The 461373-nt window shown below is 63.0% G+C and carries 429 protein-coding genes, 3 tRNA genes, 1 other RNA gene, 2 pseudogenes and 1 riboswitch (1 of these 436 only partly in view); of the genes and pseudogenes, 229 read left to right on the top strand and 206 right to left on the bottom strand.

Features of this window, described 5'->3' with window-relative positions; all coding sequences use genetic code 11:
- Both CK219_RS06905 and CK219_RS06900 read right to left on the bottom strand, forming a co-directional pair.
- A protein-coding gene (locus tag CK219_RS06905) for an extracellular solute-binding protein (RefSeq protein WP_095765998.1) crosses the window boundary here: on the bottom strand, window positions 1-641 show its start. 1240 nt of this gene lie to the left of the window's left edge; the window shows 641 of its 1881 coding nt (coding positions 1-641); the start codon lies at window positions 639-641; the stop codon falls past the left edge of the window.
- 255 nt (window positions 642-896) lie between these two features.
- Window positions 897-1568 carry a cytochrome c family protein gene (locus CK219_RS06900; protein ID WP_095765997.1) on the bottom strand — a complete coding sequence of 224 codons (672 nt, stop codon included), beginning with the start codon at window positions 1566-1568 and terminating at the stop codon, window positions 897-899.
- A 193-nt stretch (window positions 1569-1761) separates the two neighbouring features.
- Between CK219_RS06900 and CK219_RS06895 the strand changes: the two genes are divergently transcribed.
- Window positions 1762-2490 (top strand): 3-deoxy-manno-octulosonate cytidylyltransferase, encoded by a 729-nt coding sequence (locus tag CK219_RS06895; protein WP_095765996.1) that lies wholly within the window; start codon window positions 1762-1764, stop codon window positions 2488-2490.
- 9 nt (window positions 2491-2499) lie between these two features.
- Window positions 2500-3363, top strand: a complete 864-nt coding sequence (locus tag CK219_RS06890; protein WP_095765995.1) for a prephenate dehydratase — start codon at window positions 2500-2502, stop codon at window positions 3361-3363.
- Between the two features lie 130 nt (window positions 3364-3493).
- Here CK219_RS06890 and CK219_RS06885 read toward each other — a convergent pair whose 3' ends face one another.
- Genes CK219_RS06885 through CK219_RS06875 form a run of 3 tightly spaced genes read right to left on the bottom strand, consistent with a single transcriptional unit; the run spans window position 3494 to window position 5212 of the window.
- The gene (locus CK219_RS06885; protein WP_095765994.1) at window positions 3494-3796 is read right to left on the bottom strand and encodes a Dabb family protein; all 303 of its coding nucleotides are present in this window, start codon (window positions 3794-3796) and stop codon (window positions 3494-3496) included.
- Window positions 3797-3806: 10 nt separating this feature from the next.
- Window positions 3807-4748, bottom strand: a complete 942-nt coding sequence (gene nudC, locus CK219_RS06880) for an NAD(+) diphosphatase (protein WP_095765993.1) — start codon at window positions 4746-4748, stop codon at window positions 3807-3809.
- Between the two features lie 44 nt (window positions 4749-4792).
- The gene (locus CK219_RS06875) at window positions 4793-5212 is read right to left on the bottom strand and encodes an HIT family protein (RefSeq protein ID WP_095766202.1); all 420 of its coding nucleotides are present in this window, start codon (window positions 5210-5212) and stop codon (window positions 4793-4795) included.
- Between the two features lie 183 nt (window positions 5213-5395).
- Here CK219_RS06875 and ffs point away from each other — a divergent pair.
- From ffs to CK219_RS06810, 12 genes are all read left to right on the top strand, one after another.
- An RNA gene (ffs, locus tag CK219_RS06870) (signal recognition particle sRNA small type) lies at window positions 5396-5492 on the top strand.
- A 106-nt stretch (window positions 5493-5598) separates the two neighbouring features.
- Window positions 5599-7413: a DNA polymerase III subunit gamma/tau gene (locus CK219_RS06865; RefSeq protein ID WP_095765992.1), complete on the top strand. Its 1815-nt coding sequence runs from the start codon at window positions 5599-5601 to the stop codon at window positions 7411-7413.
- Between the two features lie 22 nt (window positions 7414-7435).
- Window positions 7436-7759, top strand: coding sequence for a YbaB/EbfC family nucleoid-associated protein (locus CK219_RS06860; protein ID WP_095765991.1), 324 nt, complete (start codon window positions 7436-7438; stop codon window positions 7757-7759).
- Window positions 7760-7972: 213 nt separating this feature from the next.
- Complete coding sequence (locus CK219_RS06855) at window positions 7973-8956, top strand: cell wall hydrolase (protein WP_095766201.1); 984 nt, start codon at window positions 7973-7975, stop codon at window positions 8954-8956.
- Between the two features lie 201 nt (window positions 8957-9157).
- Complete coding sequence (recR, locus tag CK219_RS06850; protein ID WP_095765990.1) at window positions 9158-9763, top strand: recombination mediator RecR; 606 nt, start codon at window positions 9158-9160, stop codon at window positions 9761-9763.
- Window positions 9764-9953: 190 nt separating this feature from the next.
- Window positions 9954-11231: a lytic murein transglycosylase gene (locus CK219_RS06840; RefSeq protein ID WP_095765989.1), complete on the top strand. Its 1278-nt coding sequence runs from the start codon at window positions 9954-9956 to the stop codon at window positions 11229-11231.
- Window positions 11232-11499: 268 nt separating this feature from the next.
- Window positions 11500-13137: an ABC transporter substrate-binding protein gene (locus CK219_RS06835; protein WP_095765988.1), complete on the top strand. Its 1638-nt coding sequence runs from the start codon at window positions 11500-11502 to the stop codon at window positions 13135-13137.
- An 18-nt stretch (window positions 13138-13155) separates the two neighbouring features.
- The gene (locus CK219_RS06830) at window positions 13156-14223 is read left to right on the top strand and encodes an ABC transporter permease (protein WP_095765987.1); all 1068 of its coding nucleotides are present in this window, start codon (window positions 13156-13158) and stop codon (window positions 14221-14223) included.
- A 196-nt stretch (window positions 14224-14419) separates the two neighbouring features.
- Window positions 14420-15346, top strand: coding sequence for a nickel transporter permease (nikC, locus tag CK219_RS06825; protein WP_095765986.1), 927 nt, complete (start codon window positions 14420-14422; stop codon window positions 15344-15346).
- A complete protein-coding gene (locus tag CK219_RS06820) occupies window positions 15343-16179 on the top strand; it encodes an ABC transporter ATP-binding protein (RefSeq protein WP_095765985.1) in 837 nt (278 codons plus the stop codon). Before nikC ends, CK219_RS06820 begins: the two co-directional genes overlap by 4 nt.
- Window positions 16176-16922 carry an ABC transporter ATP-binding protein gene (locus tag CK219_RS06815; RefSeq protein WP_095766200.1) on the top strand — a complete coding sequence of 249 codons (747 nt, stop codon included), beginning with the start codon at window positions 16176-16178 and terminating at the stop codon, window positions 16920-16922. Before CK219_RS06820 ends, CK219_RS06815 begins: the two co-directional genes overlap by 4 nt.
- Window positions 16923-17101: 179 nt before the next feature.
- A complete protein-coding gene (locus CK219_RS06810) occupies window positions 17102-18379 on the top strand; it encodes a 4-aminobutyrate--2-oxoglutarate transaminase (RefSeq protein ID WP_095765984.1) in 1278 nt (425 codons plus the stop codon).
- Between the two features lie 48 nt (window positions 18380-18427).
- On the opposite strand, the gene CK219_RS06805 is transcribed toward CK219_RS06810, so the two are convergent.
- From CK219_RS06805 to CK219_RS06795, 3 genes are read right to left on the bottom strand one after another with little or no spacing between them, the layout of a single operon-like run.
- The gene (locus tag CK219_RS06805) at window positions 18428-18754 is read right to left on the bottom strand and encodes a type II toxin-antitoxin system RelE/ParE family toxin (protein WP_095765983.1); all 327 of its coding nucleotides are present in this window, start codon (window positions 18752-18754) and stop codon (window positions 18428-18430) included.
- A gap of 4 nt (window positions 18755-18758) precedes the next feature.
- On the bottom strand, window positions 18759-18989 hold the full coding sequence (locus CK219_RS06800) for a type II toxin-antitoxin system ParD family antitoxin (protein WP_095765982.1): 231 nt from the start codon (window positions 18987-18989) through the stop codon (window positions 18759-18761).
- Between the two features lie 38 nt (window positions 18990-19027).
- On the bottom strand, window positions 19028-20281 hold the full coding sequence (locus CK219_RS06795; protein ID WP_095765981.1) for an FAD-dependent oxidoreductase: 1254 nt from the start codon (window positions 20279-20281) through the stop codon (window positions 19028-19030).
- Window positions 20282-20697: 416 nt separating this feature from the next.
- Here CK219_RS06795 and CK219_RS06790 point away from each other — a divergent pair, with 416 nt between their 5' ends.
- The 18 genes from CK219_RS06790 (at window position 20698) to CK219_RS06705 (ending at window position 38063) form a co-directional block, all read left to right on the top strand.
- Window positions 20698-21987, top strand: a complete 1290-nt coding sequence (locus tag CK219_RS06790; RefSeq protein WP_095766199.1) for an imelysin family protein — start codon at window positions 20698-20700, stop codon at window positions 21985-21987.
- A 92-nt stretch (window positions 21988-22079) separates the two neighbouring features.
- Window positions 22080-22391, top strand: coding sequence for a (2Fe-2S)-binding protein (locus CK219_RS06785; RefSeq protein ID WP_095765980.1), 312 nt, complete (start codon window positions 22080-22082; stop codon window positions 22389-22391).
- The gene (gene bfr / locus CK219_RS06780; RefSeq protein ID WP_095765979.1) at window positions 22357-22842 is read left to right on the top strand and encodes a bacterioferritin; all 486 of its coding nucleotides are present in this window, start codon (window positions 22357-22359) and stop codon (window positions 22840-22842) included. Before CK219_RS06785 ends, bfr begins: the two co-directional genes overlap by 35 nt.
- 12 nt (window positions 22843-22854) lie before the next feature.
- A complete protein-coding gene (locus CK219_RS06775) occupies window positions 22855-24456 on the top strand; it encodes a di-heme oxidoredictase family protein (protein WP_095765978.1) in 1602 nt (533 codons plus the stop codon).
- A gap of 20 nt (window positions 24457-24476) precedes the next feature.
- Window positions 24477-25550, top strand: a complete 1074-nt coding sequence (locus CK219_RS06770; RefSeq protein ID WP_095766198.1) for an imelysin family protein — start codon at window positions 24477-24479, stop codon at window positions 25548-25550.
- A 4-nt stretch (window positions 25551-25554) separates the two neighbouring features.
- Entirely contained in the window at window positions 25555-26661 is a 1107-nt protein-coding gene (locus CK219_RS06765; protein WP_095766197.1) for a DUF1513 domain-containing protein, read from the top strand.
- Window positions 26662-26800: 139 nt separating this feature from the next.
- Window positions 26801-27556 (top strand): tRNA (adenosine(37)-N6)-threonylcarbamoyltransferase complex dimerization subunit type 1 TsaB, encoded by a 756-nt coding sequence (gene tsaB / locus CK219_RS06760; protein WP_095765977.1) that lies wholly within the window; start codon window positions 26801-26803, stop codon window positions 27554-27556.
- Window positions 27556-28050, top strand: a complete 495-nt coding sequence (gene rimI, locus CK219_RS06755) for a ribosomal protein S18-alanine N-acetyltransferase (protein WP_095765976.1) — start codon at window positions 27556-27558, stop codon at window positions 28048-28050. The genes tsaB and rimI overlap by 1 nt, the downstream gene beginning before the upstream one ends.
- A 26-nt stretch (window positions 28051-28076) precedes the next feature.
- Window positions 28077-28877, top strand: coding sequence for a lysophospholipid acyltransferase family protein (locus CK219_RS06750; protein WP_095765975.1), 801 nt, complete (start codon window positions 28077-28079; stop codon window positions 28875-28877).
- Between the two features lie 145 nt (window positions 28878-29022).
- Window positions 29023-30432: a tRNA (N6-isopentenyl adenosine(37)-C2)-methylthiotransferase MiaB gene (gene miaB, locus CK219_RS06745; protein ID WP_095765974.1), complete on the top strand. Its 1410-nt coding sequence runs from the start codon at window positions 29023-29025 to the stop codon at window positions 30430-30432.
- Window positions 30433-30459: 27 nt separating this feature from the next.
- Complete coding sequence (locus CK219_RS06740; protein WP_095765973.1) at window positions 30460-31509, top strand: PhoH family protein; 1050 nt, start codon at window positions 30460-30462, stop codon at window positions 31507-31509.
- An 11-nt stretch (window positions 31510-31520) separates the two neighbouring features.
- Window positions 31521-32018 (top strand): rRNA maturation RNase YbeY, encoded by a 498-nt coding sequence (ybeY, locus tag CK219_RS06735; protein ID WP_095765972.1) that lies wholly within the window; start codon window positions 31521-31523, stop codon window positions 32016-32018.
- 27 nt (window positions 32019-32045) lie between these two features.
- Window positions 32046-33119 carry a hemolysin family protein gene (locus tag CK219_RS06730; protein WP_095766196.1) on the top strand — a complete coding sequence of 358 codons (1074 nt, stop codon included), beginning with the start codon at window positions 32046-32048 and terminating at the stop codon, window positions 33117-33119.
- A gap of 12 nt (window positions 33120-33131) precedes the next feature.
- Window positions 33132-33602, top strand: a complete 471-nt coding sequence (locus CK219_RS06725; protein ID WP_095765971.1) for a VOC family protein — start codon at window positions 33132-33134, stop codon at window positions 33600-33602.
- 177 nt (window positions 33603-33779) lie between these two features.
- Window positions 33780-35366, top strand: coding sequence for an apolipoprotein N-acyltransferase (gene lnt, locus CK219_RS06720; protein ID WP_095765970.1), 1587 nt, complete (start codon window positions 33780-33782; stop codon window positions 35364-35366).
- A gap of 139 nt (window positions 35367-35505) precedes the next feature.
- Window positions 35506-35928 carry a helix-turn-helix transcriptional regulator gene (locus CK219_RS06715; RefSeq protein ID WP_095765969.1) on the top strand — a complete coding sequence of 141 codons (423 nt, stop codon included), beginning with the start codon at window positions 35506-35508 and terminating at the stop codon, window positions 35926-35928.
- 162 nt (window positions 35929-36090) lie between these two features.
- Window positions 36091-37356: a methionine adenosyltransferase gene (metK, locus tag CK219_RS06710; protein WP_095765968.1), complete on the top strand. Its 1266-nt coding sequence runs from the start codon at window positions 36091-36093 to the stop codon at window positions 37354-37356.
- Window positions 37353-38063 (top strand): tRNA (guanosine(46)-N(7))-methyltransferase TrmB, encoded by a 711-nt coding sequence (locus CK219_RS06705; RefSeq protein ID WP_095765967.1) that lies wholly within the window; start codon window positions 37353-37355, stop codon window positions 38061-38063. The genes metK and CK219_RS06705 overlap by 4 nt, the downstream gene beginning before the upstream one ends.
- A 40-nt stretch (window positions 38064-38103) precedes the next feature.
- Here the strand turns inward: CK219_RS06705 and CK219_RS31625 are convergent, their stop codons facing one another.
- Window positions 38104-38265, bottom strand: coding sequence for a hypothetical protein (locus CK219_RS31625; RefSeq protein WP_176476949.1), 162 nt, complete (start codon window positions 38263-38265; stop codon window positions 38104-38106).
- Here CK219_RS31625 and CK219_RS06700 point away from each other — a divergent pair.
- The 12 genes from CK219_RS06700 to CK219_RS06645 all read left to right on the top strand — a co-directional run bounded on the left by CK219_RS06700 (window position 38249) and on the right by CK219_RS06645 (window position 51391).
- Window positions 38249-38491, top strand: a complete 243-nt coding sequence (locus tag CK219_RS06700) for a CopG family ribbon-helix-helix protein (protein WP_176476948.1) — start codon at window positions 38249-38251, stop codon at window positions 38489-38491. The genes CK219_RS31625 and CK219_RS06700 overlap by 17 nt on opposite strands.
- The gene (locus tag CK219_RS06695) at window positions 38488-38775 is read left to right on the top strand and encodes a type II toxin-antitoxin system RelE/ParE family toxin (RefSeq protein ID WP_095765966.1); all 288 of its coding nucleotides are present in this window, start codon (window positions 38488-38490) and stop codon (window positions 38773-38775) included. The genes CK219_RS06700 and CK219_RS06695 overlap by 4 nt, the downstream gene beginning before the upstream one ends.
- A 156-nt stretch (window positions 38776-38931) precedes the next feature.
- Entirely contained in the window at window positions 38932-39564 is a 633-nt protein-coding gene (gene rimP, locus CK219_RS06690) for a ribosome maturation factor RimP (RefSeq protein WP_095765965.1), read from the top strand.
- A 46-nt stretch (window positions 39565-39610) separates the two neighbouring features.
- Entirely contained in the window at window positions 39611-41206 is a 1596-nt protein-coding gene (nusA, locus tag CK219_RS06685) for a transcription termination factor NusA (protein ID WP_095765964.1), read from the top strand.
- 32 nt (window positions 41207-41238) lie between these two features.
- Window positions 41239-41889 (top strand): RNA-binding protein, encoded by a 651-nt coding sequence (locus CK219_RS06680; protein WP_095765963.1) that lies wholly within the window; start codon window positions 41239-41241, stop codon window positions 41887-41889.
- The gene (gene infB, locus CK219_RS06675) at window positions 41886-44453 is read left to right on the top strand and encodes a translation initiation factor IF-2 (RefSeq protein ID WP_095765962.1); all 2568 of its coding nucleotides are present in this window, start codon (window positions 41886-41888) and stop codon (window positions 44451-44453) included. The genes CK219_RS06680 and infB overlap by 4 nt, the downstream gene beginning before the upstream one ends.
- A gap of 123 nt (window positions 44454-44576) precedes the next feature.
- Window positions 44577-44993, top strand: coding sequence for a 30S ribosome-binding factor RbfA (gene rbfA / locus CK219_RS06670; RefSeq protein WP_095765961.1), 417 nt, complete (start codon window positions 44577-44579; stop codon window positions 44991-44993).
- Window positions 44994-45953, top strand: coding sequence for a tRNA pseudouridine(55) synthase TruB (gene truB / locus CK219_RS06665; RefSeq protein WP_095765960.1), 960 nt, complete (start codon window positions 44994-44996; stop codon window positions 45951-45953).
- Window positions 45954-46163: 210 nt separating this feature from the next.
- Window positions 46164-47258, top strand: coding sequence for a magnesium/cobalt transporter CorA (corA, locus tag CK219_RS06660; protein ID WP_095765959.1), 1095 nt, complete (start codon window positions 46164-46166; stop codon window positions 47256-47258).
- A 147-nt stretch (window positions 47259-47405) separates the two neighbouring features.
- On the top strand, window positions 47406-47717 hold the full coding sequence (gene rpsO / locus CK219_RS06655; protein WP_280950871.1) for a 30S ribosomal protein S15: 312 nt from the start codon (window positions 47406-47408) through the stop codon (window positions 47715-47717).
- A 380-nt stretch (window positions 47718-48097) separates the two neighbouring features.
- On the top strand, window positions 48098-50248 hold the full coding sequence (gene pnp / locus CK219_RS06650; RefSeq protein WP_095765957.1) for a polyribonucleotide nucleotidyltransferase: 2151 nt from the start codon (window positions 48098-48100) through the stop codon (window positions 50246-50248).
- 132 nt (window positions 50249-50380) lie between these two features.
- On the top strand, window positions 50381-51391 hold the full coding sequence (locus tag CK219_RS06645; protein WP_095765956.1) for a class I SAM-dependent methyltransferase: 1011 nt from the start codon (window positions 50381-50383) through the stop codon (window positions 51389-51391).
- Between the two features lie 87 nt (window positions 51392-51478).
- Here the strand turns inward: CK219_RS06645 and CK219_RS06640 are convergent, their stop codons facing one another.
- The 4 genes from CK219_RS06640 to fabA all read right to left on the bottom strand — a co-directional run bounded on the left by CK219_RS06640 (window position 51479) and on the right by fabA (window position 55829).
- The gene (locus tag CK219_RS06640; RefSeq protein ID WP_095765955.1) at window positions 51479-53032 is read right to left on the bottom strand and encodes a bifunctional diguanylate cyclase/phosphodiesterase; all 1554 of its coding nucleotides are present in this window, start codon (window positions 53030-53032) and stop codon (window positions 51479-51481) included.
- Between the two features lie 102 nt (window positions 53033-53134).
- Window positions 53135-53947, bottom strand: a complete 813-nt coding sequence (gene fabI / locus CK219_RS06635; RefSeq protein WP_095765954.1) for an enoyl-ACP reductase FabI — start codon at window positions 53945-53947, stop codon at window positions 53135-53137.
- A gap of 30 nt (window positions 53948-53977) precedes the next feature.
- Window positions 53978-55198 (bottom strand): beta-ketoacyl-ACP synthase I, encoded by a 1221-nt coding sequence (gene fabB / locus CK219_RS06630; RefSeq protein ID WP_095765953.1) that lies wholly within the window; start codon window positions 55196-55198, stop codon window positions 53978-53980.
- Window positions 55199-55313: 115 nt separating this feature from the next.
- Window positions 55314-55829 (bottom strand): 3-hydroxyacyl-[acyl-carrier-protein] dehydratase FabA, encoded by a 516-nt coding sequence (gene fabA / locus CK219_RS06625; protein WP_095765952.1) that lies wholly within the window; start codon window positions 55827-55829, stop codon window positions 55314-55316.
- Window positions 55830-56078: 249 nt separating this feature from the next.
- Here fabA and irrA point away from each other — a divergent pair, with 249 nt between their 5' ends.
- A complete protein-coding gene (gene irrA / locus CK219_RS06620; RefSeq protein WP_095766194.1) occupies window positions 56079-56510 on the top strand; it encodes an iron response transcriptional regulator IrrA in 432 nt (143 codons plus the stop codon).
- A 9-nt stretch (window positions 56511-56519) separates the two neighbouring features.
- Window positions 56520-56900 carry a DUF4260 domain-containing protein gene (locus CK219_RS06615; protein ID WP_095765951.1) on the top strand — a complete coding sequence of 127 codons (381 nt, stop codon included), beginning with the start codon at window positions 56520-56522 and terminating at the stop codon, window positions 56898-56900.
- A 140-nt stretch (window positions 56901-57040) separates the two neighbouring features.
- Here CK219_RS06615 and CK219_RS06610 read toward each other — a convergent pair whose 3' ends face one another.
- Window positions 57041-57598 (bottom strand): SH3 domain-containing protein, encoded by a 558-nt coding sequence (locus CK219_RS06610; protein WP_095765950.1) that lies wholly within the window; start codon window positions 57596-57598, stop codon window positions 57041-57043.
- Between the two features lie 270 nt (window positions 57599-57868).
- Between CK219_RS06610 and CK219_RS06605 the strand changes: the two genes are divergently transcribed.
- Window positions 57869-58870, top strand: a complete 1002-nt coding sequence (locus CK219_RS06605; protein ID WP_095765949.1) for a D-glycerate dehydrogenase — start codon at window positions 57869-57871, stop codon at window positions 58868-58870.
- Window positions 58871-58877: 7 nt separating this feature from the next.
- Here CK219_RS06605 and CK219_RS06600 read toward each other — a convergent pair whose 3' ends face one another.
- The 6 genes from CK219_RS06600 to dnaN form a co-directional block, all read right to left on the bottom strand.
- On the bottom strand, window positions 58878-59291 hold the full coding sequence (locus CK219_RS06600; RefSeq protein WP_095765948.1) for a DUF126 domain-containing protein: 414 nt from the start codon (window positions 59289-59291) through the stop codon (window positions 58878-58880).
- Complete coding sequence (locus tag CK219_RS06595; RefSeq protein WP_095765947.1) at window positions 59288-60541, bottom strand: aconitase X catalytic domain-containing protein; 1254 nt, start codon at window positions 60539-60541, stop codon at window positions 59288-59290. The genes CK219_RS06600 and CK219_RS06595 overlap by 4 nt, the downstream gene beginning before the upstream one ends.
- Entirely contained in the window at window positions 60538-61026 is a 489-nt protein-coding gene (locus tag CK219_RS06590; protein ID WP_095765946.1) for a GNAT family N-acetyltransferase, read from the bottom strand. The genes CK219_RS06595 and CK219_RS06590 overlap by 4 nt, the downstream gene beginning before the upstream one ends.
- A gap of 4 nt (window positions 61027-61030) precedes the next feature.
- Window positions 61031-61786, bottom strand: coding sequence for a molybdopterin-synthase adenylyltransferase MoeB (locus CK219_RS06585; RefSeq protein WP_095765945.1), 756 nt, complete (start codon window positions 61784-61786; stop codon window positions 61031-61033).
- Between the two features lie 92 nt (window positions 61787-61878).
- On the bottom strand, window positions 61879-63039 hold the full coding sequence (gene recF, locus CK219_RS06580) for a DNA replication/repair protein RecF (protein WP_095765944.1): 1161 nt from the start codon (window positions 63037-63039) through the stop codon (window positions 61879-61881).
- 140 nt (window positions 63040-63179) lie between these two features.
- The gene (dnaN, locus tag CK219_RS06570) at window positions 63180-64298 is read right to left on the bottom strand and encodes a DNA polymerase III subunit beta (protein ID WP_095765942.1); all 1119 of its coding nucleotides are present in this window, start codon (window positions 64296-64298) and stop codon (window positions 63180-63182) included.
- On the opposite strand from dnaN, the gene CK219_RS31085 reads away from it, so the two are divergent.
- On the top strand, window positions 64297-64515 hold the full coding sequence (locus CK219_RS31085) for a hypothetical protein (protein ID WP_141245307.1): 219 nt from the start codon (window positions 64297-64299) through the stop codon (window positions 64513-64515). The two genes, dnaN and CK219_RS31085, sit on opposite strands and share 2 nt — an antisense overlap.
- Here the strand turns inward: CK219_RS31085 and dnaA are convergent.
- From dnaA to CK219_RS06545, 5 genes are all read right to left on the bottom strand, one after another.
- Entirely contained in the window at window positions 64499-66046 is a 1548-nt protein-coding gene (gene dnaA, locus CK219_RS06565) for a chromosomal replication initiator protein DnaA (protein WP_095765941.1), read from the bottom strand. The genes CK219_RS31085 and dnaA overlap by 17 nt on opposite strands.
- 843 nt (window positions 66047-66889) lie before the next feature.
- Window positions 66890-67156 (bottom strand): 30S ribosomal protein S20, encoded by a 267-nt coding sequence (gene rpsT, locus CK219_RS06560; RefSeq protein WP_095765940.1) that lies wholly within the window; start codon window positions 67154-67156, stop codon window positions 66890-66892.
- Window positions 67157-67462: 306 nt separating this feature from the next.
- Window positions 67463-68236, bottom strand: coding sequence for an enoyl-CoA hydratase (locus CK219_RS06555; RefSeq protein WP_095765939.1), 774 nt, complete (start codon window positions 68234-68236; stop codon window positions 67463-67465).
- Between the two features lie 46 nt (window positions 68237-68282).
- Complete coding sequence (gene mutM, locus CK219_RS06550; protein ID WP_095765938.1) at window positions 68283-69173, bottom strand: bifunctional DNA-formamidopyrimidine glycosylase/DNA-(apurinic or apyrimidinic site) lyase; 891 nt, start codon at window positions 69171-69173, stop codon at window positions 68283-68285.
- On the bottom strand, window positions 69166-70404 hold the full coding sequence (locus CK219_RS06545; protein ID WP_095765937.1) for a phosphopentomutase: 1239 nt from the start codon (window positions 70402-70404) through the stop codon (window positions 69166-69168). Before CK219_RS06545 ends, mutM begins: the two co-directional genes overlap by 8 nt.
- Before the next feature lie 134 nt (window positions 70405-70538).
- Here CK219_RS06545 and CK219_RS06540 point away from each other — a divergent pair, with 134 nt between their 5' ends.
- Window positions 70539-71477: a PhnD/SsuA/transferrin family substrate-binding protein gene (locus CK219_RS06540; RefSeq protein WP_095765936.1), complete on the top strand. Its 939-nt coding sequence runs from the start codon at window positions 70539-70541 to the stop codon at window positions 71475-71477.
- 3 nt (window positions 71478-71480) lie between these two features.
- Here CK219_RS06540 and CK219_RS06535 read toward each other — a convergent pair whose 3' ends face one another.
- From CK219_RS06535 to CK219_RS06525, 3 genes are all read right to left on the bottom strand, one after another.
- Window positions 71481-72098, bottom strand: coding sequence for a TadE/TadG family type IV pilus assembly protein (locus CK219_RS06535; protein ID WP_095766193.1), 618 nt, complete (start codon window positions 72096-72098; stop codon window positions 71481-71483).
- 37 nt (window positions 72099-72135) lie between these two features.
- Window positions 72136-72699: a TadE/TadG family type IV pilus assembly protein gene (locus CK219_RS06530; protein WP_224637974.1), complete on the bottom strand. Its 564-nt coding sequence runs from the start codon at window positions 72697-72699 to the stop codon at window positions 72136-72138.
- A gap of 170 nt (window positions 72700-72869) precedes the next feature.
- Entirely contained in the window at window positions 72870-73292 is a 423-nt protein-coding gene (locus tag CK219_RS06525) for a pilus assembly protein N-terminal domain-containing protein (protein ID WP_095765934.1), read from the bottom strand.
- A 344-nt stretch (window positions 73293-73636) separates the two neighbouring features.
- Here CK219_RS06525 and CK219_RS06520 point away from each other — a divergent pair, with 344 nt between their 5' ends.
- The 9 genes from CK219_RS06520 (at window position 73637) to CK219_RS06480 (ending at window position 82857) form a co-directional block, all read left to right on the top strand.
- Entirely contained in the window at window positions 73637-73816 is a 180-nt protein-coding gene (locus CK219_RS06520; RefSeq protein ID WP_095765933.1) for a Flp family type IVb pilin, read from the top strand.
- A 157-nt stretch (window positions 73817-73973) separates the two neighbouring features.
- The gene (locus CK219_RS06515; RefSeq protein ID WP_095765932.1) at window positions 73974-74492 is read left to right on the top strand and encodes a prepilin peptidase; all 519 of its coding nucleotides are present in this window, start codon (window positions 73974-73976) and stop codon (window positions 74490-74492) included.
- Between the two features lie 219 nt (window positions 74493-74711).
- On the top strand, window positions 74712-75524 hold the full coding sequence (gene cpaB, locus CK219_RS06510) for a Flp pilus assembly protein CpaB (protein ID WP_095765931.1): 813 nt from the start codon (window positions 74712-74714) through the stop codon (window positions 75522-75524).
- Window positions 75521-77056, top strand: a complete 1536-nt coding sequence (locus CK219_RS06505) for a type II and III secretion system protein family protein (RefSeq protein WP_095765930.1) — start codon at window positions 75521-75523, stop codon at window positions 77054-77056. Before cpaB (CK219_RS06510) ends, CK219_RS06505 begins: the two co-directional genes overlap by 4 nt.
- 14 nt (window positions 77057-77070) lie before the next feature.
- A complete protein-coding gene (locus tag CK219_RS06500) occupies window positions 77071-77802 on the top strand; it encodes a CpaD family pilus assembly protein (protein ID WP_095765929.1) in 732 nt (243 codons plus the stop codon).
- A 39-nt stretch (window positions 77803-77841) separates the two neighbouring features.
- Window positions 77842-79131 carry a CpaE family protein gene (locus tag CK219_RS06495; protein ID WP_095765928.1) on the top strand — a complete coding sequence of 430 codons (1290 nt, stop codon included), beginning with the start codon at window positions 77842-77844 and terminating at the stop codon, window positions 79129-79131.
- Between the two features lie 30 nt (window positions 79132-79161).
- Entirely contained in the window at window positions 79162-80658 is a 1497-nt protein-coding gene (locus tag CK219_RS06490) for a CpaF family protein (protein WP_095765927.1), read from the top strand.
- A 155-nt stretch (window positions 80659-80813) separates the two neighbouring features.
- Window positions 80814-81827 (top strand): type II secretion system F family protein, encoded by a 1014-nt coding sequence (locus CK219_RS06485; protein ID WP_095765926.1) that lies wholly within the window; start codon window positions 80814-80816, stop codon window positions 81825-81827.
- 13 nt (window positions 81828-81840) lie between these two features.
- A complete protein-coding gene (locus tag CK219_RS06480; RefSeq protein ID WP_095765925.1) occupies window positions 81841-82857 on the top strand; it encodes a type II secretion system F family protein in 1017 nt (338 codons plus the stop codon).
- A 149-nt stretch (window positions 82858-83006) separates the two neighbouring features.
- Here CK219_RS06480 and CK219_RS06475 read toward each other — a convergent pair whose 3' ends face one another.
- Window positions 83007-83834 (bottom strand): tetratricopeptide repeat protein, encoded by an 828-nt coding sequence (locus CK219_RS06475; protein WP_095765924.1) that lies wholly within the window; start codon window positions 83832-83834, stop codon window positions 83007-83009.
- Window positions 83835-83959: 125 nt separating this feature from the next.
- Between CK219_RS06475 and CK219_RS06470 the strand changes: the two genes are divergently transcribed.
- From CK219_RS06470 to pdeM, 5 genes are all read left to right on the top strand, one after another.
- Entirely contained in the window at window positions 83960-85324 is a 1365-nt protein-coding gene (locus CK219_RS06470; RefSeq protein WP_095765923.1) for a leucyl aminopeptidase family protein, read from the top strand.
- Between the two features lie 68 nt (window positions 85325-85392).
- Window positions 85393-85743 carry a MarR family winged helix-turn-helix transcriptional regulator gene (locus tag CK219_RS06465; protein WP_040985896.1) on the top strand — a complete coding sequence of 117 codons (351 nt, stop codon included), beginning with the start codon at window positions 85393-85395 and terminating at the stop codon, window positions 85741-85743.
- A 37-nt stretch (window positions 85744-85780) separates the two neighbouring features.
- Window positions 85781-86641 (top strand): NlpC/P60 family protein, encoded by an 861-nt coding sequence (locus CK219_RS06460; RefSeq protein WP_095765922.1) that lies wholly within the window; start codon window positions 85781-85783, stop codon window positions 86639-86641.
- A 272-nt stretch (window positions 86642-86913) separates the two neighbouring features.
- The gene (locus tag CK219_RS06455) at window positions 86914-89445 is read left to right on the top strand and encodes a ligase-associated DNA damage response DEXH box helicase (protein ID WP_095766192.1); all 2532 of its coding nucleotides are present in this window, start codon (window positions 86914-86916) and stop codon (window positions 89443-89445) included.
- 18 nt (window positions 89446-89463) lie between these two features.
- Window positions 89464-90180, top strand: coding sequence for a ligase-associated DNA damage response endonuclease PdeM (gene pdeM / locus CK219_RS06450; protein WP_095765921.1), 717 nt, complete (start codon window positions 89464-89466; stop codon window positions 90178-90180).
- Window positions 90181-90183: 3 nt separating this feature from the next.
- Here the strand turns inward: pdeM and CK219_RS06445 are convergent, their stop codons facing one another.
- The 4 genes from CK219_RS06445 to CK219_RS31620 are packed head-to-tail and all read right to left on the bottom strand — an operon-like array spanning window position 90184 to window position 94941.
- Complete coding sequence (locus CK219_RS06445) at window positions 90184-91122, bottom strand: DmsC/YnfH family molybdoenzyme membrane anchor subunit (protein WP_095765920.1); 939 nt, start codon at window positions 91120-91122, stop codon at window positions 90184-90186.
- A 2-nt stretch (window positions 91123-91124) separates the two neighbouring features.
- Window positions 91125-91859 (bottom strand): 4Fe-4S dicluster domain-containing protein, encoded by a 735-nt coding sequence (locus CK219_RS06440; RefSeq protein ID WP_095765919.1) that lies wholly within the window; start codon window positions 91857-91859, stop codon window positions 91125-91127.
- A complete protein-coding gene (locus tag CK219_RS06435) occupies window positions 91856-94786 on the bottom strand; it encodes a molybdopterin oxidoreductase family protein (protein WP_095765918.1) in 2931 nt (976 codons plus the stop codon). Before CK219_RS06435 ends, CK219_RS06440 begins: the two co-directional genes overlap by 4 nt.
- The gene (locus tag CK219_RS31620; RefSeq protein ID WP_176476947.1) at window positions 94783-94941 is read right to left on the bottom strand and encodes a hypothetical protein; all 159 of its coding nucleotides are present in this window, start codon (window positions 94939-94941) and stop codon (window positions 94783-94785) included. Before CK219_RS31620 ends, CK219_RS06435 begins: the two co-directional genes overlap by 4 nt.
- Before the next feature lie 123 nt (window positions 94942-95064).
- Between CK219_RS31620 and CK219_RS06430 the strand changes: the two genes are divergently transcribed.
- On the top strand, window positions 95065-95952 hold the full coding sequence (locus CK219_RS06430) for a LysR family transcriptional regulator (RefSeq protein WP_095765917.1): 888 nt from the start codon (window positions 95065-95067) through the stop codon (window positions 95950-95952).
- Window positions 95953-96241: 289 nt separating this feature from the next.
- On the opposite strand, the gene CK219_RS06425 is transcribed toward CK219_RS06430, so the two are convergent.
- From CK219_RS06425 to CK219_RS06410, 4 genes are all read right to left on the bottom strand, one after another.
- Window positions 96242-97498, bottom strand: a complete 1257-nt coding sequence (locus tag CK219_RS06425; protein ID WP_095766191.1) for an Hsp70 family protein — start codon at window positions 97496-97498, stop codon at window positions 96242-96244.
- A 200-nt stretch (window positions 97499-97698) separates the two neighbouring features.
- Entirely contained in the window at window positions 97699-98490 is a 792-nt protein-coding gene (locus CK219_RS06420; protein ID WP_095765916.1) for a TIGR02186 family protein, read from the bottom strand.
- Window positions 98490-99413 (bottom strand): sulfite exporter TauE/SafE family protein, encoded by a 924-nt coding sequence (locus tag CK219_RS06415; RefSeq protein ID WP_095765915.1) that lies wholly within the window; start codon window positions 99411-99413, stop codon window positions 98490-98492. Before CK219_RS06415 ends, CK219_RS06420 begins: the two co-directional genes overlap by 1 nt.
- A gap of 191 nt (window positions 99414-99604) precedes the next feature.
- Window positions 99605-103627, bottom strand: a complete 4023-nt coding sequence (locus CK219_RS06410; RefSeq protein WP_095765914.1) for an SEL1-like repeat protein — start codon at window positions 103625-103627, stop codon at window positions 99605-99607.
- 448 nt (window positions 103628-104075) lie between these two features.
- On the opposite strand from CK219_RS06410, the gene CK219_RS06405 reads away from it, so the two are divergent.
- Entirely contained in the window at window positions 104076-104540 is a 465-nt protein-coding gene (locus tag CK219_RS06405) for a MerR family DNA-binding transcriptional regulator (protein WP_095766190.1), read from the top strand.
- A gap of 81 nt (window positions 104541-104621) precedes the next feature.
- Here the strand turns inward: CK219_RS06405 and CK219_RS06400 are convergent, their stop codons facing one another.
- Complete coding sequence (locus tag CK219_RS06400; protein WP_141245306.1) at window positions 104622-104990, bottom strand: hypothetical protein; 369 nt, start codon at window positions 104988-104990, stop codon at window positions 104622-104624.
- A 393-nt stretch (window positions 104991-105383) separates the two neighbouring features.
- Between CK219_RS06400 and CK219_RS06395 the strand changes: the two genes are divergently transcribed.
- From CK219_RS06395 to CK219_RS06365, 7 genes are all read left to right on the top strand, one after another.
- Window positions 105384-107180 (top strand): acyl-CoA dehydrogenase, encoded by a 1797-nt coding sequence (locus CK219_RS06395; protein ID WP_095765912.1) that lies wholly within the window; start codon window positions 105384-105386, stop codon window positions 107178-107180.
- A gap of 52 nt (window positions 107181-107232) precedes the next feature.
- Complete coding sequence (locus CK219_RS06390) at window positions 107233-108405, top strand: acyl-CoA dehydrogenase family protein (protein WP_095765911.1); 1173 nt, start codon at window positions 107233-107235, stop codon at window positions 108403-108405.
- Window positions 108406-108438: 33 nt separating this feature from the next.
- Window positions 108439-109647, top strand: a complete 1209-nt coding sequence (locus tag CK219_RS06385; protein WP_095765910.1) for an acetyl-CoA C-acetyltransferase — start codon at window positions 108439-108441, stop codon at window positions 109645-109647.
- Window positions 109648-109661: 14 nt separating this feature from the next.
- Window positions 109662-111881, top strand: a complete 2220-nt coding sequence (locus CK219_RS06380) for a 3-hydroxyacyl-CoA dehydrogenase NAD-binding domain-containing protein (RefSeq protein ID WP_095765909.1) — start codon at window positions 109662-109664, stop codon at window positions 111879-111881.
- Window positions 111882-111890: 9 nt separating this feature from the next.
- A complete protein-coding gene (locus CK219_RS06375; RefSeq protein WP_095765908.1) occupies window positions 111891-112433 on the top strand; it encodes a thioesterase family protein in 543 nt (180 codons plus the stop codon).
- A 297-nt stretch (window positions 112434-112730) separates the two neighbouring features.
- Window positions 112731-113372 carry a helix-turn-helix transcriptional regulator gene (locus CK219_RS06370; protein WP_095765907.1) on the top strand — a complete coding sequence of 214 codons (642 nt, stop codon included), beginning with the start codon at window positions 112731-112733 and terminating at the stop codon, window positions 113370-113372.
- A gap of 9 nt (window positions 113373-113381) precedes the next feature.
- Window positions 113382-114266: a thermonuclease family protein gene (locus tag CK219_RS06365; protein WP_095765906.1), complete on the top strand. Its 885-nt coding sequence runs from the start codon at window positions 113382-113384 to the stop codon at window positions 114264-114266.
- On the opposite strand, the gene CK219_RS06360 is transcribed toward CK219_RS06365, so the two are convergent.
- Window positions 114229-115878 carry a lysine--tRNA ligase gene (locus CK219_RS06360; protein ID WP_095765905.1) on the bottom strand — a complete coding sequence of 550 codons (1650 nt, stop codon included), beginning with the start codon at window positions 115876-115878 and terminating at the stop codon, window positions 114229-114231. The genes CK219_RS06365 and CK219_RS06360 overlap by 38 nt on opposite strands.
- 215 nt (window positions 115879-116093) lie before the next feature.
- On the opposite strand from CK219_RS06360, the gene CK219_RS06355 reads away from it, so the two are divergent.
- Complete coding sequence (locus tag CK219_RS06355) at window positions 116094-116507, top strand: tellurite resistance TerB family protein (protein WP_095765904.1); 414 nt, start codon at window positions 116094-116096, stop codon at window positions 116505-116507.
- A gap of 78 nt (window positions 116508-116585) precedes the next feature.
- Here CK219_RS06355 and CK219_RS06350 read toward each other — a convergent pair whose 3' ends face one another.
- Complete coding sequence (locus tag CK219_RS06350; RefSeq protein WP_224545082.1) at window positions 116586-117422, bottom strand: transporter substrate-binding domain-containing protein; 837 nt, start codon at window positions 117420-117422, stop codon at window positions 116586-116588.
- A 263-nt stretch (window positions 117423-117685) separates the two neighbouring features.
- Here CK219_RS06350 and CK219_RS06345 point away from each other — a divergent pair, with 263 nt between their 5' ends.
- From CK219_RS06345 to CK219_RS06335, 3 genes are all read left to right on the top strand, one after another.
- Window positions 117686-118417, top strand: coding sequence for a LuxR family transcriptional regulator (locus tag CK219_RS06345; RefSeq protein ID WP_095765903.1), 732 nt, complete (start codon window positions 117686-117688; stop codon window positions 118415-118417).
- A 98-nt stretch (window positions 118418-118515) separates the two neighbouring features.
- Window positions 118516-119154: an acyl-homoserine-lactone synthase gene (locus CK219_RS06340; protein ID WP_095765902.1), complete on the top strand. Its 639-nt coding sequence runs from the start codon at window positions 118516-118518 to the stop codon at window positions 119152-119154.
- An 11-nt stretch (window positions 119155-119165) separates the two neighbouring features.
- Window positions 119166-119915: an enoyl-CoA hydratase-related protein gene (locus CK219_RS06335; RefSeq protein WP_095766188.1), complete on the top strand. Its 750-nt coding sequence runs from the start codon at window positions 119166-119168 to the stop codon at window positions 119913-119915.
- 119 nt (window positions 119916-120034) lie between these two features.
- Here CK219_RS06335 and ppk2 read toward each other — a convergent pair whose 3' ends face one another.
- Window positions 120035-120940, bottom strand: a complete 906-nt coding sequence (ppk2, locus tag CK219_RS06330) for a polyphosphate kinase 2 (RefSeq protein ID WP_095765901.1) — start codon at window positions 120938-120940, stop codon at window positions 120035-120037.
- A 185-nt stretch (window positions 120941-121125) separates the two neighbouring features.
- Here ppk2 and CK219_RS06325 point away from each other — a divergent pair, with 185 nt between their 5' ends.
- The 3 genes from CK219_RS06325 (at window position 121126) to CK219_RS06315 (ending at window position 124314) form a co-directional block, all read left to right on the top strand.
- Window positions 121126-122391 carry an ATP-binding protein gene (locus CK219_RS06325; protein ID WP_095765900.1) on the top strand — a complete coding sequence of 422 codons (1266 nt, stop codon included), beginning with the start codon at window positions 121126-121128 and terminating at the stop codon, window positions 122389-122391.
- A gap of 108 nt (window positions 122392-122499) precedes the next feature.
- Complete coding sequence (gene phoU / locus CK219_RS06320) at window positions 122500-123222, top strand: phosphate signaling complex protein PhoU (protein ID WP_095765899.1); 723 nt, start codon at window positions 122500-122502, stop codon at window positions 123220-123222.
- Window positions 123223-123309: 87 nt separating this feature from the next.
- On the top strand, window positions 123310-124314 hold the full coding sequence (locus CK219_RS06315; protein WP_095765898.1) for a magnesium and cobalt transport protein CorA: 1005 nt from the start codon (window positions 123310-123312) through the stop codon (window positions 124312-124314).
- 141 nt (window positions 124315-124455) lie between these two features.
- On the opposite strand, the gene CK219_RS06310 is transcribed toward CK219_RS06315, so the two are convergent.
- Complete coding sequence (locus CK219_RS06310; protein ID WP_095765897.1) at window positions 124456-124974, bottom strand: GcrA family cell cycle regulator; 519 nt, start codon at window positions 124972-124974, stop codon at window positions 124456-124458.
- Window positions 124975-125331: 357 nt separating this feature from the next.
- Between CK219_RS06310 and CK219_RS06305 the strand changes: the two genes are divergently transcribed.
- The 3 genes from CK219_RS06305 (at window position 125332) to CK219_RS06295 (ending at window position 128612) form a co-directional block, all read left to right on the top strand.
- On the top strand, window positions 125332-126531 hold the full coding sequence (locus tag CK219_RS06305) for an aspartate aminotransferase family protein (RefSeq protein WP_095765896.1): 1200 nt from the start codon (window positions 125332-125334) through the stop codon (window positions 126529-126531).
- A 16-nt stretch (window positions 126532-126547) separates the two neighbouring features.
- A complete protein-coding gene (gene argF / locus CK219_RS06300) occupies window positions 126548-127459 on the top strand; it encodes an ornithine carbamoyltransferase (protein WP_095765895.1) in 912 nt (303 codons plus the stop codon).
- A 124-nt stretch (window positions 127460-127583) separates the two neighbouring features.
- Complete coding sequence (locus CK219_RS06295; RefSeq protein ID WP_095765894.1) at window positions 127584-128612, top strand: Hsp33 family molecular chaperone; 1029 nt, start codon at window positions 127584-127586, stop codon at window positions 128610-128612.
- A gap of 190 nt (window positions 128613-128802) precedes the next feature.
- Here the strand turns inward: CK219_RS06295 and apaG are convergent, their stop codons facing one another.
- Window positions 128803-129195, bottom strand: coding sequence for a Co2+/Mg2+ efflux protein ApaG (gene apaG, locus CK219_RS06290; protein WP_095765893.1), 393 nt, complete (start codon window positions 129193-129195; stop codon window positions 128803-128805).
- A gap of 343 nt (window positions 129196-129538) precedes the next feature.
- Here apaG and CK219_RS06285 point away from each other — a divergent pair, with 343 nt between their 5' ends.
- Window positions 129539-130684: a ceramide glucosyltransferase gene (locus tag CK219_RS06285; protein WP_095765892.1), complete on the top strand. Its 1146-nt coding sequence runs from the start codon at window positions 129539-129541 to the stop codon at window positions 130682-130684.
- Between the two features lie 82 nt (window positions 130685-130766).
- Here CK219_RS06285 and CK219_RS06280 read toward each other — a convergent pair whose 3' ends face one another.
- Window positions 130767-131957: an O-succinylhomoserine sulfhydrylase gene (locus tag CK219_RS06280; RefSeq protein ID WP_095765891.1), complete on the bottom strand. Its 1191-nt coding sequence runs from the start codon at window positions 131955-131957 to the stop codon at window positions 130767-130769.
- A gap of 56 nt (window positions 131958-132013) precedes the next feature.
- Window positions 132014-132091: riboswitch (SAM riboswitch) on the bottom strand.
- A gap of 116 nt (window positions 132092-132207) precedes the next feature.
- Between CK219_RS06280 and CK219_RS06275 the strand changes: the two genes are divergently transcribed.
- Window positions 132208-133302, top strand: a complete 1095-nt coding sequence (locus CK219_RS06275) for a 2'-deoxycytidine 5'-triphosphate deaminase (RefSeq protein ID WP_095765890.1) — start codon at window positions 132208-132210, stop codon at window positions 133300-133302.
- 177 nt (window positions 133303-133479) lie between these two features.
- Here CK219_RS06275 and CK219_RS32555 read toward each other — a convergent pair whose 3' ends face one another.
- The 5 genes from CK219_RS32555 to chvE all read right to left on the bottom strand — a co-directional run bounded on the left by CK219_RS32555 (window position 133480) and on the right by chvE (window position 139063).
- Window positions 133480-133602 (bottom strand): hypothetical protein, encoded by a 123-nt coding sequence (locus CK219_RS32555; RefSeq protein WP_280950859.1) that lies wholly within the window; start codon window positions 133600-133602, stop codon window positions 133480-133482.
- Window positions 133603-133787: 185 nt separating this feature from the next.
- Window positions 133788-134783, bottom strand: coding sequence for an AraD1 family protein (araD1, locus tag CK219_RS06270; protein ID WP_095766187.1), 996 nt, complete (start codon window positions 134781-134783; stop codon window positions 133788-133790).
- 197 nt (window positions 134784-134980) lie between these two features.
- Window positions 134981-136276: a multiple monosaccharide ABC transporter permease gene (mmsB, locus tag CK219_RS06265; protein WP_095765889.1), complete on the bottom strand. Its 1296-nt coding sequence runs from the start codon at window positions 136274-136276 to the stop codon at window positions 134981-134983.
- A complete protein-coding gene (gene mmsA, locus CK219_RS06260) occupies window positions 136273-137805 on the bottom strand; it encodes a multiple monosaccharide ABC transporter ATP-binding protein (protein WP_095765888.1) in 1533 nt (510 codons plus the stop codon). Before mmsA ends, mmsB begins: the two co-directional genes overlap by 4 nt.
- 187 nt (window positions 137806-137992) lie before the next feature.
- Entirely contained in the window at window positions 137993-139063 is a 1071-nt protein-coding gene (chvE, locus tag CK219_RS06255) for a multiple monosaccharide ABC transporter substrate-binding protein (RefSeq protein ID WP_095765887.1), read from the bottom strand.
- A 293-nt stretch (window positions 139064-139356) separates the two neighbouring features.
- Here chvE and CK219_RS06250 point away from each other — a divergent pair, with 293 nt between their 5' ends.
- Both CK219_RS06250 and CK219_RS06245 read left to right on the top strand, forming a co-directional pair.
- The gene (locus CK219_RS06250) at window positions 139357-140346 is read left to right on the top strand and encodes a LysR family transcriptional regulator (protein WP_095765886.1); all 990 of its coding nucleotides are present in this window, start codon (window positions 139357-139359) and stop codon (window positions 140344-140346) included.
- Between the two features lie 102 nt (window positions 140347-140448).
- Window positions 140449-140784, top strand: a complete 336-nt coding sequence (locus tag CK219_RS06245; RefSeq protein ID WP_095765885.1) for a protamine-2 (modular protein) — start codon at window positions 140449-140451, stop codon at window positions 140782-140784.
- Window positions 140785-141033: 249 nt separating this feature from the next.
- Here CK219_RS06245 and CK219_RS06240 read toward each other — a convergent pair.
- Window positions 141034-141107: transfer RNA gene (locus tag CK219_RS06240), tRNA-Gly, on the bottom strand.
- Between the two features lie 138 nt (window positions 141108-141245).
- Here CK219_RS06240 and CK219_RS06235 point away from each other — a divergent pair.
- Entirely contained in the window at window positions 141246-141515 is a 270-nt protein-coding gene (locus CK219_RS06235) for a DUF6460 domain-containing protein (RefSeq protein ID WP_181166832.1), read from the top strand.
- Between the two features lie 12 nt (window positions 141516-141527).
- Here CK219_RS06235 and CK219_RS06230 read toward each other — a convergent pair whose 3' ends face one another.
- The gene (locus CK219_RS06230) at window positions 141528-142430 is read right to left on the bottom strand and encodes a histone deacetylase (RefSeq protein ID WP_095765884.1); all 903 of its coding nucleotides are present in this window, start codon (window positions 142428-142430) and stop codon (window positions 141528-141530) included.
- A 195-nt stretch (window positions 142431-142625) separates the two neighbouring features.
- On the opposite strand from CK219_RS06230, the gene CK219_RS06225 reads away from it, so the two are divergent.
- Window positions 142626-143888: an MATE family efflux transporter gene (locus tag CK219_RS06225; protein ID WP_245340421.1), complete on the top strand. Its 1263-nt coding sequence runs from the start codon at window positions 142626-142628 to the stop codon at window positions 143886-143888.
- On the opposite strand, the gene CK219_RS06220 is transcribed toward CK219_RS06225, so the two are convergent.
- On the bottom strand, window positions 143881-144972 hold the full coding sequence (locus CK219_RS06220) for a quinone-dependent dihydroorotate dehydrogenase (protein WP_095765882.1): 1092 nt from the start codon (window positions 144970-144972) through the stop codon (window positions 143881-143883). The genes CK219_RS06225 and CK219_RS06220 overlap by 8 nt on opposite strands.
- Complete coding sequence (locus CK219_RS06215) at window positions 144969-145316, bottom strand: DUF952 domain-containing protein (RefSeq protein WP_095765881.1); 348 nt, start codon at window positions 145314-145316, stop codon at window positions 144969-144971. The genes CK219_RS06220 and CK219_RS06215 overlap by 4 nt, the downstream gene beginning before the upstream one ends.
- A 112-nt stretch (window positions 145317-145428) precedes the next feature.
- Between CK219_RS06215 and CK219_RS06210 the strand changes: the two genes are divergently transcribed.
- Both CK219_RS06210 and CK219_RS06205 read left to right on the top strand, forming a co-directional pair.
- The gene (locus CK219_RS06210) at window positions 145429-145860 is read left to right on the top strand and encodes a hypothetical protein (RefSeq protein ID WP_095765880.1); all 432 of its coding nucleotides are present in this window, start codon (window positions 145429-145431) and stop codon (window positions 145858-145860) included.
- A gap of 126 nt (window positions 145861-145986) precedes the next feature.
- Window positions 145987-146646: a response regulator transcription factor gene (locus CK219_RS06205; protein ID WP_095766186.1), complete on the top strand. Its 660-nt coding sequence runs from the start codon at window positions 145987-145989 to the stop codon at window positions 146644-146646.
- A 97-nt stretch (window positions 146647-146743) separates the two neighbouring features.
- On the opposite strand, the gene CK219_RS06200 is transcribed toward CK219_RS06205, so the two are convergent.
- Together CK219_RS06200 and CK219_RS06195 are read right to left on the bottom strand one after the other, a co-directional pair.
- Window positions 146744-148003, bottom strand: coding sequence for an MFS transporter (locus CK219_RS06200; RefSeq protein ID WP_095765879.1), 1260 nt, complete (start codon window positions 148001-148003; stop codon window positions 146744-146746).
- Between the two features lie 117 nt (window positions 148004-148120).
- Window positions 148121-148777 carry an O-methyltransferase gene (locus tag CK219_RS06195; protein ID WP_095765878.1) on the bottom strand — a complete coding sequence of 219 codons (657 nt, stop codon included), beginning with the start codon at window positions 148775-148777 and terminating at the stop codon, window positions 148121-148123.
- 84 nt (window positions 148778-148861) lie between these two features.
- Here CK219_RS06195 and CK219_RS06190 point away from each other — a divergent pair, with 84 nt between their 5' ends.
- A complete protein-coding gene (locus tag CK219_RS06190) occupies window positions 148862-149497 on the top strand; it encodes a TetR family transcriptional regulator (protein WP_095765877.1) in 636 nt (211 codons plus the stop codon).
- A 16-nt stretch (window positions 149498-149513) separates the two neighbouring features.
- Here the strand turns inward: CK219_RS06190 and CK219_RS06185 are convergent, their stop codons facing one another.
- The gene (locus tag CK219_RS06185; RefSeq protein WP_176476946.1) at window positions 149514-152999 is read right to left on the bottom strand and encodes a PAS-domain containing protein; all 3486 of its coding nucleotides are present in this window, start codon (window positions 152997-152999) and stop codon (window positions 149514-149516) included.
- A 237-nt stretch (window positions 153000-153236) separates the two neighbouring features.
- On the opposite strand from CK219_RS06185, the gene mscL reads away from it, so the two are divergent.
- Both mscL and CK219_RS06175 read left to right on the top strand, forming a co-directional pair.
- Window positions 153237-153659, top strand: a complete 423-nt coding sequence (mscL, locus tag CK219_RS06180; protein ID WP_095766185.1) for a large conductance mechanosensitive channel protein MscL — start codon at window positions 153237-153239, stop codon at window positions 153657-153659.
- Between the two features lie 111 nt (window positions 153660-153770).
- Window positions 153771-154937 carry a pyridoxal phosphate-dependent aminotransferase gene (locus CK219_RS06175; protein ID WP_095765875.1) on the top strand — a complete coding sequence of 389 codons (1167 nt, stop codon included), beginning with the start codon at window positions 153771-153773 and terminating at the stop codon, window positions 154935-154937.
- 11 nt (window positions 154938-154948) lie between these two features.
- Here the strand turns inward: CK219_RS06175 and hemA are convergent, their stop codons facing one another.
- The gene (gene hemA / locus CK219_RS06170) at window positions 154949-156226 is read right to left on the bottom strand and encodes a 5-aminolevulinate synthase (protein WP_095766184.1); all 1278 of its coding nucleotides are present in this window, start codon (window positions 156224-156226) and stop codon (window positions 154949-154951) included.
- A 278-nt stretch (window positions 156227-156504) separates the two neighbouring features.
- Between hemA and galE the strand changes: the two genes are divergently transcribed.
- Window positions 156505-157500, top strand: a complete 996-nt coding sequence (gene galE / locus CK219_RS06165) for a UDP-glucose 4-epimerase GalE (protein ID WP_095766183.1) — start codon at window positions 156505-156507, stop codon at window positions 157498-157500.
- 103 nt (window positions 157501-157603) lie between these two features.
- A complete protein-coding gene (locus CK219_RS06160) occupies window positions 157604-158860 on the top strand; it encodes a D-amino acid dehydrogenase (RefSeq protein WP_095765874.1) in 1257 nt (418 codons plus the stop codon).
- 206 nt (window positions 158861-159066) lie between these two features.
- Here CK219_RS06160 and CK219_RS06150 read toward each other — a convergent pair whose 3' ends face one another.
- The 7 genes from CK219_RS06150 to CK219_RS06120 form a co-directional block, all read right to left on the bottom strand.
- The gene (locus CK219_RS06150) at window positions 159067-160419 is read right to left on the bottom strand and encodes an FGGY-family carbohydrate kinase (RefSeq protein ID WP_095765873.1); all 1353 of its coding nucleotides are present in this window, start codon (window positions 160417-160419) and stop codon (window positions 159067-159069) included.
- A complete protein-coding gene (gene rhaM / locus CK219_RS06145) occupies window positions 160416-160730 on the bottom strand; it encodes an L-rhamnose mutarotase (RefSeq protein ID WP_176476945.1) in 315 nt (104 codons plus the stop codon). The genes CK219_RS06150 and rhaM overlap by 4 nt, the downstream gene beginning before the upstream one ends.
- The gene (locus tag CK219_RS06140; RefSeq protein WP_095765871.1) at window positions 160730-161731 is read right to left on the bottom strand and encodes an ABC transporter permease; all 1002 of its coding nucleotides are present in this window, start codon (window positions 161729-161731) and stop codon (window positions 160730-160732) included. The genes rhaM and CK219_RS06140 overlap by 1 nt, the downstream gene beginning before the upstream one ends.
- On the bottom strand, window positions 161728-162705 hold the full coding sequence (locus tag CK219_RS06135) for an ABC transporter permease (protein WP_095765870.1): 978 nt from the start codon (window positions 162703-162705) through the stop codon (window positions 161728-161730). The genes CK219_RS06140 and CK219_RS06135 overlap by 4 nt, the downstream gene beginning before the upstream one ends.
- The gene (locus tag CK219_RS06130; protein ID WP_095765869.1) at window positions 162702-164243 is read right to left on the bottom strand and encodes a sugar ABC transporter ATP-binding protein; all 1542 of its coding nucleotides are present in this window, start codon (window positions 164241-164243) and stop codon (window positions 162702-162704) included. Before CK219_RS06130 ends, CK219_RS06135 begins: the two co-directional genes overlap by 4 nt.
- A gap of 185 nt (window positions 164244-164428) precedes the next feature.
- Window positions 164429-165424: a rhamnose ABC transporter substrate-binding protein gene (rhaS, locus tag CK219_RS06125; protein ID WP_095765868.1), complete on the bottom strand. Its 996-nt coding sequence runs from the start codon at window positions 165422-165424 to the stop codon at window positions 164429-164431.
- Window positions 165425-165478: 54 nt separating this feature from the next.
- The gene (locus tag CK219_RS06120) at window positions 165479-166288 is read right to left on the bottom strand and encodes a DeoR/GlpR family DNA-binding transcription regulator (protein WP_095765867.1); all 810 of its coding nucleotides are present in this window, start codon (window positions 166286-166288) and stop codon (window positions 165479-165481) included.
- A gap of 188 nt (window positions 166289-166476) precedes the next feature.
- On the opposite strand from CK219_RS06120, the gene CK219_RS06115 reads away from it, so the two are divergent.
- The 3 genes from CK219_RS06115 to ggt all read left to right on the top strand — a co-directional run bounded on the left by CK219_RS06115 (window position 166477) and on the right by ggt (window position 171985).
- Entirely contained in the window at window positions 166477-168579 is a 2103-nt protein-coding gene (locus tag CK219_RS06115; protein WP_095765866.1) for a bifunctional rhamnulose-1-phosphate aldolase/short-chain dehydrogenase, read from the top strand.
- 52 nt (window positions 168580-168631) lie between these two features.
- Window positions 168632-169966 (top strand): L-rhamnose catabolism isomerase, encoded by a 1335-nt coding sequence (rhaI, locus tag CK219_RS06110; RefSeq protein WP_095765865.1) that lies wholly within the window; start codon window positions 168632-168634, stop codon window positions 169964-169966.
- A gap of 282 nt (window positions 169967-170248) precedes the next feature.
- Window positions 170249-171985: a gamma-glutamyltransferase gene (gene ggt / locus CK219_RS06105; RefSeq protein WP_095765864.1), complete on the top strand. Its 1737-nt coding sequence runs from the start codon at window positions 170249-170251 to the stop codon at window positions 171983-171985.
- 4 nt (window positions 171986-171989) lie between these two features.
- Here the strand turns inward: ggt and CK219_RS06100 are convergent, their stop codons facing one another.
- The 3 genes from CK219_RS06100 to CK219_RS06090 form a co-directional block, all read right to left on the bottom strand.
- The gene (locus CK219_RS06100) at window positions 171990-172337 is read right to left on the bottom strand and encodes a hypothetical protein (RefSeq protein ID WP_224512899.1); all 348 of its coding nucleotides are present in this window, start codon (window positions 172335-172337) and stop codon (window positions 171990-171992) included.
- Window positions 172338-172549: 212 nt separating this feature from the next.
- A complete protein-coding gene (locus tag CK219_RS06095; RefSeq protein WP_095765863.1) occupies window positions 172550-173905 on the bottom strand; it encodes a sigma-54 dependent transcriptional regulator in 1356 nt (451 codons plus the stop codon).
- Window positions 173902-175767, bottom strand: a complete 1866-nt coding sequence (locus tag CK219_RS06090; RefSeq protein ID WP_095765862.1) for an ATP-binding protein — start codon at window positions 175765-175767, stop codon at window positions 173902-173904. Before CK219_RS06090 ends, CK219_RS06095 begins: the two co-directional genes overlap by 4 nt.
- A gap of 237 nt (window positions 175768-176004) precedes the next feature.
- On the opposite strand from CK219_RS06090, the gene CK219_RS06085 reads away from it, so the two are divergent.
- Window positions 176005-177339, top strand: a complete 1335-nt coding sequence (locus tag CK219_RS06085; protein ID WP_095765861.1) for a dicarboxylate/amino acid:cation symporter — start codon at window positions 176005-176007, stop codon at window positions 177337-177339.
- Window positions 177340-177471: 132 nt separating this feature from the next.
- Window positions 177472-178053 (top strand): histidine phosphatase family protein, encoded by a 582-nt coding sequence (locus CK219_RS06080; protein ID WP_095765860.1) that lies wholly within the window; start codon window positions 177472-177474, stop codon window positions 178051-178053.
- 261 nt (window positions 178054-178314) lie between these two features.
- Here CK219_RS06080 and CK219_RS06075 read toward each other — a convergent pair whose 3' ends face one another.
- From CK219_RS06075 to CK219_RS06065, 3 genes are all read right to left on the bottom strand, one after another.
- Window positions 178315-179058, bottom strand: coding sequence for a pseudouridine synthase (locus tag CK219_RS06075; RefSeq protein ID WP_224608664.1), 744 nt, complete (start codon window positions 179056-179058; stop codon window positions 178315-178317).
- 96 nt (window positions 179059-179154) lie between these two features.
- On the bottom strand, window positions 179155-179637 hold the full coding sequence (locus CK219_RS06070) for a hypothetical protein (protein WP_245340411.1): 483 nt from the start codon (window positions 179635-179637) through the stop codon (window positions 179155-179157).
- A 130-nt stretch (window positions 179638-179767) separates the two neighbouring features.
- Entirely contained in the window at window positions 179768-180208 is a 441-nt protein-coding gene (locus CK219_RS06065) for a hypothetical protein (RefSeq protein ID WP_095765859.1), read from the bottom strand.
- Window positions 180209-180560: 352 nt separating this feature from the next.
- Here CK219_RS06065 and CK219_RS06060 point away from each other — a divergent pair, with 352 nt between their 5' ends.
- Window positions 180561-181580, top strand: coding sequence for an NAD-dependent epimerase (locus CK219_RS06060; RefSeq protein WP_095765858.1), 1020 nt, complete (start codon window positions 180561-180563; stop codon window positions 181578-181580).
- A 127-nt stretch (window positions 181581-181707) separates the two neighbouring features.
- Here CK219_RS06060 and CK219_RS06055 read toward each other — a convergent pair whose 3' ends face one another.
- Window positions 181708-183018, bottom strand: coding sequence for an MFS transporter (locus tag CK219_RS06055; protein WP_095765857.1), 1311 nt, complete (start codon window positions 183016-183018; stop codon window positions 181708-181710).
- Window positions 183019-183241: 223 nt separating this feature from the next.
- Between CK219_RS06055 and cyoA the strand changes: the two genes are divergently transcribed.
- From cyoA to CK219_RS06020, 7 genes are read left to right on the top strand one after another with little or no spacing between them, the layout of a single operon-like run.
- On the top strand, window positions 183242-184420 hold the full coding sequence (cyoA, locus tag CK219_RS06050; protein ID WP_095765856.1) for a ubiquinol oxidase subunit II: 1179 nt from the start codon (window positions 183242-183244) through the stop codon (window positions 184418-184420).
- A gap of 10 nt (window positions 184421-184430) precedes the next feature.
- A complete protein-coding gene (cyoB, locus tag CK219_RS06045; RefSeq protein ID WP_095765855.1) occupies window positions 184431-186428 on the top strand; it encodes a cytochrome o ubiquinol oxidase subunit I in 1998 nt (665 codons plus the stop codon).
- A gap of 9 nt (window positions 186429-186437) precedes the next feature.
- The gene (gene cyoC / locus CK219_RS06040; protein ID WP_095765854.1) at window positions 186438-187064 is read left to right on the top strand and encodes a cytochrome o ubiquinol oxidase subunit III; all 627 of its coding nucleotides are present in this window, start codon (window positions 186438-186440) and stop codon (window positions 187062-187064) included.
- Window positions 187061-187435: a cytochrome o ubiquinol oxidase subunit IV gene (gene cyoD, locus CK219_RS06035; RefSeq protein ID WP_095765853.1), complete on the top strand. Its 375-nt coding sequence runs from the start codon at window positions 187061-187063 to the stop codon at window positions 187433-187435. The genes cyoC and cyoD overlap by 4 nt, the downstream gene beginning before the upstream one ends.
- 59 nt (window positions 187436-187494) lie before the next feature.
- The gene (locus CK219_RS06030; RefSeq protein ID WP_095766179.1) at window positions 187495-188238 is read left to right on the top strand and encodes an SURF1 family protein; all 744 of its coding nucleotides are present in this window, start codon (window positions 187495-187497) and stop codon (window positions 188236-188238) included.
- Complete coding sequence (locus tag CK219_RS06025; RefSeq protein WP_095765852.1) at window positions 188238-189584, top strand: ATP-binding protein; 1347 nt, start codon at window positions 188238-188240, stop codon at window positions 189582-189584. The genes CK219_RS06030 and CK219_RS06025 overlap by 1 nt, the downstream gene beginning before the upstream one ends.
- Window positions 189574-190107 (top strand): response regulator transcription factor, encoded by a 534-nt coding sequence (locus CK219_RS06020; protein WP_210199992.1) that lies wholly within the window; start codon window positions 189574-189576, stop codon window positions 190105-190107. The genes CK219_RS06025 and CK219_RS06020 overlap by 11 nt, the downstream gene beginning before the upstream one ends.
- A gap of 15 nt (window positions 190108-190122) precedes the next feature.
- On the opposite strand, the gene doeB is transcribed toward CK219_RS06020, so the two are convergent.
- From doeB to CK219_RS05965, 10 genes are all read right to left on the bottom strand, one after another.
- Window positions 190123-191127, bottom strand: coding sequence for a N(2)-acetyl-L-2,4-diaminobutanoate deacetylase DoeB (gene doeB / locus CK219_RS06015; protein WP_095765850.1), 1005 nt, complete (start codon window positions 191125-191127; stop codon window positions 190123-190125).
- A gap of 4 nt (window positions 191128-191131) precedes the next feature.
- A complete protein-coding gene (gene doeA, locus CK219_RS06010) occupies window positions 191132-192310 on the bottom strand; it encodes an ectoine hydrolase DoeA (RefSeq protein ID WP_095765849.1) in 1179 nt (392 codons plus the stop codon).
- Window positions 192311-192346: 36 nt separating this feature from the next.
- Window positions 192347-193339 (bottom strand): cyclodeaminase, encoded by a 993-nt coding sequence (locus CK219_RS06005; protein WP_095765848.1) that lies wholly within the window; start codon window positions 193337-193339, stop codon window positions 192347-192349.
- The gene (gene eutB, locus CK219_RS06000; RefSeq protein ID WP_095766177.1) at window positions 193336-194319 is read right to left on the bottom strand and encodes a hydroxyectoine utilization dehydratase EutB; all 984 of its coding nucleotides are present in this window, start codon (window positions 194317-194319) and stop codon (window positions 193336-193338) included. The genes CK219_RS06005 and eutB overlap by 4 nt, the downstream gene beginning before the upstream one ends.
- 20 nt (window positions 194320-194339) lie before the next feature.
- Window positions 194340-195116 (bottom strand): ectoine utilization protein EutA, encoded by a 777-nt coding sequence (eutA, locus tag CK219_RS05995; protein ID WP_095766178.1) that lies wholly within the window; start codon window positions 195114-195116, stop codon window positions 194340-194342.
- A 5-nt stretch (window positions 195117-195121) separates the two neighbouring features.
- The gene (gene ehuD / locus CK219_RS05990; protein ID WP_095765847.1) at window positions 195122-195781 is read right to left on the bottom strand and encodes an ectoine/hydroxyectoine ABC transporter permease subunit EhuD; all 660 of its coding nucleotides are present in this window, start codon (window positions 195779-195781) and stop codon (window positions 195122-195124) included.
- Entirely contained in the window at window positions 195781-196440 is a 660-nt protein-coding gene (ehuC, locus tag CK219_RS05985) for an ectoine/hydroxyectoine ABC transporter permease subunit EhuC (protein ID WP_095765846.1), read from the bottom strand. The genes ehuD and ehuC overlap by 1 nt, the downstream gene beginning before the upstream one ends.
- Before the next feature lie 205 nt (window positions 196441-196645).
- Entirely contained in the window at window positions 196646-197497 is an 852-nt protein-coding gene (gene ehuB / locus CK219_RS05975) for an ectoine/hydroxyectoine ABC transporter substrate-binding protein EhuB (protein ID WP_095765844.1), read from the bottom strand.
- Between the two features lie 93 nt (window positions 197498-197590).
- Window positions 197591-198376, bottom strand: a complete 786-nt coding sequence (gene ehuA, locus CK219_RS05970) for an ectoine/hydroxyectoine ABC transporter ATP-binding protein EhuA (protein WP_095765843.1) — start codon at window positions 198374-198376, stop codon at window positions 197591-197593.
- Between the two features lie 134 nt (window positions 198377-198510).
- The gene (locus tag CK219_RS05965) at window positions 198511-199896 is read right to left on the bottom strand and encodes a PLP-dependent aminotransferase family protein (protein ID WP_095765842.1); all 1386 of its coding nucleotides are present in this window, start codon (window positions 199894-199896) and stop codon (window positions 198511-198513) included.
- Window positions 199897-199978: 82 nt separating this feature from the next.
- Here CK219_RS05965 and CK219_RS05960 point away from each other — a divergent pair, with 82 nt between their 5' ends.
- From CK219_RS05960 to CK219_RS05925, 8 genes are all read left to right on the top strand, one after another.
- Window positions 199979-200464, top strand: a complete 486-nt coding sequence (locus CK219_RS05960; protein ID WP_095766176.1) for an Lrp/AsnC family transcriptional regulator — start codon at window positions 199979-199981, stop codon at window positions 200462-200464.
- Window positions 200465-200879: 415 nt separating this feature from the next.
- The gene (locus CK219_RS05955) at window positions 200880-202373 is read left to right on the top strand and encodes an NAD-dependent succinate-semialdehyde dehydrogenase (protein WP_095765841.1); all 1494 of its coding nucleotides are present in this window, start codon (window positions 200880-200882) and stop codon (window positions 202371-202373) included.
- 34 nt (window positions 202374-202407) lie between these two features.
- Window positions 202408-203787, top strand: coding sequence for an aspartate aminotransferase family protein (locus CK219_RS05950; RefSeq protein ID WP_095765840.1), 1380 nt, complete (start codon window positions 202408-202410; stop codon window positions 203785-203787).
- Window positions 203788-203809: 22 nt separating this feature from the next.
- Window positions 203810-204910: an alcohol dehydrogenase family protein gene (locus tag CK219_RS05945; protein ID WP_095765839.1), complete on the top strand. Its 1101-nt coding sequence runs from the start codon at window positions 203810-203812 to the stop codon at window positions 204908-204910.
- Between the two features lie 366 nt (window positions 204911-205276).
- Window positions 205277-207826, top strand: coding sequence for a caspase family protein (locus CK219_RS05940; protein ID WP_095765838.1), 2550 nt, complete (start codon window positions 205277-205279; stop codon window positions 207824-207826).
- Window positions 207823-208110: a hypothetical protein gene (locus CK219_RS05935; protein ID WP_245340410.1), complete on the top strand. Its 288-nt coding sequence runs from the start codon at window positions 207823-207825 to the stop codon at window positions 208108-208110. The genes CK219_RS05940 and CK219_RS05935 overlap by 4 nt, the downstream gene beginning before the upstream one ends.
- Before the next feature lie 150 nt (window positions 208111-208260).
- Window positions 208261-209352, top strand: a complete 1092-nt coding sequence (locus CK219_RS05930; RefSeq protein ID WP_095765836.1) for an OmpA family protein — start codon at window positions 208261-208263, stop codon at window positions 209350-209352.
- 7 nt (window positions 209353-209359) lie between these two features.
- The gene (locus CK219_RS05925) at window positions 209360-210598 is read left to right on the top strand and encodes a caspase domain-containing protein (RefSeq protein ID WP_245340409.1); all 1239 of its coding nucleotides are present in this window, start codon (window positions 209360-209362) and stop codon (window positions 210596-210598) included.
- A gap of 16 nt (window positions 210599-210614) precedes the next feature.
- Here the strand turns inward: CK219_RS05925 and CK219_RS05920 are convergent, their stop codons facing one another.
- Window positions 210615-211106, bottom strand: a complete 492-nt coding sequence (locus CK219_RS05920) for a hypothetical protein (protein ID WP_245340408.1) — start codon at window positions 211104-211106, stop codon at window positions 210615-210617.
- 331 nt (window positions 211107-211437) lie between these two features.
- On the opposite strand from CK219_RS05920, the gene CK219_RS05915 reads away from it, so the two are divergent.
- Complete coding sequence (locus CK219_RS05915) at window positions 211438-211971, top strand: OmpA family protein (protein ID WP_176476957.1); 534 nt, start codon at window positions 211438-211440, stop codon at window positions 211969-211971.
- A gap of 72 nt (window positions 211972-212043) precedes the next feature.
- Here CK219_RS05915 and CK219_RS05910 read toward each other — a convergent pair whose 3' ends face one another.
- Window positions 212044-212232, bottom strand: a complete 189-nt coding sequence (locus tag CK219_RS05910; protein WP_095765833.1) for a hypothetical protein — start codon at window positions 212230-212232, stop codon at window positions 212044-212046.
- A 152-nt stretch (window positions 212233-212384) separates the two neighbouring features.
- On the opposite strand from CK219_RS05910, the pseudogene CK219_RS05905 reads away from it, so the two are divergent.
- Window positions 212385-213310: pseudogene (locus CK219_RS05905) on the top strand (IS630 family transposase).
- A gap of 6 nt (window positions 213311-213316) precedes the next feature.
- On the opposite strand, the gene CK219_RS05900 reads toward CK219_RS05905, so the two are convergent.
- From CK219_RS05900 to tagH (CK219_RS05870), 7 genes are all read right to left on the bottom strand, one after another.
- On the bottom strand, window positions 213317-215755 hold the full coding sequence (locus CK219_RS05900) for a M23 family metallopeptidase (protein ID WP_095765832.1): 2439 nt from the start codon (window positions 215753-215755) through the stop codon (window positions 213317-213319).
- Entirely contained in the window at window positions 215752-216240 is a 489-nt protein-coding gene (locus CK219_RS05895) for a DUF1036 domain-containing protein (protein ID WP_176476943.1), read from the bottom strand. The genes CK219_RS05900 and CK219_RS05895 overlap by 4 nt, the downstream gene beginning before the upstream one ends.
- Before the next feature lie 11 nt (window positions 216241-216251).
- Window positions 216252-218783 (bottom strand): serine/threonine-protein kinase, encoded by a 2532-nt coding sequence (locus CK219_RS05890; protein WP_095765831.1) that lies wholly within the window; start codon window positions 218781-218783, stop codon window positions 216252-216254.
- Window positions 218780-219559, bottom strand: coding sequence for a PP2C family serine/threonine-protein phosphatase (locus tag CK219_RS05885; RefSeq protein ID WP_095765830.1), 780 nt, complete (start codon window positions 219557-219559; stop codon window positions 218780-218782). Before CK219_RS05885 ends, CK219_RS05890 begins: the two co-directional genes overlap by 4 nt.
- 117 nt (window positions 219560-219676) lie before the next feature.
- Window positions 219677-223204: a type VI secretion system membrane subunit TssM gene (tssM, locus tag CK219_RS05880; protein ID WP_176476942.1), complete on the bottom strand. Its 3528-nt coding sequence runs from the start codon at window positions 223202-223204 to the stop codon at window positions 219677-219679.
- Entirely contained in the window at window positions 223204-224739 is a 1536-nt protein-coding gene (tssL, locus tag CK219_RS05875; protein WP_095765828.1) for a type VI secretion system protein TssL, long form, read from the bottom strand. The genes tssM (CK219_RS05880) and tssL overlap by 1 nt, the downstream gene beginning before the upstream one ends.
- A 296-nt stretch (window positions 224740-225035) precedes the next feature.
- Window positions 225036-226115, bottom strand: coding sequence for a type VI secretion system-associated FHA domain protein TagH (gene tagH / locus CK219_RS05870; RefSeq protein ID WP_095765827.1), 1080 nt, complete (start codon window positions 226113-226115; stop codon window positions 225036-225038).
- 306 nt (window positions 226116-226421) lie between these two features.
- Between tagH (CK219_RS05870) and tssI the strand changes: the two genes are divergently transcribed.
- Genes tssI through CK219_RS05855 form a run of 3 tightly spaced genes read left to right on the top strand, consistent with a single transcriptional unit; the run spans window position 226422 to window position 229539 of the window.
- Window positions 226422-228746, top strand: a complete 2325-nt coding sequence (gene tssI / locus CK219_RS05865) for a type VI secretion system tip protein TssI/VgrG (RefSeq protein ID WP_095765826.1) — start codon at window positions 226422-226424, stop codon at window positions 228744-228746.
- A gap of 8 nt (window positions 228747-228754) precedes the next feature.
- Window positions 228755-229195 carry a DUF6484 domain-containing protein gene (locus tag CK219_RS05860; protein WP_095765825.1) on the top strand — a complete coding sequence of 147 codons (441 nt, stop codon included), beginning with the start codon at window positions 228755-228757 and terminating at the stop codon, window positions 229193-229195.
- A complete protein-coding gene (locus CK219_RS05855) occupies window positions 229195-229539 on the top strand; it encodes a hypothetical protein (protein ID WP_095765824.1) in 345 nt (114 codons plus the stop codon). Before CK219_RS05860 ends, CK219_RS05855 begins: the two co-directional genes overlap by 1 nt.
- 13 nt (window positions 229540-229552) lie before the next feature.
- Here CK219_RS05855 and CK219_RS05850 read toward each other — a convergent pair whose 3' ends face one another.
- Genes CK219_RS05850 through tssA form a run of 17 tightly spaced genes read right to left on the bottom strand, consistent with a single transcriptional unit; the run spans window position 229553 to window position 249649 of the window.
- Window positions 229553-230494, bottom strand: a complete 942-nt coding sequence (locus CK219_RS05850) for a hypothetical protein (protein ID WP_095765823.1) — start codon at window positions 230492-230494, stop codon at window positions 229553-229555.
- Complete coding sequence (locus CK219_RS05845; RefSeq protein WP_224523552.1) at window positions 230482-231474, bottom strand: DUF4150 domain-containing protein; 993 nt, start codon at window positions 231472-231474, stop codon at window positions 230482-230484. Before CK219_RS05845 ends, CK219_RS05850 begins: the two co-directional genes overlap by 13 nt.
- The gene (locus CK219_RS05840) at window positions 231474-232496 is read right to left on the bottom strand and encodes a 3-oxoacyl-ACP synthase (RefSeq protein ID WP_095765821.1); all 1023 of its coding nucleotides are present in this window, start codon (window positions 232494-232496) and stop codon (window positions 231474-231476) included. The genes CK219_RS05845 and CK219_RS05840 overlap by 1 nt, the downstream gene beginning before the upstream one ends.
- Entirely contained in the window at window positions 232493-233599 is a 1107-nt protein-coding gene (locus CK219_RS05835; protein WP_095765820.1) for a DUF2169 domain-containing protein, read from the bottom strand. The genes CK219_RS05840 and CK219_RS05835 overlap by 4 nt, the downstream gene beginning before the upstream one ends.
- Window positions 233599-234141: a type VI secretion system-associated protein TagF gene (gene tagF / locus CK219_RS05830; RefSeq protein WP_095765819.1), complete on the bottom strand. Its 543-nt coding sequence runs from the start codon at window positions 234139-234141 to the stop codon at window positions 233599-233601. Before tagF ends, CK219_RS05835 begins: the two co-directional genes overlap by 1 nt.
- Complete coding sequence (tssM, locus tag CK219_RS05825) at window positions 234123-237662, bottom strand: type VI secretion system membrane subunit TssM (RefSeq protein ID WP_095765818.1); 3540 nt, start codon at window positions 237660-237662, stop codon at window positions 234123-234125. Before tssM (CK219_RS05825) ends, tagF begins: the two co-directional genes overlap by 19 nt.
- Before the next feature lies 1 nt (window position 237663).
- A complete protein-coding gene (gene icmH / locus CK219_RS05820; RefSeq protein WP_095765817.1) occupies window positions 237664-238989 on the bottom strand; it encodes a type IVB secretion system protein IcmH/DotU in 1326 nt (441 codons plus the stop codon).
- Between the two features lie 4 nt (window positions 238990-238993).
- Window positions 238994-240328 carry a type VI secretion system baseplate subunit TssK gene (gene tssK, locus CK219_RS05815; RefSeq protein WP_095765816.1) on the bottom strand — a complete coding sequence of 445 codons (1335 nt, stop codon included), beginning with the start codon at window positions 240326-240328 and terminating at the stop codon, window positions 238994-238996.
- 35 nt (window positions 240329-240363) lie between these two features.
- Complete coding sequence (gene tssJ / locus CK219_RS05810) at window positions 240364-240816, bottom strand: type VI secretion system lipoprotein TssJ (protein ID WP_095765815.1); 453 nt, start codon at window positions 240814-240816, stop codon at window positions 240364-240366.
- Between the two features lie 4 nt (window positions 240817-240820).
- The gene (gene tagH, locus CK219_RS05805) at window positions 240821-242260 is read right to left on the bottom strand and encodes a type VI secretion system-associated FHA domain protein TagH (RefSeq protein ID WP_095765814.1); all 1440 of its coding nucleotides are present in this window, start codon (window positions 242258-242260) and stop codon (window positions 240821-240823) included.
- The gene (tssG, locus tag CK219_RS05800; RefSeq protein ID WP_095765813.1) at window positions 242260-243324 is read right to left on the bottom strand and encodes a type VI secretion system baseplate subunit TssG; all 1065 of its coding nucleotides are present in this window, start codon (window positions 243322-243324) and stop codon (window positions 242260-242262) included. The genes tagH (CK219_RS05805) and tssG overlap by 1 nt, the downstream gene beginning before the upstream one ends.
- Entirely contained in the window at window positions 243288-245162 is a 1875-nt protein-coding gene (gene tssF / locus CK219_RS05795; RefSeq protein WP_095765812.1) for a type VI secretion system baseplate subunit TssF, read from the bottom strand. The genes tssG and tssF overlap by 37 nt, the downstream gene beginning before the upstream one ends.
- Window position 245163: 1 nt before the next feature.
- On the bottom strand, window positions 245164-245916 hold the full coding sequence (gene tssE / locus CK219_RS05790) for a type VI secretion system baseplate subunit TssE (protein WP_095765811.1): 753 nt from the start codon (window positions 245914-245916) through the stop codon (window positions 245164-245166).
- Window positions 245903-246379: an Hcp family type VI secretion system effector gene (locus CK219_RS05785; protein WP_095765810.1), complete on the bottom strand. Its 477-nt coding sequence runs from the start codon at window positions 246377-246379 to the stop codon at window positions 245903-245905. The genes tssE and CK219_RS05785 overlap by 14 nt, the downstream gene beginning before the upstream one ends.
- A gap of 45 nt (window positions 246380-246424) precedes the next feature.
- Window positions 246425-247930 (bottom strand): type VI secretion system contractile sheath large subunit, encoded by a 1506-nt coding sequence (gene tssC, locus CK219_RS05780; RefSeq protein ID WP_042638543.1) that lies wholly within the window; start codon window positions 247928-247930, stop codon window positions 246425-246427.
- A gap of 3 nt (window positions 247931-247933) precedes the next feature.
- Window positions 247934-248470: a type VI secretion system contractile sheath small subunit gene (gene tssB / locus CK219_RS05775; RefSeq protein ID WP_095765809.1), complete on the bottom strand. Its 537-nt coding sequence runs from the start codon at window positions 248468-248470 to the stop codon at window positions 247934-247936.
- A 6-nt stretch (window positions 248471-248476) separates the two neighbouring features.
- The gene (gene tssA / locus CK219_RS05770; protein WP_095765808.1) at window positions 248477-249649 is read right to left on the bottom strand and encodes a type VI secretion system protein TssA; all 1173 of its coding nucleotides are present in this window, start codon (window positions 249647-249649) and stop codon (window positions 248477-248479) included.
- A gap of 332 nt (window positions 249650-249981) precedes the next feature.
- Here tssA and tssH point away from each other — a divergent pair, with 332 nt between their 5' ends.
- Window positions 249982-252816, top strand: a complete 2835-nt coding sequence (gene tssH, locus CK219_RS05765; protein ID WP_095765807.1) for a type VI secretion system ATPase TssH — start codon at window positions 249982-249984, stop codon at window positions 252814-252816.
- 83 nt (window positions 252817-252899) lie between these two features.
- On the opposite strand, the gene CK219_RS05760 is transcribed toward tssH, so the two are convergent.
- The 6 genes from CK219_RS05760 to CK219_RS05735 all read right to left on the bottom strand — a co-directional run bounded on the left by CK219_RS05760 (window position 252900) and on the right by CK219_RS05735 (window position 259483).
- Window positions 252900-253637: a ribonuclease activity regulator RraA gene (locus tag CK219_RS05760; RefSeq protein ID WP_095765806.1), complete on the bottom strand. Its 738-nt coding sequence runs from the start codon at window positions 253635-253637 to the stop codon at window positions 252900-252902.
- Between the two features lie 24 nt (window positions 253638-253661).
- On the bottom strand, window positions 253662-254825 hold the full coding sequence (locus tag CK219_RS05755; RefSeq protein ID WP_095765805.1) for a mandelate racemase/muconate lactonizing enzyme family protein: 1164 nt from the start codon (window positions 254823-254825) through the stop codon (window positions 253662-253664).
- A 32-nt stretch (window positions 254826-254857) separates the two neighbouring features.
- A complete protein-coding gene (locus tag CK219_RS05750; RefSeq protein ID WP_095765804.1) occupies window positions 254858-255955 on the bottom strand; it encodes an ABC transporter ATP-binding protein in 1098 nt (365 codons plus the stop codon).
- 10 nt (window positions 255956-255965) lie between these two features.
- The gene (locus tag CK219_RS05745) at window positions 255966-256856 is read right to left on the bottom strand and encodes a carbohydrate ABC transporter permease (protein WP_095765803.1); all 891 of its coding nucleotides are present in this window, start codon (window positions 256854-256856) and stop codon (window positions 255966-255968) included.
- Entirely contained in the window at window positions 256853-257812 is a 960-nt protein-coding gene (locus CK219_RS05740) for a sugar ABC transporter permease (RefSeq protein ID WP_095765802.1), read from the bottom strand. Before CK219_RS05740 ends, CK219_RS05745 begins: the two co-directional genes overlap by 4 nt.
- A 189-nt stretch (window positions 257813-258001) precedes the next feature.
- The gene (locus CK219_RS05735) at window positions 258002-259483 is read right to left on the bottom strand and encodes a sugar ABC transporter substrate-binding protein (protein ID WP_095765801.1); all 1482 of its coding nucleotides are present in this window, start codon (window positions 259481-259483) and stop codon (window positions 258002-258004) included.
- Window positions 259484-259702: 219 nt separating this feature from the next.
- Here CK219_RS05735 and CK219_RS05730 point away from each other — a divergent pair, with 219 nt between their 5' ends.
- From CK219_RS05730 to CK219_RS05710, 5 genes are all read left to right on the top strand, one after another.
- Window positions 259703-260413 (top strand): GntR family transcriptional regulator, encoded by a 711-nt coding sequence (locus tag CK219_RS05730; protein ID WP_095765800.1) that lies wholly within the window; start codon window positions 259703-259705, stop codon window positions 260411-260413.
- Window positions 260414-260461: 48 nt separating this feature from the next.
- A complete protein-coding gene (locus CK219_RS05725) occupies window positions 260462-261628 on the top strand; it encodes a mandelate racemase/muconate lactonizing enzyme family protein (RefSeq protein WP_095765799.1) in 1167 nt (388 codons plus the stop codon).
- Window positions 261629-261686: 58 nt separating this feature from the next.
- Window positions 261687-263045: a mandelate racemase/muconate lactonizing enzyme family protein gene (locus tag CK219_RS05720; protein ID WP_095765798.1), complete on the top strand. Its 1359-nt coding sequence runs from the start codon at window positions 261687-261689 to the stop codon at window positions 263043-263045.
- A gap of 101 nt (window positions 263046-263146) precedes the next feature.
- Window positions 263147-263473, top strand: a complete 327-nt coding sequence (locus CK219_RS05715; protein ID WP_095766173.1) for an NIPSNAP family protein — start codon at window positions 263147-263149, stop codon at window positions 263471-263473.
- A gap of 9 nt (window positions 263474-263482) precedes the next feature.
- Window positions 263483-264682: a mandelate racemase/muconate lactonizing enzyme family protein gene (locus CK219_RS05710; RefSeq protein WP_095765797.1), complete on the top strand. Its 1200-nt coding sequence runs from the start codon at window positions 263483-263485 to the stop codon at window positions 264680-264682.
- 427 nt (window positions 264683-265109) lie between these two features.
- Here the strand turns inward: CK219_RS05710 and CK219_RS05705 are convergent, their stop codons facing one another.
- Window positions 265110-266285 carry an acetyl-CoA C-acetyltransferase gene (locus CK219_RS05705; protein WP_095765796.1) on the bottom strand — a complete coding sequence of 392 codons (1176 nt, stop codon included), beginning with the start codon at window positions 266283-266285 and terminating at the stop codon, window positions 265110-265112.
- A 134-nt stretch (window positions 266286-266419) separates the two neighbouring features.
- Here CK219_RS05705 and CK219_RS05700 point away from each other — a divergent pair, with 134 nt between their 5' ends.
- From CK219_RS05700 to CK219_RS05635, 14 genes are all read left to right on the top strand, one after another.
- Window positions 266420-268366, top strand: a complete 1947-nt coding sequence (locus tag CK219_RS05700) for an acetoacetate--CoA ligase (RefSeq protein WP_095766172.1) — start codon at window positions 266420-266422, stop codon at window positions 268364-268366.
- Window positions 268363-269514 (top strand): thiolase family protein, encoded by a 1152-nt coding sequence (locus CK219_RS05695; protein WP_095765795.1) that lies wholly within the window; start codon window positions 268363-268365, stop codon window positions 269512-269514. The genes CK219_RS05700 and CK219_RS05695 overlap by 4 nt, the downstream gene beginning before the upstream one ends.
- Complete coding sequence (locus tag CK219_RS05690; RefSeq protein ID WP_095765794.1) at window positions 269514-269954, top strand: OB-fold domain-containing protein; 441 nt, start codon at window positions 269514-269516, stop codon at window positions 269952-269954. The genes CK219_RS05695 and CK219_RS05690 overlap by 1 nt, the downstream gene beginning before the upstream one ends.
- On the top strand, window positions 269951-270403 hold the full coding sequence (locus tag CK219_RS05685; protein ID WP_095765793.1) for a MaoC family dehydratase: 453 nt from the start codon (window positions 269951-269953) through the stop codon (window positions 270401-270403). The genes CK219_RS05690 and CK219_RS05685 overlap by 4 nt, the downstream gene beginning before the upstream one ends.
- The gene (locus CK219_RS05680; RefSeq protein ID WP_095765792.1) at window positions 270400-271638 is read left to right on the top strand and encodes an MFS transporter; all 1239 of its coding nucleotides are present in this window, start codon (window positions 270400-270402) and stop codon (window positions 271636-271638) included. The genes CK219_RS05685 and CK219_RS05680 overlap by 4 nt, the downstream gene beginning before the upstream one ends.
- 52 nt (window positions 271639-271690) lie before the next feature.
- Window positions 271691-272545 carry a GntR family transcriptional regulator gene (locus tag CK219_RS05675; protein WP_095765791.1) on the top strand — a complete coding sequence of 285 codons (855 nt, stop codon included), beginning with the start codon at window positions 271691-271693 and terminating at the stop codon, window positions 272543-272545.
- A 200-nt stretch (window positions 272546-272745) separates the two neighbouring features.
- Window positions 272746-273522 (top strand): SDR family oxidoreductase, encoded by a 777-nt coding sequence (locus CK219_RS05670; RefSeq protein WP_095765790.1) that lies wholly within the window; start codon window positions 272746-272748, stop codon window positions 273520-273522.
- Between the two features lie 27 nt (window positions 273523-273549).
- Entirely contained in the window at window positions 273550-274209 is a 660-nt protein-coding gene (locus tag CK219_RS05665) for an L-fuculose-phosphate aldolase (protein ID WP_095765789.1), read from the top strand.
- Window positions 274210-274279: 70 nt separating this feature from the next.
- Window positions 274280-275281 (top strand): sugar ABC transporter substrate-binding protein, encoded by a 1002-nt coding sequence (locus tag CK219_RS05660; RefSeq protein ID WP_210199991.1) that lies wholly within the window; start codon window positions 274280-274282, stop codon window positions 275279-275281.
- A gap of 101 nt (window positions 275282-275382) precedes the next feature.
- Entirely contained in the window at window positions 275383-276876 is a 1494-nt protein-coding gene (locus CK219_RS05655; RefSeq protein WP_095765787.1) for a sugar ABC transporter ATP-binding protein, read from the top strand.
- Entirely contained in the window at window positions 276873-277904 is a 1032-nt protein-coding gene (locus CK219_RS05650) for an ABC transporter permease (protein WP_095765786.1), read from the top strand. The genes CK219_RS05655 and CK219_RS05650 overlap by 4 nt, the downstream gene beginning before the upstream one ends.
- Window positions 277901-278887, top strand: a complete 987-nt coding sequence (locus CK219_RS05645) for an ABC transporter permease (protein ID WP_095765785.1) — start codon at window positions 277901-277903, stop codon at window positions 278885-278887. The genes CK219_RS05650 and CK219_RS05645 overlap by 4 nt, the downstream gene beginning before the upstream one ends.
- Before the next feature lie 21 nt (window positions 278888-278908).
- Entirely contained in the window at window positions 278909-279874 is a 966-nt protein-coding gene (locus CK219_RS05640; protein ID WP_095765784.1) for a sugar kinase, read from the top strand.
- The gene (locus CK219_RS05635; RefSeq protein WP_095765783.1) at window positions 279871-280638 is read left to right on the top strand and encodes an SDR family NAD(P)-dependent oxidoreductase; all 768 of its coding nucleotides are present in this window, start codon (window positions 279871-279873) and stop codon (window positions 280636-280638) included. The genes CK219_RS05640 and CK219_RS05635 overlap by 4 nt, the downstream gene beginning before the upstream one ends.
- Before the next feature lie 520 nt (window positions 280639-281158).
- On the opposite strand, the gene CK219_RS05630 is transcribed toward CK219_RS05635, so the two are convergent.
- Both CK219_RS05630 and CK219_RS05625 read right to left on the bottom strand, forming a co-directional pair.
- Window positions 281159-282286: an FAD-binding oxidoreductase gene (locus CK219_RS05630; protein WP_095765782.1), complete on the bottom strand. Its 1128-nt coding sequence runs from the start codon at window positions 282284-282286 to the stop codon at window positions 281159-281161.
- A 63-nt stretch (window positions 282287-282349) separates the two neighbouring features.
- The gene (locus CK219_RS05625) at window positions 282350-283351 is read right to left on the bottom strand and encodes an SIS domain-containing protein (protein ID WP_095765781.1); all 1002 of its coding nucleotides are present in this window, start codon (window positions 283349-283351) and stop codon (window positions 282350-282352) included.
- 101 nt (window positions 283352-283452) lie between these two features.
- Here CK219_RS05625 and CK219_RS05620 point away from each other — a divergent pair, with 101 nt between their 5' ends.
- From CK219_RS05620 to CK219_RS31950, 5 genes are all read left to right on the top strand, one after another.
- Entirely contained in the window at window positions 283453-284316 is an 864-nt protein-coding gene (locus tag CK219_RS05620) for a PfkB family carbohydrate kinase (RefSeq protein WP_095765780.1), read from the top strand.
- 157 nt (window positions 284317-284473) lie between these two features.
- Window positions 284474-285310 carry an ABC transporter substrate-binding protein gene (locus CK219_RS05615; protein ID WP_095765779.1) on the top strand — a complete coding sequence of 279 codons (837 nt, stop codon included), beginning with the start codon at window positions 284474-284476 and terminating at the stop codon, window positions 285308-285310.
- Window positions 285311-285388: 78 nt separating this feature from the next.
- Window positions 285389-286918: an amino acid ABC transporter permease/ATP-binding protein gene (locus tag CK219_RS32550; RefSeq protein ID WP_095765778.1), complete on the top strand. Its 1530-nt coding sequence runs from the start codon at window positions 285389-285391 to the stop codon at window positions 286916-286918.
- A gap of 112 nt (window positions 286919-287030) precedes the next feature.
- Entirely contained in the window at window positions 287031-288131 is a 1101-nt protein-coding gene (locus CK219_RS05605; RefSeq protein ID WP_095765777.1) for a LacI family DNA-binding transcriptional regulator, read from the top strand.
- A gap of 1228 nt (window positions 288132-289359) precedes the next feature.
- Complete coding sequence (locus CK219_RS31950) at window positions 289360-290157, top strand: transposase (protein WP_210199990.1); 798 nt, start codon at window positions 289360-289362, stop codon at window positions 290155-290157.
- A 174-nt stretch (window positions 290158-290331) separates the two neighbouring features.
- Here CK219_RS31950 and CK219_RS05595 read toward each other — a convergent pair whose 3' ends face one another.
- The 5 genes from CK219_RS05595 to CK219_RS05575 all read right to left on the bottom strand — a co-directional run bounded on the left by CK219_RS05595 (window position 290332) and on the right by CK219_RS05575 (window position 296782).
- Entirely contained in the window at window positions 290332-291399 is a 1068-nt protein-coding gene (locus CK219_RS05595) for a cyclic nucleotide-gated potassium channel (protein ID WP_095765776.1), read from the bottom strand.
- Window positions 291400-291464: 65 nt separating this feature from the next.
- Window positions 291465-292529 (bottom strand): adenylate/guanylate cyclase domain-containing protein, encoded by a 1065-nt coding sequence (locus tag CK219_RS05590; protein ID WP_095765775.1) that lies wholly within the window; start codon window positions 292527-292529, stop codon window positions 291465-291467.
- A gap of 3 nt (window positions 292530-292532) precedes the next feature.
- The gene (locus tag CK219_RS05585) at window positions 292533-293027 is read right to left on the bottom strand and encodes a Rab family GTPase (protein ID WP_095765774.1); all 495 of its coding nucleotides are present in this window, start codon (window positions 293025-293027) and stop codon (window positions 292533-292535) included.
- A 13-nt stretch (window positions 293028-293040) separates the two neighbouring features.
- Window positions 293041-296088: an OmpA family protein gene (locus tag CK219_RS05580; RefSeq protein WP_095765773.1), complete on the bottom strand. Its 3048-nt coding sequence runs from the start codon at window positions 296086-296088 to the stop codon at window positions 293041-293043.
- A gap of 7 nt (window positions 296089-296095) precedes the next feature.
- Window positions 296096-296782, bottom strand: coding sequence for a hypothetical protein (locus CK219_RS05575; protein WP_224545057.1), 687 nt, complete (start codon window positions 296780-296782; stop codon window positions 296096-296098).
- A 24-nt stretch (window positions 296783-296806) separates the two neighbouring features.
- Here CK219_RS05575 and CK219_RS05570 point away from each other — a divergent pair, with 24 nt between their 5' ends.
- From CK219_RS05570 to CK219_RS05555, 4 genes are all read left to right on the top strand, one after another.
- Complete coding sequence (locus CK219_RS05570) at window positions 296807-297133, top strand: hypothetical protein (RefSeq protein ID WP_095765771.1); 327 nt, start codon at window positions 296807-296809, stop codon at window positions 297131-297133.
- Window positions 297134-297294: 161 nt separating this feature from the next.
- Window positions 297295-298509, top strand: coding sequence for a glycosyltransferase family protein (locus CK219_RS05565; RefSeq protein WP_095765770.1), 1215 nt, complete (start codon window positions 297295-297297; stop codon window positions 298507-298509).
- 1 nt (window position 298510) lies between these two features.
- Window positions 298511-299755 (top strand): glycosyltransferase, encoded by a 1245-nt coding sequence (locus tag CK219_RS05560; RefSeq protein ID WP_095765769.1) that lies wholly within the window; start codon window positions 298511-298513, stop codon window positions 299753-299755.
- Complete coding sequence (locus tag CK219_RS05555) at window positions 299752-300918, top strand: glycosyltransferase family protein (RefSeq protein WP_095766171.1); 1167 nt, start codon at window positions 299752-299754, stop codon at window positions 300916-300918. The genes CK219_RS05560 and CK219_RS05555 overlap by 4 nt, the downstream gene beginning before the upstream one ends.
- A gap of 129 nt (window positions 300919-301047) precedes the next feature.
- On the opposite strand, the gene CK219_RS05550 is transcribed toward CK219_RS05555, so the two are convergent.
- On the bottom strand, window positions 301048-301719 hold the full coding sequence (locus tag CK219_RS05550) for a class I SAM-dependent methyltransferase (RefSeq protein WP_095766170.1): 672 nt from the start codon (window positions 301717-301719) through the stop codon (window positions 301048-301050).
- 162 nt (window positions 301720-301881) lie between these two features.
- On the opposite strand from CK219_RS05550, the gene CK219_RS05545 reads away from it, so the two are divergent.
- From CK219_RS05545 to CK219_RS05535, 3 genes are all read left to right on the top strand, one after another.
- Window positions 301882-304596 (top strand): ABC transporter ATP-binding protein, encoded by a 2715-nt coding sequence (locus tag CK219_RS05545; protein ID WP_095765768.1) that lies wholly within the window; start codon window positions 301882-301884, stop codon window positions 304594-304596.
- Between the two features lie 187 nt (window positions 304597-304783).
- Complete coding sequence (locus CK219_RS05540) at window positions 304784-305233, top strand: cyclic nucleotide-binding domain-containing protein (RefSeq protein WP_095765767.1); 450 nt, start codon at window positions 304784-304786, stop codon at window positions 305231-305233.
- 133 nt (window positions 305234-305366) lie between these two features.
- Entirely contained in the window at window positions 305367-306221 is an 855-nt protein-coding gene (locus CK219_RS05535; protein ID WP_095765766.1) for an MBL fold metallo-hydrolase, read from the top strand.
- A 1-nt stretch (window position 306222) separates the two neighbouring features.
- Here CK219_RS05535 and CK219_RS05530 read toward each other — a convergent pair whose 3' ends face one another.
- Both CK219_RS05530 and CK219_RS05525 read right to left on the bottom strand, forming a co-directional pair.
- Window positions 306223-306987, bottom strand: coding sequence for a polysaccharide deacetylase family protein (locus CK219_RS05530; protein WP_095765765.1), 765 nt, complete (start codon window positions 306985-306987; stop codon window positions 306223-306225).
- Complete coding sequence (locus CK219_RS05525) at window positions 306984-308072, bottom strand: glycosyltransferase family 4 protein (protein ID WP_095765764.1); 1089 nt, start codon at window positions 308070-308072, stop codon at window positions 306984-306986. Before CK219_RS05525 ends, CK219_RS05530 begins: the two co-directional genes overlap by 4 nt.
- Window positions 308073-308147: 75 nt before the next feature.
- Here CK219_RS05525 and CK219_RS05520 point away from each other — a divergent pair, with 75 nt between their 5' ends.
- The 8 genes from CK219_RS05520 (at window position 308148) to CK219_RS05485 (ending at window position 319273) form a co-directional block, all read left to right on the top strand.
- Window positions 308148-309326, top strand: a complete 1179-nt coding sequence (locus CK219_RS05520) for a DUF3095 domain-containing protein (protein WP_095765763.1) — start codon at window positions 308148-308150, stop codon at window positions 309324-309326.
- A gap of 114 nt (window positions 309327-309440) precedes the next feature.
- The gene (locus CK219_RS05515) at window positions 309441-310784 is read left to right on the top strand and encodes a nucleotide sugar dehydrogenase (protein WP_095765762.1); all 1344 of its coding nucleotides are present in this window, start codon (window positions 309441-309443) and stop codon (window positions 310782-310784) included.
- Between the two features lie 266 nt (window positions 310785-311050).
- Window positions 311051-312391, top strand: coding sequence for an adenylate/guanylate cyclase domain-containing protein (locus CK219_RS05510; protein WP_095765761.1), 1341 nt, complete (start codon window positions 311051-311053; stop codon window positions 312389-312391).
- Between the two features lie 140 nt (window positions 312392-312531).
- Window positions 312532-314427: an ABC transporter ATP-binding protein gene (locus CK219_RS05505; protein WP_095765760.1), complete on the top strand. Its 1896-nt coding sequence runs from the start codon at window positions 312532-312534 to the stop codon at window positions 314425-314427.
- Window positions 314424-316322: an ABC transporter substrate-binding protein gene (locus CK219_RS05500; protein WP_095765759.1), complete on the top strand. Its 1899-nt coding sequence runs from the start codon at window positions 314424-314426 to the stop codon at window positions 316320-316322. The genes CK219_RS05505 and CK219_RS05500 overlap by 4 nt, the downstream gene beginning before the upstream one ends.
- A gap of 2 nt (window positions 316323-316324) precedes the next feature.
- Window positions 316325-317323, top strand: coding sequence for an ABC transporter permease (locus tag CK219_RS05495; RefSeq protein ID WP_095765758.1), 999 nt, complete (start codon window positions 316325-316327; stop codon window positions 317321-317323).
- A complete protein-coding gene (locus tag CK219_RS05490; protein WP_095765757.1) occupies window positions 317320-318501 on the top strand; it encodes an ABC transporter permease in 1182 nt (393 codons plus the stop codon). The genes CK219_RS05495 and CK219_RS05490 overlap by 4 nt, the downstream gene beginning before the upstream one ends.
- A 292-nt stretch (window positions 318502-318793) precedes the next feature.
- On the top strand, window positions 318794-319273 hold the full coding sequence (locus CK219_RS05485; RefSeq protein ID WP_095765756.1) for a class I SAM-dependent methyltransferase: 480 nt from the start codon (window positions 318794-318796) through the stop codon (window positions 319271-319273).
- A gap of 21 nt (window positions 319274-319294) precedes the next feature.
- Here CK219_RS05485 and CK219_RS05480 read toward each other — a convergent pair whose 3' ends face one another.
- Entirely contained in the window at window positions 319295-320710 is a 1416-nt protein-coding gene (locus CK219_RS05480; protein WP_095765755.1) for an adenylate/guanylate cyclase domain-containing protein, read from the bottom strand.
- A gap of 200 nt (window positions 320711-320910) precedes the next feature.
- Between CK219_RS05480 and CK219_RS05475 the strand changes: the two genes are divergently transcribed.
- The 3 genes from CK219_RS05475 to CK219_RS05465 all read left to right on the top strand — a co-directional run bounded on the left by CK219_RS05475 (window position 320911) and on the right by CK219_RS05465 (window position 323918).
- Complete coding sequence (locus tag CK219_RS05475) at window positions 320911-321720, top strand: hypothetical protein (RefSeq protein WP_095765754.1); 810 nt, start codon at window positions 320911-320913, stop codon at window positions 321718-321720.
- Window positions 321721-321809: 89 nt separating this feature from the next.
- Window positions 321810-322334: a GNAT family N-acetyltransferase gene (locus CK219_RS05470; RefSeq protein WP_095766169.1), complete on the top strand. Its 525-nt coding sequence runs from the start codon at window positions 321810-321812 to the stop codon at window positions 322332-322334.
- Window positions 322335-322532: 198 nt separating this feature from the next.
- On the top strand, window positions 322533-323918 hold the full coding sequence (locus CK219_RS05465; RefSeq protein ID WP_095765753.1) for a hypothetical protein: 1386 nt from the start codon (window positions 322533-322535) through the stop codon (window positions 323916-323918).
- Window positions 323919-324114: 196 nt separating this feature from the next.
- On the opposite strand, the gene CK219_RS05460 is transcribed toward CK219_RS05465, so the two are convergent.
- Window positions 324115-325887, bottom strand: coding sequence for an adenylate/guanylate cyclase domain-containing protein (locus CK219_RS05460; RefSeq protein WP_095765752.1), 1773 nt, complete (start codon window positions 325885-325887; stop codon window positions 324115-324117).
- A gap of 242 nt (window positions 325888-326129) precedes the next feature.
- Between CK219_RS05460 and CK219_RS05455 the strand changes: the two genes are divergently transcribed.
- Together CK219_RS05455 and CK219_RS05450 are read left to right on the top strand one after the other, a co-directional pair.
- On the top strand, window positions 326130-329429 hold the full coding sequence (locus tag CK219_RS05455; RefSeq protein ID WP_141245304.1) for an adenylate/guanylate cyclase domain-containing protein: 3300 nt from the start codon (window positions 326130-326132) through the stop codon (window positions 329427-329429).
- 19 nt (window positions 329430-329448) lie between these two features.
- Complete coding sequence (locus tag CK219_RS05450) at window positions 329449-330129, top strand: redoxin domain-containing protein (RefSeq protein ID WP_095765750.1); 681 nt, start codon at window positions 329449-329451, stop codon at window positions 330127-330129.
- Between the two features lie 60 nt (window positions 330130-330189).
- Here the strand turns inward: CK219_RS05450 and CK219_RS05445 are convergent, their stop codons facing one another.
- Together CK219_RS05445 and CK219_RS05440 are read right to left on the bottom strand one after the other, a co-directional pair.
- Entirely contained in the window at window positions 330190-333072 is a 2883-nt protein-coding gene (locus CK219_RS05445) for a trifunctional glycosyltransferase/class I SAM-dependent methyltransferase/polysaccharide deacetylase (RefSeq protein ID WP_245340407.1), read from the bottom strand.
- 21 nt (window positions 333073-333093) lie between these two features.
- Window positions 333094-333306, bottom strand: a complete 213-nt coding sequence (locus CK219_RS05440; protein ID WP_095765748.1) for a glycosyltransferase — start codon at window positions 333304-333306, stop codon at window positions 333094-333096.
- 179 nt (window positions 333307-333485) lie between these two features.
- Here CK219_RS05440 and CK219_RS05435 point away from each other — a divergent pair, with 179 nt between their 5' ends.
- Window positions 333486-335771, top strand: a complete 2286-nt coding sequence (locus CK219_RS05435; RefSeq protein ID WP_245340406.1) for a mechanosensitive ion channel family protein — start codon at window positions 333486-333488, stop codon at window positions 335769-335771.
- A 190-nt stretch (window positions 335772-335961) separates the two neighbouring features.
- Here the strand turns inward: CK219_RS05435 and CK219_RS05430 are convergent, their stop codons facing one another.
- From CK219_RS05430 to CK219_RS05405, 6 genes are all read right to left on the bottom strand, one after another.
- Window positions 335962-336264 carry a hypothetical protein gene (locus CK219_RS05430; RefSeq protein WP_245340419.1) on the bottom strand — a complete coding sequence of 101 codons (303 nt, stop codon included), beginning with the start codon at window positions 336262-336264 and terminating at the stop codon, window positions 335962-335964.
- A 41-nt stretch (window positions 336265-336305) separates the two neighbouring features.
- Complete coding sequence (locus CK219_RS32065) at window positions 336306-336725, bottom strand: phage integrase N-terminal SAM-like domain-containing protein (protein WP_245340418.1); 420 nt, start codon at window positions 336723-336725, stop codon at window positions 336306-336308.
- Window positions 336726-337154: 429 nt separating this feature from the next.
- Window positions 337155-338090, bottom strand: coding sequence for an AraC family transcriptional regulator (locus CK219_RS05420; RefSeq protein ID WP_176476940.1), 936 nt, complete (start codon window positions 338088-338090; stop codon window positions 337155-337157).
- Window positions 338091-338286: 196 nt separating this feature from the next.
- On the bottom strand, window positions 338287-338934 hold the full coding sequence (locus CK219_RS05415) for a response regulator transcription factor (RefSeq protein WP_095765745.1): 648 nt from the start codon (window positions 338932-338934) through the stop codon (window positions 338287-338289).
- Between the two features lie 4 nt (window positions 338935-338938).
- On the bottom strand, window positions 338939-339253 hold the full coding sequence (locus CK219_RS05410; protein ID WP_176476939.1) for an ATP-binding protein: 315 nt from the start codon (window positions 339251-339253) through the stop codon (window positions 338939-338941).
- Window positions 339254-339267: 14 nt separating this feature from the next.
- Window positions 339268-340620, bottom strand: coding sequence for a histidine kinase (locus CK219_RS05405; protein ID WP_176476938.1), 1353 nt, complete (start codon window positions 340618-340620; stop codon window positions 339268-339270).
- 240 nt (window positions 340621-340860) lie between these two features.
- On the opposite strand from CK219_RS05405, the gene CK219_RS05400 reads away from it, so the two are divergent.
- From CK219_RS05400 to CK219_RS05390, 3 genes are all read left to right on the top strand, one after another.
- Window positions 340861-341775: an alpha/beta hydrolase gene (locus CK219_RS05400; protein WP_095765742.1), complete on the top strand. Its 915-nt coding sequence runs from the start codon at window positions 340861-340863 to the stop codon at window positions 341773-341775.
- A 111-nt stretch (window positions 341776-341886) separates the two neighbouring features.
- The gene (locus CK219_RS05395) at window positions 341887-342429 is read left to right on the top strand and encodes a hydrolase (protein ID WP_318012139.1); all 543 of its coding nucleotides are present in this window, start codon (window positions 341887-341889) and stop codon (window positions 342427-342429) included.
- Between the two features lie 47 nt (window positions 342430-342476).
- Complete coding sequence (locus tag CK219_RS05390; RefSeq protein WP_095765740.1) at window positions 342477-343319, top strand: alpha/beta hydrolase; 843 nt, start codon at window positions 342477-342479, stop codon at window positions 343317-343319.
- Here CK219_RS05390 and CK219_RS32060 read toward each other — a convergent pair.
- Complete coding sequence (locus CK219_RS32060; protein WP_348628329.1) at window positions 343291-343746, bottom strand: HWE histidine kinase domain-containing protein; 456 nt, start codon at window positions 343744-343746, stop codon at window positions 343291-343293. The two genes, CK219_RS05390 and CK219_RS32060, sit on opposite strands and share 29 nt — an antisense overlap.
- A gap of 62 nt (window positions 343747-343808) precedes the next feature.
- Entirely contained in the window at window positions 343809-345056 is a 1248-nt protein-coding gene (locus tag CK219_RS05380; RefSeq protein ID WP_095765738.1) for a diguanylate cyclase, read from the bottom strand.
- 138 nt (window positions 345057-345194) lie between these two features.
- Between CK219_RS05380 and CK219_RS05375 the strand changes: the two genes are divergently transcribed.
- Both CK219_RS05375 and CK219_RS05370 read left to right on the top strand, forming a co-directional pair.
- Entirely contained in the window at window positions 345195-345530 is a 336-nt protein-coding gene (locus tag CK219_RS05375) for a hypothetical protein (protein WP_245340405.1), read from the top strand.
- A gap of 1028 nt (window positions 345531-346558) precedes the next feature.
- Window positions 346559-346990 (top strand): hypothetical protein, encoded by a 432-nt coding sequence (locus tag CK219_RS05370; RefSeq protein ID WP_141245302.1) that lies wholly within the window; start codon window positions 346559-346561, stop codon window positions 346988-346990.
- Window positions 346991-347881: 891 nt separating this feature from the next.
- On the opposite strand, the gene CK219_RS05365 is transcribed toward CK219_RS05370, so the two are convergent.
- Together CK219_RS05365 and CK219_RS05360 are read right to left on the bottom strand one after the other, a co-directional pair.
- Complete coding sequence (locus tag CK219_RS05365) at window positions 347882-349129, bottom strand: tyrosine-type recombinase/integrase (RefSeq protein WP_095765736.1); 1248 nt, start codon at window positions 349127-349129, stop codon at window positions 347882-347884.
- Window positions 349126-349587, bottom strand: a complete 462-nt coding sequence (locus CK219_RS05360; protein WP_095765735.1) for an Arc family DNA-binding protein — start codon at window positions 349585-349587, stop codon at window positions 349126-349128. Before CK219_RS05360 ends, CK219_RS05365 begins: the two co-directional genes overlap by 4 nt.
- Window positions 349588-349700: 113 nt before the next feature.
- Between CK219_RS05360 and CK219_RS05355 the strand changes: the two genes are divergently transcribed.
- The 6 genes from CK219_RS05355 to CK219_RS05330 are packed head-to-tail and all read left to right on the top strand — an operon-like array spanning window position 349701 to window position 351666.
- Window positions 349701-349889, top strand: a complete 189-nt coding sequence (locus tag CK219_RS05355) for a hypothetical protein (RefSeq protein ID WP_095765734.1) — start codon at window positions 349701-349703, stop codon at window positions 349887-349889.
- Window positions 349886-350080: a hypothetical protein gene (locus CK219_RS05350; RefSeq protein WP_095765733.1), complete on the top strand. Its 195-nt coding sequence runs from the start codon at window positions 349886-349888 to the stop codon at window positions 350078-350080. The genes CK219_RS05355 and CK219_RS05350 overlap by 4 nt, the downstream gene beginning before the upstream one ends.
- On the top strand, window positions 350077-350724 hold the full coding sequence (locus CK219_RS05345) for a hypothetical protein (protein ID WP_095765732.1): 648 nt from the start codon (window positions 350077-350079) through the stop codon (window positions 350722-350724). Before CK219_RS05350 ends, CK219_RS05345 begins: the two co-directional genes overlap by 4 nt.
- The gene (locus tag CK219_RS05340) at window positions 350721-351017 is read left to right on the top strand and encodes a DUF6074 family protein (RefSeq protein WP_245340403.1); all 297 of its coding nucleotides are present in this window, start codon (window positions 350721-350723) and stop codon (window positions 351015-351017) included. Before CK219_RS05345 ends, CK219_RS05340 begins: the two co-directional genes overlap by 4 nt.
- Window positions 351014-351463 (top strand): DUF3102 domain-containing protein, encoded by a 450-nt coding sequence (locus tag CK219_RS05335; RefSeq protein ID WP_095765730.1) that lies wholly within the window; start codon window positions 351014-351016, stop codon window positions 351461-351463. Before CK219_RS05340 ends, CK219_RS05335 begins: the two co-directional genes overlap by 4 nt.
- Entirely contained in the window at window positions 351460-351666 is a 207-nt protein-coding gene (locus CK219_RS05330) for a hypothetical protein (protein ID WP_095765729.1), read from the top strand. The genes CK219_RS05335 and CK219_RS05330 overlap by 4 nt, the downstream gene beginning before the upstream one ends.
- Before the next feature lie 356 nt (window positions 351667-352022).
- Here the strand turns inward: CK219_RS05330 and CK219_RS32055 are convergent, their stop codons facing one another.
- On the bottom strand, window positions 352023-352340 hold the full coding sequence (locus CK219_RS32055) for a hypothetical protein (protein WP_245340402.1): 318 nt from the start codon (window positions 352338-352340) through the stop codon (window positions 352023-352025).
- A 156-nt stretch (window positions 352341-352496) separates the two neighbouring features.
- Window positions 352497-352802, bottom strand: a complete 306-nt coding sequence (locus tag CK219_RS05320; protein WP_095765727.1) for a hypothetical protein — start codon at window positions 352800-352802, stop codon at window positions 352497-352499.
- A 116-nt stretch (window positions 352803-352918) separates the two neighbouring features.
- Here CK219_RS05320 and CK219_RS31070 point away from each other — a divergent pair, with 116 nt between their 5' ends.
- From CK219_RS31070 to CK219_RS05295, 7 genes are all read left to right on the top strand, one after another.
- Complete coding sequence (locus CK219_RS31070; protein ID WP_141245301.1) at window positions 352919-353158, top strand: hypothetical protein; 240 nt, start codon at window positions 352919-352921, stop codon at window positions 353156-353158.
- Window positions 353159-353244: 86 nt separating this feature from the next.
- Complete coding sequence (locus CK219_RS05315) at window positions 353245-354273, top strand: hypothetical protein (RefSeq protein ID WP_141245300.1); 1029 nt, start codon at window positions 353245-353247, stop codon at window positions 354271-354273.
- Entirely contained in the window at window positions 354266-354442 is a 177-nt protein-coding gene (locus CK219_RS31615; RefSeq protein WP_176476937.1) for a hypothetical protein, read from the top strand. Before CK219_RS05315 ends, CK219_RS31615 begins: the two co-directional genes overlap by 8 nt.
- On the top strand, window positions 354432-354659 hold the full coding sequence (locus CK219_RS05310; protein ID WP_095765725.1) for a hypothetical protein: 228 nt from the start codon (window positions 354432-354434) through the stop codon (window positions 354657-354659). The genes CK219_RS31615 and CK219_RS05310 overlap by 11 nt, the downstream gene beginning before the upstream one ends.
- Window positions 354660-354783: 124 nt before the next feature.
- Complete coding sequence (locus tag CK219_RS05305; protein WP_095765724.1) at window positions 354784-355038, top strand: hypothetical protein; 255 nt, start codon at window positions 354784-354786, stop codon at window positions 355036-355038.
- Window positions 355035-355442, top strand: coding sequence for a hypothetical protein (locus CK219_RS05300; protein ID WP_095765723.1), 408 nt, complete (start codon window positions 355035-355037; stop codon window positions 355440-355442). Before CK219_RS05305 ends, CK219_RS05300 begins: the two co-directional genes overlap by 4 nt.
- A 184-nt stretch (window positions 355443-355626) precedes the next feature.
- On the top strand, window positions 355627-356952 hold the full coding sequence (locus tag CK219_RS05295) for a hypothetical protein (protein ID WP_095765722.1): 1326 nt from the start codon (window positions 355627-355629) through the stop codon (window positions 356950-356952).
- Between the two features lie 124 nt (window positions 356953-357076).
- Here the strand turns inward: CK219_RS05295 and CK219_RS05290 are convergent, their stop codons facing one another.
- From CK219_RS05290 to CK219_RS05270, 5 genes are all read right to left on the bottom strand, one after another.
- Window positions 357077-357613: a hypothetical protein gene (locus CK219_RS05290; protein WP_141245299.1), complete on the bottom strand. Its 537-nt coding sequence runs from the start codon at window positions 357611-357613 to the stop codon at window positions 357077-357079.
- Window positions 357614-357697: 84 nt separating this feature from the next.
- The gene (locus CK219_RS32050; RefSeq protein WP_245340401.1) at window positions 357698-358066 is read right to left on the bottom strand and encodes a hypothetical protein; all 369 of its coding nucleotides are present in this window, start codon (window positions 358064-358066) and stop codon (window positions 357698-357700) included.
- Window positions 358063-358461 (bottom strand): calcium-binding protein, encoded by a 399-nt coding sequence (locus CK219_RS05280; protein ID WP_095765720.1) that lies wholly within the window; start codon window positions 358459-358461, stop codon window positions 358063-358065. Before CK219_RS05280 ends, CK219_RS32050 begins: the two co-directional genes overlap by 4 nt.
- Window positions 358462-358555: 94 nt before the next feature.
- On the bottom strand, window positions 358556-358861 hold the full coding sequence (locus tag CK219_RS05275; RefSeq protein ID WP_095765719.1) for a hypothetical protein: 306 nt from the start codon (window positions 358859-358861) through the stop codon (window positions 358556-358558).
- 140 nt (window positions 358862-359001) lie between these two features.
- Window positions 359002-359193 carry a hypothetical protein gene (locus tag CK219_RS05270; protein WP_095765718.1) on the bottom strand — a complete coding sequence of 64 codons (192 nt, stop codon included), beginning with the start codon at window positions 359191-359193 and terminating at the stop codon, window positions 359002-359004.
- A 475-nt stretch (window positions 359194-359668) separates the two neighbouring features.
- On the opposite strand from CK219_RS05270, the gene CK219_RS05260 reads away from it, so the two are divergent.
- The 3 genes from CK219_RS05260 to CK219_RS05250 all read left to right on the top strand — a co-directional run bounded on the left by CK219_RS05260 (window position 359669) and on the right by CK219_RS05250 (window position 360746).
- Window positions 359669-359980 (top strand): hypothetical protein, encoded by a 312-nt coding sequence (locus CK219_RS05260; protein ID WP_095765717.1) that lies wholly within the window; start codon window positions 359669-359671, stop codon window positions 359978-359980.
- 64 nt (window positions 359981-360044) lie between these two features.
- Window positions 360045-360236 (top strand): hypothetical protein, encoded by a 192-nt coding sequence (locus CK219_RS05255; protein WP_095765716.1) that lies wholly within the window; start codon window positions 360045-360047, stop codon window positions 360234-360236.
- Window positions 360237-360308: 72 nt separating this feature from the next.
- Window positions 360309-360746, top strand: coding sequence for a hypothetical protein (locus CK219_RS05250; RefSeq protein WP_095765715.1), 438 nt, complete (start codon window positions 360309-360311; stop codon window positions 360744-360746).
- Between the two features lie 11 nt (window positions 360747-360757).
- On the opposite strand, the gene CK219_RS32045 is transcribed toward CK219_RS05250, so the two are convergent.
- The gene (locus CK219_RS32045) at window positions 360758-362113 is read right to left on the bottom strand and encodes a hypothetical protein (protein WP_245340400.1); all 1356 of its coding nucleotides are present in this window, start codon (window positions 362111-362113) and stop codon (window positions 360758-360760) included.
- Window positions 362114-362156: 43 nt separating this feature from the next.
- Here CK219_RS32045 and CK219_RS05230 point away from each other — a divergent pair, with 43 nt between their 5' ends.
- The gene (locus tag CK219_RS05230) at window positions 362157-362510 is read left to right on the top strand and encodes a hypothetical protein (RefSeq protein WP_095765711.1); all 354 of its coding nucleotides are present in this window, start codon (window positions 362157-362159) and stop codon (window positions 362508-362510) included.
- 379 nt (window positions 362511-362889) lie between these two features.
- On the opposite strand, the gene CK219_RS05225 is transcribed toward CK219_RS05230, so the two are convergent.
- Window positions 362890-363123, bottom strand: a complete 234-nt coding sequence (locus CK219_RS05225; protein WP_095766164.1) for a helix-turn-helix transcriptional regulator — start codon at window positions 363121-363123, stop codon at window positions 362890-362892.
- A gap of 69 nt (window positions 363124-363192) precedes the next feature.
- Here CK219_RS05225 and CK219_RS05220 point away from each other — a divergent pair, with 69 nt between their 5' ends.
- Window positions 363193-363633: a hypothetical protein gene (locus CK219_RS05220; RefSeq protein ID WP_141245298.1), complete on the top strand. Its 441-nt coding sequence runs from the start codon at window positions 363193-363195 to the stop codon at window positions 363631-363633.
- A 181-nt stretch (window positions 363634-363814) separates the two neighbouring features.
- Here the strand turns inward: CK219_RS05220 and CK219_RS05215 are convergent.
- The 10 genes from CK219_RS05215 to CK219_RS31065 all read right to left on the bottom strand — a co-directional run bounded on the left by CK219_RS05215 (window position 363815) and on the right by CK219_RS31065 (window position 369935).
- A tRNA-Phe gene (locus tag CK219_RS05215) sits at window positions 363815-363890 on the bottom strand.
- 165 nt (window positions 363891-364055) lie between these two features.
- Window positions 364056-364277: a DNA gyrase inhibitor YacG gene (gene yacG, locus CK219_RS05210; protein WP_095765709.1), complete on the bottom strand. Its 222-nt coding sequence runs from the start codon at window positions 364275-364277 to the stop codon at window positions 364056-364058.
- Window positions 364278-364290: 13 nt separating this feature from the next.
- A complete protein-coding gene (locus tag CK219_RS05205) occupies window positions 364291-364917 on the bottom strand; it encodes a Maf-like protein (protein WP_095765708.1) in 627 nt (208 codons plus the stop codon).
- Window positions 364918-365045: 128 nt separating this feature from the next.
- Window positions 365046-365264: a translation initiation factor IF-1 gene (infA, locus tag CK219_RS05200; protein WP_006200926.1), complete on the bottom strand. Its 219-nt coding sequence runs from the start codon at window positions 365262-365264 to the stop codon at window positions 365046-365048.
- A 198-nt stretch (window positions 365265-365462) separates the two neighbouring features.
- On the bottom strand, window positions 365463-365873 hold the full coding sequence (locus tag CK219_RS05195) for a low molecular weight phosphatase family protein (RefSeq protein WP_095765707.1): 411 nt from the start codon (window positions 365871-365873) through the stop codon (window positions 365463-365465).
- Between the two features lie 42 nt (window positions 365874-365915).
- On the bottom strand, window positions 365916-366401 hold the full coding sequence (locus CK219_RS05190) for a UPF0262 family protein (RefSeq protein ID WP_095765706.1): 486 nt from the start codon (window positions 366399-366401) through the stop codon (window positions 365916-365918).
- A gap of 2 nt (window positions 366402-366403) precedes the next feature.
- Window positions 366404-367696: a histidinol dehydrogenase gene (gene hisD, locus CK219_RS05185; protein WP_095765705.1), complete on the bottom strand. Its 1293-nt coding sequence runs from the start codon at window positions 367694-367696 to the stop codon at window positions 366404-366406.
- 6 nt (window positions 367697-367702) lie between these two features.
- Window positions 367703-368137: a DUF2948 family protein gene (locus tag CK219_RS05180; protein ID WP_095765704.1), complete on the bottom strand. Its 435-nt coding sequence runs from the start codon at window positions 368135-368137 to the stop codon at window positions 367703-367705.
- A 92-nt stretch (window positions 368138-368229) separates the two neighbouring features.
- Entirely contained in the window at window positions 368230-369522 is a 1293-nt protein-coding gene (murA, locus tag CK219_RS05175) for a UDP-N-acetylglucosamine 1-carboxyvinyltransferase (protein ID WP_095765703.1), read from the bottom strand.
- A gap of 140 nt (window positions 369523-369662) precedes the next feature.
- Window positions 369663-369935 carry a hypothetical protein gene (locus CK219_RS31065; protein WP_141245297.1) on the bottom strand — a complete coding sequence of 91 codons (273 nt, stop codon included), beginning with the start codon at window positions 369933-369935 and terminating at the stop codon, window positions 369663-369665.
- A 223-nt stretch (window positions 369936-370158) separates the two neighbouring features.
- Here CK219_RS31065 and CK219_RS05165 point away from each other — a divergent pair.
- The 4 genes from CK219_RS05165 to CK219_RS31060 all read left to right on the top strand — a co-directional run bounded on the left by CK219_RS05165 (window position 370159) and on the right by CK219_RS31060 (window position 372885).
- Window positions 370159-370233, top strand: a tRNA-Thr gene (locus CK219_RS05165).
- Window positions 370234-370325: 92 nt separating this feature from the next.
- Window positions 370326-370850 carry a hypothetical protein gene (locus tag CK219_RS31945; RefSeq protein ID WP_210199989.1) on the top strand — a complete coding sequence of 175 codons (525 nt, stop codon included), beginning with the start codon at window positions 370326-370328 and terminating at the stop codon, window positions 370848-370850.
- 183 nt (window positions 370851-371033) lie between these two features.
- Window positions 371034-371879, top strand: a complete 846-nt coding sequence (locus tag CK219_RS31940) for a tyrosine-type recombinase/integrase (RefSeq protein WP_210199988.1) — start codon at window positions 371034-371036, stop codon at window positions 371877-371879.
- A gap of 385 nt (window positions 371880-372264) precedes the next feature.
- On the top strand, window positions 372265-372885 hold the full coding sequence (locus CK219_RS31060; protein ID WP_141245296.1) for a hypothetical protein: 621 nt from the start codon (window positions 372265-372267) through the stop codon (window positions 372883-372885).
- 175 nt (window positions 372886-373060) lie between these two features.
- Here CK219_RS31060 and CK219_RS05155 read toward each other — a convergent pair whose 3' ends face one another.
- The 7 genes from CK219_RS05155 to CK219_RS05130 all read right to left on the bottom strand — a co-directional run bounded on the left by CK219_RS05155 (window position 373061) and on the right by CK219_RS05130 (window position 378053).
- Entirely contained in the window at window positions 373061-373267 is a 207-nt protein-coding gene (locus CK219_RS05155) for a hypothetical protein (RefSeq protein ID WP_095765702.1), read from the bottom strand.
- Window positions 373268-373424: 157 nt separating this feature from the next.
- Window positions 373425-374870, bottom strand: coding sequence for an adenylate/guanylate cyclase domain-containing protein (locus tag CK219_RS05150; protein WP_095765701.1), 1446 nt, complete (start codon window positions 374868-374870; stop codon window positions 373425-373427).
- Window positions 374871-374998: 128 nt separating this feature from the next.
- Window positions 374999-375862 carry a DUF2182 domain-containing protein gene (locus tag CK219_RS05145; RefSeq protein ID WP_095766163.1) on the bottom strand — a complete coding sequence of 288 codons (864 nt, stop codon included), beginning with the start codon at window positions 375860-375862 and terminating at the stop codon, window positions 374999-375001.
- 9 nt (window positions 375863-375871) lie between these two features.
- Entirely contained in the window at window positions 375872-376273 is a 402-nt protein-coding gene (locus tag CK219_RS32545) for a DUF1326 domain-containing protein (protein ID WP_280950854.1), read from the bottom strand.
- 5 nt (window positions 376274-376278) lie between these two features.
- On the bottom strand, window positions 376279-376509 hold the full coding sequence (locus tag CK219_RS32540; protein WP_280950853.1) for a DUF1326 domain-containing protein: 231 nt from the start codon (window positions 376507-376509) through the stop codon (window positions 376279-376281).
- A 139-nt stretch (window positions 376510-376648) separates the two neighbouring features.
- Complete coding sequence (locus CK219_RS05135) at window positions 376649-376942, bottom strand: antibiotic biosynthesis monooxygenase (protein ID WP_095765700.1); 294 nt, start codon at window positions 376940-376942, stop codon at window positions 376649-376651.
- Between the two features lie 34 nt (window positions 376943-376976).
- Entirely contained in the window at window positions 376977-378053 is a 1077-nt protein-coding gene (locus CK219_RS05130) for a class I SAM-dependent methyltransferase (RefSeq protein WP_095765699.1), read from the bottom strand.
- 203 nt (window positions 378054-378256) lie between these two features.
- Here CK219_RS05130 and CK219_RS05125 point away from each other — a divergent pair, with 203 nt between their 5' ends.
- Window positions 378257-379624, top strand: a complete 1368-nt coding sequence (locus CK219_RS05125; RefSeq protein ID WP_095765698.1) for a chloride channel protein — start codon at window positions 378257-378259, stop codon at window positions 379622-379624.
- Window positions 379625-379643: 19 nt separating this feature from the next.
- On the opposite strand, the gene CK219_RS05120 is transcribed toward CK219_RS05125, so the two are convergent.
- The 9 genes from CK219_RS05120 to CK219_RS05080 all read right to left on the bottom strand — a co-directional run bounded on the left by CK219_RS05120 (window position 379644) and on the right by CK219_RS05080 (window position 385773).
- Window positions 379644-380165 (bottom strand): GNAT family N-acetyltransferase, encoded by a 522-nt coding sequence (locus CK219_RS05120; RefSeq protein WP_095765697.1) that lies wholly within the window; start codon window positions 380163-380165, stop codon window positions 379644-379646.
- A complete protein-coding gene (locus CK219_RS05115) occupies window positions 380162-380596 on the bottom strand; it encodes a GNAT family N-acetyltransferase (protein ID WP_095765696.1) in 435 nt (144 codons plus the stop codon). The genes CK219_RS05120 and CK219_RS05115 overlap by 4 nt, the downstream gene beginning before the upstream one ends.
- A gap of 39 nt (window positions 380597-380635) precedes the next feature.
- Window positions 380636-381094, bottom strand: a complete 459-nt coding sequence (locus CK219_RS05110) for a DoxX family protein (RefSeq protein ID WP_210199987.1) — start codon at window positions 381092-381094, stop codon at window positions 380636-380638.
- Window positions 381095-381341: 247 nt separating this feature from the next.
- The gene (locus CK219_RS05105) at window positions 381342-382049 is read right to left on the bottom strand and encodes an NAD(P)H-dependent oxidoreductase (protein ID WP_095765695.1); all 708 of its coding nucleotides are present in this window, start codon (window positions 382047-382049) and stop codon (window positions 381342-381344) included.
- Window positions 382050-382076: 27 nt separating this feature from the next.
- Complete coding sequence (locus CK219_RS05100) at window positions 382077-382553, bottom strand: DoxX family protein (RefSeq protein WP_095765694.1); 477 nt, start codon at window positions 382551-382553, stop codon at window positions 382077-382079.
- Window positions 382554-382564: 11 nt separating this feature from the next.
- Entirely contained in the window at window positions 382565-383320 is a 756-nt protein-coding gene (locus CK219_RS05095; protein WP_280950869.1) for a DNA-binding domain-containing protein, read from the bottom strand.
- Window positions 383321-383336: 16 nt separating this feature from the next.
- Entirely contained in the window at window positions 383337-384371 is a 1035-nt protein-coding gene (locus tag CK219_RS05090; RefSeq protein ID WP_095765692.1) for a DUF692 domain-containing protein, read from the bottom strand.
- Window positions 384372-384414: 43 nt separating this feature from the next.
- On the bottom strand, window positions 384415-384684 hold the full coding sequence (locus CK219_RS05085; RefSeq protein WP_095766162.1) for a DUF2282 domain-containing protein: 270 nt from the start codon (window positions 384682-384684) through the stop codon (window positions 384415-384417).
- Between the two features lie 231 nt (window positions 384685-384915).
- A complete protein-coding gene (locus CK219_RS05080; protein ID WP_095765691.1) occupies window positions 384916-385773 on the bottom strand; it encodes a hypothetical protein in 858 nt (285 codons plus the stop codon).
- 213 nt (window positions 385774-385986) lie between these two features.
- Between CK219_RS05080 and CK219_RS05075 the strand changes: the two genes are divergently transcribed.
- The 6 genes from CK219_RS05075 to CK219_RS05050 all read left to right on the top strand — a co-directional run bounded on the left by CK219_RS05075 (window position 385987) and on the right by CK219_RS05050 (window position 390301).
- Window positions 385987-386265, top strand: a complete 279-nt coding sequence (locus tag CK219_RS05075; RefSeq protein WP_141245295.1) for a hypothetical protein — start codon at window positions 385987-385989, stop codon at window positions 386263-386265.
- 189 nt (window positions 386266-386454) lie between these two features.
- Complete coding sequence (locus CK219_RS05070) at window positions 386455-386730, top strand: hypothetical protein (RefSeq protein ID WP_095765689.1); 276 nt, start codon at window positions 386455-386457, stop codon at window positions 386728-386730.
- A 167-nt stretch (window positions 386731-386897) separates the two neighbouring features.
- On the top strand, window positions 386898-387812 hold the full coding sequence (locus CK219_RS05065; protein ID WP_095765688.1) for a LysR family transcriptional regulator: 915 nt from the start codon (window positions 386898-386900) through the stop codon (window positions 387810-387812).
- 189 nt (window positions 387813-388001) lie between these two features.
- The gene (locus tag CK219_RS05060; RefSeq protein ID WP_042646811.1) at window positions 388002-388502 is read left to right on the top strand and encodes a cupin; all 501 of its coding nucleotides are present in this window, start codon (window positions 388002-388004) and stop codon (window positions 388500-388502) included.
- Between the two features lie 89 nt (window positions 388503-388591).
- Window positions 388592-389794, top strand: coding sequence for an MFS transporter (locus CK219_RS05055; RefSeq protein WP_095765687.1), 1203 nt, complete (start codon window positions 388592-388594; stop codon window positions 389792-389794).
- An 81-nt stretch (window positions 389795-389875) separates the two neighbouring features.
- Window positions 389876-390301, top strand: a complete 426-nt coding sequence (locus CK219_RS05050) for a DUF302 domain-containing protein (RefSeq protein WP_245340417.1) — start codon at window positions 389876-389878, stop codon at window positions 390299-390301.
- Between the two features lie 67 nt (window positions 390302-390368).
- On the opposite strand, the gene CK219_RS05045 is transcribed toward CK219_RS05050, so the two are convergent.
- A complete protein-coding gene (locus tag CK219_RS05045; RefSeq protein ID WP_095765685.1) occupies window positions 390369-391280 on the bottom strand; it encodes a LysR family transcriptional regulator in 912 nt (303 codons plus the stop codon).
- A 255-nt stretch (window positions 391281-391535) separates the two neighbouring features.
- Here CK219_RS05045 and CK219_RS05040 point away from each other — a divergent pair, with 255 nt between their 5' ends.
- From CK219_RS05040 to CK219_RS05020, 5 genes are all read left to right on the top strand, one after another.
- Window positions 391536-392318, top strand: a complete 783-nt coding sequence (locus tag CK219_RS05040) for a 3-hydroxybutyrate dehydrogenase (RefSeq protein WP_095765684.1) — start codon at window positions 391536-391538, stop codon at window positions 392316-392318.
- A 22-nt stretch (window positions 392319-392340) separates the two neighbouring features.
- Window positions 392341-393492 carry a patatin-like phospholipase family protein gene (locus CK219_RS05035; protein WP_095765683.1) on the top strand — a complete coding sequence of 384 codons (1152 nt, stop codon included), beginning with the start codon at window positions 392341-392343 and terminating at the stop codon, window positions 393490-393492.
- 33 nt (window positions 393493-393525) lie between these two features.
- On the top strand, window positions 393526-394917 hold the full coding sequence (locus tag CK219_RS05030; RefSeq protein ID WP_245340398.1) for an NAD(P)/FAD-dependent oxidoreductase: 1392 nt from the start codon (window positions 393526-393528) through the stop codon (window positions 394915-394917).
- A gap of 22 nt (window positions 394918-394939) precedes the next feature.
- Window positions 394940-396286, top strand: coding sequence for an NAD(P)/FAD-dependent oxidoreductase (locus CK219_RS05025; protein WP_095765682.1), 1347 nt, complete (start codon window positions 394940-394942; stop codon window positions 396284-396286).
- A 142-nt stretch (window positions 396287-396428) separates the two neighbouring features.
- Complete coding sequence (locus CK219_RS05020; RefSeq protein WP_095765681.1) at window positions 396429-397133, top strand: peroxiredoxin-like family protein; 705 nt, start codon at window positions 396429-396431, stop codon at window positions 397131-397133.
- Here the strand turns inward: CK219_RS05020 and CK219_RS05015 are convergent.
- Together CK219_RS05015 and CK219_RS05010 are read right to left on the bottom strand one after the other, a co-directional pair.
- Window positions 397117-398022, bottom strand: coding sequence for a LysR family transcriptional regulator (locus tag CK219_RS05015; RefSeq protein ID WP_095765680.1), 906 nt, complete (start codon window positions 398020-398022; stop codon window positions 397117-397119). The genes CK219_RS05020 and CK219_RS05015 overlap by 17 nt on opposite strands.
- A gap of 137 nt (window positions 398023-398159) precedes the next feature.
- A complete protein-coding gene (locus CK219_RS05010) occupies window positions 398160-399050 on the bottom strand; it encodes a LysR family transcriptional regulator (protein ID WP_095765679.1) in 891 nt (296 codons plus the stop codon).
- A 105-nt stretch (window positions 399051-399155) separates the two neighbouring features.
- On the opposite strand from CK219_RS05010, the gene CK219_RS05005 reads away from it, so the two are divergent.
- Both CK219_RS05005 and CK219_RS05000 read left to right on the top strand, forming a co-directional pair.
- Window positions 399156-399818, top strand: coding sequence for a peroxiredoxin-like family protein (locus CK219_RS05005; RefSeq protein ID WP_095765678.1), 663 nt, complete (start codon window positions 399156-399158; stop codon window positions 399816-399818).
- A 19-nt stretch (window positions 399819-399837) separates the two neighbouring features.
- Entirely contained in the window at window positions 399838-401127 is a 1290-nt protein-coding gene (locus CK219_RS05000) for an MFS transporter (RefSeq protein WP_245340397.1), read from the top strand.
- Window positions 401128-401181: 54 nt separating this feature from the next.
- Here CK219_RS05000 and CK219_RS04995 read toward each other — a convergent pair whose 3' ends face one another.
- Complete coding sequence (locus CK219_RS04995; RefSeq protein ID WP_176476936.1) at window positions 401182-402114, bottom strand: helix-turn-helix transcriptional regulator; 933 nt, start codon at window positions 402112-402114, stop codon at window positions 401182-401184.
- An 814-nt stretch (window positions 402115-402928) separates the two neighbouring features.
- Between CK219_RS04995 and CK219_RS04990 the strand changes: the two genes are divergently transcribed.
- Window positions 402929-403540: a hypothetical protein gene (locus tag CK219_RS04990; protein ID WP_245340396.1), complete on the top strand. Its 612-nt coding sequence runs from the start codon at window positions 402929-402931 to the stop codon at window positions 403538-403540.
- A 160-nt stretch (window positions 403541-403700) separates the two neighbouring features.
- A pseudogene (locus tag CK219_RS04985) lies at window positions 403701-404376 on the top strand (IS481 family transposase); the annotation flags it as partial.
- A 169-nt stretch (window positions 404377-404545) separates the two neighbouring features.
- On the opposite strand, the gene CK219_RS04980 reads toward CK219_RS04985, so the two are convergent.
- Window positions 404546-405292, bottom strand: a complete 747-nt coding sequence (locus CK219_RS04980; protein ID WP_245340395.1) for a GGDEF domain-containing protein — start codon at window positions 405290-405292, stop codon at window positions 404546-404548.
- A gap of 254 nt (window positions 405293-405546) precedes the next feature.
- Window positions 405547-406326 carry a thermonuclease family protein gene (locus CK219_RS04975; RefSeq protein ID WP_245340394.1) on the bottom strand — a complete coding sequence of 260 codons (780 nt, stop codon included), beginning with the start codon at window positions 406324-406326 and terminating at the stop codon, window positions 405547-405549.
- 200 nt (window positions 406327-406526) lie between these two features.
- On the opposite strand from CK219_RS04975, the gene CK219_RS04970 reads away from it, so the two are divergent.
- Complete coding sequence (locus CK219_RS04970) at window positions 406527-406994, top strand: hypothetical protein (RefSeq protein WP_245340393.1); 468 nt, start codon at window positions 406527-406529, stop codon at window positions 406992-406994.
- Window positions 406995-407029: 35 nt separating this feature from the next.
- Here the strand turns inward: CK219_RS04970 and CK219_RS04965 are convergent, their stop codons facing one another.
- The 10 genes from CK219_RS04965 to CK219_RS04920 all read right to left on the bottom strand — a co-directional run bounded on the left by CK219_RS04965 (window position 407030) and on the right by CK219_RS04920 (window position 415170).
- Window positions 407030-407587 (bottom strand): hypothetical protein, encoded by a 558-nt coding sequence (locus tag CK219_RS04965; protein WP_095765674.1) that lies wholly within the window; start codon window positions 407585-407587, stop codon window positions 407030-407032.
- Window positions 407584-408159 carry a L,D-transpeptidase gene (locus tag CK219_RS04960; RefSeq protein ID WP_095765673.1) on the bottom strand — a complete coding sequence of 192 codons (576 nt, stop codon included), beginning with the start codon at window positions 408157-408159 and terminating at the stop codon, window positions 407584-407586. The genes CK219_RS04965 and CK219_RS04960 overlap by 4 nt, the downstream gene beginning before the upstream one ends.
- A complete protein-coding gene (locus CK219_RS04955) occupies window positions 408146-409309 on the bottom strand; it encodes an AAA family ATPase (protein ID WP_095765672.1) in 1164 nt (387 codons plus the stop codon). The genes CK219_RS04960 and CK219_RS04955 overlap by 14 nt, the downstream gene beginning before the upstream one ends.
- Window positions 409306-409944: a TadE/TadG family type IV pilus assembly protein gene (locus CK219_RS04950; RefSeq protein ID WP_095765671.1), complete on the bottom strand. Its 639-nt coding sequence runs from the start codon at window positions 409942-409944 to the stop codon at window positions 409306-409308. Before CK219_RS04950 ends, CK219_RS04955 begins: the two co-directional genes overlap by 4 nt.
- 2 nt (window positions 409945-409946) lie before the next feature.
- Entirely contained in the window at window positions 409947-410492 is a 546-nt protein-coding gene (locus tag CK219_RS04945) for a TadE/TadG family type IV pilus assembly protein (protein ID WP_245340392.1), read from the bottom strand.
- Window positions 410493-410497: 5 nt separating this feature from the next.
- Complete coding sequence (locus CK219_RS04940; RefSeq protein WP_095765669.1) at window positions 410498-412030, bottom strand: pilus assembly protein TadG-related protein; 1533 nt, start codon at window positions 412028-412030, stop codon at window positions 410498-410500.
- Between the two features lie 61 nt (window positions 412031-412091).
- Complete coding sequence (locus tag CK219_RS04935; protein WP_095765668.1) at window positions 412092-412394, bottom strand: hypothetical protein; 303 nt, start codon at window positions 412392-412394, stop codon at window positions 412092-412094.
- On the bottom strand, window positions 412381-413823 hold the full coding sequence (locus CK219_RS04930; protein WP_095765667.1) for a type II and III secretion system protein family protein: 1443 nt from the start codon (window positions 413821-413823) through the stop codon (window positions 412381-412383). Before CK219_RS04930 ends, CK219_RS04935 begins: the two co-directional genes overlap by 14 nt.
- Before the next feature lie 53 nt (window positions 413824-413876).
- Window positions 413877-414917, bottom strand: a complete 1041-nt coding sequence (gene cpaB / locus CK219_RS04925) for a Flp pilus assembly protein CpaB (RefSeq protein ID WP_095766158.1) — start codon at window positions 414915-414917, stop codon at window positions 413877-413879.
- An 82-nt stretch (window positions 414918-414999) separates the two neighbouring features.
- A complete protein-coding gene (locus CK219_RS04920) occupies window positions 415000-415170 on the bottom strand; it encodes a Flp family type IVb pilin (RefSeq protein ID WP_095765666.1) in 171 nt (56 codons plus the stop codon).
- Window positions 415171-415666: 496 nt separating this feature from the next.
- On the opposite strand from CK219_RS04920, the gene CK219_RS04915 reads away from it, so the two are divergent.
- The 6 genes from CK219_RS04915 to CK219_RS04890 are packed head-to-tail and all read left to right on the top strand — an operon-like array spanning window position 415667 to window position 420848.
- Complete coding sequence (locus CK219_RS04915; protein ID WP_095765665.1) at window positions 415667-417049, top strand: CpaF family protein; 1383 nt, start codon at window positions 415667-415669, stop codon at window positions 417047-417049.
- Window positions 417049-418020: a type II secretion system F family protein gene (locus CK219_RS04910; protein ID WP_095765664.1), complete on the top strand. Its 972-nt coding sequence runs from the start codon at window positions 417049-417051 to the stop codon at window positions 418018-418020. Before CK219_RS04915 ends, CK219_RS04910 begins: the two co-directional genes overlap by 1 nt.
- A 15-nt stretch (window positions 418021-418035) precedes the next feature.
- Window positions 418036-418986: a type II secretion system F family protein gene (locus tag CK219_RS04905; protein ID WP_095765663.1), complete on the top strand. Its 951-nt coding sequence runs from the start codon at window positions 418036-418038 to the stop codon at window positions 418984-418986.
- A gap of 54 nt (window positions 418987-419040) precedes the next feature.
- On the top strand, window positions 419041-419592 hold the full coding sequence (locus CK219_RS04900) for a tetratricopeptide repeat protein (RefSeq protein WP_176476935.1): 552 nt from the start codon (window positions 419041-419043) through the stop codon (window positions 419590-419592).
- 5 nt (window positions 419593-419597) lie between these two features.
- Window positions 419598-420119: a prepilin peptidase gene (locus CK219_RS04895; RefSeq protein ID WP_095765662.1), complete on the top strand. Its 522-nt coding sequence runs from the start codon at window positions 419598-419600 to the stop codon at window positions 420117-420119.
- A gap of 51 nt (window positions 420120-420170) precedes the next feature.
- A complete protein-coding gene (locus CK219_RS04890) occupies window positions 420171-420848 on the top strand; it encodes an isoprenylcysteine carboxylmethyltransferase family protein (protein ID WP_095765661.1) in 678 nt (225 codons plus the stop codon).
- A 621-nt stretch (window positions 420849-421469) separates the two neighbouring features.
- Here the strand turns inward: CK219_RS04890 and CK219_RS04885 are convergent.
- The 4 genes from CK219_RS04885 to CK219_RS04870 form a co-directional block, all read right to left on the bottom strand.
- Window positions 421470-422717 (bottom strand): ABC transporter substrate-binding protein, encoded by a 1248-nt coding sequence (locus CK219_RS04885; protein WP_245340390.1) that lies wholly within the window; start codon window positions 422715-422717, stop codon window positions 421470-421472.
- A gap of 231 nt (window positions 422718-422948) precedes the next feature.
- Window positions 422949-423560, bottom strand: coding sequence for a transglycosylase SLT domain-containing protein (locus CK219_RS04880; RefSeq protein ID WP_348628328.1), 612 nt, complete (start codon window positions 423558-423560; stop codon window positions 422949-422951).
- A 254-nt stretch (window positions 423561-423814) separates the two neighbouring features.
- Window positions 423815-424183, bottom strand: a complete 369-nt coding sequence (locus tag CK219_RS04875) for a hypothetical protein (protein ID WP_095765659.1) — start codon at window positions 424181-424183, stop codon at window positions 423815-423817.
- Between the two features lie 72 nt (window positions 424184-424255).
- Window positions 424256-429190, bottom strand: coding sequence for a DUF5801 repeats-in-toxin domain-containing protein (locus tag CK219_RS04870; RefSeq protein WP_176476934.1), 4935 nt, complete (start codon window positions 429188-429190; stop codon window positions 424256-424258).
- 618 nt (window positions 429191-429808) lie between these two features.
- Here CK219_RS04870 and CK219_RS04865 point away from each other — a divergent pair.
- A complete protein-coding gene (locus CK219_RS04865; RefSeq protein ID WP_095765657.1) occupies window positions 429809-430753 on the top strand; it encodes a transglutaminase-like cysteine peptidase in 945 nt (314 codons plus the stop codon).
- 88 nt (window positions 430754-430841) lie between these two features.
- Here CK219_RS04865 and CK219_RS04860 read toward each other — a convergent pair whose 3' ends face one another.
- Genes CK219_RS04860 through CK219_RS04845 form a run of 4 tightly spaced genes read right to left on the bottom strand, consistent with a single transcriptional unit; the run spans window position 430842 to window position 436337 of the window.
- Window positions 430842-431483, bottom strand: coding sequence for a ribbon-helix-helix domain-containing protein (locus tag CK219_RS04860; protein ID WP_095765656.1), 642 nt, complete (start codon window positions 431481-431483; stop codon window positions 430842-430844).
- Window positions 431473-432762: an HlyD family type I secretion periplasmic adaptor subunit gene (locus CK219_RS04855; protein WP_095766155.1), complete on the bottom strand. Its 1290-nt coding sequence runs from the start codon at window positions 432760-432762 to the stop codon at window positions 431473-431475. Before CK219_RS04855 ends, CK219_RS04860 begins: the two co-directional genes overlap by 11 nt.
- 15 nt (window positions 432763-432777) lie before the next feature.
- Window positions 432778-434910 carry a type I secretion system permease/ATPase gene (locus CK219_RS04850; protein ID WP_095765655.1) on the bottom strand — a complete coding sequence of 711 codons (2133 nt, stop codon included), beginning with the start codon at window positions 434908-434910 and terminating at the stop codon, window positions 432778-432780.
- Between the two features lie 38 nt (window positions 434911-434948).
- Window positions 434949-436337: a TolC family protein gene (locus tag CK219_RS04845; protein WP_224532565.1), complete on the bottom strand. Its 1389-nt coding sequence runs from the start codon at window positions 436335-436337 to the stop codon at window positions 434949-434951.
- A gap of 237 nt (window positions 436338-436574) precedes the next feature.
- Between CK219_RS04845 and CK219_RS31055 the strand changes: the two genes are divergently transcribed.
- Both CK219_RS31055 and CK219_RS04840 read left to right on the top strand, forming a co-directional pair.
- Complete coding sequence (locus CK219_RS31055; protein WP_141245293.1) at window positions 436575-436811, top strand: hypothetical protein; 237 nt, start codon at window positions 436575-436577, stop codon at window positions 436809-436811.
- Window positions 436808-438148, top strand: a complete 1341-nt coding sequence (locus CK219_RS04840; protein WP_095765653.1) for an NAD(P)H-dependent oxidoreductase — start codon at window positions 436808-436810, stop codon at window positions 438146-438148. Before CK219_RS31055 ends, CK219_RS04840 begins: the two co-directional genes overlap by 4 nt.
- Here CK219_RS04840 and proC read toward each other — a convergent pair.
- From proC to CK219_RS04825, 3 genes are all read right to left on the bottom strand, one after another.
- Window positions 438123-438938 (bottom strand): pyrroline-5-carboxylate reductase, encoded by an 816-nt coding sequence (gene proC, locus CK219_RS04835; protein ID WP_095765652.1) that lies wholly within the window; start codon window positions 438936-438938, stop codon window positions 438123-438125. The genes CK219_RS04840 and proC overlap by 26 nt on opposite strands.
- A gap of 80 nt (window positions 438939-439018) precedes the next feature.
- Window positions 439019-440338 carry an O-antigen ligase gene (locus CK219_RS04830; RefSeq protein WP_095765651.1) on the bottom strand — a complete coding sequence of 440 codons (1320 nt, stop codon included), beginning with the start codon at window positions 440336-440338 and terminating at the stop codon, window positions 439019-439021.
- Window positions 440307-441305, bottom strand: coding sequence for a glycosyltransferase (locus CK219_RS04825; RefSeq protein WP_095765650.1), 999 nt, complete (start codon window positions 441303-441305; stop codon window positions 440307-440309). Before CK219_RS04825 ends, CK219_RS04830 begins: the two co-directional genes overlap by 32 nt.
- 169 nt (window positions 441306-441474) lie before the next feature.
- On the opposite strand from CK219_RS04825, the gene CK219_RS04820 reads away from it, so the two are divergent.
- From CK219_RS04820 to CK219_RS04810, 3 genes are read left to right on the top strand one after another with little or no spacing between them, the layout of a single operon-like run.
- Window positions 441475-442647: a glycosyltransferase family 4 protein gene (locus CK219_RS04820; protein WP_095765649.1), complete on the top strand. Its 1173-nt coding sequence runs from the start codon at window positions 441475-441477 to the stop codon at window positions 442645-442647.
- Window positions 442644-443438 (top strand): WecB/TagA/CpsF family glycosyltransferase, encoded by a 795-nt coding sequence (locus CK219_RS04815; RefSeq protein WP_095765648.1) that lies wholly within the window; start codon window positions 442644-442646, stop codon window positions 443436-443438. The genes CK219_RS04820 and CK219_RS04815 overlap by 4 nt, the downstream gene beginning before the upstream one ends.
- The gene (locus CK219_RS04810) at window positions 443435-444361 is read left to right on the top strand and encodes a DUF6492 family protein (RefSeq protein ID WP_095765647.1); all 927 of its coding nucleotides are present in this window, start codon (window positions 443435-443437) and stop codon (window positions 444359-444361) included. Before CK219_RS04815 ends, CK219_RS04810 begins: the two co-directional genes overlap by 4 nt.
- Window positions 444362-444364: 3 nt before the next feature.
- Here the strand turns inward: CK219_RS04810 and CK219_RS04805 are convergent, their stop codons facing one another.
- A complete protein-coding gene (locus CK219_RS04805; protein ID WP_095765646.1) occupies window positions 444365-445660 on the bottom strand; it encodes a lipopolysaccharide biosynthesis protein in 1296 nt (431 codons plus the stop codon).
- A gap of 198 nt (window positions 445661-445858) precedes the next feature.
- On the opposite strand from CK219_RS04805, the gene CK219_RS04800 reads away from it, so the two are divergent.
- From CK219_RS04800 to CK219_RS04785, 4 genes are all read left to right on the top strand, one after another.
- Window positions 445859-448339: a GumC family protein gene (locus CK219_RS04800; RefSeq protein WP_095765645.1), complete on the top strand. Its 2481-nt coding sequence runs from the start codon at window positions 445859-445861 to the stop codon at window positions 448337-448339.
- A gap of 219 nt (window positions 448340-448558) precedes the next feature.
- Window positions 448559-449458: a bifunctional methylenetetrahydrofolate dehydrogenase/methenyltetrahydrofolate cyclohydrolase FolD gene (folD, locus tag CK219_RS04795; RefSeq protein WP_095765644.1), complete on the top strand. Its 900-nt coding sequence runs from the start codon at window positions 448559-448561 to the stop codon at window positions 449456-449458.
- A gap of 109 nt (window positions 449459-449567) precedes the next feature.
- A complete protein-coding gene (locus CK219_RS04790) occupies window positions 449568-450575 on the top strand; it encodes a GlxA family transcriptional regulator (RefSeq protein WP_095765643.1) in 1008 nt (335 codons plus the stop codon).
- An 87-nt stretch (window positions 450576-450662) separates the two neighbouring features.
- Window positions 450663-452315, top strand: a complete 1653-nt coding sequence (locus CK219_RS04785) for a VWA domain-containing protein (protein WP_095765642.1) — start codon at window positions 450663-450665, stop codon at window positions 452313-452315.
- A 72-nt stretch (window positions 452316-452387) separates the two neighbouring features.
- Here the strand turns inward: CK219_RS04785 and edd are convergent, their stop codons facing one another.
- The 3 genes from edd to zwf form a co-directional block, all read right to left on the bottom strand.
- A complete protein-coding gene (gene edd, locus CK219_RS04780; RefSeq protein ID WP_095766154.1) occupies window positions 452388-454211 on the bottom strand; it encodes a phosphogluconate dehydratase in 1824 nt (607 codons plus the stop codon).
- Between the two features lie 61 nt (window positions 454212-454272).
- On the bottom strand, window positions 454273-454989 hold the full coding sequence (gene pgl, locus CK219_RS04775; RefSeq protein ID WP_095765641.1) for a 6-phosphogluconolactonase: 717 nt from the start codon (window positions 454987-454989) through the stop codon (window positions 454273-454275).
- On the bottom strand, window positions 454971-456440 hold the full coding sequence (zwf, locus tag CK219_RS04770; protein ID WP_095765640.1) for a glucose-6-phosphate dehydrogenase: 1470 nt from the start codon (window positions 456438-456440) through the stop codon (window positions 454971-454973). Before zwf ends, pgl begins: the two co-directional genes overlap by 19 nt.
- Before the next feature lie 305 nt (window positions 456441-456745).
- On the opposite strand from zwf, the gene CK219_RS04765 reads away from it, so the two are divergent.
- Together CK219_RS04765 and CK219_RS04760 are read left to right on the top strand one after the other, a co-directional pair.
- Window positions 456746-457492: an SDR family oxidoreductase gene (locus CK219_RS04765; RefSeq protein ID WP_095765639.1), complete on the top strand. Its 747-nt coding sequence runs from the start codon at window positions 456746-456748 to the stop codon at window positions 457490-457492.
- A 133-nt stretch (window positions 457493-457625) separates the two neighbouring features.
- Complete coding sequence (locus CK219_RS04760; protein ID WP_095765638.1) at window positions 457626-458936, top strand: Mur ligase family protein; 1311 nt, start codon at window positions 457626-457628, stop codon at window positions 458934-458936.
- On the opposite strand, the gene CK219_RS04755 is transcribed toward CK219_RS04760, so the two are convergent.
- Both CK219_RS04755 and CK219_RS04750 read right to left on the bottom strand, forming a co-directional pair.
- Complete coding sequence (locus CK219_RS04755) at window positions 458920-459810, bottom strand: SH3 domain-containing protein (RefSeq protein WP_095765637.1); 891 nt, start codon at window positions 459808-459810, stop codon at window positions 458920-458922. The two genes, CK219_RS04760 and CK219_RS04755, sit on opposite strands and share 17 nt — an antisense overlap.
- A 258-nt stretch (window positions 459811-460068) precedes the next feature.
- Window positions 460069-461355: an FAD-binding oxidoreductase gene (locus tag CK219_RS04750; RefSeq protein WP_095765636.1), complete on the bottom strand. Its 1287-nt coding sequence runs from the start codon at window positions 461353-461355 to the stop codon at window positions 460069-460071.
- Window positions 461356-461373 lie beyond the last annotated feature (18 nt).

Below are 461373 nucleotides of genomic sequence, written 5' to 3'. Positions count from 1 at the left end.
TTGCCGCTGGCGTCCGTGCCTTCCCACCAGTGCTTCGGCAAGACGACGAGATCGCCGAGGATCTTGGGAAGCTCGCGGTTGCCCTTCTGGTTGAAATGGAACTCGACCTCGCGGTCCGAGACCGCGACCGCCTCGGTCACGTTCTCGAAATAGCGATTGTATCTGGGGCTGTTGGCCTTCAGCACCTGGAATGACCAGACCACGTCGTCGACGGTGATCGGCTTGCCGTCATGCCATTTTGCACGAGGATCGAGTCGGTAGGTAGCTGAGGAAAAATCGGCAGGATACTTGAAGGCGTCTGCGATCAGGGGGTGGCTCACACTGCCTTCATCAGTAGCCTGTTCCATCAGCGTGTCGTAAAGCAGGCTGCCACCAAAATCGGCGAAGCCAGCAGCGGGTGACCCTTGCACTATGAAGGGATTGAAGCTGTCGAAGGTCCCTATAGCGACGGCATTGTAGGTGCCGCCCTTCGGCGCATTCGGATTGACGTAGTCGTAATGCTGGAAATTGTCGCCGTATTTTGAAGGTCCGATCAGCGACGATGTCGTGCGCCATTCGTCGGCGAAGCCGGCCTGCAGGCTGGCGGCGAAGGCAAGCGCGAATGCCGATGCGAAAAGCGTGCGGAAGCGGCCAACCTTCATGCGTTCTCCTCGTCGCGAACTCCAGAGCGGTTCATCGGTTTCCGGAAACGACAACCGCTCTATCGCTTTGTTTCGAAGCAATTCCGGACGGAAACCGGTTCTCCCTTCCTGGAATTGCTCTGTCCACCCGCAATTTAGATCATTTGACGCGGGTGGAAACCGCAAGTGCCGCCTTTGTCGCGGTCCATGCAGCTTTCCTAACAGAAAAGCCGGGACGAACCCGGCTTTTCCAAGGAAGTCTCTATGACAAATTGTTTATTGAGCGGGCGCGGCGGGCTTGGCCGGAGCGGTTTCCTCGGCCGGCTTGGCCGGCGCGGCGCCTTCGGCGGGCTTCGCGGGTGCGGCACCTTCCGCCGGCTTGGCTTCCGCCGACGCGCCCGGCTGCGGCAGCGGCTTCGGATTGTCCGACAGGGTGCGCAAATAGGCGATCACATTGGCGCGATCTTCGTCTTTCGGCAGGCCGGCGAAGCCCATCGCCGTGCCCTTCACGAACTTCTTCGGCGAGGTGATGAAGTGGTTGAGATTGTCGTAGGTCCAGTGCTCCTGGCCGCCCTTGGAGAAATCCTTCATGCCGGCCGAATAGGCGAAGCCTTCATGCTCGGCGACGGGGCGGTCGACAATGTCCCAAAGATCTGGACCGACCTTGTTCGGACCGCCTTTTTCGCCGGAATGGCAGGCCTGGCATTTCTTGAAGATCGCGGCGCCCGCCTCTGCGTTGGCGGTGGCGAGCAGGTCGGCGATCGGCTTGGCTTCCGCCGCGGGAGCAGCCGGACCGCCTTCGGTCGGTTCCTGAGCTTCGATGGCGAAGCCGGGCTTTTCGGGCGTCGGCGAGGCGAACAGCCCATCCGAGACGAGGCCTATGGAAAAGACGATGAAGCAGGTTCCAAGAAATCCGCCGAGCAGCTTGTTGACTTCGTTGGAATCCATACGCCCCTTGCTCCCTTTTCCGGCGGACCGTCCCGTCCACTCCGTCCGTCGGTATCGCGAACTGCCCTGAAAGGCCAGTCAAACCGCGCGGAAACTAGGTCTTTTGCTCTGGCGTTGCAACACCTATAAGGGCGCTTCCAGTGAGACCTTTTGCCACTTTTCCATCCGCTTTTTTCGGCTGCCCTGAAATCCGATGTCGACCTTGATCCTGATCCCCGCCCGCATGGCCTCGACGCGCCTGCCGGGCAAGCCGCTGGCCGACATTGCGGGCGTGCCGATGATCGTCCATGTCGCCCGGCGCGGAGCCGAGGCCGGGCTTGGCCGTGTGGTCGTGGCGACTGACACGGAAGCGATCGCGCAAGCCGTGCGGGCGCATGGTTTCGAGGCTGTCATGACCCGAGCGGATCACGAATCGGGCTCCGACCGCATCTTCGAGGCGCTGACAGCGCTCGACCCCGAAAAGCGGGTGCAAACGATCGTCAACGTCCAGGGCGATCTGCCGACCATCGCCCCCGAAATCATCGGCGCGTCGCTGCGGCCGTTTGAGGACAAATCGGTCGATATCGCCACGCTCGGCGTCGAGATCGTGCGCGACGAGGAGAAGACCAATCCCAATGTCGTCAAGATCGTCGGCTCGCCGCTGTCGTCGACACGGTTGCGAGCCCTCTATTTCACCCGCGCCACCGCGCCCTGGGGCGAGGGGCCGCTCTACCATCATATCGGCCTCTATGCCTATCGGCGCGCCGCGCTGGAACGTTTCGTCGCGCTGAAGCCGTCGCCGCTGGAGCGTCGCGAGCGGCTGGAGCAGCTGCGCGCGCTGGAAGCCGGCATGCGCATCGACGTTGAGATCGTCCATTCCGTGCCGCTCGGCGTCGATACGCCGCACGATCTCGAGCGGGCAAGACAGATCCTTTCAAATTGAGATATCGGCATGCCTGAAAAGACCAACAGAATTTCCTTCCAGGGCGAGCCCGGCGCCAATTCCGACACGGCCTGCCGCAACATGTTCCCGTCGATGGAGCCGTTGCCTTGCCCGACCTTCGAGGATGCCTTCAATGCGGTCGAGACCGGCAAGGCCGAGCTCGCCATGATCCCGATCGAGAACACGATCGCCGGGCGCGTTGCCGACATCCACCACCTCTTGCCGGAATCGAAGCTGCACATCGTCGGCGAATACTTCCTGCCGATCCACTTCCAGCTCATGGTGCTGCCGGGCGTGAAGCGCGAAGAGATCAGGACCGTCCACAGCCATATCCACGCGCTCGGCCAGTGCCGCAAATATATCCGCAAGAACGGCTGGAAGCCGGTGGTCGCCGGCGACACGGCGGGTTCGGCCAAGATGGTGTCGGAGGTGAAGGACCGCACCATGGCCGCGCTGGCGCCGGCTTTAGCCGCTGAGCTCTATGGGCTCGACATCATTGAGAAGAATGTCGAGGACACCGATTCCAACGTCACCCGCTTCGTCGTGCTGACCAAGAACAAGCAATGGGTGGAGCGCCCCGCGCCGGACGCCAAGATGATGACCACCTTCATCTTCCGTGTCCGCAACGTGCCGGCCGCGCTCTACAAGGCCATGGGCGGCTTCGCCACCAACGGTATCAACATGACCAAGCTCGAGAGCTACCAGCTCGGCGCCTTCACCGCGACGCTGTTCTACGCCGACATCGAGGGCCACCCGGACGATCCGCTGGTCAAGCTGGCGCTGGACGAGCTGCGCTTCTTCTCGCGCGAAATGCGCATTCTCGGCGTCTATCCGGCCAGCGCCTCGCGCGAGCAGTGGAAGGTGGCGGATTAGCGCCAGCCCAATTCAGGTCAGGCCGAGCCGAAAATGGTGGCCTCCGACAACCGGAGCGGAGCGTACTTGAAGTACGTGAGCACCGGAAGCGCAGGGGGCCGCCATTTGCAGGCCGGCCTCACCTGAATTTTCAGCCGAACCCCAGCGGCACGTAGTCAATCTCCAAAAACTTCTCGACCTCGGGCACCCAGCGGTCGCGCACGAAGGCGACATGGTCGGGGTGCTCGTTGTAGCGCATGTAGGCCGCCTGGTCGGCGAATTCCATCGAGAAGCCGAACTGGTAGTCGTTCTTCGGGCTCACCTGCCGCAACTGCTCGAAATGCGTGACGCCCTTGATCCCGGTCAGGATCTTCTTCGCATCGTGCAGGAAGCGCTTCGTCTCCAGCGATTGCAGCGGATGCTTCAGCGTGAACACGACGGTATGGCGGATCATGTCTCGTCTCCTATTCGCTGTCGACCCAGGCGCGGATGAGGTGATGGGCGATTGCCCCTTTCGGCGGTGTAATCAAGCCATCGGCATGCTGCCTGTCCAGCATCGTGCGCACCTCGTCGCGGAAGAACCAGCGGCAGTCCTCCAGCTCGTTGAGGTCGGCCTGGATATCCTCGTTAAGGGGCTCGCCGAAACAACCGATCATCAGCGAATAGGGGAACGGCCAGGGTTGGCTGGCGTGGTAGACGACGCGGCCGAGCCGGATGCCGGCCTCTTCGAGCGTCTCGCGCCGTACCGCCGCCTCGATTGTCTCGCCCGGCTCGATGAAGCCTGCAAGCGCCGAATACATGCCCGGCGCGAAATGCCTGCCGCGCCCCAATAGGCATTTCTCGCGCGTCGCCGTCAGCATGATTGCCACCGGATCGGTGCGCGGGAAATGGTCGGTGCCGCAGGCAGGGCAATGGCGCCGGTAGCCGCCGGCGCGCATCTCCGAGCGGTTGCCGCATTTGGAACAGAAGGCATGGCTTACGTGCCAGGCAAGCAGCGCCGCGCCTTGCGCCAGCGCGCCGGCCGCCGCCTCGTCGACCAGCCCTTGCATATAGACGGAACGATAGTCGATCGCCTTGATCGTCTCTGGCAGCTTTTCCGGCTCGATGCCGGCGGGCACGGCCAGCACCGGCCCGCTGTCAGAGAAGCCGAGCAGCACGCCGCGATCGAGTGCGGCCTCGAAAGCTCCACTCTCATCCGTCCTGAACCAGGGGTCGAACGTGCCATCCTCGAGTTTGAGATAGAGCCGGCCGGCATGCATCAGCATCAGCCGCGCGGCCTGGTCGGCCAGCGCTTTTTCGACCGCATCATCGGCGCGGTTCTCGGACTGCCGATCGATCCGGTTGCCGGCGAAACCGACGAATTGGCTGGGCTCGCGCAAGGGCGCGTCGAACAGGCGAAAGCTCATGGAGACTCGGGTGGGCTCGATGTGCGGAATGGACACTGGTCAGCTTATAGCGCCGCCTTGATCGTTTGGGCAAACCGCCTGATATCGGAGCGCTGATAGGGCTCGCGCATGCCGTGTCCCCAGACCGGTCCCGGCCATCCGGGATCGCCCTCAGACCGGGCGACGACATGGACATGCAACTGCCGCACGATGTTGCCGAGCGCGCCAGTGTTGATCTTGGTGCATCCGGTCACCCGCTTCAGCGCCTGCGCCACCATATTGGTCTCGAAGGTCAGCATCGTTTGGTCGAGCGGCGTCAGGTCGTGAATTTCCTCCACGCCCGGCCGCTGCGGCACCAGAACCAGCCATGGCCAGCGGCGGTCGTTCATCAGCCTGAGCTCGCAAAGGCCAAGCCACAAAAGCTGCTCGCTGTCCGCCTCCAGCCGGGCGTCCAGCGTGAATCCGGCCTCGAGGCCCGGCAGCATGAGCGTTTCCTTCGCTTTTGTTGCAAGCATTTTCCAAACCAGGAACGCTAGAGCGGCGGCAGGGTGGCTGCAAGCGATTCATTGACCGCCATTATCGATTTGAAGGACTTTCCGCCTTCGATGCGGTTGCGGGTTCCGGCTCGGCCCTTGCATTTCGCTGCCGAATTGCCGATATGGAGCGCGGGAGGTTGGTGGTGGACGATCCACTCGCCAACCGGGTCAGGTCCGGAAGGAAGCAGCCCTAACGAGCCCGGAACGGGTCATTGTTCCAGCCTCCCACCTCTTCGCCTTTCTCCCGCGACATTGACGGCGCCAAGCCGTGCGGGTGAGACTATGCGCAGGAATCGGCCGCCTTCCGTCGCGGTCCTGGGAGCTTTTGACGGCGAATGAGCGAAGCCGGAAATTTGGGGCCACAAAGCCTGGAGACTGGCAAGGCCGCCGCTTATCGCGTCCTGGCGCGCAAATACCGCCCTTCGAATTTCTCCGAGCTGATCGGCCAGGAGCCGATGGTTCGCACGCTGACCAACGCCTTTGCCACCGGCCGCATCGCCCAGGCCTGGATGCTGACCGGCGTGCGCGGTGTCGGCAAGACGACGACCGCGCGCATCCTGGCGCGGGCCCTGAACTACAAAACCCCGACCGTCGACCAGCCCTCCGTTGACCTTTCGATTCTCGGCGAGCATTGCCAGGCGATCATGGAAGGCCGCCATGTCGACGTCATCGAGATGGACGCCGCCTCACATACCGGCATCGACGACATCAGGGACATCATCGACCGGGTGCGCTACGCACCGGTCTCGGCGCGCTACAAGGTCTACATCATCGACGAAGTGCACATGCTCTCCACCCAGGCCTTCAACGGCCTGCTGAAGACGCTGGAAGAGCCGCCGCCGCACGTCAAATTCATCTTCGCCACCACCGAGATACGCAAGGTTCCGATAACGGTCCTGTCGCGTTGCCAGCGCTTCGATCTCCGCCGCATCGATGCCGGCGCGCTTGTCGGGCATCTGTCCTCGATCGCGGCAAAGGAAGGTATTACCGTCGACGACGAGGCGCTGGCGATGATCGCGCGGGCCGCCGAAGGCTCGGCGCGCGATTCGCTCTCCATCCTCGACCAGGCGATCGCCCATGGCAGCGGCACGGTCAGCGCCGAGGCGGTGCGAGCCATGCTCGGCCTTGCCGACCGCGCCCGCATCATCGACCTGTTCGAGCATGTCATGAAGGGCGATGTCGCGGCGGCCTTGGCCGAATTCCGCGCGCAATACGACACCGGCGCCGATCCGGCCGCCGTTCTTACCGATCTTGCCGAGTTCAACCACCTCGTCACCCGCCTGCGCTTCGTGCCGGCGGCAGCCGACGATGCTTCGCTTTCCGAGGATGAGCGCCGGCGCGGCGCCGAATTCGCAGGCACGCTTTCGGTGCGCGTGTTGTCGCGGACCTGGCAGATGCTGCTCAAGGGTATTCCTGAGGTGCAGTCTTCCAACCGCCCGGTCAGCGCCGGCGAAATGGTGTTGATCCGCCTGGCGCATGCCGCCGACCTGCCGACGCTGGACGAGGCTTTGAAATCGCTGGAAGGTGCGGCCCCGCAGTCGAATTCCGCGCCGCGCGCCAACGGAGCACCCGCGGGGTCCGGCAATGGCAGCGCAAGTGCTGTCGCGCAGACCCGGGTGCCAGCTTCCCCCGGCGGCGCGCAGACGATGCGCCTGGTCGAGGCGCAGCCTGTGCCGGAGACCTTCGTTCCCGCGCCGGAGCCGGTCGCCGAGGCGCCTGTCGTTCCAGTGAAATCGCTGGCCGACATCGTTGCGCTTGCCGACGCCAATCGCGACATGGCCTTCAAGGTGCTGCTGAAACGCTGCGTGCGGCCGGTTCGCATCGAGCCCGGCCGGCTCGACGTTGCCTTGACTAACGACGCGCCGAAGATGCTGCTCAACGACCTCACCGCCAAGCTGCGCGCCTGGACCGGGCGCAACTGGCTGGTGTCGCTGTCGAAGGAAGAAGGCGGCCAGACATTGGCCGAGATGGAGACGACGAAGCGCGAGAATGCCTTCTCCGACGCCAAGAGCGATCCCGTAGTCGCGGCCATTCTCGCCCGTTTCCCTGGCGCCAAGATCATCGATGTGCGCATCCCGGACGTGCCGGAAGTGGATGAAGCCGAGGCCGACCTGCCGGTCGAGCCGGCGGCCGATGACGACGAGACCTGAAACATTTTTAGAGGACCAACCGATGAAAGATCTTCTCGGCCTGATGGGCAAGGCGAAGGAAATGCAGGCCAAGTTCCAGGCCATGCAGGACGAGATCGCCACGCTTGAAGCCACCGGCCAGGCCGGCGGCGGTCTGGTCAGCATCACGCTGACCGGCAAGTTCGAAATGAAGACGCTGAAGATCGATCCGTCTCTGATCAAGGCGGACGAAGCCGAGATCCTGGAGGACCTTATCCTGGCCGCCCACAATGACGCCAAAAATAAGGTCGAGCAGATCATGCAGGAGAAGACCAAGGCGTTGACGGCAGGCTTGCCGATCCCGCCCGGAATGAAATTGCCTTTCTGAGGCGGTGTCCGCCAGTTAATTGATTACGGAAATTGAGTCCAGCCTGTAATATTAACCATTTTGCCGGCAATGCTCACGGGCTCATTTCGCGGCATTCATAAAGTTTTACCCAAGTCCAGAAGTTGCTAACCCTCTAGCCATCTTTTTGCCCGAAAGAGTCTCATTCTTGCCACATCTCGGGGCGGGCTGGCATCTGGACATGAGGCTTTTTTGGTGATCGCGACGCGATGGAAGACGCCGCTGCTGCTTATCGGCATCGTCACTTCCCCCTTGCTCCTGGCCGGTTGCAGCCAGACCACTTCCTCCCATGGCATGTCGGTGTCGGGTCTGACCGACGCCCTTACGCCGAGCTTTCTCAGCTCGCGCTCCTACACGATGAAGGACAAGGAATGCCTGCAAAGGGCGATGTTCTTCGAGTCCAACCGGTCGAGCCGTGACGGCATGATCGCCGTCGGCACGGTCGTGATGAACCGGCTGCGCTCGGGCCAGCATGGCAACACCATCTGCGAGGTCGTCGGCGAGAGGGGCCAGTTCGCGCCCGGCGTGCTGACGCGGCCGATGAACTCCAGGGCGCTGCCCGACGTCGAGGAAGCCGCGAACGCGGTGCTGAAAGGCGAGCGCAAGGCCAAGCTCAAGAACACAATGTATTTCCACACCGCCGGCCTGCGCTTCCCTTACAAGAACATGCATTACACCATGGTGGCCGGCGGCAACGCCTTCTATGAGAAGCGCGGCCGCAACTGGCAGCCGCTGCCGGACGAGCCGATGGTCGCCATGGCCTCCGACAAACAGCAGAAAATCGACCCTGCCGCCCCCGTGCTGGTGGCTTCCGCCGAGCCGGTGGTCAAGACGATCGTACGCCCGGATCCGGCCAAGCAGGCCGCGATGAATGCGGCCGAACCGACGCTTCCGGCCAAGGCGGCAATCGTTCCGGCCGAAGCGACCTATGTGACGGCTGCTGCTGCTCCTTCGCAGAAATCCGGCCGCCTCGCGCAGAAGCCGATGGTCGTGGCGATGCAGGAGCCGATGGCCGAGCCGGACGCCTCGCGTTTCGGCGGCACGCTCAAGGGCCGCTACGTCTCTTCGGTGCCCAGCGCGCCGCAGGAAGCGTCGATGGGCTTCCAGTCGACACCTGAGAACACCGACGCCATCGGCGCGATGATCGCCAGCCAGGATCGGCCGCTCGAAACCAACTGAGCCCGATTTGATCCAATACAAGGCCCGCCATGGCAGCATGGCGGGGCCTGTGCCCTTGCTGGCTGTTCCAAACCGCTCTGAAAAATCCTGGATCAGTCCACCGTTTCAAGAAGCGGCGAACTGATCCATCTTTTCCCTTGCACGCAATTCCGGACGGAAAACCGCTTCGCACTTTTCCTGGAATTGCTCTAGATCAGGGCGATGTCGAAGAGAATCGCCGGTCCGGAAATCGAACGCCTGATCCAGCTCCTGGCCAAGGTACCGGGGCTAGGGCCGCGCTCGGCCAGGCGCGCAGCGCTTCATCTCATCAAGAAGAAGGAACAGCTGCTCGAGCCCCTGGCTGCCGCCATGAGCGAAGCGGTCGACAAGGTGCGCATCTGCTCGACCTGCGCCAATGTCGATACCGCCGATCCTTGCATGATCTGCACCGACCCACGCCGCGACGCCGGCACGCTGATCGTCGTCGAAGACGTCTCGGACCTTTGGGCGCTGGAGCGTGCGGCGGCGATGAACGTGCGCTATCACGTGCTCGGCGGCACGCTGTCGCCGCTCGACGGTATCGGTCCGGACCAGCTCAACATCCGCTCGCTGGTCGACCGCGTTGCCGGCGGCGAGGTGAAGGAAGTCATCCTCGCCGTCAATGCCACCGTCGAGGGGCAGACGACCGCGCATTACTTGACCGATCAGTTGTCGGGCTTCGATGTGAAGGTGACGCGGCTCGCGCATGGCGTGCCGGTCGGCGGCGAGCTCGATTACCTCGACGAAGGCACGCTGGCCGCGGCGCTGCGGTCGAGGACGGCGTTTTGAGGGATTGGAAAGGGGCCGCGCTGTGACTGGAATGCGTCCTTCGAAGCCAGCGCGAGGCACCCCCCTCTGTCCTGCCGGACATCTCCCCCTCAAGGGGGGAGATTGGCAGTTTCTTTGCCGGCGCTTTTATCCCCACGTCGGCGATTGGCGAAAGCCTGCGCGACATCTGATCTCCCTCCTTGCGGGGGAGATGTCCGGCAGGACAGAGGGGGGTGTGAAGGAACGCCAGCATTTCAGGCTGGCTATTCTTTCCTTCCTAGCGACGTTTCTCGCTCTTCTCCTCACCACCCCCACCCATGCCGCCCCCATCGACGACCAGTTCCAGGCCTGGCTGCAGACCGACCTCTGGCCCGAAGCCAAGTCCAAAGGCATCTCCAGGAAGACCTTCGACGCCGCCTTCCTCGGCGTGAAGCCGAACTTGAAACTGCCCGATCTCATCCTGCCCGGCGAGAAGCCGACGACGCCTGAGAAGCAGCATCAGGCCGAGTTCGGCCCGCCGGCCAGCTACTTCGCCGAGAAGGTGGTTCGGGCCGTCACCTCGGGCGGAAGGACGCGCGAGAGCGCCAATGCCCGGACGCTCGGGCTGATCGAGAAGCGCTATGGCGTTCCGGGCGAGATCGTGCTGGCGATCTGGGGTCGCGAGACCGGCTTCGGCGCGGCCAAGATGCCTTACGACGCCTTCGAGGTGCTGGGCACCAAGGCGTTCATGTCGACCAAGAAGGATTTCTTCCGTACCGAGGTGCTGGCGGCGCTCGAAATCGTCGAGCGCGGGCTGGCGCCGGTCAATGCGATGAAATCGTCCTGGGCCGGCGCGCTCGGCCAGCCGCAATTCATGCCGACCTCGTTCTTGAAGCACGCCGTCGACTTCGACGGCGATGGCCGGCCCGACATCTGGAATTCGACGCCCGATGTGCTCGCCTCGATCGCCAACTACCTCGTCCACTATGGCTGGGTGCGGGGTCGCGGCTGGGGGACCGAGGTGACGGTACCGGCAAATGTGTCGTGCTCGCTCGAAGGACCCGACCGGGGCAAGAGGATCTCCGATTGGGTGGCGATGGGCATCAGGCGCGTCGACGGCAAGGCATTTGCGGCGAGCGAATTGAAGGCCGAGGGCTTGCTGCTGATGCCGGCCGGGCGCAGCGGTCCGGCCTTCGTCGTGACGCCGAACTTCTATGTGCTGAAGCAATACAACAACAGCGATCTCTACGGCCTGTTCATCGGTCATGCCGCCGATCGCATCGCCAAGGGCGACGCCGCCTTTGTCGGCGGCTGGGGCGCGGTCGGCGATCTCCACCGCTCCGATATCGCCGCCCTGCAGCGGGCGCTGGAGGCCAAGGGCTACGATGTCGGCAGCGCCGACGGCCTGCCCGGCTTCAAGACCCGTCGCTCCATCGGCATCTGGCAGGCAAAGAACGGCAAGCCCGCCACCTGCTTTCCCGATGCGGGCCTAGTCGCGCAGTTGAAATAGCGGCTGCCTCGCAAGGGATGGACCTGATAATTTTTTGCGGATTGGCGGCTTCAATTAGCCGGCGCATGGGTCGACTCATACGGCTCGACTGGTCCCCCAATATAGCGTCTCGCAAAATGTCCGTTGCCGGTTCGAGAACCGCTGAATAGGGTGTTGACCAACTGGACAAAAAACACGACGGTAAGGGGTCAAAGCCGCAGCCGGCCTTGCAAAGAACAATACAGCCCTGAGCCGGGAACTCAGGTCAACAAAACAGGGAACGATCACCATGATGCTGGAAAAGTTTGCTCTCCGCTCGCGCGCCTTGCTTGCGGGCGCCGCGCTGTCCGCGCTGCTCGTCGCGCCCGCTTTCGCGGTCACGCCCGCCGATACGCTGGTCGAGGGCTTTGCCATCGACGACATCATCTCGATGGATCCGGGCGAAGCGTTCGAGCTATCGACGGCCGAGGTCACCGGCAACACCTATGATCTTCTGGTCCGCCTCGATCTCAGCGACACCTCCAAGGTCAAGCCCGACCTCGCCGAGAGCTGGACCGTTTCCGATGATGGCCTGACCTATACGTTCAAGCTGAAGCCCGGCATGAAATTCGCCTCCGGCAATCCGATCACCGCCGCCGACGTCGCCTATTCCTTCGAACGCGCCGTCAAGCTCGACAAGAGCCCGGCCTTCATCATCAACCAGTTCGGCATTACCGGCGACAACGTCACCGAAAAGGCCAAGGCCGTCGACGACACCACCTTCCAGTTCGTCGTCGACAAGGCCTATGCGCCAAGCTTCGTGCTCAACTGCCTGTCGGCCACCGTCGCGTCGGTCGTGGACGCCAAGCTGGTCAAGGAACATGTCGCCGCCGCCACGCCGAGCGCCGACTACAAATGGGACAACGATTTCGGCAATGCCTGGCTGAAGACCGGCTATGCCGGCTCCGGTCAGTTCAAGCTGCGCGAATGGCGCGCCAACGAGGCCGTCGTCCTGGAGCGCAACGACAACTACAACGGCGAGAAGGCCAAGCTCGCCCGCGTCATCTACCGCAACATGAAGGAAAGCTCGGCACAGCGCCTGGCGCTCGAAGCCGGCGATATCGACGTCGCCCGCAATCTCGAGCCGAACGACCTTGATGCCATTGCCAAGAACGCCGATCTCACCACCACCAGCGCGCCGAAGGGCACGGTCTATTACATCAGCCTCAACCAGAAGAACCCGAACCTCGCCAAGCCCGAGGTGCGCCAGGCGTTCAAATATCTGGTCGACTACGACGCGCTCAGCACCACCATCCTCAAGGGCATCGGCGAAATCCACCAGTCCTTCCTGCCCAAGGGCGATCTCGGCGCCATCGACGATAACCCGTTCAAGCTCGACGTCGCCAAAGCCAAGGAATTGCTTGCCAAGGCCGGCCTGCCGGACGGCTTCAAGGTGACCATGGACGTGCGCACTGGACAGCCGACCACCGGCATGGCGGAATCGATCCAGCAGACGCTCGGCCAGGCCGGCATCAAGCTGGAGATTATTCCGGGAGACGGTAAGCAGACGCTGACCAAATACCGCGCCCGCAACCACGACATCTACATCGGCAACTGGGGCCAGGACTATTTCGACCCGAACTCCAACGCCCAGACCTTCGCCTCGAACCCCGACAATTCGGATGCCGGCAAGTCCCACACGCTCGCCTGGCGCAATTCGTGGGACATTCCGGACCTGACCAAGGAAACGGAAGCAGCGCTTCTGGAGAAGGACGCCGCCAAGCGCGCCGACATGTACAAGGATCTGCAGAAGAAGATCCTCGACACCAGCCCCTTCGTCATCATCCATCAGCAGCTGGAAGTGGCCGGCCTGCGCAAGAACCTCAAGGGCTTCGCGCTCGGCCCGAGCTTCGACACCAACTTCGTCGGTGCGGTCTCCAAGCAATAGTGTCTTCGGGCGCGCCGCGTGAGCGTAGCTGAAAACCAGGCGGCAGCGGGGCGCGGCAGCGCCCGCGCTGTTGCCGTCCTGTCGTCGCTCGGCCGCTTCCTGGTCGTCGCGGTGACGACCTATCTCGGTCTGCTCGCGGTGACCTTCTTCATCGGCCGAGTCATCCCGATCGATCCGGTGCTGGCCGTTCTCGGCGACCGGGCGCCGACGGCCGTCGTCGAGCGCACGCGCCGCGAGATGGGTCTCGACCTGCCCTGGATCGAGCAGTTCTACCTCTATGTCAAAAGTGCGTTGAGCGGCGACTTCGGCACGTCGGTGCTGACTACCAATCCGGTGATGACGGATATCCGCCGCGTTTTCCCGGCGACCATCGAGCTGGCGACGCTGGGCACGATCATCGGCGCCGTCATCGGCGTGCCGCTCGGCGTGCTGGCCGCCGTCAAGCGCGGCAGCCTCATCGACCAGATCGCGCGCATCGTCGGCCTCATCGGCTATTCCGTGCCGATCTTCTGGCTGGGGCTGCTCGGGCTGGTGCTGTTCTACGCCAAGCTGCAGTGGATCGCGTTTCCGGCGCGGCTCGATGTCGTCTACGAATACACGTTCACGCCGATCACCGGCTTCTACCTGCTCGATGCCGCGATCCAGAGGCAGTGGGACGTCTTCTACGACGCCTGGCGCCACATCGTCCTGCCGGCTTCGCTGCTCGGCTACCTGTCGCTTGCCTATATCAGCCGCATGACCCGCTCGTTCATGCTGAACGAGCTGGCGCAGGAGTATATCGTCGCGGCGCGTGCGAAAGGCCTGTCGGAGACGCGCATCATCTGGGGCCACGCGCTGCGCAATGCCGCCGTGCCGATGGTGACGGTGATCGCGCTTTCCTACGCCAACCTCCTCGAAGGCTCGGTGCTGACCGAGACCGTCTTCTCCTGGCCGGGCATCGGCCTCTACATCACCAACTCACTGCAGAACGCCGACATGAACGCCGTGCTCGGCGGCACCATCGCCATCGGCTCGGTCTTCATCGCCATCAATCTTTTCTCCGATTTGCTCTACCGGCTTCTCGATCCAAGGACGAAGACCGGATGATCAGAGCTATTGCCGTTTTGGGCTTGGCCGCGGCCAACCACCCCCGCTCCGGCCCTTCGGGCCGCCACTCCTCGTGCCCGGGGGAGAGGAAAAGCTGGCCGCATGCTGGGCGCCTTTCTTGTCCTCCGTCGAACGGGGGAGAGGTGGTCTGCGAAACAGACCGGAGTGGGAGTCGATGGCTTCAGGAGGCATCGCCATGACCGCCGCCGACGCCGGCGCCTTATCCCGTCGCGCATGGCTACTGAGCGACCGACCGGCCTCGCGCCTGCAGGCGAGGCTCGGCCGCGCCTATGTCGCCTGGCGTCGCTTTTCCGCCAACCGTTTGGCGTTGATCGGCCTGCTGATCATCATCGCGCTGCTGGTGGTCGCCGCCCTTGCCGATGTGCTGGCACCGTATTCGCCGACCGTTGGCGATCTCAAGAACGCCCGCCTGCTGCCGCCCGGCGCCGCGCACTGGTTCGGCACCGACGATCTCGGCCGCGACATCTATTCACGCATCGTCTATGGCTCGCGCTGGACGCTTTATGTGGTGATCCTCGTCGCCATCATCGCCGCGCCCATCGGCCTGCTGGTCGGCACGATCGCCGGTTATGCCGACGGCTGGACCGACACGATCCTGATGCGCATCACCGACATCTTCCTCGCCTTTCCGAAGCTGGTGCTGGCGCTGGCTTTCGTGGCGGCGCTCGGCCCCGGCATCGAGAATGCCGTGCTGGCGATCGCCATCACCTCCTGGCCGCCTTACGCGCGCATTGCCCGCGCCGAAACGCTCACAGTGCGCAACTCCGACTACATCAAGGCGGTGCAACTGATGGGCGCCTCGCCCTTCCGCATCGTGCTGCGCCACATCATGCCGCTCTGCATCTCATCGCTGATCATCCGCGTCACGCTCGACATGGCGGGCATCATCCTCACCGCCGCCGGCCTTGGTTTCCTCGGTCTCGGCGCGCAGCCGCCGTTGCCCGAATGGGGCGCGATGATCGCGTCCGGACGCCGCTTCATCCTCGACCAGTGGTGGGTGGCCGCAGCCCCAGGTGCCGCCATCCTCATCGTCAGCCTCGGCTTCAACCTGCTCGGCGACGGCCTGCGCGACGCGCTCGACCCCCGGAGCGGCGACCAATGAGCGACACGCTTCTCGAGGTCGACGATCTGCGCGTCACCTTCCCGACCCGCACTGGCCTCGTGCAGGCGGTGCGCGGCGTCTCCTTCTCGCTGGGTCGCGAGCGGTTGGGCATCGTCGGCGAAAGCGGCTCCGGCAAATCGCAGACCGGCCGCGCCATCATGGGGCTGACCCCGCCGCAGGCTGAGGTTTCGGCGACGAAACTCGCTTTCGACGGCATGGACTTACTTTCCATATCGCCGCGTGAGCGCCGGGCGCTGCGTGGAAACCGCATCGCCATGATCCTTCAGGATCCGAAGTATTCGCTCGATCCGGTCATGACCATCGGCCGCCAGATCGTCGAGACGCTGCGCACGCATGAGAAGGTCGGAAAGACCGAAGCGCGCGAACGGGCGCTGGCGATGCTGCAGGCGGTGCAGATCCGCGACCCGGCCCGCGTCTTCGATCTCTATCCGCACGAGGTCTCGGGCGGCATGGGCCAACGCGCCATGATCGCCATGATGCTGGTCACCGGACCCGAATTGATGATCGCCGACGAGCCGACCTCGGCGCTCGACGTCACCGTGCAGCTCGACGTGCTCAATATCCTCGACAAGCTCGTCGCCGAGCGCGGCATGGGGCTGATCTTCATCTCGCACGATCTGCGCCTGGTCTCCTCCTTCTGCGACCGCGTCGTCGTCATGTATGCCGGCAAGGTGGTCGAGCAGATCAAGGCTTCGGAGCTGCGCGACGCTCAGCACCCTTACACGCGCGGCCTGCTCAACTGCATGCCCAGGATCGGCTTCGAGCGCCATCCGCTGCCGGTGCTCGACCGCAAGCCGGAGTGGGCGGCATGACGGCTTCCATCACTGTCGAAGGGCTGGAAGTGGTCTTCGACCGGTTTCGCGCGCTGAAGGGCGTCAGCCTCGAAGTCAGGGAAGGCGAATCCTACGGCCTCGTCGGCGAAAGCGGTTCCGGCAAGTCGACGCTGCTGAGAGCCATCACCGGTCTCGCGCCGGTTTCTTCCGGCACCATTACCGTCAACGGCAAGACGCTCGGCAAAACTCGCGACAAGGCGTTCTATCGCGAGGTGCAGATGGTCTTTCAGGATCCTTACGGCTCGCTGCATCCGCGTCAGACCGTCGACCGCCTGCTGCAGGAGCCTCTGGCCATCCACGGCATTGCCGACGGCGAGAAGCGCATCGAGCGCGCGCTGGACGAGGTAGGGCTTGGCAAGGGCTTCCGCTTTCGTTACGCGCACCAGCTCTCCGGCGGCCAGCGCCAGCGCGTCGCGATCGCTCGTGCGCTGATCCTCGAACCTTCGATCCTGCTGCTTGACGAGCCGACCTCGGCGCTCGACGCTTCGGTGCAGGCGGAGGTGCTGAACCTGCTGGAGGAGGTCCGGCGGCGCCGCAAGCTCACCTTCCTGATGGTCAGCCACGACCTCGCCATCATCACCCATATGTGCGAGCGGCTGATGGTGATGCAGAATGGCGAGGCCGTGGAGACGCTGACCGCGAGCCAGCTGATCGGTCATCGCGTCAGCGAGGATTATACGCGCAATCTGTTGAGGGCCAGCGAAGGATTTGTGAGGGTTTAGCCCGCAATTGCCAAGCCGCGTCCCTGCCCAGGTGTACTGGGAGGCTATCTGGGGCAGGCCCAATTGACTGGACAACGTGCCGACTTGAGCAAAACGTGAAATAAGGTCAGAACGGATTTCAACGGCATCAAACGAGAACGGGCCCAGTCTCAATGAGGATGGCCCGATTGAGGGATGAGATGAAGAATTCAGCCATTTCCGAACGCAAGAACCAGTCGATCTCGCGCGGCGTCGGCATGACGACGCAGATCTACGCCGAACGCGCCGAGAATTCGGAAATCTGGGATGTCGAAGGCCGCCGCTACATCGACTTCTCGTCCGGCATCGCCGTCGTCAACACCGGCCACCGCCACCCGAAGGTGATCGAGGCCGTCAAGGCGCAACTTGACCGCTTCACCCACACCTGCCACCAGGTCGTACCCTATGAAAGCTACGTGCATCTCGCCGAGCGCCTGAACGGCCTGCTGCCCGGCAAGTTCGACAAGAAGACGATCTTCGTGACCACCGGCGCCGAGGCGGTCGAGAACGCGATAAAAATCGCCCGCAACGCCACCGGCCGTCAGGCGGTCATCGCCTTTTCCGGCGGCTTTCATGGCCGCACCTTCATGGGCATGGCGCTGACCGGCAAGGTCGTGCCCTACAAGGTCGGCTTCGGCGCGATGCCCGCCGATGTCTTCCACGCCCAGTTCCCGGTCGCGCTGCACGGTGTCTCGGTCGCCGATTCGCTTGCCGCGCTCGACAAGCTGTTCAAGGCCGATGTCGATCCGGGCCGCGTTGCCGCCATCATCGTCGAGCCGGTTCAGGGCGAGGGCGGCTTCTACGAAGCGCCGCGCGATTTCATGGCCGCGCTTCGCAAGATCTGCGATCAGCACGGCATCCTGCTGGTCGCCGACGAAGTGCAGACCGGCTTTGCCCGTACCGGCAAGATGTTCGCCATGGATCATCATGACGTGGCGCCCGACCTCACCACCATGGCCAAAAGCCTCGCCGGCGGCTTCCCGCTGTCGGCCGTCACCGGCCGCGCCGAGATCATGGACGCGCCCGGCCCCGGCGGGCTCGGCGGCACCTATGGCGGCAGCCCGATCGGCGTTGCCGCCGCGCACGCAGTGCTCGACGTCATCGAGGAGGAAAAGCTCTGCGACCGCGCCAATGCGCTGGGCGCGCGGCTGAAGCAGCGGCTGGTATCGATCCGCGAGGACGTACCGGAGATCGTCGACATCCGCGGTCCAGGCTTCATGAACGCCGTCGAGTTCAACGACGTGCAGAAGGGGCTTCCGTCAGCGGAGTTCGCCAACGCGGTCAGGCTGAAGGCGCTGGACCAGGGCCTCATCCTGCTCACCTGCGGCGTCTATGGCAACGTCATCCGCTTCCTGTCCCCGATCACCATCCAGGACGGCGTCATGACCGAGGCGCTGGATATCCTGGAAACCTCGATCCGCGAGGCGCAGGCCGCCTGAGGATGGTGCGGTGCTCTTCTGACGGTCTGCACCGGCGCGCGCAAGCCGTCAGGAGCCCGGATGTTGTAACCAGGATGGGATATCCATCTTGGCGTGAAGCACGCGCCACACATCGATGTGGTCTGCCTGTTCAATATAGAAGATCAAATATGGATGACGCTTGAGCGGCAGGCTGCGTAGGCCGGGCAACCCAACTTCATAACTATATCTCAGAGAGCCTGATGCCGGGTGGCTGGCTATTAACTTGTAGGCATTCTGAAGGTCCTCGACATAGCCTAACGCCACGTGCGAACCAGCTTCACGTGCATAATAATCGACAGCGTCCTCGATATCGCGCAGAGCAAGGCTTCGAGGAATAATTGGCTTGGTGGCCACTAACTTATTGGCCCTGCGCTCGTTTCCTCAACGCTGCGAAATAGTCGTCGTCAACGGGCGCGCCCGGCACGGATGACGCACCCTCCAGGAGCAAGCTCCGCAAAAGTTGACGATCCTGATCCTGGCGGATCAATTCACGCACATATTCGCTGCTCGTGCCATAGCCTCGATCAGTCACTTGCTGATCGACAAAATTCTTCAAGCTGTCGGGCAGTGAAATATTCATCGTGCTCATTCAGCCATTTTATGGCCTATGGCAAAAATTGGCAAGCCCTACGCGTTGGCCCTTGCCGGTTCGTCCTGACTGAAGGCCGCAAGCGCCGCCTTCAGCGCATCCGACCCGCCTGCCACCGTTTGCGGCGTCGGCGAGAAGCCGGCGCCGAGCATCTTGCGGCCAAGCATGTGGTCGGCCGGGCGGTTGACGGATTCGATACCGAGCAGCCGGTTGCCCGCATAGTGGTAGATCGAGAACCTGTTCTCGGCGAGATCGCCCAGCACGACATGGTGATCGCCGCCTTGGGTCAGGCCCACCATCTGCAGCTTCATGTCGCCGATATCCGACCAGAACCATGGCACGGCCGAGAAGGGCTCGCCATGGCCGAGAACGGTACGTGCGGCAAGCCTGGCCTGGTCGGTGGCGTTCTGCACCGATTCCAGCCGCACGTCGCCCTCGGTGAACCAGTGCCGGTAGGAGGCCGCGTCGCCGATGGCGAGGATTTCGGGAACAGAGCTTTGCATATGCTGGTCGACGCGGATGCCGTTGCCGGTAGCCAGACCGGCGGCTTCAGCCAGTTCGACATTGGGCACCACGCCGATGCCGATGATCACCATTTGCGCCGGCAGGCGTTCGCCGCCCGACGTGATCGCGGCCGCGACGCGGCCGCCTTCGCCCTCCAGGCGGGCAATGGTGGTGCCGGTCAGGATGCGCACGCCGATCGCTTCCAGACGCTGGCGCACATGCGCGGCGATGACAGGCGCGACGGCGCGGCCGAGCAGCCGGTCGACCGCCTCGACGACGGTGACGTTGCGGCCGGCGGCTCTCAGCGTCGCCGCGATCTCCAGGCCGATGAAGCCGCCGCCGAGAATGACCACATCCTCGCTTTGCGCGCTGAGCTCGCGGATCGCCCGCGCATCGGCCAGCGAGCGTAGCGAGATCACGCCAGCAAGGCCGGCGCCGTCGACTTTGAGCAGGCGCGGCCGCGAGCCGGTGGCAAGCACCAGCCGGTCGAAGGCAAGCGTTCCACCGCCTGCGACATTCAGCCGGCTCGCGCGGGTATCGATGCTGTCGATGCGCACTCCCGGCCGGTAATCAATGTTGTTGCCGGTGTAGAAGGCTTCGCCGCGCAAGGGCTGCGGCTTGGCCTCGGCGTCCTTGATGAAGGTCTTGGACAACGGCGGCTTGTGATAGGGCAGGTCCTGCTCGTCGCCGACCAGGACAACCGGCCCTTCATAGGCCTCTTCGCGCAGGCTGGCGGCCGCCTGCACGCCGGCATGGCCCGCACCGACAATCACAACCCCGTTGGTCATCGCAATCCTTTTTGGCCAGCAAATTTAGGCCCTTGCGCCAAGTGGCGATTGTCCGTCACCGCCGCAAGGGCCGCGCATCGGGTCGCACCCAGAATGGCTGTCTGTCAATCGGGCCCAGCGAGGCAATACCGAGCTTAAAGTTGACATTTGTAGTTTAGAATAATTCTAAACTGTTGTTTCAATTGTATATTTTCTATCTCACCAGTTGACTCCCGGCCTCTCCATCGCTTTATGGAGAGCTGCACGCAAAGCGTATCCCTTTGATGTCTGGGCCTTGAACCCTTTCGATTGGAGGCAAGTGGGTGTCTTTTTATCGCGAACCGCGCATCGACGCGGCCACCATTTTTCCCGGCATGAATATGCCTCGGCGCGGGTGGGCGCCTTTTATTGAATTTCCAAAGAACTGGAGAAGGATGATGACGGCACGTAATGGCGGCAGGCTGGCTGCGATCTGCGCCACGGCTGCACTGACTGCGGCGGTGTTCGTGTTGCCGGCGAAAGCCGAAACGGACGCCAAGGCGGTGATCAAGACCTATGCCGACATCGCTTTAGCCAAATACGAGGATTCTCTGACCACTGCGCAGGCGCTGGATAAGGCGGTGGATGCGCTCATTGCCAGCCCCTCGGCAGACACGCTGAACGCCGCGCGCGAGGCCTGGAAGGCGGCGCGCATTCCTTACCAGCAGACAGAAGTCTACCGCTTCGGCAACAAGATCGTCGACGACTGGGAAGGCAAGGTGAATTCGTGGCCGCTGGATGAGGGCCTGATCGACTATGTCGCCAAGAGCTATGGCACCGAGTCGGACGAAAACGCGCTCTATACGGCCAATGTCATCGCCAACAAGGAAATCGAGATCAACGGCAAGAAGGTCGATGCCTCGAAGCTAACGCCCGAGTTCCTCTCCGGCACGCTGCAGGAGGCCGGCGGCGTCGAAGCCAATGTCGCGACCGGCTATCATGCCATCGAATTCCTGCTCTGGGGCCAGGACCTGCACGGCACCGGACCGGGCGCCGGCGAGCGACCCTATACGGATTACGACCTTAAGAACTGCACGGGCGGCAATTGCGACCGCCGCGCCGAATATCTGAAGTCCGCGAGTGATCTTCTGGTGTCCGACCTGCGGGAAATGGTTGGCAACTGGAAGGAAGACGGCGCCGCGCGCAGGAATCTGACCGACGGCGATGCGAATGCCGGCATCTCCACCATCTTCACCGGCATGGGCTCGCTCTCCTATGGCGAGCTCGCCGGCGAGCGCATGAAGCTCGGCCTGTTGCTGCACGATCCGGAAGAGGAGCACGACTGCTTCTCCGACAACACCTACATCTCGCATCTTTATGACGCGGTCGGCATCCGTGACGCCTACCATGCCAGCTACAAGCGGCTCGACGGCTCCGTGGTTTCAGGCCCGTCGGTGTCCGACATGGTGAAGGCCGCCGATCCGGCGATCGACAAGGAGCTGTCGGGCAAGCTCGACACCACCGTCGCCAAGATGGAGGCCATCCAGGCGCGTGCTCTTGCCGGCGAGGCCTATGACCAGCAGATCGCCGAGGGCAACACGGAAGGCAACGCCACCGTGCAGGCGGCGATCGACGCCCTCATCGACCAGACCAAGTCGATCGAGCGCGCCGTCGGCTCGCTCAAGCTGAACCAGATCGCTTTCGAGGGTTCCGACAGCCTCGATGCGCCCGACAAGGTGTTCAAGTAAGATCGGGCATGATCCCAAAACCGGTTTTTGGACAGGATCATGTGAAACCAGCCAAGCGGCGCCGGAACGGCGCCGTCAGCCAGAGCAAGTAGATGCTGATCTGCCATTGCAACATCATCACCGAAAAGGAGATCGAGCAGACGATCGTCGGCCTGCTGGACGAGGATCCCTGGCAGCTGATCGTCCCGGCGAAGGTCTACCACGCGATGGCCAAGCGCGGTCGCTGTTGCGGCTGTTTCCCAAATGTGGTGGAAACGATCATTCGGGTCACCGAGAATTACCACGCCCGCTCGGAGATGGGGGGCGTCGACATCGTTTCACACCTGGATCGCGTGCGAGGCTTGCGCGGCCAATACGGGAGCAGAACCCATGAAAGGCGAACCGCAGGTCATCGAGCGGCTTAATGAAGCTCTGTTTCTCGAGCTTGGAGCCGTCAACCAGTACTGGGTGCATTATCGTCTGCTCGAGGATTGGGGCTACACCAAGCTGGCAAAGAAGGAGCGGGCGGAATCGATCGAGGAAATGCATCACGCCGACCGGCTGATCGCGCGCATCATCTTCCTCGAAGGCCACCCGAACCTGCAGTCCGTCGCGCCGTTGCGCATCGGCCAGAACGTCAAGGAAGTGCTCGAATCCGATCTCGCCGGCGAATATGACGCACGCACCGCCTACAAGCGCTCGCGCGAGATCTGCCAGGACGAAGGCGATTTCGTTTCGATGAAGCTGTTCGAGGATCTTTTGGCGGACGAGGAAGGACATATCGACTTCCTGGAAACGCAGCTCGATCTGCTTGCTTCGATCGGCGAGGAAAAATACGGCCAACTCAATGCCGACTCGGCCAACGAGGCGGAGTAAGGACATGCGGGAATGCGGCGCCCCGTAGATTTTTCGCGCCGCGCGTGGCGGGCCGGGATTCACGGCTTGCCGTCCCAAATGACCCCGCGATACCGGATTTATCGCGGGGCACCGCTTTTGCTGGCGATCATGCTTTCCGCATCCGCCTTGGCCGGTGAGCCCGCCGTCCTGCCGACGAGCCGCGCCGACCTGACGCCGAAGGACCAGGCGCGGGTTCTGGCGGTCACCATGCCGACGACCGATTTCACCAGGCCGGAGCCGTTCGAGCTGATGCAGGGCGGCGCCGGCACGTCGCGCAAGGACGCCAATCGCGATGCCTTCTCGCAATCCTCCGCCAATATCACCTTCGAGGAAGAAGGAACCTTCAAGCTCGGCAACGCGCTGTTCCGCAAGAACTGGGTGTCGTCGCCATCCTCGACCCAGGCTTCCGACGGGCTCGGCCCGCTCTTCAACGAACGCGGCTGCCAGAACTGCCATCTGAAGGATGGCCGTGGCCGTCCTCCGGAAGGTGATACCGGATCGACATCGATGTTCCTGAGGCTCGCGCGCGACGCCGGCAGCGCCGAGGAGAGGGCCGCGCTCGCCGACCATATGCTGCTGAACTTTCCGGACCCGATCTATGGCGCGCAATTGCAGGATCTGGCTGTTCCCGGGCTCAAGGGCGAAGGCCGGATGCGCGTCGATTACCAGGAGCAAAAGGTCACGCTCGGCGACGGCGCCGTCGTTTCACTGCGCAAGCCGAGCTATACGATCGAAAATCTCGGCTACGGTCCGCTCGATCCGCGCACCACGCTGTCGCCGCGCCTGACGCCGCCGATGATCGGGCTGGGCCTGATCGAGCAGATCGCGCCGGCCGACATCCTTGCCCGAGCCGATCCGGGCGATCGCGACGGCGACGGCATTTCGGGCCGGCCGAACATCGTGCGCGACGAGCTGAGCGGCGCGGTGACCTTGGGCCGCTTCGGCTGGAAGGCGCAGACCGCCTCGATCCGCCAGCAAACGGCCGATGCCTTTGCCGGCGATATCGGCATCTCGACGCCGGAAATGCCCAAGCATTGGGGCGATTGCACCGAGGCGCAGAAGGATTGCCTGGTCATGCCGGACGGGGTGCAGCAACGCCTCGGCACGGCCGAGGCGCCGCCGCCGGTGATGGACCTCGTCACCTTCTATTCGCAGAATCTGGCCGTGCCGGCGCGGCGCAATCTCGACGAGCCGGACGTGCTTGCTGGCAAAAAACAGTTCTACGAGATGGGTTGCATTGCCTGCCACACGCCGAAATTCGTCACCATGCGCGGCACGCCGAACAAGGCGCAGGCCTTTCAGCTGATCTGGCCCTATTCCGACTTCCTGCTGCACGACATGGGCGAGGGCCTTGCCGATGGGCAGCGGGTGGGCGAAGCCACGGGGAGCGAATGGCGCACCCCGCCGCTCTGGGGCATCGGGCTTGCCGCGACAGTCAACGGCAATGCCTTTTACCTGCATGACGGCCGCGCCCGTACGCTTGCCGAGGCGATCCTGTGGCATGGCGGCGAGGGACAGAAGGCGCGCGACCGCTTTGTCGGCGCCGCCGCGGCCGATCGCGACGCGCTGATCAAATTCCTGGAGTCCCTATGATCTCGAAACGCGTCGCTCTGATGTCGAAACGCATGGCCCTTGCTCTTCCGTTCCTTCTGGCCGCCGTGATGCCGGCATCAGCCGCGGTCAAGGCTTCCGATGTCATCGGCCGCGCGATCGATGGCTTCGTCCGCCCCGCCTATGCCAGCCTCGATGAGCATGCGGCGGGCCTGACCAAGGCGATGCACCAGCTTTGCGAAGCGCCGTCCAAGGAGAAGCTCGAAGCGGCTCGCGCGGCGTTTTCAGGCACGGTCGAGGCCTGGTCGGTAGCCGAGATCATCGCCTTCGGACCGATCAAGGAGAACAACCGGCTGGAACGCATGCTGTATTGGCCGGACCGCAAGAGCATCGGCCTGAGGCAAGTGCAGGCCACGCTCGCATCGAAGGATGCTTCCGCCACCGATCCGGCGCAACTGGCGCAAAAGAGCGTCGCCATGCAGGGCCTAGGCGCGCTCGAATATGTGCTCTACGGCGACGGCGCCGAAAACCTTGCCGGGAAAGACGATCCTTACCGCTGCGCCTATGGTGCGGCGGTTGCCGGCAATATCGAAACGATGGCGGGCGAGGTGCGCGACGCCTGGCAAAAGCCCGGTGGCTTCGCGTCGCTCTGGGCCAATCCGGGGCCGAAGAACCCGCTCTACCGCGACGGCAACGAAGCGGTGACGGAACTGGTCGGCGTCTTCATCAACGAGCTGGAAATGATCCGCGACGTGCGGCTCAAGGGATTTCTCGGCGCGAAACCCGATGCCGACAAGCCGAAGCAGGCGATCTACTGGCGCTCGCAGAACACGACGGCCTCGCTCGTCGGAAATCTCTCCGGCATCGACCAGCTGTTCCAGGCTTCCAGGCTCGGCGACGCTCTACCCGCCGATGCGCAATGGATGGCCGAGTCCATCCACATCCAGCTCGCCAACGGCGTGACGACAGCGAAATCCGTTGCCGGTCCGATCGACAAGGCGCTCGCCGATCCGGCGCAGCGCGACAAGCTCGAGCATTTCGCGCTGATCACCTCCAGCCTGTCGACCTTGATCGGCACCAGGATGACCGCCGAGTTCGGCCTGACCGCCGGCTTCTCGTCGCTGGATGGGGATTGATGCCGTGAGAACTGTCCTCATCGACCGCCGCGATTTCCTGCGGGCCGCGGGCGTGGGCTTCGCCGCCGCCATGGCGCCGCGCGCATGGGCGGACACGCTTGCCGCGGACGCGGTGTTCGCCACGGCCTTCGTCAAGCGCGACGGCAGTTTTGGCGCCGCCGTGCTCTCCGAGGCGGGGAAAATCCTGCACACGATCGGTCTGCCCGATCGCGGCCATGACGTCACTTTCGATCCGGTGTCGAAGCGCTCGGTGGTCTTCGCCCGCCAGCCCGGCACCTTTGCGGTGGTCTTCGATCATGCCGGCCGCGACAAGCCGTTGACCATCGCCAGCATCGCCGGCCGGCATTTCTTCGGCCACGGCGTGTTCTCGCCCGACGGCGCCTTGCTCTATGCGACAGAGAACGACTTCGACAACGCGGCAGGTGTCGTGGGCGTCTATGACGCGCGGGCGAAATTCAATCGCGTCGGCGAGTTCCCGACCTACGGCATGGGGCCGCATGAATTGCTCCTGCTTGGCGATGGCCGCACTTTAGCCGTCGCCAATGGCGGCATCGAAACCCATCCCGACTATGGCCGGGCCGAGCTCAACATCGCGACGATGAAGCCGTCCTACACGCTGGTCGACCGGATCACCGGCGACCTCATCGAAAAGCACGAATTGCCGCCGGCGCTGCATCAGCTTTCGATCCGCCACATGGATCGCGACCAGGTGGGCACCGTCTGGTTCGGCTGCCAGTATCGCGGGCCGGCGACCGATCGGCCGGCGCTGGTCGGGCGCGCCGCGCGCGGCAAGGAGCTCGAGCTACTGGAGATGCCGCAGGACGTGCTCTCGGGCTTCCGCAATTATATCGGCTCGGTCGCCGCCAATGGCGCAACGGGCACCGTCGCCATCACCTCGCCGGAGGGCAATTCGCTGGCCGTCATCGATGCCGCCAGCGGACGCGTGGTCACGACAAGAGCGCTGGTCGAGGTCTGCGGCGTCGCGCCCGACGGCGCCGGCTTCATGGCGACGACCGGCGCCGGCGAGATCGTCGGTGGCGACGGCGCCACCCGTTCCGAACCGGACTATGTCTGGGACAATCACACGCTGTGCATCGCGGCCACGGCCTGACAACACCAAGATGCCGCTGTGGCGCTGAACCGAAGCCGCTTAACATTTCTCCGCCCTGGCCCTTGCGGCGGCGGCCTATGCCGGGCAGAGGGAATTGTGTTTCGATCCAGTTCGTTAACCGGCCTATGAAGCTGCCCGTATGAAGCTGCTTGCCATCGATTGCGCTGCCAATCTCTGCGCCGCCTGCGTCTATGACGCGGGCGCGGGGAAGGAGCTTGGCCGCGAAGTGCGCGACCTAGGCAAGGGGCATGCCGAGCATCTGATGGCCGTCATCGAGACGGCCTTGAAAGCCGGCGGCGTCGGCTACCCTGATCTCAACGCCGTCGCCGTCTCGATCGGACCCGGCTCGTTCACCGGCCTACGCGTCGGCGTCTCGACCGCGCGCGGCCTGGCGCTGGCGTTGAAAATCCCGGCGATCGGCGTGACGACGCTGGAAGCCCTGGCGGCGGAGGGTGCGAAAACCTTTCCCGGGCGCGCGGTGCTTGCCGCGCTCGATGCCGGGCGCGACGAAATCCACGCGGCGCTCTACGATAAAGCGTTAGCGGAGGCTTACCGACCTTCAGTGACCACGCTTTCCGGGGCAGCGACCATAGCCAACGGCGCCGATGCCGTCCTTGTCGGCACCGCCGCGCCGCAGGTTGCCCAGGCGGCAGGTCGGGCCTTCGACATCGGCCCGGTTGCCGCCACCGCCGACATCGCGACCTATGCCAGGCTGGCGTCGGCCAGAGGGCCGGGCGAAAAGCCCAAGCCGCTCTATCTGCGCGGCGCCGACGCCAAGCCGCAGGCGGGCTTCATTCTTCCAAGACAGGACAATGGCCCAAAGGAAGACCATGATCCCAAAAAGGGGGAGGCGGTTTTGCGGAAAAGTCGTGGTCCAAAAGGAAACGACGCCTGATGCGCATACCGTTCTTTCAGCCGCGCCGCAGGGACTATGCGCTGGAGCCGCTGACGGTTGCCGACAGCGCCGCCGTCTCGGAACTGCATCGCGAGGATTTCGTGCGGCCCTGGACCGATGGCGAGTTCGCGGCGCTGCTCGAACAGGACACGGTGTTCGGCTACGCCGCGCGCGAGACAGGGCAGGGATCGAAACCTCCGGTCGGTTTCGTGCTGGCGCGGCTCGCGGCCGGCGAGGGTGAGATCCTGACCGTGGCCGTCGCCCGCACGCATCGCCGGCAGGGTCTTGGCTGGCAATTGATGGATGCGGTGCTGCGCGAGCTTCATGCGCAGCGCGCCGAAGCGCTCTTCCTCGAGGTCGACGAGACCAATGCGCCGGCGATCGCGCTTTATCGCAGGCTCGGCTTCATCCAGGTCGGTCACCGCCCGAACTATTACCGTTCGACCGAGCACGGTCCGACCGGCGCGCTTGTCATGCGCCGCGATCTTCGCTAGCCAGTCCGCGCGATAGGGCGGAGCGAATGATCAAGAAATTGCGGATTTTCCTGGCGCTCTTCTATGTCATCATCTGTTCACTGGTGCTGGTGCCGCTGCAGATCCTGTCGATGAAGACGGGACTCTGGCCCGAGACCTTCATCCTGAAAATCTGGCACCGCATGATCCTGAGGGCGCTGGGCATGCGGGTGCATGTGAAGGGGGCGCTGGCCAGGGAACGTCCGCTGCTGATCGCGGCCAACCATATCTCCTGGACCGACATCATGGTGCTCGGCTCCTTTGTCGATGTGAAGTTCATCGCCAGGGCCGATATGGAAGGCTGGCCGCTGATCGGCATGCTGTCCAAGTTGCAGCGCACGGTCTACATCGAGCGCGAGCGCAAGCGCACCTCCGGCGACCAGGCGAGCGAGATCGCCAAAAGGATGGCAAAAGGCGACGCCATGGTGCTGTTCGCCGAAGGTTCGACCGGGGACGGCAACCTTGTGCTGCCGTTCAAGAGCACGCTCTTCGGCGCCGCCTCGATGGCGATTTCGGAAGGTGCGGCGGACCAGGTCTTCATCCAGCCCTTGGCGATCGCCTATACGCGCCTGCATGGCATGCCGATGGGCCGCCGCCATCGGCCGATGTCCGCCTGGATCGGCGATCAGGATTTGATGCCGCACCTGAGAACCCTGCTTGCCGAAGGCGCGATCGATGCCGAGGTGCATTTCGGCGAGCCTGTGCCGTTCTCCAAGGGCTCGAACCGCAAGGAAACGGCACGGCTGATGGAAGCCAGGGTGCGCGAGATGATGCAGGCCGTCCTCGCCGATCCGGCCAAGAGCCGGTAGCCGATGCATTTTGCCCAAAGTGCATAGCGGTTTTGGGATAACGACATACATAAAGAAAAAAGACCTGAAGCGCGTCCTGTCGGGACGACCTGCTTCGGGCAGATTCGTCTGTTTTTTGTCACGGAAAGGCGCTAGAAGCCGCCCGATGGAATTGAACACGATTGAAAGCCACGACATCGGCGCTGCCGCCGAGCACTCGGCCGGCACGGACCGGGCGGCAAAAAAGGTCTTCGTCAAGACCTATGGCTGTCAGATGAATGTCTACGATTCCCAGCGCATGACCGATGCGCTGGCCGCAGACGGCTATGTCGCCACCGACGCCGTCGAAGATGCGGATCTTGTGCTGCTCAACACCTGCCATATCCGCGAAAAGGCGGCGGAAAAGGTCTATTCCGAGCTTGGCCGCATTCGCGACATGAAGGCCGAACGCGCCCAGGCTGGCCGCGAGCTCCTGATCGGTGTCGCCGGCTGCGTGGCGCAAGCCGAGGGCGCCGAGATCATCCGCCGCTCGCCAGCGGTCGATCTGGTCATCGGCCCGCAGACCTATCACCGGCTGCCCGACGTCCTGGCGAGGGTCCGTGGCGGCGAAAAGATCGTCGAGACCGAATACGCCGTCGAGGACAAGTTCGAGCATCTGCCGCAGCCGAAGCGCGCCGAGCTTGCCAGGCGTGGCGTCACTGCTTTCCTGACGGTGCAGGAAGGTTGCGACAAGTTCTGCACCTTCTGCGTGGTGCCTTACACGCGCGGCTCCGAGGTTTCGCGCCCGGTGGCGCAGATCGTCGCCGAGGCCGAGCGCCTGGCCGAGGCCGGCGTGCGCGAGGTGACGCTGCTCGGCCAGAACGTCAACGCCTGGCACGGCATCGGCGAAAATGGCGAGGAATGGGGTCTTGGTCGCCTGCTGTTTCGTCTGGCGGAAATCCCCGGCCTGGCGCGGCTGCGCTACACCACCAGCCATCCGCGCGACATGGACAACGAATTGATCGCCGCGCATCGGGACCTGCCGGCGCTGATGCCCTATCTGCATCTGCCGGTACAGTCGGGCTCCGACCGGATTTTGAAGGCGATGAACCGGCGCCATACGGCGCGCGACTATCTGGCGCTCATCGAGCGCATTCGCGCCGCCCGCGCCGATATCGCCATGTCCGGCGACTTCATCGTCGGCTTCCCCGGCGAGACGGATGAGGATTTCGAAGCGACACTGAAATTGGTGCGCGAGGTGAACTATGCCTCGGCCTTCTCGTTCAAATATTCGCCGCGCCCCGGCACACCGGGCGCCGAAATGGATGGCCATGTCTCGGAAGCGGTGAAGGACGAGCGTCTGCAGGCTCTGCAGGCTCTGCTTCTCAGGCAGCAGCAGGATTTCGGCTTGAGTCTGGTCGGCAGGACCATCGGCACGCTGATCGAGAAGCCTGGCCGGCAGGCAGGGCAGAAAGTTGGCCGTTCGCCTTGGCTGCAGCCCGTTATTGTTGACGACAAGGCCGGCGGAATCGGTGACATTATCGACGTACGAATCACAAGGACCGGCTACAATAGCCTGTTCGCCGAACTGGCCTGACGGGCCTCGGCAGATGAGGAGAGACGGTTGAGCGCTGCTGAACTGAAGAATCCGCCCCCGAACCAGGCGTCCGGGGCTTCCGACATGGCGCACATCGTACTGACCTTCGACAACAACAAGCTTGCCAGCGCCCTTTACGGTCAATTCGACGAGAATCTGGCCCGGCTCGAGCAGAAGCTCGGCGTGGATATCCGTTCGCGCGGCAACCAGCTTGCGATCAAAGGCTCGGCTCCGGCCGCCGAGCAGGCGCGCCGGGCGCTGGATACGCTCTACGGCATCCTGCAGAAGGGCGTCGACATCGGCCAGTCGGACGTCGACGGCGCCGTGCGCATGGCGATTGCCGCCGACGACCAGCTGACGCTACCCACGTTGGAGCGCAAGGGCAAGGTTTCGGCCGCTCAGATCGCGACGCGCAAGAAGACGATCTATGCCCGGTCGCTGACGCAGGACGCCTATATGCGGGCGCTGGAGCGCTCGGAAATGGTCTTCGGCATCGGCCCGGCCGGCACCGGCAAGACCTATCTGGCGGTCGCGCATGCGGCCATGCTGCTCGAACGCGGCATGGTTGAGCGCATCGTGCTGTCGCGCCCGGCCGTCGAGGCCGGCGAGCGGCTGGGCTTCCTGCCCGGCGACATGAAGGAGAAGGTCGACCCCTATCTGCGGCCACTCTACGACGCGCTCTACGACATGATGCCGGCCGACAAGGTCGAGCGCGCGATCGCCGCCGAAGTCATCGAGATCGCGCCATTGGCCTTCATGCGCGGCCGCACGCTGGCGCATGCGGCGGTGATCCTCGACGAGGCGCAGAACACCACGCCGATGCAGATGAAGATGTTCCTGACCCGTCTCGGCGAGAACTCGCGCATGATCGTCACCGGCGATCCCACCCAGATCGACCTGCCGCCCAACACCAAGTCGGGGCTGGTCGAGGCGCTGCGCATCCTCGACGGCGTGCCGGGCATCGTCACGGTCCGCTTCAACGAAGGCGACGTGGTGCGCCACCCGCTGGTCGCCGAGATCGTCAAGGCTTATGACCGCGACGGCAAGCTGGCGCGAGGCCTCGGCGCCGAAAGCTGATCAAAGGCCGCATGGCTGCAGACAACAAATCCTCTGCCGGAACCCCGGTCGACATCGATATTTTCGTCGAGGCCGGCGCTTGGCCCGCGGAAGCCGAGTTGACGCGTCTGGTCGAGCGCGCCGTTGCGGCCGCTTTTGCCGAGACCGGCGCGGGCGGCGCTTCCGAGCTCAGCGTCGTTTTTTCCGACGATGCCCATATCCAGGCGCTCAATGCCGAATGGCGCGGCAAGGACAAACCCACCAACGTCTTGTCTTTCCCGGCTTTTTCGTTTTCGAAAGGCGGCAAGCTGCCGCCGATGCTGGGCGATATCGTGCTGGCTTCCGAGACGGTGTCTCGCGAGGCGGCCCTGGAAGACAAGCCGGTTGCGAACCATATCACCCATCTCGTTATCCATGGCCTGCTGCATCTTTTGGGCCATGATCATGAGACCGACGCCGAGGCCGAGGAGATGGAAGCGATCGAGCGCGCGGCGCTTGCGAGACTTGCCATTCCTGATCCCTACGCGTAACAAAAAAGCTCAATTGACCCGATGGCGATGAACGACACACCAGAAACTGCCGCCCGTCCGGACGCCGGCAGTGCTGCCAAGTCTTCCGAAAAGACGGAAGAAGGCTCAAGTCCGAGTATTCCGACCGGCAGCGCGGCCGCTGAGCCGCAGCATGCCGGTCCTTCCCTTGTCGACCGCGTGCTTGGCCTGTTCCGGCACCGCAACGGCACCAGCCTGCGCGAGGAGATCGCCGGCGCGCTTGCCGAAACGGCGACCGATGCCGGCGCCTTCTCGCCCGGCGAACGCGCCATGCTCAACAACATCCTGCGCCTGCGCGAAGTCCGGGTGGAGGACGTCATGGTGCCGCGCGCCGACATCGAGGCAGTCGAGATCAACACGACGCTTGGCGATCTGCTTGGGCTGTTCGAGCAGTCCGGCCATTCGCGCATGCCGGTCTATTCCGAGACATTGGACGATCCGCGCGGCATGGTTCACATTCGCGACGTGCTCGCCCACATCACCAAGCTCGCCCGCGTCAAGAAGGGCCGCAGCAGAGCGAAGACGCCGGTGTCGACCGCGCTCGACCTTGCTCAGGTCGACCTTGCGCGCACCATCGGCGATCTCAGCCTGATCCGTCCGGTTCTGTTCGTGCCGCCCTCGATGCTTGCCTCCGACCTGATGGGGCGCATGCAGACGACCCGCACGCAGATGGCGCTGGTCATCGACGAGTATGGCGGCACCGACGGCCTCGCCTCGCTGGAGGATATCGTCGAGATGGTGGTCGGCGACATCGAGGACGAGCATGACGACGACGAGCCGATGATCACGCAGACCGGCGACGGCGTCTTCGTCGTCGACGGCAAAGCCGAGATCGACGAGGTCGCCAAGATGATCGGCGAGGATTTCGCCGCCGGCGAGCATGGCGAATATGTCGACACCATCGGCGGCATGATCTTCAACACGCTCGGCCGCGTCCCCGCTCGCGGCGAAGTGGTGCAGGCCATCCCAGGTTTCGAGTTCCACGTGCTCGACGCCGACCCGCGCCGCGTCAAGCGCGTGCGCATCGTGCAGAGCCAGAAAGGCGAGCGTCGCCGCCGCGCCGCGCGCACCGAGCAGGCCTGATACCGTCGCGACATGCCCGTCGACGATCCTTTCAAGCATGCCGTTCTCGGCTCAGGCGTCTTCTATAAAGATCCGCGCGCCGCATTGACCTGGCTGCAGGCGGCCTTCGGCTTCGAACCGAGCATGGTGGTGAGCGACGCCGACGGCCGGCTTGTCCACGCCGAAATGCGTTTCGGCGACGGCTACATCATCGTCGATTGCGAATGGGCCGAGCATGTCGCCAGCCCGGCCTCGGTCGGCGGCAAGAACACCCAGGCCGTCTATATCCGGCTACGGCAAGATCTCGACGCTCATTGCGAAAAGGCGCGTGCGGCCGGCGCGGAAATTCTTCAGGGACCGACGGATCATTTCTACGGCGAGCGCCAATACCGCGCCCGCGATCCCGAGGGTCATGTCTGGACGTTCAGCCAGACCGTGCGCGTTGTCCCGAAGGACGAGGCCGAGCGGCTGAGCGGCCTGCGGATCGAGGGCTGGCACAACTGAGCATTTTGCAGCCAAGCGGAATCGCTTGGCGTTGCAGAAATGCGGCTAAGGCAAAGAGCTGTGGCGGGATACCGATATAGCGCGACGGCGCATCAGGCTGCGCTTATCTGGGTTTGGATCGGGTGACGCAGCCTGTTAAACCTCTAGCTCCCTGATTCGCGCGACTTGGGAAGCTTGATGCAGCGCTTTGCCGGCCGGATAATTCTGCTGTGGGGGTGGCGGCGGGCTCTGGTGGCGTTTGCCGCCGGAGCGCTGGCGGTGCTTGCCCAGGCGCCTTATGATTTCTTCGCCGTCTGCTTCGTTTCGTTCCCGGTCCTTGTCTGGCTGCTCGACGGCGCCACCGGCGAGGCGTCGGATGGCTGGTTGAGGCGCCTGAGGCCGGCCTTCGCCACGGGCTGGTGGTTCGGCTTCGGCTATTTCCTGGCCGGTCTCTGGTGGATCGGCCAGGCATTGCTGGTCGAGGCCGATACGTTCGCCTGGGCCTTGCCCTTCGCCGTTGTCGGCATCCCGTTCGCGCTGGCCTTCTTCTATGGTTTCGCCACGGTTGTGGCGCGGCTGTTCTGGAGCAGCGACATTGGTCGTATCGCAGCGTTAGCCTTCGGCTTCGGGCTCGCGGAATGGCTGCGCGATTTCCTCTTCACCGGCTTCCCGTGGAATGCCGTCGGCTATGCCGCAATGCCGGTGCCGCTCCTGATGCAGAGCGTATCGGTGACCGGCATGAGCGGCATGAATGCGCTCGCGGTCTTTGTCTTTTCGCTTCCGGCGCTCATCGCCGCGCGCCGCCATCTCAAGCTCGGCCTCGCCTTGTTCGTGATCCTCGTCGCCGCCCATGTCGGCTTCGGCTATGTCAGGCTTGCGGCACCGGTCGAATCGAGCCGCGCGATCGACGTTCGCATCGTCCAGCCGGCGGTCGATCTCAGCGAGAAGTGGGATGCCTCGGTGCGCGACCGCATCTTCGCGACTTTGCTGGGGATATCGGGGAAAGCGCCGGAACAGGGCCATGCCAAGCCGCAGCTTATCCTGTGGCCGGAGACATCGGTGCCGTTCCTTTTCACCGAGCGTCCGGACGCGCTGACGGCGCTGGGCGACATGCTGGCCTACGGTCAGATGCTGATAGCCGGTGTCGTGCGCGAAGAGGGCGGATCGGCCAATGCCGGCAGCCGCTATTACAATTCCGTCGTGGCGATCAACGACAAGGGCGAGATCGTCGATGCCGTCGACAAGGTGCATCTGGTGCCCTTCGGCGAATATCTGCCCTTCGCTGACCTGTTCGAACGCTTGGGCATAGGCCAGCTTGTTGCCGGGCCGATGAATTTCGCCGCCGGCAATGAACGCCATCCGATCGGCGTTCCGGGCGGCCTGCGTGCCGCTCCGTTCATCTGCTACGAGGTGATTTTTCCCGATCTCGTTGCTGCTGACGCTGCATCCGCCGACTTGATTGTGAACGTCACCAACGATGCATGGTTCGGCGACACTCCGGGCCCGTATCAGCACTTCAGGCAGGCGCAGATTCGCGCAGCGGAGAATGGAATGCCTCTGTTGCGCGCAGCTAACAATGGCATATCGGCCGTCGTCGATTCGCGCGGGCGCATTGTCGATGCGCTTGCCGTCGACGCGCGCGGCGCTATCGACGCGCATGTGCCCGTTTCTGGGCGCTTCCTCCTGCCCGCCGAACAGCGACGCATTAACGGATTGCTGATCATGTTGCTGTTTGCGCTGATTGCCTTCACATTGAATGTAAGGCAGCGGCTACGGGTGAATTGACAGTCGGCACATTAGAAACTCATACTGTAACGCCTAAAATTTTCTCGAAGTCGGTTGGAGGGTTCTGTTGGGGCAGGTGGCTCCGGCTTCATATGGGCGGAACAAATAGAAAAAGCCGGAAAAATTCGGCGAGGAAAAAATGACAGAAGAGAACAAGAAGAAGCCGAATCCGATCGACATCCATGTCGGGAGCCGCATCCGGCTGCGTCGCAATATGCTTGGAATGAGCCAGGAAAAGCTGGGTGAAAATCTCGGCATCACCTTTCAGCAGATCCAGAAGTACGAGAAGGGCACAAACAGGGTTGGCGCCAGCCGCCTGCAGGCGATCGCCTCCATCCTGAGCGTTCCTGTCGCCTTCTTCTTCGAGGATGCCCCGGGCGAGGAGGCCGCCGGCGGCACCAGGGGATTTGCCGAAGACTCCTCGATGGCGTTCGCCATCGAATTCTGCGGCAGTCCCGAGGGTCTCCAGCTCAACCGGGCCTTCGTCAAGATCGGCGACGTCAAGGTGCGCCGCAGGATCATCGATCTGGTGAAGGCACTTTCCGCCGAGGACGCCGATTGATTTGCCTGATGCCGCCGGCGGTTTCATGCCGCCGGTGGCATAGCCGACCTTGCCTACATTCATGCCAGATCCGTCGCGCCGCTTGACGAGCGGCGCCCGGCACCGCTAACACGTGGCGCGCCAAAATCGGCAGCTTGCCGATCTTTTCAAGAGGGGACACCCGTGACGCGGCAGAACTATCTCTTCACCTCGGAATCCGTCTCCGAGGGTCATCCCGACAAAGTCTGTGACCGTATCTCCGACGAGATCGTCGATCTGGTCTATCGCGAAGCCAAGAAGACGGGCATGGATCCGTGGAAGGTGCGCGTTGCCTGCGAGACGCTGGCCACCACCAACCGCGTCGTCATCGCCGGCGAGGTCCGCGTCCCGGACACGCTTTTGAAGAAGGACAAGGCGGGCAACGTCCTCAAGGACGCGTCCGGCCACCCTGTGGTCAACCCGGCCAAGTTCAAGTCGGTCGCCCGCAAGGCGATCCGCGAGATCGGCTACGAGCAGTCCGGCTTCCACTGGAAGACCGCCAAGATCGACGTGCTGCTGCATGGCCAGTCGCCCGACATCGGCCAGGGCGTCGACAATGCCGCCGACCGCCAGGGCGAGGAAGGGGCCGGCGACCAGGGCATCATGTTCGGCTACGCCTGCCGCGAGACGCCCGACCTGATGCCGGCGCCGATCTATTACAGCCACAAGATTCTCGAACTGCTGGCAGCGGCACGTCATGAAGGCAATGGCGAGGCCGGCAAGCTCGGTCCGGACGCCAAGAGCCAGGTCACCGTGCGCTATGCCGACGGCAAGGCGGCGGAAGTCACGCAGATCGTGCTCTCCACCCAGCATCTCGATGCGAACTGGGACTCCAAGAAGGTCCGCAAGGTGGTCGAGCCCTATATCCGCGAGGCGCTTGGCGACTTGAAGATCGCCGAGGACTGCAACTGGTACATCAACCCGACCGGCAAATTCGTCATCGGCGGGCCTGACGGCGATGCCGGCCTCACCGGCCGCAAGATCATCGTCGACACCTATGGTGGCGCAGCCCCCCACGGCGGCGGCGCCTTCTCGGGCAAGGACACCACCAAGGTCGACCGTTCGGCCGCCTATGCGGCGCGCTATCTTGCCAAGAACGTGGTGGCGGCCAAGCTTGCCGACCGCTGCACCATCCAGCTCTCCTACGCCATCGGCGTCGCCCAGCCGCTGTCGGTCTATGTCGACCTGCACGGCACCGGCAAGGTGGACGAAGCGAAGCTCGAGGATGCCCTGCGCAAGGTGATGGACCTGTCGCCGTCGGGCATTCGCCGTCATCTCGACCTTAACAAGCCGATCTATGCAAAAACCTCGTCCTACGGCCATTTCGGTCGCAAGGCCGGTCGCGACGGCTCCTTCTCCTGGGAAAAGACCGATCTTGCCAAGGCGCTCAAGGACGCCGTCGCCGCCTGACGCCAGCGGACGCAAAGGATAGGCCGAGCCGGGCGACCGAAGGATTCTTCGGTCGCCGGCACGGCAAGACTATCCGCCCGCAGCAGGCGATCGCCCTCGAAAGCGGCCTGCGCCAATACCGGATCGACCTGACGGCGCAAGCGCCGGCCGATCTCAGGGCCTTGTTCAAGGCACCGGTCTCGACGCTCCAGCTGGAAATCGGCTTCGGCGGCGGCGAGCATCTCCTGCATCGCGCGACGGAAGCGCCGAGAACCGGTTTCATCGGCGTCGAGCCTTTCGTCAACGGCATGGCCAAGATGATGACGGCGCTCGGCAAGGCGCCGCTTGGCAATCTCAGGGTCTATGACGACGACGCCACGCGGCTGCTCGACTGGCTGCCGGAAGCCTCGCTCGACGGCATCGACCTGCTCTATCCCGATCCGTGGCCGAAGAAGAAGCACTGGAAGCGGCGTTTTGTCGGCGTCGCCAATCTCGCGCGCTTTGCCCGGGTGCTGAAATCCAATGGCAGGTTCCGCTTCGCTTCCGACATCGACAGCTATGTGAACTGGACGCTGCTTGCCTGCCGCGAACACGGCGCCTTCGCATGGCAGGCCGAGGACGCTGCCGACTGGCACCAGCCCTATGACGGCTGGCCAGGCACCCGCTACGAGGCCAAGGCCATCCGCGAAGGACGGCGGCCCGCCTATCTGACCTTCATCCGGAAATAGACGGAGATATCCAGGCACCAAGGTGTCGTAATCAGCCGCTCTAGAAGCGGCCGATTCGGTCGAAAGCGGCCGGATCGATGCCGAGATTCTTCAGGTCGCTGCGTCGCCGCTCCGCCTCACGACGTGCGGAATTGACGAACCACTTTGGTTCCACCACATTCACAATGAACCAGAATGGAGACACGATGATGAGCGCCTTCACCGTACGGCTTCCGGATGAGACTGTGGCCAAGCTGGACCAACTGGCTGAAAAGGTGGATCGCTCTCGTTCCTACGTCGCCGCTCAAGCGATCGAAGACTATGTTGCCAGGGAAGAATGGCAGCTTGCCGAGATCGAGGCCGGCCTTGACGAAGCCGATCGAGGAGAATTCGCAAGCGAGAAGGATTTGGCCGGCGTCATAGCGAAATACGTCAAGTCCGAACGATGAAGCGGATCCGCTGGACCCAGCGCGCCGTGCGCCGTCTCGACCAGATTGGCGCTTTCATCGAAAAGGACAATCCAACGGCCGCGGCACGAGTGGTTGCCCGTATCGTTTCCTGTGCAGACAATCTCGCCGAGCAACCCGCCATGGGGCGGGTCGGGCGGGTGAAAGGGACACGAGAACTGGTCCTCGCTGATGTCCCCTACATAATTCCCTACCGTGTTATCGGCGAGGAGATCGAGATACTCACCGTGATGCATGCGGCCCAACGATGGCCGCGCCAGTTGTAGACACCACCGCTGGCCTTGTGCCTCAAGGCTTGAAACGCCGGCGGCAATCGTCTATATCAACTTCAAATTCTTGGTCGGTATGACGAAGAGTGGGTCCACCCGGTCCCGCTCTTTTTTGTTACCTGCCGGCCGGAAGCAAAAAGCGACAGGGATCTGATGACTGCAGCGGCAAGCGAGGCCGACGACCGTATCATCCGCGAAAGCGGTATCGATGCGCGCATTGCGCTGATCGTGCAGCCGGTGCTCAAGGCCATCGGCTTCCGGCTCGTGCGGGTGCAGTTGACCGGCCAGAACGGGCTGACGCTGCAGATCATGGCCGAACGCGAGGACGGCACCATGACGGTCGCGGATTGCGAAGAGGTCAGCCGCGCCGTGTCGCCGGCGCTCGATGTCGATGATCCGATCGAAAAGGCGTATCATTTGGAAGTTTCCTCGCCAGGCATCGACCGGCCGCTGGTGCGCAAGTCGGATTTCACCGCCTGGACCGGCCATCTGGTCAAGCTGGAGACATCGGTTCTTGTCGGCGACCGCAAACGCTTCAAGGGCAAGATCGCCGAGGCGGATGCCGATGGCATCCTGATCGAGCGCGACAAGGCGGCCTATGGCGAAGAGCCGACGGTGCGCGTGCCTTACGACGCGATCGCCGAGGCCCGGCTGGTGCTGACCGACGATCTCATCCGCGATGCCCTGTCGAAGGACAACCGGGCGCGCAAGGAAGCCAAGAAGCGCCGTGGCGAAGCGGAAGACGCCGCCGATGGCGAGGAAAATGAAACCGAACAGGAAAGTTGATTGAGTAGCCGGGCCGTATGCCCGGCGCGAAATCGGGAGAAAGACAATGGTTGTAAGCGCCAACAGGCTTGAACTGCTGCAGATCGCCGACGCGGTCGCGCGTGAAAAGTCGATCGACAAGCAGATCGTCATCGCCGCCATGGCCGATGCGATCCAAAAGGCAGCGCGCTCTCGTTACGGCCAGGAGACCAACATCCGCGCCGACATCAACCCGAACACCGGCGAGATGAAGCTGCAGCGGCTGATGGAAGTGGTCGAGAAGGTCGAGGACTACGCGACGCAGATCGCGCTTTCCACGGCGCGCGAGCGCAACCCCGACGCCCAGATCGGCGACTTCATCGCCGAGCAGCTGCCGCCCATGGATTTCGGCCGCATCGCCGCGCAGTCGGCCAAGCAGGTCATCGTGCAGAAGGTACGTGAGGCCGAGCGCGATCGCCAGTATGACGAGTACAAGGATCGCATCGGCGAGATCGTCAACGGCACCGTCAAGCGCGTCGAGTACGGCAATGTCATCGTCGATCTCGGCCGAGGCGAGGCGATCATCCGCCGCGACGAGCTGATCCCGCGCGAGAACTACAAATATGGCGACCGCGTGCGGGCCTATGTCTATGACGTGCGCCGCGAGCAGCGCGGCCCGCAGATCTTCCTGTCGCGTACGCATCCGCAGTTCATGGCCAAGCTGTTCACCATGGAAGTGCCGGAAATCTACGACGGCATCATCGAGATCAAGTCGGTCGCCCGCGATCCGGGCTCGCGCGCCAAGATCGCCGTTATCTCGCGCGATTCCTCGATCGATCCGGTCGGCGCCTGCGTCGGCATGCGCGGCAGCCGCGTCCAGGCGGTGGTCGGCGAATTGCAGGGCGAGAAGATCGACATCATTCCGTGGTCGCCATCGGCCGCGTCCTTCATCGTCAACGCGCTGCAGCCGGCCGAGGTCGCCAAGGTGGTGCTCGACGAGGACGCCGAGCGCATCGAGGTGGTGGTACCGGACGACCAGCTGTCGCTGGCGATCGGCCGCCGCGGCCAGAACGTGCGTCTTGCCTCGCAGCTCACCGGCTGGGATATCGACATCCTGACCGAGCAGGAAGAAAGCGAGCGTCGCCAGAAGGAATTCGTCGAGCGTTCGGCGCTCTTCATGGAAGCGCTCGACGTCGACGAGATGGTCGGCCAGGTGCTTGCCTCCGAAGGCTTCACCAGCGTCGAGGAAGTCGCTTATGTCGACTCTGGCGAAATTTCCTCGATCGATGGCTTCGACGAGGACACCGCTTCGGAAATCCAGACCCGCGCCCGCGAATATCTGGAGAAGATCGAGGCCGAGCACGACGAAAAGCGCAAGGCGCTGGGCGTGAAGGACGAACTGCGCGACATTCCCGGCATCACCACCGCCATGATGGTGACGCTCGGCGAGGACGGCGTGAAGACGGTCGAGGACTTCGCCGGCTATGCCGCCGACGATCTGATCGGCTGGAAAGAGCGCAAGGACGGCGAGACCAAGGTCTATCCGGGCGTGCTCGCCAGCCACGGCGTCTCGCGCGCGGAGGCGGAGCAGATGGTGCTCGCCGCCCGCAAGCAGGCCGGCTGGATCACCGAGGAAGAACTCGCTGCCGAAGAGGCAGCGGCCGACGAAACCGTTGGTGCGTGAGGTGACCACCAATCGCAAAGCCCGTGGACGAGATGAACGATCGCACTTGCATCGTTACGCGCAGGCAGGCCGAACCGGATGAACTGATCCGCTTCGTCGTCGGCCCGGATTCGGCCGTCGTTCCGGACATCAAGAGAAATCTGCCCGGCCGCGGTTGCTGGGTTACTGCCGATCGCCTACATATCGAGAAGGCAGCGGCCAAGAACCTGTTTGCCCGTGCCTTCAAGGCGCAGGTGACCGTTCCGGCCGATCTCGGCGGCATGGTCGACGGGCTGCTCTCCAGATCCGCTCTGGGCATGCTCGGCCTTGCTCGCAAGGCTGGCGCCGTCGTCCTTGGCGCCGCCAAGGTCGAAGGCGCGGTGCGCGACGGGCTGGCGCTTCTGGTGCTGCATGCGACCGAGGCTTCGGACGACGGTGTCCGCAAGATCAGTCAGGCGCGGCGGGCAACCGTCCATCTCGGCGGACCGGCCATCCTTGCCTACAAACTTTTCCCCGAAGCCGAGTTGAGCTTGGCATTGGGGGGTACAAATGTGATACATGCTGCCGTTCTCGCGCAGGACGCGGGACAGGCGGTTGAGAAGCGCGTAGTTGCGCTCGACCGATATCGGGGCGGTACCCCGAACGATCTGGCAATGCTTGCGGCCGTTGCTGACGAAGATGATGCCGCAGAGGATATGGAATGAGCGATACGAAATCGGGCGACGACAAGACGTTGAGCGTGACGCCGAAGAAGACCTTGACGCTGAAGCGCCCCGGCCTCGAGCAGGGCACCGTGCGCCAGAATTTCTCGCATGGCCGCACCAAGTCGGTCGTGGTCGAGACCAAGAAGCGCAAGTTCTCGCTGCCCGGCGACAAGCCGGAACCGGTGGCTGCGTCCGTCTTCACGCCGAAGCCCGCCGTTGCCGCCGCGCCTGTCGTGCAGGAAGCGCCGAAGGCGCCGCCTCCGCCGCCGGAGCGTTCCGGCATGGTCCTGAACGAGCTCTCGCGCGGCGAGATGGAAGCGCGCCGCAAGGCGCTGGAAGGCTCCAAGGCCCGCGAGGCCGAGGATCGCTTGCGCGCTCAGGAAGATGCCAAGCGCCGCGCCGAGGAAGAGGAACGCCGCAAGCGCGAGCGCGACGAATCCGCGCGCCGTCAGGCCGAGGAGGAGGCACGCCTGCAGACTGAGGCCGAGGCCCGTCGGCGCGCCGAGGAAGAGGCTCGCCGCCGCGCGCCGCTGGCTGCGGATGTCGCCACCGCTGACGACGAGGAGGAGGCCAAGCCGAGGCGTACCGGTGCCGGTGCCGCGAGTGCGCCACCGCGCCGTCTTGCGACGCCGGAAGTGGCAAGGCCTGCCAAGCCGACAAAGGGCGAGGAAGATCGCCGCCGCGGCAAGCTGACGCTGAACTCGGCGCTGTCGGATGACGACGCACGCGCCCGTTCGCTATCGTCGATGCGTCGCCGCCAGGAAAAATTCAAACGCGCGCTTCACAATGAGCCGCGCGAGAAAGTCATGCGCGAAGTGATCTTGCCCGAAACCATCACCATCCAGGAACTGGCGCAGCGCATGTCCGAGCGCGCCGTGGACGTGGTCAAGTTCTTCATGAAGCAGGGCCAGATCCTGAAGCCAGGCGACGTCATCGACGCCGACACGGCCGAACTGGTCGCCTCCGAATTCGGCCACACGGTCCGCCGCGTCGCCGAATCCGACATCGAGGAAGGCCTGTTCAACATCGCCGACCGCCCGGAAGACCTTGTGTCGCGTCCGCCGGTCGTGACGATCATGGGCCATGTCGACCACGGCAAGACCTCACTGCTCGACGCGATCCGCAACGCCAATGTCGTCTCCGGCGAGGCCGGCGGCATCACCCAGCACATCGGTGCCTACCAGATCGAGAAGAACGGTCAGAAGATCACCTTCATCGACACGCCCGGCCACGCGGCCTTTACGGCCATGCGCGCCCGTGGCGCGCAGGTTACCGACATCGCGGTGCTGGTGGTGGCGGCCGACGACAGCGTGATGCCGCAGACGATCGAATCGATCAATCACGCCAAGGCGGCCGGCGTGCCGATCATCGTGGCTATCAACAAGATCGACAAGCGCGATGCCGACCCGCAGAAGGTGCGGACCGAACTGCTGCGCCACGAAGTGTTCGTGGAATCGATGGGCGGTGAGGTGTTGGACGTCGAGGTTTCAGCGACCAAGGGCATCAATCTCGACAAGCTCTTGGAAGCGATCCTGCTGCAGTCCGAAGTCCTCGACCTCAAGGCCAATCCCGACCGCACCGCCGAAGGCGCGGTCATCGAGGCGCAGCTGGACAAGGGACGCGGTCCCGTCGCCACCGTGCTGGTGCAGACCGGCACGCTGATGCCGGGCGACATCATCGTCGCCGGCAACGAGTGGGGCCGTGTGCGCGCGCTCGTCAACGATCGCGGCGAGCATGTGCCAGAAGCGCCGCCGGCAATGCCGGTCGAGGTGCTTGGCCTCCAGGGCACGCCGCAGGCGGGCGACCGCTTCGCCGTCGTCAACAACGAGGCGCGCGCCCGTGAGATCACCGAATACCGCCAGCGCCTGGCGCGCGACAAGGCGGTGGCCAAGCATGCCGGCCAGCGCGGCTCGCTCGAGCAGATGATGTCGCAGCTGCAGACGAGCGGATTGAAGGAATTCCCGCTGGTCATCAAGGGCGACGTGCAGGGTTCGATCGAGGCGATCAATGCGGCGCTTGAAAAGCTCGGCAATGACGAGGTGCGCGCGCGCATCGTCCATGCCGGCGCCGGCGGCATCACCGAAAGCGATGTCTCGCTCGCCGAGACGTCCGGAGCGGCGATCATCGGCTTCAACGTCCGCGCCAATGCGCAGGCGCGTGCTGCCGCGGCCGCGGCCGGCATCGAGATCCGCTACTACTCGATCATCTACAACCTCGTCGATGACGTGAAGGCAGCGCTTTCCGGCATGCTTTCGCCCGAGCGGCGCGAGACCTTCATCGGCAATGCCGAGATCCTCGAGATCTTCGACATCTCCAAGGTCGGCAAGATCGCCGGCTGCCGTGTCACCGAAGGCAAGGTCGAGCGTGGCGCGGGTGTTCGCCTGATCCGCGACAACGTCGTGATCCACGAAGGCACGCTGAAGACGCTGAAGCGCTTCAAGGACGAGGTTGCGGAAGTGCCGGGCGGCCAGGAATGCGGCATGGCCTTCCAGAACTACGAGGACATGCGTGTCGGCGACATCATCGAGTGCTTCCGCGTCGAGATGGTAACCAGAACGCTCTAATTCGGGTATACTTGCCGAATAATAAAGGGCGGCGGCCGAAAGGCTGCCGCCCAGATCCCTCATGCATGTTGAGACATGTGGCGCGGTCCCATCCCGCGCTTCACGATTTCAGGACCAGAGAAAATGCCCCGTTCGACACCGTCAGGCCCCTCCCAGCGCATGCTGCGCGTCGGCGAGCAGGTGCGTCACGCCCTGTCCGAAACCTTGCAGCGCGGCGAGATCATCGATCCGGTGATCGAGAACAGCGTCGTCTCGGTGTCCGAGGTGCGCATGTCGCCCGATCTCAAGATCGCCACCGCCTTCGTCTCGCCGCTTGGCGCAGGGGACGACGGCGCCGTGATCGAGGCGCTCAACAGGCACGCGAAATTCATCCGCGGCCGCGTCTCCGGCGCGCTCAGGCAGATGAAGTACATGCCGGAGTTTCGCTTTAGGCTGGACACGTCCTTCGACAATTTCGCGAAGATCAATGAACTGCTGAAATCGCCCGAAGTCGCACGCGATCTCGGTGACGGCAAGAACAACGACAAGGACGAGGAATAGGTGGCGCGTCGCGGTAAGAAGAAGGGGCGGCCGGTCTCCGGTTGGGTGGTGCTGGACAAGCCGGTCGGCATGGGCTCGACCGAGGCGGTTTCCAAGATAAAATGGCTGTTTCAGGCCGAGAAGGCCGGCCATGCCGGCACCCTCGATCCGCTGGCTTCCGGCATGCTGCCGATCGCGCTCGGCGAGGCGACCAAGACCGTTCCCTATGTGCAGGACGGCGCCAAGGTCTACCGCTTCACCGTCGCCTGGGGCGAAGAGCGCTCGACCGACGACCTCGAAGGCCCGGTGACCAGCAATTCCGACCGTCGGCCGGACGAGGCGGAGGTGAGGGCGCTGCTGCCGAAATACACCGGCGTCATCATGCAGACGCCGCCGCAATTCTCGGCCATCAAGATCGCCGGCGAACGCGCCTATGACCTTGCCCGTGAAGGTGAGACGGTCGAGATACCGGCGCGGGAAATTGAAATCGGCCGATTGGATATTGTCGAGCATGGCACCGACAAAACTGTCTTCGAGGTCGAATGCGGCAAGGGCACCTATGTGCGCTCGCTGGCCCGCGACATGGGCCGCGATCTCGGCTGCTTCGGCCACATCGCCGAATTGCGCCGCGTCGAGGTCGAGCCGTTCACGCCGGAGGATTTCGTCACTGTCGCCGAGCTGGAAGCGGCTCGCTTTGGCGAAAAGGATGACGACAAATCCGATGAAATGGACGCCCCCGTCGATTTCAGCGCCATCGATGCGCTGCTTGTCGAAACAGCGGCGGCGCTCGACTGCCTGCCGCAGGTCGCGGTCAGCGACGACGCGGCGACGAAGATCCGCCTCGGCAATCCCGTCATCATTCGCGGCCGCGACGCGCCGGTCGAGGCCGAGGAGGCCTGTGCTACCGCGCGCGGCAAGCTCGTCGCCATCGGCGCCATCGAGCAGGGCATGTTCAAGCCCAAGCGGGTCTTTGTCGGGTGAATCCGGCTTAGTGCATGTCGCCCAAAAGTGCGCAACGGTTTTGGGATAACGACATGCATCAACACAAGACTTAAAGCGCGTCGACTCAATCCGTCTCAGCGTGACGCGCTTTAAGTGTTTGTTATTACGCAATTCCGGACGGGAAACCGGTGCGCACTTTTGCTGGAATTGCTCTAATCTAGGCCGAATGCTGAGTCCCGAGGATATCTCATGGCCAAGGCTGATGCAGGCAAGAAGCGGGAACCGCTGAAAACCCGCCGGCCGCCGGTTGGGGCGTCGCCAGGCACGCTTATCGCCGATCCGGCGGCGCGGCGCAGCGAGCTGCGGCTGACGCTGATCTCGCCCGAGAAATACAAAACAATCGACAATGCCTCGATCGACGATCTCAACGCGCATTGCGAGAAATGGCCTGTCGTCTGGCTGGATTGCACCGGACTTGCCAATATCCCGCTGATCGAGGAGATCGGCCGCATCTTCAGCCTGCATCCGCTGGCACTGGAGGACGTCGTCAACACCGGACAGCGGCCCAAGGTGGATTTCTTCGAGGATCATGCCTTCGTCGTCATGCGCATGATCGACGATGTCACCTCGCATCGCTACGAGCAGATCGCGTTGTTCTTCGGCGGCAATTTCGTCGTTACGTTCCAGGAGCGCGAAGGCGATCCGTTCGATCCGGTGCGCAAGCGCATTGCGGCCGCGATGCCCAACCGCCTGCGCTCGCGCGGTGCCGACTATCTTGCCTATGCGCTGATCGATGCCATTGTCGACAGCTATTTCCCACCGATCGAGGCGGCGAGCGAATTGGTCGACGGCATCGAGGACGAGATGCTGAATAAGCCGCACAAGCACCAGATGCGGCAGCTGCATGAATTGCGGCGTGACGCCAACGTGCTCAAAGGCGTGCTGTGGCCGATGCGCGACACGCTGGCGACGCTGATCCGCAACGACGTGGCCTTCGTGAAGGCGGAGACCAAGATCTTCTTCAACGACACGCTCGACCATTCGCTGCGTCTGATCGAGCTGGTCGAGAACCAGCGCGACATGCTCACCGGCCTGATCGAGATGCATGTCTCGCTGACCCAGGCCCGCACCAATGACGTCATTTCCTATTTGACGATCGTCTCGGTGATCTTCATGCCGCTGACCTTCCTGGTCGGCGTCTGGGGGATGAATTTCGATCCGCAAAGCTCGCCCTGGAACATGCCGGAGCTGAAAGCCTATTACGGTTATCCGGTGGCAATTCTGTTCATGGCGCTTGTCGCCGCCGGACTGATCTTCTTCTTCAAATGGAAGAAGTGGCTATAGCCGCTGAACCCTTTGTTTTCGTGGCAAGACCTGCGACAAGCCGGCTTGACATTTGGGCTGGTGTTTATTCCGGAATTGGACTATATGCGCCGCAGCTTCGCGCCCTGACGCGTCGCTTGCACTGGCCCCTGCTGGACGACATCCCGGCTGTGGGCGTCCCGTTTCCTCCAACAGATAAGGAAAAGCACGATGTCGATTACTGCCGACCGCAAGAAGGAATTGATGACCGAATTCGCAACCGCCAAGGGCGACACCGGATCCCCGGAAGTCCAGGTTGCCATTCTTTCCGAGCGCATCAAGAACCTGACCGAGCACTTCAAGGACCACAAGAAGGATAACCATTCCCGCCGTGGCCTGCTTGCTCTGGTCTCCCAGCGCCGCAGCCTGCTTGACTACCTCAAGCGCAAGGATGACGGGCGCTATCAGACGCTGATCGACAAGCTCGGTCTGCGTCGCTGACGAATTGACCGGCGGGTCTTCCTCGGAGGGCCCGCCGGTCGCGCATTGGCGCATCGGTCGATCCGGTGCGATAATGCCGGAGCGCGACGCGCTCTAGAAATTCGCATTCGCGCAGGGCGCGTTCCGGAAACAGCGGTTTCCGGCGTCATGCGCAAAAGCCGGCCGATCGGTCGGCCAAAACGGTTCCGGACGCGCAGAGGGCCATTCGGAACCGCCCCATGGACGGTCATGGGGCAGGATTGCAGGATGCTCGCTCGGCTTATGAGCCGGACCTACGAGCCTCCCGTTGTCTTGCCCGTGGCTGCCCGAAGGAAGCCAGGAAAGGGAGAACCCGTGACCGTTAGGACGGCGCGGTCCTTTCCGCATATGAAGGACAAGACATGTTCAATCAACACAAAGTGGAAATCGAATGGGGCGGCCGTCCGCTCATCCTGGAAACAGGCAAGATCGCGCGCCAGGCTGACGGCGCGGTGCTCGCCACCTATGGCGAGACCGTCGTTCTCGCCACCGTCGTTTCGATGAAGGAGCCGAAGCCCGGCCTCGATTTCTTCCCGCTTACCGTCAACTACCAGGAAAAGACCTACGCCGCCGGCAAGATCCCGGGCGGCTACTTCAAGCGTGAGGGCCGCCCGAGCGAAAAGGAAACGCTGGTTTCCCGCCTGATCGACCGCCCGATCCGCCCGCTTTTCGCCGACGGCTACAAGAACGACACCCAGATCGTCGTCACCGTCGTCCAGCATGACCTCGAGAACGATCCCGATATTCTGTCGATCGTCGCCACCTCCGCTGCTCTCACGCTTTCCGGTGTGCCGTTCATGGGCCCGATCGGCGGCGCCCGCGTCGGCTACATCAACGGCGAATATGTGCTCAACCCGCATATCGACGAAATGCAGGAATCCAAGCTCGACCTCGTCGTCGCCGGCACCGGCGACGCCGTACTCATGGTCGAATCCGAGGCCAAGGAACTCTCCGAGGAACTGATGCTCGGTGCCGTCGTGTTCGGCCACAAGAGCTTCCAGCCTGTGATCGACGCGATCATCAAGCTGGCCGAGGTCGCCGCCAAGGAGCCGCGCGACTTCACCGCGCCGGATTACTCAGCGCTTGAAGCCGAGATGCTGAAGATCGTCGGCGACGAGCTTCGCGAGGCCTACAAGATCACCGACAAGCAGAAGCGCTATGCCGCCGTCGACGCCGTCAAGTCGAAGGTCAAGGCCGCGTTTGCGCCGGCCGAAGGCGAAGAGGCCAAATACACCTCCGAGCAGATCGGCTCGGTGTTCAAGGAACTCCAGGCCAAGGTCGTGCGTTGGAACATCCTCGACACCGGCTCGCGCATTGACGGCCGCGACCTGAAGACGGTCCGCAAGATCGTCTCCGAAGTCGGCGTCCTGGCGCGCACCCATGGTTCGGCGCTGTTCACGCGCGGCGAAACCCAGGCTCTGGTCGTTGCCACGCTCGGCACCGGCGAGGACGAGCAGTATGTCGATTCGCTGACCGGCATGTACAAGGAGAAGTTCCTCCTTCACTACAACTTCCCGCCCTATTCCGTTGGCGAGACCGGCCGCATGGGTTCGCCGGGCCGCCGCGAGATCGGCCATGGCAAGCTCGCCTGGCGCGCCATCCGGCCGATGCTGCCCAGCGCGGACCAGTTCCCCTACACGCTGCGCGTCGTTTCGGAGATCACCGAGTCCAACGGCTCGTCCTCGATGGCGACCGTCTGCGGCACCTCGCTGGCGCTGATGGATGCCGGCGTGCCGCTGGCAAAGCCGGTCGCCGGCATCGCCATGGGCCTGATCAAGGAAGGCGAGCGCTTCGCTGTGCTCTCCGACATCCTCGGTGACGAGGACCACCTCGGCGACATGGACTTCAAGGTCGCCGGCACCGCCAACGGCGTCACCTCGCTGCAGATGGACATCAAGATCGATGGCATCACCGAGGAGATCATGGGCATCGCGCTTGCCCAGGCCAAGGACGGCCGCCTGCATATCCTCGGCGAGATGGCGCATGCGCTGTCCGGCGCCCGCGCCGAGCTCGGCGAATTCGCGCCGCGCATCGAGGTCATGCATATCCCGACCGACAAGATCCGCGACGTCATCGGTTCCGGCGGCAAGGTGATCCGCGAGATCGTCGAGAAGACCGGCGCCAAGATCAACATCGAGGACGACGGCACGGTCAAGATCGCTTCGGCGAATGCCAAGGAGATCGAAGCGGCGAAGAAGTGGATCCACACCATCGTCGCCGAGCCGGAAGTCGGCGAGATCTATGAAGGCACCGTCGTCAAGACGGCCGACTTCGGCGCGTTCGTCAATTTCTTCGGCCCGCGCGACGGTCTCGTCCATATCTCGCAGCTCGCCAATGAGCGCGTCGCCAAGACCTCGGACGTCGTCAAGGAAGGCGACAAGGTTTGGGTCAAGTTGATGGGCTTCGACGAGCGCGGCAAGGTCCGCCTGTCGATGAAGGTCGTCGACCAGGCGACCGGCAAGGAAATCGTCCAGGACAAGAAGAAGTCGGACGGCGAGGAAGACGCCGCCTGATCGGTTTGACCGGATAATTTAAGACGGGCGCGCCGCGAGGTCGCGCCCGTTTTGTTTCAGGGCAGTTCCAGGAAAGCGGCAAGCGTTTTCGTCCGGAATTGCGTCGGACAAAGGGTCCTACGGAGCAGATGAATGGCCGCGGAGCCGCTGAAGACGCTGTTCTACCCGTTCGAGGCCGAGGCGCTGCCTTTGCCGCGAAAGGATGCCCGTGTCCTGTTTCTCGGCGCCGAGCCCGGCTTCCGCTTGCCCGCCGGCTTCGAGGCGGCGCTGCATCTCGTGCAAGGCTTTCGGCCACATTTTCGGACGCTGCAGGCGTCCGGCTACGCGGTCACGCCGCGCGCTGAGGATACCGGCTTCGACCTGGCGTTGATGCTTGCCGGCCGCCATCGCGGCCAGAACGAGCAGCGTGTCGCCGAGGCGATAGAGCGCGTCCAGCCGGGCGGGCTGGTCGTCGTTGCCGGCGGCAAGGAGGACGGCATCGACAGCCTGCGCAAACGGATCAACGCCCTGGTGCCGCTCGAAGGCCATTTGCCGAAGCATCACGGCGTTGCCTTCTGGTTCAAGCTAGCCGGCGCGGAGACGGCCGCGACGCTGCGCGCCGGCAACCCCGATTTGATCATCGAAGGCGGGTTCAAGACCAGGCCTGGCATGTTCTCCTTCGATCGGATCGATGCCGGTTCGAAACTGCTGGCCGCGAGCCTGCCTGACGATCTCAAAGGCAATGTCGCTGATTTCTGCGCCGGCTGGGGTTATCTGGCGGTGGAAGTCCTGCAGCGCTCACAAGGCCTCACCGCACTCGATCTCTACGAAGCGGACTTTGAGGCCCTGGAAGCAGCCAGGTTGAACGTCCAGGGCGGCGCCATCGAGCCGCGTTTCTTCTGGACCGATCTGCTCACCGAGTCGGTCGAACGGCGCTACGACGCGATCGTCATGAACCCACCGTTTCACCGCGGCCGCGCGTCCGAGCCGGAGATCGGTTCCGGCATGATCCGCGCCGCGTCGAAGGCGTTGAAACCGGGCGGCCGCCTGTTCATGGTCGCCAACCGCCAGCTTCCTTACGAACAGGCGCTCTCGGCGGCCTTCGCCAGCCATGCCGAGATCGCCCGCGACGGCATGTTCAAGGTGTTTTCGGCGCGCCGCTGAAGCAATCAAGGAAAAGCGTGCAGCGGGGTGGATTCGGCGCCTTCGCCGTACCTTGGATCCACAATTGCGGCGGGAAGAATACTTGTTCTATTGCAGGCTGACGATGCGGGCCGGCTCGTGCGTGCCGAAGGCGGACCGCGCTTCGCCAAGCTCGACCTTGAGCGGCGCCGGCCGGCCGAACAGATAGCCCTGTACAACCTCGCAGCCGGCCGCTCGGAGCAGGGTGGCCTGGTTCTCGGTCTCTACGCCTTCGGCGATGATGCCCACGCCCAGCGCCCGCGACAGGCCGACAATGGTCGACACGATCGCGCCGGAGCTGGAATCGGTGTCGATGCGGCTGACGAAGGAACGGTCGATCTTCAGCTTGCCGAAGGAGAAATCGATCAGGTAGCTCAAATTGGAATAGCCCGTTCCGAAATCGTCGACGGCCACAGAGATACCCATCTCGGCAAGCTGTTCCAGGATGGCTGCGGCGCGGTCGCGGTCCTGCATCATCGCCGTCTCGGTGACCTCAAGCTCAAGCCGCGAGGGCTTGATGCCGGTCGATTCCATCACCTCCCGCACGATGCCGACGAAATCCCTGGTCATGAACTGGACAGGCGAGATGTTGACGGCGACGAAGCATTCCTCCGGCAGGTACCGGGCGTCGCTGCAGGCCTTGCGCAGCACCCACTCGCCGATCGGATTGATCATGCCGGTTTCCTCGGCGATCGGAATGAATTCCATCGGCGGGATCATGCCGCGCTCCGGGTGCTTCCAGCGGATCAGCGCCTCATAACCGACGATGCGGCGGCTCGGCAGGTCGAGCTGCGGCTGGTAGTGAAGACTGAAATCGCCTCGGTCGAAAGCGGTCTTCAGCTCCGACTCGATCCATTGCCGATAGTCCGCAACGCGGCCCATGTCGGCGTTGAAGACAGACCAGTTGCCGATGCCACTGGCGCGCGCGTTCTGCAGCGCCAGGTTCGAGCGGCGCAGGACCAGGACCGGGTCGACGCCGTCCTTTGGCATCGCCACGATGCCGACCGACAGGCTGACCGACTGCAGATGCGTCTGCAGCTGATAGGGCTCCATCATCTCGTTGATGAGCTTCTCGATCAGCCGCTCGATCGAGCCCCTGATCTGGCGGTCCGGCAAAAGCACCGCAAATTCGCCGGCGCCGATACGGCCGATCACCGCATCCTCCGGCATATTCTCCGTCAGCCTGCTGGTGAAGGCGCAGATCAGTTCGTCGCCCTGGCTGTAGCCGATGGCGTCGTTGATGTGCTTGAAGCGGTCGATATCGATGTCGATCAAGAATACCGGCTCGCCGGTTCGGATCGTCCCAGAGGCGGCCTCGGCTATCTTGCCGACCATGGCCTGGCGCGACAAAAGGCCGGTCAGCTTGTCGAAATGGGTTTCCTGGAAGACATAGGCCGCCGATTCGTCGACCCCGGCAAAGAACGAGAGTGCTGCTCCGCCGGCGGCAAGGGCGCAGAGAGCGGCAATGACGCCCGCCATCGTTTCGGCCGGCATGCCGGCCATGCCGTCGCCGAAGCCGAACCTCAGCCCCCACAGTCCAAGGATGAAACTGCCCATGCCCGAGCTGGCGATGGTGATCAGCCGGAACAGCGGAGTCCGTTTGGGATTGCTGACTGCAGGCATGCATTGTCCCCAGATTGCGGGGCCTTATAGCGGATATCTCCTTAAAATGAGTTTCCGCCGATGAATCCAATTTTACTGGAGCGCTACTGTCGCCGCCGCGAACTATTCCCGCGTGCCGTCGTTCTGCTTCAATTCCTCCAGTGCCGGCATCGAAACGATGTGATAGCCGGAATCGACATAGTGGATTTCACCGGTGACGCCCGACGACAGATCGGAAAGCAGGTAAAGCGCCGAGCCGCCGACTTCGTCGATGGTCACGGTGCGCCGCAAAGGCGAGTTGCGCTGCTGGTAGGAGAACATGTGGCGGGCATCGGACACGCCGGAGCCGGCCAGCGTCCGCACCGGCCCGGCCGAGATGCCGTTCACCCTGATGCCGCGCGGGCCGTAGTCGTTGGCCAGGTAGCGCACGCTGGCTTCCAGCCCGGCCTTGGCGACGCCCATGACGTTGTAGTTCGGCATCACCCTGACCGAGCCGGCATAGGTGAGTGTGATCATCGAGCCGCCATTGCCCATCAACGCGGCGGCGTTGCGGGCGATCTCGGTGAAGGAATAGCAGGAGATCACCATGGTGCGCACGAAGTTGTCGCGGCTGGTGTCTGCATAAAGGCCCTTCAGCTCGTTCTTGTCGGAAAAGCCGATGGCGTGCACCACGAAATCCAGCCCGCCCCAGGCCTTGCCGAGGGTCTCGAAGGTCGCGGTGACCGAGGCGCTGTCCTCGACATCGCAGGGCACGATCAGCGAGGCTCCCACTTTCTCGGCCAGCGGCTTGACCCGCCGCCCGAAGGCGTCGCCCTGATAGGTGAAAGCGAGCTCGGCCCCGTGTTCCGACAGCTTCTTGGCGATGCCCCAGGCAATCGAATGGTCGTTGGCAACACCCATGACAAGCCCGCGCTTGCCCTTCATCAACCCTTCCATGCCTGGCAATCCTTATGAAAAACGCTGGTCTTATGCGGAATAGCGCTGGAAAATCAGCGTTGCGTTGGTGCCGCCGAAACCGAAGGAGTTGGACAGGACGGTGTCGATCCTGGCGTCGTCGATACGCTTGCGCACGATCGGCATGCCCTCGAATTCCGGATCGAGCTCCTCGATATGGGCGCTCTCGCCGATGAAACCGCCCTGCATCATCAGGATCGAATAGATCGATTCCTGCACGCCGGCTGCGCCCAGCGAATGGCCGGTGAGCGATTTGGTCGAGGTGATGTAAGGCATCTTGTCGCCGAACACCTCGCGGATGGCGCCCATTTCCTTGGAATCGCCGACCGGCGTCGAGGTGCCGTGGGTGTTGATGTAGTCAACCGGCGAAGACACCGTGGCAAGCGCCTGGCGCATGCAGCGGATCGCGCCTTCCCCCGAAGGTGCGACCATGTCGTAGCCGTCGGAAGTCGCGCCGTAGCCGACGACCTCGGCGTAGATTTTGGCGCCGCGCGCCTTGGCGTGCTCCAGTTCCTCCAGCACCAGCACGCCGGCGCCGCCGGCGATGACGAAACCGTCGCGGTTGACGTCATAGGCGCGCGAAGCGGCCGATGCGTTGTCGTTGAACTTCGACGACATGGCGCCCATGGCGTCGAACAGGTCAGACATGGTCCAGTCGAGGTCCTCGTGGCCGCCGGCAAACATCACGTCCTGCTTGCCCCACTGGATGAGCTCATAGGCATTGCCTATGCAATGCGCGGAGGTCGAGCAGGCCGACGAGATCGAATAATTGACGCCGTGGATCTTGAACCATGTGGCCAAGGTGGCCGACGCCGTCGACGACATGGCTTTCGGCACGGCGAACGGGCCGATACGCTTGGGGCTGTTGTTCTTGATCGTGGTTTCGGCCGCTTCGACGATGGTGCGGGTCGAAGGCCCGCCGGAACCCATCACGATGCCGGTCCGCTCATTGGTGATGTCGCCTTCGCTTAAGCCGGCATCGGCGATCGCCTGGTCCATGGCGACGTGATTCCAGGCGGCGCCTTGGCTCAGGAAGCGCATGGCGCGGCGGTCGATCATCGGGGTGGGATCGAGCGTCGGCGCGCCCCAGACCTGGCAGCGGAAGCCGTGTTCGGCGAAGGAATTGGAAAAGCTGATGCCTGATTTGGCATCGTAAAGCGAGCTCTGCACCTCATTGGCATTGTTGCCGATCGACGACACAATGCCGAGCCCTGTCACTACGACCCGTCTCATTCGCAACTCCTTCCCGCGTATTCGGGCGAAAGACCTAACCGGCTTCGCCCTTGATCATACGCAAACAAACTGACATGGCATCCGTTGGCTACGCGGGCGCCGTGGCGGAAAACGGTCAGGCGGCCGGCTGCTTGGACAGGCCGACCTTCAGATCCGTAGCCGCGTATATGGGTTCGCCATCCGCCTTGAGCCACCCATCGGCGATGCCGAGCACCAGGCGGCCGCGCATCACGCGCTTGAAGTCGATGCCATATTCGACCTTCTTCACCGACGGCGTCACCATGCCCTTGAACTTCACCTCGCCGGTCGAAAGCGCCATGCCCTTGCCCGGTTCGCCCAGCCAGCCGAGATAGAAGCCGGTCAACTGCCACATGGCGTCGAGGCCGAGGCAGCCCGGCATGATCGGGTTGCCGATGAAGTGGCAGGCGAAGAACCACAGGTCCGGCTTAATGTCGAACTCGGCGCGGATGAAGCCCTTGTCGAAAGCACCGCCGGTCTCGCTGATCTCGGTTATGCGGTCGAACATCAGCATCGGTGGGTAGGGCAGTTGGGCATTGCCTGGCCCGAACAGGTCGCCGCGGGCGCAGGCAAGCAGTTCCTCGTAATCGTAGCTGGACTTTTGACCCGCCATCAAATTTCTGTCCCCGTGTTCCTTCGCGGGCGGCAGGGCGCCCTTCTCGTTGGTTTCCTAACACACTCTGTTTGCGGGCGGAAACCGGCGTTTGCGCTTAACCCGTGCGCCTGCCCGGGTCAATGCGCGCTATTGATCGCATTCGGACTACAGAATATATGTCGGCTGATGTCCGGTTTTGGCTTTTGACGTCTTTTTGCCATTCTGGACCTGTTGGTGGGCTGGGCAGCAAAGCTTCGACGCGAAGAGATGGATTCGGGCTACAGGAAGGAAAATGTCGCTGTGGACAAGCGGGTTCGCGAAGCCGGCCTGAGGCCGACGCGCCAGCGCATTGCGCTGGCCGACCTGCTTTTCGCCAAGGGCGACCGCCACCTTTCGGCCGAGGAACTGCACGAAGAGGCGATCGCCGCCGGCGTGCCGGTTTCGCTGGCGACGGTCTATAACGCGCTCCACCAGTTCACCCAGGCCGGACTGCTGCGCATCCTGGCGGTCGAAGGCTCGAAAACCTATTTCGACACCAACACCTCCGACCACCATCACTTCTACGTCGAGGGCGAGAACCGGATTTTCGATATCGAGAGCGGACCGGTGACCGTCTCCAACCTGCCGGCGCCTCCGGAAGGCATGGAGATCGCCAATGTGGACATCGTCGTGAGGCTTCGCCCGAAGCGCGGCAACTGATCCGTGGTGATGCGGCCCGTCGATTTGATTGTCCGGTTTGAATGGATCACCGTCGCCGCGTTGGCTATCGTTTGCTATGCAGTCTCCGGCTTTTCCTGGTGGCTGTTTGCGCTGCTCATCCTCGCGCCGGACCTGTCGATGCTGGGCTACCTCGCCGGACCAAGCGTCGGCGCCGTCACCTACAACGCCTTGCATATCCTGATCGCCCCGCTCGTCCTGCTGCTTGCGGGCGCGTTGCTCGCCGGCCCGATCACCACCGCCGTGGCGCTGATCTGGATCGCGCACATCGCCATCGACCGTGCCCTCGGCTACGGCCTCAAGCTGCCTACCGGTTTTCAGGATACGCATCTCGGCCGCATCGGCCGCCAGCAGGACGGTGTGTCCAGTTAGGCTGTGTTGAGATTCAGGTCAGGCCGAGTCGAGAATGGCGGTTTTCGAGAACCGGAGCGGAGCGTACTTAAAGTACGTGAGCACCGGAAGCGCAGAAAGCCGGCATTCGCAGACCGGCCTCACCTGAATCTCGACGCAGCCTAGTTCTTGACCTTCTCGCCGGGATAAGCGCCCCACACCTGCGACTGCGCCATCCAGCCGGTATGGCCGTCGAAGGTCATCTCGCACCATTGACCGTCGCATTTCTTGATCGAGCCGATCACGCCCGGCTCGATGATGGCGATGACACCCGCATCCTTGTCGGGCTCGTCGAGAAGGTTGATTCGCCCGCCCTTGCCGCGCTGCCAGGGCGCAACGATCGCGGTGCGGCGGCCGGAGAGCAGCGACTGGTTGATCCAGCCTTCCGAGCCGTCGGCATCGCGCACGCGGCGCCATGTGTCGAATTCCTGGATGACTTCCATCGGCAGGCCGGCCTTCAGATACATCCAGTTGACGGAATAATTGGCGCCGGGGCCGACGCGCGAGTTGACCCGGGCCGGCTTGAGGCTGACGAAACGCGGCAGCGGCAGCCCGCTCGGGCCAAGCGTTATGGTTTGCGCCGGCGCGGCCGCGCTTTGCGCGAATGCCTGCGGCGCGCAAAGCAGGGCGCCAAGAATGGCTGCACTGAAGGCCAGGCGAAGCGACGCGAAACCAGACACTTTCGTTCCTTTCGGCGCCGGTCCGTGCGGATGAGCGCCCCTTTTTCTTTGTCTTCGGCGGCACCGCTTGTTACAGGAGTGGACTGATGCCGCGACTGGCTGCAAGTTTCGCCGGTCTTGGTTAAAGAGGTCTCAACGAGATCGGTTTCGAGAGCATGATCCCGAAAAGTGGGAACCGGTTTTCGGAAAAGATCATGCTCCTACAAAGAGTAGGATCAGGATGACGATTCGACGAAACGTCATCCTGATCGAAGAAGCTTCGGGGATAAAATGGCAGGCAAAAAACGGCCCCTCGTCGTCATCACGCGCAAGCTGCCCGATCCGGTCGAAACGCGCATGCGCGAGCTGTTCGACGCAAGGCTGAATGTCGAGGACCGGCCGATGACGCAGCCGGAGCTGGTCGCAGCGGTCAAGGAAGCCGATGTGCTGGTTCCCACCATCACCGACCATATCGATGCCGCGCTGATCGCCCAGGCCGGCGAGAACCTCAAGCTGATCGCGAATTTCGGCAACGGCGTCGACAAGATCGACGTCGCGGCGGCCGCCAAGAAAGGCATCACCGTCACCAACACGCCGAACGTGCTCACCGAAGACACCGCCGACATGACCATGGCGCTGATGCTCGCCGTGCCGCGCAGGCTCGCCGAAGGCGCCAATGTGCTGACGGGCGAGAAGAAATGGGCCGGCTGGTCGCCGACCTGGATGCTCGGCCGGCGCATCTGGGGCAAACGTCTCGGCATCGTCGGCATGGGCCGCATCGGCACGGCGGTCGCCAGGCGGGCCAAGGCCTTCGGCCTATCGATTCACTATCACAACCGGCACCGCGTGCTGCCGGCGGTCGAGGAAGAACTGGAGGCGACCTACTGGGAAAGCCTCGACCAGATGCTGGCCCGCATGGACATCATCTCGGTCAACTGCCCCTCGACGCCGGCGACGTTCCACCTTTTGTCCGGCCGTCGGCTCGCGCTGATGCAGCCTTCGGCCTACCTCGTCAACACCGCGCGCGGCGATATCATCGACGAGGAATCGCTGATCAAGCTCATCCATGACGGCAAGATCGCCGGCGCCGGCCTCGACGTCTACGAACATGAGCCGGCGCTGAACAGCAAGCTGTTGAAGCTCGCCGCCAAGGGCAAGGTGGTGCTGTTGCCGCATATGGGCTCGGCCACGCTCGAGGGCCGCATCGACATGGGCGAGAAGGTGATCATCAACATCCGCGCCTTCTTCGATGGCCACCGTCCGCCGGATCGTGTCCTGCCGCTGAGGACCTGAAAAAGCTTTAGACGGCGGCGCTCACTGCCCCGTCCGAAGCGACCGTGACGGCGGCTCCGCGGTAGTTGTCGAACGCGCCGCGTTCGAGCCTCACCGCCATCGGCGTTTCCCATCCCATCTCACGGGCTACGATCAGGCCGAGCAGCAGGATGGCGTCCGGCTCGTGCAGCACCAGGGCGGCCGGTGCGCGGCCGTTGTGGACGAGCTCCATCAGCACCGCCGAAGCGGATGACGAGCCGATCGTGCCCGGCAGGAACAGAACCCGGCCGGCGATGACTTCGCCATGCTGCGGGTGGCGAACGTCGGCGATACGCCCGGTCCTGGGGTCGACGCCGCCCCAGAAGCTGATCGGCGCCGTCAGCACCAGCGCGTCGCCTTCTCCCGCCTTGCCCGGCACCAGGATTTCGGCCCTCGCGCTCATGCCGCGATATCCGTGAAGACCGGCTTGCCGAGGACCGCGCTTTCGACGCAGTCGGCGAGCGAGGCGTAGAGCACCGCATAGCCGGTGTTGCCCGGCGCGTAATGCGCGAACTTGCCCGAATTGGTCATCAAAACGCCGCCGGCGAGGTCCGGCATGATCGGCGTCACCACCACGCAGGTGTCGGCGACGATGACGACGCCGCTGGCTTCGAGCCGCTTCCGCTGGCCGTCCTGCTCCAGCAGGGCAAGCGCATGGCGGCCGGTGCAGGCGTAGATCGGCACCGCGAGCCACCGTCCGGCGATCAGCCGCTCCAGGTTGTCGAACTCGGCGTGCGACAGATGCGGGCTGCCGATCGCCACCGCATCGATGGTCTTGGTCGCGGCCGCGGTCGACAGGCCGGCACGGGCCGTCGCCACCATGGCGGGTGTCACCCGGATCACCGCTTCCGGCTCCGGCCCGGCCAGAATGGCTTCGACGTCGGGAGCCTCGGGCGTCACGCCGGCAATGTGGAACAGGCCGACCGCACCGGACGATGCGGCCGCCGCGCCGAAGGCTTTCAGCGCGTCTTCGCCGGGATGATCCGTCACGCCGGTGACGACGGCGATGGCGTTGCCCACCTCGCGGCCATAGAGGCTGCCCAGCACCGGCCAGGCGATCTCCGAGGCAAGGAAGGACGGCGACAGGCGCGAGACATCGAAAATGAGCCGCGCTCGGCGGTTCTCCGTCCGATGCAGGCCGTAGTCAGGCGCTCTGGCAGTGATGGCGCAGGCAATGTCCAGGAAATCGCCATAGCGGTTGGTGCGCGCGCCCAGTACCGAATTGCAGAAGACGACCGCGTTGGACTCCCCCCAGGCGACGTCGCTGCCGAGCGCGGGCCTGTGTCCGGCCTGGTACGGGGCGCAGGTCCAGCTCTGCTCGCAGCCCAGCTTGCGATAGGCCTCCATCATCCGCCGTGCCATGCCGCGCTGCGGCTCCTCGAGGCGGATGTGCGAGCAACCCATCAGGTCGAGCGCCCCGACATTGAGCGTCGAGCGCACCGCGACCTTCGCACCGCCTTCGACCAGTTTTTCAGCGAACAGCGTGCCGGAATCGCCGTGATACAGAGCGCCATCGATATGCGTGGAGGCGATCGGGATCAGTCGCGGCGCGCCGAGCAGCCGGGCGCTTTCGGCGACGATGCGCATCGCCATGCCCGCGCCGTCCCGGCCGGCGGCGATCGCCCGTTCTTCCGGGCTGAGGACCAGGCTCAAGACAGCACCTTGCGCATGGTGATGGAGGTCGGCCTGTCATAGCCCGCATGCGCCGTGCGCTCGGTCTCGCGGAAGCCAAGCCGGGCGAAGGCTGCATGGTTTGCGGTCAGTTCGATACGGGTCTGCAGCTCGATTGCATCCATGCCGCGCTTGCGGGCAAGATTCTCCACCGCCCGCATCAGCCGGGTTCCGATGCCTTGGCCCTGCAGCCGTGGCTCGACCGCCAGCTTGCCGACATAGAAATCCCGCGACCGTTCCAGGGCGAAGACACAGCCGACGATGCGGCCGTTCTCTACGGCCAGAAACCCCGTCTCCCGCTTCGCCTTCGCGGCAAGCGCCTCGGCGGTCAAAAGATGCGCCGAGGAGGGCGGGTCGATGACGCCGTCCATATAGGCGAAGGCGCGCCGGATCAGCGCGAGGAGGTCGTCCCACCGATCGAAATCCGCTGGAAGGCCGGTTATGGAGATGCCGACGTTCTGGTCCATGCGTTCAGACGGCCTTGTAGCGGATAGTGTCGAAGCGGGCCGTCAGCCCGTCATAGAGCAGCAGCCGACCGATCAGCGGCTCGCCTATGCCGGTGATCAGCTTGATCGCCTCCATCGCCTCCAGCGTGCCGATGACGCCCGTCAGCGCGCCGACGATGCCGGCGACCGCGCAGGACGGCACCAGCCCTTCGGGCGGGGCTTCCGGAAACAGGTCGCGATAGCTGGGATTGCGCTTGCCGTCGGCGCCAGCCTCGAACGGCTTCAGCACCGTCACCGAGCCGTCGAAGCGCCCGACGGCCGCTGTGACGAGGGGTTTCTTCTCGCCCGCGCAGGCATCGGCGACGGCGTAGCGCGTTTCAAAATTGTCGGAGCCGTCGACGACGATATCGTAGCGGGCGACGAGAGCAGGGGCATTCTCCTCCGTCAACCTCAGGCGATGCGATTCCACCGTGACGTTGGGATTGATGCGCATGATCGCTTCCCGCGCGCTGTCGGTCTTGGCCATGCCGACCCTGTCGCTGCCATGGATCACCTGCCGTTGCAGGTTGGACAAGGAGACGGTGTCGTCATCGACGATGCCGAGCGTGCCGACGCCAGCGGCGGCAAGATATTCGAGCACCGGCGCGCCGAGCCCGCCGGCGCCGATCACCAGCACCCGTGCCCGTTTCAGCTTCTGCTGGCCCGGCCCGCCGATCTCCGGCAGCACGATGTGGCGGGCGTAGCGTTCGAGCTCTTCGTCGGTGAGGGCGGCGTCGGTCATGGCTGGACCATATCGCCGTGGCGAGGCCTTGTCAGTAAGCGCAAGGCGCGGCCTTGTCGCGTATACGCAGGTGCAGAACTCGCTTCAAAAGGTCAGCCGGTCGGCTCGACGTTGCCGTGATCGACGGTCAGGAACAGCGCGCGGCCAGCAAGGCTGGAGAATAAGGCGGCATCGGTGCCGGTCATGAAGGCCTGGCAGTTCAGCTCTTCCAGAATGGAAAACAGCGCCGCGCGCCGGCCCGCGTCGAGATGCGCGGCGATCTCGTCCAGCAGAAGGATCGGCGTGAGTCCCGACATCTCGCCGGTCAGCCTGGCATGCGACAGCACGATGCCGACCAGCAGCGCCTTCTGCTCGCCGGTCGAGCAAAGCTCGGCCGGCATCGACTTCGGCCGGTGCCGCACCACGAGATCGGAACGATGCGGGCCGTCCAGCGTGCGGCCGGCGGCGCGATCGCGCTCGCGGCCATTGGCAAGCGCGCGGCGGAAGCGCTCCTCAACATCGACGGCCGGCGCGGCGGCGACCTCGCTCTCCAGGTCGCCGGCAAGGCTGATGTCAGCCTGCGGAAACGGTCCGCTGCCAGGCAATCTGTCGATCATGGCGGCAAGCAGCCTTATCAGCTCGGCCCGCGCCGCGGCGATCGCCACCCCGGTCTCGGCCATCTGCGTCTCGATCGCGTCGAACCAGGCGCCGTCGCGGGAGCCTTCAGTAAGCAAGCGGTTACGGCCGCGCATGGCTTTCTCATAGTCGAGCGCGCGCTGGCCATGCCCGGGATCGATCGCCAGCACCAGCCGGTCGAGGAAGCGGCGGCGGTCCGCCGCCGGCCCTGGAAACAGCCCGTCCATCGCCGGCGTCAGCCACACGACCCGCAGCCATTCCAGCATATCCTCGGCCGATCGCGCCGGCGCGCCGTTGATCCGCACCTTCCTGCCGCCTTCGCCGGCGGCGTCTCCGCCGGAAATTCCGGTGCCGATCTCGACCTGGCCTTCCGGCCCCTCGATGCGCGCATGCAAGGCGAAGCCGCCATCGCCGCCTTCGCGCGCCACATCGCCATAGGGCGCGCGGCGCAGGCCGCGGCCCGGCGTCAGCAACGAGATCGCTTCCAGGAGATTGGTCTTGCCGGCGCCATTGTCGCCTGACAGCACCACCGCGCCGGGCGCGAGCTCGAGCGACAGCGTCGCGTAATTGCGAAAATTCGTAAGTATAAGCTTACTTACATAGCTCTGCTGCCGAAGCTGTTTCGCATCCGAGTTCACGGCGACACATCAGGTCCGTCAGAGCAATTCCAGGAAAAGTGCACAGCGGTTTTCCGTCCGGAATTGCGAAAGACAAAGGCGCAATTCCGGGAAAAGTGCACAGCGGTTTTCCGTCCGGAATTGCGTCAAGGTGACTGAGCCTAGACCCGCATCGGCATCAGCACGTAGAGCGCGGTCTCGTCGGCCATGTCGTGGATCAGCGTCGGCGAGCCGGCATCGGCCAGCATGAATTTCGCCTCCGTGCCGGTGAGCTGGGCCGCGACGTCGAGCAGATATTTGGCGTTGAAGCCGATCTCGATCGGGTCCGACGAGTAGTCGGCCGCCAGTTCCTCGGTGGCGCTGCCCGAATCCGGATTGTTGACTGCGAGCGTCACCTGGCCGTCATTGATCGAAAGCTTCACCGCCCGGCCGCGTTCGGAGGAAATGGTCGAAACGCGGTCTACCGCCGCAGCGAAGCTCTGCCGGTCGATGATCAGCTTCTTGTCGTTGCCGGTCGGAATGACGCGCTGATAATCGGGGAAGGTGCCGTCGATCAGCTTCGAGGTCAAAACGACGCTGCCGATGGTAAAGCGGATCTTGGTGTCCGACAGCTCCGTGGTCACCGCCACGTCGGGATCGTCGACCAGCTTCTGCAGCTCGCTCACCGTCTTGCGCGGAATGATGATGCCGGGCATGCCTTCGGAGCCTGCCGGCGCGTCGATCTCGGCCCGCGCCAGGCGGTGCCCGTCGGTCGCCACCGAGCGCAGCTTCAATTTGCCGCCGACCTCATGCGTGTGCAGGAAGATGCCGTTGAGATAATAGCGCGTCTCTTCGGTGGAGATGGCGAATTGCGTCTTGTCGATCAGCCCTTTGAGCGCCGCCGATTCCAGCCGGAAGATATGCGAGAACGAACCGGCCGAAAGCTCCGGGAAGTCGGATTGCGGCAGGCACTGCAGGCGGAAGCTCGAACGACCGGAGGTGACGGTCATCGCGTTGCCGTCCTCGTCCGTCTTCAGCATCACCTCCGCGCCGTCGGAAAGCTTGCGCACGATGTCGTAGAGCAGATGCGCCGGCACCGTCGTCGCGCCGCCGCGCTCGACTTTGGCGGGCGTCGCCTCCGTCACTTCGAGGTCGAGGTCGGTCGCCTTCATCTCGAGGCTGGCGCCCTCGGCGCTGAGCAGCACGTTGGACAGGATCGGTATGGTGTTGCGCCGCTCGACCACGCGGTGGACGTGGTTGAGGGACTTCAAGAGATTTGACCGTTCCAGGATAACACGCATGACGAAACAGGCTCGCTTCAAGAATGAACAGGTCACCGGCAGGCGGCATCCCGTGAAAGCTCTGAAAGGCTTTCAGAATCTCCGTAAGCTGACAGTAAAAAGCCCGCAAACGCAAGCCCGCGGCGCCGGTTCCGACCGGCGGCGCGGGCTTTCTGGGGATAAAGCCGGCGAAGCGTGCCGCCGGCTGTTTGTGCGCTCCTTCAGGCCTGGTCGTTGATCAGCCTTCTGAGCAGTTCCAGTTCCTGCGCCAGCGTGTTGTCCCCGCCCGAAAGGTCCTCGATCTTGCGCACGGCATGCAGCACGGTCGTGTGGTCGCGGCCGCCGAACCGCCGCCCGATCTCCGGCAATGAGCGCGGTGTCATCACTTTCGACAGATACATCGCAACTTGCCGCGGCTTGACGATCGTGCGCGTGCGCCGATTGGACAGAAGCTCGGTCTTCGACACGTTGTAGTGGCGCGCCACGATGCGCTGGATGTCCTCGATGCGCACCCGCTTCGGCTCGCCGGAGCGGTAGATGTGGCCGAGGATCTCGTCGATGCGGTCGATAGTGATCTGCGGCTCGAAGGACTGGCGGAACAGAAGCTGGTTGAAGGCGCCTTCGAGCTCGCGCCCGCTGCCGGTCACCGTGCGCGCGACATGCTCCAGGATCTCGTCCGAGATGTCGAGCGAGGTGTCATCGGTCTTGGTGCTGGCGCGGCGCAGTTTCAGCATGCCGAGCCGCATGGCGAAATCCGGCGCCGACATCTCCAGCGCCACGCCGCCATTGAGGCGCGAACGCACGCGCGGCTCCAGCGATTCCAGTTCCGAGGGCGGCCGGTCGGCCGCGACCACCACCTGCTTGGCGCTGTCGAGCAGCATGTTGATGAGATGGCAGAATTCGTGCTGGATCGACTTGCCCTGCAAGAACTGCATGTCGTCGATGATCAAGAGATCGATATCGCGCAGCTGCTCCTTCAGCGTCAGCGCGTTGTTGTCGCGGATCGCGGTGGCAAAGCGCCACATGAAATATTCCGCCGTCAGGTAGACGACGCGCGACTTCGGGTTTTGCCGCAGCGATTCCGCGGCGATCGCTTGCAGGAGGTGCGTCTTGCCGAGCCCAACGGTCGCGTGCAGGAAAAGCGGGTTGAAACGTACCGCGCTGGACTGCGATTCCGCCACCGCCCTGGCCGCTGCGAAGGCCACCCTGTTCGACGGCCCTTCGATGAAGGAGGAGAATGTGTAACGCGGGTCAAGCGGCGACCCCAGCACATTGTGGCGGAACTCCGGTTCCGCTGACACGCCCTGGCGGGGCGCCGGCGCCCGTTGCTCCACACGCCCGGCGCTCGCGGTGCCGTTGGCAAGCGCGGTATGCGTCTGCTTGGTCATCTTGCGCGCCGGCGCGATCTCGGGCTCGACAGGATTGCGCCCCTGGCGCGTTGCGGTGCGCACGACGATCTCGATCTTGAGGACGTCGGCATCCTCATGGCGCCACAGCTCCGCGATAAGCTCGAGGTAATGGCCGTTGATCCAGGACCGCAGGAAGGCTGTAGGCACGGAGATGCGAACGACGCCGCGGGAAGCCTCGGCGACCTTCATGCGACCGAACCAGCTCGAATAGACCTCGGCTCCAAGACGCGCCTTCAGCTGGGCCTTGACCCGTTCGAACTTCTGTTCCGCGTCGCTGGATACCGCCACGTCGCCCCCTCCGACAAAAGTTGCTGGAAATGGGAGCTCGCCCGCTATCTCCCTTTCAATGCCGCTCTGCATGATCAAAGTCCCTTTGTCTTCTCGTACCTTTTTCCGCCGGGGATGCGCCTCCTGCATCCTTGGTCCGGCGACCCTCATTCAGCCGCGATGCCATTGCCGCCGCCGGCAACAATCGTCGCAACTCGCGCAAGGGACCAGCTGCCGGCTCCGCACGCCGGCCACCGACAAAGACAAGTCAATACCTCACCCTCCGGCGAAAACGCCGGCGAGACATCGACTGCCATGTACAATTACGCCAGTCCCCTACCCGCACCGAAGAGACAAACCAAGCCGTACGCGGAATTGCTCCACGTCATGAATTCCGCCATTTTGTGCTGGCCGATTCAGGCTGGGTCAGGGGCTAGAGCCCGTCCCTTCGATGGATGGACATTACCGAAATCGCTGTGGATAGGGCAAGGCCACATCTAACGGTTTTTTAACGAATCTGGTTACCGGACGGGGCCCAAAATCGGGAGCTGCGCCGGCACGTTTTGACAAAGCCATTGTGATTCAAACCCTTTTCCGGCGAATATGAAAAAGGCCGCCCGAAACGAAATATTCTGAAATAATTGTCTTGACAGCTACTTCTCCCCCGCCGCTCGACCTTAAGCTGAACAAGCTGTGGACGACCGGCTGTAAGCCTCTGAAAAGACTGCGGATTTTTTGCCAGGCAAATTTAGGCAGTTGCCGCGGGGAGGGCGTTCCGCTGTCAGCGGCGTTGAATATGCCGGCAAAACATTACTGGCGTTGGAATCACGTCGCGAGCGTTGCTCTCGAGCAATTTTTTTAAGTACTTGCCGGCAAACGAAAAAAACCCGGTCTATGCGACCGGGTTCAACATCGATGGAGTAAGGATTAAGTCGGTCAGGCTGACAGCGTCTTAACCCGCTGGGCCAGCCGCGAAACCTTGCGGGAAGCCGTGTTCTTGTGAACGACGCCCTTGGTGGCGGCGCGCATCAATTCAGGCTCCGCCGCCTTGAAGGCTGCCACCGCCGCGGCCTTGTCGCCGGCGGCCAGCGCCTCTTCGACCTGGCGCACATAGGTGCGGACACGCGAGCGACGGTTCTTGTTGATCGCCGCGCGGCGGGCGATCTTGCGCGTTGCCTTTTTGGCCGAAGACGTGTTGGCCATGATGCCTCTCTTCCGATCTGGTGGGCGCCAGCGGGTGCCGCAGGGCGCAAAAAACAAACGGGCAGCCACAGGCCGCCTCGGTTGGTGCGGCTTATAGTTCAGCTTTTCCGGCGCGTCAACGCCACTTGGCGGTCTTTTTGGAGACTGAAAGCGCGTCACGTCATGACCCGCCTTTAGACATTGGGCAAGGTGCCCTAGAGCCGGATGATTTCAGGTCGAGCCGACCTGAAATCTGAATCCGGCTCTAAATCAAAGAGAGAGCATGATGTCGTCCGAAAACCGCTCCACACTTTTCGGCATCATGCTCTAGCGGTTGGTGAAATTCGGCTTCCGCTTCTCCACAAACGCGGCCATGCCTTCCTTCTGATCGTCGAGCGCGAACAGCGAATGGAACAGGCGGCGCTCGAAGCGCAGCCCTTCGGCGAGCGTCGTCTCGTAGGCGCGGTTGACCGCCTCCTTGGTCATCATGACCGACGGCAGCGAGAACTCGGCGATCTTGGCCGCCGCCTTCAGCGCCTCCTCGGCGAGCTCGGCGACCGGCACCACCCGCGAGACAAGTCCGCTGCGCTCGGCTTCGGCAGCGTCCATCATCCGCCCGGTCAGGCACATGTCCATTGCCTTCGACTTGCCGACGAATCGGGTCAGCCGCTGCGAGCCGCCCATGCCCGGCATGACGCCGAGCGTGATTTCGGGCTGGCCGAACTTGGCGTTGTCGCCGGCGATGATGAAATCGCACATCATGGCCAATTCGCAGCCGCCGCCGAGCGCATAGCCCGCGACCGCCGCGATGATGGGCTTGCGCATGCGCGTGAATTCCTCCCAGCCGACGAAGAAGTCCTGCGTGTAGGCGTCGGCGAAGGACATCGCCTGCATTTCCTTGATGTCGGCGCCGGCGGCAAACGCCTTCTCCGAGCCTGTAAGCACCATCGCGCCGATCTCGGGATCGGCATCGAACGCGCTCGCCGCCGCCACGACCTCCGCAAGGACCTGCGAATTCAGTGCATTGAGCGCCTTGGGCCGGTTCAGCGTGATCAGCCCGACCTTGCCGCGTGTTTCCACGATAACGGTTTCATAGGCCATGTTTCGCTTCCTTCCGCGGCAGTGGGACGATCGATCCGTTCCTAGCTTACCGCTGACAGGCCCGGCAATAGAAGGTCGAGCGGCCGCTTTGCACGATGCGCTCGATGTGGCCGCGGCAGCCCGGCTTCGGGCATGGTTCCCCCTCGCGATCGTAGACTGCGAAGGAATGCTGGAAATAGCCGAGCGACCCGTCGGCTTGGACATAGTCGCGCAGCGAGGAGCCGCCGGCGGCGATCGCATCGGCGATGACCGAGCGGATCGCTTCGGCAAGGCGCGCGCTTTGCTCTTTCGCCTTCTTGGCCGACCCGGCGATGGTGCCGGCTTCGCGCAGCGGCGAGAGGCCGGCGCGCCACAAGGCCTCAGCCACGTATATATTGCCGAGTCCGGCGATCAGCCGCTGGTCGAGCAGCGCTGCCTTGAGCGGCGATCTGCGACCCTTCAACAGCGAGGCGAGCAGGGGACCGCCGAGCGCGTTGCCAGTTGGCTCGATGCCGAGCCCCGCCAGCATCGGATGCGTGTCCGGCGCTCCTTCGGCAAACAGCATGAAGCCGAAGCGGCGCGGGTCGTTGAAGATGACGCGGGAGCGCTCGTCACTCGGAGAGACGACGTCGAACACGACATGGTCGTGCGCCGCACTTTTCGGTCGCTCGTGGTGGAAGGCGCCGGGGACGTCGCTGCTTTCCGCGGCTTCGATCCGGAACGACCCCGACATGCCGAGATGGCAGATGAGAACCGGACCGTTTTCGATATGCATCGTCAGGTATTTGGCGCGCCGGCCAAGCGCCGTAACGGTCTTGCCGGCAAGCCGTTCCGAAAAGCGTTCGGGGAAAGGAAAGCGAAGGTCGGGCCTGCGCGCCTTGACCTTGACGAGCCGCGCCCCTTCCAGGACCGGCTGCAGCCCGCGCCGGACGGTCTCGACTTCGGGCAGCTCAGGCATGGCCGCCTATCATCGCAAGGAACGATGTTCCGTGGCGACCGGCAGCCAGGCCGAGGTGGTCCGCGACGGTTTCGCCGATATCGGCGAAGGTCGGCCTGAGCCCGATGTCGCCGCCCCTCAGTCCCGGCCCGATACCGATCACCGGAATGCGTTCGCGCGTATGGTCGGTGCCGCGCCATGTCGGATCGTTGCCATGATCGGCCGTGAGGATGAGCAGGTCGCCAGGCCTTATCCGCGACAGCGCCTCCGGCAGTCGGCGGTCGAACGCTTCGAGCGCTCCGGCATAGCCGGCGACGTCGCGCCGGTGACCGAACTCGGTATCGAAATCGACAAAATTGGCAAAAACCAGGTCGCCGTCGCCGGCATCGTCCATCGCGCCGAGCGCCTTGTCGAACATTGCCATGTTGCCGCCGGCCTTGCGCACTTCCGAAATGCCGCGATGAGCGAAGATATCGCCGATCTTGCCGACGGCGATGACCTTGTTGCCGCGCCCGGTCAGCCGGTCGAGCAGGGTCGGCTCCGGCGGCGGCACCGCATAGTCGCGGCGATTGTGGGTGCGCTGGAACGTGGCCGGCGTCTCACCCACGAATGGCCGAGCGATCACCCGCCCGATCTTGAGCGGCTCGACCAGCCGACGTACCGTGAGGCAAAGCTCATAAAGCCGCTCCAGGCCGAAATGCGTCTCATGCGCGGCGATCTGCAGCACGGAATCGATCGACGTGTAGCAGATCGGCTTGCCGGTGCGGATATGCTCTTCGCCGAGCCGCTCGATGATCTCGGTTCCGGGTGCATGGCAGTTGCCGAGGATACCCGGCAGCTTGCCCTCGCGGATGATGGCGTCGGTCAGTTCGGCCGGAAAGGCGGGCACCGTATCGGGGAAATAGCCCCAGTCGAAACGCACCGGCAGGCCGGCGATCTCCCAGTGGCCGGAGGGCGTGTCCTTGCCGCTCGACACTTCCTGTGCGGCTCCATGAAAGGCCGAGGCGACCGGCGGCGCGTCGATACCGGTTTTCAGTCCCGTCGCGGTTTGCGCCGCCCGGCCAAGTCCGAGCGACATCATGTTGGGCACGGCGAGCGGCCCTTTGCGCAAACCTTGCCGATCTGCACGACCATCGGCGCAAGCCTGAAAAATATGCCTGAACGTGTCGGCGCCGTTATCGCCATAGCGTTCGGCGTCGGCCGCGCCGCCGATGCCGAAAGAATCGAGAACGAACAGGAACGCGCGCGCCATGGGTATCTTTATTGTGAGCCTTGATCGCCAGACATAAGGTTCCCCGGCGGCGTTGGCAAATCGGAAACCAAACCGCAACGGCTTGGCGCCATAGTTGCGGCGAGGCGCGGATGCGGGGCGGGAGCGTGGCAGGTATGGCAAGGCGCGGCAAAACCGCGACAAGGCAAGCCGTGAAGATGTGCGCGGCCGCTCTCGCGGCCTTAGGTGCCGCCTCCTCGCCGGCACGCGCCGACTGGCGTGGCGACATCGGCACGTTCCGCATCGGCATCGTTGCCGAACCAGGCGGCGGCAACACCGTCCCGGGGCTCGCGCGCCTGACCGACGCCTATGCCAATGCGCTCGGCATGACGGTCGAGTTCGTCGTTGCGCGCGACTACGCGGCGCTGATCGAGGCGCAGGCGAGCGGGCGCGTGCACTATGCGATCTATTCCGCTCTCGCCTATGCCACGGCCTCGGAGCGCTGCGGCTGCGTCGAGCCGCTGGTGGCGCCGGTCGATGCCGACGGCGCCGTCGGCATCCGTTCCGTCCTGGTGACGCGCGACGGCCGGCTTGCGGACCTTGCCGCCATGGCTTCGCACCGGATCGCGATAGCGCCGGCCGAAAATGTCGGCGGCGCGCTGCTGCCGCTGACGGCGCTGCCGGCTGAAGGCGTCAACATCACCCGGGGTTCGCCCTTCCTGGCGCGCGCCGCTTCAGCCACTGCGGCCGAGACGATGCTCGCCGGCGGCGAAGCGGACGCCCTGTTCGGCTGGGAACCGGCCGATGCCGACGGCCGATCCACCCGTTCCGGGGGCACCGTCGCGCGGCTGGAGGCTGCCGGCGTCCCAGAGGCGTCGCTTCGGGTGTTGTGGACCTCGGGCCTCTTGCGCTACGGGCCGCACGCCGTCCGCAACGATATCGATCCCGAGGCAAAGCGCCGGCTGACGGTCTTCCTGACCAATCTCAAGTCCCAGACGCCCGACATATACGATCTGCTGGAGGCCGCGCATACCGGTGGCTTTGTGCCGGCGGCGTCCAAGGACTACGCTATGGCCACGGCCATTGTGCGGCAGGCGTCCGACGGCCGGGACTGACCGTCAGCAGTCGCTGCAGGGGATCGTTGGGCTCCGGCGAGGCCGGAGATAATAAGTCTCGCTCATATTTATGTGGCTGAAGGTCGACAACAGTCCAAGCGCCTTCTGCTGGTTGTTGTTCTCGCTCCAGGCGATGACGGGCACATAGCCGAGGTCGCTTTCCACGCGGACCAGGAAAGTGTTGCGGATTTTCAGCGTCGAAGGGACGGTCGTGGTGTCGCCGGGACTGGCATCGACGCTGTAGGTGTTGCCCACCAGCTTGCGCGACCACGCCACCTTCACTGTCGGCGACGCCTCGTCGGAGATCTGTATGCCCGTGATGATGATCGTTGGACTTGAGCGATTGTAGGGCCGAAGCGTCGATATGCCGATCTTCATCATTGCATCGAGGTTAGCCTTCACGACGGCCTGCTGCTGCGTGACGAGGTCCGCAACCATGCTGCCGATGCGGCTGACCTTCTTGCCGGTCTCGATGGCCTGCGAGGCCTCCATCGTGATGAAATACATGATCAGGAGCACCGGCACGATGAACGCGAACTCGATCGCCGCGATGCCGCGGCGATCGCGGCAAAACCGCTTCACCTTCGCCGAAATGCCCCGGAGTGCCCCCGCACTATGCATATAGTCCTCCACGCCGCGGCTTAGCCGTCGAGCAGTCTCAATTGTCGTCGAACGGTTCGTTCTGCCAGGTCACCGATGCGAAATGCAGCGTTTTCTTGTCCTTCAGATTTGCCATCGACTGGGCCAGAAAATCGGTCATCACCGGCCATTTGTAGAACACCCGCAGCATGTTGATGGACTCTGCCAATCCGGGCGAGACGGTTGGGGTCGTCGAGTTCGTCCCCTGTGTAAGCACGATATCTCCATCCACGATCTTGAAGCCTGCCGTGGCGGCGTCGGCGAAACTCGGATATTCGCGCAGATCGACCAGCAATCCCGGGCAGTCCTTGGCCACCATGATCTCAAGCCTGCTGCAGATCAGCTGCTTGATGGAGGCTTCGGTGACGTTCGACTTCTGCAACTGCCCGGTCCGCAGCTGGCGGGCCACGTCGTCGGTGACGTTGGCCATCACCTCCTGGCCGGCGAAAGAAATGCAGCTCTCGAGGATGGCGAAGACGAGAAGCGCGAACGGGATGGCCAGCATCGCGAATTCCATCGCCGTGCTGCCGCGCCTGTCGCTGAAGAAGCCGGGGCGGACTCTGACCCGCGCCCTGTTGTCCATGCCGTTGCCGGGTGTGGCATCCTTGCTCATATTGCGTTCCTGCCGATCCCCTTTGCGGTACCGGCGGCAGGGTTAGCGATAACCCATTGAGTTCCGGTTTTGATGATCGTTAAATTCGTCGGGCAAGCTTTAAGCCGTCTTTAATGCCCGTAGGTTCGCCCTCTCAGAGCTTAGTGCCCGGCGCTCATTTCGGCTTCGGAAGTTTTCTCGGCCTCGCTCTTGAATGCGCTCTCGCAATAGGGCGTGCAGGACATGGTCTGGACTTCGGCGCGTCGGTAGATGCGCACCGAGGAGGCGGCTTGTCGCACGACGGTCACCTGTTCGTCGATGATCGGGCTGCCTTCCGAATCGAGCACGACCAGATTGGTGACACCGAAGCCCTTGCCGGTGAGAACGATGGTCGAGGCGTCCTGCACGGAGGCGTCGGCGATTGCCGGATTGCCGATGACGACCGTATCGGCCCCGCGTGACAATTTGACGATCTTGGCCTGGTTCATGGTGACTTCTATACCCGCGCCGGCGCTGGCCGGCATGACCAAGGCAGCAGTTGCCAGCAGCGCGGCGACTGGAAACAGCGATCTCGACAAGGTCATTGAAGCGCTCCGGCAGGCAGATTCTTCAACGGAACATGAACGAGATTGGTGAAGTAACGGTTAAACCGGGCCCGCCATGATTAAGGATCGCCTGCATGGTGCGCCATGCGTCCATGGCGCTTACTGTTTTAGGAATATTGCACAAGCGCCGGTTTCTCGGGAACTCGGACCTCTGGCGATGTTTAGGCCACGGTTAACCACGCAGTGCGTTCGCCACCGGAAAGGAATCGGTAAGGCTGTTTATTAAGCCGATCGAAACGGCTTCTCCCTAGATTTGCGCCATCCGATCAACCCGGAAGAGAAGTTGACGGTAGTGCTGTAACACGTGGAGTAGGAGCTCTCGAATGTCTAATCTCATCGCACGTTTCGTGAAGGACGAATCCGGCGCGACCGCCATCGAATACGGTCTGATCGCCGCTCTCATCGCGCTTGCCATCATGGTTGGTGCTACCCAGCTCGGCGGCGCGCTGAACGCCAAGTTCGCCAACATCGCCGCCACCCTCAACGGCGCCACTGCTCCGTAATAAGGCTGCGTATCGCGCCTTTTCGACAGAAAGAAAAAGGGCCGCCGGCTGGCGGCCCTTTTTTATGCAGTCGGCCGATTTGATCGTCCGGCCTCATCGATCGTTAATCCAGCGCGCCTAGGATGACGCTGAAACATGCCACAGGCAGGCCGCATCCATGCTTGAAGCCGTGATCTTCGTCGTTTTTCCTTTCTGCATGCTGTTTGCTGCGATCTCGGACACGCTGTCGATGACGATCGCCAACCGCGTTCCCGTGCTGTTGGTGGCGACATTCGCGCTTGTTGCGCCGCTCGCCGGTATGGACTGGGCAACCTATGGCTGGCATTTCGCCGCCGGCGCCCTCGTGCTTGCCACGACCTTCGGCCTTTTTGCGCTCGGCGGCATGGGCGGCGGCGACGCCAAGCTTCTGGCCGCGACCGCTCTGTGGATGGGCCTCAACATCAACCTGGTCGGCTATCTGGTGACGTCGGCTTTCATCGGCGGCCTGCTTACCCTCGCAATCCTTGCCTACCGGAAATCGCCGCTCGTCACGTACACCGGCCACAGCCGATTTCTGCGCCATTTCGCGGACGAGAATGTTGGCATCCCATATGGCATCGCGCTTGGCGCCGGCGGACTGATCACTTTCCCGGATTCGCCGCTGATGGTCTGGGCGCTGGAGAGGCTCACAACATAGGCCCGGCGATCTCGATGTCGGCGATCCCAGGCCGCCTTTTATCAGATCGGAAGGCGGCCCCCGCCGCTTTTTTCTGTTAACGGCACACTGTTCAATCCAATTTGAGTAAACCTTAAATTAATCACGATCGTAAGCATTACATTAACCTTGTTTTGACGATTGCAGCTGCAAAGTCCGGCCTGGCGAGGTGGTTGCCATGAGGCGAAGGGTTTCGGACGAATGCCAGCATCCCGATTGATTATTCTGGGCGTGGCTGCGGTCGCGGCGGGTGGCGCGGGCTACGTGGCGAAGAACATGGTCGTAGCGCCGCCGCCTCAGGTCATTGTCGATGCGCCCAAGCAGCCGGCGATCGCATTGCAGGACGTGCTGGTGCTTTCCGGTGACGTGTCAATGGGCAGCCAGCTCGGCAACAACATCAGCTGGGAAGAATGGCCGGCCGATGGCGTCAACGCCAATTTCATCACGCGCGCCGCCGAGCCTGACGCGATCGAAAAGCTCAAGGGCTCGGTCGCCCGCGTAGCCATGTATACCGGCGAGCCGTTGCGGCGCTCCAAGCTGGTCGGCGAGGGGCAGAGCTTCATGTCGTCGATCCTGCCTTCCGGCATGCGCGCCGTCGCCACCGCGATATCGGCCGACACGTCCGCCGGCGGCTTCATCCTGCCCAACGACTTCGTCGACGTCATCATGACGCGCCGCGCCGACACCGGCAACGGCGGCAGCGGCTTCAACACCGAGACGATCCTCAAGAACATCCGCGTGCTGGCCATCGACCAGACCATCCAGGAAGACGAGGAAGGCAAGAAGACCAGGGTCGGCCAGACCGCGACGCTGGAGCTGACGCCGCAGCAGGCGGAAATCATCACAGTGGCGCAGCAGATGGCCGACCGCCTGACGCTGGCGCTGCGCCCGATCACCGACATCCATGAAAAGACGACGGACGAAGCCGACTATCTGGTCAACGGCAACGGCCGACGCGGAACCGTGCGGCTGATCAAGTCCGGCGAGGTTTCCGAGGTGGGAGCAAGGAAATGAGGCTGAACGGTAAACTGCTGCCCTTCCTGGCCGCCGCGGCGATCGCTTTTTTCGTGCTCGGCACCGGCGCCCCGGGGCTGGTCGAAGCCAAAGCCGCGGGAGCCGGCGTGTCGGCTTCCGTTGCCACGCAGCGCGTCAAGCTCGGCCTCAACAAATCCGTTGTCATCGACTTGCCGAGCGACGCCTATGATATCCTCGTCGCCAATCCGGCGGTTGCCGATGCCGTGACGCGCACCGCGCGGCGCATCTACCTGTTCGGCAAGACGGTCGGCGAGACCAACATCTTCGTCTTCGGCCCCAATGGCGAGCAGATCGTCAGCCTGGATCTGGCCGTCGAGCGCGACGTCGCAGGGCTGGAAGACTATCTCAAGCGCTTCATCCCGTCCTCGCAGATCAAGGTCGAGCTTCTCAATGACAACGTCGTCCTGACGGGCATGGTCGACACGCCGCTCGATTCCAAGCGTGCCGTCGACCTGGCCACCATCTTCGTGTCCGGCGGTGAAGCGACGACGGGCCAATATTCGCAGACCGCCGCCGGCGGCTCGGTCAATGGCGGCGTCGACATCAACAATCCCGACCAGGAGCGCCGGACCTCCAAGATCGTCAACCTCTTGCAGATCATCGGCGACGACCAGGTGACGCTCAAGGTGACCGTCGCCGAAGTCAGCCGCTCGGTGATGAAGCAGCTCGGCGTCAACATGTTTGGCAGCGGCGAGAGCAACGGCATCAGCTGGATGTCGACAGGCGACAACCCGATGGGGCTCGGCAAGCCCCTCAGCAATTCGGGATTTAACATCGGCTCGTCCTCGCTGCAGGCCTATGTCAACGCCATGGAACAGTCGGGGGTGATGAAGACGCTAGCCGAGCCGACTTTGACGGCAGTTTCAGGCGAGAAAGCCACGTTCAGGGTTGGCGGCGAGTATAATATTGTCTCCAGCCAGGCCATTACCGATCCTGACATCACCAAAGGCATTCCTGCGAAGCTGACGTACCAACTCGACAAGGTCGATTACGGCATCGGACTGGAATTTCAACCGGTCGTCCTGTCCGCCGGTCGCATCAGCCTGAAAGTCCGGACGGCGGTTTCCGAGCCGACGACAGAAGGCTCCGCCGCATTTTCGACCGGCTCAAAGAACGTTCCCGCCGCAAACATTCTCTCTATTCGCAAGCGTCTCGCCGACACCACCGTCGAGCTCCCTTCGGGCGGCTCGATGATGATCGCAGGCCTTGTCCGCGACGATGTTCGCCAGGCTATCAGCCAATTCCCTGGCTTGGGCAAGATCCCCGTCCTCGGCACGCTGTTCCGCAGCCGGGATTTTGTGCGCAACGAGAGCGAGCTCATCATCATCATCACGCCCTATCTGACGCGGCCGGTGGCGCGCAACGATCTCGCCAAGCCGGACGACAACTTCAACGCGGCAAGCGACGGCGCCGGCATGTTCCTCGGCCGCGTCAACCGCGTCTACGGCACCATGCAGACCGACAGGCCGGCCGGCCGCTACCACGGCGTCGTGGGCTTCATCTACAAATGAGTGGGAATGCGGATATGTCCAAGTCAGCATCGAAGGTCATGACGGTCCGGACAGCATCCGGTATCGCAAGGATCCGTCGGCAGGTGGTCCCGGCATTGGCGGTCATGCTTGCCGCGTCGCTCGCAGGTTGCGCCAATCGCGACAGCGTGACCGTCGGGTCGATCCCGGACGACTACCGCACGACCCATCCGATCGTCATTGCCGAGAAGAACCAGAAGATTGACCTGCCGGTCGGCGCCGGTGATCGCGGCATGACCGGTGCGCAGCGCGATACGCTGCTCGGTTTTCTCGACCGCTACGACAAGAGCGCCGCGCCGGCGCTGACGATCGCGATGCCGGCCGGGTCCGCCAATGAGCTTGCCGCCCGTGCCGCCGGTCGCGATTTTGCCAGGCTCGCCATGGCAGCAGGCGTCAAGCGCAACCGTATCGTCATGACATCCTATCAGTCGGCGGTGCCGGAGGCGTCAGCGCCGGTGCGCGTCGCCTTCGTCGCAGTGAGGGCCCAGACCGACAAATGCGGGCGTTGGCCCGAGGACATCCTGGAGACGTCGCAGAACAAGCACTACGCCGACTTCGGCTGCTCCTATCAGAACAACCTCGCGGCTCAAATCGCCAATCCCAACGATCTGATCGGGCCGCGCAAACAGTCCGACATCGACGCCGAAAATCGCGGCGCGGTGATCGACAGGTACCGCGAGAGGGGCATCTCGGACGAGTTCCTCGGCAATTCGGAAGTAACCTACTAAGCTGCGCCGGACGACGAAGAAAGCAGTCACGGAAAGAGCATGACGATGAGCAATCTTGCCTACGACACGCCCGCGGAAACCGGCGACCTTTCGCAGCAGGACATCGCCGCCATGCAGGCGCTGCGCCCCGTGCCGCGCATTTCGATCCAGGCCTTCTGCGAGACCGAGGGGGTCGCCAACCCCGTCGAGCGCGCCGGCGAGGATCGCCGGATGGCCAAGGCCCATCTCAAGGTTCATATGGGCGGCATCCCGACCGCGATCGAATTCTACCAGTCCGCGCCGACACCGAACCTGATCCTGCTGGAATCACGCAGCGAACCGCAGCAGCTGCTTGAACAGCTCGGCCACCTCTCGGAATATTGTGATCCGTCCTCCAAGGTCGTGGTTATCGGCCACTACAACGATGTCGGGCTCTACCGCGAGCTGATCCGTTCGGGCATTTCCGAATATGTCATCGCGCCGGTCTCGATGACAGACATCGTCAGTGTCGTGTCGTCGATCTTCGTCGATCCGGATTCGGAGCCGATCGGCCGCTCGATCGCGTTCATCGGCGCCAAGGGCGGCGTCGGCTCCTCGACCATCGCTCACAATGTCGCTTGGGCGATGTCTTCCCTGTTCAAGTCCGAGGTCGTCATCGCCGATCTCGATCTCGCCTTCGGCACCGCTAACATCAATTTCGATCAGGATCCGGCGCAAGGCATCGCCGAGGCGGTGTTTTCACCAGAGCGGGTCGACGAGGTCTATCTCGACCGTCTGCTTGCGCAATGCGCCGAGCATCTGTCGTTGCTCGCGGCTCCCTCCACGCTCGAGCGCGTCTACGATTTCGAGTCCGAGGCCTTCGCGCAGATCATAGAGACAGCGCAGCGCAGCGCGCCTCTGCTGGTCCTCGATGTCCCGCACGTCTGGAGCGGGTGGACCAAGAGCACGCTGATCAAGGCGGACGAGATCGTCATCACGGCCACGCCAGAGCTCGCAAATCTTCGCAACACTAAAAACATGGTGGACATGCTGAAGCGGCTGCGTCCGAACGATCCGCCGCCGAAGCTGATCATCAACCAGGCGGGCGTGCCGAAACGGCCCGAGATCGCGGCGTCCGATTTCGCCGAACCGCTCGGCATCACGCCGATGGCGGTGATCAACTTCGAACCGCTGCTGTTCGGCAATGCCGCCAACAACGGCCGCATGCTCTCCGAGATGGACGCCAAAAGCCCGGTCGTGACCACCATCAATGAAATAGCGCATGTGCTGACCGGACGCAGCGAAATCAAGACAAGGAAGAAAGCAGGCCTGGGCTCGATCCTCGGCAAGCTCTCGCGCAACAAGAAGTGACGCTGATTGAGCGGCATCGGGTAGTCGATCATGTTTGGTAAAAGAGGCAAAGACGACGGCAGCCGGGCAACGCCCGAATTCCGTCCGCCGGCATCCGCTCCCGCCGCCGCTCCAACCGGGACGATGACGGCCGAACGACCGGTCGCGCCGCCGTCCGCCACGCCGGCCACGCCGCCGGCGCGCCGGCCCGTCGAGGCGCCGCCTATGGCGCCGGAGCCGCCAAGAAGGGTCCAGCGCGAGCGCTCCGAGACCTATTACGACACCAAAAGCCAAGTGTTTTCGGCGCTCATCGACACGATCGACCTGTCGCAGCTCGCCAAGCTCGATCCCGAAAGCGCGCGCGAAGAAATCCGCGACATCGTAAACGACATCATCGCGATCAAGAACTTCGCGATGTCAATCTCCGAGCAGGAAGAACTGCTCGAGGACATCTGCAACGACGTTCTGGGCTATGGACCGCTGGAGCCGTTGCTTGCCCGCGACGACATAGCCGACATCATGGTCAACGGCTCCAAGAACGTCTACATCGAAGTCAATGGCAGGGTCGAACAGACCGGCGTGCGTTTCCGCGACAACCAGCAGCTGCTCAACATCTGCCAGCGCATCGTCAGCCAGGTCGGCCGCCGCGTCGACGAATCGAGCCCGATCTGCGACGCGCGCCTACCCGACGGCTCGCGCGTCAACGTCATCGCGCCGCCGCTGTCGATCGACGGCACCGCGCTCACCATCCGCAAGTTCAAGAAGGACAAGCTGACGCTGGACCAGCTGGTCAAGTTCGGCGCCATCTCGCCGCAAGGCGCGGAAATCCTCAAGATCATAGGCCGCGTCCGCTGCAACGTCGTCATCTCGGGCGGCACGGGCTCCGGCAAGACGACGCTGCTCAACTGTCTGACCAACTATATCGACCGCGAGGAGCGCGTCATCACCTGTGAGGATTCGGCGGAACTGCAGCTGCAGCAGCCGCATGTGGTCCGTCTCGAAACCCGGCCGCCCAATCTGGAGGGCGAGGGCGAGGTGACCATGCGCGACCTGGTCAAGAACTGCCTGCGTATGCGGCCGGAGCGGATCATCGTCGGCGAAGTGCGCGGACCGGAGGTGTTCGACCTGCTGCAGGCGATGAATACCGGTCACGACGGCTCGATGGGGACGATCCACTCGAACAGCCCGCGCGAATGCCTCAATCGTATCGAATCGATGATCGCCATGGGCGGCTATTCCCTGCCGCAGCGCACGGTGCGCGAGATCGTCGTCGGCTCGATCGACGTGATCATCCAGGCAGCTCGCCTGCGCGATGGCTCACGCCGCATCACCCACATCACCGAGGTGGTCGGCATGGAAGGCGACGTCATCATCACCCAGGATCTTGTGCTCTACAACATCAAGGGTGAAGACGCCGGCGGCCGGCTGGTCGGCGAGCATGTATCGACAGGCATCGGCCGTCCGCATTTCTGGGACCGCGCCCGCTACTATGGCGAGGAGCAGCGCCTTGCCAATGCGCTCGAGGCGATGGAGAAACGCGCTGACTGATGCATCTGGAGGTTGGAAGCAATTCCAGGAAAGGCGTGATGCGGTCGGGTTCGGTGACTTCGCCGTAACTTTCCGTCCGCAATTGCGTCAAGGCAAAGAGACAGGACGGTTCGCCGTTTCCTTGGAACGGCGAAATGCCCTAGGGACCCCGGTCGATGTTCGGAATTGACACCACCGTACTGGCTTTCATCGTGCTTGCCGGCTTCAGCGCCGGCGCGGTGGCCTATGCTTTCCTGTTCACGCGCATCGACAACGAGAAGCAGGCCGGCAAGCGGCTTCAGACCATCAAGACAGCCGAGACGGACCGGTCGGTGGTGAAAGCGACGCGCGACCGCGCCGCGGAGGCGGTCAAGCGGCGAAAAAACGTTCAGGACACGCTGAAGCAGCTCGACGAGAAGCAGAAGGCCAATGATCGCAACGTCAAGAAACCGCCGCTGAAGGTTCAGATCCGCCAGGCCGGCATGCAGGTTCCGATCGAGCGTTTCTATATCTATTCCGCTGTCTGCGGGATCATCCTGACGGCCGTTCTCTTTTTCCTCGGCGCGCCTCTATGGGCGCTGCCCGGTGCCCTGCTGGTGGGCGGCCTCGGCCTGCCGCGCTGGTTCGTGTCGTTTCGCCGCACACGTCGCACCAAGGCCTTCCTGGAAGAATTTCCGAACGCGCTCGACATCATCGTGCGCGCGGTCAAGTCCGGCCTGCCGCTCAACGATGCGATCCGCCTGATCGCCAACGAATCGCCCGAACCGGTCCGGTCCGAGTTCCGCCGCATCGTCGATTCCCAGCAGATGGGCATGTCGGTGCCCGACGCCGCCATGCGCATGCCCGAGACGATGCCGTGCAGCGAAGCCGGCTTCTTCGGCATCGTCATCCAGATTCAGTCGCAGGCCGGCGGCAACCTGTCCGAGGCGCTGGGCAACCTTTCGCGCGTCCTGCGCGACCGCAAGAAGATGAAGGCCAAGGTCCAGGCGCTGTCGATGGAAGCCAAGGCATCGGCCGTCATCATCGGCGCCTTGCCCTTCGTCGTCGCCTTCCTCGTCTATCTGTCGAGCCCGAACTACATCATGCCGCTGTTCACCACCAACGTCGGCAACCTGATCCTCGGCTGCTCGGGTGTGTGGATGTCGATCGGCATCCTGGTGATGCGCAAGATGATGAACTTCGAAGTGTAGGGGTGCGGATCCGGTGACAGAGCAGGTCGTCAAAACACTCACCGACCCTTCTTTCCTGATCGCGATGCTGGTCGGCATCGCCGTGTTCGCGACCATCTTCACGCTCATGCCGGCGTTCGGCGGCACGTCGCTCAAGTCGCGCATGAAAAGCGTGGCGCTCGAACGCGACAAAATGCGCGCCGAGCAGCGTGCGCGGCTGGCCAACGAGGCCGACCGCCGCCGCAAGGGCCTGCGGGAGGAACAGTCCATCGGCATGCGCAACATCGTCGACCGCCTGGATCTCAGGCGCGCGCTTGCCGACGAAAGCACGATCCAGAAGCTCAAGGTCGCGGGCTTCCGCGGCCAGAACCCGCTGACGCGCTTCCTCTTTTTCCGCCTGGTCCTGCCATTCGTCGGTTTTGCCTTGGCGGCCATCTATCTGTTCTTGCTCGGCGGCCTGCCGCAGCAGCCGGCCTTCATCAAGCTGTTCGTCTGTGTCGTTGTCGCCTATGGCGGCTTCTACGCGCCGATCCTCTATGTCAACAACCGCGCGACCAAGCGCAAGCAGTCGATCCAGCTGGCGTGGCCGGACGCGCTCGACCTGATGCTGATCTGCGTGGAATCCGGCATGTCGGTGGAAGCGGCCCTGCGCAGGGTTGCCGACGAGATCGGCACGCAGTCGGTGGCGCTTGCCGAGGAATTCGTGCTCACCAATGCGGAGCTGTCCTATCTGCAGGACCGCAAGAACGCCTATGAAAACCTGGCAAGCCGCACCGGCCTGGAATCGGTGAAGTCGGTGTCCCAGGCCCTGGTCCAGGCCGAACGCTACGGCACGCCGGTGGCACACGCGCTACGTGTGCTCGCCTCGGAAAGCCGCGACATGCGCATGAACGCCGCCGAGAAGAAGGCCGCGGCACTTCCGCCGAAGCTTACCGTGCCGATGATCCTGTTCTTCCTGCCGGTTCTGTTCGCCATCATTCTGGGACCGGCCGGCATCCAGGTCAGCCAGCGCGGCATCTTCGGCGACCAGCACAGCTCCTCGAGCCAGTAAAGCAATTCCAGGAAAGTGTTGAGCGGTTTTCCGTCCGGATTGCGTAAAAACAAAGAGATAGGGCCGTTCGCTTCAAATCAAAAAGCCGCGCGGGATCCGCGCGGCTTTTTTGATTTCAACGGTAGTCGATTTGGCAATGCCGTCCGCGGTCAGTTCGTGGCGACCTTCGCCTTGTTCTTGTCCTGATCCTTCAATTGGCTCCAGGCGTTCTGCTGGGCAAGCATCTGGCGCAGGTAGGCGACGTTGGCCTGCGCCTGTTCGGGCGACAGTTCCTGCGAGGCGATCTTTTCGGCTTCGTCGAAGCGGCCCTGCAGGCCGACGACCAGCGCGAGGTTCTGCCGCACCCTGCTGTCGGCGCCGGGCTGCTGCGCGGCCGAGCGCATATAGGTTTCTGCCGTGCGCAGGTCGCCTTCGAGCACATAGGACATGCCGAGATTGGACAGCACCGAAGGCTCGTTCGGCTTCAGTTCCAGCGCCTTACGATAGTCTTGCCGCGCTTCGTCTTTCTGTCCCATCTGGTCGAGAATGGCGGCTTCCGCCGACACCAGCTTCCAGTCCGGATATTCGGGCGTCTGCGCGCGCCGCACGGCATCGAGGGCCGGTTCGAACTGGCCGTTGGCGGCGAGCGCCTTGCCATAGGCCGCAAGCACCTCGCGATCCTTGGGATAGGCGATGGCCAGCTTGCGCATTACCGCCAGAGACTGGTCGGCATCGCCGTCCATCTGCAGCGCCGCCGCGAAGTTCATCGCGATGCGCTTGTCGCCCGGATTGCGGGCATAGGACTGGCCGAGCCTGGACGTGGCGGTACGCAATTCGCCGGACGACATCGTTTCCAGCGGCCTGCTGTCGGAGCGGGAGATGGAGCCCGTGGTGAACTTGCTGGTGCTGCCGCAACCCGCCACGCTGGCCGCCAGCGCCGCTATGAAAGCCGTGGTGATCAGACGCTTGGCTGTAAGGTTCAACGCTTCGGTCGGCATCGGCGCCCGGTCTCCATTCCTGTGCGGCCATTGGCTGGCCGTCTTCCCTCCGGCAGAAATATTCTGTTAACCCTAACGGACCGTTAAGAAGCGCCGACTCGAACTGTTCGGCCGGAGATCATCGCATGCCTGTCGAACTCGTTGAGCAGAAGCCGGAAGTCGCCTTGCCTGTCTATCTGGTGGCGAAGGACGCCCTTGAAGCCGCGGCACTGCCGCCCTCCGCCATCGCCTGGGCAAGGGCCAACGGTTTTTCTGGCGAAGCAGGGCGCACGCTGGTCTTGCCGGGCGAGGGTGGCGGCCTTGCCGGCGCGTTGTTCGGCACAGGCGATGGCGAGAGCGTTCTTGCCCTCGGCGCGCTCGCAAGGGCGTTGCCGGAGGGCGACTGGCATTTCGCGTCGCGCCCGGCGCAACCCGATCTCGCGGCGCTCGCGCTTGTCCTCGGCGGCTATGTCTTTACTCGCTACGGCAAGAAGCCCGGCAAGGCTGTGCGCTTCGCGCTTCCGGAGGGCGCCGACGCGGCGCATGTCCGCCGCATCGCCGACAGCGTGTTCCTGACACGCGACCTCGTCAACACGCCGACCAGCGACCTCGGTCCGGTCGAACTGGAAGAAGCCGCCCGAAAACTGGCGGCCGCCCACGGCGCCGATATCTCGGTGATCCATGGCGACGATCTCCTGATGCGGAATTTCCCGATGATCCACGCCGTGGGTCGGGCCTCCACCGGCGCGCCGCGGCTGATCGACCTGAGCTGGGGATGTGCCGACGCGCCTAAGGTGACGCTGGTCGGCAAGGGCGTCTGCTTCGACACCGGCGGCCTCGACATCAAGCCGTCGTCGGGCATGCTTTTGATGAAGAAGGATATGGGCGGCGCCGCCAACGTGCTGGGTCTCGCCGCCATGATCATGGCGGCGAGACTGAATGTCCGGCTGCGCGTGCTGATCCCCGCCGTCGAGAATTCGATCGCCGGCAATGCCTTCCGGCCCGGCGACGTGCTCAGGAGCCGCAAGGGCATCACGGTCGAGATCGGCAACACGGACGCCGAAGGCAGGCTGATCCTGGCCGACGCGCTGGCGCTGGCCGACGAGGAGCAGCCCGCTTTGCTGGTCGACATGGCGACACTGACCGGAGCCGCCCGCGTCGCGCTGGGGCCCGATCTGCCGCCTTTCTACACCAACGACGAGACGCTTGCCTCCGACCTGGCCGCGGCGTCGGTCGCGGTCGAGGATCCACTGTGGCGCATGCCTTTGTGGCGCCCCTATGATGCAAAGCTTTCCTCGAAGATCGCTGACATCAACAATGTGACGACGGATGGCTTTGCCGGATCGATCACCGCCGCGCTTTTCCTCAAGCGCTTTGTCGAGAAGACCGACAGCTGGGCGCATTTCGACATCTTCGCCTGGAACCCGGCCGACCGACCCTACGGCCTGACCGGCGGCGAAGCGCAAGGCATTCGCGCGCTGGAGCGGATAATTACGCAGCGATTTGCCTAGGCCGGAAGACCAAGGTGGCAGATCGTCACTGAAACGGAACCGAAACAATTTGCCGGCATGCTTGGGCGATGTCGATCTCGATGCGCCCGAGCCAGGCCTTGCGACTGTGGCAGCAGGTGATGCTGGCCCAGGTGCGCGACGGCGAGCCCGATCTCACCATGCGCCAGACGGCTATCCTGTTCACCATCTATCTCGATCCGCCGCCCCATACGGTGCGCGGGCTGGCCGCCAAGCTCAACGTCACCAAGCCGGTCATCACCCGGGCGCTGGACACGATGGGCGCGCTGAAGCTGGTCTCGCGCCACCGCGACGAGCTCGACAAGCGCAACGTGCTGATCCGGCGCACAGTGGAAGGCGCGCTCTTTGTCGAGCGCTTCGGCGATGGTATCGTCGCCAGGGCGCACGAGCTGCCCATCTGACCTCATTGCCCCTATCTGATATGACTGGATTATCGATTTGACCGCCAGGGATGCCCGCCTTCATGCCTTCCGCTCCGACCTTGCCGATGCGAGGCTGAAGGGCGAGGTCGCTGCCGACCGCTTCGTCACCGGCCGCCCGGCGCGGATCACGGCGTCGGTCGCCGATCTGCGCAAGGCGCCGCGCCCCGACGCGGGCGTCAACACGCAGGCGCTGTTCGGCGACGACGTGCTCGTTTTCGAGGACGCGGAAGGCTGGGCCTGGGTGCAGGCCGAGCGCGACGGTTATGTCGGCTATGTGGCCGACAATCTGATTGGGGCACGCGAACAAGCGCCCACGCATGTCGTCTCCGTGCCGCGCACCTTCCTCTATCCGGGTCCCGATTTGCGTTTCCCGATCAGCGGGCAGCTGTCGATGGGGTCGACCGTGACGGTGACCGGCTCGGCCGAAACGCGCGGCACGCATTATGCGCTGCTGCCCTCCGGCCAGGCGATCGTCGCCCGCCATCTGCGGCCGATCGCCGAGCTGGCCGAGGATTACGTCACGGTCGCCGAAAGCTTCCTCGGCACGCCTTATCTCTGGGGTGGTGCCTCCGGCTTCGGCATCGACTGTTCCGGCCTCGTGCAGTTGGCGATGCGCATGACGGGCAAGGATGTCCTGCGCGACTCCGATATGCAGGCGGCGTCGATCGGCACGCCGTTTGAGCCGGGTCCGGACTATTCAGGTCTCCTGCGCGGCGATCTCGTCTTCTGGAAAGGCCATGTCGCGATCATGACCGACGAAAGAGACATGATCCACGCCAACGGCCACACCATGCTCGTCTCGCGTGAGGGCCTTAAAGAGGCTGTCGACCGCATCGGCTATCTTTATGGCGGTCCGACTGGGTTTCGGAGGCCGTAGCGCCAGCCTCCCCTTCTCCCCTTGTGGGAGAAGGTGGATCGGCGCGCAGCGCGGAGACGGATGAGGGGTGCTGGACGGATCGCTACGTTGAAGAGCTAAGCGTCTTTAGCACCTTTATCTAGTCAGGTCTCGTTTCTTCCAGCACCCCTCATCCGTCTTGCCGCTACGCGGCAATCCACCTTCCCCCACAAGGGGGGAAGGAAGAATCGCGCTGATCCCCTTTTGTTCCGATTTTCCTTGGCGATTTCGTGCTGCCGCGCTACCTCTTGCGCGTGACCGAGCAGCCGCGCCTTGCCGAGCAGAATGCCGCCGTCCTGCTGCCTGAGCCATTCGTCAAATGGTTCGGCGAAAAGGGCTGGTCGCCGCGCGTCCATCAGCTCGAGCTGTTGGCGAAGGCTCAAAGCGGCCAGTCGGTGCTGCTGATCGCGCCGACCGGCGCCGGCAAGACGCTGGCCGGCTTCCTGCCGTCGCTGACCGAGCTGGCCAGCCGTCCCAAGCGAAAGCCGGGCGAAGCCCGCCGCGGCATCCACACACTCTACATTTCGCCGCTGAAAGCGCTGGCCGTCGACATCGAGCGCAATCTCGGCAAGCCGGTCGAGGAGATCGGCCTGCCTGTCACCATCGAGACGCGCACCGGCGACACGCCTTCGCATAAGCGCCAGCGGCAGAAACTGGCGCCGCCCGACATATTGCTCACCACGCCCGAGCAACTCGCCTTGCTGATCGCTTCAAACGACGCAAAGCGCTTCTTCGAGGACCTGCGCTATGTCGTGCTCGACGAATTGCATTCGCTTGTCACCTCGAAGCGCGGGCATCTGCTGGCGCTTGGCCTTGCACGATTGCGCGCTTTTGTGCCCGGGTTGCAGACCATAGGCCTGTCGGCGACCGTGGCCGAGCCGGACGAGTTGCGTCGCTGGCTGGTAAGCCAGGCTTCTCCAGGCGCCATGTCCGAGCTCATCGTCGTGACCGGCGGCGCGAAGCCCGAGATATCGATCCTCGACTCGGAAGAGCGGGTGCCCTGGGCCGGTCACTCCGCCCGCTACGCCACGCCTGAGATCTACCGCGAGATCAAGCGGCACAAGACCACGCTGCTGTTCGTCAACACGCGCAGCCAGGCCGAGCTGCTGTTCCAGGAGCTATGGCGCGTCAATGAAGACACGCTGCCGATCGCGCTTCATCACGGATCGCTGGATGTCGCCCAGCGCCGCCGCGTCGAGAAGGCCATGGGCGAAAACGCTTTGCGCGCCATCGTCGCTACCTCGACGCTGGACCTCGGCATCGACTGGGGCGACGTGGATCTGGTCGTGCATGTCGGTGCGCCGAAAGGCGCCAGCCGGCTCGCGCAGCGCATCGGCCGCGCCAACCACCGCATGGACGAGCCGTCGAAAGCGATCCTGATTCCCGCGAACCGTTTCGAGGTGCTGGAATGCCGGGCGGCGCTGGATGCCAATTATCTCGGCGCCCAGGACACGCCGCCGCTGGTCAATGGCGGGCTCGACGTGCTGGCCCAGCATGTGCTGGGCTGCGCCTGCGGCGCGCCGTTCCATGCCGATGTGCTCTTCGAGGAGATACGGACGGCCGCGCCTTACGTCAGCCTTGACAGGCTGACATTCGATCGGGTCATCGACTTCGTCGCCACCGGCGGCTACGCGCTCAGAAATTACGAGCGCTATGCCCGCATCCGTCAGACCAAGGAAGGTCTGTGGCGGGTTTCAAATCCGGCTGTCGCCCAGCAATACAGGCTCAATGTCGGCACCATCATCGAAGTGCCGGCGCTCAACGTTCGCTACGTCCAGGCCGGCAGCAGAGGGGCGGCCTCGCGCGGCGGCAGGGTGCTGGGAAAGATCGAGGAAGCGTTTCTGGAGACTTTGACCCACGGCGATACCTTCATGTTCGGTGGCAAGATCCTGCGCTTCGAAGGCATTCGCGAGAACGAGTGCTTCGTCTCGAACGCACCGGGCAGCGATGCAAAGGTGCCCTATTATGGCGGCGGCAAATTCCCGCTTTCGACCTATCTCGCCGAGCAGGTGCGGGCCATGCTCGATGACCCGCAACGCTGGAAGAAACTGCCTGAGCAGGTCGCTGACTGGTTAAGATTTCAGGCGGACAAGTCCGTTTTGCCGAAACGCGATGATCTGCTGATCGAGACTTTTCCACGCGGCAACCGCTACTACCTCGTAGCATATCCGTTTGAGGGCAGGCTTGCGCATCAGACACTCGGCATGCTGCTCACCCGCCGGCTGGATCGGGCGGGAGCCAAGCCTGTCGGCTTCGTCGCCACCGATTATGCGCTGGCCATCTGGTCGCTGGCCGACATGGGCTGGATGTTCAAGAACAGAAAACCGTCGCTGGCCACGCTGTTCGATCAGGACATGCTTGGGGATGATCTCGAAGCCTGGTTCGCCGACAGCTGGCTGCTGAAGCGCACCTTCCGCAACTGCGCGCTGATTTCCGGACTGATCGAAAAGCGCCACCCCGGCAAGGAAAAAAGCGGCCGCCAGGTGACCGTTTCGACCGACCTCATCTATGACGTGTTGCGCAGCCATGAACCCGACCATATTCTGCTGCAGGCCACCCGTACGGATGCCGCGACCGGGTTGCTCGATGTCAGCAGACTTGCCGAGATGCTCTCGCGCATCCGCGGTCGAATCATGCATAAGAATCTCGAGCAGATATCGCCGTTGGCCGTGCCGATCATGCTCGAGATCGGCAAGATGCCGGTGAATGGCGAGGCGGATGAAACGCTGCTGATGGATGCCGCCACCCTCGTCGAAGAGGCCATGGGGCCCGAAATGATGGATTGAAAGAAGGCCTAGGAGGGAATGAATTTTTCGCTGTCGCGCGCAACGCTGATCGCCGAGGCCGACCCTGTCGGCATCGCCGGCGAGCGCGCGGTCTGCGACCGGCGCGGCGTGCTCTATTTCCCCGATCTGCGGCTGCTCGCGGTGTCGGACCTGCATCTCGAAAAAGGTTCGTCCTTCGCCAGGCGCGGCGCGCTGATCCCGCCCTATGACACAGGCGCGACCTTGCTGCGGCTTCAGGCGGTGATCGCCGATTACCAGCCGCGCATCGTCGTCAGCCTGGGTGATTCCTTCCACGACGGCGGCGGTGCCGAGCGCATGCATCTGAGCTTCAGGGAACGGCTGGAGGCGATGATGGCCGGCCGCGACTGGTTCTGGGTCGCCGGCAACCACGACCCGGATGCGCCAGCCGACCTGCCGGGCGAGACCGTGCGGGAACTCGCCATCGGTTCGCTGCTCTTCCGCCACGAGCCGTCGAAAGTCCGCGTGGAGGGCGAGATATCGGGCCATCTCCATCCGTGCGCGCGCATCGTCCAGCGCGGGCGCTCGGTCAGGCGGCGCTGTTTTGCCGGCGACGGCGGCCGCATGATCATGCCGGCCTTCGGCGCCTATACCGGCTCGCTCAACGTGCTCGACCGCGCCTATGCCGGCCTGTTCCGGCTGGAGACGCTAATGGCCTATATGCTGGGCGCCGAACGCATTTTTGCTATCTCCGGCTCGATGCTCAGGCCGGGCTGAAGCTTACTCCCTGCCGTAATAAAGGATGACTGTATGCTTCGCCTCGGCGAAGAACAGCCAGCGCTCGACCAGCATGCCGGCGAACTGCGCGCCGGCTGCAAGCATGGATGCGATCGCGCCCAAGGGCCATGGCACGAAGTATACGATCGCCAGCAGGGCTACCGGCGTTGCAAAGGCCAGCGCCTGCGTGATCAGCCGCAACTTGGCGCTATGCTTGCGCGCGATGCGGAATCCCATTTCCTTCAGCAGATAGTTCTCTTCCGTGTGCGGCCACTCGATGGAACGCACCGTGCCGCCGGCAAGGCCGGTCGCTGTGTTGGCGGTGGTCGGGATTTCCAGCCGGTCATTGTAGCGCCAGGTCGCAAGCTTCCAGCCCCAGCCGGCGAGCGTGGCAAGCAGAGCCCAGATCGGCATCGCCGTTGAACCCAGCTTGAACCCCTGGAGCAAGGCGTTGGCGAGAACGCTACCGGTCATCGCCGCGAAGATGAGATAGGCCGGCAAAGTATAGCGGCTGTGCCACTGCGCGATCGGCTTCAACGAAGCATAGATCATACCGGTCGTGCAGATTGTCATGACCGCACCTGCCGCCGCCAGCAGGCCGGCGATCGCTACCCAGCCGCCGCTCCTGCCGAGCAACACCCAGCCGATGCCGAACAGGCCGGCCGGAATGAAGGTGGCGACCGAGGCCACGCCTTCGCGCGACAGCCACGAACTGCGCCATTGCGAGAAAGCGCGCCAGGCTCGCTCAGGGCGGCCAAGATGGCCGGTCGAGGACAACAGGCCGGCCGCGATCAGGCCGAGCGCCAGCCCCATCCCGACAAGGCCAAACCAGAAATCGGCCGGGATCACGCCAGATCCGCCAAGCAGGCCGAGCAGCGCGAGCAGGCCGTAGCCTGCCCCGGTGGCGGTGGTGAAGAAGACGACCGAGAAGGCGGGATGCATGGCTAGTTCGAAAGCATGCGGTCGATCCAGCCGAGGAACCCGCCCTCGGCCTTGATCGGCTCCAGCGCCGCCGCGTCGACCTTCGCAGCGCGTTCGCTACGGGCGCGCGGCGGCAGATACCGGTTGGTCGGCTTGTAGCCGAGCTCCGGCATCAGCGCGACGCCGCCACGCTCCTCGACAAGCTGCGAAATCGCCGAGGCCGGATCGCCGAGATCGCCGAAATGCCGGGCGCTGGTCGGGCAGGCGGCGACGCAGGCCGGCACCCGGTCCTCCTCAGCCAGATTGTCGTTGTAGATCCGGTCGACGCAGAGCGTGCATTTCTTCATCACGCCGACATCGGTGTCGAATTCACGCGCGCCGTAAGGACAGGCCCAACTGCACAATTTGCAGCCGATGCACTTGTCCTCGTCGACCAGCACGATGCCGTCCGAGGCACGCTTGTAGGAGGCGCCGGTCGGGCAGACGGTGACGCAGGCCGGCTGCTCGCAATGCAGGCAGGAGCGCGGGAAGTTCACCGTGCGGTCGCCCTGTTCGGTCGTGTGCTCGTAACTATGCACCCGGTTGAACCAGACGCCGTCGACATGCCCGCCATAGGGATCGATGTCCGTCAGCGGCGCCATGTGGCCGCCAGTGTTCCACTCCTTGCAGGCGGTGACGCAGGCCTGGCAGCCGACGCAGGTGTCGAGGTCGATGACGAGGCCGAGTTTTTTCTCGGTTCGAGCGGGAAGACAGGTCATTCGGCGGCTTCCCTCTTCATGCGGAATTCCGTGCCGAAGCGAAGCACGCCAGGCGATGGCTCGAAATGCGGTGGCTGTGCAAAACGCTCGAAATGCGGCTCGGTGAAGCCGGCTTCCTCCGCCGCGCATTTGACGATCCGCACGCGCACGTCAAACCACGCGGCCTGTCCGGTGACCGGATCGGAATTCGAATAGCGCTTGCCGTTGGCATCGGCCGCCGTCTGGTCGCCGATGATATGGTTGAGCAGGAAACCGCGATTGCTCTCCGCCGCATCGTCCTTCAGGCCCCAGCTGCCGCGCCGCTTGCCGATCGCGTTCCAGGTCCACACCGTGTCCGGGTTCACGCCGTCGATCAGCTTAATCTGGCCTTTCACCCTTCCGTTGACGCTTTCGATCCACACCCAGTCGTCGTCGGAAAGGCCAAGCTCGGTGGCGGTCTGCCTATGCACGAACAGCCGGTTTTGGCTGGTGATCTGCCGCAGCCACGCATTCTGCGATCCCCAGGAATGGTACATGTGCATCGGCCGCTGCGTCAGCGCATGCAGCGGATATTTTTGCAGGTCGATGGTGCTGTCCTCGAAGGGCGCGTACCAGAAGGGCAGCGGGTCCATATAGGCCTCGATGCGGCCGCGCTCGGCGTCCGGCGGCTGCACCTCGCCATGGCCGCGCCCGGCAAGCCTGAACCGCTGCATCGGCTCCGAGTAGAGCTGGAAGACGATAGGCTCGGCCTTGGAAATGAAACCCATCTCTACGGCGAAGTCGAGATAGGCACGGTTGCCCATCTTGTAATAGCGCTGCTCGTCGGAAAAATCGTGGTGCCAGAAGCCGCCATTGTCGATGTAGCGCTGCAGCTGGTTGGGGTTGACGTCGCCCCTGCCGATCGAGCCGCCATTCTCGCCGCGCCAGCCGGCTAAAGGGCCGATGCCGGGCGTGCGCTCGTGGTTGACGATGTAGTCGGCATAGTCGCGGTATTTGGCTGAGCCGTCCTCGTCGACAAAGCCCGGCAGACTAAGCCGCGCGCCGAGCTCGATCAGCACCGACTGGAACGGCCGCACGTCGCGGTCCGGTTGCACCACGGGATGGCGGATGGCGTCGCCCGGACCGTCGGCATGGCTGATCGGCCGGTCGAGCAGGCTGATGCAGTCGTGCCGCTCGAGATAGGTGGTGTCGGGCAGCACCAGGTCGGCGAAAGCCACCGTTTCGGAATAATAGGCGTCGGAATAGATGATGAAGGGGATCTTGTAGGCGCCCGCCTCGTCCTTGTCGGTCAGCATACGAACGGTCTCGACCGTATTCATCGACGAGTTCCACGCCATGTTCGACATGTACATCATCAGTGTGTCGATCGGATAAGGATCGCCGGCCCAGGCATTGCGGATGACCGAGTGCATCAGCCCGTGCGCGGCCAGGGGTGCTTCCCAGGAATAGGCCTTGTCTATGCGGGTGGGCCGGCCGGCCTCGTCGACGAGAAGATCGTCCGGGCCGCAGACGAAGCCGAGCGGCATGCCGTCCAGCGGCGTCATCGGCCGAACGTTTTTTCCGCATGGCTTCGGCTCCGGCGGCGCCGGGCGCGGGTAGGGCGGCTTGAAGCGGAAACCGCCTGGAACATCGACGGTGCCCAGCAGAACCTGCAGCAGATGGATGGCGCGGCAGGTGTGAAAGCCGTTGGAATGGGCCGAGATGCCGCGCATGGCATGCATCGAGACGGGTCGTCCCTTGATCGTCTCGTGTCGCCGGCCGGCCCAATCGGTCCAGGCGATCGGCAGCTCGATCGGCTGCTCGAAGGCGACATGCGCCAGCTCCGCCGCGATCCGCCGGATCGTGTCGGCGGTGACGCCGCAGCGCGCCGCCACGGCGTCCGGCGAATAGGTCTCGTCGAGATAGCGTTCGGCGATGAGCTGGAAGACAGGCACGCAACGCCGCCCGCCTGCCTCATAGCTGCCGGTCAGCGCCGGCTTGGCTTCGGGGTCGGCCGCATTGACCGGGCGCTTCGCCACTCTGTCCCAAGCCAGCGGATTGCCGTCGCCGTCTCGCACGAACAGGCCCTCGTCGGCGGTCCCCGGTTCCTGCACGACCAGCACGGGCGCGTTGGTGTAGCGCAGCAGATAGTCGAGATCGACGCGTCCGGCCTTGAGCAGTTCGTGGACGAGCGCCAGCACGAACAGGCCGTCGGTGCCGGGGCGAATGCCGATCCAGTCGTCGGCGATGGCATTGTAGCCGGTGCGGCAGGGATTGATCGAAACCACCTTGGCCCCGCGTGCCTTGAGCTTGCCTAGGCCGATCTTGATCGGGTTGGAATCGTGGTCTTCGGCGACGCCGAACAGCATGAAGTATCTGGTGTTGTCCCAGTCGGGCTCGCCGAATTCCCAGAACGAGCCGCCGATCGTATAGAGGCCGCCGGCCGCCATGTTGACCGAACAGAAGCCGCCATGGGCGGCGAAGTTGGGTGTGCCGAATTTTGACGCCCACCAGCCGGTCAGCGATTGCGACTGGTCGCGCCCGGTGAAGAAGGCAAGCTTCCTCGGGTCGGTGCGCCGGATCGCCGACAGCCTCTCGGTGGCGATGGTCAGCGCTTCCTCCCACTCGATCTCGCGGAATTCGCCGGAGCCGCGCGGACCTGTGCGCAGCAACGGCTTCTTCAGCCGCGCCGGGCTGTAATGCTGCATGATGCCGGCGCTGCCCTTGCCGCAGATCACGCCGCGGTTCACCGGATGGTCCTTGTTGCCGTTGATGTAGCGCACCTTGCCGTCCTTGATGTGGACGTCGATGCCGCAGCGGCAGGCGCACATGTAGCAGGTGGTCTTGGCGATGCGGTCGGAGATTTCGGGCGAGGTCTCGACGCCATCGCCCTCGTTTGGTGCTCGGCTGTCCGCCAGCGGCCGCTGCGAGGGTGCGGAATTGGCGCCGCGCGGCGCGCCGGGGTTCATGATCCGCGAACGCTCTTGCCGGTCGCCATCTTGGCCTTCGTCTTGGGACCCGGGCCGCGCATATAGTGGAGCTCGGGATGATAGCGCTCGCCGGCGAGCTGCCGCTTCAGCCGGCGGCTCCAATGCGCGAATAGGGATTTGAAGCGCCCTGCCATTTCCCGCTCTTGGCCTCTGACGACCAGTTTTTTCCAATTTCCTGCAAAAACTTAGAACAAAGCTATTGATGCGTCTAACAAGCAGCTCTTGTAATTCCGATCGATTTTGCTTCTTAGTTAGCCATGACCCTCGATCAGTTGCGCATCTTCGTCGCCGTCGCCGAGCACGGCCATATGACCAAGGCCGCCGAGCGGCTCGGCATCTCGCAGTCGGCGGCGTCGGCTGCCATTCGCGCGCTCGAAAGCCAGCACGGCGTGCGCCTGTTCAACCGGGTCGGCCGCAACATCGAGCTGGCTCAGACCGGCCACCGCTTCCTGCCGGAGGCGAAGGCGGTTCTGGATCGCGCCGCGGCGGCCCGCGGCGTGCTGGAGGATGTCTCGCAGACCGTCGCCGGCAGCCTGTCGATCGCGGCCAGCCAGACCATCGCCAGCTACTGGCTGCCGCGCCGCCTGGCGTCCTTCCACGAGGCCTATCCTGCCGTGAAGCTCAGCGTGACAATCGGCAACACCCGGCAGGTCGAGACCAATGTGCTGGACGGCAGGGCCGATTTCGGACTGGTCGAGGGCCGCACCGAGTCCGACATCCTGCGCCGCGCCACGGTCGACGAAGACCGTCCGATGCTGGTCGTCGCGCGCGCGCATCCCGAAATCCCGATGACGCGGGCGGGGATCCTCGACATCAGGGCGCTGCGCTGGATCATCAGGGAAGGCGGGTCGGGCACGCGCGAGGCGCTGGAGGATTTCGCGCTTAGCCAGGGAGTCCCGCCGGCCGAGTTGCAGATTTTCCTCGTCCTGCCCAGCAATGAGGCCGTGCGTCAGGCGGTCGAGGCCGGCGCAGGGGCGACGATCATCTCGGAACTGGTGGTCGCGCGCTCTTTGGCGGAGGGCAGCCTCAGGGCCGTGCCGGTCGAATTGCCGAAGCGCGATTTCGCCATGATCACGCATCGCGACCGCCAGGCGAGCCTCGCGCAGATGGCGCTGAAGGCGCATCTTGGTGGAAAGGCCAGTTGAGCCCAGGCGGCATCCGAACTATCTCATTTGGATGCTGATCATTGCGAACGCTCGCGATTAGCCGAAAGCCTCCGAACTTCGTCATCCACGGGCGGAGCGACGCGAAGCGGAGCGTAGACCCGAGGATCCGTTCCGTGACCTTCGACGTGGAATGCAGCGGAGCAGAATTCTGCACCGGAGCAACGCTTCAAAGTCACGGAATGGATCCTCGGGTCTGCGCCGCGTCGCTTCGCTCCTTGCTCCGCCCGTGGATGACGAAGTGACTGGCGTCTTAGTCAACCTCCAGCCCTCACGCGTATTTGCGCTGCGCATCCAGCGCGAGGCCCAGGCCGACCGAGCCGAACATATCGCCTTCGATGACCGCGGCCTGCGGCACCAGCGCCAGGATCTGCCGTTTCGCCAGCGGGATGGCGGTCGAACCGCCGGTGAGGAACACGGCGGTGATGGCCGAAGCAGGGATGCCGGCGTCGGCGATCGTGTGTTTGACCGTCGCGGCCACGCGTTCGATATCGCTCGCGATGGTCTCCTCCAGGCCGGCGCGTGTGATCTCGGCCGCGAAGCGCGCGCCGGGTAGCGACACCTTCACTTCGGCCGAGGCTTGGTCCGTGAGCGCGATCTTGGCCCTTTCGACCAAGCCCGCCATCGCATGGCCGTAGCGATGCTCGACGACGTGGATGAAGCGGTCGACGAGGTCGGCCCGCTCGGCCTCGTAGCGGATCTGTCGCAGGTCGTTCATCGCCTTGGCGGTGTAGACGAGGTTGATGCGCTGCCAGGTCGCAAGGTCGATAAAGTAGGCCGCGGGCAGGTTCCGCTTGTGGTCCTTGGTCCGCGTCAGATAGCCGAGCTCGGGCATGACATGGGCGATGCTGAGCAGCCGGTCGAAATCGGTGCCGCCGATATGGATGCCCCGGTTGGCTAATATGTCGGCCTTGCGGTCGGTCGAGCGGGCGCGCTCCGGTGAGACTCGTACGATCGAGAAATCGGAGGTGCCGCCGCCCATGTCGACGATCAGCGCCAGCTCCTCGCGGGAAACCTTTTGCTCGTAATCGAGCGCCGCCGCGATCGGCTCGAACTGGAAGGCGATGTGCGTGAAGCCCTGCGCGCGGGCGGCCTTTTCAAGTTCGCCTTGCGCCTTCGCATCGGCAGCCGCGTCGTCGTCGACGAATTGCACGGGCCTGCCCAGCACGACGTTGTCGACCGGACCGCCGGCATCTTCTTCCAGCCGCTTCTTGAGGTGGTCGATGAACAGGCCGACGATGTCGATGAAGCCGATCTGGCGTGCCTTGATGCGCGTTTTCTCGTTGGCAAGCGAACTGCCAAGCACGCTCTTCAGCGAGCGCATCAGCCGCCCTTCGATGCTGTCGGTATAGTCGCTGATCGCACGGCGGCCGAAATAGGTGTAGCCGTCCTCGAAGTTGAAGAACACGGCGCTCGGCAGAGTGGGCTGCTCGCCCTCCAGCGCCACCAGCCGCGCCCGGCCGTCGCGGATCACGCCCACGGTCGAATTGGACGTGCCGAAATCGATGCCGCCGAATGCCGATCGCATCGCAGCCTCCTGTCTTTGCTTCATGGCGGCAGATCGTCGGCGACGCGTTGCGCGCCGTCATCCGAGTGCCGGACCGCTCTGCCGAAGTCGAAATGTGTGTGCTTATCCCTAGGGCTGGGAGGCGGCGATGTATCGCAAAACCGGGAAAAGGGAAACCCTGTTTCGAACGGAAAATGGGTCTTCCGATTCTTCCCGAAGCATCAGTCCTTGCGGAAGATGAGCCGGCCCAGCCAGCCGGTCAGCATGGCCAGCGATATCGCAAACACGCCGTAGAGGAACGAATCGTCATGCGCGACGCGGAAGACCGATTGCTCGAAGCCGGATTTGCGGATTTCGAGCTGGGCCGAGCTTTCCTTGACGAACATGCCGCTCTTGAACAGGAACGCGCGGGCCTTATGGGTTCCGACCGGCACGTTGGGCGCGAGCCGCACGGTAGCGCGAAACAGGTTCTGCGACAGGAATTGCACGCCGCCGACATTCTCGCTGTAGAGGCCCGTCGCTGCCTTGCGGTCGCGGAGCGCGGCGGTGAATTCCTCGATCGTCGCCGGGCTGTCGGTCTCGTCGGCGGGCTTCATGTAGAGGTTCTGCGCGCCCAGCGAGAGCTGCTTGTATTTGGCGGGCTCGGCGATGTCCTGCAGCGGTCGCGTCGTCGCGACGGAATAGGAAACCGGCACGTTCTCGAACGTCTCCGAATCCAGATTGATCCAGACGCCGAGCACGCGATCCTTGCGCCGGACGACGACCGGCCTTGGCGGCCCTTCGAGCACGACGATCACGTCGTAGCGCCCCTGGCGCGCGATCAGCGGATCGGGATTCTCCAGCGATCCGAAGATCGTCAGGTCGGCGCCGGAGAAGCCCGCCGTGATGGAAATGGCATCCGTCGACAGGCCGATCTGAATGCTTTCGGCGGGCGGCGTCTGCGCCGTCGCCGGGGAAAGGGCAAAGAGCATCGACAACGAGACGGCGGCTGCAAATGCTCGTCGCGCCGCCATCAGTTGAGCCCCGCGGCGGACAGAGAATAGAGATTGGGCGGCGTCACGAAGAGATCGGCGGCAAGGCGGATGGCGACGGCCAGCACCAGCATCGCCAAAAGGGCGCGCAGCTGTTCGCCGCGTAGCCTCTGGCCGGCCTTGGCGCCATATTGCGCGCCGGCGACGCCGCCGGCCATCAGCAGGAAGGCCAGGATCACGTCCACCGTCTGGTTGGTCGTGGCATGCACCAGCGTCGTATAGGCCGAGGTGAAGATGATCTGGAACAGCGAGGTGCCGATGACGACATTGGTCGGCACCTTGAGCAGGTAGATCAGCGCCGGCACCATGATGAAGCCGCCGCCGACGCCCATGATCGACGACAGGAAACCTATCCCGGCGCCGAGCCCGAGCACAGGGATAACACTGACGAACAGCTTCGAAGCGCGGAAGCGCATCTTGAACGGCAGCCGGTGGATCCAGTTGTGCTGGCCGGATTTCTTGAGGACGGGCGCGGCGCCGCTGCGGCTGGCTCGCAGCGCGTTGACGCTTTCGAACAGCATCAGCCCGCCGACCGTGCCGAGCAGCACGACGTAGAGCAGCGAGATGAACAGGTCCAGCTGGCCGAGCCGGCGCAAGAGCGCAAAGACGAAGATACCGGCCGTCGAGCCGACGATGCCGCCGGCCAAAAGCACGCCGCCCAGCTTGAAGTCGAGCGTGCCGCGCTTGAAATGTGAAAGCGCGCCGGAGAAGGAGGAGGCGATGACCTGGTTTGCGCCGGTGGCGACGGCGATTGCCGGCGGGATGTTGTAGAAAATCAGAAGCGGCGTGATCAGGAAGCCGCCGCCGACCCCGAACATGCCCGACAGGAAACCCACCGCGGCGCCCATCGCGAGCAGCACGAAGATGTTGACGGAAATTTCCGCGATCGGGAGATAGATGCCCACCCGTCTGTCTCGATCAGTTTGTCTGCCGGCGCACAGTGCCGTCCCCGGACAGTAAAGCACCGAAAAGCCAATTTTTTCTTGCGCCGGCGCGGCGGCGGGCTCAAGCCCGCCGCCGCGCCGAAACAAAAACCATCTCAATCAGTTAACAGGCAAATGTGTGGCAGGGCGTCGCATATGCGACGCGTCCGCCGTTATTTGTGCGCCAGGAGCGCCTTGACGAGCGGCGCGTCGATCTCGCCCGTCGGCTTCATCTTGTTGTCGGTCTGGAAGGCCATGATGGCGGTCTTGGTCTTGCCGCCCATCACGCCGTCGGCGCCGCCGGCATCATAGCCGTTCTTGTTGAGGATCAGCTGGATGTTCTTCACCGCCTTCTTCATATCGATGCCGGCGGTCGTCTGCGGAGTGCTGTCCTGCCAGGACTCCGGAACGTCGGCCGAGTTGGCGGCCGCGTTGAGCGGCTTGGCCTTCCACAATTCCGTGGCGGCGCGCGCCCGCTCGAGCTGTTCGGGCCTGAGCGCATTGGCGATCTCGTCGCGCTTGGCCGCAGCGTCCTTGTCGCCGGTCTTGGCGACGAGCGCGAACCACTTGTAGGATTCCTCCAGGTTCTGTTTCATGCCGACGCCCTTGGCGGCCAGGATGCCGAGGTTGAACTGGCTGTCTTTGACGCCGAGGTCGGCGGCTTCCTGGAACCAGTGCGTCGCCGATTCATTGTCGGTCACGCCGTCCGCCGCCATGGCGAACAGCACCGCCAGATTGTGCATGGCGCTGGCATTGCCCTGTTCGGCGGCGAGCTGATAGTAGGTCTTGGCCTTCTTGATGTCGCGCGCGACGCCGATGCCTTTTTCGTAGAAATTGCCGATGCGGTATTCGGCCGGCGCGAAGCCGAGCTCGGCCGACTGCTCGTACCATTTGGCGGCCGCCTTCATGTCTTCCTTCACGCCGCGCGATTCCGCATAGCGGGAGCCGATCTCGAACAGCGCCTTGGCGTCGCCGCCGGCGGCCGCGTCGTGCAGCGCCACCGGACCGATTTCGGAAGGGATATCGAATTTGGCCGCGGCTGCCTGGCTCCCGGCCGGCGGCACGGCGCCTGTCGTGTCGACGGAAGTGGCCGTCGGTGTGCTGGCGGCGGCGCCCTCGGCTGCCGGACTGGCCGTCATGGGGTCCTTGGCCATCGGCTGCGTGTCGCCATCCGTATCCGCCGCGGAGACGGCTGCGGCGGCGGGTTCGGGCGGCGTTGCCGAAGCCATGGGAGCCGGCACCGGCGCGGCAGGCGCAGCAAGCGCCACTGGCGCGGGCGCCGGTTCGGCGGGCATGGCTGCGGCATTTTCGGGACTGGAAGACGTAGAAGCGGCGAGTGCCGCGTCCTTGACGGGCTCGGCCTGCCTGACGGGCCGGGCCGGGCCGCTTTCGTCCTGTGCTGTTTCCGTGTCGACCGTCTGCGGAGAGACGACCGGTGCGGGCTGGTTGTTGGCCGTCTCGACCGGATCTGACAAAAAGGCCTTGCCCAACTGCAGGCCGGCCAGCGCCATCATGATCGCGGCCGCCGCCATCAGGATCGGCTTGCGCCGCGCCTTGAGCAGGTCGCCTATCCTCAGCGCCTTCACCGGGCCGGTCAGGGTCGATTGCCGCTTCAGCGTGTCGGCTTCCGCGGCTGCGGCCTGGGCCGCGCGGCGGGCCGCGGCGATGAAATCGGACTTGGCGGCATCGCTCTCGTTGCGCTTGACCGGCTGGCCGCCGCGCTCGTCGCGCACGCGTTTCATGATAGCGTTGAGGTCCGGCGCGCCGGAACCGGGCTCCAACGGCCGGTTGGCGGCCTTGGGGTCGAGCGGCTCGTCGATGTCGACGCTTGGCACGTCACCGACCGGCGCAGAGCCGGCAAGCGGCTGCGTGTCCGCATCTTTCTTGCCCTTGAAAGCGCGCGCCAGGCCGCTGAACATCGATCTCCTGCGGCCGGCCGTCTCGCTCTTGTCGCCGATCGCATCCGGCCCGAGGGCCGCCATGGCTGCTGCCGCCGCGGCCTCGGCAGGCGTGCGCGGCGCGTCTGGCTCATCGCGCATGATCGCAGCCGCACGGCCTTCGAGACCGGCCATGTCCCCCGTGAGCGGCAGCGGCTGGTCGATATCCATCGAAGGCGCGTCCTGCACCGCGATCTTACCGCCGCGGCCGCCGCGCTTACCGGCCGGCTGCGGATCCACCAGTTCGCTGACCGCTTCGCTGGTCTCGTCCGATTCGAGCGAGCCGAGCCTGTCGACGATCTTGAGCAGCGTATCGTGGATCGCCTCGAATGTGCGCGAGTTGCGTTCGTCGGAGCGGCGGGTGAGCGCTTCGAGCGTCTTCAGGTCCTGGGCGAGGCCGGCAACGGCGGTCGCGTTGCTCTGGGCCGTGCTGGACGTCGACTCGGCAAGCGATCTGACGGCGCTCTCGGCCGCCTCGCGCGCCACGGTCAGGATGGAATCGCGCGTGCCCGCCAGCGACTTCTCGATCTCGTTGAGGCGCGGGCTGATGTCCTCGAATTCGGGCAGCGGCGTGCCGGGTTTGGAAAGATGCGCCGACAGGCCGGCGACCTGCGCCTCCAGGCTGCGGATCAGCGCCGGATCGATGCCCGCGACCTGCTGCGCGGACATTTCCAGCCGGCTGGAAATATCCTCGAGCCGGCTTTCCAGCCCGCGGATCGCCGCGTCGTTGGCGGGATCCGGCGTGCGTGTCTCGATGCGCTTGGCCAAAGCGGTGAAGCGGGCGTCGATCACCTCCATGATGCCGGCGCTCTCATCCTGGCGCATGCGCTGGTCGAGCCGGTCCGCGACCTCGTCCAGCCGACGCTCTAGATCGCGAAACAGCATATTGCCCTGTTCCATCGCATCGCCCTGGCGGCGCTCGATTAACATGGACAGTGCCTCGAAGCGCTGTTCCAGGCCTTGGAAGATATGATCGGCGTCGGGCATGGCCTGCGCGCGGTCCATCTTGTCGGTGATCAAGGCAATCTGCTTGCCGAGCCGCTCCATGGCCTGCTCGGGCAGGTCTGCCCTGCCGGCCAACTGATCCACACGGCTGGTAAGAAGGTTGAGGTGATCAATGACTTCCGCGCCGGGCCGCGACTGCGCAACCTCTTCGATCTGCGCCGCCAGGGAGGCCATGCGCTTCTCGATCCGGCCGAAGGTCTCGGGGTCGAAGGCATTGGCCTGCGCGGCCACCGTCGAGGCGACGATGGCGCGGGAAATCTCGTCCAGCCGCTCGTCGATCATGGCCAGCGTCTCGCCGCCGCGCATAGTCTGCTGGCTGGCGAAACGGTCGACCGCGCCGGCAAGCGTGCGCACCTTTTCCTCCAGCGAGCGCAGCGAAAGCGATTCCGGCAGGTTGTTGACGGCGCTGCTGATCTGTTCGAGCCGGTCGGTCAGTACCGAAAGGCTCGGGCCTTCCGCGCGCTTGCGCTGATCAGCGTCGACGCGGTCTTCGAAGGCGCTCCAGCGGCGGTCGAAATCGTCCCAGCGGCGGTCGACCTTCTGCACGCTTTCCTCGCGTGCCAGCGTGTCCAGCGCGCCCTTCACCTGTTCCAGTTCTAGCCGCAGCAGGTTGACGCTGCGGTCGTCGCTCTTTTCGGCCAGTGTCTGGATGGCGCCCGAAAGCCGCTCGAATTCGAGACCGAGCTCGGCGCTGCTCTTATCCGGCAGGCCGTTGGCGCCGCCCTGCATAGCGCGGTCGATGTCCTGGCGAAACGCCTCGAATTCGCGCTGCAGGCCGGCGGTCATCTGGTGACGCAATTCCTCGCGCAGCCCGCGCAATTCGACGGCGATCTTGCCGACCATGGCGACGCTGTCTTCCTGGCCGCGCACCCGGTCGATGTCACGCGCGATCGCCTGATAGCCCTGGTCGAAGGCGGGCGCGGCGGGCGCCGGATTTTGCGGCGCGCGCGGTTGCGGCCGCTGATACTGTGAGCCAGGATTCTGCGCCGCCGGGTTCTGCTGCGGCCGGTCCAGGGGTCTTTGCGCGGCATAGGTGTCTTCGTACCAGCGCGGCTGGCCGTAAGGCTGCGTGCTTGGATAACGCGGCTCGACTGGCGGCCGCCGCAGGTCGGGGCGATCGGGCATGTCGGCGCGCGTGCGGTCCAGCCGCTGCTCGAGTGTTTCGAGCGAGCGGTTCAGTTCTTCGAGCGAGGCGTGCGGCCGGCGTTGCCTGCCGGCATTGAGTGTATCGAGATAGGACCGCTTGCTGTTCATCGATGCGCCCGTGTTCAGAATGGCCGGCCGGAGGCCGGTCTCCCATTAGCCTGCCGGGAACGAAGCGAGCCGAGCGGTTTTGCTGCGGAGGAAGACGGGCTTCCCGGGTTTTCACCCACGCTTCGAAAACCGTGAAAAATTCTCTACAGGATAAACACGGGTGACCGACATGCGCACATTTCGCCCAACGTGGTAAATAAGGCGTTAACCAAGCTTAAGAAGCCGCGCATAATCGTGAGCCGCCTGGCGGTGCGGCATAAAGCTCCGCTTCGACAACGCCCTTGCGTCACCTTGCGGCTGTCGATATAGGATTGACGTAAACGTAAAAGGTGCGAACCGTGCCTCTTGCGATTGACTTGTTGCAACCACGATTGGAAGCACGCCCCCGCTTCCACTCAGGCGACGCTTGGTCCGCGACCGCGACGCCGCCAGGGGAAAGCCAGTGACCATGAAACTTGTTTCGCCCGGCGAAGCCGCGGCCAATACCAATGAGATCCCGGTCGAAGCCGGCGAGGAATTCGTCCGCATCGGCGAGATGGCCAAGAAATACGGTGTGACGCTGCGCACGCTGCGTTTCTATGAAGACAAGGGCCTGCTCAATCCGCATCGCGACGGCTCGACCCGTCTCTATACGCGCCGCGACAAGGCTCGCCTGAAGCTGATCCTGCTCGGCCGCAAGGTCGGGTTCTCGCTGCGCGACGTCAAGCAGATGATGGATCTCTACGATCCGACCGGCACCAACACCAGGCAGTTGCGGCTGGCCCTCGACAAGTCGGAGAAGCAACTCGCCCGCCTGCAGAAGCAGCGTGCGCTGATCGACGACGCCATCGGCGAGTTGAGCAACTCGATGTCCGTCGTGCGCCAGATGCTCGTCGAGCGCACCGCGGCGCCGCAGGCAAGCGCCGCCGGCTGAATCAGCTCTCGTTTAAAATGCAAGCCGCGTGGTTATCGCCGCGCGGCTTTTCCTGCACAACTGCGCCGCGCCAGCTGCAGGTCATGATAGCTCCCCTGCCGACGAATTGATCCGCAATCCAGTTGTGCCCGCGCCTTCAAGAAGCGCTAGCAGGCTCCAGAACGCATCCGGCGCGGCTTTTCCAAAATCCACGGTCAGTTTCTTTGGGCGCACCCAAAGCGAATGGATGATGTCTCCGAATTCTGCGCCTTCCCGGTAGCGCTCATCGTCCGGATCGAACCAGTGCTGGAACCAGGCATTCAGCTTGTCGAGCGGCGGAGACGCCAGCGTGTGGTGGATGACGACATCGTTCCATTGAAGCTGTTCTATCAGCAGGTCAGCACTTCCAATTCTGCCCGAGATCGGCTCGAAGCGCATAATATCGGACTGAAGTTCAACGGGTTCGACCATTTCATCGTTCCTGACGAAGTCGACACAGCATAGCTGCCGAAAGAGCTCGTTTTGGTCGGCGAGTTGGAACTTGACCTCCGCGGCTCCCTGACTGCAGTCTTGCTGCTGTTCTCTTACGAACGCCCTGAATTGATCCAGGTAGTGGCTCTGGATGCTAATGATGAGTGCGGCTGGGTCCATGCTGCGAAGTTGCCTCACCGCAGAGGGGCAGACAAGCGGGGGGCCCAAGTTCTGACACGCCCGATCAAATAAAAATTTTGGCTGCGACGAAGTTGACGTTTACGCAAACGTCAATATTTGCTATCGCAGCATCGACATTGGCCCGGCCTCCTGTCCAGGACGTGGACAGGCGACTTGCTTGGTCGGACCGGGACCGTAAGGGCGGAGGAAGGCATGACGATCTACAGGGCGCCGATCCAGGACACGCTGTTCGTGCTCAACGATGTGCTTGGCTATCAGCGCTATTCCAATCTTCCGGGCTTCTCGGATGCGACGCCCGACGTGCTCGAGGCGATCCTCGCCGAGGGTGCCAAGCTGGCCGAAAACGTCATGCATCCGCTGAACCGCGTCGGCGACATGGAAGGCTGCGTGCGCCATGACGACGGCTCGGTAACGACGCCGAAGGGTTTCAAGGACGCCTACGACCAGTATCGCGAAGGCGGCTGGATGGGGCTTGCGGCACCCGTCGAGTTCGGCGGCCAAGGCCTGCCCTACACGGTGCACCAGGCTGTTTCCGAATATATGGTTTCCGCCAACATGGCGCTGATGATGTATCCCGGCCTGACGCAAGGCGCGATCGCGGCGATCGTCACCCACGGCACGGAGGAGCAGAAGGCGACATGGCTGCCCAGGCTGATCGAGGGCACCTGGACCGGTACCATGAACCTGACCGAGCCGCATTGCGGCACCGACCTTGGCCTGCTGCGCACCAAGGCCGTTCCCAACGGCGACGGCAGCTACAGAATCTCCGGCCAGAAGATCTTCATCTCCGCCGGCGAGCACGACATGGCGGACAACATCGTCCACCTGGTGCTTGCCCGCGCCGAAGGCGCGCCGGAAGGCGTCAAGGGCATCTCGCTGTTCATCGTGCCGAAGTTCAAGCTCGATGCCTCGGGCAATCCCGGTGAGAGGAACACCGTCTCCTGCGGCTCGATCGAGGAGAAGATGGGCATCCATGGCAACTCGACCTGCGTCATGAATTATGACGAGGCGGAGGGCACGCTGCTCGGCGAATTGAACGGCGGCTTGAAGGCCATGTTCACGATGATGAACGAGGCCCGACTCGGCGTCGGCCTGCAGGGGCTTTCGGTCTCCGAGATCGCCTACCAGAACGCCGTCTCCTACGCCAAGGACCGCCTGCAGGGCCGCTCGCTGTCGGGCGCCAAGGCGCTGGACAAGAAGGCCGACCCGATCATCGTCCATCCCGACATCCGCCGCTCGCTGATGACCATGAAGGCCTTCAACGAGGCCGGCCGCGCGCTGGCGCTGTGGACGGCGATCAAGTCCGACGTTGCGCACCGTTCCGGTGACGACAAGGACCGCCAGGCGGCCGACGACTACACCGGCCTGATGACCCCGGTGGTCAAGGGCGTGCTCACCGACAAGGGTTTCGACCACGCGGTCATGGCGCAGCAGGTGTTCGGCGGCCACGGCTACATCGAAGAACACGGCATGAGCCAGTTCGTGCGCGACGCCCGCATCGCCATGATCTATGAAGGCGCCAACGGCATCCAGGCGCTCGACCTCGTCGGCCGCAAGCTGGCGCAGAATGGCGGTCGCGCCGTGCAGGCCTTCTTCAAGGAAGTCGGCGAGTTCTGCGAGGAAAACCGCGCCGACGAGAAGATGGCGCCCTTCACCAAGGCGCTGAAGAAGGGCCTCAACGACCTGCAGGCGGCCACCATGTGGCTGGTGCAGAACGCCATGGCCAAGCCCGACAATGCCGGTGCGGCCTCGAGCGACTACATGCATCTCTTCGGCCTGGTGGCGCTGGGCTACATGTGGGCGCAAATGGCGAAATCCGCTGAGGCGAAGCTCGCGGACGGCGCCAACGGAGCTGGCGCGTTCTACGACGCCAAGCTCACGACCGCGCGATTCTTCATGGAGCGCGTCATGCCGGAAACGGCGGCGCGTCTCGCCCGCATAACGAGTGGCGCGGACACGCTAATGGCGCTGCCGGCGGAAGCGTTCTAGGTTTGGCGGGCCGGCACCGCCGGCCCACAAGTGTCGGAACGCGGAGGAAATCGTGGCGACAAATCCAGCCGAAATTCTTGGTCTTCCAAAGCCCGCCTGGGCGGCGGACGAGGTCGGCATGCTCTACGATATGGCATCGCGCTTCATGGCCGAGGAGATCGCGCCGCGTTACGACGAGTTCGAGAAGAACGAGATGTTCGACCGCGAGAGCTGGCTGAAGGCGGGAGCGGCCGGCCTGCTCTGCGCTTCCATGCCGGAGCAATACGGCGGCTCGGGCGGCACCTTCGCGCATGAGAGCGCCATCATCGAGGCGATCGGCCATGTCGGCGTCGACGGCTTCGGCATCGGCCTGCACAATTCGATCGTAGCACCCTACATCCTGCATTACGGTTCCGAAGAGCAGAAGCAGAAATGGTTGCCCAAGCTCGCAACCGGCGAGCTGATCGGCGCCATCGCCATGACCGAGCCCGGCGCCGGTTCCGACCTGCAGGGCGTCAAGACCCGCGCCGAGAAGGACGGCAACCATTACAAGATCAGCGGCTCGAAGACCTTCATCACCAATGGCCAGCTCGCCAACCTGATCATCGTCGTCACCAAGACAGATCCGGACAAGGGCGCCAAGGGCACGTCGCTGATCGTCGTCGAGACCGATGAGGTGGAGGGCTTCGAGCGCGGCCGCAACCTCGATAAGATCGGGCTGAAGTCGAACGACACGTCCGAGCTGTTCTTCAATGACGTGCGCGTGCCGACCTCCAATCTGCTCGGCCACGAGGAAGGCAAGGGCTTCGTCCAGCTGATGCAGCAATTGCCGCAGGAGCGGCTGCAGATCGGCACCGGGGCGATCGCCATGATCGAGCGGGCGCTGGCGCTGACCATCGACTACGTCAAGGAACGCAAAGCCTTCGGCAAGGCCGTCATCGATTTCCAGAACACCCAGTTCAAACTGGCCGAGTTGAAGACCGAGGCCACGATCGGCCGCGTCTTCTACAATGATTGCGTCGCCCGCCATATCGACGGCGGCCTGGATCCGGTCACCGCCTCGATGGCCAAATACTGGCTCAGCGACCTGCAAGGCAAAGTCGTCGACGAATGCCTTCAACTGCATGGCGGCTATGGCTACATGAATGAATATCCGATCGCCCGCATGTACCGCGACGCCCGCGTCCAGCGCATCTATGGCGGCACCAACGAAATCATGAAATTGCTGATCGGGCGCTCTCTGTGAGCGCGGCGGCCGGCAAAGCCAAGGAGCACGAAAATGACTGAGGCTTACGTCTATGACGCCGTGCGCACGCCGCGTGGCAAGGGCAAGAAGGATGGCTCGCTGCACGAGGTGCCGGCGGTGCGGCTCGCCGCAAGGACGCTTGAGGCGCTGCGCGACCGCAACGGGCTCGACACCGGCAATGTCGACGACATCATCTTCGGCTGTGTCGATCCGGTCGGCGAGGCGGGCTCCGTCATTCCGCGTGCAGCCGCCTTCGAGGCCGGCTACGCGACCTCGGCGCCCGGCATGCAGATATCGCGCTTCTGCGCCTCGGGTCTCGACGCCATCAATTTCGGCGCCGCCAAGATCGCGCAAGGGGCGGACGAGATCGTCATCGCCGGCGGCGTCGAATCCATGTCCCGCGTCGGCATGGGCATGTCCGGCGGCGCCTGGTTCATGGACCCTTCCGTCGGCCTGCCCGGTTGGTTCGTGCCGCAGGGCATCTCGGCCGACCTGATCGCCACCAAATACGGTTTTTCCCGCGACGACGTCGACGCCTACGCCGTCGAGAGCCAGAAGCGCGCCGCCAAGGCCTGGGGCGAGGGCCGTTTCAAGAATTCGGTGATCCCGATCAAGGACCAGAACGGTCTCACCATTCTCGACCATGACGAGCACATGCGGCCCACGACCGACATGCAGTCGCTAGCCTCGCTCAACCCGTCCTTCGTCATGCCCGGTGAAATGGGCGGCTTCGACGCGGTCGCCGTGCAGAAGCATCCCGAGATCGAGGAGGTCAACCACGTCCACCATGCCGGCAATTCCTCGGGCATCGTCGACGGCGCCGCCGCCGTGCTGCTCGGTTCCAAGAAGGCCGGCAAGGCGATGGGACTGAAGCCACGCGCGCGCATCCGCGCCTTCGCCAATATCGGCTCGGAACCGGTGCTGATGCTGACCGGTCCGGTCGACGTCACCGAGAAGCTCCTGAAGCGCGCCAAGATGAAGCAGTCGGACATCGACCTGTTCGAGCTCAACGAGGCCTTCGCCTCAGTCGTGCTGCGCTACATGCAGGCCTTCGACATCCCGCACGACCAGATCAACGTCAATGGCGGCGCGATCGCGATGGGCCATCCGCTCGGCGCCACCGGCGCCATGATCCTGGGCACGGTGCTGGACGAGTTGGAGCGCCGCGACCTCAACACCGCGCTGGTCACGCTCTGCATCGGCGCCGGCATGGGCACCGCAACCATTATCGAACGCGTCTGACGGGGAGAGAAGAGATGAGCTACACCAATTTCACCCTCGACGTCGACGCCGACGGCATTGCGCTGATCACCTGGGACATGCCGGACCGTTCGATGAACGTCTTCACCGAGGAGGTGATGCGCGAGCTGAACGCCATAGTCGATCATGTGGCCGGCGATGCCGCCGTCAAGGGCGCGGTTATCACCTCGGGCAAGGACTCTTTCTCCGGCGGCGCCGACATCACCATGCTGCAGAAGATGCTGGCCACCTTCGCCGTCGACAAGGAGAAGGACCTCGAGAGGGCGACCAAGGCGCTGTTCGAGAATGCCGGCTACATGACCGGCCTGTTCCGCAAGATCGAGACTTCCGGGAAGCCCTGGGTGTCGGCGATCAACGGCACCTGCATGGGCGGCGCCTTCGAGATGTCGCTCGCCTGCCATGGCCGCGTCGCCGCTGATTCCGATAAGGTGAAGATGGCGCTGCCCGAGGTGAAGATCGGTATCTTCCCGGGCGCTGGCGGCACCCAGCGCGTGCCGCGGCTGACAGACCAGCAGCAGGCGTTGCAGATGCTGACCTCCGGCCAGAACCTGACGCCGCAAAAGGCGAAGGCGATGGGTCTGATCCATGAGATCGCGGAGCCGAAGAAGCTGATCGAAACCGCCAAGGCGATGATCAGGAACGGCCTGAAGCCGGTGGCGCCTTGGGACGAGAAGGGCTTCAAGCTGCCGGGCGGTCCGGTCTACTCGGCGGCCGGCGCCAATCTCTGGCCGCCGGCCATCGCCATCCTGCGCCGCGAGACCTACGGCAACTACCCGGCCGCGGCCGCGATCCTGAAATGCGTCTATGAAGGCCTGCTGGTGCCGTTCGATACCGCGCTCAGGATCGAGCAGCGTTATTTCACCGAGATCATGCAGTCGAAGGAAGCGGCGGCGATGATCCGCTCGCTGTTCCTGTCGCTGCAGGAACTGAACAAGGGCGCGCGCCGCCCGTCCGGCCTGCCGGACACCAAATTCAAGAAGATCGGCATTCTCGGCGCCGGCTTCATGGGCGCCGGCATCGCTTATGTTACGGCAAAAGCCGGCATTCCGGTCGTGCTGCTAGACCGCGATCTGCCGTCGGCCGAGAAGGGCAAGGCGCATTCCGACAGCCTCATGGCCGATCAGGTCAAGAAGGGTCGCGCCAAGCCGGAGGACAAGGACAAGCTCCTGTCGCTGATAACGCCGACGGCGGACTATGCCGACCTTGCCGGCTGCGACCTCGTCGTCGAGGCGGTCTTCGAGGATTCGAGCGTGAAGAAGGACGCGACAGAGAAAGCGGAGGCCGTGCTGAAGTCCTCGGCGATCTTCGCTTCGAACACATCCACGATCCCGATCACCGCTTTGGCGAAGAATTCGGCGCGGCCGAAGAACTTCATCGGCATCCACTTCTTCTCACCGGTCGACAAGATGATGCTGGTCGAGATCATCCTCGGCAAGAAGACCGGCGACAAGGCCTTGGCCGTCGCCTTCGACTTCGTACGCGCCATCAAGAAGACGCCCATCGTCGTCAACGACACGCGTGGCTTCTACGTCAACCGTTGCGTGCTGCGCTACATGTCGGAAGCTTACAAGATGCTGATCGAAGGCGTGCCGGCGCCGATGATCGAGAACGCCGCCAAGGCCGCCGGCATGCCGGTCGGTCCGCTCGCGCTGACCGACGAGACGGCCGTCGACCTTGCCCAGAAGATCATGAAGCAGACCATCCGGGATCTCGGCGAGAAGGCCGTCGACCCCAGGCAGATGGCGCTGATCAACACGATGGTCGACACGCATGGCCGCTTCGGCCGCAAGAACGGCAAGGGTTTCTACGACTATCCGGCAAAGCCCGCGAAGAAGAAGCTGTGGCCGGGCCTGAAGGACCTCTACCCACAGCTGAAGCCCGAAAAGGTCGACTATGAGGAGCTGAAGCAGCGCCTCTTGGTCACCATCGCGCTGGAAGCGGCGCGGGTGATGGAGGAAGGCATCGTCACCGATCCGCGCGAGGCGGATGTCGGCTCGATCCTCGCGTTCGGCTTCGCGCCTTTCACCGGCGGCGCGCTGTCCTACATCGACGGCGTCGGCGCCAAGCGTTTCGTCAAGATCGCCAAGGGTCTGCAGAAGAAGTATGGCGCCGAGTTCAAGGCGCCGAAGCTTCTGCTCGACATGGCCGAGAAGGGCGAGACCTTCTACCAGCGCTTCGACCCCTACCGGAAAGGCGAGGTTCGAGAGGCGGCCTGACGAACCGGAATGTATGTCTGGGGGCGAATGGCCCGCACCATGGCCACGGCATCGAGCCGTGGCACCTATAGGGTCGGCGAGGAAAGCCGGCTGGCTTTTCGCTGCCTGCCGATCGACATCGACTTCAACCTGCACCTGAACAACGCCCGCTACATGATGCTGGCCGACCTTGGCCGCATCGACATCTTCCTGCGCATCGGCCTTATCGCATTGGCGCGCAAGAATGGCTGGGCGCCGATGATCGGCGGGCTGCAGGTAGCCTATGCGCGTGAGATCAGGCTGTGGCGGCGCTTCGAGGTGGTCTCGTCGATCGAGACCTGGGAAGGCACGTCCGTCATCGGCAGGCACCGCTTCGTCCTCGACGGCGGCGAGACGGCGGCGCTGATCCTGACCACAGGCGGTGTCTACGATCGTGGCGGCCGCCGCTTCCTCGACATCGAGGAGGTCGTCGCAGCGCTCGGCCACGCCGCCGGTCCACGCCCGCCGACCGAAGCCGAGCGGACCTTCATGGTGTCGCACCGGAATTTGCGCGAACAGGCCAAGGCGGCCTGATCGCGCTTCGGCTCAGGCTGCCCTGCCGAGCAGGAATCTGTCACCTCGTCCGAGAAGACCATCAGCTCATCGTCGAAGGCGACGACGGTTCGCCTGCCTTGCGGATACGGTCGCCCGGCCTGCATTCCATGCGCCACAAGCGCCCGCCGAAGGCCTTGGCCGGGATAGGATAGGAGGTGCGCTAGAAGGAGGCTCATGGAGCATTGTTAACGATCCGCCGGCAGCACCGGTGGACAAGGGCATGACTGCGCGCTAGACAGGCTTGAGGCATTTTTTCCTGTTTGAAGGAGTGCGCGCGTGCTCTCACACGACCGCGTATGGGCCGCAATCGATGCTCTCGCTGAGCGCTATTCGCTATCGGCTTCCGGACTTGCCCGGCGCGCGGGCCTTGACTCGACAGCCTTCAACAAGTCGAAGCGGCTGTCGTCCGACGGCCGGCCGCGCTGGCCCTCGACCGAATCGCTGGCCAAGATCATCGAGGCCACCGGCGCTTCGCTGGAGGAATTCACCGGACTGGTCGAAGGTCGCAGTGGTGCCTCCGTCGCCCAGCACCGCAGCGCGGTTCCATTGCTTGGCTTCGCCCAGGCGGGAGCGGGGGGCTTCTTCGACGATGCAGGCTATCCGGCCGGGCAGGGCTGGGACCTGGTCGAGCTTCCGGCGCGGGCGACCGAGACGTCCTACGCGCTGCAGGTGCAAGGCGATTCCATGCTGCCGCTCTACCGCAACGGCGATGTGCTGATCGTCGAGCCGGGCGCGCCGACCCGCAAAGGCGATCGCGTTGTCGTCAAGACCACCGCCGGCGAGGTGATGGCCAAGGTGCTCGACCGGCAAACGATGAAATCGATCGTGCTGGTTTCGCTCAACCCAGACCACCCCGACCGAGACATCCCGACGCGCGATATCGAATGGATGGCGCGCATCGTCTGGGCGAGCCAGTAGGCCGGGCTGATGCGGCTTCTTCAGACAGCCCTGGCGGTGCTGGCGGTCCCGGTCATGGCGGCTCTTGTTGTTGCCGGCGGACACGCGGTCAAGGGCCACGAAAGCGCCGTCACGGTCGATCAGATCGATCCCATCGCCGACGCACTCCCCACCGGCGACAATACGCTTTCCGCTTCCGATGCGACGCAAGAGCCGGCGACCTCGGCTATTCCCGCGCCGGCCGCTCCACAACCGCCGAAGCCTGCTGCTCATTCGAGGGCCATCGATCCCGACGTCGTGGCGCCACCTGATCTTTCAGACAACGAACTGGAACGGGTGGAGCCGCGCGCGCCGCTCAGCGATCTGGCGCTGGCCGGGCCGCCCAAGCCGCCCAAGACGAAGATGCCAAGCGACTGGAACGGCACCAAGCTGTTCCAGCCGGTCGCCACCGCCGCCGGGTTGATCGAGTCGAAAGGTTATGCGGTCGCCGTGTCCGGCGTGGATGTCGTCAAGGCCGATGAAACCTGCAGCGACGAGGGCAAGAGTTGGGCCTGCGGCGCCCGCGCCAGGACGGCCTTCCGCGCCTTCCTGCGCGGCCGCGCGGTCGCCTGCACGGTGCCGCCGGAGGGCGGGCGCGACACCATTACCGCCGAATGCCATATCGGCAATCAGGACATCGGCCAGTGGCTGGTCGAGAACGGCTGGGCGCGCGCCGCGCAAGGCGGTCCCTATGTCGAGGCCGAGAACAAGGCCCGCTCGGCAAGGAAGGGTATTTTCGGCCCGGCGCCGAAGCTCGACGGGCTGCCGGCGGTGCCGGCCGCGTCGGGTCCGGCGCCGGTGGCGCCGGATTCGATCCTGCCGGCCGATGGCGGGGCCGTTACGCCGCCAACTGACCAGCCAGCGCCCGCTCAATGAGCGCGCGTGTCTCGGCGATGCCGTAAAGCGCCGCGAAGGAACCGAAGCGCGGTCCGCGCTCCTGGCCGATCAGCACCTGGTAGATCATCTGGAAGAAGGCGACCGACACGCCGGGCCCGCCTTCCGGGCTCTGCTTGGAATGGTCCTGGTAGCGCTCGATCTTGCGCGCCACATTGAGCGCGGCGTTCTGGATCGCTTCGCCGTCGGCGCCCGGCGGCAGCGCGCCGAGTGCCTCGGAGAGCTTGGCCAGCGCGTCGCGCTCCACCTCGTCGGCCGCGCGGAAAACCTTGGTCGGCTTCACGAAGTCGTCGAAATAGCGGATCGCGTAGCCGGTCAGCCGGTCGAGTTCGGGATGCGTCTCCGGCGTCACGCCCGGCGCATGCCGCGAGATGAAGCCCCACAGCACCGACTTGTCATGCGCGTTGGAGGCGCTGACGAGGTTGAGCAGCAGCGCGAAAGGCACCGGCAGGTCGATCGCCGGCGGGTTGCCGTCATGCATGTGCCAGACCGGATTGCCAAGCCGTTCCTTCCAGTCCTGGCGCGGATAGGCGCCGAGGAAAGCGTAATACTCATCCACCGCCTTCGGGATGACGTCGAAATAGAGCTTCTTCGCCTGCCGCGGCCGCTGGTACATGTAAAGGCCGAGGCTTTCAGTCGGCGCGTAGGTCAGCCATTCGTCGATGGTGAGCCCATTGCCCTTCGACTTGGATATCTTCTGGCCCACCTCGTCGAGGAACAGCTCGTAGACGAAATGCTCCGGCGCGCGTCCGCCGAGGATGTTGCAGATGCGGTCGTAGATCGCCGCGTTGGTCTGGTGGTCCTTGCCGAACATCTCGAAATCGACGCCGAGCGCCGCCCAGCGCATGCCGAAATCCGGCTTCCACTGCAGCTTCACACGGCCGCCGGTGACAGGCAGCGTCGTCTCGGTGCCTTCGTCGTCGAAGGTGATGGTGCCGGCCTTGGCGTCGACATTTATCATCGGCACGTAGAGCACGCGGCCGCTCTTCGGCGAGATCGGTAGGAACGGGCTATAGGTCGCCTGGCGCTCCGGCCCGAGCGTCGGCAGCATCACGCCCATGATCTCGTCATAGCGTTCGGCGGCGCGCCGCAGCACCTCGTCGAAACGGCCGGCCTTGTAGTACTGCGTTGCGCTGGCGAATTCGTAGTCGAAGCCGAACGTGTCGAGGAAGCGGCACAGCATCGCATTATTGTGGTCGGCGAAGCTCGCATAGTCGCCGCCGAACGGATTGGGCACCGAGGTAAGCGGCATATGCAGATAGGGCTCAAGCGCGGCGCGGTCCGGCACGCTCTCCGGGATCTTGCGCATGCCGTCCATGTCGTCGGAGAAGCACAGAAGCTTGGTCTTGACCTTATCTTGCGTCAGCACCCGGAAGGCATGCCGCACCATGGTCGTGCGCGCCACCTCGCCGAAGGTGCCGATATGCGGCAGGCCGGACGGGCCATAGCCGGTCTCGAACAGGACAGTCTCGGGAAAGTCCTTGTCCTTGTAGCGGGCGATGACTTTTTTCGCTTCCTCGAACGGCCAGGCCTTGCTCTCGGCCGCCGCGGCAAGCATCTCGGGAGTGAGATCGATGATGTTTGATCCCGTCATGTCAAAGTTCCAGTCATGGCCGTCTTCGCGGCGGATAAGGTTTTGTCGACCGGTCTCTAGGCGTGACAGGCTGGAGCGTCAACGATTTGCGGCGCTTTTCCTTGCGACGCCGCGATAGCGCTCCTACGTTCGGGGCCCATCATCCAGTGCATGTCATCCAAAAGTGTGTCACGGTTTTGGAAAGATGACATGCGCGCCGCCTTCAGGAGTTTTGAATGCCTTCATTGACGCCGCACGAAGCCCTGATCCACCTGATGGTCATCACATCGGCCTCCGATCGCGACATGACCGATGTCGAGCTGGAGCGGATCGGCGACGTCGTCCGCTCCTGGCCGGTGTTCGTCGACTTCAACCAGGACAGGCTGGTTGCAGTGGCACAGGCGTGTCAGAAGGCGCTGCATGAGAAGGACGGGCTGGAAGGCGTGCTGGCGCGCGTCGCCGAGGCGCTGCCGGAGCGGCTGCGCGACACCGCTTATGCGGCTGCTTTCGAGGTTGCCGCCGTCGATCTCGAAATGCGCATGGAGGAAGTGCGCGTCCTGCAGCTCATCCGCCTCAAGCTCGACCTCGACACGCTGACCGTCGCCGCGATCGCCCGCGCGGCCAAGGCGCGCTTGCGCTCGCTGACATGAAGCAATCCAGGAAAAGTCTGAGCGGTTAGGCTCGGCGACTTCGCCGCAGCCTTCTGTTCGGAATTTCTGGATAACCGGTTAGAAAAAACTCACCGGGAAATAGCGCAGGTAGAACTCGGCGAAGGTGCCCTTGATCGAGATTTCCTGCAGCGCGTAGTCAAAGGCGGCGGCAAGCGCTGTGTCGTTCTTGCGGGTGGCGATCGCCATGCCCGAGCCCAGATATTCCGGCGCCAGATACGGACCGCCGGCGAAGCGGCAGCAGCCGGCGGCGTCCGAGCCGCCCAGCCAGAAAGCAAAGCGCATGCCATCGCCGAAGGCGGCGTCGACCTTGCCGGCCTTGAGGTCGGCATAGAGGTCTTCCGGTGTGTCGAAGGTCACCACCTGCACGGTGTTGAAGTAGTCCCGCAGCATTTTCTCATGCGCCGAGCCGGCGACGACGCCGACCCGCTTGCTGCGCAGCTTGTCGAGGATCGGCTCGGCGAAGGCCTTCGCCTTGGGCATGATGAAGCGCGCGGGGAATTGCATGTAGGAGCGCGAGAAGGCGTATTTCTCGCGGCTGTCCGGCGTCGCGGCGATGCCGGCGATGATCGCCTCGCCTTCGCCTTTCTGCAGAGCATCGTCCAGTTCGTTCCACGGCAAAGCCTGGACCTGGCATTTTTCGGCGACGCCCAGTTCCGCGCAGATCGCCCGCGCCAGATCGATGTGGAAACCCGACAGGCGGCCGGCGCCGTCGAGGAAGTTGAACGGCGGAAAATCGGTGGTGGTGAGGAATCTGAGCCGCGGCAGCGCGGAAAGATCGGGCTTCGGCAGCCGTTCCTTGGCGTCCCACAGCACCGGCACCTGCGGCTCCGCCGCCTGAGTCGGTCCGGCAAGGGGCAGCGCGCCGGTCAGTGCCGATATCAGGGCCAGAAATATCCACCGCAATTTCACGATAAGGCTCCGCCAGACAGCTTTCTTGGCTTTTCGTATGAAAAGGGGGGCAGGCACAACGGTTTTTGATTTCAAGCCGCCAAATTCAGCGTATGCTTTAGCACGTGTGCAAGTGACCTTGCGTGCCGGAAGGGGGAAGCTGCCGGTTTTGCTGAGGAGATTGCGACGCGGGGGTTGATGACGAAGGGGGGTTCGGGCATCTACCGTCGGTAATGAAAAAGCAGAAGCAACATGGGGTAGATGTTGCGATGGGCCTGTTCGACAGAACTCTGGAATACATAGACCAGTTGCAGCATGCTGGCACCGCGGCCGCGGTCTGCGAGAGGCTGCTCGGCATCACCTCGAGCTTCGGCCTGACCGCACTGATGGCGGGAACCGTGCCGCAGCCGGGCACGCCGCGCGGCCGGCAGAAACAGCATGTGATGCTTTGCGATTGGCCCGGCGAATGGCTGGAGCGCTATGTGGCGCGCAACTATGTCGACCACGACCCGGTCGTCAGCCACATGAAGCAGCTTCAGGCGCCGTTCCAATGGCGGGACGCTTCCAAGAACGCCCTGATCGACAAGAACAGCGACGAAGTCATGGGCGACGCGCGCGAGTTCAAGCTGCGCGACGGCCTGGCGTTTCCGCTGGTCACGCTCGACGGCCAGATCGTGATGGTCTCGCTGGGCGGCGAATCCGTTGAACTGTCGGATGCGGAATTCGGAATGGTCTCGCTCGCGTCGACCTATGCGATCGGCCGCGCCATGCAACTGCACACCAAGGCCGACAGCGTCATCGATCACATAGAATTGACGGCGCGTGAGCGGGAGTGCCTGCAATGGGCCGCCGTCGGCAAGTCCGAATGGGAGATCTCGCAAATCCTCGGCATCTCGGAACACACTTCCGAGAAACACCTTCTTAACGCCAAGAGCAAACTCGGGGCAGCCAACCGGGTACAGGCGGTCGCGGAGGCGATTAGGCGCGGTTATATTAGCTAGGTCGGCCGTGCCGACCTGGAAATTCTTGCCTGCGCCTTCGCGCAATATTTTAAGGGACATCACGGCCGTATCTTCCTCTTAAGCCCAGGAGACGGCTAATGCTCTTTGCCCTTACCACTCAGGAACTGATGGAACGCCCCGACCTTTGGGAGGCGGTCCATCGCTTGCGCTACAAGATCTTCGTCGAGGAGATGGGTTGGACCGATCTCGACCGTCCGGACCAGCTCGAGATCGACCAGTTCGATCATGACGAGGCCGAACACCACCTCGTCATCCGCAACGGCGAACTGGCTGGTTACCAGCGCATGCTGCCGACCACACGGCCGCATCTTCTGACGGATGTTCTGTCGGATCTCTGCGAAGGACCGTCCCCCTCAGGGCCGAATGTGTGGGAACTGACCCGCTACGCGGTGGCTCCGGGTTTTCGCGACGGCAAACGTGGCGTCTCGACGGTCGGCACCGAGCTGATCGCCGGCTTCGTCGAATGGGGCCTGAAGCGCAACGTCAACCAGGTCATCATCGAGTTCGAGCCGATGTGGGTGCTGCGCGCCCTGCAACTGCACTTCCTGGCGACGCCGCTCGGTTACCAGCGCACCTATGGCAACCAGCAGGTCGTGGCGACGCTGCTCACCTTCACCGAGCATACGCTCGATGTCGTGCGGGCCCGTCGCAACCACCACCTGCCGGTGCTGAATAGGGGCTATCCCGGTCTGCTCGGCCTCAAGCAGGCTTCGTGATGGAGGCGGTCATGAGTTTCCATCCCGAACCGGAACTGCGCGGCCATACGCTGGTCGTCACCGTGTCCTCGCATGACGGCCGGCCGGTGCTTGATAGGCATGCCTATGCGAGCCTTGCCAGGACCTTGCGCGATGCGGCGGTCAACGACGAGGTCCGCGTCGTCATGCTGCGCGGCCTTGCCGGGTGCTTCTGCCTTGGCGGGGACTTCTCGGAGTTCCTCGACGCCACCAAGCACCGAGAGCTGATCGCCGCCGTCACCGACATGTTCCGTATGTTGGCGACCTTCCCCAAGCCGGTCCTTGCCTGCGTCGACGGCGATGCCGTCGGCGTCGGCTGCACCATCCTGTTCCACTGCGACATGGTAATCGCTTCCAGGGGCAGCACCTTCAGGGTGCCGTTCGTCGATTTTGGCCTGGTGCCGGACGCGGCGACCAGCATTCTGGCGCCCCAGAAGCTCGGCTATGCCGGTGCGTTCCGCTTCTTCTGCCTGGGCGATACGCTGGGCGTCGAAGACGCCAAGGCGCTGGGCCTGGTCGGCGAGATCGTGACGCAAGGCAGCGCCGAGGAAGCAACGCTGGCGAGGGCCAAACAGCTGGCCAAGAAGCCTGTTGCGGCATTGCTGCAGACGCGCAGCCTGCTCAAGGGAAATACGGACGTGTTGTGCGACCGCATCGACCACGAGATCACGCTGTTCCAGCAGGCGCTTCAGGATGACACCACGCTGAAGCGGCTGCAGCGGATTGCTCGCCTGGCCGCCTGAGTGCCCGGCATGAAACCTCAGCGCCGCGCGAGCCGAAAGGCGCGCGGCGCTGTAACCCGTCCGGAACCGCGTTACCCCGCGGGTAGGGCAGGCCAGCGGTTCCAGACGAAGAACAACAATTAGTCTTTGAGGAATTCCGGCCCCTCGCCGATGATCTTCTTGTCAGGCTTGCCGACGGCGTCGAGGTCCCTTCCGTCATAAGGCAGGGAAAGCAGGATACGCTGGATCACCGCGAGCCGGGCGCGTCGCTTGTCATTGGCCCGCACGACGATCCAGGGCGAGAACTCCTTATGCGTGCGCTCGATCATCTGGTCGCGCGCCCTGGTGTAGTCATCCCACTTGCCGACGCCGGCGATGTCGATCGGCGAGAACTTCCAGTTCTTCAGCGGCGACCAGCGGCGGTCATGGAACCGTTCGAGCTGCGTTTCGCGGCCGATATTCAGCCAGAATTTGAAGAAATGCATACCTTCGTTGCAGATCATCCGCTCGAAATGCGGCGTCTCGTCGAGGAATTTCTCATGCTGCTCCGGCGTGCAGAACCCCATGACCGGCTCGACGCCGGCGCGGTTGTACCAGGAGCGGTCGAAGGTGACGAATTCGCCCGAAGTCGGGAAATGATCGACATAGCGCTGATAATACCATTGCCCCGCCTCGGTCGGCGTCGGCTTGGGCAGCGCGACGTTGCGGGCCGTGCGCGGGTTCATATATTGCCGCAGCACGAAGATCGTGCCTCCCTTGCCGGCCGCGTCTCTACCCTCGAAAAGCGCCATCACCCGCTTGCCGGTGGCTTGCAGCCAAGCCTGCGCCTTGACCAGTTCGATCTGCAGCTCCTCGAGCTCCTTTTCGTAGTCCTCGCTTTTCATCTTCTTGTCATAAGGATAGCCGCCGGCGGTAAGCTTGTTGTCCTCGATCCAGTCGGGCAGCACCGGATTGTCGATGTCGAACTCGCGCTCCTTGCCGCCGATCTTGATCTTGATCGGTGCCGTGGCCGGCACCGCTTCGGCCGTTTCCTTGGCTTTTTTCATCCGGACGAACCTTTCCAGTTTGCGGACTCATGCTATGGAGCCTGTGCAGCGCAAAGACGCTGCAGCATTTTGATCTTGCGCATGAACCTTCGCGAAAATCGATCCTGATTTCCAGGGTCCCATGCGTCAGGCCGGTCCAGCGAGCCGGCTGACCGGTCGAACGGGATGCGGGGTGGCGCGGGCCTATGGCAGAGACGGGCGCGGGACAAGACAACAAGGGGCGAGCCTTGGCCGGGCGGCTGGCGCGCAACCGCTGGCTGCTTGGCGCAGGCGTTCTCGCGGTCCTTGCCGTTTATTTTTTCGCCGGCTCATCCGCCTATGTGCTGCTGCTGGCCCTGGCCGCGCTGGCGGCCGCGGCGATGCTGCCCGCAGATGCCGAACGCCAGCCGGCCGATGTGGGGGCAGCGATCGAGGCTAGCGGGCTGCAGAGGCTCTCCGGCGAATATCTGGCCGCCGCGGTCGCCGACCCGCTGATCATCTTCGACCATTCCGCCACCATCGTTCACGCCAACGCTGCCGCCTTCGCCGCCTTTGGAGGACTGGCGCCCGGTATGTCGCTGTCGCTCAAGTTCCGCGCCCCGGAAATGCAGGCGCTGCTCGACGGCATCCTTGCCGGGGAAGTCGCTTCCGATGCGGTCGACTACACCGAAAAGCTGCCGGTGGAACGCACATATCGGGTCAGCGCGTCCACGGTCGGCCATGCCACAGGCCTTTACGTGCTGGTGTTCAAGGATCAAAGCGAGACGCGCCGCATCGACCGCATGCGGGCCGATTTCATCGCCAATGCCAGCCATGAGCTGCGCACGCCGCTTGCCTCGATCGCCGGCTTCATCGAGACGCTGCGCGGGCCGGCCCGCAACGATCCGGCGGCGCGCGACCAGTTCCTGCAGATCATGCAGAACCAGACCGGCCGGATGGCCCGCCTGATCGACGATCTGCTCTCACTGTCGCGGTTGGAGATGAAACCCTATCTGGGACCGGGCACGGAAGTCGATCTTCGCCAGACGATCGACAGCGTCATCGATTCGCTGGGGCCGCTGGCCAGTGAGAACGGCGTCGTCATCGAGCGGGAGTTCGCCAACGCACCGCTTGTCGTCCCCGGCGATCGCGACGAGTTGTTCCAGGTCTTCGAGAATCTCCTCGAGAATGCCTGCAAATACGGCCAGTCAGGCGGGCGCGTCACCGTATCGGTCGCCGGCGGCGAGGATGGCCAGCAGCCGGGCTTCGACGTCACGATAAGGGATTATGGTCCGGGCATTGCCGAAGAGCACATCCCGCGCATCACCGAGCGCTTCTACCGCGTCGATGTCGAAAACAGCCGCGCCCAGAAAGGCACCGGGCTTGGCCTTTCGATCGTCAAGCATATATTGACCCGTCATAACGCAAGATTGTCCATCAAGTCGGAAGTCGGCAAGGGCGCGGCGTTCACGGTTCATTTGCCGGCTCGCTGATCGTATATCGGTTACCAACCGGGATTTTCTTCTTTCTGTCATGCGGTTCACGTATCAGCGACGGATTGAGGGAACGCACCAGCCGGCACAAGCCGGGAAGGCATATCCATGCAGTCCGTTCATATCGCCAGTGCCTATGATGAAGAGCTGAAATTCCTGTCGAAGCGCATCGCCGCGATGGGCGGCCATGCCGAGCGCATGGTCGAACAGGCGGTCGCGGCCCTGGTGAATGTCGACCATGGCCTCGCGCAGAAGGTCATCCAGGACGATCTCGTCCTCGACGAAGGACAGCGCGAGATCGACGACAAGGCCATCATCATCATCGCCAGGCGCCAGCCGATGGCGACGGATCTTCGCGAGATCGTCGGCGCGATCCGTATCTCGGCTGATATCGAGCGTGTCGGCGACTTGGGCAAGAACGTCGCCAAGCGGGTGGCCTCGGTGGACGGCCGCCAGCCGAATAGCCTTTTCCGCGGTATCGAGGCGCTTGCCAATCTGGCGCTGACGCAGCTCAAGGAAGTGCTCGACGTCTACGCCTCGCGCTCGGTCGAGAGGATTGGCCTCGTGCGCGACCGGGACGACCAGATCGACGCCATGTACACCTCGCTGTTCCGCGAGCTCTTGACCTACATGATGGAAGATCCGCGCAACATCACACCGTGCACGCATCTTCTGTTCTGCGCCAAGAACATCGAGCGCATCGGCGACCACGCTACCAATATCGCCGAGACGATCTATTACATCGTCACGGGCGACCAGATGCCAGCCGACCGGCCGAAAGGCGACAAGACCGACAAGGTCGTGCTTCCCGGCCCGGTGCCGGCTAAGTGAACCGCCGCCTCTCGAATGGCTTCCTGATTTAGGATAAGCTCCTCCAGGGACAGCGATTTTGTCAGTCGCAGTCTCGGGAGGTTTGCGATGGAACAAGTTCGAAACCTGACCCCGGCCCCTATGTCGGGCATCATTGCATCCAGCGTCTATTCGGGCGGCAAGCGCATCGCCGACATCGCCATCGAGCAGGCCGGCGAATGGGCGGCAAAACCCGGTCATGTCGTCTGGATCGGCCTGCTCGAGCCCGATCGCAACCTGCTGCTCCGGGTGCAGGCGCAATTCCACTTGCATGATTTGGCGATCGAGGATGCCGAGCATCCGCATGCGCGCCCGAAGATCGAGCAATATGGCGACGCCCTCTTCATCGTTGCCCGCACCGCGCAATTGATCGACGGCCGTGTCACTTTCGGCGAGACGCATCTGTTCGTCGGCGCCGGCTATATTGTCAGCGTCCGGCACGGCCCGTCGACCTCTTACGCCGCCGTGCGCCAGCACTGGGAGAGCTGCCCGCATTCGCTCGCCAAAGGCGAGGATTTCGTCCTCTACGCCATCCTCGACTTCATCGTCGACAACTACATGCCGGTGCTGGAGCAGATCGAGGACGAGGTCGAGGCGATCGAGGACAAGGTGCTTCTGAAGCCGATGACCGGTTCCGATATCGAGCGGCTTTACATGCTGCGCCGCGATCTGCTGCGGCTGCGCAATGCGGCGCTGCCGCTGGTCGAGGTCTGCCGTCGGCTGACCAGCGCCGACCTGCCGCAGATACATGCCGCCATGCATCCGCTGTTTCGCGACGTGACCGACCACATCCGCACCGTGCAGGAAAAGATCGACTCCCTGCGCGAGGTTCTGGCCTTCGCCTTCGAAGCCAGTCTGCTGGTCGGGCAGAGCCAGGAAACCGCAATATCCAAGAAGCTCGCCTCATGGGCGGCCATCCTGGCGGTGCCCACGGCCTTCGCCGGCATCTACGGCATGAACTTCTCCGACATGCCGGAACTGAAGATGGAATACGGCTATCCGGCCGTCCTGGTGGCGATCGCGCTCATCTGCGCGTTCCTGTACTGGCGGTTCAAGAAGAATGGATGGCTGTGAAATAGGGGAGTAAGGGAGTAGGGGGCGAGTAGCGAATAGCGAGTAGGGGAAATAAGTTGCCCTTTCGCGAAACTCTATCTAGTTCTATTCGCTATTCGCTATTCGCTATTCGCTATTCGCTATTCGCTATTCGCTATTCGCTCAGCGCGCCCTGCGCCGCTCCCCGGCCGGCTGGAACGCCACCCGCGAATGATACTTGCAATAGGGTCCCGTTTCGGCGGCGTCGTTGCCGCAGAAGTTGAAGTCTTCCGACAGCGGATCGCCGTTCGGCCATTTGCAGGTGCGTTCGGTCAGCTCGACGAGCTGCAGATGCCGCGAGATCGGCACGACCACGTTCTCGACCGGTCGGATGTAGTGGCGCGCGACCGGCTCGGCGTCGAACTGCACCTGCAGCGCGGTGGCGCCGATGGTGGTGGTCACGTGACGCGTGGCACTCGCGGCGCGGGTCACCGATTTCTGCATCGAGGCGCCTTGCGTCGCTTTCTTCTGGCGCGCCGGAGCGGCCGTTGCGCGGCCCCGGCCCGACAGCTTCAGGCGATGCACCTTGCCGATGACGGCGTTGCGGCTCACCCCGCCGAGCTGTGCAGCGATCTGGCTGGCGCTCAGACCCTCCGACCACAATTTCCTGAGAAGTTCGACCCGCTCGTCAGTCCAGTTCATGAGACCGCGCTCCTGCTGAGGCGTACGACAGTCAGAATCCTTTCCCGCCCCCGGCTCTCGCCGGGCAAACAACACCACATATACCGGGTGATTAGGTCCGCCGCACGAAATCTAGTTATTTCTCGACTACAAATACCTTATGCGCTGACTCGGTGACAAGAGTCCCCAGGGCAACACGATTCGGTTTTTTCGGTTTTCCCCAACTTGCCGGCCTACTTATGAGCCGGCGTGGCGTCAGGGGCTTGCCACGCGCTTCTGCGTGACGTTTTCGTTGACTTCATGGCCGAAAAACATGATAAGCCGCAAAGGCCGCCGCATTGGCGGCTTTTTTGATTTCCGGTTCCGGAGACGCATATAATGAGCGGTTCGGCGCTTTACGAGACCTTTGCCCGCGCACCCCTGGCTTTCGACCGCGGGGAGGGGACCTGGCTGGTCACCGACAAGGGCGAGCGATATCTCGACTTCGCCGGCGGCATCGCGGTGAATTCGCTGGGCCACGGCCATCCGCATCTGGTCGCGGCGCTCACCGAGCAGGCCGCCAAGCTGTGGCACGTCTCCAACCTCTATGAGATCCCGGAACAGCGCCGGCTGGGCGAGCGGCTGACTGAGGCGACCTTTGCAGACAAGGTGTTCTTCACCAATTCCGGTGCCGAGGCACTGGAATGCGCCATCAAGACGGCCAGGCGCTATCAATTCGTCAAGGGCCATCCCGAGCGCTTTCGCATCATCACCTTCGAGGGCGCCTTTCACGGCCGCACGCTGGCGACGATCGCCGCCGGCGGCCAGTACAAATACCTCGAAGGCTTCGGCCCGAAGGTCGAGGGATTCGACCAGGTGGCTTTCGACGACATCGACGCCGCTGAAAAGGCGATCACGCCGGAGACCGCGGCGATCCTGATCGAGCCGGTGCAAGGCGAGGGCGGCATACGCCCGGTGCCGACGCAATCGCTGAAGCGGCTGCGTCAGCTCTGCGACAAGCGCGGCCTGCTTTTGATCTTCGACGAGGTCCAGTGCGGCATCGGTCGCACCGGCAAGCTGTTCGCGCATGAATGGGCAGGCGTCACGCCCGATCTGATGGCGATCGCCAAGGGCATCGGCGGCGGCTTTCCGATGGGTGCCTGCCTTGCCACCGACGAGGCGGCGACCGGCATGACGGCCGGCGTGCACGGCACCACCTTCGGCGGCAATCCGCTGGCGATGGCCGTCGGCAACGCCGTGCTCGACGTGGTGCTGGCCGACGGCTTCCTCGAGGACGTGCAGCGCAAGGCGCTGCTTCTGAAGCAGGGCCTTGCGGGGGTGGCCGATGAATTCCCCGACGTCATCGAGGGCATCAGGGGAACCGGCCTTATGCTCGGCCTGAAATGCGCCATGCCCAACGCCAAGGTGAACATGGCGCTGCGCGACCAGCACCTGCTTGCCGTGCCGGCGGGCGACAACGTCATCCGCCTCCTGCCGCCGCTCACCGTCACCGACGAGGAGATCGGCGAGGCGCTGGAGCGCATTCGCGTCGGCGCCAAGCGCCTGACCGACGCGATTGCCGCCGAAGCCGCCAAATAATTTCTGGAACCTGCCGATGAGTGTTCGCCACTTCACCGATCTGTCCGCCGTTTCCGCGGGCGACCTGCGCATCATGCTGGACGACGCGGTGGCGCGAAAGACCAGGCTCAAGGCGGGTGAGTGTTCAAAACCGCTCGATGGCAAGGTGCTGGCCATGATCTTCGACAAGCCGTCGACGCGCACGCGCGTGTCCTTCGATGTCGGCATGCGCCAGCTCGGCGGCGAGACCATCATGTTGACCGGCACCGAAATGCAGCTCGGCCGTTCGGAGACCATCGCCGACACGGCGAAAGTGCTGTCGCGCTACGTCGACGCCATCATGATCCGCACCACCTCGCACGACCGGCTGCTGGAGCTCACCGAGAACGCCACCGTTCCGGTGATCAACGGGCTGACCGACGACACGCATCCCTGCCAGCTCATGGCCGACATCATGACCTTTGAGGAGCATCGCGGTCCGGTGTCCGGCAAGACCTTCGCCTGGACCGGCGACGGCAACAATGTGCTGCATTCGCTCCTGGAGGCCTCGGCGCGGTTTAGCTTCAACCTCAATGTCGCGGTGCCGGAAGGCAGCGAGCCTTTCGAGAAATATGTCGACTGGTCGAAAGCCAATGGCGGCAAGGTTCGGTTTTCCAGGTCCGCCGAGGAAGCCGTCGACCAGGCCGACTGCGTCGTCACCGACAGCTGGGTCTCCATGGGCCAGGAGCATCGCGCCCGCGGCCACAACGTCTTCCTGCCCTATCAGGTCAATGCGGCGCTGATGGCGAAAGCCAAGCCCGATGCATTGTTCATGCACTGCCTGCCGGCGCATCGCGGTGAGGAGGTCACCGACGAGGTGATCGACGGCCCGCATTCGGTGGTCTTCGACGAGGCCGAGAACCGGCTGCACGCCCAGAAGGCAGTGCTGGCCTGGTGTCTGGGCGCGTGAGAAGGGCTGGACCTGACCGCTTCCGGCCCGATCGGGCTCAACTTGATCTGGGGACATGTGATGCCTATTTGCGGGCCATCACGTAAATCGAACGCGCTTCGACGCATGCGGCTCACCGGGCGGCATGGCTGCGCCCCGGAGTATTGTCATGTTGGAAACCCAGACCTTGGCTGAGCATAAACCCCAACTCGGTGAATTCGGCTTCGCCGGCGACGATCATGTCGTGCCTTATGAGGTCGCGCCGCTCGATGTGCGCGGCCGCACCGTGCAGCTCGGGCCGATGCTCGACGCTATTTTGAGCCGCCACGATTACCCCGAGCCGGTCGCCCGCCTGCTGGCGGAAGCCTGCGTGCTCACCGTGCTGCTCGGCACTTCGCTGAAGTTCGAAGGCAAGTTCATTCTGCAAACCCGCACCGACGGTCCGGTCGACATGCTGGTGGCTGATTTCACCACGCCGCATGCGCTGCGCGCCTATGCGCGCTTCGATGCCGACCGGCTGCAGGCGCTGACCGCCGCCGGCGAGACCTCGCAGCAGACGCTGCTCGGCGACGGCGTCTTGGCCTTGACGATCGACCAGGGTGCACATACGCAGCGCTACCAGGGCATCGTCCAGCTCGACGGCACCTCGCTCGAGGACGCTGCGCGCACCTATTTCCGGCAGTCGGAGCAGATCCCGACCGATATCAAGATGTCGGTCGCCAAGCTGGTCACGCCCGGTCCGGCCGGCGCGCGCGAGCAGTGGCGCGCCGGCGGCATCCTGGCGCAATTCCTGCCGCGATCGCCGGAGCGCATGCGCGTTCCCGATATTTCCGGCGGCGACGGCGATCCGCGTGACGTTGCGGACCAGCCGGCCGACAATTCCTGGCAGGAGTTGCTGGCGCTGCTCGGCACGATCGAGCCGACCGAGTTGATCGACCCGACGGTGGGCGCCGAGCGGTTGCTCTACCGGCTGTTCCACGAACACGGCGTGCGCGTTTTCCGCGGCGTCCCTGTCGCCGACCAGTGCTCCTGCTCGCGCGACAAGATCCGCGGCATTCTCGAAGGCTTTTCGGCTGAGGAGATCAAGGAATCGACCGAGGAGGGCGGCATCCATGTCGCCTGCGAGTTCTGCTCGACCCAATACGACTTCGACCCGGCTGAATTCGCGAAGTGAGCTCTCTTCCTTCTCCCCGTTCCACGGGGAGAAGGTGCCCGAAGGGGATGAGGGGCGGCGCCAACGTTGGCGATCATAGCGACACGGTCGTCCGCCTCCAGGAAAATCTCAGAAGCCCGGCGCCGCCCCTCATTGCCCTGCCGGGCATTTCTCCCCGTGAAACGGGGGAGAAAGAGGCTGTCGCCGACGGCTAGTTCACCGTGCGCCTTGTCCCTGGCATGTCGAGCGAGAAAGCCGGAATGGCGATATCGAACGTCTCGCCGCGGCCGTTGCGCATCGTGTAGTGGCCGACCATGATGCCTGACGGCGTCGAGAGCGGGCAGCCCGAGGTGTACTGGTAACTGTCGCCGGGATTGAGTTCCGGCTGGTCGCCGACAACGCCGGCGCCGCGCACCTCCTCGACCCGGCCCTGGCCGTCGGTGATGTGCCAGTAGCGCGACACAAGCTGCACGAACTCGTCGGAGCGGTTGTCGATCGTCACCTGATAGCCCCAGACATAGCGGTTCTCGGACGGATCGGAGCGGTCCTCCAGATAGAAGGGCCTGACCAGCACTTCGATGTTGCGCGTCACTGCGCGATACATGGGCCACTCCGGTTGCCGCCGCGGAAAATATGTCACGCTCCGCTCTTGATAAACGCAGCGCCGACCATCCTGCCAGCCTTGTAAGTGCAGGTGCCGAAAAACAATGTCATTTAGGTGACACATGACAATGTTGGTGTGCACAAACCGTGCCGGGCGACTCGGGCGCTCTGTAACAGTTGAAACGGCCGCGTGCGGCCTAAAGCAATTCCAGGAAAGCGCGAGCGGTTAGGCTCGGCGCCTTCGCCGTAGCCTTCCGTCCGGAATTGCGTGAAAACAAGGAGATGGAGTGGGTCGCCGTTTGCGTGAAACGGTGAAACTCTCTGTCGGGGGTGACCAGATCTCGATGGAACTGACTATCGCAGCCGGCCTGGCTTCGTCAGCGCTTCTTTCCTTCAATCTCGCCAGCATCCTGCTCGCCTCGTCGCGGCTGAAGCGGCGGCATATCATCGCGCCGCTCCCCAGCGCGCGGCCGCCGGTCTCCATCATCGTGCCGTCGCGTGGCGTCGAGCCGTTCACGCCGGAGACCTTGCAGCGCGCCTTCTCTCTCGATTGGCCGCGCTATGAGCTGATCTTCTGCGTCGCGCATGCCGAAGACCCGGTGGTCAAGCTGATCGATGCGGCGATCGCACGCCACCCCAAAATTCCCGCGCGGCTGCTGATCGGCGACGATCGCGTCAGCGCCAATCCCAAGCTCAACAACTGCGTCAAGGGCTGGCAGGCGGCGCGACACGATTGGGTGATCCTCGCCGATTCCAACGTGCTGATGCCGAGAGACTATGTCCAGCACCTGATGGCGGCATGGCGGCCGGATACCGGCCTCGTCTGCTCGACGCCGATCGGCTCGCGGCCGGACGGGTTTTGGGCCGAAGTCGAATGCGCCTTCCTTAACACGCTGCAGGCGCGCTGGCAGTATGCCGGCGAGGCGGTTGGCCTTGGCTTCGCCCAGGGCAAGAGCATGCTGTGGAACAAGCCGATGCTCGACGCCAACGGTGGCATCCAGGCCTTGGCCGCCGAGATCGCCGAGGACGCGGCGGCCACCAAGCTGGTCAACGGCCTGGGGTTCAACGTCAACCTCGTCGCCTCGCCATTCGAGCAGCCGCTCGGCCAGCGCAGGCTCGCCGAGATCTGGTCGCGCCAGACGCGCTGGGCGCGGCTGCGGCGGGTTACCTTCCCACTGTTCTTCGCGCCAGAGATCCTGACTGGCGCTGCGGTGCCGCTGCTGCTGGCGCTGATTGCAGCGGCAAGCGCCGGCGTCAGCCTGCCCACGACGGCCTTGGGCGTGCTGGCGATCGCCTACCTGCCGGAATGGCTGCTGGCCTTTGCCAAGGGCTGGTACCTGTCGCCACGCAGCGTCACCGCGATGATTGTGCGCGATGCCCTGCTGCCGGCCATCTGGGCGCGCGCCTGGTTCGGCGGCGCCGTCGAATGGCGTGGCAACGCCATGACCATCCGCACCAAGGCGATGACCGAGCTGGAGGAGCTCGCCTAGAGCAATTCCAGGAAAAGTGTGAAACGGTTTTCCGTCCGGAATTGCGGCTCTGGAAGGCTCCGGCCGCGGCGTTCTCAGCGTTCTATTTTGCTGCCTTCAGCGCCTGTTCGACGTCTTCCAGCAGATCGTCGCTGTCCTCCAGGCCGACGGAGAGCCTCAGCGTGCCTGGCCCGATGCCGAGCTCGGCGCGGGCCTCGTCGCTCAGGTTCTTGTGCGTCGTCGTCGCCGGATGGGTGATCAGGCTCTTGGCGTCACCGAGATTGTTCGAGATCAGCACGATGTCGAGCGCGTTCTGGAAGGCAAAGGCCGCCTGCTTGCCGCCTTTGACGTCGAGGCAGATCAGCGTCGAGCCTCCCGACATCTGCTTCTTGACGATATCCGCTTGCGGATGATCGGCGCGGCCCGGATAGATGACGCGGGCGATCTCCGGCCGGCCGGCAAGAAAATCCGCGATCTTGCCGGCGCTCTCGGTCTGCTGGCGCACGCGCAGCGGCAGCGTCTCCAGGCCTTTGAGCAGCGTCCAGGCGTTGAAGGGCGACAGGCTCGGGCCGGTGTGGCGGAAATAGTCGTGAAGGTTCTCGTCGATCCACTTCTTGTCAGACAGGATGACGCCGCCCAGGCAGCGGCCCTGGCCATCTATATGCTTGGTCGCCGAATAGACGACGATATGGGCGCCGAGCAGCAAGGGCTTCTGCTGCAGCGGCGTGGCGAAGACATTGTCGACGATCACCCGCGCGCCGATCGAATTGGCGAGCTTGGCGACGGCGGCGATGTCGACCACCTCCAGCGTCGGGTTCGTCGGGCTTTCCAGGAAGAACAGCTTGGTGTTCGGCCTTATCGCCTTTTCCCAATTGGCGATGTCGGTGCCGTCGACCAGCGTCGCCTCGATGCCGTAGCGCGGCGCCAGCGTCTCGACCACCCAGCGGCAGGAGCCGAACAGGGCGCGCGCCGCGACGATATGATCTCCGGCCTTGGCGCTGCAGAGCAGCGCGGCGGTTACTGCGGCCATGCCGGAAGCGGTGGCGCGGGCATCCTCGGCGCCTTCCAGCGCGCACATGCGCTTTTCGAACATGTCGACGGTCGGGTTGGCGTAGCGCGAATAGATGAAGCCCGGCTCTTCGCCCTTGAAGCGGGCTTCCGCCGCTTGCGCCGTCTCGTAGACATAGCCTTGGGTGAGATACATCGCCTCGGATGTCTCGCCGAAACCGGAACGCAACGTTCCGCCATGCACGAGTGCCGTCTGAGGTTTCCAGTTGCGCTTCTTGGTGCTCATAGCCCTGCTTTCAGACACAAAAAAACCGGCCGCGAAGTCGCAACCGGTCCATATAGCCTTGCGGCTCGACGGTCCTTTAGCGACTTGTTTAACGTGGCTGCAAGCCGACCGGCCAAATCACCACGGGATAACGACCCTTTAGACCCGCGCCGCGCTTGCGTCAATTGCCGGCTTCATTAAGAGGTTTGTACCAGCCGGGCGGCAAGAGCCTGCTTAGATCCTCGCCCGGCCTTGTGAACGGAGCCAGCCTTTGCGGCAAACAGGCATTCTTCCGGATCAGGACATCGCAGCGCTGTTCGAGGCGAAGGCGCTGAAGTCGCCGCGCGCGCTGGACGCCGACCAGATCCAGCCGGCCAGCCTCGATCTAAGGCTCGGCGACAAGGCGTTTCGCGTGCGTGCCTCGTTCCTGCCGGGTCCGGATCATCGGGTCGTCGACAAGCTCGAGCGGCTGAAGCTGCACGAGATCAGCCTTGCAGAGGGCGCGGTGCTGGAAACCGGCTGCGTCTATATCGTGCCGCTGCTCGAGAGCCTGGCGCTGCCGGCGAACGTATCCGCCTCGGCCAATCCGAAGAGCTCGACCGGCCGTCTCGACATATTCACGCGCGTCATGACCGATCGCGGCCATGAGTTCGACAAGATTGCCGCCGGCTACCGCGGGCCGCTCTATCTCGAGGTCAGCCCGCGCACGTTCCCGATCGTCGTGCGCGCCGGCTCGCGGCTGTCGCAGATCCGCTTCCGCACCGGCAACGCGGTGCTCTCGGAGAATGAGCTGCGCGACCTTCACCGCGCCGAGATGCTGGTCGCCACCGAGCCACCCAATATTTCAGGCGGCGGCATCGCACTCTCCATCGATCTCGACGGCGACAAGGACGGCCTTGTCGGCTACCGCGGCAAGCACCACACCGGGCTGGTCGACGTCGACAAGCGCGCCGCCCAGGATGTCGTCGATTTCTGGGAGCCGATCTACAAGAGCGGCGCCGGCGAACTGGTGCTCGATCCGGACGAATTCTATATCTTGGTCAGCCGAGAAGCCGTGCACGTGCCGCCGCTCTACGCCGCCGAGATGACGCCGTTCGATCCGCTGGTCGGCGAGTTTCGCGTTCACTATGCCGGCTTCTTCGATCCGGGCTTCGGCCACTCCGCCGCCGGCGGCAGCGGCAGCCGCGCGGTGCTCGAAGTGCGCAGCCACGAGGTGCCTTTTATCCTCGACCACGGCCAGATCGTCGGCCGCCTGGTCTACGAGCACATGCTGAAACGCCCGCAGGCGCTTTACGGCACCGAACTCGGCTCGAACTATCAGGCGCAGGGCCTGAAGCTCTCCAAGCATTTTCGGGCAGCGCGGTGAGGTCCAAGTGGGGAGATGTCCGGAAGGGGACGCGCCGTCCCATCTGTTCTTCGTCATTCTAGGGCGGAGCAAGGAGCGAAGCGGCGCGCGCAGACCCTAGAATCCATGCCGTGACGCCTGAGCGCCGCCACGGTGCCGAACGCTCACCAGCCAATTCCGTGAGAGAACTCGAACCATTCAGGATGATCTTCTGGAGCCTTGGCCGGTCTTGTGCCCGGGCATGCGGTGGGTAAGGTCATTGGCGACACCGAAATAGCGTGCCACCTTCTGGCTCGCGGTCATGTAAAAATAGCCTGTCATGTTGCGATCTTAGCTGGCGCTGCGCCAACGGTTATTCTGGACGGCAGTAGTCTACGCCCAATGTCACGGCATGGATTCTAGAGTCTGCGCGCGTCGCTTCGCTCCTTGCTCCGCCTAGAATGACGAAGTGGAAGAGGCAGCTTCCTTCGCGCCCCTCTGGCCTGCCAGTCACCGGGAGATCGGCGCTACAGCGCCTTCACCGCCACCTTGACCGGCTTCTCGATCTCCAGCGGATTGCGCAGCGGCAAGCCGAAATCCGGCGCCTCGATCTCGAACGTATCGCCGGCCTCGGTCCTGATGCCATCGGCGAAGGAGAGCGTCGCGGTGCCGAACATATGCACATGCACGTCGCCCGGCTGGCGGAAGGCCGAATATTTGAAATGGTGGTGCTCGAGATTGGCGATGGTGTGCGACATGTTCGCTTCGCCCGACAGGAACGGCTTTTCCCAGAGCAGCTTGCCGTCGCGCCAGATGCGCGAGGCGCCGCGGATATCGGCGGGCAGCTCGCCGATCAGGATTTCAGGGCCAAACGAGGCGTTGCGCAGCTTGGAATGGGCGAGGAACAGATAGTTCACCCGCTCGGTGACGTGATCGGAGAACTCGTTCGACAGCGTGAAGCCGACGCGGAACGGCGCGCCGTCATCGCCGATGACATAGATGCCGGCGATCTCCGGCTCCTCGCCGCCATCCTGCGCGAAGGCCGGCGACATCAGGGGTGCGCCAGGCGCCACCGCCATCGTGCCGTTGCCCTTGTAGAACCATTCCGGCTGCACGCCGACCTGGCCTTTGGCCGGCTTGCCGCCTTCGAGGCCCATGCGGAACATCTTCATGGAATCGGTGAGTTCCGCCTCGCCGCCCTCGCTGAGCTTCTTGTGCATGGAATCGCGCGTTGCCGCGGAGCCGAGATGCGTGAGCCCGGTGCCGGTGAGATGCAGATGCGCCGGGTCCGGATGGTTGATCGGCGAGACCAGCCTGCCCCTCTTATAGGCGGCATCGAGATCGACCGTCTCGCCATAGCCCTTGCGCTCGATCAATGCCTCGAGGCCCGTGCCTGTCCGCGCGGCCTCCATAGCCAGCGAATAGACGCTGCGCGCGCCGTTGATGACCCTGGTCTTGCCGCCGCCATTGCGGGCGACGACGCGGATCGTCTCGGCGTCGTCGAGGATCTGGGAGATCAGCATGTTTGAACCCTCTCTCATCTTGCCTGGCTGCCCGCGGGCAAACCTTGACCGGCGCGGCGCGGAGAAATCCGTGCCACGGTTGAAATTCTTCGTCCGGATTGCGCTCGCGAGCCCGGTCCTTGCCTGGACTTCTTGGCGCCGACGGGTTGCCGGCAGCTTCGCGATCTGAAACCCGTATGCCTCCTTAAGTCAGGTCTTCAGGCCTTGTTCTTGTTGTAGACGTCGAAGATGACGGCGCCGAGCAGCACCAGGCCTTTCACCACCTGCTGCCAGTCGACATTGACGCCCATGATCGACATGCCGTTGTTCATCACGCCCATGATGAAGCCGCCGACGACGGCGCCGATCACCTGTCCGACGCCGCCCATTGCCGAGGCGCCGCCGATGAAGACGGCCGCGATGACGTCGAGCTCGCTGCCGAGACCGGCAGCCGGCACGGCCTGGCCGAGGCGCGCCGCGATGATCAGGCCGCCCAGCGCCGAGAGCACGCCCATGTTGATGAAGACCAGCAGGGTCAGCCTTTCGGTGTTGATGCCCGAAAGCTGTGCGGCCTTGGCGTTGCCGCCCATGGCGTAGATGCGGCGGCCGATGGTCATGCGCTTGGTGACGAAGACGAACAGCGAGATCAGCACGCCCATCACCAGCAGCACGACCGGCAGGCCCCTGTAGCTGGCGAACTGGAAGACCAGGAACAGCGCCAGCGCGCTGCCCACCAGCGTCTTGATGACGAACAGCGGGAAGGGCTCCGCCTCATAGCCGTGACGCTCGCGCTTGCGCCGCGTCCTGAAGCCGAAATAGGCGTAGGCGAGTACCGCGATGAGGCCGAGCACGACTGTCGTCATGTGCAGCGTCAGTCCGCTGCCGACGATCGTCTTGCCGGCGGCATTGACCGTCGGCGGGATCAGCGTCAGCGGGCCGATCACGTCCGGAATGAAGCCGGAACTCAGCGCCTTGAAGCTGTCCGGCAGCGGACCGACCGAGGAGCCACCGCCGAGCAGCGCCTGGCAGATGCCGCGGAAGATCAGCATGCCCGCCAGTGTCACGATGAAGCTCGGTATCTTGTGATAGGCGATCCAGTAGCCTTGCGCAGCGCCGATGAGCGCCCCGACGATCAGGCACACGATCGAGACCACCAGCGGATTCGAGAACATCCCAAGCGGCCAGATCACCATCATCATCGCCGCCAGAGCGCCGATAAAGCCGGCGACCGATCCGACGCTGAGGTCGATATAGCCAGCGACGATCACCAACAGCATGCCAAGCGCCATCACGATGATGAACGAGTTCTGCTGCACCAGATTGCTGAGGTTCACCGGTTTGAACAGCGTTCCCGACGTCGTGTATTGGAAAAACAGCATGATGACGATCAGCGCGATGATCAGGCCGTATTCGCGCAGGTTCGTCGTCAGCGCCGAGACGGCGACGCGCGGACCCTGCTGCTTGACGTCCTCGGCGAGCCCGCTTTGCGGCGCGGGAGCGCTTTCTGTGCTCATGATGCTTTTCCTTCTCCGCGAACGATGGCGCGCATGATTTTTTCCTGGCTTGCGTCGCTTGCAGCCATTTCGCCGACTATACGCCCTTCGTTCATCACATAGATACGGTCGGAGATACCGAGCAGTTCGGGCATTTCCGACGAGATGACGATGATCGCTTTGCCTTCGGCGGCAAGGCGCGCGATGATCGTATAGATTTCGTACTTCGCGCCGACGTCAATGCCGCGGGTCGGCTCGTCGAGGATCAAAACCTCCGGATCGGCGAACAGCCATTTCGACAGCACGACTTTCTGCTGGTTGCCACCCGAGAGGTTGCCGGTCAGCTGGTAGACGCTGGAGGCGCGGATGTTGGTCTTCTTGCGGTAGTCATTGGCGACGCTCATCTCGCGCATGTCGTCGATGACGCCGCGGCTGGAAACGCCGGAGAGGTTGGCCAAAGTCACATTGTGCTTGATGTGGTCGATCAGGTTGAGGCCGTAGGTCTTGCGGTCTTCGGTGACATAGGCGATGCCGCTCGCCACCGCCTTGCTCACCGATGAGAGGTCGATAGGCTTGCCGTGCAGCGACACCTCTCCGGTGATGTGCCGGCCGTAGGAGCGTCCGAAAAGGCTCATCGCGAATTCGGTCCGGCCGGCGCCCATTAGCCCGGCGATACCGACAACCTCGCCCTTGCGCACATTGAGGTTGATGTTCTTGATCACCTGCCGCTCGGCATGGATCGGGTGGTAAACCGACCAGTCCTTCACCTCGAAGATGACGTCGCCGATCTTCGGCTCGCGCGGCGGGTAGCGGTCGTCGAGCGAGCGGCCGACCATCGAGGTGATGATGCGGTCTTCCGAGATGTCCTTCCTCGGCAAGGTCTCGATGGTGCGCCCGTCGCGGATCACCGTCACCTTGTCGGCGACGCGGTTCACCTCGTTGAGCTTGTGCGAGATCAGGATCGAGGTCATGCCCTGGCGCTTGAACTCGAGCAGAAGGTCGAGCAGCGCCTGGCTGTCCTTCTCGCTGAGCGAGGCCGTCGGCTCGTCGAGGATCAGGAGCTTCACTTCCTTGCTCAGCGCCTTGGCGATCTCGACCAGCTGCTGCTTGCCGACGCCGATATTGGTGATCAGCGTCTTGGGGTCTTCCTTGAGCCCGACCTTCTTGAGCAGGGCGCCGGTACGCGTCTCGTTGGCGTCCCAGTCGATGACGCCGTAGGTGGCGTGCTCGTTGCCAAGGAAGATGTTTTCCGTGATCGACAGCATCGGCACCAGGGCAAGCTCCTGGTGGATGATGACGATGCCGATATGCTCGCTGTCGTGAATGCCTTTGAAATTGCATTCCTGGCCGCGGAAGATGATCTGGCCCTCATAGGTGCCGGATGGATAGACGCCCGACAGCACCTTCATCAGTGTCGACTTGCCGGCGCCGTTCTCGCCGACGACGGCGTGGATCTCACCTTCCTCGACGCTGAGATTGACGTTCGACAACGCCTTCACGCCGGGGAACGTCTTGGTGATGTCGCGCATCTCCAAAATCGTCGAGGCCATCAGGATCTGCTCCCTGGCGCAGGCCTTCCACTCGCGGAAAGCGTCTTGCGCGAAATCAACATGCCACAGTTTCGCTCATGCCTTGGCGGCATATGGCGCTGCGGTAGCCGGCAAAAACAATACCGGGGTCGCTTGCGAACGAAAAGGGGCCCTGCAGTCGCGCAGGACCCCTTCCTTTGAGACCGGATTACTTCAGCTCTTCAGCCTTGATGTAGCCGGAGTCGACGACCAGTTCCTTGTAGTTCGACTTGTCGACCTCATGCGGCGTCAACAGGATCGAGGGAACGACCTTGACGTCGTTGTTGTAGGTCTTGGTGTCGAGGCCGTCCGGCTTGCCGCCGGAGAGCACCTTGTCGACCAGCTGCACGGTGGCCTTGGCCAGCTCGCGGGTGTCCTTGAACACGGTCGAGTACTGCTCGCCCGAGATGATCAGCTTGACCGAGGCGGTCTCGGCGTCCTGGCCGGTCACGATCGGCCAGGGCTGGGCTTCCGTGCCGTAGCCGACGGCGCGCAGCGAGGCGGTGATGCCGCGCGACAGGCCGTCATAAGGAGACAGAACGCCGTCGACGCGGCTGCCGTCCGAGTAGTTGGCCGAGAGCAGGTTGTCCATGCGCGCCTGGGCGGTGGCGGCGAGCCAGCGCAAGGTGCCGACCTTGTCCATGCCCATCTGGCCGGACTTGATCTTGATCGAGCCGTCGTCGATCAGCGGCTGCAGGACGGACATGGCGCCGTTGTAGAAGAAGAAGGCGTTGTTGTCGTCCGGCGAGCCGCCGAACAGCTCCACGTTCCACGGCTTGGTGTTCGGGAAGCGCTCCTTGAGCCCCTTGACCAGCGAGTTCGCCTGGATCACGCCGACGCCGAAATTGTCGAAGGTGGTGTAGTAGTCGACATTCGGGGTCTTCTTGATCAGGCGGTCATAGGCGATGGTGACGACGCCGGCATCATTGGCCTTCTGCAGCGCGTCGGCCATGGTGGTGCCGTCGATCGAAGCGATGATCAGCGCCTTCGGGCCTTTGGTGATTTCGTTTTCCAGCTGGCTGAGCTGGTTCGGGATGTCGTCCTGCGCATATTGCAGGTCGACGGTGTAGCCGAGCGCTTCGAGCTGGGACTTGACGGCGTCGCCGTCATTGATCCAGCGCTGCGAGGTCTTGGTCGGCATCAGCACGCCGACGAGACCCTTGTCGGCGGCGTGCGCCGAATAGGTCGTGGCGGCAATGCCAAGGGCCGCGATGGCGGCCAGCGTCTTGATGATCTTCACGATTACTCTCCCTGGTTGATGGACGCGACACCTCGGGGCTTCGCGGGCCGCGCAGTCGAACAGGTGCGCTGGCGCGCCACTGTCGGCTTTATCGATCTCCGGTATCCTCCCAATCGGCCCCGCGGCGCAGTTTCAATCGATACGATTTCGCTCGTCGCCGACCCCTGCGCATCGGAACGCGCGGAGGGTGGGTCGCTTTGACATAACTGTCAAATGCGATCTTTGCTGGTTGCTATATCGATACTGGTATGGCTTAAGCGATCGATAGAAACCCGCACAGGAGACCGAAAACAATGGCGGCGTTGCGCGATCCCGATGCGATTTCAGGTGGTTACGAGAAATTGCCGCGAGATGGCGAGACGTTGCTGCGCAGCGGCCTCAGTCTCCGCCACATGCGCATGATTGCCGCCTTGGACGATCACGGGCGGGTGAGCGCCGCCGCCCAGGTCATGAACATCTCCCAGCCGGCCGCCTCGCGCATGATCGCCGAGATGGAAGCGGTGCTCGACGTGAAGTTGTGCGAGCGGCTGCCGCGCGGCGTGACGCTGACCCCCTACGGCCAGGCGCTCGCCCGGCGCGCCCGCTCCATCCTGCTCGAGATGCGGGAGGCCGATCGTGAGATTTCCGAGCTCAAGGCCGGCAAGGGCGGCTCCGTATTCCTCGGCGCGGTCACGGCGCCGGCGATCGAGCTGGCCGTGCCGGCGATCCGTGAGATCCGCCGCATCTATCCGCGCATCGAGATCACAATGCAGGTCGAGACCTCGAACGTGCTGGCCCGCGAGCTGATCGCCTCGCGCCACGACTTCATCATCGCCCGCATCCCGGACGATCTCAATCCGCGGCTCTTCGAATCGCGCGTCATCGGCGTCGAGAAGGCCTGCCTCATCGTGCGCCGCGGCCACCCGCTGGCGAGCGGCAAGATGGTGCGGCTGGAAGATACCGCGGCCTATGACTGGGTGTTCCAGTCCGGCGGCTCGCCGCTGCGCCAGGCGATGGAAAGCAACTTTTTGAACCGCGACATTCCGCTGCCCGACCGCATCCTCAACACCTCTTCGCTGCTGCTCACCTTGGTGATGGTGGCGCAGTCGGACGCCATCGCGCCGGTCTCGATCCAGGTCGCCAAGTTCATCCAGGGCGGCGATGGGCTGGCCGGCGCCATCGATGTCGTGCAGACCGAGTTCGACATCGAGGTCCGGCCCTACAGTCTGATCACGGTCAGGAACCGGGCGCTCTCGCCCGCCGCCAAGATGCTGCACGACTTCATTTTGCGCGAGGTGGGCTGATGGAACGAGAATGCTACTTGCACGTTCAAACCGATCGGTCGCTCCCTGGAGCCCGTTGCGGGTGAGGAAGGGCTGCCGTGCCCAACAGCTCGGGAGGTTTTTATGGAACGTCGGTTGTTTCTCACCGGAATGCTTGGCGTTGCGGGGGCGGCAGCGCTTGCAAGCCTGGCCGGACCCAGCAAGGCCGTTGCCGGTATTCCCGCCGGCAACGGAATTCTGGATGAATTGGATAAGCCGGATCCGGCCATCTACGAGGAGGATGATCAGGCCGATCTGCTGCAGCCAGCCCAGTACTACCGGCGTCGGTATTACCGTGATCGGTACTACCGACGCCGCCGGCGCCACGTTTGGAGAAGGGTCTGCCGGCGCTACTGGCGCCATGGCCGGCGTCATGTCCGCTGCTGGCGCCGCCGCGTCTGGATCGGCTTCCGGCTCTAGAGCATGATCATCTAGGTCGATAGCGACCATGTATCGGGGCTGCCGGGTGAATCGCTGACTGGGGTCTTGCATGGGTGTGCAAGACCCCAACGCTCGCTTTACAAACAGCCGAATTCACCCTCGCGCAAACTGCCCGGCCTGAGGATCGACCCGATGCAATTCCGCCCCGCGATCGCCGGCAGCCGAGTTGAATCGGACGCGCAATTTGGCCCCTTGGTAAGGTCTCACTCAAATGCCTGCGGTGCAAGCTGGAGCGGGTAGCGGGAATCGAACCCGCGCGTTCAGCTTGGGAAGCTGACAAGCTACCATTACATCATACCCGCGTCGGCCACCTCGTTATCATGATGGCAGGGCGTCAAGCAATCGGCAAAGCGGAACCGCGGCTCCATTGCTTGATGCCTTTCCGCGGAATGCGTATCTCTGATATCGCCCCGCCCGAATTGGGCGGCTCGAACCGGAGAATGGCCTTGTCCGCACTGACGCGCTTTCTTGGCGACACGCCGCTCAGGGTATTCCTGAAGCTGCTCGTGGTCTCCTTCCTCGTCGGCCTGGTCATGCATGCCTTCGGCTGGTCGCCGATGGACGTCTTTTACGGCATCCGCCAGTTCTTCGTCGATCTGTGGAATCTCGGCTTCCACGCCATCGACCGCTTCCTGGGCTACATCCTGCTCGGCGCCGCGATCGTCGTGCCGGTGTTCATCCTGCTCAGGATCGCCAGCTACAGGAAATAGTTCGGCGCGGCCTCACGCATATCGCGACGCCACCTCGAACAGGATAGCGTGGCGCGCGGCCAGCGCCGGCACGTCGGTCGAGTAACCGCCGCCGATGACGCCGCACAGTGGCACGCCCTGCTTGCGGAAATGGCCGATGACCATGTCTTCGCGGGCGCTGAGACCGTCGTCGGTGAGCGCCAGCCGGCCGAGCCTGTCCTCGGCATGGACATCCACGCCGGCATTGTAGAAAACGATGTCCCAGCGCCTTTGCCCGGAGAGTTCCGGCAGGATGGCGGCGAGCCGTTCGAGATAGGCGTCGTCGCCTGTCCCGTCCGGCAAGGCGACGTCGACGTCGGAGGCGATCTTGCGCACCGGGTAGTTGCGCTCGCCATGCATGGAAAAGGTGAAGGCGCGAGGCTCGCCCTTGAGAATGTCGGCCGTGCCGTCGCCCTGATGCACGTCGAGATCGACGACCAGCACGTTTTCGACGGCGCCTTCGGCCAGCAGCGCCAGCGCGGCGACGGCGACATCGTTGAAGGTGCAGAAGCCGGCGCCTTGCGCGCGCCTGGCATGATGGCTGCCGCCGGCGGCGTTGCAGGCAATGCCATGTTTAAGCGCCAGCCTGGCAGCCAGCACCGTACCCGCGGTGGCGAGCTGCGCCCTCAATGACACGCGCGGACCGATCGGAAAGCCGATCTCGCGCTCTATTTTCGCCGGTACCTGGCAGGCGATCACCTGATCGACATAGTCGGCCGCGTGCGCCAGCTTCAGGCGTGCGGCCGGCGCCGGTTCCGGCATCGAAAGCGCGCCGTGCACGGCTAGACCGCGTAAGCGCAAAGTCTCCATCAGCAGAGGATACTTGCTCATCGGAAAGCGGTGATTGACGGCGAAGCCTGCGTCATAGTCGGGGTGATGGACGGTCTGCAGCGGCATGAATTGGTGGCTGCGCCAGGTTTGCAATTCGGTTGGTAGTCCGGCGGATATGGTTGCGTGATGCCGGCAAACTGGGGCACATCGGGTCCTCGATCAAGCCGCAATCGGACAGGCAGCAGTCCCTTGGACGTAACACAAGCCAGCGCCAGGTCTTTCGTCGTCACCAACCGCTCAGTGCTGGCGATCGCCGTGCCGATGACGCTTGCCTATCTGACGACGCCGCTGCTCGGCATCGTCGACACGGCGGTGGTCGGCCAATTCGGCGACGCGGCCCTGCTTGGCGGCCTGGCGGCGGGATCGCTGGTCTTCGACGTTGTCTTCACCAGCTTCAACTTCCTGCGCTCCGGCACCACCGGCCTCGTCGCCCAGGCCTTCGGGCGCGGCGATGCGCTGGAGGAGCAGGCAGTGCTGTGGCGCGCCGTGCTGATCGCGGTCGTCGCCGGCGTCATACTTGCCGCCCTTGCGCCGCTCTTTGCCGTCGCCGGCCAATGGTTCATGGGCGCCGAGCCGCGCGTTAGCGAAGCGATGTCGGTCTACATCCGCATCAGACTGCTCGCCGCGCCCTTCTCGCTGATCAACTACGCCATACTGGGCTACGTGCTGGGGCGAGGCGAGGGCGGGCTCGGGCTGATGCTGCAGGCGGTGCTCAACGGCATCAACATCTTGCTCTGCTTCCTGCTCGGTCTCGAGCTCGGCTGGGGCGTTGCCGGCGTCGCCTGGGCGACCGTCACCGGCGAATTCCTGGCCCTGCTGCTTGGCCTTGCCATCGTGCTCAGTCGCTTCCGCAGGCTGGAGCGGCCGTCGCGCCGCCGCATCCTCGAGTTGCCAGCCTACCGGCGCATGCTGTCGCTCAACCGCGACATCATGATCCGCTCCTTCTCGCTGCTTGCCGCCTTCGCGCTGTTCACCAGGCAGGGCGCGCAGTTCGGCACGGTGACGCTCGCCGCCAACGCCGTGCTGATGAATTTCTTCCTCATCGCCGGCTATTTCCTCGACGGCTTCGCCACCGCCGCCGAGCAGCTTGCCGGCCGAGCCATCGGCGCGCATGCGCCCGCCCCGTTCCGGCAAGCAGTCCGGCTGACGCTGATCTGGGGCTTTGGCCTCGCCGGTATCGCCACGCTCATCCTGCTGACCGCCGGCGCCAGTCTGGTGGCGCTGGTGACGACGTCGCCGGATGTTCGCGCGGTCGCCGACACCTATCTGCCCTGGGCCGCCTTCACGGCGCTGAGTGGTGTGCTCGCCTTCCAGATGGACGGCGTCTTCATCGGCGCCACCTGGTCGCGCGACATGCGCAACATGATGCTGTTGTCGTTCCTCGCCTTCAGCGCCGCGCTCATCACCCTGGCGCCGGCACTCGGCAACAGCGGCCTGTGGGCATCGCTGCATGTCTTTCTGCTGGTAAGGGGGCTGAGCTTGCTGACGGTCCTGCGGCTGAGAATGCGAACAGCGTTCAGCTGATCGGTTTTGAAGCCCAGCGCTCGCAAGCCGAGTCGCGCAGATCCCTGATCGAGCCAAGCCGCTCACGCTCCACGTATCGCGCCATGCCGGCGACGATGCGCCCCGGCAGTACCGGCCCGGCATAGATCATGCCGGTGTAGAGCTGGACCAGATCGGCGCCGGCGCGGATTTTCTCCAGCGCCGTTTCGGTGGAGTCCACCCCGCCGACGCCGATGAGGGCAATGCTTGGGCCGAGCAGCTTGCGCATACGGGCGAGAACCGCGGTCGAACGCTCGAACAATGGTTTCCCTGAAAGACCGCCGGTTTCATTCGCCACGCCGCCGCTTCGCAATCCTGTCCTTGCAAGCGTCGTGTTGGAGACGATGACGCCGTCGATCTTCTTCTCGGCGACTTCGGCGGCGATGTCTTCGAGCTCCGCCTCGACGAGGTCCGGCGCGATCTTGAGGAAAATCGGCGGCTGCGCGGGGGCCGCGGCACGGGCGGCCATCACCCGTGACAAGAGCTCACCGAGTTGCTCGCGCGCCTGCATGTTGCGCAGGCCGGGCGTGTTGGGCGAGGAGATGTTGACGGTCAGATAGCTCGCATAGGGCGCGAAGCGGGCGACGCCGCGCTCATAGTCGGCGATGCGGTCGGCGCTGTCCTTGTTGGCGCCGATGTTGACGCCGACGATGCCCGGCCGCCTCTTGCGCGCGGCAAGACGCTTTTCGGCGGCCGCATGGCCCTCATTGTTGAAGCCCAGCCGGTTGATCACCGCCTCGTCCGCCGTCAGCCGGAAGATGCGCGGCTTCGGATTGCCGGCTTGCGGCAGCGGCGTGATGGTGCCGACCTCGGCGAAGCCGAAGCCAAGCCCAAGCAGCGCGTCCGGCACTTCGGCGTTCTTGTCGTAGCCGGCGGCCATGCCGAGCGGGTTTGGAAAGTCGAGGCCGCAAAGGCTGATCTTCAGCCGCGCGTCACGCGTCGGGCGCCGCGGCGCCGTCGCGCCGACTGGCAGCCCGCAGCGCAGCGTCGCGATCGACAGGCCGTGCGCGGTTTCCGGATCGAAGGAGAAAAGCAGCTTCTGGCCGATCCGGTCGAGCACGCTCATTCGCCCTCCAGCGTCGGGAATTCGTGGCCGTCCGCGCCGAGCGGCAGCGGCTTTACCCAGAGAACGGCATCAAGGTCGAGCTCGGCGTAGAGATGCGGGAACAGGGCGCCGCCGCGCGAGACCTCGTATTTCAGCGCATCACCCAGCCTTGCCGCGTCGATTGCGATCAGCAGCAGGTCCGTCTGCTCGGCGAAATGCCTGGCCGCCGTCTCGCGAACCTGGCCGGCGGTGGAGAAATGGATGAAGCCGTCGGCGATGTCGATCGGCGCGCCGGCGAAGCGCCCGTTCTTCTCGGCTTCACGCCAAAGCGCCTCGGGCGCGATCTTGTAGATAATCTGAGACATTGTCGCGCTATAGTCCTAACCGAAGGTGCGGGGAAGGCTCGAAGCTCGACTCTTCCCCATTTCCGGCGCAAACCTGTGATAGCCCGCCTTCACTGGCTCATGGAGGAACAACATGCGTCTGCAGCACATCGTGATCCCCGCGGCGCTTTGCTCGCTGGTTGCCGCATCCGCCTATTCCGAGGAAACCGACCACTACCGTTTGGAGAAGTCGGCCAACGGCTATGTCCGCATGGACACAAGGACCGGCGCCATGTCTGTCTGCGAGGAGCGCTCAGGCCAGCTCGTCTGCAAGATGGCCGCCGACGAGCGGGCCGCCTACCAGGACGAGATCGACCGGCTGGACAATTCGGTCAAGGCGCTCGACGCGCGCGTCGCCAAGCTCGAGAATTCGCTCTCGGCCCGGCTGGAATCGCAACTGCCGAGCGAAGAGGATTTCAACAAGACGATGGGCTATATGGAGCGCTTCTTCCGGACCTTCAAGGACATCGTCAAGGACCTGGACAAGGAAGATGGCGACGGCAAGCTGAACCAGCAGAAGACCTGATTGCAAAGCCGCCTTGGGGAAAACCCCGCGCGCGGCCTTTGCCGCTTGAAAACGCGCCGCGTCGCCGCATAATCATTCCGTCCCCGCAAGAAGCACACAATGATGATGGGATCGGGGGAGGACTATTTGCCGTCGGGCCACACTTTCGTCATTGCCGACGACCATCCGCTTTTTCGCGGCGCGCTGAAGGAGGCGCTTGCCGGCATCGGCGACGTTGCCGCCATCCACGAGGCCGGCGATTTCGAAAGCGCCAAGGCGCTGGTGCTTGCCAATGAAGATATCGATATGGTGCTGCTTGACCTGTCGATGCCGGGCGCCAGCGGCCTCTCCGGCCTGATCTCGCTGCGCGGTATCCATCCGGCGGTGCCGCTGGTGGTGGTATCGGCGCATGACGATCCCGTCACCATCCGCCGCGCGCTCGATCTCGGCGCTTCCGGCTTCATCTCCAAATCGGCCAGCATGGACGAGATACGCGGCGCCGTGCAGGCGGTGCTTGCCGGCGACATTGCCGCGCCGGCCGGCATTGAGCTCGGCGTCGAGCGCGACCCGGAAATCTCCGACCTGATCAAGCGGCTCCAGGCGCTGACGCCGCAGCAGACGCGGGTGCTCGGCATGCTGGCGGAGGGCCTGCTCAACAAGCAGATCGCCTATGAGCTCGGCGTCTCCGAGGCCACTATCAAGGCGCATGTCTCGGCCATCCTGCAGAAGCTCGGCGTCGACAGCCGCACCCAGGCGGTCATCCAGCTGTCGAAGATCGGCGGCGACCCGCTGCAGCCGGTCGGCTGATCGCAGGCACCTCAGGCGAAGCTTTTCACCCTAACCGAACCCGACCAGCGCTGATCGAACATGCGGTCGCCTCGCGTCGGGTCGATGGCTGCGCCCGTCAGCGATAGTTTTCGACGGCCGAGCCCAATTGCGACGCGGCATCATCCTCGGTCGGGCCTGAAGGATTACGCGCCCGCCCGATCGCGGCGCCGAGGCCCAGCGAAGCGATCGCCACCAGTGGAATGCCGGCGATCCAGGGCAGGCGCGGCGCGAGCGCATAGAACGCCGTGCCGATCGACGGTCCGAGCGAGTCCTTCAGGTCGACCGCCACAGACGAGGCGGCCATATAGGAAGCGCGTCGCGGCGATGGTGCGAGCGCGTTGACGGCGGTCGGCACGAGCGGCCCGACCAGCATCTGTCCCACCGAGCAGAAGCTGACTGCGACGACCAGCGAAAGTATCGCCGGCGAGGTCGCCAGCAGGGTAAAGGCGGCGATGGTCGAGATGCCGGCGCCGGCTGCCAGCCAAAGCGCCGATCGCGTCTCGGCAAAGCGGCTGACCAGCATCTGCAAACCGACCGTCAGGGCGGCCGCATAGGCAAACAGCGCGCCGACACCGGACGGGGTGAGCGTGCCGGCATCCTGCGCATAGAGCGGGATGACCGCTTCGATCCAGTTGCCGGAAATCTCGAACAGCACGACCCAGGCGAGCAGCTTTGCCAGGCGGCCGTCGTGAAAGGCCGGCAGCAGCGCCGACAGGCCTTCCTCTTCCTCCGTTTCCCCATGGTCGGCTGCGGCATGGCCGCGCGTCTCGGCGAATGCGGCAAGCATGACGATGCCGCCGAAGAGCAGCATACCGCCGCCGGCCAGGAACACGCTGCCAAGCGAAACGAGCGCCAGCAGCGCGCCGCAGGCCGGGCCGAGGATCTGTCCGGCGCTCGAGCTGACGCGCGCCATGCCGAACCAGCGCGGATGCGCCGGCGGTTCCGTCACATCGGCGATAGCTGTGAGGATGGTCGGGTGGAGCACCGACTCGCATATGCCGGTCAAAAGCAGCACGGCCGCGGTGGCGGCGACGCCATGGGCGAAGAACAGCGCGACGAAGCCGCAGCCGACGCCGAGCGATGACAGGATCAGCACCGGCCGCCGGCCGACCCGGTCGGCGATACCGCCGATCAGCGGCGCGGCGATCAATTCGCCGCCGGCATAGCAGGCAAACAAAAGCCCGATCGCGCCGATCGGAATGTTCGCCTCGCCGCTCGCCCAGAGCGGAAAGAAGGGCACCAGCGCGCCGTCGGCGAAACCGGCGCAGAAGAACAGGAACAGGCCGAGCAGAGCCGGGCGCGGCAGCCCGCGCCAGGACGATGGGAGGAGGGTCATGATGTCACCTACGCGTCAAAGGCCGAAGGCCGGAGCCAGAAAGCCGGGATTGCGCGTTGGTTGACGTAAACGCCTACGGCTGCCTCCGAAGCAGCATGGGGTAGTTTCGAGCAGGCCTTAGCCGAGCCGCATCGACAGCTCCACGTCGTCGCCGAACGGCGTCGACATATAGCCACCGGCCGGCGCGCGCACCCGATCCAGATAGTCGGGCGAGAAATCGGCATTGTCGGCGATGACCAGCGCGCCCGGCCTGAGCCGGCTCTCGACCAGGCTCAATATCTCTGGATAGAGCGCCTTGGCGCCGTCGAGCAGCAGGAGGTCTATCCGGTCAGGCAGGTCGGAGCTGAGCGTTTCCAGCGCGTCGCCCTCCCGGATCTCCACCAGGTCGATGAGGCCGCCTTCGGTCAGATTGGCCTTGGCCCGCGTTACCTTCGACGGCTCGAATTCCGTCGTGATCAGCCGGCCGCCGCCATTGTCGCGCAGCGCCGCGGCAAGATAGAGCGTCGAGATGCCGAACGATGTGCCGAATTCGACGATGATGCGCGCGCCGGTGCTGCGCGCCAGCATGTAGAGCAGCGTGCCGGTCTCCGGCGAGACCGCAAGCCACAGGTCCTTCAGCCTGCCGTAGAACTGGCGATACTCGGTCTTGCTGTGGAGCAGGCGCGTCCGTTCGTCGCGCGAGTACTGGGCGATCGCCGGGCTGGTCGCCGCGTCGGCTTCCTTGAACAGGCGGGCGAGCAGCGGTGCCAAAGGGGTTGCGGTCAGGGTGGTCATGGCTGTCTCCGGCGGGGTTCTTGTGTTGCTTCGAAAAATACGAATAATCCTTCAGGTTTCCAATTCGCATTTCGGCGCGCGACCATGATCCAACGCTCAAGCCCTTCAATTTCCACCCGAAAACAGCCAAAGCAGGCGCGCGCCACGGAGCTGGTCGCGGCGATTTTAGAGGCGGCTGCTCAGGTTTTGGCTGCTCAAGGCGCGCAGCGTTTCACCACCACGCGCGTTGCCGAAAGGGCGGGCGTCAGCGTCGGTTCGCTCTACCAGTATTTCCCGAACAAGGCGGCCCTGCTGTTCAGGTTGCAGAGTGACGAATGGCGCCAGACGACAGAGCTTTTGTGCGGCATTCTCGAAAATACCGGGCTATCACCGCTCGAGCGGACAAGAACGCTGGTCCACGCCTTCATCCGCTCCGAATGCGAGGAGGCGGCGGTGCGCGGCGCGCTGAACGACGCCGCGCCGCTCTATCGGGATGCGCCGGAGGCTGACGAGGCGAGGGCGGCGGCGAGCCGGACCGTCGGGACCTTCATGCGCGAGACGCTTCCTGACGCGCCGGACAGCGGCCGCGCCCTGGCCGGCGACCTGATCATCAAGACGCTGAGCGCTGTGGGGGCGGATTTCTCGGAAAAGGAGCGAACGGCCGATGAGATCGAAGCCTATTCCGATGCGCTGGCCGACATGTTCTGCGCCTATCTCCGAAGCCTCGGGCATCGCGGCTGATAGCAGTGTTTTGTCTCTATTCGGCGGCCGGCGCCAGCGGCCTGACGCGCGCCATCATCGAGCGCAGCACGGCCGGCTTCAGCGGCTTGTTGATCACCGGAATGTCGAGCCGGCCGGCAGCCGCGCGCACCTCGCTGGAGCGGTCGGCGGTGACCAGCACGCAGGGCAGGTCCTGCCCGTAGGCGGCGCGCAGCGTGGCGACCGCATCGAGCCCGGTGCCACCGTCGAGATGATAGTCCGCTAGCACGAGATCCGGCTTCGGCGCGCCGGGCTTCAGGAGATCGCCTGATCCCGAAGCCGTCTCGACACGGCATCCCCAGCCTTCGAGCAGCAGCCGCATGCCGTCGAGGATGCGCGCGTCATTGTCGATGCACAGCACATTGAGCCCGGCAAGCGTCGAGGCGGAGCGGGCCGGCGCCTTGCCGGCCTCGCGCGGCGGCGCGGCGACCGCCGCGACCGGCAGAATCACGGAAAAGCGCGTGCCCTTGCCGGGGTTGGAGTAGATGCGGATTTCGAGCCTCAGCACCCTGGCAATGCGGTCGACGATGGAGAGCCCCAGGCCAAGGCCTTCGGCCTCGCGCGCGCCCTCGTCGAGGCGCGTGAACTCGTGGAAGACTGTGCTGAGCTTGTCGCCGGCAATGCCGATGCCGGTGTCGATCACCTGGATCTCGGCCAGCTCGCCGCGTCGCCGCACCCCAACCAGAATGCGCCCCTGGCGCGTGTATTTGATGGCGTTGGAAACGAGATTCTGGATCAGCCGGCGCAACAGGTTCCGGTCGGTCATGACGCCGAGCGAGGATGGGATGATCTTCAGATCGAGCTTCTTTTCGGCGGCAAACGGGCGAAAATCGTTGCCGATCTGACCGAGCAGTCCGCCCAGGTTAAAAGCGGTATTGTCCGGCTTCATCGCGCCGGCATCGAGCCGCGAGATGTCGAGCACCGCGCCGAGGATGGTCTCGACCGATTCCAGCGAGGATTCGATGTTCATCGCGGCCTTGCCGGCCGGTCCCTTGCCCGCCTTCTCGATCAGCGACGAGCAATAGAGGCGGGCGGCGTTGAGCGGCTGCAGGATGTCATGGCCGGCGGCGGCGAGGAAGCGCGTCTTGCCGAGGTTTGCCTCCTCGGCCAGCATCTGCGCCTGCGCCAGTTCCTCGTTGACGCGGGTGAGCTCGACGGTGCGGGTCTTGACCCGTTGCTCCAGCGATTCATTGGCCCGCTTCAGCGCCAGGTCCTGCTCGACGCGGCCGGAGATGTCGGCATAGGTGGCGACGATGCCGCCGTCGGGCATCGGGTTGGAGCGCAGCTCCAGGATGCGGCCGCTGGTCTTGAGCTCCATCTGCCACGGGCCAGCGAAACTGGTCAGCCGGTTGAGCATCGTCACGCGCTGATCGGCGGGAATATCGCCGCGCTCGGCGAGATGATGGAGGATCCGGTCGAGCGAGACGCCGACCTGGCCCATCTCGTCCGGCAGGTCGAACAGCAGCCGGTATTGCCGGTTCCAGCAGATCAGTCGGAAATCGCGATCGAAGACGGTGATGCCTTGCTCCATCTGGTCGAGCGCGATCTGCAAAAGGTCGCGATTGTGCTGCAGCGCCTCGGTGGCGTCGTCGAGCAGCTTGAAGGCATCCTTGGAGTCGCGATCGTTGCGGCGAAAGAGCAGCGACAGGATCAGCCGCGCCGAGGACGAGCCGACGGCGCTCGCCAGCAATTGCTCTGAGAAGCGGATAACATCCATGCTGGCTTGTTCGGTGCCGTGCAGAGAGACTTTCGCGTCCCTCTCGAAGGATTGGAACGAGCGCTCCGTGCGCTCGACACCGAGATAACGTGAAATCGTATCCTTCAGGTCGTTGACGGTGACGGCGGTGCGGAAGCGGCGCAGGCTGGGCATCGGGCCTGCCTCGCGCGGCACGAAGATCGCCGCCTGGATGCGCTCCAGCGGCACGGACGCGCGGGAGAGGGAGCCGAGGACGAAAAACAGCGCATTGACCGAGAGGCTCCACAGCACGCCATGATTCAGCGGCTCGCCGACGGTGCCGAACAGCGCCTGCGGCCTCAGCGCCTCGAAGCCGAACAGCCCGTGGACGACGATATCGGTAGAGGGTGCGACGAGTGAAGGCAGGAGCAGCGTGTAACCCCAGACGGCGATGCCGGCGACCATGCCGAGGGCTGCGCCCCGGCCGTTGGCCCGGCGCCAGATCAGCCCGCCGACCAGCGCCGGCGCGAATTGGGCAATCGCGGCAAACGACATCAGCCCGATCGAGGACAGCCGCGCGCTATTGGTGCTCTCGCGATAATAGAGAAAGGCGATGAACAGCATTATGAAGATCGAGGCGCGGCGCACATTGAGGATCAGCGTCGACCAGTCCTCGTTCTCCGAAGAACTCGTCTTTAGCACGCGGCGCACGAACAGCGGGATGACGAGATCGTTGGAGATCATGATCGATAGCGCGACGCTCTCGACGATCACCATCGCGGTCGCCGCCGACAGTCCGCCGACGAAGGCGGCCATGGCCAGCACGTCATGGCCGCTGAACAGCGGCAGCGACAAGACATAGAGGTCGCTGCTGGTCTTGCCGCCGACCAGCGACAGGCCGGCAAAGGCGATCGGCAGCACGAAGAGGTTGATCGCCACGAGGTAGAGCGGGAACACCCAGGTCGCCGTGCGCAGTTCCGCCTCGCTGCGGTTCTCGACGATAGTGACGTAGAACTGCCGCGGCAGCATCAGCACGGCAAAGCCGCTCAGGCCGGTCAGCACCAGCCAGGTGGCGAGCGAGGTGCTGTAGCTCATCGCCTGGCGAACCTGGCTGTTTCCGGCAAGCCTGGCGAACATGTCGCCGGGCCCGCCGAAGATCAGGAACATCACCATCAGGCCGATGGCGAGAAAGGCGGCGAGCTTGACCACGGTCTCGACCGCCACCGCCAGAACCAGTCCGTCCTGATGTTCCGTGGCATCGGCATGGCGGGTGCCGAACAGCACCGCGAACAGCGCCAAAAGCATCGCCACCACCAGCGAGATATCGCTGACGAACGGATCGAAAGAGGGGGGCGAGCCCGTATAGTGCTCGACCATCAGGCTGACGGAACCCGAGATCGCCTTGAGCTGCAGCGCAATGTAGGGCACCGCGCCGATGGTGGCGATCAGCGTCGCGATCGCCGCGACGGTGAAGCTCTTGCCGTAGCGGGCGCCGAGGAAGTCCGCGATCGAAGTGATCTTCTCGCTTTTTGCCAGCCTGATCATGCGGTTGAGCAGCGGGAAGCCGAACACGAAGACCAGCACTGGACCGGTATAGATGCCGAGGAATTCGAGGCCGCGCTCGGAGGACAGGCCGACCGAGCCGAAGAAAGTCCAGGAAGTGCAGTAGATGGCGAGGCTGAGCGCGTAGATGAAAGGCCGCGCCCGACCGAGCCCGGCTGCCACCGAGCGCCGGTCGCCGACGCTGGCGATGGCGAAAAGCAGCGTCACATAGGCGATCGCGATGATGACGACGAACCAGCCTTGCACGGTCCGCACTTCCTCCCTGGCCGGTTTCCTCATCCGGTCGTTAAGACGCAACCACAGCTTGGAGCCCAAGTCCATCGCGGCTTTTGGCACATATGCGGCTGACGAGGCAGGTAAGCACAAACCGGTGTCTTGGCCCTTTTTTCCGGTTTTTCAACCGGGGGTTTTTGTTATTGTGGCTTCGGATCGGTGCCGGAGAGCCGGGGCGGCTGCACGGCCGGTCATGGCAAGGAGGGCCGAATGCTGAAAGAATTCCAGGAATTCATTTCCAAGGGCAATGTGATGGACTTGGCCGTCGGCGTCATCATCGGCGCCGCCTTCGGCAAGATCGTCGACTCGCTCGTCAACGACATCATCATGCCGATCATCGGCGCGATTTTCGGCGGGCTGGACTTCAACAACTACTTCTTCGGGTTGTCATCGAACGTCCATTCGGCCACGCTGGCCGATGCCAAGAAAGAAGGCGCCGTCTTTGCCTATGGCAGCTTTATCACGGTCGTGCTGAACTTCCTGATTCTTGCCTTCATCATCTTCCTGATGGTCAAGGCGGTGAACAATCTGCGCAGGCGGCTGGAGCGCGAGAAGCCGGCTGCTGCCGCGGCACCGCCGCCCGCCGACGTGCAGCTTCTGACTGAGATCCGCGACCTGCTGGCGAAAAGGTAACTCCTCAACGGGCGCCCTGGACCAAAACCCCGGCCGCTTGCGGCCGGGGTTTTCTATTTGCGGCTGTCGTAAAAGAGGCTAGCAGTCGCGAAAAAACGGACGGATTCTTGCATGACCCTGATCGAGACCTTGCGCGCCGAAGCCCGCGCGGCGCCCGAAAGCGGCATCGTCGCTGTCGTCAATCATGGCCGCCTGCGCGAAGGGCTGATCCCGCTCTGGGCCGGTGAGGGCGATCTGCCGACGCCTTCCTTCATCAGCGATGCCGCCGCCAAAGGGCTGGCCGATGGCGAGACGTTCTACACTTGGCAGAAGGGCATTCCCGCGCTCAGGCAGGCGCTCGCCCGCTACTACGCCAGGCACTTCGGCAAGGCCTTCGCCGAGGAGGAGTTCATCGTCACCGGATCCGGCATGCACGCCATCCAACTGGCCATCGACGCGATCGCCGGCAGCGGCGACGAGGTGATCTACCTCTCGCCGGCTTGGCCGAATTTCGCCGCGGCCGCCGGCGTGGCGGGCGCCGTTCCGGTGCCGGTCACCCTCGACCAGTCCGGCAATGGCTGGTCCTGCGATGTCGAAAAGATCGCCTCCGCGATCACGCCGCGCACGAAGCTGTTGTTCATCAACACGCCGTCCAACCCGACCGGCTGGACCGCCGACAGACAGACGCTGAAGGCAATCCTCGATCTCGCCCGCCAAAAGGGCCTGTGGATCATCGCCGACGAGATCTATTCGCTGTTCCACTACGGCCATGGCCGCGCGCCGTCCTTCCTTGACGTCGCCACGGCCGACGACCGTATCCTGTTCGTTAACAGTTTCTCCAAGAACTGGGCGATGACGGGTTGGCGTGTCGGCTGGATCAAGACCCATCCAGCCTTGCAGCAGGTGTTCGAGAACCTGATACAGTACTCAACCTCCGGCGTCGCCCAGTTCATGCAGCGCGGCGCGGTTGCTGCCCTCGACGAGGGCGACGGCTTCATCACCGAACAAGTGGAGCGTGCACGCGCCGCTCGCGATCTCGTCTGCGACATACTCGGCGCGACCGGCAAGGCGCGTTTCACCGTGCCGCAGGGCGCATTCTATCTGTTCTTCAGGGTCGACGGCATCACCGATTCCCGAACCGCCGCCTTCGACATCGTCGATAACGCCAATGTCGGCCTGGCGCCTGGCACCGCCTTCGGCCCCGGCGGCGAAGCCTTCCTCAGACTATGCTTCCACCGCCGCCTCGATCAGCTCGAGGAAGCGGCGCATCGCCTGGCGAGGTGGATAAAGACGGTGTGAGAAAGGCGGCTTCAGCCGCCCGACTTCGGCACCAGCAGCGGAATGATCCGGTCGCTCTTGGCGACGGCGGGACGGCCGGAGCTGGCATAGGGAATGCCCAGCGCATCCCAGGTCTCGACCAGCGCGTCCTGCAGCTCGGCGATCAGCGCGTCCGAATGGAATGGCGTCGGCGTGATGCGCAGCCGCTCGGTGCCGCGCGGCACCGTCGGATAGTTGATCGGCTGGATGTAGACGCCGTGCACGCCAAGCAGCCGGTCGCTGGCCATCTTGCAAAGCTCGGGGTCGCCGACCAGCACCGGCACGATATGCGTGGCCGATTCCATCACCGGCAGCCCGGCCGCGGCAAGCACCTGCTTGGTTCTGGCCGCCTGGCGCTGCTGCGCGTCGCGCTCGGCCTGCGAGCGCTTGAGATGCCGGATCGAGGTGGTGGCGGCCGCCGCGATCGCCGGCGGCAGCGCGGTGGTGAAGATGAAGCCCGGCGCATAGGAGCGCACCGCGTCGATGACGGCGCTGGTGCCGGCGATGTAGCCGCCAAGCGTGCCAAAGGCCTTGGCCAGCGTGCCCTCGATGATGTCGATGCGCTCGGCCAGGCCTTCGCGTTCGGTGATGCCGCCGCCGCGCGGTCCGTACATGCCCACCGCATGGACCTCGTCGATATAGGTCATGGCGTTGTAGCGTTCGGCGAGCTCGACGATCTCTCTGATCGGCGCGATGTCGCCGTCCATCGAATAGACGCTTTCGAAGACGATCAGCTTGGCGCGCTCGCGCCCCGCGGCCTGCAAGAGGCTCTCTAGATGCGCGACGTCATTGTGGCGGAAGATCTTCTTCTCCGCGCCCGAGCGCCGCACGCCTTCGATCATCGAGGCATGGTTGAGCTCGTCCGAGATGATCAGGCAGTTGGGCAGGAGCCTGGCGATGGTCGAGATCGAGGCTTCGTTGGAGACGAAGCCGGAGGTGAAGACCAGCGCTGCCTCCTTGTCATGCAGATCGGCGAGCTCCTGCTCGAGCTCGACCAGGGGGTTGGAGGTGCCGGAAATGTTGCGGGTGCCGCCGGCGCCCGAGCCCATCTTGGCGGCCGCGTTCTGGAAGGCGGCAATCACGTCCTCGTTCTGGCCCATGCCGAGATAGTCGTTGGAGCACCATACAGTGATTTCCTGGGCGCGGCCGTTGGAACGCCAGATGGCGCGCGGGAACTTGCCCACGATGCGCTCCAGGTCGGCGAAAACGCGATAGCGACGCTCGGCGTGGAGCTGGTCGATCGCATCCTCGAAGAACCGCTGATAGTTCATGTCGACTTCCCAATTTTGGGCCGGATCATAATCACTGCCCCATGCCGCGTCCACCGCGCCCAACCGGTCAAAATGCCACGCCCGTGCCCTGTTCCTAACGATGCCGGATCGTGGCCTATTCCCTGCTGTTTGAAGCAACTTGGTTTCAGTACGATGCCTCGGGCGCGACGAACTGTTACGGACTTAACACATAGGGAGGCTAGTGGGCTTGCGGCGGGTTTTCCAGCGCGGTGGCTGTTGAGACAGTTTCCGACAAATCTTGATCAGCGAGGTAGATGATGACGGTTTTGGTGACAGGCGGTGCCGGTTATATCGGCAGCCACATGGTCTGGGAACTGCTGGACGCCGGCGAGAGCGTCGTGGTGCTCGACCGGCTTTCCACCGGTTTCGAATGGGCGGTCGCCCCGGAAGCAAGGCTCACCGTCGGCGATGTCGCCGATCGTGATCTGGTCGGCCGGATCATCCGCGACAACAAGGTCGACGCCATCATCCACTTCGCCGGCTCGATCGTGGTGCCGGAATCGGTCGCCGACCCGCTTGGCTATTACGAAAACAACACCTGCAAGACCCGCACGCTGATCGAAACGGCGGTGCGCGAGGGCGTGCCGCATTTCATCTTCTCCTCCACCGCCGCCGTCTATGGCGGCGCCGGGCTGGAACCGGTGCGCGAGGATGCTCGCCTTGCGCCGGAATCGCCTTACGGCCTTTCCAAGCTGATGAGCGAATGGATGCTGCGAGATGCAGCGTTGGCGCACGACATCCGCTATACGGCGCTACGCTATTTCAATGTCGCCGGCGCCGATCCGAAGGGCCGGACCGGACAATCGACGCCCGGTGCCACGCATCTGATCAAGGTCGCCTGCGAGACCGCGCTCGGCAAGCGGCCCTTCATGCAGGTCTTCGGCACCGATTATGCGACGCCGGACGGCACCTGCATGCGCGACTACATCCATGTCAGCGATCTCGCCGCCGCGCACCGGTTGGCGCTGCAGCGGCTGCGGGATGGCGGCGGCAGTCTCGTCGCCAATTGCGGCTACAGCCACGGCTATTCGGTGCTGGAGGTGATCGACAGCGTGCGCCGCGCCTTCGGCCATGACTTCGACGTGCGCATGGGGGACCGCCGGCCGGGCGATGCCGCAGCCGTGGTCGCCAATTCCGAGCTTGCCCGCAAGGAATTCGGCTGGACGCCGCAGCGCGACGATCTCGACCTGATCGTCAACGACGCGTTGGCCTGGGAACGGATCCTGACGACCAAGAATTCCGTTCGAAACTGATCTGTTGGGCCAAGGGCTCGCGGGGCGCCTATAGACGCGGTATTGAGCCTCATGCGGCGGCGGCGCGCGGGCCCGCCGCTGCGATGATGCTTGAGGGAACGGCATGAAGGTCTTGGTTCTCGGCGCCGGCGTGGTTGGCACGGCGGCCGCCTATTATCTGGCAAGAGATGGTCACGAGGTGACGGTGATCGAGCGCCATGAAGCGGCGGCGCGCGGCACCAGCCAGTCCAATGCCGGCCTGGTGTCGCCGGGCGATGCCACCGCCTGGGCTTCGCCCGCAGCGCTGAAGACCTTCCTGCGCGCGCTCTGGAATCACGATCTCGGCATCAAGGTCAGGCTGCGCCTCGATCCCTATTTCTATGCCTGGAGCCTGCGCTTCCTGCGCGAATGCACGGTGACCCGGCTGCGCGCCAACACCAACATCAAGTTGAGGCTCGCGCTCCATTCTCGCGAGTGCATCAATCAACTGTCGGAGGAAACCGGCATCCATTACGACGAGCGCAAGAAGGGCATTCTCTACTTCTTTCGCTCGCAAAAGAGCCTGGACACCGGCACCGACAATTACCGCTATCTGGGCGAGCACGGCCTGCCGATCGAGATCGTCGGCCGCGAGCGTCTGGTCGAGCTGGAGCCTGGTCTTGCCGGCGTGAAGGAAAAGATCGCCGGCGGCATCTATTCGCCGATCGACCAGACCGGGGATTCCAAGCAGTTCACCGACCGGCTCGCCGCCTATGCAGCCGAGAGGCTCGGCGTGAAATTCCTGTTCGGCACGACGGTCGAGGGCCTCGACATCGAGGGAGATCGGGTGCGCGCGGTGATGACCTCGGCAGGACCGGTCACCGGCGATGCCGTCGTCATCTCCATGGGGCCGGAAAGCGGCCTGCTCGGCCGCCGCTATGGTATCGACCTGCCGGTCTATCCGGTGAAGGGTTACACCGCGACCATCCCGCTCGAGGACGAGAGCAAGGGGCCGACCATGGGCGGCGCCGACGAGGACCGGCTGATCGGCTATTCCAGGCTCGGCAATCGCCTTCGCATGTCCTCGACGGCCGAATTCACCGGCTTCGACCGCAGCTTCAAGCCGGGCGATTTCAGGACCATCCTGGAAACCGGCAAGGATCTTTTTCCCGGCGCCTTCGACGAGAAGAAGGCCGTGCTCTGGGCCGGCCTGCGGCCGATGATGCCGAATTCGGTGCCGGTCATCGGCCAGGCGAAATACCGCAATCTCTATCTCGACACCGGCCACGGCCATGTCGGCTGGACCATGGCCTGCGGCTCGGGGCAGTTCCTGGCCGATGTCGTCGCCGGCAGAAAGCCGCAGATCGATCCGCGGGGACTGCTTTACGGGACGGCGCGCTGAAGGCTTTAATTGCCGAGGTCGGCGCTGCCCCTCATCCGCCTGCCGGCACCTTCTCCCCGTTGAACGGGGAGAAGAGAGCTGTGGCCATGCCGACACGCATTTCCGCGGCGTTGAAAATTGGCGAAATCGCCGGTGACGGCCTCTTTCTCCCCGTCACTATACGGGGAGAAATGCCCGGCAGGGCAATGAGGGGCAGAGCCAACCTGTCAAGTAGAGCGGCGCCAAGCCCGAGCATATCCGCCCCAGGACTGATCGGTCGGTGGTTCTGTGCGCTCACCCTTGCTCATCGCGATGACGCGATCTGAGGCTAACAAGGCCGCGCCGATGCTGGTCCCGGTCGAGGTCTCTGACGCAATGACCGGTCGCTCGGTCGCTGCCGCCAGCATGCGGATGAAAAGCGGGTTCTGCGCGAAAGGTCCCTCGACGGTCGTCGGTCCGTCGCCGCCGATCAATTCCAGGCAGGTCGCGGTCGTCAGCGCCAGATAGAACGAGATGGTGGCGAAGCGCTGGCCGGCGCTTAGGTTCTCGGCATTGACCCATTGCGCGCCGCGATGCGGAAACGGTCCCGAACCCCGCTGAGTGGCAGGCAGGAGCAGCACCTGCCGCGCCAGAACGGCGGCAACATCGTCTTCGCTCCATTCCTGGCTTTGGCCGTCGGTCAGAAGCGAGAACTCGCGCCCACCCATGAAGCGCGCCGAAGGCACCGGATCGCCGAGCGCGTTGACATTGACCAGGGTGTCGCGCGCCGGGTCGAGCTCGACCCTCCTGCCGCCCACCGCCATCGACACCACCCATGTGCCGGTCGAGACGACGGAGAAGGGCGGTGTGTCGGATAAAAGGTGCGGCAGCAGCGAGGCGTTGGAATCGTGCAGTCCGCAGAACACGGGCGTCTGCGGGTCGAGCCTTGTCCGCCGCGCCAGCTCCGGCAGGATCGGGCCAAGCCGATCCTTTGCCGGTCGCACCGGCGCCATCAGCCGGCGCCAGCCCATCCTGTCGACCAGCGACGAGTAATCGGACGTCCAGGGATTCCAGAGATCGGTGTGGCAGCCGAGCGAGCTCACCTCATTGGCGGCGACGCCGGTCAGCCGCAGCGCCCAATATTGCGGATACATCAGCATCGCGGCGGCCGTGGCGAAGTCCGCCGGGAAACGTTTCTGCTGCCAGAAGAACTGCGCGCCGAGATTGAGGCCGATGGGCAACCGCGGCGTGCCGGTTTCGCCGAAGGGCGGACGCACGGCGTCGTAATCGGCCGCAAGCTGGTCGGGGCCGTCGAATTCATAGTCGAGCACAGGCAGCACCAGTTCGCCCGAGCCGTCGACCAGCGCGCCGGTCGCGCCATGCGTGGTGATCGAGATCGCATCGATCCGCCGTTCGCGGTTGAGATCGGCGAGGCTGTTCAGGATGAACGTCCACAGCGCCTCGACATCGTGATGCGGATAGGACGCCTGCCGCACCGGCGCGTTGGCGAAGCGGCGCAGCCCAATCTCGCTCAGTGTCGCGAGATCGACCAGCGCCACCTTGGCGTTGGTCTTGCCGATATCGATGACGGCGACGATCATGCCATATGGAACACGGTTTCCAGCGGCGCCGCCACCGGCTCGTTGTCGGGTTTGGTCTCCATGACATCGGCCATGTGCGCCCACCAGCGCTGCATCACCGGGTGCTTCGGAAGATCGGCCATGCCGTGGTCATCGCGGCGCCACAGCACCCCGAACAGGATGTTGGTCTCCTCGTCGAGATAGATCGAATAGTCGGAGACGCCGGCCTCTCTCAGCAGCGCGACCAGCTCGGGCCAGATCTCGTCATGCCGGCGCTTGTACTCGGCCTTCATGCCGGGATTGAGCTTCATCTTGAAGGCGTATTTCTCCATCAGGCGAAGCGCCCCTCGCGCAGCCGCCGCCAGACGATCGGCAGCGCAATGACGATGATCAGCAGCAGGCCGATGAAGATCGACATGACAATGCCGGGCACGTTGAGCAGTCCGAGGCCGAACGTCACCAGCCCCATGATGAAGGCGGCGAGCACGACGCCAAGTATGCTGCCGGCGCCGCCGAGGATCGAGACGCCGCCGAGCACCACCATGGTGATCGCCTCAAGCTCATAGCCCTGCGCGATCGACGGCCGCGTCGAGCCAAGCCGCGAGGTGATCAACACCGAGGCTATGCCCGACATCAGCCCGGTCAGGCAAAACAGGATGAATTTGATGCGGTCGACGCGCACGCCGGAAAACTGGCAGGCGACCGGGTTGTTGCCGATGGCGAAGACGCGGCGGCCGAAGCTCGTGCGGTGCAGCAGGAACCAGTAGATGAGCGCCGCGGCGAGGAACAGCGCCAGCTCGAACGAGAAGACCCACGAGACATAGCCCTGGCCGAAGAACGCGAAGCTCTCCGGATAGCCTTTGTAGGCCTGGTCCCCGAGGATGATGAAGGCGATGCCGCGAAACAGGCTCATCGTGCCGATGGTGACGACGATGGAAGGCAGGCCGAGCCGGGTGACAAGCAGCCCGTTGCAGGCGCCGCAGCCCAGTCCCACGACGACGCCGATTGCCACCAGCACCGGTGTTCCCGCGCCGGCCTGCAGGGCCATGCCCATCATCGTCGAGGCTAAAGCCACGATCGCCGCGACCGACAGGTCGATCTCGCCCGAGATGATCAGCAGCGCCATGGCTAAAGCGATCAGGCCCTTTTCGGTGAAGTTGAAGGTCAGGTCCGACAGCGACCATGGATCGAGGAAGTAGGGCGAAGCAAAACTGTTCACCGTGAAGATCAAGACCGCGATGATGACGAGCAGCGCCTCCCAGGAGAAGATCGCTGACGACAGCGGCTTGTCGAGCCGGTCGGGGATACGGCGCGGGGCAGGGGTGTCGGTCATGCCGCTTCCGCCTTTCTCAGGATGATGCGGCCTTGCCGGCGTTCGCCGCGCGCGTTGAGTACGACGGCCAGGATGATGGCGCTGCCCGATATCGCCATCTGCCAGAAGGGCGAGATGTTGATGACCGGCAGCGCGTTGGAGATGATGCCGAGGAACAGCGCGCCCAGCACCGCGCCGCCGACCGAGCCGATCCCGCCGGCGATCGAGATGCCGCCGATCACGCAGGCGGCGATGATGTTGAGCTCATAGCCGTTGGCGACCTCGACTGAGGCGATGACGTAGCGCGAGATCCACAGATAGCCGGCGAGCCCGCCGATCATGCCGGAAATGCAGAACACGATGAATTTGGTGCGGCCGACATCGATGCCGGCATAGACCGAGGCGGTCGGGTTGACGCCGATGGCGTGAATCGAGCGGCCGATCTGCGTGCGCGTCATCACCAGAAAGAACAGCGCGATCACGATGATCGCGATCCAGGACAGCACCGGCAGGCCGAGGAAGGCGGCGCGCTGGAAATTGATGAAGTCCGAGCTCATCTGGTCGGCATTGACCCAGGCGCCGCCCGAGACGACGAAGGTGGCGCCTCGATAGATCGTCAGCGTGCCCAGCGTCACCACGATCGACGGGATGTTCAGCCGCCACACCAGGAAGCCGTTGATCGCGCCAAGCGCCAGTCCGATGGCAAGTGCGATCACGATCAGCACCGGGATCGGGATCGCCGGATGCGCGGCGTTGAGCATCGCCACCACCATGCCGGTGAAGCAGAGGTTGGACGCCATCGACAGGTCGATCGAGCGCGTCAGGATCACCACCATCTGACCCAGAGCCAGGATCATCAGGATCGAGGTGTCGTTGAAGACCTGACGCAGATTGGCGGGGACGGCGAAGCCGGGGAAGCGCGTCGAGATCAGGCCGATCAGCACGACGATGCCGGCAAGCAGCCAGATCTCGCGGTATTTGAGGAAGCTCTTCATGCCGCGATCCCCGCCGCCGTTCGAACCAGCGTCTCGGCGTCGAGCCCCTTGTTGTCGTAGGTCGCCGCGATGCGGCCTTCGCGCATGACCACGACGCGGTCGGACATGCCGAGGATTTCGGGCAGTTCCGACGAGACCATGATCACCGACAGGCCTTGCGCGACCAGTTCGGCCATGAAGCCGTGCACGGCGGCCTTGGAGCCGATGTCAATGCCCTTGGTCGGCTCGTCGAGGATGATCACCTTGGGCGCTGTGGCCAGCCATTTGGCGATAACGACTTTCTGCTGGTTGCCGCCGGAAAGCGTGCCGACATCCTGGCTCAGCGATGAGGCGCGCAGGTCGAGCCGCTCGGTGTAGGAGCGCGCGAGCGAGAACTCTTCCGCCAGCCTCAGCACGCCGGATTTCGAGGTGCGCGCCAGTGAAGGGAGAGAAACATTCTGGAAGATCGGCAGGCCGATCACCACGCCTTGCTTGCCGCGCTCTTCCGGCACGTAGACGATGCCGGCCTCGATCGAATCCGCCGCCGACTTCGGTGCGATCGTCTTGCCGTCCAGCGAAATCGCGCCCCGGCTGGTGCGGGTGATGCCGGCGATCGCCTGCATCACCTCGCTGCGCCCGGCGCCGACCAGCCCGTAGAAGCCGAGGATCTCGCCCTTGCGCAATTCGAAGCCGATGTCGTCGAATTCGGTCGGATGCGACAGGCCGGAGACGGACAGCACCGGCGCCCCGATCTTCGGCTCGCGCTGCGGAAAGATGTGGTCGACATTGCGGCCGACCATCATGCGCACGATCTCGTTCTGGCCGGTATCTTTCAGCAGGCCTTCGCCGACCATCTCGCCGTCGCGGAAGACGGTGTAGCGGTCGGCGATGCGGTAGATCTCGTCGAACTTGTGGCTGATGAAGAGCACCGCCTTGCCTTCGCTCTTCAGGAATTCGATCAGCAGGAAAAGCTCCTCGATCTCCTTCATCGAAAGTGCCGCTGTAGGCTCGTCCATGATGACGATGCGCGCGTCGATCGACATGGCGCGTGCCACCGCCACCAGATGCTTATTGGCGATGCCGAGGTCCTTCAGCCGCGCGTCAGCGTCGATATGGCCGGCGCGCATCGTCTCCAGCACCTCGCGGGCGTTCTTGCGCATGGTGCGCCAATCGATGGTGCCGAAGCGGGTGCGCGGCGCATGGCCGAGAAAAATGTTTTCGGCGACCGAAAGATCATCGAACAGCACTGTCTCCTGGTGGATGGCGGTGATGCCGTGGCCGAAGGCGGCATGCGCGCTGGGCAGCGTCGTGGTCAGGCCGTCGATGCCGATCTCGCCTGAATCGGGCTGGTAGATGCCGGTCATGATCTTGACCAGCGTCGACTTGCCGGCGCCGTTCTCGCCGATCAGCGCCGTCACCTGTCCGGGATAGAGCGACAGGCTGACATTGTGCAGCGCGCGCACGCCCGGGAAACTTTTCGAGATGCCTGAGAGCGTCAGGCGAGGAGCGGAGGCGGGGAGCCGCTCCTTTACCGTGCCGTCATGGGCCGTCGTGTCCATAGTCGTATCAAGCCCGGTCAATCTATTGCGTGTAGACTTCCCCTCACCCGACCTCCGCTTCGCTCGGTCGACCTCTCCCCGAGGGGAGAGGAGATTTCCGAGCTTGGCTCCAGGCTCTTCTCCCCACCGGGGAGAAGGTGGCCGCGAAGCGGCCGGATGAGGGGGGCAGCGCCATCAGTCCGAGATCAATAGATCTTGGAGAACTTCTCGATGTTGCTCTTGTCGAACTGGAAGGGCGGAGCCATGGCGGCCGAGTTGGTGTCGTCGAGCGTCACCTTGCCGACGCGGCCGATCGACAGCGTGGCGCCGGGCTTGGCTTCTTCCTTCTTCACCGCCAGGTCATGGGCGAGGTAGATCGCCGAATAGCCGAGGTCGATCGGGTTCCAGAGAGCGACAGCCTGCGAAGCGCCGTTATCGATGAACTTCTTGAACTCCGATGGCAGCGCGAGGCCGGTGACGTTGACCTTGCCGATCAGGTTCTCGTCGGTGACGACCTGCGCGGCGGCGACGACGCCCACCGTGGTCGGCGCGATGATCGCCTTGAGGTTCGGGTAGGACTTCAACAGGCCCTTGGCTTCATCCGTGCTCTTGGCCGAGTCGTCATCGCCATAGACAGTGGCGACCAGCTTGATCTTCGGGAACTTCTCCGGCAGCACCTTCTTGGCCGCTTCGATCCAGGCGTTCTGGTTGGTCGCGGTCGAGGAGGCCGACAGGATGGCGACATCGCCGCCTTCCGGCAGATAATCGGCGGCGAGCTTGATGATGGTCTCGCCGATCAGATTGGTGTCGGACGGGTTGAGGTGGAGCTGGCGGCCTTCCTTGGCGACGCCCGAGTCCCACGAGATCACGGTGATGCCGCGCTCCATCGCCTTCTTCAGCACCGGCACCAGCGCGTCTGCATCATTGGCTGAAACGGCGATCGCATTGACCTTCTGCGCGATCAGCGAATTGATCACCTCGATCTGGGCTTCGGCGGTAGCCTTAGTCGGACCGGTATAGATGACATCGACATCGCCCAGTTCCTTGGCCGCTTCCTCGGCGCCCTTGTTGGCGGCGTCGAAGAAGCCGTTGCCGAGCGACTTCACCACCAGCGCGATCTTGACGTTCTCGGCATAGGCGGCATTCACGAACATGGCGGCGGAAAAGGCCGCCGTAACCAGCAGTTTCTTCAAAAAGCTCATCGAATATCCTCCCTTGAGCGTTGCATTCCATCGCCGCTGCGGGCGCGAGTTTCCTCAGGCCTGCAGTGAAGATTCCTCCTTGTCGCTTGACTGTCCGCGGGCGACGATCAGCGCCACGCCCGCCGTTTCCAGCATCTTGGCCTCGCGGTCCTCGATGCCGTCGTCGGTGATCACGGTTGCGATGCGCGACAGCCCGCACAGGATCAGGCTGGAGCGCATGCGGAATTTCGAGGAATCGACCAGCACTACCAGCTCGTCGGCCTGATCGATCAATTTCTGCTCCGCCTGGATCAAGAGCGGATCGCCTTCCATCAGCCCGAGCGGCCCCAAACCTTGCGCGCCCATGAACATGCGCCGCGCATAGAAGTTGCGCGTCACATCATTGTCGAAAGGCGACAGGATGATGTTCTGCTCGCGATAGATCGTGCCGCCCGACAGCATCACCGTGTTCTTCGAGTGCTTGAGCAGATGCTCGGCGATCGGGAAGGAGTTGGTGAAGATCGGCATGCGGCGTCCGGTCAGGAAATGCACCATCTGGAAGGTGGTGGTGCCGCCATTGATGATGATCGGTTCGCCGTCCGCGCAAAGGTTCACGGCTTCGCGGGCGATCGCCCGCTTTTGCTCGGCGTTCAGCGTCTCGTTGACGGAAAAGGGGCGGCCGGCAAGGCCGATGAACTGCGGCGGCGAGATCGCCTCGGCGCCGCCGCGCACCCGGCGCAGGCGCTTTTGTACATGCAGCGCCGCGATGTCGCGCCGGATCGTCGCCTCGGAGGAGTCCGTCAACTCGACCATCTCCTGCACCGTCACCACAGGCTTTTCCTGGACGGCGGACAGAATGATCCTGTGGCGCTCTTTCTCGTGCATGGTTCCTCCCTGCCCAAGCATCAGGCCTTAGAAAACGCGCAGTGTCAATCATTTCCGATCATATATTTTCATTGTGCAGTGCAATATGATCGATATTGATCGTTTGTGATTGACAAGCGCGGCGCTTGCGTAGACATTCCCGATCGAGAAATGAGGGGCGCGGCATCGCGCTCCAAGGGAGGATACCTATGCTCGACAAGCGCTCCGGCTCGCGCCTCGCCAATCTTTGGGACGATGCAAAGGCCGAAGGGATGAGCGGTCCTGAGCTCTTGGTCTATCGCTCGAACACGCTGGGATCCGACAAGCGCGTCACCAACTATGGCGGCGGCAACACCTCGTCCAAGGTCTGGCAGAAGGACCCGCTCACCGGCGAGGACGTCGAGGTGCTGTGGGTCAAGGGCTCGGGCGGCGATAGCGCCTCGATCAAGCTTGACGGTTTCGCCACGCTCTACATGCAAAAGCTGCGGGCGCTGAAAGGCCTTTATCGCGGCGTCGAGCACGAGGATGAGATGGTGGGCTACCTGCCTCACTGCACCTTCAACCTCAATCCGCGCGCAGCCTCCATCGACACGCCGCTGCACGCCTTCGTGCCGAAGGCTTGCGTCGACCACATGCATCCCGATGCCATCATCGCGGTCGCCGCAGCCAAGGATTCCAAGGCGATCACCAAGGAGATATTCGGCGACGCGATAGGCTGGCTGCCGTGGAAGCGGCCGGGCTTCGAGCTCGGCCTGTGGCTGGAGAAATTCTGCCTCGAAAACCCTGATGCCAAGGGCGTCGTGCTGGAAAGCCATGGCCTGTTCACCTGGGGCGACACGCCGAAGGAATGCTACGAGACGACGATCTCGGTGATCAACCAGGCGATCGACTGGTTCGAGCGCAAATCCGAGGGCAAGGCGATCTTCGGCGGCGAGGCGGTCCAATCGCTCGACGCTCCCGCGCGCCGCGCCATCGCGGCCAAGCTGATGCCGCGGATCCGCGGCCTCATCTCCGAAAAGAGCCATAAGCTCGGCCATTTCGATGACCAGCCCGCCGTGCTCGAATTCGTCAATTCGAAGGACTTGCGGCCGCTGGCGGCGCTCGGCACCTCATGCCCCGATCACTTCCTGCGCACCAAGATCCGGCCGCTGGTGATCGAGTTCGATCCCGCAAAGCCGGATGTCGATGCCGTCATCGCGCGCCTGGCCGACGACATCGCCGAATACCGCGTCGGCTATCAGGCCTACTACGACGCCTGCAAGCATCCGGACTCGCCCGCCATCCGCGATCCCAATGCCGTGGTCTATCTGATGCCGGGCGTCGGCATGTTCACCTTTGCCGGCGACAAGGCGACGGCGCGCATTTCCGGCGAGTTCTATGTCAACGCCATCAATGTCATGCGCGGCGCCTCGACCGTCTCATCCTATGTCGGCCTGTCTGCCCAGGAAGCCTTCGACATCGAATACTGGCAGCTCGAGGAGGCCAAGCTTCAGCGACTGCCGAAACCGAAGGCGCTGGCCGGGCAGATCGCCTTGGTCACCGGCGGCGCCGGCGGCATCGGCCGCGCCACCGCCACCCGGCTGCTGCGCGAAGGCGCCTGCGTGGTGCTCGCCGATATCGACGAGGCCGCGTTGGCCAGCGCCAATGACGAACTTTCGAAGGCCTACGGCAAGGACTTCGTCCGTCCGGTGCGGATCGATGTGACTTCGGAAGATCAGGTCGCCTCAGGCTTTGCCGAAACGTCGGTCGAATTCGGCGGCATCGACATCCTGGTTTCCAACGCAGGTCTCGCCTCCTCGGCGCCGATCGAGGAGACGACGCTGGCCTTGTGGAACAAGAACATGGACATCCTGTCCACCGGCTATTTCCTCGTTTCGCGCGAGGCCTTCCGCCTGTTCCGCGCCCAGAAGATCGGCGGCAATGTGGTTTTCGTCGCCTCCAAGAACGGGCTCGCCGCCTCGCCGAACGCGTCCGCCTATTGCACGGCCAAGGCTGCCGAGATCCATCTGGCCCGCTGCCTCGCTCTGGAAGGGGCGGAGGCGCAGATCAGGGTCAATGTCGTCAATCCGGACGCCGTGCTGCGCGGCTCCAAGATCTGGACCGGCGAATGGAAGGAACAGCGTGCCGCCGCCTACAAGATGTCGACCGACGACCTCGAGGAGCATTACCGCTCGCGCTCGATGCTGAAGCGGTCGGTCTTCCCGGAGGACATCGCCGAGGCGATCTATTTCTTCGCCTCCGGCATGTCCGCCAAGTCCACGGGGAACATCGTCAACGTCGACGCCGGCAACGCGCAGAGCTTTACGCGTTAGGCACGCGCTTCCCTTCTCCCCGTTCTAGGGGGAGAAGGTGCCCGAAGGGCGGATGAGGGGCAGCGCTAGCCGACGAATACTGGGAGGAAGTGCAGTGTCCGAAACGATCATCTCGACTGACGTCGTCGAAAAAAGCAACGCCACGCGCGAAGCCGACCTCGACCGCGACTACGCTTCCCTCGGCGAGCGCCTTGACCGGCGCGGCATCGCCATCGACGCCATCCGCGACAAGGTCGAGAAATTCGGCGTCGCGATCCCGTCCTGGGGCGTCGGCACCGGCGGCACGCGCTTTGCCCGCTTTCCCGGCGCCGGCGAGCCGCGCGATATCTTCGACAAGATCGAGGACTGCGCCGTCATCAGCCAGCTGACGCAGGCAACGCCCACCGTCTCGCTGCACATCCCGTGGGACAAGGCCGATCCGAACCGGTTGAAGCAGGCGGCGTCCCGCTTCGGCCTCGGCTTCGATGCCATGAATTCCAACACCTTCTCCGATGCCAAGGACCAGAAGCTCTCCTACAAGTTCGGCTCGCTGTCGCATGCCGATGCCGGCACGCGCCGCCAAGCGGTCGAGCACAATCTTGAATGCATCGAGATCGGCAAGACGCTTGGATCGAAAGCGCTGACGGTGTGGATCGGCGACGGCTCCAACTTCCCCGGCCAGGTCAATTTCGCGAAGGCCTTCGAGCGCTATCTCGTCGCCATGCGCGAGATCTATGCCGGCCTGCCGGACGACTGGCGGCTGTTCACCGAGCACAAGATGTACGAGCCGGCCTTCTATTCGACGGTCGTGCAGGACTGGGGCACCAACTATATCATCGCCAAGGAGCTCGGCGACAAGGCCTTCTGCCTGGTCGATCTCGGCCACCACGCGCCCAACGTCAACATCGAGATGATCGTGTCGCGGCTGATCCAGTTCGGGAAGCTCGGCGGCTTCCACTTCAACGATTCCAAATATGGCGACGACGATCTCGACGCCGGCTCGATCGACCCCTACCGCCTGTTCCTTGTCTTCAACGAACTGGTCGATGCGGAGCTCGCCGGTGCCAAGGGCTTCGATCCCGCGCATATGCTCGACCAGAGCCACAACGTCACCGATCCGATCGAGAGTCTGATGCTGTCGGCGGTCGAGGTGCAGCGCGCCTATGCGCAGGCGCTGCTGGTCGACCGCAAGGCGCTGGAAGGTTTTCAGGATGCCAATGATGCTTTGATGGCGACGCAGACGCTCAAAGTCGCCTATCGCACAGATGTCGAGCCGATCCTCGCCATGGCACGGCTGAAGAAGGGCGGCGCCATCGATCCCGTGGCCGCCTATCGCGACGCCGGCTATCGGGCAAAGGTCGCCGCGGAGCGGCCGGCTGTTGCGGGCGGCGGCGGCGGGATTGTGTAGTCAACTTCCTGTCGATCCAACGGGCGACGGCAGCGCTTGAGCACCCCCCTCTGTCCTGCCGGACATCTCCCCCGCAAGGGGGAGATCAGCAGTTCGCCGACGGCGCTGTTCCTGCAACGTTGGTGATTGACGAAAACGATGGCGACATCCGATCTCCCCCTTGCGGGGGAGATGGCCGGAAGGCCAGAGGGGGGTGTGAAGGATTGCCAACCGTCACAATTGGCTGGACTCACCCACCTCAACGGTCTTTCCTAGGCGTCCCCCAACGCCAGGAGCACCGCCATGCCCTTGACCCGCCGGACGCTGATCGCCGTCAGCCTTTCGCTCACCTTTGCCTTCACGCCGACCACCGTCTTCGCCGCTTCGCCAACTCCCGCCAAAGGCGAGCACGGCATGGTGGTGACTGCCCAGCATCTTGCAACCGAAGTCGGTGTCGACGTGCTGAGGAAGGGCGGCAACGCGGTCGATGCCGCGGTCGCCGTCGGCTATGCGCTCGCCGTGGTCTATCCCAATGCCGGCAATATCGGCGGCGGCGGTTTCATGACCGTGCGCATGAAGGACGGCCGCACGACCTTTCTCGATTTCCGCGAGCGCGCGCCGCTCGCGGCGACCAAAACCATGTATCTCGACAAGGACGGCAAGCCGATCAAAGGCGCCAGCCTCGACGGCTATCTCGCGGTCGGCGTGCCCGGCTCGGTCGCGGGCTTCGAGATGGCGCGCGAGAAATACGGCACGCTGCCGCGGCAGGAATTGATGGCGCCGGCGATTGCCTACGCCAAGGACGGCTTCGTGCTCAACCAGGGCGACGCCGCGTCATTCGCCGGCGGCGCCGAGCGGCTGGCGAAAGACCCGGCTGCCGCCGCCATCTTCCTCAAAAAAGACGGCAAGCCTTACGGTGTCGGCGAGAAGCTCGTTCAGCCGGACCTTGCCGCCTCCCTTTCGGCGATCTCGGAAAAAGGCCCGGACGCCTTCTACAAAGGGTCGATTGCCGATGAAATCGTCAAGGCGAGCGGCGCGAAAGGCGGCATCCTCGCCAAGCCTGATTTCGAGCAATATGCCGTGCGCGAGCTGAAGCCGGTGACCTGTTCCTATCGCGGCTACGAGATCATTTCCTCGCCGCCGCCGAGCTCGGGCGGCGTCATCATCTGCGAGATACTCAACGTGCTGGAGGGCTATCCGCTCTCCTATCTCGGCGCCGGCTCGGCCGAGACGGTTCACGTCATGGTGGAAGCCATGCGCCACGCCTATGTCGACCGCAACTCGGCGCTCGGCGACCCTGATTTCATCGACAATCCGGTCTCGAAGCTGGTCGACAAGGCCTATGCGAAAGACATCCGCGACAAGATCGACCCGTTCCGCGCCGGCGTCTCGAAGGAGCTGATGCCGAAGGGCTTCGGCGAGTCGAAGGAAACCACGCATTACTCGATCATCGACAAGGACGGCAACGCGGTGGCCGTCACCTACACGCTGAACGGCTCCTTCGGCGCCGGCGTCGTCGCCGACGGCACCGGCATCCTGCTCAACAACGAGATGGACGATTTCACCCAGAAGCCGGGCGTGCCGAACCTCTACGGCCTAGTGCAGGGCGAAGCGAACGCCATTCAGCCGAAGAAGACGCCCTTATCCTCCATGAGCCCGACGATCGTCACGAAGGACGGCAAGCCGTTCATGGTCATCGGCAGCCCGGGCGGCTCGCGCATCATCACCATCACGCTGGAGGCGATCATCAACGTCATCGACCACGGCATGGACATCCAGCAGGCGATCGACGCTCCGCGTATCCACCATCAATGGCTGCCGGACACGGTCTATGTCGAGCCATTCGGGCTGTCGCCGGACACAGAAAAGCTGCTTGCCGGCATGGGCTACCACCTCGATCTCAGCGACCAAACCTGGGGGCAGGCGGCTGGCATCCTGGTCGGTGGCAAGAGCCTGGCACAGATCGAGAAAGGCGGCGGCGCGCGCTACAACGGCGCCATCGACAGCCGCGCTGCCGCCGGTGAGGCGCTGGGATATTAATTGATCAGATGACCAGCGTGATGGTCGAAGCGATCAGCATCACGGCGGCGATGGCGACGAACAGCGCATAGATGCGCGGCCGGTCGAGCAGCAGCGCATTGCCGGAAATCCAGGCCGCCGTGGCGCCGCCGAGCGCGAACAGGAAGCCGTTGCGATGGCCGAAGGACATGGAGGCAGCCATCAGGCCGCCGATGATCAGCGCGCCGAAGACGATGATGACGGCGACCGCGTATTTCTCGAAATCATTGCCGCCACCCATCGCCGGCCCCATCGCATTGAGATTGGGCAGGTCGTCAGGGTCGAAGGGACTGGTCGAGCCATATTCGTCTTGGCCGAGGGATTCGCGCATCATTCGTTCTCCGCTGGGCGGCAACAAACCATCAACGCCTGCCGAGCGCAACCCGGCAAAACCGCCACGGCGATGCATTCGCTGCCCGGCTGATGCCGACGTGCCACGGTTTCCCGGTCGGTTTCAACGGCGCAGCGGCGTTGCGGTTCCCACAGCATGATGCCGAAAGATGCGAAGGGTTTTCCGACGATATCAGCTCCATCTCTGGCCCTGATCTACTTGGAAAAATCACTGCGCACGATGCCGTGCCGTTGCAGCTTGTCGTAGAAGGTCTTGCGCGGGATGCCGAGCGCCTCGATGGTGCGCCGGACGTCGCCGTCATTACGGCCAAGTGTCTCGCGGATGAGTTCGGCCTCGTAGCGATCAAGCCGTTCCGGCAAGGACACGGAGGTGTCGCGTTCCGTTGCCGCCGGGGAAGGCGATCCGGCGACGTCCTCGAGCCCGAGCACGAAACGTTCGGCGAAATGAGCGAGCTCGCGCACATTGCCCGGCCAGTCATGGTCGCTGAGGTGGCGCCGGACCGAGGCGGAGATTGCCGGCACGCCGCGCCTGAAGCGGGCCGCCGCCCGCTCGGCGAAGTATCCGAACAACAATGGCACGTCGTCCCTTCGCTCGCGCAGCGGCGGGATCGACAGCGTCACCACATTGAGCCGGTAATAGAGATCCTCGCGGAAAGCGCCGCGCTGGCTGGCATCGCCGAGATCGACCTTGGCTGCCGCGACCACCCTCAGGTCGACCGGCCGCACCTCATTGGTACCGAGCGGCGTCACCTCGCGCATTTCCAAGACGCGCAGCATCTGCACCTGTGTCGAGGCCGGCATGCTTTCGATCTCGTCGAGAAACAGCGTGCCGCCGCTTGAATGCTCGATGCGGCCGACGCGCTTCTTCTGCGCACCGGTGAAGGCGCCGGCCTCATGGCCGAACAATTCGCTCTCGATCACCGTCTCCGGTAGCGTGCCGCAGTTGAGCGCGACGAAATTTCCCTTGGCGCGGCGGCTCCAGCGGTGCAGCAGGCTCGCCACCACTTCCTTGCCGGAGCCGGTCTCGCCGGTCACCAGAACATCGACATCGGTGTCGGCGATCTGCCGCAGCGTCCGGCGCAGCCGCTCCATGGCTGGCGTCTGGCCGATCAGCGGCAATCCCTCCTGGGCCTGCTCGGCCGCCTCGCGCAGGGCGCGGTTCTCCATCACCAGCCGGCGTTTTTCCGCCGCGCGCGCAACGCTCTGCGCCAGCCGGTCGGCGGCAAAAGGCTTGGTGATGAAGTCGTAGGCGCCGTCCTTGATCGCCTTGACGGCCATGGCGATGTCGCCGTGACCGGTGACCAGGATGACAGGGATATCGGGGTCGAGCCGCAGCACGCGGTCGAAAAGCTGTAGCCCGTCGATCTCCGGCATGCGGATATCCGACACCACCACGCCGGCGAAATTCCTGTCGAGCGCTGCCAGCGCTTTCTTCGCCACCGAGTAGGCCGACACCGCAAAGCCGGCAAGCTCCAGCGTCTGTCTTGTCGCCTTGAGCAGATCGCTGTCGTCGTCGATCAGGATCACCGGTGCTGGGTCGTGCCTGGTCATGCCGCGCCGGCTTTCGACAAATGGATGGTGAAGCGTGTGCCTTGGCCGCTGCTCGAAACCTCGATGCGTCCGCCATAGTCGGCGACGATGTCCTTGGAGATAACGAGGCCGAGCCCGAGGCCCCTTTCCTTCGAGGTGTTGAAGGGCGTGAACAGGGATTTCAGGATCGCGGGCGGGATGCCCGGCCCGTTGTCGGACACGACCAGCGCCACGTCTTCGGCGGTTTCGGTGGCGGAGACTTCGACCCGCGCGCCATCACGGCCATCGAGCGCCTCCAGCGCGTTCTGGAACAGGTTGATCAGCACCTGCTCCAGCCGCAACCGGTTGCCCATCACCTTCAGCGCCGGCGGCGGCAGCGTGATCGCCAGCGCGTCCAGCCGGCCGGCGAAGCGGCTCCTGAGCAGCACCACGGCGCCTTCGATCACGCTGCGCAGCTCAACCGGTTCGGCGGCGGTGCGGCCCTTGCGGGCAAAGGCTTTCAGCTCTTCTGTGATCGAGCCGATGCGCTCGGTCAGCGCGGCGATGGCGCCAAGGTTCTCTTCAGCCGAGGCGCTCTGCTTGCGCTCCAGGAAGACGCGCGCATTGTCGGCATAGGCGCGGATCGTCGCCACCGGCTGGTTGATTTCATGCGCGACGCCGGCAGCGACTTGGCCAAGCGTGGCAAGCCGGTTGGCCTGCACCAGCTCCTGCTGCATGACCTGCAGCTTGGCCTCGGTGCTGCGATGGTCGGTGATCTCCGCCTGCAGCCGGTCGCGCGCCAGGCTGAGGTCCTGCGTGCGCTCGACGACGCGGCGCTCGAGCTCGGCCCGCGCGGCCTGCTCGGCAGCGATCCGCATCTGCGCGGACTGCCTGCGCCACAACAGATAGGCGGCTAATGCGAGGAGCGGGACAAGGACGCCCAGTGTCAGCAGCCGCATCTCGCGCTGCGCCGCCGCGATCGGCGCTTCGGCCGGAACCAGATAGTCGAGCCGCCACGGCGTCGACGGCACCGCGGTCGACAGCCGCAGATACTCGGCGTCGCTGCCCCCGGGCGTGATGGCATGGACCAGGGCGATGTCGGAGCTGAGCGGTTGTGGCTTCGTGACCGGCAACGGCACCAGCGGCGCGTCGCCGAATTGCTGGCTGGCGCGGATACCGGCGAGCATCGGCCGGCTGAGCGGCTCTGTCGTCAGGAAGCGCCAGGAGGGCACACTGGTGATCAGCACCACGCCATGCTCGTCGCTGACATAGGCCGGGCGGTTGGCCTCGTGCCAGTCGGCCTCGAGCTGGTCGAACTCCATCTTGACCACGACGACGCCGAGCGGCGTCGCCGCGCTCCCGACGCGGCGCGAGATGTAGAGGCCTGGGCGCTTGCTGACATTGCCGAGCGCGAAATATTCGGCCGTGCCGGACTGCATCGCGCCTGAGAAGTAGGCGCGAAAGCCGTAGTCGTTGCCGACGAAGCTCACCGGCTCGCGCCAGTTGCTGGAAGCGATCGCCAGGCCGTCCGTGCCGGTGACATAGAGCACCGAGGCCTTGGTGCCGGACACCAGCCCTTCGAGCTTCCGGTTGAGCATATCGATCGCGGCAGGGCTGCGTTGCGTCAACGCGTCATGTACCTGCTGGTCCTCCGACAGCAGCAGCGGCAGCGCGCGCGGATTTTCCAGCACAGCGCGCAACAGCGCGACCTTGAGGTTGGCGTCGGTGCGCCCTTGCGTGGCTAAAGCCCCGATCTCGGTCGAACGGCCGTAGAGGCCGGCGCCGTAAAGCGCCGCGAGCACGATCAGCAGCGCCACCGCCGCGAACAGCAGCCAGGCGCGACGCGCCCGCCCGGCAAGCAGTTCGGGCGTGGCAGCAAGAACAGCGGCAGGGCGTTGCAGCATGCCGCATCTGTGCATGATTTCGCACAAAGCGCAAATCGATCTATGCGGATAACCGCACTAGCCTTCTCCAAAGGCGCTGTCACAGAATCGAAAAATCAAACAAAATCAACAAAGAGAGACACCCGGCACCATCTGGCACGCGCGTTGCAGATGCTTCCGCAGCAGCCGCGAGGCTGTGGAGGTCAACAGCCCCCTGGGAGGTCGAGCGTTTCGATCGGGGGCCGAACGGAGGATATCATGCAGACAGCAATCGCTGCCGCCGAACCGCGCGGCAAGGTTCCCCTTTACCGGCATCTCTATGTCCAGGTCCTGGTGGCGATCGCCGCCGGCATCCTGCTAGGCCATTTCTATCCCGACCTGGGCGCCTCGCTGAAGCCGCTTGGCGATGCCTTCATCAAGCTGGTCAAGATGGTCATTGCACCGGTGATCTTCCTCACCGTGGCGACCGGCATCGCCGGCGTTTCCGACCTGCACAAGGTCGGCCGCGTCGCCGGCAAGGCGATGATCTATTTCCTCGTCTTCTCGACACTGGCGCTCATCGTCGGCCTCGTCGTGTCGAACGTCATCCAGCCCGGCGCCGGCATGCACATCAACCCCGCGACCCTCGACCCATCGAAGGTGGCGACCTTCACCGAGAAGGCGCATGACACGACGATCGTCGGCTTCCTGATGAACATCATCCCGGACACCATCACCGGCGCCTTCGCCCAGGGCGACATCCTGCAGGTGCTGTTCTTCTCGGTGCTGTTCGGCATCGCGCTGGCGATGGTGGGCGAACGTGGCCGCCCGGTCGTCGATTTCCTGCAGGCACTGACCGCGCCGGTCTTTCGCCTCGTCGCCATATTGATGAAGGCCGCCCCGATAGGCGCTTTCGGCGCCATGGCCTTCACCGTCGGCAAATACGGCATCGGCGCGATTGCCAACCTCGCCTTCCTGATTGGCACTTTCTATCTGACGTCGTTGCTCTTCGTGCTCGTCGTGCTCGGCGCTGTGGCATGGTATAACGGCTTCTCCATCCTGGCGCTGATCCGCTACATCAAGGAGGAATTGCTCCTGGTGCTCGGCACCTCGTCCTCCGAGGCGGCGCTGCCCGGCCTGATGGCCAAGATGGAGCGCGCCGGCTGCAACCGCTCGGTGGTCGGCCTGGTCATCCCGACCGGCTATTCCTTCAACCTCGACGGCACCAACATCTACATGACGCTGGCAGCGCTGTTCATCGCCCAGGCGACCGACACGCCGCTCACCTTCGGCGACCAGATCCTGCTTTTGCTCGTCGCGATGCTGAGCTCGAAGGGCGCGGCCGGCATCACCGGCGCCGGCTTCATCACGCTGGCCGCCACGCTCTCGGTCGTGCCCTCGGTGCCGGTCGCCGGCATGGCGCTGATCCTCGGCGTCGACCGCTTCATGTCGGAATGCCGCGCGCTCACCAACTTTGTCGGCAACGCGGTCGCTACCATCGTCGTGGCCCGCTGGGAAGGCGAGCTCGACCAGAAGCAATTCGCCGCCGCCATGGCCGGCCAGTTGCCGGAAGAGGCAGACCTTGCGCTCTCGGGCGGCCTGCAGCCTGCCTAGCCAACCAGCATCCTCCCGATGCCGAGCAGGCCGTGGCAAGCGCTGCGGCCTGTTCTTTTTGTCGGCTGCCGCATAGGGTGGCGCGGCGCGGCACTCCTGCCGATGCATTCCCGTTGCATTCAGGGGCGGTCGATGAGCAGTGCGTTTCCCGAGATCTATGTCGTTCGCCATGGCGAGACGGAGTGGAGCGCATCGGGCAGGCACACCGGGCGCACCGATATCCCGCTGACGGCGAAAGGCGAAGAGGCTGCGCGCGGCATCGCCTATCGGCTCGAGGGGCTAACGTTCCAGGCGGTCTGGTCAAGCCCCTCGCAGCGCGCTTTCGACACCTGCCGGCTCGCCGGCTTTGGCGAGCGCGCGGTCAAGAGATCCGACCTTCAGGAATGGGACTACGGCGCTTATGAAGGCGTGACGACCAAGGAGATCCTGTCCAAGCGACCCGGCTGGCAATTGTTTCGCGACGGCTGTCCGCAAGGTGAGACGGCGGCCGATGTCGGTGCCCGCGCGGACGCCATCATCGCCGGGCTGCGCGCGGTTGCCGGCAATGTGCTCATCTTCTCCAGCTCGCATTTCCTGCGTGTGTTCGCGGCGCGCTGGGTCGGCCTGCCGCCGGAAGGCGGCGAGCACTTCGTGCTCGATACCGCCAGCCTCAGCATCCTGGGCTATGAGCACGATCTGACCGAGCCGGTCATACGCCGCTGGAACCAGAAGTAGCCGCAGCTCGATAGCAGCTCAGGCGTCTCTGGAGATTAGGCGAAAACCCTCAGCCTCGTCATTCTAGGGCGGAGCAAGGAGCGAAGCGACGCGGCGCAGACCCTAGAATCATTCCGTTACCAATGAGCGTTGCCGCGGTGCAGAGCGACCCCTGTCTTGCGCCGCCTTTACCCTTTGCGCCAGGTCACGGAATGGATCCTCGGGTCTGCGCGTCCGCTTCGCTCCCGCTCCGCCCGTGGATGACGAAGCTGAGGCGTTTCGCTAGACTCTGACCATCGCCAGCTCCTCGGCCGTCAAATGCCGAGCCTTGCCCTTGGCCAGTTCGCCAAGCTGCAGCCGCCCGATCGCCACCCTGACCAGCCTCAGCACCTCAATGTCGAAAGCGGCGAGTAGCCTGCGGATGTGCCGGTTGCGTCCCTCGTCAAGCACGATCTCCAGCCAGGCTGTCCGCCCGCCGCTGCGCAACAGCGCGATCGAGCTTGCGGTGAGCAACTCGCCGTCGACGACGGCGCCCTGACGAAAACGCTCCAGCATTTCTTTGTCGGGCGCGGCCGCGATCTGCACGTGATAGGTCTTGGCGACATGCGAGACGGGGTCGAGCAGGCCGTTCGCCCAGCGCGTGTCGTTGCTCAGCAAAAGCAGCCCTTCGCTCGCCTTGTCGAGGCGGCCCACGGGCGACACGAACGGCAGGTCAAGCCCTCCCAGGCAGTCATAGACGGTTCCGCGGCCCTCCGGGTCGTCGCGGGTGGTGACCAGCCCGCGCGGTTTGTTGAGCATCAGATAGACCTTGCGCTCGGCAATGACGCGCTCGCCGTCGACGGTGATGCGGTCGCGGTCGGGATCGATGCGCAGCAAGGCATCGCGCACTGTCTTTCCGTTGACCTGCACGCGGCCCTCGACGACGAGACGCTCGGCCTGCGTGCGCGAGCAGAAGCCAAGCTTGGAGAGCGCTCGGGCGAGACTGACTTTGGCGACAATGGATCGTCTGTCGGGTTGGCGTGCCACTATCTCTGTCTTCGAACGTCTCAAAAACGCGCAACTGATGCCACGCCTGGCGAGATGGGCGCAAGCGGCTGTGTTACCCGGTTCAGATCGCCAATTTCACTCCTGCGGCGCGCTCAGCCGCCGATAGGAGACGCCGTCGAATGTTGCCGTCACGAAGTTGCTGACCGACATCTTGCGCTTGCGCCCGTCGCTGCAGGCATAGAGCGGCCAGCCGGCGTCGCTGCATTCGATGGCCATGCAGATGCGGGCCACGCAGTTGCCTGTGGTCAGCCGGAAACCGCCCTTGCCGGCAAAGCCCTGCAGCAGGCTGCCATCCGAGGAACGCCATGTCCGCTGCTGGAATTCGGGCCGCAGCAGCCGAGGCTCGAGCGGCGCGGCTAAACCGGTTTGGGCCGCGGCGCCCGAATATTGAAGCCGGTAACGCGCCATGCCGGTCGTGTATGCGGTGATAAGATCGGATTGGCCCGAATAGGCCGCTGCGAGGCCGGGTCGGTCGAAAAGATGGGACGCGCGCGGCTCCGCCCCTGACGGTCTCGTCAGGGCAGCGATGGCGACAAAGGCCAGGCAGACGCGCAACATCCCGATTTCCAGCAGCCAAACCCCATCCGGCGTGCCGGGTTGCCCGGTGCCTGAGCGTACAATCTTTCCAATCGGATTTTCGCGCAAGCGCCCGTTTTCGGGGCGCCGTAACGGATCGCCCTCGCTTCCGTCAGCTATTGGCGGCCGACGGCAGCTCGAACAAGGTGGCGCCGTTCTCGCGCCCTCGGTCGACATAGCCGATCACGCGGAACCATTTCGCGACGTCGGGCCTGTTCAGCCAGCTGCGCGAATGGACGGGAAGGTTGCCGGCCAGCGCCTGGACATGGCGGATGTGGCGCTTGCAGAAGCGGACCGTCGTGGCGTTGAAGAAATCCTCCCGCGCGGCAAAGAGCGTGTCGGCGGCGTCCGCGTGCTCATGCCAGGCGATGATCGCCACCGTCCTGTCGTCCTGCACGAGCGCATGCGCCCGGCCTTCCTTCAGGTTCATCATCAGATTGTCATAGGCGCTTTTGCTGTCCTTGCCGGCCGCCACATATTCGTCCGACATTCGCTTGGACAGGCCGCGGAAAACATCTTCCAGGTCTCCGACCGTCGCCGCGCGTGCTCTCATTTCTCCTCCTGACAGCCCGCCAGCAGTTTGCCCCAAGCAACAGGGATCACCAAGAAAATCAAGTTCCCGATCCGCGGTGTGCGCGCAATCGTATTCCGCACGGAAGTGCCCGACCGCTGATCACGCTCGCATATCAGCGTTGGCTTGAGATAGCTTTCCGCTGTCGGACCCCGGCGGCAGCTGCGTGCGCGTTCGCAATACGGACGTCTGGCTGGCGGCCGATCTTGCCGCTGGCCTCACGCTGGCGACGACGGCGAGAGAAAGCGCATCGTTGAATTCATTGCAGCCCTGCCATAAAAGGCGCAGGTTCTCAATGGCCTACAAGGTCTGACTGCAGCGTTAGGGGTATGCATTGACGTCGAGCAGGCCGATCCTGATCACCGGCGCAGCCGGCTTCATAGGTTTTCACCTTTGCCAGAGGCTGCTTGCCGAAGGCCGGCAGGTTGTCGGCCTCGATTCCATGAACGAGTATTACGACGTCACCTTGAAGCAGGCGCGGCTCGAGCGGCTGAAGGCGTTTCCAGACTTTCATTTCGAGCATGTCGATCTCGCCGACCGCGATGGCATCTCGGGGGTCTTTGCGTCGGTCGCGCCGCAGATCGTCGTCAACCTCGCCGCGCAGGCGGGCGTCCGCTACTCGCTGGTCAATCCGCATCTCTATGCGCAAAGCAATCTCAACGGCTTCCTCAACATCCTGGAGGGGTGCCGGCAGGCCTCGGTCGGCCATCTCGTCTATGCGTCGTCAAGCTCGATCTATGGCGGCAGCACGCGCATGCCGTTCTCCGTGCATGATTCCGCCGACCATCCCCTCAGTCTCTATGCCGCCAGCAAGAAGGCAAACGAGCTGATGGCCCACACCTACAGCCATCTGTTCGGGCTGCCGACGACGGGCCTGCGCTTCTTCACCGTCTACGGTCCGTGGGGACGGCCCGACATGGCCTTGTTCATCTTCACCAAGGCCATCCTCGCCGGTCAGCCGATCGATGTCTTCAACCATGGCAACATGCAGCGGGACTTCACCTACATCGACGATATCGTCGAGGGGGTGGCCCGCGTCATGCAGCATCCAGCGACGCCCAATCCCGATTGGACAAGCGCTGCACCGGACCCCGCGACGAGCACCGCGCCGTTCAGGATCCATAACATCGGCGACAGCTCGCCTGTCGAGCTCAGCCGGCTGATCGACGTTCTGGAAGACGCTCTCGGGCGCAAGGCAATCCGCAACCTGATGCCGCTGCAGCCGGGCGATGTGCCTGCGACCTATGCCGACGTCGCATCGCTCGAGGCGGTGATCGGCTTCAAGCCCAGGATCCCGATCGAGATCGGCGTCCCGCGCTTCGTGCAATGGTATCGGGATTTCTACCAGGTCTGATTGCAGGTCAGAGCAATTCCAGGAAAAGTGTGAGCGGTTGAGTTCGGCGCCTTCGCCGTAACCTTCCGTCTGGAACTGCCTCAAAAACAAAGGGATAGAGCGGCGACTATCCGAGCTCGCCGCTCGTTCAGTCGGCCCGGCGTGCCTGCCTGTCGATCCAAAGCGCGATCAGCGTGCAGGCGGCGCCCGAAAGCAGATAGGCGCCGGCGGCGATGAGGCCGAAATTGCCGGCCAGGAGCAGCGCCGCGAGCGGCGCGAAGCCGGCGCCGAACATCCAGGCCAGGTCCGATGTCACCGCCGAGCCGGTATAGCGGTGCTGGCGCGAGAAGCTCGATGCGACGACGCCTGAGGATTGCCCGAAGCTCAAGCCCAGCAGGATGAAGCCGAGCACCATGAACACCGTCTCGCCGACGGTGCCGCCGTTGAGAAGTTGTGGGGCAAAGCCGCTGAAGGCCGCGATGGCGACGGCGCCGCCGCCGAGCAGGGCGCGGCGTCCGACACGGTCGGCCAGCGGACCCGATGCAACGATCGCCGCGATGCCAAACAGCGCGCTCACCACTTCGATGACCAGGAAACGTTCCGGACCCTCATTGGTGAACAGGAACACCCAGGACAGCGGGAACACCGTCACCATATGGAACAGGGCGAAGCTCGCCAGCGGCGCGAAGGCGCCGACGACGACGTTGCGTCCTTCCGTCCGGACCATCTCCCTGATGCGCGTCGGCTGCAGGTCGCCGCTCTCGTAGAGTTTTGAGAATTCGGGCGTGACCACGATGCGCAGCCTGGCAAACAGCGCCACGACGTTGATGGCGAAGGCGACGAAGAAGGGATAGCGCCAGCCCCAGGCGAAGAAGTCGTCGGCCGAGAGGTTGGCGACGAAGAAGGCAAACAGCGAGCTTGCCACGATGAGCCCGATCGGCGCGCCGAGCTGCGGGATCATCGCATAGATGCCGCGCCGGTTCTGCGGCGCATTCAGCGCCAGGAGGGAGGGCAATCCGTCCCATGTCCCGCCGAGCGCCAGGCCCTGCAGGAAGCGGGTGAGCGACAGCAGCCAGGCGGCGACCGTGCCGACGTCCTCATAGGAGGGCAGGAACGCCATGGCGACCGTCGAGGTGCCGAGCAGGAACAGCGCGATCGTCAGCTTGGCGCCGCGGCCATAGGCGCGGTCGATCGCCATGAACAGCACGGTGCCGAACGGGCGCGCGATGAAGGCCAGCGCGAAGATGGCGAAGGAGTAGAGCGTTCCGACCAGCGGGTCGTGGGTTGGGAACACAAGCTTGGGGAACACGATCACGGAAGCGATCGCATAGACGAAGAAATCGAAGAATTCCGACGTCCTGCCGATGATCACGCCGACCGCGATATCGCCAGCGCTGACCTGGCCGTGATGCGAGCCGATCAGCCTGCTGTCCGTTTCGGAAGTCGAAGTTTCAGCCATCGTTTCCGTCGTCACCAAACTCAACTTCGGAACGCGATTGTCGTCGTCCCGACGCTATGTTGTCGTCATCCAATTATGCGTGCACACTTTCGCGAAAGCCATACCGGCTGGGCATTGGACAAATTGTCCAATGTCGTCGCTGTGCCTGCGGCAGTAGCCGTTGGTCCATATCGCATCGCAACCTGCAGAGATCCTGCTGCAGGGCCATAGAGGGCAGCGTTTGATGAGACGATCCGGAGCCTTGCTTCTTTTTCCGCTCGCCGTGCTGCTGAGCGGCTGCGACCTGGTCGTGCTGGCGCCCGCGGGCGACGTGGCAGCGCAGCAGCGCGACCTGCTCGTCGTCTCGACCCTGCTGATGCTCATCATCATCCTGCCGGTCATGGCGCTGACCGTGCTGTTCGCCTGGCGCTACCGGCAATCCAGCACCACGGCGATCTACACGCCGGACTGGGACCATTCGACCAAGCTGGAGCTGGTGATCTGGGCGGCACCCCTGCTCGTCATCATCTGCCTCGGCGCGCTCACCTGGCTCGGCTCCCATCTGCTCGATCCCTACCGGCGCATCGACCGGATCGAACCAGGACAGCCGGTCACCCAGAACCACAAGCCGCTCAGGGTCGACGTCGTCGCGCTGGATTGGAAATGGCTCTTCATCTATCCGGATTACGGCATTGCCTCCGTCAACGAGCTGGCGGCGCCGATCAACCAGCCGATCGATTTCCGCATCACCTCCTCGACGGTGATGAACTCCTTCTACATTCCGGCCCTTGCCGGACAGATCTACGCCATGCCCGCCATGGAGACGAAGCTGCACGCGGTCATCAACCGTCCGGGCACCTATTCCGGCTTCTCGGCCAACTACAGCGGCGCCGGCTTCTCCGGCATGCGCTTTGCGTTCCACGGGCTCTCCGATCAGGCGTTCGGTGAGTGGGTGACGCAGACCAAAGGCGCGCAGGCTACGCTCAGCCGCGAGACCTATCTCGAGCTCGAGCGTCCGAGCGAGAACGAGCCGGTCCGCCACTATGCCTCCGTCGATCCCGACCTCTATGGCGCGATCCTCAATCTGTGCGTCGAGCGCGGCAAGATGTGCATGAACGAGATGATGTCGATCGACGCCAAGGGCGGCCTTGGGCTGGCCGGCGTGCGCAACACCTTGCCGCTGCAATATGACAAGCTTGCCCGGCGCGGCGCGGTGTTCGGCAACGATCCGTCCTATGTCGCCAGCATCTGCACGGCGGAGGAAGCAGCCGCCGCCTCGCGCTCGGCCCGCGATGCCGGCGCGAAATACTGGCCAATGCGCGATCTTTCCCCGCTGCGCGGGGCAGGGCTCAGTCCAGGGGCCGGCAGCCGCCGCGCCGATGCCGGGACCCCGTCGCTCGGCCTGCTGCGCTTCGAATTGTGAGGGATGGCGGATGCCTGAGTCGCTGACCAAATTCATCTTCGGCCGCCTCACTCTGGAGTCGCTGCCGCTGCACGAGCCGATCGTCGTCGTCACCTTCGTCGTCGTGGCGTTGGGCGGCCTCGCGGTGCTCGGCGCGGTCACCTATTTCAAGCTTTGGGGTTATCTGTGGCGCGAGTGGTTCACCAGCGTCGACCACAAGAAGATCGGCATCATGTACATGGCGCTCGGCCTCGTCATGCTGCTGCGCGGCTTCTCCGACGCCATCATGATGCGCCTGCAGCAGGCCATCGCCTTCAACGGTTCCGAGGGTTACCTCAACGCTCATCACTACGACCAGATCTTTACCGCCCATGGCGTGATCATGATCTTCTTCGTGGCGATGCCTTTCGTCACCGGGCTGATGAACTTCGTCGTGCCGCTGCAGATCGGCGCGCGCGACGTCTCGTTCCCTTTCCTCAACAATTTCAGCTTCTGGATGACGGTCGGCGGCGCGATCCTGGTCATGGCCTCGCTGTTCGTCGGCGAGTTCGCTCGCACCGGCTGGCTGGCCTATCCGCCGCTCTCCGGCATCAATTACAGTCCCGACGTCGGCGTCGATTACTACATCTGGGCGCTGCAGGTCGCCGGCGTCGGCACGACATTGTCCGGCATCAACCTGATCTGCACCATCATCAAGATGCGCGCCCCAGGCATGACCATGATGCGCATGCCCGTCTTCACCTGGACCTCGCTCTGCACCAACGTGCTGATCGTCGCGTCCTTCCCGGTGCTGACGGCGGTGCTGACGCTGCTTGCGCTCGACCGCTATGTCGGCACCAACTTCTTCACCAACGATTTCGGCGGCAATCCGATGATGTATGTGAACCTCATCTGGATATGGGGTCACCCGGAGGTCTACATCCTTATCCTGCCGCTGTTCGGCGTCTTCTCCGAGGTCACCTCGACCTTCTCCGGCAAGCGCCTGTTCGGCTACACCTCGATGGTCTACGCCACGATAGTCATCACCATCCTGTCCTATCTCGTCTGGCTGCACCACTTCTTCACCATGGGCTCCGGCGCCAGTGTCAATTCCTTCTTCGGCATCACCACGATGATCATCTCGATCCCGACCGGGGCGAAGATATTCAACTGGCTGTTCACCATGTATCGCGGCCGCATCCGCTTCGAATTGCCGATGATGTGGACGGTGGCCTTCATGCTCACCTTCGTCGTTGGCGGCATGACCGGCGTGCTGCTTGCCGTGCCTCCGGCCGACTTCGTGCTGCACAACAGCCTGTTCCTGATCGCGCATTTCCACAACGTCATCATCGGCGGCGTGCTGTTCGGCCTGTTCGCCGGCATCGCCTATTGGTGGCCCAAGGCCTTCGGCTTTAAGCTCGATCCGTTCTGGGGCAAGGTCTCGTTCTGGTGCTGGGTGCTCGGCTTCTGGCTCGCCTTCATGCCGCTCTATATCCTCGGCCTGATGGGCGTGACCCGCCGCATGCGCGTCTTCGACGATCCCTCGCTGCAGATATGGTTCGTGATAGCCGCTTTCGGCGCGGTGCTGATCGCCTGCGGCATCGCCGCCTTCCTGGTCCAGATCTTCGTCTCCATCCGCAAGCGCAAAGCGCTGGCCGATCACACCGGCGATCCCTGGGATGGCCGCACCCTCGAATGGTCGACCTCCTCGCCGCCGCCGGCCTACAATTTCGCCTTCACGCCAGTCATTCGCGACAACGACGCCTGGTTCGACATGAAGAAGGCCGGCTACCGGCGCCCGCTGTCCGGATTCAAACCGATCCACATGCCGAGCAACACCGGCACCGGCGTCGTCCTGGCGGTGTTCAGCGTCGCGCTCGGCTTCGGCCTGATCTGGTACATCTGGTGGCTGGCGGCGCTGAGCTTCGTCTGCCTCATCGCAACCGCGATCGGCCACACGTTCAACTACCACCGCGACTTCGACATCTCGGCTGCCGAGGTCACGCAAACCGAAGAGGCGAGGACGACGCTCCTCGCCGCCCAGGGCTAGGAATTGAGCATGGCATCGAGCGCGATCACGGCCGTCGCGGAACCGGTCTTCCACCTGGAAGAAGAGCACGCGCACGCCGAAGGCGGCAGCACCATGCTCGGCTTCTGGCTCTACCTGATGAGCGACTGCCTGATCTTCGCCATGCTGTTCGCGGCCTATGGCGTGCTCGGCGGCAATTACGCGGCGGGTCCGGCGCCGAAGGATCTGTTCGATCTCGGTCTGGTGGCGGTCAACACCACCATGCTGCTCTTGTCCTCGATCACCTATGGCTTTGCCATGCTGACCATGGACAAGGGCCGTGTCGGCGCGACGCAGGCCTGGCTCGCGGTGACCATGCTGTTCGGCCTGGCGTTCCTCTCCATCGAGCTATCCGAATTCGCGCACATGATCCAGGAAGGCGCGACCCCGCAGCGCAGCGCCTTCCTGTCGTCCTTCTTCACCCTGGTCGGCACGCACGGCCTGCATGTCACCTTCGGCATCGTCTGGATGGTGACGCTGATGGTGCAGGTCGCGCGACACGGCCTCATCGAGGCCAACCGCCGCCGGCTGATGTGCCTCTCGATGTTCTGGCACTTCCTCGACGTCGTCTGGATCGGCGTCTTCACCTTTGTCTATCTGATGGGGATGCTCAGATGAGCGCTCATGATCATGCCGATCGCGACCGTACCCATGGCGGCGCCGCGCACGGCTCGCTGAGGGGCTACCTGATCGGCTTCGTCCTGTCAGTGATCCTCACCGCCATCCCGTTCTGGATGGTCATGACCGGCGCCATGGACAACAAGCAGGCCGCGGCCATCATCATCATGGCCTTCGCGGTGGTACAAATCGTGGTGCACATGGTCTTCTTCCTGCATATGAACCCCGCCTCGGAAGGCGGATGGTCGATGCTGGCGCTCATCTTCACGGTGGTTCTCGTCGTCATCGTGCTGAGCGGCTCGCTCTGGGTGATGTACCACCTCAACGCCAACATGATGCCCGGGCTCCACGAGATGCGGGAGATGCCATGAGCCCCATTTCGGGCGTGGGCGTGTGGCGCGCGGGGAGGACCAGAGCCGAGGCAAAGGACATGACCGGCTCTCATGCGGCCTCGAAGGGTTCTACGTCGCGATTCCTGGCTGTGGTGCTTGGGATTCTCGGCGTTCTGATGTTTCTCGGACTCGGCGTCTGGCAGTTGGAAAGACGGGTCTGGAAGCTCGACCTGATCGCCCGCGTCGACCAGCGCATCCATACTCCCGTCGTCGATGCGCCCGGCCCGCAGGACTGGAGCGGGTTGAGCGCACCGGACTACGAATATCGCCACGTGCGGTTGACCGGGCGCTTGCAGGGCGGCGCCAACACGCTGGTGCAGGCGGTGACCGAGCTTGGCGGCGGCTATTGGGTGTTGACGCCGATGCGCGACGACCGCGGTTTCACGGTCCTCGTCAACCGCGGCTTCATCCCGCAGGAGCGCAAGGTGGAGTTCGAGCGGGAGAATGCCGCGCTCGCCTCACCGGCGACGGTTGACGGGCTGCTGCGCATCAGCGAGCCCGGCGGCGGTTTCCTGCGCAGAAACGATCCGGCTGCCGATCGCTGGTATTCGCGCGACGTCGCGGCAATCGCCAAGGCGCGCGGCCTGGCGGATGTCGCGCCTTATTTCATCGATGCCGAGGCATCCGGCGCTGCTGGCTGGCCGCGCGGCGGGCTCACCGTCGTCACCTTCCGCAACAGCCATCTCATCTATGCTTTGACCTGGTTTGCCCTTGCAGGGATGCTGGCGATGGCGCTTGCCAGACAGGTTTTCTCCGGCCGCCGGAACTGGGATGCAGCGTGATGAATATCGCGTGGCCCCATCGCGACAAGCCGTTCCTGACGCTTCTTCCAACTCGGCAGGGAGGCGCCGCGTCGGACGCCGACGTCACGAACAGGAAGAACCTGCTCCTGCTCATCCAGCTGCGCTGGCTGGCAGTGGCGGGGCAGGTGCTGACCATCCTGGTCACGCAATACTGGTTCGCCATCCCGCTGCCGCTCACCGAGATGGCGGGCGTGGTGCTTTTCCTGGTCGGCCTCAACATCTTCAGCCTGCTCGCCCTGCGCGGCAACCGCCGGATCTCCAACGCGCAGCTCTTCGTCGCGCTGATTTTCGACATGGCGGCGCTGACGACGCAGCTCTACCTGAGCGGCGGCGCCTCGAATCCGTTCGTGTCGCTCTATCTCCTGCAGATCACGCTCGGCGCCGCGCTGCTGGCGCCATGGTCGACCTGGCTCCTGGTGGTGGCGGCCTCGGCCTGCTTTGTCTTCCTCATCTTCGTCTTCCAGCCGATCGCACTCCCGCATCACGGCGGCAGCGACCTCCTGGCGCTGCATCTGCGAGGCATGTTCATCTGCTTCGTGCTCGCGGCCGGCCTGATCGTGATCTTCATGACGCGCATCAACCGCAACCTGCGCGAACGCGATGCCTATCTCGCCGACCTGCGCCAGCGTTCGGCCGAGGAAGATCACATCGTGCGCATGGGCCTGCTGGCCTCGGGTGCCGCGCATGAACTGGGCACACCGCTGTCGACAATATCGGTCATCCTGTCCGACTGGCGCCAGATGCGCGACGTCAAACGCAACCGCGAGCTTTCCGGGGACGTGGCCGAGATGCAGGCGCAGATCGAGCGCTGTAAAGGCATCGTTACGGGCATTCTCATGTCCTCCGGCCAGGCGCGGGGCGAGGGCACCATCCGCACCACGATCCGCCGCTTCCTCGACGATCTCATCGAGGAATGGCGCGTCAGCCGCCAGCCTATCAAGCTGCATTACAGCAACGGCTTCGAGCCGGACGAGCAGATCGTGTCCGACACGGCGCTGAAACAGGTGATCTTCAATGTGCTCGACAATGCGCAGGAAGCATCGCACGATTGGGTCGGCATCACCGCCGAGCGGCAGGATGAGAAGCTGGTGCTCTCCGTCGAGGATCGCGGACCGGGTTTCGACAAGGATATTCTGGACACGCTCGGCCAGCCCTATATGTCGAGCAAGGGGCGACCAGGCGGCGGCCTGGGCCTCTTCCTGGTGTTCAACGTGGTGCGCAAGCTTGGAGGCGACGTTTCGGCGCGCAACATGGCCGAGGGCGCCCGTGTTACCCTTTCGCTGCCGCTGGCGGCGCTGACCTATGGAGACGATCGTGAAATCTGATCGATCCTTGTTCGTCGTCGAGGACGATGCGACCTTTGCGCGCACGCTCAAACGCTCGTTTGAAAAGCGCGACTACGACGTCGTGGTCTGCCACGACCGCGAGGCGCTTCTGGTCGCGCTGGAAACGGCCGTCCCCGCCTACGCCGTCGTCGATCTCAAGCTCGGATCGGGATCGGGTCTCGAATGCGTCAAGCTTCTCAGCGCCCGCAACCCGTCGATGCGCATCGTCGTGCTGACGGGATTTGCCAGCATCGCCACGGCGGTTGAGGCGATCAAGCTCGGCGCGGGCCACTATCTGGCCAAGCCCGCCAACACCGATGACATCGAAGCCGCCTTCGGCCGCGCCGAGGGCGACGTTTCGGTGCCGCTCACCAGCCGCCCCACCTCGATCAAGAACCTCGAATGGGAGCGCATCCACGAAACGCTGGTCGAAACCGGCTTCAACATCTCCGAAACCGCGCGCCGGCTCGGCCTGCACCGGCGCACGCTTGCCCGCAAGCTCGAGAAGCGCGTGGTGCAGTAGGGCGCCGCACCAAGATTATTCGCGAACGGCCACGGCCAGCACCGAGACGCAGTCGCCAGCCTTGACCAGGCCCGGGAAATGACGCGCGGCGAGCAGTCCCGACATCCTGGCCCTGATCTCCTGCGGCGGCTGCCCGGTGCGCCCGACCGGATGGATGCGCGCGACCACCTGGCCGTCCTTCACAGGCTCGCCGAGGTCGACCACCGTCTCGATCATGCCGTCATCCTCGGCGAAGGCGAAGCAATCGCCCGACGGCATGTCCAGCCATTGGGTTCTGCCCTTCTCGACCTCACCATCGACGATGCCGGCGTGGCGGAGCACGTTGAGGATGCCGCGCCGGGCGATCCGCACCGTCTCGGCGCGCGAGGTTCCGCCGCCGCCGAGCTCGGTAGTGACGAAGACCTTGCCCATCTCCTCGGCGGCCGTGTCATACATGCCGACCGCGTCGATCTCGGTCATGCGCATCGAGAACGGCGCCGAGAAAGCCTCGACGGCGGCGAAGGCTTTCTTCTCCTGCGCCTTGTCCGGCAGCGTGTGTGCCGCGCAGAACGGCACGAAGTCCAGCGTCTTGCCGCCGGAATGGAAGTCGAAGACGATGTCCGCGCGCGGCAGCAGCTCGCGCTGGAAATAGTCGGCGATCTTCTCCGTCACCGTGCCGTCCGGGCGCCCAGGGAAAGATCGATTCATGTTGCCCTTGTCGATCGGCGAGGTGCGCGTGCCGGCCCGGAAGGCCGGATAGTTCATCGCCGGCACGATGATGACCGTGCCGGAGACATTTTTCGGATCGAGCGTGCGGGCGAGTTCGTAGAGCGCCAGCGGCCCCTCATATTCGTCGCCGTGATTGCCGCCGGTGAGCAGCGCCGTCGAGCCCTTGCCGTTGCGCATCACACAGACCGGGATCATCACCGATCCCCAGGCGGAATCGTCGCGGCTGTAGGGCAGGCGCAGGAAGCCATGCTGGACGCCGTCGCGCTCGAAGTCGACGGTCGGCGTGATCGGCGAGGGACGCAAAGCGGACATCGGCTCAGTCCTTCACGAACAGCTTGCGCGGCACGTTGGCCAGGCACTCGACGCCGGTGTCGGTGATCAGGATGGACTCGGTGATCTCCAGCCCCATCGTCTCCAGCCACAGTCCGGTCATGAAATGGAAGGTCATGCCGGGCTTGAGCTCGGTGCGGTCGCCGGGGCGCAGGCTCATGGTGCGCTCACCCCAGTCCGGCGGATAGGAGATGCCGATCGGGTAGCCGGTGCGGTTGTCCTTGACGATGCCGTATTTCTTCAACACGGCGAAGAAGGCGTTGGCGATATCCTCGCAGGTGTTGCCAGGCTTGGCGGCCGCGAGGCCGGCTTCCATGCCTTCCAGCGTCGCCTTCTCGGCGTCTAGGAAGGCCTGGGTCGGCTTGCCGAGGAATACGGTGCGCGACAGCGGACAATGGTAGCGATTGTAGCAGCCGGCGATCTCGAAGAACGTGCCTTCGTTCACTTTCATCGGCTTGTCGTCCCAGGTGAGATGGGGCGCCGAAGCGTCCGCCCCCGACGGCAAGAGCGGCACGATCGCCGGATAGTCGCCGCCGATGCCGGCGACGCCGCGCGTGCCGGCATCGTAGATCTCGGCGACCAGGTCGCATTTGCGCATGCCGACCTCTATTTTGTCGACGATCCGCTGGTGCATCGCCTCGACGATACGGGCAGCGTTGCGCATATACTCGATCTCGGTCAGGCTTTTCACGGCGCGCTGCCAGTTCACCAGCGCTGTGGCATCGGCGAAGCGGGCATTGGGCAGGTGCTTCTGCAGCGCCGCGAAGGCGGCGGCCGAAAACCAGTAATTATCCATCTCGACGCCGATGCTGAGCTTATCCCAGCCGCGCTCGGCCAGCACGCTGGCGAGGTAATCCATCGGATGCCGCTCGGTCGACTGCACATAGTGATCGGCATAGCCGATGATGTTGTCATGCGCGAGATAGGCGGTGCGCTTGGCGCCGTTGGCGTCCTGGCCGCGGCCGTACCAGACCGGCTCGCCGGAAGGCGGCACGATGACGGCCTGATGCACATAGAACGACCACCCGTCATAGCCCGTCAGCCAGGCCATGTTGGAGGGATCGCTGACGATCAGCAGATCGACGCCTTTAGCCTCCATGGCTTTTCGTGTCTTGGCGAGGCGCTCCGCATATTCGCCGCGCGAGAATTTCAAATTTGGCTGCATTTTGTTGTCCTCGTTTGTTGGGCCTGGCGGCCAGCATCAACTTTCGAAATTGAGCCCGGCATTGGCGGCGCGCGCACGGTCGCGAGCCAAAGTGGCGATTGCGGTGTCCTGCACCCCGGTGCCGGTGAGGTCGGCGATGGTGATGTCGCTGGCCGAGCGCCGTCCGGGCTTGCTGCCGGCGATGATCTGGCCGAGCTCCGTGACCTCGGCATCGGCGGCGAGGACCGCCGCCTCGATGGCGTGATGGAGCTCGCCCAGGCGCCGTGTCTGCTTGGCGCTGTCGGCGACATAGAGATCGGCCATGCGCAGGATCGCCGGCGCGATCTCGTTCTTGTGCTCGGCGTCTGAGCCCATGGCGGTGATGTGCTGGCCGGCGGTGACGAAGCCGGCCTTGATCAGGGGTTCGGTCGAAGGCGTGGTGGTGACGATGATGTCGGCGCCCGCTGCCGCGTTCGCCGCATCCGGCTCCGCGCGCACGAGGATGCCGAGCTTCTCGCGCAAGCGCGCGGCGGTGGCTTCAGCCCTGGCGGCGTCGCGCGCCCAGATGCGCGCTTCCTCGATCGGTCTGACGAGACGCAGCGCTTCCAACTGCAGGCCGGCCTGCAGGCCGGCGCCGAAGATCGCGGCCACACTGGAGTCTTGGCGCGACAAATGCTTTGCCGCAACCGCGCCGGCCGCAGCGGTTCGGATGTCGGTGAGATAGCCATTGTCGAGCAGCAGCGCCTCGACCACACCGGTCTTGGCCGAAAGCAGCACCATCATGCCGCCGCCGCTCGGCAGGCCGAGCGTCGGATTGTCGAAGAAGCCGGAGCTTATCTTGACGGCGAAACCGTCAATGCCCGGCACATAGGCAGACTTCACGTCGACCTCGCCGCGATGCTCGTGAATGTCGAGCCGCAGGATCGGTGGCATCGCCACCGGCAGGGTGGCCAAGGCGCGAAAAGCGTCCTCGACGCAGGCAACGGCGTCCAGATCGAGCGTCACGATCTTGCGCAGATCACTCTCGGTGAGAATGGTTATGCGGCTCATGCTGCGCGCTCCGCGATTGTCTGGCCGCAGACGATGCGGCGGTGCAGGTCCATGTCGATGTTCTTGCCGGAGAGGATGAGAACAGTGGGGCCGCTCACTTTGACCTTGCCGGCAAGCAGCGCGCCGATGCCGACGGCGCCGGCGCCTTCGACTATCTCGCGCTCCTCTTCATACGCATGGCGGATGCCGGCCGCGATCTCGTCCTCGGCAAGCAGGACGACGTCATCCAGCAGGTCGCGGCACATGGCAAAGGTCAGCCGGTTGTCGAGCCCGATGCCGCCGCCGAGCGAATCCGCCAGCGTCGGCAGTTCCTCGACCTGCACCGGCCGGCCGGCGTCGAGGCTGGCTTTCATCGCAGCGCCGCGTGCCATCGAGATGCCGATGACTTTGGTGCGCGGGCTCACGCCTTTGACCGCCGCCGCCACACCGGCCGCCAGCCCGCCGCCGGAGAGCGGCACCAGCACGCTTGCCGCGTTCGGAACCTGCTCCATGATTTCCAGCCCGAGCGTGCCTTGCCCGGCAACGATATCTGGATGGTCGAAGGGCGGCAGCATGACCAGCCCTTCATCCGCCCCCAGCCTGTCGACTTCCTGCTGGGCGTCGTCCTGGCTGTTGCCGACGATGCGGATATCCGCGCCGAGGCGACGGATGGCGTCGAGCTTGTTTTCCGGCACCAGCCTCGACATGCAGATCACCGCGCGGATGCCTTCGAGCTTTGCCGCATGCGCCAGCGCGCGGCCGTGATTGCCGGTCGAGGCGGCGACGACGCCGCGCGATTTTTCTTCCGCGCTCAATGCTGCGATCGCATTGGAAGCGCCGCGCAGCTTGAACGCGCCGGTGGTCTGGTGATGCTCCAGCTTGAGATGAACGGGACGGCCCGTGCGGTCCGAGAGGCTTTGCGACAGCACGATGGGTGTCCGCTCGACCTTGCCGGCAATGCGCTCGCGCGCCGCGCGAATATGCTGAAGCTCAACAGTCATTTCGATCACGGGCATTTCGTTCACTGGGCCAGCGGCTTCGTCCAGAGCCGGCCGAACTCGGGCCGGGGCGTCTCGTCGCCGCAGAGCCGCAGGCAGTTCCAGGCGCTGGCCTGATTGCTGGTGACGACCGGACGTCCGATCGCCTCTTCCATGCCGGGAACGGCAAGCGCGGCACGCAGCGCGGTGCATGAGACGAACAGCGCATCGGCCTGCGGATGCATGACCTTGCGCGCCAGCTCGACCAGGGAAGCCGGCGTGATGCGCGCCATCTCGCGGTCGTCCTCGAAACCGAGGCAGGTGAAGCTTTCGATATCGAAGCCATGCGCGGCGAAATAGGTGGCCATCGGCCGGCTGGTCTCGACCGTGTAAGGAGTCAGGATGCTGATGCGCTTCACCCCGAAAGCGTTCAGGCCGCGCACGCCGGCCATCGGCGGGGTGACGACGGGCGCGCCTGGCTTGGCTGAATGGATCGCCTGTTCGATCTCGGCATCGCCGATCACCACCGACGCAGAGGTGCACGAATAGCATATCGCATCGAGCGCCTCGTCCGGCAGGATCAGCGCCGCGCCCGCCGAAAGCGACGGCTGCATCTTGCGCAAGTTTTCCGGCGTCGTCGGATTGGCGTAGGGGATGCGCGCGACATAGACACCGATCCGCTCGCTCGCCACCATGCGGCGGAAATCCATTTCGCTGGTGTGGTCGGTCGCAAGCGCAATCAGGCCGACGCGCTTTTCCAGCGGACGCGAGTCCAGCGCAGGACGCGCCGTTTCGAGGCGGATGTCGGGCAATGCTTTCATGACTTTCATCTTTCGATCCTGCCGTAGCGATGCTCCAGCCAGCGCAACAGCACGACGGAGCAGAGGCTGATGACGAGGAAGAAGGCGCCGACCAACGTCATTGGTTCGATGTAGCGGTAATAGGTGTTGGCAACGCTCTTGGCCTGGTTCATCAGTTCCAGCACGGTGATCGCCGACAGCAGCGGCGTCTCCTTGAACATGGCGATGAAATAGTTGGCCAGGGCCGGGATCATCGGCGGGATCGCCTGCGGCAGGATGATATGCGTCCAGGTGTGGCGGCCGCCCAGATTGCAGGCCTTGGCAGCTTCCCACTGGCCGCGCGGCACATTGTCGATGCCGGCGCGGTAAACCTCGGCCGTGTAGGTGCCGTAATGCAGGCCGAGCCCGATGACGCCCGCCACCAGCGGCGGCAGCAGGATGCCGATGTCGGGCAGCACGTAGAAGATGAAATAGAGCTGCACCAGGAGCGGCGTGCCGCGGATGAACTCGGCGAACCAGCCGACGCTGCGCGCGACGATGCGGTTCTCCGAGCGCCGCGCCAGCGCGATCCCAAGCCCCACGATCGCCGCCAGGACCGAGCCGAGCACCGTCGCCAGGATGGTGATCTTCACCCCCTGGATAAGGGTCGGCATGATCTCCCAGACGAAGTTCCAATCCCATTCCATCAGACGCGCACTCCGTCGAGACCGCGCGCCATGCGGCGCTCCAGCGTGCGAATGCCCCAGGAGATAATCAGCGCCAGCGCGAAATAGATGACGAGAACGGAGAGGAAGGGCATCAGCGTGCTGCCGGTCTGCGAGCGCACCACCTGCGCCTGGAAAGTCAGGTCGGCGAGCGAGATAAGCGAGACGACCGAGGTTGCCTTGAGCAGCTCGATCGCGTTGTTGCCGAAGGTCGGCAGCATGACCAGCAGCGCCTGCGGCAGGATCACATGGCGCATGCCTTGCCAGCGGCCGAGATTGAGCGCCGTGCAGGCCTCGTATTGCTCGCGGCCGACCGACAGGATGGCGCCGCGCACGACTTCCGCCGCATAGGCGCCGACATTCAAGCCCAGCGCCAGCACGCCTGCCTGCAGCGGCGTCAGCGACAGGCCGGCGAAAGGCAGCACGAAATAGGCCCAGAACAACTGCACGAAGATCGAGGTGCCGCGGAAGAATTCGATGTACGTCGTCGCCAACGCGCGGATGATGAAGAAGCGCGACACGCGCCCCATGCCGGCCAGGAAGGCCATGATCAGCGCAAGCACCGACCCCATCAGCGTCAGCTCGATGGTGACAAGAGCTCCCTGCAATATCAGGCCGAGATAGCCGGACCACTGGGTCATAAAACTAGCAGTTTCCCAACATTGATGTGCTTGGCGCCTCCCATCGACAGAGAGATGCCGGTTACCCTCCGTAGCTGCAGCGCAGCTGCTGCGTAGGATGGGCAGGCAGATGAGGGGCGGAACCAGCCTTGCAGAACTTGGCGCTGCCCCTCATCCGGCTCTTCGAGCCACCTTCTCCCCGCAAGCAGGGAGAACGCAAAGAGCATTATTTCGCCGCGCAGAGCTTCTCGCGCGTCGTCGACATCGCCGCCTTGGCGGAGAAGCCGTAGGGCTCGATGATCTTGGCGAACTCGCCGGACTTCTTCATCTTGGCGAGCTCGACGTCATAGGCGTCGCGCAGTGCCTCGTCGCCTTTCTTGAAGGCCGCGCCATCGCAATAAACCGGCGCGCCCTGCACCGGCGCGATCACTTCGAGGTTCGGGTCGTTGGCCTTCTTCATCAGGTCGTTGATCGAGAGCACAGGCAGCGAATAGGCGTCGATACGGCCGTCCTGCACCATCTTCAGGCCGCTCTGGCCGTCGGGCACGACGATGACGCGATCGCGCGGCACGCCGGCAGTGAGCGCCAGCTTCTCCTCGGTGCCGCCGCCCGGCGCACCGACCGTGGCGGAGCTGTCCTTGGCGATGTCCTCGTAGCTCTTGAAGCCCTTCGGATTGCCCTTCTTCACCAGCATCGCTTCGGCATCGCAAAGCACCGGCTCGGAATAGGCGACTGCCGCGCAGCGCTCCGGCTTCATAAACAGACCGGCGGTGACGACGTCGAAGCGGCCGGCCTGCAGGCCGGGGATCATCGCGCCGTATTCGGAGATGGAAGCGACGATGTCGTTGACGCCGAGACGCTTGAAGATCTCGCGCGCCACGTCGGGTGCCGCGCCCGAAACCTTGCCGTCGGCCGCGACCGCCGTATAGGGCGGCTCGTTGGCGATGGCGACGCGGGCGAAGCCTTGCTGCTTGAGCTGCTCCAGCTTGGCGTCATCCGCCGACCGCGCGCCGGGGGCGAGCAGCATCGCGGTTATCGCGAGGCCGGCGACGCCAGCCAGAATGCCAAGTTTCTTCATTGTTCCCAACTCCTTGTTTGTCTTCTTGGTTTGCCTGGTTCGGGCGGCCTTTGACCGCCCGTGGACGGCTTGCGCCGCCCGCTCGCATTGCGGTCAGACGCGATGTCCGGCCGCGATGATCTTCTTCAGGAAGCTCTGCGTTCTTTCCTGTTTGGGATGGCGGAAAATCTCATCGGGCTTGCCTTCCTCGACGATCCTGCCGCGGTCGAAGAACAGCACGCGGTCGGCGAAGTCGTGGGCGAAGCCCATCTCATGGGTGACCAGAAGCATCGTCATGTCGGTCTCGGCGGCGAGCTTGCGCATGACGTTGAGCACTTCCTCGACGAGCTCGGGGTCAAGCGCCGAGGTGACCTCGTCGAACAGCATGATCTTGGGCGACAGCGCCAACGCCCTGGCGATCGCAACGCGCTGCTTCTGGCCGCCGGAGAGCTGCGCCGGCATCGCCTTCGCCTTGTCCGCTAGTCCGACCATGTCGAGCAGTTCCATCGCCCGCTTCTCGGCGGCGGCGCGCGCGACGCCCTTGGTCAGCATCGGCGCCAGGGTCACATTGTCCATGACGCATTTGTGCGGGAAGAGATTGAACAGCTGGAAGACCATGCCGATCTTCTGGCGCATCCTGGCCAGGTGCCGCTCGTCGGCCGGCAGCAGCTGGCCGTTGCGCTCCATGTGGTAGAGCTGCTCGCCGTCGATCTGGATATGGCCGCCGTCGATCTTCTCCAGCGTCATCAGGATGCGCAGGATCGTCGTCTTGCCGGAACCGGACGGGCCGATCAGCGCCAGCTTCTCGCCAGGCATGACCTGCATCGACAGGCCGTCCAGCACCTTGAAGGCGCCGAAGCTCTTCGAAATCGCATCAACCTTGATGATGGGCGCGGGCAATCCATGTCCCCGTTCTGGAGAAGCCTATGTCCTTAACGATGCGAAACGTGCCAAATCATGTCAATTGGGAAAATAATATCATGACAATATTTCCGGCACGGCACAATTTCAGGGCAATCTTCGTCCGCTTGTGATCAGATGGCGAGCAGGAGATGCTCCGGATCGCCGAGCAGCAGTTTGGCGACAACGCTCAGGCCCGCCCGCAGTTCCCCCTCGGTGGTCGATCCGAGCGAGATGCGCACGGCCGGATGCCAGGGCGTGTCGGCGATGCGAAACGAGGTGCCCGGCGCGATCGCCACCCCGCGCAGGCGCGCCTGCGCGACAAAGCTCTCCTCGGCCCGGTCGCCCGGCAGCTCGAGCCACAGATGCAGCCCGTCGCGATGACAGCGATAGTCGACACCCGTGAGCACTTCCGCGGCGATCTCCTGGCGGCGCCTCAGCGCGCCACGCTGCCAGTTGACCAGTTCCATCGCTGTGCCGTCGGTCACCCAGCGCGTGGCGATCTCTGCAACCATCGGCGTCGCCATCCAGTTCGAGACGAGGTGGCGGTTGGCGACAGCCGCGACATAGCGGTCCGGTACCGCGAGATAGCCGATGCGCAGGCCTGGCACGACGATTTTGGTGAAGGAGGTGACGTAGAGCGTCCGTTCCGGCGCGAAGGCGGCGACCGCCGGCGGCCGGCCTTCGACCAGCGGCCCGAGCACGTCGTTCTCGATGATGGCAATGTCGTGCTTGCGTGCGACCGCCGCGATCTGCTCGCGCCTTGTGGCGTCCATCAGCGTCGCCGTCGGGTTGATTACCGACGGCTGCACGAACACAGCGCGAATGTCCGAGAGGCGGCAGGCCTCGTCGAGCGCTTCGGGGACCAGCCCATTGCCGTCGATCGGCAGGCCTTCGAGATTGAAGCCGAGATAGCGGGCGAGCGGGATCAGCGTGTGGTGGCCGATCGCTTCGGTAGCGACTGTCGAGCCGGGCGGCGCAACGCTCATCAGCGCCACCGTCATGCCGGCAGTGGCGCCGTTGGTCAGGCTGATGTTTTGCGGCGAGGCTTCAAGGCCGCAAAGTTTCAGCCATTCGACCGCGACCGCGCGGTGGCGCGGGAAAACCATGTTCGGCCGGAACGATAGCGCCGAGCTCGACGGCAGATTCTCGGCCAGCCAGCCCAGCGCCTGCTTCAGTTTCTCCAGATGCATCGGCTCGCAGACCGGCTTCAGGATCGAGAGGTCGATGACCTCGCCAAGCCGTTCCGGGATATAGGGCGGCTCGGGCTCGCGGCGCTGCGTCTGCACAAAGCTGCCGCGGCCGACCTCGCCGGAAATCAGTCCCCGGCGGATCAACTCCTCATAGGCGCGGCTGACGGTTTGCACCGAAAGCTTCAGATCGTCCGCCAGCCGGCGATGCGTCGGCAGCCGCGTGCCGTTGGCCAGCCGCCCGTCATGGATGGCGCGCGCGAACTGGTCGGCCAGCGAGAGATAGGCCGGTCGGCGGATGAGAGCAGGATCTGGCTGCCAAAATGTCATGACTTATTAGAGATCAAAATCAGTGCAATTGACAATCGAAATAATGCATCGTCATGGTGTCCGCAACGAAAGGCGGACCCGCATGGCGGCAGTGAAACTCGACCCGATCGACCTCAGGATTCTCGACGCCATCCAGCGCGACGGACGCATCACCAAGCTGGCGCTGGCCGAGAAGGTCGGCCTGTCGCCGACGCCGTGCTGGATGCGGCTGCGCAAGCTGGAGAAGGCCGGCATCGTCTCCGGCTATCACGCCGCGATCGCCATGCGTGTCATCGCGCCGGTGGCGACGGTGCTGATGGAGGTGACCCTAGCCAATCATCGCCAGGCTGACTTCGACCGCTTCGAGCGGGTGGTGCGGGACGTCCCGGAGATCGTTGCCTGCTGGTCGGTGGGCGGCGGCGTCGACTACGTGCTGAAAGTGATGGCGCGCGACATCGACGCCTATCAGCGGCTGGTCGACGGCCTGCTTGAGCGTGAGATCGGCATCGACCGCTACTTCACCTACATCGTCACCAAGACGGTCAAGGACGAGACCGTGCTGCCGGTGGCAGATCTGCTGCCGGAATAAGGGTGAGTCGGTCTCACGATCAGCGTGGAGATTAGCCGAAACGTCCGTCACTTCGTCATCCACGGGCGGAGCAAGGAGCGAAGCGACGCGGCGCAGACCCGAGGTCCATTCCGTAACGCCAAGGCGTTGCAACGGTGCAGAATTCTGCTCCGCTGCGCCCTTCGATCAAGGTCACGGAATAGATCCTCGGGTCTACGCGTCCGCTTCGCTTCCGCTCCGCCCATGGATGACGAAGTTGTGGAGGCGGCCAATTTCACCGGTTGGTGGCATCCGGCGGCTGGTAAGCTAGAGAGATTGACCTGCTCTCCCGGACAAATAGAGACAATCTCTCTACATCGGACCGCCGAAACAGCCTCTTTGTCCCGATTGCACCGCTAGTCTCTCCATATCGCCTCGGCACCGGGAGACCCGACTGATGTCCGCACATTTTGCCCGTACCAACCACCATGACGCGCTCGACCGCCTCGCCGATCGCCGGCTGCTGCGCGCGCTCGCCTATATCGATGGCCATTGGACCGCGAGCGAAGCGGCGGCAAGTTTTGAGGTTACCGATCCGGCCACCGGCGCTACCGTCGCCTTTGTAGCCGCGCTCGATGCCGCCCAGACGACAAAGGCGATCAATGCCGCGTCGCGCGCGTTTTCCGCCTGGCGCTCGGCGCTGCCGCAGGAGCGCTCGAAAATCCTGCGAAAATGGTTCGATCTGATCATCGCCGCCAAGGACGATCTGGCGCTGCTGATGACGCTCGAGCAGGGCAAGCCGTTGAGGGAATCGCTTGGCGAGATCGACTACGCCGCGTCCTTTATCGAGTGGTATGCCGAGGAAGCGAAACGCCTCAACGCCGAAAGCGTCACCAGCCATCTGCCGAATGCCGAGATGTCGGTGCGCCGCGAGCCGCTCGGAGTCGTCGGGGTCGTCACGCCCTGGAATTTTCCGTCGGCCATGCTCACCCGCAAGGCGGCGGCAGCTTTGGCTGCGGGCTGCACGGTGGTGGCGCATCCGTCCTCGGAGACGCCGCTGTCGGCCCTGGCTCTGGCCGAGCTCGGCGAGCGTGCCGGGCTGCCGGCAGGCGTCTTCAACGTCGTCACCGGCGATGCGCGCACGATTGTCGGCGCGATGTGCGCCGATGCGCGGGTCCGCGCCATGAGCTTCACCGGCTCGACCGAGGTCGGTCGGCTGATCGCCGCGCAGAGCGCTGCGACGATGAAACGACTGGTGATGGAGCTCGGCGGCCACGCGCCGCTGATCGTCTTCGACGACGCCGACATCAATAAGGCCGTGGCGATCGCGCTCGATGCCAAATTCGCCACCTCGGGCCAGGATTGCCTCGCCGCCAACCGCATCTATGTGCAGCGGCCGATCTATGATCGCTTCTGCGCCGCTTTCGCCCGCCGCATCGAGCAGCTCCGCACCGGCAATGGCTTATCGGCAGACGCCGATATCGGACCGCTGATGCATGAGCGCGCGGTCAAGAAGGTCGAGGAGCAGGTGGCCGACGCGCTCACCCATGGTGCGCGCTGCCTGACCGGGGGCAAGCGTCACGCGGCCGGGCCGCTGTTCTACCAGCCGACGCTGCTCGCCGATGTGCCGGACGAAGCGCTGATCATGCGCGAAGAAACCTTCGGCCCTGTCGCCGCCGTGACGCCATTCGACGACGAGGCGGAAGTCGTCGCCCGCGCCAATGCCACGGAATACGGCCTGGTCGCCTATGTCGTCACCGGAAACGGCGCGCGCCAGGCGCGCATGGGCCGCGCCTTGGAGTACGGCATGGTCGCGATCAACCGGGTCAAGATCACCGGCGCGCCGATACCCTTCGGCGGCGTCAAGCAATCCGGCATCGGCCGCGAGGGCTCCCGCCACGGCCTCGAAGCTTTTACAGACCTCAAATACCTTTGCCTCGACGTAGCCTAAGCTACGCAGGCCTCATTCTCGTCAGGAGTCAAAAATGCTCGAACAGTCCAACGAACTCTCCGCTTGGGATCGCGACCACTTCTTCCATCCCTCGACGCATATGGGCACGCATGCGCGGGGTGAGTCGCCAGCCAGGATCATGGCCGGCGGCGAAGGCGTCACCGTCTGGGACAACAATGGCAAGAAGAGCATCGATGCCTTCGCCGGCCTCTATTGCGTCAATGTCGGCTATGGCCGCCAGAAGATCGCCGATGCCATCGCCGAGCAGGCCAGGAACCTCGCCTATTACCATGCCTATGTCGGGCACGGCACCGAGGCCTCGATCCGGCTCTCCAAGATGATCATCGACCGCGCGCCGAAGGGCATGAGCCGAGTCTATTTCGGTCTCTCCGGCTCGGATGCCAACGAGACCAACATCAAGCTGATCTGGTATTACAACAACGTTCTCGGCCGGCCGGAGAAGAAGAAGATCATCTCGCGTTGGCGTGGCTATCACGGCTCGGGTGTCATGACCGGTTCGCTTACCGGGCTCGAGCTGTTCCACAACGCCTTCGACCTGCCGCGCGCTCCGATCCTGCACACCGAAGCACCGTATTATTTCCGCCGCGCCGACCGCTCGATGAGCGAGGAGCAGTTCTCGCAGCATTGCGCCGACAAGCTGGAAGAGATGATCCTTGCCGAGGGCCCTGACACGGTCGCAGCCTTCATCGGCGAGCCGATCCTCGGCACCGGCGGCATCGTTCCGCCGCCGGCTGGATATTGGGCAAAGATCCAGGCCGTGCTCAACAAATACGACGTGCTGCTCGTCGCCGACGAGGTGGTGACCGGCTTTGGTCGTCTCGGCACCATGTTCGGTTCCGACCATTACGGCATCAAGCCTGACCTGATCACCATCGCCAAGGGCCTGACATCGGCCTATGCGCCGCTTTCCGGCGTCATCGTCGCCGACAAAGTCTGGCAGGTGCTGGTCAAGGGCTCCGACAAGCTGGGCTCGCTCGGCCATGGCTGGACCTATTCGGCGCACCCGATCTGCGTTGCCGCCGGTGTCGCCAATCTCGAGCTGATCGACGAGATGGACCTGGTGCGGAACGCCGGCGAGACCGGCGCTTACTTCCGCGCCGAGTTGGCCAAGGCAGTCGGCGGACACAGGAATGTCGGCGAGGTTCGCGGCGACGGCATGCTGGCCGCCATCGAGTTCGTCAAGGACCGCGACGACCGCGTCTTCTTCGATCCGGCGCTGAAGGTCGGGCCGCAGATCGCCACCGCGCTAGCGGCAAGCGGCGTCATTGGCCGCGCCATGCCGCAGGGCGACATCCTCGGTTTCGCGCCGCCGCTCTGCCTGACGCGCGAGGAAGCCGACATCGTCGTCGCAAAGACCGCCGACGCGGTGAACAGCGTATTGGCCAGCATCTGACAAGTGACATCCGAGAAGCGACATGAATGCCATGACAAGAACTCTTCCCGCCACCATGGCCGCCGTGCAGCTTACGGGCCATGGCGGCCTTGAGAAGCTCGTCTACCGCACGGATGTGAAGGTGCCGGCACCTGCCGCCGGCGAGGTGCTCGTCAAGGTCAGCGCTTGCGGCATGAACAACACCGATGTCTGGGTGCGCCAGGGCGCCTATGGCACGGAAGAAGATGCCGGGGCGGTATCGACCTGGCGCCGGCAAGGCAACACTCTGACCTTTCCGCGCATCCAGGGCACCGACACGGTTGGCACGATCGTCGCCGTCGGCGACGGCGTGCCCTCCGACCGTGTCGGCGAGCGCGTCATGGTGGACTTCTCGATCTACAACCGCGACGACGATTCGCTGGCCGACATCGACTATATGGGCCACGGCCGCGACGGCGGTTATGCCGAATACCAGGCGCTGCCGGCCGAGAACGCGCATGTCGTCGATACCGATTTGAGCGATGTAGAGCTCGCCACCTTCTGCTGCGCCTATCTCACCGGCGAGCAGATGCTGGCGCGCGCGGCGCTGAAGGCCGGCGAGCGGGTGCTGGTCACCGGCGCCTCCGGCGGTGTCGGCTCCGGCATCGTGCAACTGGCAAGGGCGCGGGGCGCCATCCCCTATGCCGTTGTGGGCAAGGGCAAGGAACAGGCCGTGCTCGACATCGGCGCCGAGAAGGTGATCACGCGCGGCGTGGCCGACCTGCTCACCGCCGTCAACGAAGCGACGAATGGCCAGCCCATCGATGTGGTGGCCGACCTCGTCGGCGGCGCCATCTTCAACGACCTCCTACGCATCCTGCGGCCCGAAGGCCGCTACACCACGGCAGGCGCCATTGCCGGCCCGGTCGTGCAGTTGGACCTCCGCACCATGTATCTGAAGCAGCTCCAACTCCACGGCTCGAGCCAAGGCACGCGCGCGGACTTCCGCCGCATCGTTCGCTACATCGAGGAAAAGAAGATCAGGCCGCTGGTCGGCGGCGTCTACAAATTGTCGGATTTCCACCGCGCCCAGACCGACTTCATGGGCAAGGACTTTGTCGGCAAGCTGGTGGTGGTGCCGGACGCGATGTGGAGCGGCGCCTGACCCAGGAAAGAGGCCGGCTCGGGGTCGGCGGTTCGCCGTAGCCTTCCGTCCGGAATTGCGTAAAGCAAAGAGATAGGACGCTTTCGCCGTTCCCATGAAACGCTGCGGCGTCACAGACACGCAGCGCTGCGCGGAGGCGTGGCTCGCCGATCGCGATCCTGCATCGACAGACGGCGACGCGCTTACCCAGGTCATTGCGGCGCCGAGGTCTCTGGGTTATTTTAGCAGTTAGTTGAATGCGCGATCTGCCTTGCCATCGCAGGCGCGTTCGTTGCCGTCTTGGCAGATTGTGAAGTCTTTAACAGACCGCGATGCCGCAAGCTGCGTTCTTGTGGCCGACAGGTGATAGCAGTTAGGGATTTTACCATGCTGCGATGCTGCGCGCTGATTGCAGCCTTGATCCTCGTGGGCCTCGCGACGGTGCAGGCGCACGCCGATCGGAGGGTTGCGCTTGTCATCGGCAATTCCGAATATCGCGAAATCCCGGCGCTGAAAAATCCGGACAAGGATGCCGACGACGTGTCGAGCACGTTCCGGCTGGCCGGCTTCGATGTGTTCGTCGCCAAGGATCTCACCAAGCTCCAGTTCGAGAAGGAATTTCGCAATTATCTCGCGGCGGCGGACGGCGCCGATCTGGCGGTCGTCTACTATTCGGGTCACGGCTTTCAGATCGGCGGCGAGAATTTCCTGATCCCGGTCGATGCGTCGCTCAAGGATGCGGCCGATATCGAGGTCCAGGCGGTCAAGCTCGACGACGTCCTGCAACAGTTGCGCGCCAAATCGAAGATCCAGGTGATCATCCTCGACGCCTGCCGCAACAACCCGTTTCCGCGCAAGGATTACTGGCTGCGTGACCAGTTGATCGCGGCCGGCGGCACCGGCCTCGCGCAGGTGAAAAGCTCACTGAACACGCTGATCGCTTTCGCCACGGAACCCGGCGCCGTCGCCTATGACGGGTCCGGCGATCTCAGCCCGTTTTCGTCCGCCTTCTCCCGCCGCGCGCTGGCGCCGAACCAGGAGATACGTTCGGTCATGGCGGCCGTGCGCCGCGACGTGGTCGAGGCCACCAAGGGCGCGCAGGTCCCTTGGGAGAATTCCTCGCTGATCGACGAGGTGGTGCTGATGCGCCGGGCCAACCGGCCGGCTTTGCCGCCGGTGCTGGAAAAGACCGTACCGTCGGGCGTCGGTCCGGTCGCGCTCGACCTGCCGGTGCCGGTCGATGTCGATGGCGGCGCGGTCACAATCAGCATCGAAAGGCCGCCGGCGCTGGGGCGTCTGATCCTGGACGGCAAGCCGGTCGCGACGGGCGAGCCGATAGAGGGCAAGGATCTGCCGCGGCTCGCGATGGATGTGCCGAAGGGCGCCGACGCCGAGGACCAGGTCGATATGCTGGCCTACGCCACGCATGACGAATGGGGCGGCGGATCGCAGGGCATCCTGGTGTTCCGGGTCAAGAACGGCGACGGCGCCGCGGGCAAGCAGCTCGTGGCCTCGCTGGAGTCGGAGCAGAAGCAGGAGGTGGTGGAGCGCGGCATCCACATCGCCGGCGCCGCCGAGGCGATCGAGAACCGCGACGTCAAGATTCCGGTCGGTGTCGGCCCCGTGCCGCTGAAGCTGGATGTCCCGACCAAGGATCCGGGCGTCAGCGTGAAGCTCGCGAATTATCCGGCAACCGGGACGCTGTCCCTGCCGGATCGGACCTTGTCGCCGCAATCGAGCTTGATGGCCGACGAGGTCGATCAACTGCGCTATGAACCGCAGATAGGCGCGGTCAAGCCATTGATAGTCGGCGTCGAAATCACGGCCGACAACACACCGTCAAAGCCGGCGACGATGAAGCTGTCGCCCAGCGTCGATCCGTGCGACCAGAAGGCAGGCGAGCCTTTGGACCTGCAGGGCGTCGTCCCCGGCCTGCTGCCGAACGAGATCGGCGCCGGGGCGGTGGAGGCCTGCCAGGCGGCGGTGAAGGCGTATCCCGATGTCGCGCGGTTCCACTACGAACTCGGGCGCGCACTGCTCGCCGCCGGTAAAGTTGACGAGGCGAAGAAGGCGATTGAGGAAGCCGCCGACAAGGGACATGTCCGCGCCGTGTTCGAGCTCGGTTATATCGCCTCGTCCGGCATCGGAACGGCCGTCGATCCCAAGAAGGCAAATGGTTTCTATGCGAAGGCGTCCGACAAAGGGGACCCTTATGGAATGACCGCCTGGGGACGTGCTCTGTTCAATGGTCTCGGCGTCGAGCGCGATACCGGCAAGGGTCTGGACCTGCTGCTCAAGGCGGCAGCCATGGGACACACCTACGCCATGAACGATCTCGCCGCGATCTTCACCGAAGGGCGGAACGGCGTACCTGCCGACCCTGCTCGCGCTGTCGCTTTTCTCAAGGCCGGCGTGGAGCGCCAGGACATGTACTCGATGAACATTCTCGGACGCAATTATCTCAGCGGACGCGGCGTCGAGAAGGACACCAAGCAGGCGCAGGCGCTGTTCCAGAAGGCGATGGAACTCGGCCAGCCTTATGCGCCCGGCAGCTTGGCGCGCATGTACAGGGACGGTGAGGGCGTGGACCGGAACCTTGCTGAGGCGCAGAGGCTGTTCGAACTGGCGACGGACCGCGGCGACTACTCGGCGGCATACGACCGCGCGGCCATCGAAATGCAGAAAGGCGGCAAATCCGATCAGGCCATAGCCGTCCGCTATTTGGCGTTCGCCGCAGGACTTGACCTCCGCAATGAGTTGCCGGCCGCGCGCGCGACATTGGCGCAGTTCGGCGCCAGGCCGAAGTCGGCTGCGCTCAAGCAACTGCGGTCCGAACTCAAATCGAAAATCCCGGCGGGCGGCTCGGTCGAAGACCAACTGATCAAGACGGCCAGAGCTGTCTGGGAGCAAGCCAATCCGCGTCGGGACTTGTTTTGATCAACAAGGAGGCAATGGTGGGCAGGGCATTGAAGCAGGCGGTCATCGCAACATTCCTATCCTTCGCGGTTGCGGGGTGCACGACCGTGGCGCCTACGGTAGAGCCGGCGCCGACGGCGAAATATCGTACGAAGGTCGTTCGCACGACGACCGAGCCCAAAGTTAAGGTGGTCCAGCAGAAGAAGGTTACCGCCAAGAAACTGATCAAACCGGTCAAGAACGAAACTACGCCTGTCATTGCGCCCCTGGGCGGCAGCGGCGGCGGTGGCGGCGGAGGATGGTGATAACGTCTCGGACGCCCGTGCTTTCTCGACGCATGGGATTGTAGTCGCTTTTCTGCAGCCCGCTGGAACCGCTCGCCAAGCCCGGCCAAGTGCTCTATGCTCCGGTCACATGCCGGTATCGAGATCGGGTTGTCCTGGCGGGGGCGTTCCATGTTCGAAGTCGTCGCATTCTGGCGAAAAATGCGAGCCAAGGCCGCGGCTTTTGGCTTGGTCGTAGCCGCGCTGCTGGTCTTCGGATCGCAGGCTGCGAGCGCCGCGCCGAATTGGACGCTCGATCCTTCCGCTTCGGTGCTCACCTACCAGTCGGTCAAGAAGAACACGATCGTCGAGACCAACAAGATCAGGAACATCACCGGCACGCTGAGTTCCGCCGGCGACGCCAGGATCAGCTTCGACCTCAATTCCGTCGATACGGGCGTCGACTTGCGCAACGTTCGCATGCGTTTCCTGTTTTTCGAGACATTCACCTATCCGACGGCCGAAGTGACGGCGAAGGTGGATCCGGCGGCGTTCGCCGATTTGCCTACCAAGCGCCGCGTGAAGACGACACTGCCGTTCCGCCTCAGCCTGCATGGCGTCGACAAGGATCTCGAGGCAAGCGTCGTCGTCACCATGATCAGCGACACCCAGGTTTCCGTCGCTTCGGAAGCGCCCGTCGCGGTCCATGTCGAGGATTTCGGCCTCTTGCCCAACATCGACAAATTGCAGCAGGCGGCCAACGTGACCAACATCGTGCCCACGGCGTCGGTGTCCTTCGATTTCGTCTTCACCGCCGACGGCGGCAAGCCGGCCGCCGTGCAGACCGTTGCGGCCTCGACCGCCGAGGTCGGCCCCGTCGCCACCGATGCCGCGAAAGCCAATTTCAGCGACGAGGAATGCCTCAACCGGTTTGCCGTGCTCTCGCGCACCGGCGCCATCTATTTCCGCCAGGCGAGCGCGAGGCTCGACGCCAAGAGCCGCCCGCTGCTGGCGGAGGTCGAGGGCGTCGTCGGCAAATGCCCGGCCCTCAAGGTCGAAGTGTCCGGCTACACCGATTCTGACGGATCGCCCGAGGCGAACAAGACGCTCTCCGAGCGGCGCGCCCAGGCGGTCGCCGATGCGCTTATCGCCGACGGCGTGCCGCGCAACCAGATAAGCTCGGCCGGCTATGGCGAGGACAAGCCGGTCGCCGCCAACGACACGCCCAAGAACAAGGCGCTCAACCGGCGGATCGAATTCTCCGCCAGCAAGCTCGCCAACTGAGGTGGCGGTGGATCCTGGTCCGATCGCCTTTTGCGGTGGCCTGCTTCGCGCTGTGGGAGTTGTGGCGCTTGCCCTGATTCTGACGATGGCCGCCGCCAATGCCGAGCGGCGCGTCGCGCTCGTGCTCGGCAACTCGCAATATCAGCACGCGGCGCCGCTCGCCAATCCGGCGCGGGATGCGCAGGCCATGGCCGATCGGCTGAAGGACCTCGACTTCGAGGTGGTCTCCGGCTTCGACCTCACCAAGCAGCAGACACAGACTACGGTCGCGCAGTTTGCCAAGCAGGTGTGGGGCGCCGACATCGCGCTTTTCTTCTATGCCGGCCATGGCCTGCAGGTCTCCGGCAAGAATTATCTGCTTCCGGTCGACGCCGCGCTCGAGGACGAGACCTCGCTCGATTTCGAGGCCGTCTCGGTCGATTTCGTCCTGCGCCAGATGTCGCGCGAGACCAGCATAAGACTGGTTTTCCTGGACGCTTGCCGCGACAATCCGCTTGCCGACGTGCTGGCGAAGACCGCCGGCATCAAGGGCGCTAGCAGCGGCCTCGCCGAAATTCCGATCGAGAATGGCGGCGCCGGCACGCTTGTCGCCTTCGCCGCAAGTCCGAACCAGCTCGCCTATGACGGTTCGGGCGACCACTCGCCGTTCACCACGGCGCTCCTCCAGCATATCGGCGAAGCCAACGTCTCCATCACCGAAGCGATGAACAGGGTGACCAGCGATGTCTTCAAGGCCACTGCCGGCAAGCAGCGCCCCTGGATCAACGTCTCGCTGACCACCGAGGTCGTCTTGCACAGGATCGATCTCAGTGCGCCGCTGATTGTCGGCGAGGCGGGCCCGCCTCAGGCCGAAGCGGGCTCCGGGACGCGCAACACCGGCGCGGCGTCCGGCCAGACCGACGATCAGCTTGCGCTCAATGCGTTGCGTGAAAGGATCCCGAAGCTGGCGACGGACGGGCCGATCTTTTTCGATCGCCCGGTCAAGTTTGGTGACCCGGCGATCGACGGCAAGAGCATAGCCCAACTGATCAAGGGACAACCGCTTTTCAGTCCGGTCGAAGGCCTCGACAAGTCGGTCTGGCAAGGCAAGCACTGCGACGGCTGCCACGAGTGGAACGAGACCCGCCTTTGCGAGCAGGCGAAGAATTTTGCCGCCAACGACGTCTCCGTGCTGCGCTTGCAGCATCCGCTCGGCACGCGCTTCAAGGTCGCTTTGGCCAGGTGGGCGCAAGGCGGCTGCAAATGACTGTGTGCGGTAGGCCCTAATACGCGTCGACCGATTGCCGCTGCGCCTCCATCTCCACGATCTGGATGCCCATATCGACGAAGGCCGAAAGCACGCCAAAACGGTCCGCGGTCGAGACGCGCGCCAGCCCCGCCAGGATTCCGGCGTTGACGGCGTGGGCGGCGGGAAATCCAGTCGACAGCATATCGAAGGCCGGGTCGCGCCACGCCGCGGACAGAGCGATCCAGGCAGCCGGCGTCGTCGGCGACCGATCGACGGCGTCGCTCAGCGCCGTTCGATGGCGGGGATTGCCAGGCTCGCCGACCCAGTCATTGACGAGCGCCAGCAATTCGAGGTCCCTATCGGCAAGGAGTTCTGAGAGATGGCTCAGGCATTCATGCCCCCACCAGACCGCGGCGCGTTCCGGCAGGAGATAGGCACAGAACGTGACAGCCTCCTCCGGCACGCGTCCGGCGAGCAGGGCGCGGCAGAACTCAAGCGGGGATTGATTGGCGGCCGGCGATTTCATGTCCCGGGTGATCGCGGGACAGGCAAGAAAGAGATCCCTTGCGGTTCTGTATCCGAGTTCGTTGGCCATGGCTGCCAAACCCCGAGAGCCAGCTGACAACCACTCAAGCCTTTAGCCGAGAGCCGGTCAAGCCTTAGAGCCGGATGAACCCGTCTCTAAATCAAAGAACTAGAGCATGATGCCGCCCGAAACCGCTTCATATTTTTCGGCATCATGCTCCACCTTTTTAGCAGGTGGCGGCCATCGGCAACGTGCGCTTGTTCACAGACAATCGCTTCAAGATTTGATATGGTGCGCGCCAGCGAAACCCGCTCAAACAGGAGTAACGGTCATGCGGTGGGGCAGCTCAGCCTTGGCATTGGCGACCGTGCTTTTTTCAGCGCACGTTTATGCCGATCCGCTACAGAAATCGGAAGACATCGTGAAGTTCTTCGCCGGCCAGGGTAATCTTGGCGCGTCGCGCGGTATCTGCGTCGGCACCGAAGAAGAGTGCAAGAGCAAAGCCGACAAGAACGAGGCGCCCCAAAAGGGCAGCCTCGACATGATGATCAATTTCGCCCTCGATTCGGCCCAGCTCGACCAGACCGCCCGCACGGAGCTGGACGAGTTCGCCAAGGCGCTGAAGGACAATAGGCTGAGCACGTTCAGCTTCGTCGTCGAAGGCCACACCGACGCGACCGGTACGGATCGCTACAACCAGGACCTGTCGCAGCGAAGGGCGCAATCGGTGGCGGCCTTCCTGACGGCGAACGGCGTTCAATCTACCCGCCTCGAGCCGATAGGCCTGGGCAAGTCGCATCCGCGCGTCGCCAATCCCTACGATCCGGTCAACCGCCGGGTGGAAATGCGGATCAGGACGCAATAGGCGGCCGGCCCTGTCTCCGGACGGCTCATGGCGAGACAGCCGGCCCGCCGACCGGCCGGGCTTTGTCCTCGGTCAGTTCTTGAGCGCACCGCCTACCGCGATGCCGGTGCCGAAGATCAGCGCCTTGATCATTTCCGTGAAATCAGCGCAAACGCTGGGAATTGATTGAAGCCGCCCCAACCTCGTCATTCCATGGTCTGCGCGCGTCGCTTCGCTCCCGCTCCGCCCTGGAATGACGATCGCGATGGGCGTTTCGGCCAATCTTCAATGCATGCCATCTGCCAACGCAAACAGAGGTCAAAATCCCTGTGCAGTGCCGTTAGAGCGTTTCATCGCTTGATTGAATCGGAAGGGATTCCCGCGTCGTCTGATTTGTGATTCAAGATGCTGGCTGGATTGGAGGCCAGCATCTGATGGTTCGACCTCTTTCCGATGATTTACGCGAGCGGGTTGTGGCGGCGGTTTTGAGCGGCGAGAGCCGCCGGTCGGCCGCCAAACGGTTAGGTATTGCAAATTCGACAGCCGTGAAGTTGTTGCAGCGCCATCAGGCAACCGGCTCGGTGGCGCCGGGCAAGATGGGTGGCCACCGTAGGCGGGTTCTGGAACCGCATCGAGCCTTCATCGTGGAGCGGATCAACCAGACCTCTGATCTGTCGCTGCATCGGCTGAAGGACGAGTTGGCCGCGCGCGGGGTCAAGGTCTCGCACAATGCGGTGTGGCAGTTCCTGCGCCGCGAAGGGCTAAGCTTCAAAAAAAACGCTGTTCGCCCTTGAGCAGGCACGCGCCGATATTGCCCGCAGGCGCCAACGATGGCGATCCTGGCAGGCCGGCCTCGATCCCCAATGCCTGGTCTTCATCGATGAGACCTGGATCAAGACCAACATGGCTCCGCTGCGCGGCTGGGGCCGAAGGGCAAGCGGCTGCGCGGCCTAGCTCCGTACGGCCACTGGCGCACGCTGACTTTCCTCGGCGCGCTGCGCTGTGATCGGCTCGCGGCCCCTTGCGTCTTCGACGGGCCGATCAACGGCCAATGCTTTCGGGCCTATGTCGAACAGCAGCTCATCACCGTGCTGAAACCCGGCGATATCGTCGTCATGGACAACCTGGGAGGCAGATGATCAAGGCCGCTGGCGCCAGACTCTGGTACCTGCCGCCCTACTCACCGGACCTCAATCCGATCGAGCAGGCCTTCGCCAAGATCAAGCACTGGATGCGCCAGGCGCAGAAACGCACCGTCGAGGACACTTGGCGCCACATCGGCCACCTCGTCGAAACCATCGAGGCAGCCGAATGCAAGAACTACTTCGAAAACGCAGGATACGCTTCCGTCAAAACATGAAAGACTCTAGCCGGGCTCCAGCGTATTCTGGATCGAACCTATCAGCGCGGTGATCGCCTGCTTGTATTTTTCGAATTCCGGAGACGTCTGCCGGATTTCGGTCGTTGTCGTCGCCGGCTGGCCCTGATCGGTCACCACGCGCGGCGCTTTCTGCCCCATTTTCCGCTCGGCCCAGTCCACGACATAACTGGCGGTCTTGCCGGTAAGGAACGGGTTGGCCTGGATGACGGCTGATCCCAGAACCGCGGTCAATTGCGACGAGCCCGGCGCCGCCAGCACCTGATGCGCCCCTTCCATGCCGAGGAAATGGCAAAGATAGAGGCGACCGGCGGTGATCTGGTGGCCGCGGGCGCGCAGATAGGCTTCGCCTTCGCGCGCCAGGTTGCGCACCATCTCGCGCGACAGCGTCGCGTCGTAGCGGAGCGCCAAAAGGTCGGCGGTCGAAAGCGAGCGGGCGAGATCGGGACGATAGGTGTTCATCATGCGGATCCAGGTCTTGGAGATGAACTGGCCGGCGCCGGTCGCCGACGAAAGCGGGTTCTTGGCACGGGCGCTGCCGCCGCTTTCGACGTGCACGATCCGGTCGGTCAGCGTCTCGACGGCGGAATCACCTGAGCCGCCGGAGCTGACGGAAACGGCGGTGGCGACCGAAGTGACCGTGCCCAGCGGGTCGATCGCCTCGCCATTCTGATAGAGCTCGAAATGCAGATGCGGGCCGGTCGAAAGCCCTGTTGTGCCGATATAGCCGATGACGTCGCCGGCCTTCACCTTGGTGCCGACTCCGCTGGCGATGGCGAATTTCTGCATATGCGCATAACGCGTCTCGCGGCCGTTGGCATGCGTGATCTTCACCAGATTGCCGTAGCCGCCGCCATCGCCCTGAAAGGAGATCGCGCCGTCGAAGGCGGCCACGATCGGCGTGCCGACCGGCGCCGCCCAGTCGACGCCCTTATGGATTCGAACCGTGCCGAGGATCGGATGCTTGCGCGGGCCGAAGGTCGAGGTCATCACTCCGGCGACCGGTGTAACCATGCCGTTGGTGACGGTCAGCGATCGCACCTGATCGTCGCCCGTCACGCAGGCATACTGGCCGTCGCTCTGCTGGAAGACGAAACAGTCGAGGCTCTTTTGCGCGCCTTGGACGCCGACATAGAGCACCCGGCCGGAGATCTCGCCTTGGCCGCGCGGCGTCTGCGAATAGATCAGCACCAGGCGCTGGTCCTCGCTGGCAAAGGCGTCGAGGTCCTGCCCCCGCGACAGATACATGATCGCCTCGCCGATGACGCTGGTCGGCACCTTGTTGCGTGCTGCCGTCGAATAGATCGCGTCGAGCAGGCGGTACTGCCGCTTGGGCCCGCCCTGGTCGGAGGCGCCGGAATAGTTGAACAGATCCTCGCGGACCCAGGGGTCGACGCCCGACACGAAGGCGCCGGCCGCATTGCGCGTCAGTGTGCCGACATAGACATTCTTGGCGTAGATCGAGACCTGCATCAGCGACATCATCGTCGTCTCGCGGTTCGGCCGGAACCCGCGCATGGCCACCACAAAGCCGGGCTCCAGCCCGTCGCGGTTGAACAGCGTCTTCAGCGCCTCGCCCGCAAGCTTCGCGTCGTCGGCGGAGAAATGCGCGTCGAGTGCCACGCTGTCCAGGCTGCGGTCGTTGAGGATCTTCACGAAGGTATCCTCGGTCGCCTCGAAGCGCTGGTATTCGCTGGCGACGGTCGCCACGGTCGTGTTGTTCTCGACCGCGGTCTTCTTGAAAGCCGGGAGCGCGGCTTCCCCCTGGTCGATGGTCTCGCCCCAGCCGGCCTCGGGATCGTCGGCGTCGGCCTTGGGCGCCGGGCCGGCGTCGCTCTCGTCAGGCGCCGCCTGGAGGTCGTTCTCGAGGTCGCCCTGCGGATCGCTCTGTTGATCGTCTGGCGCCGCGGCCGGAGCGGGCGGTGCCGGTTGCTGGTCCTCGGGAATTCCCGAAGGCTTTGCGGCCGCCTGCCGCTGGGCCTGGAAGAAGGCGAAATCCTCCTGCGTCGACGGGATCGTCGTCATGAACTTCTCGCTGGCGCTCAGCATCACGTCGGACAGCATCTCGATTTGCGGCGAAGCCCCGGAACTGTCGAGCTCAGCCGGACGCGCAACGGTCTTGCCCTTAGTCGCGGTGTCGGCATCGGGCGCCAGCGTGATCCACATCGGATCGCCGGCGAGATCAATGATCGCCGGTACATAGACCGAGGCATCGGGGGGCACGTCTTCCATGCTCTCGACGGGATGCAGCTCCTCGTCCTCGTCGCCGAACAACCAGTAGTCCTCGGTCAGGTAGAAGCCGGTGGCCAAAGCGACGACGGCGAGTGTTGCGGCCCCTGCAAGGATTCCGCGCCGGAGCTTGCGCCGGCGCTCGGCCAGGCGCGCCAGCTTCTTCTGTTTGAAGCTCGTGTCGATCGCGTGCGTCACGGGCTGTTTCCGGTCAGGAAATAGGTCCAGCGCACCTGCTCCTGCGTGTCGACCTCGACGAAGCGCGCCGCGATATGGCCGCGCTGCCAGCACTCTTCGATGCCACGGATCGAAAAGCGCCGCCGGTCGATGCACATCTCGGTCGATCCGTTGAGGACCGCGTGGCCGAAGACGTCCGTCGCGTAGAGATAGATATAGCGGTTGGTGAGCTCCTCGCGGATGACGTTGACGCACTGGTTGGCGCCGATGGTCCACCAGCCGTCAGTCTGGTCGGCATTGTCGATTTTCTGTCCGACCGCGAGATTGACGACGTCGAGCGTCTGGTTGCAGACGGTGAATTCGGCATGCGCCTTGCCGGGCGAAAGGATCGAGAACAGCACCGCGCCGAGCAGCGCCGCAAGCGTCATGCGGCCCGGCAATCGGAGCCGGTTACGCTGCTTGCGTGGCGAGGGCTGGTGCAAATAACGCAGGCGGCGAAGGTCCATCGGCGTTCATGCTATCCGCCAAGCCGGAAATAGGTGGCCGTGGCGGAGAACTGCGATCCATCGGCCTCGATCTCCTCGAGGATCCTCGGCAAAAGCTCCGAGGCCGGCGTCGGTCTGGAGAACATGGCGGCCTGGATGTCCTTGGGGCCGGTGATCACCAGCATGATCTGCGGCACCGCCTTGCCGGCTGCTTTGTCGGCGGCAGCGAGACCGATCGGGATGTTGAAGGTCACCTTGTCGGTCTGCGGCACCATGCGGTCGTCGAGGTTGAAGGCGATGCCCTTGTGGTCGATCAGCATGATGTTCGAGACAAGCCCGCCGCCCGTATACAGCGCGCCGCTGACCGGCGATCCGTCGGGGACCGATGTCCGGTCGAGGACAAGCTGTGGCTTTGCAGCCGAGCTTCGGTCGAGGAAGCGAAGGAAAGTGGGCACGCCGCACTGCGGCGAGGTGATCAGGCGCACACTGATGTCCGGCTCGGCGTGAAACCTGGACTGGAAATCATTGAGCAATTGTTCGAAGGGCTGCACCGCCGTTGCGTATCCCTCGATCGTCGGGGTGGCGCCAGGTCCGGAAGTGACGTTCGCGTAAAAACAGCTGCCGCCGCTGAAATCACGCACCCAGGAGCGCTGGTCGTTCCACTTGATCATGTCGTCTTCCGCTGAAGGAAGCGCCGGCTTGGGCACATTGATGGCAACGTCGGTGTTGTCGGGCTGCTTGGCCGCCGGTGTCTGCGCTTGCTGCGCTGGTTGTGCCGGCGCGATCGGCGTTTCCGGCTGACTAGGTGTTGGGGTCTGCGCCTTCGGCTCAGCCGGCGGAGGCGTCGGCTGCGTCGATGCCTGGCTTTGCGAAGCTGGAGGTGGGGAAGCCGCCGGCTTGGGCAACTTGGAAAGCATCTCCACGAGCTCTTTTACGCTCGGCTTGGCCGCCGGCGGATTTGCCTCTTGCGCCGGCTTGTTCTCAGCCGCCTGGCTCGGTTCCGGCGTCTTGGCCGCCGGCGCGGTTGCAGGCTGCGCCGGCTTCTGGCTTTCCGCTGGCGCGGGAGCTGGCGCAGGCTTCGGCGATTGCGCCGCCGGCGGTTGCGCCGGTTTGGTCTCGACCTGTGGGAGATGCGGTTGGCTGTTGGCCTCGCTCTCCGGCTGAGTGGCAGGCCGGGCCGGCCTCTCGACGGGCGTCTTTGCCTCCGCATCGGGTTGGACAGGCGGCTTCGCCGTCTCGATGGTGGCGGCGCCGTCAGGCTTGGGCGCCTGCGGCTGAGCTGCGGCCGGTGCCTGCGTCTGAGGTTTCGGCGCCTCCGGTGGCTGCGCCTCGGCCACCGGCTTGGCGGCTTCGGCGACCGGCTTCGGCGTCAGTGGCTTGGGTGTTACCGTTGCCGGCGGGGGCGCCAGGACACCGCTGAAATAAACGCCGCCCCCAACCAGCACAGCGAGAGCTGCGACCCCGCCGGCGATGGCGGGCATGCGCGAAGTCTTTTTGGATGCGGCCGGTGCGGGCGCTCTGGCCGGGGCGGGTGCCGGCGCGGGCCGTGGCTCCGACAAATGCGCTGGGCGCACATGCTCGACGAAGCGCGGCTCGCCGGAAGGCGGCTGCGGTTTGGAATCCGGCAGCGCCGTCCAACCGGCGCGCGGCAGGCCGGAGCGTTCGCGTGCCCCAAACGACACCGGCGGCGGCAATGTCGCCTCGAGATCCTCGCCGCGCGAGGCCCTGGCAATCTCGGCCATGCTGGCCGGCCGGTCGCGCGGATCCGGCTGCAGCATGGCTTCGATCAGCTCGCGGAAATCGGGATCGATATCCGACAGGTCCGGCACCGCCCGGCGCTTTTCGATGACCTCATATTGCGACCCGCTCATGTCGAACGGCTTTCCGCGCAGCGCCGCCGCCAGCACCAGGCCGAGGCTGTAGATGTCGGACTGCTCGCTGACCTCGCCTCCATAGAGGCCGAGCTGTTCGGGCGAGACGTAATTGTATTTGCCGGCGAACTTTCCGCCGATCAGCGTTTCTCCGCCGACGGTGGCCGAACGGGCGATGCCGAAATCGATGATCTTGGCGCGCTCCACCCGACCGCCAGGCAGGATGATGTTGTCCGGCGAGAGGTCGCGGTGGACAGCGCCTGCCTGGTGCACCGCGGCGAGCCCCGAGGCGAGGCGATGGCAAAGCCGGCGCACATCATCCCCCGGCATCGGCCCGCGGCGCATGACGTCGAACAGCGACTGGCCGTCCACGAACTCCATCGCAAGATAGGGACGGCCGATCCCCGGATCGATGGTGAAGACGTGGTAGCGCACCACCGCGTCATGCGACAGATGATTGAGGATCGATGCTTCCTTGCGGAACAGCGACAGGATCGTCTGGTCGCGGGCGAATTCGGGCAGCACGATCTTGATCGCCACATGGTCGCCGGTCTGGATGTTGTGGCCGCGATAGACTTCGCCCATGCCGCCGGAAGCGATCCTCTCGTCGAGTTCGTAGATGCCGCTGAGCTGCGTGCCGACACCCGTGTAGGTGACGTTCGTCGACAGCCGTGTCTTGTCGTCGTCGCTCATCCGGCCAGGCCCTCTGCCGCGGACCGATCCGAATGGAGCGCGCCGCTCTGCCCGTCGCCGATCTTCACGAGCACGATGGTCACATTGTCGGTTCCGCCGCGCGCCAGCACGGTTTTCAAGAGGTTCTCGCATGCCGTCCGCGGCGTGGCGGATCTGACCGCGGCCTCGATCTCGGCGTCGCTGACATGCGCGGTCAATCCGTCGGTGCCCAGAACGAAGACATCGCCCGCCATCAGCTCGCCCTGCTGGAAATCGATCTCGAGCTCGTCGCTGACGCCGATCGCATGCGTGATCACGTTGCGGCGCGGCCAGACGCGCGCTTCCTCGGCGCTGATCATGCCGCGGTCGAGCAATTCCTGCACCTCGGTGTGATCCTTCGAAACCTGGAAGATCGAGCCGTTGCGGACGAGATAGATGCGGCTGTCGCCGGCCCACAGGCAGGCGAAGCGCCCATCCATGGCAAGCAGGGCCGCGAAAGTGGAGCCGATGGTGATGCCGCGCGAGCGCGATATGTTGCGGATCTCGGCATTGGCGCGGCTGAGCCTGTCCTCGAAGCGGGCACGAAGATCCGGCGCCGAGCTCGCAATTCCGATCGTCGCCAGATGGTCGACGATGCTGGCCGAGGCGACTTCGCCGGCCTCATGGCCGCCCATGCCGTCGGCCACCACCCACAGCCCTGTCTGCGGCTCGATGAGGTAATTGTCTTCGTTGTGGTCGCGCACGCAGCCCTTGTGGCTCGCGCCGAAGCTGTCGATGGGGAAGGCGACAGTGCTCAATTTGCCACCAAGCGCTCAGCAGGCGTCCTCTGTGACCAGCCATGGGCCGCGTGCCCAGGCCACTCTGCCACAAGCGTATGTATTAGAGTACCGAAATGAAGGCTGGGACCGACCATCTCAGAACGCCTTCGGACAGCTGAAGCCGGACAAGGCCGGCAGCAGCAACGGATTGGCGCCCGAGCCGGCCTGGATGGTGTAGGCGACATCGCGTCCGCCGATCACGAAGCGCGCTTCGGTGTTGGCGCCGTCGCCGGTGACGGTTGCTTTGTCGAAAAGCCGCTTCAATGCCCATGGTCCTTCAAATTTGAGCGCGGACTCCCGACCGGGCATTTCCGGCACGAGGCTGAGGCTCGCCGATCCGGAAGCGGCGCCGCTTGGCCATGTCACGATGCTCGGCGCGTTGCCGGCCTGGGCGCTCTGGACCGTCTGCCCGTCGACGTCGAGCAAAGCACTGTCGACTTCGCTGTTCAATGAGGTGGGCGTTATGGTGATCGACACCGAGGGCACCGAGCCACCGGAAGGGAAAAAGGCGCTGCGGATTTCCGCCGCCGACTGGAACGCCTTCAAGGTCGACTTGGCCAGGTCGCGGCTGGAACGGGCGTCCTGCTTCCAAGTCCACTCCTGGCCGGTCATGTCGATCAGCGGCGCGAGGTTCTGCGCGAAGAACCGGTCCATCAGGCCGCCAGGCGCGAACAGCTTGGTGAAATCCGCCATCGAGATCTCGTCGGTGCCGTCGCGTGTGAAGGGATAGCGGCCGTTGACTGCCTCCTCGCAGACGCGCGTCACCGTCTGGTCGAGGGTCTGGTTGAGGTTGGCGACGGAGGCCGCGGCGACATTGCCTTCGAGCTCGTCCGCCGCAGCGTTGACCATGCGCGCCAGCGGCTTGGGCAAGCGCGAGACATTGGCCCTTAGCGTCGAGATCTGCAGTTGCAGGTTGGCGTTGACGCGTTCGGTCTGCGTGGGGACATCGGCCGCGAGCTTCAAGCTCTGGAAGATGTCGTGGAAGTTCTGCGTCAGCGCATCGAGCGGCCGGCGCCCGGCGGCCCCGCCGACCAGCGCCTGGAACGAACGGAACTGCGCCTCGACGCTCGCGCCGGCATTCTGCACGACGGCCGAGCTAGCGCCGGCGCGGCTCTGCGACTTGCCGCCGGCGATCTGCAGGCCGATGCGGGCCAGCCCCTTGGCCATGCTGGCGGGGTCCTGCTGCGCCGTGCCGATATCGCCGTCGGCGCCGCTATCCTTCGTCAATGCGGTTTCATCGGCGATTGCGGTGAAGAGCTGGTCGAGCGGCGAGTCCGGCGCGGCGAGGGCGGAGAGCGCCAGATATTGCGGCTTGTCCTTCAGCATCGCCTTGAGCTTCAGCTGGTCGAGCACGCCGTTCCAGGCTGCGGCGAATTCCTTGCCGTAGCGGTCGATGAGCTCGGGACCGAGCCTGGGCAGGTCCTGGTCGATGCCGCCCTGTTCGCCGCCGCCGCCGAGCACCCATTGGTCGTCGACGAGCATCTGCGCGATGCGCGAGAGCTGCGGCAGGAAGAAGCGATTGAACCCGGCGCGCGTGTAAAGACCGGGGACCTGAAGATCGGCGAGCTCGCTGCCATCCGTGCGCTCGAACAGCAGCTGCGCTTCCGGACCGGCTTTCGCGGCGATGGAGAAATCCTGCAGCTTTGCTGCGTAGACCGCCGACTTGATCTGCGCCGAAGCGCGGTCGGCGAGGCTCATGCGTCCGAGCGAGCGCTGCGTGGCCTCGACCAGCGGCTGGTTGAGCGCGAAGGTCGGATCATAGGCGTCGTCAAGCGCAAGCATCGCGCGCAGATGCTTTTCGAGCTGCGCGCGGCCTTCGCGGTTGTTCTCGCCGGGGTAGCGGTTCTCTTCCCAGTCCTGCCTCATCCAGGAGACAATCAGCTCGTCGTCGACCTTCGGCGCCTTGCCGCCCAGCATCAGGTAGATCTTGAGCGGCTCGTAGAGCGCGATCGGATCGGCCATCCTGGCCTGGATCGTCCGTTCCGCCTGAACCAGCAGCCGCGAGCGGAAGGTCCGCTCCAGCGCTTGCCGATAGGCCGTCTTGGAGGCCGACAGCAGCCTCTCCCGCTGGCTGAGCCCGAACGTCTCCTCGATCGGCTTTCCCTGGTCGCTATTTTCGAACCCGGCCGGCAGGTTGCGCAGCTGGTCGAGCGGACCGATGACGTTTTCGAGGTCGACGTCCGTCACCGTGGTGCTCTTGAGCAGGCTATCGGCGCTGTCGCGATAATGCGCCATGGCTTGGCGTGTGGAAGCGATCAGCGCCTTGTTGGCGAAGAAGCTGAGGCCAAGCATGCCGAGCGTCGCCACTGCCGCCAGCGCGATCGCGGCCAGGCCGCCGAACCTGGCGAGCCTGATGCGGCGTTCGGCCGCCCGATCGAACGACACCCAGCCCGATTCCGGGAAGATCACATTGGCCAGCAGGTCGTGCAGGAAGAAGCTCTTGCCCGCGCCGGAAAGATGCGCTTGCGAGGCACTGCCGAAACTGCGCCCGATTGCGCCCAGCACCTGGTCGAAGGGCGTCCCTTCCTGCGTGCCCGAAGAGAAATAGAGCCCGCGCAGGCTGACATTGACCTGCGACCGCGAGGTATCGAACAGGCTGCCGACAAACTGCGTTATCCGGTTCTTCAGCGCGCCGAACTGGGCAGGGAAGCCGAACAGCGCGATCCGCGCCACCGGGTCTGGCTCTTCCTGCAGACGGTCGGCGACTTCTTCGGCGAGCCGCTTCGCCAGTTCGTCGAAGGCTGCGGGCGCCTCGCCGGCCATGTTTTTGGTGCGGTCGGCGGTCTGGAACGTCGCCCCCCATACCTTGCGCCTGCGCGCCTCATCGAAATCGCCGAAATAATCCATGAAGCTGCAGATGAGATCGGCCTTGGTGAAGAGCAGATAGACCGGGAACTGGACCTTCAGCGTCTCGTGCAGCTCGCGCAGGCGGCTCCTGATCTCGGTGACATGCGCATCGAGTTGCCGGTCGTCGAAGCCGATCAGGTCGGCAAGGCTGATGGCGAGGATCACGCCGTTGATCGGTTGCCTGGTGCGGTGCTTCTTGAGCAGTCCCAGGAAGGCGAGCCAGCTTGCCTTGTCGCGTTCGCGGTCCGATTCCTGCGTCGTATAGCGGCCGGCTGTGTCGATCAGCACCGCCTCGTCGGTGAACCACCAGTCGCAGCATCGCGTGCCACCGACGCCGGCCAGCGGCTGCACGCTGCCGGAGCCGGCAAGCGGGAACTTCAGCCCGGAATTGACCAGCGCCGTCGTCTTGCCGGCGCCTGGCGGGCCGATGATGATGTACCAAGGAATGTCATACAGGAAATTGCGCTTGCCGCTCGTCCGCTTCAGCGTCGCGATCGCTTCGCTCATGCGCGCTTCGAGCACCTGCGAATCGTCGTTGCGTTCGTCGCTGCGCACGATCGCCGTTTCGAGCGCCTTTTGCGCCTTGCGCCGCTGCCAGAAGCGGATCCCGTAGAACAGTGCGAGTGCCACGATGGTGACGCCGATGATGGTGGCCCTGAGCCACACAGGTCCAAGCGGGCGCGTATCGGCGAAGCGGATCAGCGGCCCGGCATACCAGACCGCCGCCGAAAAACCGGCAAGCGCAGCCAGGCTGAAGATCCGCAGCATCCAGCGCATCAGTTGCCGTTCTCCGCCGCCGCGCTCGCCTGCAGGGTCTCCTGTTTCGGGATCATCACGTCGACGCGGCGGTTCCTGGCGCGGCCGTCCGCCGTGCCGTTGTCGGCGATCGGTTCATCCTCGCCCCTGCCGTCGGCGCTCAGCCGCGACGGGTCCTTCAATTGCTTGGCCACCAATGCCTGGACAGCGTTGGCGCGAGCGATGGAAAGATCGAAATTCGATTTGAATGTGCTCGATTTCTTCGGCTTCACATTGTCGGTGTGGCCGATGATATTGATGGGCCCCGGTTCAGCATCGAGCGCCGTGGCGATGTCGGCGGCGACAGGCTGGAACTGCGGCTTCAGCTCCGCCTGGCCGGGCGCAAACAAAAGCTGGTTGTTGATCTCGACGACGATGAACTCGCCCTTCTCGCCGACGCTCAGTCCGCCGCCGGCGATCTCCTTGGCAAGTGCGGCGCGGATGCGGTCGATCTGGGTGGTGTCCGGAACCGCGGGCGGCGGCGGGCTGGCTTGCGCGGGCTCAATGGGCGCCGCCACGCTGGCGCGCTCGATGGTGACGGGCGTCGACGGGTTGAGCGCCAGCAATTCGCCGGCGGTCGCGTCGCCTTCGTCGGTGATAAGCACCCGCAGCCCGAAGAAGGTCGCTGTCACCAGCGTCGCCGCGGCGGCCGCTGCCGCCCAGAGCGGCAGCCGCGCCCTTGCCTTCGGCAGCGCCGCCGCCATGCCTTGCCAGCGTGGCGAGATGTCATCATTGGCGCGCGGCTTGAAGTAGCGCAGCGTGTCGTAGACGTCGCGCCGGACGCGTTCGAGCATGTTTCGTTCGCCCGTCAGCCCCCGATACTGGCCTTCGAAGCCCAGCGACAGGCACGCATGCATCAATTCGAGCAGGTCGTAATGTGCTTCCGGCTTGGCGAGAATCGTGTTCAACGCTCCATAGAAGCCCGTGCCCGTCGGTCGGGTGTGGAAGAACCGCGCCGCCAGGCTGTGCCGAAGCCAGCTGTCCTTGTCCGGCCAAGGTAGATTGCCGACGAGGTCGTCGGCGGTTTCGCAAAGGGCGAACTTGGCGATGCGTGCGTCTTCCTCGGCTACGCCGGCTTTGGCGATCGCGCGGTCGAAGGTCTCGATCGCATCGGCGATACGCTCCGCCAAGGGTGCGGCTTGCCGTTCGACCGGTATCAGCCGCAATTGGCCGAAGAGCATCAGCAGCGGCGCCGCCGCGGCAAGGATCGGATTTGTCGCGGCATATCTCACGCCCTCGGCGGCGGCGAGCAGGGCATCCTGCGGCAGCCCCGGCGTCGCATTGTCCACCGCTCCCGGGGCGGGCCCCTGAAACAGCACGGTTCCGGACGACCAACCGGTTGGCATCTGTCGGCCGCCGCCGGGGTCGAACACTGTCGCCTCGCGGGCAGGCGATGGAGCAGGACGTGCGCCTTCCGGGCCGGATCTCTCGGGACCCGCAAGCGGCTTCTGCTTCGGCCGCGGCGCGCGGATGACGGTTCTATCCGCCGGCCTGGAAGGATCGTCCTTTGAGCTCATCGGCGACGATCCACCGTCGAATTGCAATGAGCAGGTTTTGGCCCGGGGCAACGCGTTCCAGCCTGAGCCTCAGCGGCGGGCCGCACGGAAAGGCTCATCTCGCCGAAACATGACATTGCTGCACACGCCCCAAGCCACGCCGCTTTGCCCGCCGGGCAAGCGTCCTTGGGCATTCTAGTCGCCCGGATACCCAATTGAAACGGCCCGCCGATTGAAATCGGAGAGCAAGATGCTCGAAGGGGCGGCTTCTTCTATGAGACCCGTCACATACGGCCGGCGCGGTCCGTGCCGCGCAGCTATTTCTGCTTGTCGGCCTTGGCGTAGGCTTCGGCGAAATAGGCGAGGAAGACATCGAGCATGCCGTTCTCGTGCTTGTCTTCCATCGTCCGCCAGGTCGCGACAAGCGCATCCCAAGCCTGGCTCTTTCTGGACGAGAAGGACGCCGGCGGGATCTTTTTGGCGATCGCTTCCGGCGACAGGTCGTCAAGCAGCCTGGACAGCGCGGCCTGCATGGCGGCGTAGGTCGCGATCTCATGGGTCTTCAGGTCGCGGAACGCATCCTCGACGCTGCGCCTCGCATCGAGATAGCCGGCCCTGCGCCTGGCGAACATGATCTCCAATATGTCGTCGGTGCCCGGCACGAATTTCAGCGGGTTGTTGTCCTCGGCGCCGATCATCGTGCGGTGCGCGCTCTTGGCGAGCACCTTTGCCGCCGCGCGCGCCTTGAGCAGCAGGGATAGCTGCTCGACCGTGGTCCTCAGCACGGAGCCGATCTCGGCCGCGACATCGTACGGGTCGCGGGACTGCAGCAATTCAGGCGCGATGCCCGCCGCCCTGGCAATCTCCCGCAGCATCGCGTCCGCTTCCGCCGGCCGATTGGCCGGGGCCGCCGGACCGGGCTGCAGGGCCGACGATCTGGAGACTGGCGCCGTCCCAGTCGGGCGCTGTTCCGCCGGACTAAAGAACGGCTCATGGCTGGGAACCGACGGCCCGCCGGGCGAGGGCGGCAGCTCGCGCTGCGTCGATCCCGTCCTGGTCTGCGGATGTCCGGTCGCGGCCCGTTCGTCTTCGATTGAAACGCCGACGACATAGCGGCCGATCAGCAGCCGGTCGCCCTGGGCCAGCCGATGCGGTCCGCTCATGCGCTGGCTGGACCCGTTGACGAAAGTGCCGTTGCGCGAGACATCGTAGAGCCAGAATGAACCCGCCTGGTAGCGGACCTCACAGTGCCGGCCCGAAATGAACTTGTCCGGGTCCGACAGTGTCCAGTCGCAATTCTCGCGGCCGATCTCGAAGCTGCGGTCGCGGGCGGCATAGCTGGCGGCGGTGCCGGCCGGCAGCCTGTCGACATTGCTGATCTGGAGCGAGATGAACATCCGGAAGAGTCGCCCAACTTGGTCAACAAATGCTTATTTCCGCGCAATTCCAGGCGGAAACGCCAACGCACCTTTCCTGGAATTGCCTTGGCATTCTAGCAGCTTGCGAGCGCGGCGGGAGAGCTGCGTTTCACACCGGCGCACGGGGCGGTTTAGCCACAGCTGTTATTTGGCCGCCGCCAAACATGTGCTAGGCTGAAAGCGGTCCGGTGCGGTGGGCGTGAAAAGTTCCCGAACGTGATGCGGTTAACATAGCGGGGGCTTCAATCCATCATACTGGCGGCCGCGTCCAGGAGGGGCACGACCATGCCGAACGAACGCGCCACGGTTGTGCAGACGCCGGCTGGCGCCGACCTGACCTTCACCCATCTCATCGGCCGCGATGAGATCAGCCGCTGTTTTGCCTATACGGTCGGCTTCGTCTCGAAGAACCGCGACATCGACCCGTTGAAGATGCTGGGCGGCGTCGTTTCGGTCGAGGGCGAATCCGATCCGAAGCGCTGGTTCAGCGGCCTCGTGTCGGATTTCAAGCTGACCCGCATCGAGGACCGGCTGGCCTTCTACGAGGCGACCGTCAGGCCATGGCCCTGGTTTCTCGGCAACACCACCGATTGCCGCATTTTCCAGAACATGACAGCGGTGGAGATCGTCGAGAAGATATTCTCGAAATACGGCATCGCCAAATTCGAGAAGCGGCTGCAGGGGTCCTATCCCCAGCGCGAATATTGCGTCCAGTACGACGAGAGCGATCTCGATTTCGTGCAGCGGCTGCTCGAGCACGAAGGCATCTTCTATTTCTTCGAGCATGACGAGGGCAAGCACACGCTCATCCTCTGCGATGCGATGAGCAAGCTGAAGCCGGCGCCCGGTTACGAGAAGGTGCTTTACAATTTCGAGGGCCAGGCCTCGCGGCGTGATGTCGAATACATCACCGAATGGATACCCGGCAGCGCGGTGCGCCCGGGCGCCTATGCCCATACGGATTATGATTTTGAGAAGCCCGGCGCCGATCTGATGGCGAAATCCGCCCAGCCTTTCGCCCACAAGGAGGCTTCGGGTGAGAACTATCGCCAGCCCGGCGCGCATCTCGATGTCGGGCGCGGCGACAAGATCGCCGGGATCCGCCGCGAGGAGCTTCAGGCCGTGCACCAGCACAGCACGGCGGTTGGCACGGTGCGCGGCCTTTTTTCCGGCTGCAAGTTCACGCTTGAAAGCTTTCCGCGCGACGACCAGAACCAGGACTATCTGGTGGTCAGCGCCGAATATCGCCTGTTCGACCCGGGCTACCGGACCCAGAACGAGGCCCACAGCGAGAATTTCAAGGTGGTGCTCGGCGTTGCCCCCACCAAACTGCCCTACCGCCCGGCGCGCATCACGCCGCGGCCGATCATGCGCGGCCCGCAGACGGCGACCGTCGTCGGCCCTTCGGGCGAGGAGATCTTCACCGACAAATATGCGCGGGTGAAAGTGCAGTTCCATTGGGACCGGCTCGGCAAGAAGGACCAGAACTCTTCCTGTTTCGTGCGCGTCTCGCAGACCTGGGCCGGCAGCAACTGGGGCTTCATCCAGATCCCTCGCATCGGCCAGGAGGTCATCGTCGATTTCATCGAAGGCGATCCGGACCTGCCGATCATCACCGGCCGCGTCTACAACGCGTCGCAGATGCCGCCCTATGGATTGCCGGGCAACGCCACGCAATCCGGCTGGAAGTCGAATTCCTCGAAAGGCGGCGGCGGTTACAACGAGCTGATGTTCGAGGACAAGGCCGGCTCCGAGCTGGTCAACTTCCAGGCCCAGAAGGATCACCACCTGCTGATCAAGCACGACCGCAACAAGACGGTCCAGCACGACCAGTCCGACCGCATCGACCACGACGCCAAACATTCCGTCGGCCACAACCTCGACGAGGACGTCGGCAACAACAAGACGGTCAAGATCGGCGTCGACCAGACGACGAATATCGGGTCGAACGACACCGAGACGGTGGGCAAGAACAGGTCGCTGACGGTGATGGCAAACGAGACGATTCACGTCGTTTCGAATTCGACGGAGAACATCGACGCGAACCACTCGCAGACGGTGGGGCTAGTGCAGACGGTCACGGTGGGCGCGGCGCGTGTGGATACGGTGGGGGCCGCCGAGGCGAGGACCGTAGGTGCGTCTCAGACCAATACGATCGGGGCGTCAAGGAGCGTGACGGTGGGAACTGGGCAGAGCCACAGTATCGGGGCAGGTGACAGTTGGAACATCGGGGCCGATCAGGGGGTGCAGATCGGTGGCGCCCAGACAGTGAAGATCGCGAAGGACCAGAGTGGCGATATCGGCGGCGCTCGCTCGACCAAGGTCGCCAAGGATGATGCGACAGATGTCGGCGGTGCGAGTTCCGTAAAGGTTGCCAAGAGCAGTTCCCTAGAGGTTGGCGACGATGGATTGATCAACGTCGGAAAGGAACTCATCATCGAGGCCGGCAATTCGATTATCATAAAGACCGGCTCGGCGGCGATCGCCATGAAGAAGGATGGCACGATCACGATCGAAGGCAAAGACATCACGATCAAGGGATCGGGCAAGATCAACGTCAAGGCATCGAGCGACATCACCATGAAGGGCTCCAAGATCAATCAGAACTGAGGTACGCAATGTCAGAGGTGATGAGCCGCATTGATGGAGTGGTGATCGGGCTGTTCCTTGGCTTTGACGACGCTCGCCCCTTGGTAGTGTTTCCTGGCAATCCTAAGGAAGCGGCTTTGCCTGCTCGCAGCCTGGCGGAATTGTCATCCGGCATGATCGGGTCGGAGATAGCTCTGCTGTTCGAGAATGGCGATCCGTTGAAACCGCTTATCGTGGGACGAATTGTCGACCCTGCCAGGAAGACAGCCGAAGGTAATCAAACCGATCATCATGTCGTTCGCGACGGCGAGACTGTGAAGATTAGTGCTGGCGAGCGGCTGGAACTGAGATGCGGCAAGTCGGTCATTATCATGGAAAAGGACGGCCACCTAACGATTCGGGGTACGTACCTGGTCAGCCATGCGAGTGCCACCAACCGTATCCGGGGCGGGTCGGTGAATCTGAATTGATGGCAAAACCGCCGGTCCTTGAAAATATCGTGCGCCAGCATGCAGAGATGGCCGCCTTTCTGTGGGCTGTCTATGACTGGCATCTGCTCAATCCGGACCAAAACCCGGATATGGACGAGGTTCGAATGGGTCGTCTTGTCGAGCGTCTGGATGCACACCTCGACGGCTTGCGCATTGCTGGTGAAATCGGCAGGCGAATCGCCGAGGAACGCCTCCGAGAATTTCCAGAGGCAGGGGAACTGTTCGTCGTCCGGATGCTATCGACAGAAAAACTCATTCGGATCGCGGAACTGGACCTTAACAGAGTGCGAACCTATCTGGCGCAGAACATGCCAAGTAAGTGATTTCATCGGGCCGTTACGTGATGAACGACGTGTCGAAGGGGTCGGCTCGGTAACCGTTGCGGTAGGAGATCTCGATGCCGCGCCAACTAGCGCCGTCAAACTGGAATATGTATTCGCCGCAAACGGCGGTTAGCCATTCACCGTTGTTGAGACGATAGGTGTAGCCAAGATTTGCCACTTGCTCGGAAGTGCTGTCGACAAGGCGGTGAATCCCGAAGTCGGAATCCGCGAAATAGATGCTTCCCTTGAAGGCGCAGATCGACAAGATATCGCCCTCGATCTCGGTATCGAAAAGAGTGAACTCGCTGCCGGTCAGGGAGCCCGCAACGCCTCTGTCTCCCGCTACGAGGACACGCTCGTTTTCGACGAGAAGGCACCGGAAATCTGTACCGACCCCGACATCGACGACGTCCCAATTTCTCCCATTCGCCTTGATGAGAAGCCCATTGCCGCCGGCCGCATAGAGCCTGTCGGGCGAAATCCCATGCATGGCAAAAAGCCGGTCCGGACTGCTGAATGAATCCAGTGTCCACTGGGATACCCCATCAAACCGAAAAATCTGCCCTTCATCACCAAAAACGAAGTCCGTCGTGCCTCCCAGCGAATATGCATCCAGCAGGAACTTTGACTTTAGAATGTAGGTCTCCCAATCCGCCGCCCGGCGCAGCCTTACGATGCCCCCGGTCTCAAGCAGAATGTCGACCATTCTTTCCCGGGAATGGAAGGCCATGGAGAATTCATCGAATACGCGCTCGACCTCCACGGTAAGGGACGCCATGGATATTTTGAGAATGGCGAGTTCACCGACTTCCTCGTGCACGTCCGACAATTGGCAGGCGACCCGGAGATAATCTCGCCCTTGCTCGTAAGCATTTAGAGCATTTATTGACTGCATATCCGGTGGCAGGTCGGTAACTCGTCTATGCGCACGATCTTTTGCCATCATCTCGCCCACAATCTTTCCGGATCAGAATTCACTTCCCAAGCAATTGGCTGTTGAGCTGCCTTCGCCGCCGAATTTTTCTTGTCCTTGGATTTTACTGCGCGATCAAGATATTCCATAAATGCCGCTCTTAGGCACTCCTGAATATCGTTCTGAGCTTTTGGCTTTGGCTTGGCATTCTTGGCTCTTGGGTCATTGTCGACCACCGCCTTCGTGCATTCATCGATCATTTCACTGAGCGTTGGAGTGGTGGTACGCTTTCTGATCGCGTCATTGCATTGTTTTGTTTTTAGGTTATGTGGAGAGCCGGCCTTGCTGCCGCCTCCCTTCCGACGGAATCCGCCGTTTGGTCCCTTGGCGTACGATTCCATACAGATGCAGGGCGCGTCATTGACGTTGTAGTTCTCAAATTGCGTCGCCGTCTGTTCCCCACGTTCCCACTGCAGATACTCGTTTTGGACGAAATGTTCAGACTCGTAGCCGTGTGGACAATCCTCATCGCCATGACGATGCAACTCGAAATCTGCGAGAATCGTTTCGCAATCCAACATGTTCGGTGAGAATTTGCAGATCTCGGGCCATGGCGGCGTGTTCGGGCCGGGGCTGGCATGATTGTGCGTAGCAATATCCGAAAAACGGATCACCGGCTCGCCTTCGAATTTCACATCCGGCGACCACATGTTGAAATATTTCTTGCCGGTGTTCTGCGAGGTGATAATGCCCTTTTTGGGGGCGCAACCCGCTTCCGTCCCGGAGGTCCGTTTCTCATCTGACTTGTTCTTGATGTTGACTTCCTCGCCGGCGATCTTGACGGTGCCGGTGCCATTCTCGGTGTCGGACGCCATGCCGAACGACGGGTAGGGGATCGGCACCCCGGGCGGTGTGGCCGGCGTTTGCGGCGGGGTGAAGCACACGTCCGGAAAGGCCGCAATTGTTTGGGCGTTTACCGCCTTCCCGGAAATCTCTAGATAGTTGGCGAAGACGTTGGACATTATGCGGCCCTCGCGGCGACGAGTGCCGCGCCGCACGATCCGTCGTCGCCGGAGGCCTCGATCAAAACCGGATTACCGGCGGCGTAGCCTTTCCGAGCTGCAGTGAATGCCATGCCGATCATGATTGGTACGACGGCCGCGCCGACATTGCCAAGCGACTCTGCCGGGCTCCACAGATCCTGAAAACCGGTGGAATTGCGCTCAAGCCGCAAACTGGCCAACGCCGTCTGCTTGAACCAGTGCTTCTCCCCGATCAGGTCGGATATTCGGTAGCCGACCCGGTTCATCTCGATGCCGCATTCGTCCAGCGCGCCTCGGTAGGCTGAGGTCATGCCATCGCCCCGGAGTGGCAAATCGCGCGGATTGTAGATGGACGCCAACTCGTGAGCGAGTCCCAGACCGAACAGCGAAAAATTGTTGTTGGCAGCGCTCGTGCATAACACTGCAGCGGCTGCTTCTCCCGGAATAAACCCGTTGGCGTTGGTGGCCGTCAGTAGCCGGTCATGGGTCAGATAGTGATTGACCGTCAAGGTCGAGAGGTAGCTGTCGACGCCGGCGATCATGACGCTTGAGGCCGTACCTGATGCGATCAGCTTACGTGCATGATCTAATGCCACATGCCCCGAGGGTCGCCCATGCGCAACAATGCGTGAAGCTTCATGCAGCTCAGACTCCAAAACCTGACTAATCGTTCGCATCAGCCGTGAGCCGTCTAGGATCGGTACGCCGGCTCGGCCTTCCTCCGCGATGCACAGCAGTAAAGGGGTTTGACTTCTTACTTTCTCGAATCCTTCGAAAGCCTCATTGATCGCGCCCGCGGCCAGGTGCACCAGACGCTTCTCGCCGATCCAGTTCCGCGGCAATTGCACAGGGGCACCGACGAGCCATTCGCCCTTGGGACCAAGAAAACGCGTCTCTTGAAACCCATCCACCCGCGCCCGCATCGCCGCGCAGCTCGACGGAGCGTCAAGACCGACCGCTGTCACCATGCCGATTGAGACGATGTTCAGGCCGACGCTCATGCGGCTTCGTCTTCCTCAAAACGGAGTGGGATTGGAAAACCGCGGATATAGCGCTTGCCGGTGGCGCGGGCGCGCAGCATCCCGCGTGTCGGCGGACCGATCCAGCATTCCGAAAAATCGAGGATTGTGCGCTGGAGGCGCTGCTGCACCCGCCAGACCAATGAGAACCGCCGCTTCTCCGGATCGAATAGCATCGTGTCTGGGAGAAGTTCACCCTCGAACACTTTTCCGCGACCTTTGAACAGCGTCAGCGGCAGTGCCGTGTTGGGCAGCCGGAAGCTCACGCGCCCCTCAGGCGTCAGATTGACTAACACCACGTCCTCGCCGCCACGCGGGTGATCGATCTGCTGTTCGGGTGGCGCCATCTGGAAATAGCGCTCATCGAAATCCTCGGGCAGAAAAGGGAAGACATTGTCGATCCAGTTCTGGTCGTAGGTGCCGCCATATTCAATGCGGCCAGGCCAGCCGCGGCCCATCGGCCCGAAGCTCATCGGCTTGTAGTCGCCGAAGGGTGAACGGATCTCTTCACCAACGGCCTGCGTGTTCGGCAGCCGCAGGCCAGGAATGAGACGCTGGTTCCTTGTGCGCGACCAGCCGGTGCCGACCGGATTGTGTTTGTAGCTGGCTGGCAGCTTGTCCTCCGGATCCAGCCGGTCGACGCCACCCCAGGCGACGTTGTAGGAGATCGGCAGTTTCAGGAAGGGCTGCGGCGCCGTTGCAGTGAACACGGGCCCGATAGCACGCCATTCGCGGTGGCCGACGACTTCGAACAGCTTCGACCAGTTGCCGACTTTGATGCCGACCCCCACGCGCTCGGCCGGGCGCCCTCCCGGCGCATAGGCGCAGCCATTGGCGATGACATCGCAGCGCGGCTTGCGGAAGGCGAAATCCGTCTCCCACAGCGTCGCCGAATAGCCCGGCACGCCGGTGTGCGTGTCGGCCATCACCAGCGGCACCTGCTCGGCCGATTTCTGCACCAGTCCGCCCGGCTTCGTCGGAAAATCGAAGGTGCCCTTCACCACCACGACCAGCCACTCGTGGCCGGCCTTGTCCATACCCATGGTGAACTGGTGCGGATAGCCCATCTGGTTCCAGATCTGCATCAGCTGGTCTCCCAACTCGCGGCGAAGATCTGCTCGAGCGTCGGCTGCGGCGCTTGCGGATCGACATCGAAAATGTCCGTATGCGCTGTCCACATCACGAGGTCGACGATGATATCTCCATCCCTGTCAACAGATGGCGCAGGCAGGACTGTCAGGGCGGCTTCCAGCTCATCGGGCACCAACTCCCCCCGTTGCGCCGCGAAGGCTGCGCCCTCGATGCCGCCGAACCAGCCATCAGAATAGGCCAGCTTCAACGGCGCCTCCTGCAGCCTTGCGAGGACGCTCAATGGAAATTGCCGGCCCACCCGGTCGGCGCTTTGCAGCACGATACCCGCCGCGGCGCCGAAGGAACCGGGGCCGCTAAGGAACCGCAGCGCCGTGTTCTGCGGCCAGGTTTCCACCCCGAACAGCGGCACGATGTGCTGCGCCAGCCACCGGTCCCATATGCGCACGAAATCGCCCGGCAGCCGCCGCGTCACGAAATCGCCGGCGGCAGGCATCTTGCCATAGAAGCCGGGCAGGATCAGATCTGCGGCGGACATGTGAACTTCTTGAACATTTCGAGCGTGTATGGGTTCTCGACGCTGGCCGCCTTGAGCTCGAAATCGGCCCACATTCCCTTGGTGCCGAGCCGCAGGCTGTAGACATCGGTGAGCTTGGTCGCGGTGAAGCGGCCGCCGCGCAGCATCCTCAGCCACGCCCAGCTGCCGGTTTCGTTGAGCATCACCTCGGGCGAGCCGTCGACCGGCTGGAAGGCCAGCGAGATCACGCCGGTGCCGTCCTTGCCGGGCCACGTCATCGGCTGCGGCCTCGTCGCGTTGTTGTAGTAGACGAGGTTCTGGCCATCGAGATTGAGCGTCACCCGCGCCACGTTGGGCGACAGGTCCTTCGGCTCCAGCGTGAAATTCATTACGGGACCGGTGCCGCCGGGGAACAGATCGTCGCGAATGTGGCGCGCCTGCTCGAACGCGGCGAGCGCCGCCGGGTCGAGGCCGAAATCGGCCCGCCATTTCCACGGCTCGCTGGCGGTGTCGACATAGTTGATCAGATGGTCGTTGGTGAAGGCATCGATGAGCCCGGTCGGCCCGAACAGGCGCTGGAAATCGCGCACATTGACGTCGACCGCGCTGTCGGGGCTGAACGGATAGCGGTTGTTGAGCGCGGCCTGGCAGAACGGCAGGATGTCCGCCCGCCAGATGGCGTTGAGCTCATTGGTGACGGCCTTCTGCGACAGGCCGCTTGTGTCGCCGGCAATGCCGCCCAGCCAGTCGTTGATCGGCGAGGGCAGGATCTGCGCCTGTCTCGCGACCGCGCCTGTCAGTTCGGCAAGCCCGCCCTGCTTCTTGATGGCGTCCTGCGGATCGGGATTGGCGGTCACCGTCTGCAGCACATTGGACAGCGCCGTCAGCGCCACGACGGCGGCGTCGAGCGCCGGCGGCTGGCCGTCGACCTGGGCGATCGTGCCCTTGAGCGGCTTGAAATGCTCGGCCACCAGGCTGCCGGTCATGTCGACCTGGTCGGCCGAGCCCGCGCGGGGCAGCAATTTCGCTCCCGTCTTCACCACCTTGCCCAATTTGCCGAGCTTGCTCAAAAGCTTCGAGCCGGTCTTGGCAGCGCCGCTCTTGTCGTCGGCCGGCGCCTCGTCGGAACGGGTCAGGTCGGTCTCCTGTACCACCGCGGTCAGCAGGCGCTTCAGTGCCGAGTCGGCGCTGGACAGGTCCTTGAGGTTCTCGCTGGCGACGTTGAGATCGGTCAGCGGCGCCAGCCGCATGTCGCGCAGGAAACTGTCCCACTGCGCGATATAGTCGTCGTAATAGAGCTTCAATATGTCTTCCGACAGCGCCGAGACCGACGTCTCCGAATTCTCCGAACAGCCGCCGGCAAACACCGCGCGGTCGAGCGCCGCCTGCCCGGCGACATCCTCGACCCGGTCGAGGATCGCGTCGTGGAAGCCGGCATAGGTATAAGGGCCCGGCACACCGACGCGCAGCGTCTTGTCGGAGCGGCGCGCGAACACCTTGGCGCCGTTCGGTCCGGCGAAATTGGCCGGCACCCATTCCTTGACCGCCGCCACTTCCGGGTCGGCCAGGAGCTGCTTGTAGGCGCGCTCCGGAAGCGAGATCGTGCACACCGTCTTCAGCGCCTCGGCGACCAGCTCCTTGTCCGGCGCGATGTAGCTGTCGTCGACGGCCATGCGGCGGATCGCGGCAAGCTGGTGCACTTCTGCGTCCGCGGTTGGGAAGGGGGCGGCAGGCGCAAATTGCGGCAGGCTGTTCACCCACCAGTTCTGCACGAAATCGGTATCCATCTGCGACAGGCCGGTCATCATGCGGTAGGTCTTCAGCGCGCCGAGCATGAAATCCGGATCGCGGATCTGCCGCCACATGGTGGCCTCCAGAAGCGCGACCATATGTGGCTCCAGCACATTGCGCAGCGCATGGTCGTAGGTATCGGTCTGCGCGCGCACCAGCTCGGCCGAGGCGGTCGGACCGAGCAGGTTGTGGATCGCATCCGGCGCCGCGATCCGGGCCGTCGCCACCGCGTCCATCGCCGCCAGCGCGCCGTCCATGGTCGGCTGCTCGACCGCGGCCGGCATCGCCGCGACGTCCGTAAGCGGCGCCTGCAGCGCCTCGAATTGGCCGGCCTGTTCGGCGATCGCATTGCGGTTGTCGAGATAGGACCAGGCGAACAGTCCGCCGGCGAGCAGGGCGGCGAGCGCACAGGCGGCGGCAGCTCCGCGCCAGATCCAGGCGCGGCGGCGCTGCGCCAGCGGATCGAATGTGCCGAGGCCGGCTTCCTTGAAGATCACTTCGGTGAGCAGATTCCTGAGGAAGAAGCTGCGTTTCTCGACGCGCGCCGCCGGCATGGCGCGGCGCGGCGGCAGCCCGAAGGATGACGACAGCGCCGCGGTCAGCCGGTCGATCGGCGCGCCTTCCTGCGTCGCCGAGGTCAGATAGAGGCCGCGCAGCCAGGCGGCCTCCTCATAGCGGCTCTCGCCGAACATCGCCTCGACCAGCACCTGGATCGGCTCCGACAGGCTGGCTAGCTGCGCCGGGAAACGGAAGATTTCGGCGCGCTGGCCGAGCTTGTCCTCGTCCTCCAGCCGCGGCACCAGCCGCCGCTCCAGTTCGGCGGCAAGCCTGGCGAGTTCCGTCTGGATCGTGCCGGCGTTGACGCGGGCATCGAGCGGGAAAGTGGTTCCCCACACCTGCTCGCGCGCCGTGGTCGACAAGCCGCCGAAGAACGCTTCGAACCCTTTGATCAGATCGGCCTTGGTCAGCATCAGGTAGACAGGAAGACGGATCTCCAGCCGGTCGTTCAGCTCCGCCAGCCGGCGGCGGATCTTTCTGCCATGCGCCTTGATCGCGTCGTCGCCCTCCGACAGCGTGTCGATCGATAGCGCCACGATCACCCCGTTGAGCGCGCGCCGGCCTCGGTGCTTCTTTAGAAGGTCGAGGAAGCCCAGCCACTCCGCCGCGTCGACATCCGGCTGGCTTTCCTGCTGGACGTAGCGGCCCGCTGTGTCGATCAGCACCGCGTTCTCGGAGAAGAACCAGTCGCAATTGCGCGTGCCGCCGACGCCCTGCAGGTCGTCCGTGAGGTCGATCGGGAAATTGAGGCCGGACTGGCGCAGCGCCGTGGTCTTGCCGGTGGCCGGCGGACCGACGATCACATACCAGGGCATCTCGCGCAGGAATTTCCTGCCGCCGAGCTTGCGGCGCTTCAGCTCCGCCATCACCTCGCCGAACTTGGCGCCGACGGCGGCCACGCTTTCCTCGCCGGGCGTAAGCTGCTTTTCGGCGACCGGCGCCGCGATCTCGGCGACGAACATGCGGTTGGCGCGGATTGCGCGGCGCTGCGCGACGATCAGCCAGATCAGCCACAGGATGATCAGCCCGGCGATGATGGCTATGCGCACATTGTCGGATTCGAACGGCGCGTAAGGGCCGACCTGCACGATCGGGCCGAACACCCAGATCAGCAGCGAAAGCAGCGCGATGCCGATCAGCGTCCAGAGAAAACGCGAGGTGATGACGGCCCAGAGGAAGCGCAGGATGAACATCTCAGAGCCTCTTCTCGACCAGAACCTCGACGCGCCGGTTGAGCGCGCGACCCTCGCGCGTCGAGTTGTCGGCCGCCGGATCGGTTTCGGCGCGCCCCTCGAAAGAGATGCTCTCCGGCGGCACGCCGGCTTGCACCAGAAGCTTGGTTATGGTTTCGGCGCGCGCTTCCGACAGCCGCTGGTTGCTGGCCAGCGGGTTGGACTTTTGCAGGCGCACATTGTCGGTATGGCCGACGACGGTGATTTTTCCGATCAGCTCCTTATTGTCCAGGATCACCTTGGCGATCGCTGCGATCAGCGGTTCGTATCCTTCCGTCAGCGTCGGCCGGGAGGACTGGAACAGCTCGGGATTTGAGGACTGGATGATCAGCTTGGCCAGCGAGACGCTCTCGGTGCCGCTCAGCGCCCCCTTGAGGTTGTCCGGCGCTTCGGCCTTGAATTCCGGCAGCAGCGCGAAATCGACCGGTTGCGGCTCGGGCGCGGGTGCATCCTGCTTGGGCGCGGCGCGGGTGATGTCGCCGCGCGAGGCCGGCGGCAGCGTGCGCACCAGCGCGGAAAGCTCGACCGCCTGGCTGCTCAGGCCCATCGACAGGCCGATATAGGCGGCTGCGGCGACGACGATCGCGGCAAGCGCCATCACCCAGATCGGCACGATGAAGCGCTGCGGCTCGTCGGAGGCGATCACGCCTTTCCAGTTCGGCGACAGCGGTGCGTCCTCGGCGTCCGCATTGCGCAGGAAGCGCGCCGCCGCCACGCGCACGGCATTGAGCGAGCGGTCGCCGGCGCGGCCGGGCACCCGGTATTTGCCGCGGAAGCCGAGCGCCAGGCAGTGATATTGCAGTTCCAGCATCTCGCGGTCGCGGTTGGGATGCCGTTCCAGCTCGTCGAGGCGCGTGAAGAACTGGGTGCCGGCATCGACATCGCCGCGCAGCATGACCACCAGCGGCTGGCGCGGCCAGGCGCTGGCGCCGCCCCACGGCGTGTTGAGCGCCAGATCGTCGAGCAGCGCCGCCACCGCCCAAGCCGCCTGGTCGGCGCGCTCCAGCGACGAGCCCGCGGCAACAGCGGCATCGCGCGCCCGCACCAGCTCGTCGAGCAGGCGCGTGCGCATGACTTCCGGGTTCTCCGGCGCCAGCGCGCTTTCGAGCTCCGGCGCGAATTCGAGCAGCGGCGCGAAGATGTTGATCAGCGTGTTGGGATGGGCACGCGCCCGTTTGACCGGCGCGCCGGGCGCCAGCGGCGCCATCGGCCGGGGCGCCGCACCGGTCAGGCGGATGCGGGTCCGCTCGCGATCCTCCGACAGTCCGAAAGGATCATCCCGGCTCATGGCCTCACCTGTTCACCGAATAGCAGTCGACCTGCGGCTCGCTCGGCAGTACACCGGAAACACCGATGACGAAGCCGGGCGCGTCGAGCAGCGAGGCCCAATGCTCGCTCTTCTGGTCGAGCTCCAGGCACAGCCTGTCGCCGTCATACGGGATCTCGCGCGGCTGCGAATGCAGCGGTTTCAGCGGAATGCCCGGCAGGCGCGACTTCCATAGGCCTTCGAACTGGTCGGCGGAGCCGACCGTCGCCTGGTTGACGAAGATCTTGCGCAGCGCGTCTTCCGAAAGCTCGGAGCCGACGCGGATGACGATGCGGCTGGCGACCAGCAGTTTCGGATTGTCGATGCGCACCTTCCACACATTGGTCGCGTGCCGCATGACCGGCAGCGCGCGCGACTTCGGCTCGATATAGCGCAGGCTGAGGATGAGCGAACGCAAGGCATCCGCCAGCGCCATATAGGCGGGGCCGGGCGCCATGTGGTCGTAGGCCGGCAGCTCTCCGAGCCGCCGCGAGCTCGAGCCGTAGGTGGCCATCTCGCCGGCGAGGCCGGCAAGCTCAAGATAGAGCTCGGCCGGATGGAAGACATCCTGCGCCAGCATATGCGCAAGGCGCGGCCGCGCGGCATTGGCGAGATGCAGCATCAAAAGGTCCTCGACGCTGCGGCCGGCGCCGCCCATCACCATCTTGCCATGCGCCTCGGCGATCTGGTCGAGGCCGGTGACGACCTCCTGCAGCAATTGCCGGTACCAGTGGACGGCGCCGGTGATCAGCGTCGGCGGCAGGAAGGCCTGGTCGAGCGAGACGCCGCCATCGGCGCGCACGCCTTTGATGTCGGCGACCGGCAGCGCCGTATAGCCGCCAACCGATTTGCCGGGCGCCAGCAGCACCGCTTGCGGCCGCGCGATCTCGATCTCTTCCGGATCGGCGCCGCCCTGCACGGCATCCCGCACCGCAACGATCTTGCCGTGGTAGCGCGCGCCCGTCGACGCGGAATGCGCCGGATCGAAGCCGACGCCGCCGGGCGGCTCGAGCGGCAACGCCACCAGCACCGGCCCGGCGCCGGTGTCGGCCGTGACCGGCAGCGGCTTCGGCGCGTCCATCAGTTCCGGGATGGAGAAGGGCGTACCGTCCGGGAAGATGCCCCGGGCGGACACGATCGACACCTGGCCGGCATCGAGCAGCGACTGGTCGAGCGTCAGCTGCTGGAAGCCGAACGTATGGAGCTGGCCGGCCTGCAACGCGCCGCGCACCATCCCCTCGAAGAACCGGTCCTGCTGCTGGAAGTGCTGGGTCCTCAAGAAGAGTCCCTCGGACCACAGCACCCTGTTTGCGTCGCTCATGCCACTGCTCTCTGCACTGCCGTGCTGTCTCGTCGTCAGGCGGAAATGCCGCCCTTGCCGAGGCTGACGTTGATGGTGAATTTCGACCCCGGCGATACCGACTTGGTCGTGCGCCAATTGCGTCCGCCTGGCTCGCGGATCAGCGCGACGAAGCCGAGCGCCGTCGCGTTCGGTTCGACCGTGATGGTCTTGGCTGCCGTCTTGCCCGGAGCGACCGAGATTGCGTCCGATCCGATGAGGTCGGCGCCCAGCGCCGAGCCGGCATCGCCCTGCAGCGCGAAATAATCGGCCGAGTTGAACTTGCCTGTGCTGGCAAGCCGCATCACCAGCACGGTCACCGGCCTGTCGCCGCCGCCCGGTCCCGGATTCATGCCGGCGCCACCGGTCACGTTGACCGAGATGACCGATGGTTTCGGCGGGCCGCTCTGGCAAGCCGCAAGCAGCCCCGTCGCGCCGATGGCGACGATGAATTCACGTCTGTCGATCATGTCCCTACTCCTCTTCGTATGCGTCCCTGAAATCTGCGCCGATCTCGCCCAGGAAGCTCGATTCCGCGCTCTGGGCGATGTCGCGATGGCGTTTCTGGTAAAGCTCCCACAGCTTGGCATTGCGCCCGCCGGCAAGCAGATTGCCGATCGCCGAATTGGACTTGAGCTCTTCCTCGATCGCGGCCGGATCGAAGCGGTCGATCATGCGCCGCAGCGCCGCCTGTACGCCGCGCCAGGCGCGCACGTGATGCTGCGCGAGGTCCTTCACCGCGTCGCCGATCGCCGCCTCGCCGGACAAAAAGCCGGGACTGCGTTCCGCGATGATGGTGACGATGACATCCTCGACCGTCGGCAGGAATTTGAGCGGGTTGACCTCGGAGGCGCCGACCATGGTCTGGGCGACGCGCGCGCTGCCCTTCTCCTCGGCGCGCTTGCGCAGGAGCTGCATCAGCCCATCGAGCATCAGCCGGTACTCGCGCCCGAATTTCTCCATTTCGGCGATCGGATCGCGCCCGGGGAAATCGGCCTCCTCGACGCCCATGCCGCGCAGGAACGCCGCGCGCAACGCCATGTCGCTGGGCGCCGGTTGCATCGAACGTGACGGTTTGGGAGCGGGACGCGGCGGCGCAGCGGGTTCGGCCCGCACCGGCATCTCCCATGGGCGGGCGGCCTGCGGCTTCTCGGCGGGCCGCTCGACGCGGCGAGCTGGATCGGCACTGTTGCCGGAAGCGGGCGTCGCGGCTGGCCCGAAGCCGAAATCGTCGAAGCCGGACGGTTTCGCCGCGGGTTCGGGCATATCGCTGCGCAACGGCATGTCGCCGAAGCCGAACGGATCCGACCTGCCGACGGCGGGCTCGTCGTTCGAGGCCGGCGTCGCCACCGGATCGAGGCTGAACGGATCGTCGAACGCCGGTGAGCTGCGCTGATTGGAACTGCGATCGTAAGCTCCGGGCACAGGCTGCTCGAACGGATCGGGCAGCCCGGCCGGGCGCGGCCGCAGCGGCTCTTCCTCGACCTTGGCCGAGAAAAAGTCGTCGCCGCCGATGCTGGCCGGCGTCCGCGATCGCGGCGACCATGCCGGCTCGGCGTTGGCGATCGGCGCCTGGCTGATCGAGGTGTGGCCGGCGCTGGGCTGCACCTCGACATGGAGCACATAGTCGCCCATGCGCAGCCGCATGCCGCTTTGCAGGCGCGTCGACCTGCCGGTGCCGAGCGGGCTGTCGGAATCGTCGATGAACAGCCCGCTGCTCGACGTGTCGGTGACGTAATAGCCGTCGCGGCCGCCGCTGATCTTGCAGTGCGCGCGTGAGACGAACATGTCCGGATCGTCGATCTGCCAGCCGGCATCGGCGCTGCGGCCGATCACCAGCTCGCCCTCGTCCAGCCGGGCCTGCCTGACCACTTGCGAGCGCGGGCCTTGTTCCAGGGTCAGCAGCAGGCTCATCAGGCTGCCTCCGCCATGTCCGGCCGCCAGCCGACGATGGTGCGCAGCCTGAGATCGTCGGCGTCGCCCTTTTCGGCAGGGCGCGCAAGCCAGGAGGTACGGCCGAGCTGGATGGTTCCCATCTTCGGCGAAGGCACGGCGTCGCGCGCGAGCACGATCCTGAGATCGACGTCGAGCGCTTCGCCGATCATGTCGCGCACCGCCTTCTTGAACAGGGCAAGGCGCCGTTCTCCGGGCAGGAACGATTTGAAGTCGTCGAGGCTCAGCGGGCCGACGCGCAATTCGATCCGGCTCTGCCGGCTGAAGACGCGCGGGCCGATCGTTGCTCCGCCGCCGAGCGCCGCATATGCCTTGCCGATGCGGCTCTGCAGCGCCGTGGGAATGGTGATCCAGGCGGCGACGAATTCCTTGATTTCAACCGGCACCTTGAAGGCCGTGGCGAGAAAAAGCGTTAGCCGCTCCGCGCCGTCGACCTGGTTGGCCAGCGATCCGGCCTGGCGCAGCCGCACCGCATCGAGTTCGGAATCCTGCGTGCCGGGAAGGCCGATGCCGGCCATCGCTTCCAGCATGGCGCGGACGCGCCCGCCGACCGAACGTTCGATCTGCACCGCCGGATGCGCATCTGCCCATGCGCGGTAGTAGAGCGCGATCATGCGATGCTGCAGGATGTTGACGAAGTCGACGAAGGTCGTGTCGCTGGTCTGCTCGGCGCCGGCGCCGGTGAACCAGCGCTGCGACAGCCGGTCGAGCACCCAGCGCGTCAGATGCAGCGGCATCGGCCCTTCCGGCCCGAGCAGGCCGAGATTGGCGATCGTCACCCGCGCCGGCGCCTTGTCCGTAGCGTCCTGGAATTTGATCACGTCCCTGGCCGAGAAGCTCAGTCGCACATGCTGGCCGAGCCTTGCCGGCTCGCGGTCCGCGGTTCCGGAATGCCCGAACAGTCCGCGCCGCTGCTCCAGGCGGCGCAGCAGCTCGAAGAAGTCGAAGCTCTCCGACAGCGCCTCGGCCTCGGCTAGGGCGGGCTGCGCTAGATCAGGTAGCGATTGCCGGGCATCATCGGCCATGGCACATCCTCCTGCTTCTGCAGCAGCCGCGTACGCGTCCGCACAAAACCGTTTATCCCGGCATGGCGGGCAAACAGCCGCGCCAGCAGAGCCGAAAGCAGCAGCGTGCTCTGGCCCGCCAGAACCGACTGATCGACATGCAGGGTCACCTCGGCGCCGCGTCCGAAACACATCGGCCCGTCGATCTTGAGCCGCTCGATCACCGGCCGCGAATCGATCCGGGTGATCGAATGCACGTTGCGGGCAAGGCTCGGATCACCGCGATCGGCATAGAGGTCGAGCAAGGCATGCAGCGGATCGACGCCGCGGCCTTCCTTGGCGAGGCTCAGGAAATTGAGCGAGAGCTGCGCCACCAGCCGCCACGCGAGATTGTCGGCGCGGGATTCGCCTTCGGCGCCGGCCGGCAGCGCCGCCGGGATCGCCGGCTGCGGCGGCCGCAGCGCGCCGAGCAGGCGTACCGCTTCCACCGGGTCGGCGGTCTCCAGCGTCAGCGACGGCGTATCGTCCAGGATCGGCAGGTCGCGGTTGGTGCAGAGCGCCATCACGTCGAGCCGCTTGAGCGGCCGGTTCGGCTGGCTGCCGGCCGGACGCGAGACTGCGATAAAGACATCGTCGCCGGTGTAGGAGGTGCGGGTCAGGCCGTCGCGCCGTTCATCCTCCGTGGCCCGCCGCGGGCGCCGCTCGGCCGAATAGACCCAGCCGCTGCCGCGGTTCTGCCCCAGGCTGAACAGTTCGGGGATGGTCGCCTCGCTGCCTTCGGCATCGGCGTCTTCCACCCGAGTGACCCGGAAGATCTCGAAATCGCGCGCCCGGGTGCGGTCGGCGTGCAGCACCTGGCGCGTCCGGCGCGAGTCGATCTCGATGACGTTGCACTCGCGTTCGAAGAGATTGATGATCGGCGTCGCGAACAGCTCGAAATCGGCCACCGTCACATCGGCGAGTTCCGGCACCGGACGCCGGAATAGGAAGATGATCTCTATTCCCCCATCGCACTTGCGCACCACCGGCTGCAGGCCGGCAACGCGCACATAGTGGAAGCGTTCGGGGATCATGAAATATTCGCGCAGCAGCCGGTATCCCTCAAAGGTCGGCCGCGTGCGCGGCATCAGCGCTTCATCGTCGTGGATCCCGACCATTTCTGGCTCGGGCAGCGCGGTGAGCGGATTGGTCTTGCCTTCCGCCCGCGCGCCGACGGCCGAACAGGCGCCGAAGATCGCATCGAAGATGAGCGGCGCCTTGGCGCGCCCGGCGAAATAGAGATCGAGGCGGTCGAGCGACAATTCGCTGAGCTTGCCCTTTCCGGTCCGGGTAAGCGCGATGCGGAACGCCGCTTCGCCGCGAACGCCGCCGACAGGCGCGATGCCGGCGGCGGCGAGTGCGCTGCGGTCCTGGAAATAGCTGACCGAATTGATCGCGATCGGCCAAAGCGTCACCTCTTGCGCGGTGGTGAAGGTTGAGCGCGTCGAGAGCCCAGGATGAAGGCCGGAAACCAGCCGCGTGCCGCGCGCCACGGCATGGCCGGCGATCATCGATTGCACCTGCTGTCCAGGTTTCAGCACGGCCATCGCCGTCGCCGGCGCCGGCGTCACAAGGTCGGGATAGAGCACGTCGAGCACGGCGCGCGAGAAGCGCGAGCGCTCGGCGTCGACCTTCAGCCGCGTGCGCGCGGCAAGAAAGGCCACGCCGTCGAGCAGCCGTTCGACATAGGGATCGGGGCAGGGGACGGTATCGAGGGAAAGGTTGCGGGCCACCGCCGGATGCATGTCGGCGAATTCCGCGGCCAGCGCGCGGATATGGGTCAGTTCCTCTTCGTAATACTCCACGAAGACCCGATCCATCTCAGGTCTCCCGGAATTCGGTTCGCGCCAGGCCGTTGTCGAGATTGATCGTGGTGCGCAGCCGCATGCGTTCCGGCGTCGGCGTCATGATCAGCACGGCGTCGATCTCGATCTTGAGACCGACGGTCTTGTCGCCAAGCGTGACGTTGACGGTCGTAGCGCTTTCCTTAAGGCGCGGCTCAAAAGTGGCGAGCACCGCACGGATTTCGCGCGCTAAAGTATCGCGGTCGAAATCCCGCGACGAACGGCCCGAAAAGGACGGCACGCCGTAATTGACGACGCTGCGCCGCACCTCCGGAAAGTCGGCAAGCGGCGGCAATTCGTCCAAGGGCTGTTCATGCTCGGCGTCGGAAAGCATCGGGACGGACTCGAAACGCTCTGTGTTGAACAGGGCCTCGATATCGCGCCGGACCGCTTCCCTGAGCACGCGCGCCGACACCACCACGCCGCGGCTTTCGATCTCGGTGCGGTGCTCGGTCTGGAAGACCAGCCTGTGCAGTCGCCGTTTCTGCTCGGGCGTCAATTCCGCATCGGCATCGATGACGCGGGCGCTGCCGGCAAGAAGGGCCTCGACGCGCTCGGCGCCGAGTTCTTCATCCAGCAGGCGGCGCAGCCCGTCGATCTCCGACGTCAGCCCGGGCAGATCGTTGACAAGGCGGTCCCAGAGGGAGGGCTGGACCGCCTCGCGCTTTGCCCGAGAGCTGCCGGCGAGCTGCGCCTTCGCGGCCGGCCGCTTGGCCTCACTTGCCGACATAGACGTCCATTTCGATCTCGTCGTCCTTGTCGTAGACGAACTTGATTTTCTTGTAGGCGAAGCTGACCTCTTCCTCGATCAGGTCTGGCTCGTCGTGCGCCTGCCGCATGTCGTATTCCATGATCGAGGCGTCGGTGAGCGTCACCACCAGATAGTCGCTGGTCTCGCCGTCGATGGTGCGGCGTGCCGAGAACACCACCTCGTCGAGCGCCTTGTTCTCGAACAGTGCCTTCTTCAGATAGGGCGACGACTTGTCGTAGTGCTTGATGAATTTGATCATACCCATCGACACGCGGCCGCGCCGCGAGAGCGAATTCGGGTCGTAGGGCGCGATCATCTTATAGTCGACGCCATGGATCTCGATTTCGTCTTCATGGCCGTCGCGCTTGCTCGGGCCTTTGATGTCCGGGACTTTCAGGAAGCCGTCGATCTTCGTCGAAGGCGCATCGGTTCTCTCTGGCATTGTCTTTCTCCACCGCTACAAACAAGATGACTTTGCTTAACGATTTCACCCCTTCACCGACGGCAGTTCCGATACCAGCCGGAGCGAGGCATTGATGCCTTCCAGCTGGTAGTGCGGACGCAGGTAGAAACGGGCATTGTAGTAACCGGGCCGGCCCTCGACGCTGTCGACCTGGACCTCGGCCGCGGCGAGCGGGCGCTTGGCGCGCGCCTTGTCATCGGCAAAGGCTGGATTGGCCAGCACATACCGGTTGATCCATTCGGTCAACCAGATCTCCATGTCGGTGCGTTCCTTGAACGAGCCGATCTTGTCGCGCGCAATCGCCTTGAGGTAGTGCGCGAAGCGCGAGACCGGGAAGAGGTAGGGCAGGTTGGCGGAGAGCCTCTCGTTCGCCTGGGCGTCGGGATCGACCAGACGTCCGGCGCGCGTCTCGTCGTCCTGCAGCGAATGCGCGCCGATGAAGGCCGCCAGGTCGGTATTCTTGCGGTGCAGGATCGGCATCAGGCCGAGTTTCGCCAGTTCCGCCTCGCGCCGGTCGTCGATGGCGACCTCGGTCGGGCATTTCATCGCGATCGATCCGTCGTCGGTCGGGAAGGCGTGCACCGGCAGGTTGAGCACCGTGCCGCCATTCTCGACGCCGCGGATCTGGGTGCCCCAGCCATAGAGCTTGTGGCTGCGGTTGATATTGACGCCCATGGGAAAGGCGGCGTTCATCCAAACATATTTGTTGTGGTCGCCGCCCACTTCCTCCTCGAAGGTGAAGCCCTTCACCGGAACGGTTTCCGAGCCGTAGGGCAAGCGCGCCAGCACGCGCGGCATGGTGAGCCCGATATAGCGGGCGTCCTCGCTTTCGCGCAGCGACTGCCATGAGGCATAGGCCGGGTTGTTCACGATCATCTGCAGGTCCTGCGGGTTCGGCAGTTCCTGCCAGCTGTCCATGCGGAACAGCCGCGGCGAGGCGGCCGCGATGAACGGCGTGTGCGCCGAGGCGCAGACGCCGGAAATGTTGCGCAGCAGGCCGACGTCGCGCGGATGGTTGGAGAACTCGTAGGCGCCGATGATGCAGCCGATCGGCTCGCCGCCCAGCATCGAATATTCGTCCGTGTAGACCTTCTTGAAGATCGGGCTCTGGTCCCACATCTGGCCTTCATAATCCTCGAGCGTGTCGGCCAGCTGCTCCTTGGAGATGTTCATCACCCGGATCTTCAGCTTGGTATCCGTCTCGGTGTTGTTGATCAGGTACCAGAGGCCGCGCCACGTGCCTTCCATTTCGCGCACTTCCGGCGCATGCAGGATCTCGTTGACCTGCGTCGTCAGCATCTTGTCGATGCCGGCGATCAGCGACTTGATCGACTTGATCGCATTGGAAGAGATGGTTGTGGTCTCGGAGCGCGACTGTGCGGCCAAAGCCAGGTTGCGCACCAGTTGCTGCAGCTTCTCGCTGTCGTCCTTCTTGACCTTGAAATCCTTTTCAAGGAGTCCGCTGAATTCGCCGAGATCGATGGCTTCCGCCTCGGCGGTGGCGGCTGCGGTCTTTTGCTGTTCGGCCATGACTTACTCCTCGCCCTTGCCGTCATCCATCGCCTGGCTGGCGATCTTGCTCAGCAGCGGCTCGTTGTTCAAAAGCTGCGCGATGCGTTTTTCGGCGTCGACGCGGCCGTCCATGAAGCCCAGCAGCTCCTCGAGCTGACGGCGCATCTTCAGGATTTCGGCCAGTTGCGGGACCTGCTCGGCGATCTTGTCCGGCGCGAAGTCGCCCATCTTGGAGAAGGTGAGATCGACCATGAGCTCTTCCTCACGCTCCTGGCCCTCGGCCTGCGGCAGGGTGTTCTTCACCCGCGCCTTCACGCGCGGCCCCATCGCCTCCATGAATTTCGGGAAGCGATTGGCGTCGGTTTCGACGAAGTTGCGGTCAAGCACCGACTTCGATGCTTCCTTGGTCTGCGAAGCGCCGGCAAGGTCGGCCATCACGGCCATGACGAACGGCAGTTCGATCGTCGTCGGGCTGCCGTAAGTTTCGACGTCGTAGGCGATCTGCACGCGCGGCGCGCGGTTTCTTTCGATGACCTTCGCTTTGCTCTCTGCTGGCATGCTTTTCTACCTTTCATCCTTCTGGGCCGGCTTCTTGGGATCGGGAACGCCGGCAAGCAGCCGGAACTCCTTCAGCCCCGACGGGGCGAGATCTTCCATCAGTTCCACGAAATCCATGTGCACCATCCGGCGCACGCGCCGCGCGAGATGCGGAATAGGGCTGGACGGTTCGGTGCGGTCGTAGAAGGCGACCACGAGGTCGAGGCATTTGACGACCTCGTCGCGCGAGTTGATGCGGTCCGGCAGACCGGCGCCCGCGGCCACAGGGCTTGCCACACTTGCCATCGTCTCGGCTCCATGACCGTTGCGGGCGGGCATTGCTGGTTCCGCCGCCGCCTGCGGAGCGGCCTTCGCGGCTCCATTCGCCGTGGCGCCGGCACCGGAATTCCGCTCCAGCGTCGTCAGCAAACGCTGCAGGAACTTCTTCAATTCCGGAACAGTGGCGCCATGGCCGTCGATGCGGGCGTTGAGCGCGGCGTCCACCGCGTCGAGGGCAGCGATCGCGGCCCGCGCGTCGGTGAGCAGCGAGGTCATCACATCCGCTGCTTGATCGATTTGCGCTGCGCATCCGGTGCGCACGCGGTTCAACAGCTGATTGTGGGCGCTCGTCAGCGCCGCCTTTTCGGCGGCCCCAAGGCCAGAGGCCGCTTCCTGGAGCATGACGCGTTCGTCGAGCGCAGCCTGTTCGAGGTCCCGGCCGCTGATCGGCCCGATCGCGCGCGGGGAGAAGAAGGCTATCTGCCTGAGGTTCGCCAGCAAGCCTTCCTGACCGTTCTGCAGATCGAGCAGCGCATTGATGCGCCGCAAGGCAGCATCGCGCGGCGCGCCCGTCCGCAGCGACGGGTGCATGGTGTCCCAATACTGCTCGAAGGTTCGCGCAATCAGCGTCAGGCCCCGGGCGAGGCCGGCCAGCCCTTCCTCGTTGGCCAAGGCCCGCGTGACGATAACCTGCAGGCGCAGGTCCCGGCCGCGGGCGCGCAACTCTTCGGCCTTTTCGAGCACCGCCGCCCAGTCGACAGGACTGGGTTGCGAGGTGGGCTTGCTGTTACCGTTATGGACAACTTTGAGCTGAGGCTCGGCCAGGCGCTCCAGCTCATGAAAGGCCGGGTCGTTGCGCAAGTCCTCTCCCGACGGATTCTCACCGTTCAGAGGATTCAGCCAGAGTGCGAGATCAATCACACCAACCCCCAGCCAGCGGCCCTGAGACCCCTATGTAACGTAACGTTATCACCGGCTTCGCGCGACGACAATTGAGCACCTGCGCAAAAACTAACGGAAGCTAAACGCGACCGTTCTCTTCGGCGAAACCCATTGCGCGATTGCCGGACCCGGTATGTGAAATGGCTCGCATAGCCCGGGCAGCAATCGTGTTTGTTGGCCACGAGTTTGCAAGGCTTGTGTATCCGGGCGGTGCCGCCCGGATAGATTCAAAAACCTTATCCGCCATGCGGCTTTGTCAAGCAGCCGCTTATATGGCAGGGTACGGTCGGCAGGTTGCGGGAGCAGGTTCGATGGAACAGCGCCGGTCATCGCAGAGCTTCAAGCGTAAGGAACTGGTTGCCAAGCTGAACGCCACCGGGGTGCGCGCCTTCAAGGCCGCGGCCGACACGGCCAAGCTGCGCGGCAATCCTTATGTCGAGCTTGTCCATTTCATCCAGCAGTTGGTGCTGTCAGAACGCTCGGATGTGCAGATGATCATCGCCGACGCCGGACTGGATGCCAGCCGGCTGACGGCCGACATGACCCGAGCCATCGATAAGCTGCCCTACGGCGCCACCTCGGTGGAGGAATTCTCCGACCACATCTTCCACGCCATCCAGGAAGGATGGAACCTTGCGACGCTGGAGTTCGGCGTCGAGGAAGTGCGCAGCGCCCATATCCTGCTTGCCTGCCTGAAGACGCCGGTGCTGGAAGGCCTGGTCTCCAAGATCAGCGCCGAATTCGACAAGATCGACGCCGATGGGGTCATCTCCCGCTTCGCCGATGTCACCGAAGGCTCGCTCGAGGCCGGCTCACCGCCCGCCGACCACGCTGCCGAGACGCCGATGAAGCGCGGTCCGGGCGGGGATTCGGCGCTGGCGAAATACGCCACCGACCTCACACAGCGCGCCCGCGACGGCAAGATCGACCCTGTCGTCGGCCGCGACCCGGAAATAAGGCAGATCGTCGATATCCTCATGCGCCGTCGGCAAAACAACCCGATCCTGACTGGCGAGGCCGGCGTCGGCAAGACCGCGGTCGTCGAGGGTTTTGCGCTGCGGATCGCCCAGGGCGACGTGCCGCCGACGCTGCAGAATGTCAGCGTGCGCATGCTCGATGTCGGGCTGATGCAGGCCGGCGCCAGCGTCAAGGGCGAGTTCGAGAAGCGGCTGAAGGCGGTCATCGACGAAGTCCAGGCCTCAGAGGTGCCGATCATCCTGTTCATCGACGAGGCGCATACGCTGATCGGCGCCGGCGGCGCGGCCGGGACCGGCGATGCCGCCAATCTCCTGAAACCGGCATTGGCGCGCGGCGAGCTTCGCACCATCGCGGCCACGACCTGGGCTGAGTACAAGCAGCATATCGAGAAGGACCCGGCGCTCACCCGCCGTTTCCAGGTGGTCAAGATCGATGAGCCCTCGGAAGCGGTGGCCGTGCTGATGTTGCGCGGCGTTGCCGGCGTGCTGGAGCAGCACCACAAGGTGCAGATCCTGGACGAGGCGATCGAGGCCGCGGTCTCGCTCTCGCACCGCTACATCCCGGCCAGGCAATTGCCGGACAAGGCGGTCAGCCTGCTCGACACCGCCTGCGCCCGCGTCGCGGTCTCGCAGCATGCGACGCCGGCCGAGGTCGAGGACATCCTGCGCCGCCGCCAGGCGCTCGAGGTCGAGAGCGGCATCATCGGCCGCGAAGCCGCGATCGGCATCGACGTCGCCGACCGGCAGGCCCGTGTCGACGCCGGGCTGGCGGAAACCGAGACCGCTTTGGCCGCCGCCCAGGCGCGCTGGGACCGGGAAAAGGCCTTGGTGGCCGAGATACTCGACCTGCGCGCAAAATTGCGAGGCGAGGGCGTGCCGTTCGATGCGGCGGACGATGAGGTCACTGCGGAGGCCGAGAGCGCGGAGGGCGCGGCAAAGGCGCCTGAGCAAACGGCGCCCGAGAGCAAGATCGGCGAGAGCAAGACTGGCGACGGCAAGCCTGCCGAGACCAGGAATGCCGAGGCCACGAACGCCAAGGCTGCGAAGGCCGAAGCGGTGTCCGCCGAGCCGGCAGACGAAGCCGCTGCCAATCTCGCGCGATTGCGCGAGCTGATGGCCGATCTTGCCGCGGCGCAAGGCGAGACACCGCTCATCCTGCCCTCGGTCGACCGCAATGCGGTCGCCGCCGTGGTGCAGGATTGGACCGGCATCCCGACCGGACGCATGCTGTCCAGCCAGACCGAAAAGGCGCTCAGGCTCGCCGCGACCCTGTCCGAGCGCGTCGTCGGCCAGGATCACGCGATGGAGATGATCGCCAGGCGCGTGCAGACCAGCCGCGCCGGCCTCGGCGCGCCGGAAAAACCGGTCGGCGTCTTCCTGCTTTGCGGCCCCTCCGGCGTCGGCAAGACCGAGACCGCGCTGGCGCTTGCCGAGACGCTCTATGGCGGCGAGCAGAACCTGATCTCGATCAACATGTCGGAGTTCCAGGAAGCGCATACGGTCTCTACGCTCAAGGGCGCGCCGCCCGGCTATGTCGGCTACGGCAAGGGCGGCATCCTGACCGAGGCGGTGCGCAGGAAACCCTATTCGGTGATCCTGCTCGACGAGGTCGAGAAGGCGCATCCCGACGTGCACGAGATCTTCTTCCAGGTCTTCGACAAGGGCATGATGGACGACAGCGAAGGCCGCCGCATTGACTTCAAGAACACGCTGATCCTGCTCACCTCGAATGTCGGATCCGACGTTATCATGGATCGCACGAAGAACGGCACGGTGCGGACCGGCATCGACGATCTCGATAACGCGCTGCGCGCCCCGCTGCTGAAGGTCTTCCCGGCCGCCTTCCTAGGCCGCGTCGTCACGATACCCTATTACCCGTTGTCGGATTCCATGATCGAGGCGATCGCACGTCACCAGTTCGGCAAGATCGCCAAGCGCCTCAAGGATACCAACGATGCCGAGCTGGTGATCGGCGACGGCGTCATGGACCTGGTCAAGGCGCGCTGCACGGAGATCGAATCCGGCGGCCGCATGATCGACGCCATCCTCACCAACACGCTGCTGCCGGAGCTCAGCCGCGGCGTCCTCAACCGCTCGCTCGAGGGCAAGAAGATGGCGAAAGTCATCGTCGGCGCGTCGCCGGAAGGATTTACCTATTCGTTCGAATAGGCCTTCATGGCGAGGGAAGCCGCCTTTGCGCGACCGGATGGTCGATGCCTTGCGCCGCCGGGCCGGGAGGCCCGCTTGCCAACTTAAAGGCGTCTTGTCCTGCGCCACTCCTCATACTCTGCGCGGGCATCGTCGTGCAGCGGGTAGTAGCGTTGCAAGGGAGCGCCCTGCATCAGCTTCTCGCGTGAAAACTCTTCCCAATCGTGGTGTTTCTGAGCCTCCTCGATGACCTTGGCGGCCATTGCGACGGGAACCACCACCGCGCCGTCATCGTCGGCGACGATGATGTCGCCGGGGATCACCGTCACGCCGCCGCAAGCAATCGGGACGTTGACCGCATTGGGATAGATCCTGGTCTGCACATGATAGTTTGGCGTCCAGCCGCGCAGCCATAGCGGCAGATCGAGCTTTTCGACATTGGGCCGGTCGCGCATGCATCCGTCGATGACGATGCCGGCGCCGCCTCGGCCCTTGAAATAGGTGGACATCATATCGCCGAAGACGCCCGAGCTCATGTCGCCGCGGGCGTCGACCACGACCACGTCGCCCTCCTGCGCATGATAGAGCACATGCCGGTGCAGTTGCGTTTCCGGATCGGTATATTCTCCCTCGTCGAACAGGTCCGGCCGCTGCGGCAGGAACTGCAGCGTCAGCGCCGGTCCGACGATCGATTTGCCGTGGTTCTGCGCCACCGGGCCGACCATGTGAGGCTTACGGAAGCCCATGTGGCCGAGCGTGCCGGCAACTGTGGCGGCGCCAATCTCCCTCAAGGCGTCGATCAGGTCCTTGGGCGGCCGCGTGATGTCAGGCGTATGCGTCATTATCGGACTCCGGTTGGAATTGAATTACCAGTTGGTGACGGAACCATCGCGGCGCTTGAGGTGAGGCGCTTCCCAGAAACGGAAACTCTGCCCCTTGATCGCCTCCTCGTTGACCTCGACGCCCAGCCCCGGCAGATCGCTGACCGGATAATCGGGGCCGTCGAGCCTTGGCTGTATGGGGAAGAACTCGGAACTGTCGAAGCCCAGCTTTCGTTCGGGCGCCCTGGTTTCGAGCCAGGCGAAGTTGGGCACCGCGGCGGCGAGATGCATGGTCGCGGCGGTGCACACCGGACCGAGGGGATTGTGCGGCATCAGATCCACATAATGCGCCTCGCTCCAGCCGGCGACCTTCATCGCCTCGGTAAGCCCGCCGACATTGCACACATCGAGCCGATTGAATTGGTGGATGCCGCGCTCGATGTAGGGCAGGAACTGCCATTTGCTGGCAAATTCCTCGCCGATGGCGAAGGGGACATCGGTCATCCTGCGCAGGGACTCGTAGGCTTCCGGCGTCTCGTCCCGAATCGGCTCCTCGAGGAAATCAAGCACGCCGCGACCGAGCTTGTTGCAAAAGCTCGCCGCCTCTGCGACCGACAGCCGGTGATGGTAGTCGATGCCGAGCACCACGTCCTCGCCCAGCGCCTCGCGCGCCTTGTTCAGCATGCTCGCCGTAGCGCCGATCGACTCGCGCGGCTCGAATATGTCCTTGCTGCTTTGCCCGACGGGGAAGAAGCGGATCGCCTGCCAACCTTGGGCGCGCAGTTCTCGGGCTCGTTCGATGGCGACATCCCCCTCGGCCTCGTCTCCGGTCGAGGCGAAGGTTGGGATACGGTCGCGCTGCTTGCCGCCGAGCAGGTCATAGACCGGCACCCCCAGCGCCTTGCCCTTGATGTCATGAAGGGCGATGTCAATGGCGGATATCGCCGCCTGCAGAACACGCCCGCCTTCGAAATACTGGCTGCGATAGGCTTCCTGCCAGATCCGCCCGATCTGCATCGGGTCGCGGCCGACGAGAAACTCGCGATAATGCTCGATCGCGCCGGTCACGGCCTTCTCGCGGCCGCTCAAGCCGCTCTCGCCCCAGCCGAAGATGTCCTGGTCGGTCTCGACCTTGACAAGCATCTGGTTGCGCGTTCCCACCCACGCCGGATAGGGCTTGATCGCGGTGATCCTCATCTTCGTCGTCATCCCCGCCCAGGTTCCACGCGTGTTCGCCCGCCTCAGTTGGCCCTGAGGGCCATTTCGGTTTCGCCGTCGAACAGATGCATGCGCTCCTGGTCGAACTCGAGCCAGATTTGCTCGTCAGGTGCGACGGCGATGTTGGGCGAAACGCTGATATTGACGATGGCACCGGAGAGGAAAGCCTGCACGAAGGTGACGTCTCCGGTCGGCTCCACCGTATAGGCCTTGGCCGGAATGGCGCCGGGGACCGCGGTCTTGTGCAGCTTGATCGTCGAGTGACGTGCGCCGAGCACGATCTTCCTGGAGGTGGCTCCTTGGATCTTGCGCGCGTTGGCTTGCGACAGCGCGAGGGTCCAGCCCTCCGCGCTGGTCAGGACGGCATCGCCGTTTGCGGTGGATGCTTCCAACGGAATTAGGCTCATTGCCGGACTGCCCACGAAGCTTGCGACGAACATGTTCACGGGGTGCGCGAAAACCTGCGCCGGCGAATCATATTGCTGCAGGTAGCCGCCGTTCATCACGGCCATCCTGTCCGCCATGGTGACGGCCTCCAGCTGGTCGTGCGTCACATAGATGATGGTCGCCTTCAGGTCCTGATGGAACCGCTTGATCTCGGATCGCATCTGCACGCGCAGCTTTGCGTCCAGATTGGAGAGCGGTTCGTCCATTAGGAACACGGCGGGATCCCGAACGAGGGCCCGGCCCAGCGCCACGCGCTGCTGTTGCCCGCCCGAAAGTTCGCGCGGCTTGCGCTCGAGCAGCTGCGTCATGTCGAGCACGCGCGCCGCTTCCCTGACCTTCCTGTCGATCTCGTCCCGGGGCAGCTTGCGCATCTGCAGCGGGAAGGCGAGGTTCATATAGACCGACTTCTGCGGATAGAGCGCGTAGTTCTGGAACACCATCGCGATGTCCCGATCCTTGGGGTCGAGATCGTTCACCACCCGGTCGCCGATGACGATGTCGCCCGATGTGACGGTGGTCAGGCCTGCGACGAGGTTGAGCGTGGTTGTCTTGCCGCAGCCCGAAGGACCGACGAGCGCGACGAACTCGCCGTCATTGACCGTCAGCGACACCTCGTTGACGGCTCTGAAGCTGCCATAGGTCTTGACGAGATCTTTGAGGACCACGTGGGCCATCGGCAACTCCCTAGTGTTTGACCGCGCCTTCTGTCAGGGCGCGTACGAAGTAGCGTTGCAGGAGGAGGAACAGCACCACGACGGGCACGCTCATCATGAAGCTGGCGGCCATCAGGCCCGGAAAGTCGGTCGTGTTCTCCGAGAAGAAGCGCTGGATGCCGACCGGCAACGTCAGCTGCTCGTTCTTGGAGAGGAAGGTGTAGGCGTAGATGTACTCGTTCCACGCGCCGATGAAGGAATAGATCGCGGTGGCGATGATCCCCGGCGCCGAGAGCGGCATCACGATCAGGATGAAGGCCTGGAACCGCGTCGCCCCGTCGATCCGCGCGGCCTGCTCGAGCTGCACCGGGATGTTGTCGTAAAAGCCCTTGAGCAGCCAGATCGCCAGCGGCAGCCCGAAGGTGAGGTAGGTGAGAATGAGCGATCCATGCGTGTTCACGAGCCCGATCGCGCGCATCAGGATGAAGAGCGGCACGAGAAAGATCACCGCCGGGAACATGTTGCGCAGCAGCACGGCGAAGAACAGGAAGTTCCGGCCCGGGAAGGTGAAGCGCGAAAACGCATAGGCCGCGGGAACCGCCACGATCACCGAAAGGATCGTCGTGGCGGTCGAGACGAAAAGGCTGTTCCAGAAGAAGCGCAGGAAGTCCTGGCCGACGCTGTTTTGCGGATCGAGCAGTTTTTGGTAGCTGTCAAGGGTAGGCTGGTCGGGCCACCATTGCGGCGGGAGTTGCATCGCCGCGAAGCCGGACTTGATCGAGGTGAGCAGCATCCAGACCATCGGCAGCGCAGTGTAAAGCAGCATGAACACCAGGAAGATACGCCCGCCCCACCGCCATCCGTCGACGCGCACACCGCGGCGGGCCTGGTTCCGAGGGGCCGTCTCGGCAATCGTGCTCATGCGCTCCCATCCTTCCGCTCGTTGCCGCTCAGCGCACGGACATAGAAATAGCCAAGTGTCATCAGGATGAGGAACAGCAGCACCGAATAGGCCGACGCAACCCCCCAGCGCTGCCGGCCGAAGGCGAGCTCATAAATGTGGGTGATCCAGATATGCGATGCGTTGGACGGCCCGCCGCCGGTCATGATCCAGGGGATGATGAAGGAATTGAAGTTGGCGACCGCCAGAAGCAGGATCGTCACCGTCGAGACGTTTCTCAGATGCGGGAAGGTGACGTGCCAGAAGCGCTGCCACGCATTGGCCCCGTCGACTTTCGCGGCGCGCAGCAGCTGATCGGGCACTGTCTGCAAGCCGGCCATCATCATGATCATGGCGAATGGAAACTCGCGCCAGATATTGACGACGATGAGGGAGGGCAGCACCGTGCTGACGCTGTCGATGAAATTGGGTGGCCGGTCGGCCAATCCGAGCTCGACCAGTACCGCGCCGATGATCCCGAAATCGGAATGGTAGATCCACTTCCAGATATAGGAGGCGGCGACCGCACTGATGACCCAGGGAATGATCAGGATGGCGCGCAGGACACCGCGGCCGATGAAGTCGCGGTGCAGCGCCAGCGCGGTGGCAAATCCCAGGACAAAGGAGATGAAGGTGGAAGCAAATGTCCAGATCAGGGTGTTCAAGGTGACTTGCCAGAACACCTGGCTTGTCAGGATGGCCGTGTAATTGTTGAAACCGACGAAGATCTTGTCGCGGAGCTGCAGGCCAGGCGGCGTGTTGAAGAACGACAGCTCGATCGTGTAGTAGATCGGATAGGCGATGACGACGAGCATAACGGCGATCGCCGGGAGCACATACGCGTAGTCGGCGCGATGCTGCCAGATCTTCCGCGGCAGCCCCGACCAGCCGGATTGCAATCTTAGGCGAGCCTCGGTCTTGCCGCTCACGATCGTCACTTTGGCGTGCCCTTGTTGTTCGGAACAACCGGCTGCGTCGTCGGCGCAGCCGGTGAGATCGCGGGTCAGGCTTCGGCTAGAGCCAGATGATTTCAGGTCCAATCGACCGGAAATCTGAATCCGTCTCTAAATCAAAGAGATAGAGCATGATGTCGTCCGAAACCGCTTCACACTTTTCGGCATCATGCTCTAGAGCCCGCCGCCCATCAGGTCTTTCACCTTCTTGGCCGCGTCGTCCGCCGCCTGGTCGACGGTCATCGCTCCGGTAAGGGCATTCTGCAGCATGTCCGGGATGATGATGTTCATGATCTCGGGAGACTGCGGCAGCGCCGGGAACGGGATGCCGTATGGCAGCATCGAGGTCGTGACGTCGAGGAATTTGATGCTGTCCAGACGCTCCTTCATCCATTTGGTCTTGAAGCCATTGAGGTTGCCGGGATTCGAGCCGGCATAGGCCATCTTCAGCGACCATTCGGGGCTCGTCCACATGCAGATGATGGCCTTTGCGGCCGGCTCGTCCACCTTGCCGCCCTCGACATATTCGGGCTTCAGGATGTGGATGTTCGAGCCGCCGAAAACGACCGCGCGCTTGCCGTCGGGGCCGGTCGGAATGAGGCCATAGCGCATGTTGTCGATGACGGTCTGTGCCTTGTCCTTGTCGGTGCCCGTCGCCTTCTTCTGCAGATCGAGCATGACGTTGTAGTCCGACGGATGCGAAATCATCATGCCGAGCTGGCCGGCGAGGAACAGCGGCTGGTTGTCGGCCTGCTGGTTGGTGAGCGCCGAAACCGGCACCGATTTGTCGCGGACATACATGTCGTAGGAGGCCTGCAGCGCCGCCTTGCTCTGCGGGCTGTCGAGCTCGATCTGCTTGTAGGTTGGGTTGGGGGTAGCCTCGTCGAAGACGCCGCCGCCATAGGCCCACAACTGCGGCATGAAGCGATAAGGCGTGTTGCCGGCATTCTTACGCGCCACCAGGCCGTAGCCGGCAATGCCGAGCTTGTCGTGGATCTGCTTGGAATATTTGACGACGTCGTCCCAGGTGGCCGGGGGCTTGTTCGGATCGAGGCCCGCGCGCTTGAAGATGTCGGCGTTCCAGATGAAAGCCATCGTCTCGTTGTTGGTCGGAATTCCGTAGGTCACGCCGTCCCAGGTGACGGCCTTCATGGCGCCGGGCCAGAAGTCCTCGGTCGAATACCCCACATCCTCTGGCTTGAGCGGCTGCAGATAGCCCTTCGAGGCGAACTCGGTGCCGCCCAGGATTTGCAGGCGGACCGCCATTGGCGCTGCGTTGCCGAGCAGCGCCGTGCGGAACTTGTCGAGAAGGTCGTTGTAGGTGAGGGCTTGTTCCTCGAGCTGGATGTTCGGATAGGTCTTGCGGAAGGTTGCGAAGAAATCCTTGTAGTATTGGCGCAAAAGGTCCGGGTCGCCCTCGAACACGCCCTGGTACCAGAAGGTCAGTCGGCCCTTGTAGTCGAGCGGGGTGACTTTGGCGCAATCGCCCGCAGTGTCAAAATCTTGCGTGCCCGCAATGGAGCGCACATATTCCGGCGACCACTTGCTCAGGTCGACCGGCGGCGCGCCCAGCGCCGGTGCGGCCATCAACGATGCCATTAACGCAGTGGAGACAGTGCCGCGCAGGACGGCACCGCCGAGCGTAATCCTCGTCATAGGTATCCTCCAGGTTTCTCTCCCGTGCCGCTCTGCGTCGAGGCAAGCGGTCGTTGCTCGTTCGATCGCGGGATATTTGCCGGTTCTAATGTATCCCTTCGACGACTTTGTACGTTTTCAGATCACAGATTATCTGTCAACGCGAAGAATCGTACATTGTTTTATCGAAACCGAGCGTGATATAGGGCGGAGGGTGTATTCACTTGGGGGAGATGGGCCTTGGCCGAGACAAGCGATTTCAAAGCGGAGCCACCTGCGGGAATTGACCCCATCGGGGCTTCCAGCGAGGGCGCCTCGCTTTATGAACTGATCAGGGATGACATCATCGAAGGACGGCTAGCCGCCAACGAACGGCTTGTGGTCGCCGATCTCGCCCGGCGTCACGGCACCTCGACCAACCCGGTGCGCGAGGCCCTGCAATTGTTGCGCGGAGAGGGCTTTGTCATCTTCAGTCCCAATCGAGGGGCGCGCGTGCGACCCATAGATCAGGACTTTGTCCGGGATATCTACGAGATCGGCGTCCTGATCGAACCCGCCCTGACGCGATGGTTCGTGAACATGGCCACCGACGAGGACATCGCCGAGCTCGAACGTCTCCAGGGCCTGATCGAGGAGAACAATTTTGCCGACACGTTCAGGCACAGCGAGCTCGATACCGCCTTCCACACCGTGATGTACCAGCGGCATTATAACCGCCATGCGGCCGAGCTCTGGTGGAAGCATCGCGAGGTGCTGAGGGCGGTCAGCCGGCGGTTCAATTTCACGCTCGCCAGGCGCGCCGCGATCATTCGCGAACACCGCGAGCTCATCGCGCTGGTAAAATCGGGAGAGGCCGAGAAGGCGGCCGAACTCATTGCCCGCCATGTCGAGGGCTCCGGTCGGCATGTCCTCGAACACATGCGTGCGCGTAGCGCCGCCCGGGCAGGGTAGCCGATCCGCAACACCATCAGCCTGGCCGTTTCAGAGAGGATAGTCCAGATGAAAATCACGAGCATTCGGCCATGGCTGATCAAGTCCGATGCGTCTTACTGGGGAGAGTTCCTGTTCGTCGAAGTGACGACCGACGAGGGGGTGAGTGGCTGGGGAGAGATCACCACCACGACAAAGCTCGCCAACCGGGCTCTCTGCACGATCCTGCGGCAGATCGGCATCGCAGTGACGGGCGAGGACCCGGCCCGTATCGAATATCTCTGGCACAAGATTTTCCGCAGCTTCACCTATATGGGCAGCCGCGGCGCCGCCGTCGAATGCGTCAGCGCCATCGACATAGCTCTCTGGGATATCCGCGGCAAAGTCCTCGGCAAGCCGATCTATGAGCTGCTGGGCGGGCCAGTGCGCGATGAAATCGCGCTCTACACCCATCCCAACCAGGCCAAATTCACCAGCAAGGAAGCCGTGATCCGCGAAATTCGCGACATCGTGGAGTCCGGTCACACCGGCCTCAAACTCGATCCTTTTCCCCATCAGGGCCCCAGCGTCGATGGCGTGGCCCGCGAAAGGCGGGACGGTTACCTCGACGGCAGCATGACCCGCAAGGACGAGCGCGAGGCCGCCGAACTGACGGCCCTGATCCGCGAAACGGCAGGCCCCGATGTCGACATCCTCATCGATGCGCATGGCCGCTTCGATGTTCCGACCGCTATTCGCCTCTGCCGCAGCCTCGAAGAGGCGGGCCAGATCGACTGGTTCGAGGAGCCCTGTCCGCCCGAGAGCCTCAATGCCCTCAAACAGGTGCGCGACAAGGTCAGCGCCGCCATCTCGTGGGGCGAGCGCGGCCACACGAAGTGGGATTTCGTGCCGGTGCTCGAGAACAAGCTCGCCGACTACATCATGCCCGACGTCACCTGGACCGGCGGCATCACCGAGCTCAAAAAGATCTCCGCCCTTTGCGAAGCCTATTATGTCCCGGTCTCGCCGCATGACGCCGCCGGTCCGATCAACGTGGTCGCAGGAGCGCAGGTGATGATGACTGTTCCCAACTTCTACAAGCTCGAAACCTCCGAGTGGGACCTCTCGAAATACGATCACCTCATCGACAAGCCGCTCGACGTTTCGAACGGCAACCTCAAGCTGACGTCGAAGCCCGGCCTCGGTGTCGAGATGAATCGCGACTACCTGCAGGCCCACGAGATCGAGCTGGGCTAGCAACGACCTGTGCGGGCCAGGCGAGGGGCACAACCATCGACGAGAACGAGGATAAGTCATGCCGAAGACGGATGCAGCCAACGAGGCTCTCAATCGGGTCAACACCAATTCCAGGCCGTCCGAGCTTCGCATCACCGACATGCGGGTGGCCGAGATCGTCGGCGCTCCGTTCACCTCGGCGCTGCTCAAGATCTACACCAACCAGGGCATCGTCGGGCTTGGCGAGGTGCGCGACGGCGCCAGCGCCACTTATGCGCTGATGCTGAAGAGCCGGCTGCTCGGCGAGAATCCCTGCGATGTCGACCGCCTGTTCCGCCGCGTCAAGCAGTTCGGCGGCCACGGGCGGCAGGGAGGCGGCGTATCGGCGGTCGAGATCGCGCTGTGGGATCTCGCCGGCAAGGCCTATGGCGTCCCGATCTACCAGATGCTGGGCGGCAAGTTCCGCGATCACGTGCGCGTCTATTGCGATACCGACGCCGAGAAACCGAGCGGCACCGAGACCGGCAAGCGCCTCAAGGCACGCATGGAGCGCGGCTTCACTTTCCTCAAGATGGATCTCGGCTTGATGCAGATCGCCCATATTCCGGGCGCTGTGACATCGCCCGCCGGCTCGCTCGAAGGGTTTCACGCCAATCCGCGCGGCCGTGGCGGCACGCTCGAGGAGCGCAAGGCCCGCAATCTCGCCTATGATGCGCAGAATGTGCAGCACCCGTTCACGGGCCTGCATTTCACCGAAAAGGGCATCGACCTGCTCGAGCAATATATCCACGAGGTCCGCGAGGTCATCGGCTACGAAGTTCCTTTGGCCATCGACCATGTCGGCCACATCTCGCTGCAGGACGGCATTCGCCTGTCGCGCCGCATCGAGAAATACGTGCCCGCCTGGCTCGAGGATGTGATTCCCTGGCAATACACCGAGCAATACCGGCAGCTGCAGCAAGCGACCTCGGTGCCGATCTGCACCGGCGAGGACATCTACCTCAGGGAGGGTTTCGAACCCCTGCTCGCGAGCGGCGGGCTCTCCGTCGTCCATCCGGACCTCCTCACCAGCGGCGGTATCCTCGAGACCAAGAAGATCGGCGACATGGCGCAGGACCACGGCGTCGCCATGGCGATCCACATGGCCGAAAGCCCGATCGCCGCGATGGCCGCGGCGCATGTCGCGACTGCGACCGAAAACTTCATGGCGCTCGAATATCATTCCGCCGATGTGGACTGGTGGGACGATATCGTCACCGGCCTGCCCAAACCGCTGGTGAAGGACGGCTTCATCACCGTTCCGGACAGACCGGGCCTGGGGATCGACGACGTCGTCGACGAAGTGATCGCGCAGCATCTGCAGCCCGGTGTCACGGGGATATGGCAATCCACCGAGCATTGGGACAATGAATATAGCTGGGACCGGACCTGGAGCTAGCCAGACCGCCCGCCCTCATTCCCCAAGTTCACAGGACCAACGACCGACCATTCGCGTCGACCTCTCCTAAGCCGGAGATGAAGAAAGAAACGGACGAAACCATGATCTACGAACTGCGTATCTATGACTGCCTGCCGGGCAGGCTGCCGGCTTTGCTCAAGCGCTTTTCCGACCAAACGCTTGCCATCTGGGAGAGGCATGGCATCCGCCAGGCCGGGTTTTTCACCACGGCGATCGGCGAAAACAGCAATCGCCTCACCTATTTCCTAGCATGGGAATCGCTGGCCGAGCGTGAGGCGAAATGGGCGGCTTTCGTCACCGATCCGGCATGGCACAGGGCCCGGGACGAGTCTGAGCGCGACGGGCAGATCATTGCCAATATCAGCAGCCAACTGCTCACGCCGACAGCTTTCTCGTCTGTGAACTAGGACCGCGCCATGAAGATCACCGACCTGCGCTGCGCCGTCATCGGCAAGCACCCCATCGTGCGCATAGTGACCGACGAAGGTCTTCACGGCCTTGGCGAAGTCGAGTTCACCAAGACCTACCTCAAGCCCTTTGTTCTGCATTTCCGCGAGGCGCTGATGGGCGAGGACCCGACCGATGTCGAGCGAGTGATGCTGAAGATCCGCCAGCGCGGCTCGTTCAAGCCCTATGGCGCGGCGGTGAGCGCGATCGAACATGCGCTGTGGGACATTGCCGGCAAGGCCGCCGGCGTTCCGGTCTATAAGCTGCTTGGCGGCAAGGTGCGCGACAAGGTGCGCGTCTACAATGGCTCGATCCGCCGCAAGCGCACCGGCGACCGGCCGGAGGACTACGCCGCCGACGTCAAATGGATGATGGAGCAGCCGCAGAACTTCTTCATGATCAAGCAGGGAATCTCGTTCCACTCCAATATGAAGGACACCATCGAGGGCTTCCATTACGGCGTGACGCAGAAGAAGGCCGGCTATCACGGCGCCATGGATCAGGGCGTTATCAGCGAGCGCGGCTTCAATCACATGCTCGACTGCGTGATCGCGATGAAGGAGGTGCTGGGCGACAAGGTGAGCCTGGCGCTCGACTGCGGCCCGGGCTGGATGTTGCCCGACGCGATCAAATTCGCCCGCGCGGTCGAGAAGTACAATTTGATGTGGCTGGAGGACATGCTGACCGGCGACTATGTGCCGTGGGTCAATCCGCAGGCCTATCGCGAGCTGACCGCCTCCACCTCGACGCCGATCCATACCGGCGAGCAGATCTATCTGCGGCACAATTTCAAGGAGCTGATCGAGACGCAAGCGGTGCGCGTCATCGGCCCGGATCCGGCCGATATAGGCGGCATCGCCGAGCTCAAATGGGTGGCCGAGCACGCCTACATGCATTCCATCCTGATGGCGCCGCACGGCACCGCCAACGGCCTGCTCGGTCTTGGCGCGCTGATCAATGTCTGCGCCACCTTGCCCGCCAACTACATCGCCTTCGAATATCCGAGCGCCTCCGATCCCTGGTGGGAAGACATCGTCATCGGCCTGCCGTCGCAGATCGTGAAGGACAGCATGGTGGACCTGCTCGAAGCGCCGGGGCTGGGGCTCGATATCGATGCCGAGGCGGCCAGGAAATATCTCAGGGAAGAGGATGCGGGTTTCTTCGACTGAGCGTAGAAGCTTCGGCGCAGGGGAATGTCGGGAGAAGAGAGGATGGTGCCAGAGGCGGAATCCAAGTCAGAGAAATCTGGCTGTCGTTTCAAATGGTTAAGACTCGCGCAAAAGCAGTGCTAACCAACAAAAAATACCAACAAAATATTTCTGTGGATTGGTTTGGTTCCCGAATATTACTCGCAGGTCCCAACTCGACGCAGCTGGACTGCTGCCGGTCGCCATTAAGGCAGTCCGACTTTGTCAAGCGCATGGCGCAAGTTGACCGAAGTGACCTCCTGCTGACAAAGTCTTGAACGTCTGCTTCGCGCCTAATGTCGGCCGTAGTCTTGAGCTCTTTCGTTGACCCAAAGCTGTCGTTCGCCAGATGCTGGCCAAGCCCCATTGCCCAATTCCCTCAGGCAACTAACTGCTCAGAGTTTCAGGCTCACCGCTCCAGGCAGATCGCCACGCCCTGGCCGCCGCCGATGCAGAGCGAGGCGAGGCCCTTCCGCGCGTCGCGGCGGATCATTTCGTGGAGCAGCGTCACCACGATGCGGCAGCCGGAGCCGGCCAGCGGATGGCCAAGCGCGATGGCGCCGCCGCTCATGTTGATGATGTCCTCGTTCCAGCCCATCTCGCGGTTGACCGCGATGGCTTGCGCGGCGAACGCTTCGTTGACCTCCATCACGTCGAGATCGGACGCGTGCCATCCGGTCTTGTCGAGCGCGCGGCGCGAGGCCGCCACCGGTCCGAGGCCCATGTCCATAGGCTCGACCCCGGCTGAAGCGTAGGAGGCGATGCGGGCGAGGGGCGTCAGGCCGAGTTTCTTCATCCGCGCCTCCGACATCACCAGCACTGCTGCGGCGCCGTCATTAAGTCCGGATGAGTTGCCGGCCGTGATCGTTCCAGCTGTATCGAAGACTGGCCTGAGCCGGCCGAGGCCCTCCACGGTGGTGGAGGGATTGGGATGCTCGTCGCGCTCAACGACGACATCGCCTTGCCTGGTCCTGATCGACACCGGAACGATCTCGTCATCGAATTTGCCGGCCCGGATGGCGGCGTCCGCCTTCTCTTGCGAGCGCAGCGCGAACCTGTCCTGTTCCTCGCGGGTGATCTGGTAGCGCCGCGCCAGCGATTCGGCGGTGACGCCCATATGCACCTGATGGAAGGCGTCCCACAGGCCATCGGTGATCATGGAATCCTTGACCGCGTGGTCGCCCATGCGGATGCCGCCACGGACGCCGGAGATGAAATGCGGCGCCGAGGTCATCGAGTCCTGTCCGCCGGCGATCACGCAGTCGGCGTCGCCGCAGCGAATGGCCTGGGCGGCGAGATGGATCGACTTCTGGCCGGCGCCGCACACTTTGTTGACGGTCATGGCGGGGATACTGACCGGAAGGCCAGCCTTGAGCGCGGCCTGCCGCGCCGGGTTCTGCCCGGCGCCGCCGGTCAGCACCTGGCCCATGATCACCTCGCTGACGGCATCGGGCGCGAGCTGAGTATCGGCAAGCATTGCCTGGATAAGCTGCCCGCCCAGCTCCGCCGCGGACAGGCTGGCGAACGCGCCGTTCAGCTTGCCGATGGGCGTGCGCTTGGCGGCAACGACATAAACCGCATCCATTTCCGATCCTCCGCACGCGCGACCCACACAGGCGGGATCGCCGCTTGACATTCTGGTTATAGCCAATAATCATGAAATGCATCGGCAGGCAAGGTCGCGGCATCGAGCCCGGCCTGCGTTGCGGGAGGAAATCCATGTCATCCGTGCTTTGGACGCCGGCGCCGGCCGCGTTCCAATCATCCAACCTTGCGCGCTTTTCGACCGCCAACGGCTTCGACCCGCGCGACTACGATACGCTGCATCGCTGGTCGATCGGCGATCCCGGGGCCTTCTGGCGGGCGGTGTGGGATTTCGCCGAGGTCGTCGGCGATCCAGGCGCGATCTCCTTCCTGCGCGACGACAATGCGCCGATGACCGGGAGCCGCTTCCTGCCGGAAGCAAAGCTTAATCTTGCGGAAAACCTGTTGCGTGGCGACGGCGAGAGGGTCGCGGTGATCGAGGCCGACGAGGGCGGCCATTTCCAGGCGATCACGCTCGCTGAATTGCGCCGGCTTGTAGCTCGAACGGCCGACGGCCTGCGCGCGGCCGGTATCGGCAAGGGCGATTGTGTCGGCGGCATCCTGGCCAATCGCGTCGAGGGCCTCGTCGCGCTTCTGGCGACGCTCTCCGTCGGCGCCGTCTGGTCGTCCTGCTCGCCGGATTTCGGCGCCGCCGCGATCGTCGATCGCCTCGGCCAGATCGGCGTCAAGGTGCTGTTCGCCGCGCCGCGCTACCGCTACGCGGGCAAGGATCACGACATCTCCGGCAGGCTGGCCGAGATCCTCGCGGCGATGCCGACGGTGACGGCGCTGGTGCTGACCGGCGAACCGAGCGCGAAGCTGGATTGCGCAGCGGATTGCGTTTCGTTCGACGATTTCGGCGGCGACGGCCCGCTCACCTTCGAGCGCGTGCCGTTCGACCATCCGGCCTATGTGCTCTACACGTCCGGCACGACAGGCGCGCCGAAGGCGATCGTCCACCGCGCCGGCGGCGTGCTGCTCCAGCACCTGAAGGAGCATCTGCTCCACGGCGATGTTCGCCCCGGCGACGTCATGAGCTGGTACACCAACACCGCCTGGATGATGTATCACTGGCTGATCTCGGGCCTCGCCTGCGGCGCGAGCGTGGTGCTCTATGACGGCGCGCCGATCCTGAAATCGGCCGATGGCCTCGACCCCAGTCCGCTATGGACAATGGCCGAGCGTGCCCGCGTCACGCATTTCGGCACCAGCCCGAAATATCTGGCCACGCTTGCCGCCGAAAATTACGCGCCGGGGCGTCTGCACAACCTTTCGCCGCTGCGCTCGCTGCTGTCGGCCGGCGCGCCGGTTTCTCCAGCGCAGTTCGACTGGGTCTACGAGCATGTGAAGCGCGACATGATCTTTGCCTCCATTTCCGGCGGCACCGAGATCATCGGCTGCTTCCTGCTGGGATCGCCGATCCATCCTGTGCGGCGCGGCGAGCTGACGGTGAAAGGCCTTGGCCTCGCCGTGGCCGTCATGGACGAGCGCAACGCGCCGGTGATCGGCCGCCAGGGCGATCTCGTCTGCACCGAGCCCTTCCCGTCGATGCCGCTGGCCTTCTGGGGCAAGGACGGCGACGAGCGTTATCACGCCACCTATTTCGCCACGCGCCACGAGATCTGGACGCATGGCGACGTGGCTGAGATGACCGCTTACGGCTCCGGCGTCATCCACGGCCGCTCGGACACGACGCTGAAGCCCGGCGGCGTGCGCATCGGCACGGCGGAAATCTATGCCGCCTGCGAAAACTTTGCCGAGATCGAGGATTGCCTGGTCTTTGGCGCGCCGGTCGAAGGCGACGAGGAGATCGTGCTCTGCGTCAAGCTCAATGATGGCTATGCGTTGACCCCAGAGCTTGCCGCGCAAATCCGCGGCGCGATTCGCGAAGGGGCCTCGCCGCGCCATGTGCCGCATCGCATCCATGCGGTGCAGGCCGTGCCCTATACGCTGAACGGAAAACGCGTCGAGGGCGCCGCCCGCACCACGCTCGAGGGCAAGCCGGTCAAGAACATGGCTTCGCTCGCCAATCCGGCATGCCTAGAGGAATACCGCACGCTCGACCGGAGCAAGGCGGCATGAGCCGGCCGAAGGGAGCGATCGTCGGCATCGGCGAGTTGAAGCCGCAGCGCCTGACCAGCGGCGTGAGGACGCTGGAGGTGATCGCCGAGGTCTCGCGCCTGGCGGTGCTCGACGCCGGGCTCGATCCGGCGGCAATTGACGGGCTGCTGGTCGGTCCCCAGGTCGGCGAGACGCCGCAGCATGTGCCGGCGACGATTGCCGAATATCTGGGTCTCGCGCCGACCATGGCCAATGTCGTGGACCTCGGCGGCGCATCCGGCGCCGGCATGGTCTGGCGCGCGGCCGCCGCGATCGAGGCAGGCATGTGCGAGACGGTGCTGTGCGTGCTCGCCAACAACCGCGAGGAGACGCCGCCTCGTTCTCCCAACCGCAATCCGATCCGCGAGTTCGACGTGCCTTTCGGCGCCTCGGGCGCCAACATCTCCTATGCGCTGCTGATGCAGGCGCATATGGCCGCATACGGCTCGACCGCGCGGGACTTCGCCCTGATCGCCGCGGCCGCGCGCGCCAATGCGCAGCTCAATCCCGACGCCATCTTCTTCGGCAAGCCGGCCGATGTGGAGGCGGTGCTGGCCTCGCCGATAATCGCTTCGCCGCTGCACCTCCTCGAAATCGTCATGCCGGTCGCCGGCGGCGAAGCGGTCGTCGTCACCTCGGTCGAACGCGCGCGGTCGTTGCGAAAGCCGCCCGTGCATCTGCTCGGCGCCGGCGAGAAAGTCACGCACCGCGCGGTCAGCCAGGCGCCGAGTCTTACCTCCGGTCCGTTGAAGAGCGCCATGGCGCGGGCCTTCCAACAGTCCGGCACGCGGGCCGATGAGATGGACCTTCTGTCGCTCTATGATTGCTATACGATCATGGTCGCCACCACGATCGAGGATGCCGGCCTCTGCGCGCCGGGCCAGTTCGGCGCGTGGCTCAACGACCACGACCTTTCCCACAAGGGCGACAAGCCGCTCAACACGCATGGCGGCCAGCTCGGCTTCGGCCAGCCGGACCTTGCCGGCGGTATGACTCATGTCGTCGAGGCGGTACGCCAGCTGCGCGGCGAGGCGGGCGAACGCCAGATCGGCAAGGCCGGGCTCGCGCTGGTCACCGGCAATGGCGCGACGATGAGCGAAGCGACAGCGCTCGTGCTGGGAGCCGCCTGATGTCCGTCGATCTCAATACGCTGAAAACCCCTGGCCCGACGATCACCGCGCTGACCAAGCCGTTCTGGGATGCCGCCGCCGAAGGCCGGCTGACCATCCAGCACTGCGAGGACCGCGGCAAGGCTATCTTCTATCCGCGCCCGATCTGCCCGCATTGCTGGAGCAAGCGCCTGGTCTGGAAAGACGCATCGGGCAGAGGGCGGCTCAAGTCTTTTTCGGAGGTGCACAAGCCCGGCCATGCCGGCTGGCTGCCTGTGGCACCTTATGTGGTCGGCCTTGTCGAATTGGTCGAAGGCCCGACGATGCTGAGTTTCATCCTGGCCGGCACACGGCCGCTACAGATCGGGGACATGCTTCGGCTTGCGCCGACAGCCATCGGCGGTCGCGTCCTGCCGGCCTTCAAACCAGTCGAACCCGGAGCAGAGGAGAAGCCGCAATGAGCACCGAGACGAAAGACGGTTGGGTGGGTGTCGTGAAGGGTCGCCCGCAGGTCGGGGCCTTCGCCGAGCACACGCGCCGCACAAGGATGAGCGACATCGAGGCCTTCACCGACATCACCGGCGATCGTAACCCGCTGCATTACGACCGAACGCTGGCCGAGAAGTCGGTGTTCGGCAAGCTGATTGTCCAGGGCGGCGTCACCTCCGGCATCCTAAACGCGCTGGTCGCGGAGGATCTGCCTGGCCCCGGAACCGTGTTCCTCGAAGTGGCCTGGAAGTTCGTCAAGGCGGTCGGCGTTGACGAGGAGATCACCGGACGCGTGGAGGTCAAGGAAGTGCGGTCCGATAAGCCTATCTGCAAGATCGAGACCAGCGTGCGCAACGGCCAGGGCGAGCTTTGCCTCACCGGCACAGCCACGGTCTTCACCGTACCGCTGCAAGGCGCATGAGCACGGCCGGCGGGCTTGGCACGGCGGCCGACAGCGAGCGCTGGCGCGTGCTGTCGCTGCTTTGCCTCGCAGTCGTCCTGTCGCTGACCACCTGGTTCTCGGCGACCGCGATCCTTCCTGAACTGAGGCAGGAGCTGGCGTTGGGCGCGGGCGCCGAGGCCTGGCTGACCAATGGCGTCCAGGTTGGCTTCGTTCTAGGCGCGCTGGCGGCGAGTCTGGTCAATCTTCCCGACCTCGTACGGCTGAGTCACCTGATGGCGGCGGCGGCGCTCGTCGCCGCTTTGGCCAACGCGACGCTGCTCTTCCATCCCGGGCCTGGCGGCATGATCGCCGCGCGCGTCGCCACCGGTGTTGCGCTCGCAGGCGTCTATCCGCCGGCGCTGAAGCTGGTCGCCACCTGGTTCGCGCGCGACAGGGGACTGGCGCTCGGCGCCGTCATCGGCGCGCTGACTGTCGGCTCGGCGCTGCCGCATCTTTTCCGCGCTGTCTCGACCGCGCTCGACTGGCGTCCGGTGGTTGCCGGGGCAAGCTTGGCCACTGCGGCGGGCGCGCTGCTCTTCCTGCTGTTCGCGAAGGAAGGACCCCATCCCTTCGGCAAGGCTATCTTCGAGCCCTCGCGCATCGGCCAGGTCTTTCGCGAAAAGCCGCTGCTGTTAGTCAATCTCGGCTATCTCGGCCATATGTGGGAGCTGTACGCCATGTGGGCGTGGCTGCTCGCCTACACGCGCGCCGCCTTCGAAGCACAGGCGATCGGAACGGCGGCCGCTGCCTCGCTCTCGACCTTCCTCGTCGTCGCGTCCGGCATTCTGGGGTGTTTGCTCGGAGGCTATCTGTCGGACCGCGTCGGCCGCACCGCCACCACCGCCGGCATGATGATCGTCTCGGGAAGCTGCGCGCTGCTGATGGGCTTTCTGTTCACCGGCCCGCTCTGGCTGTTCATGCTGGTGGCCCTCGTCTGGGGCGTCTCGGTCATCGGCGATTCGGCGCAGTTCTCCACCGCCGTCACCGAGCTCGCCGACCGCCGCTTCGTCGGAACCGCTCTGTCGGTGCAAATGGGCGCGGGCTTCGCGCTGACGGTGCTCGCCATCTGGCTGACGCCGCGCTTCGCCGAATTCATCGGGGGCTGGCGCTGGGCCTTCCTGCTCCTGGTTCCCGGACCGCTTCTGGGGGCGGCCGCCATGCTATGGTTGCGAAACTTGCCGGAGAGCGTGAAAATGGCCGGCGGCCTCCGCTAGCGAGGCGCTGCCGCTTATCTGAGTCGCGGCAAATGAATTGCGGCAGGATCGGATGGAACAAGCTACCAGAACGCGCGGGCGTCCTCGTTACGATCAGGAAGACGCCGAGGCGGCCGAGGCCTTCCGCTCGATCGGCTCGAAAGTGCAGCTCAACCGCGACGAGGCCGCACCGCTCTGGGTGCAGTTGCGCAACCAGGTCGAGGAAGCGATCAACACCGGCCTGCTTGCCGCCAATTCACGCATTCCCTCGGAACAGGCGCTTTGCGATTTCTTCGGCGTCTCGCGCCCTGTGGTGCGCGCCGCGATCGGCTCGCTGTCCAACGAAGGCCGCATCATCAAGATGCCGCGCAAGGGCATGTTCGTCGCGGCACCCCGCGAGCATGTCGACTTCATGACCGCCAATCTCGGTGTCTTCGACGATTTGACCGCCAAGGGCCACAAGGTCTCGACCCGCACGCTGGAGATCTACCGCTGCCCGCCGAGCGACAAGGAGTCGAAGGTCTTCGGCATTCCCGCCAATGGCAGCGTGGTCCGCATCAGCCGCGTCTATATGACCGACGGCACGCCTATCACCATGACGCGCATCAGCCTGCCGGGGCACCGGGTGCCGGGTCTGGAGAACATCCTGTCGGAAAACCAGTCCATCTTCGGCACTATCCGCGCCGTCTTCGGCCTGACGGTGAAGCGCGCCGACCGCTGGCTGCGCGCGGCCCTTCCCACCAAGGAAGAGGCCGATGAGATGGGCGTCGCCGCCAACACGCCGCTGATCGAGATCGAGTCGATCGCCTATGACGCCGATGGCGCCGCGCTTGAATATTACGAGGCCTTCTACAACTCCTCCGTCGCCCGCATCCACATGGCGGTCGAGCAACCGTCGGCGACCGTGAACGGCGTCGATCGCACCTGAATCGCACTCATCCAAAAAGATTTCGTTTTCTGGTTATAACCAGATTGACGGACCCGGGAAGGTTCTGTAACGTCCCTGTCATGGGGTCGGGAGGAGCCTGACCCCGGAGGCATTATCAGGACCGGTCGGCTTGCGGCGCTGCGTCGGCGGCGAGGGCAGTGCTTTGCCCGCGCTCAAGCCTGTCCTGATGGAGGACGTGCATGGATTACCGGTCGCAATTCGACCTGACGGGCGAGGTCGCCGTCGTCACCGGCGGTGCCAGCGGGATCGGTCTCGAGGCCGCCAGGGCGCTGGGGACTAGCGGCGCGCGTATCGTGCTTCTCGACATGAATGCGGACGGGCTGAAAGCTGCTGCCGAGGCGCTCAAGGCGGCTCGCGTCGCGAGCGTCGATGGCCGCGTGCTCGACGTCACGGATCCGCAAGCCGTGGAGGCGATGGCCGCTCAGATCGTCGCGGACTTCGGCAAGGTCGATGTCCTGGTCAACAGCGCCGGCATCGCGCGCCTCAACACCGCGCTCGACACGCCGGACGAGGAATGGCGCCTGGTGATGGATGTCAACGTCAACGGCGTCTACTGGGCCTCGCGCGCCTTCGGCCGCTCGATGGTCGCCCGCAAGAAGGGCTCGGTCGTCAATCTGGGCTCGATGTCGGGCCTGATCATCAACCGTCCGCAGACCGCGCCGTCCTACATGGTGAGCAAGGGCGCCGTGCACATGATGACCAAGGCGCTCGCGGTCGAATGGGCGAAATCTGGCGTGCGCGTCAACGCGCTGGCGCCGGGCTATGTCGGCACCGAGATGACGCTGAAGATGCGCGAGCGTCCCGAACTCTTCAACACCTGGATCGACATGACGCCGATGGGACGCTTGGGCACGCCGCAAGAGATCGCCTCGGCGATCCTGTTCCTGGCGTCGCCCGCGTCGAGCTACGTGACGGGCGCGATCCTGTCGATCGATGGCGGCTACACGGCCTGGTAATTGGCCTCGCAAGGATTGGAATACCGCATGACCCTTTCGGACCTCGAGGCGCGCCGGGCCATCATCGATGCCTGCATCGAGATGAACGCGCTGGGCATCAACCAGGGCACGTCAGGCAACATCAGCCGGCGCCATGGCGAGGGCATGCTGATCTCGCCGACCAGCACGCCCTATGACACGCTGCAGCCGGAAGACATCGTCTTCATGGGCTGGGACGGCGAGGTCGACGGACGCCTGCCGCCGTCCAGCGAATGGCGCTTTCATCTCGACATCATGAAGGCCAGGCCCGAGGTCAACGCCGTCGTCCACGCGCATCCGACCTACTGCACGACCATCGCCATCATGGGCCGGAAGATACCGGCGATCCATTACATGGTCGCGGTTGCCGGCGGCAGCGACATACGCTGCGCGCCCTACGCCACCTTCGGCACGGCGGAGCTTTCGGCGCATGCGGTGGAGGCGCTGCGCGACCGCAAGGCCTGCCTGCTTGCCCAGCACGGCATGATCGCCGTCGGATCGAGCCTCGCCCAGGCGATGTGGCTGGCGGTCGAGGTCGAGACGCTGGCGCGCCAGTATCACGGCGCCCTGCAGATCGGCGAGCCGCCGATCCTGTCCGACGAGGAGATCGAAAACGTCATCAAGCGCATGGCGAGCTACGGCCTGCGCGACAATGACGCCGCTGCTTGAGGGGCAGCAATTTCACAGTTTCGCATATCCTCCGGGAAGGCCCGGAGCGATCAACAAGGGAGGAATGAAAATGACCAGATCCATGAAAGGCCTCGTCAAGGCGCTCGCTTTTGGATTAGCGGCGGCTTGCAGCGTTGCCGCCGTCTCCGGCGCGAGTGCCGAGGAGCTGTCGCTCAAGGGCAAGCGCATCGGTGTCTCCGCCATCGGCACGGACCACTATTGGGACCTGATGGCGTTCCGCGGCATCCAGGACCGCGTCAAGGAACTCGGCGGTGAAGTCATCGCGCTCGATGCCGGCCGCAAGGACCAGCAGCAGATCGCGCAGCTGCAGACGCTGATCGCCCAGAAGCCCGACGCCATCATCGAGCAGCTCGGCAACCTCGAAGTGCTGAACCCCTGGCTGCAGAAGATCCGCGACGCCGGCATTCCGCTGTTCACGGTCGACACCGCGACGCCGCACGCCATCAACAACACCACGTCGAACAACTACAATATCGGCGCCGAGATCGCGCTGCAGATGGTCGCCGACATGGGCGGCAAGGGCAATGTGCTGGTCTTCAACGGCTTCTACAGCGTGCCAGTCTGCAAGATCCGCTACGACCAGCTGAAATACGTGCTGACCTCGTTCCCGGATGTGAAGATCATCGAGCCGGAACTGCGCGACGTCATCCCGAACACGGTGCAGAGCGCCTATTCCAATGTCACCGACATGCTGACCAAGTCGCCCGAGAAGGGGTCGATCGGCGCGGTTTGGGCGTGCTGGGACGTGCCGCAGATCGGCGCCACGCAGGCGGTCGAAGCCGCCGGCCGCAACGAGGTCAAGACCTACGGAATCGACGGCAGCCCGGAAGTCATCAAGATGGTGATGGACCCGAAGTCGTCGGCCGGCGCGGTCGCGGCTCAGCAGCCCTATGAGATCGGCAAGACCTCGGTCGACAACGCCGCCGAATATCTGGCCGGCCAAAAGGTGCCGCCGTTCACTTTCGTGCCTTCGGTGCTGATCAACAAGGAAAACGCCGCCGAAAAAGGAAAGCCGTTCCTCGACGCCGCCGAGAAAGCTGGCGTTCAATAGGACGGAACGGAACGACGGGCAGCCGCGCCTATGCGGCCGCCCGTCACAGCCAACCAGGATTGACGGCCATGCAGACAGCAACAAGAGAAATTGCTGTATCGATGACGGGCATATCGAAACGGTTCGGTCCGGTGCGCGCGCTGGAAAACGCGAACCTTGAGATCGCGCGCGGCTCGATCCTCGGCCTTGTCGGCCAGAACGGCGCCGGCAAGTCGACCATTATCAAGGTGCTGGCCGGCATCATCAAGCCGGACAGCGGCACGATCGTCATCAATGGCGAGGTCATTACCTCGCTGACACCAGCGTCGGTCGAAAAGCTCGGCGTGCACTTCATCCATCAGGACAGGCTTCTGGTGCCGACCGCGACCGTCGGCGAAGCCGTCTTCCTCGGCCACGAAATCGGCCTCGGTCCATTCGTCAGCCGCCGTGCCATGGAGCGCCGCGCCGCTGATCTGTTGAAGCGCTTCTTCGGCATGGAACTGCCGCCCGGAACCCTCGTCAAGGACCTCACCACGGCGCAGCAGAAGGTGGTGCAGATCACCCGGGCGCTGGCGCAGAAGGCGTCGGTGCTGGTGCTGGACGAGCCGACGGCGGCGCTCGTAAAGCGCGAGGTCGACAGCCTGTTCGACGTGCTGCGCCGGCTGCGCGACGACGGCATCGCCGTGGTCTTCATTTCCCACTACATGCAGGAGATCGAAAAACTCTGCGACCGCGTCACCGTGATGCGCAACGGCACCGATGTCGGCACAGTCGATCCGCGCCAGACGCCGATCGACGAGATCATCGCGATGATGATTGCCCGTGATGTCGGCGAGATGTTCCCGAAGCGCTCGGTCACTTTAGGCGCGCCGGTGCTGGAGGTTTCCAACCTCCGCCTAGGCGGCAGTTTCGAGAACATCGGCTTCAATGTGCGCGCCGGCGAGATCGTCGGCCTCACCGGGCTGCTCGGCTCCGGCGCCAAGGAGATCGTCCAGTGCCTGTTCGGCCTCAAGACTGCCGATGGCGGCCAAGTCAAGGTCGAGGGCAGGGAGCTGTCGCTGTCCACGCCGGTCAAGGCCGTGCGCGATGGCATCGCCATGCTGCCGGAAGATCGCCGTGCGCATGGCGTGGCGCTTGGTCTGTCCGTGCGCGAGAACATCTCCTTGGCCAGCCTGCGCCGCTATTCGCGCAGCGGCATGGTCAGCCGTGGCGCTGAGAACCAGGCGGTGGACGGCCTGATCAAGGAACTGTCGATCAAGACACCGCATCGCGACGCGCTGGTGCGCGAGCTCTCCGGCGGCAACCAGCAGAAGGTGGCGATCGCCAAATGGCTGAGCTGCCAGTCGCGCGTCTATGTGCTGGATGAGCCGACGGTCGCCGTCGATGTCGGCGCCAAGGTCGAGATCTACAACCTGCTGAACCGGCTGGCGGGCGAGGGCGCGGCGATCCTGCTTTTGTCCTCCGACCTGCTCGAGCTGGTCGGCGTCTGCGACCGTGTCCTGGTCGTCTATCGCGGCCGGCTTGCCAGCAGCTTCTCCGGTCCCGCGATGAACAGCGACGCGCTGCTGGCGGCTTCGTCCGGCGCGCGCTCGAACACCGATGGGGTGGCCGCATGAGCGCGACTGTTCTCCACACCGAAGTCGGCGTTTCCGACGAGAAGCAGACCGCCGCAAAGAGCGCCGGCCGGCGCTTTGGCGCGCTCGTCGTGCGGCTCGGCGCGATCGCCGCCTTCGCCGCGATCATGGCCTATTTCGTCATCTTCGCGCCGGGCTTCACCTCGACCTTCAACCTGATCAACGTCGTCGAGCAGTCGGCGATTCTAGGTGTGCTCGCCTATGGCATGACGGCCGTCATCATCGGCGGCGGTTCCGATGTCACTGAAGGCGGCATAGATCTGTCGATCGCCGCCAATATGGGGCTCTGCGCCGCCGTCTACGCGACGCTCTTGTCGATGGGCTATGGCGATTTCCTTTCCGTGCTCGCGGCCATCGCCGTCGGCATGGCGGTCGGCGCGTTGAACGCCCTTGCCGTGGTCGGCCTCGGCATCCTGCCGTTGCTCGCAACGCTTGCCGTGCTCAACGTCGCAGCCGGCATGGAACTCACGCTCACCCAGAACACGGTGGTCGGCGCATCCTCCCCGCTGCTCGGCGTGCTGGTTTCGGGCAGCTTCCTCGGCGTCTCCGCGCTTGCCTGGGCGCTGATCGTCTTCTCCGCGATCATGATCGTGCTCGTTCACGGTACTTCTTTCGGTCTCAGGCTCTACGCTGTCGGCGGCCATCCCGAGGCGGCGCGCGCGGCCGGCATCAGCGTGCCCTTCTATGTCTCCTTCACCTATGTTCTAAGCGGCCTCTGCGCGGCGGTGGCGGCGATCCTCACCGTCTCGCGCCTGTCGGCCAGCACGCCCGGTTCCGGTGAGCTGCTTCTGTCGGTGCTGGCGGCGGCCTTGCTTGGCACCGTCTTTTCGCGCCGCTTCGTGCCGACCATGGGCGGCACACTGCTCAGTGTGCTGTTCATCGGCCTGCTCGCGAACGGTTTCCAGCTGCTCAACGTCTCCAGCTACTGGGTCAACGGCGTGCAGGGCGCGCTGATCCTGCTGGTGGTGGCCATCACATCCTTTGCCCGCGGTTCGGAGGGTTCGCGATGAGCGTCTCAGCCAACGACAATTCAGCCAAGGTGAGTGTGCGCGGCTTCCTCGCCAAATACAGCGTGCTCATCGCCTTCGCGGTTATCGTCATATTATTCGCCGTGGCGAGCCCGACCTTCCTGACGCCGGCCAACCTCTTCAACGTGCTGGTCAACAACGTCGTCATGCTGGCGATCGTCGCGCTGGGTCTCACCATCGTCATCTCGTCGGGTGGCATCGATCTGTCGGTCGGCGTCTCGGTCGACATGGCAAGCATGATCTTCGTCATGCTTCTGGCCGCCGGCTACGGCGGCGTCGTCGGCGTCGCGGGCGGGCTCGGCGCCGCTTTGATCGTGGGTATCCTCAACGCGATACTGATCACCAGGCTCAACATCAGCCCCTTCCTGGCGACGCTCGGCGTGCTCTTCATCGGCCAGAGCACGCAGCAGCTCGCCACCAGCGGCGGCCAGCCGATCTATCTCACAAGTGGTTATGCAGCAGACCAGTTCAACGCCATCGCCCGCACCGCTTTGTTCGGGATACCGACCCCGGTCCTCGTTCTGATCGTCCTCGTCATCGCGGTCCATGTCCTGCTGCATCGCTCAGTCTTCGGCCGTTACGTGCAGGCCATGGGCGCGCAGCCGGGCGTGGCCTGGTATTCCGGCATCCGCGTGCCGCGCGAATTGTCGATGGTGCATGTTTTGTGCGCGCTGCTCGCCGGTGTCACCGGCATCCTTCTGTCGTCGACGGTGAAGTCGTACGTGCCGCTCTCCGGCAACGCGTTCCTGCTCGATGCTATCGGCGCCACCTTCATCGGTACGACGCTGAGCCGCGAGCGCAAGCCCTCGGTCATCGGCACGCTGCTCGGCGTGCTGCTGCTCGCCATCGTCAAGAACGGGCTGCTGCTCGTCGGCTGGAATTTCTACTGGCAGCAGGTCGGCATCGGCGTGCTCGTCTTCCTGGTGCTGGCCGCGAGCTTCGGCCTGCGCCGCGCCGCCCATTGAATTCGAAAGGTTAGGTCAGCCATGCCGCAATTCGACGTCAGCTCGATCGGCTTCTACGTCCTCGACATTCTCGGGCGGCCGGTCTCGCGCATCCCCGAAGGCGGCCGGGCCGACTATATCGAGGAGATCCGCATGACCGTCGCCGGCACGGCGGGCGCGACCGGCATGGACTGCGCCATTCTCGGCCTGAAGACGCGCGCCGTCACCACGCTCGGCACCGACGATATGGGCGACTGGTTCCTCGCCAAGCTCAAGAAATACGGTCTAGAGACGAGCCTTGTCCGCCGCGACGGCAGCGTCCAGACGTCTTCCACCATCCTGCCCGTGCGGCCGAACGGCGAGCGGCCGGCTCTGCATGTGCCCGGCACCGCGACCCTGTTCGAGGTCGCCGATGCTGATCTCGATGCCGCGCTCGACGCGACCGTAGTCCATGTCGGCGGCACCGGCCTGTTGAAGCGCTTTGACGGCGAACCAACGGTACGGCTGTTGAAGCGCGCGAAGGCGCTTGGCCGCATCACCACTTTCGACCTCATCCAAGCGACGCCGGAGACCTGGAAGCTGGTCGAGCCGTGCCTTCCTTACATCGACTATTTCGTGCCCAGCATCGACGAAGCCGGCGAGATGGCGCATGACCGCGATCCGGCCCGCGTCGCCGCCTTCTTCAAGGCGAGGGGCGTCAAGAACTGCATCCTCACGCTCGGCGCCCACGGTGTGCATGTCTCGCCCGAGCATGGCGAGGATTTCCATCTGCCCGCCTTCGAGGTCGACGTGTTCGACACCACGGGCTGCGGCGATTCCTTCACCGCCGGCATCATCGTCGGCATCGTCAAGGGCTGGGACCTGAGGCAGTCCGCACGCTTTGCCAGCGCCGTCGCCGCCAAGGTGGCGATGGGGCTCGGCTCCGACGGCAAACTCGTTTCGTTCGACGACACGATCGCGGCGATGAACTCGCTCCCGGTCAAGACATCAAAGGTGGAAGCAGCATGACCATTCTCCCCGAAGCCAAGGGCAAGACGGCTCTCGTCACCGGCGCCAGCCGCGGCATCGGCAGGGCGCTCGCGAAGGGGCTAGCCGAAGCGGGCTTCGACGTCGCCATCACCGATCTGCCCTCGCAGGCGGCCGGGCTCGACGCGACCAGAGGCGAGATCGAGGCAGCCGGCCGCAAGGCCTATGTCTACACAATGGATGTCAGCAACAAGAAGGACGTCGAAGCGACGGCGCAGGCGCTGCTCGAGGCTGCCGGCAGCATCGATGTGCTGGTCAACAATGCCGGCATTCTCAAGCCCAGCCTGCTGCAGGACCTCGACGAGGCCAACTGGGACGCGCATTTCGACGTCAACGCCAAGGGCGTGCTGATGATGTGCCAGGCGGTGCTGCCGCATATGCGCGCCAGGAAGTCCGGCCGGGTGATCAACATCGCCTCTATCGCCGGCCGGCAGGGCGTGCCGACGCAGGGCCACTACGCCGCAACCAAGGCGGTGGTGATCACGCTCACCCGCGTGCTGGCGCAGGAGGTCGGCATGGACGGCGTTACCGTCAATGCCATCTGCCCCGGCATCATCCTGACCGAGATGGGCAAGAACAATCTGGGCAGCGAAGCCGCGATCCGCCATTGGGAGGATGTCGCCGCGCTGAAGCGCCTCGGCGCGCCGGAAGATATCGTCGGACCGGCGCTGTTTTTCGCTTCCGATCTCTCGGCCTTCGTCACCGGCCAGGCGCTCAACGTCGACGGCGGCATCTACTACCACTGACCACTCGCTCGGTGGCCGCGCGATCGCCAAGCCCACTTCTTGGCGCAGAGCCGCCGTTTACTCATGGAATGCTTGAGTCGGATTCGGCTCAGAACGGCTGGTTCAGCGGAAAGCTTGAGGAAGTGTCGAGGGCGTTCAAAGAGGGGAGGGATCGTCTTAACGTAGGGTTGAATTGCGCATGGAACAGCTTCAGGTCACTCTCCATCTTGGTCATTGGGTTCGTCAGACCATACGAGAGAGTACGAGGGAAAAAGGTTGGCGGGCCAGCCGCTAACGTATTGATTTTCCCGTTTGTTCTCACGCCCTCCGAGCCTACCACACTATGCCTACATCTACTGTTCTCGCTGAATTTTTGAGAGTCGATTCATATCATGGATTCGAACCCTCTCGTTTGAAGAAGCTCGAAGTGTCTTTTGGCATTTCGAAGGGGCGTCGCATTCGGTGAAATCGGCGTGCTTCTGATTCAGATGGAGTCTAACGTTGAGCTACCATAGCCCATTTAGACAATTAACGTTGCCTCTCAACTGAAACGGCTGGCGCGGAAGGCCGCGAGCATTGGGTGCGGGTTGCCTGAGACAATCTCACGGGCAAGCAACTCTCCGACAATCAGTCCAAGCGTGGCGCCACTGTGGCTGAAGGCAACGTGGAGACCAGGAATGGTCTCGAGCTCTCCAAGCACCGGCTCGCCGTCGCCGGGGATAGGCTTCGGGCCGACGGCGTAGGCGGCGAGCTGGAGCCGCGGATTGCCATCGAGCACTGCACTGGCTTCGTCGAGTAGCCCTCGGATGGTCTTGTCGTGCACGGTGTAAGTGCCATCCGAGTTAGCCACCACTTGTTCCTCCGACCATGCAGAATCCAAAACAAGTGCACCGTCCGGCGTCGGACGCACCGCAACACGCGGCGTATTCAGCACGGCACGGAGGGCTGTCTTGATCGGTTTGGTCTTTAGGAGCAATGAAATCGGCGTGGCGTCGGGGACATAGATGTCGATCTCGGCAAGCATGGCAGGCGTCGCCGGTCCAACAGCAAGCAGCACCGAACCCGCCTCGATCGGCGCATCGCCGGCAATGACGACGCCACGTGCGCGGCCGCCTGTGGTGTCTATCCGCACACGTCCGGCATCCTGGATAAGCTTGCCTCCACGAGCGCGAAATTCGATGAGCAGAAGATCGATCAGAGAAGGCAAGTCGACCCATCCTTCGCCAGGATTGAAGATGGCGCCCTGTGGACTGATCGCACCGGCATTGACGCCGGGCGTCACGGCGGCCACTTCCGCCGGGCTGAGCAACAGGGCGTCATAGCCGATGTTCTGCTCCAGCTGGCAGATCGAGACGATCTGGTTTTTGTCCTCATCCGCATCCCAAGTCAGGCCGCCGTCAAAGCGGAGCCACGATGCCGTTTCCGGCTTTGTGGCGGCCAGCGTGCGATAGCGATCGATGCCGGCCATCCTTAATCGGTGATAGGCAGTGTTGGCGCGCCGCGCCGAGTTCAGCCAGGAGAGTGAACGGCCCGAAGCCCCTTTGGTGGGCGCTCCATCGTTCACGATCGTCACGTCGAGGCCAAGACGAGCAAGATGCAGGGCGGAGGAGACACCAAAGATGCCTGCGCCGACGACGATCACCTTGCGCGGCTTTGGGGATGTGGTCATGGGAAGTTCTTTCTGCGCTGAAGAGGAATGGGGGAGGCCGAGATTGGGCGAAGAACGGTAGACCTAGTAGTCCTTCAGCTTCTTCATGTAGCGCCGGCCCTCAAGCATCGGCCGGTCGCGCAGATCGGCCAGCTTGTAGGCAAACCGCCACAGAGTGTCGAAGAAGACCAGAGGCACGAGATAAGGCTTGATCCGATCTACCATGCCCGTGAGATCGAGTTCCGTCGCGTCGAGCAGCAGGATGTTCCCACGGCTGCCATATTTGAAAAGGAAGTCGCGCGCGCGCTCAGTGAGGCGCCGTGTCTCGTCCAGGCCCAGCATCACGATGAAGCCGGCATCCTCGTCTACCACCTCGAAAGGACCATGGAAGAACTCGTTGGCATGTATGGCCTGCGAGTCGTACCACTGCATCTCCATTAAAACGCAGATAGCGTACGAATAGGCTGCGCCGTAGCTGGCGCCGCTGGCGAGAGTGTAGATTGCATCACGCGGCGCAAAGCGGGGTGCAAAGGTCTGAAAGCGGTCGTCAAAGGTTTGGTGCGCACGATCGATCGCCGGCTGGAGATGGCGGAGGCTGATCAGCAGGTCGGCGGTCAATCCGGCATTCTCTCGCTCATCGATCAGGCCAGCGAGCACCATGTAGAGCACTCCGTAGTTGCTGTAGGCTGAATCGATTGTTTTGCCCGTCGTATAAGAAGCCTGGTAGGCGATCGAGTGATCGACCGCACGAGCAAGCGGCGATGCTTGGTCGAGTGTCATGCCGATCGTCATGGCGCCTCGATCACGGGCATGGTCGGCTGCGCGCACCGTCTCCTTGGTGGTTCCGGTCTGGGAGCAAAGGACAACGAGCGTATCGGGCCCCAAGCGCCGCGGATCACGGCAGACGAACTCATCCGCATTGTAGATGTCACAGGCCATCGTGCCGCTGTGACGGTCGACGAAGTATTTTCCTGCCATCATGATCGAGAGCGAGCCGCCGCACGCTACGAGAAATAGATGCGAAAACCGCTTGCCCGCTGTAGCGGCCAGAGCGCGTTCTACATCGGCGGGCAGTGCGGAAATCATCGGTATCCTCGTCTCGTTGGAAAGCTTGAGGCTGGTGCACAATTGACAAACAGCAGCCATTTGTGTGAACGTTCTCATATCCATAAACCGAAAGTTTCGCCATGGTCAAGATTGCCGCGATGGGTGATAACGTTGTCGATTGCTATCTTGCCCGGGGCGAGATGTATCCTGGCGGCAACTGTCTCAATGTGTCGGTCTATGTCAGCCGCTTCGGGGGGCAGTCGGCATATGTCGGAGCGATCGGCAGAGACCGCGCCGGGGACCTGATCCAGGCCGCGCTGTCATCGGAGCGTGTGGACATCAGCCAGCTCCGCCGCCTAGACGGGCCCACCGCATACTGCGTCGTAGGTCACCGCGACGCCGATCGGATTTTCCTGACCTTCGATCTCGGTGTGTCGATGTTCACGCCTAACCGGCAAGATCTCGATTTTCTCTCGGGCTTTCAGGCCGCCCACATCGGTCAGTCTAGCGGGCTCGATGCATGGGTGCCGAAGATTTCCACTAAGTCTCTGGTGTCTTACGATTTTTCGACACGGCGAGACCCGGAGCATCGCTATTCGATCGGACGCCACTGCTATCTGGCCTCAGTGTCGGGTGACGGTCTCGATGACGAGCAATCGGACGCAATCGCATCCGAATTGCTTGCGTGCGGTTCCAAATGGGTTTTGGTCACTCGCGGACGGGCCGGTGCGCTGCTTCGCAGCCATTCCTTCTCCTACCGCACGCCGGCTCGGCTGGTCGAACCGATCGATACATTGGGCGCGGGCGACACATTCATTGCCAGAACGCTATTCGGCTTGCTTCGCCGGGAGGCGCCTGAGGACATCCTCGGCCAAGCCGCGGAGGCAGCGGCCGCTACGTGCCAGTATTTTGGGGCGGTCGGTCATGCGGCGGTGATCGATTTAGGCGCGATCACGTCCGAAATCCTCCTCCGAGCACGGCGCCTACAAGACGAAACGGTATAGTTGCCGGATTCTCCGGGAGAATTGACCCAAAGAATTTGCGGTGCTAACGTGAGAACGTTCTCATCATGAATTAGGCACCGTCTGAGAGCGTCGGTCCATGGATGAGAGCTCAAGTGGGGTTGCAAGCCGACTACGGCTATCAATGAGAGGAGAAGACATGCAAACGAATTCGAGCAGACGTCGGCTGATCAAATGTGGTCTGGCCGCGACCGTTGCGCTGGTAACCGGGTTTGGAACTTTGGTCGCGTCAACGCAGTCAAAGGCGGCCGGCAATCCCTACAACCTCATTGATCCTTCGGTAATCAGTGTTGGGACCATGGGCGATGCAAAACCTTACGTCTTCACCGACGCCAATGGCAATTTCACTGGATTCGACGCGGAATTGTTCCGTGACGTGGCCCGCCGGCTCGGTTTCAAGGACGAGCAGGTCGTTTTCACCGGCCAGGAATTCTCGGCGCTGCTGCCCTCCGTTGCCAGCGGCCGTTTCGATGTGGCCGTGGCCGCCATCGGCACGACCGCGGAGCGCAAGAAGACGGTGGATTTCAGTGACGGCTACCTCGCTGGTTACCTGTCGATCATCTCGGCCGATCCGGCACTGACCAGCAATGAGAGCACCGCCGGAAAGCGCATCGGCGTGATCCAGGGAACCCTGCAGGAGATCTATGCCGAGAAGAACCTGAAGGGTGACATCGTCAAATTTCCCGACAACAACACCGCGGTAGCTGCACTGAACAACGGAACGATCGATGGCCACTTCACCGACTATGAATCGGCCAAGCAGTATGTCGAGCGCTATAAAAACGTGAAGATAACGATGAACGTGCCATCCTTCGATGCGCCGGCCGGATTCGTGGTCAAGAAAGGCAATGACGCGTTTCGGGAGGCCCTGAACAAAGCACTGCACGAGGCCATGGACGACGGCACCTGGAAGCGGCTGCACGAGAAATGGTTTCCGGGCACTCCGATGCCGGATCAATATTTGCCCAAGAAGTAAATTGGCGCCTATTCATTGTCGCATTCCGGCCGGGTCCCGTGAGCAGCGGAGCCCGGTCGAACTACAGAAGGGCCTGATATGAGCTGGTTCGATACCTTCTCGCGCAGCTTCCTCGATTTCCAGGCCATGGCGGAAGTTCTGCCGAACATGGTCATGGTCGGCCTCAAGAACACCCTGATCCTGGCCCTTGCCTCGACATTCTTCGGCACGCTGATAGGAATCGTGCTGGCCATCATGGGGATATCCGACAACCCTGTCCTCAAACTCCTGGCGCGCGTCTACACCGATATTTTCCGCGGGCTTCCCGCCATCGTCACCATTCTGATCATTGGCCAAGGCTTTGCCCGGCTGGGCCGAGAGCTGTTCGGTCCGTCGCCTTATCCGCTGGGCATTCTAGCGCTGAGCCTGATTGCTGGTGCCTACATAGGAGAAATCTTCCGCGCCGGCATTCAGAGCGTCGAGCGCGGACAACTCGACGCCACGCGCACGCTCGGCATGACATACGGCCAAGGCATGAGGCTGGTCGTCATTCCCCAAGGTATCCGCCGCGTGCTGCCGGCGCTGGTCAACCAGTTCATCGGCAACGTCAAAGATTCCAGTCTTGTCTACTTTCTCGGTCTTCTCGCTTCGGAGCGCGAACTGTTCCGGGTTGGGCAGGATCAGGCCGTTCTGACCGGCAACCTCTCGCCGCTTTTGCTGGCCGGCATGTTCTACCTGGTGATCACCGTACCCTTGACTCACCTTGTCAACTATATCGATGCGCGCATGCGCATCGGAAAGCGTATCGTGGCTGTGCAAAGCGGGCTTAAGGAAGTCGCCGAGCTTGCCGACGCGGGCGCGCTGGACGTTGCAAAGCCATCCGTTGCAACGTCCACGCCCTTCAAGGGCGGCAGCATTGAAATCAAAAACGTCGATATGGCCTATGGCAACCTTCAGGTCCTGCATGACGTCAGTCTGAAAGTAGAGCCAGGGACTGTCACCTGCCTCATCGGACCATCCGGGTCGGGCAAATCAACGTTGCTTCGATGCCTGAACCGGCTCGTCGAGTGTCGCGCGGGGGACATTCTGCTCGATGGCGAAAGCATTCACCAGTCTACCCCCGACCAGCTTCGCCGCCGCGTTGGCATGGTTTTCCAGCAGTTCAACCTGTTTCCCGACCGCAGCGCGCTTGCCAACATTACTTTGGCACTGCGCAAGGTCAAAGGCATGTCACGTGAAAAGGCCGACAGCGTGGCCAAAGCAAGATTGCAGGAGGTCGGGTTGCTGGAGCGCAAGGACCACCGGCCGGCCAATCTTTCGGGTGGACAACAGCAGCGGGTGGCAATCGCGAGGGCACTGGCGCTCGAACCTGAAGTCATGCTCTTCGACGAGGTTACCAGCGCTCTGGATCCAGAACTTGTGAAAGGCGTCTTGAATTTGATGGCCGACTTGGGACAACGAGGCATGACCATGGTCGTCGTTACGCACGAGATGAATTTCGCTCGCAAGGTCGCGAACCAGGTTGTGTTCATGGACGAGGGCCGGATCGTCGAAGCAGGGCGGCCGCAGGATATTTTCGACAATCCGCAGAGCCCACGCCTTCGGCGCTTTCTGTCCGAGGTGCTATGACTGCAATGGTGTGCGCAACTTCCGGTGATGCGGTTTTCGGCCTTGCGGGACAGGGTCTGCTGCCGCTAGCTCGTCTCTTCACGATGCACCCACGGGCGGCAAGGCTTGCTGAGTGACTCCGAGATCATCGAAGAACCCAACCATCATCGAGGTCGCTCGCCGGGCCGGGGTGAGTTCCGCCACCGCAGGGCGCGTACTTGGTGACTACGGCTACAGCAGCCCCGAAGTTCAGGAGAAAGTGCGCGCCGCCGCAGCCGCGCTGGGCTACCGCCCCAACCGCCTGGCCAAAGGTTTGATTACCGGCAAGACACAGACCATCGGAGTTGTAGTCGGCGACATCGAAAGCCCATTCTATGCGAGCGTGCTGCGCGGAATAGGGGACGTCGCGCGTAGCGGAGGCTTCGGCGTCATCGTTACGAACAGTGACGAAAATGCCGAACTCGAGCGAGAGGCGGTTCAGCTGCTGTTGGAAAAGCAGGTTGACGGGCTAATCGTCTCGTCGACCTTTGTTGATGAGCCGGACCATCTGCGGGAGGCTGTCGCAGCCCACTGTCCCGTCGTGCAGTTCGATCGCATCACTGCCGGCCTGGAAACCGATTCGGTCGTGGTCGACAACGTCTCTGCAACGCGCAGCAGCATCGCGACGATGATCGAGGCCGGTCATAACCGCATTGCCATACTGGCCGAACTCGGACCCGGCCAGCGCGACGATGTCGGCTCCTTTGTGGCAAATACCGATCTCTCCAGCTCTGATGTTCGATATCATCATCCGAGCTGGCAGAGGCTGTTGGGCTACTTGGAGGCCCATCGCGCCGCAGGCGTCGAGCCTGACATACGGTTGATACGCCGCGTGGCGGTCTACTCCAGCGAGGCAGCCCGGAAGGAAGCGCTCGATCTGTTGACAATGCGCAATCCGCCGTCCGCACTGTTTACCGCCGACGGCGTGATGTCGACGGGCGTTTTGGAGGCGACCTCCGCGTTGAAGCTCGCAATCCCTGAAGACGTTTCGCTGCTTTGCTTCGACGATCTCGACTGGATGCAATTCGTGGCCCAAGGTATCACCGCCATAGCGCAGCCAGCGCATTTGATTGGAGCGGCGGCGGCCGAACTCCTCTTGAAGAGGCTGGTGGAGGCCACGAGACCCCTGGAGCACCGTGTTCTGTCGGCCCATCTTGTGGAACGCAATTCGATCTCAATTCGTACCGACCGGTAATCGTTCTTTCCAGAGAGGCGCTGAGGCATTATATGCCGGCGGTTTCGAGCGGCAGCGGCTCGTGGCCGAGGCGGCCGCGCTGCTGGTCGAGCCTGAACCAGCGGTGGAACTACGCTTCGTCGTGCGGTTTACGCGACATGTGCCGACCGGCGCGAAGCGACCCCGCTCCTGAGGGCCTGCTTGTCCCACCCGACTCTTTCGTCAAGCGGACGCAATGCGATCGAGTCGGCACCCCCCGGTGGCCTTCTTCGATACCATCGGTCATGCGCAGACCGCCTTACCGCCTCTCATGCAACGCATGTTCACTCTGAACTGCGCCTACGTCTGCTGGCCGCCCTGTTGGACACTCACGACGACCGAAGCGTGACGAAAGAAACCAAACGAGACCGCACCGTTCGCTTGGAATCGGTATGCCGATGCACGAGTTTGAATTTCTTATGAAAATCGGCAAGCTCAATCGATCGGAGCACTGTCTCTGATCGAAAAGGACGATAGCGACCCTGCCAAGATTTATTCTGATCTCGCCAGCAGGCGGACTCCACGTTCGTAAGCTTTTTCGGGACTATTTGACGTCGCCGCGATGAGCATTTGCCGGCTGGGCGGCGGCATCCGCCGCGGCGAGAATGAGGCGGGCTTAGCTGACGTTCATGCGGTTCGGCGCGCTTCCTGGCACGGCTCAGATCGCTGACATCATTCTGGGCGCGAGACCATACGGAACGAAACGGGAAGATTTCAGGTGGTGTTCGATCGTCAGTGGGTTTTTCGGGCGTTCGATATTCGTCTCCCTGGCGAGCCGATCTCCCGAATACACTTTATGGCCATAGCTGGAGCCCGCCACCGTCAGATAATTTCGCGAGTTTGGAAGCGGGCGACGTGCCGGCATTTCACGTCGGAAAGGGCCATTTATCAGATCTCCTTTGGCTGTCTCAATACCATCAGAATGTCCATTAGCAACGGAATACCATTTCCACCCGCCGTTGGACCAAATGCGCTCGAAACGGCCCAACCGCGCTCAAATTCGCGAACTGACCCGAAAAGACCAACAATTTCAGCCGTTTGCAGAGGCTGCGGCGTAGAAGCTTCAGCGAAAGGGACTATCAGGAGAAGTGCCCTTCCCGAGAGATGGGTGACAGTTCATTCTGGATAGATGGGTTACACTTTTGGCCCTTTGCAAGGAGAGCAAGGTGCCTTGGAAGGAGTGTAACGTCACGGACGAGCGGCTTAGTTCGTGACCCGTCTGCTGGACGGAGAGAAGATGGCGGTCCAAAAAGGCGGCTTCGAGCATTGGCTTCTCGTCCGCCGCAAGCGATCGACATCCGGAGAAAAAGCCTACTACCTGGTCTTCGCCCCGCCCGGTTCCTCCTTGGCCGAATTGGCGGCAGTGGCCGGCCTGCGCTGGGCGGTCGAGGAGTGCTTTGAGCGCGCCAAGGATGATCTCGGACTTGATCATTGCGAGGCTCGGTCCTGGCACGGATGGCATCGCCACATGAGCCTATGCATGACCGCCCTGGCGTTCCTGTCCAAACTATCGGCCGATCTTCGCCGCAGCGCATGGAGCAAACCGAACGAAACGAGTCCAAAGGGTCAATCGCCGCCTGATTCGGATGACTGCGCTCGTTCCGAGCGTCCCCGAGATCCGCTATCTCCTCGCCCGGATCCTCATCTTCCCACCGACACAAAAGCCCTTCATCATCGCCTGGTCGCTGTGGCGACGACGACATCAGGCCGCGGCATCCATCTGTCACTACAAACGGCGCGGATATCCGCAACTGTAGTGTTAATGCCCAAGATCGAGGATCTGGCCGGCTGCATTGCTACCTTGTTCGGGTGGACGGGGTCATGTCGCTGTCGTACGCCCTCCACGGCCGAGTACCGCCTCGCTATACTGAAAAGACCACCCGCGTCGCGGTGTCCTGAAGACATCCCGTTGCGCCAGAAACTTGATACATCGCCATCGGTCGAAACTCGCCTTTTTTGGGTAATCGGCAAGGCAATACCCATAGCCACCAGGGGCGAACTCATTTGAGCCCTCCAGCTCTGATCCAGGGCGGCAATCTTTAACAGGGAGACAACGCAGCCGACCAGCTTCTTCCCGACACGCACCGAGGTCTACGCTCATGGCGAAAAAACCGGCGCCCTTACCCAGGTCGAAATTCGGGGCCGGAATGGACATGTCCCGCAGTTGCACCTCGTAGTACCGTCAAGGCATCGGCGCCGTGCCGCGCCGCTCGAGCGCGGTCTTGCGGATGATTTCCGCGATCTCCGGGCTGCTGCCGCATAGCATCTGGAAATCCGACGAGTGCAGCGATAGCAGTGAGACCGCCGTTGCGGCGCTGACGGTCGCCATACGCGGTTCGCCGCTGATCAGCGCCATCTCGCCGAAGAAGGCGCCAGGGCCAAGCTCCACCAGATTCGGTGTTGCGACGCTGACGCGCCCCTCCACGACGAAGAACATCTGGTCACCGCTCTCGCCATTGCGGCAGATCACGGCGCCCGCCGGCACGGTGCGAGGTCTTAACGCGCGCACGATCTCGACCAGCACGGCCGGTCCGAGCTTCTGAAACAACGGCACGGCGGCGACCAATTGCCAATTACGGACAAAGTCCCCGCGACGGACTTCTTGATAGAAGCCGGTGGCAAGAATGCCTGCCCAGAGGGCGAAGATGCCGATGCCACTCATCATGACAGCCCCAGCAAGGACACGGCCAGCGAAGCTTTGCGGAATAGCGTCGCCATAGCCGGTGGTGGACAGCGTGACCACCGCCCACCACATTGCCTGGGGGATGCTGCCGAACTTTTCCGGTTGGATATCGCGCTCGATGACATAGCCCGCGAGAGCGACACCGAACAGAACGACGCCGAAGAGCGTGGTAACGCCGATCAGGTTGCGCGCTTCGTTGGCCAGCACCCTGCCCAGCACCGGGAAGAAAGTCGAGTCGCGCAGCGGTTTCAGGAGCCAGACAGCACAGTAGAGGCTCCGGTCGGGCGTGCCAACGAGCAGAAATGCGGCGAGTGGAACCAAGACCGCGAGCACATCGATGGCGATTGCCGGCGTCCTGTCCCTAACGTCTCCCGCCTGGCGCTTGAGCAGCGTCGCGGCCATTTGCAGGAGATAGGCGCCCCAAATGACAGCGAGCACCACAGCCAGAGCCAGCCTGCTTCGTCCGGACATGTCCGGTATCGTGAGCCCAGCCACCGCCAGAAGCCCAGGCGCAGCCAGCACCGCGTTGAGCGGCGCGTAAATTCTTACAAAAGGCAGTACCGACATTTCTATGCCCGCGAGTGGCTGCTGCCCTCCAAAATAGGATGCCTTCGAGGCAAGCGTAAAGGTGCCTAGAGCCGCCACATTCGCACGCGACCTGTGCCACGCAATTCCGTTTCCCCGAGCGGCTCGCAAGCAAATTCCGGCCCAAGCAATTGATGAGTCGCATCCGAAATACGGATTTCATCGGGCTCTGCGGCTTTTTGAATGCGCGCGGCGAGATTGACGGTGTCGCCCCACAGGTCATAGACGAACCGCCTTTTGCCGATGACGCCCGCGACGATTGGCCCTGAGTGAATTCCAATTCTAAGGCTTAGCGGTTCTCCTGCGAAGCGCTCGCACCTGGCCGCCTCCCGCAGCTCGAGCGCATAATGTGCAAGGGCGTGCGCGTGATCTGGTCGCGCGACGGGCAGGCCAGCGACCGCCATGACGCAATCGCCGATGGTCTTGATCTTTTCGCAGCCATGCTGTTCCGAGAGCAGATCCGCAGCCCTGAAGAAGTAATTCAAGATAGCGAGCGTCGTCGTGGCTCCGACGCTCCGCGCTCTTTCCGTAAAACCGACGATGTCGGCAAAGAGCACACTGACCTCCGCGTGGTTGTCTGCAATTTGCTCGTCCGCCTTCAGCCGCTCCGCGATCGAGGCCGGAAGAATGTTAAGGAGCAGGGATTCGGCGCGCCGGTACTCGCGCGACAAACCCTCCTGGCTCTCCCTCAATGCCTCATTCGTCGATTGCAGCTTCGCATTGAGTTGACGCTCCCTCTCCTGCAGAAGCGTCATTTCGTATGCCTTCTGCTGAAGCCGCTGCTGGTGGTCGCGTTCGGGCGTGGCGTCGAGAAAGACCAGCCACACCGAGTCGCCATCGCCAAAGAAGTGAAGGTCCGCGACATGCCCGCCGGGCAGTTCCATCATGGGCATATGGAATGGAAGCTCGGGGCAAGGCAGCAGCCCTTCCATGAATTCAAGCTGCTGGGCAACGGACTCGCCGAGGCGAAGCGACGAGAGCCCGTAAAAGTCGAGATTGCCGCCCTTGGCTTCTATGCATTGCCGGGTATCGATCATCAGATAAGCTGCGAAGCGCTCATTCGAGAAGAAGTCGTATATCCAGCTTCTGACTTCTTTCGGCAAACTGGACATGGTCTAGTTGGCGACCATCGAAGCAAGCTGACGAAACGCATCGTCGACATGTTCGCCCGAAAGCGCGCTCGTCAGATAGATCTGCCATCCACGTTGCTTGAGTTCGTCGATCTCGCCCTCCGGTACCGCCCACCGATCAGTCAGGTCGGACTTGTTGAACAGCAATATGAACGGCATGGCGCCGAATTCGGCCTCGCACCGTTCGCGCAGCGTGAGCGCCACCGCAAGAGTGGCTGGCCGGGTTCCATCGGCGACCAGCACGAGCCCGGTCGCGCCTCGCACATAGCTGACGCGGAACGAGCCGATATCGTCTTCGCCGGCCAGATCCCACAAGATCAGGTCCACTGTCTTGTCCGGAAACGCGACGCTCTTCTTGTCGATCTTGACGCCGACCGTGGTCAGGTAGTTTTCCGAGAAGATGCTTTGGACGAACCTGCGCACCAAGCTGGTCTTGCCGACGGCGAACCCGCCCAACATGCAGATCTTTTTTTGCAGCATCCTGGGCTCCGCGCTACTCTAGGTTCACCGTAACCGAAACCCGGCGATTGGTGGAGTTCCCAGTTCGGCTATTTTCATTTTCGGGCACCGCCGGCTCGAAGGTGCCGGCGCCCCGAACCTGCAGGAGTTCCGGAGCGACGCCGCGCTTGTTGAGAAGCGCGCGAACTGTCTCGGCGCGGGCGGCGCTGATCGACGCGTTGGCCGTCTCGCGACCCGTTATGTCCGAATGGCCGGTCAACATGAACCGCGCCGTCACGCCTGCCTTGTGGGCATTTTCTGCGAATTCCTTCAGCTGATCAGCCAGTCTGTCGAGCACCGGCGTCTGCTCCGGTCCCGGGACAACTCTACCGGAAGAGAAGAAAATATCGGTCGTCTGGATGGCCTCTCTCAACTGATTAAGCTCTGCAAGGTTTAGCTCGCTCAGCTGCGAGACATCCAGAACCACTCCGTCCGCCGAAAGTTGGTCGGCGGCGGCCCGCGCTCGGCCGATCCAGCCGGCAGGTGCCTCGCCCACAACGACGATGCGACCCTGGACGATCGAAAGCCGAACCGATTTCGGCGGGGACAGCGACGCCGTCAGCCGCTTCACCACGAACTTCGGATCAAGACTCTGATAGAATTGCCACTGTGAATGAACGCGAGCGGGATCGACCTGTGTTCCGGACAGCAGAGCTTTTGGGTCGACGGCAAGAGGATCTCTCAGACCGGAAATGTAGAAATCTCCGCCCCTCGCCGATTGCTGAGCGACGATGATTCCCGGTTCAGCCTCAAGTCGCGACACATAATACTGCCAATGCTCCGCCGCGCGTGCATCGGGGCTCACATCACGAACCTTGGAGATGTCGAACTCCGGCCCGCCTTCTGACAGCTGTCTTGCCGCTGCGCGCGCCCGATCTATCCAGGTGTCGGGAGCCTCACCCTCGGCAACAATGCGACCTTTGACGATTGAAAGTCGCACTTTATCCATCGGATACAGCGACGCCGTTAGCCGCTTCAAGACGAACTGCGGCTCAAGGCTCTGATAGAATTGCCAGCTGGCATGAACGCGCGCGGGATCGACCTGCGTCCCGGACAGCAGCGACTGCGGGTCGACGGCAAGCGGGTCTCTCAGGCCGGCAATATAGAATTGGCCATCGCGCACATTCTGTTGGGCGACGATGATGCCGGGCTGCGCCTCCAGGCGCGACACATAGGCCTGCCAGCGCTCCTCGGGGCTTACATCACGGACCCCGGAAATGTCGAAGACCGGGCCGCCGGCTGAAAGCTGCTGGGCGGCCGCGCGCGCCCGGTTGATCCACGCGGTGGTGGCTACGCCCGCGGCAACGATGCGATCATTGACGACTGAAAGCCGCACCGAATCCGGCGGAGCAAGCGAGGCCGTCAGCCGTTTAAGCACGAACTGCGGCTCAAGGCTCTGGTAGAATTGCCAGCTTGCATGAACACGCGCGGGATCGACCTGCGTTCCCGCCAACAGCGACCTTGGGTCGGCGGCAAGCGGGTCTCTCAGACCTGTAATGTAGAATTGGCCGTCGCGCACGTTGTGATCGGCGACGATGATGCCAGGCTGGGTCTCCAGTTGCGACACGTAGGCCTGCCAGCGCTCCTCGGCGCTCACATCGCTGACCCCGGAAATGTCGAAGACTGGGCCGCCTGCCGAAAGCTGCTGGGCAGCGGCCCGCGCCCGGTCGATCCACGTGGTGGTCGCCTCGCCCTCGGCGACGATGCGATCATCGACGACCGAGAGTCTTACCGAATCCGGCGGCGCCAGCGACGCCGACAGCCGCTTCAGCACGAATTCCGGCTCGATGCTCTGATAGAAGTGCCAGTTTGAATGAACGCGGGCGGGATCGACCTCCGTTCCCGGCAGCAGCGACTGTGGGTCCGCGGCGAGCGGGTCTCTCAGGCCGGCGACATAGAACTCGCCGCCACGGATTTTTTGGTCCGAAACGACGATGCCCGGTTGGGCTGCCAGCCGCGACAGGTAGGTCTGCCAGCGGTGTGCGGATTGCCAGGACAGAAAGAACCAGCCGCCCCCCACGATCAATGCCAGCAGGACCGCCGTCACCACCAGCCACGGAAATCCCTCTTTCGTATCTATGTGCTGCAGCTCGACGCAGGTCTGCAACTGCGTCTCCACGCCGGGCAACTGGGAACTATCGCCGTCGAACCGCTCCAGGGCTCGCGAGGATTCTTGATGGATGCGAAGCAGTACGTCGCGGATGACTTCATGCAGTTCCTCCGGAGGATTTCCCCGGATCACCGCAACCAGGGTCGCAAACTGTCCGACTTCCGACCAGAGGCGAAGTTCCCCAAACCGGATGGTGTCGAGGCCGCTGTTTTCCTTCTCTTTGAAAGAGTCCTTCACAAAATCCTGGATGGCGCTCAGCATCGAGGAAATCAGTTGAGGGTCTTCGCTGGTTGCGTCTTGGGATGTTACATGCGCAATCAGGAGCCCAGAAGCGCGACTGATGAGAAAGACATGTTCCACGCGATAGATAAGAGAATGCTTGAGAACAACTGCCGAGAAGCTTGTCCCCGTTCGCCAGGCTTCAAACCTCCACTTCAACCCATGCCAAGTGAATATATGCCTCAGAGACTCATTCAACGACTGGAAGGTCTGGTCGATCTTTTCGCCGATCGACTTGCGAATGGCCGGCAGAAAAACCGGATACAATATATCGGTCAGCGTGTTCGGGTTCTTTTGGATGGACCGCTGCGCGGCTCTCTCGACGGCCGGGGCAAGGGCCTCGCCGAGTTGCGCATGGGACGCGCGCGCCGTTGCTTCGGGCAGAACGTTTCCCACCGCGGCGGCAAGCTGCTCGGGTTCGTCGAGCAGGTGCGTAACGCGTGACAGCTCCGAGATCTCGCCGCCGACGAGCAGTTGGCGGAGTCTTTCAAGCCGATGATCGGCGGCCGGAACGCCTTCGTAAAGGGCACGGTTGTCGGGATCGACGTTCCGGGCAATTTCCACCAAAAGGCGGGCCAAAGCCTCGCGATCAATACCGGTATCGTTCGAAGCTTGTCTTTGAGATAGGCTGATTGGTTCGACGCTCGACGTCAAGTTCCGATCAACTCACTTTCCAGCCACGCTCCGAATTGCCCTTGCTGCCGACGGGATCCTGGTTGAGACATTTCGCGACCTCGACGAACAGGCCGGCCAGAAGATTCCGGTCAGTCTTGACGTTGCTGAGATCGGAAAAGATCTTCTCCATCAGCATTTGAGCGCTTTCGTTCTTCTGCTTGATTTCCTCGCGCAGCAAATGGTCGCTTCTGCTCATGCGATCCGCGAATTCACGCTCGAGCTCGCTCAATTGGTCCGACAAGGCGCGCACCTGCTTTTCGAGCGCCTGGTTTTGATCGCGAAGATTGCGGTCGATCTCCTTGTCGGCCTCGGCGCGCGCATCCTTTTCGTTGCGCAACTGCGTCGCCAGCGAGTCGACCTGCTTCTTGGCATTCGACTCGTAGGTTTCAAGATTGCGCTTGGTTTCGGACTCGACATCCTTGAAGCGTTGCAGGAACCGCTCTTCAAGCTTGGAGAAACGGCGGTCGTAGTCCTGCATCTGATTGCCGAACAAAAGATCGCGTATCTTGTCGACACCTGGAGCATCACCGCCGGCCCCGCCCTCGCGAGCCTGGGAGGCCATGAAGTTCAGCCCGTTTCCCTCTGCATTACCTATCAGATTTGCGTCCGCTTTACTTGCCGAAGAAGCGGCACTCGAAGATTCCTTCGCCATTTCTGTGCCCCAATTACCCACTGCAACATTAGGAGATGGTAAACTATGTCAGACAAATACCAAGCCCGCAAGACGGAATCCGTTGGTTTGACCCAGCCGAACGCCACGTCACCGACGTGGCAATGGAAGTTGGAGCGATTCCATCTTAAAAGCGGCCGCGACTTATCAGCGATCAAGCCGGCAGGCGCGGGGTCGTCGAAGCAGTGTGACGGTCCGCAATCTCTGCGCTCACGGGCGTTCAACCGCAAGGCGATCAACCGCGTAACGACGGCGGCAGCGCTCAGGGCCGGCAGCCAAAGATGGAAAATCGGGGATGATCAATACGAGCGAATGGTGCAGGTTCTTCATGATCCGTGGCAAGCGGGCAACTGAGCGGGTGCGGCTCCCGCTTCAGCATATGGACCCCTTGAGGAATACAAATTGAAAATTTTGCCCTCATGTTTCACAACAGGTCGGTGGGCTCGCGAGGGTGGTTTCGAATCCAGCGGGTCGTCCCCGGTTCTCAACGCGAGAATTCTGAAAGACGTTCAATAATGACGCAGCACGTACAAGACGCTCGAATTCTCATGTATAGCCACGACACGTTCGGGCTCGGCCACTTGCAGCGCTGCCGGACGATCGCGCATTCGCTGGTCGAGGATTTCCGCGGACTTCAGGTGCTGATCATTTCAGGCGCGCCTATCGCCGGCGCCTTCGACTATCGCGCCCGTGTCGACTTCGTGAAGATCCCCAGCGTCATCAAGTTGCGCAACGGCGAATACACCTCGCTGGAAAAGGATATCGATCTGCATGAGACGCTCAGGATGCGGCAGTCGATCATCCGCCACACAGCCGAGACCTTCCGGCCGGAAATCTTCATCGTCGACAAGGAACCGCTCGGCCTGCGCGGTGAGATCGAGGACACGCTGTCCTACCTCAAGACGCGAGGTACCACGCTCGTGCTTGGCCTGCGCGAGGTGATGGATGCGCCGCATCTGCTCGAAGCAGAGTGGGCACGCAGGGATGTGATGCGCAAGATAGGCCTGTTCTACGACAAGGTCTGGGCCTATGGCCCGCCGGATTTCTACGATCCGTTGACCGGCTTGGATGTGCCGCCGGCTGTCAGGGCAAAGATGCGGTTCGTCGGCTTCCTGCAACGGAGCCTGCAGCGGAACGAGTTGCCCGGCCACCGGCCCGAGGGCGAGTATATCCTCGTTACCACGGGGGGCGGCGGTGACGGCGCGGAACTGATCCACGACGTCATCGATGCCTATCAGCAGGACCCGCAATTGCAGCATAGGGCCCTGATCGTGCTTGGGCCTTACATGCCGGCGCGCAAGCGCAACAAGCTGCTCAAGAAGGGGTCCAAGATCCCCTGCGTCAAGATGATCGAGTTCGACAACCGCATGGAAGACCTGATTGCCGGCGCCAAGGCGGTAGTGGCAATGGGTGGTTACAACACCTATTGCGAGATACTGTCTTTCGACAAGCCGGCGCTGATCGTGCCGCGCGTCGAGCCCCGCCAGGAACAACTGATCCGAGCTCGGCGCGCAGCCGAACTCGGCCTCATCGAGATGCTTTTGCCGGACGAAGCCAAGGATTCCCAGCGGTTTGCCGATGCACTGGTGGCGCTACCGGACCGGCCCCGCCCATCCCAGAGCAATCCGCATCTGAGGCTGGAAGGGCTGCCTCATATTTCCGAAATCGTTGCAGAACTGCTCGATCGGCGGGCCAGCCCTCACCTTTCGGTCATTGAGGGAATGAGCTGAGTTGCAACGTCGCAAGATCGTCGTGGTTCTGAAGGGCTATCCGCGGCTGTCGGAAACCTTCATCGCGCAGGAACTGCTCGGTCTGGAGCGCGCGGGATTCGACCTGATACTCGTCGCGCTCAGGCGGCCGACCGACGCAAAACGCCACCCCGTGCATGACGAGATCAAAGCGCCCGTCCATTATCTGCCGGAATATCTGCATCACGAGCCGCTGCGCGTGGTTCGCTCGCTGTTTGCCTATCTGCTGCGGCCGGGGTTCTGGCGCGCGCTCGGATCGCTGGCTGCCGATATCCCCCGCGACTTTACGCGCAATCGCGTGCGCCGCTTCGGGCAAGCGCTCGTGCTGGCGGCCGAATGGCCGCAAGACGCGGGATGGCTGCATGCACATTTCGCGCACACGCCGGCCTCGGTGACGCGCTATGCCAGCCTGCTTCGTAGTCTGCCCTGGAGCTGCTCAGCCCATGCCAAGGACATTTGGACTTCGGCGGACTGGGATCTGGCCGGCAAGCTTTCCTCGGCGCGCTGGACGGTCACTTGCACGAAAACCGGCTTCGACCGTCTGAACGAACTCGCCAATGGCAACTCGTCCGTGCATCTGAGCTACCATGGGCTCGACCTTGATCGCTTCGGCAGTTTCGGCGAGGCGCGAAAACAGCGGGACGGCTCGGCGCCGGACGAACCGGTCATCATTCTGAGCGTCGGGCGCGCCGTTGCAAAGAAAGGTTACGATACCTTGCTGGAGGCCCTTGCCCTCTTGCCTGGCGATTTGGCGTGGCGTTTCGAGCATATCGGCGGCGGCGAGGAACTGGAACGGCTCAAGGCGCTGGCGCAAAAGCTCGGACTGGATGGACGCGTCTCCTGGAAGGGCGCGCTTGCGCAAGAGGAGGTGCTTGAGCACTACCGGTTCGCCGACATCTTCGCCCTGGCCTGCAGGATCACCGCAAATGGCGACCGGGACGGTCTGCCGAATGTCCTGGTGGAGGCGGCCAGCCAGCGGCTTGCCTGCGTGTCGACCGATATTTCCGGCGTGCCGGAGCTTTTATCGCCGGATGAAACCGGGCTGCTGGTTCCGACGGAAAACCCAATTGCCCTGGCAGAGGCGCTGGAGCGCCTGATCCGTGATCCCGTGCTGCGCGCCCGCCTCGGCGACGCCGCGGAGCAGTACGTGCGCTGCAATTTCGACCATATGGCTAGCATTGGACAGCTCAAGGAACTGTTCGAGCGGGAGTGGCGGGCCGCCGAATGAAGCGACTGCGCGCTTTCTTCTATGTCCAGCACCTCCTCGGTATCGGCCATCTCGCGCGCGCCAGCCGCATTGCGGCGGCGCTGGTCGATGACGGGTTTGACGTAACCGTGGTGACTGGCGGAGCGTCGATCGCGGGGTTTCCAGGACTGGGTGTAAAATCTGTGTCCCTGCCACCCGTCACCTCCGGTGATGAAGGATTTTCCGGACTTGTCGACCTGCAGGGCAAACCCATCGACGATGATTTCAAGAAACGGCGTTCAGGAATGCTGCTGCAGGCATTCCTGGATTGCAGGCCTGATATCGTCATTGTCGAGGCGTTTCCATTTGGACGCCGGCAGATGCGTTTCGAACTCTTGCCGCTGATCGAGGCCATCGACGCGACGTCGCCCAGGCCGCTGCTGGTGACGTCCGTCCGTGATATCCTTCAGGAGCGCGTCAAGCCGGGCCGAAATGAGGAAACGGTCGATCTCATCAACAGGCATTTCGACCTTGTCATGGTCCACGGCGATCCGGCTTTCGCAACCATCGACAAGACATTTCCGCTGGCTGGGGCAATCAGGGCCGAGGTCACCTACACAGGGCTCGTTGCCGCGCCGCCATCGCCCGCGGCCACCGAGCGCTTCGACATTCTGGTGTCGGTTGGCGGCGGGGCTGCCGGAAGGGGCCTTGTCGGTTCCACCATCGCAGCGGCGCGGAATGCCAACAATGGCTGGAAATGGTGTTTGATCACCGGCCCCAACCTGCCGAAAGACGAGTTTGACGCGATCGCACGCGATGCCACGCCGAGCCTGTCCATCTTCCGCTTCCGCGAGGATTTTGCCAGCTTGCTGACCGGCGCCCGCCTGTCGGTCTCGCAGGCGGGTTACAACACGGTCTGCGATGTCCTGCGCGCGGGTTGTCGCTCCCTGCTCGTGCCGTTTGCAGCCGGCGGGGAAACCGAACAAACAGTTCGCGCCCTGATGCTCGAAGAACTCGGGCTTGCAACGGTGCTGATGGAAAAGGACCTGACGCCTGAAGGTTTGGCGCAGGCGATCGAACAGGCGCTTGTGGCACCGAGGCCGTCCGCGCATCGTCTCGATCTGGAAGGGGCGCGTCACTCGGCGCAAATCCTGTGCGAGCGGCATCGAACACGGTCCCTAAAATGGGGCCCGGTCTCGGAATAGGACATGATCAAGCAGATGGCGGGGCCTAAAGCGCGTCGCGCTGAACCGGATTCAGGCGCCGCGCTTTAAGTCTTTGTTTTGATGCATGTCGTTGTCCTAAAACCGCGACGCGCTTTTGGGCGAAATGCATCAAACAGTTCCAATTAGCATGAAGCGCGAATAATTTTTTGTCGGTAGTTCGCCAGAGAATCGTATTTCCCGCAGCGCCGCCATTGCTTCGAGAGCTGCAAGTGAAGCCACGCAGTTGATGTGCGTCGGCTCGCTGAAATAGTCATTTGATTGCAGCAGTACATTCGTGCCCCGCGGAAGCAGGGCGAGCCAGGCACGCAGATCGGCTATGTGCTCGCAGCTCGTATTGACTATCAGATCGGACGGCCCGGCCGCATAGTCGAGTGCGTACATATCTGCTGTTAGCGCCCGGAACCGGCCGCCGGCTTCCCGGTTGAGGGTCCGGGCAACTGGCGCGACTTCGGGATCGATGTCGATGCTATCGACTGCCGCAATATCGAAGCGGGGGTCGTTGAAAAGCATTGCCGGCAATATGCCGTACCATCCGCCCAGAACCCATATGCGCCCGAAGCGCCCGCCGCAGCTTTCGAACAGCCTGTCGAGCGCCCACATCTTGCAGGCCACCTGCTTGTGGTTGAAGGCGTTGGCGATGTCGGCCTTGGGATGTTTGGCGATGACGCGCGCCAGCCCTGCCACGAGAGGGTGGTTGACATAGGCAGCAATTCCCCGCGTGAGGTCCAAGGCCTGCTCGTGCCCGTCCATGCCGGCATTGCGCGGTTGCGTGACATCCATCATATTCGCCTTGTACGTTGGGATTTCGGGCGACACAACGCAATCTTGCCCCGCCAAGCCGCCTCGCAGGCTTCGAACATGTCGCCGGTGATGATTGCCGATGCGCCGTCCACCAGCTGATGCTTTTACTTTGTTCTTTAAACTGAAGGTCCGCAGTCGCATATGGAACCCAGCCTGGCTCGCTATATCTGGACGCACACCAAGAAGCAGCAGCTCTGGATATTGGTTATCGTCTTGCTTTCGATGATCCCGTATTTCATGTCCTTTGACCTGCCGAAGTTGATTGTCAACGGCCCGATCCAAGGTCGCGGCTTCGAGCAGCCGGGCGCGACCCAGCCATTCATGAGGCTACACTATAACCTGCCGTTCATCGGAGAGGTCCAGTTCTTTCCTGGCTTTCAGCTCGACCGCACGACGACGCTGCTTGCCCTGAGCCTTGTGTTCCTCCTGCTGGTCATCATCAACGGCCTGTTCAAATTCTACATCAACACCTACAAGGGCCGCCTCGGTGAACGGATGCTGCGCCGTATCCGCTTCGAACTGGTCGATCGTGTGCTGCGGTTTCCGCCGCGTTATTTCAAGCGTGTGAAATCCGCCGAGGTGGCAACCATGGTGAAGGACGAGGTGGAGCCGCTGGGCGGTTTCATCGGCGATGCTTTCCTGCAGCCGGTGCTGCTCGGCGGCCAGGCGGTGACGGCCATGCTGTTCATCGTGGTCCAGAACTTCTGGCTCGGAATGATCGCCGCCGTGATCGTCTTGATCCAGATCGTGCTGATCCCGCGAATGCGGCGGCGGCTGATCGTGCTCGGGCGCAAACGGCAGTTGACGGCGCGCGCGCTATCGGGCCGCGTCGGCGAAATCGTCGACGGCATCGGCGCGGTTCACGTCCATGATACGTCAAACTACGAGCGCGCCGACATAGCTGCCCGGCTCGGGCTCATCTTCAAGATCCGCTTCGATCTTTACCAATGGAAATTCATGGTGAAGTTCCTCAACAATTTTCTCGCGCAGATCACGCCCTTTCTGTTCTACATGGTCGGCGGGTATCTGGTCATTCGGGGGCGGCTGGACGTCGGTCAGCTCGTGGCCGTGATCGGCGCCTACAAGGACCTGCCCGGACCGATGAAGGAACTGATCGACTGGGATCAGGACCGGCAGGATGTCCAGGTCAAATACCAGCAGGTCGTCGAACAATTCACCGTCGAGGGTCTCATTGCGCCGCGAATCGGGGCACTGACGATCGACGATCCCGGTCCGATGACCAACCCCCTGTCGGCGATCGGTCTGTCCATGGCAGACGATGGCGGTGCAATGCTCCTCGACCGTATCTCCCTCCAGGTCAAGCCGGGGGAGACGGTGGCGCTGGTCAGCACCTCAACAGGTGGAGCGGAGGCGCTTGCAGAGGCCTTCGCGCGGCTGAACTGGCCGGAAAGCGGAAGGGTCGCTTCGGGTGCCGACGACCTGCTTGAACTCCCCGAAGCAGTGACCGGTCGGCGCATGTCCTATGCCTCGTCGGATGTTTTCCTGTTCCAGGCAAGCCTCCGCGACAATCTGCTCTACGGGTTGAAGCATGCGCCGCTGACGTCGGTGACTTATGACGGTGCCGCGGCGGACCAGCACCGCTGGAACATCCACGAGGCGCGCCGATCAGGCAACCCGGACCTTGATATCCACAGCGACTGGATCGACTATGCTTCCGTCGGCGCTACCGGCCCGCACGACCTCTTTGAAGCCGTGCGCCAGGTGCTCGACGCGGTTCTTCTGTCGCGCGACATTTTGGATCTAGGCTTGCGTTCTTCGGCCGACCTCACGCGTCACACGGAACTTGCCGGGCGGATCGTCGAATTGCGTGCGGCGCTGCGAACCCGGCTGGAACACGAAGGATTGAGCGGACTGGTGGTTCCTTTCGAACCGGGCGCCTACAATAAGGAAGCAACGATCGGCCAGAACCTGCTCTTCGGCGCTGCCGCCGGCCCGGAGCTGGCCGACAGGGCTCTGGCGGCCAATCCTTATTTCGCGTCGGTGCTGATGCAAGCCGGCCTCGATCGCATGCTCTACGAAATGGGCATGGATATCGCCAAACAAGCGATCGAGCTGTTTGCCGACCTGCCGCCCGATCACCAGTTCTTCCAGCAGCTCGCCTTCATGAGCGCCGAGGAGATACCAGCCTACGAAACCTTGCTGCAACGGCTCAAGAACCGTCCCTACGAGACGGTCTCGGAGAACGACCGCGCCATGATCGTCACCCTGAGCTTTGCCTATATCGAGCCCCGGCATCGCTTCGGCCTGCTCAGCGACGAATTGATGAACAAGATCGTCGCCGCACGCAACCAGTTCTATGAAGACCTGCCGCCCGAGCTGCAAAACGCCGTCGAACGCTACGATCCTGCCAAATACATTGCTGCGGCTACTGTCATGGACAATGTCCTGTTCGGGCGTCTGGGCAGCAACCATCCCGATGCGCCGGACCGCATACGCTCCATCGTCTATGATATTCTTGATGAACTGGGGCTTTATGCCGAACTGCTGGATGTCGGCTTGGACTTCAACGTCGGCGCCGGCGGCAGGCGGTTGACCAGTGGACAGCGACAGAAGCTCGATGTTGCCCGGGCCCTGCTCAAGCGTCCCGATTTTCTCATTTTCAACCGGCCGCTGTCGGCGCTCGACCAGCGCGTACAAGAAAAGGTGCTGCAAAACGTGCTCGAGGAAGCCAGACGCGACGGCCGTTCGCCGGCAATTGTGTGGGTCGTGACGAATCCGGCAATGGCGATGATGTTCGATCGCGTTGTCGTCTTCGACTCGGGTCGTTTGGTGGAAGACGGACCACACGAGACGCTTTTGGCGGGGAGCGGTATTTTCAAGGAACTGCTGTCATAGAGCCCGGACATTCAGATGGGATCGTTCCGCCGATGGGAACTTGCTGCAAGCTCAAGAGATTAAGGTTTCCAACTGATCAGGCCGCCACGTTCGCGCGGTTCGTCCCGCTATCCGCAAGCAGAATTGATTCCATCTGGATGTCGGTTGTTCTAGTCTGGCAGACGTGAATTTTGGGAGGTTTGCGACAATGCTGCTCAAGGATGAGGTCGGAATGCTGCAACGCGTTCCCTTGTTCTCTGGCATCGAGCCGGCAAAGCTCAAGCTGCTTGCGTTCACATCTGATCGCGTAAGCTACAGCGCCGGCCAGATCCTTTTCCGGCAGGGCGACGAGGGAGACGCCGCCTATGTCATCCTTTCAGGCAAGGCCGATATTCTGGTCGATTCCGAGAGCGGACCGATAAAAGTTGCCGAACTGCTGCCAAATTCGATCGTTGGCGAGATCGCCATATTGTGCAACAGCTCCCGCACGGCCACCGTCAGAGCCGCAAGTCCGGTGGAAGCCTTGAGAATTCGCAAGGATCATTTCCTGAGGCTTATGAAGGAGTTCCCGGAAATGACCGTCGAGATGGTTCGGGTTCTCGCCGATCGCCTAAGCCATACGACCGCGGATCTGATCGACGCACGAAGCGCCAAATAACGAATGATTTGCGCCGATCCTTGCCGTCGTGATGGCACTGACCTCTCATGGACAAGGTCATCAGGAGGAAAACCTGTCTCGCCTAGCAGCAGTTGTTTGGCTACGATGGCCTAGGGGACTATGAAGGGCTTGCATGGACGACGACGTTTTCCTGGTCAGGTTTTGGGGCGTCCGCGGCAGCATTTCGGTATCGGGGCCAGACTTCTCCCGCTATGGCGGCAACACGATCTGCATTGAGATGCGATGCGGCAAGCATACGCTTCTGTTCGACGCCGGCTCCGGCTTGCGGCCTGCCGGCTGGGCGCTTCGGGCGTCGGGCGTGACCGATTTCGACCTGTTTTTCACCCACTGCCATTATGACCACATCATCGGGCTGCCGGCATTTAAGCCGATCTATGACCGCAGCGTCAAAGTCAGGCTTTGGTCCGGGCATCTTGCAGGACGCATGACGACCCGACAGATGGTCGATGAGTTCATGCGGCCGCCTTGGTTTCCGGTGAGACTGGACGTCTGCAAGGCAAGCCTCGACTATTGCGATTTCGTGTCAGGAGACGTGCTTCGGCCGCGTGAAGGGGTGGTGATCCGAACCGGCAGTCTCACCCATCCCGGTGGCTGTATAGGCTATCGGGTCGAATGGGGTGGCCGCGTCGTGGCGGTGATCACAGACACCGAACATGAGTCGGGTAAACTCGATCAGGCGGTGCTCGGCCTAATCGAAGATGCCGACCTCGTCATTTACGATTGCGCCTACACCGAGGAGGAAATGGAACGCTACCGCGGGAACGGGCACTCGACATGGCAACAGGGGGTCAGGCTCTGCGAGGCGGCCCGTGCGCGGGAGCTTGCGCTGGTTCACCACGATCCGGCGCGCACCGACGAGGAACTGGACGAGATCGAGAAACTGGCCAAGAACAGGTTTGCCGGCTCTTTTGCCGCGCGGGATGGTCAGACGCTCGAATTTCCAGTCTTATCGCACAAAGCGGGCTGAGCTATTTTCCTCTGCTGGCGCTGCGCCCGATCAATGTCCTGATCGGATGCCATGCACAGGCTGCATTGCGTGCGGTGACGGCGAACAGCCGTTCGAGGAAAAGCCAGGCCGATTCATCATGCACGAGATGATGGGTGAGCAGGCCGACCGGTTCGCCGCCGTCGAATGCATGCCGCAATTGCGCGGCGACGGCCTGAACCAATAGGCCATGATCGCGGCAGCCGCGCGTGCCATGCCAATCCATGATGTCGACATTGCTGTTGATGACCGCCAGCGAAGCCGGCCTCGGCGGCCCAAAGACCGACAGTGCCGCAAATCCTATCGACCCAAGGTCGGATACCAAGCCGGCGTCGATCCTGTTCCAGGGTGGCACCAGCATCGGAACGGCACGTGCGCCGTGCAAGCCGGTTATGCGAGAGAGCCCGCGAGCCAGATCATCGAGCACCGCCTCGGGTGGCCGATGCGGGCCGAGTTCCTGCTTTTTCTGGTCCTCGGGCGCATGATTTCGGTGCGCCCAGCCATGGATGGCGACCGTGGCATGCGGCGCCTCGTCAAGCCGGACGACAAGCTTCTCATCAGTCAGGGCTGGAATGACGGCCAGGGTGACCAGAACCCCGAATTCACCGGTGAGGTCGAGCAGCCGATCAAGCGCAGGCGTTGGATCCACGGCGTCATCATCGCGCAGCCAGAACTCTGCCTTACGGTCCTCCCGTTGCCAGCGCGCCAGTTCTTCCAACAAAGGTTGCCAGATCGGATCGGATGTCATGAGACCGGGATCTTCGCAAGAAGTTCGGCCAGACGCGCCGCCGCCGTATCGAGCGAGCGCTCCTCGAGGATGAAACGTCTGGCTTCTGCGGCCATGATGGTTCTTTCGTCGTTACGGGCCAGAAGCCTTTCAATGGCAGAAGCGAACGCCGTCACATCGCCCGGCGGGGTGAGGAACCCGGCCTGGCCATCCCGCACGACCTCCGGCACGCCGGCGATGTCCTGAGCCACCACCGGAAGGCCGGCGGCCTGTGCTTCAAGATAGGCAACACCATAGGCCTCGCCGAAACCCGGCCAGACGTAAATTCCCCCACTGTAGAGGACATCCGGCACGGCGGCCGGCTCAATCGCGCCAAGCCATTCGATACGGTCGGCGGGCAAGCCGGCGAATTGCGCTTTAACCTCGTCACGGGCAGGCCCGTCCCCGACGACCGACATGGTCCAGCGCAGGTGACCGATCGAACCGAGCGCTTGCGCCAGCATGCGATAGCTTTCGAGTTTGTCGCCCCGGCGCATCATGGCGATGGTAACAAGGCGCGTCGGACAACCCCGTGCCGGCATTTCACGGAATGCCGATGTGTCGATGAAGGGCGAAAGCGTGCCGAAAGTGGCGCCGGGTACCGCATCCGCCAGTCCCTGGCGGTCCCTTTGCGTGAAGCAGATGTTCAGTGCCGCCTGTTCGACGGCTCGCCTTACCAACGCTTGCGTATCGGCCCACAAACCGGCGTTGCGCCGCCTCGAATAGGAGGCTTCCGCCGTCACATAGGGGACAGCAAAGGCCGCCGCCAGCTCGGGCCCGATCAGGTCGGGTGCCTTGTAATAGGGATGATAAGTGAACCAGAGATCGGGCTTGCCGTCACGATCCCAAAGCCTTGTCAGCCTCGCGGCTTCCTCTCGGGCCTCGATCTTGAGCGCATCGAAACTTTTCGGCTCCGGTTCGCGTAGGTAGAAGCGCAATTCGGATGCCAGTTCGACGCTATGCCCTCCATGCTCCAGCGCCTTGATCAGCGTCCGTGCCATCTGGCGATCGCCTGAGGCAACGGGATCATTGGGTGACTTCAGCGGCGCGTAGAAGGCAATTCGCATTGCCGGACCCTATCATCGGAAAGCCGGCGCAAGTCAATTTCGCAGCATGATAGACTTCACCCTTCAAGCAGTGGAATGTGCTATCTGATGCCCATGGAAACAGCTGCCGCGTCCGACCCGTTTGTGGCTTCTCTGCCGGTTTTCGCAAAGTTCGAAGGCGTTGCCGATATCGACAACTATCGGCCTCTCCCCGATGACTGGGCGCTGGCCGCCGCAGACATTGTCGGCTCGACCAAGGCGATCGAGGCTGGGCGCTATAAAACCGTAAATATGGCCGGGGCCAGTGTCATTTCGGCGCTGCTCAATGCGCTGGGTCGGCAAGATTTTCCCTTTGTTTTCGGCGGCGACGGCGCGCTCGTGGCGTTTCCCGGCTCGGCGCTGGAGATCACCCGCAACGCGCTGGCGGCTGTCCAGAGATGGGTGGCGGACGAACTGGACCTGACCTTGCGTGCCGCAATCGTGCCGATAATAGATATAAGAGCGCAAGGTCTCGACGTTCGCGTGGCGAGGTTCCAAGCCTCCGAAGCGGTCTTCTATGCCATGTTCGCCGGCGGTGGTGGCAGTTGGGCGGAAACCGAGATGAAAGCCGGGCGCTACCGCGTCGATCCTGCGCCGGTCGGCGCGCGGCCGGATCTGACCGGCCTCTCCTGCCGCTGGAACCCGATCGAAGCACGGCATGGCGACATCGTCTCGATCATAGCCATACCGGGTCCGTCGCGCGACTTGCGCGGTTTTCAGTCTCTAGTTTCCGACATCATTGCCCTTGCCGGCAGGCAGGAACGCGATGGCCATCCAGTGCCGGTGAACGGGCCGGCCTACAGTTTTTCGCCCGCCGGCTTCGATCTCGAGGCGAGGGCCGTGGCGCCGGCAGGACGGCGGTGGTTGTCGAAGCTGTGGATATTGTTCCTGCTGACGCTAGCGGCCGTTGCCGATCGATTCGGGTGGACGATCGGTCGGTTCGATCCGAAGGTCTACAAACGCGACGTGGCCAGCAATTCGGATTTCCGGAAGTTCGACGACGGCTTGAAGATGACCATCGACGTTGACTCGGACGTCTTGCAACGGATCGAGAACCGGCTGAAACAGGCGGAAGAGGCGGGCATCTGCACCTATGGCCTGCACCGCCAGAAATCGGCCTTGATGACATGCCTCGTCGCTTCGCCGCTGCAGCGCGACCACCTTCATTTCATCGATGGCGCGGCCGGCGGCTATGCGAGGGCTGCCGCAAGCCTGAAGGCGAAGGTGCCGGTTTGATGACGGCTTGCGGAAACCGATCTTCCGCAATATGCCTCGGCCATGGTCCTTGAGACCAAGTGAGCCTCGCCACGGGAACGGACAGCCTGTCCGAATTGACGGGAAAGCAGATTTTTGGACGCCTCACGATCGATATATGACCATCTTCTAAACCGGATTTCGACGCGCGCTGCACAAGTCGGCGTGATCGGACTGGGCTATGTCGGATTGCCGCTGGCGGTTGCGGTCGCACGCGCCGGCTTCCCGATTTCGGGCTTCGACATCGAAGCCCACAAGGTCGAGAGCCTGAACAACGGCCAATCCTACATCGAGGCGGTGGCGTCGACAGCCCTTGCCGGCCAGGTGGCGAGCGGACGGTTCCGCGCCACTGCGGATTTTGCGGAACTGGCCGTCTGCGAGGTCATCATCATCTGCGTTCCGACACCGCTGACGAAAAACCGTGAGCCGGATCTCTCCTTTGTCAGGAACACGGCAGGCACCATTGCGAAGCATCTGCGTCCCGGCCAGCTGGTCGTGCTGGAATCGACCACCTATCCCGGCACCACCGATGACGTGATCAAGCCCATACTGGAAGAAACCGGCTTGCGGTCGAAGATAGACTTCTTCCTCGGCTTCTCGCCCGAACGCGAGGATCCCGGCAACCGCAGCTTCGAAGTCGCGACGATCCCTAAGGTCGTGGCAGGCGACGGCATTGAAGCGGCGACGCTCGTGCAGGCTTTCTACCAGGGCGTGGTCAAGACCGTCGTTCCGGTTTCCACCACGGCGACCGCCGAGGCGGTCAAGCTGACGGAAAACATCTTCCGCTCGGTCAACATAGCACTCGTCAACGAGTTGAAGGTCGTGCTCGGTGCGATGGACATCGACATCTGGGAGGTGATCGAGGCGGCAAAGAGCAAGCCCTTCGGCTACATGCCGTTCTATCCTGGCCCCGGACTTGGCGGGCACTGCGTTCCGATCGATCCCTTCTACCTGACGTGGAAGGCGCGCGAATACGAACTGCCGACCCGCTTCATCGAGCTGGCGGCAGAGATCAACACGGCCATGCCGCGTCATGTGGTCGATGAACTGGCGAAGGCGCTGGACCGGCGCTGTGGTAAGGCGCTCAGCCGCTCGCGCATTCTCATCGTCGGGCTCGCCTATAAGAAGAATGTGCCCGATATCCGCGAAAGCCCCTCATTGCGGCTCATTGAACTCATCGAGGAATGGGGCGGCAAGGCGGAGTTCCACGATCCGCATGTTACCGAGATACCGACCACGCGGGAGCATATGGCGATCAAGGGGCGCCGCTCGGTCGAATTGACCGAGGCGGCTCTGAAGGATTTCGATGCTGTCGTCGTTGCAACCGACCACGACGCGATCGACTATCAGACGATCGCCGATCACGCCCCTCTAATCGTCGACACACGCAATGTTTTTGGCCGCCTCGGGCTGGACCGAGAGACGGTCTTGAAGGCCTGACGGCGTCTGAGTTGGGGAACTTTTTGCCCGATGTCAGGATCATGATTGCACTCCGCCGGCAGCCTCGCCACATAACGCCACAGGACATAGATGCAGTTGCGCCTACTCCTTGCCTGCAAGGACGGTCATTCGAGAAATTCTTCGCCGCTTCTGCCGCCGAAGCCGGTTTCATTAACTTCGAGGGTCTTATCGTTGGGTCGTTGACGGACTGTGTTATGGCAGATCAGAGGATAATGGTTCCGTCTTCCGACGGGTTTCGAGATAGCATGAGCACATCGTACGCAGAAATTTCCACCATTCTCATGGATAAGGTTGCCGATTGGCTGAACGAATCGGCGCTGGCGGGCAACGACCTGGAAACATTGGTAAATGGCTTTTGCGAACGGCTGGCTGCTGCCGGCCTGCCGCTGAAGCGGGTGCATTTGAGCTTCTCGATGCTTCACCCGCTCTATGACGCGCTTGGCTTCACCTGGGTTCGCGGCCAGGGCATGGAAGTGGAAGGCTTCCGCAAGGAGGCCGGTGTGCCGTCTGAGAGATTCCTGACCAGCCCATACTACCATCTGCTCAGCAATAAGCTCGACCATCTGCGACGCCGGCTCGACCCGTCGGTGGTGTCGGAGTTTCCTGTTTTCGATGACCTCCGGCTTATGGGCATCACCGATTACATGGCTTTCGTCCATCCCTTCAGCGGCAACGCCAGTCAGGGCATGATGGGATCTTGGTCGACCGACAGCGCCGCGGGCTTCAGCGACAGCATGATTTCGGCGCTGCTGCGCATCCAGAGCCATCTCGCTATCGCCACCAAGATGGCGGTGCTCACCAAGCTCGCCGACAACATGATGACCACCTATCTCGGCGGCGACGCTGGCAGGCGCGTTCTTGACGGCCAGATCAAGCGCGGCGAGGGCGATACAATCCGGGCCGCACTGGTAATGGGAGATATGCGCGGGTCGTCGAGGCTCGCCGAAACCTCCGGCCGCGAAGTCTATATCGATACGCTGAACCAGTTTTTCGACGCCGTTGCCGCACCTTTCAATCGCAACGGCGGGCAGATCATGAGTTTCATCGGTGATGGCTTCATTGCCGTCTACCCTTGCGAAAGGCACCGTTCGCAGTCCGAGATCGCCTGCCAGGCTGCGCTTGCGGCCGCGCACAAGGCCAGCGCGCGCATGATGGATCTCAACCTGCGCCGAAAGGAGCAGGGGTTGTCAGACATCAAATTCGGTATCGGCCTGCATGTCGGCAATGTGATGTTTGGCAATGTCGGGCTTAAAGACCGGCTCACATTCTCTGTCTTCGGCTCGGCTGTGAACGAGGTCCAGCGCCTGCAGACCCTGACCAAGAAATATCCGCACAGCGTTCTGGCCAGCAAAGACTTCGCCGGCTATTGCGGCGCCAACAGCTGGCTGACGCTCGGCCACGAGGAACTGGCTGGCATCAAGCAGAAGCTGATGGTGCTTTCACCCGATCTGTCGGGAGCCCTCGTACCCGATGAAGACGGTGCGCCGGAGCCGATTCACGACCGAAGATCGGACGCCGAGCAGGTCATGCTGCTTCATCGCGATGCCGCGCGGATGGCGGCGGGCGACCCGAGTAAGCTCCAGTAAACCGCCGCGATCTGGCCCGATCGCCTTTGGTAGCCAGTTTGGTTCCACCACTGGCGACCGCTTCGAATCCAAGTTGCTCTGCGCTGACAATGCGCTAGTCTCGCTTTCTGGAGAGCTGCCAGAGTGGGGCTGGTGTGAGAATGAATTCGAGTGTCGATCTGCTGCGGATCGAAGACGTTGGCATCTCTTTTGCCATCATGGGGGGGCCGTTGCATGCCGTCAGGCGCGCAAATCTTCGCGTCCTGCCCGGTAAGGTTACCGCGCTTGTGGGCGAGTCAGGTTCCGGTAAATCGGTTCTCAGCCAAGCCGTGATGGGCATTTTGCCGAACACAGCCCATGTTCGCGGCCGGATCCTGTTCTCCGATCCTGAAAAGCCCGGCACGACGCAGGATATTCTCAAGATGTCGCGTGATGGGCCCGAAATCCGGGCGTTGAGAGGCAGCCGCATCGGCAAGATCTTTCAGGAGCCGATGACATCGCTGTCGCCGCTCCACACGATCGGCAACCAAGTCAGCGAATCCCTGCAGATTCATACGCCCATGGCTCGGGCGGAGCGCAAGGCGCGGACCGAGGAAATGCTCAGCCTCGTCGGCTTTCCCAATCCCAAGCGCGCCTATGACATGTATCCCTTCGAACTTTCTGGAGGATTGCGTCAGCGCGCCATGATCGCCATGGCGCTTATCTGCCGGCCCGCCCTGTTGATCGCCGATGAGCCGACGACGGCGTTGGACGTCACCATCCAGGCGCAAATCCTGCAATTGCTGCGCGGGCTTCAGACCAAGCTGAACATGGCGATGCTGCTGATCACGCACGACCTCGGCGTGGTCGCCAATGTCGCCGACGAGGTGGTGGTCATGTACCATGGCGAGATCATGGAGGCGGGACCTGTCGAGGCGATATTCCGCCGGCCAGGCCATCCTTACCTTAAGGGCCTGATGGCAGCCGTTCCGCATTTCGACCTGAAGCCTGGCGAAAGGCTAAAGGCGCTACGCGAGGTGCCGGTGAATGTCGGAAACCTGCTCGGCAAGCAGACCGCGCCGGCATCGGAGGGGCCGGACGACATCCTGCTGTCGGTCAGGGATCTGACAAAGACCTTCACCATCCGCAAGTCCGGATGGTTCGGCGGGGATCATCAAACCTCTGTTCGCGCCGTCGACGGTGTGAGCTTCGACATCAGGCGAGGTGAATGCCTGGGTCTGGTCGGCGAAAGCGGTTCCGGCAAAACCACCGTCAGCAAGATCCTCATGCGGGCCGTCACTCCCAGCGGTGGTTCTGTGATCTTCAACAGCCGCGAGGGACCGATCGACGTCCTGGCAGGCGAGGGAGAGGCCTTGCACATGCTGCGCGCGAAAATCCAGATGGTCTTTCAGGATCCGGTTTCGTCGCTTTCACCTCGCATGACGGTGGAAAACATCTTGAGCGAGCCGCTGGAAATCCATCAGCGCGGCAATGCCGCGTCCCGGTTAGCCATGGTCAAGAACCTGATGCAGGCAATCGGGCTCGATCCGCGCTTTATCAAACGTTACCCGCACAGTTTCTCCGGCGGGCAGCGTCAGCGTATCGGCATCGCGCGCGCGCTAGCGCTGGGGCCTGAACTGCTAATCTGCGACGAGCCGGTTTCGGCGCTCGACGTCTCCGTCCAGGCGCAGATCCTGAACCTTCTGAAGGATCTGCAGAAGGAACTGGGACTGACCTACCTGTTCATATCCCACAACCTGGCGGTGGTGGACTACATGGCAGACCGCATCGCCGTGATGTGCGGCGGGCGTATCGTCGAGCTTGCGCCGCGCGAAATCCTGCTCAGGAAACCGATCCACCCCTACACGCGCTCACTGGTCGCCGCAGTGCCTTTCCCCGATCTCGACAGGCCGATGGATTTCAAGACGCTGAAGCTCAGCGGCGCTTCCGACAGTAGCGCCTGGGGACCGCAATTCCGCGACGAGGGCAGCGACGATATGCTATCGCCGCTCGATCTTGGCGGCGGCCACCTCGTGCTGGCCCGGCGTTCGGCCGATGTCAGCGAGCTGCGCCATTGATCAGCCGGCGCACCGTCCTCGGACTCTTGGCTTCGGCATTTGTGCCGAGCACGTTGCACGCCGGCGATCTGGAGCCAGAATTTCTTCAGCCGCTGCTGAAGGCCCTGGCGCTGCCGGCACTCGCCAAACGCCTGCCCAAGAGCCCGCGCGTGGTGAACCTCGCTGCAATGGGCCGGCAGCCCGGCCAGTATGGCGGCACGCTGCGCACGATCATCGGCAGCCAGAAAGATATCCGGTTGATGACCATCTACGGATATGCTCGCCTGGTCGGCTATGACGAAAAGCTCAACCTGCAACCCGACATTCTCGAAAGTTTCGACGTGGCGGACGATCGCGTCTTCACTTTCAAGATACGGGAAGGACATAAATGGTCTAACGGCAGCCTGCTGACGCCGGAGGATTTTCGCTATTGCTGGGAAGATGTCTGGCTGAACGATGAGCTTACGCAAGGCGGGCTCCCCCCGACGCTGCTGGCGGACGGCAAGCCGCCACGCTTCGAGATCGTCGATCCGCTGACGGTCCGCTATAGCTGGGATGCGCCAAATCCCGACTTCCTGCCCAAGCTCGCTGCCGCTTCGCCGCTATCGCTTGTTCTGCCGGCCGCCTATCTCAAGCAGTTCCACAAGAAATACCAGGATCCATTCCGGCTCGCCGGCCTGATGGAGGAGAACAGGGCCAAGAAATGGACGCTCCTGCATATCCGCATGTCTCGGCAGTATCGCCCGGAGAACCCGGAACTGCCGACGCTCGATCCCTGGCAGAACCGGACCAAGCCGCCGGCCGAGCAGTTTGTCTTCGAGCGAAACCCGTTCTTTCATCGAATAGACGAGAATGGCCGGCAACTGCCCTATGTTGACCGGGTAATCATGAATGTGAGCTCGTCGGCGATCATCTCCGCCAAGACCGGTGCCGGCGAGAGCGACCTGCAATGTATGGGAATTGACTTTGCCGATTACTCCTTCCTGAAGGATGCGGAGAAGCGCTACCCGGTGAAGATGCATCTGTGGAAACGCACACAGGGTTCGCGGCTGGCGCTGCTGCCCAATCTGAATTGTGCCGACCAGGTGTGGCGTGGCCTTTTTCGTGACGTGCGCATGCGTCGCGCACTTTCGCTTGCTGTGGACAGGCGCGAGATCAATTTGGCGGTGTTCTACGGATTGGCGCAGGAAAGTGCCGATACGGTCCTGCCAGAGAGCCCGCTCTACCGGCCGGAATTCGCGAAAGCCTGGGTAGCCCATGATCCCGACCAGGCCAATGCGCTGCTCGATGAGGTCGGGCTTCAGACGCGTGACGGTGACGGCTTGCGGATACTTCCCGACGGACGCCCGGCGCAAATCATCGTGGAAACGGCCGGCGAAAGCACACTGGAAACCGACGCGCTCGAACTCATCACCGATCACTGGCGCGAGATCGGCCTCGCCCTGTTCGTCCGGACTTCGCAGCGCGACATCTTCCGCAGCCGCGCGCTTGGCGGCGAGATCATGATGTCGATATGGTCGGGCATCGACAATGGCGTGCCGACCGCCGATATGAATCCGTACCAGTTGGCTCCCACCATGGACGACCAGCTGCAATGGCCGCTCTGGGGTGCTCACTACCTGTCCCATGGCACGCTCGGTGAGGCGCCCGATCTTCCGTCTGTCGTCGAGTTGATGGCTTTGCTCAAGCGCTGGAACGCTTCGACCGGAGCCGCTGAGCGCGCCGAAATCTGGAATTCAATGCTGTCGATCTACACCGATCAGGTGTTTTCGATCGGCACGGTGAACGGAACGCATCAGCCGATTCTGGCGTCCTCGCGGCTGCGCAATCTGCCTGACAAGGCGCTCTACAGCTACGACCCGACCGCCTATTTCGGTGTCTATATGATGGACACATTCTGGCTTGGAGAGTCCTGAGCGTGCTTCGATATATTGTCTGGCGCATTGCTGTGATGGTTCCAACGCTGCTGATCATATCGGCGCTGGTGTTCACGATCATCGAGCTTCCCCCGGGCGACTATTTCGACAGCTATGTTTCCGAGCTTCGGGCTCAGGGCGAAGCGGTGGATTCCGATCGCATCCAGATGATGCGCAAGGAGTATGGTTTCGACAAGCCCCCGGTCATTCGCTACTTCTACTGGGTCGGCGGAATGCTGCACGGCGATTTCGGCTATTCCTTCGAATATGAGCTGCCGGTTCGCGACGTCATCGGCGACCGAATGTGGCTGACCGTGCTGGTTTCCTTCGTCACGATCATCTTCACCTGGCTCATCGCCTTTCCGATCGGCATGTACTCAGCCACCCATCAATACAGCTGGGGCGACTACGGCCTGACTTTCTTCGGCCTTCTCGGCCTTGCCATTCCGAATTTCATGCTGGCGCTGATCCTGATGTATTTCGCCAACATCTGGTTCGGCACGTCCATCGGCCATCTCATGGACCAGCAATATCTCGGCGAGCCGATGAGCTGGGCCAAGGCGAAGTCGATCCTCGCCCATCTCTGGATCCCGGTCTTGATCATCGGCACCGGTGGCACGGCAAGCATGATCCGGCGGCTGCGCGCCAATCTGCTCGATGAGCTACACAAGCAATATGTCGTGACCGCGCGCGCCAAAGGCCTTCATCCCTTCAAGGCGCTGGTCAAATATCCGCTGCGCATGGCGCTCAATTTCTTCATTTCAGACATCGGCTCTATTCTGCCGGCCATCATTTCCGGCGCCGAAATCACGGCGATCGTGCTGTCTTTGGAAACGACCGGGCCGATGCTGATCAAGGCGCTGCAAAGCCAGGACATGTATCTGGCAGGGTCGTTCCTGATGTTCCTCGCCTTCCTGACGGTCATCGGCGTCCTGATTTCCGACCTCGCGCTGGCGCTGCTTGATCCGCGAATTCGTTTGCAGGGCGGGAGCACCAAATGAATACGCAATCGCCGCTGCCCGCTCCGGGTGCTCCACTACAACACTACGTTTCCATTGCGCCCTTTGACCTGCAGTCGGTCGAGGCGATGACGCCTGAGCAGTCGAAAGTCTTCCAGGCGTCGCAGTTGCGGCTGATGTGGTGGAAATTCCGACGGCACCGGCTTGCCCTCATATCCGGCATATTCCTGGTAGCGCTTTATCTTGGGATACTGATCTGCGAGTTCCTGGCGCCCTACAATCTGCACACGCGCAACATGGACTACATCTATTCGCCGCCGCAGTGGGTGCACCTGTTCCACAACGGCCAGTTTGTCGGGCCGTTCGTGTATGGCCGCGAGATGACGCTGGATATGGACACGCTCAAGCGGAACTATATGGACAAGCAGGATGATGTTCAGCGGATCCGTTTCTTCTGCAAGGGCGACAGCTACCGGTTCTGGGGCCTGATCGAAGGCGACAGGCATCTTGTCTGTCCTGCCGAAAACGGCCAGCTCTTCCTGGCCGGCACCGACAGGCTGGGGCGCGATGTGCTCTCGCGCATCATCTACGGCGCACGCATTTCACTGACAATCGGCCTGGTCGGCATCGGTTTCAGCTTCCTGCTCGGCATCGTCATCGGGGGGCTGGCCGGCTATCACGGCGGCATCTTCGACCTGATCGTTCAACGGATAATCGAAGTTCTGCAATCGATCCCCAGCATTCCGCTCTGGCTGGCTCTGGCGGCGATCATGCCGATAACCTGGAGTCCGATCCTGATCTATTTCGGCATCACCGTCATCCTCGGGCTGCTCCACTGGACCGGACTGGCGCGGGCCGTGCGCTCAAAACTTCTAGCCTTGCGTGAGGAGGATTACGTTCTGGCCGCGCAATTGATGGGCGCCTCGAGCAGCCGCATTATCCGGCGGCACCTCATTCCCGGCTTCATGTCGCATCTGATCGCGACGGCGACGATCTCCATACCCGGCATGATCCTGGGCGAGACGGCGCTGAGCTTCCTCGGGCTCGGCCTGAGGGCGCCGATAACCAGCTGGGGCATCCTGCTCACCGAGGCGCGCAGCGTCAGCGTGATCGCGTTCTATCCATGGCTGCTTTTGCCGATCCTCCCCGTCATTCTCGTCATCTTGGCGTTCAACTTCCTCGGCGACGGCTTGCGGGATGCCGCAGACCCCTACAAGTGACATCGCTATTCCGCCGCGCGCCGGGCCGCAGATTCCAACCGGCTTGCCGGCGGGCTGTTCGGCTGTTGCAGCGTTCACCGTTCGCCTCTAGAGCGGTTCACCGTTTCACGGAAACAGCAACCCGCTCTATCTCATTGTTTTGACGCAATTCCGGAAGGAAAACCGTTCCACTTTTCCTGGAATTGCTCTATATGCGGCGAGGCTGGATCGGGTCCGGCACGCTACTCTTGCGTTTCACCCGGGTCGCGGGCATTGCCGGATTCTTGGGCTGGTTCAGGACACACAAACGCATATGAGTCGCCTCGAGAGTTTCATCCGCAGGCTGACGGCACAGCGCGACATTCTCGATCAGGTCTGCGCGGAGGTGGCGAAGATCGAGGGCCCCATCCTCGAGCTCGGCCTCGGCAATGGCCGCACGTTCCACCATCTGCGCGAGCGCCTGCCCGGACGCCGGATCGTGGCGTTCGACCGCGCACTGGCCGCACACTCCAGCTCAATTCCCGAAGCCGAAAACCTGGTGCTCGGCGAAATACGCGAGACGGCGATCAGGTTCATTGGCATCGACGCCGCTCTTGTTCATGCCGACATCGGAACCGGCTATGAAGATCGCGACGCAGTGACCGCTACCTGGCTTCCCGATCTGACCGCGGGCCTGCTTCGCGTCGGCGGCATCGTGGTCAGCGGCACGCCGCTCGATCACCCGCAGTTGCAACGCCTCCCGCTGCCGCCTTCGGTGCCTGCTGATCGTTACTTTATCTGCAGGCGCGTGTAAGGGACCGGGACGAGCGAGTCTTCAGGGGATCGTATATACTGCTATCTCTCGCTCAATGCCGCGCAGCGAGACCTCGTGGGGTTCCGGCTTCAGCGATTTCCTGCGCAACAGATCGGCGGTGAGATTGTCGTCAACCACCGCGCGAGTGGCGAAGATCGCCTGTGCGTTGGCAAGGTTCTGGACTCGCGAAGCGATGTTGACCGTCTGGCCGAAATAGTCCTGCCGCTCGTTCATGGACACGGCGATGCAGGGGCCGGCATGGATTCCGATCTTGAGCAGCAGATCCTCGCGCCCGCTCTCGTTGTTGAGCGCACGCATTGCCTCGCGCATCCTGAGGGCCGCGGCAATCGCACGATCAGGCGTCGCGAAGGTCGCCATCACCGCATCGCCGATCGTCTTCACCACCGCGCCAGCCTCCGCCGCGACGATCTCGTGCAGAACCTGAAAATGCGCGCGCACGAGATCGAAGGCCGAAAGATCGCCCACCCGCTCGTAAAGCGCGGTCGATCCGCGCAGGTCGGTGAACAGGAAGGTCAGGCTGGTGATCTTCAGGCGCTGGTTGATGTCGAGCGTATCCGTGCGATAGAGATCGCGGAACGTCTGATTGGTGAGCAGGCGCTTGGCTGTGAGGAAGGGCCGGCGCCTGCCCAGCAGATCGTGCAAGCCCTGACTGGCGATGAAAACCGTCGGCAGCACGCGTGTGTCGGTCCTGTTCTCCAGCGAAATGCGCAACGGCCCGGGTTGCATCTCCAGCGTCTGGCTCTGGACATGGTCGCGGTCGAAGACCAACGAAAGGCTTCGGCGCTCCTTTGTCGGCTCACCCTTCACGTCGATGAACTGCACCGAATGGGTAACCGGCTCGAAGACGATGATGAAATCGGACGGAAGCTGTACGGTCAGAACCGCCTTTTCACCGGGCGCAAGCTCGATGTCCTCCAGCGAGATCTCTTCCATCCTTTTCGCGAAGTCTTCATCCGGCAGATCGACGCCGGACGCCCAGTAGATCTGCCGGAAATACTCCATCAACGGCAGCTCATGCGGATTGTGGGCGGCGATCCTGCGTATGCGGGGACTGACGGTGAACGTCACCTCGACCATCTCGTCGAGGGTCGGTGAATAACCCTCGGCGCACAGCGTGCAGGTGTATTCGTCCTTCTGCACCGTTTTCAGCGTGGCGTTGGTGTCGAGCACGCCGCCACAGCCGGGGCACAGAACATTCCACGAAATGTCGAAGATGCCGACCCGCGCCGCATGGAGAAAGGCGCCTATGGTGCGCTCCTCGTCGAGGCCATGCTTGCTGGCGAAGGCCGGCGCATTGATGCGGCAAAGCTCACGGTCCCCGCCTTCCGCGATGGTTCGCTGGATCGCGTCGATTGTCAGTGGATCGACATCTGGTGATTGCCGCAAAAGCGAGAACAGATCCTGAACTTCGTTCATCGTGCAGGCTCCGAAAATGCGCCCAAGCCATGTTGACCGGACCGCTCCTTGGTCCGGCCGCTGCATTTTACTTCGAAACGGACCGTGCGACCATTCGAATAGACAAACCTGATGACGGTTCAATTCCATTCGGCAGATTTTCACCGGCCGCAAGCGGCACTATGATGGTCCACGGGCATTCACCTTGGGGACTCTCTCCCATGCCGACATCCGACAATCCGCCATTTCCCGCGGCCCTGCGCCTTTTTTCGGTGGCGGTCATCATCGTCCTGATCGTGGGCGCGGGCCTGTTTTTCGCGCCTGTGCTGGTCAAGCCGAGGTGGCCTTGGGCCGTCACCCCGTTCAATGCCCGCTTCCTCGGAGGCTTCTACACCGCCGAAATGGTCGTGATGGCGGCGCTGCTGTTCTGGAACCGCTGGTCGCCCGGCAGGCTCGTGCTGGTCATGGCCTTCATCTTCACGGTCATCGTCTCGGCGGCTTCGTTCATCAATCTCGGCTATTTCAACTTCGAGCGCAAAGCGCCGTGGCTGTGGTTTTTGGTCTATCTTGCCTCGGCCGCGGTATCCGGGCTGTTCCTGTGGCGGGCCAGGGCCCGTCCTTCGGTAAAAGGCGTGGCCTTAACCCCCGCATGGCGCGGCTACATGTCAGCGGAAACGGCGATCCTTGGGCTATACGGCGTCGGCATGTTGCTGTTTCCCCGGGTGGTCAGCAGCAGTTGGCCATGGCCGGTCGATCCCTTCCACGCCCAGGTCTACAGCGCAATCTTCCTCGCCGGCGCCGGCGGCGTATATCTCCTCTGGAAAAACGCGCCGCGCGAGGAACTGCTGGTGCTAGGGCTGGCGCAGTTTCTGGTTGGCCTGCTTGCCATCCTCGGCCTCTTCATCACCGACGCTGCAGTGCACCGGATCGGCTGGACGGCGACCGGGACATTGTGTTGGCTCGCCCTTTTCGGCTGGATCGGTCTCAGCGGCGTCTTCAAACTCTACGCTGCCTTGCGCTATTTTAGCTAGCAATCGGCATCATAGATTACGGAGACGACTGGATTTTCGGGTGACGTCCGGTGCATCGTGCCGGGCCGATTGCCTTCGCCGGGAACGCCATGACCAGCACGACCTCGCCATCCTCCAACAAAATCCAGCCGCAGCTCCGATCTGTCCGGCCAAGCGATGCGGAGGCACTTTGCGCTATCTTCAACATGCCGGGCTTCCGCCGGGGCACGTTCAGAATGCCTTTCGAGATGGTGGAGCAGGTGGAGCGGCGCATCGCCAAGGCCGGCCAGGAAACCACTTGGATCGTTGCGGAGTTGGACGGCAAGGTCGTCGGCCATGGCAGCTTGGTCGTGCAGGGTTCGCCGCGCCGTTCGCATATCGGCGAGATCAATATCGGCCTTGACGATGCCTTTGTCGGCAAGGGCATTGGCTCTGCCATCCTTGACGCGCTGCTTGACGTGGCCGACAACTGGCGGGCCCTGAAGCGAGTCGAATTGACCGTCTATGCCGACAACGAACCGGCCCTCCGTCTCTACACAAGCCACGGCTTCGTGGTCGAAGGTCGGCATGTGAAGGCCGGTTTTACCGACGGGCAGTACCACGACCTCCTGAGCATGGCCCGGCTGCGGTTCTAAGATCCTGTTTAGCCTTAGCTGTTTAGCCAATCTGACAATTCGTGCCGGGTCGGCGAACAGGTGATTGCTCATGGAGAACTCCATAGGATACGGTCAATTTCGTCTCACACCATTTGATCGAATTGACGATCTGGGCTGGCCGCATCCAGCAAGTCTGGTCTCCTTGGCGTTTGCACTGCAAGCGGCTAGACGGGACCAATGACCGCCGTCTTTGATCCATCTCCTACGCCTCCGGTGGAACCTCTGGCTTTGCTGTCGCCGCTCTGCCCGGAAGTCGTGCGTGACATCGAGCAGAACTGGAATGCACCGGTTTCCGACTACGCCCGCCATCTGTGGCGGCCGGTGGCAAGGCCTACATCCGGCCCCGCGATCGCTGCCCGCTCGATCCTGCGCGAAGTCCTGCATCAGCGCCTCGGTGTGATTATGCAGCCTGAGGAGATCGGCAAGGCCCTCGAAGAGTTCGAGCACAGACCGGTGATTCAGTCCGGCCTGCACTGCCTGCTTCTGATGGACCGGATCACCTTCGATGCCCTCCTGATTGCTTGGCTCGGCGCGGTCGAAAACGGGCTGTCGGCCTTCTTCGGCTTCATGGGAACGACGATGACCATGGAAACAATTAGCCGGGAGGGGCCGGGATGGCTCGATGTCGGCGACGACAAGATCAACCTGTTCGGCATGGGGCGCCACAAACTGTGCCGCAAAAGTGTCTGCGTGGCCGGTCCCGTCTCCCTCAACAAGCGCGCGCTCGAAGCGGTGGGCGATGAAACGGATGCCAGCCGCTGGCTGGGCACACTGCTTGCCAGTCAAGACAAGGTGTTTGGAACCGCTGCCGATGCGCTGACAGCCTTCAACCAGGATCTGGTCGCCAATTGGGATCGATCCGGCATGGCCCTGCCGGTTTTCATTGATGATCGGCTCGCCGCGGCTGCCATGGCTCGGCATCTGGAATATGACGACAGCCTTCTGTCCAGGCTGCTCGTTGAGCCCGCAAGGCGCCAGCGTCTCGAACGTGCCTTGCAAGAGGCCGCATCGAGCCCATTTGGCAGATTCCTGCCCAATACCACGGCCTATTTCTGGGGCATCCGCGAGGAGCGCGTGCGCAAGCTCGTCCTCGAGAACGGGCACCTGGTCGAGCCCGACAGGCCGCATGGTCTTTCCATCCCGTTCGAGCGGCCGTATCTCAAGCAGGCGCTGCTGGACGGCGTGCTGCTGCCGAACTTGTTCCTGATGTTCCTCGTTCTTGCCATATTGCCGCGCGTGCGGGCTGTGGGCGGTTTGAGACAGATTGGCTATGTAGCGCTTTTCCACTCGATCCTGCTGGCTGCGCTAGACGAAAACGCGCCGGAAGAGCGCGATCTGGCTGCCGAGCTGCAGGTCCGGGAAAATGCCTGGGGAATGCGGGTCATCGATGAAAAGATCTCGGTCCGCGAGCAGCTTGCCGGCCTACCCGAGGGGGCGCTCTTCCCGGAACTGCTCCGGCAATATCGTTTGCGGACATTTGCCGAGACGACCGACGACCTGAAACTCGTTCGCGAAGACGCCCGGTGGCGCAAGGTCGGCCAGGCAGAGATCAAGGCGACCTGAGCCTCACTTCAGCCCTTATCTCAGGCTGTTTTTCTAGGGTGCAACCGCAAGCGACGGCGGTTTATCGGTGAGCCTCTGGCGTCTGATCCGGCCGCTTCCTTGAGGGTTAGCAGCAGTCAAACGGAAACAAAACGGTTACGGAGGCTCCATCGCGATCGGCTGCAGTTCAAGGCCAGACCTGACTTGGCCTCACCTGTCATTGCACGATACCGGCCTTGCGGAGCCCGTCCACGACGAGTTCGAAATCGGCAGGGTTCTTGTAGGGCAAGACTTTGCGTCGGTAGTCCAGCGAATAGTCCGGATTGACGCGCAGCACCTCCTGCCATGCCCCACGGGCCTCGTCGAAACGGCCCAGATGGCCGTAGCTGGCGGCCAGAAGCGCGCGCGAGACATCGGTGGCAGCGTTGCGAGCCAGCCGTTGCAGCAAGAGGTCAACGGCCTCTTCGTACCTTCCGAGTTGAAACGATGCCAAAGCCTGGAAATGCAGAAGCACATCCGGAAAGTATGGATTCAAGGTCTTGCCCCGGGCGAAACTCTCGAGCGCCTCTTCGGACCTGCCCGAATAGTGCAGCGCCTCGCCGAGGATCACGTGCCCTTCGGCGAAGTTCGGATTGAGGGCTATCGCGTGCTCGGCTTCGTTGATGGCCTTATCGTGCCGTCGTGTATACAGCTTGACGATAGCCAACGCCCAGTGCGCCCAGGGATCGCTCTCATCCAGCGTTACCGCTCGCGTCGCAGCCTCTTCCGCTTGCGCCATCGATTCCGGCGGCGACCCACTCCACCTGTTCAGGTAATCGAGCCCGTGCGTCAGGGCGAGGAAGGCGTGGGCAGAGGCAAATTTCGGGTCAAGTTCGATGGCACGTTGCAAGAGGTCGCGGGCTGCGACGTTCGTCTCCTTCGTCAGCCGGTGCCACAGCTCTCGGCCCCGTAGGAAATAGTCATACGCCTCCGTGTTGCGCGCATACTCGGGCGCCAGCCGCTGACGGTCGCCCTCAGTCAGATTGAGCGCCAACGCACCGACGATCTGCTGCGTCACGTCGTCCTGCACGGCGAATATGTCGGTCAGGTCGCGATCGAACCGCTCCGCCCAAAGATGGCCGCCCGAGGCTGCATCGATGAGCTGCGCGGTAATGCGCACCCTGTTCCCCGACTTGCGTACGCTGCCCTCAAGCACATGCCGCACGCCGAGCTTCGTGCCCACCTCCTGCACACGGACATTCTGGCCCTTGAAGGTGAACGACGAATTGCGTGCGATAACGAAGAGCTGCGACAGTTTGGACAGCGCGGTGATGATGTCTTCAGAGATGCCGTCAGCGAAGTAATCCTGTTCGGCGTCACCACTCATGTTGGCAAACGGCAGGACGGCGATCGATAGCTTCGGCGGCGCTGCCGTCGCCGGTCGCTCCGTCGCGGTTTCCGAGGTCGCGGCCGCCTTGGTTCCGGCGCTGCCGACTTGCAGCGAATAGACCCGGATCGGCTCGGCGATGTTCTTGAGCTGCGTGCTGCCGAGATCGCTGACCGAGAGGTCGAGCCTCGCCTTGACCTGGCGATAGGCATCCTCGGACAGGCAGATGGCACCGGGCGCCGCGACGCCCTCCAAACGCGAGGCGATGTTGACGCCGTCGCCCATCAGGTCGCCGTCGCTCTCTTCGACCACATCGCCCAGATGGATGCCGATCCTGAACTCGATGCGGCGGTCCTGCGGCACGCCGGCATTGCGCTCGACCATGCCGTTCTGAACCTCAACGGCACAGCGCACGGCATCCACCACGCTGCGGAACTCGACCAGCGCTCCATCCCCGGTGCGCTTGATCACCCGCCCGTGGTGCACTTCGATGGTCGGATCGATCAGGTCGCTGCGCAGCGCCCGCAACCTCGCCAAAGTACGATCTTCGTCCGCGCTCGCGAGCCGGCTGTATCCGACCACATCGGCAGCCAGGATTGCCGCTAGCTTACGATTCTCGCTCATGGGTCGTCTCCTCATTTCCAGGATAGCAGGAAGACGGAGGGTAAGAGGGAACTTTCGCAAGGGACGGCCAGGCAGCCGCCCGAATCGACAGCGCTCTGCCACAGAACCCACACTAATCGCTCGATGCCCATTTGCGTTGCCGCTTGCTGGTCGACGGCTATCGGTTCATCCTTGTGTGAATACCCGGCCGTGAAGTGCGTAGCTAGATCACGCCGTCACGGCCCCTGGTGAGGTCTTGTTCGATGGACTGCGCGGGCTGCGGTTTCGAGGTTGAGGATGGTTACGCTTTCTGTCCGAGGTGTGGCAGGCGCCAGCCCGTGCCATGCTCCAGTTGTGGCTACGTCTGCGCACCTGATTTCGAGTTCTGTCCGAAATGTGGGACAAGCGTCGGTGCGCCGGCAAAAGCCGTCGAACGGCCTGATCCGACACCAAGCCGGACCATTGTGCCGCCTTCTCGAACTCCGTCGCTGCTTGCAAACATCGAAAGCGAAGACGGGCTGCATCCCGTCTCTGACGCCGATCGCAGGACGGTAACGGTCTTGTTCGCCGACCTTTGCGGCTTCACCACACTCAGCGAGCAGCTCGACCCAGAGGTCATGCAAACGCTGCAGAACGAACTGTTCAAGGAATTGACAGCGGCAGTGCGAAACTTTGGCGGTTTCGTCGACAAGTTCATCGGCGATGCACTGCTTGCCTTGTTCGGTGCACCGGTCGCGCATGAGGACGATCCGGAACGTGCGCTTCGCGCCGCTCTCGACATGATGGCCCGGACGGCACGGCTCGGCGAAAGCGCTCCCCACTCCGGCTCGCCTCTGTTGCTTCACATCGGCATAAACACTGGTCCGGTCGTTACTGGGGGATTGGGCATCGGTACCGCCAAATCCTATTCGGTGACCGGCGATACGGTGAACACGGCGCAACGCCTGCAATCGCTGGCCGCACCGGGTGAGGTGCTGGTTGGCGAGCTCACTCACAGGCTGACCCGGCATGCCTTTGCTTACGAGTCGCTGGGTGATGTCGTGCTTCGCGGCAAGGCTGGCAGCGTGCTAGTCCACCGACTGGATGGACCGCTTGCGGCGCCGCGTGCAGCGCGTGGGCTCGAGACGCTCGGCCTGAGCGCGCCGCTAATAGGCCGCGGCGCGGAGCTCAATAGAATGCTGGCCAGCCTTGATCAGGCGTGCGGCGGCTCGGCCCAACTTGTCCGCCTTGTCGGAGAAGCCGGTATCGGGAAATCGCGGCTGGTGAGGGAGTTCGTCGCCCGCGTCGGCGACGAGGATCGTTTTCGCAACGTCACCGTGCGGCAGGCCACGTGCTCGCCGCTTGGCGAACAATCATTCGGCGCTTTGGGTGCAGTGGTGCGCAGCGCTGCCGGGATGATGCAAAACGACAGTGGGGAGGAAATGCGGGGCAAGCTCGCAGACTTGCTTACCGATCTCGGCCTGCAGGGCGAGGAGGTGAAGCGGCTGATGCCTTTGCTCTACCATGTGCTTGGCCTTGGCGACCCCGACGCCACCTTGCAGCATGTCGAGCCCGAGCAACTGCGGCGGCAAATTCTCTACGCGGTCCGCACGATCATCGAACGGCGGCTTGCGTTGTCGCCGCTGTTGATTGTCGTCGAAGACCTGCACTGGGCCGACGCCGTGTCGCTCGAGGCACTGCGGTTCGTGATGGACAGGTTGGAACGCACGCGGTTGATGTTGCTGGTCACGCATCGTCCGGCGCCGCACAACGACCAGCTCGACTCAAGTCGGGTCAGTCACACAGCGCTCAGGCTTTCGCCGCTCAACGGTGATGACGGACGCAGCCTGCTGGGGGCGCTTTTCGGCGAGAGCTGGGTAAACACCGCAGGAGGACTTCCCGACCAGATCCTCGAGCGCGCGGGCGGCAACCCGCTTTTCATAGAGGAGATTGTTCGCGGCCTTATCGATCGCGGTATTCTGGTGCGCGAGGGCCAGCGATGGCGGACGGTGGCAGGCGAAGCCGCAACCGGCATTCCCGCCACTATCCAGGCAATGTTGCTTGCCCGCGTCGACCGACTGCCCCAAGAGGTGCGACGGTTGGCCCAGGAAGCCGCGGTAATCGGCCCGCGCTTCGATGCCACACTTCTAAAAGCCGTGACAGCCGACCCAGGCCGCCTGGAAGCCGGCTGCGAACTGCTTTGCGATGCGGAAATCATCGAGGAAGTTGCCGGATCAGGTTCGGTCTCATCGCAAAGCTACCGCTTTACGCAAACATTGCTGCAGGACGTGATCTATCAGAATCTGCTCCTGCAACGCCGGACCGACATCCACGGGCGGATCGGTGCCGCCTTGGAGCAACTGTGCGGCGACAAGCCGGAACGGCTCGAGGATTTGACCGTGCTCGGTCATCATTTCGCACAGAGCGCCGAGCGGGAAAGGGGCGCGCAATACCTGCAGGCGGCGGGCGATCGCGCTCGCATGATATATGCCAACGACGACGCCCTTCGTTTCTACGAGCGAGCCATGACTGCGTTGGGCGCGGTCGGGCAAACACCGCTCAAACTGGCAATTGCAGAGCGCATTGCCGATTTGAGCGGTCCGCTAGGCCGCCGCGAGATCGCGCACCAGCACTACGAGACGGTCTTGCAGGCATATCGCGAGTCCGCCGATCGCATCGCTTCGGCGCGAGTTTTGCGCAAGATCGGTCGGCTGTTCTGGGACGTCGGCAAGCGGGACCACGCAGAATCCCGTTATGCCGAAGCGGCAGCGCTTCTCGATGGCGCGGATGCCCCGGTCGAGCAGGCGCATCTCTGGCAAGAACGTGGCCGACAGGCGTTTCGTGGGGGAGATCACGCTCTTGCGGCAAAATGGGCAGACGCGGCGCTGGATTGCGTACGCACTCTGACAGCCGAGCATGTCTCAGAGATGGGGCGTGATGCCACTCTTGTGACCGCCGAGGCACTCAATACCAAGGCTGTTGCGCTGGCTCGCCTTGGGCGAGACCATGAAGCCGTGCGTCAGATTGAGCGCAGCATCGAATTGGCCGAAGCCGCCGGTCTGCTGGGCGCGGCCTGCCGCGGCTACACCAATCTCGGCGTGCTCTACACGACCATCGATCCGGCACAGGCCATAAAGGTCTGTCGCCGCGGTCTTGAAGTGGCGCGCCATATTGGTGATTTGGGCTTCCAGGCGCGCCTCCTCGCCAACCTGGCGGTTGCTTGTTGCACTTTCACGGATCGCTGCCCAACGGAGGGCGTGCCTGCTGCCGAGAAGGCCATCGAGATCGACCGGGCGCTCGACCAGCGCGAGCACCTGCCGGTGCCGTTGATCGTGCTTGGGCAGATCCACCAGTGCAACGGTCGTCCGGAACTGGCGGTTGGCTTGTTCCAAGAAGCACTGGACGTAGCGCGCGAAACGAGTGAGCCTCAACTGCTGTTTCCGTGCTATGATGGTCTGGCAACGCTTAATCTCGACCTCGACAACCTGGCCGAGGCTGAGCGCTACTTTTCCCTGGCGCAGGGTATATGCGCCCAGCACGGGCTCGACCCGGAAGCGCTTGTGGTGCTGCCTTTTCTCGATTAGCCGGGTGGGAGGTTGAAAAATGTCCGCGCGTATTGAGTTGGTACCGCTTCAACCGGGCGATCGTGCGCCGAACGTGGTGCTCGACGCCATCACCCAGGAAGGCAAGATCGCGCTTGACGACTTCCGCGGACAAAAACCGGTGCTGGTCGGCCTGTTTCGAGGTCTCCATTGTGCGTTCTGCCGGCGCCATATCGCAGCCCAGGCGCGGCTTGATCCGGAACTGCGCGAAAAGGGGGTGGAAAGCCTGACGGTGGTCAACACGCCGATTGAGCGGGCGCGTCTCTATTTCCGCTACCACCCGATGCCGAATCTGCTTGCGGCTTCCGACCCCGAACGCGCTTCACATCGTGCCTTTGGACTGCCCAACCTCGAATTCACCCAAGACGAAACGAACTGGCCGTACAAGGTCTCGATGACAGCGGCAAAGGATATGCGGGTCGACATACCAGGCGAGTTGCCCGCTCCCATGGATCCTTTTGCGGCCAGCGAATTCCTCGACAAGAAGGACCATTACGAAGTGACCGAGGCCGACGAGCAGATGATGGCAACGGGTCACGGACAACTGATCGGTCAGTTCCTGCTGGACCGTCAGGGGGTCGTCCGCTGGAGCTTCACTGAAGTCCCAGAGGGTGGGCGATACATGTTTGGGGCGCCGAACCCGCAGGAGCTGATGTCAGCCGTGTCCCAGGTCGCCCAATAGACTTGCGACAAAGGTAGTCGGCGGACACCGACAAAAAAGCAGAAGAGGTTTGTTCACCGTTCATTCGAGTACGGCCTCGACAGTGGCAACAAAGTCGTCGAGCGAGCGATCCCCGCGAACCTCGATGCGCGGAAGGTCGATGGGGTCGCAATCGAGGTCCGCCGGCCCGTGTTTGCCGCCGAAGCCGATCCGATAGCCGCACTCTTTGGCCAGCCGGCCAAGCCGTCGGTCGGTGACAGAGAAGGGTGCCGCGAACGTCGTGGTTGGACGACCGGTCCACCGTTCGATGAACATACGAGAACGCAGGAGCTCGGCGGCCAGGTCAGAACTCGACAGACCATCGATCGCGCGATGCGTCGCCAGATGGCTTCCGAAGAACGCACCTTCGCCGGCGAGGCGTCGCACCATCCCGGCGTCCATAAGCTGCGTCGGCGGACCACAGTGGGCGTCCCACTGGGCACTTTTGCCCACCAAGTCCGTCACCAGGAATACTTCCGCGGTCAGGTCGTTCTTGCGCAAGGTCGGCCAGGCATGGTCGGCAAAGTTCTGGAAGCCGTCATCGAAAGTGATGAGCACTGGGCGGCCAACGAAAGGGTGGCGGTTGGCAATGGACCATTCCAGCTGCTCGGACATAATCGCGTGAAAGCCATTGGAACGCAGCCATGCCATCTGGCCTTCGAATGCGGCGGGCGTGCACCGAAAACGGGCGAGCGCGGCCGGACCATCATCGGCGACGCTGTGATACATAAGGACAGGGATACGCTGCCGCCGCTCGCTACGTGCGACGTCGCGGCGCAAGGCCCGTGCCCCGCCCCAAACGATATTTCGCGCGACCCCAATACCGATGGGTGCGCGGATCGGCACATGATCAATCATCGGTTCCGTCGCCACGTCGTCTGGTGACAGGCGGTGGAAGCGGTCTATGCGATAGAGCTCGGTCTGGATCGATTGCTCGAGGACGAGGCCTTCAGTCGCTGCCAGCGTCTCTGAGATCGCTTGTGCGCCGAAAGTGTTCCAGTCGAAGCCCGTCCTTTCAACATTGTCACGGAGTACGAATGCGTGTGCGCTGATGAAACTGCCGCCAGGCGCCAACGCCTCAACAAATTTCTTGGCGATACGCCGCAACTCGGCGAGATCATCCAGGTAGTAGAGCACTTCCGAACAGACGATCAGATCCATCCCACCTGGCAGCGTGTCCGCCGAGAAATCCAGCACACCGAATTCAACATTCGGCTGATCGCTGCATCGCGCGCGCGCCCGCCCGATGGCTATGGCGGAGATGTCAGTTGCGGTCAAATGGCCCACTCGCGGCGCTAGCTGCCGCGTGAAGTGGCCCTCCGCGCAGGCCAGCTCAAGCGCCCGTCCGATAGGACCGGCAGGCAGAATTTCGAGCTGCCGCTCATATTTTTCCTGCTCATAGGGTGAACTGTAGTTCCAGGGGTCCTCCGTCGCGAAATAACGATTCCAGAACGACGTGCGATCATTGTCGTGGTCATCCGCGGCCCGTGGACGGCGCGGCACTGCAAGAGGCTCTGTAATTTCGGCGCTCGACCGAACCAGCCCCTGCGCTTCAGCGACCAATCGGGCGAGTTCGCCGAAGTGGCTGTCCGGATCAGACGGATGCTCCGCCATGGGCAACGACGCCTCGGCTGCAGACAGGTTTGAATCGTCGGCAACGCCGCTCTGCGAGGCCAGCTTAATCCAATGGCTCCTTGTCACTTTCCCGAGCGCGCCGAACTGCACGCGGGCCCCGATCCGGCCGTCCACCATCAGATAGGCATAAATTTGGTCGATTCCTTCCGGCAATTCTATCGAGATCGGATTTCGAGCGTCGACGCGAATTCCCAGTGTCCGTGCCAGTCTGCGCGGCGCGGCGAGATCGTCGAAGTCGAGAAGCATTTGCTCAAGGTGATACTGGACGCGGCGACCCGCAGCGGGATCGTCCCAGATCTTGCCGAGTTCGATGATCAGCTCGGTGAGAGAGCCGCCGAACCTCTCCCATCTGGCAGCCAGTTGCGTTGGCACCGATAGGCTTCCTACCAAAAGGCCATCGAAGACCACCTTGGCGACCTCACGCGCCCACTTACGTCCTGCCGGGAGCGCGCGCAGGGACTGCGGGTTGATCGAGTGCGAGCCGCCGCCGCAATCCGACGCGGCGTTCCACAGTGCGAACCACGCGAGTGCCTGGGAAGCGGTGCGGCCGTTCGCCTCGATCGCTCCATTGGCGTGAGCCGATGCTGGGTGTTTGACCCTGGGATCAGGAGAAAAGCCGCGGGCGATCACGATTTCCGCATCTGCCAGCATCTGCGTCGAATTGCGGGAGAGCGAGTTGGGGCTGACGCTATAGAAAGCGAGCGGCTCGTCGACCATCACCCAACGTTTGCCTAGACGTGCGAGGCGCTGCCACAGATCCCAGTCCTCGCAGGTGCGCAGCGACACATCGAAACCGCCCAACTCGACAATTGTCTCCCGGTCGACCAGCAGCGCGTGAGTGCGAATGGCACACCGGCGGGCGAAAGTTTCGAAGGGCTGGATCGCAACCTCAGTTGAGATGCTCGACGGGGTGAGTTCGCCATCGGGCATCACGCGCCGAGAACCGCAATAGGCGGCCACTGCATCGGGCGTGGTTTTCAATGCGGCCAGCATTTTCGCAAGGAAGCTGGCATCCACCCAATCGTCCGCGTCCAGAAACATGAGCCATTGGCCGCGCGCTGTCGAAATCCCGCTATTGCGCGCGCCGGCGGCGCTATACGCGCAAGACCTCAACGCCCGAAATCGGGCATCGTGCTCCACATAACCGGCAATGATAGCGGGGGTGCGGTCCGTGGAGGCGTCGTCGACGATGATCGCCTCCCAATCCACTATTTCCTGATCGAGAAGGCAATCGAGCGCGCGCGCCAGCGTTACCTCCGCGTTGTGCGCAGGAACCACGATTGAAACCAAAGGATTAGACGCCACGCCGTCCTACCCGCGCCTAGTTCGAAGGTGGAACAGGATGCGTTGGTCTTTCTCGGCGCAGGCCGTCACAAATCGACCGTCCGTCGACCCATCATCCATCACGACTATATCCAGTACCTGGTAGGTCTTCCGGCGGATGCCGGCAAGCGTTGCGCCGATGGTTTTCTTGGCATCGAACATCGGTATCACACCGCCTGCGGTAGCATTGTCCTGGATCATCGAGCTTTCGTTTTCTTCGGCAAGAGTCGGCGAATGTCAAAAACGTGCCCGGCGCAACGGTCTAGCTCGGAACGATGAAGTCTTGCACCACAACTTCGGCTTCTTCAAGGTAGGAGTAAGGGGGGACATAGACGTCGTTGCCTGCCGATTTGAGGGAAGGTTAAACCACGATGCCACTCATGAATCGACGATTGGGAGCCGGGTATCTGGCGCGCCCGGCACGACATTTCGGAGATCTGACGGCACTGCTGGCGGTGATTGCCGGGCCGCTCGTCCTTGGGATCGCCCTCTTGTTGGCCGGTCCGGTACAGGCACAGGCGCCGGCGGCCGTCCCGCCTGAAAAGGTCAAACAGCTGTTCGAGCTTCTCGACGATCCGTCAGTGAAGGCCTGGGTGGCCGAACAGCGAAAGCAGGGCTCCGGGCCGACGGGAGCGCCTGCCGAGGCGGGAGCTTCGCCGGCCGACATATCGTCCGACCCCGCGGCCGCACCGGGCCAGATGAATACGATGGCATCCTCGACGCTCGATCGGATCAAGCATCATATCGAAAGAATTGCGCGAACCGTGCCCTTGCTGCCAGGTCAGTTCGCGCGCGTTCGCACGGAGACCATGGACGATATGTCAAGCAAGGGCTCTGCCGGCGTATTCATGCTGATTGCGATCTTCATCGCCGCCGGCGTGGCGCTCACCTGGGCAATGTACAGGCTCACCCGTCCGTTTCGTCTTTGGATCATCGCGCAGTCGAAGGATACGCCGATTGGGCGAGCCAAGAAGATTGGCGGCCGCACGCTTTATTCCAGCCTGCTGATCGTATCGTTCGCGCTGGGCAGCGCCGGCGCGTTCATGTTGTTCGACTGGCCAATGCTTATCCGCGAGATCGTGCTGACATTTCTGATGGCTGCGGTCGTTACGGCGGGTGTGCGCATGTACCTCGCAGCCATGCTCGTCCCTTCCTTCATGAAAGTCGAGAACGCCGTCGAGGTTCGTGCTTTGCCGATCACCAACGAAACGGCCGACCATTGGTTCTATTGGGTACCCCGGATCGTCGGCGTCTTCGCCTTCTTCGGCGCGGCGTTTATCCTCTTGCCGGGTCTCGGCATCGATCGGGACGGAATGCTGGTCCTGTCAACGGGCGCCGATTTCGTACTGCTGTTGCTCTTGCTGCTTGCGGTTTGGCGTCGACCAAGAACACAGCGAGACGGTGCGCACCAAAGCGGCCACACGGCAGCGACATGGCTATTGACTGCTTATTTCGTCGTTCTGTTCCTGCTGCGCATCGCCGGCCTCAATATATTATTCTGGTTTACCTTCGCCGCATTCTTCCTGCCTTTGGCGGTCGTGCTGACGCAGCGCGGGGTCAATTTCGTCCTGCGGCCGGGTTCGGAGGATGCTGGCCGGCCTACGATCCCGGCGGTGACGATCGCTGTCATCGACCGCGGAGTCCGGATGATCTTGATCCTGGCGGCGGCTTATTTTCTCGCGCGTGTCTGGGGCCTGGACATGCAGTCGATGCGGGACAGCGATACGACGACCACGGTCGTATTGCGCGGCCTGATCAATGTCGTGGTCATTGCCCTCGCAGCCGATTTCGGCTGGTCGATCATCAAAGCTTTGATCGAACGAAAGCTGGGCATCGTAACACCGCACCCTGTGATCGGCGACGAGGACGTCCCGATCCTCGATCCGCAGCAGGCGCGGCTGCACACGCTCTTGCCTATCCTCCAGAACATTCTGCTCGCATCGATCATAGTGATGGCGGTGCTTATGATGCTCGCCTCGCTGGGTATCCAGATTGGCCCGCTGATCGCTGGCGCTGGCGTCGTCGGCGTCGCGGTGGGCTTTGGGGCACAAACCATCGTCAAGGACATCATTTCGGGCGTGTTTTTTCTGCTCGATGATGCGTTTCGTGTCGGCGAATATATTTCCTCGGGCAATTACAAGGGTACTGTGGAAAGCTTTTCGCTGCGCTCGGTGAAGTTGCGCCACCATCGTGGTCCGCTGTTCACGATACCTTTCGGTGAACTCGGGGCAGTTCAGAACCAGAGCCGTGACTGGGTTATCGACAAATTCAATATCACCGTCGGCTATGACACCGATATCGACTTCGCCCGCAAGCTAATCAAGCGGATCGGGCTCGAACTGGCGGAAGATCCCGAGTTCAAACACTGGGTGCTCGAACCGATCAAAATGCAGGGCGTACAGGAGTTCGGCGAGTACGGCATCGTATTGAGGGTCAAGGCCACAACCAGACCGGGAGGCGCCTTCAACATGAAACGCAAATTCTATGTACGTCTCCGCCAGGTCTTCAAGGAGCAGGGCATCGAACTCCCATTCCCGACCGTCCACGTCGAGGGGCTGCAGAACCCACATGGGAACGCGCCGTTGGAGATCACACCCGAGTTGAAAGTGGCCGTCGCGCAGTCGCACACCAATCGGCGCAGAAAAAAAGCCAACACAACGGAGTAGGAAAGCTGTGACACCTGCGAGTCACAGTACAGCTTTCCGCGTATCGCCCGTGGCAGGGATACTCTTTCTTTCCGTGTCCCTCGGACCGATCATTGCCGCATTCGGTGATGTTTCGAAAGAGGCTGGAGGAGAAATGAGCCCAGTTCAAGCAGGTCGACGGCAAGTTCGTCCTGCCGGCCGCTTCAGCACCTCATGCACCCAGTTCCGGATCGAGCGCCGAGGTTGGTTCGTCGTGGACGCGGTGGGTCATGTGGACCTTGGCGAGCATCTCCAGCGCCAGCTCCTTCGCTTCCCTGGCGGGAAGCCCGCGCACCTTGCGCACGGCGATCGCGACGTTCTCCGTCACCGAAAGATGCGGCCAGAGATTGGACAGCTGGAAGACCATTCCCATTTCGGCGCGTTGCGGGGCGAACGGCGATCGTTCATCGGCCGGCCGCGGTTGACGCCGATCCGTTCGCCATCGAGATGGATTTCCCGGCGCTCGGCTCCTCAGGCAGCGCAGGCAGGTGGCCTTGCCCGAGCCCGAGGGGCCGATCAGCGCGATCTCTGGCCAGCGGCCATCTCGAAGTCGATGCCTTTCAACACTTCCATCTGCTCGTAGCTCTTGCGCAGGCCCGTCGCCAGATCGGGACGATCGACCGTATGTGTGAAGAAGAAGCGCAGCGCCGACACGATGCTGTTCATCCTCGGCACGGGAACACCGTCGTCCTGCTGCTCGATCTGGAACCGGCGCAGGTCGTCGGTGGTCGCTGTGTCTGGTGAACGCCCGAGGAACGTCGCCAGGCGTCCGATGTCGCCCAGATAGTTGCGCTGCGTCTCCCGTGAGAAACGCCGCATGTTCATGTCGTCGATCAGCCGCTGACGAAGTGGACTGATAGGTGCATCAAGAACAGGATAGGCATGGTCAGGCTCCTTGTTGAAGAAGCCCGTGATGCTCTGCCGCTGCCGAACCACCCTCAATGCGAGCGCGACGTCCGGCTCGTGATCTCTACCTCACCCCACGCGCCCATCCCGCGCAGCGGGTTCGTTCTTCGGGCTTCAATTCGGTCATCTCGAACATTCATTGGGAGGGCAGTCCCTTGAGGCTAGCGGACGACGATTGGTGAAGCTCGGAATGCGGCGATAACGCGGTAAGCACTCGTTTTGGTCTGCCGAAATGACAAACAAGGAAGCGGTGACTTCTTCCGAATATCTGCGCCATTTCAGACTTCACAGCCACGATCAAAACCTGACGACCAGCGAATGTCGGTTTCAGTGGCTGGCCGTCCCCGCAAACACTTTCATCATAAATCAATAACCGTCCCGGTCTAACCGGGGCGGCCTTATTGTTTGATCGATACGCGATCGAGCAAGTTAGGACGCCCAGGCGCGATGTATCGCGCCTTAGGCAGCGGCAAAATCGGATTCCTGTGTCGGATGGCTCCTGCGCCAAGCCCCGGGTGAGTAGCCAGTGATCGTTCTGAAGGCACGCGTAAAATGGCTCTGATCGGCAAATCCGTTGGCAAGTGCCACTTGAGCCAGCGCGTCGCTTGTTTGAAGCAGCGCTTTTTGTGCTTCTCGAATCTTCGCGGCAAGATACCAGCGATGCGGCGACATTCCTGTAGAAGCCTTGAAAGCACGAGCAAAATAGCCCTCGGAAAGTCCGATCATATCGGCCAAGTCCTTTAAAGGGATGGCTCTGGGTAGACTCTGCTCCATGAGCACGGTCACTCGGCGGAGCCGTGCGGGGGCAAGTCCACCCCGTTTTTCCTCCTGCCCTCTCAAGCCGAACAGATTGTACGATATCGCCAGGGCGAGGCTATCTCCATAGAGGCGATCATCTGGGTGGGTGTGAATGCAGGCATCGGCCAGCAATTCAACCAGAGCCAGGAGGCGGTTGTCGTGGAACATTACACGCGGCGTAAGGCGGGATGTAAACTCGAAGGCTTCACCGAAGTGTACCGCCAGTTCAGGAAGATCGAAATCGACGACCAGCCGGCGGAGGTAGTGGCACTGTCGGGTAAACTGCCAGAGAGGTACCCCGGCTGGCACGAAGGTGAGATGTCTGACAGCCCCTCCCGCGGAGGGAGGCATGGACTGGGTCGGGCAGAAGGGCGTCAGAAGCATTTCCGCGCGGCCGCCGATCTGCTCCAGGATCGCGGTCAGTCGCGGCCGGTTTGACCCTAGGTCCTCCAGATGCCGACCGGGACCATGCAGGTGGGCGACTTCGACACTAACGCCGGTCAAGCATCGCATCTGTCTGTGCGCAACCCTTTTCTCGGCGGCTGCCATGAAGCCCGTCGTCGTTTCGCCTAAACGATCGGTCGTTTGACTGTTCACCGGTTGTCCCTCGCGGCAGCACAACGTCCCTGCAATGCCGATAGGATGCACTTCGCGGAGGTCTCGCGAAATTGGTGAAGCGGTGGAATTTCCGATACTTCCAATGGCCCGGCGTCGACTCATACTTTCGAACGAAGCCCGCAAGCGCAGCCGGGACGCCGACAGAAGCGCGAGAAGACCTTGAGCCTGTGATCTGCTAAAGCTGAACCAGACCCCGCCGGCTGGCGACGGAGATCGCTTCGGTCCGGCTTAGAACATTGAGCTTGTTGAAGATGCTGCGTAAATGCGACTTCACAGTCGTTTCGCTGATGTGCAGATTTAGGCCGATCTCCTTGTTCCCCTTGCCTTGCGCCAGCAGCGTCAGCACGTGCATCTCGCGGCCGCTGAGTTCTTCGCTGCTGACGGCAGCTGCAAGCTTTGCGACCAGCAGCGACGGGATACAGATTTCGCCTGCATGAACCTTGCGAATGCAGTCGAGTAGATCTTCCCGCTGAGCGTCCTTCAGCAGGTAGCCACGGGCACCGGCTTTGATGGCGCGGGAAATCTCATGGTCCGTGTCGAAGGTCGTCAAAACGACAACGCGCGCAAAAGGATCCTGCTGCCTGATTTCGCCCATTGCCGCGACACCGTCGAGAACCGGCATACGCAGGTCGAGCAGCACGACGTCAGGATGCTGCTGCCGCCAAAAATCGACGGCATCACGGCCGGTTGCGGCTTCCGCGACAACCAGCATGTCCGGCTGACGGCCGATAATTGCCGCCAGACCTTCGCGCACTGTTACGTGGTCGTCAGCAATTAGAACCCTGATCTTGGCGGCTGGCGTGTTTTCGGGAGCAATGCTCATGACGTCAAGCCTTCTGCGATGGCAAGGTGATGCGCACGGCCGTGCCCTTCGCCGCTGAGCTTTGAACAACGAGCCGACCGCCTATTCTTTCGACCCGCTCCCTGATTCCAAGCAAACCGTATCCATCATTCTTGCTCGAAGGATCAAAGCCGCGTCCGTCATCGGTCAGATCAAGGCAGACTTCTCCCGGTAAAAAGATCAGCTTGGCGACAACCAGTTTCGCCCGTGCATGACGCAAGGCGTTCGTAAGGATCTCCTGGCCGATACGAAACAGATTCTCTTCCGAATCGGGAGGCAGTGATCGTGGTGCGCCAAGCACCGCGAAATCCAGTTTCAGGCTCGTTCCTGCGTCATCTTCGTGAATAACTCCGCCAGCGCTCCGCTGAGATTGCTGTCGGCCAATGCCTGCGGACGCAACGCGTGTACTGAACGCCGGGCTTCGTTAAGACTTTCGCGAGCCAGGCGGCGGGCGCGGTCCAGATGCTCTCCAGCTTCCGCAGAAAGCCCCCGCAGGTTTGCGTCCTCGGCGGCTTCCAACTGCACGATCACGCCCGTCAGCCCTTGGGCAAGAGTGTCGTGTATGTCGCGAGCGATGCGATTGCGTTCCGCGATCACGGCCGTTTCGCGGGTCTGAGTGGAAAGGCGCGCGAACTGGATCATCAGCATCACTTGGTTGGCCAAAGCCTGAGCAAGGTCCATCTCCTCCGTGCCAAACACCCGTTTCTCGACAAAGCGAAGACCGATCGCCCCTTCAAGATGGCCAGCGACGAACATTGGCACCAGCAACACAGTGATAATGCCCATCGGCAGCAGACGATCGCGCAGAGAAAATGCCGGGACCGTGCGGATGTCTTCAATGAGGCTGGGCTTACCCGTACGAAAGACCTCCGGCCAAGGCCAGCGCTCTTCCATCGGCAGCCATTTGTCCATTCCGGCGAACCGCGGATCGGCGCTGGTTACCACCCGGCCCTCTTCGAAGGCCATCTCGATGCCTATCATTCCAGTCGCGGGATCCCGTCGCCAGACGCTGATGCTATGAGCTCCGAATTGCTCGGTGATGATGCGCAGCACGTGTTCCACCAACTTGTCGGCGACGGGTTCCATCGCCAGTGCATCGAGCGTGCTCTTGAGTGCCTCGGCCTGGCCACGCGATACATTTTCTGAAGCACTGAGCGCCTGCTCTACGCGTTTACGCTCTTCGATGTCCGTATTCGTGCCGTACCATCGAATCACGGCGCCCGACTCGTCGAGTAGCGGCGCGCAGCGCAATAAAAACCATCGATACGCGCCGTCGAACCGGCGCATCCGCGCTTCATGCTCGTCTGGACGTGCCGACTTGATGATCTCGCCCCAATGTTCGATTAGGCCGGGGAGATCCTCCGGATGGATGACGCTTACCCAGTTCCAGCCCAACCCCTCCTCCATGCTGAGCCCGGTGTAGGCACACCATTGGCTGTTCAGAAATTCGACCGAACCGTCCGCTCGGCCGAACCAGATCAATCCGGGTGTCGTATCAGTCGCCAGCCGGAAGCCCGCCTCCCACTGCCGCCGGTCCGCATGGATACGAAGTGCCTCCTTCTCTTCGGTGAGCTGAGCTGAAATCTTCCGGCTGGCATCGAGCTCGCTCCTCGCATGGGCAAGTTCTTGCTCGAGCAGTTTCAGCTTCGCGCCAGCATCGTCAACCATTCCCCCACTTCTGTCCATGACGCGCCCTCGACCGTGGGACAACAGCCTATCACCCTTGGTTTTGCTCGGAACGAAAAAATCGTCCGCGCGCAAGGGCGGCGCGAGAAAAGGGCTGCTTCCTTCAATCCAGGTCAGATTCGAGCAATCCAATAGGAGCACGAAACCTATTGTTCCCGAGGCCAGGTCGTCAGCCGGGCCGACACAGCTCGGTTCACATGCTCAAAGCTTCGGGAGAACAACATGCTCAAGATAGTGATAGCGGCGTTAGGCGTGATGCTTCTTACGTTGCCGGCGTCGGCTCGGATTGTCCCCTTTCCGTCTGAATTTAAGGCGCAGTCGATCGACACCAACGGCACCAGCCTTTACGTCCGAGTTGGCGGCAAGGGGCCTGCGGTGCTCTTGCTGCACGGCTTTGGCGACAGCGGCGACATGTGGGCGCCGCTCGCCGCCAGGCTGATGAAGGACCATACCGTAATCGTGCCGGACCTGCGCGGCATGGGGCTCTCGGCCCATCCAGATACCGGCTACACCAAGAAAAACCAGGCGCTCGACATTGCCGGCATCCTGAATCATCTGAAGATCGACAAGGTGGATCTCGTCACCCACGATATCGGCAACATGGTCGGCTATGCCTTCGTCGCCCAGTATCGCGACCGCGTCATACGCTGGGCCGTCATCGATGCGCCGCTGCCAGGCATCGGCGATTGGGAAAACATCATCCGCTTGCCGCTCTTGTGGCACTTCAACTTCCGCGGCCCCGACATGGAGCGATTGGTTGCGGGCAGAGAGCGCATCTATCTCGATCGCTTCTGGAATGAGCTGTCGGCGAACCCCAAGGCCATCGATGAAGCGACCCGTAAGCATTATTCGAAGCTCTACGCCCGACCGCGTGCTATGCACGATGCCTTCGAGCAGTTCGCCGCGTTCAACCAGGATGCGGCCGACAACAAGGAATTCGTCGAAAAGGGCGGCAAGGTTGCCATGCCGGTGCTGGCGCTGGGTGCCGAAAAATCCTTCGGCGCGGGTCAGGCGGATGTTCTGCGCTTTGTCGCAACCGATGTGACCGCCGAGATCATACCCGGCTCCGGACATTGGATCATGGAGGAGAATCCCGACGCCACGATAAAGCTGGTCACGGATTTTCTCGCCAGATAGCTGCCCGGCAACATGGCCAAGTACAGCACCTGAAGCCACAGACCCATGGCAAGCCGACCCACGCGCAATCCAGTCGAGGACCACCTCTTAACACCCAGCAACTGCGCCGTCGTGATCATCGACTATCAACCGGTCCAGGTAACCTCCGTAGTGTCAATGGACCGGCGGACCCTTGTCAGCAACATTGTAGCGCTGGCGAAGACGGCGAAACTCTATGATGTACCTGTCGTGTTGACGACAGTGAACGTCAATACCGGTCGCAACCAGCCTCTCATTCACCAACTGCGCGACATCTTCCCGGCCGTTGAAGCGATCGACCGCACCGCGATTAATGCATGGGAAGACAAGGACTTTGCCGACGCTGTCAGGGCAACCGGCCGAAAGAAGCTCGTTATGGCCGCTCTCTGGACCGAGGTCTGCCTGGCCTTTCCCGCGCTCGATGCATTGCGCGACGGTTTCGAGGTTTATGCAGTGGTCGATGCCGTCGGCGGCACCTCCATGGAGGCACACCGGGCCGGGCTCGAACGCATTCTGCAAGCAGGGGCGGTGCCCGTCAGCTGGGTTCAGTTCGCCTGCGAACTGCAGCGCGACTGGCTCCGCGAAAAGACGGTTCCGGCCTTCGCGGAAATCGTCTTCGCGGTCGAAGGACATTGAGCCGATATCTCCGAAAGCCTCAGCTTCGCGCTCGACGGGAGAAGAAAATGAACCAGGAAGTCCTCAACCCCGTCGATGATCGCTTCGAGAGCCGCGGCGGTTTGAAGATAGCTTTTCGGTCGTGGCGCCCATTCGCCAATCCGAACGGCGTCGTCGTTATCGTCCCCGGGTTCAATTCGCACAGCGGCTACTATGGTTGGGTGGCCGAGCAGTTCATAGGCGACGGGCTGGCCGTCTATGCCGTTGACCTGCGCGGACGCGGCAGGTCGGATGGCGAGCGCTTCTGTGTCGACAGTTTCGACGACTATGTGAGCGACGTCGCGGGTGTCGTGGAGATCGCCAAGTCGCGGGAGCCCGGTCTGCCGGTGTTTCTGCTCGGACACAGTGCAGGCGGTGTGGTCGCCTGCCTCTACGCGCTGGAAAACCAAGCTGGGCTGGCGGGGCTGATCTGCGAGAGCTTCGCGTTCCAGGTGCCGGCGCCCGACTTCGCCCTTGCGGTGCTCAAGGGGCTTAGCCACATCGCGCCACACGCGCATGTCTTGCACCTCAAGAACGAGGATTTTTCTCGCGATCCGGCCGTCGTCGAGGCTATGAATGCCGATCCACTCATCGCCCATGAAACCCAGCCGACCAAAACAATTGCCGAGATGGTTCGCGCCGATGAGAAGCTCAAGGAGCAGTTCCCACTGATTAAGCTGCCCTTGCTCATCCTCCACGGCACGGCCGACAAGGCGACGAAACCGAGCGGCAGCCAACTCTTCTATGACACCGCCGGCGCCGTCGACAGGACGCTGAAGCTGTATGACGGCCATTTCCATGACCTCCTCAATGACAAGGATAAAGAGGTGGTCATGGCCGACATCAAAGGTTGGGTCGACGAACGTCTTTGAAATCGATGATCAACCTCAGGCGCCGGCGATCAGCGCCCGACTGTCCGGACATGGAGATTCGTCCCTCACTCCCAAACGGCTCGGCCTGCGACAGCAGAAGTTCGAAAACCGTCACTCCCTTCCGGTCGCCGCTAACAAGGAGATCATGCGAGCGTGACAGAGCCATGATCCGCTCACGAACCTGCCGCTCGAAAGCTGTGGGATTGCGCCGCTTGTTGGTTTCCCTGATCATCGAGGAATGACGCAATATTGGTTTTTTGACCCGGTGGTTGACTTCGCGAATCAACATTCGAATGCGATGCTCGTGCTCCTTCGTTGCCGTGATATCCCGGGCGACTTTCGATGCGCCGATAATCTGCCCGGCATTTTGCGCACGGGCGATCGTCAGCGAACCGCGCGCTGCATGTGGTGAAGACGCTACGTTCAACCCACGTAGATCGAAATGCAAAGATATTCTGGAACGTCGCACTGCGGACCTCACTCGAGGCCTCACCGCGTCGAGCGGATATGTTTGTGAACCGCCGGGTCGGGTCTGTGGAGCAGCACCCGGTTCCGGCCGGATTGCTTGGCCAGATAGAGTGCGGCGTCCGCTTGACGCTGTAACTGCTCCGGTGAAATGGCCTCGTCAGCAGTCTGAACTGCCACGCCAATGCTGAGTGTGACGCTGCGCGAGACGCGGGATCCGGGGTTGGGCAAAGCGGCGGCCTCAATGCTCCTACGAACCCGCTCAGCTACAGAGACGGCCTCTTCCTCGGTTACCCCGGGCAGGAGCACGAGGAACTCTTCGCCACCGTAGCGAGCCACGCAATCACGATCGCGCCTGATGTTCTCCTGAATAATATTGGCGACCTCCACCAGACAGCGATCACCCTCGGAATGGCCGAGGTGATCGTTCAGCTTCTTGAAGTGATCAATGTCGCACATCAGCATTGCCGCACCGTCGAGGCAACGTTTGTCATTTCCCCACAGGTGGTCAAGCGTCTCAGTCATCCAGCGCCGGTTGGCGATGCCCGTGAGCGGATCGGTCTTCGCCAGCAATTCCAGTCGATCATTCGCTTTAGCCAATTCGGCGACCCTGCGCCGGTCGCGTAGCTCAAACAGGAAAGTCTTCTGAGCGAGAATTGTGATGATGCGCCGTGCTGCGACCGTCGCGAAGATACCGCTGGCGAAGAACAGCGTTCCAGCGACGGCGCTCCCATGCTCGATGGCCGGATTCTGCACCTGAAATACCAGATACAGTCCGAGCGCCAGCGCGGCAATCGCGACCGTCCAGGCCAGCGGGATGCCGAAGATGATGATGGCTGTGATGGCCACGAACAGCATGACGTTCAATTGCCGTTCATAGAACTCGCCGCCAGCGCTTACGCCGACCAACGCAACCGACAACAAAATCAGTAACATACCTACAATCAGTGAAGCCCCTTCGAACCAGGAGGGGCGCGGCTTTCGCCATGCTAGAACCACTGCGACGACGACGGGCGGGATGATAGCTCCAGGCAGAAGCATAGATTGCGCGATTGCGCTTGGGAGCATCAGCATGTTGAGCGCCAGCGTCAGCAGATCCAACAAGGCCACCCAGATCATCCAGGCACGAATGATCTTCGCCGTTTGCGGCCAGACTCGTGCTCGAAACAGACGCTTGATTTCACCTTTGAGGCGGATATCGCGCGTTCGGTGCGCCAGAAGCCGGTCAACTTCAGCAGTTAGGGCAGGGTCATCCTGCGCATCGAGGTGCATGAGGTCTGACACAGTCGAGAGGCCTTGCGCTTTCTCCTAATCACCCGTTCGAACCCCACCCTGGGTCCCGCAAATTCCCAGCCTGTCAAATTATCCTGAAGATTTCATTTCTAGCCATGACGTATTCCAAGAACCTGGGTGGCCGGAATTCTCCGGGTGCCATCGCGGATCGGCTTTGAAAAGATACTGATTGCTTTTTGTTCCGCCGAGGTAGAAAAAATTCGGGTGCTTGGGTTTGGGATTTCAGTGGTGGGGATTCCCATTGGTGATCGGCCGCGTGGTCAAACTGTGGAGTTGGTTCGACAACTGCTCGCCAACGTCCGGCCCGGCGATACGATCTCCATTAAGGACACTATTTGGACCATCCGCGAGCGTGATCCCCACCTAATTGAGACGGATTGCGAGCTAGTGGACCTGATAGTCTCCGACGCGGTATGTCTTGGCGCTTTCGTCGCATTCGACAGCCATGAGTGATGCGACCACAACGGCGTCCTTTTCCAGCCGGTCTCGGTAAATAATCAGCACGGGGGCGTCCGCTGTGAGACAATGTGCAGCCGCTAAAAATCTGCTCGAATAGTCTAAGCGCGGACCGAAATGGCCCGTGGCCGTGAGGGCATGTCTCGCCGAATTAAGCTCTGATGAGGTAGCGCGGTCATCGTGGGCCGCAGCCACGGAGGGAATCTTGCTGGAACCTCGATGGAGCGACTTACCTCGAGGTGGGCTTAGCATCAGCGGAACCATTGGGCGATTGAATCCTTCTCCTGAAAAGGAGAGTGTTCGTGAAAGACGCCGAAATCGATTTAACGGAAGCGGGCTGGTTGCTGGCCGTTCCAGTATCCCTCGCGGTGGTCATTTTGGTGGCCGGGTTGGTGTTGAGTTGATGGCCCACAAAGCTCGACCACACACTCCTAACCTGACGACGCTCGCTGGCCGTCAGAGGAACCAAAGCCGCGCTTGTGTAGCAGTTCAGGACCACGGTGGGCGCTACCGGCGTGCGTTTCGGCATTCTTCGGATCGGGCATCAGCTTCGCTGCAGAACCAGCGCTCCCCGCTGCCAGTGGAGATCGCCGTTCGATCATAAAACTGGGAGATGTCGTGCTCGGCCTCAGCCGCTGGGAACTTCAACACCGGCGCTGGTTAGAAAGCAAACAGGTGCCAAGAAATGCCGCGCGGGCTACGTCAGAACGATCGAGTTGCCGAGTTGCTGAGGGGCCAGTTCTCCAACGAGGCGGTCCGGAGACATTTGCTAAGCCTGCCGATCTTTCGCGTTGAAAGGTGGCTTCCTGGTCGAGTTCAAAGACTCCTAGATCGTCTAGCACGGAAAGACGGCAGCGGGCCAAGGACGTAAGCTGAGGGCCCTCGTCTCGCAATCGGACGAACACCGATAGACGCACCCAATTCAGTTCCGCGCAACATCTGCCGATTGCGTGCGTTCTTTAGACTGGAGAGCTGCAGCCGATCTGCCGTCGGCCTCATGCGCTGACCAGTCGGAGGCGACCAGAATGTCCAAATTCAAAGAGGCCCTTGAGCGGGGCAAGAAAGCTCACGATCAGCAGGAACAGACAGGGGATGGGAATACCCCAAAGGTGGACTTTGGCGTGCAAGCCAGAGCTTGGCTAACGGATGTGGTGGTCGCGTCGTTAGAAGCGGCCAAGGCAGATGTGGCGGCAGAGGTGACGATCGATATAGAGAGCATGCCACGCCGCGACGTTAATGCCATAGCGCCCTCTGTCAAATTTCGAATCTACGCGAATGGCGGCGTGGAAAAGAACCACACAAGAGCGTTCAGGGTCAGCGTTTCGATAAGTGGCGAGGTGTCAGTTTCTGCACCCGGGATGGTGGCGGAAGACATAGGGCACATTGGGGATAAGTCCGACCAAAGATTCCGCCACCTGCTGGCGAAATTGATCGAGGACGTGGCCAAATCCGCTTAATGGGGACGCGGCGCTCCGCGTCTGCGGCGCGACTGGAATCCGAAGTTCGTGATCAGCTATATTTCGAAAGCCGTGGCACTAAGCTCTCTTGGCAAACGGAGCTTTGAAAGCGATCTCCACAAATCGTTCTCGTCGAGAACACTATCAAAGGCTGCAATCACTTCACAGGCAAGGCATTCCCTCTGCTCCTCGTCTTTGAGGGCCGGACGTCGCTCACAGTTGGTCGAACATCCTCTGAAGGATATCGATATCAGAAGGCGCGTATATGCCGCTGAATTTTTTGGCCAACCTGCGCGACGGCAAAAGCATCCCAGGTCAAGGTGGTTGCGGACGGGGGCAAGGAGACCAATCTGGCGCTCTCCCTGAACGGCTTCCCCAGCGCGGTCCACAGGACGGGTACACTGCTGAAGTGACACCGTCGTGCGAATCCCCACGCCTTGCACGGGCATTTCACGTCGGAAAGGGCCATTTATCAGATCTCCTTTGGCTGTCCCGATACCAAAAGGATGTCCATTACCAACGGAAATACCATCCCCACCCGCCGTTGGACCAAATGCGCTCGAAACGGCCCAACCGCGCTTAAATTCGCGAACTGACCCGAAAAGACCAACAATTTCAGCCGTTTACAGAGGCTGCGGCGTAGAAGCTTCAGCGAAAGGGACTATCAGGAGAAGAGGGGATGGTGCCCAGAGGCGGATTCGAACCACCGACACGCGGATTTTCAGTCCGAGCAGAGTCCTTGTAGCGCAAGACGTTCGGCGCGCCATGTCGCGTCTATGTCGCGTTGCGCTCAGTTGAAGCCATAAATCAACCAGTAGCCGATCACCCAGATGAGGACGCCAAAACCAAGGAAGGCGAACACTCCCCTAACTAAAGTTTCGAAAGGGCTTCTCATGCTAGAAATGACCGTTCGGCCGCCGCCATTTCGTCTGCATCGTCGCCACGCGGGAACAAGTGCCCGTAGACATCGGCCGTCATTGTCACACTTGAGTGGCCCATGCGTTCCTGGACCACCTTCAGAGGAAGCCCGAGGCCGCCGTCCTGTGGCCGGTTGATGCACCATGAAGCGTAGAAATGCCGGAGCGCATGCATGCCGGTATATTTCGCGGCGATAATCGGATTGCCATCTTCATCGTTTTTGTCCGTCGCCACGCTGACGCCGGCCGCGATCTGGACCGGGATCAATCCGCGGTTGATGATGTTGGCGAGACTCTCCACGTTGCCACTGCCGTTGGCGAAGACGAGATGTGACTGCCTTGCGTCTTCGCGGATTGGTTTGTTGTCGTCATCTTTGCCGACAATCGGCCGGCTATAGGCAAGCTTCCATTCCTTCATTGCGTTGACCACCATGGGCGGAATCGGGACCGTCCGTTCTCCAGCTTCCGACTTCGGCTTGCCGATATCGTTGAAGCGATCGGCGCGCTGTTGAACGCGGACTTCGCGCTTGTCGAGATCTACGTCCTGCCAGCGAAGGCCACGTAACTCCGATGCCCTGAGGCCGGCAAAGATGGCGGTGAGAAACAATGGCCTCCAGCGCCCTTCCAGGGCGGCTACAATGGCCTTGACCTCTTCCCGGGTCGGAATGTCTATCCCTACCTTCAGGCGGCCCTTCTGGCGCCTTTCGTGGCGTCTGTCCTTGCCCTTATGGCGTGAGCGGCTTTTCTCTCGAACGGCATTGCGAGAGACGAGCCCGCGCTCCTGCGCGTCTGCCAGAAGCGAGCCGAGGCTGATCAGCAACTTGCGCACCATCGCAGGCGATCGTCCCTTGAGCCGGAGATCATCCTCAAACGCTCTGATGGTCGGGACCGAGAGTTTGGAAAGCAGCGTGTCGCCGATCAGTGGGACAATGTGGAGATCGAGGTGCTGCCGGTATTGATTGACTGTTGACCGCTCCAGGCCGGCAGCTTCCGCGCTGGCTATCCAGAAGGCGCCGGCCTCCTTCACCCTGGCGCTGGCGCTGTCGGCAACATGCACACCTTCACGGACCTCAACCTTGGCCGTGGCGGCAAAACTGTCAGCCTCCTTTTTCTTGGCGAATGTCTTCAGCCTGCGAACGCCCTTGGCATCGGTATAGTCGACCACCCAGGCAGTTTTTTCCTCGCCCTTGCCATTGGTCCATGTGCGCTTACGGATGCTCATTTTTTATCTTCCTCGAACGGATCGATGAGCTTGGTAGTGTCACCAGTGCGCTCGAAGACTTCATGTTCTTCGTCGTCCATGCGGTCAGTGTAGCGCAATCGGCTGTTCTCGATTTCCGCCTGTTGCCACTGCTCAAGAGCTGTTTGAACCTGACCGCGAACGTCCTCGTCGACTTTCACTCTCCCGTTTGCGACGTCGACCAGGGTCGAGAATAGTTCCTCTGAAAACCGTCCGAAGAATTCGGCCGTTCGCCCTTTTCGCAGGATCGAGATGACGCCCAGCAGCTCGGAAAGCTTTTCCTCGATAGAGGCTGGCGCCGGGAACTCCCTTTCCAAAATCCTTACGATCTCTTCGTTCATCGATCGTCCAAACCTCTCGGCATAGGCGCGAATCCGGTCACGCAGCCCAGGAGGAAGCCTCAACTGAAACTGGTCAGACTTGGTGCGGCTTGGAGGCATGGGATCACTTTTCCTGTGGTTGTCATAGCCATTGGCTATTATTCAGCTTGCGTCAAGTATATCCATTGGCTATGCCTCTCATCATATCCAGTGGATATGAAGGAGCAAAACTGATGGAGAAGCAGGAAGGACTCGACCTCATCTGGGGCGTCGAGGAAATTGGCAAGCTGATCGGCCGCAATTATCAGCAGACCTACCACATGATCCGCAGCGGCAAGCTGCCAATGGTAAAGCAGGTCGGCGAGCGCTATGTCGCCAGCCGCGGCAAGCTGATCGCCTTTTTCATGGAGGATGCGGCATGAGCGCCGACCTCACTCCGCCCGAACACGAGCATTCGGCCGCAGTCGATCAAGCCATCGAGTTCTACGTCGCCAACTATGGCAACGTCGAACGGCCAATCGTGCCGGCGCTGCAGCGGCGCTTTGGGTTGACGCCACACCAAGCCGTTGTCGTCATCCGTGAGACGACGCTGCGCCGGGCGCGCGCCGCATGAGCGAGGCGCCCAAACAGCGAAAGCCATGGTTCCGAAAGGAACTGTCGGAGTTGACCAAATACGATTGGCGCGACGCGGTAAATGCGGCGCCGAAGTGGAAGCGGGAGACCATCCTGGGGCGAGTGGCGACCAAGGTGGCCGACTTCTACAACCCAGAGATCGGCTATGCCTATCCCTCCCTCGATCGCCTCGCGGCCGAGCTCAATTTGACCCCAGAGAAGGTGAGTCCGGCGATCTCGAAAATGAGACGCGACGGTGCTCTGGAGAAGGTCCACAGGCGAGATGTACCGGCTGCCATTGCGCCAAAAAAAGGCGACCGGGGTCTGTTCCTGAAGCTCAATTTTAGCTGGGCTGCCGACATGGCGGAACGGATTTCCAAGCCACAGTTTGCCAAGGGCGAGGAGGCGGTTGCGCTCCGCGATGGCCGGCTTCGGAAGCAGTCTCGAAAAATACCGGTCACCGATAAGGACAACTTACCGGTCACCGATAACCAAGTTCCTTACGGTCACCGTAAAGTAGATACCTTAGTGGGAAACCTTAGGGATACCAAAGTCCGCTCTGACGGAACAGAACTTGGCGTCTACCCGCGCGAGGGAGAGGAACAGACCAACAGCTATGCCAGAGCAAAGGGGAGAGCGGCATGAGCGCTCAGATGGAACTGCTCGACTGGAATCCCGGCTGCCATGTCATCGCTTTCCCGCTCATCCGCCGTATCGGCCGTATCCGTGAGGTGGCCGGCAAGATGCTGGCAAAGTCGACCGACCGGCATGCTGAAAGCTATCGCGACCAGGTGACGACCGGCCTCTTGGGCCACATGACCCGGCTGGGCATTCCCGAGCGCGAACAGGACGAACAGCTCGGCGCCTTCTGGGCTGCAGTTCAAGCCGAAATCATCCGGCAGACCTATCAGCAGCGGCCGGGAGGCAACGCCGCATGAGCAACCGGATTCCTGTCCTTGCAGCTGAGATCAAACGCGCCGCTGTCGTCATGAAAGGCGCCGAACGGACGGCAGCGGATGCGGCGATCGTCGCTGGTCGGTTGCTGATCGAGGCAAAGACTCTTGTCGATCACGGCCAATGGCTCCCGTTCCTGAAAGAGACGGGACTTCATGAACGTGCGGCTCAGCGGTTTATGAGCCTCGCTGCCTCCAACCTGAAATCCGACATGGTGTCGTTTTTGGGCGGCATCAATCCAGCCCTTCGCTTCCTTGCCCTTCGTAAGCAGGCATTGCTGGCAATGGGCGAAGCCGAGGCCGAAGCGATCGCGGGAAGCGACGAAATACTTGAGCCAATGGCTCGGGTACTCGAACTCATCGACGACATGGTAGCGATGTTCCCGACCGAGTTTGTTGAAGCTCATCGGGCGGAGTGGGAGGGCGCATGAGCCCAGCCCACCGCGCTGCCGCGGCATGGATCAACCAAGCCCTCGGCTGCCTCTCCGAAGCGGTCGAGCGGATGCCCGACGTACGCTTTCTGGCTGAGCACCAATCCGCTCATGACGCGCCGCGCTCGCCGGCCGGGGATCTCGTGGCGAGCGTACTCGAACGCGAGTGGTGGCGTAGGTGGCCGGAAGGGCGCGACGAATGATCGCCGCGCTACATGTTGCTGCAGGGACGGATCGGCGGCTTCGGCTTGAACGGAAGTGTTTGGCGCCTGAGAGGAACGTCAGCGAGCGACGTTCGGATCGGCTTGACGGTAGCGGTTGTGGACTGAGCCGCAGCGGCACGCCTAGCGAGCAGCGCCGCCGACATTTTGGCGAGCTTCGATTTCATATCCAAAGGACGGAACTCCTCCCAAGAGACATCCAGCCTTTCGTCTCTATCATAACCACCGACACGCCCGCATTAAACTTTGGCGTGTGGGGAGGAATATATCGATTAACCCGAGAGCCCAGACCGAACTGCGTCCTGAAAAGCCTCGTCTACCGTCAGTGCTGGCCTGATTCAACCGGCGCTTTGACCTTCGCCGTTGGAGTGATTGATCTCCTGCTCTGCGGCATCCACCAGACGGCGCACCTTGCGGCTGAGTGCGATGTTTTCGGCCAGCATGGCTTCTGTGCGTTGCAGCGCCAGCTCGGTCTGGTGGATGCGCTCTCTGGCATCGGCGAGTTCGGAGTTCAAAATATCGGCCGGTTGGGTCACGGAAAAACCTCGCGGGCTGAGCTTCAGGTAAGCGAAAGATTTCCGGGGCTTCGTAGGTTCCGTCACGCTTGCATACAGGCTGTTACACAGCCAACCAAGACAGAGTTCCTTGGAGTTCATCGTGGCGCAGCGGGAGCTCGCATGACCGCGCCACATCGCCCGGCGACCTCGTCGCAAGCGTACTTGAGCGCGAATACTCGAAGCGCTGGCCCGAGGGCCGCGACGATGCAGCGTGACCCGGCTCAGCAAATCCCAAGCCGGGTCAAAGCTCGGCGATCAGTAATCGCTGTCGTCGTCCTGCTGGATAACGACCGGGCGATGGTGGCGATGGATCGAGCCTGTGACGATCACGGTATCCGGCCGGCGATGGTGGTAGCGCCACCCGCGATTGCCGTTGTCGTAAAAGGCTTCTTGGCCGTGGTGACGATGATGAAGACGGCCGCCGTCCTCGTCGTAGTAGATCACGGCGTTCCGGTGGTGATGGCGATGATGCGTCGAGATAACGACATCGGCCTCAGCCGCGGACGCGACGGCCGGAGCGGCGATAGCCAGCGCAAGGGCGCTCAAAAGCAGGATCTTCATTGCGAAATTCCAATCGATTTGAACATCCCTTCGCTGGAGAAACCGCTGGCGCCGGCGTTTGTTCCTGAGGGTCCGTCGCAGGCGTGGCCAAAGAGACGGCCCCATAGGAGGAATCGGTGAGCGGCGCCGATCGCAAGGTTGGCAGGCCTCGCCGTGATCTGTCACCAGACGAGCGGGCAGCAAAGGCGGCGCGCCGGCGGGAGTTGGCCAAGTTGCGCGGCCGCGCCTGCAGGGCTCGTCGGAAGCACGACAAGCTCGTCGATTTGATCGACGGCATGGTGCCGGACTGGGACGCGGACAATCCGGCCAAGGTCCTGGCGGAGATGCTTCGGAGGATGCGTCTCGACCTGAAATGAATTTCAGCGTGACGGTAAAGCGTAACGCCAAAATTCACGGGTGTAGACAGGAATCAGACGAAGCAACCCGGTCGAGCAACACCTAGATGGCGATCAAAAAATCCCGATCACCGCACGCAACAGTAGAGCAGATGCTCAAAGCAGTCGGTGGCGCCGATCGCGTCACGCTGGTTGATGTTTCGGCCCTGCTTCGCTCATTGGAAGAGAAGTCCAGGCATTTCAAGCATAGGGGCCAGGAGGAATCGGCCAAGCTCGTCGCCGGAGACATCCGCGTCTTGGAAGCCATGGTCCCGCGCCTCGTTGCCGGCCATCCGCCGATCCCTAGATGGGAGCGCGGCAAGGCATACCAGCGCGGCGCCCTGATCGTCACCGAGGGCAGCGTCTGGAAACTGATCAACGGAGACGGATCAAAGAGGCAGGATTGGGAAACCATTGTCAGCGCGCCCGCACCGGCGAAGAACGCGCGGACCATTGAAGAAGAAATAGCCGACGAGATCCGGCATCTGGCGATCAGCAGCAATCTTGATGCCGAGGAAGTTGCGATCGAAAAGCGAGGCCTCAAACGCTACCAAGAGGCGGTCAAATCGTCCAATCTCACCGTCGATCATCTCGAGCGGCCTGTGAAGTTAAGGCAGCAACTGCGGTATGCGGCTGGCCTGGTGGAGAAGATCGGCGCCACCCTTCGCAAGCGTGACGAGCGCATCGAGAAGCTTGAGACCGATCTGAAGGCTCGCTTCGATGACATCCAGAACCGACTGGTCGAACTGGCCAAGGCCAACGCCTCGGCTCTCGATGATCGCTTTGCCGCCATCGAAGCTAGGGCCGCCAAGCTCGAAAGCGAACCCTTCGACATCGACGAGGCCATCGAAGACAGCGGCCGCGTGGTCGTCCGCCGGTTCATGCGGAGCGGCGAGGTTGTCAGTGAAAAACGTCACGTTACCGCGGCGATGGTCTATCGCGGAATCCACAGTGAAACGGCGTTCTACTTGCCAGGGGACGCGGTGACGAGAGCCGGCAGCCTGTGGGTGTGCCGAGTCGAGTGCACTGGGCGCTTCAATGGCGATTTCTGGATACTGGCCGTGAAAAAAGGAAGGGACGGCACAAGCCATGAATGAGGCCGAGAAGATGGAATTCAAGGCGCGCTTAGCGGTGAAGCGAGAGCGCGTGCTGCGGCGTGTTCTCGGTGATCAAAAGGCCGAGGCCAGGCTCGCGCAGATCGCGCGCTATGCGGTCAAGCGCAAAGCAATTGGCGGGCAAAAGGAGGATTGCGCCGATGGATGCTGACAGCCCAGGCCCGGAGTGGTCGCGATTGGAGACGCTCCCAGGTGAAGAGCCCGAGGATGCCGTGCGCAGGATGCAGCCGCCTCCTCTCAGCTTCGAAGAGCAATTGGCCGTCGAGGTCGACATCGTGCGTCAGGAGTTCGGCCGCGACCCAAGGCCCGTCGAGATGAACGCGCTCATCCGCTTGGTCAAGCGCCGCAACGGGATCACCCATCAATGAGCACCCCCGGGGGGGACTTCAACTTTTGCGAACGAGAAATTGGGCGCTAACCGCTCCGGGGTCACGGAGAGTGCCGGCGCGCGCGCTGATGTATCTCTAGAAAATCAGGAAGGTTAAAATTTCCATGGCAAAACGAGGCCGGCCAACCAGGGCTCAAGCATCGACAAAGGCGCTCAAAGGCGTCGACATCGATGCCGTCGATCCGTTGACCGTCTTGCGACAGATAGCGAGCGATACCTCAGCGCCGGCTAGCTCACGACTTGCGGCCGCGAAGGCATTGTTGGCGCACGACGGGCGCAAAAAAGACGATGGCGACGGGGCCGAGCACGATCGCATTTCCGCCAGGGCATTGAAGCTGCTGAAAGGTGGCAAATCATGAGACGGGATGGCGACCGCATTCCGGTGATCGGCGAGCACCGCGGCGTTGCCTTGCACGACTATCAGGACGAGGCCCGGCTTGCCGTGGTGAGGTGCGAACTAGATAGCGTTCTCGACCTTGCCGATGCGACATTGCTGGTGGAGATCGTCGCTGATGTCAGCTGGAGCCCAGAAGCCCGGCTCACGGCGGCGGCCAAGCTCAAGGCCATGCATCAGCTTGCGGCCGAGGACCGCAAGACGAGGCCCAATTTCGACCTTGCCTATATCGAGGCATGTACCGCTGGTCTCGACAGCGTCTATTGGCGTTCACCCTGGCACTATGGGTCGCTACTCGATCCAGGACGCGCGCCACACGAACCAGGTCCGGTGCCGCGCGCCATGCCGCTGGACGAGGAGGCGGCATGATCCCGTTTGTCTTCGCCCCGCCGAGCGTTGGTGCAGGCTCCCCCCGGAAGACTGACGAAGAGATCCGCGAGCACGTGCTTGATCGCCCCATCGAGGCCAAGGATCCGAGCAAGCGTAGTCCGCAACAGATAGCCGAGGCCTGGGGGAGGGTCGCCGGCTCGCTTGGTATTGGAGCTCGCCTATCATGACGGCTTACTATGTTCGTTCCGGTGCCGCGGGTGCCGGGACCGGTGCCGATTGGGCCAATGCCTATACGACACTTGCCGCCGCGTACTCCGGCAAGGCTGCCGGTGATATCTTCTATATTTCCGAAGATCATGCGGAGTCGCAGGCAACCACGCTCACCCTGACATCGCCTGGCACGCTTTCAAACCCGTGCCTTGTCCTCTGCGTCAATCACTCAGGAAGCGTACCTCCGGTCTCGGCTGATCTTCGCACCACGGCGACCATCTCGACCACCGGAAACGTGGCAATCAATATCGCCGGAAACGGCACCTTCTATTACGGCATAATCTTCACGGCGGGGAACAGTACGGGCTCGCCGATCCTCAGTGTCCCCTCGGCAAACAATGCTTCGGCGCGGTTTGTTAATTGCTCTCTCAGGCTCGGATCGACCGGTGGCGGTTCAATCTCCATCGGCTCTAGTGGTGGGGTAAGTCAGGCTGGCTATGTCGATCTGGAGAACACCACCGTCCAGTTTGCCAGCACCTCGCAAAGCATTATCGTGACCGGGACCTTGCGCTGGCGCAACACCGCATCGGCGCTTCTCGGGACCATACCAGGAGTCCTGTTCACGTTTAACGCCACCCGAGGCGGTCGTGTATTATGCACTGGCGTCGACTTCAGTGCGGCCGGATCCGGCAAGACGTTAGTCGGTAATTCCACTGGCCCGACGGGCATCTCGGCCGAGTTTACCGATTGCAAGGTCAATGCAGCCGTGACGCTCGCTGCAACCCCCGGCAGTCATGATGGGCCATGGGTGGACTTCGTTCGAACTGGGTCATCAGGCGTCAACTACACACAGTCCAGATATCGCTACACCGGCACGCTGACGGAAGAAACAACGATCGTCAGGACTGGCGGCGCCTCCGATGGCGCGACGCCGCTTGCGTGGAAGATCGTCACGACGGCGAACTCTAGCGTCGTCTTCCCGTTCGAGAGCATCCCAATCGCGATTTGGAATGACACCACCGGCTCGGCCGTGACTGCCACCATTCAAGGCATCTGGGGCGGTGGCGCCGTGCCCAACGACGATGAAATCTGGATCGAGGTCGAATATCTCGGCGATGCGTCCTCTCCTCAAGGCTCGTTCGTCAACGACAGCAAGGCCGATCCTCTGGCTTCTGCCGCCGGGCAGACGGCGGGTAGCGGGACGTGGGGCGGATCGACGACAAAGTTCGAACTGTCGAAAAGCTTCACGCCCCAGCAGAAGGGATGGATTTTTGTGAGGGTCAAGGCCGCCAAGCCGTCCTCGACGTTCTATATCGATCCGAAGATCACGCTGAGCTAGTTGGCCTAAGGGAAGAGGGCAAAGGAGAACAGAGATAAAATGAGGAACTTGCACATTAGCGATAGTTTCTGGTCATTTCTGATCGGTCTTCTTGTCGGCGTCCCGACGGGCGTTCTAAGCGGCGTTATTTTGGTCGCGGCGTTGGAACGGGGATATATGGCAGCGACGTTGAATCTCGCAGGGCGTCTTTCTGGCGCTCAATAACGTTTTCGATCACAATTTGCGGCGGTTGAGGGCTGCCGCCAGATGACATCTTGGCTGCCGCTATCAAGGCAATCCCGCCGATAATCGACGCGTAAAGCGTTGCCTTAGCGCCGTCAGACCAATCGGCAATATCGAACAGCCTGCCAGCCTTGGGGGTAATGCTTTCGGCTTCTGTTCTGGCTTGGGCTGGAGTGATCTCGTTACGCTGCAACCGTTCAACGATATTTCGAAGCGCTCCAAGCGCTGCTTGCGAGATGTCGCCGTCAAGCAGGACGTTCATCCGGTCGCCAACCAACTCGTATCGGCCTGGAAGAATTTCCGACATCGTGCCGCATAGCGGGCAGTTGGTGGTAGTGTTGCGAAAGACCGCTACTCCGGTGTCACCAGTCATAGCAAATCCGGTTGCTTGGAAAATCCCGTGAACCATACAGAAGGCAATCGGATGATGTACCGTCACGAATCCCACCCGTTTGTAAAAAGACGCGGGAAGCGTAGCACATTTGGCGCACTTCCCCGTTGCCTAGCTCGGTCGCGTCTCGCTTCACCGTCTCGCCTTGCGCCACCCGGCCGCCTGTGCCTCAGCCTCGCTGCAGAACCATCGCTCGCCATACTGAGGGCTGATCTTCGTCTCCCAGTAATGTTCCTGGCCCGGCACATGGTAGATGCGTTCGCCAGTGTTGATCGAGATGTTGCCCTTGATGTTGCAGCCAGTGGACAAGAGAGAGGCGCTTGGAATTGTTTCGGCAACACCGTCAGATAGCGGCATGAGGCTGGGAGCCGCGCCGATGATGTCGGGGTTCTGAGAGAGGATCACGGCAACGGGTACCAGGAGCAGCGCGAACAGATACTCAAGTCGCCATGGGCCGCGCCGCCGCCTCTTGTTCTGTTCCGGACGCATTGGCGCCGTCATCGCTGCTCGCACCCGACGCCATCATGATCCCGATCGAGGCCGTTGGGATCGGATGGGCCGACCGCGACAGGGCCTTGCACGACGGGGTTGTTTCCTCTGCCCCCGGCGCAGTCGAGATCGACGCTACTGTTTGGCACCTGGCCGAGCGCGGCCGCAGGCGGCAGAGGCGTCCCTCGATACTTCTGCACAACGGCGACCATCCGCTGGCCATCGCCCTCGATTTTGGTGTTGTTGCTCTGCGGATTGTAGGGATCGACGGTCTGCAGTAGTTGGTTCTGTCGGTTGGAATCGCCTGAAGCCAACGTCATCGTGTCGTAGTTGTTGAGGTAATCGGCCGCGCAGCCCGATATTATTGGCAGCATCGCTGCGGCACAAAGTAAAACGCGCTGATACATTCCCCGGTCCCTCTTCGGAGAGAATGCATGGGAAGCGGTTGAGAGTCCAGACAGCTTAGGATTTGCTAAACTTACCGGGGATAAGCGTCCGCTTTCAGGTCGCCTTGTCGACAAGCGGCGTCTTCCTCTTCGGCGGCACGTAGCTGGTGACCAACCGCACTACATCGATGTCCACTGTCACCGGCGGGGACAAATTCACAGTCACAGTATTTTCGTCGACCCCAAGGACATCACCGGTGAGTTCAATCCGCTGGCCTTTCTTCAGCGTCGATGTCCGGTCAACTATCGAGTGTGGAAACCCATAGTTCGGGATCGAGACGCTGACCCTATCTTCGGTCACGCGCTTGCGCACTGTTGCGGTGATGGCGACCTCGTCGCCGACCTTGATGCCCTTCGCCATGCCAATGACTCTGGCGCGGCCGCCTGCTTAGTCAAGCTTGTTCTAACATATGTAAACTCGTCACGGTTCGGCTCGCCACCGTGCCGCGTTCCCTCGATGCCGCTTCCAGGCTTCTCAGGCTGCTTCATGCGCCTCACAGGTCACTTGAAGGCAAACCAAGAGACAGCGGCCTCCGCCTCGTCGGTGACCCGCACCCATTCCATTTCTCCGCGCCTTTCATCGACATCGCGGCCGGTCACTAACCTCGCCGCGTCCAACGGCGTTTCTGCGATAGCTGTCTGGCGGCCTGTCACCTCTTCGCCATTCATGATTTCGACTTCATAGGTTTTCATGCACTGCGCTCCGTTGCGGTCGATTTAGCAACGAAGGCATGGAGAGCTTGTTCCTGTCTGGCCTCAGAAGCTGTCCGTCGGCTTAAGCGAGCGCCATTCATAGCCCAATCATTCAGCCGCCTGCCGCAACCCGGTGGCACATAGCGGCACGACACAGGCGGTACAGTTCTTGCTTCTCGACCTTGAGGCGGAGCAAGCGATGGCACTTTCCTCAAGGTATTTCGATCGAGACATAGCGTTCAGCTGTCCATACTGCACCCGGATCACAATTCGGAAAGGGCAGTGGATCAAGAGCGCCCACTCATTCACATGCGAAGGTTGCGACAACGAGGTTCGACTGACGTATAGCTTTAAACTCAAGATATTCGAGGACCACGAGCGATCATCGCGATAGAAGGAATGCGCTCCTCGCTGGCAAAAAAGAATCCTGCCTGACCGTCTTGTCGGCGGCTCGGCGCTAAGGAATATAATCCTCATGGATGGGGCGACCTGGTTGGAGGCCGCCATGGGCAAAGAATATCCCTTCGTTGAAGATACGTTGGGCAAGAAGCTGAAGGCCGGCACAGGCCTGTCGGTCTATTGCCTCACCTGCAAACGGCACGCGGTTCTCGACGTCGCCGAGATGGTGAAGCGACTCGGACCGGATCAGCCCTGCCTGCACTGGGATCTGCTGAAGATCATCTACTGCCACGAATGCCGCGGCGCCGGCCGAGACGACCGGAACCTTCAGTTCACGAACCACGCGATGACGCCGGAGCAGCGGAAGGGGTGGACGCCCTGTCCCTGATGCTTTGCTTGGAACAAGCCGACATGCCTCGCGTTGGCAATCCAAATCTGGGCGGAGAGGTCGAATGAAAAGCTACACGGTGGAGATAATGGCGGGAGAACTTGCGAGTTCAAGCAAGGTAACCGTCGCCGACGGGCCCGAGGCAGCAGCCGTTAAAGTCACAGGCCGGGCGGTCAGAGACAGAAAATCCGACATCCACTGGGTTCGGGTGACTGATCAAACTGACCATGCGATTTATAAGTTCGCCTTCAAGTGATGCCGTGCCGTGCCTTGCCGATAAGCCGCGACTTATGCATCATCCGCGCGTCACCATCAGGAGGCCGCGGGCATGACGGAGATCGAGGTCGACGGCGTCGGCATCTATCGCCTGCCAAACGATTGGCAATACGCGCGCCTTGGCCGTCTACGGGGCGAGAAGCGGCATACCGCGGTCCTGGCCTTCGGCTGTGGCATGACGGTGCGCCAGTTCGCCAAGCTGCCGCTGGACAGGCAGCAGGCGGTGCACAGGGCCTATCTGGCGCTGATGTCGCCACCGGAGCCCGAGCCGGCCGACAACGACGCTGTGACGCTTCCTGGCGGCCGCTGGTCGACGGATCTCAAGGTCAGGGTAGGGTGCTGGCTGATGCACATGAAGGCGAGGCTGCCACGCGGGCATTTCGGACCGTGGGTCGAGAAGCAGCCTGGCCTGTCTCGGTCGATGGCGACGCAATGCATGGCGCTGGCAAAGGAAGCCCGCCGGAGGGCGATCGAGGCGAGGGCGGCGTAAGGACATCGTTCTTACATTGGTGCAGTACCGCGGACTTGCCACCGCAGAAAGAAACGAAGATAGGGATCGGCGACGCTCACTTCTCGCCGCTCTTCGTCCCAGTCGACGGCCGAGGACAGGCCGCCCTTAAGTGAGATGTTCGCCAGATGTTTCAACGCCGAAGTTATTTCGTGTTTCTGGGGCATCATCTCCGTGAGTAGGGTGCTGAGCTTCGACCTCAGATCATCGTAGCTGATCGAAGCCAGCGGACCCGTTTCCGCAATCGCCAGCAGTGTCGCTTCATAGATGTCCGCTTGATCGCCGCTCTTGAGCGGTCGCTTCAGGCGCTCTTTCCGCGCTTGCGGGCCGGCGACAAGTTTCTGATAGATCGGGAGGCCGGCGTCCTGCGCGATCCGCGTAAACATTGACTTCAGATCATAGTCTGACGGGATCTTTGTTCGACTGAACAGGGGCGGCTTTTCGACGTCGTTGTCGAAGCAAATCTCCCAGCAGAACTTCTGCATAAGGAATGGCGACGATTGGGCCTCCGCGACGATCCTATCCACGATCTCGCTCGGGCAGTCGACCCGCAGCTCTTGAAACCCCAGGGTGGCGATCTGTTTCAGCTCACCAGGGATCCATTCTGGAAGGGTGACGGAGATGAACCGGCCGGTCAGCTCAGATTCAGCGGATATGGCGTCGAAGACCCGGTGCGCCACCGAAAGCAGCATCACCTTCAGGCCATTGAAGATCGCCCCCTTTAGATTTCTGACGATCTCTTTGCGTGACTCCGGATCGATGTAATGGAAGTCGTCTATGACCAAGATGATGTGGCGCTCCTGCATCGCCAAAAGCGCTTCCGCCATTCCGTCGACGCGATGAAGGTTTTCTCTTGTCTGGGACGAAAGCCGGGACCCGCCAGCGCTGACGACAGACACCGAGACGCCGCCTTCGACTTGCGTCGACACTTCGCTGCTTGCGGCTCGCTCATAGGGGATGTTCAATTCGGCTGTGATCTTAGACCAAAGTTCGTCGGCACTTTTGATTTGACCGCCATCAATCCAAACGTACTCGCGCTCTCCGAGCATCTTTTTGCAGAGGACGGTTTTGCCGGTCTTGGTCGGACCGGCCAGGGAAACAATCTGATTGGGTGTGGCGAGAGCCCTTGCTAGGCTCCGCTCCACATGCAACTCCTGACGGTCAACGTAAGTAACCGTTGGCTGGCCGCCCGCAACGAAGACCTGATCCCTGTGCATTAACATCTCCTGCGCGCCGCGCGCGCCGCCCCTAATTTTTGCGCGCCGGTCGCGCCGGGTATAGGCGCACACATGTTCCTGGACAAGTCGATTGTCCTGAAGGAGCGCGCCTTGCGCGCGCCGGATATCCAACGCATCCTACATTTTTCAAAAGCCGGTTCGGGATGTGGGCACTATGGATGTTGGCAAACACATTGCCTATTTGGCGCCGATATATCTCGCTTTGACTTGCTCCGCGCATGCAGATGATCCGGCGCGACAGGCTCGACAGATTGCGCTTCAAGATGCTTGGTCCACGTGCCTCAAAACTTTCGCGAAGCGTGCTGCGACAAAAACCAATGAAGACGCCACAATCATCTCGCGTGGCGCTTTCGCTGCCTGCCAAGCGAAAGAAGACATCCTCTACAAATTCTACATCCAGGGGATGCCCAAAGCCTGGTCCGACTTTGTACGAACTGACTTCTTCCCCACCGTGAAAAAACATGAAGAAGACAGTGTGATACAAACCGTTTTAGAGGCGCGCTCGTGACTTGCTCGTGGGAAGGCCCGGCGAATGTTTGTCCGCCAGAGCGCGCCGGACGGTTTGCCGGTGTAGGACAGCGAAGAAGGGAAACGCGCGGTCGCGAGACCTGGCCGGAATCGATCAGCGGTTCTTCGGCTTCGGCGTGACCTCCTCGATCGGCACCTTGCCACCCTTTGCAGGCGGGGCGTTCGCGTCTGAACAAGCAGGGTTTGACGATTCACACGGAGGGGGCCTGTCGCCCACGCCGCCATAACGTTCCACAAGTTTCGCGAATCCGTAGGCGAAGGCGAAGAGAAGCGCCAGAACAACCACCATTCGGGCTGCCATACAGAATTATAGCAGGACCTCGCGCCGGTTTTGACCAGCTACAGGTAGAATGGAGCACCTAGCCGCCACCTTTCCGCAGCCTCACCCCAGCGCCGCCGCCGTTCTCAGGGATGAACTCGACGCCGGCCGATTCGAGGGCGGTGCGGATCGCAGCAATAGAGTGACCGGGCGCTGTCGCCTCGGTTTCGACGCGGGTGACCGTGTTCCTGTGCACGCCTGACTTGTCGGCAAGGTCGCGAACGGTCCAGTTCAGAAGCCCGCGCGCAGCTCTGATTTGTGCACTTGTCACCATAGTCGATCCTTTGTATGGTGCATACGTCACCATAGAGGTGCATATAACACAATATCGGGAGAATACCAAATGCCGAACACCCCAGTTCCGGCCGCCGGCGAAGCTATGCCCGGCGCCGAGGAAATGATCATCGGGCGCTTTTCACGCCGGCGCATCCTGGCCGGCATCGCTGCTATTCCCGCCATGGGGGTGGCTACTGAGGCGCCGGCCGCTTCCAACACGATGGCCGACCCGCTCGCCGACACCATCGCAGAGTACTACGCCAAGATGGCCGAGTTTATGGCGCTTCCCGTCGACCAGGTCACTATCGAAACCGAGGAAGCCCTTGTCGCGGCAACCTACGGGCCGGCCAATGAAAGGCTCTGGCACGCCACTCCGCCGGCAATAAGCCTCCGCGGCGTCGCCGAGGCGATCCGCCACGCGCTCAAGCAAGATGTGGTTCTTGACATCACCTGCGAAAATTCCCTGCGGTCGGCGCTGGCCTTCCTCGAGCGGGAGCATGGGCTGTGAACGCCTCCGCCAGCGTCAAGCCCTGAGGCTGCCCTCCTGGGCTGGATCCGCGCACATGGCGGCAGGCGATCGAGGCGCGCGTCAACGAACTGCTCGACCAGTCCATGGCGCTGATCACACCAGTTGCAACATGGCTGCAACATGAAATCTCCGTCAACTGCCTTTAAGTGCTTGAAAAGATTGGTGCCCAGAGGCGGATTCGAACCACCGACACGCGGATTTTCAGTCCGCTGCTCTACCAACTGAGCTATCTGGGCCTGTGCCGGCTAACGGGATGCGCCCGCCGGGTTTCACGAAGGCGCCAGGCGGCGCCCCTTGAAAGCGCGTGGGTTATAGCACGGGAATCTTGCCTGTCCAGCGCCTAGGTGTTGATTTCGTCAGGAAAGAAAAGCCGCTGGAAAACGACTGGTTGCCGGCTGAGCTCACGGCTCGTCCTTGGGCGTCGGGCCGGGCTTGGGGCTGTCGTCTTCTTCCTCTTCGCCGTCGCGGCCGGGAATGACATAGGCGCCCTTCAGCCAGCGGTTGAGGTCGATGTCCTTGCAGCGCGCCGAGCAGAACGGATAATGCTCGCGCGCCGACGGTTTGCCGCATTCGGGGCAGGGCCGTTTCGGCCTCAGCGGCGTTACCTTGTCGCCCGAGCTCATGTGTGGACTATGCTCATGAGCGCGCGGCGTGCCAGTGCTGGTGCGCCTTGAAGCCTTCGCCGGAAAGCAGCGCCACGCTCTCGTAGAGCGGCAGGCCGACCACATTGGTGTAGGAGCCGACCAGCTTGACGACGAAGGAGCCGGCCAGGCCCTGCACGGCGTAGCCGCCGGCCTTGCCCCGCCACTCGCCCGACGCGACATAGGCGTCGATCTCCTCGCGCGGCAGCCGCTTGAAGCGCACCCTTGTCTCAACCAGCCGCTGGCGCAGCTTGCCGCCGGGCGTGATCAGGCAGATGCCGGAATAGACCCGGTGCGAGCGGCCGGAAAGCAGGCCGAGGCAATTGACGGCGTCGTCGATCGTCTCGGCCTTGGGCAGGATGCGCCGTCCGACCGCCACCACCGTGTCGGCGGCGAGGATGAAGGCTGGCGCATAGTCCTCCTCGCTCTTCAGCGAGGCCAGCGCCTTCTCGGCCTTGTCCTTGCAAAGGCGCTTGGCTAGGGAGCGCGGATGCTCGGCGCGCAGCGGCGTCTCGTCGACATCGGCGGGCAGCACCCGGTCGGGCTCGATGCCGGCCTGCTGCAAGAGTTCGATGCGGCGCGGCGAACCAGAGGCAAGCACCAGCTTCTGCAGAATGCTCATGGGGGCATGATGCCGAAAAGTGTGAAGCGGTTTTCGGACGACATCATGCTCCACTCCCTGATTTGGAGCCGGATGATTTCGGGTCGAACAGACCTGAAATCATTCGGCTCTGGGTCCGCGCTAGATGATTACTTGAAGCGATAGGTGATGCGGCCCTTGGTCAGGTCGTAGGGCGTCATCTCGACCAGGACCTTGTCGCCGGTCAGCACGCGAATGCGGTTCTTGCGCATGCGGCCGGCCGTGTGGGCGATGATTTCGTGTTCGTTTTCGAGCTTCACCCGGAACATCGCATTGGGCAGCAGTTCGGTGACCACACCTGGAAACTCGAGGACTTCTTCCTTCGGCATTCGATACCTTTGCTTGGATGGCGGTTCCGGCGCCTAGAGCATGATGCCGAAAAGTGTCAAGCGGTTTTCGGGCAACATCGTGCTCCAGTTCTTTGATCCGGAGTCGGATGATTTCCGGCCGAACCGACCGGAAATCATCCGACTCCGGCCGGAATTTGCGGCGGAACCTATATGATAATCGCCCGCTTGTGAACATGCTTAATCGGCCGCGTTTTTTGCCTCGGGAAGCAGAAAACGTCGGCTTATGCGCGCTTTCAGCCGCTCGCGCACATCGCGATAGGCGGCCATGATGTGCTCTCGCGTGCCGCCTGTGTCGGTGGGGTCGGGCATCGGCCAGTATTCGACCTCGACGGCCAGCGAGCGCGTCAGCTCGAGCGCCGCATGATGCGCCTCCGGCGCCAGCGTCACGATCAGGTCGAAATAATCGTCCTCCATATCCGCCAGCGTCCTGGGTTGGCGCTCGCCAAGCGACAGGCCTTCTTCGGCGAGCACCGCATCGACGAACGGGTCGCGCTCGCCGGCGCGCACACCGGCCGAAGCGACGAAGGTGGTGGCGGGAAGCATGCGGCGCGCCATTTGTTCCGCGATCGGCGAGCGCACGGCGTTCATGCCGCATAGGAACAGGATCGAATGGGGCAGGGCGACCAGGATCTAGCCTCGCCAGTGCAGCACGCAGACCAGCGTGAACAGCCGGCGCGCCGTGTCGAAGTCGATCTCGATCTTGCCGGCAAGCCGGTCCATCAGCGTCTGCGAGCCTTCATTGTGCAGGCCGCGCCGGCCCATGTCGATCGCCTCGATATGGCTCGGCGTCGAGGACCGGATGGCTTCGTAGTAGCTTTCACAGATCAGGTAGTAGTCCTTGACGATGCGCCTCAGCGGCGTCAGCGACAGAATGTGGGTGACCACCTCGGCGCCGTTCTCGCGGCTGACGCCGAAGACCAGGCGGGACTCGGCCAGTGAAAGCTTAAGCTTGTAAGGACCCGCGCCGTCATCATTGACCGGCCGAAAACGGTTCTCCTCGATGAGGTCGAAGATCGCCACGGCCCGCTCGTGCTCGACGTCGGGCGTCGAACGTCCGATCGATTCGTCGAGCTCGACGTCGATCAGCCTGTCGCGGGTCTGGTCGCGGCCGGACATCGTTACATGTTCAACCTGATCGCGACGGAGCGGGCATGGGCATCGAGCCCTTCGGCCTTGGCGAGCGCGATCGCGGCGGGCGCCAGCGCCTTGAGCTGCTCCGGGCCGAGCTTCAGGATCGAGCTGCGCTTGACGAAATCGAGCACGGACAGACCCGACGAGAAACGCGCCGACCGCGCCGTCGGCAAGACATGGTTGGAGCCGCCGACATAATCGCCGATGACTTCCGGCGTATGGCGGCCGATAAACACGGCGCCCGCGTTGCGCATCCTGGAAAGGAATGCCTCGGCGTCGTCGAAGGCGAGCTCGACATGCTCGGCCGCGATCCTGTCGACCAGCGGCAGAGAGGCCTCGAGCGTCGGCACCAGGATCACCGCGCCGAAATCGCGCCAGCTGGCCCCGGCCGTCTCGCCGCGCGGCAGCAGCTTGAGCTGGCGCTCGACCGCCTGCTCGACCGCCTTGCCGAATTCCGGCTCGTCGGTGATCAGGATCGACTGCGCCGAAACATCATGCTCGGCTTGCGCCAAAAGGTCGGCCGCGATCCAGTCCGGATCGTTGTCGGCATCGGCCACCACCAGCACTTCCGACGGCCCGGCGATCATGTCGATGCCGACCGTGCCGAACACCTGGCGCTTGGCCGCCGCGACATAGGCGTTGCCCGGACCGACGATCTTGGCGACCGGCCTGATCGTCTCGGTGCCGTAGGCAAGCGCTGCAACGGCCTGCGCGCCGCCGACGCGGTAGATCTCCGAAACGCCGGCAAGGTCCGCTGCCACCAGCACCAGCGGATTGATGACGCCGCTCGAGGCCGGCACGACGATGACGATGCGCTCGACGCCGGCGACCCTGGCCGGCACCGCGTTCATCAGCACCGAGCTTGGATAGCTCGCCGTGCCGCCCGGCACGTAAAGGCCGACGGCTTCGATCGCCGTCCAGCGCGAGCCGAGCTCGACGCCCGCGGCATCCGTATAGCGATCGTCCCTCGGCTTCTGCCGCTCGTGATGCGAGCGGATGCGGTCGCGCGCGAATTTGAGCGCCTCGACGGTCGCCGGATCGGCCGCTTCATAGGCCTTGGCGATGTCGTCCTTCGATACCGCGATGCCGAGCGTGTTGAGATCGGCTTTGTCGAACTTCAGCGTGTAATTGACGAGCGCCTTGTCGCCTTCGGCGCGCACACGGGCGATGATGTCGCGCACCACGGCCTCGACATCGGCCGACACCTCGCGCTTGGTGGTGAGGAAGGCCGAAAAACGCTGTTCGAAATCGGCGTCCTGCTGTCGGAGCGTTATCGCCATCGCGCTTCAGCCTCTGTGCAGGGGGCGCGAGGTGGCTTCCCAGGAGCCGCCGATATCGGCAAGCCTGGCCTCGATGCATTCGACGTCAAGCATAATGGTGCCGCCGCCCGAAAAGATCAGCTCGACGATGCCGGCCGGCTTGCTGATGGCGATGAAGCTGACCGCCAGCAGCGACAGCACCTCGGCCGGCTTGTCGCGCGCAATGCCGTTGGTCTTGGCGCCGAGCACGCGATCGAAATGCAAGACGCTCTGGCGCCGTTCATTGTGCTGGCGGAACAAGCCGGATTTCGCTTCCCAGACGAAGCGGTTCATGGTCAGCACGAAGCGCTTGGCCGCCGGCAGATATTCGAGGTCGGAGACCTTCATCACGGCGTCCTGGACATGCGCCGAGACGATGCTCAGATCCTGGTCGTCGAGCGCGATGAGCTTGAGAGCTGCCATGCGGAATGCGCACCCTGAACGTTGACAATTCAACGTTCTGTTATGCGGTCTTTCCGCTCGGCGCAACCGCTGGGAAAGAATGCTGCGAAGCGTCAGCCCGAAATGCGCTCGATCACCGCGCCGCAGCCGGAGAGCTTCTCTTCTAGCCTCTCGAAGCCGCGATCAAGGTGATAGACGCGGTTGACCGTGGTCTCGCCTTCGGCCGCAAGGCCGGCGATGACCAGCGACACCGAGGCGCGCAGGTCGGTCGCCATGACGGGAGCGCCCTTGAGCCTGGCGACGCCGTCGACGATCGCCGTCTGGCCGGAAAGGGTGATGTGGGCGCCGAGGCGCGCGAGCTCCTGCACATGCATGAAGCGGTTTTCGAAGATCGTCTCGGTGATGCGCGATTTGCCCTTGGCCATGGTCATTAGGCCCATGAACTGCGCCTGCAGGTCGGTCGGGAAGGCGGGGAAGGGGGCGGTGGTCACGTCGACCGGCGCAATGCCGGCGCCATTGCGCTTGACGCGGATGCCCTCATTGGTCGGCGTGATCTCGGCCCCGGTCTCGACAAGCACGTCAAGCGCGGTCTGCAACAGGTCTGGACGGGCGCCGGCGAGCATCACGTCGCCGCCGGTCATGGCGACGGCCATGGCATAGGTGCCGGTCTCGATGCGGTCGGGGATGACGCGCACGCGCGCTCCCGACAGCGCCTCGACGCCGTGGATGGTGATGGTGGAGGTGCCGGCGCCATGGATCTTGGCGCCCATGGCGATCAGGCATTCTGCGAGATTGACGATTTCCGGCTCGCAGGCGGCGTTCTCCAGCACCGTCTCGCCCTTGGCGAGCGAGGCCGCCATCATCAGCACATGGGTGGCACCGACCGAGACCTTCGGGAACACGTAGCGATTGCCGATGAGGCGGCCATTCCGGGTCTTGGCGATGACATAGCCATTGTCGACGTCGAGCTCGGCGCCGAGAACCTGCAGGCCCTCGAGGAACAGGTCGACCGGGCGCGTGCCGATGGCGCAGCCGCCGGGCAGCGACACCTTGGCCTCGCCCATGCGGGCAAGCAACGGCCCGATCACCCAGAAGGAAGCGCGCATCTTCGAAACCAGCTCGTAGGGAGCGGTGGTGTCGACGATGTTGCGGGCGGAAAAATTGATGGTGCGCGAATAGCCTTCCTGCTGCTTTTCGCGCCGGCCGTTGACGGAATAATCGACGCCGTGATTGCCGAGGATGCGGATCAGCTGCTCGACATCGGCCAGATGCGGCACGTTTTCCAGCGTCAGCGTGTCGTCGGTGAGCAGTGAGGCGATCATCAGCGGCAATGCCGCGTTCTTGGCGCCCGAGATCGGAATGGTGCCGGCAAGCTCGTTGCCGCCGACAATTCTGATGCGATCCATGAGAAAACGTCCCCTCGGCCCGAATAGGCCGCTTCAATCGGTTTGAGTGTGCCCGGCTTAGACTATTGGCCGGCTTGGTTCAAGAAATAGGATTTTCCTAAAACCGGACCGACTGTGGCCGGCCAGTATGGCTGATTTGGTCAGTCCTTGTGCATTTTTCCTGCAGCCGGCAACTCTTCCGGCCGATCGTCGGGATCGCCAGCGCGCTGTTCGTCAGCGTCGCCGGCGCGTTGCTTGTGAACGTCGCCAGTGCGCTGCTTGTCACGGTCGCGGGCGCGCTGCTTGTTAGCGTCGCCAACCCGTCGCGAACGTGCCTGCATCTTGCGCTTCTGCAAATTGGCGCGCAACGCCTCGGCCAGCCGGTCCTTGCGCTCGCCGCCGCCTTTTTTCGGTGGATTTGCCTTGTCGTCCATCGTCCATTCCTGACCGGCGGTCAGCCGGCCGCGATTTCCGCATGGCTAGCATTTTCGCGCGGCCATGTCATGAAAGCGGGCCGAAAGTCGGGTTCATCCTGTGGATCAGCCGCCCATGCCGCCCCAAACCGCATAATTGCCGGCGGGAATCACATGCGACGCTTTGGGTTTTTCTTGGCCTTGCGCTTACCGGTTCGATATGGCAGAAGCGCCGCCATCGCAGGCTGCGGTAGCTCAGTGGTAGAGCACTCCCTTGGTAAGGGAGAGGTCGAGAGTTCAATCCTCTCTCGCAGCACCAGCCTATCCTGTTGAAATCGCTCAAGCCCTTGACATGCAAGGCTCCGTGTCCATTCTGACGTTACAAAAACCGTAACAAACCAGATGGACTTGATGGTTGGTCGCGTTCGAAATCTCCTAAACCGGGACGGCCGCTATTTTGCTCGACTCGTCATTCCGAAAGAGCTGCGTCCCTACATGGACGGCAAGACGGAGCTGCGAACGGCTCTCGGGCCTGACTACCGGACAGCCTTGAAATCTCTCCCTGGGGCGGTCGCAGTTCTACAGCACAAGATAGCACTCGGCGAGCGTCGGGCAGTTGAGGCTGGCGAGCTATCTATAACCACCGGGCGCTATCCGCTGTCCCCATCCCAAATCGCGATACGCGACTACCAGGCGCAGCTGACCTTTGACGAAGAGATCCGAGCTAACCATCACCAATATGCGTCGTTCGACGTAGGTTATGAGGATGGTCAGCCCTTCCGCGACGGCTATTCTGGAAAGCTGTCTGATGACCAGCTTGAACTCTTAGTCGGCGATCGTGTCGAACGCTACCGCAATGCGGGCAATCACGCGGCGCCCAAGGGAAGCGCGGAATGGCGCCAGATCGCCAGAGCCCTTTGTGTTTTCGAGCTATGAGGCATTGGCGAGGCGTGGCGAACGAAACGAGGGCGACTTCACGGGTAACCCATCGCATCCGTTGCTAGCGACCGTCCAGCCCCCGGAAGATGAGCGTGAGCCTGTCTCGCTGAAGGGCCTGCCCGCTCTGCAGACGGGAAGGGCAAAGAAGCGCGTAAGCGCTGGACTCCCGTTTTCGCCAACTTGCGCAAGTTCATCGGCCACGACGACGCCCGTAGGCTTACCAAGCAGAACCTGCTGGAGTGGAAAGATGCGAGCCTAAAAGTGCTGGCGAGCAAGACTGTCAGTGACGTCTACCTGACCTCGGTTCGGACGGTGTTGAAGTGGGCCGTCAACAACGATCGGCTCGAGACGAACGTCGCGGAAAACGTCCGTATCAAGGTTTCGAAAAAACAGCGTTCGCGCGAGCAAGGCTTCACAACGGACGAGGCTGTTGCCGTCCTGAAGGTGGCCCGGGATTACCAGCCAAAGCACTCCGACAATCCGCGGACGCGCGAAGCGCCCCAAACGACCGCAGCCAAACGGTGGTCGCCGATCTTATGCGCGCATACCGGCGCGCGAATTGCCGAAATCCCCCAGCTCCGTAAGCAGGACTTTCGTTACGAGAAGGGCATCCCAGTAGTGCGCATCGCGCCTGACGCTGGTTCCGTCAAGGCTGGCAATTATCGCGACGTTCCGTTGCACAAGCAACTAGTGGACTTGGGCTTTATGACGTTTGTAAATGACGCCGCCGAGGGCCCCCTTTTTTATCCCACCTCCAAGAAGAAGGATGGCTCGCTGCCAGGCCGAACGGTCGCCGGTCGGGTGAGCCAGTGGTTGCAGGCGCAGAAAGTCATTCCTGAAGGCGTCAGCCCCAGTCATGGCTGGCGCCATCGGTTCAAGACGGTCGGCCGCGAGTTGGGCATCGCGGATCGCACGTTGGATGCAATTCAAGGGCATGCCGGACGCACAGCGGGTGACGAATATGGTGACGTGACAATCGCTGCGAAAGCGTCTGCGATTGGACGGATGCCACGATACGAATATTGAAAACGACGTTTCGCATTTGCCGAAATCCCACCCGTGGATGACAAGAAGATTGTAGGAGCCACTGAGCGAAGGAGAATCGTGTGGCGAACTTGTCCGAGAAGAAAGACGCCGAAATCGATCAGTGGATACGCAACCACGAACAAAGGGGGGCGACAGGTGCGCCACTTTATCTGCAATTGCTAGAAGAGCGAGCGCGGCGGAGTCAGGGAAAGGGTCACCTCAGCATCGACAGCTTGGCAATCCGACATCGATCGCCAGCGCGCTGTGGCCGCTCAGAACGCTGACTGGGTCTAGCGATTGGCGTCGCACTAGGACTTCATGGCAGGTCACTGCTAAGGAAGTTGCGCAGCTTGCCGATTGGCTGCTTGAAGCGCCGGGAGCGATCGTGGCACGCACTCTGCGCCGCCATGATCCTGACCTGCTTGCCAACCCACAGGCGCTCCCAAAGATCTTCGCTTTCAGCTGGCGCCAGCTTCGACAATATCTCGGGCAACGCTATTTTGCCGGTCCGATTCTGGGGTCACGCCGTCGACGCGGCGGGGGTTATCCTGAGGCACTGCGCCGCGCGATGGTCGACGGCGGACTCGAAGCAGTGCTGGACGAACACGTAGCCGTGATGACGATGATTGGTGACGATCCGCCGCTTAAGGTGTTGGAGAACAGTCTCGTCGGTCGACCCGGCTTAGTCCAGAGACGCACCACCCGGGGGGTGCGTCGTGCGCGCGTTCACGCTGCAGTGCCATATCTTGGGGCGGATCGGAAGGCTGAGGGCGCTGATCGTAAAAAGGCCGAACGTCTAGAGAAACTGCGCTCGGACACGCTGCGAAAAGCGTTCAACTCGCCCTTTTGGCCGCACATTCTTACGACCACATCAATCGGGCAGGACGGGCTTGATTTTCACGTCTGGTGCGACCGAGTTATTCATTGGGACTTACCGCGCGACCCAGTAGATTTTGAGCAACATAGCTCGCTACGCAAGTCTCGGCGTTCGTCGTGCGCTTGCTGAGGGTCATGGAGAGGTGGTGGTGGCACCGTGGGAGAGCTCCTCCAACGCGATCTTCAAATCGGCTCGGGCTGCAAAACATGAAGGGCTGGGGCTGGAGCGCTGGTGGTCTCCGCCGGGACACAAGCCGGTTAGCGTAACTTTTACGCTGCCATTTAGTCTTGCCGGGCTAAGGCTATCACGCCTGCGTGACGATCTGGTGCGTTATCGACTTGCGCTCGGCCAGCCAGAACCGCAGCTTTTTGAAGCCATGATCCGTCATTTCGGCCTCGACCCAGGCCGAGCGCGCGAACTTGCTCTCAACCTTTCGCCAGGGGCGCAGTTCTCGCCGGTCCGAAACAGCTAGAAAAATAATTTCGGGCCGGTTCACGTCATCGGTCGTCACAATGTTACAAAAATTCAATTAAGTTGTTGTTTTATTGAACATAGTTAGAGTTCAACCGGGCACAGCGCCGCCCTGTCCACTGAATTGCTCAACACCCTGGCAGACCCAAGGCTCCGGTTCTAGGCGGTGCGATATTGCGTCGGCACGCAATCCGCTTCTATCCCCGCATAATGCGATAGACGGTAGCATTACCCTCCACGCCTCGAAGAGGCGCGTCAAAGGCCACGACACGATGGCCGGCGAGCATGTCGCTGACCCCCGGCGCGGAATGAAGCGCCTCGGAAATGCAGACCTGTCCGGCTTCCGCCAAGGACTGCACGCGCGCGGCCACATTCACGGTCTGGCCGAAATAGTCGAGGTTGTCGTTGAGCGTCACGGCGATCGACGGTCCACAATGGGCACCGATTTTGAGGATGATCCCCGGCCCGTCATGCTCGCTGTTGAAACGATCGATTTCTTCAAAGATGTGGAGTGCGGCCGAAATCGCATCCGACGGCTGCGAAAACGCAGCCATCACCGCATCCCCAATCGTCTTGACCACCGCGCCGGAATGTTGCTGAACCGCTGCGTTGACCAGAGCAAAATGCTCGCGGACCAGAGCATAGGCGTTCAGATCACCCAGGCGCTCATACATGGCGGTCGAACCCTTGAGGTCGGTGAACAGGAAGGTGATCTGACGGATGCCGAGCCCCTCCTTCTCGTCGACACGTTCGGACCGGAAGAGCTGGCGGAAGGTTTGCCGCGCAAGCAGCGCTCCGCCGGAGACATAAGGGTCGAAATCTAGCGCCGGCTTGGTGGTCAGCGCGACAAGCTCGGGCGGCCAGTTGATGGCAAGCAATGAACCCCGCACCGGCCCCCTGTTCGCCACCTCAATGACGATCGGACCGGGTGGCACAGCGGGCAATGCCGGCAGGAAGCGTTTGCCGTCATAATCGATCTTCAGAAGCGTCGGCGCCAACACCGGATCGCCCGATATCGGCACGGCAAATGCCGCCTGCGTCTGCACATTGACGCCCGCAAGGGCGCCCGGTCTGAGGTCGGCGCGGAGCGCTGTGGTGGCGCGTGGCGGCAGATACGTCATGCCCCGGACGAAGCCGCGCAGAACGTCAAGAAAGCGAACGTTTTGCCCAGGCAGCCGCCCGTCATGTCCGAAGTGCAGCTTCCAGTGAAAATCCTCGACAGACAGTGTCTCGGGATCATGGTGCGGCAGGCGCCGCAGCTTCGGCGATATCGAGAAGGTGACCTCGATGAAATCGTCGAGGTCAGTGTCGCCCGACACGTCGCACAGGCCACAGACGTAGTGGGTCTTGAGCGTGCGCAGGGCGCCGAAACTGTCGAGCACCATCCCGGACTGGGGACAGAGCACGTCCCAACTCATGTCGAACAGCCCACAGCGGGCGGCGTGAAGGAAGAGGTCGATTGCTTCAGGCTCGGCAATTGCGCGGTCGCGAGCAAAGGCCAGCGGATTCACGCGATAGACTGATTGGTCGTCGGCGCTCCTGATCAGCGTTTCGAATTTCGAAATGACACGCGGGCTCCAGGCGCGCGCCTGCTCCACCTTGGTCATCTTGTTTTCGAGAAGACGATCGTCGACTACCGTCACGCCCGATCCTCAATCTATATGGCCACAGCCTACTGGAAAACCAGCGCGATGCGAATGGATTGCAAATCGCTGCTGCCACAGCAGGGATGCTTGTGCTCCTGGTCGCTTACCGTCACATCCGAAGGCCCCTAGCCGTCAATCCAAGGCATATCGATCGCCCCAAGCGACACAACGATCCCGAGGGCCACCAGAGCCACGCCCAGGCTACCTTCGAAGCGCCGGCCACGGGGCAGCAGCTTCTCGACGAAGACAGTAAGCGTCAAAAGCAGCATCCAGGCGATGCTCATGACGCCAGCCGCCACTAGCACGGCAAACAGCGCCCAGCAGCAGCCAAAGCAATAGAGGCCGTGGCGCAGCCCCATCTTGAGCGCGCCCACATGCCCCGCGCGCCAGTGCTGCGCAACGAAAGCAAGCGGCGAACGGCAATGGCTGAGGCAGATGTGCTTGAAGGCGGTGAACTGGTAGAGCCCGGCGACGGCAAGCGTGGCACCGAGCGCGAGCGGTGCCCATTTCGAACGCTGGGGTGGATCGAGGCTCGTTGCAAGGTCGCTACCGAGCTGGACCAGAACATACACGACAAGGCCCGCCGCCCCCCAGATGAGCAGATAGCCCGCGACGAAGGTCCACGTTGGGATGGCCACGTGCTGTTCGCGCCTCGCCTGCGCCGCCGCGAACATAAAGATCATCGGCGCCGCAGCTGGCAACATCATGGCCGCCATCATCACTGTCCACACGGCGAGAAAAGCGGCAGCGCCCGCCACTGACCAGCCGTCGGCGGCAATTCCGGCCATGGCCATGCCGGCCATGCCTTCCATACCCTCCATACCGCCACGCACCGCAATGCCCATGGGCATATCCATGCTGAAGGCCTGGTAGAGGGTGAGCGCCCACGCCGCTGCTGTCAGCCCGATGAGCGAAGCGAGTAGACCGAGCGGGATGCCGAGCAGATTCCGTGTGAATTGCCGGGATTTCCTGAGGAACCCGTCAGCCATCGTCATGTCCTAGTTCGGCCCGGTCCAGTCGAACGGAATGTGCTTGCTCGAACGGGCCGTGCCGGTCCAGTCGAGCCCGAAGCCTTTGGTGCTCACCTCGACAGAACGCCCCCAGGTGGCAACTTGGCCTGGGCCGACCTCTGAACCCGGTGGGTTGATCGTCTGCACCCGCTTGCCGGGTGGCGTGGTAGGCCCGGAAAGCGCTTCCGCGCGTCCGACGACGAGGCCAGGAATATCGACCCGCCAAGTGGCCAGGTCGCCCGCCACCTCAAAAGTGATCGGCACGAACTCCATGCCTCGCATCTCGCCCACATTGGCGGCAAAGCCCGCCGGCCAGCCGCCAGCCTGGCCACCGAAGATCATCTGCAGGGCTTCGCGCTGCCGCTCGTTCGCGTTCTCGTCGAGATACATCCCCATCACGGCCCTTGCCTCGCAGCCCAGAGATTGCCTTCGAACTCGCCGAGAGCCACCAGTGTCAGGCCGTCGAGCTTGACGTCGCCATACTGACCCTCGCGCACATGCCAGGCGAGCACACCCTGGCAGTGGTTGCCGGTTGGCCGCTGGGCGAACTCGCAAGGGCAAGGGATGTCGCAGCTGCAGATGTCGAACCAGTCGCCTGCGAGCCGCCATTGAGGCACTGCATTCATGGCTCATCCTCCCGAAAAATCGAGCATCGTATCATACGTCGATGGCGGGCCCCACTCCAGCTATTCGTGCGCAGCTCTGATTTTGAGACTGGCCCTTCACGTATAGTGGTCGAGCGGTCCACGGCTGCAGCTGGGCCACTTAGGTCCCGATGACGACCGTTCCCGAGACAGGATCGGTCACGCCGAGCTCGCCGCCGAAATCCTCCAGCAGGTCGCGCATCGTATCCAGAAGGCCGATCATCTGCGGTCGTGCCGCCGCCAGGCTATCCATGTCGTTCCATTCGCCGACGACGCAGAAGGTCCGATCCCCAGTTCTGATGAGCGCACCTTTGCGGAAGCCCTTGACGTCGAGCCTTGCCATCTTGTGCGCATCGATGAATGCCTGTTCCTTGCCTGGTTTGGTGGGGAACCGAACGACGTTGTAGGCAGTCATGTTCTCCTCCAGTCAAAAACCTTTGTTGAAAACCTTACGGACGGGCCTCGAGAACCATGTTGAACGGCGTCTCGGTGGCGCGGCGGAACCGCTTGAATCCGCCGCCGGCCACGACCTTGCGCAGCCTCGCTTCGCCAGCTTGGGCGCCAAGCCCCAGTCCGACTTCCTGGGAGAGCGATGCGGGCGTGCAGATGAAGGTAGAGGCGGCGTAGTAGATGCGGCCAACCGGGTTGAGATTCGCCGAAGGCTGGTCGTGCGCGAAAGGCTCGACGATCATCCAGGTGCCGTCCGGCTGCAGCGCCTTGTGCACATGTTTGGCCGCGCCTTCCGGATCGCCCATGTCGTGCAGGCAGTCGAAGAAGGCGACGAGATCGTAAGTGCCGGGAAAATCCTTGGCCGACGCCACTTCGAAGCGCGTGTTGCCGGCGACGCCTGCCTCCTTGGCCGCGGCGCGCGCCCGTTCGATGGACGGTGCATGATAATCGAAGCCAACGAAGCGGGAGTTTGGAAACGCTTTGGCCATCAGCACGGTCGAGGTGCCGTGGCCGCATCCGACATCAGCGACGTCTATGCCCCGCTGCAGCTTCTCGACCATACCGTCGAGCGCCGGCAGCCAGGAACCGATCAGGTTGGCGTTGTAGCCCGGCCGGAAGAAGCGTTCGGTGCCGCGGAACAGGCAGGCGCTGTGATCGTGCCAGCCCAGCCCCTTGCCGGAGCGGAAGGCCTGCCGCACCTTCTCCTCGTCGAGCCACAGCGTCTGCACGACCTCGAAGGCTCCGGCCATGAAGGCGGGGCTGTCCTCATTGACGAAGACCTGTTCCTGCTCAGGGCTGAGGTAGAATTTGTCGGCGGCTTCGTCATATTCGACATAGCCGGCGGCTGCCTGGGCCGACAGCCATTCGCGCACAAGTCGTTCCTGCGTGCCGGTCTTTTTGGCAAGCTGTCCGGCGGTCATCTTGCCGCCATCGCTCATGGCCGCGAACAAGCCGAGCCTATCGCCAAGCAGAACCGCGGCTCCTGTGGTGATGGCGCCCAGATCGCCGACCATCTTTCCAAGCAGCGCCTCAAGCTTTTTCTGGTCGGGTTGCGTCTCCTTAATGCGTTCCAGCATCGGCTTTCTCCTCCGGCTCGACCCCAAACACTTGCCACGGGCGACAAACCAGATCCCAGTCGCTGGGAAAGGCCCCGCCACATCTCTCGATAGTTCGCGCCCCAGCGGCTGACTGTTACGGCTTCACAGCAACGTGACCAGGCCTCTCAGGTTGATTGGCCCGGTGGCTGTGTTAGGCCCGGGTCGATCATCAGGGAACCGACATGGCAGCCAAGCGAAAACATCCGATGTTGCGCCGCTCGCAGGCGATGTGGGTGTCGCGGCGCGTCTGGCAGCCGCGCCTTGTCTTCTGGGCAGGCGCCATTTCGATCGGCCTGATCAGCGTCTTCTTCGCGATGCTGGCCGACGAATCGCAGATCCTGTTCCACACTTTGGTCGGCGCGGACACCGGGTGGCGCTTCTATCTGCCGTTTGCGGCAACACCGCTCGGCTTCGTGCTCTGCGCTTGGCTCGCCCAAGTGTTCTTTCCGGGTTCGCAAGGCAGCGGCATTCCGCAGGCGATTGCCGCGCGACATCTTCGCGAAGACGAGGACCGAAGCCATATTCTGTCGCTACGGCTAGTGGCCGGCAAAATAGCTCTTACTGTGGTTGGGCTCGCTTGCGGCGCCTCGATCGGCCGCGAAGGGCCGACAGTGCAGGTCGGGGCCTCGGTGATGCTGCAGGCTGCGCGCTGGGGCGGGATGGTGCAGGCACGGGGGCTGATCCTCGCTGGCTCCGCCGCCGGTATTGCGGCTGCATTCAACACGCCGCTCGCCGGCATCGTCTTCGCCATCGAGGAAATGGGGCGTGCCTATGAGGCTCGCACCAACGGGCTGGTTCTAACGGCGGTAATCCTCGCCGGCCTCGCCTCGCTGGGCCTGCTCGGCAACTACACCTATTTCGGGATAGCCAGGGACACTGTCGCCTTCGCCCGGGACTGGCCTCTGGTGCTGTCATGCGGCATCATCGGCGGCGGTGTTGGCGCGCTGTTCTCGCTGTTGGCTCTCAAGATAATGCGTCGCATTCGGCGCTGGAACACGCTGCAGCCATTATGGCGCACTCTGGCGGTGGCGGGCATCTGCGGGCTGGCGGTAGCGGGGATCGGCTTTGCTTCGGGCGGCCTTACCTATGGCACCGGCTACGCGCAGGCGCGGGAAGCCATCGAAGGAACGTCTCTACCGTCGTTCTTTTTCGTCGAGAAGTTCTTCGCCGGGCTGCTGTCGATGGTATCCGGGATTCCGGGGGGCATCTTCGCGCCGTCACTCGCTGTCGGCGCGGGCCTTGGCAGCACGCTGGGCCTCATTTTCGGCGCTGGCACTGGCACCGCCGCGCTGCTCGGCATGGCCGGTTATTTCGCCGGCGTCGTGCAGGCGCCGATGACGGCCTTCGTCATCATTCTCGAAATGACCGGCAACCACGACAATGTCATCGCGCTAATGTGCGCGGCGATGTTGGGTTACGGCACGGCAAGGCTCATCTCCAACGAACCGCTCTACCATGCGCTGTCGCGGGTGTTCATCGCCGAGGCAATCCGCCGGAAAAGAGCCAGAGACGTTGACGCGCAAGGCTCTATCGCTTCAAGCGGAATTTGAGTCCTGGAATAAACGGCGCTCAAGCTTCAGAAAGAAGAAGGCGCATCGCGCAACGTCGCCTCGCAGGCATCCCGTGCTCGATTTCTCGGCGCAGCACCTGGCGAAGCCGCTCCCCGGCTTCCGTATCGTCCAGAATCCGAAAGCCCACCTTCTGGTAGAATGGAGCGTTCCAGATCACGTCGCGGAAGGTGGTCAAGCTGAGTGCGATGAGGCCGCGGCCCCTCGCATCCGCGATTGCGTTCTCAAGCAAGGCGCGTCCGATCCCTAAACGCTGTCGATCAAGCCGAACGTCAAGTTCCCAGATATGTAGTGTGTCGTCCTGGATCTCAGCGCTCAGGAAGGCAACTGGTCTGTTGTCGTTCTCTACTGCGACCCAACATGTGCCGTTTGCAATCAGCTCGCGGTGGCGCTCGACGGTCTGGTTATCGTCATCGGCAATCCAGGCCAAATCCGCAATTTCACGGTAGGCCTCGCCCGTCGACTGCTCGATATCGGGTAAAGATTGGGCGTCGGCCTCTTGTGCAATTCGAACGTTGATCATGGCGATGTAGGCGTGGCTATTAGCGTCTTGCAGAGAACGACGTTGGAGTGTCCTTGGGGCCATTCTGCAAACTCAGCGACACGCATGAAGCCAGCCTTTTCATACATTCCCGGCGCTTGGAAGTCATAGCTTTGCACCCAAATCCGCCGAACACCGCGAATAGCAGCCTCAGTGACGAAAGCGTTCAATAACTCCCGGGCATATCCGCGTCCGCGATATGCTTCATCGACCCACAGCTGTTTGAGTTCGGAAGTCCCTGCCCAGGAATAGCCGGCAGCTACGCCGACGATGCGTCCCGCCTCGACTCGTATCACAAAGCCAAGCCCTTGGGCGTCACCGCGTCCTACTGCGTGCTGGTTGTGGACGAAGATACTGTCTTCAATGGCATCGATTTCAACTGCCGTAAGATCGTGATGGGCCTGGACGGTCATTTTGCGCGCTCTGTTCCCATGGGCCGACGCAAGACCGCCTCAAATGACAAACGCCCGGGACCGCCGACTGCAAGCGTTGCCAGCCCGGCCAAGTAAAGCAGGATGATTTCGTAGCCAACAGGCCCGAATCGGACCCCAGCTGTCGTCACCTCGGCAAACTTCACCGAGAAGAATCCATACTGGGAATGGACGGTGAACAATGCGGTAAAGCAGCACGACCGCCATCGGCACGCTGACGAATGGAATAAATGCACCCGCCAGCACGGCGCTACCGCCGATAAGCTCAACCAGTGTCGTCAGCCACGCCAGCAAATGCGGCACAGGAACCCCTAGCGTCTGAAGAACGCCGCCAAAGCTTTCTGGCCCCCTGCTGAGTTTGACATAGCCATGGGCCAGGAAGCCAAAGCCCACGATCAATCTTATCGGCAACGGTGCCCACCCGGCGGCAGCACCCGAGGGGGAGAGTGGAATTCTTAAAAAGAGCTGACGGAAACGCATCCTTGCGAACTTTCTTGTCTGTGCGATATGCGAGAAATCGGAGCCGTCGGAAAGAATCCGAGGTGGACGCCGACAGTTCGTTGTTCGCTCCGAGGCGACTGACCGTTACGGGGCTCACAGCAACGTGACCGCCGCCTGAAAACTCTCAGCGAGAGCAGGACCTAAATCGCCAATGCATCAAAACAACCGCGCTCGCTCACGAACCGCGGTCGACGTGTAGCCTCTCGTGAGCCGGACAAGGCTTCCTTCATGCAGATTTCAAAACATGAATGTCGTCGAAGTCCGCGAGCTTTGGATAAGCGATGGTTGGGGCATGCGCCAGACCGAGGAGCCGTTCACGGTAACGCACGAGGAAAATCCGGCGTTCACCGTCGCTGATGCGCGCAGGTGCGTGCACAAGGAAAGGCTCGATCACGGTAAAGCCGACGAAGTAGAGCATACCGTGGTTGATTGGAAAAAGGATTGATCCGATCGGGCCGTTCAGTCCCTGGTCCGAATAGATCGGCGGCGGCCCGCCGATTGTCACGGAACACATCGCGCGTTTTCCGGCGAAGACGCCGCGGTCATACCACTTGCCGCCGCCATAGATGCGGCCGCCTGATGCGAAGACTCGGTCAACCCAGCCCTTGAGAATCGCCGGCAGCCCGAACCACCAGAGCGGAAACTGAAGGATCAGTGCGTCGCACCAGAAGAGCTTGTCCATCTCCGTCTGGATGTCGGGAGCAAACCCATCGTTGACGGCAGCATTCGCCTCCTCGGCCTGCTGGCGATAGTAGTTCGCGTCGTGCACGGTCGTGAAGTTGCGGCGATCCGACACCGGATTGAAGCCCATCGCATAAAGGTCGGAGATAACGACCTCGTGCCCAGCCGCAGCCAGTGCTTGCTCGGCCGCGCGGGTCAGGGCGCCGTTGAAGCTGTTGGGCTCAGGGTGAGCGTGAACGATGAAGATGCGCACCGTGCGTTTCCAACTTGGCCGGAATGCCTATTTCTTGGGTGCCGAAAGGGTTCGCTCGGCGACCTGGTCGAGCGAGAAGACGCCGGCGCCGCGCGTCAGAATGAGGAGCAGCAACGAGGCCCACAGCAGGTGCTCCGCCCAGTTTTCCGGATAAACGAAGATCTGAATGACGGAGACGACGCCGAGCAGCATCAGCGCGGCGAGGCGCGAGAACAGCCCGAAGAAGACCAGCACCGAGCCCGTTAGCTCCGCGGTCGTCGCAAGCGGCGCCGCGATCGAAGGGTCGATGAACGGCAGATTGTATTCGTTGGCGAACAACTGCAGCGTCACCGGCCAGGACGCCAGCTTGCTCTGGGCCGATTGCCAGAATACATGTGCCACCGCCACGCGAGCTGCGAGTTGGACCAGCGAAAAAGGAATGTGTTCGGGCAGCTTGATGATGCGCCTGTAGAGGCCGACAAGGCCGGCCGGGTTGGACGAGGATTGCTCCGATATTGCGGTCATGACCGTCTCCGTCAGTTTGAGGGGAAATTCGAGGCGACCCGCACGTCGGTGACGAGCCTGTCGCGGAACAGACGCACGAGGGCCGAAACCAGGTCGAAGGCCGGGTCGAGCGCCAAGGCGCGGCCAGTGGCATTCTCGAGGCCGAAACCGTGCTTCAGCGAATGCCAGAACGCGAAGCTCGCGCGGTCGAGCAGAAAAAGCCGCACGTAATTCCCCGATCGCCACAACGCCACGCGTTCGGGGCGCCTTGCCCAACTGATGTTTTCGTCGACCGCCGTCTCCTGTTGATGCGCCATCCATACCGACAGGATCGACCAGTGCGAGACGATCAACCGCAGCGAGGGCTGGAGCTGTATATCCGGTGACAGCCCAAGATCGGTGCTGTCATATTCTGCGAGGCTGCGAGGCGGCAGCGACGCCGTGTCGAGCGCCTCCGCTATGGCCCATTCGAGACGCGCCGTTTCGGCGACGATTGGCATGTCGGACAACGTGTCGATCGTTTTCAGGAAGCGTGGAAAGCCGGCGCCATAACGTGCCAGCCGCGACTCGACTGGCGGATGCCGCCGAATGAATTCGCTTGCTGCAAAGCGGAAGAAGCGTTCGTCGACGAGGCGGACGGTCACGGGAAACACCGCCATCAGCGCTGCGGTGAGGGAACTGCGCGTGTTGTTCTGGTAAATCCGCAGGCGCGCCAACGGATCTGCCTTGCCGGCGGTCAACATATTTGCGGCGGCGACCGGCTCCATGGCCAGCACCGACCGCGCCATGGTGGTCTGCAAGTGTTCAAGCGGCAGCATGGTATTCCTCCTCGATTGAGACAAGCGCCACGGACATGCACGGCCTGGCGCATCTGGCAGCGGCGAACGCCGCTAGGACGGGCATGCTGGTCGTCGTTTCGCTGTGGACAGAAAGGTGGATCGGCGTCGCTCGCGTTTTGGTCGTTTGCTCGCGTCGCGCAGCTTGCTTGCGGTTGAACATGATCGACGCGGTCAGCATGTCGGCCCACATCGCTTCACCCAGCAGCACGTCGAGGATGGGAACGTCGGTGTCCCACTCGATCAAGGTTGGCCGCGGGCCAAGCCGGTCTATGGCATGCTGATAGAGCGCCCAGACGACGGGAGGCACGCGCGAGCCATGGTCGTCGATGAGCACGGTGTCGGCGCCGACGTGGTTGGTCGCATGGCCGGCAAGGTGGATTTCGCCGATCGCCTCTGCCGGCAGCGCATCGATGAAGGCCTTGGCGTCATATTGCAGATTGTGTGCCGAGACCTGGACGTTGTTGACGTCGAGCAGCAGACCGCAGCCGGTCCGAACCACGAGCTCGGCCAGAAACTCGGCCTCGCTCATTGAGGAGTCCGCAAAGGCGACGTAGGCAGACAGATTTTCGATCAGCACCCGCCGATTCAAAGTTTCCTGGACGGTCTCGACGTTGCGCGCGACGATCGCCAGCGCTTCTTCGTCGTAGCGCAGCGGCAAGAGATCGTTGAGATAGGCGCCGTCGGCGATACTCCAGGCGAGATGCTCGGAAACCAGATCGGGCTCGAAGCGGTCGCAGACCTTGCGCAGTCGCTCCAGATGATCGCGATCCAGACCTTGCGCGCTGCCCAGCGACAAGCCGACGCCGTGCACGGACAGCGGGTAGATCTGGCGCAGCCTTTCCAGCGCTTCGACGCCAGCGCCGTCACCCATGTAGTTCTCGGCGTGGACCTCGAGCCAGCCAGCTGACGGGCGCCGCGTCAGCATCTCGGAGATGTGAGGCGAGCGAAGACCAATGCCCGCCGAAGCAGGGATTGCAAGAGGTGAAAACATGCTGGACATCGGTCTCCTCCATTCTGGTCTGGTTGGCTCGAGGTGGAAGTTGCTAGGCTTTCGGCTTGTCGCTGCCGCCCGCGATCTTGGCGCAGCTGCCGGCGGGCACGTAGAGCCAGGAATCCGGCTGGTTGTCGGTGGTCGCGGTGCCGGCGCAGGAATGCGTCGCGGTCTGGCAGTCGTTCTGGCCGGCCTTGACCACGCCGTAGCATTTCTCGAAGGCGAAGCCGGGCTTGGCGGCGGGGCCGCTGTATGCCGCCGTCGCGGCGAGCGTGGTGGCAGCCGCGAGGGCCGATCCGATAAGGGTCTTAGTGTTGATCACAGACTTGTCTCCTGGTTGGCGTTTCGAGGGAAAGACCGGCCTTAGGCCCGTCTGCAGATCAGTCTCTCCGATCGTGGCGCCGAGCTGAAATGCTGTCTCGGCATGGAATTGATACGCGGCCACTATGTTCAGGAGCTCGGCGCGAAAAAGCCCTCCGGCGGGGCACCGGAGGGCTTGGCACCTGCGTTCGGGAGTATGCGATGCAGGCGCGGCTAGGCGGGAGGGAGACGCCTAGATGTGTTGGGTTCGACAACCGGTGGCCGGGCGTTCGTCGGTGCTGAAAAGATCAGTCGCAAGCCAGCCTTCGGCACATTGTCGACCTCTGTCACGCATATCTGTCAGTTCGCCCCAGTCGATCCAGGGTCTGACGAAGAGTGCAGCCCCTGCTCGGTATTGACTGTCGAAGATGGTATGAACCGGCGCGCATTTGGTCGCGCAATGGGTGGAGGAAAAGCTGCGATCCGGACATAGCGTCGTGAACAGCGAAGGCCTGCCCGCGATGATCAGGCGGTGGCTCGTTTTCGGTGATCGAGCAGACGGCAATTGCGAGATGTCCCCGTCCCCCCAATAAGTATCGCCGTCGATCTCGATCGGCTGGGAGAGGTACGGGACTGTCGCTGCTGCCACGATCGCGTCAATCGACAGCTGCTCACCGGAAAATATCTTCACAGCATCGGTGCGGGCATTGACGGCCAGGACGCCCAGTTTCACCGGGCAGTCTTCGTTATTGATCTGCTCGAGCTCGATCGACTGTTCCAGCATCGATCGCAGCAGGCTCGTTCTGTCGATGGCGAACATCGAGGCATGGCTGACGCGCCGCCAGAAGTTGGCAAGTGCCGTGCGTGCGCCGCGCCTGCCGCCGACGCTTAAGCCATAGACGAAGACCGCCGCCTGCATTGCTGTAAAGCCCGACGCGGTAACGCCACTCACGCTGGAGTTGGCCTCGTCCAGCAGGCGATCGAGCACGCCCCAGACAAAAGCACCATGTGCGTCGTTTGCCAGCACGATTTCGATCGTCCGGTCTTCTACACTAAGATCCGCCACTGAGATGGTGGGTTGGTCTCTTTGCATTGCGGACTGAGCAAGCATGGTTTGGTCTCCCTCCCAAGATCGTCACCAAGACGACTGGGGAGAGACTGCCGCATCTTCTTGACCAGCCGAAATGCCGAGGTGGCATGAAGTCCATAGGCAGATTGCATTGGCTGCCGGTCTTCACGCACCGCACTCTTCATCCCGATCCGGGGCGATGGGCATCGCTTGGCTGGAGCCGCTGCCAGAACGGCGGCCTGGAACAGGAGACGGATGATGAAAAGACAATTGGCCTGTGTGGCTGCGCTTACAATTGGTCTTGGTGCGAGCCCAGCTTCAGCCGACCCGTTCAGCGACCTCGCCGAATTGCCGACGTTCTATACGGACGCCACGATGAAGACGATGAAACCGATGGCTGGGTTCAAGAAGGCCTGGTTCGCCATGCCGAAGCATGACCGGGTCAAGATGACCAAGGCGTGTAACGACCCGGCAACGAGCAAGTCCCACGCCCAATTCTGCGCCAACATGCTTGCTTTGGGCGGAACCAATTAGCGGTGCTCGCAAAGCGCCCTTGGAATACGGAGCCGGCATAAACTTCATTCGCAGACGGCATTGGCGAGTTGAGCGCCGGATGAAGCAAAGTCCACCTCGGCAAGATGGAACAATAGAGTTCCAAAAGCCGCCAGTCACCAGCGCAGTCGTCAAAATGGCGATTGCACAACTCCAGAGAAGGTTCTCACCATGAATATCAAAGCTATCTGCTTTGGCGCTTTCGCCCTTTCGGTTATTGGCGGGGTGGCCTTCGCCGGCGTCCTAGACGAGCCATCGAACATGCAGCCCTTCTTCACTGATTCGGGCTTGAAGACGATGAAGTCGAGTGCCGATTTCGAGATGGCATGGAAAGCCACACCGAAGGCGATGCAGGCCTCAATGATGAAGGAATGCAATGACGCCGCCATGAGCAAGCCGCATGCTCAGTTCTGCGCCCGGCTTTTTGCCCTGGGTCATCACAGCTGATAGCCCTCAGTGTCAGCTGCGACTGGATTGGATGGCGGGCCTTGGCCCGCCATCGTCGTATGACGAAACGCTATCGACTTTATAGCCCCCGCGCATTGGCATGATCCGATCCATTGCGGCAGTCTTCGAGCATGCAAATGCATCTATGCAGCTGAGGGACGATAGGCATGGACATCCACCACATCCGCTACTTCCTGGCCGTTTGCGAGACCCGGAATTTCACGCGCGCGGGCGAGAAGTGCAATGTTACACAGCCGGCGCTGTCGCGCGCCATCCAGCAGCTCGAGGATGAGGTCGGCGGCCTGTTGTTTCGCCGCGAGCGAAACCTGACGCACCTCACGGATCTCGGTGCCTTGTTGCGCCCGCGGTTCCAGCAGATTCTCGATGAGGTGAGCGGCGTGCGCCAGGAAGCGTCGAAATTCCTCTGCCTGGAAAACGCAAATCTCAAGGTCGGGGTGATGTGCACAATCGGCCCGCGCCGATTTACCGGTCTGTTGACGGATTTCAACAGGCGCCAGCAGGGCATCCAGCTGCAGCTGGTGGAGGGCGTTCCGGCTTCCCTTTCGCAACTCTTGGAAGCCGGTGAGATCGATGTCGCCATCATGGCGTCCAGCAACAGTTTTCCTGAGCGCTTCGACGTCACCCCGCTTTATCGCGAACGGTTCGTCCTCGCGTTCCCCAACGGGCATCGGCTGGCTCGCAACGACAATGTTGCCATCTCGGAACTCGACGGCGAGAACTATCTCAGACGCCTGAATTGCGAGTATCGGGATTATCTTGCCGGCCTCTGCAACGAACGCGGCGTAAAGCTCAGGATCTCCTACGCCAGCGAACGCGAAGACTGGATTCAAAACATGGTCTCAGGCGGGCTGGGAATCTGCTTCATCCCGGAATTCAGCGCCGTCATCCCGGGATTGCAGATCAGGCCAGTCGTCGATCCTGAAGTCTGGCGCGAAGTCTCCCTCGTTGTGGTTGCTGGGCGCCGCTTCTCGCCGGCGACGTCGACCTTCGTGAACAGCGTCAAGGCGCACAGCTGGCCGGAAAGTGGCATCGATCTGTCGGTAAGGAAGAGTGCTGCATAGCATTTTCGAAGTGAAGCCTAACGCCGCGATTAAATGTCGTGGCGGGACAGTCGCGTTGGTGCGGTCGTCCACCATAGTTTTCAGGTATCGAATTAAGAGCCAGTCAGCATTTCTCTTTTTTCGAGGCTACCGTCACTCTCCTCCTATGCCCCGCTTCCGCGATTGGGCACCGACAAAGGAGAACTAGACATGGCTTCCAAGACTATTGCATTGCGGGTGCCGCTGAAGCTGGCGCTGACACTCGGACTTCTCACCGCGACCGCCGCGTTTTCAGTGGCCCCGGTTTTCGCCGGCGACTGCCCCGCCGGCCAGGCCGCCACCACGGACATCCAGGAACATCCGAGCAAGCCCGTCGGCGTGACCGACACGGTGCTTTCAGCAATCGATCTGAGCAGCAAGGGCGAAGCCTGGAAAGGCAACATGCTGCGCCTTCGCAAGCTCGTCGTTCAGCCCGGCGGCGTCGTGCCGTGGCATGAGCACAATGTCCGCCCGGCAAACATTCTGGTCGTCGAGGGCTCGATCACAGAATACCGCAGCACATGCAAGGTCGGGATCGAACATCCGGCGGGCGACGTGACTGCCGAGTTCGGCCAGCTCGCCCACTGGTGGAAGAACAACGGCAAGGTGCCGGCCGTCCTCTATTCCGCCGACGTTCTGCCGCCGGCAATGCACGAAGACCACATGATGTGAGCCGCTCGTCGCGGTGAAGAAATCCCAGGCGTTAGAAACCAAAAACCTGTCCTCGGGCGACGCCCGAGGACCTGGCAACGGAGCCCGCCATGACGACCAGTGAACATTCCGAACCGACGCGGCTTCGCATGGTTGCCGCGGACAGCTGGCGCTTCGGCCTGATCGCATTGATCGCGTTCCTCACGCTCGTCGACCTGTTCGCCACCCAGGCCATCCTGCCTTCACTGGTGACAAAATTCGGGGTCAGCCGCGCAACCATGGGCTTCGCCGTCAACGCCAGCACCTTCGGCATGGCGGTGGCCGGTGTCGCCATCGCTCTCTTCGGGCGCAGCATCGATCGCCGCAATGGCATCTGGATCAGCCTGGCCATCCTGGCGATCCCGACGACGCTGCTTTCGCAGACGGACAATATTGTGGTCTTCGCCCTGCTGCGCGTAGCGCAAGGCCTTTGCATGTCGACCGCGTTCACGCTCACCATGGCCTACCTGGCGGAGCATTTTTCCGCCCGGCAGACCACGAGCGCGCTTGCCGCTTATGTGACCGGCAATGTTGCCAGCAACTTTTTCGGCCGGCTGATGTCGGCGGCCGTCGCCGACATGTTTGGCATCTCCACCAACTTCCTGACCTTCGCCGCCCTCAATCTGTTTGGCGCGGCTCTTGTCTGGTTCACGCTGCAGAAGACCTCGGCAATGATGCGCGCAGACCTGGACGGCCAGCCTGTCCGCGCCGCCTGGAAAGCGCCGTTGCGGAACGTCGAACTGCGGGCCTGTTTTTCGATCGGCTTCCTGATCCTGTTCGTCTTTATCGGCACGTTCACCTACGTGAATTTCCAGCTCGTTGCGGTGCCGCTTTCGCTCACGCCGATGGCCTTGGGCGCCGTCTATTTCGTCTTCCTGCCATCGATGCTGACGACCCCGCTTGCCGGCCGAGTCGCGGCGGGCTTTGGCCCAAGGGGAGGGATTGGGGCAACGCTTGCGCTGGCGATCGTCGGCTTGCTTCTGCTGCTTTTACCCAGTCTTCCGATCGTTCTTGCCGGAATGACCCTGGTTGCCGTCGGCACCTTCCTGGCTCAGGCCATAGCCACGGGACATGTCAGCCGGACTGCGTCGCGCGATCGCGCTGCCGCAAGCGGCATTTATCTCGCGTCCTACTACGGCGGCGGGCTCGCTGGCAGCTTCCTCATCGGACAGATCTACGACCGTGTCGGCTGGACCGCATGTGTGGTCGTGCTGGCGGCGGTTCTCGCCGGCGCGATCGCGATCGCGCGCGTGCTGCGAACGCCCAAGGCCTGAGACCTGAAATCCAAACTTAGTTATCCAACCAAGGAGACCGACATGACCAACCAACTCAAAACTCTGCTTGCAGGCGCCGCCATGCTGATGACGGTCATCATTCCTGCCGCCGCCTCGGACGGCGTCGTCACGGTGAAGAGCGACTACTCGGTCGCCGAGACCGTCGCCCGCATCAAGAAGGACGTTCTCAAGAAAGGCCTCATGTTTTTTGGCGTCATCGACCAGGCAAAGCTCGGCAACAAGGCTGGTAATGACGTCAAGCCGTCGCGTCTGGTGATGTTCGGCAATCCTGCGCTCGGCACGACCTTCATCACGTCCAATCCCGAGGCCGGGCTCGACTGGCCTGTGCGCGTGCTTGTCTACCAGACCGCGGATGGCTCGGTTTACGCCGCCTACAGCGATTTCGACTGGATCGCCAAGCGGCATGGAATCACGGACCGTCCCGCGCAGTTCAAGATGGCGACCGAAGTCATTCAGTCGGTGACCTCAACCGTCAAAAAGAACTGAGGGACGGGCAGGGGAGGTAGCCGGATATCGGGTGGGCATGCGACGCATGCCGCCTGGCCCGGCAAACCTATTCGGCGGCGGACAAGGCCTTTGCCCGCTCGCCGAACCATTTCTTCTGCGTTGCTTCGCGGACCAGCGCGCCGACGGCAGGCGAATGCCTGCGGCCGCGCACCGTGACCAGATTGACGTCACGCCAGAATTCCGGCTCCGTGATCGGCAGGGACACCACGCCAGGATGCTTGACGGTATGCTCCGGCATGAAGCCGAAGCCAAGCCCGGCGGCGATCATCGCCAATGTCCAGTCGTCGCGATCACTCCAGTAAACCGGACTGACCGTCACGCCTTGCTCAGCAAGGATGGCATCCGCGTAGCCAGCGAACTCGCAATTGTTGCGGTGGATGTAGCTTTCGTTGCTCATATCCTTGACCCGCACCATGCGCTGGTTGGCAAGGCGATGGGTCAGGTGAACGGCCATCACCATCTGCTCCTGGAAAAGCGGCAGGGAGTGCACTTCTTCGTCGGGAACGTCTGAGGGCAACGCATAGATGGCAGCCTCGAGCTCGCCCTCGAGCAGCCTTTTCCTGAGGCTCACCGCGGCCGCATCGCAAAGATGCAACTCAACGCCAGGATGGTGCGCGCGCACGGCTGCTATGAGCTCGATAATCTCGTCCGGAGCGATGGTGCTCATGATGCCGACCTTGAGCGGCATCTTCTTCAGGGTCACATACTGCTCGGCGATCTGCTTTGCCTGGCGTGAATTCTCGAAGACGCCTTCGAGATAGGTCTCGACCATGCGGCCGAGCTCGGTGAGGTGAGTGAAGCGGCGCTCACGGTGGAAAAGCGGCCCGCCGAATTCATCTTCCAGAAGCTTGATCGCGCGCGACAAAGCCGGCTGCGTGACATTGCACTGCTCGGCCGCCCTGGTGAAATTCAGCTCCTTGGCGACGGCCAAGAAGTATCGAACCTGGCTGATCTCCACTGCACGCTCCCCTCACTGGACGCGCATACGGCATGACCCGCGTAGCCACGCAATCTTACTAGCTGCCGTTAGGTCAAACAACCCGACCGGTCGATCGAGGTCCGGGGCTTGGAAAAACCAACGATCTGACCGTCAGCTATCGAATCCATGTCTCAACGGCATTTCCGCAGCTTGCGGCGGTTCACCATACTACTCCTCAGATCCAGAGCCGGCCAGCGCCGTGGCTCGTAGCCGCGCAATCAGAAGGACAAGACGATGCTCAAAGGTAAGACAGCACTCATCACCGGTTCAACAAGCGGCATCGGGCAAGGCATTGCCGAGGCCTTTGCGGCCAAAGGCTGCAACATCGTCCTGAACGGCTTTGGCGACGCCACCGAGATCGAACGCCTGAGGACCAAGCTCGCGGCCGATCATGAGGTCACCGTTCGATACGACAATGCTGACATGAGCAAGGGCGACGCGATCACCTCGATGATGGACAAGGCCATCGCCGAGTTCGGCGCCATCGACATACTGGTCAACAATGCTGGCATTCAGCATGTCGCGCCGATCGATGACTTCCCGACAGAGAAATGGGAAGCGGTCGTGGCGATTGATCTGATGTCTTCGTTCTATACGATCCGACGCGCCCTGCAGGCGATGAAGGCGCGCAAATGGGGTCGCATCATTAATGTGGCCTCGGCGCACGCTCTCGTCGCCTCGCCATACAAATCCGCCTATGTCGCGGCCAAGCATGGCGTCGCCGGCCTGACCAAGACCGTCGCGCTGGAGGTTGCCGAACAGGGCATTACGGTCAACGCCGTCTGCCCCGGTTACGTGCTCACGCCGCTTGTCAAGAAGCAGATACCCGACACTGCAAAGGCCCGCGGGATCACCGAGCAGCAGGTGATCAAGGATGTTCTGTTGGCCGCTCAACCCACCAAGCAGTTCGTCACGGTCGAGCAGGTTGCCGCACTCTGTCTGTTCCTGGCATCGGACGAGGCGGCCTCGATCACCGGCGCCGTGTTGCCGATTGAAGGCGGTTGGACCGCTCACTAGACCCGCACGAGGAGCGAAGGCCATGAACAAGATCACGCAGAATCTCTCCGCCTCGCAAGCAGAACCGGCGACTGGACACCAGAGCGACGTCAAACGTCAGACCGTCCTCGTCCTTCAAGGCGGCGGCGCGCTTGGCGCCTATCAGGCCGGGGTCTACCAGGCGCTGGTCGAGGGCGGCATCGAACCGGACTGGGTCATAGGCACGTCCATCGGCGCCATCAACGCCGCGCTGATTGCCGGAAACCAGCCCGGCGATCGTCTGCCCAGGCTTCAGGAATTCTGGGATGGTGTCAGCCGAAGCAGTCCATTCGACGAATTTTTCCGGATGATGGTTCCGAGCAACATCTTTGCCAACATGGGCACGGTGATGCTCGGCATCCCGGGATTTTTCGAGCCGAATCCGAGCGCCATGTTTGGGGTCAACCGCGAAGTCGGTGTCGAGAACGCGTCCTATTACACCACGGATCCGCTCAAAAGGACGCTGAACAATCTGGTCGATTTCGACTACCTCAACGGTCGCCACACGCGGCTGACGGTCGGCGCGGTCAACGTCAACACCAGCGAGCTCAAATACTTCGATACGCGCGAGATGAACCTGTCGGCGGTGCACATCATGGCGTCGGGCGCCCTGCCGCCGGCGTTTCCGGCAGTCTGCATCGACGGCGAACCCTATTGGGACGGCGGCATCTATTCAAACACGCCGATCGAGGTGGTGCTGGATGCGCGCCCCAGGCGCGACGCGCTGATCTTTGCGGTCAACATGTGGCAGCCCCGCGCAACCGAGCCGAAATCAATCTGGCAGGTCATGGGCCGGCAAAAGGATCTTCAATACGCCAGCCGCGGCCGGAGCCACGTTGCACGGCAAGAGCAACTGCATCGGTTGCGGCATGTCGTGCGCGAAATGGGAAAGCTGGTTCCCGAGGAGCGTCGCGAGGATCCGATGTTCAAGGAACTCGCCTCCTATGGCTGCCCGTCGGTCATGCACCTCGTCCGCCTACTTTCCCCACGGCTCGACGGCGAGGACCATACCAAGGACATCGACTTCACCCGCTCGGGCATCCGCACGCGCTGGCAGGCAGGATACGAGCACGGGCAGCGCGTCCTCACCGACAAGCCCTGGGAATGCGAGGTCGACATGCTTCAGGGCATCGTGATCCACGAATCCCAAGAGTGATGTGCCGCGCCGAGAAGGATACGGAGACCACCGATGCAGATCATCACCCCCGGCATGCGGTTGATTCCGGAAGCGGTGCTCGCCAACGATGCGGCGCTCTTCCGCACGATCCCGGAGACCCCCTCGCACGCGGACAAGTCACTGCATCGCGTGGTCATTGTGGGCGGCGGCGCGGGCGGCCTGGAACTGGCGACACGCCTCGGCCGCAAGTTCGACAAGCGGCTTTCCGTCACGCTTGTCGACCGAAACCGCACCCATATTTGGAAACCGCTTTTGCATGAGGTGGCATCTGGCGCCTTGAGCGTGTCGCACGACGCGGTCGAATACATCGCCCATGCCAGCCGCCACGGCTACCGCTACCGAATTGGCGAGGTCGTCGGCATCGATCGTGCCAAGCGCCAGGTCTTCGTCGCGCCCAGCTTCGACGATGACGGCCGCCAGGTCATCCCGCCACGTGTTCTGGGATACGACACGCTGGTCATGGCCGTCGGCAGCGTCAGCAATGATTTCGGCACGCCGGGCGCCGCGCGCCATGCCATTGCGCTCGACACCGCCGAGCAGGCCGCCCGGTTCAACAAGCGCATGATCGACGCATGCCTGCGCGCCAATGCGCAATACGAGCAGCTTTCGCCTGGTCAGCTTCATTGCGTCATCGTCGGTGCCGGTGCCACGGGTGTCGAACTGGCGGCGGAGCTGCACAAGTCGATGCGGGAGATTGCGTCGCACAATCTCGACAATATCGATTTCGAAAGGCTGATCCGCATCACCATCGTCGAAGCCGGGCCGCGGATCCTGCCTGCATTGCCTGAGGAATTGGCGAGCGCAACGGCACGGTTGCTGATCAAGCTGGGCGTCCAGATACGATGCGGGATCAAGGTCACCGAAGTGACCGAGGACGGCATCCGGCTGGGTGACAAGCTGTTCGTGCCTGCCGAATTGGTCGTCTGGGCGGCCGGAATCAAGGCGCCGGAATTCCTGAAGGGCCTTGATGGTCTTGAGACCGACCGCATCAACCGCCTGATCGTTGACGAAACCTTGCGGGCGGTCGGAGATAAGAACGTGTTCGCGATTGGCGACTGCGCGAACTGCGCGCTGCCGGGCGAAGAAAACGCGTTGCCGCCGCGTGCCCAAACGGCCCATCAGCAGGCAGACCACATGGCCAAGGTGATTGCAGCACGTCTCGCAGGTCGTGCCGAGCCGGCATATCGCTACCGCGACTATGGTTCCCTGGTTTCGCTGGCCGACTACGGTGCGTTCGGCAGCCTGATCGGCGGACTGAAGATCGAAGGTCTCGTTGCGAGGCTCGTCTATCGCTCGCTGCACAAGATGCATCTCAAGGCGGTGCACGGCTTGGCGAAGACCGTGCTGGCTTCGATCGGCGAGATGATCGTCAGGCGCGCCAGACCGCGGATCAAGCTTCACTGAGCGCGGCGGAGGAGGCGGTGCAATGGAAAAGTATGACGTCGTGATCCTGGGTGGCGGCAATGCCGGAATGGGCGCCACGGTAGCGACGCGCACCGCCGGACTTTCCGTCGCCATGATCGAGGCTCGCGATCTTGGCGGCACATGCCCTAATCGCGGCTGCACGCCGAAGAAGGTGCTGGTTGCGGCGGCCCATGCGCTCGACGAGATCGGAAGAGCCGGCAATCATGCAATCGAAATCGAACCGCCGAGGCTTGATTGGCGAGCCCTGATCGAGCGGGAAGAGGACATCATCGCGGATATCCCATCCCGGCTGTCCGGATTGATGGCCAAGCGAGGCGTCGATGTCATCCACGGCGAGGCCGCATTTATGGCCAGCAATGCCGTCCGCGTCGGCGCCCGAGAGATCGAGGCCAGAAACATCGTCATCGCCACCGGCTCGAAGCCGCGCCCGCTGTCGATCCCCGGGTCGGAATTTCTGACCACGTCCGACGATGTTCTGAGCGATCCTGTGTTGCCTCGCGCCGTGGTGTTCATTGGCGGCGGCGTTATTGCCTTCGAGCTGGGTCACGTCTATGCGCGCGCCGGCGTCGAGGTCACCATCCTCGAGGCGCTACCGCAACTCCTCAGAGGCTTCGACGAGGATGCCGTTTCCCAAATCCGAGCCGAGAGCGAGCGGCTTGGCCTCAGGATCCATACCAAGGCCTGGGTCACGAAGATCGAAAAGACCGACGGGCGGCTGCGGGTGAGCTTCGCGAAGGATGGCGCCGAATGCTCGGTCAACGCGGATCGGGCCGTCAATTGCGCGGGGCGCGTGGCCAATGTCGAGGGGCTCGATCTTGGGGCGGGTGTCATCGTGCATCGCGAAGGCCGCATCGAGATTGACGAGCATCTGCGCTCGCGTTCCAATCCAGACATCTATGTCTGCGGCGATGCCGTATGGAGCTCTCCGCAGCTTTCGCCGGTAGCGACCTATGAAGGCGGGATCGTCGGCCGCAACATCGTCGACGGCCCGAGGCATCGCCCGGACTACGGTCACATACCTGCTGCCCTCTACAGCATTCCGGCCGTGGCGGCCGTCGGTTTGACCGAGGCCGAGGCGAGGGAACGCGGCTTCATCGTCAAGGTCCACCTGAACGATATGCAAGGCTGGCTCTCCGCCAGGACTAACGCGGAGCCGATCGCATGGTCGAAGATCATCGTCGAGGAAACGACAGGCAGGATCCTTGGGGCTCACCTGGTCGGCCATGCCGGCGAAGAGCTGATCCACACCTTTGCGCTCGCGATGAAGCACGGCATCACGGCACCAGAGTTGTCTGAGATGGTCTGCGCTTTCCCGACTTTCACAGCGGATATCAGGAACATGATGTAACGCGTCGGGCCAGGCCAGCGAACGTAGAGCGGAGGTCCGGGATGCGTCGATGCACGCAAGGCATCAAAACCATGCAGGAAAAACATGGCGATTGCCGAGGGGTTACGGTGGTAGGCTATGCGGGACACGTGAAAGCGCAGACATGGCCGCTGACGACCAGGCAATGACATTCGAGCAGTCCGTCCAGGCAGCCATCGAACTTGATGCGCCCCTCAATGAACGGCTGGCCGTGATTGCCGCGGCGGTTCGCCGTCTGAACTCGGAATTCGCTGACGCCGTCGAGCGACTGGTGGACCGCCTCGAGAAGCAAGGTGCAGGCACAATGGCGCCGGCTCCTGGCGAAGCCATGCCCGGTTTCCTGTTGCCTGATGACGATGGCAGGCTCGTCAGCCTCGCCGAAATCCTGGCCAAGGGCCCAGCCGTAATCACCTTTCAGCGCGGACACTGGTGTCCTTATTGCCGCTTGAACGCCATCGGGATTGTCGAGGTGCATCGCGAGATCGCGGAACTGGGAGGACAGGTGGTTGCGATCATGCCGGAGCGGCGCAAATTCGCGAAGGCGATGAAGGCACTGGTCGGCGCACAATTCCCTTTTCTGGTCGACATGGACAACGGGTATGCGTTGTCGCTCAACCTCGCGATCTGGGTCGGCGCCGAAATGGAGCGGCTTATGGGCCTGGGGTTCGACATCCCTAACTATCAGGGCAACAGCAGCTGGTTCATGCCTATTCCAGCCACCTTCATTGTCGGAACGGACGGGATCATCAGGGATCGCTTTGTCGATCCGGACTACCGCCGCCGCATGGACATCGACGACCTGATCGCGGCGCTCAGGCGGGCTCGCTGACGCCGAAGGACGACCAGTCGGCCGCCCTCAAAAGGTTGAGCAGCGTTGTCGCGACAGGCGAGCGATGCCTGCCGGCTACCGCATAGACGGAAACGATCCGAGAAACGTCCAGGTCACGCAGCTTGAGCCGGCGGGTGTTCGAGGATCGCGGTGCCGTCAGCGACACGAAGCCGACCCCAGCGTTGGCTTCGAGCAACGCCAGAAGGTCCTGATCGGTCTCGACTTCATGCGCCGTTCGAGGCGTAAGACCCCTGGCGGACAGGGAGCGCGACAGCTCCTCGCTCGTCTCCCAATCGATCCGACTGAGCACGGGTTCGGCGGCAAGCTGCGCCAGCGCGACATCGGCCTCGTTTCGCCGGGCGAGCGGATGGTCTGAATTTACAGCGAGTTCAATCTCTTCCCGAAACAGCGGCCATACGTCCAGGCGGTCCCAAGCCGGTCCCAGGGGGCCGGCAATTGCCAGCTCGACGTCGCCACTCTTCAACGCGTCGACGACAGCAGCGGGCGAACCACGATTGATCTTGAGGTGGGCGCCGGGATAGGCCCGGAAAAGCTCCGTGAAGGGCGAAACCAGTAACGCTATGTTGATGCTGTTGGATATCGTGACGTTGAGGGGTGCCACGTCACTGCTTTGCACAGCCTTGGCCAGTGACTTGGCGGAAGTGGCCGCATCATAGCACTGTTGCAGCAGGGGCAGCATTCGACGCCCAAGCTCGGTAAGGTGCGAGTGCTGACGCTCGCGCCGAAGTAGCTCTCCCCCTAGCTCCTCTTCAAGCGTCTTGATCGCGCGCGTAAGGGCCGGCTGAGTGACGTTGCACTCCTCGGCCGCCCTGGTGAAATTTAACGTGTTAGACAGGGCCAAAAAATAGCGGACCTGCTGCATCTCCATGAAATCTCGCCCCCTCAGCGAAATGGTTTATCAGCGACGGCGCATATTGCGAGACTAACCTAGTTGATCGCGTTGGGCAAAGCGGCGCGCATTGCGGACTAGGGGGTGTGATACCGCTGGCCAGTGGCAGCGACTTATCATGACGAACCAAGTGACTTGCTTAACCAGTCGGCAAATCCTCTGGCCCGCTTGCTCGGCTGACGCCCGGCCGGGAACAGAGCATGGATAGGTATGGTCGGCAGCGCAAAATCCGGCAGCAGCCGACACAGACGGCCGTCCTTCAGCTCGGCGTCGAACATCCATCCCGAACCGAATGCTACGCCAAGCCCAGCCACAACACACGCTGTAACGCCGGCCGAGCTCGAGACCCTGATGCGAGGACTTTCGGGCAGCACAAACCGGACCTGCGGATCCGCCAGCTCCTGAAACGTCGCGCCGGAACTGTCGGAGGGCCCGAAGATCACCTGGTGCTTCGCCAGATCCGCAGGGCTGCTCGGCTGACCGTGCCGAGCAATGTATTCCGGCGCGGCAACGAGCAACCGAGGCGTCTGCCCGACCTTGCGCGCCATCATGCTGGAATTGTCGAGCAGGCCAAGCCGTATCGCAACATCGGCGCCCTCCTCAGCGAGACTGCGCCGGCGATCGTCCATCATCAACTCGACAGAGAGATCGGGATGCTCGGCGAGAAGGCTGGGCAAGCGAGGAATGACCGCGCGCACCCCGAATGTGACTGACAGCTCGACCCGCAGAACGCCGCGTAACTCCTCATTGCCTGCTGCGGTGTCGGCCGCTGCCCCAAGATCCGCCAGCAGCGGCCGGATCTGGTCGAGGTAGACTTGCCCGGCCTCGGTCAGCCCGACCTTGCGACTGGTGCGGATGAGTAGGCGGGCACCGATGCGCGCCTCCAGATCGTTCAGAATCCGCGACACCGACGGCTGCGACAGACCGATCTCACGTGCGACTTGGGAAAGATTTGCCCGTTCGGCCACCCGCACGAAAACCTCAAGTTCCTGCAGTCTGTCGGCCATTCGTTTTCCGGATGATTGCTATGCTCTTTGGCAAGCTACCCCCCTTTCTGGAAATAGGCGAGGACATTGCTCCGCAAGCCGTGCGGTCAAGATTTGGAGTGTTTCATGTCTCTTCAGGAAAAGCTCGATGCCTTCAAACCCGACTTTGAAAGCAAGGCTCCCAAGCAAGCGGTCGAGGTTATGCGCCGTGCGACCGCCGAACTCATAGCGTCGGGTCAGGCGGCCCAAGCCTTAAAGGCAGGCGCCGTTGCGCCAATATTCACATTGCCGGAGGCTGATGGCGGGTCTGTCGCATCCAGCGATCTGCTTACCCGGGGTCCCTTGGTGCTTAGTTTTTATCGCGGAGTCTGGTGCCCCTACTGCAACATCGAGCTTGCCGCCTTGCAGGAAGCTTGGCCAGCAATCCAGGCGACCGGGGCACAGCTGATTTCCATCTCCCCGCAGTCGCTGGCGAACGGCCGCAAGGCCAAGCTCGACAAGCAGATAGCATTCCCGATGCTGAGCGACGCCGGCGGTAGGGTCGCCGATGCCTTCGGCCTGCGGTTTCGCCTGCCCGACGATCTGATCGACTTGTATCGCGGCTTCGGCGTCGACCTGCCGCTTATCAATGAGGATCGTTCTTGGACCTTGCCGATGCCGGCTCGTTTCGTGGTCGGGCAAGACGGCATCATCGCCTATGCCGAGGTCAGCCCGGACTACACGCGCAGACCCGACCCGGCCGACCTTCTTCCGGTGCTCAAACGATTGCAGGGCTCCATCGCGGCCTGAGCCGACGGACATGGACCACATGACAGCCGCGAATGTCACCGCAACCAGCGCCGCGCGGCGCTGGTTGATGCTAAGCGTGGTCTCAGTAGGCGCCTTCCTGCCGATGACGACATGGTTTTCAGCAACGGCGATTGCGCCGCAGCTGACCCGGCTGTGGGACCTTTCTCTTGCGCAGGGCGCGTGGATAACCGGTGCCGTGCAGATCGGCTTTGCCATAGGCGCGTTGGCCTCCAGCATGGCCGGCCTTCCGGATGTGTTTTCGCTTCGCAAGCTGATCGGCGTCAGCGCCTTGACGGCGGCGGCTGCCAACCTCTCCCTCTTGTTCGCGCCCTCCGTCGGCGTGCTGCTGGTCGCCCGTTTTGTCACCGGCCTGGCCCTGGCGGGCGTGTATCCACCAGCGGTGAAACTGGTATCGACATGGTTTAGTCGCGGACGGGGAACGGCGCTCGGCGCCCTCCTCGCTGCGCTGACGCTTGGTTCTGCCTTTCCTCATCTGGTATCAGCCCGAGTTGACGAATTGGCTTGGCAAAGCGTCATCGTGGCCACCTCCGTCGCAGCACTGGCTGGAGCTTTGTTGATCCTCTGGCTGGGCGAGGAAGGGCCTCATCCCTTCGCGAGGTCGGCATTCGACCCTCGCCACATAAAAACGCTGGTGCGCAACCGCGCGCTGATGCTCGCCAATCTTGGCTATCTCGGTCACATGTGGGAGCTCTACGCCATGTGGGGCTGGATACTGGCCTACATCAGGGCAGGAGGCCCCGGCCTGGGCACTGGGGATCCGGGCGCCGCCTCCTTGCTGGCGTTCTTGGTCGTGGCGTCGGGCGGGATCGGCTCGATTGCCGGCGGCATCGTGGCGGACCGCTTCGGTCGCACCTCCACGGCGGCTGGCTGTATCCGGCCTCTGCGCATTGACGATCGGCCTGACCTTCGCCGGTCCGTTCTGGTTGTTCGCCGTCGTTGCCATCCTGTGGGGAGCGACCGTCATCGGCGATTCCGCGCAGTTCTCGGCCATGGCAACCGAATTGAGCGATCAACGCTACGTGGGCACGGCGCTTTCCCTACAGCTAAGCGTCGGCATCGCACTCACTTTTTGCTCCATCCATCTGGTGTCATACATGGCGGAGACTGTAGGTTGGCGCTGGAGCTTCCTGGTCCTGGTGCCTGGCCCGTTGCTCGGTGTTGTCGCTATGATGGCGCTTCGGCGGATGCCGGCCACTCGACTAATAGCGCACGGGCTGAGGTAGAGGGTTCAGTCCTGGCTTTCAGGGTCATTTTGTTGGTCGTCACAACGTTACAAAATGTCCAGTAAGTTATTGATTTTACTTAAATGAGTTAGAGTTCAATCCTCTCTCGCAGCACCAGCCTATACAGTCGACACCGCAACCTCATGTTGGCTGGACAGAGGCATCGCCCTTCGTCGATTTGCCTTTGGCCTGCTACGGGTCAGTTTATGGTAGCGATCGCTCGGAACCTCCATAACTGCAACATGGTCAAGGTTGGCGTGCCGTCCCCGATAGTAGCCCTCCTCCTCAATTTCAGCGAACGTACAGTTGGCAACGTCAAAGGTCGCAGCTTCCAGTCCGAAAATCGTGATGGCGCTCCCGTCATCCAGGAAATTCCACTGATCCTCTCCACTGTGGTAGGTGACACGAACACAAGAAACCATCCGCGCGATCTCTTCTTCGCCGACCGTTGCAATGATACTCTCGCACTCCTTCTTAAGTTCATCTGGATAATCTCCAGTGTCCCAACCATCGAGAGCTCGATAGATTTCCCGATCATAGTATTGTGGCGTAGCTTCGACGTCTTCGCCAATTAGTTCAATATATTGTAAATATTTTGGATTGAGAAGTACGGTTCTATTGTCAAGGCTTACGCAGTAAATCCATTTACGGCTCTTTCCGCTCAGGCGCGGATTGTTAAGAATCCGGAGTTGAAGTAGAACTGATGCGCGCGCATACTCGCTGATCGGGTAATTGCGCGTTCCAAACGCCATTTTTGCCCTCAGCGTACCATATCGAATCTCTGCATCCCCATGTCGTGAGCGTCTCGCGGGTTGTCTCTCAGCGCCATTTATACCGGCCAACAGCTGCCCGGCGGAACAGTTCAAAGTGATGCAAAGATCGTTCACCTGTTCAACGCTCAACGTTTCCGTCCCTTTTTCCCATCGAGAGACAATCTGTGGGGTCGTTCCCATTTTCTTCGCCAGCTCTTTTTGAGAAATGCCCAATTGAGTCCGAAGTTCGCGGAGGCAGAGGGCCGCGCCCGCCTCACTCGTATATTGGGATGCGGTCATCGTGGATATCTCCTTCTTGCTAGCCTGACATACGCGGAACAATCCCGAGTATGTCTCCTCACGCGCACATGTGAGGCTGCAGTAGCTGTGCTTCATCGATTTCGCCTAGTTTCGCCGTTTCCTTGCAATTTCGGAACAGCCTATTCACCGCCTCCTGCCGCCGATTCGCGACTCAAAGGGACCTGTGTCGCTTATTTTGAGAGTGGTCTTGGGCGCGAATCATATCCCGGGATGTGGTGTAGCTGACGCAGATGGTTGCCGTACTTTCCGGCGTGGGCCGGACTAATCAGCGCACCACGGGTAGCAAGCTGATGAGCGGATCATCGCTTAACTGGCCGACTGTAGCTGTTCGCTCGGGCGCCGTTTAAGAGCGCAATCGCGAGGGGGACCCATTAGTCTTAACGGATCTTTGTCCACCCGAAGAACTGCGATCCGGGCCAAGGTAGGTCGCGACGGCATAGCCCAACATTGATGAATGGGGAGTCGGTGCGTGTCCGCCGTGGCCGGCAATTTTCGCATCCGCCTTCCAATCACTTCCGGTCCAAGCTCATTTCCACCAAGCGACGAATCGCCTCCGATCGAGTAGGCAAGTCCGGTTGTTTGCGACGCCATTCGTCAATCCGGATTAGCAAGTCGCCCGACAGGCGCAACTCGAAACGCTCATTTTTTACTTCCGATGGGTTCGGTGTATTTGACAATCTCAATATCCGTAATGTACGGTATGTACGTAGGTGGTCGCTACCCGCAGCCGAACGACGTGCCTTCAACACGTCGCCCGGCCTGACCACATCCCAAGCTGACTGGAGCTCGGATCATGGCTGATTCCGACAATACCACGAGTTTGCCTTTCGTCATCGGCCAGCAAGGCGGCAAGCGTAACGGGCCGGCCGGGGCAGAAATGGACCCCGCTTTGAGCCTCTGGGGCGAGTGGCATCAAGCTCAATACGTCTCATTGCTGTTGTGCCGGGTGCAACAGCGTTTGGAGGCACGAATAATGGCCAGTACCGGAATTCAGGTATTGACCTCGGGTAAGTCCGTGTCTCGGCGCATGCAGGGGGCCACGCCAGGAGCGAGGGCGGAATATGAGGTGGCTTGCGAGGCCGAGGTATTTGCCATGACGGAGGCACTAAGATTTCAGGATTCTATCCCCGGCGTTACAGCTCTGTCGCTTGCTGGGATCATCGCGAAGCTGGAAATGATCGTGGGCGCCGACCGGGACATCGGCGACCCGACAGATTTTCCATGGCCACACATCGCGTCCGTATTGCGCGACCTAAAGGCACTTGCGGGCGATCTGCCTGCCTTTCGGTCGGCCCGCGCTAATACGCGTGCGGACGTGGCGCTGCATTGGAAGGAGGCCGCGAAGCTCGTTGCCGCTTTGGAACTGGAAGAAGCCCTGCAAGCAGCAAATTGTCTACGCGCGTGATCTAAGTTAAGTTTGAAGTGCGTAGAAGCGGACTTCATCGCCCGCAAGTGGATTTCTTCACAGCTTGCTAAGGTGTTTGATCCCAAGCTTTGATGCTGCATTATTTTCCCAGGCATGGAGAGATGCGCTATCGGGCAGGTTCGGCACGACGACAGCGGCGATCCGTAGAGCCATACAGAATAGTCAAGAGAGGGCTCTGGCAAAGCGCTACAGCATCAACCAGAAGACAGTTGCCAAGTGGAAGAAGCGCAGCTCGGTCGCCGACCTGCCGGCCGGGCCGCAAGACCCGCACTCGTCGGCGCTGTCGTAGGAGGAGGAGGCGACGTCGTCGCCTTCCGCAAGCAGACATTGCTGCCACTCGTGACCGTCTCCATGCGCTTCAGCCGACGATCCCCACCTCTCGCGGTCTTCATTGCGTCGCTGCCTGCAGCGGCAGGGCATGAGTCCCTCCCGGAGATCGCAGGCGACAAGCCGGCGAAGAAGAAGTGCAAAGCCTATCCGATCGGCTTCTTCCACATCGCATCGCCGGGGTGCAGAGGTACGAGGGCAAGCTGCGCCTGTTCGTCGGGATCGACCGGACGTCCAAGTTCGCCTATGCCGAACTCCGTCCAGAGGCCGGCAAGATGGTCGCGGCCCCATTCCTGCGCAATCTAATCGCAGCGGCTCCCTACACCATCCATACGGTGCTAACCGACGACGGCCTCCAGTTCACCAACCATGCTCGCCACAAATATGCCTTCCACCAAATCTTCGATCGTGTCTGCGACGAGAACGGCATCGAGCACAGGCTCACCAAGATCAATCATCCCTGGACGAACGGGCAGATCGAGCGGATGGGCAGCAGGCTGACCAAGTGTTCCGCTTCAACGCGATACGAAGCGGACAAATGATGATGCTACTAAACCGGACAACTTGCTTCGCTACCGACACCTCTGCAGGGAACCGCAGACAGGCAGGTGTAGCGGCTGAACTGAACTCCGCAGTTCATAGCTCCGGTGTTGCAGCTCAGTTGTTGACATGCGACAGCCGCAGGCCGGCTTCGTCCGGGGCCTCGGCCATGCCTTCCTCCGCGAAGCGGAACATGTCCTCGAATTCCAGCTCCCGCTCGAAAATGACGCCGCCGACTTTGATCGCAAGCACGTCCTTGTCGCCTTTCGGCGCGAAATAGATCTCGCCGACCGTGCCGCGAATGCGCTCGCCGACGTCCTTGGCGTCGTCTTCGCTCGCGCCCGGCAGGAAGACGCCGAACATTGAGGTTCCGATCCGGCCGATCAGATCGTCCTGGCGCACCGCGGATCGGATAGCCGATGCGATCAGCCGCAAGGCCTCGTCGCCCCATTCGAGACCGAAGCGCAGGTTGATCGATGCCAGATGCTCCGGATGGATGACCAGAAAGGCACCCGAGCGCGGACCGGCCGGTCTCTGCGCCCTCCTGTCGACCATCGAGGTGAACACCTTGCCGTTCAGGCAGCCGGTCAGCTGGTCATAGGTGCCGGACCTGGTGAGTTCCTGCCGGTAGCGGCGGATCTCGATCTGTTGCCAGCCGACGAGGGCAAACAGCGGCAGACCGATGACGATCGGCACGATGATTGCCGTAACGGCCCCGCGGCCAAAAGGTGTGAGGCTGTCGCTGAAAAGCAGCAGGTAGTTCAGCGCGAGCGAAAGGCCGACACAGGCGGCGGTGCCAAGCACGGCCAGCAAGATGAGGTGCTTCCACGTTTGAACCGGCGCGGTCGGTGTTTTCGCGGTCAAGGCCCAATCTCCTGTTCGACGCATGGTTACAGGAGGTCCGTTACGATTTCGGTATCAGGGAAGCTTACAATTTGATGCAAGTCGGCATCTTCTCCATGGCAAGCTGGATCCGGCACACAAGGCTGCCGCAGCCGGCGGCTCGCGCATTTGATGACCGGCCTGGCCAGTCCAGGCTTTAGAAGGGCTGAACCGCCCTGACCATTCCGCTTTCACGCAGGTCCGGGACGGAACCGGCCGCCGGCTTTCCCGCGGCGCTATTGCGGCGGGCCGAAAATGCCCATCCGGGCGTTTCTCGCCACCACTTCGGCCTTGCCGTAGTCACCTGTGGGAGCCGCCATCGCCCAGCCGTTGGAAACCAGCCAGGCGCCGACATCCTGCTTGCCGAGGGCGCAGGGCGCGGCGATGGCGAAACGGTCGGCATCCGGCGGCAGCAGGCATTTCAGCGCCCGGCCGCGCAGCCAGGAGTTGAAGGCGGCCCGCGCCCGCTGGCCGCAGGGCCAGGTGGTGTCTTCGAACGTGCAGGTCCTGTCGGGATCTATGTCGACCGTCCCGCTGATGGCGACCGTGCGTCCCATGGCTTCGAAGATCGCCGAGGAAGTCGCGACCGGACGGAAGAGCAGCGTCTGGCGCCAATCCTGCGGCATCGGCGTCTTTGGCGCCGGCGCAAGCCCGAGTTCGCCAAGCGGAGGGCGCGGCTCGATGCGCTCGATCCCGGATATGTCGAGCGGCGGCGGCGCGATGAGGTCCTCGGCGATCTTGCGTGCCGGCTGGCCCGGTTGCGTGTCATGCATCGGGATGGGCGAGGCCGGCTTAGGATCGTCGGCGTCCTGAACCGCCGCGATCGAAGCCGGCTCGGACGGCAGCCAGCGCCCGCCCTCGGCGATCAGCACCATGCCTGCGAGCAGGCCGAGGCCGCCGAGCGCGGACGCCAGCAGCGGGCGGCCGGGCGGGTTCGCCTGGGTGACGCGCGAACCTCCGCCGGGTCGTGCCGGCTGTCGATGATGCTGCTCGAGCCCGTTAGCTCCTGCCGACACGGCGCCACCCCGACCGTTGACCCGGATCACACATTAGACATGAGCGACATTCCTTGAAAAGCAAGGCGTTGCGTTAAGCCTCGCGCAACCAATGCGGTCTAGAATCGCTCAACGGATGTCGAGGGGATGACATGATGCGCAAGCCGATACTGCTTTTTGCCTTTCCTGCCCTGATGCTGCTTCTGCTGGCGGCAGAGCGGATGGCGGCGCTGCTGCTCGGCTTCTATCCCGCCAGCCCCGCAGTGTGGCACGCCTGGCTCGAACTGCGCCCGTTCTCGACCATGTTCTGGCAGCAGGCGCATGTCTATCTCGGCGGATCGATGGCGCTCGATGCGGCCATTGTCGTCTTTGCGGCAGGCGCCTGCTGGATGGCCAGCCGCTCAAAATGGTCCGGCGGTTTCTTCATCGCCAATCATGCTGCAATGATTTTCGCCGGGTTCATGATGGCGCTGAGCAGCAACGCGGAAACGGCGAGCACTATCGCCGCCTTCGTCACGCCTCATGGCCTTCAGTTTTCGGTGATGGTCGACCTAAGTTTGCAGAACTGCCTGGTGCTGGGCCTCGGTCTCATGGCTTGCGCTTACTGCCACGTCGCGTTCCTGCGCGAGGCGAAACAGCGCGCCGAAGCCCGCACTGTCCGCATGCTGACGCTGCAGCGCGATCTGTAACCGGCTGGCTCAGTCGGCGGCGAAGGCCCGCGCGCTCAGTTGATCTTCTTGTAATAGACCTTGCCATCCGGCTGCTGGATGCGCTGATAGGACGGGTTGGGGCCGGGAGGCGCGACCTTGCGCTTGAACAAGGGTTGCGCGGCGGGATCGGCGCCGCTTTCATCGGCCGCGGACGCATCCGCCACCGTGGTGTTGTCGAGCATCGCGGGCTCGAGCGCGCTGGGCGCCGGTTCGCTGGCGGCGACGGGCTGGCCTTGCTCAAGCTTGGCGATATTGCCGTTGATCCGGCCGAAATTCGCCTGCAACTGATGGTCCAGCGTCTCGAACCGGCTCTGGAAACCATTGTTGACGGTGTCGATGCGGGCGCCGATCCGCTGCTCGAACTGACCGAGCTGTTCCAGCCGCGCCTCCATCGTCTTGAGGTCGTTGACGCCGCGATAGAGATAGACCGCGGCCGTCACGTTGACGACGGTGACGAGCAGCGCACCCACCGCCACGACGCCGATCAGCCTGGCCCGGCTGGGCTTTCCCGGAGCGGCTTCCCTGTGACCGAGTTCGATTGCCGGGACGTCCGGCTCGCTGATCATCGTCATTCAACCACCACCTTTGCGCCCACCGCGACGCGTTTGAAGAGATCGATCACATCGGTGTTCGTCAGCCGGAAGCATCCGGACGTGCCGTCGAAACCGACGCCCTTGGGATCGTTGGTGCCATGGATGCGATAGAGCGTGTCGCGCCCGTCGCGCGACAGATAAAGCGCCCTGGCGCCGAGCGGATTGTAGGGACCGGCCGGCACCATCGCCGGCAGTTCCGGCCGGCGCGCGCGCATTTCCCTGGGCGGGCGCCATTCCGGCCATTCGGTCTTGGAAGCGATTTTGACCGTTCCGGTCCAGCCGAAGCCGTCGCGGCCGACGCTGATCTGGTAGCGCAGCGCATGCCCCGCTGCGGTCACCAGATAGAGCGCCTTCTCGTTTTTGCGGATGACGATCGTGCCGGGCTGCTCACGGGTCTCGAAGGCGACCGCCTTGCGCAGGCTGGGGCCCATGGCCGGCAGCGGCGGCAGGCCCGATCCGGCTTGCGCCAAACCGCAGGCCGACGCCAGCGCGATGCCGATCAGGCCGGCCGCGGCAAGACGCCCGGCAATGCGAAGTCTAGCGCTGGGCATTGTCCAGCCGTTCCTTGAACATACGTTTCAGATCCTTGTTGAAGCGCGCCCGTCCGTCCACCTCGGAAGGCAGGATGGCGCGATTCAGCGCGTCGGCCAAGAGCGCGTTGTCCAGCGCCAGCGACTTGATGTGCGGCGCCTTGAAGATCTTCTCCAGCTCGCTGCGCGAGAAGTGGTTGCCGAACCATTTGCGCTTGTGCTTGTTGGCGACCAGCGTGATGCTGACCTTGTTGCCGCGCAACTCGCGGATCTTCTTGTAGAGCCGCTTGCCTTGCCTGAGCGAAGCGACGTTGAGCTCGAAGACGATGAAGATCTCGTCGCTCGTGCGCAGCACAGAATCGTGCCACGGCGTCTCGATGTTGGGCAGGTCGATGACAATGTCGTCGAAGCGGTAGGCGACGAGATCGAGCAGCCGGAACACGAAGTCGGAACCGTGCGGCTCGAAAGGCAGCTGCGGCCGCTCGAAGGAATAGAGCGTCAGGCCCGACGGCCGCGACAGCTTGATGACGTCCATCAGCTCGACGTCGAGCCGGTCCGGCTGGCCGATGATGCCGGAGAGGTCGAACTGGTTGAACTGGTTGAGATAGGCGCCGCAATTGGCGCTCTGGAAGTCGAGATCGACGAGGCAGGTCGAGGCCGCCCGCTCGGCCGATTTCGAGGCGAGATACTCGGCCGCCGAGATCGCCAGCGTGGTGGCGCCGGCACCGCCGCTGGCGGCAATGAAGGTGACGATGCGGCTCTTGGTGCCTTGGCTGCCGGTGTCGTGGAAGGTGACGGCGTTGAGCAGCTCCTTGGCGTCGAGCGGCTTGTGCAGCCAGTCGGACGCGTTCATGCGCACCAGAACGCGCGTCTGTTCGGAGGTGAGCTCGTCGGAGATCGCGATCAGCGGCACCGACGCCCAAGCCGCGCGCGCCTCGACGATCCCCGGATTGCCGAGCAGCTCGCCATTGCCGAGATCGAGGATGATGATGCCGGGCCGGCTGTCGACAGGCGGCCCTTTGAGGAACTCCGCCGCGTCCGAGACCTTGACGTCATAGATCGCCAGCGCATCGAGCCGCGTTGTGACGTCGCGCTTGAAATCCGCATCGCCGGAAAACAGCGCCACCTGCTTTCGCTTGGTCGGGAGAACTCTGGTGTCGATGGCGTTCATGGGTACGTACTCTTTAAATCTTCACCCGTTACTGTACTCAGCATGGAAGGCATGGCGATGTTGGCGAACCCCATCAGTCCCTGGAGGAAGAAGAACTGGAAGGTCACGTTCTGGAGGCTGACGGTAATGGTTGGCACCGGGCCGCCTGCTCGCGTCTGGTACCCAAGTCCGGTGGCCGTGTATCGTACCACTACGTTGGCCGGCTGCAGCCTTGGAAAGAAATGACACATTCCTGGTCGTTGCCCCGCAGCAAGCGTCGGACAAGTGCCTGCTCCAGCCGCATCTCCCCGAAATATTCGATTGAAATTCGCGGCACTAAAGGTTCCAGGCACACACCCCGAACCTGCACAGCTGCACACGCTTGTGGCGCCGTTGCATATAAAATCGAAATTGCCTGCCGGTATTGGAGCGCCTGGCAAGGTCGTAACGCCAGCTGTGGCTATCTGAGGCGCAATTGGATCCGAGATCGACGCGAGCCGGGCGCCGATCTGCACCGCCTTCGTAGCAGCGTTCCATTGATAAAAGGCATTTCCGAAATCGACGAAGCCCAGCACTAGAGCAAACAGCAGCGTTGACACGATGGTCATTTCGACCATTGCTGCGCCGTCTTCCGATGTTGCGAAACGCCTGATCATGATCAGAATCGGATCAACCGCTCCTCATGGGCGCCGCTTAAGGTGATTGGGCCGATGCCGATAAGCGACAGCATACCGATGCCGCTATAGGGGTACTTGCCGACGGCTCGGACGATGCAGACTTGTGCCGTGGTGGAGCGGTACACGGTGACGCCAGCTTGCACAGCATCGTGGCAGGATGCGGGAGCGGCAATTGTCACCGTCGCGTTATTCGACGGCCCCCCTGATTTCTGCCAACCGCCGACGCGCGCATTCCCCGATCCAGCTGCATTGCCGAACACGGCTATGTTGGCGGCGACGTTAGCGCAATTAATGGCCGTGAAACCCGCATATTGTGTATAAAGCTGACTGTTGCAACGCGCCCCGAACCGCGCGGCGTCGGTCAATCCGGCTTCCATCAGCAGCTTGTCATGGATCAGGTTGCCGAACTCGAACACACCCGCTGACAAGATCAACATCAAAGGCGTAATGAGGGTCATTTCTACCAACACCGCGCCACGGTTGTCGCGTCGAAACTTGATCATGCGCCGGAACAACGTTCTGATCATCGTCATCACCGGTAGAGCTGCGCTTCGTCACGCAGGAAATTATTGAGGGTCCCTTGACCGTTGGCCCCGCTGACGTCGACCAGTTCAACCATCACGGAAGCATCGTCCGAAGCAGATGCTACGGGTTCCGTAAGGAAGAAGCTGCCGAAGGCTTCGACTGGCAGATTGATGCTGTGCCCAGACAGGTCGTTGCCCGCTGCCTCGAGCGCATTGCAATTCAGGATGGCCCCATAAAGGAGGCGTCGATCCACAGACGTGATGGGCGGCTGACACGCGTTGGCTGGTGTGCCGACTTCGCCCCCGGTTGAGGCGTGGCCAACCAGACTGTTGGCAATTTCGTACTGATAGACCTGATATCGTGTCGGTTTGGTCGCATTCCAGGAAGGCGGATGGTTGGTGGAACCAAAGTTAGTGCTCCAATAGCTCGAAAGGTTCCAATTGCCATCGCCCATCCGTCCGTTCATGTAAGGCGTTGTGGCATCTCTGGGCAGCCCCATGTTGCCAGGACCATTAAAGGTCAACTGGTTATACTGAGGGCACTGGTTGCCCTTGCTGCTAGGCACGGCTCCCTTCCGGACATTCGAGGCCGGCCCATATTCGGCGCTGTTGAAGCCGCCGCCGGTTGCCCTAATCCCAAAGCGGACGTTGAAAGCATCCTGCACAGGTCCCGCGTTTTGCCCAGTCTTGGTCGAAACATGGCCGGATTCGTAGCAGCCGATCGGCTTTGAGGTCGCGATCGTCTCGGCGAGGGCCTGGGCACCGTTTCCCACGCCGGGGGGAGGCTCGAGGAAGCCGAAATTGCCTGGGCCGGCAGCGGCCCCATTTCCGACCTTTCTCAGTTCGATCAGCCGACGGTGAACGACCGGGTCAGAAACAGCCTGCTGCAGCGTATATCCACCAGCGCTGTTCGTTCCATTCGCATCCATTTCATACGGGTTGCAGATGAAGACCGGAGTGAAATCGCAGACGCCGGAGACAAAGCCCGCAACGGAGACGGCGCTGACATTGAAACCATTATTGGCAGCATTGCCTGTGAGAAATGACGCCGGAAAGATTGCAGCAAAGCCCGTTGGGTTGACACTCACCTGGATGAAGCGCGTTTCCGCTTCCCCAATGGTGCGATCGGCATTGGCCCGATTGGCCGCTGTTATCGGGCTGCCGTCAGCTGCGGGAATTGTTTTCAGGAAACACCAGGAAATGTCTCCGGCGGCGTTGCAGTTCAGTGTGCCGCCAGGTTGACCAGAGGTCAGAATGAACCAGCCATTCGTGCCAACCGTCGAGAAGTGGCTCTCATTGCTGACCAATGTCGCCATGGCGCGCTCGGCCCGCGCCCAAGAGCCGGTCGACCCGTCCAACTCAGCCGCGCCGGCCAAGGCAAAAGCGTCGGCAGCCTTCTGCAGGTCGTTGTGCATATTGTTGACCCGGCTCATGTCGATCGCCAGGAGCGAAAAGCCGATGATTGCCGGCAGCATGATGCTGACAAGGAGCAGCGCTATGCCGCGCTGATCGCTCCAGAATTCACGAATGGTCCTCAACATGATCTTACTCTCTGTTCCATTCGTGCCAGGCGTCCTCGCTCGCCTGACGAACCGCATCCTTCTACTTCGCTGCGCTGGTCTCGCTCGACGCGCCGACATTGACCGTCATGTTGGTTGCCGGCGCAGACCCACTTGGCGCAAGCTTGTATTTCTGCACCACGGCGACCGACCGTGCGCCATCGCCTTCGATCTTCGTGTTGTTGGAAGCCGGGTTATATGGATCGACCGTCTGCAGCAGCTGATTGGCCTTCTGCGTGTCGCCCGATGCCAGCGTCATCGTGTCGTAATTGTTCAGATAGTCGGCCGCGCAGCCTGCCAGCAGGCTGGAGCCGAGAAGGACGAGCAGGAGCTTATTTCTTGACATAGACCAGCTTGTCCTTCGATTTCACATCCAGCATGTGCCCATAGGGGCCGGTGACGCCTTCGCCGTGTTCATATTTGCGGATCATGTCCTTGCTGACTTCGAGCTGACCGAGAAGGAAGAATTCCGGGTCGTTGGCCGGTCGGGTCTTGTCGAGGGGCGTCGCCAATTGCTCGCCTGGTTTCACCGGCCTCACGACGTGAGGTGTCACGATGACCACCAACTCTGTTTCGACCTTCTGATTGCTCGAATTGCGGAACAGTGCCCCGACAACCGGAACCTGGCCGAGCCACGGCACCTGATTCTGGATCTTCGTCGTCTTGCTGGACAACAGTCCGCCGACCGCAAAGCTCTGGCCGTCGCGCAGCTCGACGACAGTCTCCAGTTTGCGAGTGGTAAAGATAGGGTCGCCGGCGGGGGTAAAGTCGGTCAGGTCGCTGACCTCCGGCGCCAGCTTGATATGGATTTTGCCGTCGTCGAGTACCACCGGCGTGAAGTTTAGATTGACGCCGAATTGTTTGTATTCGATTCGGACCGCGTCATTGAGGACGGTGCGAATCGGCACTTCGCCGCCAGCGTTAAAGCTGGCCGTCTCGCCTGAAAGCGTCGTCAAATTGGGCTCAGCGAGGGTGCGCACAACACCCTTGTCTTCGAGCGCCTGAATGATCAGATCGACTTTGATCCTGCTGTCAATGACTCGGGTAATCAGCGCAGCGAATGGATTGGCGCCCGAGAGCACACCCCCGACAAGATCACCCGCGCCTAGAACCACCCCGTCCGCATCAACCGCTGCAGTTCCAGTTCCAACTTTGGTCGTACCGCTATTGTTGGTGCTTCTGATCGACACGCCGAGATCGCGACCAGCGTTGCGCTTGGCCTCCAGCACGCGCACTTCCAGATTGACCTGCTCGCTGTCATCGATCGTCACGGCGTTGATGATCGCATCGGGACCATATTGCTGCGTCACCTCGACGATCTGCGCCAACGTCGCAGCGTCCTTGACGTGGCCGCTAAGCCTTATCTTGCCGTTGATCGAACCGATCTCGATCCGCGCCTTCGGCGCCACCTGGCGAATGGCCACCGCCATGTCGCTGACATCCTGGCCGACCTCGATCTGGATGGCGCCAAGCGAGCGCTTGTCCTCGGAAAACAGATTGACCGTGGTGGTGCCGACGCTCTTGCCGATGACGTAAAGCGTCCTGTCGGTCATCGGCTGGGCATCGGCGATCTTCTCGTCGCCGACGACGATATCGCCTAGCGTGGCGTTGACCTGGATCGTGGCGGATTGGGAAACGGGCACGAACACGCGGTGCAGCGACGGGCTCGACACGTCGATGAAGCGGTCAGCCGCTCTGGCCGAGTAGTCGAAGATCGCAGACAACGCCACAAAGGATAGCGCAGCCGCCGCCACCCTCACACAAGACCCCTTCATCCTCGTCTCCCACTGCTGCCTGGTCGGCAGCCCCTCGTTTGCCGCTGGCTGTTTTAGCGCTGGCGCGGCACGTCGTACGTTTCGAGCTTCACGCCGCGGAAGACGCCGATTGTAGCGCGGGCCGGCGGTTCCGGCTGCACATATTTGACCACTTCCTTGACGACTTCCTGTTCTTGTGGCGCGGGCGCCACAGCGGGAGTTGGCTTCACCTTGCTCAACTGGTCGATCTGGCTTCCGACCCGTTCCACCGCCTGCGCAAGGCCATCGATCTTTTCATTGGCGCGCTTGCGCTCTTCGGCGGCTGCGGCATCCGCGGCCTTCTGCTGCTCGAGCTCTGCCTGCCTCTTGGCGATATCCTCAGGCATTTCTCCAGTCAGGTCTGAAAGCGTGACACGTTCGGTTTCTTCGCCCTTGCTGGCAGCGGCCTGCCGAAGCGCCAGCGACAACTGACCTGCGCCGGCGGCTAAAGTCAGCTTTTGCGCATCTTTGGTGGTGACTTCGACAGTTACGGCTTTTACAACGGTCGGGCTGTCTTTGCTTTCGTCGGCCACCTGATCGACGGCAAGCACCTTGACACTCTGCAGCAGCACATCGACGAAGCTCTTGTCGGGGCCGTCATTGCTGCGCACGGTGCGGGTCAAAAGCACGTCGACCCGATCTCCCGGGAAGACAAATCCCGCAACGCCGAGCACGTCGTTCACGCGGATGGAGACGGCCTTCATACCCTCCGCCAGAACGGCTGAAAGTGTGGCGCGCTGGCCGGGGCCGGTGATCCTGTTGGCGAGGACGGGTTCGTTGGTGCCGATGGACTGAAGCGCCTGCTTCGTCCCTTCGCCCGCCAGCAGTTCCTTAGTTGTCTTGAAAGCGCCGGTCGGAACTGCGCCGGAAGGCCATGCCACTTCGCGCAACTTGTCGGCCGACAGCGTGTCGCCAAACTTCAGCGGGACCGCAGCCACCACAACTGTGTCGCGTGGAACATCGCCCGCCTTCGCCATCGCACTACGCTGATTGGCCAGCCAAATATTTGCAAGCACTACTGCCAGCACCCCAAAAACGCCGGCCAGAACTATCATGATAAGCGTGTTAGCGCGCATTTGACCCAAGCCCACGTTGCGGGATTCGCCCGCCGCCATCTAATTTCAGGCCCGGGTCATATGACCCGGGCCTGAATGCAATTTAGAGCGCCGCCGCCAGAGCCGCCCACTGCCCGGTGACCCAGGTGCCGACAATTCCGATAGAAACGATCACAGCCACGGTGATCATGCCGAGCAGGATAGTATATTCGACCATGGCAGCGCCGTTATCGTCGTCGCGGAACTGCCGGGCCATCGTCATGAGCTTCTTCATGCCAATTTCTCCCTTTGGAGGTTTGAACCCGACGAGACAGAGCTAAGGATGAACCCCATACCCAAGCATCCCCCGTCACGTTCAATCGTAGGTCGCGCGAAAAAGCAGTGTCAAACGGATTAACAGTCCCTTAACCTTTCAATACTCGCTCAAACGCTTTCTGAATTTTGACAACAGCTTGATTCGCCTCGTTTTTCAAGTGATCTTAACCATTCGTTCACAATTCCGCCGCAGCCATACCTCTCGGCTGCCACATTAGAAATAATGCATATCGCAGTATATCTAGTGGCTTATCGACCAATGTCGCCTATATGCTGACAAAGGTCTTAGGACTTTGGTCGGAGCTCGGAACACAGGAATAAATAAAACGATTTTTCGAATCTCTATCTCTTAACTATGTCTCAAGTAAAATACGTCCTGTGGCTTGCAGGCCGCTTGTGCCTCTCGTGGTTAACGCTTAGTTTCCATTTGGGGAAAAGATAAGGGGGTAGGCGGCATGTTGGGTCGCTTCATCAAAGGGCCGAACGAACAGAAGACGCCACCGGCACCGGTCATCGTTGTGTCGAATGGGGCGGCCGCTGCTCCCGCGGCAGACGCCGAGCCACAGGGCGATGATTTTCTGACGCTCAAGGTCGAACTGCACCGTCATCTCATCGACCGCTTCAACCTGACCGCTCTCGAAAACGCGTCGAAGGACGAGATCCTCAACGAGATACGGCCAATCGTGCGCGAATTCGTGCGTGGCCGGAATGTGCCGTTGAACGCGCGCGAGCTCGATCAGCTGACCAGCGACACGGCCGACGAGATGCTGGGCCTTGGTCCGATCGAGCCGCTGCTCAAGGACGACTCCATCACCGACATCATGATCAACACGCATGAGCGTGTCTTCATCGAGAGGCGCGGCATGATCGAGCAGACCTCGATCCGCTTCCGCGACGAGGCGCATCTGCTACGCATCATCAACAAGATCGTCTCGAACATCGGCCGGCGGGTCGATGAATCCTCCCCGATGGCGGATGCGCGCCTGGATGACGGCTCGCGCGTCAACATCGCCGTGCGGCCGGTTTCTATTGATGGCCCACTGGTGTCGATCCGCAAATTCTCCAAGAACCCTTATTCGCTCGAACGCCTGATGGCGTTCAATTCGATTCGCCAGCCCATGATCGACATGCTGCGCATCGCCGTGCGGGCGCGCAAATCGATCCTGGTTTCGGGCGGCACCGGCAGCGGCAAGACGACGCTGCTCAATGCCCTGTCGAGCTACATTCCATCCAAGGAGCGGCTGGTCACCATCGAGGACGCGGCGGAACTGCAGCTGCAGCAGCCGCATGTCGGCCGGCTGGAGACGCGCCCGCCCAATGTCGAGGGCAAGGGCGAGATCCGCCAGCGCGAGCTGGTAAAGAATGCGCTGCGCATGCGGCCCGACCGCATCATCGTCGGCGAGGTGCGCGGCGAGGAAGCCTTCGACATGCTGCAGGCCATGAACACCGGCCACGAAGGCTCGATGACAACCATCCACGCCAACACGCCGCGCGACGCCATCTCGCGCCTGGAGCAGATGGTCGGCATGGCCGGCTTGCCGATGACGCATGAATCGATCCGTGCCCAGATCGCCTCGGCCATCGACATCATTGTGCAGACGCAGCGCCTTTCCGATGGCGGCCGGCGCGTCGTCTCCATCTCGGAAATCACCGGCATGGAAGGCAATGTCGTCCAGCTCCAGGAAATCTACCATTTCGTTAGGCGCGATGTTGCCGCTGATGGAGCGATCATCGGCGATTTCCGCGCCACCGGCGTGCGCCCGCGCTTTGCCTCCGAGGCCGCCACGCTCGGCTTGCACTTCGCCAAGGACGCCTTCAACCCGCAGGTGGCGATGTGATGCTGACGGGACAGTCGCTGCTCTATTTCATCTACGTGGTTGCGGCCGCCTCCGTCATTCTTGCCGGCGAGGCTTTCTACCTGTCCCTGGCTAGCCGGCGTTCGCGCCGGGCGTCGGTTAATTACCGGCTTCGCCGCCTCGCAGATGAAGCGCCCGCGGAACAGACATTGCAAAGCCTGCTGCGCGAACGCGGCCTGACCGATTCAGGAGACTTTATCTCCGGTTTTGTCTGGCTGAACAGGCTCTACACCCAGTCCGGCGTCACCGGAAATCCGATGACCTTCGCGTCGAGCTTTCTTCTTGCAGGCCTGGCATTGGCCTTGCTGCTTTCGTTTCTCATCCGATTGGCTGCGCCGGTTGCCTTCATCATCTTTCTGCTGGTTGCCTTCGCGCTGCCGCTGCTCATTCTGCGGCGAGCCCGCGGCAAGAGAATACAGAAATTCGCCAGGCAATTGCCCGACGCGCTCGACATGATTGTCCGTTCGTTGCGCGCTGGTCATCCGGCCTCCGTCGCGATCGGCCTCGTGGCTCGCGAAATGCCTGATCCGCTCGGAACGGAATTCGGCATCGTCGCCGACGAAATCACCTTTGGGCTCAGCATCGAACAGGCGGTCAGAAAGCTATCGGAACGGGTCGGTTTCGAGGGACTGCACTTGCTATCGGTCTCCCTCTCGATCCAGGCCAAGACTGGCGGCAACCTCACGGAGATCCTCGCCAATCTCTCATCCGTGCTGCGCGAAAGGCAGAAGCTTAGGAGGAAGATCAGGGCGCTGTCGGCCGAGGGCCGCGTTTCAGCCTGGATCATCTCGTTGTTTCCGGTCGCGATGTTCCTGATGCTCCAGCTCATCGCGCCGTCATACTACGGAAAAGTCTGGGGCGATCCGATAATATTGCCCATATTCCTGATCTTCGGGATCTGGGCGCTTCTGGGTGACTTCATCATGTATCGCATGGTCACTTTCGATTTCTAGGAGTGAGCTATAAACCTGCTTTCCAACACCGACGACCTGACCTTTTTGGTTTCCATCGCAGTCTTCGTGGCGGCGGTGGCGCTGTTCCTGTTCGCCGCGCTGGTTTTCCTGCCGGTGCTGCAAACGCGGAAGCTGGTGGCGGACAGCCTGCTGGGCGAAGGTGCCGTCGATCATCGGTCAATCCTGGGACAGGATCGGCTCGCCAAGCTCGCGGCGCAGAAGCCAGTCGATGCCTACTTCAAATCGATCGAGAAGGAACGCAAGGAGCCGAACGCGCTCGAGGCAAAACTCTTTCGCGCCGGGTTCTACCAATCGAGCGCACCTCTCATATACACGCTTTGCCGGCTGGGTGCTGTCGCCATAGGTTTCCTGCTCATGTACGCCCTCCTGTCGAGGGCATTGCCGCCGAAATTGCCCGGCTTCTTCGCGGTCGGCGGTGCGAGCCTGATCGGCCTCGGCTGGATCGTCATCCCGAGCATCATGCTCGACCGCTTCGAGAATGCGCAGAAGCAGATCTATCGCCGGTCCTTTCCCGATTTCATGGATATGATGATCACCTGTGCCGATGCGGGCATGAGCCTGGAGGCTGCGGTCGAGCGCGTCAGCCAGGAAATGGCCGGCACCCACAAATGGCTGGGCATCCAGCTCTCGATCATGAATCTGCAGCTGCGAGCGGGCAAGCCGCTGCGCGAGGCATTGCGCGAGCTCGCCGATCGCGTCGGGCTGGAGGAGGCGAAGGCGTTGGCGGTGCTGTTCCGACAGTCGGAAGAACTCGGCACCAGTCTCACTGATGCCCTGCGCGTTTACAGCGCCGAGATGCGCGATCAGCGCATCCTGCAAGCGGAAGAACGCGCCAACGCCTTGCCCGTCAAGATGACGATCCCGCTTGGCCTCTGCATCTTCCCGGTGGTGCTGATGATCGTTATGCTGCCGGTGATCATTCGCATGAAGGGCATTTTCTTCTGATCCGCCGTATGATTATCTTCTAAAGTTGAGTCGGAGGGCTCCTTGGGGCACAAAATGATAAAGCCGATGCGCCTCGCCGCCGCAACCAGCATGCTGCTGGTCACACTTGCCGGTTGCCAGTCGACCGACAGCGGCAGCACCGGCGTCGTGCGCACCAATGAGCCGGCCAAAGGCGACTACACCGCCTTTGGCGACACCTTCGATGGACTGAAAACGATCAGCGACGTCGATTACTACGCATCGGACCAAGCGGTCACCGAAGCCAAGACCCAGTTCCGTTCCGAAAATTACGGCAATGCCGGCGCCCTGTTCTACAAGGCGACCCGCCTGGCGCCCAACGATGGAATCGCCTGGCTAGGCCTCGCCGCGTCCTCCGACCGCATCCGCCGCTTCGACCTAGCCGACTTGGCCTATGGCCGAGCCTACCGGCTGCTCGGCGCGACGCCGGAATATTACAACAATGTCGGCTATTCCTATCTGTTGCGGGGGAAGTTGCAGGACGCGCGCGCCAATTTTCTAAAAGCCTATGAGCTGGCGCCCAACGATCCAACCGTGGGCAACAACTTGAAGCTGCTATCGTCCAGTGTGCAGAACATCGAGCGGTAGGCGAAATGTTGGTTGCCGCGTTGCTGGTCAGGGCGTTGACCATCCCATTGTTAGCCAAGATTGCTTGGGTTGATTTCACGACCCAGAAAATTGCCAACCGTGACGTTTTGATGCTGCTTTGCCTTGGGCTTGGATCGCTCCAGCTTGTGTCTGTTCAAGCCGGGTCTTGGTGGGATATGGGCCTGGACGCCATTGCAGGCCTCGTCCTGTTCATCGCGTTCTTTCCGTTTTGGGTCTTGCGCAAAGTTGGCGCCGGCGATGTGAAGCTAATGGCAGTCACACCGTTTCTGATTGGTGGAAGCGATCTTGCCGTATTTTCTGTGTTGCTGCTGGTTTTCGCCATCGGCACCGCGACCGTGGCCAAGAACCCTTTTCTGCTACCAGCCGGGATGTTCCGCTACTATGCGCAGCGGATGGATCGAAAAGGTGTCGTGCCGTTGGGCGTACCAATATCGGCGGCTGCAATCTGCACGATAGTGTTGCAAGTCTACAGCGCTATGCTGATACTTGCTGGGATAGTAGATTAGACGACAGAGGCGCGAGCAGAGTAAATTCAATTTTAATCTGTGGTTGGAAAAATGTTGTCTGAAGATTTCCTTGGCCGAATCGCTATCGTCGTTGTATTAACGATTTTGATTATATTAAGTGCAGCTCCCATAGTGCTCTACTTTCAACAAAGCACAACAGTCAGTTCTCTTGCTGTTGTCACAAAGGCGGCTTCCACCTTCCTGTTGTTTCTACAGATTGTCATGACAATCGGTCGGCTGCCGCCGAAGGGAACGGCGCGGGGACTAGAACCGCGAGTTACATCAGTCACTGGGTCCTTCATCATAGTGGCAGCGATGTTTCTGACCTCAGCGCTCAATAGCGAGACGGCGCAACTGATGGCTCTGTTCCTGATTTTTGTCGGGACGGCAGGGTCGATTTTTTGTCTTTATTGGCTTGGTCGCTCGTTCTCGATGATGGCTACCGCCCGGCGCTTGGTCACTACAGGGCCGTACTCAATGGTCCGACATCCGCTATACGTGTGCGAGGCTGTCTTTGTCGTCGGTATGATTATCTCTCATTTTTCCACGCTGATGCTGGCGCTCGGTGCCCTTCAATTTCTCTTGCAGTATCGGCGAGCCAAAATCGAGGAGGCTATCTTGCGAGAGACTTTCCCCGAATATGATGAATATGCTCGGCGTGTCCCCATGCTGCTGCCACGCTTCTCTGACGCGGCATTGCCAGCATCCGAACGCGGTAGTCGGCAATAGGCTGATCCTCTTGGAATCTTGCCTTCCATTGCCCAAACAGTTCAGTTCATGTGAGCATTGGTTACGGTCTTCCGGCAGCGACGGTCGTTTTCGGCACGATGCAGATCGATGCAAAGCCGAGTGCGTGGACCGTTCTCGGTGATGCCTCCCATATGCGATATTTGATCCACACTTGGCCGATAACGCTTCTTCTGATGCTATGGACCGCGTTTCCAGAGTCCGCCGGACCTCTCATCGTGATCGGCATGGGCACATCAGTCCTTCTCGGTTGGCATGTACATTCGTTACTAGCTGCCGCTAGGCAAATTCCTCAGTCGCACTGTCTCTCTCCCCACGGTCGTGGGCGAGAAATTGCCGCGGTCCGCCAGCCATGGTCGGGAGAACGGCAGGCCCTCAAAGCGCCGTCTGCTCTCCACCAGCTTCAGCCGGCACTTGGCCATGTCCATTGCTGCTCCGGGCTTTTCTTAACGACAGGTAGGCGTGGCGGTTGGCCGGACAGAGCCGGTCTCGGCGCCTCAAATATCAGCCACTCGATGAGCGCGTAGGCACCTGCTCCCGTCGCGCCGGCAACGGTCAGGATGAGCAGCTTCCTAAGAAAATCCACGGAACCCCCAATGAAATTCAAAACCCCGCTGTCGACTTCTCCACCAGCTTAAGCATACCCTTCTCCACCTTGAAGAACGGCATCGACCTTTGGCTCGAGCCGTCGGCGCGGAAGCGGAACAGGCCGGTCGAGCCGCGGAAGCCGCTGGTGTTTTCCAGCACCTGCTTGCTGAAGCCGTCCGGGCCGGCGGAGCTCGCGATGCCCGCGCTCAGCGCCACCACGTCGTAGGCATAGGCGACGTTGACGTCGGGCTGGTAGTTGTAGGTGGCTTTGAAGCGGTCGGCGATCGGGCCGGTCTCGCTCTGATCGAGCGTCGCGATATAGGCGCCTTCGTAGAGCGGATCCATCGGGTGCTCGAGCCAGCGGTCGGTGCCGATCAGCGTCACCGCCTTGCCCGGAATGCCTTTGGCCTTCAGCGCCGCGAGCACCGCGGTCGGGCTGCCGTCGCCGCAGGCGACGACCACGGCGTCGGGCGCCTCGACCAGCGAGCCCATGTCGGACACCACCTTGGCGCCGCCGTCGCTCGCCGAATAGGGCAGGGTCACCGCAAGCGTGGCGCCATAGATGCTGAGCGCGTTGGCCACCCGGGATTCAATTGGGCTCGAGTCCGCGCCCGAAGGCACCAGCAGCACGAATTTCCTGGCGCCCTTGGCGGCGATGGCCGCCGCGCCCGCCGCAGCGCTGTCGGCTTCGCCGAGCCGCACGGAATAGACGCCGGGGCCGCCGGCGAAATTGTCGGCCAGCGCCAGCACCGGCGGCCGCTTGGAGCCCGAGAGCTTGGCAAGGTGCTGCGCGGCCGCAAGTTCGGATGGTCCGATGACGGCCTTCGCCGTGCCCGAGGTGATCGCCTTCACCGCGAGGTCCTTCGCGTAGCCGCTGTCGCCGCGCGTATCCTCGATCGTCAGCGTCAGAAGCTTGTCGCCGAGATCGGCCATTGCGAGGCGCGCGCCGTCATACATTTTCCGGCCGTTCTCGCCGGTGCTTCCGGGCGCCGAAAGCGGCAGCAGCATGGCCACCTTGGTCGGCCCCGTGCCGAGCGTCAGCTGAGCCTTGGCGGCGACGGCCGATGTCGGACCGCCCGACGTCGCGCTGCCCAAGGCCGGACTACCCGAGATCTGGCCACTTGCCTGCTGGGCGGGCGCCGCGGGCGCGCCGGCCTGACCGGCGGGTGCAGCGATCGCCGACGGATCGAGCACGTCCGACGCGCCGCTCTTGGACTGGCATGCGCACAGCGTCGCGACGAGCCCGAGAGCGAGAGCCCCCAATGCATGTCGCCCAAAAGTGGTCCCGGTTTTGGGGAGACGACATGCATCTGACAAAGACCTGAAGCGCGCCGCAACGATTCGTTTCGGCGCGGCGCGCTTCAGGTCCGGATCGTGCCGCTCACATTTCATCTGATGCTTCCATCCCATCTGCCGCCAGTATTCGCCCCGGTCTGCCTTCACTTCTCTTAACGTTTGCCTGCCCGGCCGTCCCGCGATTCTTGCATCATGGCTTCAGCCGTCGAACAGCCGCGCTCTCAGCGCCTGTATCGTCCTTGCTTGCGCCGGGCTGCGATAGTCGGCGCATTTCATGTAGCGCGGCCCCGGCACGAACGATCGTCGCACGCAGACGCGTTTCTCCTGGCCGGCGGCGGACAAGCCGATCGTCGAGACGTCGGAGAATCCGATCGTCGCCACCGGCAGCGACCCGGCCGCGTCGAGGCCTTCCCGCGCCAGGATCGCGCGTGCGCGCCGGCAGTAGTCGACCGAGCGGACCGAGAAGCGGGTTTCCCCATGCCCGGCGCGGTATTTCATCACAGTGGTGCAAAGATCGCCCGTGGCGAGCCTGTTTGCCTGCGCCAGATATCTGACGCCGAGCGCGATGTTGGTGGCCGGCTCGCCGAGCTCGTCGAGCGAGCCGCGAAAACCGAGCATCCGCGCCGTTGCCGGCATGACCTGCATCAGCCCGATCTCGCCGTCGGCGCCGTGCACGCCGGGATCGAAGCCGCTTTCGATCTCCATCACCGCATGCGCCAGCACCGGCTCGAGGCCGTAGAGCGACGCCTGGCAGGTCGCGAATGCCTTGAATGTCGCGCGCGTCCGCTCGGGCGCCGCGTCGCAGCGCACGGGCTGCGTCCCCGGCGGTTGCGGTCGTTCCAGCCAGTTGGCGTGGACAGGTGTTTGCCCCAGGCCGAGCAAGGCGACCGCCAGGGCAATTCCAGGAACACTGCGCAGCAGTTTGCCGCTCGCAATCGCGTCAAGACAAAGAGATGGACCGTTTCGCCGTTTCGGTGAAACGGCGGACCGGTCCAGCGCGATCGCCTTCGCCGGTTCTCCGTCGGCCACCATCGCAGCCAGCCGGCGTCCGCTTGCCCGTCAGCTCAGTGCATGTACTCGACCATGCGGTCGTGGAAGCACTCGCATTTGTTGAGCGTGTCTTCGTCCTTGTAGTTCGTCTTGAGGTAGCCATAGGCCATGCCGCAGGCGACCTTGGCTTCCGAGGCCCAGACGAAGGCGGGACGCGACGAGTTGATCCATTCCGGGCTGTTGGCGACGGCGACCGATTCGTCCATCAGCTTCACCACATGGTCCTTGAGCTCGACCATGTTGTCGGTCAGCACCAGGTCCGAGGTGCCCACAGTGCGGCAATAATTCACCGCCGGCTCGCCGATGATGTCGGCGGCGAACCCCGTCGACCCGGCCACCAGCAGCGCCGCGGCCGAAGCCAGCAATCTTATGGAATGTTTCATGTAAGCCCCTCTCCGAATTGCGAATTCATGCTTTGCTGATGTTTAGCATGGAAGCGTGGTGGCGCATAAGTGCTAAATGGTGGCCGTGTGCTGTGCATGCGTGTTGTCATCGTACAAGATCGTAATGGTGCCAGCGGCAGGCGTATTCGTCAGTTGCGCCACGTTTACGAAATTGTTGCCCGAACCGCTGGTGTCGACGCTCAGGTTACCGGTGCCGCTGTCGTAGTGCACGTAGTTGTTGATGTTGCCGGCCGGCGCGGCGTCGAACAGTGCGGTCAGATCAATCTTGTCACCGTCACCGCCCGTGCCACTGTAGTCGGTGATGAGATCCTTGATGTCGAGGTGGTCGAGCTTGAACGTGTCGGCTCCCGTGCCGCCGGTCAACGTGTCTTGGCCGAGGCCACCAATCAGGGTGTCGTTGCCGCCGCCGCCATTAAGTGTGTCGATACCGGCGCCGCCCGCGAGATAGTTGTCGCCGGCGTTGCCGAACAGGAAGTCGTTGCCAGAGCCGCCGATTATCCCTTCGATGCCGGTAAGGGTATCGCCTGTGGCGTCGCCGCCGCCGATCGTGCCTGCTAGCGGGTTGGTGGGGTCTGCCGGAGCACCCGATGCATGCCCGTCGTCGGCCAGGTGAATGGAGACTGCACCAATGCTGCCCGAGTAGTCGACAATATCGGTTCCAGATCCGCCCGAGATCGTGTCGGTATGTGTGCTTCCGGCGATAACGTCGTTCCCGGACGTCCCGGTGAGCGTGTAATTGCTGGAGCCGTCTGCTGCCACAACGTGAACGCCGAGAGACTGCGTTGCCGTGGTATCACCGTCCTTGTCGGTCGCCGACACTGTAAACGCCAGGTTCTGATCCTGGGGCAAGACGTTATGCGTCAGCGAGATGTTCGAGAACTGCGCACCCTGCCCGGAGACATTGACTGCGCTTATCTGCAGCTGGTTAAAGCTGATCGACGGATCGATTACAAATGTGCCCGTTGCAGTGATGGAGATGTCGCCCGACACAGACGTGTTGGTAAGAGTGTTGGTCGCAACCCAGTGATAGGTCCCGCCCGAACCGTTCAGCGAGTTGACGACCAAGCTCACGGAGTCATTCAGCTCAGCATTGGTGCTGGGCGAATTGTCAACACCGATTCCAGTGCCGGCCGTGTGAAACTCCATGGTGAAGGATTCATTTCCGCCGACGAAGGTGTTCGCGACGCCAAATCCGTTGTTGTTGGAGTTGATGCCGTCTGGGCTTGAAAATTCGATATGGCCGTCACTGGTTTCGCGCCAATTCGGTCCGCCCGCGGGCAGGTTCTGCAGCGAATAGGTGACTGTAGTACCAGCATCGGGCTTGATAAGGTCGAACTCGTAAGACCCATCGGTCCTCACGGCGAGGTCGAACACTTCCGTCGACCCCGACATCGCGTGGAGAACCGTTGTGCCGTCCGCGGCGATCGTGGTGTTGTAGGTGATGCCGGCAATCGCAGGCCCTACGATATTGAAGTGATCGATGCCGTCCGCTCCCGGTACCAGCGAGAAGAAGCCGGCGACCGAACCAACCTCGTTCGGGATGGTGCCCGACGTGAAGGAGCCCAGCGACGGACCGTCGTCATGGAAAGTGGCCTTGGAGCCGAGATCAATCGACTGCGAGGCCTTGTCCCCATCGCCATCGGTCACGGTTGCTGTCAGCGTCACCAAGCCTGAGGTCAGGCTGATGCCTTCGGACGTGTCCGTTGGATTGTCCACGGTGTTCTCATGTACGGCGCGGAACTCCGTCAGTGTCGTCTGGCCGCTTGCTGTGTTCACTGCAAGTGTGAACACCAGATACGCTGCATCACCGCTGTGGCCGGCCACGTAACCCGAAACAGTGCCGCCGCTTTGCGTCAGCACCACTGCCTGACCGGTTGCCGAGTCGATCAGGTTCGAAGTCACACCCTGCGAGGAGACGCTTACACCGTAGCTGGTGGTGGCGCCGTCGGCACCCTGTACTACAGTGAACATTCCCGCAAAGGCGGCCGTAGCTGCCGTCAGCGCCGCGTTCGGCGTTGAGCCATTCGGCAAGTAGCTTTCATCGACGTCCAGCGTCGGCGCAGCCGTGCCGCTCAATATGATGGAGGGGCCGTCATCCTTGATGCTCAGCGCGTTGCCGATGTTGAGCGACTGCGAGGCCTTGTCGCCGTCGCCGTCGGTCACCGTCGCCGTCAGCTGGATCAGGTTGGCCGTCAGGCTGGTGGCGTCGTCGGGCGTGTTGGAGGCATTGTCCTCATGCACCGCCCGGTCGAGATCGAACGACACCTTGCCGTTGGCATCCACGCTGGCCGTGAACACCAGCGGGCCGCCGACGCCGGCATGGCCTTCGACCACGTTGCCGTTCATCGACAGCACCACCGTCTGGCCCGTCGCCGTGTCGACCAGGTTGGAGGGGCCGGCCGTCACGCTGAGCGCGTAGCTGGTCGTGCCGCCGTCGGCGCCCGTCGTCACCGTGAAGGCGCCGCTGAACGAGCCTTCCGCATGCGTCGAGCCGGCAGGGCCGGTGCCCGAGCCGTTGATGCCGTTGTTGGTCGCCGCCGTCAGGTAGCTCTCGTCCACCGTCAGCGTCGGCGCAGCCGTGCCGCTCAATATGATGGAGGGAACATCATCCGTGATATTGATCTTAATAGTCGACGTAGACGTATTGCCGAAGCTATCGGTCACCGTGAAGGTGAACACGTCCTGCCCAGGCTGCACATTGGAGCCGTCGTTGCCCGCCGGCACATTCGCTTCGGGCTTCGTCAGCGTATAAGTATAGGTACCATTCGCGTCGACATGCAGGATGCCGTAGGTGCCATTGATGTTGTTCCCAACATTGCCGGTGACGTCGCTGCCGACATCGCCGGCCTGAACACCGGTCACAGTCGCCCCGTCAGGATCCGAGAAGGTCAGCGTGCCCGTCGTCGTCTCTGAGCCGTCGCCCGCATGCGAGCCGTCGACCGTGCCGGGGCCAAGATCGCCGGCTGGCGGCGTTGTGTCGATGCCAGCCTCGTTCACCGCCGCAACCTCCGCCACCACACGCGGTTGGCTGCCGGTCACGTCGATCGTCAACGTTGCTGGCGAGGTATCGCCGTCGCCGTCGGTGATCGTGTAGTTGAAGACGTCGCTGCCAGTCGGCGTGTTCGGATTGGCGTGATAGCTGTAATCGCCATTGGCGTAGACCGTCAGCACGCCATGCGCGCCGGTCACCGTCGTGACGCCGTTGTTCGTTACCGAACCCGTCCATGCGACCGATGCGATCCCGTCCGCTCCCGCCGTGTCGGCCGCGCCGGTGCCGTTTGTGCTCGTTCCGGTCTCGACATTGCCCGTCACCGTCTCGCCCGACTGCGCCGCGTCCGTGTCGGCATGCGCCGTCGGCACATCGTCGATGACATTGATGGCCAGGTTGCCGGAGGCGGGCTGCCCATCCTGATCGGTCACGACGACCTCGAAGCTGGGTACAGCTTCGGTATTGGCCCCGTCGGCGCTCGTGGCGCTATGGTAGTCCGAAGTCAGCGTGTAGCTGTAGTGGATCGCGCCCGCGCCGGTCGCGCTGTTGTACTCGTACCACGCGCTCACCGTGCCGTTGGTGGTCGGGTCCGTGAACGTCGTCGGATTGCCCGAGTCGCTCGACAGCGCATTGCCGCCCAGCGACACCGAGTTCACGCCATCCTGCGAGGTGAAGCCGATCGTGCCGCTTACCGCGTTCGAGCCGTCATGCAGCGTGCCGGTCGCCAGTCCCGCCTCATAGACGATCGCTCCGTCGGCGCCTGCGGCCGGGATATCCCCCAGCTTCGGCGGGTCATTGCCGATATCGATCGTCAGCGTCGTCGACGACTGATCGCCATCGCCATCAGTCAGCGTGTAGTGGAACACGTCGTCCACGCCGCCCGGCGTGTTTGCCGCACGGGTGTAGGTGTAGCTGCCGTCCGAGTGCAAAAGCAGCGTGCCGTACTGGCCAGCGATCGAGACGCCGGCGTCCGTCACAGTCTGCGCGGAGCCGGCGCCGTTCTTGCCATAGGCCGATGTCACACTGGCGTCATCGGCGCCCTTGAAATCAGCGCCCGCGGCGTTGCCGTCGCTGCCGGCTCCGGTGATGACGTTGCCATCGATTGGCGTATGCGAACCCGCAGCCACGCTGTCGGTATCGTCATGCGCCGTCGGCACGTCGTCAATAATTTCGACGGACAGCGTTCCCGGAAGCGAAACGTCGCCATCGCTGTCGGTGACCGTCACCGTCATGTTGTCGAAGATGGAATCGGTGCCCGCACCGGAATGCTGCTCGCTGTGCACCAGCGTATAGGTGTAGCTCACCTGGCCGGTGGCGGCGTCGTAGCCGTTGATGGTCAGCGTGTTGCCGAAGGGCGTCGCAATGTTGATCGGTGTCGACGCGCTGTTGGCAAGCTCAGCGGCGGTGATCACATGGCCATTAATGTCCACCGAGCCGATGCCGTCGGGCGAGGTGATGGTGAAGGTACCGGTGTTGTGCTCGGACGGGTCGTTGTCCATTGCGGGGTCGGTGCCCGCTTCGCCGGACCCCGTCGCGCCGGCGGTCTCGAGGCCTTTTTCATCGACGCTGGTGTCGCCGCCGCTGGTCGAGGGCGTCAGGTCGAGGATCGTCGGCGTCGAATCGGGCAGCAATCCCGGGAACAGCTCGCGATGGTCCGGCTGGCCGAAGGCAAGGTCCGTCGGTGGCAGCAGCGACGTCAGGCCGAAGCCGTCGCCGATCCCGCCTGCGGGATGTTCGAAATTGCCGCCTGCGCTGCCCGGCGAGCCGTTGCCGCCGGCCGAGATCGAGCCGTCGGCGCCGAAGGCGATATCGACATGGCTGGCCTCGAGCGCGGCGATCAGGGCCACGCGCGGCACCTCGACGTCGCCGAGAATGAAGGTCGGCACATTCAGCGCGGCGTCCTTGATGACGATCTGGGATCCGTCGGGCTGCGTGAGGACGAGATCATGTCCGTCGACCTTGATGTTGTCGATTGACACGCTGGCCGGAAGCTTCACGACATTGCCGGCCTCGACATGATATTCATGCGGCGTATTGCCTGCCGCTGCATTTGCCGCCGGTGCGTTCGCGGGCGCAGCAGCCTTGGCATCGGCCGGCTGGTTTGCGGCCGGCGCATTGGCCGCGCCTTGGGCCGGCGCGCCGCTGCCGACATCGACCGGCACCGGTTCGCTCGCCGCCTGGGCGGCGGTCGCCTGCGCAACCTGCACACCCGTCGAGATATGATTTTCACCAGCGCTGGTGTGCTCGTCCCAGGAATTTGAAACGGCGTCGAATTCGATATTGGTCGTCATAGCTAAAGCCCCTCCGGCATTTCCCGGAAAGAGACATGTCAGGCCCGGGCTTTGCAACAGACGTTCAATCTATTTCATATATTCGAATATGTAGAGAATCGCATTTTTTACACTTGGTAAATTGCGATGATATATCTGGATATGCATGACCTTAACGAGGGTGGGAATGACCGCGCAGCACGCCTTCCGCCTTGGTAAATGTAAGTATAATTTCGAATAAAATTTGACGCAAAATAGAATAGCGTGATTCGCGGAAATTTACCCACCTTCATTTCCGATAATTTGAGACAAGATTGGTAGCGTCCACAGTCAAAGGTGGGCGTTATGAAAATACAAAAAGCAGACCCGACGGGGATCAAGGTACTCTTGCTGGCGATCGGCCTTGTCGCTCAGGCAGGTCCATCGTCGGCAAGCGCGAATTCGGGCGCGGCTCCTGTCCTGCAAGAGGTGCTTGCACCCGCGAGCCTCGGCGGCGTTTCGCTGGCCCGGCCGCTGCCCTGGCAGCCGGCCTCCGCGTACCGGATCGCGGATGTTTCTATGGGCTACGCGCCGGCAGCGCCTTACGAGGCTGAAGCGCACGCCAAGACCGATCCCGGCATCGACCCGATCCAGACCGCCGCGATCATCCCCGGCGTCTTCGGCTCGGTCGCTTTGTCGATGCGCAACTTCCCGGTCGCGGCGCGCTGGGCTCCGGTCTACAGGGCCATCGTCGATTGCACCGCCGGCAGCGTCTGCGACCGCGAGACCCCGGCTTTCGCCGAGATCGTCAAGATTGCCGGCGACAAGGGCTTTCGCGACAAGCTGTCCTTCGTCAACAGCAGCATCAACCGCCTGATCGCCTATCGCAAGGACAGCGTCGTCTATGGCAAGCTCGACTATTGGGCGAAGCCGTCGGAAATCCTCGAGCATCGCGCCGGCGATTGCGAGGATTTCGCCATATTGAAGATGGCGGCGCTGCTCAGATCCGGCATCCCGGCACAGAGCATGTCGCTGGTGGTGCTCCAGGATCGCCGCCGCAAGTTCTTCCATGCCGTCCTGTCGGTGAGCACGGGAAGCGGCACCTTCATCCTCGACAGCCTCGGCAACGCCGTCCTGCGCGACAGCGATCTGCCCGACTATGTTCCGCTCTATTCCTTCAGCACCGATCGCGCCTGGATCCACGGGTCGAAGTCCGGCGCGCAGGTCGCCGACATCGCCGGCGGCTTCGCCACGGTCGCTCCGGGGGAAGGATCGCCGGATCCATCGGTGGCTTCGAGCCTGAGGCAGTAGTTTCGAGCGGTTCAGCGCCTCGCGGAAAATAACACGGTCGCTCTGTTGTCTTCGCGCATTCCGGACAGTTCCGGAGGAATGCGTAGCTCTAGCCGTTGTAGACGAAAGCCATCAGCAGTTCCGGCTCGGTGACGGGCGCACGCACGGCGCTGAGCTGGCCGCGATAGCGGCGCTCGCCGGCGCCGATGACGAAACCGCTGGTGACCGGCGTTTCGCCATTGGCGTCGAGCCGGGCGAAGATGTCGGGAACGTTGAGGTCGAGCGCCAGCTTCAAGTCCTGGCGCCCATCCTCCCCGGGCGCGCTCGGCAATTGGCGCCGGACCAGTTGCTGGAACGGCGTGTTGAAAGCCAGGATCTTCTTCGAAGAAGACAGCGCGAAGGCGGGCGAGGGGCAGGCGACCAGAATCGCGTTGATCGTGCGGATCGAAGCGAGCTTGCGCAATTCCATGCTTTCCTCGGCGAGGCCGCGCATGCAGGCGACGCGGATCGCCGAGGTGAGGTTGCCCTGGTCGGGATGATGTTCGGCGATCTCCTCGACCAGCATGCCGATCGTGCATTTGCGGTTTTCGGCCATCTGCTTCAGCGACACCCAGAAGGCGCGCTCCAGCCGGATGCCGCGACGCACGCCGCCGCGCGCCACGACGCGGAATTCGGGGCCGAAATCCTCGGCCGCGAGCGATGGCAGAAGCCGTTCGCGCGAAGTGTCCGGATGGATGGCGCTATCGCTCACTCATTGCCTCCTGACGCGCCTTGTTGATGGGCTTCAAAAGATAGTTGAGGATCGTCTTGCGTCCGGTCTTGATGTCGACCGAGCAGATCATGCCGGGGATGATCGAATAGGTCTTGCCGTTCCTGGTAAGCGTCGATTTGTCGGTGGCGACCCGGACCTGGTAATAGGGCTCGCCCGTCTTCTGGTCGACGAGGCTGTCGGCGGTGATGTTGGAGACCTTGCCCTCGATGCCGCCGAAGATCGAGAAATCATAGGCGGTGACCTTGATCAGCGCCTCCTGGTTCGGCTGGATGAAGGCGACGTCGCGCGGCGAAACCCGGGCTTCGACCAGCAGCGTCTCGGAGGTCGGCACGATGCCGGCCACCACCGCGCCGGGCTGCACGAAGGCGCCGAGCGTGTTGACGTCGAGCGTGTTGACGATGCCGTCGACCGGTGAGCGGATGTCGGTGCGCGCCACCTTGTCGGTGGCGCCGCGAATAGTTTCGTCGACCACGGAAAGATCGGCGAGCGCCTGCGTCAGGTCGCTCAACGCCTCCTGCTGCAATTGCAGCCCCAATTCGTTAACCTGAAGCTGCGCCTCGGTGATTGCTCCCTTGCTCTTCTTGATGGTCTCGCCGGCAAGGGTCAGTTGTCCGCGAAGGTCGGTCTGTTCGCGCTCGACACGGATCTGTTCGGTCCTGGCCATAAGGCCTTTCTTGACCATGGGTTCGACCAGCGCCGCTTCCTGGTCGGTGACGGCAAGGCTCTTGGACAGGCGGTCGGCGTTGGCGGTGGCCTCGTCCAGTTCCTTCTCGCGCTGGTCGAGGCGCGATTTGAGAACCGACAGCTTGACCTCAAAATTGTCGCGGCGCGCCACAAGCAGCCTTTGCTCGTTGTCGCAGATCTCCGGCGCGACCTTCTGGATCTCCGCCGGGCAGGGAAACGACCCTTCGACACTGCCGCTCTGCTCGAACTGCAGCCTGGCGATGCGCGCCTGCAAAGCTCGCGCCTTGGCCTTCTCTTCGCCAAGGCTTGAAGTGTTGCCCGAATTGTCGAGGCGGATGATGAGGTCGTTCTTCCTGACGGTCTGGCCTATCTGGACGGCGATCTCCTGCACCACGCCCGGTTCGCTGGCCTGGATGATCTGCGTCTTCGAAGCGGGTATCACCTTGCCGTCGCCGCGCGCGATCTCGTCGACCTCGGCGAACGACGCCCAGGCCGTGAAGCACACGAACAGCGCCCCGACGATGTAGACGGACGCCGAGGCGAAAAGTGGTGGCCGGTCTTCCCTTGCTAGCATGTCCATACGTTCCGGTCAGGCATTTGCCTTCTGCAGCGCCTGAATGACTTGTTCCTTCGGCCCGTCGGCGACGACGCGGCCCTGGTCGATGACGATGAGGCGGTCGGCAAGTTCCAGCATGCTGTAGCGATGGGTCGACACGATCAGCGTCGTGCTGCGGTCGAACGCCACCTTGAGCTGCTTGATCAACTGCCGCTCGGAAGCGAGATCCATCGAACCCGACGGCTCGTCCAGGAAGACGATCTTCGGTTTGGTCAAAAGCAGCCGCGCGATCGCCACAGCCTGCCTTTGGCCGCCCGAGAGATTGGTGCCACGCTCGCCGACATTCATGTCGTAGCCACGCGGATGCCGCGACACGAAGTCGTCGACGCCGGCGGCCTTCGCCGCATCGATGATCTCCTCGTCCGTCGCTCCCGGCGCCGCCATCAGGAGGTTCTCCTTGATGGTTCCCGAAAACAGGTCCCCGGCCTGCGCGACGATGCCGACCGCGGCGCGGACTTCCGAAGGGTGGTATTGGCGGATGTCGATGCCGTCGAGCAGCAGCTCCCCCGACGTCGGCAGGAACAGCCGGCCGATCAGCCGTCCCATCGTGGTCTTGCCGGAGCCGATGCGGCCGATGATGCCGACCCGCTCGCCAGGCTTGACCGCGATGTTGAGCCCGCTCAGAACCTCGTTTTCCGTGCCCGGATAGGCGAAGCCGACATTCCTGAAGACCAGCGCGCCGCTGCGGATCGGCCGGTTGACGAAGCCGACGGTGTCGGGGCGGTCCTCCGGTTGCGACATGATCGTGTTGATGATCTTGAGCGACAGCATCGCCTGCCGGAACCGGGCAAGCGTGATGGCGATCTGGCCGAGCGGCGCCACGGCGCGGCCGGCGAGCATCACGGTGCCGATGATGGCGCCGGTCGACACCTGGCCTTCCGAGAACGCATAGGCGCCGGCCACGACCAGGGCGACCGTCACGAATTGCTGGATGGCGCCGGTGATGTTGCCCGCCGCCGCCGAGAGCTCCTTGATTTTTTCCGACGTGTTGGCCGCGTTCTTCGAGTGCTCGCCCCATTTGCGCAGCAGGTAGGCCTCGGCGCGCAGCGACTTGATCGTCTCCAGCGTCGAGATGGACTCGACCAGCAGGGCCTGGCGCTGCGACGCCTCGTTCATCGAGGCCGCGACCCGCTTGCCGATCCGCCGCTGCGTGATCAGCCCGACAATGACGGAGATGACGAAGGCCAGCGCCGGTATGACCACCAGCCAGCCGCCGATGGCGTAGATGACAGCCAGAAAGACGAAGACGAAGATCGTGTCGATGAAGACGCTGATGGTGTTCGAGGTGAAGAACTCGCGCACGAATTCGTATTGCGTGACGCGGTTTGCATATTCACCCGTCGACCCGGGCCGCGCCGAAAGCGAGGAATTCAGCACTTTCTCGAACAGCAGGTAGGAAATTCGCAGGTCCGCCTTGCGACCGGCATAGTCGATCAGCGACGCCCTGGCCGTCTTCAGCAGCAGGTCGAACAGGATCGCCGCGCCGATGCCGAGCGCCAGCACCCACAGCGTCGAGATCGCCTTGTTGGGCAGGATGCGGTCGTAGACATTCATGGTGAAGATCGGCGAGGCGATCGCCAGCAGATTGATGAACACCGCCGACAGCACCACTTTCGAATAGGTGCGCCAGAACGCCCCCATCGTGCCGGTGAGCCAGTGGCGCCTTTCGATCCGCGCGGCGGTGCCGACCGTCATCTCCTCGGCCTGATTAGCATAGGTGATCGAGAAGGACGTGCCGCCGCTGATATAGCTTTCGGCGAGTTCCGACCTGTCGATCGTGGTGCGGCCGTTTTCCTGTGGCGCCGTCAGATATTGCCCGCCCTCGATTTCCGCCAGGAGGGCGATCGGCAATTGGCTGACGCGAAAGACGATGGCCGGAAGATCGAAGCGGCCGCGCAGGAAATCGCGATGGCTGAAATTCTGCACCTCCAGGCCGATGCGCTCGGCCAGATGACGGATCTCGTCCGGCTCGATGCGCGTCTCCGAAATCGGCACGCCGGCAAACAGCACCGTTTCGGCGCTCGGCCTGCCGAGATAGGCCGCCACAGCGCAGAAGCAGGCTTTGAAAGCCTCCTTGGGCGATAGGATATTAGGTTGCTGGTTCACGATCCGCCCCGAAGGACCGAAGATCGATACTACATCGGCTACTTTTTCCTGACCGGCGCGAGGATGTCGAACGGCAGATCGTTCTTCTGCTCCGACGGCGTGCGCGCATAGGTCTCGGTATCGGCCGTGGCCGGCACACCGAATTCCTCACGCGCGTAGGCCGCGGCCTGCTTGGCCGGCTGGATGTTGAGCGTCTTCAGCAATTCGCCGGTTGCGGCCAGCAGCCGGTATTCCGCGAACAGCGACGCGTAGGACGACGTGTCGGCCAGCGTCGCGGTGTTGAAGCGCGTGTTCTGGGCATCGAGCACGTCGAGCAGCGAGCGCTGCCCGACCTTGAACTGCTCGCGATAGGAGGCGACCAGCTTTTCATTGGTGGCTGCCTGCTGCCGCAGTGTCTTTGCCAGCTCCGCCTGGCGGAAGCGGCGGTCCCATGAGGTCCGGACGGCTTCCTCGATCTCGCGCAGCACCTGGTGCAACGCAAGGCGCTGCTCGCTGGTGCGGCGAATCTGTTCCTGTTCGTTGGCCTTGTCGATGCCGCCGCGATAGAGGTTCCAGCGCAGCACCACCCGAGCCTGCAGATCGCTCGCGTCGCCATTGTCCCCGTCGATGTCATATCCGCCCCGGGCAACGCCCTCGGCGGTAACCGTCGGGCCGTATTTCGCCCGCGCCGCGTCGACCAGCGAAGCGGCGGCGTCGATGTCGCTGTTGGCCATATGGACGCGCGGATTGTTCTGCCTGGCGAGCCCGATCGCATCGTCCAGCGACCGCGGCAGGGCGGCTGCGACATCGGCGGGCCGCGACGCGTTGGTCAGCGGCTTGCCGACATTCTTGAAGAAGCGGATCTTGGCCGCCTCGAGTTCTTCGGTCGCTTCCTGCATCCGCGCCTTGGCGGCATAAAGGCGTTCCTCGGCCTGCTGCCGGTCGGCATCGTTGAGCGCGCCGCCTGCGATGCCTTGCCTGATATCGCTGAGGATGGACTGATGGAAGCCGAGGTTCTTCTTGGCTTCGACCACGATCGAAGCCTGCAGCATGTATTCCAGATAATCCTGGACGACGGCGAGCCCGATGAACTCGGACCGTTCCAGAACCCTGAAGGACGCTCCATCGACCCGCGAGGCCTGGCGGTTCAGCTCCGCCCGCCTTGCGCCGCTGTCATAAAGCGTCTGCGAGACGGTGAGGTCTGCCTCGTTCGGATAGAGAGCTTTGTGATCCTCGTCGAGAGCGCGCCGCGTGTCGTTGTCCAGGCGGCGAACGCCGGTCGATGCTTCCAGGTCGACGCTGGGAAGGTAAAGGCCTTTGGCCTGTCGCAGCTCGAATTCGATCGCTTCGCGGTTTTCGATCGCCTGTCCAATCTCCGGATTGGACTCCACGGCGACGGCGACAGCTTCTTTGAGTGTGAGTGCGCTGGCGCTACCACAAGCCAACATTGACACCGTGACAGCAAGCGCAACGCGCCAGCCGACGGTAATTTTACCCGTCCTGGTCATTTCTACCCCGTGACTATCCCCGCGCCATTATTTTTTTATTGGCGCTTATTTGCCCAAGCCTGCCACCGGACCTTTCAGCCAGTATCTATCAGATTTTTTGGGGCCGTGAGCATATAATGGATTAGACACCCGCTAAAATTGCGATTTCCGGCATTAGGGTTAAAGCCTGTAGCAAAAATGGCACAGAAACCGGGCGCGCTCGTCGGGACTCTCCCAGTTCAAAGCGCGCAGCGATGGTTATGGTCTGAAAGAAACGGCGAATCGTACGGCGGCCATGCACAAGCTCCCGCGAAATCTGCTGCGGCCTTGCAAAGCACGCGCAAGAAAACGCCATTTCAGCCTGGTTTGATTGGCAAACGCGGATCGTTCCCTGTATTGCCGGCCGAGCAAAAAGCCGTGGATTTTGTTGCATGACCAATATCACCCTGACCGGGCTTGCCCGCGAGCTTGCCCGACGCGCCGCCGAGGGCAGGCCGGTGCGCATCGGCGTCATCGGCTCCGGCGAGATGGGGACCGATCTGGTGACTCAGGGCATGCTGATGCCGGGCATCTCGATCGCGGCCATCTCCACGCGCCGTCCGCACACCGCCCGTGAGGCGATCCGCATCGCCTTTGGCGACGAGGCGATGGCGGTAGAGGCCGAAACCGCTTCCATGGTTACCCGGGCGATCGAGAGCGGCAGGATCGCCATCACCTCGAACGAGATGCTGGTCACCAACCCGCTGATCGACGTCGTCATCGACGCTACCGGAAAACCTGGCGTCGCCGCCGATTTCGACCTGATGGCGATGGAGCATGGCAAGCATCTGGTGATGATGAACGTCGAGGCTGACGTGACCATCGGCTGCTACCTGAAGCAGCAGGCAGACCGGCTGGGTGTCGTCTATTCGGTCGGCGCGGGCGACGAGCCGTCAAGCTGCATGGAGCTGATCGAATTCGCCTCGGCGCTTGGGCTAGGCATCGTCGCGGCCGGCAAGGGCAAGAACAATCCGCTCAACCACGACGCGGTTCCCGACGACTACCGGGAAGAGGCGGCGCGCCGCAACATGAACCCGCGCATGCTGGTCGAGTTTGTCGACGGCTCGAAGACCATGGTCGAGATGTGCGCCATTGCCAACGCCACCGGGCTGGTCCCGGATGTTCCAGGCATGCACGGCCCCAGGGCCGATCGCGATCAGCTGGCCAAGGTGCTGATCCCGAAAGAGCGTGGCGGGCTCCTGTCGAGGAAAGGCGTCGTCGATTACACGATCGGCAAGGGCGTGGCGCCCGGCGTTTTCGTCATCGTCGAGGCGATGCACCCGCGCGTCGTCGAACGCATGGACGATCTCCATGTCGGCACGGGCCCTTATTACGGCCTGTTCCGGCCCTATCACCTGACTTCGCTGGAGGTGCCGCTCACCGCCGCCCGCATCATGCTCTACGGCAAGCCCGATATGGTGCCTCTGCCGAGGCCGGTGGCGGAAGTCTGCGCAGTCGCCAAGCGCGACCTTGCCGCCGGGGAGACCCTGGATGCGATCGGCGAGACTTGTTACCGCTCCTGGACCATGACCGTCGGCGATGCCCGCGCCGTCCGCGCCGTCCCGGTCGGCTTGCTCGAAGGCGGCAAGGTGCTGAAGCCGGTGAACAAGGGCGAGTTGTTGACTGAGGACAATGCCGTGCCGGACCGGACAACGAGGCTCTACGCCCTGCGCCGGCTTCAGGATGACATGCTCTACGGAACGAAGATTACTTCCCCAGCTCTATCGACCTGAGCCGCGCGGCTTCCACGGCGTCGGTGACGAGCTTCGTCAAGCGGTCGCCGCCCATCAGCACCGCAAGCGCCGCTGCGGTCGTGCCGTTGGGGCTGGTCACCTGCTGGCGCAGCACGCCCGGCTCCTCGTCTGCTTCCGCGGCGAGCGAGGCGGCGCCGAAGACGGTCTGCATGGCAAGCAGCTTGGCGGTTTCGGCGGGAAGACCGGCCTTCTCGGCCGCGACCGTCAGCGCCTCGATGAAGTGGAAGATATAGGCCGGGCCGGAGCCGGAGACCGCCGTCACGGCGTCCATGAGGCCCTCGTCGTCGATCGTCGTCACGACGCCGCTCGCCGAAAGCAGCTCAAGGACGAAGCGGCGGACGTCGTCGGAGACCAGCGGGTTGGAGAAAACGACCATCATGCCTTTGCCGATCGCCGCCGGCGTGTTCGGCATGCAGCGGATGACCGGCGCGAGCTCGCCCAGGATTTCCTCGAAAGTGGCGACCGGCATGCCGGCGGCGATGGAGAGAAAGCTGGTCCTGCCGTCGCCGAAGCGCTTGTACTGCGCCGTCACCTCGCGGATCACCTGCGGCTTTACCGCGATGACGACGAGATCGGGCACGGCATCGGCCGGAATGCCCGCAGCGTCGGCGGCGGTGCGGCAGCCCAGATGTGCGGCGCGCTGGCGCAGTTCCGTGTTGGGCTCGACCACGAACACCGCTTGCGGCTCGAGCTTGGCGGATTTCAGCCAGCCCGAGAGCATGGCGTAACCCATATTGCCGCAACCGGCGAGAATGAGCCTGATCGTCATGAAAACCTCCGAGAAGGCTCTCCTTAGACGGTTGCGCCGCAGTGGAAAAGAGCAGTCGGCGGGAGATCGATCGGCCAGGATTAGTTTGAAAGGCGAACCGGGATCGGCCGCAGCGAGACTTGTCTCAAGCCGAGTACGCCGAGCACGAAGAACAGCCAGACGGGATCGCCGCGATGGAAGAAGAAGCTTTCCAGGAAACCGTTCAGCGCCGTAAACAGCACCACCATCATGAAAAAGTCGCCGAGGAAGATATTTTCCTTGCGCGCCGGGATGCGCATATAGTCGCGCAAAGGGGCGATCAGGAAGGTGTAGACGGCGACGCAGAGCGCCGGGATGCCCATCAGTACGGCGATGTCGAGATAGCCGTCGTGACCGTGAACGATGGTGCGGATATCCCAGGGCCGGTCGAAGGGCTGGTCCTGGTTGAGCAGCAGTGGCGTCCCCCAGAAGCTTTCATAGCCGTAGCCGGTCCAGGGCTTCTTCGCCAGCATCTCGCCGGCGAACTCCCAGAGCGTCGTGCGTCCGGTGTAGGTGAGATCGGGGAAATAGATTGCCGCCAGATGCTTCACCGGCGCGATGAAGACGATGCCGAGCGTGCCGACGGCGGTCGCGATGATGGCCAGCGCAAATAGGATCGGCGTGCCGAGCCGCATGCCGATGAGGCTGGGCAGCACGACGATCATGATCGAGAACGGGATCAGCCCGGCGGTCGTCTTGGAGCCGGTGTGCAGCATGAAGATCATCGCCGCGCAGAAGATGCCGGCGCCCCACCAGCGCTGGCCGCGCCGGAAGAGGTACAGTCCGGCGAAGCTGAAACAAGCCATCACCGGACCGGCGATGTTCTTGTGCGTGAAGACGCCGCGCCACAGGCCGGCATGCTCGGGCTCCTGCGAGTCGGCGGTGTGAAGCGCTTCATGCGGGAAGACAACCAGGCCGACATAGGAAAGACCGATCACCACGACGGCGGTGAAGATGACCATCCTGGCGAAGGAATCGGCATCGCGCGGCAACACCAGGATCGTCGCCATGGTGATGATGCCGATCATGGTGAAGGAGGCGGCGCGCATCGCCGCGGGCGGATCGGTGGCAAGCACCACCGACAGGAAGAAGAAGCCCAGCATCAGCGCCCAGGAAGGGCTCACCAGCGAGCGCACCACGCGCGGGTCGGCGAAGGCCAGCAGCGAGAAGATGGAGACCGCGCCGAGCGAGCCGAAGCCGAGTTGGTTGACGATGTCGCCGCCGTCGCCCGTCAGTTCCGCGCCTGCCGGCTGGAAGGGCCGGAACGAGACGATGATGACGGTGAACAGGAGCGCGGCGATAGCCGTCGCCACACCTTCCCTGGTGAAGGCGGCGCCAAGCGGCGCGTGCTCAATTCTTCTCAGGCTTCCGGTACTGCTCATTGGCATATCCGAATTCGGCGAGCACCCGGCCGAGCGCGACATAGACTGGATAGAGGCTCGTCGTCAGCGAGCCGGTGCGCGCCAGCCGGATGGCGCCGCGCAGCGGCGAGGCGGCGAGCAGCGCCAGGCTCTTCAGGAAAACCTTGAGGCCGGCAAGCGGCGTGCCGGCGCGCTTCTTCTTTTCGACCAGCGTCGAGATCACGCCATTGCGCAGACTGCGGGCGCGGATCCAGTCGGCCTCGACGCGCCGGGCAGGGACAGTTTCGTTGACTTTTGCCTCGGCGCACCAGCCGAGCACGAGGCCTTTTTGCGCGCACCGGCTGAGAAAGTCGGAATCGCCGCCGCCCATGAAATTGAACCTGAGATCGAGGAAGGGCGGTCCCATGGCCTCAAGCACGTTGCGACCGAGCAGCAGGTTGCCGGACGAATAGAGCGCCGGCACGCGGCCCGTCTCCCGATAGGGCGGCGCGAACACCGGGTGCTCGGCCCATCTGGCATGCGAGGCATCGGCAAAGATGGGTACCTGCGGGCCGCCGACAACGTCGGCTTCAAGTGTCTCCGCGGCGCCGCACATGCGCTCGAGCCAGTCTGGCTCGGCGATCTCGTCGTCATCGATGACCAGCAGGTGGCGAAAATTGGGAAACTGCAGGATCGCCGTCTGCCAACCGGCATTGTAGGCGCTGCAATTGCCGCGCTCATGCGCGATGATGACCAGGCCGGGCATCTCGCCGCTTTCGAACAGGGGCAGCACCGCCTTGGCGCCCTCGCGCGCCTCGGCCTCATTTTCCATGACGATGACGGCAAAGCGCCTGCCGGTCCGTTGCGCCTTGAGCGAAGCCAGCGTTTCCAGCACCTGCTTTGGCCGTTTGAAGGTCGGCAGCGTCACGACCGCCTCGACGGTCTCGGCGGCAAGCCCCGGCGACCGTCCCGCGATCGATACAGAAGCGTCGGACGGCAAAGGGATCATCCGTTTCCAGCAGCGAGGGTTTGAGCCCTCGATAGCATCGCGGTGATAACGTTTCGTTAATCACCTTCTCGCCCGTCCTTCGGAAAAGCCGGGTCTTCGGCCTTTGACAGTGCCATTTAATCAAGGCTTCACCGCGTTTTGCTACCGGCTGCAGCCAAGGATAGGTGAGATGCATCTGCTGTTCGCCACATCGATCGTGCCTGATGGCGCTCTCGCCTCAGGCTACGAGATTGCCAACGCCGCGATCATCGACGCGCTGCGGCGCGCCGGCGTGCGCGTGACGGTGATCGGCTTCATCTGGCCGGGCAAAGCCCCGTCCGATCCGCAAAACACCATCGTGCTCGACGCCGTCGAGGTGCGCACCGAAAGCGCGTCGCCGCTGCAAAAGCTTGCCTGGGTGGGCAAGGCGGTTCTCTCCGGTCTTACCTTTTCCTCCGTCAAGCTGCGTGTCGTTGCCGATGCGCAAGTCCGCGACGCCATCGAACGCGCCGGTCCCTTCGACGGCTATGTCCTAAACTCGGTGCAGTTCGCCGGCGCCTTTGAGAAGGTTCTCGCCGACCGTCCATTCGTCTTCGTCGCGCACAATGTCGAGCACCGCTCGGCCGAGGAAAATGCGGCCGCGGCCGGCAGCGCGCTTCAGCGCTGGATGTTCCGCCGCGAGGCCAGGCTCCTCAAGGTCATGGAAGAGCGGCTCTGCGGCGCCGCGCGCTTTGTCTTCACGCTGGCCGAGGAAGACCGCGCGGCACTTGGCGTCGCCTCCGACCGGCGCTCCGCGGTACTGCCGCTGGTCACCCGTGCGCAGGCGCCGACAAGCAGGGCGAAGCGGCATATCGATTGCGACGCCGCGCTGATCGGCACCTGGACCTGGCAGCCGAACCGCATCGGCCTCGACTGGTTCCTGACCAAGGTCGTGCCGCATCTGAAGCCGGATTTCCGCATCAGGATCGCGGGCATTGTGCCTTCCGGCATCAGCTCGCCGCATCCCGGCGTTTCCTTCGTCGGCAGGGTTCCGGATGCGCAGGCCTTCGTGCGCGGCGCCGCCGTCATTCCCTTGATCAGCACCGCCGGCAGCGGCGTGCAGTTGAAGACCATCGAGACCTTCGAGCTTGGCCTGCCGTCCGTCGCCACCAGTCGCTCGCTGCGCGGCATCGGCTATCGCCCCGACAATTGCGTAGTGACCGACGATCCGATTGCTTTCGCGGCGGCGCTGCAGGCGGCTGCGGCCCATGTCCGCGACGTGGATGGCAGCGCCTTTCATCGCCGCCAGCTCAAGGCGCTCGACGTCGCGATCGGGCTTGGCCTGGAGAAGCTCGGCGCCGTCAGGCAGGAGGTCGCCGCATGAACATGCACACCGCGCGCGCCGCTTTCGGTTTCGATACGCTCAAGACCATTTTGGGTATTCCGGTGCTTGCCATACGCTGGGACGAGGCCATCGCCTTGCTCACCAGGCTGGTCGACGAGCGTCGCTTCACCAAGGTGAGCTTCCTCAACGCCCATAACGCCAACCTTGCCTGCACCGACCCGGTGTTTGCCGAGGCGCTAGAAAACTTCCTCATCCTGCCCGACGGCGTCGGCGTCGACATGGCGGCAAAGCTGCTTTACGGCGCGCCTTTCCCCAGCAATCTCAACGGCACCGATTTCATTCCGGCCTTCCTGCAGGCCTCGTCGCACCCGCTGACTGTGGCGCTGCTCGGCACGACGCGCGCCAATGCCGAAGCCGCGTCCGCGAAGCTCTCGACGCTCGCCATGCAGCACAAATTCGTCGTCGTCCATGACGGCTTCTTCTCGGCCGCCGAGGAGCCAGCGGTCCTCGAGCGCATCGCCAGGCTGCGGCCGGATGTGCTGCTTGTCGCCATGGGTGTGCCGCGCCAGGAATTGTGGATCGAGCGCCACATCGACAGCCGCCATTGCACGCTGCCGGTCGCAGTCGGCGCCCTGCTCGATTTCATGAGCGGCTCGGTGCCGCGCGCGCCGCTATGGCTGCGCCGGCTGCGGCTCGAATGGCTGTTCCGCCTGTGGATCGAACCCGGCCGCCTGTGGCGCCGCTATATTGTCGGCAATCCGCTCTTCCTGTGGCGCGTCGTCAAGCAGAAGCTGTTGCGCATACCGCTGCCGCTGGAGGCGCGCCGGTGAACAGCCGCTTCGTTCCGGACGCCTCCACTGCGGTCGAAGCGCTGCCGCGCATGCCCTTGGCTGCGATCGTCACCGCAAGCTACGCTCCCGATTTCGAGCGCTGCCGGCTTTTATGCGAAACCGTCGATCGCCACGTCACCGGCATGGCGCATCATTATATCCTCACCGAACATCGCGATGTCGCGCTGTTTCGCCAGCTGGAAGGCAGCCGCCGCAGCGTTGTCGACGAGCGGGACCTGTTGCCGCGCTGGCTGCGCGTGTTCGACGATCCGCTGAGCGGCTTCCGCCGCCGCGTCTGGCTGAGCCTGAAAACGCAGCCGCTGCGCGGCTGGCATGTGCAGCAGCTGCGCCGCATCGCCATTGCCGGGCAGGCAAAGGAAGACGTGCTCGTCTTCTGCGATTCCGACGTCGCCTTCCTGAAGCCGTTCGACGCGAACGCCTTCTGGCGCGACGGCAAGGTGCGGCTGTTCCGGCGTGACGGCGTGCTGGCGAGCGATGGACATGACGAGCATCGCATCTGGTCGCGCAATGCCGGCGCCGCGCTTTGCATCGATCCCTCCAATCCATCGAGCCACGACTACATCTCGACGCTGATCGCCTGGCGCCGCGAGACGGTCAACGCCATGTGCGAGCGCATCGAGAAGGTGCATGGTCGCGACTGGGTCGGCGTGGTCGGCTCGGCGCGAAAATTCTCCGAATGCATGATCTATGGCCGCTATGTCGACGACGTGCTTCAAGGCGCAGGCCATTTCCACGGCTCGGAGGAGTTCTGCCGCGTCCACTGGAACGGCGAGCCGCTGTCCGACGAGGAATTCCGCCGCTTCGTCGACGCTATGGCGCCGGAACAGGTGGCAATCGGCATGCAATCCTTCATCGGCACCGATACCGGCCGCATCCGCCGCCTGATCGGGCTTTCCGCGTAAGGCTCAGATCGCCTTGGCCGGCCGGCGCATGGCCGAATAGGTCAGCAGCATCGAGGCGAGATAAAGCAGCAGGAAGACGATGTTGAGCGACAGGACCAGATTGGCCGTGTCGGGGATGGTGGTCAGCACATAAGTGAGCAGAACCGCCTTCAAGCCGGCGAGCAGACCGAGATTGATCGCCCGCACCGCCGTCTGACCGCGCGCGAAGAGAAGCTCGGCCTGATATTCGACGAGGTTGCGCAAGCCCGGCACGCAGACCGCGAGAGCCACCAGCGGCGCTGCCTCGGCGACATTCTTGCCAAGCGCGTTCGGGAAGAAATGCAGCACGATGCCGAGCGATGCCAGTGCCAGCGTCGAGACCAGGAACACGCCGCCTTCGATACCGCTCTTGACCGCCAGCCGCGACAGAAGCTCCGGCGCACGCATCATGCGCTGCACCAGCATCATCGAGAAGGTGCGGATCGGGATCGCGGTGAGATCGACCAGCCGCATGATGATGGCATAGATGCCGGCGAGATGCGGCCCGCCGATCGACAGCACCAAGAGCTTGTCGAACTCCATCTGCAGATAGAACAGTACTTCGGAGCCGGCGACATAGACGGAATCGGCGAGCCGCCGGAAATAGAGCTCGGCGCGCAGCCGCAGCCGCTGGCGCGGATAGAAGAAGACGAAGGCGACGATGAGCGAGGCGGCATTGGCGCCGATGTAGAACAGCGACCAGACGCCGATGCTGTGCTGCGCGCCAAGCATGAACAGGATCGCGCCGACTGCCCTGAGCGCCGTCGCCAGGATGGCGAGCACGGCCGCCCGCCCGAACTTGCCGAGGCCGTTGTTGACGATCAGCGCAACTTCGACCGGTCGCCACAAAAGCGTCTCGGCGAAGACGACAGCGGCGAAGGCCGATAGCGGCACGGTGCCGGCGAAGAAGATCAGATAGACGCCGTAGGACGCAGCGGCGAGGAACGGCAGCGACAGGACGCCGAGAAGCAGGAAACCGGCGGTGAACGTGCCGATCAGGTTGGGGCGGATGGTGGCGGTGCGGTAGAGCGCCGAGATGAAGCCGAAGGCCAGGATGCGCGACAGCATGATGCCGGCGGCCGAGGCGGTTGCGAACATGCCGAATTCGGAGATCGAAAGCGTGTTGGCCAAAGCGATGAAATAGGCGAGCGAAAACACCAGCCGACCGCCGGCGCCGCTGATCGCAGAGAAATAATCGAATACCAGTTTCCGGCGGGTGGCCACGAAGTGGCCGATCCGCGCGAAGCTCCGCCCTTGCGGCATGTCGCTGGCCTGGGTCATACCCGGGCGATAGATAGGCTGCAAAGTTTAACGCGGCGTTCTGGCGGCCGTCCCGGCGGCCTGAAATGCGGTGAACAAGGGCGAAAACTGTGCCCGCCGAGGCGCAAAATTAACCGTTTGTTTCCTATGCCTGTTTAGCGTGGCTTAACGATTGGCCGATCCGCGCGCCCAAGCCGCCAGAGAGCAAGTTCCAGGACAATGGTCGACAGGGATAACCGTGATGACTGGAGGCGCGAGCGTTCCCTGCTCGCGCTCGGCCAAGCCATGCGTGGCGACGACAAGACGGTTTCGATCGGCGACCGGGCCAATTCCTCTTGGCGCGAGGACGCCGCCGCGCGCCATCGCGCCGCGCGTTCCGAGCGCGAAGAAAAGTTGAATCCGCGCCCCACCGAAATCGGCGGATTTGACCACGATCAGGCGGATCCAGTCGAAACAGGCGACGACCGGGCCGCGTCACTAGGGCAGGGCTACGGGGGCACTGCGGAAGGCCACCAACCGCATGCCGCTCCGGAACCTCGTCATACAAGCCGACCACCTGCTATCGACGATTCCCAGGAATGGAAACCGCTGATCGACCCGGTGCAGGTGATTGGCGGCATCGCTCGCTCCAAAGCGCTGATCCTGTCCACCACCATCCTGGGCGCCGCCCTTGGCATAGCCCTCGCGCTATCGACGCCGAAGAAATACGAAGCTACGACCGAGCTAACCATCGAGCCGGGCGACCTGAAACTTGCCGACCGCGATCTCACCCAATCGGTGGGTGAGCCCGACGCGGCATTGGCCGTTGTCGAAACCCGCATCAAGATGGTCACATCAGGCAAGGTTCTTGACGAGGTCGTCAAGGAGCTCAACCTCGTCAACGACCCGGAGTTCAACGGTCAGGGATCTGGTGGCCTCGGCGTCGCGTCGTTCCTGCGCTCGATGATTTCGCGAGATGACCAGCCGGCCGGCAGCGACGAGATTCGCCGCCAGGCGCTGGCCGTCGGCAATCTGGCCGACCGCCTGTCGGTCGAGCGCACCGGCAAGACTTTTGTCATCTCCATCAGCGCCACCACGCGCAATGGCGAGAAATCGGCAGAGATAGCTAACACGACGAGAGACGTCTTCCAGCGGGAGATCGGCAACTACCAGTCAGAAATGGCCGGACGTGCAACGAGCGCGCTGACGTCGAAGCTCGATGAGCTGCGCAAGGGCGTCGAGACGGCCGAACGCAACGTTGAGGATTTCAGGGCGACGCACGACCTTGTCGACGCGCAGGGCCACCTGATCAGCGACGACCAGATGCTGAAGCTCAACGAGCAGCTTTCCGTTGCCCGCGCCCGCACGCTCGAGCTGAACGCCCGCGCCGCCTCGGCGCGCTCGCTGAACGTCAATTCGGTCCTCAGCGGCACGTTGCCGGAAGAGATCAACTCCAACATGATGAGCGAGCTGCGCTCGCAATATGCGGCGCTGAAGCAGGAAGCCGACCGCGCCGCGATCAAGTTCGGCCCGCGTCATCCTGAGTTGCAGGCGCTTAACGCCCAGCTTGCCGGCGCGCGCGAACGCATCACCGCGGAGCTGCAGCGCATCGCGTCCTCGCTGCAGGTCGACCTGAAGCGCTCCGTTCAGCTCGAGCAGGACTTGTCCTCGCGCCTGGCCCAGGCCAAGGTGCAGAGTGGCGATGTGAACAACAATCTTGTTTCGCTGCGCGAGCTGGAGCGCGAAGCCGCCGCCAAGCGCTCTGTCTATGAGCAGTATTTGTTGCGCGCCAAGGAAACCGGCGAGCAAAAGAACGTCAATTCGGCCAACATCAACGTGCTTTCGCCGGCTCAACCGCCGCTGGAAGCCAAGGGGCCGTCGCGTGTCCTGATGGCCTTGGCGGGGCTGTTCGCCGGCCTGTTTGCCGGCATCGGCCTCGGCGCGCTGCGCGGCATCCTTGCCAGCCTGCGCGAGACGGCCAATGCACGCTCGCGTCGCGGGAGTGAAGACCGTCCTTCTGCGCTTGAGAGCAATTCCAATCGGGCCGCCCCACCGGCGCCGCCACCACTCGCCACGCCGCCGGCTTCGCCTGTCGCTCCGCCGCCACCTCCGGCTTTCACACCAGCACCGGCTCCGCCTTTCATGCCGCCTCCGGCTTCATCCTTCACACCGTCGCCGGCAGCGTCCTTCACACCGCCGCCTGCTTCACCGCCGGTTCCACCACCTGTGCAGGCGGCTGCACCGGCTCCGGTCCACTCCGTCACGCCACCGCCGGAACCGGCCAACGATGCCGGCCGTCCCGGGCTTTTCGGCTCGCTTGCCTCGGCGGTTCGCTATTTCGTGCGGCGCGAGCCGGCTGAAACGGTCGATATGGACTCTGTCCCGCCTGAAAGCGCCTGGCGGGCGCCCACCCTGGAAGAACGCTATCCCCGGGCTCAACCATCGGCGCGGGAGAATTTCCGGCAGCCATACGAGCAGGGCTATTCCTATTCGTACCGGCCGGACCACGGCCGGACCGATCCCTACGACGATCATTATTCTGCATCGGCGGCATCCTATCATCCGCGGTCGCCGGCCGCCGGCGAGGCCGACCAGCCCCCCGCCGACCAGCCCCCTGCCGGCCAGCAAGGCGAGATCGACGAGATCCGCGCCAGCCTGCGCGAATTCCGGGAGGCGGTGCGCGAGCTGACCGAAAGCCGCACGCGCCGCCGCTATTTCTAAACTATCCGTATTTCTGGACGGCTCGCGGTTCGATAAAAGCGGCCGGTTTCGGGTTTACGGCATCCGACGACGCTTTGACGGGATTGCCTTGTCGAATTTTCGTGAAAATGCCGCGCTGCATTCCGGCCGCAAGCGTCTCGCTTTGGCGGATCGACAATGCTGATCGAGGAAATGGGGCCGTGCATCGATGCGGCCTCGAAGCGAAGCTGAGGGTTAGTGATGGCCGAAGTGATTGATGGAAAGCGTGTCGCCGAGGACGTGGTTTCGAAGGTCAAGGCTCTGACCGCGGAGCTGTCGGCCAAAGGAGCCACCAAGCCCGGCCTTGCGGTGGTGATCGTCGGCGAGGATCCGGCAAGCCAGGTCTATGTCGCCTCGAAATCGCGCACCGCCAAGGAATGCGGCTTCCATTCGCTCCAGCATACGTTGCCGGCCGACACCACCGAGGAACAATTGCTGACGATCATCAGCGACCTCAACGCCGATCAGTCGATCCACGGCATCCTCGTTCAACTGCCGCTCCCCGGCCATATCGACGCCGGCAAGGTGATCCAGACGATCGCGCCGGAAAAGGATGTCGACGGCTTCCACTTCATCAATGTCGGCAAGCTCGGCACCGGCGAGCTCGACACGGCCTTCGTGCCCTGCACGCCGGCAGGCTCCATGCTGTTGATCGAGCGGGTGCGCGGCAAGGATCTCTCCGGCCTCAACGCCGTCGTCGTCGGCCGCTCCAACATCGTCGGCAAGCCGATGGCCAACCTGCTGCTCGCCGCCAACTGCACGGTCACCATTGCCCACAGCCGCACCAGGGACCTGCCGGCGCTTGCCCGCACCGCTGATATCCTGGTCGCTGCGGTCGGCCGTCCGGAGATGGTCAAGGGCGATTGGGTCAAGCCCGGCGCGACCGTCATCGACGTCGGCATCAACCGCATCCCCGCGCCCGAAAAGGGCGAAGGCAAGAGCCGCCTGGTCGGCGACGTCGCCTATCCCGAAGCGGCCAAGCTCGCGGGCGCCATCACGCCGGTGCCGGGCGGCGTCGGACCGATGACCATTGCCATGCTGATGGCGAACACTGTAGCTTCCGCCTACCTCGCGGCCGGGTTGAAGCGGCCGTCCTTCTGATTTGAGAAAGCCTCGGCATTGCCGAACCTGACCGCTCCCCAGCATTTTGCAGCCAAGTGGAATCACTTGGCGCTGCACAAATGCGGCTGAAATAAAGGGACAGAGCGGGATGCCCCACTCGAACCAGTCGCATCCCGTTCTCGAGCGGCCGATCACGAGCGATCCCGTTCAGGGCGGCCGCCAGTTCGGCTTCCTCTTGGTCGACAAATTCTCGATGTTCTCGCTGGCGGCCGCCATCGACTGCTTCCGCTCGGCGAACCGACTGCTCGGCCGCGATTTCTATGGCTGGACGACGATCTCGGCCGACGGCGACGCGGTCATGGCCTCGAACGGCCTGCCGTTGAAGATCGACTATTCGGTCGCCGACATGCCGCCGGTCGACATCCTGTTCGTTTCGGTCGGCCTCTCCATCGAATTTCCCGGCAAGAGCAAGGTTCTGGCGGCGCTGCGCAGCTGGGGCCGGCGCGGCAATGCGCTCGGCGCCCTGTCGGTCGGCTCTTATCTCCTGGCCGAAGCCGGGCAGCTCGACGGCTATCGCTGCACCATCCATTGGGAGAACCGCGCCGGCTTCATGGAGCGTTTCCCCGACATCAACTGCACCGGCAACGTCTTCGAGATCGACCGCAAGCGTTACACCTGTGCCGGCGGCACCACCTCGATCGACCTGATGCTGGAGATCGTGCGCGGCGATTTCGGCTCCAACCTCGCCAACGGCGTCGCCAACCAGTTCCAGCACGAGCGCATACGCTCGGCCGGCGACCGCCAGCGCGTCGGCCCCGAACGGGACCTCACCGGCAAGTCGGAGAAGCTGAGGCGCATCGTCGAGTTGATGGCCGATCATCTCGACGAACCGCTGTCGGCGGTGCAGCTCGCCAAGTCGGCGGGGCTGTCGGTGCGCCAGGTCGAGCGCCTGTTCCTGCGCCATTTGAGCGTCACCCCCGGCCGCTACTATATGCGGCTGCGGCTCGAACGCGCGCGCGAATTGCTGCGCCAGACCAACATGCCGATTCTCGACGTGGCGATCGCCACCGGCTTCACCTCGCACTCCTATTTCGCGCAGAGTTACCGGCTGCAGTTCGGCCGTCCGCCATCGGAAGAGCGGCGCACCACTTATTGAGTGACTCGCCGGCCTTCGGACTTGTCTCCGAATGCCGCCTCAAATAGCTTTCGCAACGCGGACGAGGGTTGCTCTCAGGAGATTTCCATGGCGGGACTGATACGGAGCGTCGCTGCGGCGCTCCTGCTTTTGTCGATGACCGGTTTCGGCTTTGCCGCCAACAAGGTCATCATCATTCTTGATGCATCAGGCTCGATGTGGGCCCAGATCGACGGCAAGCCGAAGCTGGAGATCGCGCGTGAATCGCTGCGCACGGTGCTTCAGTCGGTTCCCGCCGACGACGAGATCGGCTTCATGGCCTATGGCCATCGCACCAAAGGTAGTTGCGACGACATCGAGTTGATCGTTCCGCCGCAGGCCGGTTCAGCCAGCGCTATCTCGTCGGCAGCCGACAGCATGAAATTCCTCGGCAAGACGCCGCTCACGGCCGCCGTCAAGCAGGCGGCGGAAGCGCTCAAATACACCGAGGACAAGGCCACCGTGGTGCTGATCACCGACGGGCTCGAGACCTGCGGCGGCGATCCTTGCGCGCTAGGCAAGGAGCTGAAGGAAAGCGGCGTCGACTTCACCGCCGATGTCGTCGGCTTCGGCCTGACCGCCGACGAGGGCAAGCAGATCGCCTGCCTCGCCGAAAACACCGGCGGCAAATACATCCAGGCCTCCGATGAGAAGGCGCTGCAGGAAGCTCTGGTCGAGACCGTCACGGCTCCGGCGCCGACGCCCGCTCCGTCACCCGCGCCAGCGCCCGAGCCCGCCAAGCCTGAATTCAATTTCACGCCGAGCGTGGTCATGGCCGAGGGCGGTCCCGAAATCTCCGACAACAGCAACGCTTGGGAAATCTACAAGGCCAATGCGGACGGCTCGCGCGGCGACCAAGTCATGACCGAGTATGGCGAGCTGAAAACCAATCTCGAACCGGGCGACTACATCGTCGTCGGCCGCGTCGACGAGGCGAGGAGCGAGCAGAAGATCAAGATAGAGGCTGGCAAGACCTACAGCCCGCTGTTCACGCTGAACGCCGGCACTTTGGTCATCCACCCGCATGCTAGCCAGGGCTCGGAGATCAGCGGCGAAGCGCGTGTCGATTTCGCCTATCCTGGCGGCAGCACCACGCACTATGGCGACGCCAAGGCGACCGTCCCCGCCGGCGAGCAGAAAGTGAAGGTGCAGATCGGCGCCGGCACAGTAACCGAGACCGTCCAGCTTGCTGCCGGACAGACCGTCGAGAAGGACATCGTCGTCGGCGTTGGTCATGCCGTGCTCAACGCCTACTACACCGCCGGCGGCGACAAGGCCGACAATTCCGGCATCGGCTTTGAGGTCGTCAAGGCGAAGAAGAAGATCGACGGCTCGCGTGAAAGCGTGGAGCATTCCTACGGACCTGACAGCAAGTTCTGGCTGCCGCCGGACGACTATGTCGCGCTCACCACGCTCGATCTTGCCGTCATCGAGCAGCCCTTCAGCATCAAGGCCGGCGACAATCAGGACATCAAGGTCGCGCTCGATGCGGGCGTGCTGGCGATGTCGGCACCCGGCGCCTATTCGATCGAGGTGTTGTCGTCGAAGAAGGACATCGAAGGCAAACGCAAGTCGCTGGGCCTGACTTACGGTGATAGTTGGCAACAGGCGATCCCCGCCGGCGACTATGTGGTCGTGCGCCACATGTCCGCTGAAGGCCAGGAGAAGGAATTGCCGGTGACGATCAAGGCCGGCGAGCGGACCGAGATCACCGTTCAGTAGGCGTGGTTAGCGAACGAACGAAAAAGGGCGGCTCCGAGCCGCCCTTTTTCGTAAGGCACATTGGGGAAGACGTCAGGCGTTGCCAAACGCGGCGGCTCCATGATCGGCCCGCCCGACCAACTGCCGGAAGCCTGCGAACAGCTCGCGGCCGAAGCCGAACTCGTTGCGGATGAGGTCGGCGTCGGCCGTGCGGCGCAGCGCGAATTCCGTCCCCGGCACCAGCACTTCCAGCGTGCCGGCATCGGCGTCTAGCCGGATGACATCGCCGTCATGGATCCTGGCGATCGGTCCGTCCTCGACCGCTTCCGGCGTCACATGGATCGCTGCCGGCACCTTGCCGGAGGCGCCCGACATGCGCCCGTCGGTCACCAGCGCGACGCGCTGGCCGCGATCCTGCAGGATGCCGAGCACGGTGGTCAGCTTGTGCAGTTCCGGCATGCCGTTGGCCTTCGGCCCCTGGAACCGGATGACAGCGATGAAATCGCCGGTAAGCTGGCCGGCCTTGAAAGCGTCGTTGAGGCCCTGCTGGCTGTCGAACACCTTGGCCGGCGCCTCGATGACGCGCCGTTCCGGTTTGACGGCAGAGGTCTTGATCACGGCGTGGCCGAGATTGCCGGCCAGCACTTTCAGGCCGCCGGTCGGCTGGAACGCTTTCTTGACCGGCGCCAGCACCTTCTCGTCGCCGCTGTTGAGCGGCGCCGCTTCGCGCAGCACGCTGCCGTCGTCGCCAAGCCTCGCCTCGACCGCGTAGGGCCGCAGGCCTTCGCCCCACACCGTCTGCACATCCTCGTGCAACAGGCCTTCGTCGAGCAATTCGCGGATCAGGAAGCCGAGCCCGCCTGCCGCGTGAAAGTGGTTCACGTCGGCAAGCCCGTTCGGGTAGACGCGCGCGAGCAGCGGCACGGCCTCCGACAGGTCGGAAATGTCCTGCCAGGTCAGCGCGATGCCGGCGGCGGCGGCCATGGCGATGAGGTGGATCGTGTGGTTGGTCGAGCCTCCGGTGGCGTGCAGGCCGACGACCCCGTTGACGACCGAGCGCTCGTCGATCATGCGCCCGACCGGCGTATAGGCATTGCCGAGCGCGGTGATCGCCAGCGCGCGCTTTGCCGCTTCCCTGGTCAGCGCGTCGCGCAGCGGCGTGCCCGGATTGACGAAGGAGGCGCCGGGCGTGTGCAGGCCCATGATCTCCATCAGCATCTGGTTCGAATTGGCGGTGCCGTAGAAGGTGCAGGTGCCCGGCCCGTGATAGGATTTGGACTCCGCTTCCAGCAGTTCGGCGCGGCCGACCTTGCCTTCGGCATAAAGCTGGCGGATCCTGGCCTTCTCGTCATTCGCGAGACCGGTCGTCATCGGCCCGGCCGGGATGAAGACGGCAGGCAGATGCCCGAAGGTGAGCGCTGCGATCACCAGCCCGGGCACGATCTTGTCGCAGACGCCGAGGAAGACGGCCGCGTCGAACATGTTGTGCGACAGGCCGATCGCCGCCGCCATGGCGATCACGTCGCGTGAGAACAGCGACAGCTCCATGCCGGGCTGGCCTTGGGTGACGCCGTCGCACATCGCCGGCACGCCGCCGGCGACTTGGGCGATGCCGCCCGCTTCGCGCGCGGCTTCCTTGATCAACGCCGGGAACGTCTCGAAGGGCTGATGCGCCGACAGCATGTCATTGTAGGAGGTGATGATGCCGAGGTTCGGCACGCGGTCGCCACCGAGCGCGATCTTTTCGGACGGGCTGCACACGGCAAAGCCGTGGGCGAGATTGCCGCAACCCAGCACCGCGCGGTTGGCGGTGCGGCTGGAAGCCTCCGCGATGCGGCCGAGATAGGCTTCGCGGCCGGCCTTCGAGCGTTGGCGGATGCGTTCCGTGATGGTTTCGATGTCGCGTCTGGCTGTCATGGTCCGTCCTTTCGAGCCCGGCAACGTCCTCCCTCTGCCGCCGGGCTGTCCTCATCTGAAATCAGGGTGCCCAGAACACCTCTATCGGTCTAGGCGCCGCCTCGATCACTCTGCGGATGGGCTTTTTCGCGCCGGGACCCATCGCGCCGTTGAACGCGGTGCGCTTGTCCTCGCCTTCGATGTGGAGCGCAACAAAACCGGCGGCGATGATGCGCGCCATCGACAGCGTGAGCCGCGGCTCGCCGCCGCTCTGCGCATGCACCGGCAGCACGATCCGCTGCGAGGCCGGGTCGAGCAAGTCCTCGAGATTGCCGGCATCCGGGAAGAAGGATGCCGTATGGCCGTCGGCGCCCATGCCGAGGACCACCACGTCGAGCGGCCAGGGCAGCGCCCGCAGCGCTTCGCTGTCCATCGCCGCTGCATCCTCGATGTTCGCCGCCTCGTGGTAGAGCGGCACGAAGCGCGCCGCAGCGGCCTTGTTCTGGAGCAGGTTCGCCGCCACCAGCCCGGCATTCGAACGCGGCGAGGACGGCGGCACGAAGCGCTCGTCGACCAGCGTCACGGTGACCTTGTCCCAGGCGATGGGCGCGGTCGACAGCGTGGCGAACAATTTCGCCGGCGTGGTGCCGCCGGACACCGCGAGCAGCGCCGTGCCGCGTTCCGCGATGGCGCTGGTCAATCGGTCTGCGATCTCACCGGCAAGTGCCGTCGCCAGGTCCTGGCGGTCGGCAAAGCCGTTCCAGCCGTAGCGGACTTGGCTCAATTGCTCTCGTGCCATGTCCGTCCGTCACGTTCGATAAGAGCGATCGAGGCCGACGGCCCCCAGGTTCCGGCCGTATAGCCCTGAGCCTCCTGCCGGGCGCTTTCCCAGGCGTTCTGGATCGGGTCGATCCATTTCCAGGCAGCCTCGACCTCGTCGCGGCGCATGAACAGCGTCTGGTTGCCGCGCACCACATCCATGATCAGCCGCTCATAAGCGTCCGGCGCACGGCCTTGGAAGGACTGCGCGAAGCTCATGTCGAGCGAGATCTGCCGCAGCCGCATGCCGCCCGGCCCCGGATCCTTGATCATGATGAACTGCTTCACCCCCTCGTCCGGCTGCAGGCGGATGACCAACTGGTTGGGGAAGATCGGCCCGGCGCTGTCGCCGAATATGGAATAGGGGATCGGCTTGAACTCGATGACGATTTCCGAGACGCGGGTGGCGAGCCGCTTGCCGGTCCTCAGATAGAAGGGAACGCCGGCCCAGCGCCAGTTGCCGATCTCGGCCTTTACAGCGACGAAGGTCTCGGTGTTGCTGTCCTTGCCGAGTTCCTCGACATAGCCCTTGACCGGCCCGCCGGCCGAAGCGCCGGCTCGATACTGGCCGCGCACAGTGTGCTTCGGCGCCTCGTTGCCGTTGATGCGCTTCAGTGCCCTCAGCACCTTCAGTTTCTCGTCGCGCACTGCGTCCGCGTCCATTGACGACGGCGTTTCCATGGCTACCAGACAGAGCAGCTGCAGGATGTGGTTCTGCACCATATCGCGCAACGCGCCTGCCTTGTCGTAGTAGGTGACGCGATCCTCGAGACCAACAGTCTCGGCCACCGTGATCTGGACATGGTCGATCTGGGCGGAGTTCCACAACGGCTCGTAGAGCGCATTGGCAAAGCGCAGCGCCATCAGGTTCTGCACCGTTTCCTTGCCGAGATAGTGGTCGATACGGAAGATCTGGCTTTCGTGGAAATCGTCACCGACAGCGTCATTGAGCGCCCGCGCCGAGGTGAGGTCGCGGCCGATCGGCTTTTCCAGCACGATGCGCGAGTTCGGCGTGATCAGCTTGTGCTCCTTGAGCTGGTGCGAAATGTCGCCGAACAGCGCCGGCGCCACCGCAAGGTAGAAGGCGCGGATGCGGTCGCTGTCGCCGATTGCTTTCTTCAGCTTGTCGAAGCCGGCGCCAGTGGTTGCGTCCGCCGACACGTAGGAGAGCCTTGCCAGGAATATCTCCAACTCCTTCGGATCGATATCGGCAGGCTTCACATGATCTGATATCGCCTTCTTGGCGAAGCCCTGGAATTCGGCATCGGTCATTTTGGCGCGCGAGGTGCCGATGATGCGCGTCGGCTCGGAGAACTGGTGGCCGCACTGGCGATAGTAGAGCGATGGCAGGAGCTTGCGTTCCGACAGGTCGCCGGTGCCGCCGAAGATGATGAAGTCGAATGGGTCGACAGGGATGATCTGGCTGGTCATGGTCAGTCCGATTTGATGCCGGGCGCCGGCAGCGTGGTTGGTATATTCTAATCGATTTAAATTTTCCAGTGCCATGGTGTCACATGCGAGGACCAATGGCTTGCACTTGCATCGGTCCACATGTTTCCCGACACTCACGCCGCCGGCAGGCCTGTCGGCAAGCCATGGCTTCCGGAAGCGTTCGCGGCTGCAGCATAGAACGCGAATGTGACGAAAGCTAAGGGAGATGTAGCCTGGCGCGCGACGTGCCGGGCGGCAGATGGAAAAGTCACGTCAAGCGACGGAATCCAAAGAGCGGGAAAACCATGCGTCTGGAAAACAAAGTCGCCGTCATCACCGGCGCAGCGTCGGGCTTCGGCGAAGGCATGGCCAAGCGCTTTGCCGAAGAGGGCGCGCGCGTGGTCGTCGCCGACCTCAACGCCAGGGGCGCCGAGCGGGTGGCCGAAGAAATCGGCGAGAGCGCCATCTGGACCCAGACCGACGTTTCCCTGCGCTCCGAATTCGACGAGATGATCTATGCCGCCAAGAGCGCCTTCGGTCGCATCGACATCATGGTCAACAATGCGGGCTTCACCCATCGCAACGGCGATATGCTCGGCGTCGATGAGGAAACCTTCGATCTGATCACCGCCGTCAACATGAAGGCGATCTACCACGCGGCGCTTGCCGTCGTGCCGATCATGGACCGCCAGGGCGGCGGCGTCATCCTGACCACGGCCTCCACGGCCGGGCTTCGGCCGCGGCCGGGCCTGACCTGGTACAACGCCTCCAAGGGCTGGGCGATCACCGCCACCAAGTCGATGGCCGTCGAGTTGGCGCCGAAGAACATCCGCGTCAACTGCCTCTGCCCGGTCGCCGGCGAGACCGGCATGCTGGAGAAGTTCATGGGCGCCGACACGCCTGAAATCCGCGAAAAGTTCCGCGCCTCGATCCCGCTCGGACGGCTCTCGACACCGCTCGACATCGCCAACGCGGCGCTGTGGCTCGCCTCGGATGAAGCCGCCTTCATCACCGGCGTGGCGCTGGAGGTCGATGGCGGGCGTTGTATCTGAGCCGCTCCAGGAAGCACATCGCGGTTTCCGCTCCTGGTTGCGTGAACGAATGGATTGGGCCGGCGGGCCGAGCTTCAGTTTGACTTGATGGTCCGCCGAAAGGATAACGGATCGGGGTAAGGGAAACTGGCGGGTGGTTAAGCTCAGGCGGCACGAAATTGGCAACGATCTCGGCTGGCGATTGCGTCGCTATCGGGCAGAGCGTGCGCGTGCGCGAAGCAAGGCGACCTTCATCGGCATAACTGGCAGCTCCGGCAAATCGACGGCAACGAGCTTGCTTGGTCATATCCTGGCCAGTCACGGCACGGTCCATACCCAAGTTCTAGCCAACACGCTCAAGGCACTTGTCCGCACGCTCTACAAGCGGATGAAACGTGCGGGCAAGGTCGACTATGTCGTCTTCGAAGCCGGCGCGTTTGAGCCCGGCTCAATCCGGTCGATGGCGCAGATGCTGAGGCCGGATGTAGCGGTCGTAACGATGGTCAGGCTGGAGCACGTCACTCAATTCCGGACCCTGGATGCTGTCGCCCAGGAAAAGAGAGCGCTGGTTGAGGCGTTGTCGCCGGGCGGACTCGCGATCTTGAACGCCGACGACCCGCATGTGCTTGATATGGCTTCGGGCGCAAGGTGCCGCGTGGCGACTTTCGGTCAGTCGGAAGCCGCGGACTATCGTGTAACAGACATCCATGCCGCCTATCCGGACCTGCTCAGATTTTCACTTCGCTGGCGCGGCGGCGACATAGACATGCAGACACGATTTCCTGGCGAGCACTTCTGGCTGCCGGCGGCGGCCGCCGCCGTCACGGCGTTGGAACTTGGTGTCCCGCCGGAAAAAATCGCCGCAAGGACAGCATCCTTCGAACCTCTAGCCAACCGCTGCACGGTGCTGGTGACCGATCGGGGTCCACAGTTCATAGTCGATGCCGCCAAAGCGCCCTGGCATTCGCTGAACATTGCGTTCGAGATGATGGCCAAAGCCAAGGCCGTTCGCAAACGGATCGTCGTCGGACAGATTTCCGACTATACCGGTTCGTCGAGAAAATATGGCACTGCTTACGGTATCGCGCGCGACGTCGCCGACGAGGTCATCTATACCGGCGACAATGCCCACCGCTCACGCGCCAGCCAGGCCGATCGGGACAGTGGCCGTTTGATCGAGCTTCGCACCCCGAAGGAAGTCTCCGATCACATCAAGCAGACGGCTGTCCCCGGAGAACTGATCCTGCTGAAGAGCTCCGGCAATCTTCATCTGGAGAGGATCGCGCTTGCCTGGACGCACGATGTCAGATGCTGGATACCAGCGTGCGGCAAGAAGGAAGGGTGTTCCACTTGCGGCCTCTACGAAGTGCCGTTCGAGGAACACAAGTCCTTCCTGGCAAATCGCCGGCTTGCACGCAGAAGACGCCGTTTCGGATGGCTGCTTGGCCTCACGCGCCGGTCTTGATGTAGCTTTTGTAGACCCAGCCGTGCTTGCCGTTATAGACGATCTCGCACCATTTCTTACAATTCATCACCTGCACCGCTGCCTTGGCCGGCACCGTGGTGACTGCGGCGGCACCTTTCTTCGGGCCTGAGCGCATGGTCACGGCCCTCAAGACGCGCCCGTTTGCCGCCGCGCTGGCTTTTTGAGCTTTCGGCTCAGGCTGCGCCGAGCTGTCTGTCGCTGCCGGCTGCGTATCTGGAACCTGCGGCTTGGCTTCGGGAATGGCGGCGGTTTGGGCGCCATCCATCGTGTCGCCCGGCTTCTTCGCTGCCGCTGCTGTCTCGCTGGCGGAACCGGTGACCTGCGACAGCGCGTTCGCGGCGTCGTTCTCGGCATCGGCCTCGGCAAAGGCGGTATCGGTCGATTGCGCGGGGGCCGCGCCGGCGGCCTGCTTGGATGGAGCTGGCTGGTTCTCGGCCGGGGCAGGTGGCGTCTTGGCGTCGGAAGCCGTCCAGCGGGGGTTGTTTGATGCCAGGGCCGGAATATTGGCTTCGCGGGCCGCCGTAGTGGGCGTTACCGCGTCTCCCTTGCGCGCGGCCTGCGGCGCCGTCGCCACGGTGACCGCCGCTGCCGCCGGAGCGACTTTCGTGGTCTTCACCGGAATCGCCGGAACGGTCTGCTCGGCACTCGCCGCGGCCACTTGCCGGTCGCTGCCCGGAAAGCATAGCCATAGCGCCACCGCGGCCACGCCGATCAGCGCGGCGGTGCCGACCGCTGCAATGACCAGATGCGCGTTCGACTGTACCTTCTGCCAGAAGGATGGCCGTACGTTATAGCCGAACTTCATTGTAAAGCGCTGCCGTTCCGGCGCGCCGAAACTGAAGGGCTCGTTCACTCAAACCACCTCCAACAAGCGGGCCGACGTTCTTTCGATCATTGCCGTAACGATCGGCTTCGATCAGCATCGGTCCCTAAATCACTGCGGACAAAGCCCGCGAAATCCCCGGATTTTCGCCCATGATCGCACCTTTTACTGCTGATTATGGCATGAGTGAGCCAAATTGCGAAATTCTGCGTGCCTGTTAAGGCTTCCACAACCTGCCGCGTGGAAGCCGCCGGCGTCGAATCGGCGGCTTCGGCTGGGCAGCCAGCTTCAAATCCTGTCACGCAACGCGAACCAGTTCAGCGCCAGGAACAAGAGCGGCGCGCGCAAACGCCGGCCGCCTGGGAAGGCGGGGATTTTCAGATCCTCGATCAGTTTCAAGCGGTCGCGATTGCCGGCAACGGTCTCGGCATAGAGCTTGCCGAAGAAGTTCGACAGCATGACGCCGTGGCCGGAATAACCGCCTATCGAAATCACTTTCGGCATCACTTCGCGCACGAACGGCTTTCGCGGCACCGTGATGCCGACATAGCCGCCCCAGCCATGCGTGATCTCGACATCCTTAAGGTCGGGGTAGAGTTCGGCGATCTGCCTTCGGATGTGAATATGGATGTCCTTCGGATCGTTGACGGCATAGATCTCGCGGCCGCCGAACAACAGCCGGCCGTCCTTCGACTTGCGGAAATAGCGCACCACGAAGCGGGAATCGTCGACCGACTCGCCGCCCGGCAGCACCTTGGAAGTGGCGCCGAGCGGCACGGTCGCGCCGATGAAGGAACCGATCGGCATGATGTGCGCCGCGCTCACCGGCTCCAGATTGCCGCCATAGGCATTGACCCCGACCAGGCATTTGTCGGCTGTGATCGTCCCCCTGGGCGTCGTGACCGTCACCTTGCCGCCATTGGAGACGATGCCGGTGGACGGCGTCTGCTCGAACAGATGCGCGCCGGCGGCGGCCGCCACCTTCGCCGTGCCGATCACCAGTTTCAGCGGGTGGATGTGCCCCGTGCCGGTGTCGCGCGTGCCGCCGAAGTAGCGTGTCGAGCCCAGCCTTTCCGCGGTTTCCGCCGCGTCCATGAAGCTTATATGCGGGTAGCCGAAGCGGCTTGCCATGATCTCGGCGTGGCGCCTGTAATCGTCGACATAACGCCGCTTGTGCGCCACCGAAAGCTGACCCGGCATATAGTCGATGTCGATCGCGTTGGCGGCTGCGAAGTCCAGCAGATGCGCCTTGGCTTCTTCGGCCAAGTCGAACAGTGCCTTGGCGCGGGAAAGGCCGTATTCGGCTTCCAATTCCTCCGCCCAGGCGCGCTGGCCGGTGCCGAGCTGCCCGCCATTGCGCCCCGACGCGCCATCGCCGAAGCGATAGGCATCGATCAGCACGACATCCGCGCCGGCCTTCGCCAAATGCGCGGCTGCCGACAAGCCAGTGAAGCCGCCGCCGATGATGACGACGTCGCAAATACGCTCGCCGTCGAGAGCCGGATATTCAGGCCGGGATCCGACCGTGTCCTCATACCAGGAACGACCGGGGGAGATGGGGGATTGGTAGAACATGATGCTCGGGAGTAGGGG

The organism is Mesorhizobium sp. WSM4313 (assembly GCF_002294725.1).
Taxonomy (GTDB): domain Bacteria; phylum Pseudomonadota; class Alphaproteobacteria; order Rhizobiales; family Rhizobiaceae; genus Mesorhizobium.
Note: the sequence above shows the minus strand (reverse complement) of the source record. Positions and strands in the feature narration are given on the sequence as shown.

Bases quoted from the DNA above. Each gene is read 5' to 3' on its own strand.
- CK219_RS04995 (WP_176476936.1), bottom strand. From the start codon at position 402,114: ATGACCGCATCCCAATATACGAGTGAGGCGGGCGCGGCCCTCTGCCTC.
- tssM (WP_095765818.1), bottom strand. From the start codon at position 237,662: ATGTTCATCCTGCGCTTCCTCTGGGCCGTCATCACCTCGCGTTTTCTC.
- galE (WP_095766183.1), top strand. From the start codon at position 156,505: ATGACGGTTTTGGTGACAGGCGGTGCCGGTTATATCGGCAGCCACATG.
- CK219_RS06230 (WP_095765884.1), bottom strand. From the start codon at position 142,430: ATGCCGCTGCAGACCGTCCATCACCCCGACTATGACGCAGGCTTCGCC.
- CK219_RS05530 (WP_095765765.1), bottom strand. From the start codon at position 306,987: ATGACATCCGATCCGATCTGGCAACCTTTGTTGGAAGAACTGGCGCGC.
- CK219_RS05025 (WP_095765682.1), top strand. From the start codon at position 394,940: ATGGAAAAGTATGACGTCGTGATCCTGGGTGGCGGCAATGCCGGAATG.
- CK219_RS04935 (WP_095765668.1), bottom strand. From the start codon at position 412,394: ATGTCAAGAAATAAGCTCCTGCTCGTCCTTCTCGGCTCCAGCCTGCTG.
- CK219_RS06085 (WP_095765861.1), top strand. From the start codon at position 176,005: ATGCAGACAGCAATCGCTGCCGCCGAACCGCGCGGCAAGGTTCCCCTT.
- CK219_RS05950 (WP_095765840.1), top strand. From the start codon at position 202,408: ATGCTCGAACAGTCCAACGAACTCTCCGCTTGGGATCGCGACCACTTC.
- CK219_RS06505 (WP_095765930.1), top strand. From the start codon at position 75,521: ATGAGGCTGAACGGTAAACTGCTGCCCTTCCTGGCCGCCGCGGCGATC.
- nudC (WP_095765993.1), bottom strand. From the start codon at position 4,748: ATGAGCTTTCGCCTGTTCGACGCGCCCTTGCGCGAGCCCAGCCAATTC.
- CK219_RS05280 (WP_095765720.1), bottom strand. From the start codon at position 358,461: ATGTATCAGCGCGTTTTACTTTGTGCCGCAGCGATGCTGCCAATAATA.
- CK219_RS05015 (WP_095765680.1), bottom strand. From the start codon at position 398,022: ATGGAGATGCAGCAGGTCCGCTATTTTTTGGCCCTGTCTAACACGTTA.
- CK219_RS05535 (WP_095765766.1), top strand. From the start codon at position 305,367: ATGGACGACGACGTTTTCCTGGTCAGGTTTTGGGGCGTCCGCGGCAGC.
- CK219_RS05840 (WP_095765821.1), bottom strand. From the start codon at position 232,496: ATGAGCGTCGGCCTGAACATCGTCTCAATCGGCATGGTGACAGCGGTC.
- CK219_RS06220 (WP_095765882.1), bottom strand. From the start codon at position 144,972: ATGAGCGTGCTCGACCGGATCGGCCAGAAGCTGCTTTTCTCCTTCGAT.
- CK219_RS05220 (WP_141245298.1), top strand. From the start codon at position 363,193: ATGCCGAACACCCCAGTTCCGGCCGCCGGCGAAGCTATGCCCGGCGCC.
- CK219_RS06095 (WP_095765863.1), bottom strand. From the start codon at position 173,905: ATGACCAGGCACGACCCAGCACCGGTGATCCTGATCGACGACGACAGC.
- CK219_RS05570 (WP_095765771.1), top strand. From the start codon at position 296,807: ATGTCAGACAAATACCAAGCCCGCAAGACGGAATCCGTTGGTTTGACC.
- CK219_RS06715 (WP_095765969.1), top strand. From the start codon at position 35,506: ATGACAGAAGAGAACAAGAAGAAGCCGAATCCGATCGACATCCATGTC.
- hisD (WP_095765705.1), bottom strand. From the start codon at position 367,696: ATGGCGATAACGCTCCGACAGCAGGACGCCGATTTCGAACAGCGTTTT.
- CK219_RS06055 (WP_095765857.1), bottom strand. From the start codon at position 183,018: ATGGCTGAAACTTCGACTTCCGAAACGGACAGCAGGCTGATCGGCTCG.
- CK219_RS05690 (WP_095765794.1), top strand. From the start codon at position 269,514: ATGTCCGTCGATCTCAATACGCTGAAAACCCCTGGCCCGACGATCACC.
- CK219_RS04910 (WP_095765664.1), top strand. From the start codon at position 417,049: ATGCTGACGGGACAGTCGCTGCTCTATTTCATCTACGTGGTTGCGGCC.
- CK219_RS06200 (WP_095765879.1), bottom strand. From the start codon at position 148,003: ATGACCCTCCTCCCATCGTCCTGGCGCGGGCTGCCGCGCCCGGCTCTG.
- doeA (WP_095765849.1), bottom strand. From the start codon at position 192,310: ATGCAGCCAAATTTGAAATTCTCGCGCGGCGAATATGCGGAGCGCCTC.
- CK219_RS05225 (WP_095766164.1), bottom strand. From the start codon at position 363,123: ATGGTGACAAGTGCACAAATCAGAGCTGCGCGCGGGCTTCTGAACTGG.
- CK219_RS05650 (WP_095765786.1), top strand. From the start codon at position 276,873: ATGAGCGCGACTGTTCTCCACACCGAAGTCGGCGTTTCCGACGAGAAG.
- tagH (WP_095765814.1), bottom strand. From the start codon at position 242,260: ATGAGCCTGCTGCTGACCCTGGAACAAGGCCCGCGCTCGCAAGTGGTC.
- tssH (WP_095765807.1), top strand. From the start codon at position 249,982: ATGGAACAGCGCCGGTCATCGCAGAGCTTCAAGCGTAAGGAACTGGTT.
- CK219_RS04765 (WP_095765639.1), top strand. From the start codon at position 456,746: ATGCGTCTGGAAAACAAAGTCGCCGTCATCACCGGCGCAGCGTCGGGC.
- CK219_RS06680 (WP_095765963.1), top strand. From the start codon at position 41,239: ATGAACGATCGCACTTGCATCGTTACGCGCAGGCAGGCCGAACCGGAT.
- CK219_RS06525 (WP_095765934.1), bottom strand. From the start codon at position 73,292: ATGACCTTGTCGAGATCGCTGTTTCCAGTCGCCGCGCTGCTGGCAACT.
- CK219_RS06640 (WP_095765955.1), bottom strand. From the start codon at position 53,032: ATGCCTGCAGTCAGCAATCCCAAACGGACTCCGCTGTTCCGGCTGATC.
- CK219_RS05705 (WP_095765796.1), bottom strand. From the start codon at position 266,285: ATGGATGCGGTTTATGTCGTTGCCGCCAAGCGCACGCCCATCGGCAAG.
- CK219_RS31065 (WP_141245297.1), bottom strand. From the start codon at position 369,935: ATGGACGACAAGGCAAATCCACCGAAAAAAGGCGGCGGCGAGCGCAAG.
- CK219_RS05405 (WP_176476938.1), bottom strand. From the start codon at position 340,620: ATGGTTGACGATGCTGGCGCGAAGCTGAAACTGCTCGAGCAAGAACTT.
- zwf (WP_095765640.1), bottom strand. From the start codon at position 456,440: ATGACCAGCCAGATCATCCCTGTCGACCCATTCGACTTCATCATCTTC.
- CK219_RS06235 (WP_181166832.1), top strand. From the start codon at position 141,246: ATGGCCTTGTCCGCACTGACGCGCTTTCTTGGCGACACGCCGCTCAGG.
- mmsA (WP_095765888.1), bottom strand. From the start codon at position 137,805: ATGGCCTCGACGATTTTGGAGATGCGCGACATCACCAAGACGTTCCCC.
- CK219_RS06515 (WP_095765932.1), top strand. From the start codon at position 73,974: ATGCTTGAAGCCGTGATCTTCGTCGTTTTTCCTTTCTGCATGCTGTTT.
- CK219_RS05090 (WP_095765692.1), bottom strand. From the start codon at position 384,371: ATGTCCAGCATGTTTTCACCTCTTGCAATCCCTGCTTCGGCGGGCATT.
- CK219_RS05345 (WP_095765732.1), top strand. From the start codon at position 350,077: ATGAGCGAGGCGCCCAAACAGCGAAAGCCATGGTTCCGAAAGGAACTG.
- murA (WP_095765703.1), bottom strand. From the start codon at position 369,522: ATGGATCGCATCAGAATTGTCGGCGGCAACGAGCTTGCCGGCACCATT.
- CK219_RS05505 (WP_095765760.1), top strand. From the start codon at position 312,532: ATGAATTCGAGTGTCGATCTGCTGCGGATCGAAGACGTTGGCATCTCT.
- CK219_RS06150 (WP_095765873.1), bottom strand. From the start codon at position 160,419: ATGATCGTCGCCGTCATCGATATCGGCAAGACCAACGCCAAGGTGGCG.
- CK219_RS05365 (WP_095765736.1), bottom strand. From the start codon at position 349,129: ATGAGCATCCGTAAGCGCACATGGACCAATGGCAAGGGCGAGGAAAAA.
- CK219_RS05415 (WP_095765745.1), bottom strand. From the start codon at position 338,934: ATGAGCATTGCTCCCGAAAACACGCCAGCCGCCAAGATCAGGGTTCTA.
- CK219_RS04960 (WP_095765673.1), bottom strand. From the start codon at position 408,159: ATGCCCAGCGCTAGACTTCGCATTGCCGGGCGTCTTGCCGCGGCCGGC.
- CK219_RS05660 (WP_210199991.1), top strand. From the start codon at position 274,280: ATGACCAGATCCATGAAAGGCCTCGTCAAGGCGCTCGCTTTTGGATTA.
- CK219_RS05545 (WP_095765768.1), top strand. From the start codon at position 301,882: ATGGAACCCAGCCTGGCTCGCTATATCTGGACGCACACCAAGAAGCAG.
- rimI (WP_095765976.1), top strand. From the start codon at position 27,556: ATGCGCATACCGTTCTTTCAGCCGCGCCGCAGGGACTATGCGCTGGAG.
- tsaB (WP_095765977.1), top strand. From the start codon at position 26,801: ATGAAGCTGCTTGCCATCGATTGCGCTGCCAATCTCTGCGCCGCCTGC.
- pdeM (WP_095765921.1), top strand. From the start codon at position 89,464: ATGAATTTTTCGCTGTCGCGCGCAACGCTGATCGCCGAGGCCGACCCT.
- pgl (WP_095765641.1), bottom strand. From the start codon at position 454,989: ATGGCACGAGAGCAATTGAGCCAAGTCCGCTACGGCTGGAACGGCTTT.
- tagH (WP_095765827.1), bottom strand. From the start codon at position 226,115: ATGTTCATCTCGCTCCAGATCAGCAATGTCGACAGGCTGCCGGCCGGC.
- CK219_RS06700 (WP_176476948.1), top strand. From the start codon at position 38,249: ATGATGAGCGCCTTCACCGTACGGCTTCCGGATGAGACTGTGGCCAAG.
- CK219_RS05460 (WP_095765752.1), bottom strand. From the start codon at position 325,887: ATGAGCGAGAATCGTAAGCTAGCGGCAATCCTGGCTGCCGATGTGGTC.
- CK219_RS04855 (WP_095766155.1), bottom strand. From the start codon at position 432,762: ATGCTAGCAAGGGAAGACCGGCCACCACTTTTCGCCTCGGCGTCCGTC.
- CK219_RS04930 (WP_095765667.1), bottom strand. From the start codon at position 413,823: ATGAAGGGGTCTTGTGTGAGGGTGGCGGCGGCTGCGCTATCCTTTGTG.
- CK219_RS05665 (WP_095765789.1), top strand. From the start codon at position 273,550: ATGACCCTTTCGGACCTCGAGGCGCGCCGGGCCATCATCGATGCCTGC.
- CK219_RS06795 (WP_095765981.1), bottom strand. From the start codon at position 20,281: ATGACCAACGGGGTTGTGATTGTCGGTGCGGGCCATGCCGGCGTGCAG.
- mscL (WP_095766185.1), top strand. From the start codon at position 153,237: ATGCTGAAAGAATTCCAGGAATTCATTTCCAAGGGCAATGTGATGGAC.
- CK219_RS06530 (WP_224637974.1), bottom strand. From the start codon at position 72,699: ATGGACAACAGGGCGCGGGTCAGAGTCCGCCCCGGCTTCTTCAGCGAC.
- mmsB (WP_095765889.1), bottom strand. From the start codon at position 136,276: ATGAGCACAGAAAGCGCTCCCGCGCCGCAAAGCGGGCTCGCCGAGGAC.
- CK219_RS06225 (WP_245340421.1), top strand. From the start codon at position 142,626: ATGACGCTTGCCTATCTGACGACGCCGCTGCTCGGCATCGTCGACACG.
- irrA (WP_095766194.1), top strand. From the start codon at position 56,079: ATGGATTCGGGCTACAGGAAGGAAAATGTCGCTGTGGACAAGCGGGTT.
- CK219_RS05275 (WP_095765719.1), bottom strand. From the start codon at position 358,861: ATGGCGAAGGGCATCAAGGTCGGCGACGAGGTCGCCATCACCGCAACA.
- CK219_RS06380 (WP_095765909.1), top strand. From the start codon at position 109,662: ATGAGCTACACCAATTTCACCCTCGACGTCGACGCCGACGGCATTGCG.
- CK219_RS05540 (WP_095765767.1), top strand. From the start codon at position 304,784: ATGCTGCTCAAGGATGAGGTCGGAATGCTGCAACGCGTTCCCTTGTTC.
- CK219_RS05785 (WP_095765810.1), bottom strand. From the start codon at position 246,379: ATGCCAGAGAGAACCGATGCGCCTTCGACGAAGATCGACGGCTTCCTG.
- CK219_RS06820 (WP_095765985.1), top strand. From the start codon at position 15,343: ATGAGCGACACGCTTCTCGAGGTCGACGATCTGCGCGTCACCTTCCCG.
- CK219_RS04890 (WP_095765661.1), top strand. From the start codon at position 420,171: ATGTTGTCTGAAGATTTCCTTGGCCGAATCGCTATCGTCGTTGTATTA.
- CK219_RS06775 (WP_095765978.1), top strand. From the start codon at position 22,855: ATGCGGCGCCCCGTAGATTTTTCGCGCCGCGCGTGGCGGGCCGGGATT.
- cyoD (WP_095765853.1), top strand. From the start codon at position 187,061: ATGAGCGCTCATGATCATGCCGATCGCGACCGTACCCATGGCGGCGCC.
- CK219_RS06500 (WP_095765929.1), top strand. From the start codon at position 77,071: ATGTCCAAGTCAGCATCGAAGGTCATGACGGTCCGGACAGCATCCGGT.
- CK219_RS05440 (WP_095765748.1), bottom strand. From the start codon at position 333,306: ATGATCCAGGACAATGCTACCGCAGGCGGTGTGATACCGATGTTCGAT.
- CK219_RS06490 (WP_095765927.1), top strand. From the start codon at position 79,162: ATGTTTGGTAAAAGAGGCAAAGACGACGGCAGCCGGGCAACGCCCGAA.
- CK219_RS05590 (WP_095765775.1), bottom strand. From the start codon at position 292,529: ATGTCCAGTTTGCCGAAAGAAGTCAGAAGCTGGATATACGACTTCTTC.
- CK219_RS06195 (WP_095765878.1), bottom strand. From the start codon at position 148,777: ATGACCACCCTGACCGCAACCCCTTTGGCACCGCTGCTCGCCCGCCTG.
- CK219_RS32550 (WP_095765778.1), top strand. From the start codon at position 285,389: ATGAGCTGGTTCGATACCTTCTCGCGCAGCTTCCTCGATTTCCAGGCC.
- CK219_RS06285 (WP_095765892.1), top strand. From the start codon at position 129,539: ATGGAACTGACTATCGCAGCCGGCCTGGCTTCGTCAGCGCTTCTTTCC.
- cyoC (WP_095765854.1), top strand. From the start codon at position 186,438: ATGGCATCGAGCGCGATCACGGCCGTCGCGGAACCGGTCTTCCACCTG.
- CK219_RS04965 (WP_095765674.1), bottom strand. From the start codon at position 407,587: ATGACGATGATCAGCGAGCCGGACGTCCCGGCAATCGAACTCGGTCAC.
- icmH (WP_095765817.1), bottom strand. From the start codon at position 238,989: ATGAGCCGGGATGATCCTTTCGGACTGTCGGAGGATCGCGAGCGGACC.
- CK219_RS06190 (WP_095765877.1), top strand. From the start codon at position 148,862: ATGATCCAACGCTCAAGCCCTTCAATTTCCACCCGAAAACAGCCAAAG.
- CK219_RS06420 (WP_095765916.1), bottom strand. From the start codon at position 98,490: ATGGCGGCGCGACGAGCATTTGCAGCCGCCGTCTCGTTGTCGATGCTC.
- CK219_RS05655 (WP_095765787.1), top strand. From the start codon at position 275,383: ATGACGGGCATATCGAAACGGTTCGGTCCGGTGCGCGCGCTGGAAAAC.
- tssC (WP_042638543.1), bottom strand. From the start codon at position 247,930: ATGGCCGAACAGCAAAAGACCGCAGCCGCCACCGCCGAGGCGGAAGCC.
- CK219_RS06730 (WP_095766196.1), top strand. From the start codon at position 32,046: ATGAACGACACACCAGAAACTGCCGCCCGTCCGGACGCCGGCAGTGCT.
- CK219_RS06790 (WP_095766199.1), top strand. From the start codon at position 20,698: ATGACGGCACGTAATGGCGGCAGGCTGGCTGCGATCTGCGCCACGGCT.
- CK219_RS05750 (WP_095765804.1), bottom strand. From the start codon at position 255,955: ATGGCCCACGTGGTCCTCAAAGATCTCGTCAAGACCTATGGCAGCTTC.
- CK219_RS05075 (WP_141245295.1), top strand. From the start codon at position 385,987: ATGATGAAAAGACAATTGGCCTGTGTGGCTGCGCTTACAATTGGTCTT.
- CK219_RS06325 (WP_095765900.1), top strand. From the start codon at position 121,126: ATGGCAGAGACGGGCGCGGGACAAGACAACAAGGGGCGAGCCTTGGCC.
- CK219_RS06250 (WP_095765886.1), top strand. From the start codon at position 139,357: ATGGCGGCGTTGCGCGATCCCGATGCGATTTCAGGTGGTTACGAGAAA.
- CK219_RS06130 (WP_095765869.1), bottom strand. From the start codon at position 164,243: ATGGACACGACGGCCCATGACGGCACGGTAAAGGAGCGGCTCCCCGCC.
- CK219_RS05195 (WP_095765707.1), bottom strand. From the start codon at position 365,873: ATGAACGCCGTGCGCTCGCCGATCGCGGAACAAATGGCGCGCCGCATG.
- CK219_RS06800 (WP_095765982.1), bottom strand. From the start codon at position 18,989: ATGAGCACGATGAATATTTCACTGCCCGACAGCTTGAAGAATTTTGTC.
- CK219_RS04830 (WP_095765651.1), bottom strand. From the start codon at position 440,338: ATGAGCAGTACCGGAAGCCTGAGAAGAATTGAGCACGCGCCGCTTGGC.
- CK219_RS04840 (WP_095765653.1), top strand. From the start codon at position 436,808: ATGACCAATATCACCCTGACCGGGCTTGCCCGCGAGCTTGCCCGACGC.
- CK219_RS06345 (WP_095765903.1), top strand. From the start codon at position 117,686: ATGGGCCTGTTCGACAGAACTCTGGAATACATAGACCAGTTGCAGCAT.
- CK219_RS06310 (WP_095765897.1), bottom strand. From the start codon at position 124,974: ATGAACTGGACTGACGAGCGGGTCGAACTTCTCAGGAAATTGTGGTCG.
- CK219_RS05845 (WP_224523552.1), bottom strand. From the start codon at position 231,474: ATGTCCAACGTCTTCGCCAACTATCTAGAGATTTCCGGGAAGGCGGTA.
- CK219_RS05310 (WP_095765725.1), top strand. From the start codon at position 354,432: ATGGATGCTGACAGCCCAGGCCCGGAGTGGTCGCGATTGGAGACGCTC.
- CK219_RS05520 (WP_095765763.1), top strand. From the start codon at position 308,148: ATGTGCTATCTGATGCCCATGGAAACAGCTGCCGCGTCCGACCCGTTT.
- folD (WP_095765644.1), top strand. From the start codon at position 448,559: ATGGCCGAAGTGATTGATGGAAAGCGTGTCGCCGAGGACGTGGTTTCG.
- CK219_RS06175 (WP_095765875.1), top strand. From the start codon at position 153,771: ATGACCCTGATCGAGACCTTGCGCGCCGAAGCCCGCGCGGCGCCCGAA.
- CK219_RS06495 (WP_095765928.1), top strand. From the start codon at position 77,842: ATGACGATGAGCAATCTTGCCTACGACACGCCCGCGGAAACCGGCGAC.
- CK219_RS05190 (WP_095765706.1), bottom strand. From the start codon at position 366,401: ATGTCCGGCCGCGACCAGACCCGCGACAGGCTGATCGACGTCGAGCTC.
- CK219_RS04990 (WP_245340396.1), top strand. From the start codon at position 402,929: ATGGCTGATTCCGACAATACCACGAGTTTGCCTTTCGTCATCGGCCAG.
- CK219_RS06865 (WP_095765992.1), top strand. From the start codon at position 5,599: ATGAGCGAAGCCGGAAATTTGGGGCCACAAAGCCTGGAGACTGGCAAG.
- CK219_RS04900 (WP_176476935.1), top strand. From the start codon at position 419,041: ATGATAAAGCCGATGCGCCTCGCCGCCGCAACCAGCATGCTGCTGGTC.
- cyoB (WP_095765855.1), top strand. From the start codon at position 184,431: ATGCCTGAGTCGCTGACCAAATTCATCTTCGGCCGCCTCACTCTGGAG.
- CK219_RS05490 (WP_095765757.1), top strand. From the start codon at position 317,320: ATGAATACGCAATCGCCGCTGCCCGCTCCGGGTGCTCCACTACAACAC.
- CK219_RS05030 (WP_245340398.1), top strand. From the start codon at position 393,526: ATGCAGATCATCACCCCCGGCATGCGGTTGATTCCGGAAGCGGTGCTC.
- CK219_RS06315 (WP_095765898.1), top strand. From the start codon at position 123,310: ATGGAACAAGTTCGAAACCTGACCCCGGCCCCTATGTCGGGCATCATT.
- cyoA (WP_095765856.1), top strand. From the start codon at position 183,242: ATGAGACGATCCGGAGCCTTGCTTCTTTTTCCGCTCGCCGTGCTGCTG.
- CK219_RS06885 (WP_095765994.1), bottom strand. From the start codon at position 3,796: ATGATCCGCCATACCGTCGTGTTCACGCTGAAGCATCCGCTGCAATCG.
- CK219_RS05315 (WP_141245300.1), top strand. From the start codon at position 353,245: ATGGCGATCAAAAAATCCCGATCACCGCACGCAACAGTAGAGCAGATG.
- CK219_RS06365 (WP_095765906.1), top strand. From the start codon at position 113,382: ATGCGGCTTCTTCAGACAGCCCTGGCGGTGCTGGCGGTCCCGGTCATG.
- CK219_RS05035 (WP_095765683.1), top strand. From the start codon at position 392,341: ATGAACAAGATCACGCAGAATCTCTCCGCCTCGCAAGCAGAACCGGCG.
- CK219_RS06295 (WP_095765894.1), top strand. From the start codon at position 127,584: ATGGCTGCGCCCCGGAGTATTGTCATGTTGGAAACCCAGACCTTGGCT.
- tssJ (WP_095765815.1), bottom strand. From the start codon at position 240,816: ATGATCGACAGACGTGAATTCATCGTCGCCATCGGCGCGACGGGGCTG.
- cpaB (WP_095765931.1), top strand. From the start codon at position 74,712: ATGCCAGCATCCCGATTGATTATTCTGGGCGTGGCTGCGGTCGCGGCG.
- CK219_RS05550 (WP_095766170.1), bottom strand. From the start codon at position 301,719: ATGGATGTCACGCAACCGCGCAATGCCGGCATGGACGGGCACGAGCAG.
- CK219_RS06080 (WP_095765860.1), top strand. From the start codon at position 177,472: ATGAGCAGTGCGTTTCCCGAGATCTATGTCGTTCGCCATGGCGAGACG.
- CK219_RS06860 (WP_095765991.1), top strand. From the start codon at position 7,436: ATGAAAGATCTTCTCGGCCTGATGGGCAAGGCGAAGGAAATGCAGGCC.
- CK219_RS06090 (WP_095765862.1), bottom strand. From the start codon at position 175,767: ATGCTGCAACGCCCTGCCGCTGTTCTTGCTGCCACGCCCGAACTGCTT.
- apaG (WP_095765893.1), bottom strand. From the start codon at position 129,195: ATGTATCGCGCAGTGACGCGCAACATCGAAGTGCTGGTCAGGCCCTTC.
- CK219_RS05470 (WP_095766169.1), top strand. From the start codon at position 321,810: ATGACCAGCACGACCTCGCCATCCTCCAACAAAATCCAGCCGCAGCTC.
- tssG (WP_095765813.1), bottom strand. From the start codon at position 243,324: ATGGCCGATGATGCCCGGCAATCGCTACCTGATCTAGCGCAGCCCGCC.
- yacG (WP_095765709.1), bottom strand. From the start codon at position 364,277: ATGAGCTCGGGCGACAAGGTAACGCCGCTGAGGCCGAAACGGCCCTGC.
- CK219_RS05635 (WP_095765783.1), top strand. From the start codon at position 279,871: ATGACCATTCTCCCCGAAGCCAAGGGCAAGACGGCTCTCGTCACCGGC.
- CK219_RS04915 (WP_095765665.1), top strand. From the start codon at position 415,667: ATGTTGGGTCGCTTCATCAAAGGGCCGAACGAACAGAAGACGCCACCG.
- CK219_RS06435 (WP_095765918.1), bottom strand. From the start codon at position 94,786: ATGAACCCCGGCGCGCCGCGCGGCGCCAATTCCGCACCCTCGCAGCGG.
- CK219_RS06600 (WP_095765948.1), bottom strand. From the start codon at position 59,291: ATGAGCGCGAGGGCCGAAATCCTGGTGCCGGGCAAGGCGGGAGAAGGC.
- rhaI (WP_095765865.1), top strand. From the start codon at position 168,632: ATGAGGGGCAGCGCTAGCCGACGAATACTGGGAGGAAGTGCAGTGTCC.
- CK219_RS05955 (WP_095765841.1), top strand. From the start codon at position 200,880: ATGTCCGCACATTTTGCCCGTACCAACCACCATGACGCGCTCGACCGC.
- CK219_RS04895 (WP_095765662.1), top strand. From the start codon at position 419,598: ATGTTGGTTGCCGCGTTGCTGGTCAGGGCGTTGACCATCCCATTGTTA.
- fabB (WP_095765953.1), bottom strand. From the start codon at position 55,198: ATGAGACGGGTCGTAGTGACAGGGCTCGGCATTGTGTCGTCGATCGGC.
- CK219_RS06355 (WP_095765904.1), top strand. From the start codon at position 116,094: ATGCCTTCATTGACGCCGCACGAAGCCCTGATCCACCTGATGGTCATC.
- CK219_RS05625 (WP_095765781.1), bottom strand. From the start codon at position 283,351: ATGATTTCCGCACTGCCCGCCGATGTAGAACGCGCTCTGGCCGCTACA.
- CK219_RS04820 (WP_095765649.1), top strand. From the start codon at position 441,475: ATGCATCTGCTGTTCGCCACATCGATCGTGCCTGATGGCGCTCTCGCC.
- fabI (WP_095765954.1), bottom strand. From the start codon at position 53,947: ATGGAAGGGTTGATGAAGGGCAAGCGCGGGCTTGTCATGGGTGTTGCC.
- CK219_RS05125 (WP_095765698.1), top strand. From the start codon at position 378,257: ATGGCAGCCAAGCGAAAACATCCGATGTTGCGCCGCTCGCAGGCGATG.
- CK219_RS05640 (WP_095765784.1), top strand. From the start codon at position 278,909: ATGCCGCAATTCGACGTCAGCTCGATCGGCTTCTACGTCCTCGACATT.
- CK219_RS06540 (WP_095765936.1), top strand. From the start codon at position 70,539: ATGGCAAGGCGCGGCAAAACCGCGACAAGGCAAGCCGTGAAGATGTGC.
- CK219_RS31615 (WP_176476937.1), top strand. From the start codon at position 354,266: ATGAATGAGGCCGAGAAGATGGAATTCAAGGCGCGCTTAGCGGTGAAG.
- CK219_RS05040 (WP_095765684.1), top strand. From the start codon at position 391,536: ATGCTCAAAGGTAAGACAGCACTCATCACCGGTTCAACAAGCGGCATC.
- CK219_RS31085 (WP_141245307.1), top strand. From the start codon at position 64,297: ATGACGAAACAGGCTCGCTTCAAGAATGAACAGGTCACCGGCAGGCGG.
- CK219_RS05940 (WP_095765838.1), top strand. From the start codon at position 205,277: ATGCTGCGATGCTGCGCGCTGATTGCAGCCTTGATCCTCGTGGGCCTC.
- CK219_RS05645 (WP_095765785.1), top strand. From the start codon at position 277,901: ATGAGCGTCTCAGCCAACGACAATTCAGCCAAGGTGAGTGTGCGCGGC.
- CK219_RS06810 (WP_095765984.1), top strand. From the start codon at position 17,102: ATGAAGAATTCAGCCATTTCCGAACGCAAGAACCAGTCGATCTCGCGC.
- CK219_RS06475 (WP_095765924.1), bottom strand. From the start codon at position 83,834: ATGCCGACCGAAGCGTTGAACCTTACAGCCAAGCGTCTGATCACCACG.
- CK219_RS05860 (WP_095765825.1), top strand. From the start codon at position 228,755: ATGTCAGAGGTGATGAGCCGCATTGATGGAGTGGTGATCGGGCTGTTC.
- CK219_RS04815 (WP_095765648.1), top strand. From the start codon at position 442,644: ATGAACATGCACACCGCGCGCGCCGCTTTCGGTTTCGATACGCTCAAG.
- CK219_RS05095 (WP_280950869.1), bottom strand. From the start codon at position 383,320: ATGGCGCGGTCGGTGCTGGCCATGGAGCCGGTCGCCGCCGCAAATATG.
- CK219_RS05110 (WP_210199987.1), bottom strand. From the start codon at position 381,094: ATGCGTTTCCGTCAGCTCTTTTTAAGAATTCCACTCTCCCCCTCGGGT.
- CK219_RS05340 (WP_245340403.1), top strand. From the start codon at position 350,721: ATGAGCGCTCAGATGGAACTGCTCGACTGGAATCCCGGCTGCCATGTC.
- ybeY (WP_095765972.1), top strand. From the start codon at position 31,521: ATGGCTGCAGACAACAAATCCTCTGCCGGAACCCCGGTCGACATCGAT.
- CK219_RS05130 (WP_095765699.1), bottom strand. From the start codon at position 378,053: ATGCTGGAACGCATTAAGGAGACGCAACCCGACCAGAAAAAGCTTGAG.
- CK219_RS05390 (WP_095765740.1), top strand. From the start codon at position 342,477: ATGAACCAGGAAGTCCTCAACCCCGTCGATGATCGCTTCGAGAGCCGC.
- CK219_RS06895 (WP_095765996.1), top strand. From the start codon at position 1,762: ATGTCGACCTTGATCCTGATCCCCGCCCGCATGGCCTCGACGCGCCTG.
- CK219_RS05680 (WP_095765792.1), top strand. From the start codon at position 270,400: ATGAGCACGGCCGGCGGGCTTGGCACGGCGGCCGACAGCGAGCGCTGG.
- CK219_RS05720 (WP_095765798.1), top strand. From the start codon at position 261,687: ATGCCGAAGACGGATGCAGCCAACGAGGCTCTCAATCGGGTCAACACC.
- CK219_RS06835 (WP_095765988.1), top strand. From the start codon at position 11,500: ATGATGCTGGAAAAGTTTGCTCTCCGCTCGCGCGCCTTGCTTGCGGGC.
- CK219_RS05335 (WP_095765730.1), top strand. From the start codon at position 351,014: ATGAGCAACCGGATTCCTGTCCTTGCAGCTGAGATCAAACGCGCCGCT.
- tssM (WP_176476942.1), bottom strand. From the start codon at position 223,204: ATGCGCTGGATGCTGCGGATCTTCAGCCTGGCTGCGCTTGCCGGTTTT.
- CK219_RS05270 (WP_095765718.1), bottom strand. From the start codon at position 359,193: ATGAAAACCTATGAAGTCGAAATCATGAATGGCGAAGAGGTGACAGGC.
- tssE (WP_095765811.1), bottom strand. From the start codon at position 245,916: ATGTCGGCAAGTGAGGCCAAGCGGCCGGCCGCGAAGGCGCAGCTCGCC.
- CK219_RS05320 (WP_095765727.1), bottom strand. From the start codon at position 352,802: ATGAAGATCCTGCTTTTGAGCGCCCTTGCGCTGGCTATCGCCGCTCCG.
- ppk2 (WP_095765901.1), bottom strand. From the start codon at position 120,940: ATGAAAAAAGCCAAGGAAACGGCCGAAGCGGTGCCGGCCACGGCACCG.
- CK219_RS06750 (WP_095765975.1), top strand. From the start codon at position 28,077: ATGATCAAGAAATTGCGGATTTTCCTGGCGCTCTTCTATGTCATCATC.
- CK219_RS31055 (WP_141245293.1), top strand. From the start codon at position 436,575: ATGGCACAGAAACCGGGCGCGCTCGTCGGGACTCTCCCAGTTCAAAGC.
- CK219_RS06140 (WP_095765871.1), bottom strand. From the start codon at position 161,731: ATGACCGACACCCCTGCCCCGCGCCGTATCCCCGACCGGCTCGACAAG.
- ehuB (WP_095765844.1), bottom strand. From the start codon at position 197,497: ATGAAGAAACTTGGCATTCTGGCTGGCGTCGCCGGCCTCGCGATAACC.
- CK219_RS05735 (WP_095765801.1), bottom strand. From the start codon at position 259,483: ATGACGAGGATTACGCTCGGCGGTGCCGTCCTGCGCGGCACTGTCTCC.
- CK219_RS04750 (WP_095765636.1), bottom strand. From the start codon at position 461,355: ATGTTCTACCAATCCCCCATCTCCCCCGGTCGTTCCTGGTATGAGGAC.
- dnaN (WP_095765942.1), bottom strand. From the start codon at position 64,298: ATGCGTGTTATCCTGGAACGGTCAAATCTCTTGAAGTCCCTCAACCAC.
- CK219_RS05330 (WP_095765729.1), top strand. From the start codon at position 351,460: ATGAGCCCAGCCCACCGCGCTGCCGCGGCATGGATCAACCAAGCCCTC.
- CK219_RS05930 (WP_095765836.1), top strand. From the start codon at position 208,261: ATGTTCGAAGTCGTCGCATTCTGGCGAAAAATGCGAGCCAAGGCCGCG.
- CK219_RS05715 (WP_095766173.1), top strand. From the start codon at position 263,147: ATGATCTACGAACTGCGTATCTATGACTGCCTGCCGGGCAGGCTGCCG.
- ggt (WP_095765864.1), top strand. From the start codon at position 170,249: ATGCCCTTGACCCGCCGGACGCTGATCGCCGTCAGCCTTTCGCTCACC.
- CK219_RS06065 (WP_095765859.1), bottom strand. From the start codon at position 180,208: ATGAGAGCACGCGCGGCGACGGTCGGAGACCTGGAAGATGTTTTCCGC.
- CK219_RS05250 (WP_095765715.1), top strand. From the start codon at position 360,309: ATGACGGAGATCGAGGTCGACGGCGTCGGCATCTATCGCCTGCCAAAC.
- rhaM (WP_176476945.1), bottom strand. From the start codon at position 160,730: ATGGAGAAATACGCCTTCAAGATGAAGCTCAATCCCGGCATGAAGGCC.
- eutB (WP_095766177.1), bottom strand. From the start codon at position 194,319: ATGACTGTTGAGCTTCAGCATATTCGCGCGGCGCGCGAGCGCATTGCC.
- CK219_RS05295 (WP_095765722.1), top strand. From the start codon at position 355,627: ATGACGGCTTACTATGTTCGTTCCGGTGCCGCGGGTGCCGGGACCGGT.
- phoU (WP_095765899.1), top strand. From the start codon at position 122,500: ATGCAGTCCGTTCATATCGCCAGTGCCTATGATGAAGAGCTGAAATTC.
- CK219_RS06840 (WP_095765989.1), top strand. From the start codon at position 9,954: ATGTCCGGCAGGACAGAGGGGGGTGTGAAGGAACGCCAGCATTTCAGG.
- rpsT (WP_095765940.1), bottom strand. From the start codon at position 67,156: ATGGCCAACACGTCTTCGGCCAAAAAGGCAACGCGCAAGATCGCCCGC.
- pnp (WP_095765957.1), top strand. From the start codon at position 48,098: ATGTTCAATCAACACAAAGTGGAAATCGAATGGGGCGGCCGTCCGCTC.
- CK219_RS05020 (WP_095765681.1), top strand. From the start codon at position 396,429: ATGGCCGCTGACGACCAGGCAATGACATTCGAGCAGTCCGTCCAGGCA.
- CK219_RS05565 (WP_095765770.1), top strand. From the start codon at position 297,295: ATGACGCAGCACGTACAAGACGCTCGAATTCTCATGTATAGCCACGAC.
- tssL (WP_095765828.1), bottom strand. From the start codon at position 224,739: ATGAGCTCAAAGGACGATCCTTCCAGGCCGGCGGATAGAACCGTCATC.
- CK219_RS04875 (WP_095765659.1), bottom strand. From the start codon at position 424,183: ATGAAACATTCCATAAGATTGCTGGCTTCGGCCGCGGCGCTGCTGGTG.
- CK219_RS05620 (WP_095765780.1), top strand. From the start codon at position 283,453: ATGGTCAAGATTGCCGCGATGGGTGATAACGTTGTCGATTGCTATCTT.
- CK219_RS05510 (WP_095765761.1), top strand. From the start codon at position 311,051: ATGAGCACATCGTACGCAGAAATTTCCACCATTCTCATGGATAAGGTT.
- CK219_RS06025 (WP_095765852.1), top strand. From the start codon at position 188,238: ATGAATATCGCGTGGCCCCATCGCGACAAGCCGTTCCTGACGCTTCTT.
- CK219_RS05070 (WP_095765689.1), top strand. From the start codon at position 386,455: ATGAATATCAAAGCTATCTGCTTTGGCGCTTTCGCCCTTTCGGTTATT.
- CK219_RS05005 (WP_095765678.1), top strand. From the start codon at position 399,156: ATGTCTCTTCAGGAAAAGCTCGATGCCTTCAAACCCGACTTTGAAAGC.
- CK219_RS06135 (WP_095765870.1), bottom strand. From the start codon at position 162,705: ATGAAGAGCTTCCTCAAATACCGCGAGATCTGGCTGCTTGCCGGCATC.
- CK219_RS06605 (WP_095765949.1), top strand. From the start codon at position 57,869: ATGGCAGGCAAAAAACGGCCCCTCGTCGTCATCACGCGCAAGCTGCCC.
- CK219_RS05855 (WP_095765824.1), top strand. From the start codon at position 229,195: ATGGCAAAACCGCCGGTCCTTGAAAATATCGTGCGCCAGCATGCAGAG.
- CK219_RS06215 (WP_095765881.1), bottom strand. From the start codon at position 145,316: ATGTCTCAGATTATCTACAAGATCGCGCCCGAGGCGCTTTGGCGTGAA.
- CK219_RS04845 (WP_224532565.1), bottom strand. From the start codon at position 436,337: ATGTTGGCTTGTGGTAGCGCCAGCGCACTCACACTCAAAGAAGCTGTC.
- CK219_RS06890 (WP_095765995.1), top strand. From the start codon at position 2,500: ATGCCTGAAAAGACCAACAGAATTTCCTTCCAGGGCGAGCCCGGCGCC.
- CK219_RS05725 (WP_095765799.1), top strand. From the start codon at position 260,462: ATGAAAATCACGAGCATTCGGCCATGGCTGATCAAGTCCGATGCGTCT.
- CK219_RS04955 (WP_095765672.1), bottom strand. From the start codon at position 409,309: ATGAACGCCATCGACACCAGAGTTCTCCCGACCAAGCGAAAGCAGGTG.
- CK219_RS05355 (WP_095765734.1), top strand. From the start codon at position 349,701: ATGGAGAAGCAGGAAGGACTCGACCTCATCTGGGGCGTCGAGGAAATT.
- CK219_RS06900 (WP_095765997.1), bottom strand. From the start codon at position 1,568: ATGGATTCCAACGAAGTCAACAAGCTGCTCGGCGGATTTCTTGGAACC.
- CK219_RS06445 (WP_095765920.1), bottom strand. From the start codon at position 91,122: ATGCATCCCGCCTTCTCGGTCGTCTTCTTCACCACCGCCACCGGGGCA.
- miaB (WP_095765974.1), top strand. From the start codon at position 29,023: ATGGAATTGAACACGATTGAAAGCCACGACATCGGCGCTGCCGCCGAG.
- CK219_RS04945 (WP_245340392.1), bottom strand. From the start codon at position 410,492: ATGATCAGAACGTTGTTCCGGCGCATGATCAAGTTTCGACGCGACAAC.
- CK219_RS06440 (WP_095765919.1), bottom strand. From the start codon at position 91,859: ATGACCTGTCTTCCCGCTCGAACCGAGAAAAAACTCGGCCTCGTCATC.
- rbfA (WP_095765961.1), top strand. From the start codon at position 44,577: ATGCCCCGTTCGACACCGTCAGGCCCCTCCCAGCGCATGCTGCGCGTC.
- CK219_RS05710 (WP_095765797.1), top strand. From the start codon at position 263,483: ATGAAGATCACCGACCTGCGCTGCGCCGTCATCGGCAAGCACCCCATC.
- CK219_RS06070 (WP_245340411.1), bottom strand. From the start codon at position 179,637: ATGTTGCGCGTCTGCCTGGCCTTTGTCGCCATCGCTGCCCTGACGAGA.
- CK219_RS05180 (WP_095765704.1), bottom strand. From the start codon at position 368,137: ATGGCAGCTCTCAAGCTCATCGCGCTCGACGACCAGGATCTGAGCATC.
- CK219_RS32050 (WP_245340401.1), bottom strand. From the start codon at position 358,066: ATGACGGCGCCAATGCGTCCGGAACAGAACAAGAGGCGGCGGCGCGGC.
- corA (WP_095765959.1), top strand. From the start codon at position 46,164: ATGGCCAAGGCTGATGCAGGCAAGAAGCGGGAACCGCTGAAAACCCGC.
- CK219_RS05065 (WP_095765688.1), top strand. From the start codon at position 386,898: ATGGACATCCACCACATCCGCTACTTCCTGGCCGTTTGCGAGACCCGG.
- hemA (WP_095766184.1), bottom strand. From the start codon at position 156,226: ATGAACTATCAGCGGTTCTTCGAGGATGCGATCGACCAGCTCCACGCC.
- CK219_RS05695 (WP_095765795.1), top strand. From the start codon at position 268,363: ATGAGCCGGCCGAAGGGAGCGATCGTCGGCATCGGCGAGTTGAAGCCG.
- CK219_RS06470 (WP_095765923.1), top strand. From the start codon at position 83,960: ATGCCTGTCGAACTCGTTGAGCAGAAGCCGGAAGTCGCCTTGCCTGTC.
- CK219_RS06305 (WP_095765896.1), top strand. From the start codon at position 125,332: ATGAGCGGTTCGGCGCTTTACGAGACCTTTGCCCGCGCACCCCTGGCT.
- CK219_RS04865 (WP_095765657.1), top strand. From the start codon at position 429,809: ATGAAAATACAAAAAGCAGACCCGACGGGGATCAAGGTACTCTTGCTG.
- CK219_RS06405 (WP_095766190.1), top strand. From the start codon at position 104,076: ATGAAACTTGTTTCGCCCGGCGAAGCCGCGGCCAATACCAATGAGATC.
- CK219_RS06430 (WP_095765917.1), top strand. From the start codon at position 95,065: ATGACCCTCGATCAGTTGCGCATCTTCGTCGCCGTCGCCGAGCACGGC.
- CK219_RS05480 (WP_095765755.1), bottom strand. From the start codon at position 320,710: ATGAACGAAGTTCAGGATCTGTTCTCGCTTTTGCGGCAATCACCAGAT.
- CK219_RS05010 (WP_095765679.1), bottom strand. From the start codon at position 399,050: ATGGCCGACAGACTGCAGGAACTTGAGGTTTTCGTGCGGGTGGCCGAA.
- CK219_RS05080 (WP_095765691.1), bottom strand. From the start codon at position 385,773: ATGCTTGCTCAGTCCGCAATGCAAAGAGACCAACCCACCATCTCAGTG.
- CK219_RS04790 (WP_095765643.1), top strand. From the start codon at position 449,568: ATGCCCCACTCGAACCAGTCGCATCCCGTTCTCGAGCGGCCGATCACG.
- CK219_RS06520 (WP_095765933.1), top strand. From the start codon at position 73,637: ATGTCTAATCTCATCGCACGTTTCGTGAAGGACGAATCCGGCGCGACC.
- CK219_RS06100 (WP_224512899.1), bottom strand. From the start codon at position 172,337: ATGATGCGCGAATCCCTCGGCCAAGACGAATATGGCTCGACCAGTCCC.
- CK219_RS06615 (WP_095765951.1), top strand. From the start codon at position 56,520: ATGCGGCCCGTCGATTTGATTGTCCGGTTTGAATGGATCACCGTCGCC.
- CK219_RS06535 (WP_095766193.1), bottom strand. From the start codon at position 72,098: ATGCATAGTGCGGGGGCACTCCGGGGCATTTCGGCGAAGGTGAAGCGG.
- CK219_RS06585 (WP_095765945.1), bottom strand. From the start codon at position 61,786: ATGACCGACGCCGCCCTCACCGACGAAGAGCTCGAACGCTACGCCCGC.
- CK219_RS06400 (WP_141245306.1), bottom strand. From the start codon at position 104,990: ATGGTCGAACCCGTTGAACTTCAGTCCGATATTATGCGCTTCGAGCCG.
- CK219_RS04940 (WP_095765669.1), bottom strand. From the start codon at position 412,030: ATGTTGAGGACCATTCGTGAATTCTGGAGCGATCAGCGCGGCATAGCG.
- CK219_RS05100 (WP_095765694.1), bottom strand. From the start codon at position 382,553: ATGACCGCAATATCGGAGCAATCCTCGTCCAACCCGGCCGGCCTTGTC.
- recR (WP_095765990.1), top strand. From the start codon at position 9,158: ATGTCGAAGAGAATCGCCGGTCCGGAAATCGAACGCCTGATCCAGCTC.
- CK219_RS05615 (WP_095765779.1), top strand. From the start codon at position 284,474: ATGCAAACGAATTCGAGCAGACGTCGGCTGATCAAATGTGGTCTGGCC.
- CK219_RS06375 (WP_095765908.1), top strand. From the start codon at position 111,891: ATGTATGTCTGGGGGCGAATGGCCCGCACCATGGCCACGGCATCGAGC.
- CK219_RS05055 (WP_095765687.1), top strand. From the start codon at position 388,592: ATGACGACCAGTGAACATTCCGAACCGACGCGGCTTCGCATGGTTGCC.
- CK219_RS06160 (WP_095765874.1), top strand. From the start codon at position 157,604: ATGAAGGTCTTGGTTCTCGGCGCCGGCGTGGTTGGCACGGCGGCCGCC.
- CK219_RS06545 (WP_095765937.1), bottom strand. From the start codon at position 70,404: ATGGCGCGCGCGTTCCTGTTCGTTCTCGATTCTTTCGGCATCGGCGGC.
- CK219_RS05145 (WP_095766163.1), bottom strand. From the start codon at position 375,862: ATGGCTGACGGGTTCCTCAGGAAATCCCGGCAATTCACACGGAATCTG.
- CK219_RS06210 (WP_095765880.1), top strand. From the start codon at position 145,429: ATGCGTCTGCAGCACATCGTGATCCCCGCGGCGCTTTGCTCGCTGGTT.
- CK219_RS05585 (WP_095765774.1), bottom strand. From the start codon at position 293,027: ATGCTGCAAAAAAAGATCTGCATGTTGGGCGGGTTCGCCGTCGGCAAG.
- bfr (WP_095765979.1), top strand. From the start codon at position 22,357: ATGAAAGGCGAACCGCAGGTCATCGAGCGGCTTAATGAAGCTCTGTTT.
- fabA (WP_095765952.1), bottom strand. From the start codon at position 55,829: ATGGCGGGTCAAAAGTCCAGCTACGATTACGAGGAACTGCTTGCCTGC.
- CK219_RS06485 (WP_095765926.1), top strand. From the start codon at position 80,814: ATGTTCGGAATTGACACCACCGTACTGGCTTTCATCGTGCTTGCCGGC.
- CK219_RS32555 (WP_280950859.1), bottom strand. From the start codon at position 133,602: ATGACAGGCTATTTTTACATGACCGCGAGCCAGAAGGTGGCACGCTAT.
- CK219_RS05890 (WP_095765831.1), bottom strand. From the start codon at position 218,783: ATGAGCGACGACGACAAGACACGGCTGTCGACGAACGTCACCTACACG.
- CK219_RS06115 (WP_095765866.1), top strand. From the start codon at position 166,477: ATGCTCGACAAGCGCTCCGGCTCGCGCCTCGCCAATCTTTGGGACGAT.
- CK219_RS05360 (WP_095765735.1), bottom strand. From the start codon at position 349,587: ATGCCTCCAAGCCGCACCAAGTCTGACCAGTTTCAGTTGAGGCTTCCT.
- CK219_RS04970 (WP_245340393.1), top strand. From the start codon at position 406,527: ATGGCGGCGCTGCTGCTCGGCTTCTATCCCGCCAGCCCCGCAGTGTGG.
- ehuC (WP_095765846.1), bottom strand. From the start codon at position 196,440: ATGACCCAGTGGTCCGGCTATCTCGGCCTGATATTGCAGGGAGCTCTT.
- CK219_RS06725 (WP_095765971.1), top strand. From the start codon at position 33,132: ATGCCCGTCGACGATCCTTTCAAGCATGCCGTTCTCGGCTCAGGCGTC.
- CK219_RS05300 (WP_095765723.1), top strand. From the start codon at position 355,035: ATGAGACGGGATGGCGACCGCATTCCGGTGATCGGCGAGCACCGCGGC.
- CK219_RS05435 (WP_245340406.1), top strand. From the start codon at position 333,486: ATGAATCGACGATTGGGAGCCGGGTATCTGGCGCGCCCGGCACGACAT.
- CK219_RS05205 (WP_095765708.1), bottom strand. From the start codon at position 364,917: ATGAGCATTCTGCAGAAGCTGGTGCTTGCCTCTGGTTCGCCGCGCCGC.
- CK219_RS06465 (WP_040985896.1), top strand. From the start codon at position 85,393: ATGTCGATCTCGATGCGCCCGAGCCAGGCCTTGCGACTGTGGCAGCAG.
- CK219_RS31945 (WP_210199989.1), top strand. From the start codon at position 370,326: ATGGTTGGTCGCGTTCGAAATCTCCTAAACCGGGACGGCCGCTATTTT.
- tssI (WP_095765826.1), top strand. From the start codon at position 226,422: ATGCCGAACGAACGCGCCACGGTTGTGCAGACGCCGGCTGGCGCCGAC.
- nikC (WP_095765986.1), top strand. From the start codon at position 14,420: ATGACCGCCGCCGACGCCGGCGCCTTATCCCGTCGCGCATGGCTACTG.
- CK219_RS05595 (WP_095765776.1), bottom strand. From the start codon at position 291,399: ATGTCGGTACTGCCTTTTGTAAGAATTTACGCGCCGCTCAACGCGGTG.
- CK219_RS05450 (WP_095765750.1), top strand. From the start codon at position 329,449: ATGTCCGCGCGTATTGAGTTGGTACCGCTTCAACCGGGCGATCGTGCG.
- CK219_RS05700 (WP_095766172.1), top strand. From the start codon at position 266,420: ATGTCATCCGTGCTTTGGACGCCGGCGCCGGCCGCGTTCCAATCATCC.
- CK219_RS06875 (WP_095766202.1), bottom strand. From the start codon at position 5,212: ATGCTGCCGGGCCTCGAGGCCGGATTCACGCTGGACGCCCGGCTGGAG.
- CK219_RS05455 (WP_141245304.1), top strand. From the start codon at position 326,130: ATGGACTGCGCGGGCTGCGGTTTCGAGGTTGAGGATGGTTACGCTTTC.
- CK219_RS05465 (WP_095765753.1), top strand. From the start codon at position 322,533: ATGACCGCCGTCTTTGATCCATCTCCTACGCCTCCGGTGGAACCTCTG.
- CK219_RS05555 (WP_095766171.1), top strand. From the start codon at position 299,752: ATGAAGCGACTGCGCGCTTTCTTCTATGTCCAGCACCTCCTCGGTATC.
- CK219_RS05745 (WP_095765803.1), bottom strand. From the start codon at position 256,856: ATGAGCACGATTGCCGAGACGGCCCCTCGGAACCAGGCCCGCCGCGGT.
- CK219_RS04800 (WP_095765645.1), top strand. From the start codon at position 445,859: ATGGTCGACAGGGATAACCGTGATGACTGGAGGCGCGAGCGTTCCCTG.
- CK219_RS06385 (WP_095765910.1), top strand. From the start codon at position 108,439: ATGACTGAGGCTTACGTCTATGACGCCGTGCGCACGCCGCGTGGCAAG.
- CK219_RS05475 (WP_095765754.1), top strand. From the start codon at position 320,911: ATGCCGACATCCGACAATCCGCCATTTCCCGCGGCCCTGCGCCTTTTT.
- CK219_RS05945 (WP_095765839.1), top strand. From the start codon at position 203,810: ATGAATGCCATGACAAGAACTCTTCCCGCCACCATGGCCGCCGTGCAG.
- tagF (WP_095765819.1), bottom strand. From the start codon at position 234,141: ATGTCCGCCGCAGATCTGATCCTGCCCGGCTTCTATGGCAAGATGCCT.
- CK219_RS05920 (WP_245340408.1), bottom strand. From the start codon at position 211,106: ATGAAATCGCCGGCCGCCAATCAATCCCCGCTTGAGTTCTGCCGCGCC.
- CK219_RS05135 (WP_095765700.1), bottom strand. From the start codon at position 376,942: ATGACTGCCTACAACGTCGTTCGGTTCCCCACCAAACCAGGCAAGGAA.
- CK219_RS05000 (WP_245340397.1), top strand. From the start codon at position 399,838: ATGACAGCCGCGAATGTCACCGCAACCAGCGCCGCGCGGCGCTGGTTG.
- CK219_RS05350 (WP_095765733.1), top strand. From the start codon at position 349,886: ATGAGCGCCGACCTCACTCCGCCCGAACACGAGCATTCGGCCGCAGTC.
- CK219_RS31620 (WP_176476947.1), bottom strand. From the start codon at position 94,941: ATGGCAGGGCGCTTCAAATCCCTATTCGCGCATTGGAGCCGCCGGCTG.
- CK219_RS06425 (WP_095766191.1), bottom strand. From the start codon at position 97,498: ATGCGATCGGCATTCGGCGGCATCGATTTCGGCACGTCCAATTCGACC.
- CK219_RS05835 (WP_095765820.1), bottom strand. From the start codon at position 233,599: ATGCAGATCTGGAACCAGATGGGCTATCCGCACCAGTTCACCATGGGT.
- CK219_RS04785 (WP_095765642.1), top strand. From the start codon at position 450,663: ATGGCGGGACTGATACGGAGCGTCGCTGCGGCGCTCCTGCTTTTGTCG.
- CK219_RS05915 (WP_176476957.1), top strand. From the start codon at position 211,438: ATGCGGTGGGGCAGCTCAGCCTTGGCATTGGCGACCGTGCTTTTTTCA.
- cpaB (WP_095766158.1), bottom strand. From the start codon at position 414,917: ATGCGCGCTAACACGCTTATCATGATAGTTCTGGCCGGCGTTTTTGGG.
- CK219_RS04825 (WP_095765650.1), bottom strand. From the start codon at position 441,305: ATGATCCCTTTGCCGTCCGACGCTTCTGTATCGATCGCGGGACGGTCG.
- CK219_RS32545 (WP_280950854.1), bottom strand. From the start codon at position 376,273: ATGTATCTCGACGAGAACGCGAACGAGCGGCAGCGCGAAGCCCTGCAG.
- CK219_RS05305 (WP_095765724.1), top strand. From the start codon at position 354,784: ATGGCAAAACGAGGCCGGCCAACCAGGGCTCAAGCATCGACAAAGGCG.
- CK219_RS06395 (WP_095765912.1), top strand. From the start codon at position 105,384: ATGACGATCTACAGGGCGCCGATCCAGGACACGCTGTTCGTGCTCAAC.
- CK219_RS05255 (WP_095765716.1), top strand. From the start codon at position 360,045: ATGAAAAGCTACACGGTGGAGATAATGGCGGGAGAACTTGCGAGTTCA.
- CK219_RS06005 (WP_095765848.1), bottom strand. From the start codon at position 193,339: ATGAGCCGCATAACCATTCTCACCGAGAGTGATCTGCGCAAGATCGTG.
- CK219_RS05230 (WP_095765711.1), top strand. From the start codon at position 362,157: ATGGATGTTGGCAAACACATTGCCTATTTGGCGCCGATATATCTCGCT.
- CK219_RS32055 (WP_245340402.1), bottom strand. From the start codon at position 352,340: ATGAACTCCAAGGAACTCTGTCTTGGTTGGCTGTGTAACAGCCTGTAT.
- CK219_RS06695 (WP_095765966.1), top strand. From the start codon at position 38,488: ATGAAGCGGATCCGCTGGACCCAGCGCGCCGTGCGCCGTCTCGACCAG.
- lnt (WP_095765970.1), top strand. From the start codon at position 33,780: ATGCAGCGCTTTGCCGGCCGGATAATTCTGCTGTGGGGGTGGCGGCGG.
- rhaS (WP_095765868.1), bottom strand. From the start codon at position 165,424: ATGAGCTTTTTGAAGAAACTGCTGGTTACGGCGGCCTTTTCCGCCGCC.
- CK219_RS05670 (WP_095765790.1), top strand. From the start codon at position 272,746: ATGGATTACCGGTCGCAATTCGACCTGACGGGCGAGGTCGCCGTCGTC.
- dnaA (WP_095765941.1), bottom strand. From the start codon at position 66,046: ATGCAGAGCGGCATTGAAAGGGAGATAGCGGGCGAGCTCCCATTTCCA.
- edd (WP_095766154.1), bottom strand. From the start codon at position 454,211: ATGACAGCCAGACGCGACATCGAAACCATCACGGAACGCATCCGCCAA.
- doeB (WP_095765850.1), bottom strand. From the start codon at position 191,127: ATGTCCGCTTTGCGTCCCTCGCCGATCACGCCGACCGTCGACTTCGAG.
- CK219_RS06410 (WP_095765914.1), bottom strand. From the start codon at position 103,627: ATGAACAGCAAGCGGTCCTATCTCGATACACTCAATGCCGGCAGGCAA.
- CK219_RS05895 (WP_176476943.1), bottom strand. From the start codon at position 216,240: ATGGACCTTCGCCGCCTGCGTTATTTGCACCAGCCCTCGCCACGCAAG.
- ehuD (WP_095765847.1), bottom strand. From the start codon at position 195,781: ATGGAATGGGATTGGAACTTCGTCTGGGAGATCATGCCGACCCTTATC.
- CK219_RS06770 (WP_095766198.1), top strand. From the start codon at position 24,477: ATGTCGAAACGCATGGCCCTTGCTCTTCCGTTCCTTCTGGCCGCCGTG.
- araD1 (WP_095766187.1), bottom strand. From the start codon at position 134,783: ATGCTGATCTCCCAGATCCTCGACGACGCCGAGACGATCCGCGTCGTC.
- CK219_RS05760 (WP_095765806.1), bottom strand. From the start codon at position 253,637: ATGACGCATACGCCTGACATCACGCGGCCGCCCAAGGACCTGATCGAC.
- eutA (WP_095766178.1), bottom strand. From the start codon at position 195,116: ATGAAAGCATTGCCCGACATCCGCCTCGAAACGGCGCGTCCTGCGCTG.
- CK219_RS05370 (WP_141245302.1), top strand. From the start codon at position 346,559: ATGTCCAAATTCAAAGAGGCCCTTGAGCGGGGCAAGAAAGCTCACGAT.
- CK219_RS05050 (WP_245340417.1), top strand. From the start codon at position 389,876: ATGCTGATGACGGTCATCATTCCTGCCGCCGCCTCGGACGGCGTCGTC.
- rimP (WP_095765965.1), top strand. From the start codon at position 38,932: ATGACTGCAGCGGCAAGCGAGGCCGACGACCGTATCATCCGCGAAAGC.
- argF (WP_095765895.1), top strand. From the start codon at position 126,548: ATGAGTGTTCGCCACTTCACCGATCTGTCCGCCGTTTCCGCGGGCGAC.
- CK219_RS05120 (WP_095765697.1), bottom strand. From the start codon at position 380,165: ATGATCAACGTTCGAATTGCACAAGAGGCCGACGCCCAATCTTTACCC.
- CK219_RS06555 (WP_095765939.1), bottom strand. From the start codon at position 68,236: ATGGCCTATGAAACCGTTATCGTGGAAACACGCGGCAAGGTCGGGCTG.
- nusA (WP_095765964.1), top strand. From the start codon at position 39,611: ATGGTTGTAAGCGCCAACAGGCTTGAACTGCTGCAGATCGCCGACGCG.
- CK219_RS06360 (WP_095765905.1), bottom strand. From the start codon at position 115,878: ATGACGGGATCAAACATCATCGATCTCACTCCCGAGATGCTTGCCGCG.
- CK219_RS04950 (WP_095765671.1), bottom strand. From the start codon at position 409,944: ATGATCAGGCGTTTCGCAACATCGGAAGACGGCGCAGCAATGGTCGAA.
- infA (WP_006200926.1), bottom strand. From the start codon at position 365,264: ATGCCGAAGGAAGAAGTCCTCGAGTTTCCAGGTGTGGTCACCGAACTG.
- CK219_RS05685 (WP_095765793.1), top strand. From the start codon at position 269,951: ATGAGCACCGAGACGAAAGACGGTTGGGTGGGTGTCGTGAAGGGTCGC.
- CK219_RS05960 (WP_095766176.1), top strand. From the start codon at position 199,979: ATGGCGGCAGTGAAACTCGACCCGATCGACCTCAGGATTCTCGACGCC.
- CK219_RS06030 (WP_095766179.1), top strand. From the start codon at position 187,495: ATGACCGGCTCTCATGCGGCCTCGAAGGGTTCTACGTCGCGATTCCTG.
- CK219_RS05965 (WP_095765842.1), bottom strand. From the start codon at position 199,896: ATGACATTTTGGCAGCCAGATCCTGCTCTCATCCGCCGACCGGCCTAT.
- proC (WP_095765652.1), bottom strand. From the start codon at position 438,938: ATGACGATCAGGCTCATTCTCGCCGGTTGCGGCAATATGGGTTACGCC.
- CK219_RS05485 (WP_095765756.1), top strand. From the start codon at position 318,794: ATGAGTCGCCTCGAGAGTTTCATCCGCAGGCTGACGGCACAGCGCGAC.
- CK219_RS06815 (WP_095766200.1), top strand. From the start codon at position 16,176: ATGACGGCTTCCATCACTGTCGAAGGGCTGGAAGTGGTCTTCGACCGG.
- CK219_RS06645 (WP_095765956.1), top strand. From the start codon at position 50,381: ATGGCCGCGGAGCCGCTGAAGACGCTGTTCTACCCGTTCGAGGCCGAG.
- CK219_RS05630 (WP_095765782.1), bottom strand. From the start codon at position 282,286: ATGACCACATCCCCAAAGCCGCGCAAGGTGATCGTCGTCGGCGCAGGC.
- mutM (WP_095765938.1), bottom strand. From the start codon at position 69,173: ATGCCTGAGCTGCCCGAAGTCGAGACCGTCCGGCGCGGGCTGCAGCCG.
- CK219_RS32540 (WP_280950853.1), bottom strand. From the start codon at position 376,509: ATGAATGCAGTGCCTCAATGGCGGCTCGCAGGCGACTGGTTCGACATC.
- CK219_RS05755 (WP_095765805.1), bottom strand. From the start codon at position 254,825: ATGACGACGAAGATGAGGATCACCGCGATCAAGCCCTATCCGGCGTGG.
- tssB (WP_095765809.1), bottom strand. From the start codon at position 248,470: ATGCCAGCAGAGAGCAAAGCGAAGGTCATCGAAAGAAACCGCGCGCCG.
- tssK (WP_095765816.1), bottom strand. From the start codon at position 240,328: ATGAGCGACGCAAACAGGGTGCTGTGGTCCGAGGGACTCTTCTTGAGG.
- infB (WP_095765962.1), top strand. From the start codon at position 41,886: ATGAGCGATACGAAATCGGGCGACGACAAGACGTTGAGCGTGACGCCG.
- CK219_RS06280 (WP_095765891.1), bottom strand. From the start codon at position 131,957: ATGAGCACCAAGAAGCGCAACTGGAAACCTCAGACGGCACTCGTGCAT.
- CK219_RS06785 (WP_095765980.1), top strand. From the start codon at position 22,080: ATGCTGATCTGCCATTGCAACATCATCACCGAAAAGGAGATCGAGCAG.
- CK219_RS05400 (WP_095765742.1), top strand. From the start codon at position 340,861: ATGCTCAAGATAGTGATAGCGGCGTTAGGCGTGATGCTTCTTACGTTG.
- CK219_RS06120 (WP_095765867.1), bottom strand. From the start codon at position 166,288: ATGCACGAGAAAGAGCGCCACAGGATCATTCTGTCCGCCGTCCAGGAA.
- tssF (WP_095765812.1), bottom strand. From the start codon at position 245,162: ATGGATCGGGTCTTCGTGGAGTATTACGAAGAGGAACTGACCCATATC.
- CK219_RS05380 (WP_095765738.1), bottom strand. From the start codon at position 345,056: ATGCACCTCGATGCGCAGGATGACCCTGCCCTAACTGCTGAAGTTGAC.
- CK219_RS04805 (WP_095765646.1), bottom strand. From the start codon at position 445,660: ATGACCCAGGCCAGCGACATGCCGCAAGGGCGGAGCTTCGCGCGGATC.
- CK219_RS06335 (WP_095766188.1), top strand. From the start codon at position 119,166: ATGAGTTTCCATCCCGAACCGGAACTGCGCGGCCATACGCTGGTCGTC.
- CK219_RS06340 (WP_095765902.1), top strand. From the start codon at position 118,516: ATGCTCTTTGCCCTTACCACTCAGGAACTGATGGAACGCCCCGACCTT.
- CK219_RS06590 (WP_095765946.1), bottom strand. From the start codon at position 61,026: ATGGACCAGAACGTCGGCATCTCCATAACCGGCCTTCCAGCGGATTTC.
- CK219_RS05525 (WP_095765764.1), bottom strand. From the start codon at position 308,072: ATGCGAATTGCCTTCTACGCGCCGCTGAAGTCACCCAATGATCCCGTT.
- CK219_RS04920 (WP_095765666.1), bottom strand. From the start codon at position 415,170: ATGAAGAAGCTCATGACGATGGCCCGGCAGTTCCGCGACGACGATAAC.
- CK219_RS05675 (WP_095765791.1), top strand. From the start codon at position 271,691: ATGGAACAAGCTACCAGAACGCGCGGGCGTCCTCGTTACGATCAGGAA.
- CK219_RS05115 (WP_095765696.1), bottom strand. From the start codon at position 380,596: ATGACCGTCCAGGCCCATCACGATCTTACGGCAGTTGAAATCGATGCC.
- CK219_RS06245 (WP_095765885.1), top strand. From the start codon at position 140,449: ATGGAACGTCGGTTGTTTCTCACCGGAATGCTTGGCGTTGCGGGGGCG.
- CK219_RS05260 (WP_095765717.1), top strand. From the start codon at position 359,669: ATGGATGGGGCGACCTGGTTGGAGGCCGCCATGGGCAAAGAATATCCC.
- CK219_RS05060 (WP_042646811.1), top strand. From the start codon at position 388,002: ATGGCTTCCAAGACTATTGCATTGCGGGTGCCGCTGAAGCTGGCGCTG.